This window comes from Arenibacter antarcticus, from assembly GCF_041320605.1.
GTDB classification, from domain to species: domain Bacteria; phylum Bacteroidota; class Bacteroidia; order Flavobacteriales; family Flavobacteriaceae; genus Arenibacter; species Arenibacter antarcticus.
This window is the reverse complement of record NZ_CP166679.1, coordinates 3,433,431-3,894,803: the sequence shown is the minus strand read 5'-3', so window position 1 is coordinate 3,894,803 and position 461,373 is coordinate 3,433,431. Positions and strand designations below refer to the sequence as shown.

352 protein-coding genes, 10 pseudogenes and 1 riboswitch (1 of these 363 cut by a window edge) are annotated in these 461,373 nt (G+C 37.5%); of the genes and pseudogenes, 200 read left to right on the top strand and 162 right to left on the bottom strand.

Features of this window, described 5'->3' with window-relative positions; translation table 11 throughout:
• Nucleotides 1-438: 438 nt before the first annotated feature.
• Both KCTC52924_RS16020 and KCTC52924_RS16015 read left to right on the top strand, forming a co-directional pair.
• Nucleotides 439-2,439: a heavy metal translocating P-type ATPase gene (locus tag KCTC52924_RS16020; protein WP_251805768.1), complete on the top strand. Its 2,001-nt coding sequence runs from the start codon at nt 439-441 to the stop codon at nt 2,437-2,439.
• Entirely contained in the window at nt 2,436-2,636 is a 201-nt protein-coding gene (locus tag KCTC52924_RS16015) for an alcohol dehydrogenase catalytic domain-containing protein (RefSeq protein ID WP_353057447.1), read from the top strand. Before KCTC52924_RS16020 ends, KCTC52924_RS16015 begins: the two co-directional genes overlap by 4 nt.
• Before the next feature lie 166 nt (nt 2,637-2,802).
• Here KCTC52924_RS16015 and KCTC52924_RS16010 read toward each other — a convergent pair whose 3' ends face one another.
• The gene (locus KCTC52924_RS16010; protein WP_251805767.1) at nt 2,803-3,741 is read right to left on the bottom strand and encodes a hypothetical protein; all 939 of its coding nucleotides are present in this window, start codon (nt 3,739-3,741) and stop codon (nt 2,803-2,805) included.
• Between the two features lie 328 nt (nt 3,742-4,069).
• The gene (locus tag KCTC52924_RS16005) at nt 4,070-4,855 is read right to left on the bottom strand and encodes a DUF481 domain-containing protein (RefSeq protein WP_251805766.1); all 786 of its coding nucleotides are present in this window, start codon (nt 4,853-4,855) and stop codon (nt 4,070-4,072) included.
• 392 nt (nt 4,856-5,247) lie between these two features.
• Here KCTC52924_RS16005 and KCTC52924_RS16000 point away from each other — a divergent pair, with 392 nt between their 5' ends.
• The 6 genes from KCTC52924_RS16000 to KCTC52924_RS15975 all read left to right on the top strand — a co-directional run bounded on the left by KCTC52924_RS16000 (nt 5,248) and on the right by KCTC52924_RS15975 (nt 12,751).
• A complete protein-coding gene (locus KCTC52924_RS16000) occupies nt 5,248-7,362 on the top strand; it encodes a M3 family metallopeptidase (RefSeq protein WP_251805765.1) in 2,115 nt (704 codons plus the stop codon).
• A 298-nt stretch (nt 7,363-7,660) separates the two neighbouring features.
• Entirely contained in the window at nt 7,661-8,518 is an 858-nt protein-coding gene (locus tag KCTC52924_RS15995; protein ID WP_251805764.1) for an aminotransferase class IV, read from the top strand.
• 104 nt (nt 8,519-8,622) lie between these two features.
• Entirely contained in the window at nt 8,623-9,732 is a 1,110-nt protein-coding gene (locus KCTC52924_RS15990; RefSeq protein WP_251805763.1) for a nickel-binding protein, read from the top strand.
• Between the two features lie 693 nt (nt 9,733-10,425).
• Nucleotides 10,426-10,905, top strand: a complete 480-nt coding sequence (locus tag KCTC52924_RS15985) for a cupin domain-containing protein (RefSeq protein ID WP_251805762.1) — start codon at nt 10,426-10,428, stop codon at nt 10,903-10,905.
• A 66-nt stretch (nt 10,906-10,971) separates the two neighbouring features.
• The gene (locus tag KCTC52924_RS15980; protein WP_251805761.1) at nt 10,972-12,354 is read left to right on the top strand and encodes an FAD-binding oxidoreductase; all 1,383 of its coding nucleotides are present in this window, start codon (nt 10,972-10,974) and stop codon (nt 12,352-12,354) included.
• 19 nt (nt 12,355-12,373) lie between these two features.
• Nucleotides 12,374-12,751, top strand: coding sequence for a hypothetical protein (locus KCTC52924_RS15975; protein ID WP_251805760.1), 378 nt, complete (start codon nt 12,374-12,376; stop codon nt 12,749-12,751).
• Between the two features lie 106 nt (nt 12,752-12,857).
• On the opposite strand, the gene KCTC52924_RS15970 is transcribed toward KCTC52924_RS15975, so the two are convergent.
• Complete coding sequence (locus tag KCTC52924_RS15970) at nt 12,858-15,077, bottom strand: nitric-oxide reductase large subunit (RefSeq protein ID WP_251805759.1); 2,220 nt, start codon at nt 15,075-15,077, stop codon at nt 12,858-12,860.
• A 19-nt stretch (nt 15,078-15,096) separates the two neighbouring features.
• Nucleotides 15,097-15,444: a cupin gene (locus tag KCTC52924_RS15965; protein WP_251805758.1), complete on the bottom strand. Its 348-nt coding sequence runs from the start codon at nt 15,442-15,444 to the stop codon at nt 15,097-15,099.
• 846 nt (nt 15,445-16,290) lie between these two features.
• Between KCTC52924_RS15965 and KCTC52924_RS15960 the strand changes: the two genes are divergently transcribed.
• On the top strand, nt 16,291-17,400 hold the full coding sequence (locus KCTC52924_RS15960; protein WP_251805757.1) for an alkene reductase: 1,110 nt from the start codon (nt 16,291-16,293) through the stop codon (nt 17,398-17,400).
• Between the two features lie 357 nt (nt 17,401-17,757).
• Here KCTC52924_RS15960 and KCTC52924_RS15955 read toward each other — a convergent pair whose 3' ends face one another.
• The 5 genes from KCTC52924_RS15955 to KCTC52924_RS15935 form a co-directional block, all read right to left on the bottom strand.
• Nucleotides 17,758-18,438, bottom strand: a complete 681-nt coding sequence (locus KCTC52924_RS15955) for a type 1 glutamine amidotransferase domain-containing protein (protein ID WP_251805756.1) — start codon at nt 18,436-18,438, stop codon at nt 17,758-17,760.
• Between the two features lie 48 nt (nt 18,439-18,486).
• Nucleotides 18,487-19,485, bottom strand: coding sequence for an NADP-dependent oxidoreductase (locus tag KCTC52924_RS15950; protein WP_251805755.1), 999 nt, complete (start codon nt 19,483-19,485; stop codon nt 18,487-18,489).
• A gap of 85 nt (nt 19,486-19,570) precedes the next feature.
• Nucleotides 19,571-20,149, bottom strand: a complete 579-nt coding sequence (locus KCTC52924_RS15945; protein ID WP_251805754.1) for a TetR/AcrR family transcriptional regulator — start codon at nt 20,147-20,149, stop codon at nt 19,571-19,573.
• A gap of 331 nt (nt 20,150-20,480) precedes the next feature.
• Entirely contained in the window at nt 20,481-20,816 is a 336-nt protein-coding gene (locus KCTC52924_RS15940) for a hypothetical protein (RefSeq protein WP_251805753.1), read from the bottom strand.
• A gap of 444 nt (nt 20,817-21,260) precedes the next feature.
• Entirely contained in the window at nt 21,261-22,580 is a 1,320-nt protein-coding gene (locus tag KCTC52924_RS15935) for a Na+/H+ antiporter NhaC family protein (protein WP_251805752.1), read from the bottom strand.
• 50 nt (nt 22,581-22,630) lie between these two features.
• A riboswitch (SAM-I-IV-variant riboswitch) is annotated at nt 22,631-22,729 on the bottom strand.
• Nucleotides 22,730-23,054: 325 nt separating this feature from the next.
• Here KCTC52924_RS15935 and KCTC52924_RS15930 point away from each other — a divergent pair.
• On the top strand, nt 23,055-23,249 hold the full coding sequence (locus KCTC52924_RS15930; RefSeq protein WP_251805751.1) for a cold-shock protein: 195 nt from the start codon (nt 23,055-23,057) through the stop codon (nt 23,247-23,249).
• Nucleotides 23,250-23,424: 175 nt separating this feature from the next.
• Here KCTC52924_RS15930 and KCTC52924_RS15925 read toward each other — a convergent pair whose 3' ends face one another.
• Nucleotides 23,425-24,015 carry a Pycsar system effector family protein gene (locus KCTC52924_RS15925; protein WP_251805750.1) on the bottom strand — a complete coding sequence of 197 codons (591 nt, stop codon included), beginning with the start codon at nt 24,013-24,015 and terminating at the stop codon, nt 23,425-23,427.
• A 281-nt stretch (nt 24,016-24,296) separates the two neighbouring features.
• Between KCTC52924_RS15925 and KCTC52924_RS15920 the strand changes: the two genes are divergently transcribed.
• Both KCTC52924_RS15920 and KCTC52924_RS15915 read left to right on the top strand, forming a co-directional pair.
• Entirely contained in the window at nt 24,297-24,782 is a 486-nt protein-coding gene (locus KCTC52924_RS15920) for a hypothetical protein (protein ID WP_251805749.1), read from the top strand.
• A gap of 107 nt (nt 24,783-24,889) precedes the next feature.
• Nucleotides 24,890-26,644, top strand: coding sequence for an adenylate/guanylate cyclase domain-containing protein (locus KCTC52924_RS15915; RefSeq protein ID WP_251805748.1), 1,755 nt, complete (start codon nt 24,890-24,892; stop codon nt 26,642-26,644).
• A gap of 41 nt (nt 26,645-26,685) precedes the next feature.
• Here KCTC52924_RS15915 and KCTC52924_RS15910 read toward each other — a convergent pair whose 3' ends face one another.
• Nucleotides 26,686-27,564 carry a hypothetical protein gene (locus tag KCTC52924_RS15910; protein ID WP_251805747.1) on the bottom strand — a complete coding sequence of 293 codons (879 nt, stop codon included), beginning with the start codon at nt 27,562-27,564 and terminating at the stop codon, nt 26,686-26,688.
• 421 nt (nt 27,565-27,985) lie between these two features.
• Here KCTC52924_RS15910 and cls point away from each other — a divergent pair, with 421 nt between their 5' ends.
• The 11 genes from cls to KCTC52924_RS15855 all read left to right on the top strand — a co-directional run bounded on the left by cls (nt 27,986) and on the right by KCTC52924_RS15855 (nt 41,590).
• Nucleotides 27,986-29,440 carry a cardiolipin synthase gene (gene cls, locus KCTC52924_RS15905; protein WP_251805746.1) on the top strand — a complete coding sequence of 485 codons (1,455 nt, stop codon included), beginning with the start codon at nt 27,986-27,988 and terminating at the stop codon, nt 29,438-29,440.
• Between the two features lie 248 nt (nt 29,441-29,688).
• Nucleotides 29,689-30,702: a zinc-binding alcohol dehydrogenase family protein gene (locus KCTC52924_RS15900; protein WP_251805745.1), complete on the top strand. Its 1,014-nt coding sequence runs from the start codon at nt 29,689-29,691 to the stop codon at nt 30,700-30,702.
• Nucleotides 30,703-31,046: 344 nt separating this feature from the next.
• The gene (locus KCTC52924_RS15895; RefSeq protein WP_251805744.1) at nt 31,047-31,682 is read left to right on the top strand and encodes an SDR family oxidoreductase; all 636 of its coding nucleotides are present in this window, start codon (nt 31,047-31,049) and stop codon (nt 31,680-31,682) included.
• Nucleotides 31,683-32,094: 412 nt separating this feature from the next.
• Nucleotides 32,095-32,577 carry an Hsp20/alpha crystallin family protein gene (locus KCTC52924_RS15890; protein ID WP_251805743.1) on the top strand — a complete coding sequence of 161 codons (483 nt, stop codon included), beginning with the start codon at nt 32,095-32,097 and terminating at the stop codon, nt 32,575-32,577.
• A 211-nt stretch (nt 32,578-32,788) separates the two neighbouring features.
• Nucleotides 32,789-33,292 (top strand): hypothetical protein, encoded by a 504-nt coding sequence (locus KCTC52924_RS15885; RefSeq protein WP_251805742.1) that lies wholly within the window; start codon nt 32,789-32,791, stop codon nt 33,290-33,292.
• A 321-nt stretch (nt 33,293-33,613) separates the two neighbouring features.
• Entirely contained in the window at nt 33,614-34,669 is a 1,056-nt protein-coding gene (locus tag KCTC52924_RS15880; protein ID WP_251805741.1) for an NAD(P)-dependent alcohol dehydrogenase, read from the top strand.
• A gap of 264 nt (nt 34,670-34,933) precedes the next feature.
• Nucleotides 34,934-36,274 (top strand): DEAD/DEAH box helicase, encoded by a 1,341-nt coding sequence (locus KCTC52924_RS15875; protein WP_251805740.1) that lies wholly within the window; start codon nt 34,934-34,936, stop codon nt 36,272-36,274.
• A 5-nt stretch (nt 36,275-36,279) separates the two neighbouring features.
• Nucleotides 36,280-37,593, top strand: a complete 1,314-nt coding sequence (locus KCTC52924_RS15870; protein ID WP_251805739.1) for a DEAD/DEAH box helicase — start codon at nt 36,280-36,282, stop codon at nt 37,591-37,593.
• A 191-nt stretch (nt 37,594-37,784) separates the two neighbouring features.
• A complete protein-coding gene (locus KCTC52924_RS15865; protein ID WP_251805738.1) occupies nt 37,785-38,834 on the top strand; it encodes an ArsO family NAD(P)H-dependent flavin-containing monooxygenase in 1,050 nt (349 codons plus the stop codon).
• 205 nt (nt 38,835-39,039) lie between these two features.
• Nucleotides 39,040-39,930: a DUF4382 domain-containing protein gene (locus KCTC52924_RS15860; protein WP_251805737.1), complete on the top strand. Its 891-nt coding sequence runs from the start codon at nt 39,040-39,042 to the stop codon at nt 39,928-39,930.
• A 292-nt stretch (nt 39,931-40,222) separates the two neighbouring features.
• Nucleotides 40,223-41,590 carry a transglutaminase-like domain-containing protein gene (locus KCTC52924_RS15855; RefSeq protein ID WP_251805736.1) on the top strand — a complete coding sequence of 456 codons (1,368 nt, stop codon included), beginning with the start codon at nt 40,223-40,225 and terminating at the stop codon, nt 41,588-41,590.
• Nucleotides 41,591-41,611: 21 nt separating this feature from the next.
• Here KCTC52924_RS15855 and KCTC52924_RS15850 read toward each other — a convergent pair whose 3' ends face one another.
• The gene (locus tag KCTC52924_RS15850; protein WP_251805735.1) at nt 41,612-41,848 is read right to left on the bottom strand and encodes a hypothetical protein; all 237 of its coding nucleotides are present in this window, start codon (nt 41,846-41,848) and stop codon (nt 41,612-41,614) included.
• A 352-nt stretch (nt 41,849-42,200) separates the two neighbouring features.
• A complete protein-coding gene (locus KCTC52924_RS15845; protein ID WP_251805734.1) occupies nt 42,201-45,524 on the bottom strand; it encodes a chemotaxis protein CheB in 3,324 nt (1,107 codons plus the stop codon).
• A 377-nt stretch (nt 45,525-45,901) separates the two neighbouring features.
• On the opposite strand from KCTC52924_RS15845, the gene KCTC52924_RS15840 reads away from it, so the two are divergent.
• The 7 genes from KCTC52924_RS15840 to KCTC52924_RS15810 all read left to right on the top strand — a co-directional run bounded on the left by KCTC52924_RS15840 (nt 45,902) and on the right by KCTC52924_RS15810 (nt 56,996).
• Entirely contained in the window at nt 45,902-46,759 is an 858-nt protein-coding gene (locus KCTC52924_RS15840; protein ID WP_251805733.1) for a DUF3347 domain-containing protein, read from the top strand.
• 219 nt (nt 46,760-46,978) lie between these two features.
• A complete protein-coding gene (locus KCTC52924_RS15835) occupies nt 46,979-49,201 on the top strand; it encodes a multicopper oxidase domain-containing protein (RefSeq protein ID WP_251806028.1) in 2,223 nt (740 codons plus the stop codon).
• Nucleotides 49,202-49,241: 40 nt separating this feature from the next.
• The gene (locus KCTC52924_RS15830) at nt 49,242-50,192 is read left to right on the top strand and encodes an NAD(P)-dependent oxidoreductase (RefSeq protein WP_251805732.1); all 951 of its coding nucleotides are present in this window, start codon (nt 49,242-49,244) and stop codon (nt 50,190-50,192) included.
• Between the two features lie 404 nt (nt 50,193-50,596).
• A complete protein-coding gene (locus KCTC52924_RS15825) occupies nt 50,597-52,561 on the top strand; it encodes a zinc dependent phospholipase C family protein (RefSeq protein WP_251805731.1) in 1,965 nt (654 codons plus the stop codon).
• 27 nt (nt 52,562-52,588) lie between these two features.
• Nucleotides 52,589-53,722, top strand: coding sequence for a hypothetical protein (locus KCTC52924_RS15820; RefSeq protein WP_251805730.1), 1,134 nt, complete (start codon nt 52,589-52,591; stop codon nt 53,720-53,722).
• Nucleotides 53,723-53,986: 264 nt separating this feature from the next.
• The gene (locus KCTC52924_RS15815; protein WP_251805729.1) at nt 53,987-54,178 is read left to right on the top strand and encodes a cold-shock protein; all 192 of its coding nucleotides are present in this window, start codon (nt 53,987-53,989) and stop codon (nt 54,176-54,178) included.
• Nucleotides 54,179-54,791: 613 nt separating this feature from the next.
• Nucleotides 54,792-56,996: a hypothetical protein gene (locus KCTC52924_RS15810; RefSeq protein ID WP_251805728.1), complete on the top strand. Its 2,205-nt coding sequence runs from the start codon at nt 54,792-54,794 to the stop codon at nt 56,994-56,996.
• Between the two features lie 177 nt (nt 56,997-57,173).
• On the opposite strand, the gene KCTC52924_RS15805 is transcribed toward KCTC52924_RS15810, so the two are convergent.
• Both KCTC52924_RS15805 and KCTC52924_RS15800 read right to left on the bottom strand, forming a co-directional pair.
• On the bottom strand, nt 57,174-57,818 hold the full coding sequence (locus KCTC52924_RS15805; RefSeq protein WP_251805727.1) for a thiamine phosphate synthase: 645 nt from the start codon (nt 57,816-57,818) through the stop codon (nt 57,174-57,176).
• Nucleotides 57,819-57,846: 28 nt separating this feature from the next.
• On the bottom strand, nt 57,847-59,874 hold the full coding sequence (locus KCTC52924_RS15800) for an NADPH-dependent 2,4-dienoyl-CoA reductase (protein ID WP_251805726.1): 2,028 nt from the start codon (nt 59,872-59,874) through the stop codon (nt 57,847-57,849).
• A 411-nt stretch (nt 59,875-60,285) separates the two neighbouring features.
• Between KCTC52924_RS15800 and KCTC52924_RS15795 the strand changes: the two genes are divergently transcribed.
• The 5 genes from KCTC52924_RS15795 to KCTC52924_RS15775 all read left to right on the top strand — a co-directional run bounded on the left by KCTC52924_RS15795 (nt 60,286) and on the right by KCTC52924_RS15775 (nt 68,995).
• Entirely contained in the window at nt 60,286-61,182 is an 897-nt protein-coding gene (locus KCTC52924_RS15795) for a 3-hydroxyacyl-CoA dehydrogenase (RefSeq protein WP_251805725.1), read from the top strand.
• 120 nt (nt 61,183-61,302) lie between these two features.
• Entirely contained in the window at nt 61,303-62,634 is a 1,332-nt protein-coding gene (locus KCTC52924_RS15790; RefSeq protein WP_251805724.1) for a cytochrome ubiquinol oxidase subunit I, read from the top strand.
• Between the two features lie 3 nt (nt 62,635-62,637).
• Entirely contained in the window at nt 62,638-63,711 is a 1,074-nt protein-coding gene (gene cydB, locus KCTC52924_RS15785; protein ID WP_251805723.1) for a cytochrome d ubiquinol oxidase subunit II, read from the top strand.
• Between the two features lie 9 nt (nt 63,712-63,720).
• A complete protein-coding gene (locus KCTC52924_RS15780; protein ID WP_251805722.1) occupies nt 63,721-64,017 on the top strand; it encodes a hypothetical protein in 297 nt (98 codons plus the stop codon).
• A 331-nt stretch (nt 64,018-64,348) separates the two neighbouring features.
• On the top strand, nt 64,349-68,995 hold the full coding sequence (locus tag KCTC52924_RS15775) for a M23 family metallopeptidase (protein ID WP_251805721.1): 4,647 nt from the start codon (nt 64,349-64,351) through the stop codon (nt 68,993-68,995).
• A gap of 436 nt (nt 68,996-69,431) precedes the next feature.
• Here the strand turns inward: KCTC52924_RS15775 and KCTC52924_RS15770 are convergent, their stop codons facing one another.
• Entirely contained in the window at nt 69,432-70,592 is a 1,161-nt protein-coding gene (locus tag KCTC52924_RS15770; RefSeq protein WP_251805720.1) for an iron-containing alcohol dehydrogenase, read from the bottom strand.
• Nucleotides 70,593-70,640: 48 nt separating this feature from the next.
• Nucleotides 70,641-71,273: an NAD(P)H-dependent oxidoreductase gene (locus KCTC52924_RS15765; protein ID WP_251805719.1), complete on the bottom strand. Its 633-nt coding sequence runs from the start codon at nt 71,271-71,273 to the stop codon at nt 70,641-70,643.
• 526 nt (nt 71,274-71,799) lie between these two features.
• Here KCTC52924_RS15765 and KCTC52924_RS15760 point away from each other — a divergent pair.
• Nucleotides 71,800-72,783 (top strand): nucleoside hydrolase, encoded by a 984-nt coding sequence (locus tag KCTC52924_RS15760; RefSeq protein ID WP_251805718.1) that lies wholly within the window; start codon nt 71,800-71,802, stop codon nt 72,781-72,783.
• 7 nt (nt 72,784-72,790) lie between these two features.
• Nucleotides 72,791-73,768: a phosphotransferase gene (locus KCTC52924_RS15755; protein ID WP_251805717.1), complete on the top strand. Its 978-nt coding sequence runs from the start codon at nt 72,791-72,793 to the stop codon at nt 73,766-73,768.
• Nucleotides 73,769-74,604: 836 nt separating this feature from the next.
• On the opposite strand, the gene KCTC52924_RS15750 is transcribed toward KCTC52924_RS15755, so the two are convergent.
• Entirely contained in the window at nt 74,605-75,528 is a 924-nt protein-coding gene (locus KCTC52924_RS15750) for a DUF302 domain-containing protein (RefSeq protein WP_251805716.1), read from the bottom strand.
• A gap of 223 nt (nt 75,529-75,751) precedes the next feature.
• A pseudogene (locus KCTC52924_RS15745) lies at nt 75,752-75,868 on the bottom strand (DUF4130 domain-containing protein); the annotation flags it as partial.
• Nucleotides 75,869-76,223: 355 nt separating this feature from the next.
• On the opposite strand from KCTC52924_RS15745, the gene KCTC52924_RS15740 reads away from it, so the two are divergent.
• Complete coding sequence (locus tag KCTC52924_RS15740; protein ID WP_251805715.1) at nt 76,224-76,823, top strand: DUF6642 family protein; 600 nt, start codon at nt 76,224-76,226, stop codon at nt 76,821-76,823.
• 136 nt (nt 76,824-76,959) lie between these two features.
• On the opposite strand, the gene KCTC52924_RS15735 is transcribed toward KCTC52924_RS15740, so the two are convergent.
• The 8 genes from KCTC52924_RS15735 to KCTC52924_RS15700 all read right to left on the bottom strand — a co-directional run bounded on the left by KCTC52924_RS15735 (nt 76,960) and on the right by KCTC52924_RS15700 (nt 82,623).
• Nucleotides 76,960-77,391: a hypothetical protein gene (locus KCTC52924_RS15735; protein WP_251805714.1), complete on the bottom strand. Its 432-nt coding sequence runs from the start codon at nt 77,389-77,391 to the stop codon at nt 76,960-76,962.
• A 97-nt stretch (nt 77,392-77,488) separates the two neighbouring features.
• Nucleotides 77,489-78,169: a rhodanese-like domain-containing protein gene (locus KCTC52924_RS15730; RefSeq protein WP_251805713.1), complete on the bottom strand. Its 681-nt coding sequence runs from the start codon at nt 78,167-78,169 to the stop codon at nt 77,489-77,491.
• 234 nt (nt 78,170-78,403) lie between these two features.
• The gene (locus tag KCTC52924_RS15725) at nt 78,404-78,790 is read right to left on the bottom strand and encodes a DUF302 domain-containing protein (protein ID WP_251805712.1); all 387 of its coding nucleotides are present in this window, start codon (nt 78,788-78,790) and stop codon (nt 78,404-78,406) included.
• A 5-nt stretch (nt 78,791-78,795) separates the two neighbouring features.
• Complete coding sequence (locus tag KCTC52924_RS15720; protein WP_251805711.1) at nt 78,796-78,987, bottom strand: SHOCT domain-containing protein; 192 nt, start codon at nt 78,985-78,987, stop codon at nt 78,796-78,798.
• A gap of 70 nt (nt 78,988-79,057) precedes the next feature.
• A complete protein-coding gene (locus tag KCTC52924_RS15715; RefSeq protein ID WP_251805710.1) occupies nt 79,058-79,615 on the bottom strand; it encodes a hypothetical protein in 558 nt (185 codons plus the stop codon).
• Nucleotides 79,616-79,657: 42 nt separating this feature from the next.
• Entirely contained in the window at nt 79,658-79,894 is a 237-nt protein-coding gene (locus tag KCTC52924_RS15710) for a hypothetical protein (protein WP_353057436.1), read from the bottom strand.
• Between the two features lie 57 nt (nt 79,895-79,951).
• A complete protein-coding gene (locus KCTC52924_RS15705) occupies nt 79,952-80,284 on the bottom strand; it encodes a hypothetical protein (protein ID WP_353057435.1) in 333 nt (110 codons plus the stop codon).
• A gap of 2 nt (nt 80,285-80,286) precedes the next feature.
• Nucleotides 80,287-82,623, bottom strand: coding sequence for a multicopper oxidase domain-containing protein (locus KCTC52924_RS15700; protein WP_251806027.1), 2,337 nt, complete (start codon nt 82,621-82,623; stop codon nt 80,287-80,289).
• A 1,654-nt stretch (nt 82,624-84,277) separates the two neighbouring features.
• Between KCTC52924_RS15700 and KCTC52924_RS15695 the strand changes: the two genes are divergently transcribed.
• Nucleotides 84,278-86,674, top strand: coding sequence for a hypothetical protein (locus KCTC52924_RS15695; protein ID WP_251805709.1), 2,397 nt, complete (start codon nt 84,278-84,280; stop codon nt 86,672-86,674).
• Between the two features lie 1,007 nt (nt 86,675-87,681).
• Nucleotides 87,682-88,881: a CHRD domain-containing protein gene (locus KCTC52924_RS15690; RefSeq protein ID WP_251805708.1), complete on the top strand. Its 1,200-nt coding sequence runs from the start codon at nt 87,682-87,684 to the stop codon at nt 88,879-88,881.
• A 126-nt stretch (nt 88,882-89,007) separates the two neighbouring features.
• Here the strand turns inward: KCTC52924_RS15690 and KCTC52924_RS15685 are convergent, their stop codons facing one another.
• The 3 genes from KCTC52924_RS15685 to KCTC52924_RS15675 form a co-directional block, all read right to left on the bottom strand.
• Nucleotides 89,008-89,358: a hypothetical protein gene (locus KCTC52924_RS15685; RefSeq protein ID WP_251805707.1), complete on the bottom strand. Its 351-nt coding sequence runs from the start codon at nt 89,356-89,358 to the stop codon at nt 89,008-89,010.
• A gap of 353 nt (nt 89,359-89,711) precedes the next feature.
• Nucleotides 89,712-90,491, bottom strand: a complete 780-nt coding sequence (locus KCTC52924_RS15680) for a hypothetical protein (protein ID WP_251805706.1) — start codon at nt 90,489-90,491, stop codon at nt 89,712-89,714.
• 272 nt (nt 90,492-90,763) lie between these two features.
• Complete coding sequence (locus tag KCTC52924_RS15675; RefSeq protein ID WP_251805705.1) at nt 90,764-91,840, bottom strand: metallophosphoesterase; 1,077 nt, start codon at nt 91,838-91,840, stop codon at nt 90,764-90,766.
• A gap of 249 nt (nt 91,841-92,089) precedes the next feature.
• Between KCTC52924_RS15675 and recQ the strand changes: the two genes are divergently transcribed.
• On the top strand, nt 92,090-94,213 hold the full coding sequence (gene recQ / locus KCTC52924_RS15670; RefSeq protein ID WP_251805704.1) for a DNA helicase RecQ: 2,124 nt from the start codon (nt 92,090-92,092) through the stop codon (nt 94,211-94,213).
• 317 nt (nt 94,214-94,530) lie between these two features.
• On the opposite strand, the gene KCTC52924_RS15665 is transcribed toward recQ, so the two are convergent.
• From KCTC52924_RS15665 to KCTC52924_RS15615, 11 genes are all read right to left on the bottom strand, one after another.
• Nucleotides 94,531-95,628 (bottom strand): amidohydrolase family protein, encoded by a 1,098-nt coding sequence (locus KCTC52924_RS15665; protein WP_251805703.1) that lies wholly within the window; start codon nt 95,626-95,628, stop codon nt 94,531-94,533.
• 226 nt (nt 95,629-95,854) lie between these two features.
• On the bottom strand, nt 95,855-96,463 hold the full coding sequence (locus KCTC52924_RS15660) for an NTP transferase domain-containing protein (protein WP_251805702.1): 609 nt from the start codon (nt 96,461-96,463) through the stop codon (nt 95,855-95,857).
• Nucleotides 96,463-97,473 carry an XdhC family protein gene (locus KCTC52924_RS15655; RefSeq protein ID WP_251805701.1) on the bottom strand — a complete coding sequence of 337 codons (1,011 nt, stop codon included), beginning with the start codon at nt 97,471-97,473 and terminating at the stop codon, nt 96,463-96,465. Before KCTC52924_RS15655 ends, KCTC52924_RS15660 begins: the two co-directional genes overlap by 1 nt.
• A gap of 2 nt (nt 97,474-97,475) precedes the next feature.
• Entirely contained in the window at nt 97,476-98,675 is a 1,200-nt protein-coding gene (locus KCTC52924_RS15650) for a molybdopterin molybdotransferase MoeA (RefSeq protein ID WP_251805700.1), read from the bottom strand.
• A gap of 45 nt (nt 98,676-98,720) precedes the next feature.
• Nucleotides 98,721-99,794 carry a HesA/MoeB/ThiF family protein gene (locus KCTC52924_RS15645; RefSeq protein WP_251805699.1) on the bottom strand — a complete coding sequence of 358 codons (1,074 nt, stop codon included), beginning with the start codon at nt 99,792-99,794 and terminating at the stop codon, nt 98,721-98,723.
• A 124-nt stretch (nt 99,795-99,918) separates the two neighbouring features.
• Complete coding sequence (locus KCTC52924_RS15640; protein WP_251805698.1) at nt 99,919-100,506, bottom strand: NTP transferase domain-containing protein; 588 nt, start codon at nt 100,504-100,506, stop codon at nt 99,919-99,921.
• A gap of 21 nt (nt 100,507-100,527) precedes the next feature.
• A complete protein-coding gene (moaA, locus tag KCTC52924_RS15635; RefSeq protein ID WP_251805697.1) occupies nt 100,528-101,511 on the bottom strand; it encodes a GTP 3',8-cyclase MoaA in 984 nt (327 codons plus the stop codon).
• Nucleotides 101,512-101,528: 17 nt separating this feature from the next.
• Nucleotides 101,529-101,783 carry a MoaD/ThiS family protein gene (locus KCTC52924_RS15630; protein WP_251805696.1) on the bottom strand — a complete coding sequence of 85 codons (255 nt, stop codon included), beginning with the start codon at nt 101,781-101,783 and terminating at the stop codon, nt 101,529-101,531.
• Nucleotide 101,784: 1 nt separating this feature from the next.
• Complete coding sequence (locus tag KCTC52924_RS15625) at nt 101,785-104,013, bottom strand: xanthine dehydrogenase family protein molybdopterin-binding subunit (RefSeq protein ID WP_251805695.1); 2,229 nt, start codon at nt 104,011-104,013, stop codon at nt 101,785-101,787.
• A 92-nt stretch (nt 104,014-104,105) separates the two neighbouring features.
• A complete protein-coding gene (locus KCTC52924_RS15620) occupies nt 104,106-104,567 on the bottom strand; it encodes a (2Fe-2S)-binding protein (protein WP_251805694.1) in 462 nt (153 codons plus the stop codon).
• A 126-nt stretch (nt 104,568-104,693) separates the two neighbouring features.
• Nucleotides 104,694-105,404 (bottom strand): 6-phosphogluconolactonase, encoded by a 711-nt coding sequence (locus tag KCTC52924_RS15615; protein ID WP_251805693.1) that lies wholly within the window; start codon nt 105,402-105,404, stop codon nt 104,694-104,696.
• Nucleotides 105,405-105,686: 282 nt separating this feature from the next.
• On the opposite strand from KCTC52924_RS15615, the gene KCTC52924_RS15610 reads away from it, so the two are divergent.
• Complete coding sequence (locus tag KCTC52924_RS15610; RefSeq protein WP_251805692.1) at nt 105,687-106,778, top strand: VWA domain-containing protein; 1,092 nt, start codon at nt 105,687-105,689, stop codon at nt 106,776-106,778.
• A gap of 154 nt (nt 106,779-106,932) precedes the next feature.
• Nucleotides 106,933-107,760: an OmpA family protein gene (locus KCTC52924_RS15605; RefSeq protein WP_251805691.1), complete on the top strand. Its 828-nt coding sequence runs from the start codon at nt 106,933-106,935 to the stop codon at nt 107,758-107,760.
• A 71-nt stretch (nt 107,761-107,831) separates the two neighbouring features.
• On the opposite strand, the gene KCTC52924_RS15600 is transcribed toward KCTC52924_RS15605, so the two are convergent.
• The 12 genes from KCTC52924_RS15600 to KCTC52924_RS15545 form a co-directional block, all read right to left on the bottom strand.
• The gene (locus KCTC52924_RS15600; protein WP_251805690.1) at nt 107,832-109,628 is read right to left on the bottom strand and encodes an alkaline phosphatase; all 1,797 of its coding nucleotides are present in this window, start codon (nt 109,626-109,628) and stop codon (nt 107,832-107,834) included.
• A gap of 154 nt (nt 109,629-109,782) precedes the next feature.
• The gene (locus KCTC52924_RS15595) at nt 109,783-111,369 is read right to left on the bottom strand and encodes a RagB/SusD family nutrient uptake outer membrane protein (protein WP_251805689.1); all 1,587 of its coding nucleotides are present in this window, start codon (nt 111,367-111,369) and stop codon (nt 109,783-109,785) included.
• Nucleotides 111,370-111,390: 21 nt separating this feature from the next.
• The gene (locus KCTC52924_RS15590) at nt 111,391-114,456 is read right to left on the bottom strand and encodes a TonB-dependent receptor (protein ID WP_251805688.1); all 3,066 of its coding nucleotides are present in this window, start codon (nt 114,454-114,456) and stop codon (nt 111,391-111,393) included.
• A gap of 177 nt (nt 114,457-114,633) precedes the next feature.
• Nucleotides 114,634-118,353 carry a two-component regulator propeller domain-containing protein gene (locus tag KCTC52924_RS15585; RefSeq protein ID WP_251805687.1) on the bottom strand — a complete coding sequence of 1,240 codons (3,720 nt, stop codon included), beginning with the start codon at nt 118,351-118,353 and terminating at the stop codon, nt 114,634-114,636.
• A 370-nt stretch (nt 118,354-118,723) separates the two neighbouring features.
• Nucleotides 118,724-120,193 (bottom strand): M14 metallopeptidase family protein, encoded by a 1,470-nt coding sequence (locus tag KCTC52924_RS15580; protein ID WP_251805686.1) that lies wholly within the window; start codon nt 120,191-120,193, stop codon nt 118,724-118,726.
• 4 nt (nt 120,194-120,197) lie between these two features.
• A complete protein-coding gene (locus tag KCTC52924_RS15575; protein ID WP_251805685.1) occupies nt 120,198-120,857 on the bottom strand; it encodes a peptidoglycan recognition family protein in 660 nt (219 codons plus the stop codon).
• Between the two features lie 37 nt (nt 120,858-120,894).
• Nucleotides 120,895-121,314 (bottom strand): 3D domain-containing protein, encoded by a 420-nt coding sequence (locus KCTC52924_RS15570; RefSeq protein WP_251805684.1) that lies wholly within the window; start codon nt 121,312-121,314, stop codon nt 120,895-120,897.
• Between the two features lie 376 nt (nt 121,315-121,690).
• On the bottom strand, nt 121,691-122,305 hold the full coding sequence (locus KCTC52924_RS15565; protein ID WP_251805683.1) for a DEAD/DEAH box helicase: 615 nt from the start codon (nt 122,303-122,305) through the stop codon (nt 121,691-121,693).
• Between the two features lie 221 nt (nt 122,306-122,526).
• Complete coding sequence (locus KCTC52924_RS15560) at nt 122,527-123,372, bottom strand: 1,4-dihydroxy-2-naphthoyl-CoA synthase (RefSeq protein ID WP_251805682.1); 846 nt, start codon at nt 123,370-123,372, stop codon at nt 122,527-122,529.
• An 84-nt stretch (nt 123,373-123,456) separates the two neighbouring features.
• Complete coding sequence (locus KCTC52924_RS15555; RefSeq protein ID WP_251805681.1) at nt 123,457-124,698, bottom strand: glycosyltransferase; 1,242 nt, start codon at nt 124,696-124,698, stop codon at nt 123,457-123,459.
• A gap of 15 nt (nt 124,699-124,713) precedes the next feature.
• Nucleotides 124,714-126,225, bottom strand: a complete 1,512-nt coding sequence (locus KCTC52924_RS15550) for a DEAD/DEAH box helicase (RefSeq protein WP_251805680.1) — start codon at nt 126,223-126,225, stop codon at nt 124,714-124,716.
• A 430-nt stretch (nt 126,226-126,655) separates the two neighbouring features.
• Nucleotides 126,656-127,165: a DUF6155 family protein gene (locus KCTC52924_RS15545; RefSeq protein ID WP_251806026.1), complete on the bottom strand. Its 510-nt coding sequence runs from the start codon at nt 127,163-127,165 to the stop codon at nt 126,656-126,658.
• 210 nt (nt 127,166-127,375) lie between these two features.
• Here KCTC52924_RS15545 and KCTC52924_RS15540 point away from each other — a divergent pair, with 210 nt between their 5' ends.
• Entirely contained in the window at nt 127,376-128,239 is an 864-nt protein-coding gene (locus KCTC52924_RS15540) for an RNA polymerase sigma factor RpoD/SigA (protein ID WP_251805679.1), read from the top strand.
• 838 nt (nt 128,240-129,077) lie between these two features.
• Nucleotides 129,078-130,367, top strand: coding sequence for a dipeptidase (locus KCTC52924_RS15535; RefSeq protein ID WP_251805678.1), 1,290 nt, complete (start codon nt 129,078-129,080; stop codon nt 130,365-130,367).
• Here the strand turns inward: KCTC52924_RS15535 and KCTC52924_RS15530 are convergent.
• On the bottom strand, nt 130,364-130,759 hold the full coding sequence (locus KCTC52924_RS15530; RefSeq protein WP_251805677.1) for an acyl-CoA thioesterase: 396 nt from the start codon (nt 130,757-130,759) through the stop codon (nt 130,364-130,366). The two genes, KCTC52924_RS15535 and KCTC52924_RS15530, sit on opposite strands and share 4 nt — an antisense overlap.
• A 349-nt stretch (nt 130,760-131,108) precedes the next feature.
• Between KCTC52924_RS15530 and KCTC52924_RS15525 the strand changes: the two are divergent.
• Nucleotides 131,109-131,522: pseudogene (locus KCTC52924_RS15525) on the top strand (glyoxalase).
• 78 nt (nt 131,523-131,600) lie between these two features.
• Here the strand turns inward: KCTC52924_RS15525 and KCTC52924_RS15520 are convergent.
• Nucleotides 131,601-132,290, bottom strand: a complete 690-nt coding sequence (locus tag KCTC52924_RS15520) for a DUF2461 domain-containing protein (RefSeq protein ID WP_251805676.1) — start codon at nt 132,288-132,290, stop codon at nt 131,601-131,603.
• 93 nt (nt 132,291-132,383) lie between these two features.
• On the opposite strand from KCTC52924_RS15520, the gene epsC reads away from it, so the two are divergent.
• Complete coding sequence (gene epsC, locus KCTC52924_RS15515; protein ID WP_251805675.1) at nt 132,384-133,178, top strand: serine O-acetyltransferase EpsC; 795 nt, start codon at nt 132,384-132,386, stop codon at nt 133,176-133,178.
• Nucleotides 133,168-134,052, top strand: coding sequence for a cysteine synthase CysM (gene cysM, locus KCTC52924_RS15510; RefSeq protein WP_251805674.1), 885 nt, complete (start codon nt 133,168-133,170; stop codon nt 134,050-134,052). The genes epsC and cysM overlap by 11 nt, the downstream gene beginning before the upstream one ends.
• Before the next feature lie 88 nt (nt 134,053-134,140).
• Here cysM and corA read toward each other — a convergent pair whose 3' ends face one another.
• Together corA and truA are read right to left on the bottom strand one after the other, a co-directional pair.
• Nucleotides 134,141-135,247, bottom strand: a complete 1,107-nt coding sequence (gene corA / locus KCTC52924_RS15505) for a magnesium/cobalt transporter CorA (protein WP_251805673.1) — start codon at nt 135,245-135,247, stop codon at nt 134,141-134,143.
• Between the two features lie 192 nt (nt 135,248-135,439).
• Nucleotides 135,440-136,225 (bottom strand): tRNA pseudouridine(38-40) synthase TruA, encoded by a 786-nt coding sequence (gene truA / locus KCTC52924_RS15500; RefSeq protein ID WP_251805672.1) that lies wholly within the window; start codon nt 136,223-136,225, stop codon nt 135,440-135,442.
• 120 nt (nt 136,226-136,345) lie between these two features.
• Between truA and KCTC52924_RS15495 the strand changes: the two genes are divergently transcribed.
• Both KCTC52924_RS15495 and KCTC52924_RS15490 read left to right on the top strand, forming a co-directional pair.
• The gene (locus KCTC52924_RS15495) at nt 136,346-136,783 is read left to right on the top strand and encodes a hypothetical protein (protein WP_251805671.1); all 438 of its coding nucleotides are present in this window, start codon (nt 136,346-136,348) and stop codon (nt 136,781-136,783) included.
• 305 nt (nt 136,784-137,088) lie between these two features.
• Complete coding sequence (locus tag KCTC52924_RS15490; protein WP_251805670.1) at nt 137,089-137,571, top strand: hypothetical protein; 483 nt, start codon at nt 137,089-137,091, stop codon at nt 137,569-137,571.
• 14 nt (nt 137,572-137,585) lie between these two features.
• Here KCTC52924_RS15490 and KCTC52924_RS15485 read toward each other — a convergent pair whose 3' ends face one another.
• Together KCTC52924_RS15485 and KCTC52924_RS15480 are read right to left on the bottom strand one after the other, a co-directional pair.
• Nucleotides 137,586-139,055 carry an AAA family ATPase gene (locus KCTC52924_RS15485; protein WP_251805669.1) on the bottom strand — a complete coding sequence of 490 codons (1,470 nt, stop codon included), beginning with the start codon at nt 139,053-139,055 and terminating at the stop codon, nt 137,586-137,588.
• Between the two features lie 74 nt (nt 139,056-139,129).
• On the bottom strand, nt 139,130-140,272 hold the full coding sequence (locus KCTC52924_RS15480) for a VWA domain-containing protein (protein WP_251805668.1): 1,143 nt from the start codon (nt 140,270-140,272) through the stop codon (nt 139,130-139,132).
• Between the two features lie 78 nt (nt 140,273-140,350).
• Between KCTC52924_RS15480 and KCTC52924_RS15475 the strand changes: the two genes are divergently transcribed.
• On the top strand, nt 140,351-141,169 hold the full coding sequence (locus KCTC52924_RS15475; protein ID WP_251805667.1) for a DUF1853 family protein: 819 nt from the start codon (nt 140,351-140,353) through the stop codon (nt 141,167-141,169).
• 116 nt (nt 141,170-141,285) lie between these two features.
• Complete coding sequence (locus KCTC52924_RS15470) at nt 141,286-141,663, top strand: hypothetical protein (protein ID WP_251805666.1); 378 nt, start codon at nt 141,286-141,288, stop codon at nt 141,661-141,663.
• Between the two features lie 127 nt (nt 141,664-141,790).
• On the opposite strand, the gene KCTC52924_RS15465 is transcribed toward KCTC52924_RS15470, so the two are convergent.
• The 19 genes from KCTC52924_RS15465 to KCTC52924_RS15375 all read right to left on the bottom strand — a co-directional run bounded on the left by KCTC52924_RS15465 (nt 141,791) and on the right by KCTC52924_RS15375 (nt 161,890).
• Nucleotides 141,791-143,203: a Gfo/Idh/MocA family protein gene (locus KCTC52924_RS15465; protein ID WP_251805665.1), complete on the bottom strand. Its 1,413-nt coding sequence runs from the start codon at nt 143,201-143,203 to the stop codon at nt 141,791-141,793.
• A 139-nt stretch (nt 143,204-143,342) separates the two neighbouring features.
• Entirely contained in the window at nt 143,343-143,963 is a 621-nt protein-coding gene (gene hisIE / locus KCTC52924_RS15460; protein WP_251805664.1) for a bifunctional phosphoribosyl-AMP cyclohydrolase/phosphoribosyl-ATP diphosphatase HisIE, read from the bottom strand.
• 79 nt (nt 143,964-144,042) lie between these two features.
• On the bottom strand, nt 144,043-144,798 hold the full coding sequence (gene hisF / locus KCTC52924_RS15455; protein ID WP_251805663.1) for an imidazole glycerol phosphate synthase subunit HisF: 756 nt from the start codon (nt 144,796-144,798) through the stop codon (nt 144,043-144,045).
• A gap of 72 nt (nt 144,799-144,870) precedes the next feature.
• On the bottom strand, nt 144,871-145,608 hold the full coding sequence (gene hisA, locus KCTC52924_RS15450) for a 1-(5-phosphoribosyl)-5-[(5-phosphoribosylamino)methylideneamino]imidazole-4-carboxamide isomerase (RefSeq protein WP_251805662.1): 738 nt from the start codon (nt 145,606-145,608) through the stop codon (nt 144,871-144,873).
• A 16-nt stretch (nt 145,609-145,624) separates the two neighbouring features.
• On the bottom strand, nt 145,625-146,212 hold the full coding sequence (gene hisH / locus KCTC52924_RS15445) for an imidazole glycerol phosphate synthase subunit HisH (RefSeq protein WP_251805661.1): 588 nt from the start codon (nt 146,210-146,212) through the stop codon (nt 145,625-145,627).
• 31 nt (nt 146,213-146,243) lie between these two features.
• Nucleotides 146,244-147,380 (bottom strand): bifunctional histidinol-phosphatase/imidazoleglycerol-phosphate dehydratase HisB, encoded by a 1,137-nt coding sequence (gene hisB / locus KCTC52924_RS15440; RefSeq protein ID WP_251806025.1) that lies wholly within the window; start codon nt 147,378-147,380, stop codon nt 146,244-146,246.
• Between the two features lie 44 nt (nt 147,381-147,424).
• Complete coding sequence (hisC, locus tag KCTC52924_RS15435) at nt 147,425-148,483, bottom strand: histidinol-phosphate transaminase (protein ID WP_251805660.1); 1,059 nt, start codon at nt 148,481-148,483, stop codon at nt 147,425-147,427.
• 83 nt (nt 148,484-148,566) lie between these two features.
• The gene (gene hisD / locus KCTC52924_RS15430) at nt 148,567-149,847 is read right to left on the bottom strand and encodes a histidinol dehydrogenase (RefSeq protein WP_251805659.1); all 1,281 of its coding nucleotides are present in this window, start codon (nt 149,845-149,847) and stop codon (nt 148,567-148,569) included.
• Nucleotides 149,848-149,902: 55 nt separating this feature from the next.
• Nucleotides 149,903-150,760, bottom strand: a complete 858-nt coding sequence (hisG, locus tag KCTC52924_RS15425; protein WP_251805658.1) for an ATP phosphoribosyltransferase — start codon at nt 150,758-150,760, stop codon at nt 149,903-149,905.
• A gap of 261 nt (nt 150,761-151,021) precedes the next feature.
• Nucleotides 151,022-151,837, bottom strand: a complete 816-nt coding sequence (locus KCTC52924_RS15420; protein ID WP_251805657.1) for a prohibitin family protein — start codon at nt 151,835-151,837, stop codon at nt 151,022-151,024.
• 16 nt (nt 151,838-151,853) lie between these two features.
• Nucleotides 151,854-153,887: a vWA domain-containing protein gene (locus KCTC52924_RS15415; RefSeq protein ID WP_251805656.1), complete on the bottom strand. Its 2,034-nt coding sequence runs from the start codon at nt 153,885-153,887 to the stop codon at nt 151,854-151,856.
• A 118-nt stretch (nt 153,888-154,005) separates the two neighbouring features.
• Complete coding sequence (gene fabG, locus KCTC52924_RS15410) at nt 154,006-154,755, bottom strand: 3-oxoacyl-[acyl-carrier-protein] reductase (RefSeq protein ID WP_251805655.1); 750 nt, start codon at nt 154,753-154,755, stop codon at nt 154,006-154,008.
• 173 nt (nt 154,756-154,928) lie between these two features.
• Entirely contained in the window at nt 154,929-155,801 is an 873-nt protein-coding gene (sucD, locus tag KCTC52924_RS15405; RefSeq protein WP_251805654.1) for a succinate--CoA ligase subunit alpha, read from the bottom strand.
• A 52-nt stretch (nt 155,802-155,853) separates the two neighbouring features.
• Nucleotides 155,854-156,807 (bottom strand): UDP-3-O-(3-hydroxymyristoyl)glucosamine N-acyltransferase, encoded by a 954-nt coding sequence (locus KCTC52924_RS15400; protein WP_251805653.1) that lies wholly within the window; start codon nt 156,805-156,807, stop codon nt 155,854-155,856.
• A 51-nt stretch (nt 156,808-156,858) separates the two neighbouring features.
• Nucleotides 156,859-157,422: an elongation factor P gene (gene efp / locus KCTC52924_RS15395; protein ID WP_251805652.1), complete on the bottom strand. Its 564-nt coding sequence runs from the start codon at nt 157,420-157,422 to the stop codon at nt 156,859-156,861.
• Between the two features lie 6 nt (nt 157,423-157,428).
• Complete coding sequence (lpxA, locus tag KCTC52924_RS15390; RefSeq protein ID WP_251805651.1) at nt 157,429-158,214, bottom strand: acyl-ACP--UDP-N-acetylglucosamine O-acyltransferase; 786 nt, start codon at nt 158,212-158,214, stop codon at nt 157,429-157,431.
• Between the two features lie 3 nt (nt 158,215-158,217).
• Complete coding sequence (locus KCTC52924_RS15385) at nt 158,218-159,618, bottom strand: bifunctional UDP-3-O-[3-hydroxymyristoyl] N-acetylglucosamine deacetylase/3-hydroxyacyl-ACP dehydratase (protein ID WP_251805650.1); 1,401 nt, start codon at nt 159,616-159,618, stop codon at nt 158,218-158,220.
• 2 nt (nt 159,619-159,620) lie between these two features.
• Nucleotides 159,621-160,637 (bottom strand): UDP-3-O-(3-hydroxymyristoyl)glucosamine N-acyltransferase, encoded by a 1,017-nt coding sequence (gene lpxD, locus KCTC52924_RS15380; RefSeq protein ID WP_251805649.1) that lies wholly within the window; start codon nt 160,635-160,637, stop codon nt 159,621-159,623.
• Nucleotides 160,638-160,660: 23 nt separating this feature from the next.
• Entirely contained in the window at nt 160,661-161,890 is a 1,230-nt protein-coding gene (locus tag KCTC52924_RS15375) for an HD domain-containing protein (protein WP_251805648.1), read from the bottom strand.
• A 30-nt stretch (nt 161,891-161,920) separates the two neighbouring features.
• On the opposite strand from KCTC52924_RS15375, the pseudogene KCTC52924_RS15370 reads away from it, so the two are divergent.
• The 5 genes and pseudogenes from KCTC52924_RS15370 to KCTC52924_RS15350 all read left to right on the top strand — a co-directional run bounded on the left by KCTC52924_RS15370 (nt 161,921) and on the right by KCTC52924_RS15350 (nt 166,621).
• Nucleotides 161,921-163,466 (top strand): annotated as a pseudogene (locus KCTC52924_RS15370) (PglZ domain-containing protein).
• A gap of 14 nt (nt 163,467-163,480) precedes the next feature.
• Nucleotides 163,481-163,906 carry a tRNA (adenosine(37)-N6)-threonylcarbamoyltransferase complex ATPase subunit type 1 TsaE gene (tsaE, locus tag KCTC52924_RS15365; protein WP_251805646.1) on the top strand — a complete coding sequence of 142 codons (426 nt, stop codon included), beginning with the start codon at nt 163,481-163,483 and terminating at the stop codon, nt 163,904-163,906.
• Nucleotides 163,907-164,418: 512 nt separating this feature from the next.
• Complete coding sequence (locus KCTC52924_RS15360; RefSeq protein WP_251805644.1) at nt 164,419-164,979, top strand: hypothetical protein; 561 nt, start codon at nt 164,419-164,421, stop codon at nt 164,977-164,979.
• A 58-nt stretch (nt 164,980-165,037) separates the two neighbouring features.
• Entirely contained in the window at nt 165,038-166,237 is a 1,200-nt protein-coding gene (locus KCTC52924_RS15355; RefSeq protein WP_251805643.1) for an alanine dehydrogenase, read from the top strand.
• 3 nt (nt 166,238-166,240) lie between these two features.
• Complete coding sequence (locus KCTC52924_RS15350; protein ID WP_251805642.1) at nt 166,241-166,621, top strand: DUF4258 domain-containing protein; 381 nt, start codon at nt 166,241-166,243, stop codon at nt 166,619-166,621.
• A 112-nt stretch (nt 166,622-166,733) separates the two neighbouring features.
• Here the strand turns inward: KCTC52924_RS15350 and KCTC52924_RS15345 are convergent, their stop codons facing one another.
• On the bottom strand, nt 166,734-167,900 hold the full coding sequence (locus KCTC52924_RS15345; RefSeq protein WP_251805641.1) for a proline dehydrogenase family protein: 1,167 nt from the start codon (nt 167,898-167,900) through the stop codon (nt 166,734-166,736).
• A gap of 93 nt (nt 167,901-167,993) precedes the next feature.
• On the opposite strand from KCTC52924_RS15345, the gene aroB reads away from it, so the two are divergent.
• Nucleotides 167,994-169,055 (top strand): 3-dehydroquinate synthase, encoded by a 1,062-nt coding sequence (gene aroB / locus KCTC52924_RS15340; protein WP_251805640.1) that lies wholly within the window; start codon nt 167,994-167,996, stop codon nt 169,053-169,055.
• A gap of 191 nt (nt 169,056-169,246) precedes the next feature.
• Here the strand turns inward: aroB and KCTC52924_RS15335 are convergent.
• From KCTC52924_RS15335 to KCTC52924_RS15320, 4 genes and pseudogenes are all read right to left on the bottom strand, one after another.
• Nucleotides 169,247-169,510 (bottom strand): annotated as a pseudogene (locus KCTC52924_RS15335) (DinB family protein); the annotation flags it as partial.
• A gap of 87 nt (nt 169,511-169,597) precedes the next feature.
• Entirely contained in the window at nt 169,598-169,774 is a 177-nt protein-coding gene (locus KCTC52924_RS15330) for a hypothetical protein (protein ID WP_251805639.1), read from the bottom strand.
• Nucleotides 169,775-169,918: 144 nt separating this feature from the next.
• Complete coding sequence (locus KCTC52924_RS15325; RefSeq protein WP_370671479.1) at nt 169,919-170,398, bottom strand: Lrp/AsnC family transcriptional regulator; 480 nt, start codon at nt 170,396-170,398, stop codon at nt 169,919-169,921.
• Nucleotides 170,399-170,509: 111 nt separating this feature from the next.
• Entirely contained in the window at nt 170,510-171,613 is a 1,104-nt protein-coding gene (locus KCTC52924_RS15320) for a M14 metallopeptidase family protein (protein ID WP_251805638.1), read from the bottom strand.
• 296 nt (nt 171,614-171,909) lie between these two features.
• Here KCTC52924_RS15320 and KCTC52924_RS15315 point away from each other — a divergent pair, with 296 nt between their 5' ends.
• Both KCTC52924_RS15315 and KCTC52924_RS15310 read left to right on the top strand, forming a co-directional pair.
• Entirely contained in the window at nt 171,910-172,284 is a 375-nt protein-coding gene (locus KCTC52924_RS15315) for a helix-turn-helix transcriptional regulator (RefSeq protein ID WP_251805637.1), read from the top strand.
• 156 nt (nt 172,285-172,440) lie between these two features.
• Nucleotides 172,441-172,821, top strand: a complete 381-nt coding sequence (locus KCTC52924_RS15310) for a DNA topoisomerase IV (protein WP_251805636.1) — start codon at nt 172,441-172,443, stop codon at nt 172,819-172,821.
• Nucleotides 172,822-173,211: 390 nt separating this feature from the next.
• Here the strand turns inward: KCTC52924_RS15310 and KCTC52924_RS15305 are convergent, their stop codons facing one another.
• From KCTC52924_RS15305 to ychF, 5 genes are all read right to left on the bottom strand, one after another.
• On the bottom strand, nt 173,212-174,168 hold the full coding sequence (locus tag KCTC52924_RS15305) for a sterol desaturase family protein (RefSeq protein ID WP_251805635.1): 957 nt from the start codon (nt 174,166-174,168) through the stop codon (nt 173,212-173,214).
• 127 nt (nt 174,169-174,295) lie between these two features.
• Nucleotides 174,296-174,727: a large-conductance mechanosensitive channel protein MscL gene (gene mscL / locus KCTC52924_RS15300; RefSeq protein ID WP_251805634.1), complete on the bottom strand. Its 432-nt coding sequence runs from the start codon at nt 174,725-174,727 to the stop codon at nt 174,296-174,298.
• A gap of 18 nt (nt 174,728-174,745) precedes the next feature.
• A complete protein-coding gene (locus KCTC52924_RS15295) occupies nt 174,746-177,427 on the bottom strand; it encodes a DNA gyrase/topoisomerase IV subunit A (RefSeq protein ID WP_251805633.1) in 2,682 nt (893 codons plus the stop codon).
• Between the two features lie 31 nt (nt 177,428-177,458).
• On the bottom strand, nt 177,459-179,315 hold the full coding sequence (locus KCTC52924_RS15290) for a DNA topoisomerase IV subunit B (RefSeq protein ID WP_251805632.1): 1,857 nt from the start codon (nt 179,313-179,315) through the stop codon (nt 177,459-177,461).
• Nucleotides 179,316-179,691: 376 nt separating this feature from the next.
• Nucleotides 179,692-180,786, bottom strand: coding sequence for a redox-regulated ATPase YchF (gene ychF / locus KCTC52924_RS15285; RefSeq protein WP_251805631.1), 1,095 nt, complete (start codon nt 180,784-180,786; stop codon nt 179,692-179,694).
• A 169-nt stretch (nt 180,787-180,955) separates the two neighbouring features.
• Between ychF and KCTC52924_RS15280 the strand changes: the two genes are divergently transcribed.
• Nucleotides 180,956-183,631, top strand: coding sequence for a TonB-dependent receptor (locus KCTC52924_RS15280; RefSeq protein WP_251805630.1), 2,676 nt, complete (start codon nt 180,956-180,958; stop codon nt 183,629-183,631).
• A 152-nt stretch (nt 183,632-183,783) separates the two neighbouring features.
• On the opposite strand, the gene KCTC52924_RS15275 is transcribed toward KCTC52924_RS15280, so the two are convergent.
• Nucleotides 183,784-184,134 (bottom strand): 4Fe-4S dicluster domain-containing protein, encoded by a 351-nt coding sequence (locus KCTC52924_RS15275; protein WP_251805629.1) that lies wholly within the window; start codon nt 184,132-184,134, stop codon nt 183,784-183,786.
• A gap of 86 nt (nt 184,135-184,220) precedes the next feature.
• On the opposite strand from KCTC52924_RS15275, the gene KCTC52924_RS15270 reads away from it, so the two are divergent.
• From KCTC52924_RS15270 to KCTC52924_RS15240, 7 genes are all read left to right on the top strand, one after another.
• The gene (locus KCTC52924_RS15270) at nt 184,221-185,282 is read left to right on the top strand and encodes an acyl-CoA reductase (protein WP_251805628.1); all 1,062 of its coding nucleotides are present in this window, start codon (nt 184,221-184,223) and stop codon (nt 185,280-185,282) included.
• 112 nt (nt 185,283-185,394) lie between these two features.
• Nucleotides 185,395-186,459: a 3-phosphoserine/phosphohydroxythreonine transaminase gene (gene serC, locus KCTC52924_RS15265; RefSeq protein WP_251805627.1), complete on the top strand. Its 1,065-nt coding sequence runs from the start codon at nt 185,395-185,397 to the stop codon at nt 186,457-186,459.
• Between the two features lie 92 nt (nt 186,460-186,551).
• On the top strand, nt 186,552-187,502 hold the full coding sequence (locus KCTC52924_RS15260; protein ID WP_251805626.1) for a D-2-hydroxyacid dehydrogenase: 951 nt from the start codon (nt 186,552-186,554) through the stop codon (nt 187,500-187,502).
• Between the two features lie 82 nt (nt 187,503-187,584).
• A complete protein-coding gene (locus KCTC52924_RS15255) occupies nt 187,585-188,217 on the top strand; it encodes a DUF937 domain-containing protein (protein WP_251805625.1) in 633 nt (210 codons plus the stop codon).
• A gap of 65 nt (nt 188,218-188,282) precedes the next feature.
• Entirely contained in the window at nt 188,283-188,741 is a 459-nt protein-coding gene (locus KCTC52924_RS15250; RefSeq protein ID WP_251805624.1) for a DUF6146 family protein, read from the top strand.
• A 32-nt stretch (nt 188,742-188,773) separates the two neighbouring features.
• Nucleotides 188,774-189,094 (top strand): DUF6787 family protein, encoded by a 321-nt coding sequence (locus tag KCTC52924_RS15245; RefSeq protein WP_251805623.1) that lies wholly within the window; start codon nt 188,774-188,776, stop codon nt 189,092-189,094.
• A 909-nt stretch (nt 189,095-190,003) separates the two neighbouring features.
• Nucleotides 190,004-192,268, top strand: coding sequence for a TonB-dependent receptor (locus KCTC52924_RS15240; RefSeq protein ID WP_251805622.1), 2,265 nt, complete (start codon nt 190,004-190,006; stop codon nt 192,266-192,268).
• 17 nt (nt 192,269-192,285) lie between these two features.
• On the opposite strand, the gene KCTC52924_RS15235 is transcribed toward KCTC52924_RS15240, so the two are convergent.
• The 5 genes from KCTC52924_RS15235 to folE all read right to left on the bottom strand — a co-directional run bounded on the left by KCTC52924_RS15235 (nt 192,286) and on the right by folE (nt 196,244).
• The gene (locus KCTC52924_RS15235) at nt 192,286-193,167 is read right to left on the bottom strand and encodes a sterol desaturase family protein (RefSeq protein ID WP_251805621.1); all 882 of its coding nucleotides are present in this window, start codon (nt 193,165-193,167) and stop codon (nt 192,286-192,288) included.
• A 21-nt stretch (nt 193,168-193,188) separates the two neighbouring features.
• Nucleotides 193,189-193,671, bottom strand: a complete 483-nt coding sequence (locus tag KCTC52924_RS15230) for a monoheme cytochrome C (protein ID WP_251805620.1) — start codon at nt 193,669-193,671, stop codon at nt 193,189-193,191.
• Entirely contained in the window at nt 193,672-194,892 is a 1,221-nt protein-coding gene (locus KCTC52924_RS15225; protein WP_251805619.1) for a sulfite oxidase, read from the bottom strand.
• A 372-nt stretch (nt 194,893-195,264) separates the two neighbouring features.
• Nucleotides 195,265-195,570, bottom strand: coding sequence for a hypothetical protein (locus tag KCTC52924_RS15220; RefSeq protein WP_251805618.1), 306 nt, complete (start codon nt 195,568-195,570; stop codon nt 195,265-195,267).
• A gap of 74 nt (nt 195,571-195,644) precedes the next feature.
• On the bottom strand, nt 195,645-196,244 hold the full coding sequence (folE, locus tag KCTC52924_RS15215) for a GTP cyclohydrolase I FolE (protein WP_251805617.1): 600 nt from the start codon (nt 196,242-196,244) through the stop codon (nt 195,645-195,647).
• A gap of 349 nt (nt 196,245-196,593) precedes the next feature.
• On the opposite strand from folE, the gene KCTC52924_RS15210 reads away from it, so the two are divergent.
• The 13 genes from KCTC52924_RS15210 to KCTC52924_RS15150 all read left to right on the top strand — a co-directional run bounded on the left by KCTC52924_RS15210 (nt 196,594) and on the right by KCTC52924_RS15150 (nt 208,982).
• A complete protein-coding gene (locus tag KCTC52924_RS15210) occupies nt 196,594-197,256 on the top strand; it encodes an ABC transporter ATP-binding protein (RefSeq protein ID WP_251805616.1) in 663 nt (220 codons plus the stop codon).
• Nucleotides 197,257-197,259: 3 nt separating this feature from the next.
• The gene (locus KCTC52924_RS15205; protein WP_251805615.1) at nt 197,260-197,817 is read left to right on the top strand and encodes a CPBP family intramembrane glutamic endopeptidase; all 558 of its coding nucleotides are present in this window, start codon (nt 197,260-197,262) and stop codon (nt 197,815-197,817) included.
• Nucleotides 197,814-198,578 carry a TIGR02757 family protein gene (locus KCTC52924_RS15200; RefSeq protein WP_251805614.1) on the top strand — a complete coding sequence of 255 codons (765 nt, stop codon included), beginning with the start codon at nt 197,814-197,816 and terminating at the stop codon, nt 198,576-198,578. The genes KCTC52924_RS15205 and KCTC52924_RS15200 overlap by 4 nt, the downstream gene beginning before the upstream one ends.
• 374 nt (nt 198,579-198,952) lie before the next feature.
• On the top strand, nt 198,953-199,429 hold the full coding sequence (locus KCTC52924_RS15195) for a hypothetical protein (protein WP_251805613.1): 477 nt from the start codon (nt 198,953-198,955) through the stop codon (nt 199,427-199,429).
• 53 nt (nt 199,430-199,482) lie between these two features.
• Nucleotides 199,483-201,168 (top strand): NAD(P)/FAD-dependent oxidoreductase, encoded by a 1,686-nt coding sequence (locus tag KCTC52924_RS15190; protein ID WP_251805612.1) that lies wholly within the window; start codon nt 199,483-199,485, stop codon nt 201,166-201,168.
• Between the two features lie 61 nt (nt 201,169-201,229).
• Nucleotides 201,230-201,922, top strand: coding sequence for an SGNH/GDSL hydrolase family protein (locus tag KCTC52924_RS15185; protein WP_251805611.1), 693 nt, complete (start codon nt 201,230-201,232; stop codon nt 201,920-201,922).
• A gap of 780 nt (nt 201,923-202,702) precedes the next feature.
• Nucleotides 202,703-203,710 carry a glycosyltransferase family 2 protein gene (locus KCTC52924_RS15180; protein ID WP_251805610.1) on the top strand — a complete coding sequence of 336 codons (1,008 nt, stop codon included), beginning with the start codon at nt 202,703-202,705 and terminating at the stop codon, nt 203,708-203,710.
• A 192-nt stretch (nt 203,711-203,902) separates the two neighbouring features.
• Complete coding sequence (locus KCTC52924_RS15175) at nt 203,903-205,825, top strand: BatA domain-containing protein (RefSeq protein WP_251805609.1); 1,923 nt, start codon at nt 203,903-203,905, stop codon at nt 205,823-205,825.
• Entirely contained in the window at nt 205,822-207,075 is a 1,254-nt protein-coding gene (locus KCTC52924_RS15170) for a dihydroorotase family protein (RefSeq protein WP_251805608.1), read from the top strand. The genes KCTC52924_RS15175 and KCTC52924_RS15170 overlap by 4 nt, the downstream gene beginning before the upstream one ends.
• 24 nt (nt 207,076-207,099) lie before the next feature.
• Nucleotides 207,100-207,414 (top strand): DUF4870 domain-containing protein, encoded by a 315-nt coding sequence (locus KCTC52924_RS15165; protein WP_251805607.1) that lies wholly within the window; start codon nt 207,100-207,102, stop codon nt 207,412-207,414.
• Between the two features lie 83 nt (nt 207,415-207,497).
• Nucleotides 207,498-207,824: a hypothetical protein gene (locus tag KCTC52924_RS15160; protein ID WP_251805606.1), complete on the top strand. Its 327-nt coding sequence runs from the start codon at nt 207,498-207,500 to the stop codon at nt 207,822-207,824.
• Nucleotide 207,825: 1 nt separating this feature from the next.
• Nucleotides 207,826-208,485 (top strand): alpha/beta hydrolase, encoded by a 660-nt coding sequence (locus KCTC52924_RS15155; protein WP_251805605.1) that lies wholly within the window; start codon nt 207,826-207,828, stop codon nt 208,483-208,485.
• A 179-nt stretch (nt 208,486-208,664) separates the two neighbouring features.
• Nucleotides 208,665-208,982 carry an SdpI family protein gene (locus tag KCTC52924_RS15150; RefSeq protein WP_353057432.1) on the top strand — a complete coding sequence of 106 codons (318 nt, stop codon included), beginning with the start codon at nt 208,665-208,667 and terminating at the stop codon, nt 208,980-208,982.
• Between the two features lie 367 nt (nt 208,983-209,349).
• Here KCTC52924_RS15150 and KCTC52924_RS15145 read toward each other — a convergent pair whose 3' ends face one another.
• Both KCTC52924_RS15145 and KCTC52924_RS15140 read right to left on the bottom strand, forming a co-directional pair.
• The gene (locus tag KCTC52924_RS15145; RefSeq protein ID WP_251805604.1) at nt 209,350-209,844 is read right to left on the bottom strand and encodes a hydrolase; all 495 of its coding nucleotides are present in this window, start codon (nt 209,842-209,844) and stop codon (nt 209,350-209,352) included.
• A gap of 217 nt (nt 209,845-210,061) precedes the next feature.
• Entirely contained in the window at nt 210,062-210,826 is a 765-nt protein-coding gene (locus tag KCTC52924_RS15140; protein WP_251805603.1) for an MBL fold metallo-hydrolase, read from the bottom strand.
• An 88-nt stretch (nt 210,827-210,914) separates the two neighbouring features.
• Between KCTC52924_RS15140 and KCTC52924_RS15135 the strand changes: the two genes are divergently transcribed.
• Complete coding sequence (locus tag KCTC52924_RS15135; protein WP_251805602.1) at nt 210,915-212,378, top strand: TonB-dependent receptor; 1,464 nt, start codon at nt 210,915-210,917, stop codon at nt 212,376-212,378.
• A 79-nt stretch (nt 212,379-212,457) separates the two neighbouring features.
• Here the strand turns inward: KCTC52924_RS15135 and bcp are convergent, their stop codons facing one another.
• Entirely contained in the window at nt 212,458-212,907 is a 450-nt protein-coding gene (gene bcp / locus KCTC52924_RS15130; protein ID WP_251805601.1) for a thioredoxin-dependent thiol peroxidase, read from the bottom strand.
• Nucleotides 212,908-212,991: 84 nt separating this feature from the next.
• Here bcp and nth point away from each other — a divergent pair, with 84 nt between their 5' ends.
• A complete protein-coding gene (gene nth / locus KCTC52924_RS15125; RefSeq protein WP_251805600.1) occupies nt 212,992-213,657 on the top strand; it encodes an endonuclease III in 666 nt (221 codons plus the stop codon).
• A gap of 233 nt (nt 213,658-213,890) precedes the next feature.
• Here the strand turns inward: nth and KCTC52924_RS15120 are convergent, their stop codons facing one another.
• Together KCTC52924_RS15120 and KCTC52924_RS15115 are read right to left on the bottom strand one after the other, a co-directional pair.
• Nucleotides 213,891-214,472, bottom strand: a complete 582-nt coding sequence (locus KCTC52924_RS15120; RefSeq protein WP_251805599.1) for an RNA polymerase sigma factor — start codon at nt 214,470-214,472, stop codon at nt 213,891-213,893.
• An 809-nt stretch (nt 214,473-215,281) separates the two neighbouring features.
• Nucleotides 215,282-215,863, bottom strand: a complete 582-nt coding sequence (locus KCTC52924_RS15115; protein ID WP_251805598.1) for an RNA polymerase sigma factor — start codon at nt 215,861-215,863, stop codon at nt 215,282-215,284.
• Nucleotides 215,864-216,182: 319 nt separating this feature from the next.
• On the opposite strand from KCTC52924_RS15115, the gene uvrA reads away from it, so the two are divergent.
• Both uvrA and KCTC52924_RS15105 read left to right on the top strand, forming a co-directional pair.
• Nucleotides 216,183-218,972 carry an excinuclease ABC subunit UvrA gene (uvrA, locus tag KCTC52924_RS15110; protein ID WP_251805597.1) on the top strand — a complete coding sequence of 930 codons (2,790 nt, stop codon included), beginning with the start codon at nt 216,183-216,185 and terminating at the stop codon, nt 218,970-218,972.
• A gap of 226 nt (nt 218,973-219,198) precedes the next feature.
• The gene (locus KCTC52924_RS15105; protein ID WP_251805596.1) at nt 219,199-220,656 is read left to right on the top strand and encodes a hypothetical protein; all 1,458 of its coding nucleotides are present in this window, start codon (nt 219,199-219,201) and stop codon (nt 220,654-220,656) included.
• 65 nt (nt 220,657-220,721) lie between these two features.
• Here the strand turns inward: KCTC52924_RS15105 and KCTC52924_RS15100 are convergent, their stop codons facing one another.
• The 4 genes from KCTC52924_RS15100 to KCTC52924_RS15085 are packed head-to-tail and all read right to left on the bottom strand — an operon-like array spanning nt 220,722 to nt 226,181.
• Nucleotides 220,722-222,191, bottom strand: a complete 1,470-nt coding sequence (locus KCTC52924_RS15100; protein ID WP_251805595.1) for a lipopolysaccharide biosynthesis protein — start codon at nt 222,189-222,191, stop codon at nt 220,722-220,724.
• Nucleotides 222,182-223,465, bottom strand: coding sequence for a glycosyltransferase family 4 protein (locus KCTC52924_RS15095; protein WP_251805594.1), 1,284 nt, complete (start codon nt 223,463-223,465; stop codon nt 222,182-222,184). The genes KCTC52924_RS15100 and KCTC52924_RS15095 overlap by 10 nt, the downstream gene beginning before the upstream one ends.
• Nucleotides 223,465-225,897 carry a YfhO family protein gene (locus KCTC52924_RS15090; RefSeq protein WP_251805593.1) on the bottom strand — a complete coding sequence of 811 codons (2,433 nt, stop codon included), beginning with the start codon at nt 225,895-225,897 and terminating at the stop codon, nt 223,465-223,467. Before KCTC52924_RS15090 ends, KCTC52924_RS15095 begins: the two co-directional genes overlap by 1 nt.
• Nucleotides 225,898-225,917: 20 nt before the next feature.
• Nucleotides 225,918-226,181 (bottom strand): DUF4834 family protein, encoded by a 264-nt coding sequence (locus tag KCTC52924_RS15085; protein ID WP_251805592.1) that lies wholly within the window; start codon nt 226,179-226,181, stop codon nt 225,918-225,920.
• Between the two features lie 88 nt (nt 226,182-226,269).
• Between KCTC52924_RS15085 and KCTC52924_RS15080 the strand changes: the two genes are divergently transcribed.
• The 7 genes from KCTC52924_RS15080 to KCTC52924_RS15050 all read left to right on the top strand — a co-directional run bounded on the left by KCTC52924_RS15080 (nt 226,270) and on the right by KCTC52924_RS15050 (nt 236,845).
• Nucleotides 226,270-227,343 carry a transporter gene (locus KCTC52924_RS15080; RefSeq protein WP_251805591.1) on the top strand — a complete coding sequence of 358 codons (1,074 nt, stop codon included), beginning with the start codon at nt 226,270-226,272 and terminating at the stop codon, nt 227,341-227,343.
• Between the two features lie 68 nt (nt 227,344-227,411).
• On the top strand, nt 227,412-228,530 hold the full coding sequence (locus tag KCTC52924_RS15075; RefSeq protein ID WP_251805590.1) for a GTP cyclohydrolase: 1,119 nt from the start codon (nt 227,412-227,414) through the stop codon (nt 228,528-228,530).
• Between the two features lie 529 nt (nt 228,531-229,059).
• Nucleotides 229,060-229,197, top strand: a complete 138-nt coding sequence (locus tag KCTC52924_RS15070; protein WP_251805589.1) for a hypothetical protein — start codon at nt 229,060-229,062, stop codon at nt 229,195-229,197.
• Between the two features lie 416 nt (nt 229,198-229,613).
• Nucleotides 229,614-232,439 (top strand): DUF1549 domain-containing protein, encoded by a 2,826-nt coding sequence (locus tag KCTC52924_RS15065; protein WP_251805588.1) that lies wholly within the window; start codon nt 229,614-229,616, stop codon nt 232,437-232,439.
• Nucleotides 232,440-232,441: 2 nt separating this feature from the next.
• The gene (locus KCTC52924_RS15060) at nt 232,442-233,911 is read left to right on the top strand and encodes a DUF1501 domain-containing protein (RefSeq protein ID WP_251805587.1); all 1,470 of its coding nucleotides are present in this window, start codon (nt 232,442-232,444) and stop codon (nt 233,909-233,911) included.
• A gap of 249 nt (nt 233,912-234,160) precedes the next feature.
• A complete protein-coding gene (locus KCTC52924_RS15055) occupies nt 234,161-235,258 on the top strand; it encodes a 6-bladed beta-propeller (RefSeq protein WP_251805586.1) in 1,098 nt (365 codons plus the stop codon).
• A gap of 123 nt (nt 235,259-235,381) precedes the next feature.
• On the top strand, nt 235,382-236,845 hold the full coding sequence (locus tag KCTC52924_RS15050) for a sulfatase (protein ID WP_251805585.1): 1,464 nt from the start codon (nt 235,382-235,384) through the stop codon (nt 236,843-236,845).
• An 87-nt stretch (nt 236,846-236,932) separates the two neighbouring features.
• On the opposite strand, the gene KCTC52924_RS15045 is transcribed toward KCTC52924_RS15050, so the two are convergent.
• The 4 genes from KCTC52924_RS15045 to KCTC52924_RS15030 all read right to left on the bottom strand — a co-directional run bounded on the left by KCTC52924_RS15045 (nt 236,933) and on the right by KCTC52924_RS15030 (nt 242,368).
• Nucleotides 236,933-237,727, bottom strand: a complete 795-nt coding sequence (locus KCTC52924_RS15045; RefSeq protein ID WP_251805584.1) for a DUF1080 domain-containing protein — start codon at nt 237,725-237,727, stop codon at nt 236,933-236,935.
• Nucleotides 237,724-238,959, bottom strand: coding sequence for an FG-GAP repeat domain-containing protein (locus tag KCTC52924_RS15040; protein WP_370671478.1), 1,236 nt, complete (start codon nt 238,957-238,959; stop codon nt 237,724-237,726). Before KCTC52924_RS15040 ends, KCTC52924_RS15045 begins: the two co-directional genes overlap by 4 nt.
• Nucleotides 238,960-238,963: 4 nt before the next feature.
• Nucleotides 238,964-241,636 carry a c-type cytochrome gene (locus tag KCTC52924_RS15035; RefSeq protein ID WP_251805582.1) on the bottom strand — a complete coding sequence of 891 codons (2,673 nt, stop codon included), beginning with the start codon at nt 241,634-241,636 and terminating at the stop codon, nt 238,964-238,966.
• A 78-nt stretch (nt 241,637-241,714) separates the two neighbouring features.
• Nucleotides 241,715-242,368, bottom strand: coding sequence for a hypothetical protein (locus tag KCTC52924_RS15030; RefSeq protein WP_251805581.1), 654 nt, complete (start codon nt 242,366-242,368; stop codon nt 241,715-241,717).
• 1,533 nt (nt 242,369-243,901) lie between these two features.
• On the opposite strand from KCTC52924_RS15030, the gene trpB reads away from it, so the two are divergent.
• Nucleotides 243,902-245,101, top strand: coding sequence for a tryptophan synthase subunit beta (gene trpB, locus KCTC52924_RS15025; RefSeq protein ID WP_251805580.1), 1,200 nt, complete (start codon nt 243,902-243,904; stop codon nt 245,099-245,101).
• Nucleotides 245,102-245,300: 199 nt separating this feature from the next.
• Nucleotides 245,301-245,747 (top strand): GNAT family N-acetyltransferase, encoded by a 447-nt coding sequence (locus KCTC52924_RS15020; RefSeq protein WP_251805579.1) that lies wholly within the window; start codon nt 245,301-245,303, stop codon nt 245,745-245,747.
• A 236-nt stretch (nt 245,748-245,983) separates the two neighbouring features.
• Here KCTC52924_RS15020 and KCTC52924_RS15015 read toward each other — a convergent pair whose 3' ends face one another.
• Together KCTC52924_RS15015 and KCTC52924_RS15010 are read right to left on the bottom strand one after the other, a co-directional pair.
• A complete protein-coding gene (locus KCTC52924_RS15015; RefSeq protein WP_251805578.1) occupies nt 245,984-246,406 on the bottom strand; it encodes a hypothetical protein in 423 nt (140 codons plus the stop codon).
• A pseudogene (locus tag KCTC52924_RS15010) lies at nt 246,406-247,683 on the bottom strand (DUF6259 domain-containing protein). The gene KCTC52924_RS15015 and the pseudogene KCTC52924_RS15010 overlap by 1 nt, the downstream one beginning before the upstream one ends.
• A gap of 888 nt (nt 247,684-248,571) precedes the next feature.
• Here KCTC52924_RS15010 and KCTC52924_RS15005 point away from each other — a divergent pair.
• The 6 genes and pseudogenes from KCTC52924_RS15005 to KCTC52924_RS14980 all read left to right on the top strand — a co-directional run bounded on the left by KCTC52924_RS15005 (nt 248,572) and on the right by KCTC52924_RS14980 (nt 255,470).
• Nucleotides 248,572-249,306, top strand: a pseudogene (locus tag KCTC52924_RS15005) (sulfite exporter TauE/SafE family protein).
• Nucleotides 249,307-249,840: 534 nt separating this feature from the next.
• Nucleotides 249,841-251,172: a sialidase family protein gene (locus tag KCTC52924_RS15000; RefSeq protein ID WP_251805577.1), complete on the top strand. Its 1,332-nt coding sequence runs from the start codon at nt 249,841-249,843 to the stop codon at nt 251,170-251,172.
• A gap of 103 nt (nt 251,173-251,275) precedes the next feature.
• Nucleotides 251,276-252,556 carry an acetylxylan esterase gene (locus tag KCTC52924_RS14995; RefSeq protein ID WP_251805576.1) on the top strand — a complete coding sequence of 427 codons (1,281 nt, stop codon included), beginning with the start codon at nt 251,276-251,278 and terminating at the stop codon, nt 252,554-252,556.
• 268 nt (nt 252,557-252,824) lie between these two features.
• Nucleotides 252,825-253,472, top strand: a complete 648-nt coding sequence (locus tag KCTC52924_RS14990; RefSeq protein ID WP_251805575.1) for a class I SAM-dependent methyltransferase — start codon at nt 252,825-252,827, stop codon at nt 253,470-253,472.
• A 360-nt stretch (nt 253,473-253,832) separates the two neighbouring features.
• Nucleotides 253,833-254,645: an alpha/beta hydrolase family protein gene (locus tag KCTC52924_RS14985; protein ID WP_251805574.1), complete on the top strand. Its 813-nt coding sequence runs from the start codon at nt 253,833-253,835 to the stop codon at nt 254,643-254,645.
• Between the two features lie 21 nt (nt 254,646-254,666).
• Nucleotides 254,667-255,470: an SDR family oxidoreductase gene (locus tag KCTC52924_RS14980; RefSeq protein ID WP_251805573.1), complete on the top strand. Its 804-nt coding sequence runs from the start codon at nt 254,667-254,669 to the stop codon at nt 255,468-255,470.
• Nucleotides 255,471-255,664: 194 nt separating this feature from the next.
• Here KCTC52924_RS14980 and KCTC52924_RS14975 read toward each other — a convergent pair whose 3' ends face one another.
• A complete protein-coding gene (locus KCTC52924_RS14975) occupies nt 255,665-257,002 on the bottom strand; it encodes a DUF5723 family protein (RefSeq protein WP_251805572.1) in 1,338 nt (445 codons plus the stop codon).
• A gap of 501 nt (nt 257,003-257,503) precedes the next feature.
• Between KCTC52924_RS14975 and KCTC52924_RS14970 the strand changes: the two genes are divergently transcribed.
• The 8 genes from KCTC52924_RS14970 (at nt 257,504) to KCTC52924_RS14935 (ending at nt 269,206) form a co-directional block, all read left to right on the top strand.
• Nucleotides 257,504-257,722, top strand: a complete 219-nt coding sequence (locus KCTC52924_RS14970; RefSeq protein WP_251805571.1) for a hypothetical protein — start codon at nt 257,504-257,506, stop codon at nt 257,720-257,722.
• Nucleotides 257,700-258,152 carry a pyridoxamine 5'-phosphate oxidase family protein gene (locus tag KCTC52924_RS14965; RefSeq protein WP_251805570.1) on the top strand — a complete coding sequence of 151 codons (453 nt, stop codon included), beginning with the start codon at nt 257,700-257,702 and terminating at the stop codon, nt 258,150-258,152. The genes KCTC52924_RS14970 and KCTC52924_RS14965 overlap by 23 nt, the downstream gene beginning before the upstream one ends.
• A 219-nt stretch (nt 258,153-258,371) precedes the next feature.
• The gene (locus KCTC52924_RS14960) at nt 258,372-258,803 is read left to right on the top strand and encodes a DoxX family protein (RefSeq protein WP_251805569.1); all 432 of its coding nucleotides are present in this window, start codon (nt 258,372-258,374) and stop codon (nt 258,801-258,803) included.
• Between the two features lie 244 nt (nt 258,804-259,047).
• Nucleotides 259,048-259,626, top strand: a complete 579-nt coding sequence (locus tag KCTC52924_RS14955; RefSeq protein WP_251805568.1) for a hypothetical protein — start codon at nt 259,048-259,050, stop codon at nt 259,624-259,626.
• A gap of 49 nt (nt 259,627-259,675) precedes the next feature.
• On the top strand, nt 259,676-261,658 hold the full coding sequence (locus KCTC52924_RS14950; RefSeq protein ID WP_251805567.1) for a monovalent cation:proton antiporter family protein: 1,983 nt from the start codon (nt 259,676-259,678) through the stop codon (nt 261,656-261,658).
• Nucleotides 261,659-261,803: 145 nt separating this feature from the next.
• Nucleotides 261,804-262,268, top strand: a complete 465-nt coding sequence (locus KCTC52924_RS14945) for a GNAT family N-acetyltransferase (RefSeq protein WP_251805566.1) — start codon at nt 261,804-261,806, stop codon at nt 262,266-262,268.
• 1,621 nt (nt 262,269-263,889) lie between these two features.
• Nucleotides 263,890-268,524: a PAS domain S-box protein gene (locus tag KCTC52924_RS14940; protein ID WP_251805565.1), complete on the top strand. Its 4,635-nt coding sequence runs from the start codon at nt 263,890-263,892 to the stop codon at nt 268,522-268,524.
• 271 nt (nt 268,525-268,795) lie between these two features.
• Nucleotides 268,796-269,206: a hypothetical protein gene (locus tag KCTC52924_RS14935; RefSeq protein WP_251805564.1), complete on the top strand. Its 411-nt coding sequence runs from the start codon at nt 268,796-268,798 to the stop codon at nt 269,204-269,206.
• 454 nt (nt 269,207-269,660) lie between these two features.
• Here KCTC52924_RS14935 and KCTC52924_RS14930 read toward each other — a convergent pair whose 3' ends face one another.
• The 3 genes from KCTC52924_RS14930 to KCTC52924_RS14920 form a co-directional block, all read right to left on the bottom strand.
• Complete coding sequence (locus tag KCTC52924_RS14930; RefSeq protein WP_251805563.1) at nt 269,661-270,122, bottom strand: hypothetical protein; 462 nt, start codon at nt 270,120-270,122, stop codon at nt 269,661-269,663.
• A 60-nt stretch (nt 270,123-270,182) separates the two neighbouring features.
• Complete coding sequence (locus tag KCTC52924_RS14925; RefSeq protein ID WP_251805562.1) at nt 270,183-271,001, bottom strand: glucose 1-dehydrogenase; 819 nt, start codon at nt 270,999-271,001, stop codon at nt 270,183-270,185.
• A gap of 247 nt (nt 271,002-271,248) precedes the next feature.
• On the bottom strand, nt 271,249-271,785 hold the full coding sequence (locus KCTC52924_RS14920; protein WP_251805561.1) for a lipid-binding SYLF domain-containing protein: 537 nt from the start codon (nt 271,783-271,785) through the stop codon (nt 271,249-271,251).
• Between the two features lie 358 nt (nt 271,786-272,143).
• Here KCTC52924_RS14920 and KCTC52924_RS14915 point away from each other — a divergent pair, with 358 nt between their 5' ends.
• Nucleotides 272,144-273,010 (top strand): DUF808 domain-containing protein, encoded by an 867-nt coding sequence (locus tag KCTC52924_RS14915; RefSeq protein ID WP_251805560.1) that lies wholly within the window; start codon nt 272,144-272,146, stop codon nt 273,008-273,010.
• A 169-nt stretch (nt 273,011-273,179) separates the two neighbouring features.
• On the opposite strand, the gene KCTC52924_RS14910 is transcribed toward KCTC52924_RS14915, so the two are convergent.
• The 6 genes from KCTC52924_RS14910 to KCTC52924_RS14885 form a co-directional block, all read right to left on the bottom strand.
• On the bottom strand, nt 273,180-273,554 hold the full coding sequence (locus tag KCTC52924_RS14910) for a response regulator (RefSeq protein WP_251805559.1): 375 nt from the start codon (nt 273,552-273,554) through the stop codon (nt 273,180-273,182).
• A gap of 4 nt (nt 273,555-273,558) precedes the next feature.
• Entirely contained in the window at nt 273,559-275,118 is a 1,560-nt protein-coding gene (locus tag KCTC52924_RS14905; RefSeq protein ID WP_251805558.1) for a sensor histidine kinase, read from the bottom strand.
• Nucleotides 275,119-275,555: 437 nt separating this feature from the next.
• On the bottom strand, nt 275,556-277,136 hold the full coding sequence (locus KCTC52924_RS14900; protein WP_251805557.1) for a VCBS repeat-containing protein: 1,581 nt from the start codon (nt 277,134-277,136) through the stop codon (nt 275,556-275,558).
• A 179-nt stretch (nt 277,137-277,315) separates the two neighbouring features.
• Nucleotides 277,316-279,133 carry an SLC13 family permease gene (locus tag KCTC52924_RS14895; RefSeq protein WP_251805556.1) on the bottom strand — a complete coding sequence of 606 codons (1,818 nt, stop codon included), beginning with the start codon at nt 279,131-279,133 and terminating at the stop codon, nt 277,316-277,318.
• Nucleotides 279,134-279,163: 30 nt separating this feature from the next.
• A complete protein-coding gene (locus KCTC52924_RS14890; protein ID WP_251805555.1) occupies nt 279,164-279,484 on the bottom strand; it encodes a four-helix bundle copper-binding protein in 321 nt (106 codons plus the stop codon).
• Nucleotides 279,485-279,715: 231 nt separating this feature from the next.
• Complete coding sequence (locus KCTC52924_RS14885; RefSeq protein ID WP_251805554.1) at nt 279,716-280,156, bottom strand: response regulator; 441 nt, start codon at nt 280,154-280,156, stop codon at nt 279,716-279,718.
• 316 nt (nt 280,157-280,472) lie between these two features.
• Here KCTC52924_RS14885 and KCTC52924_RS14880 point away from each other — a divergent pair, with 316 nt between their 5' ends.
• Both KCTC52924_RS14880 and KCTC52924_RS14875 read left to right on the top strand, forming a co-directional pair.
• Nucleotides 280,473-282,395, top strand: a complete 1,923-nt coding sequence (locus tag KCTC52924_RS14880) for a DUF294 nucleotidyltransferase-like domain-containing protein (RefSeq protein WP_251805553.1) — start codon at nt 280,473-280,475, stop codon at nt 282,393-282,395.
• Nucleotides 282,392-283,057 carry a PolC-type DNA polymerase III gene (locus KCTC52924_RS14875; protein ID WP_251805552.1) on the top strand — a complete coding sequence of 222 codons (666 nt, stop codon included), beginning with the start codon at nt 282,392-282,394 and terminating at the stop codon, nt 283,055-283,057. Before KCTC52924_RS14880 ends, KCTC52924_RS14875 begins: the two co-directional genes overlap by 4 nt.
• Nucleotides 283,058-283,061: 4 nt before the next feature.
• Here KCTC52924_RS14875 and KCTC52924_RS14870 read toward each other — a convergent pair whose 3' ends face one another.
• Together KCTC52924_RS14870 and KCTC52924_RS14865 are read right to left on the bottom strand one after the other, a co-directional pair.
• Entirely contained in the window at nt 283,062-284,021 is a 960-nt protein-coding gene (locus KCTC52924_RS14870) for a phosphoribosylaminoimidazolesuccinocarboxamide synthase (RefSeq protein ID WP_251805551.1), read from the bottom strand.
• A gap of 9 nt (nt 284,022-284,030) precedes the next feature.
• On the bottom strand, nt 284,031-284,984 hold the full coding sequence (locus KCTC52924_RS14865) for a PhoH family protein (RefSeq protein ID WP_251805550.1): 954 nt from the start codon (nt 284,982-284,984) through the stop codon (nt 284,031-284,033).
• 137 nt (nt 284,985-285,121) lie between these two features.
• Here KCTC52924_RS14865 and KCTC52924_RS14860 point away from each other — a divergent pair, with 137 nt between their 5' ends.
• The 5 genes from KCTC52924_RS14860 to dnaN all read left to right on the top strand — a co-directional run bounded on the left by KCTC52924_RS14860 (nt 285,122) and on the right by dnaN (nt 289,923).
• Nucleotides 285,122-285,952, top strand: a complete 831-nt coding sequence (locus tag KCTC52924_RS14860; protein WP_251805549.1) for an S-adenosyl-l-methionine hydroxide adenosyltransferase family protein — start codon at nt 285,122-285,124, stop codon at nt 285,950-285,952.
• A gap of 11 nt (nt 285,953-285,963) precedes the next feature.
• On the top strand, nt 285,964-286,269 hold the full coding sequence (locus KCTC52924_RS14855) for a putative quinol monooxygenase (RefSeq protein ID WP_251805548.1): 306 nt from the start codon (nt 285,964-285,966) through the stop codon (nt 286,267-286,269).
• Nucleotides 286,266-286,997, top strand: coding sequence for a gliding motility-associated ABC transporter permease subunit GldF (gene gldF, locus KCTC52924_RS14850; RefSeq protein WP_251805547.1), 732 nt, complete (start codon nt 286,266-286,268; stop codon nt 286,995-286,997). The genes KCTC52924_RS14855 and gldF overlap by 4 nt, the downstream gene beginning before the upstream one ends.
• The gene (gene gldG, locus KCTC52924_RS14845) at nt 286,994-288,661 is read left to right on the top strand and encodes a gliding motility-associated ABC transporter substrate-binding protein GldG (RefSeq protein ID WP_251805546.1); all 1,668 of its coding nucleotides are present in this window, start codon (nt 286,994-286,996) and stop codon (nt 288,659-288,661) included. Before gldF ends, gldG begins: the two co-directional genes overlap by 4 nt.
• Nucleotides 288,662-288,804: 143 nt before the next feature.
• Complete coding sequence (gene dnaN / locus KCTC52924_RS14840; protein ID WP_251805545.1) at nt 288,805-289,923, top strand: DNA polymerase III subunit beta; 1,119 nt, start codon at nt 288,805-288,807, stop codon at nt 289,921-289,923.
• Between the two features lie 80 nt (nt 289,924-290,003).
• On the opposite strand, the gene KCTC52924_RS14835 is transcribed toward dnaN, so the two are convergent.
• Both KCTC52924_RS14835 and KCTC52924_RS14830 read right to left on the bottom strand, forming a co-directional pair.
• A complete protein-coding gene (locus KCTC52924_RS14835; RefSeq protein WP_251805544.1) occupies nt 290,004-290,342 on the bottom strand; it encodes a DUF4870 domain-containing protein in 339 nt (112 codons plus the stop codon).
• A gap of 226 nt (nt 290,343-290,568) precedes the next feature.
• Nucleotides 290,569-291,015 (bottom strand): hypothetical protein, encoded by a 447-nt coding sequence (locus KCTC52924_RS14830; RefSeq protein ID WP_251805543.1) that lies wholly within the window; start codon nt 291,013-291,015, stop codon nt 290,569-290,571.
• 411 nt (nt 291,016-291,426) lie between these two features.
• On the opposite strand from KCTC52924_RS14830, the gene mnmE reads away from it, so the two are divergent.
• The 17 genes and pseudogenes from mnmE (at nt 291,427) to KCTC52924_RS14745 (ending at nt 308,685) form a co-directional block, all read left to right on the top strand.
• On the top strand, nt 291,427-292,824 hold the full coding sequence (mnmE, locus tag KCTC52924_RS14825) for a tRNA uridine-5-carboxymethylaminomethyl(34) synthesis GTPase MnmE (RefSeq protein WP_251805542.1): 1,398 nt from the start codon (nt 291,427-291,429) through the stop codon (nt 292,822-292,824).
• Nucleotides 292,825-292,964: 140 nt separating this feature from the next.
• On the top strand, nt 292,965-293,273 hold the full coding sequence (locus KCTC52924_RS14820) for a hypothetical protein (RefSeq protein WP_353057431.1): 309 nt from the start codon (nt 292,965-292,967) through the stop codon (nt 293,271-293,273).
• 21 nt (nt 293,274-293,294) lie between these two features.
• Nucleotides 293,295-293,525 (top strand): annotated as a pseudogene (locus KCTC52924_RS14815) (phage integrase SAM-like domain-containing protein); the annotation flags it as partial.
• 3 nt (nt 293,526-293,528) lie between these two features.
• The gene (locus KCTC52924_RS14810) at nt 293,529-294,119 is read left to right on the top strand and encodes a site-specific integrase (protein ID WP_353057445.1); all 591 of its coding nucleotides are present in this window, start codon (nt 293,529-293,531) and stop codon (nt 294,117-294,119) included.
• A 246-nt stretch (nt 294,120-294,365) separates the two neighbouring features.
• On the top strand, nt 294,366-295,523 hold the full coding sequence (locus tag KCTC52924_RS14805) for a hypothetical protein (protein ID WP_251805541.1): 1,158 nt from the start codon (nt 294,366-294,368) through the stop codon (nt 295,521-295,523).
• A 621-nt stretch (nt 295,524-296,144) separates the two neighbouring features.
• Nucleotides 296,145-296,657, top strand: a complete 513-nt coding sequence (locus KCTC52924_RS14800; RefSeq protein WP_251805540.1) for a hypothetical protein — start codon at nt 296,145-296,147, stop codon at nt 296,655-296,657.
• Nucleotides 296,658-297,159: 502 nt separating this feature from the next.
• Nucleotides 297,160-299,004 carry a hypothetical protein gene (locus KCTC52924_RS14795; RefSeq protein ID WP_251805539.1) on the top strand — a complete coding sequence of 615 codons (1,845 nt, stop codon included), beginning with the start codon at nt 297,160-297,162 and terminating at the stop codon, nt 299,002-299,004.
• A gap of 156 nt (nt 299,005-299,160) precedes the next feature.
• Nucleotides 299,161-299,358, top strand: a pseudogene (locus tag KCTC52924_RS14790) (hypothetical protein); the annotation flags it as partial.
• Between the two features lie 188 nt (nt 299,359-299,546).
• Nucleotides 299,547-300,524: an NAD(P)-dependent alcohol dehydrogenase gene (locus KCTC52924_RS14785; protein ID WP_251805538.1), complete on the top strand. Its 978-nt coding sequence runs from the start codon at nt 299,547-299,549 to the stop codon at nt 300,522-300,524.
• Between the two features lie 611 nt (nt 300,525-301,135).
• Complete coding sequence (locus KCTC52924_RS14780; RefSeq protein WP_251805537.1) at nt 301,136-302,563, top strand: Gfo/Idh/MocA family protein; 1,428 nt, start codon at nt 301,136-301,138, stop codon at nt 302,561-302,563.
• Between the two features lie 220 nt (nt 302,564-302,783).
• A complete protein-coding gene (locus KCTC52924_RS14775) occupies nt 302,784-303,956 on the top strand; it encodes a serine hydrolase domain-containing protein (protein ID WP_370671477.1) in 1,173 nt (390 codons plus the stop codon).
• 530 nt (nt 303,957-304,486) lie between these two features.
• Complete coding sequence (locus KCTC52924_RS14770; RefSeq protein WP_026811101.1) at nt 304,487-304,774, top strand: AlpA family transcriptional regulator; 288 nt, start codon at nt 304,487-304,489, stop codon at nt 304,772-304,774.
• 80 nt (nt 304,775-304,854) lie between these two features.
• A complete protein-coding gene (locus tag KCTC52924_RS14765) occupies nt 304,855-305,598 on the top strand; it encodes a virulence-associated E family protein (RefSeq protein WP_251805535.1) in 744 nt (247 codons plus the stop codon).
• A complete protein-coding gene (locus tag KCTC52924_RS14760) occupies nt 305,599-305,964 on the top strand; it encodes a hypothetical protein (RefSeq protein WP_251805534.1) in 366 nt (121 codons plus the stop codon).
• Between the two features lie 390 nt (nt 305,965-306,354).
• Nucleotides 306,355-307,683: a rhodanese-like domain-containing protein gene (locus tag KCTC52924_RS14755; RefSeq protein ID WP_251805533.1), complete on the top strand. Its 1,329-nt coding sequence runs from the start codon at nt 306,355-306,357 to the stop codon at nt 307,681-307,683.
• Nucleotides 307,684-307,708: 25 nt separating this feature from the next.
• Nucleotides 307,709-308,270, top strand: a pseudogene (locus KCTC52924_RS14750) (YeeE/YedE family protein).
• A 1-nt stretch (nt 308,271) separates the two neighbouring features.
• Complete coding sequence (locus KCTC52924_RS14745) at nt 308,272-308,685, top strand: DUF6691 family protein (protein WP_251805532.1); 414 nt, start codon at nt 308,272-308,274, stop codon at nt 308,683-308,685.
• Nucleotides 308,686-308,747: 62 nt separating this feature from the next.
• Here KCTC52924_RS14745 and KCTC52924_RS14740 read toward each other — a convergent pair whose 3' ends face one another.
• Nucleotides 308,748-310,175 carry a bifunctional UDP-sugar hydrolase/5'-nucleotidase gene (locus tag KCTC52924_RS14740; protein ID WP_251805531.1) on the bottom strand — a complete coding sequence of 476 codons (1,428 nt, stop codon included), beginning with the start codon at nt 310,173-310,175 and terminating at the stop codon, nt 308,748-308,750.
• Nucleotides 310,176-310,347: 172 nt separating this feature from the next.
• Here KCTC52924_RS14740 and KCTC52924_RS14735 point away from each other — a divergent pair, with 172 nt between their 5' ends.
• From KCTC52924_RS14735 to KCTC52924_RS14705, 7 genes are all read left to right on the top strand, one after another.
• Entirely contained in the window at nt 310,348-310,593 is a 246-nt protein-coding gene (locus KCTC52924_RS14735; RefSeq protein ID WP_251805530.1) for a hypothetical protein, read from the top strand.
• A 106-nt stretch (nt 310,594-310,699) separates the two neighbouring features.
• On the top strand, nt 310,700-311,164 hold the full coding sequence (locus tag KCTC52924_RS14730) for a DUF6730 family protein (RefSeq protein WP_251805529.1): 465 nt from the start codon (nt 310,700-310,702) through the stop codon (nt 311,162-311,164).
• 973 nt (nt 311,165-312,137) lie between these two features.
• Nucleotides 312,138-312,392, top strand: coding sequence for a type II toxin-antitoxin system ParD family antitoxin (locus KCTC52924_RS14725; protein WP_103442907.1), 255 nt, complete (start codon nt 312,138-312,140; stop codon nt 312,390-312,392).
• Nucleotides 312,385-312,678 carry a type II toxin-antitoxin system RelE/ParE family toxin gene (locus tag KCTC52924_RS14720; protein WP_251805528.1) on the top strand — a complete coding sequence of 98 codons (294 nt, stop codon included), beginning with the start codon at nt 312,385-312,387 and terminating at the stop codon, nt 312,676-312,678. The genes KCTC52924_RS14725 and KCTC52924_RS14720 overlap by 8 nt, the downstream gene beginning before the upstream one ends.
• 251 nt (nt 312,679-312,929) lie before the next feature.
• Nucleotides 312,930-313,097 (top strand): hypothetical protein, encoded by a 168-nt coding sequence (locus KCTC52924_RS14715; RefSeq protein ID WP_251805527.1) that lies wholly within the window; start codon nt 312,930-312,932, stop codon nt 313,095-313,097.
• A gap of 102 nt (nt 313,098-313,199) precedes the next feature.
• Entirely contained in the window at nt 313,200-313,496 is a 297-nt protein-coding gene (locus KCTC52924_RS14710; RefSeq protein WP_251805526.1) for a type II toxin-antitoxin system HigB family toxin, read from the top strand.
• A 2-nt stretch (nt 313,497-313,498) separates the two neighbouring features.
• Nucleotides 313,499-313,858, top strand: a complete 360-nt coding sequence (locus KCTC52924_RS14705) for a type II toxin-antitoxin system HigA family antitoxin (RefSeq protein ID WP_251805525.1) — start codon at nt 313,499-313,501, stop codon at nt 313,856-313,858.
• A 42-nt stretch (nt 313,859-313,900) separates the two neighbouring features.
• On the opposite strand, the gene KCTC52924_RS14700 is transcribed toward KCTC52924_RS14705, so the two are convergent.
• Entirely contained in the window at nt 313,901-314,050 is a 150-nt protein-coding gene (locus KCTC52924_RS14700) for a hypothetical protein (protein WP_251805524.1), read from the bottom strand.
• Nucleotides 314,051-314,218: 168 nt separating this feature from the next.
• Between KCTC52924_RS14700 and KCTC52924_RS14695 the strand changes: the two genes are divergently transcribed.
• The gene (locus tag KCTC52924_RS14695) at nt 314,219-314,515 is read left to right on the top strand and encodes a type II toxin-antitoxin system HigB family toxin (RefSeq protein ID WP_251805523.1); all 297 of its coding nucleotides are present in this window, start codon (nt 314,219-314,221) and stop codon (nt 314,513-314,515) included.
• A gap of 4 nt (nt 314,516-314,519) precedes the next feature.
• Nucleotides 314,520-314,882, top strand: coding sequence for a type II toxin-antitoxin system HigA family antitoxin (locus tag KCTC52924_RS14690; protein WP_251805522.1), 363 nt, complete (start codon nt 314,520-314,522; stop codon nt 314,880-314,882).
• Between the two features lie 183 nt (nt 314,883-315,065).
• Here the strand turns inward: KCTC52924_RS14690 and KCTC52924_RS14685 are convergent, their stop codons facing one another.
• Complete coding sequence (locus KCTC52924_RS14685) at nt 315,066-316,175, bottom strand: Fic family protein (protein WP_251805521.1); 1,110 nt, start codon at nt 316,173-316,175, stop codon at nt 315,066-315,068.
• Nucleotides 316,176-317,550: 1,375 nt separating this feature from the next.
• On the opposite strand from KCTC52924_RS14685, the gene KCTC52924_RS14680 reads away from it, so the two are divergent.
• Both KCTC52924_RS14680 and KCTC52924_RS14675 read left to right on the top strand, forming a co-directional pair.
• On the top strand, nt 317,551-318,099 hold the full coding sequence (locus tag KCTC52924_RS14680; RefSeq protein ID WP_251805520.1) for a DUF7010 family protein: 549 nt from the start codon (nt 317,551-317,553) through the stop codon (nt 318,097-318,099).
• Between the two features lie 334 nt (nt 318,100-318,433).
• Nucleotides 318,434-319,405 carry an acyl-CoA thioester hydrolase/BAAT C-terminal domain-containing protein gene (locus KCTC52924_RS14675; RefSeq protein WP_251805519.1) on the top strand — a complete coding sequence of 324 codons (972 nt, stop codon included), beginning with the start codon at nt 318,434-318,436 and terminating at the stop codon, nt 319,403-319,405.
• A gap of 166 nt (nt 319,406-319,571) precedes the next feature.
• On the opposite strand, the gene KCTC52924_RS14670 is transcribed toward KCTC52924_RS14675, so the two are convergent.
• The gene (locus tag KCTC52924_RS14670; protein ID WP_251805518.1) at nt 319,572-321,278 is read right to left on the bottom strand and encodes a TrkA family potassium uptake protein; all 1,707 of its coding nucleotides are present in this window, start codon (nt 321,276-321,278) and stop codon (nt 319,572-319,574) included.
• A gap of 1,055 nt (nt 321,279-322,333) precedes the next feature.
• On the opposite strand from KCTC52924_RS14670, the gene KCTC52924_RS14665 reads away from it, so the two are divergent.
• From KCTC52924_RS14665 to KCTC52924_RS14655, 3 genes are all read left to right on the top strand, one after another.
• Nucleotides 322,334-323,305, top strand: a complete 972-nt coding sequence (locus KCTC52924_RS14665; RefSeq protein ID WP_251805516.1) for a hypothetical protein — start codon at nt 322,334-322,336, stop codon at nt 323,303-323,305.
• Nucleotides 323,306-323,529: 224 nt separating this feature from the next.
• Nucleotides 323,530-323,817, top strand: a complete 288-nt coding sequence (locus KCTC52924_RS14660) for a DUF1778 domain-containing protein (protein WP_251805515.1) — start codon at nt 323,530-323,532, stop codon at nt 323,815-323,817.
• Nucleotides 323,818-324,346: 529 nt separating this feature from the next.
• Entirely contained in the window at nt 324,347-330,073 is a 5,727-nt protein-coding gene (locus tag KCTC52924_RS14655) for a T9SS type B sorting domain-containing protein (RefSeq protein ID WP_251805513.1), read from the top strand.
• A 330-nt stretch (nt 330,074-330,403) separates the two neighbouring features.
• Here KCTC52924_RS14655 and KCTC52924_RS14650 read toward each other — a convergent pair whose 3' ends face one another.
• The 15 genes from KCTC52924_RS14650 to KCTC52924_RS14580 form a co-directional block, all read right to left on the bottom strand.
• Nucleotides 330,404-332,134, bottom strand: a complete 1,731-nt coding sequence (locus tag KCTC52924_RS14650) for an FAD-dependent oxidoreductase (RefSeq protein WP_251805511.1) — start codon at nt 332,132-332,134, stop codon at nt 330,404-330,406.
• A 346-nt stretch (nt 332,135-332,480) separates the two neighbouring features.
• The gene (locus tag KCTC52924_RS14645) at nt 332,481-334,151 is read right to left on the bottom strand and encodes an FAD-dependent oxidoreductase (protein WP_251805510.1); all 1,671 of its coding nucleotides are present in this window, start codon (nt 334,149-334,151) and stop codon (nt 332,481-332,483) included.
• Between the two features lie 41 nt (nt 334,152-334,192).
• The gene (locus KCTC52924_RS14640) at nt 334,193-335,878 is read right to left on the bottom strand and encodes an FAD-dependent oxidoreductase (protein WP_251805508.1); all 1,686 of its coding nucleotides are present in this window, start codon (nt 335,876-335,878) and stop codon (nt 334,193-334,195) included.
• A gap of 302 nt (nt 335,879-336,180) precedes the next feature.
• Nucleotides 336,181-337,689: a sulfatase gene (locus KCTC52924_RS14635; RefSeq protein ID WP_251805506.1), complete on the bottom strand. Its 1,509-nt coding sequence runs from the start codon at nt 337,687-337,689 to the stop codon at nt 336,181-336,183.
• Nucleotides 337,690-338,023: 334 nt separating this feature from the next.
• Nucleotides 338,024-338,857, bottom strand: coding sequence for a hypothetical protein (locus tag KCTC52924_RS14630; protein ID WP_251805504.1), 834 nt, complete (start codon nt 338,855-338,857; stop codon nt 338,024-338,026).
• 297 nt (nt 338,858-339,154) lie between these two features.
• Nucleotides 339,155-339,988, bottom strand: coding sequence for a universal stress protein (locus KCTC52924_RS14625; protein WP_251805503.1), 834 nt, complete (start codon nt 339,986-339,988; stop codon nt 339,155-339,157).
• Nucleotides 339,989-340,317: 329 nt separating this feature from the next.
• Nucleotides 340,318-340,518, bottom strand: a complete 201-nt coding sequence (locus KCTC52924_RS14620; RefSeq protein ID WP_251805502.1) for a hypothetical protein — start codon at nt 340,516-340,518, stop codon at nt 340,318-340,320.
• A 412-nt stretch (nt 340,519-340,930) separates the two neighbouring features.
• Nucleotides 340,931-341,239, bottom strand: a complete 309-nt coding sequence (locus KCTC52924_RS14615; RefSeq protein ID WP_251805501.1) for a monooxygenase — start codon at nt 341,237-341,239, stop codon at nt 340,931-340,933.
• A gap of 322 nt (nt 341,240-341,561) precedes the next feature.
• On the bottom strand, nt 341,562-342,638 hold the full coding sequence (locus tag KCTC52924_RS14610; protein ID WP_251805499.1) for an amidohydrolase family protein: 1,077 nt from the start codon (nt 342,636-342,638) through the stop codon (nt 341,562-341,564).
• A 46-nt stretch (nt 342,639-342,684) separates the two neighbouring features.
• Nucleotides 342,685-343,989, bottom strand: a complete 1,305-nt coding sequence (locus KCTC52924_RS14605) for a nucleoside permease (protein WP_251805498.1) — start codon at nt 343,987-343,989, stop codon at nt 342,685-342,687.
• A 131-nt stretch (nt 343,990-344,120) separates the two neighbouring features.
• Entirely contained in the window at nt 344,121-344,900 is a 780-nt protein-coding gene (locus KCTC52924_RS14600) for a DUF1080 domain-containing protein (protein WP_251805497.1), read from the bottom strand.
• A gap of 142 nt (nt 344,901-345,042) precedes the next feature.
• Complete coding sequence (locus tag KCTC52924_RS14595) at nt 345,043-346,350, bottom strand: Gfo/Idh/MocA family protein (RefSeq protein WP_251805496.1); 1,308 nt, start codon at nt 346,348-346,350, stop codon at nt 345,043-345,045.
• Between the two features lie 4 nt (nt 346,351-346,354).
• Nucleotides 346,355-347,929, bottom strand: coding sequence for a RagB/SusD family nutrient uptake outer membrane protein (locus tag KCTC52924_RS14590; protein ID WP_251805495.1), 1,575 nt, complete (start codon nt 347,927-347,929; stop codon nt 346,355-346,357).
• 12 nt (nt 347,930-347,941) lie between these two features.
• A complete protein-coding gene (locus KCTC52924_RS14585) occupies nt 347,942-351,337 on the bottom strand; it encodes a TonB-dependent receptor (RefSeq protein ID WP_251805493.1) in 3,396 nt (1,131 codons plus the stop codon).
• A gap of 145 nt (nt 351,338-351,482) precedes the next feature.
• A complete protein-coding gene (locus KCTC52924_RS14580) occupies nt 351,483-352,631 on the bottom strand; it encodes a FecR family protein (RefSeq protein ID WP_251805491.1) in 1,149 nt (382 codons plus the stop codon).
• 118 nt (nt 352,632-352,749) lie between these two features.
• Between KCTC52924_RS14580 and KCTC52924_RS14575 the strand changes: the two genes are divergently transcribed.
• Complete coding sequence (locus tag KCTC52924_RS14575) at nt 352,750-353,340, top strand: RNA polymerase sigma factor (protein ID WP_251805489.1); 591 nt, start codon at nt 352,750-352,752, stop codon at nt 353,338-353,340.
• Between the two features lie 59 nt (nt 353,341-353,399).
• On the opposite strand, the gene KCTC52924_RS14570 is transcribed toward KCTC52924_RS14575, so the two are convergent.
• From KCTC52924_RS14570 to KCTC52924_RS14560, 3 genes are all read right to left on the bottom strand, one after another.
• Nucleotides 353,400-354,284, bottom strand: coding sequence for a dienelactone hydrolase family protein (locus tag KCTC52924_RS14570; protein WP_251805488.1), 885 nt, complete (start codon nt 354,282-354,284; stop codon nt 353,400-353,402).
• Between the two features lie 76 nt (nt 354,285-354,360).
• Nucleotides 354,361-354,876 (bottom strand): YceI family protein, encoded by a 516-nt coding sequence (locus KCTC52924_RS14565; RefSeq protein ID WP_370671548.1) that lies wholly within the window; start codon nt 354,874-354,876, stop codon nt 354,361-354,363.
• Between the two features lie 632 nt (nt 354,877-355,508).
• Complete coding sequence (locus KCTC52924_RS14560; RefSeq protein ID WP_251805483.1) at nt 355,509-357,893, bottom strand: outer membrane beta-barrel family protein; 2,385 nt, start codon at nt 357,891-357,893, stop codon at nt 355,509-355,511.
• 1,038 nt (nt 357,894-358,931) lie between these two features.
• Here KCTC52924_RS14560 and KCTC52924_RS14555 point away from each other — a divergent pair.
• The 3 genes from KCTC52924_RS14555 (at nt 358,932) to KCTC52924_RS14545 (ending at nt 361,590) form a co-directional block, all read left to right on the top strand.
• Nucleotides 358,932-359,711, top strand: a complete 780-nt coding sequence (locus tag KCTC52924_RS14555) for a HipA family kinase (protein ID WP_251805481.1) — start codon at nt 358,932-358,934, stop codon at nt 359,709-359,711.
• Nucleotides 359,701-360,084 carry a DUF3037 domain-containing protein gene (locus KCTC52924_RS14550; RefSeq protein ID WP_251805479.1) on the top strand — a complete coding sequence of 128 codons (384 nt, stop codon included), beginning with the start codon at nt 359,701-359,703 and terminating at the stop codon, nt 360,082-360,084. The genes KCTC52924_RS14555 and KCTC52924_RS14550 overlap by 11 nt, the downstream gene beginning before the upstream one ends.
• A 234-nt stretch (nt 360,085-360,318) precedes the next feature.
• Nucleotides 360,319-361,590, top strand: coding sequence for a mechanosensitive ion channel family protein (locus tag KCTC52924_RS14545; protein ID WP_251805477.1), 1,272 nt, complete (start codon nt 360,319-360,321; stop codon nt 361,588-361,590).
• 2,627 nt (nt 361,591-364,217) lie between these two features.
• Here the strand turns inward: KCTC52924_RS14545 and KCTC52924_RS14540 are convergent.
• The gene (locus KCTC52924_RS14540; RefSeq protein WP_251805475.1) at nt 364,218-364,544 is read right to left on the bottom strand and encodes a helix-turn-helix domain-containing protein; all 327 of its coding nucleotides are present in this window, start codon (nt 364,542-364,544) and stop codon (nt 364,218-364,220) included.
• An 11-nt stretch (nt 364,545-364,555) separates the two neighbouring features.
• A complete protein-coding gene (locus KCTC52924_RS14535) occupies nt 364,556-364,888 on the bottom strand; it encodes a type II toxin-antitoxin system RelE/ParE family toxin (protein ID WP_251805474.1) in 333 nt (110 codons plus the stop codon).
• A 2,201-nt stretch (nt 364,889-367,089) separates the two neighbouring features.
• On the opposite strand from KCTC52924_RS14535, the gene KCTC52924_RS14530 reads away from it, so the two are divergent.
• The 26 genes from KCTC52924_RS14530 to KCTC52924_RS14405 all read left to right on the top strand — a co-directional run bounded on the left by KCTC52924_RS14530 (nt 367,090) and on the right by KCTC52924_RS14405 (nt 400,195).
• On the top strand, nt 367,090-368,244 hold the full coding sequence (locus KCTC52924_RS14530; protein ID WP_251806790.1) for an MraY family glycosyltransferase: 1,155 nt from the start codon (nt 367,090-367,092) through the stop codon (nt 368,242-368,244).
• Nucleotides 368,245-368,249: 5 nt separating this feature from the next.
• A complete protein-coding gene (locus KCTC52924_RS14525) occupies nt 368,250-368,711 on the top strand; it encodes a UpxY family transcription antiterminator (protein WP_251806789.1) in 462 nt (153 codons plus the stop codon).
• A 1,162-nt stretch (nt 368,712-369,873) separates the two neighbouring features.
• On the top strand, nt 369,874-371,013 hold the full coding sequence (gene wecB, locus KCTC52924_RS14520) for a non-hydrolyzing UDP-N-acetylglucosamine 2-epimerase (protein WP_251806788.1): 1,140 nt from the start codon (nt 369,874-369,876) through the stop codon (nt 371,011-371,013).
• A gap of 65 nt (nt 371,014-371,078) precedes the next feature.
• Nucleotides 371,079-372,290, top strand: a complete 1,212-nt coding sequence (wecC, locus tag KCTC52924_RS14515; protein WP_251806787.1) for a UDP-N-acetyl-D-mannosamine dehydrogenase — start codon at nt 371,079-371,081, stop codon at nt 372,288-372,290.
• A gap of 147 nt (nt 372,291-372,437) precedes the next feature.
• On the top strand, nt 372,438-373,847 hold the full coding sequence (locus KCTC52924_RS14510; protein WP_251806786.1) for an oligosaccharide flippase family protein: 1,410 nt from the start codon (nt 372,438-372,440) through the stop codon (nt 373,845-373,847).
• Between the two features lie 379 nt (nt 373,848-374,226).
• Complete coding sequence (locus tag KCTC52924_RS14505; protein WP_251806785.1) at nt 374,227-375,267, top strand: glycosyltransferase; 1,041 nt, start codon at nt 374,227-374,229, stop codon at nt 375,265-375,267.
• Nucleotides 375,268-375,579: 312 nt separating this feature from the next.
• Entirely contained in the window at nt 375,580-376,737 is a 1,158-nt protein-coding gene (locus tag KCTC52924_RS14500) for a hypothetical protein (protein WP_251806784.1), read from the top strand.
• An 18-nt stretch (nt 376,738-376,755) separates the two neighbouring features.
• Complete coding sequence (locus tag KCTC52924_RS14495) at nt 376,756-377,715, top strand: GNAT family N-acetyltransferase (protein WP_251806783.1); 960 nt, start codon at nt 376,756-376,758, stop codon at nt 377,713-377,715.
• Complete coding sequence (locus tag KCTC52924_RS14490; RefSeq protein WP_251806782.1) at nt 377,702-378,490, top strand: polysaccharide deacetylase family protein; 789 nt, start codon at nt 377,702-377,704, stop codon at nt 378,488-378,490. Before KCTC52924_RS14495 ends, KCTC52924_RS14490 begins: the two co-directional genes overlap by 14 nt.
• 2 nt (nt 378,491-378,492) lie before the next feature.
• Nucleotides 378,493-379,608, top strand: a complete 1,116-nt coding sequence (locus KCTC52924_RS14485; protein ID WP_251806781.1) for a glycosyltransferase — start codon at nt 378,493-378,495, stop codon at nt 379,606-379,608.
• Between the two features lie 49 nt (nt 379,609-379,657).
• Nucleotides 379,658-380,992 carry a hypothetical protein gene (locus KCTC52924_RS14480; protein ID WP_370671476.1) on the top strand — a complete coding sequence of 445 codons (1,335 nt, stop codon included), beginning with the start codon at nt 379,658-379,660 and terminating at the stop codon, nt 380,990-380,992.
• Between the two features lie 4 nt (nt 380,993-380,996).
• Entirely contained in the window at nt 380,997-383,129 is a 2,133-nt protein-coding gene (locus KCTC52924_RS14475; protein ID WP_251806779.1) for a bi-domain-containing oxidoreductase, read from the top strand.
• Nucleotides 383,130-383,464: 335 nt separating this feature from the next.
• Nucleotides 383,465-385,090 (top strand): heparinase II/III family protein, encoded by a 1,626-nt coding sequence (locus tag KCTC52924_RS14470; RefSeq protein ID WP_251806778.1) that lies wholly within the window; start codon nt 383,465-383,467, stop codon nt 385,088-385,090.
• Nucleotides 385,090-386,316 (top strand): glycosyltransferase family 4 protein, encoded by a 1,227-nt coding sequence (locus KCTC52924_RS14465; RefSeq protein WP_251806777.1) that lies wholly within the window; start codon nt 385,090-385,092, stop codon nt 386,314-386,316. The genes KCTC52924_RS14470 and KCTC52924_RS14465 overlap by 1 nt, the downstream gene beginning before the upstream one ends.
• 118 nt (nt 386,317-386,434) lie before the next feature.
• Nucleotides 386,435-387,058 (top strand): NeuD/PglB/VioB family sugar acetyltransferase, encoded by a 624-nt coding sequence (locus tag KCTC52924_RS14460; RefSeq protein ID WP_251806776.1) that lies wholly within the window; start codon nt 386,435-386,437, stop codon nt 387,056-387,058.
• A gap of 651 nt (nt 387,059-387,709) precedes the next feature.
• Complete coding sequence (locus tag KCTC52924_RS14455) at nt 387,710-388,855, top strand: LegC family aminotransferase (RefSeq protein ID WP_251806775.1); 1,146 nt, start codon at nt 387,710-387,712, stop codon at nt 388,853-388,855.
• Between the two features lie 184 nt (nt 388,856-389,039).
• Nucleotides 389,040-390,251, top strand: a complete 1,212-nt coding sequence (locus tag KCTC52924_RS14450; protein WP_251806774.1) for a polysaccharide biosynthesis protein — start codon at nt 389,040-389,042, stop codon at nt 390,249-390,251.
• Nucleotides 390,252-390,646: 395 nt separating this feature from the next.
• Nucleotides 390,647-391,060, top strand: a complete 414-nt coding sequence (locus tag KCTC52924_RS14445) for a four helix bundle protein (protein ID WP_251806773.1) — start codon at nt 390,647-390,649, stop codon at nt 391,058-391,060.
• Nucleotides 391,061-391,489: 429 nt separating this feature from the next.
• Nucleotides 391,490-392,161, top strand: a complete 672-nt coding sequence (locus KCTC52924_RS14440; protein ID WP_251806772.1) for a sugar transferase — start codon at nt 391,490-391,492, stop codon at nt 392,159-392,161.
• Nucleotides 392,162-392,568: 407 nt separating this feature from the next.
• Entirely contained in the window at nt 392,569-393,336 is a 768-nt protein-coding gene (locus tag KCTC52924_RS14435) for a polysaccharide biosynthesis/export family protein (protein WP_251806771.1), read from the top strand.
• Between the two features lie 3 nt (nt 393,337-393,339).
• Complete coding sequence (locus KCTC52924_RS14430) at nt 393,340-395,712, top strand: tyrosine-protein kinase family protein (protein ID WP_251806770.1); 2,373 nt, start codon at nt 393,340-393,342, stop codon at nt 395,710-395,712.
• 570 nt (nt 395,713-396,282) lie between these two features.
• Nucleotides 396,283-396,570, top strand: coding sequence for a GIY-YIG nuclease family protein (locus KCTC52924_RS14425; RefSeq protein ID WP_251806769.1), 288 nt, complete (start codon nt 396,283-396,285; stop codon nt 396,568-396,570).
• 1,249 nt (nt 396,571-397,819) lie between these two features.
• The gene (locus KCTC52924_RS14420) at nt 397,820-398,209 is read left to right on the top strand and encodes a hypothetical protein (protein WP_251806768.1); all 390 of its coding nucleotides are present in this window, start codon (nt 397,820-397,822) and stop codon (nt 398,207-398,209) included.
• Between the two features lie 57 nt (nt 398,210-398,266).
• Nucleotides 398,267-399,226, top strand: a complete 960-nt coding sequence (locus tag KCTC52924_RS14415; protein WP_251806767.1) for a helix-turn-helix domain-containing protein — start codon at nt 398,267-398,269, stop codon at nt 399,224-399,226.
• A gap of 111 nt (nt 399,227-399,337) precedes the next feature.
• Nucleotides 399,338-399,799: a MauE/DoxX family redox-associated membrane protein gene (locus KCTC52924_RS14410; protein ID WP_251806766.1), complete on the top strand. Its 462-nt coding sequence runs from the start codon at nt 399,338-399,340 to the stop codon at nt 399,797-399,799.
• A gap of 108 nt (nt 399,800-399,907) precedes the next feature.
• Nucleotides 399,908-400,195, top strand: coding sequence for a DUF6520 family protein (locus KCTC52924_RS14405; protein WP_251806765.1), 288 nt, complete (start codon nt 399,908-399,910; stop codon nt 400,193-400,195).
• 114 nt (nt 400,196-400,309) lie between these two features.
• Here KCTC52924_RS14405 and KCTC52924_RS14400 read toward each other — a convergent pair whose 3' ends face one another.
• From KCTC52924_RS14400 to KCTC52924_RS14380, 5 genes and pseudogenes are all read right to left on the bottom strand, one after another.
• Nucleotides 400,310-403,168, bottom strand: coding sequence for a M16 family metallopeptidase (locus tag KCTC52924_RS14400; RefSeq protein WP_251806764.1), 2,859 nt, complete (start codon nt 403,166-403,168; stop codon nt 400,310-400,312).
• A gap of 43 nt (nt 403,169-403,211) precedes the next feature.
• On the bottom strand, nt 403,212-404,657 hold the full coding sequence (locus KCTC52924_RS14395) for a RagB/SusD family nutrient uptake outer membrane protein (RefSeq protein WP_251806763.1): 1,446 nt from the start codon (nt 404,655-404,657) through the stop codon (nt 403,212-403,214).
• A gap of 9 nt (nt 404,658-404,666) precedes the next feature.
• On the bottom strand, nt 404,667-407,696 hold the full coding sequence (locus KCTC52924_RS14390) for a SusC/RagA family TonB-linked outer membrane protein (RefSeq protein ID WP_251806762.1): 3,030 nt from the start codon (nt 407,694-407,696) through the stop codon (nt 404,667-404,669).
• Nucleotides 407,697-408,949: 1,253 nt separating this feature from the next.
• Nucleotides 408,950-409,297, bottom strand: coding sequence for a DNA-directed RNA polymerase subunit alpha C-terminal domain-containing protein (locus tag KCTC52924_RS14385; protein ID WP_251806761.1), 348 nt, complete (start codon nt 409,295-409,297; stop codon nt 408,950-408,952).
• 215 nt (nt 409,298-409,512) lie between these two features.
• A pseudogene (locus KCTC52924_RS14380) lies at nt 409,513-409,599 on the bottom strand (chloramphenicol acetyltransferase); the annotation flags it as partial.
• A gap of 865 nt (nt 409,600-410,464) precedes the next feature.
• Here KCTC52924_RS14380 and KCTC52924_RS14375 point away from each other — a divergent pair.
• Nucleotides 410,465-411,775: a capsule assembly Wzi family protein gene (locus KCTC52924_RS14375; protein ID WP_251806760.1), complete on the top strand. Its 1,311-nt coding sequence runs from the start codon at nt 410,465-410,467 to the stop codon at nt 411,773-411,775.
• A gap of 1,935 nt (nt 411,776-413,710) precedes the next feature.
• Here KCTC52924_RS14375 and dnaK read toward each other — a convergent pair.
• On the bottom strand, nt 413,711-415,630 hold the full coding sequence (gene dnaK, locus KCTC52924_RS14370; protein ID WP_251806759.1) for a molecular chaperone DnaK: 1,920 nt from the start codon (nt 415,628-415,630) through the stop codon (nt 413,711-413,713).
• Between the two features lie 1,974 nt (nt 415,631-417,604).
• On the opposite strand from dnaK, the gene KCTC52924_RS14365 reads away from it, so the two are divergent.
• Complete coding sequence (locus KCTC52924_RS14365) at nt 417,605-418,432, top strand: amidohydrolase (protein ID WP_251806758.1); 828 nt, start codon at nt 417,605-417,607, stop codon at nt 418,430-418,432.
• A 995-nt stretch (nt 418,433-419,427) separates the two neighbouring features.
• Here KCTC52924_RS14365 and KCTC52924_RS14360 read toward each other — a convergent pair.
• Both KCTC52924_RS14360 and KCTC52924_RS14355 read right to left on the bottom strand, forming a co-directional pair.
• The gene (locus tag KCTC52924_RS14360) at nt 419,428-419,892 is read right to left on the bottom strand and encodes a GNAT family N-acetyltransferase (RefSeq protein ID WP_251806757.1); all 465 of its coding nucleotides are present in this window, start codon (nt 419,890-419,892) and stop codon (nt 419,428-419,430) included.
• Nucleotides 419,893-420,104: 212 nt separating this feature from the next.
• Nucleotides 420,105-421,415 (bottom strand): phosphoribosylamine--glycine ligase, encoded by a 1,311-nt coding sequence (locus tag KCTC52924_RS14355; protein ID WP_251806756.1) that lies wholly within the window; start codon nt 421,413-421,415, stop codon nt 420,105-420,107.
• Nucleotides 421,416-421,970: 555 nt separating this feature from the next.
• Between KCTC52924_RS14355 and KCTC52924_RS14350 the strand changes: the two genes are divergently transcribed.
• Nucleotides 421,971-422,711: a tyrosine-protein phosphatase gene (locus KCTC52924_RS14350; RefSeq protein WP_251806755.1), complete on the top strand. Its 741-nt coding sequence runs from the start codon at nt 421,971-421,973 to the stop codon at nt 422,709-422,711.
• Between the two features lie 143 nt (nt 422,712-422,854).
• Here the strand turns inward: KCTC52924_RS14350 and KCTC52924_RS14345 are convergent, their stop codons facing one another.
• The 4 genes from KCTC52924_RS14345 to KCTC52924_RS14330 all read right to left on the bottom strand — a co-directional run bounded on the left by KCTC52924_RS14345 (nt 422,855) and on the right by KCTC52924_RS14330 (nt 428,902).
• The gene (locus KCTC52924_RS14345; RefSeq protein WP_251806754.1) at nt 422,855-425,233 is read right to left on the bottom strand and encodes a GumC family protein; all 2,379 of its coding nucleotides are present in this window, start codon (nt 425,231-425,233) and stop codon (nt 422,855-422,857) included.
• A 21-nt stretch (nt 425,234-425,254) separates the two neighbouring features.
• Nucleotides 425,255-426,031: a polysaccharide biosynthesis/export family protein gene (locus KCTC52924_RS14340; RefSeq protein ID WP_251806753.1), complete on the bottom strand. Its 777-nt coding sequence runs from the start codon at nt 426,029-426,031 to the stop codon at nt 425,255-425,257.
• A 33-nt stretch (nt 426,032-426,064) separates the two neighbouring features.
• Nucleotides 426,065-427,993 (bottom strand): nucleoside-diphosphate sugar epimerase/dehydratase, encoded by a 1,929-nt coding sequence (locus KCTC52924_RS14335; RefSeq protein WP_251806752.1) that lies wholly within the window; start codon nt 427,991-427,993, stop codon nt 426,065-426,067.
• Between the two features lie 507 nt (nt 427,994-428,500).
• Nucleotides 428,501-428,902, bottom strand: a complete 402-nt coding sequence (locus tag KCTC52924_RS14330) for a DDE-type integrase/transposase/recombinase (RefSeq protein ID WP_353057473.1) — start codon at nt 428,900-428,902, stop codon at nt 428,501-428,503.
• Between the two features lie 331 nt (nt 428,903-429,233).
• Between KCTC52924_RS14330 and KCTC52924_RS14325 the strand changes: the two genes are divergently transcribed.
• Nucleotides 429,234-429,401 carry a hypothetical protein gene (locus KCTC52924_RS14325; RefSeq protein WP_251806751.1) on the top strand — a complete coding sequence of 56 codons (168 nt, stop codon included), beginning with the start codon at nt 429,234-429,236 and terminating at the stop codon, nt 429,399-429,401.
• A gap of 235 nt (nt 429,402-429,636) precedes the next feature.
• On the opposite strand, the gene KCTC52924_RS14320 is transcribed toward KCTC52924_RS14325, so the two are convergent.
• Nucleotides 429,637-430,716: an acyltransferase gene (locus KCTC52924_RS14320; RefSeq protein WP_251806750.1), complete on the bottom strand. Its 1,080-nt coding sequence runs from the start codon at nt 430,714-430,716 to the stop codon at nt 429,637-429,639.
• A gap of 1,040 nt (nt 430,717-431,756) precedes the next feature.
• Here KCTC52924_RS14320 and KCTC52924_RS14315 point away from each other — a divergent pair.
• Both KCTC52924_RS14315 and KCTC52924_RS14310 read left to right on the top strand, forming a co-directional pair.
• Nucleotides 431,757-433,424 (top strand): Ig-like domain-containing protein, encoded by a 1,668-nt coding sequence (locus KCTC52924_RS14315; RefSeq protein ID WP_251806749.1) that lies wholly within the window; start codon nt 431,757-431,759, stop codon nt 433,422-433,424.
• A gap of 992 nt (nt 433,425-434,416) precedes the next feature.
• Nucleotides 434,417-436,396, top strand: coding sequence for an Ig-like domain-containing protein (locus tag KCTC52924_RS14310; protein WP_251806748.1), 1,980 nt, complete (start codon nt 434,417-434,419; stop codon nt 436,394-436,396).
• Between the two features lie 598 nt (nt 436,397-436,994).
• Here the strand turns inward: KCTC52924_RS14310 and KCTC52924_RS14305 are convergent.
• A complete protein-coding gene (locus tag KCTC52924_RS14305; RefSeq protein WP_251806747.1) occupies nt 436,995-437,939 on the bottom strand; it encodes a glycosyltransferase family 2 protein in 945 nt (314 codons plus the stop codon).
• 337 nt (nt 437,940-438,276) lie between these two features.
• Between KCTC52924_RS14305 and KCTC52924_RS14300 the strand changes: the two genes are divergently transcribed.
• The 17 genes from KCTC52924_RS14300 (at nt 438,277) to KCTC52924_RS14220 (ending at nt 461,195) form a co-directional block, all read left to right on the top strand.
• A complete protein-coding gene (locus tag KCTC52924_RS14300) occupies nt 438,277-439,299 on the top strand; it encodes an NAD-dependent epimerase (RefSeq protein ID WP_251806746.1) in 1,023 nt (340 codons plus the stop codon).
• Between the two features lie 675 nt (nt 439,300-439,974).
• Nucleotides 439,975-441,612 carry a hypothetical protein gene (locus KCTC52924_RS14295; protein ID WP_251806745.1) on the top strand — a complete coding sequence of 546 codons (1,638 nt, stop codon included), beginning with the start codon at nt 439,975-439,977 and terminating at the stop codon, nt 441,610-441,612.
• Nucleotides 441,613-441,847: 235 nt separating this feature from the next.
• Nucleotides 441,848-442,063 carry a hypothetical protein gene (locus tag KCTC52924_RS14290; protein ID WP_251806744.1) on the top strand — a complete coding sequence of 72 codons (216 nt, stop codon included), beginning with the start codon at nt 441,848-441,850 and terminating at the stop codon, nt 442,061-442,063.
• A 178-nt stretch (nt 442,064-442,241) separates the two neighbouring features.
• The gene (locus KCTC52924_RS14285) at nt 442,242-443,240 is read left to right on the top strand and encodes an SDR family oxidoreductase (RefSeq protein WP_251806743.1); all 999 of its coding nucleotides are present in this window, start codon (nt 442,242-442,244) and stop codon (nt 443,238-443,240) included.
• 15 nt (nt 443,241-443,255) lie between these two features.
• The gene (locus tag KCTC52924_RS14280; protein WP_251806742.1) at nt 443,256-444,587 is read left to right on the top strand and encodes a UDP-glucose/GDP-mannose dehydrogenase family protein; all 1,332 of its coding nucleotides are present in this window, start codon (nt 443,256-443,258) and stop codon (nt 444,585-444,587) included.
• A 24-nt stretch (nt 444,588-444,611) separates the two neighbouring features.
• Entirely contained in the window at nt 444,612-445,892 is a 1,281-nt protein-coding gene (locus KCTC52924_RS14275; RefSeq protein WP_251806741.1) for a nucleotide sugar dehydrogenase, read from the top strand.
• 184 nt (nt 445,893-446,076) lie between these two features.
• A complete protein-coding gene (locus KCTC52924_RS14270) occupies nt 446,077-447,180 on the top strand; it encodes a glycosyltransferase family 4 protein (RefSeq protein WP_251806740.1) in 1,104 nt (367 codons plus the stop codon).
• A gap of 75 nt (nt 447,181-447,255) precedes the next feature.
• A complete protein-coding gene (locus KCTC52924_RS14265) occupies nt 447,256-448,275 on the top strand; it encodes a glycosyltransferase (protein WP_251806739.1) in 1,020 nt (339 codons plus the stop codon).
• 4 nt (nt 448,276-448,279) lie between these two features.
• Nucleotides 448,280-449,830, top strand: coding sequence for a lipopolysaccharide biosynthesis protein (locus KCTC52924_RS14260; RefSeq protein ID WP_251806738.1), 1,551 nt, complete (start codon nt 448,280-448,282; stop codon nt 449,828-449,830).
• A gap of 198 nt (nt 449,831-450,028) precedes the next feature.
• Nucleotides 450,029-450,997, top strand: coding sequence for an O-antigen ligase family protein (locus KCTC52924_RS14255; protein ID WP_370671475.1), 969 nt, complete (start codon nt 450,029-450,031; stop codon nt 450,995-450,997).
• 30 nt (nt 450,998-451,027) lie between these two features.
• Nucleotides 451,028-452,842 (top strand): asparagine synthase (glutamine-hydrolyzing), encoded by a 1,815-nt coding sequence (gene asnB, locus KCTC52924_RS14250; protein WP_251806736.1) that lies wholly within the window; start codon nt 451,028-451,030, stop codon nt 452,840-452,842.
• A 47-nt stretch (nt 452,843-452,889) separates the two neighbouring features.
• Nucleotides 452,890-453,963 (top strand): glycosyltransferase, encoded by a 1,074-nt coding sequence (locus KCTC52924_RS14245; RefSeq protein WP_251806735.1) that lies wholly within the window; start codon nt 452,890-452,892, stop codon nt 453,961-453,963.
• Between the two features lie 17 nt (nt 453,964-453,980).
• The gene (gene asnB, locus KCTC52924_RS14240; protein ID WP_251806734.1) at nt 453,981-455,813 is read left to right on the top strand and encodes an asparagine synthase (glutamine-hydrolyzing); all 1,833 of its coding nucleotides are present in this window, start codon (nt 453,981-453,983) and stop codon (nt 455,811-455,813) included.
• A gap of 94 nt (nt 455,814-455,907) precedes the next feature.
• A complete protein-coding gene (locus tag KCTC52924_RS14235; protein ID WP_251806733.1) occupies nt 455,908-457,053 on the top strand; it encodes a glycosyltransferase in 1,146 nt (381 codons plus the stop codon).
• Nucleotides 457,054-457,065: 12 nt separating this feature from the next.
• Entirely contained in the window at nt 457,066-458,970 is a 1,905-nt protein-coding gene (asnB, locus tag KCTC52924_RS14230; protein ID WP_251806732.1) for an asparagine synthase (glutamine-hydrolyzing), read from the top strand.
• A 237-nt stretch (nt 458,971-459,207) separates the two neighbouring features.
• Nucleotides 459,208-459,837, top strand: a complete 630-nt coding sequence (locus tag KCTC52924_RS14225; protein ID WP_251806731.1) for a hypothetical protein — start codon at nt 459,208-459,210, stop codon at nt 459,835-459,837.
• Nucleotides 459,838-460,121: 284 nt separating this feature from the next.
• Complete coding sequence (locus KCTC52924_RS14220; RefSeq protein WP_251806730.1) at nt 460,122-461,195, top strand: GNAT family N-acetyltransferase; 1,074 nt, start codon at nt 460,122-460,124, stop codon at nt 461,193-461,195.
• A 138-nt stretch (nt 461,196-461,333) separates the two neighbouring features.
• Here KCTC52924_RS14220 and KCTC52924_RS14215 read toward each other — a convergent pair whose 3' ends face one another.
• Nucleotides 461,334-461,373: the end of a polysaccharide deacetylase family protein gene (locus tag KCTC52924_RS14215; protein WP_251806729.1), read on the bottom strand. Its footprint extends 980 nt past the window's final position; 40 of the gene's 1,020 nt are visible here — the last part of the coding sequence; its start codon lies off the right edge, out of view; the stop codon is at nt 461,334-461,336.

Below are 461,373 nucleotides of genomic sequence, written 5' to 3'. Positions count from 1 at the left end.
ATCTATTCCTTTTGAAAAAAGCATAGTTTAATCTGTCTCGTTATTTTAGAGGGACAGGTTTTTTTTAGTGCATTAATTGCTAACCCGATTAATGTTCATTTCTCTTTCTCTAGAGTAGCTACATTGTAGAAAAATAAATATTTGTGCTTAATTTTGAAGTGCTAAAACCTTTGTCCAAAACTTCTTTAACTTAGCCGTTTTGTTATAAGAAATCGTAACATAAACACTTTGGAGTAATAATGAGGACGGACTAGAATTCCTCCAATACACTCTAACTACATGCCTTACGAAACCTAGAATCCCTACGATAAACCTTCTAGATAGATTTACCAGAAGAAGTGAATAGGTTGTTAAATGGTATTTGTGATAATGTAATCATTAAATGCACAACCATTGCAAGAACATAAGTGGTATTTTTGAAAGTAATTAAATAAATCAATGGAAATCACACAATCTCAAACAAATAAAAGTAGCCACAATAACGACCACCAACACGGAGGGATTCTTGGGGAAAAAACAGAATTATACTTTGCTATAATAAGTGGAGTATTCTTTTTTTTAGGTTTAATTTTATCAAAACTGACCCCCTTGGCCGAGTGGACTTCCCTAGCCAGTTATATACTAGCCTATTTTTTTGGAGGCTATTTCACCTTGTTAGAAGCGATAGAAAAAACAAGGAAAGGAGAGTTTGAAATCGATTTTCTAATGATTGCCGCCGCTATAGGGGCGGCCTATATAGATAGTTGGGCAGAGGGAGCATTATTGTTATTCTTGTTCAGCTTGGGGCATGCCCTGGAACACCACGCACTGAACAAGGCTACCAAATCCATTGAAGCGCTGGGAGAACTCTCCCCAAAGACTGCATTGGTACGAAAAGGATCCGCTACCGTTGAAGTTGCTGTAGAAGATTTACAGCTAGATGACATTATTGTAGTAAAACCTAATAGTAAAATATCGGCAGATGGAGTAATTGTAAAGGGAAGTAGCAGTATAGACCAATCCTCAATAACCGGAGAAAGCATGCCGATAGACAAAACGGCTATTGCCCCAGATGCAAAATTGCCAAAATTTAATGAGATAGATTCGTCCAATGTGGTCTTTACAGGAACTCTAAATGGCGATAACCTTATTGAGATACGGGTATTAAAACTAAATAAAGATGCTACCATTTCACGGCTAATAAAAATGGTAAGCGAAGTAGAGACCAAAAAATCGCCTACTCAAGTACAGACCAAAAAGTTCGAAAAATGGTTTGTTCCATCGGTAATTATTTTGGTAATAACTTTATCCTTCGCCCATTTGGTCATAGACGAAACAATAAGGGAAAGCCTATACAGGGCCATAAGCGTACTTGTCGCCTCTAGTCCATGCGCCTTGGCGATTTCTACGCCTAGTGCCGTATTAAGTGCCATTGCAAGGGCAGCCAAGAAAGGGGTCCTTATAAAAGGAGGTCGCGCATTAGAGGATATGGGAACCCTTAAAATAATCGCTTTCGATAAGACTGGGACGCTTACAGAAGGAAAGCCAAAGTTGACGAATATCTTGCCTCTGAACGGATTTGATAAACAGGAGTTTTTGGAATTGGTTTTAGATGTAGAAAGCTTAAGTAACCATCCTTTAGCCAGAGCCATCTCCAAAGATATAATGGCAGATTTCGGTGCTAAAAACGGACATAAATCTTCCCATATTCAGGCCATTCAAGGAAAAGGAGTAACGGCTGATTATAATGGTGGACAAGTGTACATAGGCAATGTACAAATGATGAATGATGCCAAAATTCCCGTAGACCAAGAAACACACCGACAAATGGAAGAATTGCTGCACTATGGAAATACGGTGATGCTGGTGGGCTACAACACTATATTGATAGGATTAATAAGTGTTATGGATGTGCCCAGAAAAACGGCAGCCTCAACGTTATTGCAATTAAAGAAAATTGGTATAAAACAAATGATCATGCTTACGGGAGACCATCAACGGGTGGGCGATTCCATAGCCAAGCAAATTGGCCTAACCAATGCCAAAGGGAATCTACTTCCAGAAGATAAGGTGAAAGCCATTCAAGAATTAAAAAAGGACAATGCCAAGGTTGCCATGGTAGGGGATGGTGTTAATGATGCCCCCGCTATGGCAGTTAGTACTGTTGGAATCGCTATGGGTGCTGCAGGTAGCGATGTTGCTCTGGAAACTGCAGATGTGGCACTGATGTCGGACAAGATAGAAAGCCTGCCTTTTGTTATCGGGTTGAGCCGCGAATCTAGACGAATTATAAAACAGAATTTATGGATAAGTATGGGAGTTGTGGCATTATTGGTGCCTGCTACCATCTTTGGACTTGCAAATATTGGAGTTGCCGTAGCAATTCATGAAGGTTCTACCCTTGTGGTAGTGTTAAATGCGCTAAGGCTGCTGCGTTATGATTTGGAAGAGAGTATATAACCCATTGCGGGGTCTGCCATAATGGTATCCATACATCACGAAACGATTGGAAGAACTCTAACCATCCGATAGTTTCCGGGCATGAAATCATAGGTCGTGTCGTAGAAATGGCGCCTGGTGTAAAACCCGTTCATAGTGGCGGTATTAACGAGGAAAAAAAACGGATAGCAAGATCATTGAAAGGTGGAATTAAATAATAGCAAGAGATACTGGATTTTTGTGGGGGCATAATATTGTATCGGATATAGGGCCTATCAGTATAAAAGATAGTAACAAAGCCTATAATCGAGTACTCAAATCTGATATGAACTATCGGTTTGTAATAGCTATAGAATCCCTTAAGGATTAATGATTTTTAAATTTTTATTTCACCTTTTTAGCCCATTTTTCATACTCCATTTCCATATCTTTTTCACCCTCCCATTTTTTGTACAACACCCTCCATTTAATTGAGTACTCTTTCTTAATTTCAAAATCTGGCAGAATGTAATGAAAATCCCAGGCGGGCTTTCCTTTTCCAGCACCACTTGGGGATTTAGAAAACCGTATAACTCCTTCCTTAGGATCATCAAATAAGTACGCAAATACCATGTTGTGGAATCTTCCATAGTAATATGGCTCGGTAAAAAAAACCTCCGAAACTTCTACCAGTAGATCGATATTAAAATTAGGTGCAATATAAAAGTCATAATTATCACTATCCCTTATGTGAGTTCCATTTTCTCCATGTTCCCCGGAATACGCGTATTCCCATTCACTTGTATCTCTCACATTCTTTTTCCCTTTGAAATTAATACCTAGAATTTTGGGAGAATTAATATACGAGGCCCAAAAAAAACCGACGTACCCCTGATTAAACATATCACGATCATGCACTATAAAACGAAACTCTACATCTATGTAATGAGGGTCTACTAATTGAAAAACAGTATAACTTTCTACTTTGGAAATGCTCGTTTTTGGTTGGTGAAGCTGAATCTCTGTATCAGATATTTTTTTTAAAGTCATTGGTTGCCGTCTCGGTTCGAAAAGAGATGTTAATGAATCTCCACCAAAAATATGCTCTAAATTAACCCCAGCGAACTCAGGAACAAATAGCGTTGAATCCTGATTATTATGAAAAAGATTGGCTATACCATTATAACCTTTTTTATGTAATCCATAAGAGCTATTGTCAATGAACATTGCTTTAAGTGCTCCATTTTCTAAAGTGACGGGTGATTGTCCGTAAATTGAATATTGAAAACCCGTCTGAATAATGAGAGCTAAAACTATTGTTTTCCTCAAAAAATTGGTCATCATTTGTACTAATTTTAAATTAAGATTCTACAGTGTCCGATGCACACTATTTAAAATGGAATTTGCGAGAGGCATTTTCCAATTTACTCACTAAGTGAGGTTTGAATACTTCGACACTCGCATACTCGTTCTGTTCAGGCGGGCGTTGCAATGTTATCGGAAGTTTTCGTCCGATCCTTCATAGGCTTGTCCTAAGGTAATTGCCTTATACCTATTTTGTTACCACAAAACTTCAGATATAAACATAAGAAAAAATTTCGGCTAAATACCTAGTATTCAGCTGATTTTAAATTTCATTTACACCAATGACGTATATCAGTCAACAAGAAAATCAAATATTAAAAGTAATTCCCAAGCTAAGATTGGAGGAACGGTCTATATCGTTAACAGCAGGAAAGCTATTGTATGAGAAATTATAAAGGGCAGATAGGCTTATGACTTCGGTCAGGGGCAATTCTGCCTTAACCTGCAATAGCACCCTGTGGTTACCAAAGTTTTTGTACAAGGGTTGGAAATATATGGTTTCCGTAAAGTTCAAGGAAGTTTTTTTAAAGGAATGTGTGGAGGAAAGGTAAGTACTGTTACGATGGTTATAAAAATGCTGGCCCGTTTCAGCTATTTTTTCTATTTCGTACATATAGGCATTGCCAACATATACCCGGGTCATTTCCGAAGAAATCAACTTTAATCGGATTCCCGCACCAATGAGGTTCCTAGAAGTAATGGTAAGCTTGGTATTATTCTGGTTTTGGATAAAAGCCTCAACCCGGAACAAGGAGGTTAGTTTCTGATTGTACCGCAGGTGAAAGAACCAATTGTTCTGAAAATCTTTCTCGTTACTCCTTATAAGCTTGTAATTGCCTATAAAGAAAAATATTTTTTGTAGATCCTTAGATTTAAATTGTGTGGTAAGGTTGGATCCCAACTGGAATAGATAATCCCCGTTATTATCAGTATAATCAAACAATAAATCGCTTTTCAGGGCAAAACGGACAGAATCGCTCTGCATCCTTTTGGATTCAATGTTGACCAATTGTGCATTTAACGCATTGCAAAAGAGGTAGATAACAATGATGAGAAGTGATTTTAAATGCTTGGGTTTATATGTTCCGATCATTTTAAGGTTTTATTGGGTGCCCTAAGTTTCCCACTACCAATGGCCTGCGAGCAAGGTATGGACGTATAAATCTTTCGTTGCTTTTAAACTACTAATGCCAGAAGTATATATAGCTTTTCAATAGAGTGCTGGTTCAATATAAAGTAAGGTGAAATTTATGGGGTAAATTTAAATAATCCTATACAAATCTACCCTCTAATACTTTCTCCTTCCCCTCAACACCTCTAATGGGGATTTCCATAGTGTTTTATTATAAGCCTATCTTCCCAATAAATTAAGGGTAACCTCCCTCCGAAATCTTTAGGTTATTTGATAGTGGTATAGGGGTATAACTATGGTGCATCATTGTATTTTAACTATCTTTACCCATTACCATTTAAAACAATACATAAATGAAAAAAATTTCTACTATGATAATGCTAACGGTTTTGTTTTCAGCGTGTAACGACTCCAAAACCAAGAATAAGGGAGCTTCTCAGGATACTTCCGAGAATCCATTGCTAGTTGAATCTACCCTACCTTATTATGCCCCTGACTTTTCTAAGATTAATAACAGCCATTTTAAGCCCGCTCTACTGCAAGGTATTGCGGAGCAGAAGGAAGCAATAGATAAAATTGCCAACAACACCGAGGCGGCAACTTTTGAAAATACCGTTTTAGCACTTGAAAATAGCGGTGCTACTTTAGATAGGGCACAAAATGTATTTTATGCCTTGACGGGTGCACATACCAATGACACCTTACAGGCTATCCAAGAAGAGATGGCTCCGAAATTTTCGGAATTAAGGGATGCCATTTATTTGAATGATAACTTGTTCCAACGCGTAAAATCGTTGTACGAATCCAAGGAAAGTTTAGATTTGGACTCCGAATCCTTACGATTATTGGAAACTTATTTCGAAGATTTTGAAATCGCAGGCGCCAATTTATCTGAGGAGAAAAAAGAAACCTTAAAATCTTACAATTCGCGTTTGGCTAGTCTAACCACTACTTTTAATAAAACTTTGTTAGAGGCCAATAATGGAGGAGCGGTAGTTTTTACTGATACATCCGAATTAGCGGGACTTTCAGAGGCACAATTAAAATCTTTGGAAAACAAGGATGGAGAGGGATGGAAAATTTCACTTCAAAATACAACCCAACAACCCCTGTTGCAAACAATGGAAAATAGGGACGGTAGGGAGAAACTGTTTAGCGCTGCTTGGAACCGTGCAGACGGTTCTGCTCACGATACCAAAGCTATCATAAGTGAAATTGCTGAATTACGTGCCAAAAAAGGAGCGTTGTTAGGTTTTGCAAATTATGCGGAATGGAGCCTACAAAATACTATGGCAAAAAAGCCGGAAAAAGTTTTCGAATTGTTTTATGGACTAATTCCAGCCGCTACTGCCAAAGCGAAAGTTGAAGCTGATGAAATTCAGCAAATGATTAAACAAAAAGGGGGCGATTTTACGTTGGAAGCTTGGGATTGGAACCACTATGCAGAAATGGTACGTATCGCCAAGTACGATTTGGACGAAAATCAGATTAAACCTTATTTTGAGTTGAAAACCGTATTGGAAAAAGGAGTTTTTTATGCTGCAGAAAAATTGTACGGTCTTACTTTTAAAGCTAGAACCGATATACCTACCTATCATGAAGATGTTATGGTGTATGAATTATTTGAGGAAAACGGTAAAACACTAGGCTTGTTTTATGCCGATTTCTTTTCTCGCCCAAGTAAGCGGGGAGGGGCATGGATGAGTAATTTTGTAACCCAATCTAAAATGTACAACAAAAAGCCGGTCATCTATAATGTTTGTAATTATCCAAAACCTGCAGATGGAGAACCTGCACTGTTGACCTATGATGAGGTAAGTACTATGTTCCACGAATTTGGGCATGCACTACATGGCTTCTTTGCCGATCAGCAATACCCATCACTATCAGGTACTTCGGTAGCTAGGGATTTTGTTGAATTCCCATCACAGTTTAATGAGAATTGGGCCTTATATCCAGAGATATTGAAGAACTATGCCCTTCATTACCAAACAGGCGAACAGATTCCGCAAGCACTAATAGACAAGATCAAAAAATCGGGCACCTTTAACCAAGGCTATAGTCTTACCGAGAATTTGGCCGCTTCCAACTTAGATATGCAATGGCATACTATAGCTGCAGATATCAAGATTGAGGATGCCAATGCCTTCGAGAAAGAGGCTTTAAATAAGACTAAATTAGACGTCGTTTCTGCAGTACCACCACGATACAGATCCACCTATTTTTCCCATATTTTTGGGAGTGGGTATGCAGCAGGTTACTATTCCTATCTATGGACAGAAATGTTGCACCATGATGCCTATAATTGGTTTGAGGATAATGGGGGGTTGACCCGTGAAAATGGACAGCGTTTTAGGGAGATGATACTTTCTAGGGGAAATACATTACCCTTAGAAAAAATGTACAAAGATTGGAGAGGTAGCGATCCCAAAATAGAACCCATGCTAAAAGCTCGTGGGCTTAAATAAGCAACTAGTATTATAATTGTAAAAAGGGACCTACCAAGTCAGTCATGGTAGGTCCCTTTTTTATTAAAGCTGGCAACCAGTATTTGGCTAGGTTCTTTTTATTAACTTTCATAGGATTATGAGTGGATACGGATTCTTAAAATCCAATCAGGCCTAAATTTTAATCAATAAAGGGTTCTTAAAAATTACTGTATAATAATTTTTATAAAGTGGGAATTCAATCAATTATTTGTTGAAAATTCGACCGTTATTACAGATTAATCTAACTAATTTAGTTCTGGTAAAAAACACCTGTCCAATGAAAAATTCATATCCCAAAAAAGTATACCTGAACGGGGATATTTTAGAACCCGAATCAGCCAAGATTTCCGTATTTGATAGGGGCTTCTTGTTCGGGGATGGAATTTATGAGGTCATGGCCCAAATTAATGGACATTTCTTTTATGAAAAGGCCCATATAAAGCGATTGGAAGATGGCCTGCGTAAAATTAATATTGAGTTTAGCACCTCCCTTCTTAGAACCGAAATTCCCAAAATCCTTAAAGCATCGGATTTGGTTGACAAGGACTGTTTGTTATATATTCAGGTAACTAGGGGTGTGGCCCCAAGACAACACGCTTATCCAAAAGATATACAGCCTACGTTTATGATGTACGCTACTCCAAAAATATTACCTGAAATCAATTCCATAAAGGCCACTGTAGTAACTTCAGAAGATTTTAGGTGGTCCCGATGTGATATAAAAATGATTTCTCTTTTGGGTAATGTAATGGCAAATGAATATGCTATTCAAAAGAAGTGTTTCGAGAATGTGCTTATAAGGAATGGGGTGGTAACAGAGGCCTCCCATTGCAACGTATTTTTTGTAAAGAATAGCGTAGTGTACACGCATCCGGCGGATACTTATATCCTAGATGGCATCACCCGGCAAATAGTGCTGGAATTGTGTGTTAAACTCGGTATAGAAGTACGCGAAGTTGGAGTTACAGAAGAGGATATGCTAGAAATGGACGAAGCATTTTTAACCGGTACCAGCACCCAAATCGCCTCCATACAGCAATGGGATGATTATTTCTTTTATCATGATAATGAAGTTGGCGAAATCACACAAAAACTCCAATTAGCGTTTAGGAATTTAAAATACAATTTAGGTTAGGTGAAGACTGTTGGCACCATTATTAGCTATATCGAATACAAGGAAGTTAGGCAAACACAACTGTAATTTAATTAAAATCATTAACTTGTATCAAAACTACACCTATGCCAATTTATATGGATCGTCATGATATTCCCGAGGCAATAACTGCGGAACATGTAGCAGAAATGCACAGGGAAGATTTGAAGATTGAACATCTTTTTGGTTGTAAGGGTATGACCTACTGGTGCGATGAAAAGAGACGTACCGCGTTTTGCTTGATTAACGCGCCCAATAAACAGGCTATCCAAGATATGCACGATCACGCCCATGGTGATGTTCCCCATAGAATAATTGAAGTGGATGGCACCATTGTGGAATCATTCCTAGGCCGTATTGAAGATCCTGAAAAATCACAAAAAACAGAACTGAATATTATTAACGATCCTGCCTTTAGAACGATTATGGTCATTGAGTTAAGAAGGGTATCCTTTCTCGTTGGCGATGCCCAACCATATCAAAATCAAATTTTAAAATATAAAAAATCCATTCTATCCTCCATAGAGAAATTCTTAGGCAGAATCGTGAAACAAAAATCTGATTATTTTTTATTGTCCTTTAATTCCGTTACCAACGCTGTGCTTTGCGCCCAAGAAATCCATTCCCATCTTAATTCAACGTCTAACAACCTCTCCTATACAGGAATACAATTGAGTATAGGCTTACATGCAGGGGTGCCAGTAACCGAAAAGGAGAGTATTTTTGAGGATACCATTATAATGGCAGAACGATTTTGTGCTATTATTCATGGAAAAATTGTTTTATCCCACGAAGTGTGGCAATTATATGAGAGCGAGAATTTTAACGTTAAATTAAACCAGAATAATTTAAAGACTCTTAGTATAGGAGAGGAGAAATTTATAAATCTGATAATGGATTATACCGAGAAAGAATGGACAAATACTTCATTCAACTCCGATGATTTTAGTAAAAATTTGGGGTACAGTAAATCGCAATTGTATAGAAAAATGATAGCACTAACTAGCAAATCCCCAAATAATTTCATAAAAGACTACCGTTTAAAAAATGCGTTGCAATTATTGAAAAAAAACGCCAAAAATATTTCGGAAACCGCTTTTACTACAGGATTTAACAGTCCTGCCTATTTCTCAAAATGCTTTTTGGACAATTTTGGAATCCTTCCCTCAAAATACGTCCAAAATTATACGGTATAAGTAGATTAGCTTGTTGTACCAACTGGTAGTTCGTTAATTTTTTTTTCAAATTGATAATCGGAGGATTTATGGGATTTCCATTGGTATCTATTTCTATAAGCTGATTAAATCCAAGGGCATCCAACGGAGTGATGATTTTTGATTTGTCCCAACAATAAACCAATTCATTACTTTAGGAGCCACAATTTCTTAACTTACGCACCTAGGTCCTTAAGTGTTATGTTTCTTACATTACTATCATAAGTCTGATAATAATTATCGGGTTAAGCACTAAACGATCACCTAAGCCATATCAGCTATCTCAAAAGTAGTTTTGCTAACCCCATATTGCATCTATGCTTAAAATTTGTAATTATTTGAATTGAAAGTAGCAGTCGCTGGACTTTACTTTAATTAATTTTACGTAAAAGAAATAGTTTTTTATTACTAGTAATCAAGGTTTAAACACTGATCGAGAATCATAAGTAATTAATACTACTAGATTTTTTTTGCAAACTCCCCCAATATTTTTAGTTCAAAATATCCTATTGCCCCTGTTTCCTGATCCTATTACCCAGCAGTCCTTTAAGGATGCCTGTTTCAATGGATAAGAAAAAACAGACTAGCCAATGCACTTTTCCAGTAAAAATGGAAGCATTGGAGTACTACTTACCTCTTAGGAGGGTTGCTCATTAATCTTTAAAAGTTTCAGTCATGAATTACACTATATATTTTTCTAAAATAAAAGCTGCTTTACTTATTTCGACATTATTGCTGAGTTATTGTTTTTATGGACAAGGGAATGTGGCAAATGAAATGGAATCCTCCATGGTAAAAACACATGAGGACAAAGATTTACAATGGGGCCCATGCCCATCCTTTATGCCCGAGGGCTGCACAATAGCAGTATTACACGGGGATCCTTCAAAAAAGAATGTAGATGTCTTTTTTAAGGTACCTGCCAATTATGAAATACCTGCGCATTGGCACAATTCTGCCGAACGTATGGTTCTTGTGTCTGGGGAATTGCGTGTTACCTATGAGGGAGAAAAAGAACAAATAATGAAGGTTGGCTCCTATGCCTATGGCCCCACAACTAAATCGCACACCGCAAAATGCGGAAGTAAAGATCCCTGTGTACTATTCATTGCCTTTGAAGAACCATTGGATGCATTTCCAATAAAATTAAAATAGTAGACCGATACTAAAAAGTGATTCGGAAAAACATATTGATAATACGAACAATTAAAAACTAGAGTTATGGAAATGGTTGTAGATATAGATCCCGGGCTAATTACATCTTTTAAGAAACAAATACGAGGAGAGGTAATAGTGCCTTCGGATGACAAATATAGCGAGGCAAGAAAGGTGTATAATGCCAATATTGACAAACATCCAGGGATGATTGTCAAGTGTGTAGATGTAGCCGATGTTATTGCTTCTGTAAATTTTGGTAGGGAAAATGACCTGTTGATCGCCGTAAGGGGTGGAGGTCATAACGGAGGCGGATTAGGGGTATGCGATGATGGCTTGGTCGTAGATTTGTCTGGAATAAAGTTTATTCGTGTGGACACGTCCAACAATACGGTTCGTGTTGGGGGAGGAAACCTTTGGGGAGAAGTAGACCATGCCACACATGCCTTTGGACTGGCTGTCCCTGCGGGAATAATTTCCTCCACTGGGGTAGGAGGATTGACCCTAGGCGGAGGGGTAGGTTATTTATCTAGGAAATTTGGACTCACCATAGACAATTTGTTAGAGGCCGATATGGTCTTGGCAGATGGTTCATTTGTCACCACAAATGCCGAACATCTACCAGACCTTTTTTGGGCCATCCGCGGAGGTGGCGGCAACTTTGGAATTGTTACCTCTTTTAAATTTCAAGCACATCCCGTAAAAACAGTAATTGGAGGGCCAACGCTATGGCCCATAGCGCAAACAGAAGAAATTATGGCTTGGTATGACGAATTTATTCATAAGGCTCCAGAAGATCTTAATGGGTTTATTGCAACTATGGTTATACCTGGACCTCCCTTTCCTGAAGCGCTTCACAACAAGAAATTTTGTGGGATAGTTTGGTGCTATACGGGAGATCCAGATAAGTTTGATACGCTTTTTAAATCTGTTTTGGATAAAAATCCATTGTTCCAACATGTAGGTGAAATGCCTTATCCGTCTGTTCAAACCCTGTTTGATGGACTCTTCCCACCAGGCCTGCAATGGTATTGGCGAGCCGATTTTTTTAATACATTGGGACCCGAGGTTAGGGCTGGCCACTTAAAATACGGCTCCAAAATTCCAACACCCTTATCGCAGATGCACTTGTACCCTATTAGTGGGGCAGCAAGTAGGGTAGGGCCAGAAGATACGGCATGGGCGTATAGGGATGCCAAATATGCAGGAGTAATTGTAGGGGTGGATCCCGATCCGAAAAATAGTGATAAAATTACCAGTTGGTGTAAAAACTATTGGGAAGCCCTACATCCATTTTCTTCTGGTGGCGCATATTCCAATTTTATGATGGACGAGGGGCAGGAACGAGTAAAATCTAGCTACAAACACAATTACCACAGGTTGGTAACAATCAAACAAAGGTATGACTCAAATAACCTGTTTAGAGTAAATCAGAACATAAGACCATAATAATCTAAAATGCAACATCATGAAAATTAAAAAAGAAGATATGCCGATTACCATGCAAGCACCAAACACTCTTATGAGAGCCATTCCTGATTGCGGGGGAATTACCCTTGGGTACAACGAACTTCCGGCAGGTACAGATTTCACCCCATTATTACAGGGGTTAAACAACGATAGTTGCCATGCTCCTCATTGGGGATATGTTATAGAAGGAAAAATATTGATTATTTATGACAACGGGAAACAAGAGTTGGTAGGTGCAGGGGAAATGTATTACTGGCCTGCGGGACATACTGCTATAGTAAAGGAAAATCTTAAAATAATAGAATTTAGCCCCACCAAACAATTGAATGAAGTCCTTGAAAACGTGGGCAAAAGAATGGCTGAACTGAGTGCGTAATGAATATTTAAAAGTTTCTGCACTAAGGGCTGAAATTAAAAATATTTGAACCGACCTAAATTAAAAGAGGCAAGTAGTCTTTGCTACTTGCCTCTTAATACATGTTTTATTTTTTCCTTTTATAATTATAAAGCGTCTCATCTATAGCAAACCAACAGAAATAAAATATACCCACCGAGAAGATGATATCTCCGATCATTCGCATCCATTTTAAGGTCTGTACTGTTGGGGAATAGAGTAATTCTGAATCCCTAGCAAAAGAATACCCTTGTGTAATGGAGGTATATGCCTGAATAATACCAATAGGCAGTAAGCTAAATACAACCATAGCAACTAGGCCTATATTTAAAAGCCAAAAAGCTCTTTTCAGTTTGGTATTGCTCCAAATTCTATCTGAATAAAATCGCAAACAGATGATTATAAAGCCCATTCCCAACATACCATAAACCCCAAATAACGCAGTATGTGCATGAACCGCCGTGGTATTTAAACCTTGAATGTAATAAAGGGCAATTGGTGGATTAATTAAAAAACCAAACACACCGGCACCAATAAAGTTCCAGAAAGCTACGGAGATAAAGAAGAATATGGGCCATTTGTATTTCTGTATCCAATCCCTACTTTTCAATAGGTTCCAATTTTCCCTTATTTCGAAGCCCATCAAGGTTAAGGGCACTACTTCCAATGCACTAAATGTTGCACCTAGGGCAATTGCCTGTATGGGGGTTCCTGAATAATAAAGATGATGCAAGGTTCCTATAATCCCACCAGCCAAAAAAATAGAGGCAGAGGCAATGGAGACCCTGCCGGCAGTTTTTGTGGAAATAATTTTCATTCTCGAAAAAATAAAGGCGATCACCACGGTAGCAAAAACTTCAAAAAAGCCTTCTACCCATAAGTGTACCAGCCACCATCTCCAATAATTAATTACTGGTAAACTACTGTTCTCCCCGTACATTAATCCTGAGAAAAAGAACATTCCTATAGCTACAACGGATATTAATAATATGATTAAAAGATGTTTGGATTCGTCATTTTTTCTAATCCCGTACATGATATGCCTACTGACCATTATTACCCATAAAACAAGTCCGATACCCAGTAAAATTTGCCAAAACCTACCTAGATCCATGTATTCATATCCTTGATGGCCAAAGTAAAAGTTTGTGGTTAGTTCCAATAATTGATGCACCCCAAGCCATTCTCCCATCATAGAACCCAGTACAATGACTAGTAAGGCAATAAACAAAAAGTTGATACCAAGTACTTGATATTTCATTTCCTTTCCTGAAATCATTGGAGCTAAAAATAGTCCTGTGGCCAACCAAGTTGCGGCGATCCAAAATATGGCTAATTGTGTATGCCAAGTTCTACTAATGGAGTAGGGGAGGTAGCTTGAGAGGTCGAAACCAAAAAAAGCTTGTCCTTCTACCGTATAGTGTACCGTTATTATTCCTAAAACTACTTGTAAGGCAATCAATAATGAAATAACAATAAAATATTTTAGGACGGCCCTTTGCGATCGTACCAATTTAAGATTGGTCAAAGGATCTTTATCCGGTTTTTCCAATGATTCCCCCTTCTCATGATTTCTTAAATAATAATAAGTAAGAATTCCAATAAACAATAATAGGAGCACAATTGATAATCCCGACCAGATTAGGGAATCATCTGTAATAGTATTGTCAATCAAGGGTTCGTGGGGCCAATTGGAAGTGTAGGTGTAATCCTTTTCGGGTCTATTGGTACTGGCTGCCCAAGATGTCCAAAAGAAAAATGCATTTAATTGCTCTAGTTTTGCTTCATTGACCAATGCGCCTTTAGGAATTGCATATTCTGCCTTTCCTTCAGAAAATATGCTACTATAATGCGCTATATTGTTTTTTATGGCAGCAGCCCTTTCCTTTGAAATAGTTATGGTTTTGGTGGATGGGTCAAATAAATTGGTTTTAACATCCTTAATGAGTCGCGCTTTTAGGGCGGCCTTTTTTTCAACATCCAAATTAGCATAGTTGGTATTGTAATCCCTATTTGCCCAATGCTCTAGCATGAACACTGCTTCCCTATGGATCCAATCCGCTGTCCAATCTGGCGCCACATAGCTTCCATGGCCCCAGATAGAACCTACTTCCATACCGCCAATGGATTCCCATACATTTTGACCTATTTGTATATCCGCCTTGGTATATAGGATATCCCCTGTTCCCTCTACCACTACTCGCTCGGGTATTGGTGGTTGCGTTTGATATACTTCTGTTCCGATCCAAATTAGCACTATAAAAGATAGCACGACAACGCTGGTAAATACTGTCCACGTTTTTTTCATCTCTAATATCTTTTATTGATTACTCTTTGTTATGAACCACACTTTCCACACGTTGAACAGTATCAAATTTTGATATTGAAAGCCTAATTATACTGTCCTCGGTACAAAACAGATCATGGGGTACATGTTCTTTCAGGGCAATGAGATCGCCTTTTTTAAGTTGTAATATTTCACCGTTTACACCAAAGTCGATACTCCCTTCAAAAATTGAAACAGTTATAGGAAAGGGAGCCTTATGTTCCTTCATTTCCTGGCCTTTGCGCATTAATATTCTAATTTCTTTTGTAGTGCTGGTCTCCATTAACAATGTTACCGCAGGTTTATTTTCTTTATATTCTAAATTATCTGTAATCGAAGCTGTCATCATAATTGAAATTTTAAATGGATTATTATTAATAAGTATTAGGTGTTTTTTTGTTTTTATTAAATGTCGATTTATTTAACGTTGTAGTTTGAAAACCTAAATTATTACGATAAATACCAATAATTGGAATATGGTTTTAGGTAGCATGTACCAATGGACTGATCCACTATAATATCTTTCGGAATAGGGGTGATTTGGGGGATAATAAGAATCATATAATTTATTTAAAGCGCAAAGTTATATAAAACTAAATAATAAAGGACTTTTTTGTCTTTTATTATTTCAATAAATTTTAAGTAACTAAAGATGAGTTTATTAAGGAAGTATTTGGTTATATATTGACAGATTGTTTTAAATTATCTAGTAGGTTGAAAGGAGCAGGTATACCATAAAGAAATTAAATATAACGTACTGAAGATAAGAGCACTAAATTTTAATCCTTATGCAGAAAAGCAGTCCTATAAGGAGCAATACCGTTAGGATTACATTCAATAAAAACTTGGAAATATCTATATAAAATACACTGTCTACCATTTTCATGGAGTTAGCGATAGACTAAAATCCAAAAGAAATAAGGAATAAATTTCTCCGATAGGAAGTCTACTGGATAAACTTCGGAAGATTATTTTTTTAGGGATTCCAATGGCTTTTTGACCTGTAATTATATTCCCATCTTGGATTGGATACGTGCTACAAGCTTGGTATACTTTCCGATTATTTCTTCCCTATGTCTTTTACTAAAAATTAGGTTAAAAATTTAAAGCTAATTTTCATTTCTTGATATAGGTCATTTACTTTCGCAATTGTTATTGGTAACTTTGTCATGTTTAGTTAACTATAAAAAGATATATGAATAAGAAACCACTATTAATTCCGTATAACAGTAAGAATTTAAACTTAAAGAATAGGGTAGTCATGGCCCCTATGACCCGGAGCCGTACAACCAATGAAGAAAATACACCCACGTATGCGCTTGAGGGAGAATATTACGCACAACGGGCATCAGCCGGACTAATTATTTCTGAAGGCTCCCAAGTTTCTGAAAAAGCAGTTGGTTACATTAATACTCCAGGAATACATACCAAGGAGCAGGTAGAGGGCTGGAAAGAGGTTACCAGAAAAGTCCATGACCAAGGTGGTAAAATTTTCGTTCAATTATGGCATGTGGGAAGAATGTCCCATCCAGACTTCCATAATGGGGAATTGCCATTGGCTCCTTCTGCCATAGACCCCAACTCCCAATCCTATACCCCAAACGGTTTTAAGGATACGGTTACACCTAAAGAGATGACCAATGAGGAAATTAAGATCACCGTAGAAGATTTTAAGAACGCTGCAAAAAATGCAATTGAAGCAGGATTTGATGGTGTAGAAATACATTCGTCCAACGGGTATTTGTTCCATCAATTTTTTAATAAAACCTCCAATACTAGAATGGATGAGTACGGTGGGAGTATTGAGAATAGATCACGATTTTTCTTTGAAGTATTAGATGCCATTAAAGAAGTTATTCCTGTTCAAAATATAGGAGCCAGGTTTAATCCCTCCCTACACGGAATCTTCGGTATGACTATGGATGAAGAGACTATTCCTACCTTTGAGTATATTATTAAAAGACTCAATGATTACGATATGGCATATGTACATTTGTCCGAACCCTTTAATGACGTTTCAGAGGTACCGTTTGCAGTAACTCAAATAGCAAAGCACTTTAGGCCCTTGTACCATGGAACCTTAATTATAAATGCCGGATTTAATGAGGAAACGGGCAATAAAGTTATTGAGGCAGGTGACGCTGATTTGGTTGCTTTTGGCAAGCCGTTCATTTCTAATCCAGATTTGGTGGAACGCTTTGAAGCCAATGTGGCATTGACTGATTGGGATCAAGATACCTTTTACACACCAGGTACTGAGGGTTATTTAGACTATCCTAAGATTGTAGAAGCACAAAAGAATTAATTATAGCCCGTAATCTGATCCAGAAAATCACCATTCTAGCATTACGTTTACTGCTCTAAAGTGAATTCGATGCTGTGGTAACATCATATCTAAGTTTTTATTGGTCAGCAATATGGCTACAAAAAAGGAGCGAAAACACTACGGTTTTCGCTCCTTTTTTGTTCATTTAATTAGTTTTAAGGTACTTTTTTAAATGCCTTAAAAAATCCTGGCTTGATTTTCCTTTCCTAAAACCTATGGACTTTCCTGATGCTAAGAATGGGTTTCAGGACCGAGCTATAACTACAATAATTTGCGTTTATAGCTAGTAACCAGTTGGATAGGAAGCCAAAAGTCTAGTGGGTAAGCTTCGGAAAGTTATTTCTTTAGGGATTCCAATAGCTTTTCGGCAACCAATTTAGAGGAGGCTGGATTTTGACCGGTAATTAAATTCCCCTCTTGGATAGCATAAGCACCCCAATCTGCAACTTTGGAATATATTCCCCCTTTTTCCTTCAACATATCTTCTACCAAAAAAGGCACTACCTCAGTGAGCTGAACCGCAGCTTCTTCAGTATTGGTAAATCCGGTTACCTTTTTACCTTTTACCAACGCTGATCCATCCCCAGCTTTAACCTCTTTTAGTGCTGCAGGAGCGTGACAAACGAATGCGATGGGCTTACCCTGACTATTAAAACGTTCTATAAGTTGGATCGATGTGCTATCGGTTGCCAAATCCCATAGGGGACCGTGACCACCTGGGTAAAAGACCGCATCGTAGTCGTTAGCGTCAATTTCGGTCAGTTTTATGGTATTATTTATCCTTTCCTGTGCCACCATGTCCTTCTTATATCGCTTCGTGTCCTCCGTACTGGCATCTGGGGTGTCACTACTAGGGTCAATAGGGGCAGGGCCACCCTTTGGTGTCGCTAAAGTAATGGTTGCTCCTTCATCTAGTAAGGTATAATAGGGATTGGCAAATTCTTCGATCCAAAAACCGGTTTTCTTTCCGGTATGCCCTAATTTATCATGTGATGTTAATACAAATAAGATGTTCATTTTATGTTTTTTTATCATTAATACTCCTTTAAACAATCGTTAACGTCCTTAGACTTTAACGATCATTTTTCCTTTATTTTTTCCATCAAACAGGTCTAAAAATGCCTGAGGTGTATTTTCAAATCCATCCACCACAGTTTCGGTATACGTTAATTTCCCCTCTCCCAACCAAATGGACAACTGTTTCATGGCTTCCGGGAATTTTTCGGCATAATTGGAAACTATAAATCCTTGCATCAACGCACTATTTTTAACTAAAAAGGGCTGAACGCTAATACTTTTCGGAACTTCCGTATTGTTATAAACGGAAATTGCTCCACAGTTGATTATCCTTGCGAATTGGTTGATGTTAAATAGGACTGCATCTGAAATTGGTCCGCCTACATTATCAAAATAAATGTCTACACCATTGGGACAAGCAGTTTTAAGTGCTGCAACCATATCATCGGTACTGTTGTAATTTATAGCATGGTCAAACCCAAACTCTGAAGTAAGCATAGTAACTTTTTCATCTGTGCCTGCTATACCAATTACCTTTAGGCCTAAGATCTTTCCTATTTGTCCCACGACACTACCTACTGCCCCCGCAGCACCGGAAACCACCAAAGTTTCCCCTGCTTTGGGTTTACCTATTTGTGTAAGGCCTAGATAGGCTGTAAGCCCGGTCATACCCAGTATGCCCAAATAGGCGCTAAGCGGCGCTTTCTCGCCATCTACTTTTAATAAGCCATCACCATTTGAAATTTGCTTGGTTTTCCAATCCAGCATCCCAGATACAAAATCACCTTCCTTAAAATTATTATGCTGAGAATTGATTACCTTGGCAACTACACCAGAGTGTAAGGGTTTTCCAACCTCAAAGGGGGCTACGTACGACTTGGCATCGCTCATTCTTCCTCGTAAATAGGGGTCTACTGAAATGTAAGTCGATTCAAGCAACATCTCACCCGTAGCGAGATTCATTTCAGTTTCGGTAGTTCTTAGTTCAAAATCCGATAATGTGGGTGATCCCACTGGCCTTTGTTTTAATAAAATTGTCTTTGTCATTTTATTTGTTTTTTATTCGATTAGTGTTAGAACTCCTGTCTAATGCGGTCTTACAAACAGTTGCCCTATTAATACATGTGTTGGGTTATATTGAAATACTATCCCATGCCGCTTGGTAGGCTTCTTCCAAATGCCGATTGTTCAACTGGAAGGCACCTCTTTGTTGCATAAGCATTAAAAACGATAATGGATTTACGGTATAGGCATAGAGTAGGTAAGGAGACAAAGGTTTTATAATACCTTCATTTTGCCCACGTTCCCAGAGATCTAATAGGGGCTGTAAATGGACTAAGCCCTCTTGCCTTATGGCTTCATCTATCATGGGGGTGTTATCACATTGCGCTAAAAACATTGCTTCTTCCATTTCTTTGAGTTTAAAATCGGCAATCCGTTTCCAAATCAGTTCAAATCCTGCAATCACCGGGATATCTGAAGAATAATTTTTAAAGGCATAGGCTGTAAAGGCCGATTTAACCTCTATATACACCTTGTTTACCAAATCTTGCTTATTGTCAAAATATAGATAAATAGTAGCAGGGGATACATTGGCCATTTTCGCTATTTTGGACATTGGCGTAGCGTGAAATCCGTTATTGTTTACCAAGCTGATGGTCGCTTTAACCAACGCATTCCGCTTTTCTATACTTTTCTGAAGTTTTGCCATAGCACCGTGTTATATTAAATTCTGTCACCTTCATTGGATTGTTTTCAACCAATTTCATCACAAAGATAGCATTAAAAGAATGAACATTCATTTTTTGCAGCAGGTTTAACAGAACTTTACAATACTATATTGACATAATATAGGGTAGTAGTTGGGCCTTTTGCACGAAGTGATATAGCCAACAAAGCAATCAAGGAGAAAATAATGTTATTAAAATTCCGATCAACTATTTTTGTTGATTATAAATAAATTCAGTTTTAAACTTATTGATTATACCTCAAAGAAGAAAGCATCAACTCATAAAAGTAACTGGCTTTGTGCAACAGGTAGATTAGTATAAAATATTATCTAGGAGATCGCTCAATCTATGTTCCATCAAATGGAATTTTTTATCCGTCTTAAAAACATCCATGACCTCCTGTTTTATTTTAATCAGTTCTATATAAGAATATTCATGTCTTGCAATGGCGTCTTCAATTTTAAGGATACTACTATCTTCATCATCATTAGAAAATTCGGCATATAATCTTTCAAAGGTCTTTTCGTCAATTTTAGATTTAATCAGGTCCAGTTCTTTTGTTGTCTCGTGAAAATCTGCCTTTGCACATAGCAAGAGGATATAAATATTCAACTCTTTCTTGGACCACTGAGGGTTTGTGTTTTTCATTTTCAACTATATTTAAGGGGTTTCAATTTTAATGGTTCCATTGAGGTTTAATAGTGTTCGGAAACCAATAAGTTTGGACCACTTTGTAGTGCATGGGGGATGCAACTCAAATTAAAACCATAAACCTTCTAAAAACAAATAAGTTGGGACGAAGGCAACCAATTGCTGTCCGAAGGAAAGCATTTCGTTTCCGAAAGGATCCTTCATAGGGATTTAAGCATTATGTTGATAATTAAATTAGGTAATCTGTTGTAATTCAAAAGAATTATGTGCTGTTCCTGTACAGTTCTTTCACATTAAAATGGCTCGGCGCCTTCAAAACGGATACCAAACGGGGTGTAGATTGACCAAAGCATGGAGTAAGCCACTTTTCTATGGATACAGGATTTCCACTGGTTGATCTCAACCCTTCCTAAAACCAACATCCAACTCCATCAGCTATATTTAACCAGTAGGCCGTAACCTATTGTAAAACAAAGGTTTAAACCCGATGTAAAAAATCGTCCACATAAACAAAATATAGAGATACCAGGTGTTTGAAATAAGATCGAGATAGTCTAATCTTCCTTTGGAAAGGCTTAAGATCATTAATACTTGCGCACCATAGGGTAAGAGGCCTTGCGAAATACAGGCGAAAATATCCAAAATGGATGCAGTTTCCTTATTATCTAGACCGTAATCATCATTAATAGTTTTGGCAATAGATCCCACAATAATAATAGAAACTGTATTATTGGCAATGGCCAAATTTATGCTTCCCACTAGTGCCGCAATACCATACTGGGCAGAGGATTTACCGCGTATCAATCCTTTTATTTTATTTAACATATAATCTATTCCCCCATTTTTGGCCACCAAAGCAGCCAAGCCACCAGAAAGTAAGGACAATAAGAAGATCTCTGTCATATTTGTAAATCCGACATAGACAATTTTGGTTGATTCCAAGAGGGAAAAATCCCCATAAGATATCCCTAATGTACCGGCGGCCACCACTCCAATAAGCAGTACTACAAAGACATTGATTCCTACTACCGAGAGGGCGATTACCAACAGATAGGGCATAATCTTTATGATGGAATAGCTTTGGGCAATTACTTCGGTAGTATTGGTCTTGACCCCCTTCCCCTGGAAAATTAATATGGCAATGGTCAGTAGTGCCGCTGGCAGGGCTATTTTTATATTCTGCTTAAATTTATCGCTCATTTTACAGCCTAGGGACTGGGTTGCGGCAATAGTGGTATCTGATATTAACGATAGGTTGTCTCCAAACATTGAGCCACCTAATAAGGCCCCACACAAAATTGGAAGGGACACATCGCCCTTATCCGCAAACCCTACAACAATAGGAGCCAAGGCCACTATAGAACCTACGGAAGTCCCAGTAGAAACAGATAAAAAGGAGGCAATAATAAATATTCCGAAATATAGGTACTGTATGTCAATAGTGTCCAACCCAAAATTTACAATGGCATCCACACTTCCTGTAGCTTCGGTAATGGCGGCAAAGGCACCTGCTAAAAGGTAAATAAGGCACATGGTAAGTATTTTGTCATCTCCGCAACCTTTTAAAAGGGTTGCAATCTTTGAATTAACAGATTGTCTAAAAATTAGAAAGGCTACGATAATTCCTGCAATTACTGCTATAGGTGATGGTAATGCATAAAAATCGTTGAGATACAGACCAACACCTAAGAAGGTAAATACAAATACCAACAAGGGTATTAGCGCTTTAAAACTTGGATCCGTGAATTTTTGGTTTGCCATTTTTTTGTTTTGTAGAAGCACCAAAAAGATAAAGGCAATTAATGGGAGGATGGGGTAACATTTGTTCCAAATCCCTTTGGCTTATCTCTTTAGCACCTTGCTCGTTAATGCAGGTTGCTATCTCTTTTGTGAGATTCTTGATAATTAAGTCGGCAAAAGTAACCTATTAAAAAGTAATTGCTACTTTAAATTGAAGGATACTTTCATGAAATAAATTAATGTTCTTCCTATCCTGGTTTACTCCTTAATTTTCAAGAGTAGAGGAACACCATACCAGTTAGAATGTACTGGATGCATGGGAAAGATCCACTGGTCTTTTAAACGTACGTTTTACAAGAAAATAAGCTTTTAAAAATGGGTAATTAGGTCCCCAAAACGCTGATAATTAAAAATTAATGAAATAAATAGCTCATTTGTTAATTATTGTCCCCACATTTGCCGAATATAAAGTATTTAAAATTTAATATTATTACAATGAGCAAAGGAACAGTAAAATTCTTCAATGAAACTAAAGGTTTTGGATTTATCACTGAAGAAGGCGTAGAAAAAGATCATTTTGTACACATTTCTGGATTAATAGATGAAATTCGCGAAGGCGATGAAGTATCTTTTGATCTTCAAGATGGTAAAAAAGGATTAAACGCGATAAACGTAAAAGTAATCGATTAGATATATCTTAATGTTTATAAAAGCCCATCCCAACGGATGGGCTTTTTTTTTGTTTTATTTCCACATTATTTCATATTCAATAAGTAATTTATATTACAAATTCTTCAATAGTAGCTATAGGTCCAAATACAACCCGTTTCTTCAATAGTAGCTATAGGTCCAAATACAACCCGTTCTATCCCATTACCGAAATAAGAATAACGGAAACTAATAGGAGAAATAATAATAACAGGCTAAAGGCCAATAATCGTATCGACCTATTTACAAACTTGAACTTTAAGGCCGCGATTTTAGAGTTGATATAAATTTGTTGTCCTAATTGATCAAATAGCTCCACCTCATCCAAACTAATCTTGTAAAACGTTTTTGAAAACTCTTTAATATCACCGTATTTGGTAATTACATCCCCGAAAAAAAACATGTTCTTATCAAACTTCGCTTCTATCCTAGGCATAAAACAGCGAATACTAAAATAAATAGACGCCATGGTCAACCCCAACCAAATAGCGATTAGCACATAGATGAAAAAATAATCCTTACCTAATAATACTACATATGAAGTATTTTGATAGAAGAAATTAAAAAGGATCCCATAAAAAGATAATATAAGTCCGGCTTTAATCTCTGAAGCTTTGATTAGACTAAATACATAATTAATACTTCCCCAATAATGGTCCACCAATTCTTCCGCATGGCTCCCTCTTGGATTGGGTAAACTACTATTGTCTGGTTTTACGCTTTGAGGTGGTTGCTGAGGTTGCTCCATATAAATGAGTTATATTATTGCGGATTATTGGACTAATACCTTGGTGCTTGGGCTCTTGTAAGATAACAAATAGATGGCATAAATCTGTTTATTTTTCTTGTAGATATATTCGCTTCCATCCCATGCAGTCCCAATTTTCAATATTAGTATAGATGGTCTTGAAGCTTGGATAACCCATAAATCCCTTTAGGACATTAAAACGGGGGTTTCGTCCTAATTGGCAATGCTATAATTTTAAGGGATGGTAATTTACATTTCTATTCATACAAAAACTTCTGATTATGAAAACCAATAAGGACCATTTTATGATATGGGGAATTGCACTCCTATTGTTCTGCAGCATTACCTATGCCCAAACAACGCATATTGTAACATTGCACGTAGATATGGATGGCCTAAACCAAGGAAATAACAAAAAAGCATTTTCTTTTTCTGTAAGTGAAGGAACTCAGGTAGCGGATATAGACGACCCAGAGGCATTTACCATTTTTGTAAATGAAAACGATGAAATAGAGTGGGAGGGCGAGTCCTCTTCAGGTGCAGAAGTTAATATAGAGGAAATAGAAATTATGGCCGACTCTCAAAATCCTAATAGAAAAGACCTGTTTAACAACAAAAAAATAAAAGGGAACAAAGGTCATGGTGATAACAGGAAAAAGATTAAAGCAAAAATAAAGGAAAAAACAAAAGACAATGTTTATAAATACATCATTAGGTTTAGTATAGAAGGCGACCTTTATGAAATTGATCCAAAAATTAAGGTATAAGATTATACAATACTATTCATATGCTTATGGCTTTATTTTGTAAGAAAACATGGGTTTATTGCAAAAAGGCTGTCTTACCCTTAGGCTTTCTTGTTGTATCCTTTCCGATGATATACGGTCAGAACCGAACCATAGCCGATAGTCTGGAAATACTATATAACACAGGTGCTTTTGCAAAGAAAGATCGTCTACAACTCCTGGGTGACCTTGCTAAAAATCACCCTAACCCTGAAAAATCATTACATTATAGTGAAGAACTCTTAAAAACGGCCAAAGAACTGGGTTCCAAACAATACCTACTTGTTGGATATCGCGAAAAAGGAAATTCTCTTCGACTAAAAGGGGACCTTAGTGAGGGATTGGCGAGTTATTTTAAAGGAGTAAAACTTGCCAGTGATGAAAATTTGAATCATGATCTGGGGCTATTGTATATCTCTATTGCCCATGTTTATTCTATTATGGGTAACCACAGCAACACCATTCAATATTACCATAAAGCCATTGGGATTCTTAGGGAACTGAACGATTCGTTGAATTATGCCAATGCCTTGGAAAATCTGGGGGATGAATATAATCTTAACATGGCCAAACCAGATTCTGCCCTTATATTTTTTAAAGAATCCGGAGCGCTATTTAAAGCACTGGATTCAAAAATTGGAATGGCCTATAACCTTGGGAATATTGGCTTGGCCTATGCGCAATTAGGACAGAATTCTATGGCGGAGAATAAAATATCCGAGGCTATTATCCTATTAGAGGCGCTTGGTGATTATTATCCTATTTGTGTTTACCTCACCTATATGTCAGATATATATATGCAGCGAAACGATTGGAACGCGGCATTAGGATATGCAGTGAAAAGCCTGAATCTTGCAGAACAATACGAACTAAAAGATCAGATTAGTGCAGCTAATTTACAACTGTCAGAGTTATATGGAAAGAAAGGCAACTCTGCAGAAGCCTTGGAATATTACAAACAACACATTGCCTACAAGGATAGCGTAAAAAATATAACAGCCGTTCAGCAAATGGCAAATATGCGCACCAATTATGAGGTATCACAAAAGCAAATAGAAGTAGACCTTTTAAATCAGCAGCAAAAAACCCAACGCATCATCGTTATTGCCACGGTCATTGCCCTATTTTTAATCGGACTTTTGGCATTTGGATTGTACAGACGCAACAGGTATATCCGTAAAACAAAAAAGATTATAGAGCAGGAAAAAGATCGATCAGAACAGTTGCTCCTCAATATTCTTCCTGAGGAAACTGCTGCCGAATTAAAACAAAATGGGAGTGTTAAGGCCAAAAAGTTCGAATCCGTTACCGTGCTGTTTACCGATTTTGAAGGGTTTACCCATTATGCGGAAAATTTACCTCCCGAAAAATTGGTAGAAAGTATTGATTACTATTTCACGAAATTTGATGAGATTATGGAAAAACATGGTTTAGAGAAGATAAAGACCGTGGGGGATGCCTATATGTGTGCAGGGGGATTGCCGTTTCCTACAAAAGACCACGCCTATAGAATGATAAGGGCCGCTTTTGAGATCCGTGACTTTGTAGTGGCGGCCAAAATGGAGGAAAAATTAGAAGAAACCCGTTTTAATATCCGAATAGGGATACATACCGGACCAGTAGTGGCCGGGATAGTGGGGACGAAGAAATTCTCTTATGATATATGGGGCGATACGGTAAATGTGGCATCGCGGATGGAATCTGCGTCCGTCCCCGGGAGAATAAATATATCAAAAAATACTTACGATCTTATAAAATCAGATTATACTTGCGAATATAGAGGAGAAGTCCAAGTTAAGAATCGGGGAAAGATAAAAATGTATTTTGTGGATCATTGCATATAAGAATCAGTAAGAAATTTGGTATTCAAGTTTTACTATTTTAACTAATCCACCAATTTATTGAGCACTGCATTAATCAAGTCGCTATTGCTCTTAAGAGTAGTACTATATTTTTCCAATCTTTTTCCAAAATCATCGGTTTCTATCACTTTTATGTCAATGTCAAAATAACCGTGATCCTCCACATTGTTTTCGTTATCTACCGATATTGGAGGCAAGGGAAACCAGTTGTTTAGTTGTGATTTGATTAGATCACTATTTTCATCATAGTTCTGATTAATGACGATATCGGAAAATCGGAATTCAAGACTGGCTATTTCTTTTTTATTAAAAGTTTTCCCCGCATCTACCCAAGTAGAAGAGATACTGATAGCCACCAAGACATCTAAATTATGATCCTTTTCATTAAGTTTTGCTTTGGCATAATGCACTACAATTTTTTTAGGATTTAAGGACATGAATGTTTTTTCAGGATTTAAATCGAAATGAAAAACAAAATTACTGGACACTTGCGACCTTAAAGACCCACCATTTGTAGCTACTATATCGGCTTTTCTTATTACTTCAAATCCTTTGTACTTTTGAAGCAATTCATTTTTTCTTACCCCTGACACATAAAAATCACTCCTAGAGATACTAGCACTATAGTCCGCCGTATATTTTTCTGCTTGTTTATCGATTAAAGTTGTGGCACCGCTAACACCCCAATTTATGACTTGCGGAATCACCAATCCCAATATAGATGTCAATATACCTTCGCTATCATCTTCTTGCTCTAACAGTTGTATTTCTACCTCTTCTCCATTTATGGCATTAGATCGTTTATTTACAGCACACCCTCCTAAAAATGCAATGCATAGCAGAAGAGTGAAACTACCTTTAACTCGATTTAAAATTTGATCAGGAAAATAGTGATTTTTCATAACTGACCCGTCTTTATTAGATTGGATAATAGGTTATATACAGGTCCAACTCTTAAGAACCCGATTAAATTTAATGATTTTTAATCGAATTTTACTACTTTTTAGGGAGTAGATAATCAGCCAACATTTTTTAGATTGCTCCTTACAGTTTTAGAAAACCCTTACTTGATAGCGGTAATCTCCTGGACTTTTTTGATACTTTTATACCGGGTTAATTCAGTCGATTACATTTCGTAATGCTTATATTTAATCCATTTAAAGTTGGGCATGTTTTTGGGGTTCCCTCATTTACTATTTGAAAGAATCCGTATTGCCTACATAAATCCAAAATCAATCAATGAAAGTAATACTATTGTTCCTCATTAAATTATCCGTTCTGGTCTGTGGTAACGAAAATGTACAAAATTAATTTAGCGAAGGCATGAATTGGATACTGGTACTGGAAATTGGTTATATTATTATAATGCTTTTGGTAATACTCCGGGTGTTGTACGACACGCGAAGCGGGTCTAAGGCGCTGGCCTATATTCTTTTTATCGTTATGATACCCGTGCTTGGTATTTTATTTTATTTCTGGTTTGGGGTCAACTATCGCAAACGAAAACTATACTCTAAAAAAATAGATCAGGACAAGAAATTACGCGAAGAATTAAGAAGTCGGATGTATGCCTATTCTGCAAGAATTTTAAATTCTGGATTGATACCCATTAAACATCGGAATCTGGTAGAGTTTATTCGAAAGTCTAGCAGTAGTCCATTAACGGCGAATAATGTTGTAAAACTCTTGTTGAACGGAGAAGAAAAATTCCCCGAACTTCTAAACGCATTAGAAGCGGCCCATTCGCACATCCACCTCGAATACTACATTTATGAAAATGATGAAACGGGAAATGCTATAGCTAATATGCTAATTAAAAAAGCAGTAGAGGGTGTGGAAGTCCGGTTTTTGTATGATGATTTTGGGAGTCATGGGCTAGGGGCCGAGTTTCTTAAAAAACTAGAGGACGCTGGGGTACAGACTGCACCTTTCTATAAGATAAAGTGGTATGCCTTGGCCAGTAGATTAAACTACCGCAACCATCGGAAAATTATTATAATAGATGGGAAAACCTCGTTTATTGGAGGGATTAATATCAGCGATAAGTACAGGAACGATACCAAGGGTGAAAATGGATTGTATTGGAGGGACACCCATTTAATGATCAATGGAATTGCGACACTTTATTTACAGTATTTATTTTTATGTGATTGGAATTTTTGCAGTGAAAATAAACTAGAATACGACGAAAATTATTTTCCACCCCCAATCAAAGATGATCTAATACAGCAAAAATTGGTGCAGATTGTACCTTCTGGTCCCGACTCTACCTTACCTGTAATTTTTTACTCGTTAATGCAGGCTATTGGGTCAGCCAAGGAGCGAATATTAATTACCAGTCCCTATTTTATTCCTGGGGAGAGTCTAATGGATGCCCTTATCATTGCCGCCAAAAGCGGAGTTGAAGTAATATTGCTGGTTCCAGGGATATCGGATTCCAAAATGGTAGATGCGGCCGCAAGGTCTTATTATACCGAATTATTGCAACATGGGGTGCGAATTTTCCTTTATGCCAAGGGATTTGTTCATGCAAAGACCATGGTAATCGATAGGGAGTTGTCTATAATAGGATCAGCAAATATGGATTACAGAAGCTTTGACCTCAACTTTGAGGTGAATGCCATGCTTTATAGCCCTGATCTTACCTCAGAATTGTATCAGGCGTTTATAAAGGATTTGGAAAATTCCTCGGAGATAAATGCAAACGACTGGTTAAACAGGCCCAAATACAAAGATCTTTGGGAGCGTGCAGTGCGGTTGCTTTCGCCTTTTCTTTAAATAACAATTTTTGGCAACCATAGAATTCTTGCAAGTATTTGATGAGTATTCATAAGGCAATAAAATTTAGTATTTTGGTAAGAAAAGCTGGTGATCTAATGAATTAAAAATCGATTTATAAAGGTCAATATTTTGCTAATTCCCATATCTGTAGTAATTTAATGTACACCTATCTTCTAACGAACGGGAAACCCATAAGCTGTTCCATTTACTTGGAAACAAATTATATAACAACTAAAAAACAACAAATGAAGGCAATAGGATTTAAACAGTCATTACCCATTACCGATACCAATAGTTTTATAATGTTTGAAACTGAAAAACCTAAGGCAAAAGGACATGATCTGCTCGTAAAAATAGCAGCCATATCTGTGAATCCGGTGGATTTTAAGATAAGGCAGAGTGCCGCAAAAGATACCCTTCTAGATATTCCTAAAATTATAGGTTGGGACGCCGTTGGAACCGTTGAGGCTGTTGGTAGCAAAACTTCTAGATTTAAGGTGGGAGACCAAGTGTATTACGCTGGAGATATTACAAGAAGCGGTAGTAATGCAGAATATCAATTGGTTGATGAGAGAATTGTTGGTTTAAAGCCTCAAAACCTTTCCCTTGCAGAAGCCGCAGCAATTCCTTTGACGGGATTAACAGCATGGGAAACGCTTTTTGATCGGATTAGGGTAGACCCCATAGCCGATCAAGGGAAAACTGTTTTGATTCTAGGAGGGGCAGGTGGCGTGGGTTCCATCTGTATACAATTGGCCAGAAAGGTGGGCAATTTAACCGTGATCGCTACCGCATCTAGGCCAGAATCTGCTCAATGGTGTACCAAACTGGGAGCCAACCATGTGGTGGATCACCGCAATTTAAAGAAAGAGTTGGAAAAACTAGGACATAGCCAAGTAGACTATATTTTAGATTTTGTGGACCTAAAAGAATATTGGGAGGTAGCTGCTGAAATAATTAAACCACAGGGACATATTGTTTCCATTACAGGGAGTAGTGAACCCTTGAATTTAGATCTTTTAAAAAGTAAGAGCGTAACTTTCTCTTGGGAATTTATGTACACTCGTTCTATGTACACCACGGATGATATGGATAAACAACATCTTATTCTTAATGAAATAGGGGGATTATTGGATACAGGAAAGCTAAAAACGACCTTAAACACCATTTTGACAGGGTTTTCGGTAACCAATTTAAAAAAAGCACATCAACTTCAAGAATCGGGAAAAAGTATAGGTAAAACGGTGATCCTGTTTTAAAAATAACCTACTTCCCAAGCTGAGATTTAGATAACTACTCGCCGAAAGTATTTATGGATGATCTGGAGGAAAGAAATAAATAAAACACCATAACCATTTATAAACCAGCTAATGAAGGTGATCCGTACTAGTTATCGACCTATATGGAGGTGAGGAATATGTATAGGGACTTATTTTCACCTAATTCGGTTCGTTAAAATGAAGGTATTATAGAAGCAAAAGTGTCTGAATTTATCTGTATATCCATCTGCTGTTAAATGCATAACGGTAAATGAGTTAAGCCTATATTTAATAGCATTCATAAATCCCACCTCTAATGCCGAAATTTATAGAAAAGGAATATAATGGAAAATGTACTCGTTGTAGGCGCAACAGGAACCACAGGAAGAAAAGTTGTGAATTTACTGAAATCATCACCGTACTTTGTGCCCATTGCCATGGTTCGTAAAGAGAGCCAGATTCAAGAATTCTCGGAACAAGATATTCAAACAGTTTTAGGAGATCTTGAAAAAGATATTTCACATACTCTGGACAAGATACACAAAGTGGTATTTGCTGCAGGATCTGGCGGTAGAAAAGTGGTGGAAGTAGATCAGGAAGGTGCCAAGAAAATGATTGACGCCTCAAAGAATAACAAAATAAAGAAATTTGTAATGCTCAGTTCTATGGGCGCAGACCATCCCGAAAAAGCGACAGAACTTAAAGGCTACTTAGAGGCTAAACACAATGCCGATGAATATCTTAAAACAAGCAATATTCGCTATACTATAATAAGACCAGGGGCACTCACCAACGATAAGGGAACGGGTAAGATTATGATTGGCAAACCCTTAAATAAACGCGGGAGCATTAGTAGAGAAGATGTTGCTCAGGTACTGACAAGAACCTTGTATGATGATGCTCTTTCCCAAGATTGTTTTGAAATAGTATCTGGAAATGAATTAATTGGAAAGGCTTTGGACAGTTTAACAAACAGTTAAACTTAAATTCAACTCTAAAAAAAAGATCAACTCGAATTTCTCCACCTAGGGCAGTTTATAGCTTTTATAGGTGTCTAGAATTCCAAGCAGTGGCAGCACCTTAATATCGCCTTCAGTGGAAACTATAAATGTTACTGCACCATTAGATGCTATCACCAACTGTATAAGACTAATGATGGTTTTGCCAACTGAACGGGGGATTATAGGTGCTCGAAACCATATCAGCTCTAGAGACCTTAAATTATCATTTCAGAATGTCATTTTGACATTCTGAAAAAGGGATCTTTCTGAAATATAGACAGGTTTTTCTTAAAAAAATTTTAATGTCAGACCAGAAGATCAGCGGTTTTTGGTTTGGCATTTTTTTTGTCTGCAATACACTGAATTTATTGTTTAACTTAAATCTTAAATTATGAGCACTTTAGTTAATGTTCCTAAAAGTGGCGGTTTGACAAATAGAAATTCAAATAGATTGTCAAACCTTCCAACTTGGTCTTCTTGGATAGAAGATATTTTCAGCGGGGACCTACCTACCGTATTTTCGCAAAATTTTAATGCTGGCATCAGCCTTCCAAAAGTAAATATCAAGGAAACCGCCGAGGCCTATTTTGTTGAAATGGCCGTACCTGGACTTAAAAAATCCGATTTCCAAATCGAGATCGATAATCAGTTGCTTTCTATCGCTACCGAAATGGAGGAGGAAAATGAGCAAAAGGATGGGAATTACACTCGTCGAGAATTTGGGTATTCATCCTTTAAACGAAGCTTTACCTTACCGGAAACCGTAGATGATGATAATATCCAGGCAAACTACAACGAGGGTATTTTAAGCCTCCGGCTTCCCAAGAAGGAAGAGGCAAAACAAAAACCCACAAGGACTATCAAAATTTCTTAATTCTAAATGAAATTAGGGGACCTCATTCATAGGTCCCCTTTTCTAAATGTTTGTTGATCCAAACTACAGAAGGTATACTACCCAATAGCACAATCTAGACACACCCCTCTTTTTAACAATTTTCAACCTGTCATATGGTTGGTTTTTAGCATTTTGGTAAATTTTTTGAGGGATTCCTATTGAAATAATGTGTAACTAAAACTGAGTGAAAATGAAAAAATTGGCAATTCTTTCGTTAGCAGCATTTTTGACCACAAGTTGCAAAGGTCAAGAGAACAAAAAAGATGATATTCAACACCTAGATAGCACCGAACTACTAGTTGAACAGCCAAAAGGCAGGTGGAAAGTCGATAAGAAATTTGATAAACAAGGGAACCTTATACAGTATGATTCTATTTATTCATGGTCATCCTACGGGGATTTGAACAGCAGGATTAAGCAGAATCCCGACAGCCTATTGCAATCTTTCCGATCCAAGTTTTACAGAAATTTTTCGGATATAGATACCCCACGGTTCGGGGACCTATTCGCTAAGGACTCGCTTTTTGCCCAGCAGTTTTTCGACGACGACTTTTTCAATAGTCAATTTGGAAAAGATTTTATGGATATCGACAAGATTCGGGAACAAATGGAATCTATGCAACAAAAATTTCTGGAAAGGTACCAGTCGGAGTACGAATCATTGGAGAACGAAAATCCTAAGGATATCGAATAAGCGTCCTTTGAATTGAAAGTTTTATATCATAAATCCCGCTTAACCAATCCAATAATAGGGTAGGTGACCTCTTGTTGAAATTGCGTGAGGGATAGTAGCGGTTACCCCGCAGTGCAACGAGGAGTAAAAGCGAATAGCCCGACCCGTAGGGACACGCCCTATAAACCTACCTATACCATCTTGGCAAATGGAATTAGCGATGTCTGAAAATAGTTAATACCCAAGTCATTGGCCAGGGTTTGCAATCGTAAACCAAGGTTTTTTAAATTAGTTTTTGTACTTTTAAAAGACCTCCACCAATCGCTCTAATAATAACAGACTATGAAGACAACAAGCGTAAAAGCATACGGTACGGAAGCTGCCGATGCCGATTTAAAGCAATTACTAATTAGTAGGAGGTTGGTGACCGCAAAGGATGTGGAGATCGATATCCTGTATTGTGGAGTATGTCATTCCGATTTACATTTTGCCCGTAACGACTGGGGATTTAGTGTATACCCAGTGGTGCCAGGTCATGAAATTGTAGGTAAGGTAAGACAGGTAGGCGCAGCTGTAAGTAATTATAGAAAGGGCGATATAGTGGCCGTAGGTTGTTTGGTAGATTCGTGTCGAAAATGTGATAATTGCAAAAATGATTTGGAGCAATATTGTCCAGAATGGGTGGGTACCTATGGTGGGCACGATAAATATTCTGGGACACATACCTATGGCGGATATTCAGAAAGTATTGTGGTGGATGAGGATTTTGTACTCAAAATACCCGAAAATCTTGATCTTGCAGGTATCGCTCCAGTCTTATGTGCTGGGATTACCACTTGGTCTCCATTAAGACATTGGAAAGTTGGAAAAGATAGTAAAGTGGCGGTTGTTGGCCTAGGTGGACTGGGCCATATGGCTATAAAACTAGCGGACGCCCTAGGTGCGCACGTCACCTTGTTTTCTAGATCGCCAGATAAAATTAAGGATGGATTGGCTTTGGGGGCAGACCAGGTAATTATATCTACCGATAAAGCGCAAATGGCTAAGGCAATAGGACATTTTGATTTGATCATCGATACTGTCCCCTACAAACATGATATTAATCCGTATATAAACACTTTAAACACCAATGGCACCTTGGTCATGGTGGGCTATTTAGGGCCATTGGATCCATTTCTTAATACCGTGCCTATGATTATGGGTCGTAAATCTGTTGCAGGGTCTTTAATAGGTGGTATTGCGGAAACTCAAGAATTACTAGATTTCTGTGGAAAGCACAATATTACTTCAGATATTGAGGTTATTAATATTCAAAATATTAATGAGGCGTATCAACGCATGCTCAAAAGCGATGTCCATTATCGGTTTGTAATTGATATGAAGTCACTTAAAGCCTAAAGGTGTTCCCTACTAGGGTAGTAAAATAATTTTAATTTCTTATTTTTTGGGCGTTCCCTCCTTCGTCGGGCGGGCCCTTGGCTATATCCCTTGCCATGCTTCAGGGATGCCGCCGCGGTCCATGCCTATCGGCATGCAAGCCTAACGCGGACTAAATTGACTGTATTTCAATGGATTTTTAAACTAGGAAAAGAAATAAATAAATTTCCTATAATTCCCGACTTGCTAGTTGCGAGGAGTTTATCTTTGCAAAAAAAATATTTCATGTTAAAACAGTTTTCAGATTTCGGTATCAATGAACAATTACAGCAAAGTTTAGTCGATTTACAAATTTCTGTTCCTACGGATATTCAAGAAAAAACGATTCCGGTTGTTCTAAATCGAAAAGAAGATGTTGTTGTTTTAGCAAAGACAGGAACTGGAAAAACGGCTGCTTTCGGACTGCCCTTACTGCAATTAATGGATTTAAAAAACTCCGATGTACAGGCGCTAATATTGGCACCTACAAGGGAGCTGGGACAACAGATATTTGCCAATTTGGTGTCTTTTGCAACCCATAGTCCAGAAATATCCATTGCCTCCGTATGTGGTGGTATCCCCATAAAACCGCAAATAGAGCGATTAAAAACGGCAACTCATATCGTAGTTGCTACCCCTGGGCGTTTGGTCGATTTAATTAAACGCGGTTCTATCAACGTTAAAAACCTAAAGTATTTGGTCTTGGATGAGGCCGATGAAATGGTAAGCGCCTTAAAAGAAGAGGTAGATACTATCATAAAAGAAATTCCTAAATCTAGGAGAACCTTATTGTTTACGGCTACCATGCCAGGAACCATTAAGCAATTGGTCCAAAATTATATGTCGAAACATGTGGTGCATATAGAGGCGGACATGGAAACTATTGGTCACCAAGGGATAGACCATCAATATGTGGTTGTGGATCCCATAGAAAAATTAGAGGTATTACTTCATTTTTTGAGTTCCAAAGAAGGTGAGCGCGGAATTATATTTTGTAAAACTAAAGCTGCCGTTAATAAACTGGCAAAAAACCTAGCGATTAACAAGATCTCTTCTGGTGCCATCCACGGTAGTTTGACCCAAGCTATACGTGATCGTATTATGGGGCAATTCAGGGAAGGACATATAGATATTCTAGTGGCTACTGATTTGGCAGCACGTGGTATTGATGTAAAAGAGATCTCCTACGTTGTAAATTATCATTTACCGGACACTTATGACACTTATGTGCATAGAAGTGGACGAACGGCTAGGGCAGGAGCAAAGGGACTTTCTTTAACGGTATTACAACAAGAAGAAGTTCATGAAATTTCTGATTTTGAACGGGAATTGGGAATTACTTTTAATCAGGTTGTAAAAGCGGACGCACAAAGTATTGAAGAGAATAACGGTTTAATTTGGGCCAAGAAAATATTTAGGACCAAACCCAATCGGGAGGTATCTGAAGATTTTAAGGCTAAAGTAAAAACAATTTTTCATCATTTAACAAAAGAGGAGCTAGTAGATAAAATATTGGCAAATTACTTAGCGCAGTCCAGTACAGTAACAGCAAAACCTGAAGCGCCGAAAAAGAATAAAAAGAAATAATTAGAATGGCAAATAACATAAAAAATCAAGAGGATATTTTATCAAAATTAAATATCCTTACGCTGAATCCCATGCAAGAGGAGGCTATTTCTGTAATAGAAAACACTACAAATACGATCATATTATCGCCTACGGGAACAGGAAAAACATTGGCTTTTTCTTTACCCTTGTTAAAATTCTTAAACCCCGAATCCATAGAGGTTCAAGCATTAATACTGGTGCCGTCAAGAGAGTTGGCCATACAAATAGAACAGGTCATTCGTTCCATGGGCTCTGGCTTTAAAGTAAATGCGGTTTATGGGGGTAGGCCCATGTCTAAGGACAAAATTGAAATAAAACACACACCTGCTATATTAATTGGGACCCCAGGGAGGATATTGGATCATTTTGAAAGCGATCGCTTTTCAAAAGCAAGTATTAAAACCCTCATTTTGGATGAGTTTGACAAGTCGTTGGAAGATGGTTTTGAAGAGGAAATGAAAGCCATTATAAGTCAGTTACCCAGCGTAAACAAACGTATTTTAACCTCTGCTACCCATTCCGTGGCCGTACCAGGTTTTGTACGATTGGATAAACCGACCATAGTTAATTACTTAAAAGAAAAAACAGTTTCAAAATTAGCTATTAAAACGGTGGTTTCCCCAGATAAGAACAAACTGAAAACCTTGTTGGGTCTGGTACAACATATTGGTAATGAACCTGGAATTATTTTCTGTAATGTAAGGGAGAGTATAGACCAGGTGAGTACTTTTTTGAAGCGGAATAAAATTGGGCATGCCTGTTTTTCCGGTGGCATGGAGCAAAAGGACCGAGAGCGGGCCTTAATTAAATTTAGAAATGGAACTTGCCAAGTATTAATTGCTACAGATTTGGCGGCTAGGGGTATAGATATCCCGGAAATGAAATATATTATCCATTATGAATTGCCACGACATGAAGAGGAGTTTATTCATAGAAACGGGAGAACGGCTAGGGTCAATTCAAAGGGAACAGCTTACGTATTAAAATGGGAAAACGAATTGTTGCCCGAATTTATTAAAAATGTTAAGGGCATCAACATTTCCAAAAAAGCACCCCATAAGCCACAATTCTGGGAAACTTTGTTTGTTTCTGGGGGACGAAAAGATAAAATTTCCAAAGGGGATATTGCAGGTTTATTTTTTAAACAAGGTGATATCAATAAAGATCAATTAGGGACCATTGAGCTTAAACAAGATTGTGCTTTTGTTGCCATTCCTTTGGCTATTGCTGATGAGTTGGTGGAAAAACTGAACAATACCAAATTAAAGAACAAAAAGGTACGTGTAACGGTGTTATAATTATGGAGAAATAGCGATCTTAAGGGATATTAAAGCTTTAGTAATTTTTAAAACCCAAAAAATAAAAGGCTTCCTCAAAAATTAATCGATTTAAAGTCAACAAATATGGTGTCATATTAAGGAAGCTAATTAATCGACTTATAGAATTAAAATAGAGAAACTATCGCATTAATCTTAATCAGCCATTTACATTGATCATCTATGATACTATCATAATAGGCGGGGGACAAGCGGGACTTTCCGTCGCCTATTTTTTAAGAAGGAGTTCTTTGGAGTATTTAATTTTGGACAATCAAAAAAAGCCAGGAGGGGCTTGGTTGGAGACTTGGGAGAGTTTACAATTATTTTCCCCAACTCAATTTAGCTCTATATCGGGTTGGCAAATGCCGAAAAGTAAAGGAGAATACCCTACAAAAAAAGAATTTATCGACTATCTCAACGCCTATCAAGAGCGTTATGATTTTCCTGTTCAAAGAAATACAGCGGTAATCCAGGTAGAAAAAGAAAGTGGAATTTTTAAAATAGTAACGAATAGGGGTGTTTTTCATGCAAAAACTGTGGTAAGTACTACGGGAACGGCTAAAAATCCTTTTGTCCCCAACTATCCAAATCAAAGTGATTTTGAAGGGACGCAACTACATTCAGTGGAATATAGAAATCCAATGATATTTAATGGAAAGAAAGTACTTGTAGTGGGTGGAGGTAATTCTGGAGCACAAATTTTATCAGAGGTGTCTAAGGTCGCCGAAGCTAAGTGGGTTACGTTAGAACCACCCCAATTTATGCCAGAAGATATAGATGGACGCTATTTATTTAATCAAGCTAATTCTAGTTACCTCGACAATAATACTCAGAACTTTGAGGAAGAAGTTTCATTAAGTGATATTGTTCAGGTGGAAAGCGTAAAAGAGGGATTAAAAAGGGGGATTTATAAAGCTGTAAGACCGTTTCATTCTTTTTATAAACATGGGGTTATCTGGCAAAACGGAGAAAAGGAAGTGTTCCACGCGGTGATCTGGTGCACCGGTTTTAGAGCCAATCTTCAACACTTAGAAGCCTTGAATATTATTGAAGATAACCGCGTTAAGACTAAAAACACTCGTTCCCTAAAAGAACCAAACCTTTGGTTGGTGGGCTATGGCAAGTGGACAGGTTTTGCATCAGCTACCATTTACGGGGTAGGGAAGACTGCGAGAGCAACCGCTAATGAAATACGAGCACATTTTAAAACGGAATCTTAATCTCAAAATTATCAAGTTTTTATATAATTGCCTTTTAATTCCAGAAGATTAATTCTTTACTTATTTTGTCTACTCTCTAATAAAATGGGTAGTTCGTCGAAAAACGAGAAAATTGGGTAGGGTATAATCGTTCTCAGTTGTTAAAAACGGTAATACCTCTTTATTAGGGGTGAGAATTTTAATATTAATCATAAAAATTAAACAGATGAAATTTAACTTTTTTTCAATTGTACTCGTTGCTTTTAGCACCTTTATTATTGGATGCTCTGATAACAACGATAATAAAAATGATTTTGGACGGCTCACGGTTAATCTAACCGATGCTCCTTTTCCTCATGACCTAGTAGCGGAAGCCAACGTGACTGTTTTTAAGGTCGAAGCCCGTTATAAAGGAGGTTTAGAATTAGGTGCCCAAGCGATCGATAGCAACCCTGCTACCATGAAAACCGAACAGGGAAATCACTTTGTTATACTAATGGAAGAGGAAGTGCAGGTAAATCTTTTGGACCTTACCAATGGTATTACCAAGAATCTTGTAGATACAGAAGTACCCGCAGGATATTATGATTTAATCCGCGTTTATGTGAGAGGGGTCAATGTAGTGCTTACAAACGGGACTACCTACGATCTAAAGGTTCCAAGTGGAGCCCAATCTGGAATAAAAATATTTATTAAACCCGGACTTGAGGTTAAAGGTGGACTTTCAGCGGATCTTTTACTAGATTTTGACGTAAGTAGTTCTTTTGTGGCAAAGGGCAATTCCGAAGACTTAAATAATATTACCGGATTCAACTTTAAACCTGTTATTAAAGCAAGTAATTTATCCACTGCAGGAACGCTTATGGGCGTTATTTCAGAAATTAAGGACGATGCAGCAGTTGGTGTTGAAGGGGCTCAAGTAGCGATTTTTGCTGCCGACACTTTAAATACCACTACTTTTTCCGATGTTGCTGGTAGTTATATGATTATGGGGTTAGATGCAGGCTCCTATACCATAGAAGTTGAAAAAGAAGCCTATTTAAAACAAACTACACAAGAGGTCCAAATAAACGCTGGCAATAAGACGGTTAAAGACTTTGAGTTGGTATTGGAATAATAAGATAGTATAAAATTTAGTTGAGAAGCGGGATAAATATCCCGCTTTTTTTGTTCCAAAATATTCGTATTGTAAGGATTTACCCCCTACAGCGTATAAATAGCAGTAAATACTACCCACGGCGGTATTAAAATCATAGGTCTTTATTATTTAAGGAATACTAGGAGCTGGTATTAGGCAATTTGTTCTCAATACAGGCTCCTTTTTATAAGGCGTCGCCCAGTTTTATTTTCCTAGTGGCATACCCAAAGAATTATTGTAACTTAAAAACGAATTACAATGAAATTGGAATATGAAATACTTTCGAATTTTTAGTGCCTTTCTGCTTTTTACGATGATTGCTTGCAATCCTAGTACAAAACAAAAAAATAAAGCTAAATCACTAGTAGCACGGAGTATCCCCAAGGTTGTGACCGCCGATATTGAGGAAGGCATCAAAGCTAATATCGCCAAAAAAGTGGTAGAAGGAGACGGCTATTTTAATATGACAACAGAAGGGAATGACCTGCGCCTACAATTGGTACGTGTTCATACCGAATACCTTTCAAATTTGGGCCCCCAACGTCATTTTGCCTGTGTTGACCTGGCTGATATAAGTGGGGATGTCTATGATGTAGATTTTTTCTTGGAGGGAGACCCAGGTAACATGACCGTTACTGAAACCACCTTACACAAGCTTAATGGGAAGCCTTTTTACACCTGGAAACAGCGAAAGGATAAGACCTGGTATAGAATGCCTGTCCAAGATGCGTCACCAGATTTGCTAGGGGTAATTGAAGGAGAGGACAACTTTGAGTTTCATTATGAAGTTACCCTTCCGGAAATAAAAAAATCAGCTAAAATTTGGATTCCTGTTCCCCAGACAGATCGCTTTCAAACAGTTAAACTAGTATCTCTGGAAGCTCCAACAGCGCATAGGATCCTGGAAGAAAAGAACAACGGAAATTCTATTTTATATATGGAGCTTTCTCCGGAACATAGTGGAGAGAAATTAGCACTTGTCTACGATGTGGAAAGGCGTGAAAAAAAACCTTATGAAGAAGCTGCGTCCCCTACTAAATATCTTAATGCCAGCTTACTGATGCCTGTCGGAGATCGATTTCAGATACTGGCAGATTCTATTATTGGCAATAAACGTAGCGAAGGCACTATTATGCAGGCAAGGGCTTTGTATGATTATGTGATCGATAATATGCGTTATATAAAAGCGGGTAAATACGGCACTGGCGATGCTGTTTACGCATGTGATGCCCTTACTGGTAATTGCACTGAGTTTCATTCGCTCTTCATATCCCTGGCTCGATCTGCGGGAATACCATCACGGTTTGCCGTTGGGGCTTCCATCCCATCAGATCGTGACGAAGGAGGGATTGATGGATATCACTGTTGGGCAGAATTTTATGCGGAGGGAAAATGGTGGCCTGTAGATATCAGTGAAGGCAATAAATATACGGCCCTCGCCACCTATTACTTTGGTCGACACCCTGCTAATCGTATCGAATTCAGTCGGGGACGGGATCTACACATAGAACCTGGACCTTCTTCTGGACCCATAAATTTTCTGGCATATCCAATCATGGAAATAGGAACAACCCCAGCATTTCCAAAAACGTTCTTTTCATTTCATAGAAAAGCAACAAATCTAGTAAGCCTACGCTAAAACGCACTTCCTTGACTAATTCTAGCCTTCAGGATGCTCAGTAGTATCTTTATCCTTAGTTGGATGTTCATCAGCATCTTTAGTGGGATGCTCATCGCCATCTTTAACGTGGTGTTCTTCACCTTCAGGATGTTCTGACTGCATTTCCGTGTTTTCCTTCTTTTTCTGATCTCTACAAGAGCTCAAGGTGCCGGCGGCAACGAAGAAGAAAAGAAGCAATATCAAAGAAAAATATTTAAATTCTTTTAATCGGTTCATAATCTTAGTTGTTTTAATAAATGTGGATTAAACTTCCTAGTTGAAAAATCAGGCTAAACTAGAACTAAGTGCTTGATTCATATAAATATAGCAAATTATCTCCCAATTGCATTAATTAACCCCAATTTTATACCGTTTATTCTATTGGACAGTTGCACGGACAACGGGGGAAATTCATTAAACTGATTATTTACATGGACTTCCTATTAGAATTTAAAAGGTGGTCTGTATAAGTTTTTCGGCCGCAGGCATCTACCATTGCGAAGGAGGTTAGGAGAGTAGTACGGTTACCTGAACACATTCTATAAGCATTGAGGTAGGGATTTTGATTACATTTATAAGTAATAGCTCACTAAGCCTCTTGGTTAGCAGGGAGTATCACATGGAACGCAGCACCCTTCTCTTTCTCCGAGACTGCAAAGATTTCCCCGTTGTGGTTATCGGTGATCTTTTTGGCAATGGAAAGGCCTATTCCCGAACCTGCATAATCACTGTGTTGGCCTAGGCGTTGGAAAATAAGGAATAGTTGTTCCCCTTGCTTTTGATTGAAACCGATGCCGTTATCCCTTATTATTAACTCATGGTAGGAACGCTGTGGCAGAAGGGTTGGATATTTTTCAATTTCTTTTTTGGGAAAAGGGCGCGAAAGTATTTCGACTACAGGTGGAACACCTTCCCTCGAAAATATGAACGCATTCCCTACAAGGTTATAAAATAACTGCTGCATCTGCAGGGGTACGGCATCCAGAACAGGGAGCGGTCCAATTTTCAGTTCACCCCTCTTTTGTTCTATAAGCAGTTTTAAATCCAATTGGGTATCCTCTAAAACTTTATTCAAGTCAGTCTGCTCAAACGGCCCGCCGTATTGCGAAAGTCGAGCATAGTCCAGCAGCCCTGTAACAAGACTGGACATCCCTTCCGCGGATGAAGCAATCTTTTTAAGAATTTTCTGGTCCTCTGCCGCCCCGAATGCCCCTTTTTTTATTAAACGGTCAGAATAGTTGATTATATTCTCTAACGGCTCCTGCAGTTCATGACTGGCCATGTGGACATAGCGGTCCAGTTTATGGTTGTTTTCGTTGAGCTTCGCTATAGTGTTTTTATAGCTTTCAGTCATTTTTCTTGCGGTGACGTCCTCTATTGATAACAGGATCGATTTTCCGTATTTAGTATCCCGTACAATCTCCCTTGCGTTGAACATAAACGTCCATTCCCCACCAGATGGAGACTGGAGAACTATTTCTTCATCAACGATACGTTCCTTTTGTGGAAGCACATTTTGAAGCAGGAAATGCAACTCTGGATTATCCCAAATTTTATCCTGTACCTTAAAGAAATGTCTTCCCTCTATTTCATTTTTGTTCACGTTAAACCGCTTGTAGTAGGAGGCATTTGCAGACTGTATTGTGAAATCACTTTGGAGCACTACGAACGGCTCCCTAAGGTTTGCGATTACTGCGTTTAAATAGTCCATGGTAACATTCTGCTCTTCCTGCTTTTCCAGCAGTTCGCGGTTTACCAAAATAATCTCCTCGTTGATGGACTGTAGTTCTTCCTTGGATGTTTCCAATTCCTCATTAAGACTCTGCATCTCCTCATTACTACTCAACATTTCCTCGTTGGCACTTTGCAGTTCTTCATTGTATGCGTCTTGATCCTCGTTAATTACGCGCATATCATCACGTGCCTGTTCCAGTTCTCTTTCCATGGACGCAATGTGCTTCTGTAAGTTATTTTTACTTAAGGAGGTAAAGGTTGGCTTCAGCTTTTCCCAAGTCCTATCCAAAAAAGAAGAATGTCCAGATTTTTTTTGGAACAGGATAAGATAGTAGGGGTCTACAATATCATTTAGTGGCACAATTTCTATAGTAACCGAGAATTCTTCCCTGTCAATTTTCATAGGAATACCTTCCTTGATTACCGGCTCCAGGGATTCCTTTGCCTTGTGAATAGCGGTGCGCAGTTCAAAGGCCAATTCCTTGTGTACCATCTTCATCAGTTCATGGCCAGGTTTGCCAACGTATGGCTCTAAAAATGGGGCAATGCTCCCCTTAATATGTACGACTTCCATATGCCCATCTACGATGACGCCCACGGGAGTATATTTAGAGATCAGGGTAGATTCTGCACTTTTCAAGAAATCTGTTTGAGAAGCTCTAGTAGAAATTTCTGCTGCTCTTATTGGAATTTTTTTACTATATCCTGACCCGTGGGAAACCTGCAGAAAACGGCCAGAGCCAGGCTTACGCGAATAGATTTTCCTTCCCTTGGAATATGGCACGAACAGATCTGAGGGGGTGCCTATGCTCTCTGACCTACCAATAAGTAGGTACCCATGTTCTTGGAGGGCGTAATGGAAGGTAGCAAGCACCTTTTTCTGTAAAAAAGGATCCAGATAGATAAACACATTTCGGCAACTCACCAGATCTAATCTTCCGAATGGTGGATCCTTTAGAAAATTATGGATAGAGAACACAATAGTATCCCTAATAGGCTTAACCACCTGATAATTTCCATCAGTCTTGATGAAATAATCCTCGAGCTGCCATTCTGAAAGTGGTTTCACCTCGGAAGGACTGTAAATACCAGTACGTGCCTTGTTTATGGCGGTCTTAGAAATATCCGTAGCAAATATCTGAATCTTTGTCCTGTGCAGGTTATATCCAGCTGTAAGTCCGCCAAAAGCATCAAAAAGTCCAATGGCAAGGGAGTACGCCTCTTCCCCAGTGGAACAAGCGGGAATCCAAATTCGGATGGGCGTATCCGGGCCATGATCTTCTAAAAACTTAGGAAAGACCGTCTTACCCAGTTCCTCGAAAACTTCTGGATCACGGAAAAAGGAGGTTACTTTAATAAGAAGGTCTTGGAACAGGGATTCTTGTTCGGTCTTGTTTACCCTAAGAAATTCAAGATAATCGGAATGGATTTCCATTTGGCAGATTGCCAATCTGCGATTGATACGCCGTAGAATAGTCGGCTCTTTGTAATAGCTAAAGTCGACCCCACTATGTTGCTCTACAACGGAAAGAATTTTTTTGATATGGTCTTTATCCGATACAGATTTTTGGTTTACCTCATCATTGGAAGCAGTTCCATAAAGGCTGTACACCTGAATAAGTTTTGAGGGGATTTCCTCAACGGGAAGGACAAAGTCTACGACCCCAGCTTCGATGGCGTTTTTGGGCATGCCCTCCCATGTTGCAGACCTAGGGTCCTCGGCAAAGGTAAGTCCGCCGTGTTCCTTGATTTCTCTTAGGCCAACTGTTCCGTCCCTTGCGGTACCTGAGAGTACAACCCCTATTGCAAAGGCTCCGTGCACTTTGGCTAAAGAAATGAAGAATAAGTCTATAGGCATGTTGGGAGTATTCTTTTTACGGGGGGAAAGTTTTAACCAATGGTCTGTTACTTCCAATATTTTATTTTCGGGGATCACGTAGATGTGATCCGGTTCTACTTCACAGTCATCGGTAATACTCTGTACAGGAATAGTGGTAGACCTGCTGAGGATCTCTGGGAGTATGCTCTCATGGGAAGCTGAGAGGTGTTGCACTAAAATATAGGCCATTCCAGAATTAGGAGGAACGGCTTTAAGAAATTTTTTAAAGGAATCTATTCCTCCCGCCGATGCCCCGACCCCAACCAATGGAAATTTTTCCTGGGTTGTGTTTGATCTCATTATTTAGTGTTTTAACCTTTCGGGGACTACCTGTAAGTTAGCTAATTTCTTTCAGAAACAGGAAGATTATGGAATAATCTTTTAGGCAAAGGAGAAGGGTTAAATACATCAAGACTACTTTTTTTAAAATTATTAATTCCTGCTTTTCACCACCCTGTCTCTTCTTAAAATATTGTTAAAAAAATAGCGTGTTTATCGTGGTAAAAGGTTGAATCTAAAATTGAAAACCTTGAAAACAAGCTCAATTTTATTTTTCGACATACATAATTTAACCATAAATAAGCACTCAAAATTGCTTATCTTTATATACCACAATTTAACATATAGTTTAAACTGAAGTGAATTATAATAATTCCGCTTCAAAAATGCCTTACACCATGAAAATACCTGTTTTTAAAATAGTGATGGCATTGACCCTAATGCTTTCCTTTACAACAACTAGCGCCCAAATTAAAAACGCAACTATAGAAACCGTATTGATTTTCGGTAACTGTGACAGGTGTAAAAGTAGCATTGAAGCAGCTGGAAATATTAAAAGAAGAGCTTCGGTAGATTGGGACAAAGACACAAGAATGGCAACTTTAACTTATGATGCCCTTCAGACCAATCAAGATGAAATTTTAAAGCGAATCGCACTAGCTGGTTACAATAATGAAAAATACTATGCTCCAGAGGATGCCTATTCAAAACTTCCGGAATGTTGTCAATATGATAGCGCTAAAAAAACAATTGCCAAAGTTGAAGCTTTGGGATTGAATACCAAGGATGATGCAATCCAAAATTCAAATGAAGAAATTTGGGATGCCAATCAATTAAAGTCGGTTTTTGATCGCTATTTTTCACTTAAAGACGCATTGGTAAGTTCAGATGCTAATACCGCATCCCAGAGTGCAGCAAAGTTACTAGCTGTTTTAAAGGAAGTCAAAATGCAATCATTACCAATGGAGGTACATATAGAATGGATGAAAGTGAGTAAGGATTTGATAGCCAACACCTTGCAAATAACAACTACTAAAGCCATTGACGAACAAAGGCAGCAATTTATGTCACTTTCTAAAAATATGTTTTCATTAATGAAAGTTTCAAAATCAGAAACGCCTATCTATTACCAATTTTGTCCTATGGCGAATAATGGAAAAGGAGCCAATTGGTTAAGTAAGGAAAGTACCATTAAAAACCCCTATTACGGCTCACAAATGCTAAACTGCGGCAAAACAGTAGAGACTATAAAATAAATGAATCGCTATATCAAAAACAGGGTACGTAGTCGCTGTAAGATGTTGGTGAAGTCCGAGTTAAAAAAGTTAGGAGTGACCATGGTAGCAGGGAGTTTATATCCTGTTATCACCAATGATCACAGCTTTGGCGATTAGCGTATACTCGGTTTCCGTCATTAATAATATACTGCACCTAAAGTCCTAATAAATTTAAAAATGGATTATATAAAAAAATTAATGCTTATAGTACCCACCTTATTTTGTGTATCCACCATGAGTTCCCAAAATATTGTACGCTACGATCTGTACGTTAGGGATACGGTAGTTAATTTTTCAGGGAAAGAAAAACGTGCCATTGCCGTAAATGGACAAATACCTATGCCTACGCTTACTTTTACAGAGGGAGATATCGCAGAAATTTATGTTCACAACGAATTAAAAGAAGGCACATCCTTACACTGGCATGGTGTTTTCCTTCCCAATAAAGAAGATGGAGTACCCTTTCTGACACAAATGCCCATTAGTCCAAATACCACTCATAAATATACCTTTCCGATCATTCAAAGTGGAACTCATTGGTATCATAGTCACAGCGGACTCCAAGAACAAATAGGTATGTATGGTTCGCTTGTGCTAAATAAAAAAAAGGACGATCCTACTTTCAGGAAAGGAATTGACGATTTACCCGCTGTTCCGGTTATTTTAAGTGAATGGACAGATATCGATCCCGAAAATGTGCATCGTATGTTGCACAACGCCAATGACTGGGCAGCTATTAAAAAAGGAACCACCCAAAGTTATGCCGAAGCCATTAGAGAAGGACATTTTAAAACCAAATTAAACAACGAGTGGAAACGGATGTTGGCAATGGATGTTAGCGATGTGTATTATGACAAATTCCTGATCAATGGCAAAAATGAAAGTCAGTTAACCCAATTTATAGGTGGTGATAAAGTACGATTACGCATTTCAAACGGCGGAGCTTCATCTTATTTTTGGCTCACCTATGCTGGGGGTAAAATAACTGTTGTTGCCAATGATGGGAACGATGTAGAACCTGTAGAAGTAAATAGATTGATTATAGGAGTTTCTGAAACCTATGATGTTATTGTTTCCATTCCGGCAAATGACACTTCCTACGAATTTTTGGCCACTCCAGAAGATCGAACTAATGCTGCGTCGATCTTTATAGGCAATGGCATTCGCCAATTAAAAAGTAGAATGCCAAAGCTGAAATACTTTGAAGGCATGAAAATGATGAACGGCATGATGAATATGGATGGAAGTATGGATGATATGGGAATGGAAATGAGCCTTCAGCAAATGGATATGAATGCTGTAATGTACCCAGAAATCATCGGAAGCAAAGAAGATAAGCAAAGTGCCAAAATGAAAATGGAAGGTGAAATGGACCATTCCAAACACAATATGGGGCCCACAGACGATTTGGTGACCCTTAATTATGCGATGCTGAAGGCGCCACAGTCAACAACACTTCCAAAGGATGCTCCTGTTAGAGAATTGCGTTTTGAACTTTCAGGAAATATGAATCGCTATGTGTGGAGTATGGACAATAAAGTGCTTGCAGAAACTGATAAAATTCTAATTAAAAAAGGAGAAAATGTGCGCATCGTGCTATATAATGGTTCTATGATGCGGCATCCAATGCACTTGCACGGACACGACTTTAGGGTGTTAAATGGGCAAGGTGACTATGCGCCACTTAAAAATGTATTGGATATTATGCCAATGGAAACCGACACTATAGAATTTAATGCCAATACAGAAGGGGATTGGTTTTTTCATTGTCATATATTATACCATATGATGGCAGGAATGAACCGTGTTTTTAGTTATGAGGAACAAGCTCCAAACCCATATTTACCCAATAAGGAATGGGCTTATAAAAAATTGCAAAGAGAGAGCAATGAGTTTCATTTGATGGCTGAGAACGATTTTGCTAGTAATGGGAATGATGGGATGGTTATGTTAGGAAATACACGGTGGAGTATAGGTGCAGAATGGCGTTTGGGATATCATGATGATCACGGTTATGAAAGTGAAATCCATTTTGGAAGATATATAGGAAAAAATCAGTGGTTTATGCCTTTTGTAGGTTTTGATTGGCGGTATAGAAAATTGGGACATAATGAAATTGAAAAGAATATTTTCGGACAGGCAAATACTAAAGATCAAAGAGCAGTTATGAGTGTTGGTGCCGAATATACCTTGCCCTTACTCATCATTGCGCAAGCAGAAGTGTTTTCTGATGGTAATGTACGTTTTCAGTTGATGCGGGAAGATATTCCTATTTCTAAACGTTTGCGGATGAGTTTTATGGTGAATACAGATAAAGAATATATGGGAGGTTTTAAGTATATACTAACGCGACATATGGGTTTAACCACGCATTACGATAGTGATATGGGGTTAGGGGTTGGAATAGGGCTAAATTATTAATAATGCATTTTTTATACTGTAAATAGTTGATCAAATAAGTATGAAGTCGATTGATAAAAAGATTTTAGTTACCGGTGCTACTGGAAAGGTAGGGCAGGCTTTTATTAATGCCTTTCTAAATGACCCAAATCAAAAAGGAACCATAAGAGCCCTCTGTCATCGGCGCCATTTACTTCCCAATGCTCGTTTGGAGGTTGTTCAGGGCTCTATATCTGACCAGGAAACGATACAAAAGGCCATGAAAGACGTTACCCACGTGGTTCACTTGGCAACCCCCAAGGAAGATCCTAAAACCATTATAGACGTTGCTATAAAGGGATTATTCTGGTTACTGGAAAGTTGTAGGAAATCCGATAGTTTCAAACGTTTTATAGTAATAGGGGGAGATGCATCTGTGGGACATTATTTTTATCCATACAAGGACCCGATTACTGAGCAGCAGGCCCATGCAGCCTATCCTGGATGCTATGCCTTGTCTAAAGTTCTTGAGGAAACCATGCTGCAACAATATTTTGTGCAATACGATCTTGATGGCACTTGTCTTCGTGCTTCTTGGATCATGGAGGGGGACGATTTAAAGAGGCATCTCCATTTTGGGACTCAGGTATTTGGTGTACCGGAATGGCACAAAATAGTGAAGCCTCAAACCGCGGTGGAATATGAAAAAGAGAATATCGTTCCACTTATGCTCGATGTTAACGGAAGTCCGTTGAAAAGAAATATGGTGCATCTGAACGACCTTGTTGCCGCTATTTGCCTCTCCTTAGATCACTTGGAGGCCAAACAACAAACTTTTAATATCTCCATGGAGGAGCCATTTGATTATGGGAAAGCTGCCAATTACCTCTTAAAAACCCGCAAGATTAAATCGGTCCCGATACAAACGGAATACTATTCCACTTGGCTAGACATCAATAAAGCAAATTTTTTACTTGGATGGCGACCAGTATACGGATTGGAACAAATGATAGAGGAAGCGTGGGAGTACTAATTTTATCTGAACTGGACTAAGACAGCGTATTTGCAGTTAAATAATACAATAAGTACTTAGACGGAGATATGGATAAGCTAATTAAAAAATTATGGACATTATTTCAGAATAAGCAAGATGGCATTTACAATGGACCCCTTTAATGATGTGAAAATTTCATTTTAGAAAAATAGTGGGTCATTAGGCTGCTCTTTTTTTTTATGTAAACACTTTACCAGATCGCGATATTTACTATCAGTCAATTCACTGTTTTCCAATATATTAACCATTCAACTATTCCACCCTTACTTCATTTATACATTAATTACTACCAATTATACAAATTAGTTTCCTACTCTATAATAGTGTTTGTACATTTAGTCTGTTCCCCTGCTGAAACTTTGTTCAACTCTAAATTCTAAGTTATGCCGGGACCTGCTATACACCATCTAATTGCAAAAGAGCTCAAACAACGAATTCAGTCCGGCAATGGACTAGGCAATGAAGCGGACTACGGGAAACTTCAGGATCTGTTGAATAAAAGTGAGAATTTTCCCTACCTATTTCTGGGGTGCCAGGGCCCTGATTTTCTTTTTTTTAATACCAAGGACTGGACGGGACTACCGCTAGGGGATGCCGCTAAACTCTATTTTGAAGTATATGATTTCATAGATGACATTGAGGAGACCTTAAAAAGCCTAGTGCCACAGCCAGTAATAGATGCCCTTGAGGCATTGGACACGGCTGCTGATGCTGTCGTTGAAAATTCTTCCACCCTCTCTGAACTCCAATCCCTGTTTGGAGATATGCAACAAGTGGTTGATGGCCTGCTGGCAAACCTCACCGAAATGGTGAAAAAATTCATCTCGGATTTTAATCTTTATGACCTTTTGGAACATCCTTATAGGGATGGGCAAACCAAAGGAGAATGGTGGTGGTTTGACGCCATGCACTACCGCAAAACAGGGCGCTTTGCCAAAGCTTTGGTAGATAAGACCAGTCCAGATTCTCCATTGCACCTTTATGCCTTGGGTTACCTGACCCATGTTACAGGAGACACGGTAGGTCATCCTTATGTAAATATAAATAGCGGTGGAGCCTACAGGACACAATCACAACGGCATAAAACTGGAGAAAATTTCCAGGATGTCTTCCATATGTTCCAGCATACTTCGGGTACTGATTGGAACCGCTCCCAACTTCATGCCTTCTATAACTTTAACTTTACAGGGACCATAGCCCCCATTGAAGCAGCAAACCCTGAACCTGATAAAAACACAAAACTCCCCGACGACCTTGCCAAGCTTATTTCGGAGACCATGAATGAGGTCTACAACTCCGGAGATGCAAACGATGATGAGTATGGACGCACCATCTCTAAAGAAGATGTGGATGCCGCCTATCGCTTATGGTATAAATGGTTGAGGTCTACTACGGAAACCGGAACCTTGCCAGAACCCGTACCATATTCCTTAACCGAGGAGTTAGAGGAAGTCTGGGAAACTGCTATGGATAATCTTGGGGACATTGGAGATTTCCTTGAAGACGCAGCGGATATAGCGGGAAGTTTTAATATCCTAGCCATTTTCATCATTCTGGCTGCTTTAATTATTGCCGCTGTGGCTGCCGCACTGGCCTTGATAGATGCGGTGTTAGGGGCGCTGACCACACTTACGGTGGCTGGTATCCGATATGCGGCTAGCCTTATTTACGAGCATTTATATAATGCTTTCCAGACCTTCAGACTTGGAATTTCCCTCAATGGACTGGCCTTCCCGATGACCGAACATATGAATGAAATCCGATTCAACCAGTTTAAAAACACCTCCTTTGACGATCCCTTTGGTTTTGACTCTAGGGACCTAAAAGGTACCTTGCCTAAATTAAAAGTGTTGCTGGATGGGGGAGGATTTCTAGATCAGCTTTTTCATAAAGAGAAGCATCTGGTGTATCCACCAACTTCTGAAACAGCTTCCGAGCCAGATGCGGCCATTGCAGGTCCAGATTCCTATTTCCAGGAAACTCCGTTGCATTATGCTTTTGGAGAAATTCCATTAGATCGCAAATTCATTGATTTTCTAACACAACTGGAAGGAGATGAGGAAAAGCTTACTGATTTCCTACAAACAGCAATTAAAGAAAAACGAGGAATACCTACGCTGGGAAATGCCATGGATCTTACCGAAGAACTCTATGATCGCCTAATTAAAGACAAGAAGATTCCAGAATTTAACCTAGATGCAGATCGTGGTTATGCCTATACTTGTTGGACACAGAAGGACGAATCCGGACCTAATCCTCCAGAAGCGCCCGAAGAGTTGTTACAGCATGATCAACAACAGAATGGACAACCCATCACTCCTGTGAATCTCGATTTTATAGGTCATTAATCCCACTTAATTCTAAATAAAATAAAGATGTCAGTAAATATTAAAAAAGCTGCTGGATATATAAGTAGTCTCAGAAAATCAAGGGAGGAGTACCTAAAAAAAGTACCTGGACGCCTTGCCAAAATCTATAGCGGAAAGGATAAAAATCCAAAGCCAGATTATTTCAGGGAAAGTTCCTTTCTTTATATACGTTCCTATAACGGTGATGTTGGAGTAAGGCCCTTCTCTGGGATTAATTTCTGGAATTCACCTGATATAACCATAAATCCAATCTCCAATGCAGGGATGAACACTACAGAGTTATATGCAGGGAATACCTACAATATACGCTGTCGCCTTAATAATAGAGGTGATTTGATGATTCCCTTTCCCAAAGTAGAGTTATTTCTGACCAATCCCAGTCTAGGCTTTAATACTACAGTTGGGGAACTTTTGGGTCTGACCCAATTACAGGGCTTACTGCTTCCAGCAAGCAATGGTGAGGCACAATTTACCTATACCGTTCCAGCCTCGGAGGCAGGTCACAAATGCTTGTTTGCTAGGACGTATTCATTTAGCCCACTAGATAAACCGTTCGACCTGCATGCTCTGGACCCTAGATTAGATAGGCACATCGGGCAAAAGAATCTCAATATCATTTCTCAGGGAAGTACCTATTCGTTTAATTTAGTGCACCAGCCCAATGCGATAGAAACTATTGAATTCCGACCAATGACAGTCAGGCACGTGACGAACCTTCAGCATCCAGCCCTTCAGAAAGTTAAAATTACAGCCTTGAAGGATAATAAGGCGTTGGCACAAATTAAGCTGGAGGTAGTCGCTAAAACCCCTCATAAAATAAACCTGACCAATGAAAAAGGGCTATGGCAGATTAGAACGAGCGGGAAGGGAATAAGTGTAGAAAAGCAAGGTGAAATCATTAAGAGTACCAATGCCATTCTAAAGGCTATACATTCCGGTAAAGGCAGCCACCAACATTTTAGGAAGGAATTAAAACCCTTTAGAGAGTTGAATAGGCATGTAGCGGTCACCTCCTTGCAGATCACCATACCTGATTTCGGCACCCGTAAGGGATATGCGGTAGGTTTAGAAATCATCAATAAGAATAAAGTGGACGGTACGGTAAAAGGAGGAATCACTGTTATTGCCACCGGGAATTAAACCAAAAAAGCTAGCGTACTATAGGTGACAAATCTGTACACCAACCAGAGAATGAAATACGTATAGACCTTTAAATCTGGGTTTTTACTGTGCCATAATTACTAGGAATGTCTTTAAAACCTAGAGAAACCTAGTGCCTAAAAGCGACTTATGCACCGTAATACCGATGGCAAATGAAAAAAACTAAAATAATACGTTGTTTATTGGAAAAATGGCACGACCTTTGCGTTTTAAGAAAGTATTATAAATTTAATAAATATTACCATGAGTAAAGGAACAGTAAAATTTTTCAATGATTCTAAAGGATTTGGATTTATCACTGAAGAAGGAGTTGAAAAAGATCACTTTGTACACATTTCAGGATTAATTGACGAAGTTCGCGAAGGCGACGAAGTTGAATTTGACCTTGAAGAAGGAAACAAAGGCTTAAACGCAGTAAACGTAAAAGTTATCTAATACATACACTTCAAGTTTTAATAAAGCCCATCTATTAATTTAGATGGGCTTTTTTTGTGGGTAGAATACAGGACATTTTTTTGATTCATGTAATTAAAGCATTGTATACTAATAGCTTACCAGAGTGAGTTTCAGTAGCATTCCTTTATATGCCCCATTTTCACTAAAAACACATGGAATATTAGCCGAAATTTTGATAGGTCTTTACTACTAAAGTCAACATCTTAGGTGCCATAATCCCTTGGTCTTAGAAGATGATTCTTAAAATAAATATTCTTAATCGATTGTATATTAATGCAGTTTGATAAAGTAGCTTTGCTAGTCTTCTTGAAAAACACCTAATCCACCGATCAACCTTAATTTTAATAGTTTCAATTTTAAAATTCACCTAGGGTAAAATACTATAAGTATTCATCAAGAATAGTGATACGGCTTAGCGTATAACCATTTATTTTTATTGATGCTACAATTGCTAAAAATTATGAAATAAGCACGACCGAAAATTGGTATTAAATACCAATGAAGAAATGTGAATCTGAGTGCCGTTTGGCAAGTTTATCTAGAGGCAGGCGCAGTCGAAGTAGGACCGTTAAAAACCAATAAATATCTATATATGAAAAAATTATTCTTAGGGTTCTGTTTACTAGTGGGATTTACAACTATTGCACAAACGGTTGCTGATCCTCCGTTTATGCAAGATACTGCTGATAAGTACTTTTTTGAAGAGGCGGCAGAAAATGTGGATTTACTTCAAATTGCCAGTGATCGAAATAAGGCCATTAAAGTGCTTTCCAGCCATGGACTATTGCTCCCACATGAAAAAATAATTCGGCAAGATGTACAATATCGACCCTTGCTCGATATGAAACTCGTTGCATTGACTGAGTACCAAGGCCAATTTGTTTATTTGACCAACAAGGCAGTTTTAAGCAATGCTTGGGCGGGCAAACTATACATTAACCATAACATAAAGACGCCTAAGGCTATGGGCATAGGTCCTGATTTTTTGACCATGATAGCAGGTGAAAATGACTTTGCTATTTTTAAGAACAACCAAGAAGTCTGGAGGTCTTCCATCAATAACCTGAATCCTATATCCGTACAGCATGACCTAAATTCTGGTCAATTTTTAATTTTGACAGCAACTGGACTATACCAGGTGGATAGTGATTTAAAAACGGTGAAAAAGGTATTTGAGGCCACTAATTTAACGGCATTTGGTTTCTATGGGGATACCATTGTTTTGGGGACTACCAACGGGATACAGATTTTGGATCGCAACACATTTACCATAACTAAAATGGACCAAAAACTGCCCTGGACAGAAATTACAAGCGTAAAAAATATTCGTGGTAGTCTATGGTTCGGTTCCACTAAAGGAGCCTTTAAACTACGAGACGATGGTAAATACGATTATTACGCTTCAAAGCGATGGCTGGTAGACGATCAGGTGGTTGATCTAGCAGAAGGTCCCGACGGAAGTGTACTGGTCTTGACCCAAAAAGGGATGAGTAAAATTGACTTTTCACCTATGACATTAGCGCAAAAAGCGGACTATTTTCAAGAAATTCAACGGTTGAGACATATACGGTACGGCTTTACTTCCGATTTGGCCATGAAAACTCCGGGAGACATTTCTACGGGCTACTTTCATGATACCGATAATGATGGACTTTGGACGTCTATGTACTTGGCAGGTGAGTTATTTCGTTATGCCGTTACCAAATCGGAAGATGCCAAGGAAAATGCCTACGAAGCCTTTGAGGCGATGGAGCGATTGACGGCACTTCCCGGTTTAAAAGGGTTTCCTGCAAGGTCTTTTGAAAGAGATGGTTATGAAGTGGGGCTACACGCCAACGGATTTTCTGAAGAATGGAGAGAGAAATACGAAAAAGAAAATGGAAGGATCTGGCAGTTATCAAATGATGAACTTTGGCGATGGAAGTCCACAACAAGCAGCGATGAATCTTGTGGACATTTTTTCGTGTACGCACTATTTGCTGAATTGGCACCCGATAAGGCATGGAGAGATAGGGCGATACATCAAATAAAAATAGAGATGGACCATATTATGGATAACGATTGGCACTTGGTAGATTGGAACGGAAAGCCTACCGCTTGGGGAAAATGGAATCCCGATTATGTAAATGGATTCCCTATCAATGTGGGGGATCGTCGACTGAATTCGACCCTTATCTTGTCCTTCTTGCAAACAGCCTATCATTTTACAAAAGACAAAAAATATAAAAAAGCGGCAGAAAATTTGATAAAAAAACATGGATACGATGAGAATGCCAACCGACCGGCTTCGGTCATCGGTTTTGTAGAAGGAGAGGATTTAAGTAATACCTGGAACCATTCCGATGATGAAATGTATTTTTTGACCATTCCCTCCTTTGTCAATTATTCCTTTTCAGAAGAACAAAAAGAAGCACATTTTAATGCGGTAAAAAGTCATTGGGAAGTGGAGCGCTCCGAAAAAAATCCCTTATGGAATTATCTATTTGCACTTTCTGGAGGGAAAAATATCGATAGTGAAGAATCGGCATGGTGGTTACGCGAGTTTCCTATGGATCTTATCGATTGGAAAATAGATAATGAACACCGTAAAGACCTGACGAAAATAGCACCTAATTTTAGAAACCAGACCTACACCGAGGTATTGCCCGGTGACGAGAGGACGCTTCATTTGCACAATGGGGCATACCGAAACAATGGCGGAAGTGATGGAAATAGGGAATATGCCCCTTATATCTATTTGTTGCCCTATTGGGCGGGTAGATATGTTGATGCCATAAGTGCACCGCAACCTGAGTAAGAAGAGAAGACCTGGTCGGCGTCCAGCTGCGCATATTCACCTTGGTGAAAGCGGTCTGGACGGTGCGGCTGTGGAAAGTGGGTGGATTTGAAGAAAATTAAAATCAGTCTAGGATTTTCAGGTGATGCGAAAAATGATTAAAACATTCACTGCTATTAGGAAATCTTCATCCTTATTTTATTCAAAGGTATAGCGCTGCTCCTCTGTTGAAGAAGCGTTTAGCAATTGGTTAAAGGTTCTTATACTATCAAAATTCCTAGTAATCTCTTCAGAGATAGCAAGTCCAGAAACACCCGTCTCCAATATAGCCGCAACATCTGCTATGCTAATACCGCCAACTCCAATTATAGGGGTATCGGAGTTCAAAATTTCTATAATTGCAGTATAACCGTTTAAACCCAAATCTGCGCTTGCATTGTTTTCGGTTGTTGCTGATCTAAAGGGGCCCAAACAAATATAATCCACTTCTTTAGTCATTAAAGCTTCGCAATCTTGCAAGGTGTTTGCGGTACCACCAATCATTTGCCAAGGATACAACTGTTCTCTAATTAGGGTAGGGCAGAGGTCCTTTTGTTCTAAAAATACCCCATCCGCTTTAACCTCTTTGGTCAATTTATAATGGTCGCTAATAATTAATCTGGTTTGAAAATGAGCGGTGATCTCCCTAGCCTCTTGGGCAAATTTCAGCATTTTTTTATCTGAAACATTCTTCAGCCCTAATTGCACTAATTCTATCCCAGAAGTACACGCTTTTTGAATGTTTTCCAAATGCTCTTTTGGTGAGTTTCCCTGAGATATATAATGTAGTTTAGGTATAATCATGTCTTAGTTTTTGTAATAGAATGTAATTTTAAATTTTAGCCGCTAATCTACTGGCCTGATCTATGGCGCGTTTTGCGTCCAATTCCACAGCAACATCTGCACCCCCAACTACATGTACTTTAATGCCACTGGTTTCCAATGGGGCTACCAATGCTGCAAATGGTAATTGACCTGCACAAATGATTACGTTGTCTACCGACAACACTTTTTGAACTTCATTTTGAACATAATGCAAGCCTGCATCATCAATTTTTGTATACTGCACGTTATTGATAAACTGCACATTTTTCTTTTTTAAGGTAGAACGATGGATCCAACCCGTAGTTTTGCCCAAGTTACCACCAAATTTACCCTTACTACGCTTAAACATAAAGATTTCTCTTGGTGATGGAGGAACTTCTGCCATTACCCCTTCAGTTCCACTTCTGGCCTTCAGAGTTTTATCTATTCCCCATTCTTTTAACCAAGCGTCAATATTTAATGAGGGGCTTTCGCCTTCGTGTGCTAAATATTCTGAAACATCAAACCCTATTCCACCAGCTCCAATGACTGCAACCCGTTTCCCGACCGGCTTTTTAAATTTTAAAACATCTAGGTAGTTTAAAACCTTAGGATGATCTATACCTTCAATTTTTGGCGTTCTTGGTTTAATTCCTGTAGCGATGATAACTTCGTCAAAATTGCCGTTTTTTAAATCTTGGGCATCTATCCGCGTATTTAATTTTACGGTTACCTGATGTAATTCAATTTGCTTATTAAAATAACGAATGGTTTCATAAAATTCTTCTTTCCCCGGAATTTGCTTCGCCATATTAAATTGGCCTCCTAATTCCGTATCGGCATCAAAAAGGGTAACGTCATGTCCTCGTTGCGCTGAAATGGTTGCCGCAGCTAATCCTGCAGGACCAGCTCCTACAACAGCTATTCTCTTCTTTCTTTCCGTTGGAAGATAATTTAGTTCCGTTTCATGGCATGCTCTTGGATTTACTAGGCAACTTGCTACTTTTCGTTTAAAAACATGGTCTAAACACGCCTGATTACAACCAATACAGGTATTTATCTCGTCAGATTTATTCGCTTCTGCCTTATTTACCCATTCCGGATCGGCTAAAAATGGACGTGCCATAGAGATCAGGTCGGCATGTCCTTCTGCCAATACCATTTCCGCTGTTTCTGGCATATTTATTCTATTGGAAGTAACTAACGGAATGGAAAGTTCTTCCTTCATTTTTTTTGTAACCCAGGTAAAGGCTGCCCTAGGTACCGAGGTAGCGATGGTGGGTATACGTGCTTCGTGCCAACCAATTCCTGTATTTATAATAGTGGCACCCGCTTTTTCTATCTCTTTCCCTAAGGCTACCACTTCTTGCCAAGTACTACCTTTTTCTACCAAATCTAGCATGGATAAGCGATAGATGATGATAAATTCCTTTCCAACAGCTTCGCGGGTTTGCTTTACTAATTCTATAGGCAAACGCATTCTATTTTCATAACTACCACCATAGGTATCCGTACGCTTATTGGTTCTTTCTGTAATAAATTGATTGATCAGATACCCTTCGGATCCCATAATTTCGACCCCATCATAACCGGCTAGTTTGGACAATTTGGCCGAGTTTACAAAGTCGCGTATGGTACGCTTAATACCAGATTTATTTAGTTTAAAAGGTTTAAAGGGGGAAATTGGAGATTTTATGGCAGAAGGGGCAACCGCAAAAGGATGATACCCATAACGTCCTGCGTGTAAAATTTGCATACATATTTTACCCCCTTCTTTATGCACTGCATCTGTAATTACCTTATGTTGTCTTGCGTGTTTTTTACTGCTCATTCGAGCCGAAAAAGGCCCTGTCCAGCCTTGAACATTAGGGGCAATTCCTCCAGAAACAATTAAAGCTACGCCACCCTTTGCGCGTTCTGCATAATAGGTGGCTATTTTTTCAAAGCCATTTTTTTCCTCTTCTAACCCGGTATGCATGGAACCCATTATAATTCGGTTTTTAAGGGTGGTAAATCCCAGATCCAAGGGTTCAAAAATATGTGTAAACTTTGTCATTGTTCTTTGTGATTTTTCGTGAGACCCCTATTTCAAAAGCAGCAGCTGCGTTGAAATAAGATAGTCGAACGAACCCCGACTTTTTTGGCGGAGTTTCTAGTTTAATACCCCATCCCTTAGTTAATCCTTATATGATTGTAGGGCGTGCCTAAGGGTTTTGTTATATATTGTTACTATGCGTGCATAACAAGGGGAAAGGTACGGTTTTTTTAAATTTTGAGTGTTACAGTGTGCCGGTCAATGGCATTCCTATCTACCGAAGCTTTTTTGCGTAGGCATGGTTATGACACTTGGTTAGGGCTGGTAATTACAATTATGGATTCTATTGTCGTAAAAATAAAATAAAATCCCATTATTTATAAAATTTAGAAGCAGTATTTTTAAAATCACAATATTAAAAATCAAAACAGCATGGACTATAAAAATATTACCGTAGCCGGAAGTGGCGTTTTAGGCTATCAGATAGCATTTCAAGCCGCTTTTCATAATTTTAAGGTAACCGTTTACGATATAAATGATGAAATACTAGAAAAGGCAAAAGCTAAATTCAGTACTATGAGTGCTGTTTTTAAAAGGGATTTAAATGCCACGGATGCACAGTTAGAGGTTGCTTTTGCCAATTTAAGGTATAGTTCCAATCTGGCAGAAGCCGTAAAGGATGCCGATTTATTAATTGAAGCCGTACCAGAAAACCCAAGTATAAAAAAAGATTTTTACCAAAAATTAGTAAAAGTTGCTCCAGAAAAAACAGTATTTGCAACCAATTCATCTACGCTTTTACCAAGTCAGTTTGCAGAAGTAACCGGTCGTCCCTCTAAATTTTTAGCACTTCATTTCGCCAATAATATTTGGATTAATAATACCGCCGAAATTATGGGACATCCAGCAACGGATCCTGAAATATTTAAGGATGTAGTTGCTTTTGCTACCGCGATCGGAATGTTGGCCTTGCCCTTGAAAAAAGAACAACCAGGTTACCTATTAAACTCGTTGTTGGTGCCATTTTTAAGCGCGGCAACAAGCTTAGTAGCCAATGAAGTTTCAGACCCTCAAATTATCGATAAAACATGGATGAAGGCTACAGGTGCGCCATTAGGTCCCTTTGCAATTATAGATGTTGTTGGTATTAATACCGTGTTTAATATCAATAAAATGGCTTCTGAAGCATCTGGAGATCCTTTAAAAATTAAAGCGACCAAATACTTAAAAGAAAACTTTATTGATACCAATAAATTAGGGGTTTCTACAGGAGAGGGGTTTTATAAATATCCTAATCCAGCGTATAAAAAAGATGATTTTTTAAGTTAAGAGATTTTTAGGAACCCCAATTCCAATTAAAATAGGATGTCAGTATATTTAAGAACAGCATTTGGTACTGAAATAGAAATTAACTGGAAGGTAATAAGCAACACACTATAATTCTACTTTATGGAGGACATGATACTTTATGATAGGCTACAATTTGCCTTCACTATCACGTTTCATTATATTTTTCCACAACTGACAATGGGACTATCCTTAATCATTGTCTTTTTTAAGTGGAACTACTTAAGAAGTAAAGTGGAAAAATACAATGATGCTGCTAAGTTCTTTATGAAAATCTTTGCCATCAACTTTACTATGGGAGTGGTAACTGGTATTCCTATGGAGTTTCAATTTGGAACCAATTGGGCAAAGTTCTCTGAACTCACAGGGGGTATTATTGGGCAAACTCTTGCGATGGAAGGCTTATCTTCCTTCTTTTTAGAATCTTCTTTTTTAGTATTGTTCATTTTTGGTGAGAAATTAATGGGGCAAAAACTGCACTTTCTTACTGCTTTTTTGGTGTTCTTAGGGTCTTGGGCAAGCGGTTGGTTTATTCTAGCAACTAATGCGTGGATGCAACATCCTGTAGGTTACGAAATATTGGATAACGGAAAATTTGTACTGACTAATTTTTCAGCATTATTTACAAATCCTTGGTTATTGCCCGCTTTTTTACACAATCAGGCAGCTTCGGTAGTTACGTCTTCTTTTGTAGTAGCAAGTATTGGAGCCTTTTATATCCTTAAAAATAAAAACACCGAATTCGGAAAATTATTTTTAAAAACCGGCGTGATTTTTGGATTAATTTCTAGCATATTAGTCGCTTTTCCTACCGGAGACATGAACGCAAAAAATGTGGTAAAATATCAACCTGCTGCTTTTGCAGCCATGGAGGGTATTTTTGAAACCGAAGATGCTGGATCGGAAATAATTCTTATCGGTCAACCTAATATGGTTGAAAAAAAGCTGGACAATAAAATTGCCGTGCCCAATATTCTTAGTTTTCTAACCTATCAAGAATGGGATAGGCAAATCATGGGAATGGATAAGTTTGAAGAAGCCGAATTACCCGATAATATCCCTCTGCTCTATTATGCGTATCATATAATGGTTGGTCTTGGCACTATATTTATTGGCGTAATGGTTCTGGCGGCTTTCTTTTTATGGAGGAAAAAATTATATGCTATGAACGCCTTATTATGGACTATCATGTTTATGGCCCCATTTCCATACATTGCCAATATCACGGGATGGTATGTTGCCGAATTAGGAAGACAACCCTATTTGGTGTACGGATTGTTAAGAACAAGTGAAGGAGTATCACCAACGGTTTCCTCTGGGAATACATTGTTTACATTACTTGGGTTTGTTGGGTTGTATACGCTTCTAGGATTGTTGTTTGTGTTACTCGTTGGAAAGACAATTAATGAAGGCCCAAAATCTCTAAATCATTAAACTATGGAACTATTTTGGTTTATTATTATTGGGTTAATTCTCACCATGTTTTTTATTTTGGATGGATATGATTTTGGAGCAGGAATCATTCATTTGTTCTTTGCTAAAAAAGAAAAGGATAAAGAAGTAATTACCAAGTCTGCCGGTTTGTTCTGGGATTCAAATGAAGTTTGGTTAGTTGCAGCTGGCGGATTGCTATTTATGGCATTTCCCACCTTCTATGCTTCCGTTTTTAGCGGATTTTATCTACCACTAATAATAGTATTATGGTTAATTGTTTTTAGAGCTATAGGACTGGAATTTAGAGGACATTTTAAATATCAAATGTGGAAGGCTATTTGGGATAAATCCTTTGGAGTGTCTAGTTTGTTGCTAGCCCTATTTTTTGGAATCGCTTTAGGGAATATAGTAAGAGGCGTTAATCTTGGAGGTGTAGAAGATGGTATTTCAATCTATGAAGGACATTACTTTTTCTTACCCTTATGGAGTTCTAGTTTTAGTCCACTATCAACACATCCTGGTGTTATAGATTGGTTTACCCTCATAATTGGATTTATAAGTGTGGTAACATTGGCAATTCATGGCGCTAATTGGGTTATTTTAAAAACCAACGCTTCTATAAATGAAAAACTGAAAAAAGTTGTTTTTAAATTGAACTTGGTTTTATTAGTACTCACTATAATTTCTCTAGTAGGTTGGAATATAATTGTTCCGGAATCTTTCCGTAATTTCACAGTAAGACCTTATCTCATAATTTTCCCTATTATATATTTAATTGGGTTAATTGGGTTGTTTTTTAGGTCCAAAATGAAAAAGGACTTTACAGCATTTATGTGTTCTACCTTGCTTATTCTTGGAGGGATAACGTCGTCTTTAGCATCTATGTTTCCTGTCATTTTACCATCGACAAACTCGGTTAACGAGCATCTTACTATTTATAATACAACTACCTCACAATACGGATTATCTGTTGCTCTTAGCTGGGGAATTGTAGGTCTAATTTTGCTTGGGGTGTACTTTATTGTACAAAGAAGATTAATGAAAGGCAAAATAGACGATATGGATTATGGCCATTAACCTCTAGGAATGACAGCAACTCTAATCTCATTAATAAGCATTGTTCTTGGTATTACTGGCGCAAATACCTTTGGTGTTTTGGTTAAAAAAATGTCCTTTGGTTTGGTAGGCAATACCATAGCGGGAGTTTTTGGAAGTATTATATTTATTAAATCTTTTGGAAGGTTAGGTTTCAATCCGCAAGCGATTGTTCAACTAGGAGAGACAAATTTTAGTTTATTGGTGCTCAACTGTATCGTTTCATTTTTTGGAGGCGCACTTTCTTTATATTTTGTTTACCTATTGAAGTCTAAATTGAATCGATAAGATGCGCCACGCCTGTGTAGGCAGTTGTATAGAATGGATACTTAAGTTAAAACATTGTTCTGTATTTCTGTTTTTTGTCCAAGACCATTTATACAGTATTTTGTACAATATGTACAAATAATCGTCACACCTCTATGGATAAAGATTACTTTATACTGAATTTAGTTCTGGTATTTCATATCCCTTAATCCTTCCCCTATTAAAAGGATAATTATGTATCCTTTTTCAAGTTTTCTCCCCCTTAGTTTGAAGCATCAAATAGAACAAGTTGTATTGATAGAACGATCAGTATTCTTATATCGAAGCATTTTAATTTAAACTTTCGGAACATATGGCCATTTTAACAATAAAAATCCAACCGCACACTGAATTAGATAAAGTTGCTAATAGTGGTCCCAAAGTAGTGGTCCATTACCAAGAATTTGTATTTGAGGATGATAATCAAGAAATCACCTCACGAGAAGCTTCGATTTCTTTCGATGTTTCTTCGGAGTTTGTTGGTCAAATAGAAATTGATAATTACACCGCAAAAACACCATTACATCTTTCTGTAATATCCTCGCAAGGAATGTTAATCTTAAATGAAGATGTAAATCAACCCGATAATGGTACCATAGCTGGAACCTTTATCTACGTTTGGAAACTGACAAAACCTGAGATAGAGAAGGTGAAACTTCTAATAGAGCGAACACCTTTATATCCTGCAATCTTAAGTCGCTCCTGCCAATTTATTTCAATTGGATTCCCAAATCCTCCTTTTTCTCAATACAAATTAATGATCAGCCCTATTCGGCAAACACAAATTAACAATGCTACTCTCACTAAACTTTTCGGCATAAACAACTTCGATACCGTGTCTAAACGTTTAAAGATTGATAACTTGGTTGAATTGGCAAACCTTCCATTAGGAGAATTAACGAGTTCCAAGATCGGCATCAGCGGCCAATTTGACTTTACAGTGCCTGTAGAAGGGAATGAATCTGGCTGGTTATGGATTTTAAACGGGCCGGTCGTTTTCATTGGTATTCAAAAGGAAGCAAATCTGGATCCGGTTTCTACAAAAAGAACTATTCTTTTACCTCCAACTTCAGAGAAGGATGGCCAAGAAACCATTTCCAATCTCATTATTGGCGATTCTCCTATTGGGGCTGGCACCTCGCTTGATGTTACTGAAGAAGAATTGCTCAGTAACCCTAATGTATTTAATGATGATCCAGGCGCATTTTGCAAACCCTTTTCAAATCCACATAGAATTGTTAGCGAACGAACTTTTCATACCATTTTGAGGGTAGAACAACCAACCATAGGTAGTAAACCCTTTCAACGTCCAGATTATGGAATAAAAGGGGATTTTACCGGAGGTGTATTAGCGAACGCCAAGCTAGTGATGAAAATTAAAAACACTTCAGTGCGGGATAACAACCCAAGGGCAGGAACGGCCGTTCCAAGGCGAGAAAATATATTTGCTGGCGCCGCGAGTCTAAAAACCAAGGAGGTGGATACCTTGCTAAGTTCCGATATAAGCCCAGAAATGACTAAAGATTATATTCAGCGTTTAGCCAAAAGAGTACCCCTAGGGAGGTTCAATCTAAATGTAAACCACCCTTTAAATTGGGAAGGGGACAGTACAGAGTACCAAGCTACCTCATTAGGTTTTGGACATATTTTAGAAACCCGGGTCCAATATCGTACCAATGGTTATTCTTTAGGTAAGGTTGCCCATAGTTTAACACTTGCTCCAAGACAGACTAAAAGAATCATTACCGTACAATCTAGAATTGCAGACAGCATTAGTAGGAGGGAGGATACTGATTTTAGCGAATCTGTGGACACAGGCACAGATAGAAATTATTCTTACCAAGACTCCGTTGAATCCCATTTAAAAGAATGGAGCAAAGGAGGGTCTGTAGCGGCCAACGCAGGCGCCGCAGGTGGTGTTGGCGGCTTCATTAGTGGAGTGCTTTTTGGTGGGGGTGGAGCATTGGGTATAGCTGCATCTGGCAGTACGCAAAGGGGAGGAAGGGACATCTCTTCAAAAGAAACCCAAAATTTAAGAGACAGTATTCGTGCTTATGCTGACTCTTTAAGACAACTAGATAGCATGGTTGTTGTTAATCAAAGTCAGGAAGAATTCATTCAAGGGGTTTCTGAGATTGTGCGTAATGTAAACTATTGCCATTCGCTAACAGTAATCTACCACGAAATACTACGTCATTTGCGGGTTGATACCCGTGTAGTGGGGGCAAGGGAATGTGTTTTTGTTCCGCTAGAGATTAAACCTTTTACCATAGATCGAATTTATAGATGGCGTGATACCTTAAAAAGTGTGTTGCGAAAACCCCAACTCCGCTGGGTAATGAATTACATAAAAGATGTAAGGGATAATTTTTCAAATTCAACCGTACCACCTGGTCGAAGGGATCAAGTCCCCATTGAGCATGTCAGTGGATCAGTTTATATTCAATTGAAAATTGAACGCCCAAAGGATGATGATGAAGGGAAATTTATAGAAGTCAACTGGAGGCCGTTATTTCCATTTTCAAACGAGCCAATTGGAGGTATATTTGGATATTTATCCAAACTACTATCCGACAAAAAAGACGCTGCCTTTCAAAAAAAATATGCACCCAAAATAGCCGCAAACTGGGCCAATGATCTTGTTTTATTGGATAAAGACAATAGGCCGTATAACGTAGATTTTACCATGGTAAGTTCTTATCGTCATGGCAAAACCATGCGAATAGATTTCACCTTGTCGGATGACACAGGAACCTTAAGTCGTTCTGATTTAAGGAATTTATCCGTTCTTGCACCATCCTTGCCAGAGGGTTCTCTTGCGAACCTCAAACAAGTAAGGTTACATTATTTTACTGAACATTTCGATAATCAGGTGTCTAGTGCTCGGGGCACTGATGACCTGATTGACGTGATTACTGGGGCGGCAACCCCTGAAGGTGGGTCAGCCTATTTACCAACAACACGATGGGAAGAGGTTAATTTAAGATTGGAAATTAAAAATTCCTTTATTGAATTGCTTGAACATCTTGATGAATTCACTGAATACTACCATAAAAGACTGTGGCAAACCTTGGATCACGATAAGTTGTATATGATGCTCGACGGAATTAAGTTGTCTACGAACGATGAACGTAGTGTGGCATCGGTAGTGGAACGAAATCCCTTGGCTATAGTTGGTAATTCGTTGGTATTTCGGGTAGCCACAGGAGCGTTTATCGGAGTAGATGGGCATCAAGATGCCGACTCTTTGAATTATTATTATCGGGATACGAGCAATCAGGCAGAGCCCTTACGAATTAGTCTTCCAACCTCAGGGCTGTATGCGCAATCACTTATGGATGAGTGTGAAGCTTGTGAAGAACATTTCGGCAGCACCGATTGGGTTCTTACCAATGATGAGCCAGAATTGGCTGAATTAGGGTCAGAACTTCTTAGCAGTAGACGGGCCCAATTGCCCGACGCAACACCGTCAGATTTACCTGGTTCTATTGTAAATATTCAAAATGCAGCAACACCACCTTCCCCAAGCGGATTTGCAGATTCACTTGCTGCAGTGACGAATGCCAATGCATTTAGGGATATGGCAGGATTGAAAGGCACCCAAGAGAATGCAAGAGTAGCGATGCAAGAAGCAGCAAAATTGGCAGCTAAGTTTGGTTCTGAAGCCGCTAGCTTATACAAGGCAAATATGGCGGCAAGTAATGCGAAGAATAAAATGAGCGCTATAGAAAAGGCACATAAGCAAGGGAATATTGATGATGCAGAAAAGAAGGAGCAAACGAAAAAAGTATTGAATGAGATGAATCAACCGATAAGTTCGGGGACCAGCCAAAAGGATATTGTTGAATTGACCGATGCAGTTCAAAGAAATGGTACCGACATAGACGTTGAGCGGTCTGATGGCGAAAAGATCTCTATTAAAAAAAGTGAAAACTTGGGATTTAGCGGCCAATCTCACCCATTTCCGCCTATCACCATAGCTAACCTTGTAAACCACGAAGGTTTTGATAAAAAGTTTAATTTTATATTGAACCTAAAGAAAAGTCCAAATTTCCGAGTCGAATTTGCCAATAAATCATTTGATTTCGTTGATATTGGACCTATTCATGCGCTGGACGAATCTAATATTACCCTTAATAGTTCTAGCCCCAAATTTGGTGATTTAATTCCCTGTAACCCTCAATCCACAACCTTAATATATGAAGGAGCATTTGTTGACGTTAGTGATATTAATTCTTCAGGGCCATCCAACACAGCGATAAGCTTAGGTATCAAAACCAACATGACAAAATCAGACTTGAAATATAAACTACCTTTTAGCAGTGGAAAAAGAATACCCTGTGTGCAAGGGCAAAACTTGGCAGGAGGGACTCATCTAAACAATCAAAAATTTGCACTCGATTTCGGAATTCCAAGAGGAACAAATGTTGTAGCCGCAATGAACGGAATTGTCGTAGACATTGTTCGAGTACATCCTGATTTAGCCATAGGTTCTAGAGGCCCTAGTAACACCGAAAATCTTGTTAAAATAAGACATGATGATTTAAGTTATGGTATTTATGCCCATCTTCAGCAAAACCAAATTAAAGTAAACGTCGGACAAACCGTTATCACTGGTCAACTTCTTGCACTATCAGGAAATTCAGGTTTTACTGATGGTGATCATTTGCATTTTGCAGTTCTGCGAGCGACTTTGACAAGTTTTGAGACTATTGAGTTTGACTTCTATGACAAAAACGATCAAAAGTATCTTGCCAAGACCAATAAAATATACGAAGTAGACTCGGGCCTTGTCAATGGCAAACTTTTATTCGGCAATGGCACACCCGAAACAGTAGTAACCGGTGATATCGGTGATGTATTTTTAAGTAAAACCGGTACGCCTGGAGCTACCTATTTTTTAAAGGAAAATGATGGTTCTGGCACTAAAACCGGTTGGGTAGCTAAGGCAGTATTTTAAAAAGATTATAATCATATTTTTTAAAAACTAGCGGGAGAACCCCAAAATAATAAACAAGGGAGACGTTGTGGTTGCGAGGATATTGGCCGAAAGAAAACCCTATTACCATCTGATATTTAATCATTTAGACCTTTAAATAAAAAAGCGAACTGATATTTGAGTGTGGTTTTAGAACGAAAATCCAAAATGCTATTGACACAAATTCTATACATCTCCAGAACAGAAAAAGGTTGCCTAGTATAGACAACCTTTCCTATATTAAAATAATTTTTCTGCAACTAACACAGATGAAGTTGGATGTTGACCAGTAATTAAATTTTCATCTTGTACGGGATAATTCTTTTGAAACGTTTTCAAAAGCTGTTTCCTTTTTAGTTTCATTACCGCTAAACGCCGTAATAATGGATAGCAATAGTGTGCTATTGATGGAATAAATTTAGTAAGCCATTTTCACAATTTTCTCCACTTTATCTGGAGATAAATTTTGATGCTCTCCTAATCCTGTCCATCCACGATTGGTGAAACGTTTGGCAATTTCTTCAGCAGTTCCTTCGTAATCTTTAGTGTAATCAGATAGTTTGGTATCAATTCCTAAGTCGTGGAAAAAAGCAATTGTTTTCTCAATGGCAGCATACGCTTTATCGTCTGTACTACCTTCAGTAATATTCCAAATACGCTCCCCATATTGTGCTAATTTCTCTTTCTTGGCTTCAAAATTAAACTTGTAATGGCTAGGTGCAATCACCGCTAAGGTACGAGCGTGATCAATACCAAACAAAGCAGTTAATTCGTGTCCAATTGCATGAACGGCCCAATCTGTTGGCACTCCTTTTTGGATCAATCCATTTAAAGCCATGGTACAACTCCACATAAAGTTAGATGCGGCTTTGTAGTCTGTTGGATCCTTTAATACTTTAGGTGCAACTTCAATCAATGTTTGTAAAATACTTTCGGCAAAACGATCTTGTAATAAAGCGCCAATTGGATACGTCATGTATTGCTCTAAAACATGCGTAAAGGCATCTGTTATACCATTGGCCAGTTGACGTTGCGGAATAGAGGTAATGACCTGAGGGTCTAATATTGAAAACTCAGGGAATAAACCAGATCCACCCATGGCAAGCTTTTCTTTTGTTTCTGCTCTTGTAATTACTGCTCCTGAATTCATTTCAGAACCTGTTGCGGGTAAGGTTAATACAGTACCAAAAGGCATTCCATGTTCTGTTTTAATATTTTTCGTTAAGATATCCCAAGGTATTTCTCCTTCATATACTGCTGCAGCAGATAAAAATTTAGTTCCATCTATTACAGAACCACCCCCAACTGCTAATAAATACGTAATATTTTCGTCTTTAATTATCTGCAGCGCTTCCAATAAGGTTGCGTACTCAGGATTTGCAGGGATACCTCCAAACTCAATAACGTTACGTTTAGATAAAGCTGTTTTAACTTGGTCGTAAATCCCGTTTTTTTTGATACTCCCTCCACCGTAAAGTAATAATACCTTAGCGTCTTTAGGAATTTCATTTTCTAGTTTTTCTATGGTATCCTTTCCGAAAATAATTTTAGTCGGATTTTTAAAATCAAAATTGTTCATCTTCTTTTTATTTTTTATTATTAGTTTCTAATATCTATACTATAAAAATTAATCTATTACGGTTACTAAATCTTCCATGGGTTTTCTCACTTTCACTAAGTTTACCAACCAATCTGCATCGTCTTTTCGATATCCTATTGGCAATAAAACGGCACTTCGTAATCCTTTTTCGCGAAGACCTAGAATTTTATCAACTGCTTCTGGTTCAAAACCTTCTAAAGGGGTAGTGTCCACACCTTCAAAAGCTGCTGCAGTAATGGCTTGTGAAAATGCTATGTACGCTTGCTTTGCAGCATGATTAAAGTTTTCTTCAGTATCTTTTTGTGGGTAAGAACTCAATAACATGTGACGGTAATTTTCCCATCCTTCGTTTTTAAACCCCCGGATCTCATTTGTTAAATCGAACATATGGTTAATACGATCTGCTGTGTAGGTATCCCAAGCGGCAAACACCAGTAGGTGAGAGCAGTCTGTAATTACCGATTGGTTCCAGGCAAATGGTTTAATTTGTGCTTTGATCTCTTGATTTTTAATAACAAAAATCTCGAAAGGTTGTAATCCACTTGAAGTTGGCGCTAAACGTGCTGCTTCTAAAATACGTTTTATTTTATCCTCTGCTACTGTTTCGCCATTCATTGCTTTAGCAGCGTACCTCCAGTTTAATTTGTCTAATAATTCCATCTATTTCTTTTAATCCTATTATTTAGGTTTTTATATCGCTCCAAGCAGGTTGACATGAAAACCATTCTTGTTAATCAATACTATAGTCCCTTTAACAAGAGCATAACGTTAATCACAATGCAAATATACATAAAAATGAATGTTCATTCTTTTATTTAACAGAACTTTAATTTTAACATTTCTAATTAAACTTGGTGTTATCATAAATGAAAATGATAGGTAAATAGGATCGTGATTTTAATAGGGCCTCCTCATATGTAAGTCAAAACGAAAGGAGCAATGGCAACTATATTTTAGCGTAGCCAGCGAGCTCCATAAAAAATATGTGTTTTTAATATTACGATAGGTAATGTTCGATCAATTTATACGACCAAACGCAGGATCACCCATACAGTTACAATTGGTGCTATACAGTTGTTTTGACCAAAATAGCTGTCAATGATAAAAATGGACTCCATTAAATTAGGCACATTTTTATCCTGTATACTGTAAATATTAATTATTTCAACAATTATAGAAAGAATGAATGCAGAAGCAAAATAATAAACTCCGGACATTTAAAACCCTAAATTTTCATAAAGCTATTCACCTCTCTTTGCTTCAATTTATAATTCCAGTATTCCTTTTCGTACAAGTCCCTGTAGAAGCACAGGATAAAGATATGCGTCTACCCATCATTATTGATGCTGATACGGCAAATGAAGTAGATGATCTTTATGCCATTGTACGAGCAATTGCAGAGCCCAAATTCAATATTCTAGGCATTACTTCAGCACAGTTTCATACATCACCATTGGCAACAGATAGTAGTGTTTATGAAAGCCAAAGAATTAATGAAAAAATACTTCGGTTAATGGGGCAGAATGCTATTCCGCTTCCTTTGGGGAGTAATGTACCCATAACGAATAGTGCAGAATCCGCTAATTCTCCTGCTTCGAATTTTATAGTTGGTATGGCGCATAAATTGCCTGCCGGTCAAAAATTGAATGTAGTCGTTTTAGGTTCTTGTACCAATGTTGCCAGTGCAATTTTGGAGGATCCATCCATTATACCAAAATTGAAAGTACACTATCTCGGTTTTTGGCATAATGTAAAAACCAATACTTATGATAAAAAGGAATTCAATACAGGAAATGACCCTAAAGCGGTAGAGATTCTTCTAAATACCGAAGGTCTAGATCTTACTATAATGACAGCAACTACGAGCCAGCACCTTGTGTTTAAAAAAGCAGAAGTAGAGATCAATTTAAAAAATAAGGGAGGTATCTCTGATTATCTGATAAACCGATGGGAAACCTATGAACGCTGGTGGACCAAAGAAGATCTGGAAAAGAGAAGCTGGATTATGTGGGATGTTGCTATCATAGAAGCACTCGCTCATCCCGAATTATCAAAAACCGAAACTTTTTTAACTCCTACAGAAAATACGCAGCGCTTAATTAACATCCATACAGAAATAGATATAGAAATTATGAAAACAGATTTCTGGCAAAGCTTAAAAAAAATATAAAAACAGGATGTACCTAGATGCCACTACTTCAATTTCAGATTTTGAGATTTGTTTACACAATATTGGTTTTTTTGATTCCAAACACGAACAAATTCTCACTGTAGAAAAGCCTGGTGAGGGAAACATGAACGTTGTCCTTAGAATCCGCACCAATAAGCGTTCTTTTATTATAAAGCAATCGCGTCCTTTTGTTCAAAAATACCCACAGATAATTGCGCCCATTGAGCGTATTGATGTAGAGTATCAATTTTACAAAGCAGTTACAAATAAAGCTATTGCACCACATATTCCTGATGTTCTAACCTATAATGCAGACAACTATTTATTAATTCTGGAAGACCTAGGGGATTGTAAAGATATGTCATACCTGTATGATGAAAGAAATATTACAACTTCCCAACTCCATCAGCTTTTGGATATTGCTTCCCAAATCCATAAATCCGCACCTATAGAATACCCTGAAAATATGGAGTTGCGATTACTTAATCACCAACACATATTTGTACTACCTTTTCTTAAGGAAAGTGATTTCTCCCTAAATGGCATTCAGGAAGGGCTTCAGGAACTCGCTCTAATGTATAGAACGGATGAAACATTAAAAAAAGAGATTTCAAAAGTGGGACTACAATACCTGTCTCAAGGCAATATTCTTTTGCACGGTGATTATTATCCCGGGAGTTGGATGACAAAAGGAGAACACATCTACCTAATTGATCCAGAATTCAGCTTTATGGGATTTGCTGAATTTGACATTGGGGTACTGGCGGCACATAGTATTATGATTACGATGAATATAGATTGCCTCCAAACAATAAAAAGTAGGTATCCAGGAAGGCTGAACGAACAATTACTCGCTCAAGTGGCCGGAATAGAGATGATGCGCAGGTTAATAGGCTTAGCCCAACTGCCTTTAAAAAGATCTTTTCATGAAAAAAAGTTGCTTTTAGAGATGGCCCGTGCATTGATTTTGAATAAAAGCAATTAAGATTTTTTGTTGAGAAATACAAAGGTTACGCTAAAAACCAGCCGTATCAACTCGGTAAATTTTAAAGGATTCTCCATTCTTTAAAATATTCCGTTCATAATACAATTATAGCTACATAGATTAAACTTCTCTGGAATTTCACAAGAGCGCCAGCTTTCTTGATTATTGCTTCAGCCACTGGCTAAACTAATAACTCAAATTGAACCATAATGTCTTGCGCCTGCCTTCCGTAGCTTTTTTGCGTAGGCATGGTTACCTGACTTTGCTTTGGTAAGGCACAAAATATGAAGATTGAGAATCTTTGCTTTTTTGAGCGGGTTGGTGCGTTGGCAGTCTTCGGTAAAGCAAAGTATTTGGAACTTCACTTTCTTTTTCCACCGCTTCACCTCGCACAAATTTTTAAAGATTATTAATCTTAAAAAATTATGTCGTCTGCTAAAAATCACTTTCTCAAAAGGTAATGAAACCGAGGTACGAGGTTCATGAAGACCTTTAAAAAACAAAACACTAGCAATGAATAAACAACTGCCCAACCTAGTCATTCCGGCGGGCTTATTATGTGAGTCAAAGCCTGTCCTGAGCGGAGTCGAAGGGATAGGAGGGAAGTGACACCGAACTTTTCGTGAGGTGCATGGATTCTTTACTCTAAAATAACTAAGTATGAGTAAATGTGTGTGTGTGTGTGAAGTGGGTTAAGAAATAATTATTACCAATCACCTAAAGTTCTTGATAAGTTGGACTTGCCGATAAATAATTGAACTAATAATATATAAAAACCCAGTACGTTTAGAACTAAAACTACTGGGTTTTATTTAAAAATATTTTAGTGAGATTTACTATTCTGCAGCTCCAGAAGCGGCAATGTTTTGTAAAGCGTTAGAAATTAATTCTAAATTCCCAGCGTTAGCGTCTATACCATGTCGGTCGGCCATTTCGTACGGATCGTTATAAATAATTTTAACGTCGCCGTTAGCGTCTTCATAAACCAACATTTTTTGAGGTAAATCCAAGGCTGCTGTACGAGAATCTTGCATTAAAGGTGTTCCTAATATTGGGTTTCCAAAAATAATAAGTTTTGCAGGCATTAATACCATGTCAACTCCCACCGCATTAGCTTGATGATCTAATTCTGCCATCACGGTAATAGGATCTATGCTATTTAAGGTGTTTAAGATTTGGTCGTAGGTGGTATCAAAATCATTCGGACTGTTCACTGTAATAATTCCAGCAGGATCATCTGTATCTACAGGATTTAAGATGACATCTTCTCCAGTGGCCGAATTAACGATATTGGCCAAGGCATTAGCGATGGTTTCAGTGGTAGTAACATCTCCTAAATTATGTCTATTCACAACATAATCTACAGAATTATAAGCCACAACCGTATCGCCGTCTTCATCAACATAGACTGTTATACGTTGCGGAAGATCTAATCCTGCTTGTATATTATCCTGCATTAGGGGCGTACCTAAAGCTGGGTTTCCAAAGAATATGGTTCTCGTAAAATCTAAAGTTAACCCTGCGTTAGAGGCGTTTTCTGAATGATTGACTTCGGCTACAATTCCAATATTATCGTTGGCATTTAAAATAGATATAATAGCGTTGTAAACGGTACTTGGAATTTCTGTAGTTTCTACATAAGCAATACCATATGTATCTGGACTGTTATTGTCTGGAAGTCCGTTGTTATCATCATCATCACAAGCGCTGAATACAGGGAGTACACTAAATAAAAACGTAATTAATTTTGTTGTTTTCATAGTAATCTATTTTTTACATGAACAGTGAAAATAAGGAAGGGAAGTTTTAATGTTTAGCACTATCACATCTAATCTTGCCGTAAATCCTAAAAGGTTTAAAGAAATCCGTCATATCGTCGGCAAGGTTTTCGGGTTTGCAAAAATCAATGGCAGGAGGGAAGAGGCAAGCAAGAGCTACAAGTTTTTTAATAATCTATCTGGCAGATCATTAATTTAGAACAGGTTACTGTTTCTTACTTAAATATTTCCAATAGCGTTTAGGCACGTGTTGTACATGAAATTTCATATTCTTTATAGACTTAATGTTTGTACTTTTAAAATAGTCGTTCCATAATTGCTGATTTGGCAGTCATCGGTATAGCAAAGTATTTGGAACTTCACTTTCTTTTTCCACCGCTTCACCTCGCACAAATTTTTAAAGATTATTAATCTTAAAAAATTATGTCGTCATCAAAAAAGTTTCTTCGAATAAGGTAATGAAACCGAGGTACGAGGTTCATGAATACCTTTAAAAAACAAAAGACTAGCTATGAATAAACACCTGCCCGATCTAGTCATTCCGGCGGGCTTATTAACTGACCGACTGAAGGAGGGGAGGCAATGTGTGTGAAATGGTAATTTATATGAAAACGCTGTAAAGAATAGAAGAGTTACATTAATTTTGTATTTTATATACTTTACATAAAATCAGAAACTTGTTAGAGAAAAGACAACAATTACCCCAAGAACAATTTATAGATGCAGATTATTTCATTTATTGTTTAGAAGGGGTTCATGAAATAGAAACGGACAAGGTTACCGAAGCCCAAGAAAACTTGGAACAATTGGCCATGAAATATGGAATAGCAAGTATATATAAAACATGCGACACCATTGAAGGACTAGAAGATAGCTTAAATGCACTGATCTTGGATGATCATAATTTTAAAGACTATGAAATAATCTACTTGGTTATAACAGGTGAATCAAATAGTATTTGTTTAAATGACTACTACTATAGTTTACAGGAAATTGCAGAAATTTTTGAAGGAAGGTTAAAAGGAAAGATTTTACATTTTTCAAATGCGAAAATTCTAGATTTAGACGAAGAGGAAGCACAATATTTTTTAGATATCACTGGGGCAAAAGGTGTTTCTGGCTATGGAAATGAATTTAATGGAATAAGCAGCTCAAATCTTGATATAGCATTCTTTAACTTATTTAAAGAAGATGATAATATGTTAGATGTTGTAGAAGAATTGCATCAAAGACATTACAATGTCTGCAAATTACTTGATTTTAGATTATATTATTAAACCCATATAGCGACTGATATTTGAAAAGCAATCGAGTCCCGAAGCTTCGGGAGCAGCGGCTATTTGAACCTTCGACTGCGCTCAGTACAGGCGCCAAATTATAGATACACGTGGCAAAATAGATTAGTATTTATTTTTAATTATGCATGCCTCCCATATTCATTCCTTTATCGTTCATCATCTTCAGACTGGTGTTCATACAATCTTCACTCATCATGCCTTCCTTATGCATGATTTGCATCATCTGATTCATCATTTTTCCATCTTTCATCATTGATTGCATCATATTCATTGACATCAGACTATCATTCATCATCATCTGCATACCCTGACCCTTCATCATATTACCCATTAAATTTTGGTTTCCCTTCATCATTTGCATTGCATGGTCGTTTCCTTGCATGTTGCCCATGAATTCTGTCATGTAATTGTTGTTGCTGGCAATCGCATCAAAAAGTTCCGTTCTTGTTTCTGAATTTTCGAGCATGGCGTTAGTATCTGTTTTCTGTTCGCAACTGGATAGAATTATTAAGCAAATTGCCAATAAAATAATTGTTGTTGTTTTCATAATATTTGATTTTAAATTAATAATTGTTAGCGTATTTCAATCTATTTCCGATCGTTCCTAAAATTCATTCTTCAACTGGAAATAGTCATTGCTATTTTCAAATTTGTTGTACAGGAAGTCCTAAAGTGATCCAGTCGTGCATTCCTCCCCTGTAGTATAGAATTCTATCAGCTGAACAACCTGCATCCAAGAGGTCATTTATAGCTGTTGACGATTGTGGGCATTGTGGGCCATTACAAAAAAAGATACTGGGATTGTTTTTGTCCAATTCATCCATTCTTTCCACCAACTCGTCATAAGGAATGTTTTTAGAGCCTGGAATAGTTACTGAACCGGAAGTATCCGGTTTTCTCGCATCGATAATGGGCAAACCTTTTTTGTGGTGATCATATACTTCTAGCTCTCCCACCGTATGCACCTGTTGTGCGGCCTTTATGGATTGAATACTGCCCCACGTAACGTCAACTTCGACTAAACCAAGTTCTGTTCCTATATTTTTGGGAATCATATGGTTCTCATCTCTTGTAGAGGTTCTACGCTCGGATATATCCTTAACTCTTGCCTTAAGCTCATTTATTTTATCTGTTTCGGGCATACCAACAGATTCAATTTTTTCATCTACAAGCAATAGTGGTGAGTCTTTCAAATGATGCTCTTCAAAGAATTCGGGATGCTCCTCAACATAAATTACCTTATATGGTAACCAAGCGGCTTGAAGCACTTTTTCAAGTGCAGGCCTGTGTTGACAGGTTTTGGTTGCTGCTATTACTATCTCCATAATTATTTTCTTTTTTTGAATTTGATAAATATTAATATTATTACAATTAGAAGTGCGAAAAACCACCATCCCATATGCATTTCTCAGTAATAGGAACCTCCATTATTGTGCATCATTTCTGAATTTTAAGTTGTATGGTTGCAACTAGTTAACGTTACTAATCCGATAATTACAATTGCTAATGTTCTCATAATAGTTAATTTATTTGTTGCTGATATTTTCATCTGTTTCTATTTAAAGGTTTTTGATGATTTTCTCTAACTTGTCTGTAATTTCTTCAGCTACCTTACTTAACTTTTCATTTTCCACAGCTTGCATTGAGGCCATTGGGTTTACAGCAGCTACCTCAAAAACTCCTTCTTCAATTTCCTGTACTATGACATTGCAGGGCAACATCGTTCCAATTTTGTCTTCTGCTTGTAAGGCTTTATGTGCATAGGGTGGGTTACAAGCTCCAAGGATCCTATACTTTTTAAAGTCTATATCCAGTTTTTCCTTTAAGGTTTCCTTGATATCAATTTCTGTAAGAATACCAAAACCTTCATCTTTTAATCCTTGAGTAACCTTATCTATAACCTCCTCAAAAGTGCCTTTGATTGTTTTATTAAAATAATACTTCATTGTTTTTAATTTTTAATATTCAATGTTCGTTTTTGTTCTTCATATTCTTCTTTAGATATTTCGCCCTTTGCGAATCGGCTGTCCAGAATATCCATGGGTTTTTCGTCCTTCACGGTATTTTGTCCATTTCGTCTATTGTACAGAAATACTGCCAATACAAGTACAAACGGTATGAGTATCCACCACCACATCATCATAATTTTATAGTTTTAATAGTTAACTAATTATTTTTATTTGTAATTACCCCATTCTTTAAAGAGGATTTTATTATCCTTCATTCTTCATTTTCCCTTTCATCTTCATCATCATTTCGGGATTTTTATCCATCATTTTCTGCATCATTTCTTCCATCATTTCAGGGTTTTCATCCATCATTTGCATCATCTTTGTTTTCATTTCTTTTTTCATCGTTTTGTTTTTATGGATTTCATCCATCAGCATTTTACGACCCTCTTCACTCGCCAGCATTTTATCGAGCATTTTAGATTGCATCTTTTGCATCATTTCCGGATTTTTCTCCATCATCATCTGCATATGGGATTGCATTTTTGCTTTCATTTCGGGATTTTTCTCCATCATCATTTTCATATCCCCAGATTCCATCTTTTCCATATGAGCTTTCATCAATATCTTTTTGGCTTCTTCACTTTTTTGTGCCTCACTGATGAAATTGGCAAACTGAAGAGGGTTTGAAATGATTTCTTGATAAATGGCATTTCTATTTTCATCAACCTGCAATGTCTCGGTGGCATTGAAAGCTGACTTACAGCTAACCACCGTACCGATTAATGCAATAACCAATAGAGTTTTTACTATTGTTTTCATGTTTTTCATTTTTATTAATTTTAAATTATTTAAATACATTTTTTATGTTGAATCCTTGTTGTTTTTGTTGGCAGTTAAAAACCATCTTTCTCCTAAAATAATAAGCGTCATAGCCACTAATACAACAAATATGACTGATATATCAATGCTTGCTTTTATCCATAAAAAGGCACTTAAGACAATGACATCTAATAATATGGCAGTTATAATTATAGCTGAATTAGCTTTAACTTCCTTTCTTAAATTTCGCAGTATACCCCATTGGATGCCGATGTCCATTACTAAGTAAAATATTGCCCCCAAAGAATGCTATACGACTTAAATCAAAAAATATAGTTAACACAATTGCAATAACAGCAACATATGTTTTTGAATATTCCCAGGCATTCCAAAATGTTTATGAGGAATGAGCTTCATTTTTGTTAACATTGCTGTCATTCTTGATACGGCAAAGATGCTGGCTATAATTTCAGATATAGTAGCTACTATTGCTATCCCAACGGTGAACCATAATCCGTATTGACCAAAAGCGGGCTTCGAAGCCTCGGCCAATGAATAATCCTTGGCTGCTACAATTTCTGAAATAGTTAAATTAGAGGAAACTGCAAATGCCACTAATAGATATATTACGGTACATATTGAAGCGATATTTTTATAGTTAGTATTCATATTTAGAATCTTACTGATAGTCCGCCACCTGCACCAAAACGGTTATCGTAGCTTGCAAACAATGAAAAGTTTCGTGATAAAAAATATTCCACACCTGCGTTCCAAACAACTTCGTTTACAAAATTGTCCCCTGCCGAAAGGTCATCCACCCATCCAAAATCTGCTTGGTACTCATAATTTCCGAAAATGGCGGTTCTCGGGAAAATGAGTATTTCACGGCTCAAACTAATCTGTGGCCTCAATTTATTATCGATACGCACATCAAGATTAAAGAGATAAGGCGTTAAATATCGAATTCCTATAATTGCTGTGGTTGAAAGTTCATCCAGACTATCTTCCATTTCATTTTCAATATTAACACCGCCAAACACTCTTAAATAATCGTGTAGATAACGTTCGTAGGTAACTTCTGCTTCCAAATTTTCATTCCATCCATATTCTGTCATCACATTGAACTGGTTACGAATGTTGGATGTTGTAAAGTTAAACTCGGTCATATGGGATGCTGCATCAAGCATTCCCCACGAATACCATTGATTTGTTTCGTGAATTAACTTTGAAACAGGGTATTCTTTCATTCTTATATCCCTAGGGGTGTCATAACTTATTACTCTAGCCATACCGCCCATCATATGATATAATATATGGCAATGAAAGAACCAATCTCCATACTCGTTACCATAAAACTCTATCGTAACTTCCTGCATCGGTGGCACATTAACCGTATGCTTCAAAGGCGAATATTCGCCGTTCTTGTTGATGACCCTAAAAAAGTGTCCGTGCAAGTGCATTGGGTGGTGCATCATCGTAAGGTTGTTTAACGTAATCCGTGTAATCTCTTTATGGTTGATTTTTATCTGGTCAGTTTCGGAAAGTGGCACACCGTTCATACTCCAGATGTAACGGTTCATATTTCCCGTAAGGTTCAGCAAGATTTCCTTAACGGGAACATCTTTGTTATAGGTTGTTTTTTCAAGCGACTTCAAGTAATCATAATTATATTCCGAAAACATATCCATTCCTTTTATGTCAGAATCATCCTCCATTTCTGAATCTTTGGACATCCCCATATTCATCTTTGAGTGGTCTGTTTTTTCATTCATCATTGAATCTTTGGGCATATCCATTTTCTTCTTGTCGTCTTTCATTTTTATTTTGCCTGTTTTATCCATATTCATTCCATCCATCTTCATCCCATATTCCTCTTTCAATTCAAAATTTTCATCTTTTTTGGGTCGGAATTTTAAAGCGTGTGCACCCATTTTCATATCCATTTTGGCCATTTTCTGCATCATCTTTATTTTATCGGGTTTCGGAACTACTTCCGCAGGAAGCACTTTGCCGTTTCCAATAAATGTTGTTGCAGTACCTGAACCATCTTGTGCCATTGCCCTGAACTCGATTTTTCCGTTTTGTGGAACGGTTAAAATAAAATCGTAGGTTTCCGCAATGGCAATAAACGTTTTGTTCTTTTGTATTGGTTCAACATTAAGACCATCGGCAGAAATCAGAGTGGGCATATCTCCACCAAAAGTCATCCAAAATTGGGAAGATGCCGAACCGTTAATGATTCGCAACCTCACTTTTTCGCCAGCTTTAAAATCAGGATATTCGGGCTGTTGCTGTCCATTTACCAAAAAAGCAGGATAATAAATATCCGCTATGTCAGCACCTTCCATTCGCTGTCTCCAAAAATCGAGCTGTGCACCAAAAGCACCACGGGCAATTACTTTATTTAATGGGGTGGATGTTCCTTTTTTCATTCCGTACCACTCGTTGCCACGTTTTAGGTTTCGCAGTACATTCATTGGTTTTTCATTTGTCCAATCTGAAAGCATCAACACCAAATCTTTGTCATAATCCAAGGTTTTTTCTTTTGGGTTTATGAGAAGCGAACCAAAGACACCGCTTTGTTCCTGTAACATCGTATGGGAATGATACCAATAGGTGCCATTTTGCGTTATAGGAAATTCATATTTAAAGGTTTCGCCTGGGCGAATGGGTGGCGTGGTCAAATAGGGAACACCGTCAAAAAAATTAGGAATGATAATTCCGTGCCAATGGACGGAGGTTTCCACACTCATTTCATTTTTTACATAAATTACCGCATATTCGCCTTCGGTAAATTCCAAAGTTGGGCCTGGAATTGTGCCGTTTACGGTCATTCCTTTTACCTCTTTTCCTGCTTTGTTTACCATTTCTTCCTTGATGATCAAGGTGTATTCGTGAACTGGCAGATTGTCATTGTTTCCTTCTCGGGACTGCTCATAAAGGTTTTGACCAAAGATGGTTTGGCATCCCAATAAAATAAGTAGTGATATGCATTTCAAATTCTTAATTTTTTCGTTTTTCTAATTAATATCTCGTTTAATAAAAATCATTTCGATACAATAGATCACCTCTTTTGACTTAATTGTTAACTATTAACATTATCCAACCCAAAAACAAACATAGACTACTTTCTTTTTGATTTAATCATTCGGATTTCTTAATAGATAGGTGTTATACATCGCATTTGCGTAGTTCAGGATGTACTGCAAAATTTTAAGAATTGATATGAAAATTTTCCAAAGGGAAATTCAATTCATCAACGACATTTACTAGAACAGTAGTGTCCCTATTTAGAAGATTCTATAAGGTAGTCAATTCTAATGAATAAGCATGCTATAATCCTCTTTTGTTTGTTTCAGTTCAAAATAAAGGAGAAGTACGATTAAACTTTTACCTTTTGAAGACAGCTTGGTTATTATGTAAATTAGAATCTCGATGTTTAACTTGGCCTCATAAAATTTTGGTTAAAACAATAGGAGAAATGAGCGTGCATATTTTAGGAGTTTAGTAATAAAGTTTCTTAAGTGTTTCAATTATACAAGGAATTTCAAAGCAATGTTAACTAGTTACAATGTTTCCTAAAATATAGCGAATGAGCCGTTAATTGTTTCCAAAATTATATGCAGCCTTGAATTTTTGTTTCTTTTGTTTCAATACAAAAGATAATGAAACATTAAAAAAAAGATTAATTGAAATTCTAAATATAACAAGTGCATAAAATTTTATTTTTACTCACGTATTTACTTAATTAGATAAAGCTTTAAATGTGTTCGTGAATCGCCTAAAAAGCGATTTCTTAAAATTTATGCTCTTGTGGCAATCCATGAGAATCGCTTAAAATTTTTTATGATGCACATTTTATCGAATACGCGATTTTTAATAAGAGTAAAAAGGTTAGCTTTTATTTTGGCGCCCGCCCGAACGTACCTTTTCGGTACGGGCAGGTTGACAAGCGATGGATAATTGTGTTTAAAATACGACGTAAAAAGTGAAAGTCTGGTAGACTTTAATTTTTTCGTGCGAGACGATGCTGCTGGAAAAGCATTTTGTGAGTATTTCGGTTCGTTTTCTGCCAGTGTTATCGGTCGGGTTTCTGCCAGGCATATCGGTTTAAATTGTGCCAGTTTTGGCTGAGCGTTGAACTTATAACGGTTCGTTTTGTGCCACTGGCCTTAGATCGATGAGCCTGTAACGGTTCGATTTGTGCCACTTTGAAAGATCAAGTAATATCTTGTTGCAAAATCGCGATAAGATATGGCCAAATTACATTAGGAGTGCTTTGCTGAGAATCGCGTATTTGAAATCTTGTGGCTTTTTACGGAATAAGAGAAATATAGTTAATTTACGAAAATGTCATAATGTGAACTATAATGTCTTGCGTTATGACACTTTGCTTTGGTAAAGCAAAGTATTTTACCTTTTACTTCTTATAAATTTTTCTTCTAATAACTTTCTTCTGAAAAGGTAATGGAACACTTATTAACTGACCGACGTTAGGAGGGAGGGCAATGTGTGTGGAATGATTTTATCTCTAGAGTTTCTTTTTGACAATATACCTATTATTGGGTATTGCCGATTTTAACATTTTTTTGTATTTTTAACATCTCCATTCTTATTCACTCGCTTTACTTCTTATCTGCGTTTTATTCAAACCAAACAAATATGAAAAAGCCAATATTACTAATTCTGTTTACTTCCTTACTTCTAAGTTTAAACAATAGTTGTTGTAGGAATTGTGATGATGATCCAAATCCTGTTGTCGACCCTCCGAATACTGGCATAGATAATCCTCAAGGTGGTGACGATAATCCACCAATAGATTCAAATGATGAGATAACTCTTGATTTAGAAGGAGTAAATAGTATTGATTACACCAAAGTTACCGCCACTTCCATAAGTCATCAAAACACCATTTCTAATAACGGTGTTTTTGATAATCCTTATGAGCCAAATGACATTCAAGATTTACCGGTGTTACTGCTAGAGAACGAAGAAATTTTAACTGGATATTATCTACATACCCTTACTTCGAATAAGGTGACTATCGATGATTTTTTATTTTATCATTTTAAGTCATACCCTAGAATGCTTTTAAAGAATATAAGCGATAATGTTCTTAGCTCTGAAATCAAAATATTATTCGAGTATGAAGATTTGAAATCCATCTTAGTTTCTTCCTTAAATAGTAATGTTTCTCCATTAGATAACGAAATATTCATTCAATCAATACGCTCTTTCGCTGAAAAGGACTTTACAGGCAAAACTGGTAAAGACATTGTAGGAGACTTCTATTTTGAATATAACAGAAATGGATTGACCAGCTGGCCAAACGAGATTGCTCTTTATGCCTCCGTGGGTTTTATCATAAGAGATAAACAAACGGGCGAAATTGTATTTGGTCCAGAATTGCTTAAAACAAATAGTATAGACTTTGGTTTAATACCTGTTGTAAATTGGTTACAAGCAAAATTTGGCGACCCTATTTCACGGACGGACTCATTTCAATTTACAGAAAGCGGGGAATACGAAATTATTCTCACAAATGGATTGTCTGGGGCTAACCCATTATTAGATCAAGCCGTCCTTGATAAAAACAAGGATGATTTTTCTGCATTAGTAATTTCACTCGTAACAGCTGGTCTTGCAAAGGCCCTTGAAGGAGATGGCTCATGCAACGAAGCGTTGCAAAATTTATACACCACGGCTGGGGGTTTCTTTTTAACGCAAAATCAAAATCCCACAGATGAGCAAATTGAAATGTTTATAGAAGAAACTGGCGCTGAATTGTTATCAAGTACTGGAGATTGTTTTGGGGGAGTTGTATATGCTTATTTCTCTGCTATAATCAAATCTGCTTTAAGCCTTCTAAATGCTGCTGCGGACATTTATGAACTCCGCTCATTATTCAAAGACTCTGCTATAGTATCAAATATCAATATTACTGAAAATCGTTTTTTTAATAACAATGTATCTTTTGGTGCACTTGAAATAACCGATGAGTCAGAAAAGGAATTTTCAGGTGTTGTTGCAGATAATCTTCAATACTCAATAACGATTACTGAAAAAGGAATTTTTTATGATGTAGAGAGTAGTGAAACAAGTCCTTCATCATTCATTCCAGATATATCGGATGAAGGCGCAAAAGATTTACCTTTTAAGTATGAAATTGTTTCTGGTGATGCACTTATACCAAATGGCCCAATATTTAAGACTCAATTTGACGGTGCTCTAAATTTCAATATGACAATGGGGAATGAAGATTCTGAAATTTTAATATACCCTGATTTTGAATCAACCGTCATCAATCAGACCTCCATTAACCTTACAAATTTGGAAAATGATGTTTTAGTCATAGAAGGCAATACTAATTTTGGTGATGTTGCAATTAATCAATCCAAAGAGGAAGTTTTTACCATAACTAATCGGTCTGATAATGTAATGACTATCAACCAAATAATTACCCCTGATGGATTTTCTTCTGTTCTCTCTGACGGTACTGGGGCTTTGATAGAGATAGAACCACAAGGGTCTAAAACAACTATTATTGAATTTAACCCAACCGTGGCAACACCTTATAGTGGTACAATAACATTTGTAAACAATGTTTTTCAAGAAAACAATACTATTACCGTGACTGGGAATGGTACTGATGAAAATAATGAAGTTGATTTGACTGGGTATTGGACTTTTTTATGGGAGAATGTAGCAACTGGCTCAACCACGAGTTATGACTCCCAAGGAGAAGTCCTCTATGTTGTAGCAGATCCAATTGGTGATTTTTTATATAATGTTCGCTTCGATTCAAATGGCGAACTAATAGTTACCGGTAGCCCAGAAAGCGCGACATACAGTAATTCTAGTGGCTTACTTACCATTAATGTCACGTATGACAGAAGTAATTATATACAAATATTTTCCTTTAGTGGTACTTGGAGCGAACAGCAAAGTGCCTTTATTGGTTCAGGTACATTAAATTCTACCCAATGGTCTTCAAATGAAAGAATTAGAAAATCAAGTGAAGGAGATGCTAATTTTCAACAACTTACCCTTTTTAAGTAAATAGAAAAATAACTTCTGATTAGATGTATACATTATGTCAAATAGAAACTAAAAAAAGGTTTCTAGGTACACGATAGGTAGCAAGGGCTAAGAAATTATCTCGCAGAGTAATTTTTAGCTGTTGCGGCAAGCTAACGAGAATGTTATTAAAAATTTATTTACGAATAGTTTCTCATAAATCGCAAATTTCAAAAGAATCTAAAAGTTTTGCTTTTTTTGGCGCTGGCCGAGCGCTGGCAAATGGAGTAAAAAATAAAATGCCATAAGCATTTTGATTTTTTAAAACCATGCGTGGTTGGCCGAGCGGCAATTTGACATAACGACAAATTATAGATACAAATTACGCGATAAAAGATATTTTAGCGGCGAGTTGAGGCGTTGGCAAAGTCGCAGACACCGCTTAAAAAAGATTCATGACCCTGCACATAATTTGCTTAAATAATAAAATGTTCAGGGATATTTTACATAATGCAATTATAGCTTATATAGATTAAACTTCTGTGGAATTCCACCAGCGCGCCATCTTTCTTGATTATTGCTTCAGCCACTGGCTAAACCAATAACACAAAATGTTCTATAATTTACATTATGTAAAATAGAAATACTAGAAACCCTATCTCTCTTATCGTTCTATTAAACACCTTCCTTCCAACATTTCCTGCTGCATCGTCTCGCCGACCTTTATAATTATCCACAGGATAATTCAAAGGATCGCGTATGTAAAATAGAAACACTAGAAACCCTATCTCACTTATCGTTCTATTAAACACAGGATAAGCATAGCGGACCCGGTATTTAAAATTAAGTATCTCCAAAATTTTGGGCGAGCTGCAACGCTGAACTCAATTTGTACTTTGGTCATTATATATTCCAGTCACCAATACAACCAACTCTATAATAACTTTAACATCACCAAATGGATTTGGGTCAACAATTAATTCATCCTAACTAATCCGCCCCCTTACATAAATGTATTTTTATCTGACATATTAATCTAAAACACTCTTATGAAAAAGATATTTTTTTTATTTATGACGGCTACGGCACTAGTTGCCACCAGCTGTACCAATGACGATGACCGTGTGCCGGGCGAATTTAACGGTGACAGTAAGGTCTATCAATTACAATCCCGTTCCGATGCTTCCGTGTCTGGAACAGCTACCGTAGTTGAGAATTCAGATGGAACCGCAACGGTGAATCTTAAATTGAACGGAACATCCTCGGGCAGTCACCCTGCACATATACATGCAAATTCTGCAGCCGAGAGCGGAGATATTATTGTAGACCTTACCCCTGTAGATGGTGCTACAGGAGAAAGCACCACTATTATTGCAACCAAAAAAGATGGTTCAAAAATCACCTATGCCCAGATTTTAGAACTAGATGGCTATATAAACGTACACCAAAGCGCTAGCGATCTAGGAACCCTTATCGCCCAAGGTGATATCGGAATTAACGAGCTATCTGGAGAATCCAAGGAATATGCCCTAAATAGTGTTGTTGTACCTACTATACAAGGCACCGCTACAATATATAAGCGTATTAGTGGAGCTTCCCTCCTAGAGATCCAATTGGAAGGTACGCCCGAAGATGGGGAACATCCCGCGCATATCCATGCCAATACGGCAGCAGAAAGTGGTGCTATAGTAATTTCGCTAGCTGCAGTTAATGGCGAAAGCGGAAAAAGCTGGACACATATTGAAGCAGATGATGAAGATAACGCCGTTACCTATGAGAATCTGTTAGATTATGATGGTTATATCAACGTGCATTTATCTAGTACCGAACTTGGAGTTCTTGTAGCCCAAGGAGATATCGGTCAGAATGAACTTACAGGGAACCAAAAATCCTATGATTTGGCTGCCGTGACCAACGCAGCAATTTTTGGAACCGCTACCTTTTCTGAAAGGGTAAACAAGGAAACCTTAGTTACCTTGGAATTGACCGGAGTGACTACAGGTGGAATTTATCCTGCACATATTCATATGGGCTCCGTGGCCAATGCCCCTGGTGCTATTATTGTTTCCTTAGCTAATGTAATTGGTGAAACAGGAATCAGTAAGACTAATGTTACCAAATTGGATGATGATGGTGCTTTGGATTATGAGGCGCTTTTAGCCATAGACGGTTATATTAATGTTCATTTGAGTGCTAGCGAACTTGGAACCTTAATTGCCCAAGGGAACGTAGGTGCCAACGTTAACTAAAAAAATAACTATTCCCCCAATTAAAGAAGCCTTGATTCATAAAATGAATCAAGGCTTCTATTTTTTTACAGTCGATTTTCATATAATACCTATATAATTCCGATCTAGATATTTAGCTCCAAAAAATTAATACCTTAATTGCTTACAATATTCATTAACCGAATTTTTAATTTCCATGAATGAACGAATTTGTAATAAAGTTTTTTCAAAGAGCTCAATTTTTAAATCCCTTTCCCGTTTTAAAGCACTAATTAATTCTAAATTGTTATTCTTTAAAGAGATTATAGATCGCTTTATTGCTTCCGATTTAGCAAACAATGAATACGTAGTAGGTTCATAAATGTACGAGCCAAATTGCTTTTCCAACTGTTGTAAATCCTTTTTGTTTCTTTCCAATTTTAAGACACAATGGCTAATAGACGAGCCAATGGAGGACCTATCTATCAAATTCCTAGAAATTGTTTGAACACTTTTCATGAGACAAGATTTTAAGGGTTAATGCGCTTTTTTTACTCTTATATCAATTATATTTTATATTGTTATAGTAATATACAACATATATCGTTGTATTCATATGCTCACACCCCCCATTTAACATTCATTTAATCAATACTTAACATACCAACAACCCATTCTACCCTATAAAAAGAGCGAAAAAACTTCCAAATTTCATTTTAAGGGACCTACACCCCCTATTATTTAAAATTTTCATAAAATTCTATAAATGCAATAAGGATATAGTGAAGTAAACCTGAGAACCTACGAAACACAAAAAAGCCCCGATGAGTACATCGAGGCTTGTATAGCTATCAAAAATAAAATCTATTAGCTTACCAGCTTATTTCCTCACTTTTACCATTTGGATAATTAACTGTACCTTTTTGGTCACAATCTCCATCACCAAAGTCCAATGAAGCTGATAACCCCTCTACCTCTAGAGCCAAAACCCCGGTGGTAATATAGGCGCAACCTATCTTTCCAGTCAGTGGAGTGTCGATCTTAAACTTATAAGTAGTTGCATTGCGGACTATATCCCAAGCTCCGCTACAGGAAACATCGGCTCCTTCTGTATTAAAATTATCTATATTCCAAGTATATATCTTGCTGCCCTTATGGGTGGTTACCAGATCGTTGGCATCTACGAACTTCATATTGGTGTCAATTGTAAATACCAGCTTATTAGCTTGTGAGAAATCGAATACCATGCTCTTAGTCCCTTCCAATACATAATTATTATAGGCAAAGGAATTAAAGCTTATTTCGAAACTACCTGTAGTACCTTCCGTATTTCCTTCCTTAGCGGTCAGGGTCAAGGTGCCATTTACCGTATTCCCATCTACTACACATTGGTTATAGACAACAGAAATACTTTTACCAACGAAACTTAAGGCGGCGCAATCGGTGTTGGTCTTATTGGTGGAGCCCACTTTATTAGTAATTAATAATTGTGAAAGCATTTCATCTAAGCCTTCGGTGGCACTATTGGCTTCCATTTGGACCTGCACCTCTTGGGAAGTAAGGCTTTTACTATAATCGTTCAAAGCATCATTACTACAACCGCTAAGCAAAAGCATCCCAAAACCCAAAAGTAATACTGAATATTTTTTCATTCTTTTTGTTTTATACATCTTTTTACTAACGCGCTAAAATAACACGAATTATGTTTTTAGCACAAAAAAGCCTAGAAAATCGACCTACTACCCTGTTTTGTAGGGTTTTACCTATAAATTCCATGAATTTTATCGATAAAATTTCGAATATCACGAAGAAAATAGTTCAAATTCTTTATAAATCCCGTTCAAAATAGAAGCTTATTAGCCTCCCTCCTACTTCTTAATAACCTTTAAGTGAACTGCTTAGCCAATTTAAATAGGAGGTGAAATTAATCGAGTTCAATCTGAAAATTGTTGAAAGCATCTTTATTATAGGACATCTTTTGTGTGCTGGGCGATATTGCAAAATGTGGTGAAAACGTACGCATGATCACTGTTTTCCCATCGGGTAGGAATTCCATGATCCGCAACCAACCTTCGCCCCCATTACCATGCCAACCTCCTCCCATGGCCTGGGCATTGAATGTAATCTGATTTATTTTTTTTCCTCCAGCATTCCTATCTATTTTATGTGCGGTATGCGCCTTAAAATCGTTTGGAGCACCTATATGTCCAGAAATCACCATTTGTACATTATTGGAAGGGGCCACTAATTTTTCCCAAATAGCTTTCCCATAATTACGATCTACTATCGGATAATTTTCCTTTTCTATATGTTCGTTTTTTGCATTTAAATAAGAATGGGTCAGTACCACGGCGGTATGGTCTTTAAATCGTTCCTGAGAAAGCACTCCATCTGCCCAGTTGAGTATGGTATCGCGAGGAGCGAATTCCAAATTTAAAAACAAGAACTTTCGTTGTTGTGGCGAAATAAATTCATAGGCCGCATTCTCCAAAGAGGGCATTAGGTCTATATTTTTTCCTGCTTCCCGCAAGGCTTTCGCATTTAGAAGGTTTCTATGAGATGGAAAATAGTTATTGTAGTTCGATTTCCGATTTTCCACGCTTTTATAGCCAAAATCGTGATTGCCAGCAGCCAAGATATAGGGGACTTTTCCATCCAGTCTTTCAAAGGCATGGGAAACAGCCCTCCATTGGTCTCTACTTGGAAGATTTCCATTTCTACCATCGGGCACCAACAGTTCGTTCTGCTCTACAAGGTCGCCTGTACACAATACCATTTTTATGTTTAGGGGGTCTATATTCTCACTTATCCAAGCGGTCATGGTTTCTAATATTCCATGATTTCTCTCAAACTTCACATAGGTCTGGGTATCAGGCACCAAGATAATGGACCAGGAATCTGGATGCGATAATTTTGGGGCCGAATAGGTTTCTTGGCCGTTGCTGAATTGGAATACAAATACAAGTGAAAATAATACGGAACAATAATGGAATAACTTCATTTCAGGTCGATTAAATAATTATACTATTGATAAGCTTATAAAAATGCCAATTTATAGTATTTTATTTGAAATGCCACCAAAAACACCTTCTAGGATTGAAATTGAACAATACAATTCCCCTAAGTTCCGTATCTTAATGAAATATAAAAAATGGGATCCTCCTAAATTTTAAATATCACCCTTTAAATTGGGGTTTAAGGTTTATTAATATCTATTTTTGCCAACTTTTCTATTACAAAACAATTGACAATGCCGTTGACCCAATCCAAGGACATATTACACACCCATTTAAAAAAATATTTTGGTTTTGACCATTTTAGAAGCCAGCAGGAATCCATAATTACCTCAGTTTTGGAAAAGCGAGACTGCTTGGTTATCATGCCCACCGGTGGTGGTAAATCGGTTTGTTTTCAGCTGCCCGCCCTAATATTCGAAGGGGTTACCTTGGTAATTTCGCCATTGATTGCCCTAATGAAGGACCAAGTAGATGGTTTGCGGGCCAACGGTATCCCTTCCGCATTTTTTAATAGCAGTCAATCTGGGGAAGAGCAGCAAGATATTTTAGATCAGGTAGCTAAAAGGGAGCTAAAATTACTGTATGTGGCTCCAGAAAGTTTGGCCGGACTCTCCCCTATCCTAAACCAGTCGCATATCAGTGCCATAGCGGTAGATGAAGCGCATTGTATTTCTTCTTGGGGGCACGATTTTAGGCCCTCCTATCAGCAATTGGGATTTTTGAAGAAAACATTGCCCCAAACCCCGATCATTGCTTTGACCGCTACTGCAGACAAGGCCACCCGACAAGATATTGTAAACCAATTAAATATCCCTTCTGCCCAACAGTTTCTAGCTTCCTTCGATAGAAAGAATATCGCCTTGGAAGTGCGTGCGGCTCACGATAGAGTATCCAAAATTTTGCGTTTTATAGAACAGCGACCCAACGAATCTGGAATCATCTACTGCCTAAGCAGAAAATCGACCGAAAATTTAGTGGGAAAACTGAAAAATAGCGGCATCAAAGCTGCCGCCTATCATGCGGGACTAAATTTCGACAATAGAAATAAGGTGCAGGAAGATTTTATATTCGATAAGACTCAGATAGTATGTGCTACCGTAGCTTTCGGAATGGGCATAGACAAGTCTAACGTACGATGGGTGATACATTATAATATGCCTAAAAATATTGAAGGCTATTATCAGGAAATAGGGAGGTCTGGAAGAGACGGTTTACCAGCCCGAGCCCTATTGTTCCACAGTTATGCCGATGTGATTCAACTTCGAAAATTTGCTGAAGGTGCTGCCAATGAAGAGGTGCAAATAGCAAAACTGGAACGGATGAAACAGTTTTCGGAAGCGCCTACCTGTAGACGAAAAATACTATTGAGCTACTTTGGGGAGTTTTTACAGGAAGATTGTGGGAATTGCGATGTCTGTAAAAACCCGCCACAATTTTTTAATGGCACCGTTATCGCCCAAAAAATATTGTCGACCATCGCCCGTCTAAAAGAATCCGAGCCCACGGGAACGGTCATAGATGTTTTACGCGGAGCGCAAAATGCATCCATATTGGATAAAAACTATCATCAACTCAGCACTTTTGGGATAGGAAAAGATATTTCTTGGAACGATTGGCAACATTATGTTATTCAAATTATTAATCAGGGCTATTGTGAAATTGCCTTTCATAAAAACAACACCCTTAGACTGACCTCCTTTTCAAAGGCGGTCTTATTTGGAAAGACCGAAGTGCGACTGAGCAAACCTGTAGATAAAGAAACTAAAGCGGCAGTAGAAAAGGAACAAAGGGCCAAGCCGATCGGAACAAATTCACTGTTTGAACGTCTTCGTAAATTGAGGTTCCAAATTTCTTTGGAAGAAAATATCCCAGCCTACCTGGTTTTTAATGATGCTACCTTAAAGGAATTGGAAGCCGAACGTCCCACCACTGAGGAAGATTTTATGCAGATCAATGGTGTTGGCCAACGAAAATTGGAAGTTTATGGGGATCAGTTCATTCAAGAAATAAAGGATTTTCAAGCGGAAAAAACGAAAAAAAAACAACGTAAATCCCACACCTTTAACGACACCTATGAATTGTATAAAGCGGGGAAGAGTATAGAGGAGATAGCCAAAATAAGAAAACTTAAATCCACTACCATATTTTCTCATTTGGCAAAATTGTATACCGACGGGAAAGAGGTAGACATTTTCCAATTTGTGGATAGAGCTGCTATAAACCAAGTAGCAAAGGCAAAAAAGGAACTGGAAAGTCCAGATGGACTAAAGCCTTACTTTGAATTTTTCGAGGAGAAAATGGAGTATTCCACAATTAGATTGGCACTTAGCGTTATAGAGAAAGAGAATATGGCATAGTTGATTTATATTATTATGGGCTAACCAGAATGTTTATTTTCAATACACCTGAAAACCTGTTTTACAATGTGTTATATAGTCTTAGTGAAAGCAACTGATTAATACATGCCCCTTGTTGCGTTCTAGGAGACTAAGGAGTCGCACCCTCAAGAATACACGTTATAACCACGGGAGGAATTCTACTCACTACTCGTGATAGTTATGGAGACTATCGATTACTGATTACGGAATTCTGACTACCTTCATATCTGTTTATAGAACATTAATTACGCTTATTTATAAAGTGATCGGTGTAAAACTTGACACAAAAGAGGCTATTAGTTTTTTGGAAAAAGCTTAGTATCTAGACCAGGGATTAGTTTTAAGGCGTTTTTATAATACACCTTTTTTAAGACCTCGTCAGGAAGGTCCAATCCGTACATGGCCCAAAAGGCATGGTATTTTTTATGATAGGGAAAATACTCGTCATCAGATTCCAACACCCTAAAATAGGTAGGAAACTCCTCTGGTTTCCAACTGTCCTTCCCAAATAGAATTCGATCTTGATATTTGGTGAAAAACTGATTAGCATTTCTTGGTTGTCGCCCTAATTCCGCAATAATAGCCCCTATACCTACGTACATATTTGGCATTTCGTCCAATAGCTTAGCTAAAGTCCCCAGATCGTTCGCATACCAACCCATATGTGCATTTATAAAGGTGGTTTTGGGATGGTTCTTAAACATATTGTGCTGTTCGGCAATGATCTGTTCCCAGGAAGCAGGATCGGTCGCTGAACGCTTTCGGCGGGGATGGGTTTTTAGTTCCAGCCACCGTTCATTATCTGAATTCACCTCGTCCCAAAACGGTTTAGGATCTGCGGAATGAATGAGTACAGGTACTCCTAGTTCCCCACATTTCTCCCAAATAGCAGCCAACCGTGGGTCGTCTATGGCTAGGCGCTTTCCTGCTGTATCGGTATTTCTCATACCTAGACTTTTATACACCTTTAAACCTTTGGCGCCATTTTTTATATCCTCTTCTAGTTGGGCAACTGCTTTTTCGGCCCAATCTGACGTGCCCACCCCATCAAAATCCACATTGGCAAAAACGACAAATCGATTCGGAAAATGGTTGTTTATATTTTCCACGGATTTTTGAAGTCGAGCACCAGAACCCCCGCTAAGGTTGACCATTACGGCCAAATTTAACTTATCCATATCCGAGACAAGTGGCGCAAGGTCCTGGCTAGGCATTTCATATTGATGTCCATGTACATCTATAAATGGAAACTTGGCCCTAGTGATTTCATTTCCAGGAACTTTAAGGGTAGAAACAGGATTGTACTCCTCAAAACCCATTTCTTGACCGACCATAAGATTAGCGGAAGTTATAATTCCAATCAAGAGTGAAGCGATTACAGTTTTATGATTCATGCTAACATTTAATTAAAAATTAAAAATATGGTTTAAAAGGGAGAATGAGGTAGAAATAATTTACTTTAAAAAACCCCTTGCATCACGATTTACGTGAAGAACATGTGCGATTCGGTTTTCTATCCCTCCGGTTTGCACTTTTGGTTTAGTCATTAAAACTGCCACATTTTCTCACTACTCATATTTCATATCTCAATACTTGGTACTAACTACTTTGTACTTAATACTACATACTATATTCCACCAACCTCAAATACTCCTCATACGTATCCACATCCGCTGTTTTTCCTTTGGGATCAATGTTTAGTAGTTTCTCTGTATGAAGTCTAATAATATCCCTAGCCCCAGAATCGGTGTTTAGCTGTTGTAGTTCCAAGAAATGTGATGCCCCAAAAATAGCAGGCACACCATTACCATGAGTATATTGGGTGGCTATTATACTATGATCAGTGCCGTCAAAGGCAGTTATCAATTGGTTTAAATAAGAAGTATCTATCAATGGTTGATCTGCCAACAATACTAAAATTCCATCATATTTTTCAGCAGGTGTCAAGATAGATCTAGTCGCAAATGCAATGGAACTCCCCAAACCAGATTCCCAATCATTATTCAGGATAATAGCTTCCTCTTTTAGTCCAACGCTATTTTTAATGGCATCGGCATTCGCGCCCAACACCACAAAAACATTGCTGCAATTAGACTCTTTGGCATTTTTTATAGCATTTCCGATTAAGGTAGACTTCCCCCAAGGCAATAGCTGTTTTGCAATTCCCATTCGGGAAGAGGCTCCTGCGGCCATGATCATTATGGCGATGTTGGATTTAATCGGTTTCATTAGTCGTGAATTCCTGAACTTTTATCCTTTAGGGGTATAGGCTCCTGCTTTCTGAGAACCGACAATATTTCAGCAATTATGGCAATTGCAATTTCTTGAGGAGTTTCTGCTCCTAAATTGAGTCCTGCTGGACCGTGGATACTATCTAAAAAATCATAGGAAAGCGTAGGACTGCGGTCCATTAATTCGTTAAAAAGCTTTTCCCTGCGGCTGTGCGGACCTAAAAGCCCTAGGTATAAGGGTTGCGAATCTTTTAATGTTATAAGATAGGCAAGGTCCTTGGAATAACTATGGTTCATTAGAACAATAGCGGTGCGATTATCTATGCTATTGACAGGGAATTCTTCAGGCAAAATCCCTAAAAACTCATGAGCTCCTACAAAGTCCATAATATTTTTTTCCTCAGCTGGATCCGCAAATATTGTCACTTCCCAACCCGTTAAGGTGGCCAAGGCATTTAATTGTAAGGCATCGTGCTCTGCACCAATAATAAATAGTTTGAAACAAGGTTTCATCTCCTGCTCAAACCATGCCATGGTTTCCGCTTTTTTAAAACCAGGAAACATCGGTAAAACGGCATCCCCAAAATCTACCGTAGAGCCAAACTGCTTGTTGGACCCTTCATTTTTATCAAAATAGGAAGTAACCTTAAAGTCGCGCCGCAATTTTAAGGTCTCCGCAAAAGCATCCAAAAATTTGGCATCGGGGCGAAAAGGTTCCAACAAGATATAAAGCACCCCCTCACATCCCAATCGATAGCGCCCATCATAGGTCATTATCTTGGCCGTTTGATCTTCAAATACCGATTGCGCCTGTCGCAATACTTCCTTTTCCACACATCCACCGCTAACTGCGCCTATCATATGCCCATCCTGTAAAATCAGCATACGAACCCCAGGTCTTCGGTAAGAAGAGCCGTCCAAAGCCACAACTGTTGCCAAAACGCATTTCTGAGCTTTTAGGGTAGCTTGTTGATATGCCTTAATAATTTTTTTGAGTTCGTGTGTCATAATTACAAAAGTTGTCTTGTTGGGACAAAGGGAACCGATTCTCCGGCTTTGTAAAATTCTTGCTCTGGATCCAAAACTATAAATCCATCTGTAAGCGCCAGACTGGTAAGATCACCAGAGCCGTTTTCTTTTACTTGGGAGGCCAACATCTGTCCATTATCAAGTTTCAGTTGCACCCGTAGCAGTTGTGTTAAATCACCTTTAATAGGAATTTCCTCCTCTAAAATCACAGAAATTGTTGGATTGGGAAGCCCTAGGGAAGATCGCAACCAGTCTTTAAAATAAACCTGATAATTGGCAAAAGTAGATGCCGGATTTCCTGGAAAGGAAAATACTATAGTCCCCGTTTCGGGCCGAACTCCAAACCAAAACGGTTTTCCCGGTCTTTGAAGCACGCGGTGAAATACTTTTTCCACTCCCAATTCTTCCAATACCTCTGGGATATAATCGTATTTTCCTTTAGACACCCCACCACTTAGCAGTACTACGTCGTAATTGTTTAAGATAGTGGCGAGTTCCTTCTTAATTATTTCTTTGTCGTCGGCAAGGTGATATTCCCCCGGAACAATACCTTCCTGAGATAAGGCGCCGAACAAGGTGTGTATATTGGATTTGCGTATTTGATGTGGCAAAGGTTGCTCCTTAACTTCCACCAACTCATTTCCAGTAGATATAATTGCAGTTTTGGGGAGCTTTTTTACCATTAGGGTCGACTTCCCCACTGCGGCTAAAATGCCAATTTCCGAGGCGGTAATCCTAGTGTTTTTTTGCAGCACCAACTCTCCCATTTTTCGGTCACTGCCCTGAATATGAATATCCTGGCCTTTTGATGGGTTCTTAATTAAAGTTGCCCAACCGTTTTCTATAACCAAATGCTCGTACATCACTACGGCATCCGCGTTGTCCGGAACAACAGCTCCCGTCATTATTTCTATAGCCTGCTCCTTATTACCCAATAATTTAGCGGCCATCCCAGCAGGAAGTATCCCTTCCAGTTTAAAAGTGGTCTGTCCGGCAACTATAGCTTCATAATTTATGGCAATTCCATCTTTGGTTGCCCTATTAAAAGGTGGGAAATCTCTGTCGGCAATGACTTCTTCTGCCAAAACCCTTCCCATAGCAATTTTTAATGGGATTTGTTCCGTGCCATAATCCTGTTTGTGGTCTAAAACCTTTCCGTACGCTTCTTTAAATGAAATCATAGTTGCAATTTACGGAATCTTACCAACCGCAGGTCAATGTTATTATTATTGAAGCGTCAAAAGTTTATTTATTCCTCCTTCAACACTAAACAAGGAAAGCTTACTGTATTTTTCCTGTACTATTTTTAATCCGATGCCACTTCTTTTTCCCGATTGGCAGATAAAGTAAATGGGTGTCCTAGAATCGAAGTTTACGTCGGACTCCATAAGTTGGTTCAATGGAATGTTTATGGCCTTGATTTCCTTCGATACAAAATCCATAAACTCTTCCCTGCTCCTAACATCTATAATTTGAATGTCTTTTTTAGTTGCTAGCAATTGTAGAAATGCTTCACAACTTATGGTTGGAATAGCGTCACAGCTTTCGTTACCATAAGATTCTTTTAACTCCTTTATAGTCCTGTTTTCAGGATTTACTTTGAATTTTATAGTTTGATAACTTTGCGACAATCCATTGAACAATAGTAATTTGCCTGACAGCACCTCCCCTATTTCAGCAACCACCTTAACGGCTTCCAAAGCTTGAAGCGAACCGATAATTCCCGGAATTACCCCAAGAACTCCATTGTCGTTACAGTTAGGAATTTCATTTGGGGAAGGCATGTTCGGGAATAAACATCTGTACGTTGGCCCTCCCTGAAAGTTGTACACGCTAAGTTGTCCCTCAAAACCCTGAATAGCTCCTGAAACAAAAGGTTTGTTTAGAATAACACAGGCATCGTTTACCAAATATCGAGTGGAAAAATTATCCGAACCGTCAATAACAAGATCGAACTTCGAAATAATATCTAAGGCGTTGTCTCTGTTGATAAAAGTGTCGAATGTTTTAAAATGGGTCCCTGAATTCTGGGATTTTAAATGTGCCACCAGTGTTGCCAATTTCGATTTTCCCAAATCAGCTTCGGTATACAATACTTGTCGTTGTAAATTTGTAATCTCAATCTTATCCTGGTCAATTACACCTAGGGTCCCTACCCCCATGGCATTAAGGTATGACAGTGCCGGAGTTCCTAGACCGCCTGCACCAATTACCAATATACTGGCATTTTTCAATTTGTGTTGGGCTTCCGGACCAAAATCCTTTAAGTTGGTCTGCCTTTGATATCTATCGAGTTCCATTAACAGAAATTCTTGTAGCCGTTTTTATAGTACCAATTATCATTTACATTATATTGATCCGCAATCTACAGCACCTCACAATTACCATTGTTGAATCATTTTTTTTGCCTAAAGCTGGCGTATTTCAAGATAATTTCATCAACACCTTCTCGTAATCCTCCTTATAATTGGCATTCAACAGCACTTCCTCATTTTGAGGAACTACAAGATGAATATCCCCGTTGATCAAAAATTTACGCGGACAAGACCCATTCCCAGCATTTAAATAGGCCACGGACTTCTCTAAACCTTCCGGCTCCCAAATAGCACAGAGCGGTTCAGGTAAGCCGCTTTCCTCTGTAGCAAAGGCCGTTGCCAATTTAGTGCAGTCTCTTTCCCTGATTAATTCTTTCAAGGCGGTTTGATCTATCAACGGTAAATCGCAGGCCAATACCAACCAACTTGCTTTAGGGTTCAGGTGATGGGCGCTTAAAAGGCCATTGTAGGGTCCTTTGTATTCGTTGCGATCTACAATAAGGTTATACTCTTGAGAGAATTCCGGTACTTGCTCTTCCCTAACGCTCATATAGGTAGTGTGGCATAGCGTTTTTAATAGTTTGTACAGGTATTCGCGTTGTGGCATTCCATGATAATCGATCATCCCCTTATCGATACCCATCCTGGTACTTTTTCCTCCGGAAAGTATAAGTCCGTATATTTTTTCAGAATTCATAATAGCAATTTTCTTCACGAACTAACCCCCAATAGAGGTCATGGAACTTTGGAATATTCCAGCGTATTTCTCCTGTTCCTCAAAACCTGTTTTAGACCTACTCCCTATAGCCTTAAGGATATGTTCTACAATCCCTTCCTCAACATTCTCCCCTCTCATAATATCCCTTAAATTCAATCTTGGTTTTCCATAAAGGCAGGTAATAACATCTCCAGTTGCAGATATTCTCAGGCGATTACAACTCCCACAAAAAGTTCTGGAAAAAGAAGGAATCAACCCAAAGGTGCTTTTATGTCCCTTAATTTGGTAATTTATAGAAGTAGAAGTCTTTGGTGAGTCAAGCTTGGTGATTTCAGGGAATTCTGTTTGTATATGCGCAAGTATTTTCTTATAATCCCATGTAATGGTCGTAAAGGCTTTACTGCCACCATTAAAAGGCATCTCTTCCAAAAACCGAACGGATACCGGATAATGGCGCATCAGCTTTAAAATAGGAATTATATCCTGAATATTCTGATGCTCCAAGGCAATGAAATTGATACGCACGTTAAACCCTTCGGCAATTAGTCGTGTGAGATTATTATAGACCGTGTCATATTGGTCTCTGCGGGTAACTTTTTCAAAAGTATCCTTATCAATGGCATCCAAACTAACGTTGATATTAAGGATCCCGAGCGACTTTAGTTCCGCTATATAAGGGCCAATCAAAGTGGCATTAGTGGTTATAGAAATATCCTCCAATCCCTTTAATTGCGAAAGTTTACGTAAGAATACCATTAAATCTTTCCTTACAAAAGGCTCTCCCCCCGTAATCCTAATTTTATCGATGCCCTGTTCTACCATTATTTCACTTAACCTACATAATTCTTCTATGGTAAAAAGATGGTTCTTTTGGGCAAAATCTATTCCTTCCGAAGGCATGCAATAATTACATCGCAGATTACACCGGTCGGTGACTGCCAGGCGTAAATAATTAATTTTTCTATTATGGTTGTCTACTAACATCTATAACTATTTTCGCTTTACCCGCCACTTACTGGCGGAATGAGTGCAATTTCATCAAAATTATCGATAATAGTATCATCATCCGCATAGGAATTATTTACAGCAATGGCCAAAGAGGACAGTTTCTTTAGTTCTGGATACATCTTACCCAAATATTCTTTTAGTTCTTTTACGGTTTTGGTGCTTCTTGCGCCAAATTCACTGGAACTGGGCATGGATAAGGTGGAACTTCCTACGATGTCCTTAGTAATTCCAAATAGTAATATCGTCATATTAACCAATAATTGATTTTGCTGGAACTTTCATTAGTTCCGGAAATTTTGAAAACGGTTGTGCAGTAAATCTATTGCCAGTAGCAGCTTTTAATGCGTTGGCCACCGCAGCTCCTGCTGGCGGAAGAGTGGGTTCTCCCAAACCTGTGGGCGCCATATCATTTTGGATCATATGTGCTTCTACCACAGGTATTTCTCTCATTCTAATTAAACGATACCTATCATAGTTTTGTGATTGGGGTTTTCCGTCTATAAACTCGAGATCACCATACATTGCATGGCCAACACCATCAATTACTCCCCCTTCAATCTGGTTAAGTGCCCCTAAAGGATTTACCACTATTCCGCAATCTACCACACAGGTTACTTTTTTTACAACAGGAATGCCATTTTCTATCTCCACATCGGCAACCTCAGCAACATGGGAATTATGGCAATAATACGCGGCAAATCCTTGGTAGGTTTCCGCTCCTTTTTTTCCCCATCCAGATTTCTCAACAGCCATTTTAATGACTTTTTCCATACGTTCTGGGGAATATTCTATACGCTCATCCGTAGTGCCCTTTACCTTTTGCAGAAGATCTAATCGCAATTGTATACGGTCCACTTCCATGGTTTCTGCCAACTCATCAAAGAAACTTTGCTCTGCAAAGGCCAAGAAATTGGTGTAGGGTGCTCGCCATGCACCTGTAGTTATATTACTCTTATAACTGGCTACATCTACCTGGTAATTGGCTATGGCACCTGCAGGAAAGAAATTAGGTATCAGTCCGTACATGTTTCCATTAATAGCCGCTTCCTTTAAATAGTAGGCCGTGACCTCTCCATTTTTAACTGCAGCTTTTATTCTATATTTTATTGCAGGACGATAGGTCCCTGCAGTCATATCATCCTCTCGGGAATAAATTAATTTCACCGGTTTTTTAATAGTGTTGGAAATCTCAGCCGCCTCGTACACAAAGTCGCCATACAGCCTTCTACCAAATCCACCTCCCATACGGGTCATTTCCAGATGTACTTCCTTAGCATCCCGTCCTAACATACCCGCAACAGCGGTTGCTGCAAACTCAGGGGTTTGTACAGGCCCTACCAAATGTATTTTATCACTGGTTACATTGGCGAAAAAATTCATAGGTTCCATACAGTTATGAGGCAGAAAGGGCGATTCATAAGTGCGTTCTAGAATTTTATCGGCCTGGGCAAATGCTTTCTCTATATCTCCGTCTTTTCTTAAGGTATTAAATTTTTTACCATCCAATAATCCCAACAATTGTTTGTCTTGATAATCCGTACTTTCTAATGGCGTATCCTCAACCCAAATTGCGTTTACCGCCTCCTTAGCTTTTAGGGCTTCCCAGGTGGTTTTTGCAATGACCACCACCTTATCACTGTTTGCCAAAGCCACGGTCCAGTTATTACTTTCTCCGGAAGTAAGTGCCTTTGCCTTATCTCCTATCCTGATTACATCTATAACCCCTGGCATGGCCCTCGCTGCTGTATCGTCATAAGATTCCAATCGCTGACCAAAAGCAGGTGGCCTAACAACGGCGGCATATACCATCCCGTCTACCTTATAATCGAGCCCAAAAAGTGGTTTCCCAGTAACTATATTATTCAAATCCACATTGGGTGCATCGGTACCAATAATTTTAAAATCCTTATGGCTTTTTAGGGTAACGTTTTCTGGGACTTCTAACAAGGCAGCATCCTTAACCACATCGCCATACCCTAAGGTTTCCCCTTTGCCGTTTGTAATTACACCTTCTGAGGTAGTACAGCTTGATGGATCAACACCCCACTGTGCAGCAGCGGCATTTACCAACATCTGTCTTGCCGTAGCGCCAGTTTGTCGTAAAGGTTCCCAGCCTAATCGGATAGATTGACTCCCACCAGCGAGTTGACGGGTAAAGTTTTCGGTATCCAATATTCCCTGTTGGACATATACATTATTCCATGCCACATCCAATTCCTCTGCGATTAACATGGGCATGGCCGTTTTCACCCCCTGCCCTATTTCTGGATTGGGAGAGAAAATGGTTACCGCTCCATTATCCGCAATCTTTATAAAAGCATTAAAATCGTTGAAATTTAGCTTTGAAATATCTATAGGAGGTTTTACTTTGGGCTTACAGGCAGTAAAAAGGTTGAAGCCAATTAGAATTCCACCTCCAACTAGGGATGAAGTTCTAATAAAATCCCTTCTGTTGAATGCTATTGCGGATGTTGACATAATTTTTAGATTTTTATCCCTTCGTAAAAAGGGACCAATGATTTTTGTAGTTGTTGATCATTCCAGATTAGATACTAGCGACTCCTTTGTTTTTAGCCGATTTTGCTGGCCGCCAGTGCCACCGCCTTATGAATTCTAACATATGCCGCACATCTGCAAATATTGCCGTGCATGGCAGATTTTATTTCTGCTTCGTCCGGGCTGGGATTTTTGTTTAAGAATGCCGTGGCCGTCATTATCTGTCCAGCCTGACAGTAGCCACATTGAGGTACATCCATTTCCTTCCAAGCCAACTGTACCGGATGATCCCCGTTATCGGATAAGCCTTCTATAGTAGTTATTTCCTTTCCGTCCAATAAAGAAATGGGGAGAGAACAACTCCGAACGGCATTCCCATCCATATGGACGGTGCAAGCACCGCATTGGGCTATTCCGCAACCAAATTTTGTGCCTACTAAATTCAAATGGTCCCGAAGCACCCAAAGTAAGGGGGTGTCTTCTGCTACTTCTACACTTTGAGGGATTCCGTTTACTGTTAAATTATAAGTTGGCATAGTTTTTATTTAGTTAATTTCCATCAATACCTTACAAGTTAATAAATTTATAAATAAAATAAACCAAATTAACAGTTTCTTAAGTGCACAACTATTCCTAAGTCCACACTTTAGACCTAGCCCCCTTTACACACTAGACTTATCTAAATAACAATATACCTGTGGATGTAGCCATAAAAAAGAGGCTGGCAAAAAAGAAGTGATTTCTTTGTTCAATAATTTTTTGATGGTGTGCTTTTTATCCTCTCCGGTAAGCAGAAGAATAATTTTTTTAGATTGTAAAATAGTGGCCATCCCCATGGTGAGGCCATAACTAGGTTTGTCCGGCATAGATTCTGCCATGCTACTCATTAAGGAAGTTGGACTAAGTTCTGCGATATGGCAATTTGGGATAAGATGGTTGGCAGGTTCATTAAAGCCAAGATGCCCATTTTTTCCCATTCCCAAAATACAAATATCTATAGGTCCCCGTTCTTGGATCTCATTGTCCATACGGTCACATTCCTTTTTTGCATCTACTGGACTGCTATCGAAGGAGATATACCTTTCTTCCGTTATTTTTAGCGGATCCAAAAGATAGGTCTTAAGATGTGTTTCTGAAGAATTGGGACCGCATCCAGGAATCCCACCCCACTCGTCCAGTTTAATAATTGTTAATCTCTCAAAAATCGCTGCCTCCTTCTGGTAATGTGCAGCCATTTTTTTATACAGCCCTAAGGTAGAAGTTCCCTTAGACGGACAAAGTAGTTGCTCTGGATTGTCCCTAAGTTCAGATATTAGACGCTCGAAGGCCATTTGAGTCATTTTTTCATAATCGGAGCAATAGTGTATTTCCATATAAAGTCCATGTTTTAATGTCCATTAGAATTGTAGCGTAATTCCCCGAAACATAATTAGTTCTCCACTACATTATATAGACATACTAATTAAAAACCTACGTTTTTTTACCAATACTACATAAGGATTAGCATTCGATAAATTAAATAATGCTAGCTACTAGGTAATCTACAAAAAAATTGTGAATAAAGTCCTTAACAAATATTAACATCAATTTTTAATTCAATTATAATTTTAAATAGTTTTGTTCGTTGTGTTTGTTGAACCTAATAAATTGCGAAAATGAAATTTTACACCAAAATAGCTGCTATATGCTTTACTATAGCCTTGTTTGTATCATGTGGTAATGCCGATGATGATGTTAAGTTTGGGATTAATCCCGGTGGGGATTTGGGACTGGGCAAGCCTGTGGACAAATGTTTAAATCTCGGAGATGGGGAGTTGGTACTATCGATTCAAAATCAATATACTACCTTACCGGGAAAGATCTCTATATTCTTTAAGGTATCGGATACCGAGGGCAAACCCGTATCGGGGCTAAATGCCGAGCAATTTACTATTTACGAACAAGGAAGGAACGACGCTTGTTTTAATAAGATATCTCCTTCTGAGTCCTCTGCTAGGATTTCTCCAAACGCCCAAATATTCAACAATAACACTGTGCTTGTGTTGGATTTGAGTAATAGTGTCTTGGACTCAAGTTTGGAGGAATTAAAATCAGCTTCCATCAGCTTTGTCAACAATGTAATGCCAACTTCGAATTCTGAAGTTTTTAAAATGGCAATATATTGGTTTGATGGTGAGAATAAATTGCATTCCCTTGCTCCTCTAACCCATGTAAAACAGGATTTGTTAAATTCTATAAGTGGCATAACTAAGGACATTAGTAATGACCCGTCTACGGACCTTTACGGGGCTGTAATAAAATCGACAGACATTGCTGAGAAATTACTTAGGGAAAGTACCACCAACGGTAGGATCGGTGCTGCCTCTGTAGTTATATTTACAGATGGTACAGACCAAGCTTCCAGATACACGGAAAGTGCCGCCATAAAGAAAGTAACCGAGGCCAACAAGAACATTGCGTATTTCAGTATTGGATTGGGAGGGGAAATAGATGCCAATATCCTTAGTAAGATTGGTAAGACCTTTAGTGTTTTCGCCACTAATAAGGACCAATTGGAAACTACTTTTAAAGAAATCTCAGATCGTGTTTCTCAACAAGCTAACAGTTTCTACCTTTTTGAATATTGTAGCCCAAAACGAGACGGAAGTGGTGAGAACAATTTAGCCATTCAAGTGAAAAATAGCAACCGACAAGGAGCCGTACAGACAAAATTTAATGCAAAAGGCTTTACCGGAGGCTGCGAATAATAGCACATTAGTTTACTGATTATCAGCAAAAAGGGCATCACAAAAAAGTGATGCCCTTTTTTTTTGTCTGATTTGGCCTACCGTCCAACAACTATTTTGCGAAAGCATACGTATAACTAGACAGACAACTATTTGTAAACTTTAATTAAGTAAAATGAAAAAAACAATTGTAGTAGGTGTATTGGGAATGGCAGTACTTGCGTCCTGTGTTTCTAAAAAAAAGTATGTAGCCCTAGAAAGTGATCTTTCCAACACCAAAAGTGTTTTAATGAAAACACAAGTAGAAAAAGAAGATCTGGAATCCAAAATGGCCAAAATTGAGGCAAGGGTAACAGAATACAACCAAAAAATAAATTCCCTTCAGGAAATAAACGATACCCAATTAAATACCATTGGTGATGTTGCCGTAATGAGCAATCTTACCAAAGAGAAGATGAGGGCTACCTTGGCCAAGGTTGATCCAAGTTTATTGGCTCAGGCCACAACTATGGAAGATTCCATAAACCTTGCCATTTCCCATAACCTAAAAAAATCTATTTCCGATGAGGATGATGATGTTGTTGTAGACATAAACAAAACAGTGGTTATGATCAATATCTCCGACAAATTATTGTTTAATTCTGGGAGTTATAGGGTGAGCAATAAGGCCCATGCAATTTTAGGAAAACTTGCCGAAGTAATCAACTCAGAACCAAGTATGGAAGTTATGGTTGAAGGTCATACCGATTCCAAAACCATCAGCACTGCCTTGTTCCAAGACAACTGGGACCTAAGTGTAAAAAGAGCTACTTCTATCGTTAGGCTTTTACAAGAAAAATACAAGGTAGATCCCGCTAACTTAATTGCAGCCGGGAGAAGCAGCTATTTGCCTTTAGTGGACAACGATACTAAGGAAAATAGAGCTAAAAATAGACGTACCAGAATCGTGATCATTCCTAATTTGGACAAATTTTTCGCTTTGTTGGATTCTGAAAATCAATAATCGATTTAAATGGATATTAAAAAGGGATGGTGTCTTAGACACCATCCCTTTTTTTATTCAACTTTTTTCTTCTATAACCCCAATACTTTAATGATCTTGTGAAAGACTTCACTGTTTTCATAGATACCTTGAAACTCCTGTGAATGCGGTCCATACGCAAAGATAGGTACCATAGAAGCGGTATGGTCATGAGTAGTGAAATCGCCTTCAATGACTCCATTCTCCATATTCCCCTGAGGGATAGAAAATCCGCCTGTTTCATGATCCGCTGTAATTATCACCAAGGTATTTCCACTCCTGTCTGCAAAGGATATGGCTTCTGTAATAGCGGTATCAAAATCGATTCCCTCACTAACAATCCCTGCAACATTGTTACGGTGCGCATACGAATCTATTTTTGCGCCTTCTACCATTAAAAAGAAGGGCTTGTTTTTTGTACTTAGAAATTGAAGTCCATTGCGGGTTGCATCTGCCAATTGATTACCCCTACCATCCATCATACTGGGAACACCATTTTTAGAAAGGAACATTCCCACTTTATTCGCATTTGTGGTCCCTATTTCCTCAATTTGGTTGACCATGGAAAATCCGTTAAGGCCAAGATCCTGATCAAAATCGGCACTACCACCTCCAACAAACAAGGATAGCTTGCTTTTAAAAAGATCATTTGCTATCGCTTTGGTATGGTCCCTATCTAGTTGATGGGCATAAAAGGATCCCGGGGTAGCTCCAACTATATTATCCGTGGTAATGCAACCAGATAAAAATTGATGCTGATCTAAAAATTCCGTAATATTTATAATCGGTTCCCTATCCACCCCCATACCTATAGCTCTATTGTAGGTCTTTTGTCCTGTAGCCAAAGCTGTACCCGCAGCCGCTGAATCGGTTGTGAAATCGTCCGCAGATTGGGTTTTAATGAGCCCTATGCTCTTAAGTTGAGTAAGAGTGGTCTCTCCCCCATTCGCTAGGACCGATGCACTGATATGCGATAATCCGTTCCCATCTCCAATTAATAAAATAACGTTCCTAATAGGACTTATTTTTTGGTCAGATCCATAAGTGGGCTTGTATACCTTGGAATGTGCTTTATTTTGATAAATCCTGTGCGCCATTGAGTTTATATAGGCAGCAGATTTAGCAGGCATATCGGTATTGATATAATCTACTCCCAATTCCGCAAAGACTTTCCATGCGGTTTTAGAATCTGGAGCTCCCCAAAACCGAAACGGTTTTCCTAAAGCATGGGCTTTATCTATAGTTTCCGTAACATTTTCCAAATCTTCTCTGGTGAGGCGACCCATTCCGTTCCAAGGGGAAAACTTCTTAAAATCTAAACTGATCATAGCTACCCTGTCCCATATTTTTTCATTGGGATGAGCCTCTAAACTTTGATAATCAAATTTCAAGTATTCAGGATAATCGGTATACTCTTCTACTTTGGGCCGGTTACCAGAAATTACAATGGAAATCGCCGGATTTTGAATCACCTTAGGGTACTTTTTAAAAACCGATACTAATTTCTTTAAGGTACTATAGGGTTCAGATTTTATATCTATCAAAAGCTGAATCCCTTGTTGATCCCCTAATTGTAAGGAATATACTTTTTCTAGAGGTTGGAGATAGAGATTTTCAATGGTCTGCCCTTTTTTAATATCGGCTTTGCTATGAGTTGCATACAATACGCCATCCTTTAAAAAAACATCTACCTCAATAGAATTTAATCCATTGGTATAGGCATTCCAAAAAGGTGCGTTCTGCAGGTAATCATTGTGAGAATGGATGTTATATGTCTTGGTCTCTTGCCCAAAAACGCCATATAATCCGATTATAAAAAAGTAAAAAAATAATTTACATAAATTGTTCATTGGTAGTGTTGTTAAAAAAAAGAAGCTATACTAAAATAGTGATTTTTTGGACTGGTCCGTAAGAGAATATTATATTCCAATACGTTGCAGACCTAGAACCATTACTACTTTCAGTACAGCTACCTTTTAATGTATGTTTAAAATTTAGATTCCCTTACCATCCCTTGTTTTGTGATATTCCGGAGGAACTTACTGTTTCATTTGGAATGGGCCAAACATTCATAAACCCAGGATCAAAACTTCTTGCGGGCCAAATCTCCGTAAGGGTATAAGGCGAATCAGGGTTAGATCGATCATCGTGAATCCTACCATGAAGTGGCTTTGCATATGCCTCTTGGGCATCTCCCCATCTAACCAAATCAAAATGACGATTGGCAAATTCACCTCCAAATTCTACCCGTCTTTCTTGTTTTAAATCCTCCATAGTTGCGTTGGAGATGGCAGAAACCCCAGCTCTTTCCCGAACCATATTTAAAGGGACATCACCATTTTGTCCTAGCATTATTAGAGCCTCAGCTTTCATTAAAAGCACTTCTGCATAACGCATTATAGGTACATTATATAGTGTGGTAGGATCATCCCCATTAGGATTTACATAGATCCCAATAGGATTTTCAAACTGGTACTCGTACATATATTTATTAAACTGAAAACCAGATAGGGAGTTCTCGGATTGATATCTTTTAGTTTCCCCAAAAAATTGAAATTCGTCCCCAAATTTTAAAATGGTGACTTCTCTTCTTTTATCGCCTGGCTCAAAAGCTTGGTACAATTCTTCCGTAGGCTGGTAGTAGCCCCATCCGTTATAGGTTCCCCATCCCTTATTTTCCAACATTACTCCTGGAAGCTTACTTCCTCCTTCAATCCCGGAATCTACGGACCAGATATACTCACTGGTCCAATTGTTTTCAAAACTGTGCAATAACCTATAATCCATATCAGGGTTACCTGTATTGATCAAAGCCCTACCAGAACCTGAGTTTGTTACCGCATCCGCAAAAGTGACCACCTCACTATATTTTGAACTGTCGTATTGCGCCCAGTATAGATTTGTTTTAGCAATATAAGCCAATGCGGCATCTTTATGGGCTCTGCCATAATCATCGGGATTCATTTCTGTGAATAAAGGAAGAAGGTCCGCAGCTGTAGTCAAATCTTCTATGATCTGTGCATAATTTTCAGTGACACTCGCTGGCCTGGTATAACTTCCCGCCGGATCGTTCATATTCTCTACCACAACTATAGGTACTCCACCATTTTCTCCCGCATCACCATAGGTACTGGAAATCCAGAAATAATGAAAGGCCCTCATAAAATATGCCTCTCCCATCAATCGATTTTTCAATCCTTCATTAATGTCCATTTCAGGGACATTGGCCAACACATCATTAGCCCTTCGTATAATCTTATAACTTTGGGAATACATCCATTTCAATGAACTTTCGTCACCAGTTAAGTTAAAGTTCTTAGCGTTGTCCGCATCCGATTTAATCCTCCCTGTAACCATATCGTCCGAGGCATTGATATACCAAAAGAAACCTCTGGCAAACATATCCTCATCCTTCATATAATAGTACATGCTGTTAACAGCTTCGGTGGCGTCTTGTTCCGTTTTCCAAAAATTCCCGTAAGACGTACTGCCCTGTGGTTCCAAATTGGTGAAATCATCCGAACAGGAAGTCATACCCAATATGGTAATGCCCAACCCGGCCACAATTAATTTTATGTTTTTAATTTTCATCTATTTTGCTTTTTATGTTCGTTATAATTTTAATGACAAACCAGTGGTAAAGGTCCTGGACAATGGATATTTTCCTACATCCAATCCTTTGCCACCAACTTCAGGATCTAATCCAGAATAATCTGTGAAGGTGAACAAATTCTCTGCAGAAATATAAATCCGTAAAGAAGCTCCTTGCATTACCGAATCCATTACAGAACTGGCAATGTTGTAACCTAACGTAATATTTTTCACCCTTAGGTAAGAAGCATCTTCCAAATACCAACTAGAGGTAGTTTCAAAGTTTTTGTTATTGTCTTTGGTAGACAATCTTGGTAAACCTGTATTGGTATTGGTCGGTGTCCATGATTCCAAAACCTTATTGTCTAGGTTATAGCCCTGTAAAGATGCGTTATAGGCAGTATACTTGTATCCGTTAAAAGCTTTTACTCCGGAAACTCCTTGGAAGATTAAACCAAGGTCAAATCCTTTATAATCTAACCTAAGGTTAAAGTTATAGGTTAGATCTGGCTGGTAGCTTCCCATAAACACTTTGTCATCATTGTCTATTTTTCCATCATTGTTGCTATCCTTAAACATAAAATCGCCCGGTTGTGCATTGGGCTGTATCAAGTTCCCATTGCTAGTGTACGCGTTTATCTCCTCTTGAGATTGAAAAATACCCAAATAAGGCACCAAATAGTTAGAATATAACTCCCTACCTACCACGGACCTGAATGGTTCCAAGGTACTCCTTACATTATCTTCACTGTGGTTGATGAAATTGATACCGCTTTTGTTGTACCCGTCCAAATTGACCAGTTCATTGTCAATTACCGAGGCATTGGCGCTTAAAGAGTAAGTTAAGTCCCCAACAGTATTGTTAAAAGATGCTGAGAATTCGAAACCTTGGTTCTTAACCTCTCCCCCGTTTACATCGGCAGCAGACGTTCCTTGGTGCTTATCTTCCAATCCAGGTAAAATCATTCCCTTAGTTTCCTTGGTGAAATAGTCAAAGGTTAAGCTCAACCTATTGTTAAATAAAGAAGCGTCCCAACCCAAGTTGATGGATTCTGAGGTTTCCCAGGTTAAATTTGGATTGGACTGTTTTCCGGCATATACCCCTTTATCATTTTCCAATCCATCACTACCAACGATCACGGTTTGTGTACTCAGAGGAACATCAAAGGAATAATAACCTACAGAGTTAATGTTACCGATCTGCCCCCATGAAGCACGAAATTTTAAATCGTTCACAGCTGGTACTTTAAAAAAGTTTTCATCAGAGATTCTCCAGCCCATGGAAGCGGAAGGGAAGTAATCTGCCTGGTTGGCCAACGCTAACCTAGAGGTTTCATCCCTTCTAATACTGGCACTGATAAAATATTTATCCCCATAGTTGTACATAGCCCTACCTATTGCAGAGGTCAGTGCATCTTCATATACATCAGTAACCGGATTTTTTATATCTGCAGCATTGGACATATATTGGTTAAAGCCATCTTCATTACTGAATCCTTCTCCCCGTTGCGAAAAATACTCATAATCGGTTAGTTGTGCAGAATATACTGCGGTGAGGTCCAGATGATGTTCCCCAAAACTTTTGTTATAAGTCAACTGATTGTCCCACACCCACCTGTTGGTAGTAGTGTAGTCTTGTGTTAGGGAATTAATCAAATTAGTCCTTCCTAATTCAGGTCTCCTAGGTTCAAAACGCTTATAGTTATTTTGTGAACTGCTATAGGCATAGCTTGTTTTAAATTTAAGTCCGTCCAAAATTTTGTAATCCAAAAACACGTTGGCATTAATAAAGCTAGTTGGACTTGTAGTAGTTGGTCTTTGTAACAGGGCCAAAGGGTTGTACACATCGCCATAAGCTCCAGCAAATTGAGCCAGCTCATAAGGAGCCACTCCATGAAATTGACCCAAATCGTCATAAATAGGTGCAGCCGAAGGCATGTATATGGCACTCATTATGGTTCCAGAATACCCACTAGAGGTATTGGTGCCTATAGCTTCGGTATGTGAAAAATAGACATTTTCCCCAAGCGTCAACCTATCGGAAAGATCTATTTCCGACTTTATCCTAAATGAGTAGCGCTCCGAACTGGTCCCTTCTAGAACCCCTTCTCTTTTATTGTAACCAAAAGAACTCATATAATTATTGTGTTCCCCAGCTCCACTAACATTGACATTGGCATTATACAGCAAGGCTGATCGGAAAACAGCGTCCATCCAATTGGTCCTAGTAGTCTGTCCCCATGGATTTTGTGCGGCGTCATGCGCGGATTGCCTCGGAGTACCTCCGTTGTCAGCAGCCATATTATACACATTTGCCTGTTGTTCTGCATTTAACGGTGTTGGCAAATCGGTTGCATTCTGCATCCCAGAATACACATCTAGACTAATCCTAGGTTTTCCAAGCTTTCCCTTTTTGGTTTGGATAACGATAACACCAGATGCCGCCTGAGCACCATAGATTGCCGCCGCTGCCGCATCTTTAAGAATAGAAACGGATGCGATGTCGTTGGGATTAATAGCTGGTCCGTAGTAAGGCACTCCATCTACTACCATTAAGGGATTTTCATTGGAAATAGATCCGTATCCACGGATAACGATCTTCCCAGATTCCGAGGGATCACCACCTTGTTGCAGTACAGTAACCCCGGCCACGTTTCCTTGTAAAAAATCATTCAAGGTTGCTACCGGTCTACTTCCAATAGTTTCCACATTGCTTACCGTGGAAATGGCAGAGGTAATGTCCCTTTTCTTTGAAGTACCATACCCTATTAGTACCACCTCATCAAGACCTGTAGATTGGTCCTCTAATTGAATTGTGAAATTCTGATCTCCAGAATAACTTAGTTGCACAGATCCATAACCCAAGGAAGATACCATTATAATACCTTCTTGGGCACTTACCGTTAGACTAAAGTTGCCATCAAAATCCGTAGCCGCTCCCTCTGTTGTATTCCCGTTGGGAATAATACTTGCACCTGGAATTGGCATTCCATCGGTTTTAGACACCACTGTACCAGTCAGTTTGGTCTGTGCCATTGAACTGGAAAACAGTCCCATGATTAATAATAAGGATAAATAATTTTTCATTTAAATTGGTTTTTTAGTTCACTCTAAAATTAGAGAACGAGCTGAAAAACCATGGGGACGATAGTATCCAATTGGTGGATTTTAGAAGTAAAAAGGGGAGCAAAAAGAACTAATTAGGGGTATATAAGTTGCAATAACCTTTTGCTAACCTTAAGTAAATAGTAGGGTAATATCAATTTAAACGGAAATATTGCTTTTATATGCCTTAGGACTGCTCCCAAAATGTTTCTTAAACATCTTACTAAAGTATTTGGGATCATTGAATCCACATTCGAAACTAATTTCCGAAATATTAAGGGTTTTATGCCGTAACAAGTACTCTGCTTTCTGCAATCGCAATTCGGAAATGACCTCGGAAGGAGATTTTTTAAGTACTTCCTTAAATATCCGATAACATTTTATTTTGGATATTTCTAGTTGATTCCTCAACTGCTGCACATTAAATGTGGTATTCGCTAAATTGGTCTTAATAATCTCCAAACCTTGTTGGACCATCTTTTCATTAGGGGACAACATTTTGTCACCATCCATTTGTAAATGAAACAGCTGATATTTGGATTGGTCCCTTATAAACTCCTTTCTAATCTCGAGAAGGTTGCATAACTTTTTATTAATAAACGATTCCCTAGCAGGAAGTTGAATAAAAGCATCTACTCCAAGCTCTAATGTCTGCTCTTGCAATAAATGGTCTATTTGTTCTGAAATATAAACCATAGGCAAGCTTACCAATTGGTCCTGATTCTTTATCTGCTGTAATAACGAAATCAATTTCTCCGTAATTGCGCTGTTATAGATTACTAGGCCATGTACATTTGTTTTTTTGATCAGTGAAGAAATAGCGCGAGTAGAATCTTCAAAAAGCAGATTGTAATCCTCATTTAAAAGCAGCTGCCTAGCACTTACAAAATCGCTTTCCTCCCCATAAACAATAATATTAAATCTGTTGGGCATTAGATCTTCCTCCAATTTCAATTGCCTCCAACTTATTTCTTCCTCTAGGGGAACATCCATTGGAACGTTCTCTGCGGGTATGGATAACCACAAATGGATTCCCTCTCCCTTACTTTCCCAATTTAATTCCCCTTCCAGCGTATGGATCAAGGTCATCACCGCCCTAAAATAGGGACTATATTGCTCAATACTGCTTGCATTTTTTGCGAGTATACTGCTATCGGTGTAAATTTCCATTTTAATAAACTCCTCTTTAAGGACTATATCTATTTGTAAATTACAATCCAGTGAACCGTACTTAATAAGGTCTGAAAACAGATACTGAAATAGAAGTTTAAACCGTAGTGCATCCATAAAAATCCAGTTATCCGGTATAGTTTGGGTATGCTTTAAATTGATATTGGATTTGAAGGCGTTCTGGCTCAGGTTTTGCAGCAAATTATTCACAATGGGGCCCAATTTTATGGCCGATTTTCTGGTATCACCTATATCCTTTACCTGATTTAGAAAGTCCCATTCCATTATTAAGTTGGTGAGCTTTCCGGCCTGCTTTTGCAATTTAAATTTCACCGACTGGTCATCCCCTATTCCATTGGTTAAATCCAGTATCTGGTCAATTGGCACCTTAAACTCAGAGAGCGCAAAGGCTTTGAATTTTTCTATTTCAAAATCCTCATTCTTTAATTGATGATGTAGTTCTAAAAGCTCTTCTTTCTGGGCAACAATCTCCTTGTGTTTTTCGTCCAAGATGGTGTTTGCTATAATTAGATCCTTTTTTTGAGCATCTATTACCCCTGTACGTTCCTTGATATTTTGTTCGAGTTCCCGCTGATAGCGCTGCGCTTTTCTATTTTTATCCAAGATCCAATATCCGATGGCAATCAATATAAATATGAAAATTATTAAAAGAAAATACCAAGTCACATAAAAGGGCTTGTTTATCCTCAATGGTATTTTTACCATTTTGGTTCCGGATTTGTCCAGGGAATTTTTTACGATCATAGTATAATCCCCATAAGGGATATCCATATAGGAAATAGGATTGCTGTCAAAGGTATTCCAGTTTTTATCGTATCCAGCCAACTTATACTGTACTTTATTGTTGACGTTGTTGGTAAAGGATATTGGAGTTATTTCCATCGTAAGATTATTATCCGAATAATCCTTTATTAAGAAGGTGTCGTTTTGGGATAGGTTTCCCAGGGTTATCTTAAGCTTTGGTAGTTCTTGGAGAAAATTCATGTTATTGGGAGAGAAAAAATTCATTCCACCAACTCCAGCAAAATATAATGTTCCTTTTATGTCTTTATAATAAGCGCCTTCTGAGAACTCCGCAGCTTGCCAGCCTTCATCTGGGTTTAAACTCATCACACTAAAATCTGTAGTACTGACCATAGCGATTCCCTTGGTAGTACTAATCCAAATTTGATCTCCATAAGGAATTAGGCTGTACACTAGATGGCTGGGGAGTCCTTCTTTCTCCGTAATATTTTTTACCAATCCTTTTTTAAGATCATAAACCGTTATACCACCTAGAGAGGCTATCCAATAATAATTGGTCTTGGGGTCCTTATAAACATCATATATACTATTGCCAAGAGCACCTGTTTTACTGGTAATACTATTCACTTCCCCTGAGTTGTGGTTTAACATCACCATTCCCCTAGTTTCAGTGGCCATTAACACCTCATTTCCCGTGACTACTACTTTTCGAATCAGCAATTGCGATAGCTTGTCTTGGCCCAGAAAGGGCAAAAACGTATTTTTCTCTAGTGAAAACTTAGCCAATCCTCCCCAACAAGCTATCCAAACGTTTTGGCTATTATCCTCAAAAAAAGAATAGTTTCTATTGTTGGGAAAAAGTGAATTTTTTTCAGTCTTAAACGAGTTGATACTACTACCGTTTATCCGTAAAACACCACCGTAGGTACCCACCCATATAGATCCATCCGAGGAAGTGTATAAACTACGTACGCGATTCCAATCTTTGTTTTCCTTGGCCTCAGGAATAATGAATTCAACATATTGTTTCTTGGAGCTATCATAACGGTACAAGCCTTGGTTGTAGTAACCCAACCATAAATTGTTATACTGGTCTTTTGTTATGGCCCGTATGGTCTCATTGGGTAAGTTGGGGAAATACTTTGGGTGGGGCGCTATCAGACTTATTTTTTCAGAATCTTTATACGCCATACTTAACCCACCATCCTTGTGACCCAACCACATATTCCCAAAATCGTCCTCGAATAATTTTTCAATTTCATTGCTGTTAAAACTATATTTGGAATAAGGGTCGTATTGATAATGGTGAATTTCATCGTTGTGAAGATCGGAACTATTGTTAGCTACAATATAGATTCCGTTGTATTTTGTTGCAAACCATATATTGCCTCTAAAATCTTTTATAGATTGGTTAATTTCCACTTCGGGATATTTAATCAATAGTATTGGATCTAAAGAATTTATGTTTTCCGTAAGACTATTTTCACTACTGTAATCGACAAATGTTTCTCCCTTAAAAACATAGGTTTTATTGGATTCCAGTAAGGTTACTAAAACATCTCCCCCCCTTGATATATGAAGGTTTTTAATTTCCGCTTCAAAATCGTAATTACTGAAATTATCCGCGCCTAAGTATTTACTAACCGAGTTATATTCCGTTAATGCCCAAATATGGTTCTCCCTATCCTTGACCAATTGCCGCACCTTGTTGCCCGATATGGAACTTGGATTGTCTTTAGCGTGTTTAAATACTTTAAAACTATTACCGTCATACCTATTTAATCCGTCCCAGGTTGCCACCCACAACATCCCATATTGATCACTGACGATGTCCAAAATAGAATTGTTGGAGAGTCCGTCTTCCGTACTAATAGTTTTAAATTTTATGTTCTGTCCCAATAGTAACAACGGGAACAGCATAAATATTATATAGGCTTTTTTCAATATAATAAGTTTTAAGTCCATCCCAAATTAAGCATAATTACATACCCTTAGGAACAACATTATCTTTTATAATTATAACAATTGCAAAGATGTAAAATCGCAAATAAAATACAAATAGGAGGTATTTCCTTAAAGTAGTAACTTTTTTATAAATCAAATTGATATACAAACATTACTTCCTATCCATCCACCTATTATATCACCCTAAAATCCAACCCGTTGAAGAATATTTCTGATATATCAAAAACAGTTTCATGCCCAAATTAATACTGGCATAGTCCTATCTATATGTAATATTAGCTTGCTTATCATCTTACTTTTTGCATTTTATGGAAGGCCATTGAGTGCATTTTTTCTTCGAAAATTGATCTTATTTAAAGATCATGGCGTTTTTAAATTTCCCATCACCTGTCTTTAAATCGATAAGAAAACCATTGATAACGGCGTATTCGTTTTTTCCGTTCCTTTCCAGAAGAAAGGTAGGATTATTGCCAACCTGTAGATTAAATTTGGGTACCTTGTAATTGGGACCGATGATATTTATCGGCAATTCCCCGAAGCGTTTGTCCTTTGGGATATTGTCTACGCGAATATAGGTGTAGCCCAACTTTAACAAATCTATCACTTTTAGTTTGGACAAATCCCCTAAATTTTTAAAAATATTGGGGTAAATCTTCCCAGGCTTAATAGTATGCTCCTGTGCATCCAAAACCTCATATCCATAAAAAGTGGATAAATCGCCCTGATCCGAAATCTTACTACTGTAATAAAAATTATTATGTGATGGATCATCTACCTCAAATCTGTGGATGCCGACATCCAACTTATACTTTTTCCCCAAGAGATCATAGGTTACACCCTTTAGTTTTAGGTCGAATAATTTTCTGTCATTTTCTGGAATTTTCTCATAGTCGGCAATGGATATATCCTTATAATTCCCATTGGCAATAGTATAAATGGCCGATAGAATGGAAACATAATTTAGCTTTCTAATATACTGTTTCTCTACATCGTCCTTATATCCCCCAGATTCTATCAGGATGGCACTGGTTCCCCATTTTTGAATGTTGTCTCCAAAGGCCCGTGGCTCAAAATCGTCATTGTACCTGCCTACCTGTCCCGGAGCATAGTTTTGAATTATATTATTCATAAAGACAATAACTTTCATAGCGTTGGCCCGTACTTCATTGATATCCTTCTCGTAATTATATGCCGGAGCCAAATAGGAAACGGTGGCTGGTTTATTAGTTCTCTCCGCATTGTAATAGGTGCTCTGATCGTGCAGATTGAAACCGAACTTGGCATTGAGACTGTCGCGCACCCTTTTAAGGGTTTTCCCCTCTGGGGATTGTAACATAAGCGCATCTCTGTTTATATCTATGCCCAGTGCGTTCCTACGGGTATACACTTGGGCACCATCAGGATTTAGCATGGGTAAAAAATGAAGTTTTAAACTTTTAAGGATTTTCTCTTTTTCCTGTTTTAGATTCTCACTCGATAAAAAATTAAGGATATCAAAAATAGCCTGGGTTGCAGTGGGCTCGTCACCATGCATCTGTGACCATAAGAATACATCAATGTTTCCTGTACCAACACTTATTAAAGAAAGGCTTCTACCTTCTATGGATTCTCCCACCTTGTTTACCTGAAACCTAGGGTCCTCCCCTATTTTGCTAATAAGAGGTTGTAGGTCTCCGTGCTTTATCCGCCGTTCAGTAAGGGAATGCTCTTGATACTTTTCATAGGTAGAAAAGAGTTTATCCGTGATATCTACATGTTGTCCAAAAACAGAAAAAACCGCGAATAGGGCAATAATAATTAGGTAGTAGTTGTGTTTCATTTATTTAATTGCTAGTGGGTATAGATTTTAATTGTAGTGCCTTGGTTGCCCTTCTTATTCTTTTGACGAATTTCTCGCCGGGATCCGATTTAACGGTACGGTAAGCATCATTTTTTTCTAACCAAAGATCAGTTCCTTCAAAAAGGGTATACTCATAATGTCCGATTACATAATCGATGTCATATTTCGATGATAAATAGCGAACCAACCATTTATTGGACCTTAATTGTGCTCGGGTCAGTTTTTTATCATCCGTTCCTCCTACGTTTTCTATACCAATGGCACAATGGTTAAGCCCTATAACATGTCTAGCCATTATCGTTTCTGGCATTAGTCGGTATATTTTTCCATCTTGGTCCACTAGAAATTGAGAGGATACATTTAATCCACTTACCGTTGCTATTTCTGGTCTCCAGTTTGGCAATACAGGACTGTTAAAGGCTTGAAAGGACTTTTCAAGAGTAGGAATCACCGTCCAGTGCAAAACAATTATTTTAGGTTTTATAGTAGGTTCCTCCTGTTCTAGGCCATAACGCTCGGACAAATATTCCAAAGTCAGATTTTTTCGTTCTTCGTTAAATACTATGGGCATCTCCAAAATCTCTTTTTTAGCAGCACAAGATACGTTTAGAAGGATAGCTAACAGAATAAAAATACTTCTCATAGGATGAACTTTGAAATTTGCTGTTAAAACTACAAATTCATTCTATTTTTAGGGAATCTTTTTTTACCCTGTAGTATAATGTTACTTTTTTCCTTCCCCATTTTAAGGCACGGCTCTTATCCTCCCCCATATAGATATCTATTCGCTTGTTCCATTTGGAATTCATTTTGTCCTTTACCAAATAAAGGGAACTGTCCCCTTTGATCCTAACCAAGGTATTGTGGTCCAGTCCCAGCGGAATCAGATCTGGGGATACGGCTATAATTTTCATCCCCGGTTGGAGCGTATCGCCCCATGCAGTAATCCCTGGATGTATCTTTGAGGTCTGTGCGGGAAATGAGTTATAGGCGGTTGCCGTTACGCGCAAGGATTTCCATAAATAAATACTTTCTTTCTTATCTTCCTTGCAACCGGAAACTAAGACCGTAAATGCGATTATGGCAACATATCGTCTCACTGACCGAGGTTTAGGATTAATAAGGTATAAGGAGAATTTTTAGTCCCAAATAACAAGATACCTCCTTTTCACCACATTCTGGGGTACTTACATAACATTAATTTCGCTATTGAGGAAGAGGTGGTTACTTTGGCAGTATAAATAAGAAGTAAGATTTTTCATTTTCATATAGTGTTCTCGGAAAAGAGCCCTGTCCTAACGGATAGGGCTCTTTTTAGTTCTCAGCAATTTAGGCTTTAAATTTTCATATGATCCCATATTTGACACATTGGTACATGGACACCTCTTAAAGGAGGTATGTTCGGGAAAAGATAAAATGGAGCGTTAATAAATTAGCTCATTGGCAAAATGACTCATTACTAAATTGACTTATTTATTATTCCTGTTCAATAATATGGGCATTGGCCATAAATAGTTCCTGCATCCGTTCCATGCGTTTGTCGAATTTGGTAGAAAAAATAAGGTACTGACAACGATCTAAGCTTTCTGGGGTGCGTACCAGATCGGAAAACACCTTTGCGCTCGACAAGAATTCGGCATCATCCACAATGAACAACTTTAACTTCCCTAAATTAATTCCGTTTAGGTAAAAAATCTTGTTCAGTCTCTTGGGGGTGGCAATAACGATATCTACTCCCTCAAAAATTTCGTTTCGCTGCGCCTCTATGTTGTGCTCTTCATAAACAGTATAAATACGCAGGTCCATACGATATGTAAAACGTTTAAATGCGCTCTCCAACTCCAAGGCCGAGGCTTTGTCCTTTACGAAAATTAAAGCCCTAGGTGCAACTTCAAATGCAGAGCAGTTTAATTTTTGAAGTGTTCCAATTACAATTGCCGTAGTTTTTCCCGCTCCTTCAGGGGCAATTCCAAAGAGACTTGCACCTCCCTTAATTTTTGGAAGTATTTCTTTTTGGAATTCTGTGGGTGAATTAAATCCTACCCGCTCCAAGGTTTCCTTTAATTGTGGAAGTAATTTTTTAAACGACATATATAATTTTTTTAATTGGCAAATATCAATTTTGCTTACTTACACCACAATTTACCCCAATTTCACAACAAAATGTTTTCCAACTGTGGTTAGTAAGCTACTTTAGAGGTATAGATAACGAAGAAATAAGATTTTCATTTTCATATAGTGTTCTCGAAAAAGAGCCTTGTCCTAACGGATAGGGCTCTTTTTAATTTGGGGAAAAGGTTCGTTAAAACCTCTTATGGAATCCAGTTGTTCTTACCAAAATTTGGTTTTCTTTTTTCTAAGAAGGCATTTCTACCTTCCTTGGCCTCTTCGGTCATATAGGCTAATCTTGTAGCCTCACCTGCAAAAACCTGTTGCCCTACCATACCATCGTCGGTAAGATTCATAGCAAATTTTAACATCTTTATAGAGGTGGGCGATTTTTCCAAAATCTCCAAAGCCCATTCATATGCAGTACTTTCCAATTCGGCATGTGGTATCACTGCATTAACCATTCCCATATCCATAGCTTCCTGGGCGGAATAGCTCCTTCCAAGGAAAAATATTTCCCTAGCCTTTTTTTGTCCTACCATTTTAGCTAAATATGCGGATCCATATCCCCCGTCAAAACTAGTAACATCAGCATCGGTTTGTTTAAATATCGCATGTTCTTTACTGGCCAAAGTTAAATCGCACACCACGTGTAAACTATGTCCACCTCCAACTGCCCAGCCCGGAACAACGGCAATTACAACCTTAGGCATAAACCGGATTAGTCGCTGTACCTCTAAAATATTTAATCGGTGCATACCATCCTCTCCTACATATCCCTTATGTCCCCTAGCCTTCTGGTCGCCCCCACTACAGAAAGAATTCACTCCGTCTTTTGTGGATGGGCCTTCGGCAGAAAGCAGTACTACCCCAATACTGGTGTCCTCCTGAGCATCGTAAAATGCCTGATACAGCTCACTAGTAGTTTTTGGTCTAAACGCGTTTCTAACATTGGGCCTATTAAAAGCTATCCTAGCTACCCCATCACATTTTTTATAGGTTATATCCTCAAATTCCTTTACGACTTTCCAATCGATTTTATTTTGCATGATAAAATTGTATTAATGGCTCCAAAGATACTACTCTTTCACAAACCGCTTGGTAGGGTTCTAGTGGGATGTTACCAAATTATATTAAACTTTCTTGTTTTTTTCCGCTATCCATTTGGACATATATTTAGTGCTTGCAAGGGTATGATGCTGTAGCATAGAACCAATAAAATTCTGGGCACGATGCGATTTCAGATCGAGTTGAATTCCCTCAATTTTCAACAATAACCGCTCTTGAATCAGTTCTTTATCATAAAATTTATTAATTATGGCCACCCCATTCTGTTGCGTATTTTCCCATTCCGTCTTATTTTGATATAACGCAATGGCCGCATTGGCAAATGTCAGGGAGTCGGTTACAATTAGTCCGTTCCACGGTAAAGTAGTACAGATTCCTTCAGCCCCAATAGCGGTAGTAATACTGGGTGTCCCACAAAGCATCCCCTCTAACAACTTTCCTTTAATTCCCGCCCCAAAACTAAGGGGAGCCAAATTTATACGTGCCTGGGAAATTACCTCTCTACTGTCCTTGGCGTGCCCCATAATATAAAATCCCTTTTTTGGATCGTGCATTTGTGTAACACCTATGGGTAAATAGGCGCCATAAACACGTAACTTAGCCCTGGGAAGCTCCTTGTGGATTAAGGGCCATATCTCATTCTTTAGTCGTTTTACAGCATCTACGTTTGGTGCATGTTTCCCATTACCTAAACATATAAAGTCTGATTTTTCATCAAAACTGAGCCAACCTCCACTTTCTTTGGATGTAATTCTAGTAAACATCATGGGTAAATGAAGTACTATACCACTATGTATGTTCAGTGTCTTTTTAAGGAGATCCATTTCGAACAAGGAAATGATGAGGCTTAGGTCTGATCGATATATACTGGCCATTTCCCTTTTAGCAATCTCCGATTCCAACCAATCTTCCTCCGAAAATGGTACGCTTTTTTTATAAGCAATCTGTCTTGCCATCCTTAAGGAGTGTAGATCTTCCGTATCCAAAATGCGAACCGCATCGGGCAGGTATTTGGCAACTTTCCATCCAAACTGCTCCTCGGTCATAAAACGATCAAAAAGCACTGTGGTCGGATTAAGTTCCGTTAGAAAGTCATCAAAGCTATTATGGTTAAGCTGAATCGTTCTTTTACAGACCCCCAACTGCTCCAAATCAAAGGAAAACTCACTTTCTACTGCCGTACTAGCAAAAGTGATCTTGTACCCCTGCTCTAAAAAAAAATGTATCAACTGTAGCATCCTACCTCCAGCGGCAGTAGTATTCGGTTCTGGCCATACATAACCAATAATCAATAAACTTTTTTTCATTTAGCCTTGACCTTACTATATTTTTTGGGCGAATTTCTGGGAAATCTTAGAACGAAGCTTACGTTCATAATCTTCCTCCAACCACTCTTTGTAGTTTTTCGTATTGTTCATGATGCAATACGAGTATTGACGTACCCTATAAGCAATTTCGTCTTTTAATTTCTTTGCCAGGATACGGGCATCAAAAACATCCTCGCTATTTTCCACACATATGTTGGCATGTTGCTCTATACTATTCTCCAAAACGGTTTTGGATTTTTTTCCTTGGGCGAATACACGTTTGTATTCTGCCTTAATATCAAACTCTATATTTTTGGACCTACTAAAAAGCTTTTGTAGGTCAGGAGGCATTTCATAAACAAAATCCTTCTCTATATCCTCATCATTTTTAATATTTTCTAAATAAAAATCCGGAAAATGAAATATTTCCTGCCAATCTATAGGGGCGTTCCACATTCCAAATCTGGCCACATTATTTCCCATATCAATGACGGTAAATTCGTTCTTGTTAGGAAGAATCCTAGACCCCCTACCGATCATTTGAAAATAAAGCGTGAGCGACTTGGTAGCCCTATTCAATATAATGGTCTCCACCGTAGGTTCGTCAAAACCAGTAGTCAATATGCTTACCGAAGTAAGTATGGCATCTGGAGTGTTGGAAAACCATTTTAGGATATCTTTTCGTTCCGTTGCATTATTCTTATTGTCCAAATGGCGAATATTGTAGCCTGCTTTTTTAAAGGTCTCATAAACATATAAGGAAGTGTTTATCCCGTTATTGAAAATTAACGTTTTGGTCCCTTTGGCAATTTCCTCATAGGCATTTACCAGTTTGGAAAGCATGCTCAGATTCCCATAAAGTTCATCCGAGGATTTCACCGTATAGTCTCCGTTGATCCCTAATTTTAGACTCTTAAGGCTAACGTCATAATTATACATATTGGCATTGGCCAGAAATTCCTTTTCTATTAATGAAGTAATGGATTTCCCCACGATCAATTTCTGATAGTGGTCCTTCATGGGAAGTTTAATGTTAGAACTGAGGGGAGTTGCAGTGACCCCAAGGATAATTGAATTTTTAAAATATTTGAATAATTTTCTAAACGAGTTGTAGTGGGCCTCGTCAATAATTACTAGTCCAATATCATTTATTTTAACTTTATCGTCCTGTAACCTATTGTTTAGGGTCTCCACCATTGCTACAAAACACATATATTGGTCCTGATCGTGCAATTCCTTAACCTCGCTATTTATTATTTTGTTCTTTACCCCAAACCCTTTAAGCATTCTGGAGGTCTGACTACTCAATTCAATTCTATGGGTAAGGACTACTACTTTTTTATTGTGTTTTCGAATATACCTTCTAGCAATTTCCGAGAATACGACAGTTTTTCCACCCCCTGTAGGTAACTGGTATAAAAGGTTAAAATCACTAGGTGAATCCTCCAAACATTTAAAAATATTTTGGAGATCTTCTTCCTGGTAATCATAAAGTGTTTTTTCTATACTATTATTAGTCAACTCCAAGCCGATGGGTAATTTTTAAAAATTAAAAACAATCAAACCTTCCAAAATTAAGTGTTTTTATACTTGGATGAAATTAATAGAGCAAAAACATGCCAATAAAATCATTTTATTTTGAATTATTTATAAATCAACTCCAATACTACACTCCCATAATTAAGGACCATTAATGGCATTGGGCTACCTAAAGTTAATAGGCTAACTCTATTTAAGTAGACTGAATTACTTCACTAATAAGAGGGAATAGTTAATTTAGGGTTATTAAGTCAATTATCTCAGGGCAAGCCCTTGAGGCAGCGGACAGTCATTACTGATTACATTTCAACGCCCAACGGAACGGGCAGGCAAGCGTCAGAGCATTCAAATCTCAATTAGTGAGTGAGTTAACGAGATGTATCTCCTAAAACTAGTTTTCAAGATGTAGCCATATTCTCTAATCTAAGATATCGAGACTTTTTGAAAAATCTTCTTGGTAGGGCCAATCATTCTCTGTTGTAAAGCGATAGCACGCTACAATCCGATCCTTAAATTGAGATAACAGTCCGTTTAAAGAAATGTACCGGACCAATTCGTTAAATGACTTTTCCATACTCTTGTAAAAGGTCGTAGGAATATTTTTGTTTATTGAATAGGTCTGTGCTATTTCCAAATTATACAACATTAGGTCTGCCGTAAAATGCGGATCTACTCCTAGGGTAATAAAATGTTTTATGAACTTTTGGGCTACAGATCTTCTTGCCTTGGCCCGTTTTCTTCTCTGTGGAAAATATTCGTTAGAGATCTTTACCTTGGCATCTTGCACCAATTTATCTTCCTTGGGATTAAAAACAAAATCATAGTATTCTTTGACTATGGGGAATCTGGTATACAAGTCTATCAATTGAGATTCTAACTCTTTCTTTTTCAACTCGGACAAGTACTTTGTCAATGCTCTTTTACTCATTAATCCTTGATTAGTTCCGTCCATTCCAAGGGGAATTATAATGGATTGTTAACGGGACAAGCGATGAAATTAATAAATAAAAAAAACATACCGTCTATCAATATCATAAACTTATCACAAATTAGCGTAACAAACTCGTAAAGCCTTGGAAAAGACATAATAATAACGTATAATGATAGATTAATAGCTAAATTTCTAAGACAAATATATATGAGGCAACTAAAGATTATCAAGCAGGTTACCAATAGGGAGTCAAAATCATTGGATAAATATCTGCAAGATATCAGTAAAATTGATTTGATTACGGCCAATGAGGAGGTAGAATTAGCTCAAAAGATTAGGGATGGCGATCAATTGGCATTGGAAAAACTCACCACGGCCAACCTAAGGTTTGTTGTTTCAGTAGCGAAACAATACCAAAATCAAGGTCTAACCTTACCTGATTTAATCAATGAAGGTAACGTAGGATTGGTTAAGGCCGCTAAACGGTTTGATGAAACGCGGGGATTTAAGTTTATTTCCTATGCGGTATGGTGGATTAGGCAAGCCATTCTACAAGCTTTGGCAGAACAATCTAGGGTAGTACGACTACCTTTGAACAAAATTGGATCGATCAATAAAATAAAAAGGACCTTTTCCTACTTGGAGCAGGCCCATGAACGTCCGCCCTCTGCAGAAGAAATCGCTAAAGAATTGGACCTATCTATTAGAGAAGTAGAACAGTCCATGAAAATTTCTGGTAGGCATGTTTCTATGGACGCCCCTTTAAAGGAAGGTGAGAATTCCAATCTTTATGATGTATTGAGTTCTGGAGAATCGCCCAGACCTGATAAAAAATTATTGCTTCAATCCTTAAATACTGAGATTAACAGAGCCTTGGATACCTTGTCTCCAAGAGAGGCAGATGTAATAAAATTATATTACGGAATTGGAGACCACCAAGCCATGACCCTTGCGGAAATTGGACTTACATTCGATTTAACTAGGGAAAGAGTAAGGCAGATAAGGGAAAAGGCAATCAGAAAACTGCGCCATAATTCCAGGAATAAAATGTTGAAAACGTATTTGGGATAGTTCTTCAATAAACAATAACTATCTATAAATGATATATCCGTAAAGTAGCCTGAGAAAAAACCGTTTGAAAATTTAATCTTCAATGGTCTTCAAAAATATTCTCAATTAGGCTCATTTGGAATCCAATCTTTTATAGATAGTTTTTTTATGTTCTTACTTTTAGGAAATAGTTAATTTGTTGATATGAAATTCAATTAAAATTCTATTTAAATCTTCAATAAAGTGTAGGTAGGCTGCATTGTCAAAATTTTGATTTGCCATACAATTGTTTTTTTTATAGATTTAGATAACTAGTAAACTACATATAGTCTAACGCTACCAATTCGTTTAAACTTAAAATTTCATTTAAATCCTGAAGGAACTTCAGGTACTCCTCTCCGTAGGTGTCATATAACATAATAAGACTTGGTTTAGTTAATTAAAGTTTAGGGCAATTCTTATATTGTAAACATATATATTATCTGTTTTTCTGGCAATAAAATGTGGTGTACAGGACTATTATTGTTGTCAATTACAAATATCCTATGGTGGGTAGTGTAAGCTCCCCTAAATCCGAAACATCTTCGCTATTGTAGAATTCTCATCTCCAATTTTGTATATCTGCCACATTTGACTCTAAAATTCCTGCTTTCCGTTCCCTAGGTTTCGTATTTTGTTGCCAAATAGCGTTATTTGCAAGTCTTATACCAAATAATATGACCGAATATGGGTCGCAAGTACTAATGAAGATTTGTGATCCTGACCGCCGTAGATAGGTTTACATACCCGTTCTGGAGTTTACCTGCCGGAGGTAGGCGCAGTCGAAATATGACCGTTAAAAAACAATAAATAGCTACATATGAAACAATTTATAGGATTTATCTGCTTACTGGCAATTGTAGCCTGTAAGGATAAACAAGAAAAGAAAGAAATATCATTGGAAGAGAAAGCCCTCAAGATCCATGAAGAGGTAATTACCATAGACACCCATATAGATATAAATGTCGCCAATTTTACTGATACCATCAACTACAGCCAACGGTTGGACAATCAAGTGAATCTCCCTAAATTAAAAGATGGTGGACTGGATGTTTCTTGGCTGATTGTCTACACAGGGCAAGGCGAGCTAAATGCTGAAGGATACGCCAAGGCAAAAGAAAATGCAATGTCCAAATTTGATGCCATCCATAGACTCTGTGAAGAGATTGCACCAAATGAAATAGAGTTGGCTTATAACTCTAGTGATGTTCGAAGGATTGTGAAATCTGGGAAAAAAGTGGCGATGATAGGGGTAGAAAATGCCTATCCAATTGGAGAGGACTTATCGGAATTTGAAAATTATTACAATTTAGGTGCTAGATATATATCCCTATCCCATAACGGCCATAGCCAATTTTGCGATTCCAATACTGGTGAAGCCGACAACGTATGGCTTCATAACGGTCTTAGCGAATTAGGAAGGAAGGCTGTGGCAGAAATGAACAGATTGGGAATTATGATCGATGTATCCCATCCTTCCAAAGAATCCATGAAACAAATGATAGCCTTATCTAAAGCACCAATTATTGCTTCCCACTCCTCTGCACGGGCTCTTTGTGGTCACAGTAGAAATTTAGACGATGAGCAATTGCTGATGATGAAGGAAAATGGTGGCGTAGTGCAAACTGTGGCTTTTAGCTCCTATCTAAATACGGAAAAACACGAGGTATATACTAATTATATGCGTGACCTTAATAGGCAGGTAGCGGACTCTTTGGGGGTAGATTGGTACGAAAGATTTCAACTGGCGGACTTATCCGAGGAGCAGCGGATTAATTTTAGGGAGATTTCTCCCAGAATAGTGGAAATTGCCAAATCGAAAGCAACCCAAGATCAAAACGCACCTGAAGATGTCAGTGTATCCGACTTTGTGGATCATATTGATTATATGGTGAAATTGATTGGAATTGACCATGTGGGTATTAGTTCAGATTTTGATGGTGGCGGTGGCATATTAGGCTGGACCGATGCTTCGGAAACCAAAAATGTCACCTTGGAATTGGTGAAAAGAGGATATAACCAAGAAGAGATCGCCAAACTTTGGGGAGAAAATTTACTTCGGGTAATGGATCAGGTACAACAAGTGGCTAATGCAGCCACTATGAATTAAACTGGAGAGGATAAACGGTCCCTTACGAATTCTATTCTGGTTTTTCCATGTGGCATCGGTTTTCCGTCGCCCCCTAGATTTACCATTATGATATTTTCTACGGTAACAATGGTTTCCCTAGTCATTTTATTGCGAACTTCACATTTAAGCGTTAAGGAAGTCCTCCCAAAATGAACCACATCTATACCAATTTCAACGATGTCTCCTTTTAAAGCGGTACTCATGAAGTTTATTTCTGACATATATTTGGTTACCACCCGTTTGTTCTCCAATTGAATAATGCTATATAAAGCGGCTTCTTCATCTATCCACGCCAGAAGCTTCCCCCCAAATAAAGTATTGTTCGCATTTAGGTCTTCTGGTTTCACCCATTTTCTTGTATGAAATCTCATAGTTTTCTAAGTTTTTTCGAAAAATAGGGAAACATATTGACCCAAATACATTGCAAGGTTAGAAATGTTTCAAGTTTTAAACATTTCTAAATATCGATCTCTTATTTTATTCGTTATGGAAATAAAACGGGGCTATAATGAGGAAGACAACAATCCGTTACACTTGAATTATAAGAGAATGTATCTATAAAATAATCTTACGGCTACTAATATTTTTCCACTAATCATCAATTCAGCTTTCCTTAATCCAATATCCCATTCATAATGTTCATAACCTCGTTTAAAACTATAATCTGCCAACCCACTTCCCGAACAGGCTAATCCTTATCTTTATAAAAACACCATAGATATGAGCAATAGAACAGATTATCTTTTGGAGATTAGACCTCATATACCTTCCGCATTAATAACCGATAATATGAGTTTGGGAGAGCAGTTTCAAAACAGAACATTACGCCCCATCATTAAAATGCAAAATCCATTATTGGTACTGGTCCTTAAAAATTATATCGCCAAACACAAAAATGGGTTTTATGAATTGGGATTACAAAATCGATTATATTTTATTGGAAATTCTATTCAGAAGGATATCAAATTTAGAAACTCCCTTAAAGGCATTATTATAGGGTAATTTACAGAGGAGGAATACACGCTTTATATCCAAAATTCATCGTCCTTAAACAAACGTATGATGCAAATTGTCATAGAACGGTTAAAGGACCAAATTCAATTATTTGAAAACGGAGCTCTTGCGCTACATTAAAACTAAATTAACAGACAGGATAATCGTAGATTTTGTACGGCTTTAGCGCAACTAAAAACTAACTGCCATACAATTGTCCTAATCGTACACCGACTCCCCATTTAAATCAGTGGTAAGAACTTCACTCATATAATCAAAATAGGGGCGAATTTTTTGGAAAGCGCTGTTTATATCGTCCATAAATTTATCGGACAATACTTCCTCGTCCGTGAAATTTTTTACAAAAATAAATTGTTTCCTTTTAATCAGGTCGATATTCTCGTGTTCCTTATCAAATCCCATAGGGGCTAATTTTAATTCATCGCCCTTCATTTCTCCCCAAACATCTTTTAAACCTTTATCATTTATAATGGCCCTAATCTCTGAACTGTCCAGTTCAAACTCCTTCCTTATCCGTAATAAATCTTCTTTGTTCGGTTCCCAGAACCCCGCCGCTAAGAATGATTTTCCAGGCTTTAATTGCACGTAATACCCTCCTCTTAAGCGTACTCCCGCTCTAGAGAAGGACGCTGCAAAATGTGATTTATACGGGGTTTTATCTTTGGAAAATCTAACATCTCTGTAAATTCGGAATAGCTTTAATTTTTCTATATCATCATGCAGCTTTAATTTATTCATAAGGTGTTTGAAGAAATTTTTTACAGTTGCCTCCTGTTCCTTAAACGCTGCCTTATGCTCGGTAAACCACTCCCTGGTATTGTTGTTTTCCAGCTTATCTAAAATTTGTAAGACCTCTTTCGTAATGACTTCCTGTTGTGTACGACTCATTTGACTTTAACTTTGTGCTAAAGTTAACCAATTTGGCTTCTCGTAATTTTGAAAATAATGGTTAAATTTGAATTCCTATAAAGGATATTGCAAATGAATAAAGCATTGATCATAAAGAATATTAAGGAACACAAAACGCAGCCCAATCTTCGATTTGTTTTAAAGGAAAAAACAGAACAGTTTACGGATCGTATGTTTTACACCTTGTTCGACATTGATACTCCTGTGGAAGAGAATCTGGATATACTAGAAAAAGAATTTGATGAATTGGTAAATTTAGCCTGTTGGCGGATGGATAAGCCCTGTAAAAAAGTTTGGGAAAACTATGTGGTTCAATTGCCGATAATTCTAGAAAAATTAAATCTGGACGCTCAGGCCATAGTTCAGTGCGATCCCGCCTCTTTATCAATTGAAGAAGTATATATGGCGTATCCAGGGTTCCATGCCATAGCTATCTATAGGTTAGCACATGAATTATACAATGCTGGATTCCCACTTGTTCCTAGATTGATGACGGAATATGCCCATAGAAAGACAGGGGTGGATATTAACCCTGGGGCTAAGATAGGGAAGTCTTTTTTTATTGATCATGCCACAGGTGTCGTCATAGGAGAGACGGCCGTTATAAAGGATAACGTAAAAATTTATCAGGGAGTTACTTTGGGCGCCCTGTATGTAGCTAAAGAACTTCAAAAAACTAAGCGGCACCCCACAATTGAGGATAATGTTACCATTTATGCCAATGCCACTATACTTGGAGGGGAAACCGTAATTGGAAAAAACACCGTAATTGGGGGAAATGCATGGTTAACAAAATCAGTACCGGCCAACTCAACTGTTTTTCACTCCCCAGAAATCAAAATAAAAACTATTCCACATGTCTTATAGCATATTGGAGACCATAGGAAACACACCTCTGGTAGTATCCAAAAAACTTAATCCCAATCCCAACGTAATGCTTTATTTTAAGATGGAAGGCCATAATCCTGGCGGTAGCGTTAAAGATAGGGCTGCCCTCAGCATGATAAAAGGAGGATTGGAAAGAGGCGATTTCAATAAAAACTCAAGGTTGATAGAGGCCACAAGTGGCAATACCGGAATTGCCCTAGCTATGATTGCAGGTCTTTACGGTCTGGATATAGAATTGGTTATGCCCGAAAATTCTACCAAAGAACGAGTGCAGACCATGCGGGCATATGGAGCCAAGGTAACGCTTACTCCAGCAGATGTAGGTATTGAAGGCGCAAGGGACTATGCTGAGGCCAAGGTAGCAAAGGAAGGATTCTATATGATAAACCAATTTTCAAATGATGATAATTGGAAAGCCCACTACCATAGTACCGGACCGGAAATCTGGAGAGACACCCAAGGGGAAATTACCCATTTTGTGTCCTCCATGGGTACCACTGGGACCATTATGGGAACATCAACTTTTCTTAAGGAAAAGAATTCCCAGATTCAGATCGTGGGCGTTCAACCTAGCGACGATGCCAAAATACCCGGGATACGCAAATGGCCAGTGGAATATCTTCCTAAAATATTTGATCCCAAAAAAGTGGATTCGGTTTTAGAGGTCAGTGAGAAGGAAGCCATAGATATGGCAAAAAGATTGGCTAAGGAAGAAGGAATATTTGCTGGCATGAGCAGCGGTGGAGCAGCTGCAGCAGCTATTAAATTGGCCCAGACCATAGATAGCGGCGTCATAGTTTCCATTATTTGTGATCGGGGAGACCGGTATCTTTCGTCTGATCTGTTTCTCTAATATTTAGGTTTTACAGGAAATTTGATCCCAATGACCATGGCAAAGTAAGCAATGTTACTCCAACAATTATTTTTGAATGTATGGGCGCTTATAACCATCGTTTTCTTTTGAAAAAGATGAGTAATCCCACAAAAATAAGGATCATAAGACCCCATACGTAAAAGTAACCATATTGCAAATGTAATTCAGGAATGTAGTCGAAGTTCATACCGTATACTCCAGCTATAAAAGTAAGGGGTATAAAAATGGAGGCCATTATAGTCAGTACCTTCATTACCTCGTTCATCTTATTACTAATATTGCTAATATACATTTCCATTAAACTCATGGACATCTCCCGATACACCTGTAATGTTTCATTTATTTCCGTACTGTGATCCATAGCATCACGAAGAAAAAGCTTGGTGTCCTTGGAGATCAATGGATGCTCAGAGTCTATTAATCGGCTTACCAGCTCCTTTACAGGGTAGATCCAACGCCTAATCTTAAGGACTTCTTTTTTTAATTCTTGGATCTGTTGAGCAATCTCGGGTCTAGGGTGCTGATATACCTCCTCCTCCAATATTTCAATTTTGGTATTGACATTCTCCAATATCACAAAATAGTTATCTATAATAGCATCTAATAAGGCAAAAAATAAATAATCGGCACCTTTTACCCTTATCCTTCCCGTCTTGTTATTAATTCTATTGCGAATCCCATTAAAAACATCTCCTTTTAATTCCTGTAAAACGAGTACTGTATTTTCCATTAAAACAATGGCTACATGTTCTGCTACAAGCTCATTGTTTTCATCAAAATAGAGCATATTAAATACACTGAAAATATAATTTTCATACTCATCTATTTTGGGACGCTGATGGGTATTAACAGCATCTTCAATAGAAAGTGGATTTAGGTTAAAGGAATTCCCAAGTTTCTCTATAAATAGTTCATCACTTAGGCCAATAACATCTATCCAAGAAATAGATGGAGTATCCTTAAAAGCCACTATCTTATTAAAATGCTCTGGATTATAGACATCCAATTCATGTTCTTCTAATTGACGCTCATTGTATTCCAGGACGCTAACAGTACTCTTTTCCCCTTCCCTATCCCCCATATAGATAACACTTCCGGGAGCCTTCCCCATCTTTGCCGCCCTCCTAGATATTTTTTTTTGCGTAGTCTTTGCCGTACCCTTTTTTTTATTCATTATTTTTTGATTTAAACATACCTTTGGTTGGCCAATGAATCACTAATTTAAGCATTCAAAATACGCCTTTATCCACTTATTAAAACATTTAACCGTACTACTTATGGCTATCGGAACTGTAGGGGGGAAATCGAACGATGTCCCCCATAACTTTAGTAAACCAATCTAATACCTCTTCACAAATACTACTTTTCAATCAAAATCCAACTTATTTAGCATTAACCCCGATCCTGGTGCAACATAGGTAAGGGTGGTAGTACTGGTATTTAGGAGCGATTCTTTAATATCCGATACAAGAAGTTCCCCTTTCCCTACTTGAATCAAGGCTCCCATTATCATCCTAATTTGATATCTCATAAATCCCGCTCCACATATGTGCAGGGCATAACTGGTTTCTGGAAAAAAGTTGGCCTTTAAAATAGTATTTATTTTAATTTGGCAAGAGTCAATGGTCCTAACCACCTTGGTATTGGACTGTAACCGTGCTGTATATGCCGAGAAATCATGGGTACCAACAAACAACTCCGCGCATTTAATCATTAGGTCTATGTCCAAATCGTCTATAATATTTGCTAAAAAAGGAGCACAGTAAGGATGGTTCTTTTCGCCAAATGAAAAAAGGTATACATACTCCTTTTGCCTACTGTCCTTTATAATATTAAATTCTTGGTTTACCTCTTCCAATCCAACAACCCTAATATCTGAAGGAAGATTGGTATTAAAGTCCCGTATAAAACCGTCCATATCCTTCAAAGGATCGTCGAAAAGAAATAATTCGAATGCCATATCCAAGGCTGATACTTTGGCATCTGTTCTCCCGGCACCCAAAATTTTAAATTTTGAGTCGGGCAAAATAAATTTTAACGTTTTTGTCAACATTCCCTCCACAGTTTTATGCTGAGGTTGTTTTTGCCAACCGCTGAACCTAAATCCCAAATATTGTACGCGAACCAAATAGTAGTATTTTTTTCTATGCATTTTATCTTCCAATATAATTTATTGCGTTACCAATTGGTTTCAGATTAAAATACCTAATAGCTATTGTAACCAAATTTAATGTAAATTGTCCTCAACAATATTACTCTAAACCAACCAAAAATGACAGAAAAACTAATAGTAAAACCACCAATGTGGTTTTGGATTATAGGTGTAATTGCACTTATTTGGAATTTAATGGGGGTATCTGCATACCTCATGGATGCTTTTATGAGTGCAGAGGCATTACAGACCTTACCAGAAGCAGAGCGATTGCTCTATGAATCTAGACCTATATGGGCCACGGCCTGCTATGCAGTGGCCGTTTGGGCCGGACTTGCAGGAGCAGTTGGGTTATTGTGGAAAAAAAAATGGGCCAAAACGGCTTTTATGCTATCCTTGGCAGGCATTCTTCTACAACAACTTTACCATTTTTTCCTAAGCAATACTTTTGAAGTCCTTGGCAGTGCTGCTATGGCATTCCCCATTGTTATTATACTTATTGGGATTGGACTGGTGGCCTTTGCAAATTATTCTATCAAACAAAAATGGCTGATCTGAGGCTAGCGTCAATAGAGCAAGCTCGCTGGTGTTAAACATACCCCCTTTTTCTATTCGGCCTAATAAAAGGGAGAAGGGGTATTCTGCAGTTATTAATTTTCAAAAATTAGTGGAAAGCGACAATCATTCATATTATTTGTCAAGCATCTATTCCTTACTTTTCCTGTGATCGATAAAATTAGCATCCACAGTTCAGGAAGTTATTATTCCGTCTTAGAATTCCATCTCTTCAACGATATTTTTCATATAAGCAGTTTTTAAATCGTAATTATGTTTAAAGTTTCCTAAAAAATTCCCGTATAAAGATGGTGAACAAGAAAAATTTACGAGCTATTAAAATCAATCTTACCATATCCGTTAACGTTTTGATTGTCTTGATTTTTTTTAACTTTTATGGGTTGTACAGCAATCAATTCCATTTTAAAAATGCTGTAAATTTTATCTTTCCCATTATTACTTTAGTCCATTTTGTTTATCTGTATGTACTATGGTTTAAGATTTCCGAAAATGAATATCCGGATGTGATCATGAAAAATTTAGAATATGTGATGTACGGGGTACTTGTGGTTTATTTTTATGAAATATTCGAAACAGGATTATTACTAAGTTCGTTTACTAAATTTGAAGGGCATATTATTCCAAGCACCTTTCTTCCCATGGGAATTTTAATTCTTGGTTTACAGGTTTTTTTGGCCATCTGTACTATTTGGGCCTTTTTTATTCGGAAAAGGATAATCGGAAATTATAATTTTGATTATCTAAACAATCATATTGATTCCCACAGTTAACTCCTTTTTTTATTCTAAAGACCACTTATAAAACTCCCGTATATGTCTTTTATCTGATAGCCTTTAACGAAGCGCTGTTTGCTCAACTTTTTGTAGCCCACCAAACCCCATAGCAATAATTCCTTTAGGAAGTAAATATCCTTTTTTTCAAAATTGGGCTGGTATTCTTGTATTAGCTGATCTAGGGCCGGGATACTATCTAGTTTCTTTTTATATTCCCCGTCTTTGTCATCATCCAGCAACTCGAACCCCTCACCTTCAAAGAACCAACTCAATAATTCGTCATAAGGCCCTTGAACATCCTTGCGCTCCAATTTTTCTATTTTAGGGAAGTAGTCCGAAAAAATGGTTTTAACCGCATCTTCGATCAAAATTTCTGCCACACTTCCTGCGCCTTCCTGTTCTCCTTCATAAACCAATTCTATTTTACCGGTTATGGAGGGAATTACCCCCATAAAATCCATCAGTCGCAATTGGGTAGTAGTATTCCCATTTTTTAAGATCCTTCGTTCAGCTGTGCTCAACAAGTTTTCAAATGAGGTGATGCTCATTCTGGCACTTATACCACTTTTGGGATCAACATATTCGCTTTTTCGCGCTTCAATACTTATTTGTTCCACTAAATCCCTTGCAAGATCCGGAACATAAACGGCATCAAGCTGTTGCGGATCTATTCTGGATTCTTGTTCTGTAATCTTACGGGCGGTTGCAATGTCCTCTGGATAATGGGTGAGTATCTGCGATCCAATCCTATCTTTTAGGGGCGTAACAATACTCCCCCTGTTGGTATAATCCTCAGGATTGGCCGTAAATACAAATTGCAGGTCCAATGGTAAGCGCAATTTAAACCCTCTAATTTGTATATCCCCCTCCTGTAAAATGTTGAAAAGCGAAACTTGTATCCTGGCCTGGAGATCAGGTAGCTCATTAATCACGAAAATACTTCTATTGGCTCTTGGGATCATCCCAAAATGGATCACCCTTTCATCTGCATAGGACAATTTTAAATTTGCTGCCTTTATAGGGTCTACATCCCCTATTAAATCGGCCACTGTAACATCTGGGGTCGCTAATTTTTCAAAAAATCGTTCATTCCTATGAATCCAACTGATTGGGGTATCATCTCCCCGCTCCTTGATCATTTCTATGGCGAACCTAGAAATGGGATCCGTGGGATCATCATTGATCTCGGACCCTGCAACGATGGGAATATATTCGTCCAAGAGATTTACCATTAACCGCGCCAACCGAGTTTTAGCCTGACCCCTTAAGCCTAAAAGGTTAATATTGTGCCGGGATAAAATTGCGCTTTCCAATTCCGGGATTACAGAATTCTCATATCCCCATACCCCTGTAAAGGCGTCTTGGCCCGACTTAATTTTATGTATTAAATTATCTCTTAATTCATCCTTTATCTTTTTTGTTTTATAACCAGCTTTTTTTAGAGCTCCTATAGTTTGAATTTCCGTATGGTTCAATTTCATAATTTGATAGTATTTTTTTGGTGTTAAGTTCCGTGATCAAGCCAAGGATGTTAAATTGACATGATTAAGGCTAATTACCCCTTTAATCTTTTTCTTCTATTCTGTTCGTAATCTTCAAAAATCATTTCTCCTAGACCTTTTAGTCCTGTAAAGAAGGCCTTGCCCCTATTAGCCTCTGTAAAATGTCTTACAAATTGTGTTAAATAAGGGTCCTTGGCAATCATAAATGTAGTAATGGGGATGTGCAATTTTCTAGCTTGCCGAGCCATATTATAGCACTTTTCCACAATGTAATCGTCTAGACCAACACTGTTTTTATAATAGGTACCATCGGGCAATCTAATACAGCTGGGTTTACCATCCGTTATCATAAAGATCTGCTTGTTGGTGTTTCGTTTCCTGCGGAGCATATCCATGGCCAGCTGTAATCCTGCTACAGTATTGGTATGGTAGGGACCAACTTTTAAATAGGGTAATTCTTTTATAGGAATAGGCCAGGCATCGTTTCCAAAAACCAATATTTCCAAGGTATCCTTGGGGTAACGAGTGGTGATGAGTTCGGCAAGTGCCATAGCTACTTTTTTGGCAGGAGTAATACGGTCTTCTCCATAAAGTATCATACTATGACTAATATCGATCATAAGAACTGTACTCATTTGTGCTTTAAATTGAGTGTCTTCAACTACCAGATCCTCTTCAGATAAATTAAAATTACCAATACCGTGATTTATTTGAGCATTTTTTAAACTTTCGGTCATGGAAATACGTTCCAAACTATCCCCAAAACGATATTCCCTAAACTCTCCAGTATGCTCGTCTCCCCTTCCAGGTTTCCCTGTTTTATGATTTCCAGAACCACTGCGCTTTATCTTCCCGAAAATTTGATCCAAGGCTGCTTGTCTAATTACTCGCTCCATTTTGGCCGTAATGGCCAAATCTGCTTTGGAAGTTCCAGTACCATCATTCTCCCCCTTCTCGAACTCCTCACGTAGATATCCCTTGGCCTTAAGATCTTCTACAAAGTCGTCTATCGTATAGTTCTCATCGGTAAGGCCGTATTCCTTATCCAATTCCCTTAACCAATCCAAAGCTTCGTCCACATCTCCCGAGGTATGGGTGATGAGTTCCTTGAAAATTTCAAATAGCTTTTCAAACGGACTTAAGTTGGGCGCAACATAATTGGAAAATCGGAAGCCTTTTCTTTTTTTTATCGCCATATTATAAATTTAATACATTTGGGATAGACCCGTACCTATTTTAAGAAAACTTAACGAATTGTACCTATCAGAATCATTATGTACCGAATAACCCATTCCCTTTATCAAGCATTTTACAATACTCCCCCTCTTTGGCAGGGCGCCTATGAGGGATTGGATCAATTTGCATTTCCAGAAGTAACTCTCGATCACACTTTTTTTCCTCAAATCCCACAAAACTTAAGACTGGGCCATCAAATGGAGTTTATTTTTCACCAACTTCTTTTACATTCCAACACCTATAATGTTTTAGCTTATAATATTCCTATAAGAAAAAATAAAATTAGTTTAGGTGAGATCGATTTTATCGTACAAAATAATACTACAGGACAACTTATACATTTAGAGCTCACCTATAAGTTTTATATCCTTACTGATACTAGCGAAAATGCACTGGACCAACAATTGATCGGTCCTAACTACAGGGACACATTTGTTTTAAAGAAAGAAAAACTAAAAACCCACCAATTGCCTTTGTCGCGCAGCTTGGAAGGTACGCAAACATTGCGCGACCACGGCATTGATCCCATTAAATTGACACCTCAAGTTTGTTTTAAATCCCAGCTGTTCACGCCATTTTATAAACGAAATTCACATTTAACCCCATTCAATTCTGAGTGTATTTCCGGAAGTTGGATCTCCATTTTAGATTTTGATTCCGATGAATTTAAATCATATCAATATTATATACCCACAAAGCTAGAATGGATACTAAACCCTCACAACGATATAGATTGGTGTTCCTATAGTTCAATTTTAGATAGAATTTCTGGACAATTGGCAAGCAAAAATTCTCCGCTTGTCTGGGTAAAAGGGACAACTTTGGAATTAAAAAAAATGTTTATCATTTGGCGGTAACCATAATTTCGATGATTTTTTTGATAGTTTACTACTGTCTATTTGAAAGAAAATAATGACAATATTTAGGCTGATAATGCGTTTTGTAAACGTAAATCTAATTCACCTACCCACCTATGAGACAAATTTATCTACTCTTTTTTTCGTTGATACTATTCAATACTGCTTCAGCCAAGGACGATTGCGAACTAGTTTATTCTACCGCCTCTTACGCCTTAAACCACGCCAAAAGCGCATTAAAGGCCAATAATTTTGAGCATCAAGTCTATTATTCGGAAAAGGCTCTGGAATCCTATGAAAAGCTGCTGAAATTAGTAAAGGGAAATACCTGCACCAATTTGTCAGAAAAAATTGAAAATATATTGGTAGATGCCGAAAAAGCTGCCAATCCAGCGGATTGGGATAGAGGGAGATTTTACAGTAAAACAGTTTTCAATAGCACTATAGAACTACTTACGGAGCTTGACCAACAATTACTAACCCCTAAAGCATAGCGTTTAGTAATTTACTATAATCAATTAAAAGGGGTGCCGATTCGCATAAAAAAACCGCTACTTTCCTCTTTTCCCTTCTTAGGGTAAATGTGGAAAGTAACGGCTTTTCATCTGTATACTACATAAACTAGCTAATAATATCTAAGGGAGCAGTGGTCTTCCATTTTCCTCTAGTAAAATCTGGAAATTCTTGCGGTGCACCATTTTGGGCTACCGAAGCCTCACTTAAAGTACCCACGGCACTCCAATAGCAGCCTTCATATAAGTTTTGATCTAATGGTAGGCCATTACGCAGACATTCTATAATTCGGTAACGCATTATAAAATCCATTCCGCCATGTCCTCCCATTTTTTTGGCCAATTCTCCTAATCTAAGGTAAAGAGGATGTTCATATTTCTCAAATATTTTATCTAATTGCTCTCCTTCTCCATATGTGTGATGATCCTTTGGACCTCCTTCAAAGCCACCTTCCAAGGCTATTCTTGTGGGGAATCCTTGCATGGTACCTTTGGTACCTTGAATTAGGTTATGTCTGGTATACGGTCTAGGGCTGGTCTCGTCCCACTGTACCATAATAGTTCTACCCATCATAGTTTTAACAATGGAAGTATTAATATCCCCTCCTTTAAAGTCGAGCTGGTTCCATTTATGATCTGCCGGGTAGTTTTTCGCGGCATACAAATTCCGTCCTTTCCCTGGGGATGAAAAGGAATTGATAAATTTAAAATTATCCTCGCCCCTCGCCAAATTCATATATTGGGCTACTGGTCCCAAACCATGGGTAGCGTATAAATTTCCATTTCGATGTGCATAATGTGGGGTACGCCATGATCCTGTACCTCGATCTACTTCGTTCATCTGAGACCTTAGTTCATGAATATAAGAAGCTTCCCCATGTAGAAGCTCACCAAGAACGCCTTGTCTACACATATTTAAATATAGAAGCTCTTCCCTACCGTAGTTAACGTTTTCCATCATCATACAATGCTTCTGCGTCTTTTCTGAAGTATCCACTAGCTCCCACATTTCCTCAATAGTCAATGCTAGGGGAACTTCAACAAAAACGTGTGCACCGCTTTTCATGGCTTCAATGGCCATAGGGGCATGTAGTTTCCAAGGAGTACATACAAAAACGGCATCTGGCTTCTCTTTTTTGAGCATCTTTTTCCAATCGTTTTCCCCTTTGGTGTATAGCTTGATATCCTTGTGTCGGACACCAGCTCCATTTTCCTTGCATTTGTCAGCAGAACGTTGGGCCAAATCCTCGTAAAGATCACTAATAGCAACCACCTCAGTGCCCTCTATAGAAGCGATTTGATGTGCATGACCAGAACCCCTAGCTCCAACTCCTATAAATGCAACTCTCACAGTATCCAATTTTGGAGCCGCAAAACCACCCATATACGTAGCGCCAAGACTAGGTGCTGGCATCTCATTTAAATTTTTGTTGGATAAGGAACTTGCCCATCCTTGAGCCATTGCCAATCCCATTCCTGCAATGGATGTTTTTCTTATAAAATCTCTCCTATTTGATTTCATAGCTTATACTTTATGTTTTTTATATATAAATTCTAATCTTGGAAGATAGAATTTATTTCTAATTAATTAATCCACAGTTATAAATTAAACAATTTAAATGCGAATTGGACACTTTATTTTATTTTTTTGTGTGTAATAATTAGTGCCGCGACTTTAATACCTCTACAATATCCTGGAGTTTAAATCCTTTGGCCTGTAGGAGTATTAGATAATGGAAGAGAAGATCTGCACTTTCCTCTTTAAAAAGGGTATCATTGTTATCCATAGCCTCTATAACCACCTCTACGGCCTCTTCGCCCACCTTTTGTGCCACTTTATTGATACCACTTTTATAAAGTGAGGAAACGTAACTCGACTTTTCACCTTCGGGAATTGTGGCTGTTCCCTCTGCTTGGGCTTTTCTGTTTTCTATAATTTTCTCCAATTCTGTCAAAAATCCAAAAGATTTTGTATTTTCTTGTCCCCAGCAGGTGTCTGTCCCTTTATGGCAAGTAGGTCCTACTGGATCAACACTTATTAAAAGGGTATCATTATCGCAGTCTGATTGAATAGCAATTAGGTTCAAAAAATTTCCACTTTCTTCACCCTTGGTCCAAAGTCTACCTTTAGTGCGACTAAAGAAAGTGACTTTCTTGGTCTCCAAAGTAAGCGTATAGGCTTCGTGGTTCATATAACCCAACATAAGCACATTCTTTGTTGTAGCGTCCTGTATTATGGCAGGAACCAATCCGTCCTTGTTTTTATTGAAATCTATGGTCATTTTTAAAAAATTGGTGCATTGAAGGTAAGTAAAAGGTTAATTAGTATACAATCCTTTATCTTTTTTACCCCATTGCGATTTATAATCTTACAGGAATTGCATTTCTATGCAGCTCTTCCTTTAATTCCTTAATTGTTATTTCCTTAAAATGAAAAACACTTGCTGCTAAAGCTGCATCGGCTTTGCCTATAATGAAGGCATCTGTAAAGTGTTCCATTTTACCAGCACCTCCAGAGGCTATTATGGGAATGTTTAATTCCGAGGATAATTTTGCCAAGGCCTCGTTTGCAAAGCCATTCTTGGTACCGTCATGATTCATAGAGGTAAACAGTATTTCACCAGCTCCACGTTCCTCTACTTCTTTGGCCCACTGAAAGAGGTTGAGCTTAGTAGGCACCTTCCCTCCTACCAAATGCACAATCCATTCGCCATCGATTTCTTTGGCATCTATGGCCACAACAATGCATTGCGAACCAAATTTTGCGACCAGATCATTGATCAATTGTGGGTTTTTTACCGCTGAAGAATTAATGGAAACCTTATCAGCGCCATTGTGCAAAAGGATATCCACGTCTTCCACAGAAGATATTCCACCCCCAACGGTGAACGGAATATTTACTTTTTCAGCTACCCGCAACACTAGGTCCGCTAAGGTTCGCCTACCTTCCTCAGTAGCGGAAATGTCTAAAAAAACCAATTCATCCGCTCCTGTTCTGCCGTATATTTCGGCCAATTCAACAGGGTCACCAGCATCTCGGAGATCTACAAAATTAACTCCTTTAACGGTTCTTCCATTTTTGATATCCAAACAGGGAATTATTCTTTTTGTCAACATAATAGTATTTTACGGACCACTAGTTACAAATCCAATCTGGACTTGTAAAATTAATGTTGGCCACCTTTATAATTATCCTTTATTACTAGTCAAAATAAATTCTTCCAGTTGTTTTAATGTAATCCTATTCTCATAGATTGCCTTCCCTATTATAGTGCCTTCACAACCAAGTTCCGCCAACTTGGGAAGCTCGTCAAAAGTAGAAATGCCTCCACTTGCAATAAGATATAGTTCAGCATCACAGCTAGCTATGATTTTTTTGTACAAATCGAAGGATGGGCCTTGTAACATACCATCCTTACTGATATCCGTACAAATAACAGACTGAATACCTTCCTTTTGATAATTTCGTATAAAGGGAATTAATTCTTCCTTCGATTCTTCCGTCCACCCAGAAATCGCTACCATCTCATCCTTAGCATCTGCACCAAGGATAATTTTTCCTGCTCCGTAGGTTTGGATCCACATTTTAAATGTTTCTGGATCCTTCACGGCAATACTCCCACCAGTAATTTGGTTTGCGCCACTTTCAAAGGCAATTTTTAAATCCGCATCGGTCTTTAATCCCCCTCCAAAATCGATTTTCAAACTAGTTTTGGTGGCAATACGCTCCAATACCTTATGGTTTACGATGTGTTGTGCCTTGGCACCGTCCAAATCTACCAAATGTAGAAATTCTATGCCATGATCCTCAAATTCCTTAGCTACCTCTAGCGGGTTTTCGTTGTATATTTTCTTGGTGTTGTAATCGCCTTTGGAAAGGCGCACACATTTTCCGTCTATTATATCTATTGCGGGTATTATTCTCATTGTGTTATTTTATTCACTAATTGATGTTGACAAGAAAGTTCTTTAAGATCTGCTCCCCCACCAAGCTACTTTTTTCTGGATGGAACTGAGTCCCGTAAAAATTATCCTTTTTTAAGGCAGCGCTAAAGCTTACGGCATAATTGGACTCCGCAATAGTTTCTTCACACACAGGTGCATAAAAACTATGTACTAGATATATATGTTCATTTTCCACAACATCTTGAAACAAAGCGGATTTCAAATTGCTAATCTGATTCCATCCAATCTGGGGAACTTTAACGGTTTTGGGAAATTGTACCACATCAACATCAAAGATTCCCAGCCCCTTGGTATTCCCTTCTTGAGAGGAATTACACATTAATTGCATGCCTAGGCATATCCCTAAAACCGGTTGGGTTAGTTGTGGGATAAGGGTGTCCAATGTACTTGCCCGTAATTTTTCCAAGGCACTACTGGCTTCTCCAACTCCAGGGAAAATTACCTTGTCGGCCTCTATGATTTCCTTGACATCATGACTAAGCACGGCCTCAAAGCCCAAACGCTGAATGGCAAACTTTATACTCTGAATGTTTCCTGCCCCGTAATCTATAATTACTATTTTCATTTTCTGATTTTGCCTATGCTTATACTCCTATTTACAGTACTCCTTTGGTACTGGGCAATACCATTTTTTCAACATCGCGTTTTACCGCCATTTTAATGGCTTTTGCAAATGCCTTGAAAATGGCCTCAATCTTGTGATGCTCATTGGAGCCCTCCGCTTTTATATTCAGATTTGCCTTTGCCCCATCCGTAAACGATTTAAAAAAATGATAAAACATCTCCGTAGGCATTTTTCCTATCATTTCCCTTTTAAAATCGGCTTCCCAGACCAACCAATTTCGACCGCCAAAATCGATCGCCACTTGCGCTAAGCAATCGTCCATAGGCAAACAAAATCCATACCGCTCCATGCCTAGCTTATTGCCCAATGCCTTATGGAAGACCTCTCCTAATGCTATGGCCGTATCTTCTATGGTATGGTGCTCATCTATTTCCAAATCACCAGTCACCTTGATGTCGAGATCCATTTGACCATGTCTCGCCAATTGATCCAACATATGATCAAAGAAATCCAAACCAGTACTGATATTACCCTTTCCAGTACCGTCTAAATTCAATTTTATATAGATATCGGTTTCGTTTGTTTTTCTGTGTGTCTCCGAGACTCTGTTGCTTAATTTTAAAAACTCGTATATCTTCTCCCAATCATTACTTTCTAGGGCAATATGGTTGTCCAACTCCTTGCGTTTCACAGTAATTTCCCCAGTGCCTAAATTGGTTTCATCATTGATGAAAATCCCCCTAGAACCTAGGTTTTTGGCCAGTTCTATATCCGTTAATCGATCTCCGATCACAAAGGAATTGGCAAGGTCATAAGCTTCTGAAAAATATTCGGTCAATAATCCGGTTCTCGGTTTACGGGTAGCTGCATTTTCATGGGGAAATGTTCTATCCAAGAAAACCTTATCAAAAACCACTCCCTCTCCTTCAAAGGATTTTAGTATAAAATTTTGAACTGGCCAAAAGGTATCCTCTGGAAAAGAGTCTGTTCCCAGCCCGTCCTGATTGGTCACCATCACCAATTCATAATCCAACTCCTTGGCAATCTTACCTAAAAATGTAAATACCTTTGGATAGAATTCTATCTTTTCAAAAGTGTCTATTTGCTCGTCTGCTGGTTCTTTGATCATGGTACCATCACGATCTATAAAAAGCACCTTTTTTCCCATTTTGCTTACTTGGGCAGTATTTTTTTTTAATTCAAGACTCATTGTTATGCGGTTGTTATATGACGTAATGCATTTATTAACTTTAGATTTTCTTCCTTGGTCCCTACCGTGAACCTTAAGGTATTCTCACAAAGGGGCTGCGTGGTCCTGTTCCTTACCACTATCCCTTTTTCCAGTAACTGATTATATCTCTTTGTGGCGTCGTCTACTTTTACCAAAATAAAGTTCGCATCTGAAGCAAATACTTTTTCAACAAAATCTATTTGTTGCAATATCCTAAACAGACCTTCTCTTTCTGTGAGTATATCAATCACTTCCAAATTAACAGAATTTACATCCAAAATACGTTCCAGTGCCCTTTTTTGGGTCAACTCGTTTACATTATAGGGTGCTTTTATTTTGTTTAAAACACTTATTATTTCTCGTGAAGCGTAACAGGTACCCAATCTGATCCCGGCCAACCCATAAGCTTTGGACAAGGTTTGGATGACCACTAAATTTGGATACTGGTCCAATTGAGTAATCCAACTACTCTCTTTTGAAAAATCTATATAGGCCTCGTCTACGACTACCAGCCCTTTAAAATTTTCCAGAAGGTCCTTAACCAAAGAACTATTGAAACTATTAGCGGTTGGGTTATTGGGCGAACATAGGAATAACAATTTACTGTTCCCATTGGCCTCTTTTAAAATTTCAGCTACATTGGGTTCAAACTCCTGTGTTAGTAAAACTTCTTTATTCCCAATATTATTAATGCCCGCCAATACTTTGTACATTCCATAAGTAGGTGGTAATGTAATAATATTGTCCTCCTTGGGTTCGCAAAAAGCGCGGAACAAAAGATCCAACACTTCATCACTACCATTCCCCAAAAGAATCTGGCTAGCCAAAACACCCTTGTTTGCGGCCAAGACCTCCTTTAATTTTCTTTGGTGTGGATCGGGATATCTATTTACCCCATTCTCAAACGGATTCTCGTTGGCGTCCAAAAATACCATTTTGGAACCATCGGATACGTATTCGTCCCTTGCAGAGGAATAAGGGCTTAATCCCCTAATATTCTTACGGACTAAATTATTGATATCGAACGTTTTGTAGTTCATTTTATATGCTATTAATATCAGTACAGGATTAGCGAAACATGTCACTCCCAAATATTTTTTTGGCAGTACTTATACTTCTAATTTTATAAACTTTTTAATCTTAAGGTTACTGCATTTTTATGGGCATCCAACCCTTCGGCCTCCGCCATTAATTCTATGGTTCTCCCAATTCCTTGAATTCCCTTTTTTGATATTTTCTGGAAGGTAATGGCCTTCATAAAACTATCTAGGTTTACACCACTATACTGCTTGGAAAATCCATTCGTAGGTAAGGTGTGGTTGGTTCCGGATGCATAATCTCCCGCACTTTCCGGGGTATAGTTTCCAATAAATACAGACCCTGCATTATAGGTTCTGTCCAAGAAAAACGATTCTTCCTCCACACAAAGGATATAGTGCTCCGGACCGTATTCATTAATAAGGTCTACTGCAGTCTTGTTGTCCTCCACATAGATCAACTTGCTATTTGCGATGGATTTTGCAGCGATTTCCTGACGGGGCAACAGCTTTATTTGAGTTTCCACTTCCCTTTCTACCGCATTTATAAGTTCTTTGGAGGTAGATACCAAAATCACCTGACTATCTGCCCCATGTTCGGCCTGACTCAATAAATCGGAGGCCACAAAGGCGGCATTGGCAGTATCATCGGCCATTACCAATAACTCGCTTGGACCAGCAGGCATATCTATTGCAACGCCATATTTGGTAGCAATCTGCTTGGCAACGGTTACATACTGGTTTCCAGGACCAAATATTTTATAGACTTGGGGAATAGTTTCCGTTCCGAAGGTCATTCCTGCAATAGCCTGAATTCCACCTACTTTAAAAATCTTGGTTACTCCACAGAGCTTTGCCGCATACAATATGGCTGGGTGTACTTTTCCTTCCTTATTTGGTGGGGTGCAAAGTACAATTTCCTTGCAGCTGGCCAAATTAGCAGGTATGGCCAACATTAAAACGGTAGAGAATAAGGGAGCTGTACCACCTGGAATATAGAGCCCCACTTTCTGAATAGGTCGCTTCTCCTGCCAGCAGTTAACCCCCTCAGAAGTCTCCACGGAAACTCTTTCTGTTCTTTGAGCGGCATGAAACTTCTTTATATTGCTTTTAGCCTGTTGAATGGCCAATTTTAATGCTTCGGAAACCTGGGATTGTGCTGTCTCCATTTCTTCTGAAGTAACAGAAAACTCCTTGGCCGTTACCCCATCAAATTTTTGGGTATAGGTTTTAACAACCTTATCACCACCATTTTTTACTTCCAAAAAAATACCATTTACCATTTCTTCGATATCGGCTACTGTTTGGGTAGGCCGTTTTAGAATGGAAGGCCAATCATTTTTAGGGGGATCATATATCTTGTTCATCCTTACTGTTTGCTAGCTTTCTGTTTCCTTAAAAGGAAGTTGTGATTGATTACTATTACAATACCATTTTTTCTATGGGACATACCAGAATGCCTTCGGCACCTGCCTTTTTAAGCTCCTGTATAACTTCCCAAAACTTGTCCTTGTTAATAACGGTATGTACCGAGCTCCAACCTTCCTCGGCCAAAGGAAGTACAGTGGGGCTCCTCATCCCTGGCAGAAGGTTTAAAATATCGTTTAGTTTATGGTTTGGAGCATTCAACAATACATACTTGCTTTGTCTGGCAAGTAAAACCGATTGGATCCTAAAGCGTATCTTTTCTAACAAGTCCTTATTTTCTGGAGTTATTTTTGGAGATACTGCCAATACCGCCTCACTGGTCAGCATTACCTCTACTTCCTTTAAATTGTTTTTAAACAGGGTGCTACCACTGGAAACAATATCACAAATAGCATCTGCCAATCCAATATTGGGGGCAATTTCTACAGATCCATTAATAATATGCAGCTCGGCCTTTACCCCTTTGGTCTCCAAATATTTTTCAACGGTATTCGGATAAGATGTGGCTATTCTTTTCCCTTGAAAATCTTGTACCGATTTATACTTAACGGATTTTGGAATCGCCAAGGATACTTTGCATTTAGAAAAACCAAGTCTTTCTACTATAGAGATGTCATTCCCTTTTTCAATGAGAACATTTTCACCAATGATGGCAATATCTACAACTCCGTCCCTTAAGTATTGTGGAATATCTCCATTTCTTAGGTAAAAGACCTCTAAGGGGAAATTTCTGGAACTCGCTTTTAGTTGATCCTTACCGTTGTCTACAGAAATCCCACAATCTTTTAGTATCTGAAGGGAGTCCTCATTTAATCGACCACTTTTTTGAATTGCAATTCTAATTTTTTTCATTCTTGTTCTTTAGTTTTTGTCCGAACAAATCAAACAGGATATTTTAAACACAAAACCCGTTTGATTGCTCAAACGGGTTAGAATATAGTTTAGGTACAACAATACATTCTTAGCTCGCCTGAACGAAGGTAAAGAAATGATGATGATGTGTCCTGTTGTTTTTCATACTGTGACAAAAGTAAAATATATTTTCAACCTTGGAAAATTTATACAAAACAATTTGAATCGAAATTGTTATATTAATTTACTTGTATGCTGTGTTTACTGATTCCCAAGAATTATAGGTAGTCCTGATTCACCACCCCCAATAACAATAACTTTAGAATTAGGAGATTCAGCTAACTTTATAGTTGCGTCTATTCCTTTATCCTGAAGAATCTTAGCGTTTAGTGATGCACTTAAAATTAAGTTTGCATCGGCCTTACCTTGTGCTTCTATTATAACTTTTTCTGCTTCTTTCTGTGCAGTTACCAATCTAAACTCGTACTCCAACGATTCTTGCTCCTGTCTAAGCTTTCGCTCAATAGCGTCCTTAATAGTGTTCGGTAGCGTTACATCCCTAACCAAAATATCATTTAACTGTATAAATTGATCTTGCACTATATTTTTTGATTCCTCAAAAATCTCGTGCTGAATTGCATCTCTCTTACTGGAATACAGTTGCTCTGGTGTATACCTTCCCACAACTGACCGTGCAGCAGAACGAATAGCTGGCAAAAGAACCCTTTGCACGTAGTCCTCACCTTTTTCCTGGTGCAATTTTCCCAACTCACTACGGATAGGCTCAAACCAGATTGATGCATCCAATTTTATATCCAATCCATTGGAAGACAATACGTTCATTTTTTCAAAAACCTCTTGCTGACGCACCTCGTAAACAGTCACTTTGTTCCATGGAGCTACTATATGAAATCCTTCACCTAAAGGTGGTTGATCCGTAACTACTCCCCCTCCAAATGTTTTATAAAGCACACCGGCCTCCCCAGATCCCATGGTGACGGCAGATTTTGATATTAATATTACTAAAGCAATAATAGCAAATACTATTGGTAACGCAATTTTTGGTAATTTGTCCATTCAATTTATTTATTTATTAAGTTAATCCGTTATATTTTCGGATAAACCACTCTAGCGACAACGCCAAAACGATTATTCCTAAAATAATTTTAAAATCGATCAAAGGTACAACATTAAGTTTACTTTTCTGGGTAGGAACATACTTTGGTTCAATGTGTAAAAGCTGGATCAAAGTGTCCATTTGTTCAGGAAAAAACAGTTTGCCTCCACTGTTGTTGGCCAACCTGGACAGTTTTTGATAATTACTAGAACTAAATTGCTTTTCCACATCAAAATCCAATATGGTGAAGGTACCGGTTCTGCTCAAGTTTTCATTCTCCACAGTAGCGGTGAAGTTATAGGTACCCGGATCAAAGTTCCTAAGATCTGCTTCAAAATGCCCCCCTTTCAACAACATTGATATTTCTTGTTCCCTTGTGGTAAGGGTATCCGTTATTTTTAGTTTGATTGTTGCGTTCTGGTTAAATGTAAACACTTCATCAAAATAGGAAGCTTTGATAATAGCCTCGTTACTGTGGTTGTATATGGGATTATATTCTAGGCTAAACCTGTTTTTCCCCTTGTTGGTAGATAAATAAAGAAATAATTTACCGAAAAAAGCATCAAAATTCTTAAAGGTGCCTTCCTCTTTATAAGCATGCATCCTCCACTTCCAAATATTTTCCCCCAGCAATAGTGCAGTTTTCACCATATCATTCTCTACCACTGCCAACAGAGGACTTTCCAATGCAACTCCCTTACTGCTCATATTAAGCAAACTCTCGTGGGGCATCAGATATTGAACCGGACCAACGTCGCTCTCCAAAGGCGGGAATCCGTCGAATGAAAAATCAGTTATATCAAATTTAGAAAAGGCCAGATTAGTTTCCGAAAAAATATCCTGTACGGGATATCCACTTTCCAAAATTATACCTTTTTGCACTTTTTCCAAAAATTGCCAATCGGTCTGCGTACCTCCAATGGTGAAGGAATTTGCTTTTCGCACCTCTATCTGCTTGTATATCCTATCAAAGGAAGCATCAGGTTGATATAAAAGATAGAGATCCACCGTTTCCAATTCAGCCAAATCTATATTGGATTTGTAGAAAGTAACCAAACGCTGTTCGTTACTTTCTATAGATTTCTTAAGGACTCCTAAATCTGGGTGAAGAATATTTGATATTATGGCAACTTTGGTCCCCTCATCCAACACCTCCAAAGCCAATTGCTTTTCATTATTACGGACATTCTTTTCGTTAGGCAACGGACCTACCAAGACGTGAATATTTTTAATCCCGACACTATTGGCCAATATCTGGGTATTTATTGTCTTCGCATTATTGTCTGCACTTAGTGACACCTTCTCTCTATGCACCACAATATTGTTGACAAGAATTTGTAATTCAGAGGTACTATTTCCCCTCCCTTCATAGGAGATAAAAATCTCCAATGGAAATTTGCTGTTGAGAAAGGCATACCTATTACTATTCACCCTTGATATCCTAATATCTTCATAGGCCGTAGTATCTCCCAACACTACTGGATAGATCGGAAGATTTTGCTTTTTCCCATAAAACTCATAATCTTTCCCTAGCGTTTGATTCCCATCGGTAAAAAGAACCACTGCGGTGCTAGACTTGGCGTAAACGCTGTTGATGCCTTCCAAGGCTTTGGAAATATTGGTATTGCTTTCGGTCATGGTAAGGCTATCGCCTTCCTTCAATCCACTTCCAAACGTAAAAGTAACAAGATTAAACCTCTCCGAGAATTTGGTGCCCAACGTCTTAAGGGAGTTGAGAATGTCTGTAATCTTGGTCTTATCCCCTGCCTGAATGGAAGAGGAATTATCTACCAAAAGCACCAAATTGGTTTTCTCGGTAGTAAAGGACCTGCGTTCAAATTTTGGATTGAGCAATAGAAGTAATATACCAAATACGGCCACAAGCCTAAGAAGGGAAAGTCCCCATAGCAACTTTCCCTTTCCTTTGGTCCTGTATTTATATTGAAACAGCACAAGTACCAACGAAGCTATTGCCGCAAGCAATATATAAAGTACCGATTCTGTTTGCATTAAAATAGTGGTTAATGCGTCTATTTAAACCATTTTTGGTTTTGTTTGGGACGACTTTTTTTTACATGTCGATTTTTTTTTGATGGTCACCTAATGGTTGTGCAACCACAAATAAAATCTAGGTTAGCATACCGCCATCAACATTTAATACCTGTCCGGTAATATAGGCTGATAGGTCAGAGGCCAAGAACAAACATGCATTAGCGACATCCTCTGGTGCTCCACCTCTTTTTAAAGGAATACCTTCTCTCCATGCCTGAACCACTTTTGCATCCAATTTATCGGTCATTTCTGTTTCAATAAATCCAGGGGCAATGGCATTACAACGTATATTCCTAGAACCTAGCTCCAATGCAATGGATTTGGTAAATCCGATCATACCGGCCTTGGAAGCCGCATAGTTTGCTTGTCCGGCATTGCCCTTTACACCTACTACGCTACTCATATTAATAATGGAACCTTTTCTTTGCTTTAGCATGGTACGCTGTACCGCCTTAGTCATGTTAAAAACCGATTTTAGATTGATTTCAATAACGGTATCAAAATCGTCCTCTCCCATCCTCATTAAAAGATTGTCCTTGGTAATACCTGCATTATTTATTAAAATATCGATTACGCCGCCAAAATCTTCCAATACTTGGGCCACCAATTTCTCGGAATCGTCAAAACTTGCAGCGTTGCTCTTATAGGCTTTAGCCTTAACTCCAAGAGCCGTAAGTTCTTTTTCAAGGGCAAGCGCAGGCGCTTCACTAGAACTATAGGTGAAGGCTACATTTGCACCATGTTGCGCAAAAACTTGTGCTATACCCATGCCTATTCCCCTACTTGCTCCCGTAATAATTGCATTTTTTCCTTCTAGTAGCTTCATCTTTATAATTTCTTAGTTGTTGATCAAATATAAGTTATGTTTTACGCGAATTAAAATTTTCGCCAAAAATGCATTCAAGTTTTTATTAAGAAAAAAATTCCGTTTATCCTGACGCTTCCAAAGGACATTGGAATATGACAGCACAAACGGAATTAAATATGATTAAACAATGGTTATCCCATTACTTCTTTAACTTTTAAGCCTATCTCAGCGGGAGAATCTACTACGTGAATACCACATTCTCTCATGATCTTCTTTTTGGCCTGTGCAGTATCGTCGCTTCCTCCAACAATAGCTCCTGCGTGACCCATAGTTCTTCCTGCAGGTGCAGTTTCACCGGCAATAAAACCTACTATAGGCTTCTTACTGCCACTGGCTTTGTACCATTTTGCGGCATCAGCCTCTAATTGACCACCAATTTCACCGATCATAACGACACATTCCGTTTCTGGATCGTTGATCAATAATTCTACAGCTTCCTTGGTAGTGGTACCAATTATTGGATCCCCACCAATTCCGATTGCCGTAGTTATACCAAGTCCTTGGCGTACTACCTGATCCGCGGCCTCATAGGTCAAGGTCCCTGATTTGGACACAATACCTACATTTCCTTTTTTAAATACAAATCCAGGCATAATTCCCACCTTGGCCTCCCCTGGAGTAATTACTCCTGGACAGTTGGGACCTACCAAACGGCAATCCATGTGTTTAATATAATCATATGCCTTAACCATATCGGCAATAGGTATCCCTTCGGTAATAGTAATTATAACTTTTATACCAGCGCTGGCCGCTTCCATAATGGCATCAGCTGCAAAAGCGGGCGGTACAAATATAATGGTAGTATCTGCCCCAACCTTTTCTACGGCTTCCTCCACGGTGTTGAACACAGGTCTACCCAAATGTTCTTGACCACCTTTGCCCGGGGTTACACCTCCTACAACATTGGTACCATATTCAATCATTTGTTCGGCATGAAATGTACCTTCACTGCCTGTAAAACCCTGAACAATAATTTTGGAATCCTTGTTTACTAAAACACTCATTATATTATTGGTTTATTTGATTAGAGCAAAAATATAGATTTGAAAAGATATTCTAAACTATTCCTTTGCTTATTTCTTTTTCTAATTTTTTTGAAATGGACGGAATCTGCTTTACATATGCCAATTGCTTTAATTTTTCCCTAGCTTCCTCTGCTGGACTACCAAAATAGGTCTTGCCACCTTCCAAGGATTTAGAAACCCCAGTCTGTGCCCATATAATCGCTTTCTTGCCAATGGTTATCGCGCTGGTTACCCCAACCTGACCCCACAAGGTTACTTCGTCCTCAATGATGACACATCCTGCAATCCCAGTTTGGGAAGCGATCAAGCAATTTTCCCCAATAACCGTATCGTGCCCAACATGCACCTGATTGTCCAATTTGGTCCCTTTTTTGATCAAAGTGTCCCCCGTTACCCCTTTATCCAAGGTGCAAAGGGCACCGATATCCACATTATCCTGGATAACGACTCTTCCGCCGGACAACAATTTATCATAGCCATCTGCCCTTCTTTTATAATAGAAGGCATCCGATCCCAAAACAGTCCCTGCATGAATCACTACATTATCTCCTATAATACAATCGTCATAAATAGAAACATTGGAGTGGATTAGGCAATTATCGCCAATCACCACATTATTTCCAATAAAACAATTGGGTTGTATCACTGTATTATGTCCAATTACCGCAGTATTGGAAATGGTACTATTTGCCTTTTCAAAGGGCTTGAAAAACTGTGTTAAAACATTAAAATCCTTGAAGGGATCCTGAGAAATTAATAGTGCCTTTCCCGGTGGACAGTCTACCATTTTATTGATTAGGATCACTGAAGCTTTGGAATTCAATGCCTTTTCATAATACTTGGGATGATCTACAAAAACGATTTCTCCATTTTGAACCACATGGATCTCATTCATTCCCAGTACTGGAAAATCATCCATCCCTACATATTCAGTATTGATTATGGTGGCAATTTGTTTTAAGGTATATGGGGACGGAAATCTCATAAGTCTTGTGTTGTTTATCCGATTGGAAATTTTAGGTGTTACGTAAGAAAATTACTTAACACGTTCCATATAAGCACCTTTCTCCGTGTCGATCTTAATTTTATCGCCCTCATTGATGAATAGTGGCACATTAACAGTAGCCCCTGTTTCCACTGTAGCAGGCTTAGTGGCATTAGTGGCAGTATTCCCCTTTACTCCCGGCTCGGTATATGTAATCTCTAAAATAACACTTGCAGGCATATCCACTGACAAGGGCATACTATCTTCAGTATTGAACAGAATGGTAACAACTTCACCTTCCTTTAAAAGATTGGGTGCGTCCAAAGCACTTTCCTGAAGAGTAATCTGATTGTAATCGTCCGTATTCATAAAATGATACGTTTCCCCTTCTGCATAGAGAAATTGATATGATCTTGTCTCCACCCGCACGTCTTCCAATTTATGGCCGGCGCTAAACGTATTTTCTAAGACCCTACCTGTACTTACACTTCTAAGCTTTGTCCTAACAAAAGCGGGGCCCTTCCCCGGTTTCACATGGAGAAATTCAATTATTTTATAAATGTCGTTGTTGTACCTGATGCACAATCCTTTTCTTATATCCGATGTAGATGCCATATAGTTCTAATTTGTACTTACATATCCTTTCATAATTCCTCGTTGCGAATCCCGTATAAACTGTAGGATCTCATCCCTTTCCGGGGTAGCTTCCATTTCAGCCTCTATAATTTGAACTGCTTGGGAATTGTTATAGTTTTTTTGATATAATATCCGATAAATGTTTTGTATCTCCCTAATCTTGTCTGATGAAAATCCGCGTCTTCTTAAACCCACAGAGTTTATACCTACGTAGGAAAGAGGCTCTCTGGCCGCCTTTACAAATGGCGGAACATCCTTTCTCACCAATGACCCTCCGGTAACAAAGGCATGGTTTCCAATGGAAACAAATTGGTGTACCGCTACTAATCCGGCAAGGATTACATCGTTCCCGATACTCACATGTCCTGCAAGGGTAGAATTATTGGAGAAAATGCAATTATCTCCAACAAGACAATCATGGGCTACATGGCAGTAGGCCATAATAAGGCAATTATTGCCGATAACCGTTTTCATGCGATCCGAGGTGCCTTTGTGGATTGTAGCACACTCCCTAATGGTAGTGTTATTCCCAATTACAACTGTAGTTTCCTCCCCGTCGTACTTTAAGTCCTGTGGAGGAGCGGAAATAACAGCTCCGGGAAATATGTTACAATTCTTCCCGATTCTTGCGCCGTCCATAATGGTGACATTAGATCCTATCCACGTTCCTTCTCCAATAATTACATTATTGTGGATCGTGGTAAACGGATCTACCACAACATTTTTGGCAATTTTGGCGCCAGGGTGTATATAAGCCAGTGGTTGATTCATTCCTTATTTCTTTTTAACTATTTGCGCCATCATTTCTGCTTCGCAGACTAGTCTATTGTTGGCATAGGCATAAGCCTGCATATGACATATTCCTCTACGGATAGGCGATATTAAACTGCAATGAAAAATTAACGTATCTCCAGGCAATACTTTTTGTTTAAATTTCACATTATCTATCTTCATAAAGAAGGTGAGATAATTTTCTGGGTCTGGAACAGTACTCAAGACCAATACCCCTCCTGTTTGCGCCATGGCTTCAACTTGAAGAACTCCAGGCATTACCGGGGCTCCAGGGAAATGCCCTACGAAAAACTGCTCGTTCATGGTAACGTTTTTCATTCCCACAACGTGCTGATCGGAGAGCTCCAATATTCTATCGATCAATAAGAATGGCGGCCTATGGGGCAACATATCCATTATCTTATGGATGTCCATTAAAGGAGGTAGACTTAAGTCGTACTGAGGAACATAGTTCCTTTTTTCCGTCTTTATTATTTTAGATAGTTTTTTAGCGAACTGTGTATTAACGAAATGCCCAGGTTTGTTTGCGATAACCTTACCCCTGATCCTTGTTCCCGTCAACGCTAGGTCTCCTATAACATCTAACAGTTTATGTCTTGCCGCTTCATTGGGATGGTGCAGCGTTAAATTATCCAAGATACCGTTAGGCTTAATGGACAATTTCTTTTTATTAAACGATTTTTCTAATTTCTTCATAGTGGCCTCGGAAATTTCCTTGTCCACATACACAATTGCATTGTTTAGATCTCCCCCTTTGATTAGGCCATGATCTAAAAGCATTTCCAGCTCATGTAAAAAACTAAACGTCCTCGCATCCGCGATTTCCGTTTTAAAATCCTTTAGATTTTCTAAGGTGGCGTTTTGTGTCCCAAGGACTTTTGTGCCGAAGTCTACCATGGTGGTCACCTGATAGGTGTCTGAAGGAATTATGGTGATTTCACTTCCCGTAGCTTCATCCTTATAAGAGATAACATCTTTAACAATGTATTCTTTCCTAGCTGCTTCTTGTTCCACAATGCCTGCGCTTTCCAAAGCCTCGACAAAGAATTTGGAGGATCCGTCCATAATAGGAGGCTCCGGGGCGTCTAGCTCTATAAGTACATTATCGATTTCCAAGCCAACCAAGGCAGCAAGGACATGTTCCGAAGTCTGAATTTTAACACCTCGTTTTTCCAGATTGGTACCTCTTTGCGTATTTACCACGTAATTGGCGTCTGCCTCTATAAGTGGCTCCCCTTCCAAGTCTACACGTTTAAAAGCATACCCGTAATTTTCTGGAGCAGGTACAAATTTTAATGTAACATTTTGCCCTGTATGCAAACCAACACCCTGAAGCGTTACTTCCTTTGCAATTGTCCGTTGTTTAGTTTCTATTTTACCCACCGTCAATGTTTTTTTTCAATAACTTCTATTCGACTTATAATTTTCGGCAAATTCTTAAAATGCACGTAGGACTTATTGAAATCCCCATAACTCAATGCTGGTGACCCCTGTAAGGTTTCATTATCACTAACATTTCTTCCAATACCGGATTGGGCCTGAATTTTCACGTTGTCCCCTATGGTAATATGTCCTACTATACCTACTTGCCCACCAATCTTGCAATACTTCCCGATCTTTGTTGACCCTGCAATTCCTGTTTGGGCTGCAATAACGGTATGCTCTCCAATTTCCACATTATGTGCAATCTGAATCTGATTGTCCAATTTCACACCTTTTCTTAGGATAGTAGATCCTAAAGTCGCTCTATCTATTGTGGTACCTGCGCCCACCTCTACATTATCCTCTAGAATGACGTTACCGGTTTGCGGCACTTTTACGTACTCCCCATTTTGATCGGGTGTAAATCCAAAACCATCCGCTCCAATGACTACCCCACTGTGAACCACACAATTTTTCCCTATAATGGTTTCCGAATAGACCTTACCTCCAGCAAATATCACTACATTATCGTCCAACACCACATTATCCCCAACATATACATTAGGGTAAATTTTAACGTTGTTTCCAATTTTCACATTACTGCCCACATAAGCAAAGGCTCCTAAATAAAAATCCTCACCATAGGTAGCGGTCTCCGATAAAAATACCGGATTCTCAATTCCTACTTTATTATTTTTCACCTGATTGTAGTATTCCAATAATTTGGAAAATGAAGTATACGGATCGTCTACTTTGATCAAGGTAGTGGTTAATTTGTGTTCTGGCACAAATCCCCTGTTCACTATTGTCACCGATGCTTTGGTAGTATATATATGTGAAGTGTACTTCGGATTGGCAAGAAATGTCAACGCTCCTACTTCCCCCTCTTCGATCTTGGACAACTTATGAACAGCAATTTCTGGATCACCTTCAACATCTCCCTCCAATAAACCTGCGATTTGGCTAGCTGTAAATATCATGGGCACAAAAGTAAGTAAAATAGTTAAATAGCCACTTTAGGATAACATATATAATATTTTACAACCATTTTTGAAAGTGCTTTCAAATACTGTTGATCGGAAGCTTTGGCTACATCCGTTATTTTTCCGTTAGACCGCAATATGCCTATATGCTGGTATTCCGCGTTATAGGCCTGATTATGGGTTTCTCCCGAAAATACAAAATATGCCGTCTCCTCGTCCGTTAGGCTATGCTCATTTTTAAATTTAGAAAAATGTTTTTTTAATTTCAATTCATCTATAGGCCTATTCTTTAACTTAATATGGAGTAAGCGACGGTTGATGACCATTTTACACAATCTGGAAAGCACAAAATCGTCCTGGTCCTGCCAATCTTTAATGGCATACATAATATCCACATCGTCCAATTTAGCAAATTGGTCCAAGACATCCTGATTAAAATTTTCCTTGGAAATCTTATTGTCCATAAAAAATCGCAAGGCACTGCTACAGGGTAGTTCTTTCCCAGCTAACAACAACTCTTTGGCCCTTTTTAATATCCGGATCAACAACTGCTCTCCCACCAATCCAGTTTTATGCAAATACACTTGCCAATACATAAACCGTCTGGCCATTAGAAATTTTTCAACGGAATAAATCCCTTTTTCCTCCACTACCAATTCCCCGTCAAACACATTTAGCATGGACAATAATCTCTCCGAATTGATATTCCCTTCGGCTACTCCAGTGTAAAAACTGTCTCTTTTTAAATAATCCATCCGGTCCATATCTAATTGGCTGGACACTAATTGATTTAGGAATTTTCTAGGGTATTGACCCTTGAAAATCGCAATGGCAATTGATAATTTTCCTTTGTATTTCCTGTTGAGCTGTTCCATAAACATCAGGGAAATATATTCGTGGCTTATTCCTTCCACAATAGAATGTTCCATGGCATGAGAAAACGGCCCATGACCTATATCGTGCAAAAGAATGGCACACAATAGTCCCTCTTCCTCATCCTTACTAATCTCTATTCCTTTAAATTTCAATATTTGGATGGACTGCTGCATTAAATGCATACTGCCCAAAGCATGGGGGAAACGGGTATGGTTAGCTCCTGGATAAACCAGATGGGAAAGTCCCATTTGAGAAATTCTCCGGAGTCGCTGAAAACATGGCTCTGCTATCAGATTAAAAATAAGTGCGCTGGGTATTCCAATAAATCCGTAAATTGGATCATTGAAAATTTTAAGTTTCTTAGATTTGATCAATATCACAATACTTTTACGCCAGCAAATATAATGAACAAGATAACAATACTTTGGGTAGATGATGAAATAGATTTGTTAAAACCACATATTCTTTTTTTAGAAAACAAAAACTATGCTGTCATAAGCTGTTTAAGTGGTCGGGAGGCTTTGGAAGAATTAAAAGAAAAACATGTAGATATTGTTTTCTTAGATGAAAATATGCCCGGAATATCGGGACTAGAAACTTTGAATGAGATAAAGGCGACTCACAGTTCCCTTCCTGTGGTAATGATTACAAAAAGTGAGGAAGAACTGATTATGGAAGAGGCCATTGGCTCCAAAATTGCAGATTATTTAATTAAGCCAGTAAATCCCAATCAAATTCTTTTGTCCCTAAAAAAGAACTTGGACCATTCCCGTCTGATTTCGGAAAGGACCACGGCAAACTATCAACAAGAGTTTCGTAAGATAGCCACGGATCTCAGTATGGTAGATAGCTGGGAAGAATGGGCTGAACTATATAAAAAGCTGATTTATTGGGAGTTGCGATTGGAGGGAATAGAGGACTCTGGTATGTTTGAAATTCTAGAATCTCAAAAAACAGAGGCCAACAGACATTTTGGGAAATTTATTGACAACAATTACGCCAGTTGGTTCCATGATAAGGAGGCACCGGTAATGTCGCACACTCTATTTGGACAGTTAATTAAACCAGAATTAAAGGACCGCAAAACTTTGTTGGTGGTTATAGACAATTTAAGATATGATCAATGGTTGACCTTTGAGGACACCTTAAATGCTTATTATAGGAAGCGCAAGGAGATCCCTTATTTTAGTATTCTACCTACAGCTACCCAATACGCAAGAAACTCCATATTTTCTGGGCTTACCCCGTTAGATATGGAAAAAAAAACACCCCCAATGGTGGAAAAATGACATAGAAGAGGGCGGCAAGAACCTTTACGAAGCCGAATTTTTTGAATCCCAACTGAAGCGTTCGGGACTCGATCTAAAATGGGAATACCATAAAATTAGCAGCTTAAAGCAAGGCAAGCATTTAGCTCAGAACTTTAGATCTCAAAAAGACAATGACCTAACGGTTATCGTATATAATTTTGTGGATATGCTCTCCCATTCCAAAACCGAAATGGACGTTGTAAAAGAGCTTGCCGCCAATGACAAAGCGTATAGATCCCTAACGTTGAGTTGGTTTAAAAACTCACCTTTATTAGATATCATTCAACAAGCACAGGTGATGGGGCTAAAGCTAATTCTAACCACAGACCATGGCACAATTAATGTTAAACAACCATCAAAAGTTATAGGCGACAAGGAAACCAGCCTCAATTTACGCTACAAGACCGGAAAAAGCCTCACCTATGAGGAAAAGGACGTGTTGGAGGCGAAAGATCCAAAGAAAATATATTTACCAAGTATCAATGTTAGCAGTTCTTTTATCTTTGCGAAAAACGACTTGTTCTTTGCCTATCCCAATAACTACAACCATTACGTTAGTTACTATCGAAATACCTACCAGCATGGAGGAATTTCATTGGAGGAGATGATCATTCCGTTTGTGGTATTAGAACCTAAATAGTATAGATTGTTGACATGAGTAATACATATACCCAAGCACAAATCCATGACGCTGTACAACACATCCTTAATGAGTCTCACTCAAAAATATTGTGTTTTCATGGCGATATGGGTGCAGGAAAAACTACCTTAATCAAGGCTCTTGTAAAGGAGCTGGGAGGCGGAAATGTAAGTAGTAGTCCCACCTTTGGGATAGTTAACGAATATTATTATCAGAATGAGGAACTATTGGGATATCACTTTGATTTCTACAGATTAGAGGATGAGACCGAAGCCCTAGATATAGGTTTGGAAGATTATTTGTATTCCAACACTTGGGTATTTATGGAGTGGCCAGAAAAGATCCCTTCTTTAATACCTTCCAATGCTACCCATATCTACATTAGTATAATTGATGAAAAAACTCGAAGCCTGGTTCTTTCCCAAAACCCACTGCAGTAAAAGGTTGTATTAGCTACAAATAAAAGTACGGATTTTAGGTGTAATTTATAGTCACAAGATTTTGTAATCCACTGAAATACAAAGGATATACTCTTTTTAGCAAGGTTTTTCTATTAAAATTTATAAATTTAATGACGCAATACAAACTATGTAGTCTTTTATTCCTACATTAGCTAATATCAACCATTTACGAAACTTTAAATTTACAATAGGATGCAATTCAAAAACATTTTTCGCACCATAACTATGGTAGCTTGTTTGACTTTATTCGCGACCTCCTGTACTCCCAGCGATACTGCGGAAGAGGATAAATTGTTTGAACAAAACATAGACAAAACAAGAATTAAAGTTCCCCCAACGGGAATTGACAAAACGAGGATTAAGGTTCCCCCAAACGGATAATAATCACTATTAAAAACAACGAAAATAAAAATAAATGGCTCTTGGCATACTAGGAGCCATTTATTTTGGTTAATATAAGAACTAAAAACACTCCAATTTCTAATATTACAATGCCAAATAAGAGTACTGATCCGAAATCTGAACCTAAAAAACAAAAATCAAAAAGTATTTTGATAGGCAGCATAGTGGCCAGTCTTATTGCTATTACCCCATACCTATTCTACACCTACAACTACTTTCCCGATAAAGCAATTTATGAAGGGGCTTTGTTCACCTATGAAAGTAAGTACAACCTCAGTATTTATATTACTATGTGGCTTTTAATGGGGAAGCTAATTCCCTTGTTTTTGTTAACACTATGGTTCTTCACTTGTAAACATTGGTGGTACCATATAATACTTATTCCCATGAGTATGTTTGCATTTCAAATTTTTGGAGCAATTGCAGCAGATACCAAAGTCATGGATGAAGTAGAGATTTATTGGATCTTACCCATAATGACCTTAATAGTTCCCTTTGTTTATTTCATACGGATTAGGCTGTTTGACAAACATGTTTTGGGAATTGACCTAGAGGCTATGGACCTAGAATTGAAGGCGTATAAAGAAAAAGATTTTACAGAAAATCAAAGTCTGGAAAAAGACGAATTAAAAAAAGAAAAAATATCGTAATTTTGGACTTGTTGCGTTTCGATGTATTTCGGCGCCTACCAAGACAGAATTACTACCTATGAACCAACATTCCTCGCCGTTTAGCCGGCAGCAACTGCTTCCCCAAGAAGAAACTTTGGAAATTCTTAAACAAAAAGGAGAACTTTTTATTGGAATTCCCAAAGAAAACCAATATCAGGAAAAACGTATTTGCTTAACACCCGATGCTGTAAATGCCATTACAGCCAATGGACACAGGGTTCTTATAGAATCTGGAGCAGGTATTGGGGCCAATTACCTAGACATTGAATACACCAATGCCGGAGCGGAAATTACAAGGGATACCAAAAGGGTCTTCGGTTGTCCTATTATATTAAAAGTAGAGCCCCCTACTATAAAGGAAATTCAGCAGATTAATCCCCAATCCACCGTTATTTCTGCATTGCAGATCAAAACTCAAAACAAGAAATATTTTGAGGAATTGGCAAAAAAACGAATTACGGCTATTGCCTTCGAATATATCAGGGACGAGGAGGGTAAGTATCCTGCTGTACGATCTTTAAGTGAGATTGCAGGAATTTCCTCCGTCTTAATCGCTTCTGAAATAATGGCAGCCACCAATAAGGGAAATGGATTAATGTTCGGGAATATTAGTGGGGTACCTCCAGTGGAAGTAGTCATTATTGGCGCAGGTACCGTTGGTGAATTCGCGGCGAGATCAGCACTGGGATTGGGTGCCAATATAAAGATTTTTGACAACTCTATTAGCAAATTACGCAGCATACAGACCAACCTTAGGCAAACGGTCTACACCTCTACCATACAACCTAAGAACCTATTAAAGGCGTTAAAGCGATGTGATGTAGCAATAGGAGCCACACGCGGTAAAGACCGATCACCGGTAGTTGTATCTAATACTATGGTGGAGCATATGAAAAAAGGTGCTGTAATTATAGATGTTAGTATAGATATGGGCGGCTGTTTTGAATCTAGCGAAGTAACCACTCACGATAATCCAATTATTGTAAAAAATGGGGTACTGCATTACGGGGTGCCAAACATTCCCTCCCGTTACCCTAAAACGGCCTCTATTTCCATCAGTAATATTTTCACCCCCTATCTCCTAAAGATTGGAGAGGACGGAGGATTTGAAAATGCGCTGCGATATGACAGAGGGTTGCGAAGCGGGTTGTATCTTTACCACGGTATATTGACCAATAAATCGGTTGGGGAATGGTTCGACCTCTCCTACAGCGATATTAATTTTCTTATTTTTTAATTTATGGCATTTTTGAAACGCTTAGGCTTTTACTTGATAGGCCTATCTATTGGCATCGTATTTTTAACCGTATTCTTTAAGAAAAAAACGGAGCAAACGGGTACGGAATTTTGCTATTTCCCCAACTGTAGGACCTTAAAGGACATACGATCCAAGGAATTGACCTATTCCGAGGCCATAAATACCTTGTTGGAAGAAAAAAAATTGGACAGTATGGATATTGCCAATTTTTTAAAAAATGGAGATGTCGATTTTAAAAATAGTGATACTAAATCCGTCCCCTGTAGAACCTATCTGATAGAAGCCCCTATAAACAATAAAAAAGCAGTATTAAGAGTCAGCAATTGTCCCAAAAAAAGCATTTTAGAAGATGTACGCTTTTAACAGCTCAAAAAAAAAAGCACTTTTTAGATATAGGAAGGGAAAGCGCTTTTAAATTTCTTGAAACCATCTTTCCCCTAAGTGAATTCTTCGGGTATCTGTAAATCTAATCGTTCTAAATTTTCCTTCTTTTTCGTTCCTTTTTCAACAGGGTGAGCTCCCTACTGGTCTGCCCTGCTACAGAGGTATTCTCTTCAGCCCTTCTAATTAGGTAGGGCATCACATCCTTTACCGGCCCGAAGGGAAGATATTTTGCTACATTATAGCCTTTTTCCGAAAGATTAAAGGAGATATGGTCGCTCATACCATACAACTGACCAAACCAGACTCTGGGGTCGTTTATCGCAATGCCCTTGGTATCCATTTGCTCCATAAGCTGGTAGCAGCTATTTTCGTTATGGGTACCCGAAAAGAGGGAGATTTCATCTATATTATCTAACATATAGGCAACCACCTTGTCAAAATTCTCATCGGTAGCCTTTTTGGAGGGACAAATTGGTGTAGGATATTCATTTTCCGCTGCCCTATCGTTTTCCTTTTCCATATAGGCACCCCTGACCACCTTCATACCGATGACGAAATTTTCCCGTTTGGCGTCCTCATGAAGTTTTTTAAGGTAATCCAAACGGTCCCACCTATAGGTTTGCAAAGTATTAAAAACAATGGCCTTCTCTTTATTATATTTACGCATCATTGTTTCTATTAATTGGTCTGCTGCGTCTTGCATCCAACTTTCCTCGGCATCAATTAACAAGGAAACATCCAAGTCATAAGCCTTTTTACATACTTGGTTAAATCTATTGACCACACGTAGCCACTCCTCCTCCTCCAAAGGGGTCAATTTTTTACCCTCCGAAATTTTTTGATATAGAATGAATCGCCCAAATCCTGTTGGTTTAAAAACAGCAAATGGAATTGCTTCTTTTTCTTTTACAAAATCCAGCGTTTTTAAAGTTTTTTCAAAGCAGTAATCCAGTTGATTCTCCACCTGTTGTCCTTCTACGGAATAATCCAAAATAGTACTTACTCCCTTCTCGTACATTTTATCGGCTACCGAAAGACAATCCTCCTCATTTACTCCCCCACAAAAATGGTCAAAAACTGTGGCTCTAATTAACCGCTCTACAGGTAAATTGGCCTTTAGGGCAAAATTGGTTACTGCAGTACCAATCCTGACCAAGGGTTCATTAGCTATTAATTTGAACAGAAAATATGCCCTCTCCAATTCTGAGTCCGTTTTTAACGCAAAAGCCGTTGCAGTATCCTCAAAAATATCCCTCATTTCTATCAATTTATTAAGGATCCAAATATAAGTACAGATTTTGTATTCGTATCATAATAAATAGTCTTTATTTTGCCCTAAATTTTTGCTGTTATGAATTCCATTATCACTCCTACTTACGCCGTACATTTTAACGAAAAAGGCTATGAAACTTTAAATAAGCATCTCGACAAAAGTAACTATTCGAAAATATTTATTCTAGTAGATGAAAATACCCACAATGATTGCCTTCCCAGTTTTATGGGAAATATTGAGGGGGATTATGATTTTGAGATCATAGAAATAGAAGCTGGAGAAATAAATAAGAATATCGGTACCTGCACACAGGTTTGGGAAGTTTTATCGGAATTGGATGCAGATAGGAAGAGTGCAATGATCAATCTAGGCGGTGGTGTGGTAACCGATTTAGGGGGATTTGTAGCCTCTTGCTTTAAAAGAGGGATAGATTTCATCAACATCCCCACTACTCTATTAGCAATGGTAGACGCCTCTGTTGGCGGAAAGACAGGAGTTGACCTTGGGCCTTTAAAAAACCAGATCGGCGTTATAAATCAACCACAGATGGTAGTGGTAGTACCCGAATTCCTAAATACCTTAAACGAACGACAACTTCAGAGCGGATTTGCCGAAATGCTGAAACACGGCTTAATAAGGGATGTGAAATATTGGAATACCCTAAAGAAGGTCACCAGTTTTGATGATATAAGCACACTTATCTATACTTCGGTCTCCATAAAAAATGCAGTGGTGGTTCAGGACCCCACCGAGCAACACCTCAGGAAAATATTAAACTACGGCCACACTTTGGGTCATGCAGTTGAATCTTATTTTCTGGAAAGTCAGGATCACGAACTATTGCTCCACGGGGAAGCCATTGCCGTAGGAATGATATTGGAAGGCTATCTTTCCCATAAATTAACCGGACTACCCAAAGCTGAATTGGAAGACATTAAAATGACCTTTTTAAATAGGTATAAGAAAGTGACTTTTGCAAAATCCGATATCGACGCCATTCTCTCTTTGTTGAAGTTTGACAAGAAAAATTCCCATGGGAATATCAATTTCGTGCTGTTGAAAGGAATTGGAGACCCAGCCATAGATGTTAAGGTGCCGTCAAATTTAATGTTGGAAGCTTTTGAATACTACGCAGAATAGCGATAAAAGCCCCTTAAATCAGTCCCTTTGCAAATGCTCACAAGCAAAAGGACTACTATATTTTAATTTAAGCAACATAACTATTGCCCACTGTGCAATAGGAAATCATCGGGAAATAAAGCTGCCAAAAAGAATTTAAATTGCCTGAAAATGACTCCTCAATCACTGGAATGCCGAGGCGAAATTTCATGTTATAAATAAGGGGCTAGATATCTATCTGCAATAATATTTTGATGGTGTTTTTGATGCCCACAAATTACAAAACCAAGAGTACCCACAGTCCACTCCAAATTACTGGCCGTACCGTTCCTTGTCAGCATCTCATCATCCAAATCCTTGAATAGGAAAATAGTTGCATCTCTAACTACAATAAATTCATCTACCAGACTAGATCGAGATCTGGAATTTGCTTTTGCCTGTAAAACATAAAAATCTTGATCAAATCCAGGAAGAGAAGTTTGGTCCCCGCGTAAAAATCACAATGCCCTGTATTGAAAAACCCTTTCAACGTTTATTATGTGCAAAATAATATCCACCAAACTCTATTTATCCTCCGCATAGGCATAGGAGAAACGATCTAACGATATCTCATTAACAAATTTCTCAAATTCTGTTTTCCCTTGCACTAAAAAATGATTGAGTTCTCCATTCTCCAAACAGGACAGATACGTTCCATAAAATTGTTGGAAATCTCCTTTTGGGAGCTCAGATGTTTTCATTAAGATAAATTTTCTTCCTAAAAGGTAATGAATATTTTCTTGAAATATAATACGCTAACCCACCTAGCCCCAACTCTATAAAAATGGAATAAAAAAATCCCAAACAAAAATTGAATGGGATTATAAGACAATAAGGCAACACATTTACAGCTCGTTAAAGATGGTATGCATTAATCGTTTCTTATCGTTTATACTTTCTTCCAAGGAAATCATTGTCTCCGTTCTGCTAATCCCATCGATATCATCTATTTTAAAAATGATGTTTTTAGCATGATTGGTATCCTTTGCCCTAATCTTACAAAAGATATTGAATTTACCGGTGGTGATATGGGCCACGGTAACGTTCGGAATCTGGTTTAATCTTTCTAGGACAAATTTGGTCTGATGTGTTTTTTCAAGAAAAATTCCCACATAAGCAATAAAAGAGTATCCTAACTTTACATAATCAAGCGTCAATGATGACCCCCGTATTATTCCAGCTTCCTCCATCTTTTTTACACGCACGTGCACGGTTCCTGCAGAAATAAGTAGTTTTTTTGCAATATCCGTAAAGGGGGTTCTGGTGTTATCTATTAACATATCCAAAATTTGGTGGTCTATTTCGTCTAATTTTACTTTACTCATCAGTATTTAATTTAAATGCAAAAATAACAAAATATCGAATTAAATGTAATAGAAGTGTCATTTTTATATGAAATGCGTAACAATTATGTGAAATAAAAAAAATATTCCATTTTATTTTAAGAGATTTAAGAGATTTGCTGTGTTTCGAATGGTCTCTAAATCCTTAATATCTAAGCAATTATATGTTTTGTGGCCATAAAATTGACTCAAATCCCCTATTATCTCCAAATTTGCCGCAAATTCTATTTTGTTTCCAACCAATGTTTCTACAAATAAAATACCTGCGCAATCTCCAGTCTGATAAGTGGAATTTACTTGGTCTATATTTTGTATGATTACGTCATAAAACAATTTATTGTTTTCTGGGATTTCAAAATAAGGAGTCAAAGTATTGGCCTCTATTTTATTCTTGGTTATTACACCAATAGCTTCCATCAGGGCGATAAATATATAGTATCGGGTTTGCTCTCGGTCGTAATCATTCGGATAATGTCCAGCCTCAAAAAGTAGGGTCGGCGTATTCAGCATCTGAAAGGCATCCCCAACGCAATTACTATTAAACCCATCATCATACCTACCCACCTGACCGGGAATCAACTTTTGTAATGCATTGTTCATAGCAACAATCAACTTCATAGCAATCCCTCTATTATCCGAAATACTCCTTTCGGGATCATTGGCAGGCGCCAAGAACGAAACTGTGGCTGGTTTGGCCGTGTTCCCTACGTTAAAAATAGTACGCTGATCATGTAGATTAAAACAATAATCTGGCTTAAAATCATCATATACCTCACGAAGAACTACACTTTCTGGCTGGGTTCTCTCTTGAGCGTCCCTATTTAAATCTACCAAATTCGCGTTAACTCTAGTATAGGCCAATGCGCCATCTGGATTTAATATTGGAATAACTTTTATAGTGCAGGCTTCCAAGATTTCGGCGGCAAGATCTGAACCTTCCTTCAAAAAATTAACCAAATCCAAAACCGCCTTTGTGGTGGTAGATTCGTTCCCGTGCATTTGCGACCACATTAGAATTCGTGTATTCCCCGATCCCAAACTAAGCGATTTAATAGTCCGACCTTCAACAGATTTCCCCCTTATAGATACAGGAAAAATAGGAGATACCGATTCTAAATATGGGTCTATATCCTGATTAGTGACAAGCCTCCCCTTGATTGAATTTACCTTAACAGCCTTATAATTATAGTCAAACATCTACTATCTGTATTACATATTGAACCACAAATATACTTTCAATTTAATTTACATTTGTAACTCACATGTTTACTTTTGTAAACATATTCAACCCTAATCATCCCTGTGAATTCGATTTTTAGCCAAAGATCTTAAGGTCTACATATCAAATATCTATTGTTTACATATATAATATTTATATTCAATACAATACATGTCATTATGTAAACTATTACTTCCATTATTTCTACTGCTTATCAGAAATTAAAATCGTTTTGTAATTTAAATTTCATTATTTTTGAGCCAATTAATTTACAATGCTAAACAACCCCGACTTTATAAAAAGAATGGATAGGATTCTTAAGTTTTACGACTTATCCGCATCTACCTTTGCCGATAAAATTGGAGTACAGCGATCAAGTATCTCCCATCTTTTATCAGGTAGAAACAAGCCAAGTTTAGAATTCGTGATGAAGGTTACAGCCTCCTTTCCCGAAGTGGATCTTCATTGGCTCATATACGGAAAAGGCAGCTTTCCCCATAAACCAAAAAACCCCACTCCCCCTCAAACCCAAATCACCAAACCCAACCTAGCGGAGGCCGATAAAAATCCTTTATCCAGTTCCAAGGAAATCGATAAAATAATAATCTTCTATTCCGACGGCAGCTTTAAGGCGTATACGGAAAAGTAAAAATCACCCCACTACACTAAAGGCCATTACCAGATTTGGACCATAGCACAGCTCACCCGGCCTCAATGCTTTCTTTAAGCCGAAGAATCCCTAGATTAAAGTTTAATTATGCTATTTTTGCAGCATTCTAAATGACAAATTCCTTTATTTCATATCATGATTAATAAAACTACTCTTGGCCTTGTAATCCTCCTGTTAACTGCAACAGCGTGCTATGAACCAGAACGCAATTGCACCGATTTTAAGAATGGTAAATTTTCCTTTACCGCAGAAATAGATGGGGTAGAACACACCACCATCTTTGAAAGAAACGATTCTATTGAAATTGATTACTTTGAAGGCAAAGTAGACAGCTCATCAGTTAGGTGGATCAACGACTGCGAGTACATTGTAAAAAAATTAAACCCCAAGAACATGGCGGAGGAGAAGTCTATCCACATGAAAATCCTAGCTACCACAAAAGAATCCTACACCTTTGAATACAGAGTAGTCGGAAGCCCAAATAGATCGGTAGGGACTGCAATAAAAGTAGAGTAACAAAGCAGTTACACCTGTACACACCAGTAACTTGAACCTTTGTAACCATACAGGCCAATTCCAAAAGCATAGCCAAATAGTATTATCACAAAATCAGAGGCGCCACAGCCTTTTTGATGGCAGTTGAGCACAATGCCACTCGCCAGCCTTAAAGATTCAGGAAATGCAGTGAAATTGACTTATCCTGGCATATTCAAACCAACCTACAGATCCTATTACAGCGATTTATTGGCACATGAACCCCTTCAAACTCCTTAAAGCTTCTACTCCCAGACCCAATACCACCAAAAGTCAATTGCACGTTTACCGCCTTACAGCTATAAACGCCATGTCAGGCCATAAAAAAACCCATCTAAAAGACGGGTTTTTATTTTATATCATTAAGATCAATTAACTAGGCCTACTTAAGGCGGCATTGGAATTCAACCGCTTTTCCTCCTCAAACAAACGCTGCAGCTGCTTTACAGTCAAGGTACTTCCGTCTGGACTCCATCCTGGGCGTCCAAAAATATATTTAAGGGTGTGGGAGAATTTTTTGGACTTTTTCACGTCGTTATAAATATCCTTAAACTCATGGGTAAGGATAACAATGGGATTATGAGAATCGGGAGCATGTGTAACACCATATTTTACATCAATACTATCATCCAGTTCTTTCCAGGTTCCGAATATTTTATCGAATATATTTAAAAACCCACCGTGGTTCTTATCCAAATACTCCAGATTCTGCGCATGGTGCACTTGGTGCATGGTATGGGTGTTGAAAATCTTTTCTAAAAATCCTAATTTAGGCACATATACTGTGTGCAGCTGAAATTGCCATAACGCCTCAATTCCCAGACACACTACAACCATTTCTGGTGGAAAACCAAGTGCTGGCATCCACATATAAAAAAATGGCTTATAGAGGATAGTGAACCATCCGTTTCGGACTGCTGTACCCAAGTTAAAATTATCCGAGGAATGGTGGACTATATGCGCCGCCCACAAAATACGCACCTCATGATTGGCTCTATGAAACCAGTAGTACGTAAAATCGTCCGCCAACTGACATAACAACCAGATATACCAAACATAGCCAAAAGAAGCATACCCAAGTATATTGGTCCTTACCCCATCGGTAATTGGATTAAACAATTCATAGGTAAACTCGAAAATAACAATAGCAGAAACAACCTTGATTAGTGGAGCTATTATCGCTGAACCCACACCCATAAAACCACTTGCTGCTAAATCTTTCCAATTGTACAACTTATCGTCACCATGCGTTTTACTATAAGTCAGTTCAAGTAATATAAATGCGATAAAACAGGGCACTCCATAGATCAGGGGGTTGGTAAAATCCATATATAATTCAATTTATTGTAAAGATATGACAATGAGATGTGGATTCTTAAAAAACCACATCAATTAACAATTTTAAGTGATAATTATTAAAAAATATTGTTAAAGCGACATTCGTCACTGTTAATGTTTATTTATTTCGACTCTTTAATAATTCATTTTGTTCTCTCATCAGTTTTTCCATATTAGACAATAGTTCTATATTTTTAGGAGTGGCCACTTCCTTATTTTTGGGGTCTTCGCCCTTGGACTTGAATCTATTAATAAACTTGACGACCACGAAAATTGTCAAGGAAATAATGAGAAAATCCACCAAAACCTCAATTAATGCCCCATAACCTATAGCAACCTCCTCCATTTCCCCGCTAGCTTCCCTTAAAACATATTGTTTATCGGAAAAATGCACGTCATTGGTCAATAGGGACAAGGGCGGCATTATCACGTTGGTGACCAGAGTGCTTACCACTTTATTAAAGGCTGTTCCAATAATAACCCCTACAGCCATATCTATCATATTCCCTTTAACGGCAAACTCCTTAAATTCTTTATAAAACTTCGTCATCCCCTAAAAAAAGTTGCTTTAAAAAAGTTTGATTTGCCCTTCATCATCATCTTCTGCTGGCTTATCTAAATCATCACCCTTCCCCTTCTCAATGTTTTTATTTGGTACGCTGGTGTCTTCTGATGCTGGTTCCCCCACATCCTCCGCATCTACCACTTCAATTTCCGTAGGCTTATGCTCCTCTGGCTCTTCATATGGGATCGGGTCTAGAATATTTATATTTTTCACCTTATCGGAGGTCAATTGATTCCCTAAAGCTTTGATTCCCTTAACCGATATAAACTCCTCTAATTCAATGATTTGACTAGGTTTCACCTCTTTTCCCCTTGGCTTAACAAACTCCAGTTCTATTACTGGCTTCCAATCTGTAGTCACCAATTCTAAATACGATTTCTGATGTTCTGAAATAAACTTCTCCTCCTTGTTTTCGGTTTCTATCAAAAAGCGCTTTACATAAAATCGCTCTTTTTCACCTTCGTAATACACTGCTGACAATGGCTTGTTAGGATTCCATTTTTCCAGCACTAGCATATCATCATCAAAATGAGTGGATAGATTGGGAGTAAAGGTTTTTACTATTCCTTTTTGGGTTGCCACCAACAGCATATCATCACCTCTAAACTCACCCAGCAATTCTCCTCGTCCATCAACATTCAATCTTCGCACCACCTCGTCGAACCAAATTTTTCGCGGTTTCAAGGTTGAAACCCCTTTTTCCTTCAATTCTATGCGCTTAACGGAGTATTTAGTTACCACGTTTCCTTTAGAGGCCCTACCCTTGATCAACACATCGGCAAAATCAATGTCCCATTTAATTTTTTTAATACTCCCTACCTGCCTCAGCAAGACCGTAATCACCTCTGCCTCCCCGTTTGGATTGGCTGAAAAATACAAAATCTCCGAATGGGGCTTACCAACGGTAAGGTCGTACATCTTATCCCTAGTGACACTGGTTACATTAAATCTTTTAATATAGCTAGGACCACCTTTACCATCTTTATAGATCATATTATAAATGGTTCGCTTGTCCTTTTTCTTAAACACCGCGACATGAATAATATTTTTACCTACAAAAATCTTGCTCTCTACCTTGGAAACCATCATTTTTCCATCACCGGTAAATACAATAATATCATCTATATCACTACAATCCGTTACATATTCATCCCGCTTTAAAGAAGTACCTACAAACCCCTCCTCCCTATTTACAAATAGTTTTGTGTTGCGGATGACCACCTTAGTAGCCTCTATATCATCAAAAATTCGGATTTCCGATTTCCGTTCCCTGCCTTTTCCATACTTTTCCTTAAGCGACCTAAAGTAGGCAATCGCAAAATCGATCAAATTTGCCAAATGGTGTTTAATCTCAGCAATTTTTTCTTCTAAGCTATCTAGGTATTGCTGCGCCTTGTCCAAGTCGAATTTAGAAATTCTTTTAATCCTGATTTCCGTCAGCCTCACAATATCATCTTCCGTAACTGCTCGCTTCAAATGCTTGGTAAATGGCGCTAGGCCTTTATCAATCGCTGCGATTACTCCTTCCCAGGTCTCCTCCTCTTCAATGTCTCGATAAATCCTATTCTCAATGAAAATTCGCTCCAAAGAAGCAAAATGCCATTGCTCCTCCAATTCCTTCAGCTGTATTTCTAGCTCTTCCTTTAATAATATTACCGTATAATCAGTAGAGCGCTCTAGCATTTCGGTCACTCCTATAAAGAGCGGCTTATTGTCCTCAATAATACACCCTAAGGGCGATATTGAATATTCGCATGAGGTAAAGGCATACAGGGCGTCTATCGTTTTATCCGGAGAAATCCCATTGGGTAAATGAACTAAAATCTCTACATCGGCAGCTGTATTATCTTCAATTTTCTTGATTTTAATTTTTCCTTTTTCATTTGCTTTAAGGATGGTATCAATTAAAGAAGAAGTGTTTGTCCCATAGGGTATCTCGTTAATAACCAGTGTGTTTTTATCGAGCTGATGAATTCTGGCCCTTACCCTTATTTTTCCCCCACGTAGTCCATCGTTGTAATTACTAATGTCAATGATACCAGAGGTAGGGAAGTCGGGATAAATGGTAAAACGCTGTCCTTTTAAATGCTTAATCGAAGCATCTATCAATTCTATGAAATTATGAGGCAACACTTTTGTTGAAAGTCCTACTGCAATTCCTTCTGCACCTTGCGCTAACAATAGCGGAAATTTCACTGGGAGGTTAACGGGCTCTCTTTTTCTTCCGTCGTAGGACTGCTGCCATTCCGTGATCTTTGGACTAAACACCACTTCTAAAGCAAACTTAGTGAGACGCGCTTCAATATACCTTGATGCCGCCGCACTATCTCCAGTCAGTATATTTCCCCAGTTTCCTTGGGTATCGATCAGCAGTTCCTTTTGTCCAATTTGAACCATTGCATCAGCAATACTGGCATCCCCATGCGGATGATACTGCATGGTATGTCCAACTACATTAGCCACTTTATTATACCTACCGTCATCCAATTCCTTCAAGGCGTGCATAATCCTTCTTTGAACTGGCTTAAAACCGTCCTCTATAGCAGGTACCGCACGCTCCAAAATTACATAGGACGCATAATCAAGGAACCAGTCCTTGTACATCCCTGTCACCTTGGTCAAGGTATCTTTAGATTCTTCGGTGTTGTCTTGTGGTATTTGGTTCAGATCTCCATTCTCTTCCATAAAGAAAGATTCGTATTAGGTTGGTTTATAATTAGTTTTCCTCTAATAGGTCAACTTCTACTTTAAGATTTTTTATAATAAATTCTTGTCGATCAGGGGTGTTTTTCCCCATATAAAACTCCAGCATGCTCTCTATGGAGATGGACTTATCCAGCATTACAGGTTCCAGTCTAATATCCTCCCCAATAAAATGCTTGAATTCGTCCGGGGAGATTTCACCCAACCCTTTAAATCTTGTAATCTCGGGCTTACCGGTTAATTTCTCTATCGCTTGCAGCTTTTCTTCATTACTATAGCAGTAATAAGTGTCCTTTTTATTACGAACACGGAAAAGTGGGGTCTGCAATATATACAAATGATTTTCCTTTATTAGTTCGGGAAAGAACTGAAGGAAAAAAGTAATCAACAATAATCGAATATGCATTCCATCCACATCTGCATCGGTAGCGATTACGATTTTGTTATACCTTAAATCTTCCAAGGACTCCTCAATATTCAATGCCGCTTGTAGCAAATTGAACTCCTCATTTTCATAGACTATTTTTTTGGACATCCCATAGGAATTCAATGGCTTTCCACGTAAACTGAACACCGCTTGGGTATTTACATCCCTAGATTTGGTAATAGAGCCTGATGCCGAATCCCCTTCCGTAATAAACAAAGTACTTTCTAAACAACGAGGATTTTTGGAATCTGCCAAATGCACCCTACAATCCCGTAATTTTTTATTGTGTAGACTGGCTTTTTTAGCCCTGTCCTTGGCTAATTTCCGAATTCCGGATAATTCCTTTCTCTCCCGCTCTGCCTGCATGATCTTACGCTGCAGCTTTTCAGTCGTGTCAGGGTTCTTGTGAAGAAAATTATCCAATTGGGTCCCCACAAAATCGTTTATATAAGTCCTTACGGTAGGAAGGTCTCCCCCCATTTCCGTAGATCCTAATTTTGTTTTGGTCTGACTCTCAAAAATAGGTTCCATCACCTTAATGGCAATGGCCGAAATGATGGATTTCCTAATATCTGAAGCCTCATAATTCTTTCCATAAAAATCGCGGACCGTTTTTACGATCGCCTCTCGAAAGGCTGCCTGATGCGTTCCACCCTGAGTGGTATTTTGTCCGTTTACAAAAGAATGGTATTCCTCACTGTATTGGGTCTTACTATGGGTCAGCGCAATTTCGATATCAACACCCTTTAAGTGGATAATTGGATATGTCAGGTCATCAATACTATTATTGTCTTCCAATAAGTCCTTTAAACCGTTTTCCGAATGAAATTTCTCGCCATTAAAAAGTATGGTAAGTCCCGGATTTAGGTACACATAGAACTTGAGCATGCGTTCTACATACTCGTTCCTATACTTATATTTTTTAAAGATGGCCTCATCAGGGGTAAAGCTCACCTTAGTCCCTTTGCGCTTGGAGGTATCCTCGGGACCAATTTCAGCAACTAAATTCCCCTGGTTAAATTCAGCGGTCTTCAGTTTATTCTCCCTAGAAGATTCTACCTTAAAATAGCTGGAAAGTGCATTTACCGCCTTGGTACCCACCCCATTCAATCCTACCGATTTTTTAAATGCCCGAGAGTCGTATTTACCCCCTGTATTCATTTTGGAGACCACATCTACCACCTTCCCCAAAGGAATACCACGACCAAAATCCCTAACATTTACCACGTTGTCTCGGATCCCAATCTCGATTGTTTTTCCGGACCCCATCACAAACTCATCTATACAGTTGTCTATCACCTCTTTCAGGAGGATATAGATCCCATCGTCTGCCGAGGAACCGTCCCCCAGCTTCCCAATGTACATACCAGGGCGTAACCGGATATGCTCTTTCCAATCTAACGAACGTATGTTATCTTCTGTATACTGGGTGTTTTCAGACATTTTTAGGGCTTTAAGCGCAAGTGTCGCTAATATAGCAAGTGTTATAAAAAGATAAAACCCTTAGCCGTTAAAGTAATTAACAATAACAGCTAAAGTTTTGTTGATAGCAAGGGAAACTCTGGTAAAATAGAAAAATTTAATAAAATCACCCTTACTTTATAATCAATTGCCGCAACACTCGACCATTATAATAAAAAAATTCCATCTTTCCGAGGAGATCACATCAATCTTAGCCAAGTTGACTAAATAATACCTATTCAATCCCTACGCCTGCCTACAAATAGTTTAAATGGGGCACTTTAAATAATGGACACCAGAATGTACTGCAACCCATCATGAAAAAATAACGGTGCTGCGGTTTAGTAAATCCGTTGAATTATACATTAAATCGGAAATGCATAACATCTCCATCCTTAACAATATACTCCTTTCCCTCTACCCTCATTTTCCCTGCTTCCTTAACTTTGGCTTCACTTCCAAAGGAAACAAAATCGTCATAAGCAATGACCTCTGCCCTTATAAATCCTTTCTCAAAATCAGTGTGAATAACCCCTGCAGCCTGTGGAGCGGTAGCTCCTACAGGAATGGTCCAGGCGCGGACTTCCTTTACCCCTGCGGTAAAATAAGTTTCCAATTCCAAAAGTTTATAGGCACTTCGAATCAGTTTAGCCGAACCTGGTTCAGTAAGTCCTAGGTCCTCCAAAAAAAGTTGTCGTTCCTCATAGCTTTCCAATTCGGTAATATCGGCTTCGGTACCCACTGCTAAAAAGATAACTTCAGCATTTTCCTTAGCCACGGCCGCCTTAACTTTTTCTACATAAGCATTACCGGTAATTGCAGCGTCCTCATCTACATTACAAACGTACATCACAGGCTTATCTGTAATAAATTGTAATGGTTTTACGAATTCGATCCGATCTTCCTTGGATATATCCAAAGCACGAATGGAAGTACCTGTTTCCAATCCTGCCTTTATTTTTAGAAGTACTGCCTCTTCCTTTTGTGCTTCCTTATTGCCGGTTTTGGCTGCACGCTTCACCTTTTCAAGTTTTTTATCAACGGTCTCCAAATCCTTTAATTGTAATTCCATATCAATAGTCTCCTTATCCCTAATTGGATCTATGGAGCTGTCCACATGCACAATATTATCATTATCAAAACAGCGAAGTACGTGCAAAATAGCATCCGTTTCTCGAATATTACCCAAGAATTGGTTCCCCAAGCCCTCACCTTTGCTAGCACCTTTCACCAATCCTGCAATATCTACGATCTCTACGGTGGCAGGCAATACCCTTTCTGGATTTACAAGCTCCTCCAATTTTTCCAAACGGGCGTCCGGTACGTTCACTACCCCAATATTGGGCTCAATTGTACAAAATGGAAAATTAGCACTTTGTGCCTTGGCATTGGACAAACAATTAAAAAGAGTTGATTTACCTACATTGGGCAATCCTACGATACCTGCTTTCATGGTTTTAATAAATTATAAGGAAGGAACAAAGCAATAGCGCTTACTTTCCTGCCTTTTTTAACAGCGGCAAAGATACTATTTCTAAGACTTCCCGTGTCAATTTTACCGATTATAAATCAGGGAAAAGATAAATTCATTACTTTTAAATATAACAATCAAATCAATCCTTATGAAACCACTCGGATTATTAACATTGATTACAATGTTCAGCTTATCTCTTCTAACGGCCCAAATCTCCATAAAGGGTACAGTTACTGATCAGGATGGCCTTCCTCTAGTTGGGGTGAACATTGTAGAAAAGGGCACAACAAACGGTACATCGACTGATTTTAATGGAAACTATCAGATCTCTGTATTTGATAATGCAACCCTAATATTTAGCTATATTGGCTATAACACCATGGAAGAGCCCATGTCTGGCAGGCAGACCATTAACGTTTCCATGACTGAGGGCATGTTGCTAGACGAGGTTCAATTAGTAGGCTCTAGAAGTCCAAAAAGAACGGCTACTGACACTGCGGTACCCGTAGATGTAATAGACATTGCAGAGGTGACGACCCAAAGTGGCCGCGTAGAGGTTAATGAACTCCTACAATATGCCGCGCCCTCTTTCAACGCAAACAAACAATCTGGATCCGATGGAGCAGATCATATAGATCCTGCTACATTAAGAGGTTTGGGACCTGATCAGACCTTGGTACTGATCAACGGAAAAAGAAGGCATCAATCTTCGCTGATCAATATCTTTGGCACCAAAGGTAGAGGAAATACGGGCACCGATTTAAATGCCATTCCAGCTTCAGCGATAAAAAGAATTGAAATATTAAGGGATGGTGCGGCTGCACAATACGGCTCTGATGCCATTGCAGGGGTCATCAACATCGTCCTAAAGGACAATACGGACGAGGTAAGCGGTTTTATTACATATGGTGCCTACAACACCAATGCCCAAGGCGATTTCCCGGCGGGTACCCCAAATACGGATGGTAACAGATTGGATACCGATAAGGATGGTAATGCCATAGGAAGCGATAAAAGTTTGGACGGCGGATCGGTAAAAGCAGGAATAAATTTTGGGACGGCCATTGGTAGCGATGGTGGTTATATAAACGTCACCACCGAATATCTGAAGAAAAATAAGACTTTAAGGCCAGGGTTCGATTTTAGGAGGGGTTTTGGGGAAGCGGCCATTCAGGGCTTCAACCTAATGGTAAACGCCTCGGTACCCCTTTCAGAAAACTCCGATTTCTATGTTTTTGGAGGTAGAAATTACCGGGATACAGATGCTTATGCCTTTACCAGAAATGATGGTAATAGGGTTATACCCACTATATACCCCAATGGCTTTAACCCCAGGATCACCTCGAATATTATAGACAATTCACTTTCTGCAGGTTTTAGGACAGCACTGGAGAATGGTTGGAAATTAGATATTAGCAACACCTATGGAAAGAACAGTTTTCATTATTTCATAAAAGGCACCTTAAATGCATCACTGGAAGAGGTTTCCCCCACCGATTTTGACGCAGGGGGCCATAATTTGACACAGAACACGATGAATTTGGATTTTTCCAAATATTACAGTGATGTATTAGAGGGAATGAACCTAGCGTTCGGTGCAGAATACCGGACGGAAAATTTTATTATTTTTGCTGGAGAGGAAGGTACTTGGGGCACTTATGACATAAACGGACTTTTAATTACCGACCCCACCAATCAAACCCAACCGACAGATCCGGGTAGTGGCGAACTACGTCCCGGCGGTTCCCAAGGCTTCCCTGGATACGGACCTGCCAACGAAGTAGATCGCGGCAGGAGCAACTTATCACTTTATGCTGACGGGGAATTTGAATTTACAGAAACATTTCTTTTAAGTGCCGCGGCGAGATTTGAGAATTTTAGCGATTTTGGTAGTACCGTGAACGGAAAATTGGCGGCACGCCTAAAAGCATCGGACAATGTGAATATCCGTGGCTCGGTAAGTTCTGGATTTAGAGCCCCTTCCTTGGCCCAAATCTATTACAACCTACGTTTTACCAATTTTATAGGTGGGGTTGCCGTGGATCAATTACTATCCCCAAATAATAGTCCCGTTACGGCCTCTTTTGGTATTGGACCATTAAAAGAAGAGAAAGCCATTAACGCAGGACTGGGATTTACAGCAACTCTCGGCGATTTCACCGCTACTATAGACGGCTATTACATAAAGGTTGATGACCGTATTGTCCTTACCGGGAATTTTGATGCACCACAAATTCCCAATGTGGAAGCGGCACAATTCTTTGTAAATGGGGTTGACACTAAAACCACCGGATTAGACATTGTACTGGCTTGGCAGAAAAGCTTTGATGACAACAGATTGTCAGCCACCTTTACCGGGAATATAAATGAAATGAAGATCGATAAGGTAAACAATGGCAATCTAGACGCGGAAACTTTCTTTGGAGAAAGGGATAAGGGATTCCTCTTGGCTTCCGCCCCAAAAAGTAAGTTTACCTTAAATATGAACTACAGTAAAGACAAGTTTAATGTTGGATTGGGCCTTACTCATTTCAGCAAGGTAGACCTATTGGATTATCAAATGCTGGAGCCTACCTCAGATTACGACAGCTTTCAAGACAAAATCAATCAGGCTACGGATACCTATGAAAACAAACTGGTGACCGATCTAGTTTTTGGTTACCAATTGGCCCAAGGCCTAAAATTAAATGTTGGTGCCAATAACCTTTTCAATATATATCCTGACCAACAAGACGATTGGGTAGAGGGTGGCGGATATTGGGACTCAGTACAAATGGGCTTTGGAGGCGCTTATTACTTCGCCAAAGTGGGCTTTAGCTTTTAAACCTTACTAAATTGGTTTAAAAAATGTACGATCCCCCGTTACCTAAATAAAAAAGACCTGTCAGATTCAAAATCTGACAGGTCTTTTAGTTTACAAGAGTTATAAAAAACTCCCATTTTCATTATTGGTATATTCCCAATAACGGCTTCCCCCTAATCGGGGTGCATAAAACGCTGCTTGCCCAATAGCTCTTCTTCTGTTTCTACATGGCTATCATCTGGCACACAACAATCTACAGGGCATACTGCAGCACATTGTGGCTCATCATGGAAGCCTTTGCACTCTGTACATTTATCAGGAACAATAAAATAGATCTCATCACTGACAGGCTCTTGTGACTCGTCTGCATCTACCTCCTTACCATTTGGAAGTTTAACTTTCCCTTTTAAAAGGGTCCCATCACTATACCGCCAATCATCTGCTCCTTCATAAATTGCTGTATTAGGACACTCAGGTTCACAAGCTCCACAATTTATGCATTCATCTGTTATTATAATTGCCATATTTTCTAATTCTTTTATGCTGATTTAAATTCAGTATCAATACTTTTGTACAAATGTAAAGCCTAATAAAATCTTTTACAAATATAATGACCGAGCACGCACTTAGATTAAATGCTTTTGTTAAACTTGGCAGTTTTTTCAAGGATTACTGCGAATATGCAAAAAAGAATCCACAATTAGACCTCAAACCAAATCCGTGGTTCAAAACTTTTGATGAAACCATCACATTGGCCGGACACAAAAATGGATGGTTTACACCCGAAAATATCCTCTTTAGTATAGAGAATTGGGGGGACCTACTTAGTCGTGAAAGATTGACTGATTGGCTATCTCCATATGACCTTAATAAAAATTCACCCAAATCCGTGGCAGTGATCATGGCCGGAAATATTCCTCTGGTCGGATTTCATGATTTTTTATGTACTCTTATTAGCGGAAACAGGGCAATACTAAAACTTTCTTCCAATGACAAGGTGTTATTGCCTTTTGTTTGCAGTTATTTAGTAGAAATGGAACCTAGCCTAAAAGATGATATCGTTTTTGCTGATGGTAGATTGGAGCATTTTGATGCGGTAATTGCCACTGGAAGTGATAATACTTCGAGATATTTTGAACATTATTTTGGAAAAAAATCTAATATAATCCGTAAAAACCGTAATTCGGTAGCCGTTTTAACAGGCCGCGAATCCGAAGCGCAATTAAGAGCATTGGGGGAGGATGTTTTTAGGTACTATGGCCTTGGGTGCAGAAGTGTTTCCAAACTGTTTGTTCCTAAAGACTACAATTTCGATTCTTTTTTTAAAGCCGTTTTTCCATTCAATTCAATATTGGAACAGGCAAAATACGCCAATAACTACGATTACAACAAAGCGGTGTACCTTATGAGCTTATTTAAAATTTTGGAAAATGGTTTTCTAATGCTCAAGGAAGATACAAACTACGCCTCCCCTATTGCCACTTTGTTTTACGAACCATACGATTCCATAGAGGAATTAAAAATTCGCTTAAGAAATGATAGTGATAGATTGCAATGTATTGTAGCAGATGGACTTATGGAAGATGAAATTCCATTTGGACAAACCCAAAAACCCGCGTTAACGGCTTATGCAGACAATATGGATACTGTTGAATTCTTGTTGAAAATTTAATAGAAGATTTTGCAGCCCCTATTGCTTTCGTCTTGAAATATTCATGACCTTTAAACGCTCGAAAATAAAATTGAATCTAAATTCAACAGCAAAAAATAAGAAACAATAAAAAATGAAAAAACATAATTTTAGCGCAGGACCTTGCATTCTCCCACAGGAGGTTATAATTAAGGCTTCGGAGGCAGTTCTAGATTTTAACGGCCAGGGACTCTCCTTAATAGAAATTTCTCATAGGAGTAAAGATTTTGTGGAAGTAATGGACAAGGCGCGTTCCCTAGCATTGGAATTGTTAGACCTACAAGGGAAGGGTTATCAGGCTCTATTCCTGCACGGTGGTGCCAGTATGGAGTTTTTAATGGTGGCGTACAATTTATTGGAAAAAAAAGCAGGATATCTCAATACCGGAACATGGAGTGACAAAGCCATTAAAGAGGCTAAGCTTTTTGGAGAGGTAATTGAAGTTGGCTCTTCGAAAAGTGAAAATTTTAATCATATCCCCAAGGGCTATACTATCCCAACCGATCTAGATTATCTTCATTTGACCTCTAACAATACCATTTTTGGAACCCAGATCAAAAAATTCCCCAAAACTGCGTCTCCATTAGTCTGCGACATGAGTTCAGACATCTTTTCTAGGCAACTCGATTTTTCGCAATTCGACCTAATTTATGCTGGCGCACAAAAAAACATGGGTCCAGCTGGTACCACTTTGGTGGTTATTAAAGAAGACATTCTGGGTAAGGTTTCCAGGAAAATTCCGTCTATGTTAAACTATAAAGTACACATAGAAAAGGAAAGCATGTTTAATACTCCCGCGGTTTTCCCAATATATGTGTCCATGTTGACTTTGGAATGGTTGAAGAACTTGGGGGGTATTACTGCCATTGAGGAAATAAACGAGAAAAAGGCTCGACTTTTGTATTCGGAAATCGATTTAAATCCTTTGTTCAATGGCTATGCCAAAAAGGAGGATCGATCACTTATGAATGCCACCTTCACCTTGACCGAGGATAAGCTTAAGAACGTTTTTGATGAGATGTGTAGGGAAGCAGGTATTAGTGGTATAAATGGGCACCGATCCGTTGGTGGTTACAGGGCCTCTATGTACAATGCCCTACCCTTGGAAAGCGTGGGTACCCTTGTAGATGTTATGAGTGAACTGGAGAGAAAAGGGTAGTACCTCCCTCTCATTTCAACAACTACCTAGGAATTTTAATAATAAAAAAAAATCCCCCACCAAGTTAGCGGAACGGGGCTAGAACAGGAAACATGAAAGTATTAGCAAACGACGGAATATCAAAAAGCGGTAAAGAAAACTTGGAAAAGGCTGGATTTGAAGTGCTAGCCATCCGTGTAGCACAGGAGCAGCTTATTCCTTACATCAATGAAAATGAGGTAACAGTTCTCTTGGTTAGGAGTGCAACACAGGTAACCAAAGAAGTACTGGATAAATGTCCCACCCTAAAGATTATAGGTCGTGGTGGGGTAGGTATGGACAACATTGAGGTAGAATATGCAAAATCTAAAGGCCTGCATGTCATTAACACCCCGTCAGCATCCTCCTCATCGGTAGCTGAACTGGTCTTTGCCCACTTATTCACAGGAGTCCGTTTTCTACATGATGCCAATAGAAACATGCCCTTGGAAGGGGACAGTAATTTTAGCAAACTAAAGAAAGCCTATGCCAACGGCATGGAACTTAGGAACAAGACCATAGGAATTATCGGTTTTGGAAGAGTTGGTTTAGAAACCGCAAGAATAGCACTAGGTTTGGGCATGAAAGTACTATTTGTTGATCCTTTAATGGATACAGCATCGGTAACCGTTCCTTTTTTTGATGGTAGGTCTATTTCCTTTGAACTTCATGGAACAACATTGGATCAATTATTAAAAACTTCGGATTTTATAAGTTTACATGTACCCGCTCAAAATTCATATATCATTGGTAAAAAAGAATTTGAACTGATGAAAAATGGGGTTGGTATCATTAATGCTGCCCGTGGTGGCGTAATGGACGAGGTTGCTTTGGTAGAAGCATTGGAAAGCGGGAAGGTAGCCTTCGCAGGCTTGGATGTTTTTGAATCAGAGCCCATTCCGGAAATAAGGATATTGATGCATCCAGACATATCCCTAACACCTCATATAGGTGCTGCAACTGCAGAGGCACAAGATCGCATAGGGCTAGAGTTGGCGACCCAGATAATTGCACTGTACAATTAATAAATAAGTAAATAAACGGGAAATCTACTTTTTTTTGTAAATTGTATTAAAACGAATATTAACGATAAAAATCATTTGCAAGATGTCAGGATTATTGGATTTATTGAATAGCCCAATGGGTAAACAGTTGATTAGCGGAGTTGCCAGTCAAACTGGGCAACCAGAAAACAAAACTGCGGATGTTTTGAGTATGGCCATGCCCTTACTTTTGGGAGCTATGAAAAAGAACGCTTCCTCTCCCCAGGGTGCAGATGGACTTTTAAGTGCACTATCTTCCAAACATGATGGAGGTATTCTAGATAATCTAGGCGGATTGTTTGGTGGAGGTGTAGATCAAAACGTTATTAAAGACGGGGAAGGAATCCTTGGTCATGTATTTGGCAACAAACAGGCTAATGTAGAAAATGCCCTTAGTCAAAAATCAGGTTTGGATGCGGGATCTGTAGCCCAGATTCTAAAAATTGCGGCTCCATTAGTAATGGCTTACCTAGGAAAACAAAAGGCCCAAGGCGATGTTAAGGATGCCAACGGCTTAAATACCTTATTGGGAAGTATGTTGGGTGGTCAGCCAGATCAGAACAGAAGTTTAATTACAACCTTGTTGGATGCCGATGGAGATGGAAGTGTATTGGACGATGTTGCGGGAATGGTCATGGGTGGCAATAAAAAGAAAGGTGGCCTTGGCGGAATGCTAAGTGGACTATTCGGAAAATAAGAGTTTTAACAAAATTTAAGCAAAGCCATTTGTAATCACAAATGGCTTTTTTGTATCTTAATAGTATGAAAAAGATCCCGTTATATGTAGGAATGTTAGTTTTTTTGTTATCCCTGTCTATTTCTGGCTGTGGCGGGGCAAAACAAGTTAATGCAGTTTCTGATGATGAAAAATTAGCTTTTGCAAAAACTGTAGGAGACACCATCTCCATTGCTGACGAAAAAACGGAATACGAGATACTAATCATAGAGCCAGGATTCGACTTTTGGCTGCAAAGTATCGCCAAACCTGAAGGGTATTATTCGCAATCCTTCCTGGAAAATAGGAATCAACTTTATGTGACTGAATGGAACATAAGGGCTTCCCAACCATTCTCCTACGATCCTAACCTTTATGAATTACGTATCGATTATGATCCACATATCGATTATGGCTATGAAGTAAATTATAAACTGTATAATTACTTCATATATTTTCAACGCAAATACAATCAACGTTTAGGACCCTTTGTTCCCCGCATTTAAAAACTTATATTTGCCAGCGATTATCAAGATGTATGAAGAAATTAAAAGAACGTTGGGGAGTATCCTCTAATTTGCAATTGGTCATAATCTTTGTGGTTTTTTCCGTTACTGGCTCTTCTGCAGTATATATAGCAAAGCCTTTCCTTCAATTAATCGGTTTACAACGTGATAGTTTTTCCCCAGATTTTATTTGGGGTGGATTGACTTATCTAGTCATCAGGATTATGCTGATCTTTCCTTTTTACCAAATACTTTTAGTTATTTATGGCTGGCTCTTTGGTCAGTTTAAGTTTTTCTGGGAATTCGAAAAAAAGATGCTCAACAGAATAGGTTTGGGCTTTATTTTTAAATAAATTATACTTTTATTAACAGCCCTTATCCATGGATAGGGATAGATTTGAACCGTGAACTTATTCCGTGGACATATCTTAACCTTTCTCTCCATTGTCATGCTGGCGTTTTTTGCCTTGCCCGCCAGTTTTAAAATTGTACACGCTGTATTTGAACACCATAACTTTGTGTGTAAGGAAAAGGGCAAACTCCATATCCATGAAGTGGAATTGGAGTGTGAATTTGACAAATTCAATATTTCACATTTTATATTTCCAGAATATTTAGGTGTCAATGACACTAATTGGACTATAAAAACGGTGAAAATCCTTAACTTCTACCAGTTTTTAAGTAAATACCAAAAATTACACTTCTTCCTTCGGGGTCCCCCTACCCTACTATAACAAGCTTATAGTTTAAGTATTACCGATAAGTTACAATGGCTCCCGTATTAGAAACATTGTTTACTGAGTGTTAATTGTAATCCTGTGATCTGCGAAACATCATTAGTATCTGTTGCACTTGTAAAGGTGCAATACATCGGTTAAAAAATATAAGCTACCAAAATAGAATTGGTTTTAAACCTTATCCATTTCGGCATCTATACAAGCTTTCCCTATAAACAACCATAAACTTTAATTGGAAGCATAGGAAATTATTGGAACATGTAGTAATATTTGGATGAACGGAATATTATTATACTTTAATGAGAAATCGCAATAATTACCCGAAACCTCAATTCTATAAATGATACAATATCAAATTATTACAATTACTCAAACTTATAAAATGAGCATGGTCGAAAATACCAATAGAAGATATGCAAACCCGACTATCGTCAGGTAATTTTATGCCCGAGGCAGACATAGTGAAAGTACCCCGTACTGAGCACAGTCGAAGTATAACAATTAAAAAACAATAAATACTTACAGATGAAAAATATATTATTGTCATTGCTCTCCAGCATGGCAGTCTTTACCACCTATTCACAAAATACCCTTAGCGGAAGAATAACCGACAGGTCTACCAACGAACCCTTGGAGCAAGTTTCCGTTTACTTTCCTGATTTGGAAAAAGGGACTATTACCAATGAAAACGGAAGTTTCACAATAGGCAAATTACCTCCTGGCATTTATAAAGTGGTAGCTTCTTATATTGGATTCCAGAGCTTTACTCAGAATATCACCTTACAACAAGGGAAAAACCGACTCAACATTGCACTTTCCCCCAGCGCCATAGAAATGGAGGAGGTAATTGTATCTACCCCCTTTCATAAATTGCAACGCGATAACGTAATGAAGGTGGAGTTTGCTAAAATAGCTACCCTTAAATCTAAAGGCCCCCCTACCTTAATAGAGGGAATTGGAAAAATTCCAGGTGTTGGGGTTGTTTCTACTGGTGTAGGGATTGGAAAACCAGTAATTAGAGGACTAACTTCCAACAGAGTCTTGGTTTATACCCAGGGAATCCGATTGGAAAATCAACAATTTGGGGCAGAACACGGCCTTGGTGTCAACGAAGCGGGTATAGAGAGCGTAGAGGTGATTAAAGGTCCCGCTTCCCTACTCTATGGTTCCGATGCCATGGGAGGAGTACTTTACTTAAATCCTGAAAAATTTTTGACGCCGAATAGTACGGAAGGGGATGTAAATCTAAGCTATAACTCAAATACCCAAGGAATAACAAGTAATGTAGGAGTTAGATCATCTGGAGAAAAATTAAGGTTTTTAGCTAGAGCAGCTACTAATAACCATATAGACTATACCGGAGGAGATGGAAATAAAGTAACCAATTCTAGATTCAATGAAAAGGACCTTAAAATGGGTGTGAGCTACCAAAATACGATCTTTAAAAGTGAAATAAGGTATAACTACAACCAATCTAACCTAGGAATACCTGAAACTATTGGGACCCAAACAACCTCTAGAACACCAGAATTGCCGTACCAAAAAATTAACAATCATATTTTGAGCTCAAAATCCAAGATATTTTTTGAAAACACTAGTTTGGACCTTACCCTTGGATATATCGGCAATTTCCGAAAGGAATTTGAAGATCACCACCATGATGAAAATGAAACAGATCCTGATAACGGGGAAGAGGAACATTCAGAGGCAGCTTTGGATATGAAACTCAATACCTTTAATTACAATATATTATACCTACTACCCAAATGGGGGAAATCTGAAACTATTGTTGGAATCCAAGGTATTCATCAGACCAATGCCAATTTTGGGGAAGAAATTTTAATTCCTGATGCTACTACCAACGATGTTGGAGTTTTGGGAACTACTCATTTTCACCTTAACGAGAACAACGATTTTCAATTTGGGTTGCGTTATGATTATCGAAAAATAGCCGGAAAGGCTTATGGAATTTTAGGTGAAGAAGGATATATTGCTGATTTGGATCGTGATTTTAGCAGTTTTAATGGCGCATTCGGTTACAAAAACAATATTTCCAAACAGATTACTGCACGTATCAATGTGGCTACAGGGTTTAGGGCACCTAATTTAGCGGAGCTTACCTCCTACGGTGGCCATTCTGGGGCGAATAGGTTTGAAATTGGAAATGCGGATCTAAAAAACGAACAAAATATTCAAGTGGACCTAGCCTTGGAATTTCAAAATGAGCACGTGGAATTATTCCTGAACGGGTTTCATAATAGTATTAAGAACTATATTTTTATTGCTCCGGACGGAACCTTTATAAATCAAAATGCCGTGTATAACTATCTTCAGCAAGATGCCACATTGTATGGTGGGGAAGTTGGTTTCCATTTACACCCACATCCCTATGATTGGCTTCACATAGAAAGTAGTTATCAAACAGTATTTGGCAAACTAAACCATGGGAATCCACTCCCCTTAATTCCCGCTAATAATCTTACTAATACCCTAAGGGTAGCGTTTTTTAATGCTAACTCTTGGTGGTTAAGAACCAATGCCTTTATCTCTTTAAATACCACATTTAAGCAAGGAAAGATAGGCGAATTTGAAACTGTAACACCGGAATACTCAATTTTGGATGCAGGTTTTGGTGGAGAGTTAAAATTCATGAAGAGGTCTATGAATATCAATATTAGCGCTAATAATATTTTAAACAAAAAATATATTGCACATCTTTCGCGATTAAAAAGCGATGGAATCCTAAATATAGGACGATCGGTTACCCTAGGAGTAACTATTCTTTTATAAAAATCAGTACATTATTTCTACGGTTTAGGTTTCCCTAAACCGTGGATTAATTGTTTGAAAAATGATTTTGGAATTTTTTCATCCCCTTCAAATCCCAATAGTAGATTCCCGCTATCTTCTGGAATATAATTGGTCTTAAAAATATAATCCCACAAACTTAGACTAATTCCATAATTCACCCCATTCTTTCCTTTTGGCAATTCGTAGGCATGATGGTATAAGTGCATTACAGGATTATTTAAAATATATTTTAAAGGACCCCAAGTAATTTTAATATTGGAATGGTTTAGGTGACCAATGGTTATGGCGAAAAAATGTACGATAAATGCTTGTTCTGGCTCAAATCCGCCTAAGATCATAACCCCAAATGTCTTTAAGGGCTTATAAAATACATTTTCCATCCAATGGAATCGAAGGTGCGCTGCAAAGCCCATCTCCTTAACACTGTGATGAATTTGATGGAATTTCCATAAAAATCCATATTTATGAAGTAGCACATGGGTGTACCACTGAACAAAATCTAACAGTATGAAAAAAATCAATAATTGCAACCAGTTGGGATAGGCAGACATATCTACTAAAGTCAGGCTAGCTTGTTTTATGCCCAGATCACTGAATAAAAGCCCCAATATTTTATAAAATCCGCTAATGACGATTGCAAACAGGAAGAAATTAAAGAACATATAAAAGCCGTCCAGCCAAAAATCTTTTCTAAAAATAGACTGACTTTTTCGCCAAGGGAAGAAAATCTCTAAGCCCCATACCACTAGGGAAATCACTATTAAACCCCAAAAGTAATTGTTGTACCAAGGGACATCAAATATTATTGACCTCCAAGTCCAATTTACCATGCCGAAAAATGACGAGGTAAATGCATTTAAATATTTTTCAAGAAACATTGTCTTTTACTTAACTTTCGCTTATTCTTTGAGGGTATACCATTCTATATCGGTAAGATTCTCCCTCCTGCCCTTGTTCAATAATGGATAGTTAGTGACTAAGTAATTGACTATAATATTTTCATTATCACCCAAGTCCCATAAATTCTGGGTTTCCTGCATCCATCTTATGGTCTCTATCCATCTTTCTTCATTCATTCGGTTCTGCATTACTAATTGTGCAGAATGACAATTGGTACAATTATTTACCACCGCCATTAACCCCTCGGCATCTTTAAGTCCGGTCCTTAGGTGTATCCCGTTCTCAATTTTATCCCAGTTGTCCTCATCTGTCGTCACCGTTACCAACTCTGTGTTGGGGCTATCCACTTTAAATACAAAAGAGGAAGGCGATGCCATATAGGCAATTCCTAATATCCCTATAAGGAAAACCATGAAACAGGACACCAATAGTACCGTATAAATGGACCGTACTTGGCGCTTAAACTTATCGTGCTCCTTCATTTATACAATTTTTACCGCAATTCTATGGCAAGCATTATTGAGGTATCCTTTTGGGTTCCAACCAGGCACCAACATAGGTTGACTGTCTCCATTGGCATCTACGGCTCTTGCCCATACTTCGTAGTAGCCTAGTTTTGGAAAGCTAATACTAGCCTTAAAATGCTGCCAAGCCAATCTATTTACAGGTTTTTCTAATAAACAATCGGACCAAGTGACCCCAAAATCAATGGAATAATGCACCTCTGATACTTCCAGATCCCCTGCCCAAGCATGTCCCCTTATATTTAATTTTTCACCCTCTACCAGTTGTGCACCAGATTTGGGATACGTAATTAAGGATTTAACTGGCATGGACTCAATAATACACATATCCTCGTCTTTCACTTCTTCTCCCGCAGCCACCGGGTTACAGGGAACTCTATAGGATGAACCTGTCATTTTCTCACCATCGTGCACTTTGTTGCGTACACTGATCCTATTTACCCATTTACCAGAAGCGGATGCTGGCCACCCTCCGCAAACCAATCGAAGTGGAAAACCATGTACCAAGGGAATATCTTCCCCGTTCATCTGGAACGCCAACAAAGTTTCATCCTGATTGGCTTTGGACATGGGCACTCCCCTAGAGATGGGCGACTTTGTTGGGTCCCCACTTAGGTGCTTATCTATTGCGTGGTACCCAATATAAACGGCATCACTTTTTACCCCAACTGCATCCAAAACATCCCGCAACCTAACCCCTGTCCAACTGGCAGCGTACACGGCGCCAATATCCCATTGATTTCCTTTTGCAGGAGGATTAAATTCTTTCCTTCCATTACCACCGCATTCCAAGGTGAGTTGGTAGGTATACTGTTTAAACTTGGACTTTAACTCTTCCAGTGTAAACGTTTTCTTTTCTTTTACAGATTCCCCATCAATGGTGAGGGTCCATTCCTTTTCATTGATATCTTCAGGTACCTGGCCATTGTTTCGTACAAAAATATATGGGTTTGGAGTTACCTTGTCGTCAAGGAGATGTGCAACTGCCTCCATATTCCATGGTTTACTGTTAAGCACTAACATTTCTTTGTCCTTACCGAACAATTTAAATGGATCGGGATCCTGCAATCCTAAAAGATCGTAGTTATCAGGAATATTGGCCCCGAAAACGATTTCGGCTCCTAAGAGACCTGCCAAAGACCCTAATGCGGTCCTTGTCACAAAATGTCTTCTCTTCATAAAGTAGTACTCAGTTTAGATTTTATAAGGTCATTCATCGCAACCATAAAACATAGAATTAGAATAAGGATTATTTGCTTCACCACTACCATTTTTATCGACCAATTAACAAGTCCAATGGGCATTATACCAGCAACCCTCTTAACTTGTAAATTTATAAAAATTATTCATCAACAAGTCCATCCTCTAACTTAAATTTAGCATTAAACTCAAGGTCTGCTTATATTTTTAGGGCTATACCCCTTTATTACTCCTTTTTAAAATCCGTATAAAAATTCCGATTATTTTCTTCCAGACCAATAATCTTCCACCGATATCACAATGATGAAAACAATGAATAGCAAATGAGATTTCCCCATTTAACCACAATAGCTATTTTTTGGAAAAGATAGTATTTTCTACTCCTGAAGTATTTAGAAGATAGGTGTAACACCACATAATGGTAAAGGAGGGAATAATATCGAGGCCGGGCACCAACTCTTCAATAAACGCGACTACACCCGCTGCTCGACCCATTTTCCCTTTATACATCCTTGTCATTAACCACCCAGCTATAGGCGCCCAGATGATATCAGTAAATTCACCAATTCCTGGAATAATATAGGAAATCATGCCAATGGCATCAAACAATAACCCCAAGACAAGGTTCTTTAATTTTCGGTTCTTGAAAGTCGACATAGTTAATTGTTAGGGTTATGGTCCAATTAAGATCAATTAATATGCCAAAAATTTAAGCTGCTCATCACTCTAATTTAGGATAGATCGGAACTAATTAATTTTAAAAATTCGCTTCTAGTTTCTATTTTTTCGAATTGCCCCCTAAACCCTGAAGTAGTAGTGACCGAATTCTGTTTTTGCACCCCTCTCATCATCATACACATATGAGATGCTTCTATAACAACCGCCACTCCTTTGGGTTTAAGGGTGTTGTTTAGACATTCAAGAATATCATGGGTCAATCTTTCTTGCACTTGCAAACGCCTGGCAAAAACATCTACAACCCTAGGGATTTTACTTAAGCCTACGATCTGACCATTGGGGATATAGGCAATATGAGCCTTTCCAAAAAATGGCAGCATATGGTGTTCACATAGGGAATACAATTCTATATCCTTTATTATCACCATATCATCATAAGTTTCCTTAAACATGGCTCCTTCCAAAATTTCTACGGCGTTCTGTTTGTAACCTTGCGTTAAAAAAAGCATAGCTTTTGCAGCTCTTTCTGGGGTTTTCAACAACCCTTCCCTTTCTACATCCTCTCCAATTTCATTTAGAATGGATGAATATCTCATTTTCACTTCATCGGTAATCTCTAAGTTATATTCTTCTAAGTTCTTATATGGTGCCATACAATTGTAGTGCTATTTTATGTTTTTAATGGTACTTTCCCGTGATGGGCATTTCGAGTAACGAAATTAGCATTTCTTTTTTTACAAGTGTTACGTTAGACCAAAATTGTAACATAATCCTGAGCTCCCTATACGTAGTTTCCGCTTTACTTTACACTAGTACGACAAGTTTGGTCGCCTTACCCAAGAAATCATTACCAAAATAAAGTAAAAATCCCTTTTTAGTAAAATTTTAATATGCCCTCTTCTATTTTCCCCTACTTTTGGTATTTTAACAACACCCTGCAGACCGACCCATGGTTTTGCATTTTTATGGGGATTGCTTACTTTCGAAATATATTTAACTAGGATGATTAAAGCTACTAACATAAATAAATTCTACGGAAATCTACAAGTACTTAAAGGGGTGGACCTCCATATAGAAAAGGGGGAAGTTATTTCCATAGTAGGTCCCTCTGGAGCAGGAAAAACAACCTTATTGCAGATTTTGGGCACTTTGGACGTGCAAAGTGACAAAAGCGAGAGTGAACTTCTAATTAATGGAGAAGCAGTAAACAAGCTATCGGAAAGGGCATTAGCCAAATTTCGTAACAATCATATAGGTTTTATATTTCAATTTCACCAACTCTTACCAGAATTTACGGCATTGGAGAATGTGTGTATACCCGCCTTTATCAAAGGAACCAAAAAAAGTGACGCTGAAGAAAAAGCAACGGAATTACTTGCGTTCTTAGGGCTATCCCATAGGTTACAACACAAACCAAATGAGCTTTCTGGAGGGGAACAGCAACGGGTAGCAGTAGCTAGGGCACTGGTTAATGACCCCGCTGTAATTTTTGCCGATGAGCCAAGTGGAAATCTTGATTCTGAAAGTGCCGATAATCTCCATAAATTATTTTTCGACCTAAGGGACAAGTTTGGACAGACCTTTGTAATAGTAACCCATAATGAAGAACTTGCCAATATGGCGGACAGAAAACTAACCATGGTAGATGGTTCCATAACCAAATAGCAGATGCTTCAAAAAGTTTGGGATTTTACTAAATCACCAGATGGTATGCTTTGGCGCCATATCTCCACTGAAACAAAACTTAAAACAATCCTTCACCTCTTGAGCTGGGGTTTATTTCTAGGCTTATCTATCGGTTTGTTTATTGGATGGATAACGGATTTATTGGAAATTGATCTAGGGACCCATGCCACTGAAAAGTACCTAAAAAATTATTCCATCCTTTGGTTTATATTTCTGGCAGTTATTCTGGCACCTGTTTTGGAAGAGCTTGTTTTCCGGGGACCCTTAAGTTGGTTTAGGAACAAAAGTTATTTCAAGTATATATTTTACGCCTCCATAATTTTGTTCGCTGGCGTACACCTGTCTAATTTTAGATTACCCAAAGAAACGTATGCCTTGGCCCCTATCCTAGTGGCCCCTCAAATGGTCTTAGGCGCATTTCTAGGATACGCCCGCATTAGATTGGGACTTTTCTGGGCAATAATTCTTCATGCCTCGTACAACGCAGTTCTAATTTTGCCAATAGCCATGATAAATTTATTTAACTTCTCGCCAACATGACAAAAAAAGAATTAAAGGAATTTCTGGATGCCAAATCCCAACAGTACAATCACCCCGATTTTCTAGCATCCGATCCACTTCAAATTCCCCATCAATTTAATAAAAAGGAGGATATAGAAATCAGCGGGTTCTTAACCGCAACTATAGCTTGGGGAAATAGGAAGAGTATTATAAAAAATGCCGATAAAATGATGGAATTGTTGGATTCCTCTCCCTACGATTTCATTTTAAACCACCAACAAAAAGACCTGGATAGGTTTGAGAATTTTGTACACAGGACCTTTAATGGAGGGGACCTAACCTACTTTATCCATAGTTTAAACAATATATATAGTAATCATGGTGGATTGGAATCAGTTTTTTCCAGAAACAGTACCACAGATTCCTTGCAAACAGCTATTTCTCATTTTAAATCTACCTTTTTTGAGCTACCACATCAAGCGAGGACTACCAAACATATTTCGGATCCCCTAAAAGGCTCCGCGGCGAAAAGAATCAACATGTTTTTACGGTGGATGGTAAGAAACAGTAACACTGGAGTGGATTTTGGGATATGGAAAAGCCTTAGCCCCTCTCAACTATCTTGTCCGTTGGATGTACATACGGGGAATGTGGCAAGAAAATTAGGGCTCATCACAAGAAAACAAAACGACGGAAAGGCTTTGTTGGAATTGGATACCAACCTACGAATACTAGATCCCCAAGACCCTGTAAAATACGACTTCGCCTTATTCGGTCTAGGAGTTTTTGAGAAATTTTAGGATTCCCTAACTATTTATAACCCTCGGGGTTGGGTATCCATCTTTAACAACAAACAGAAAGCCGATTATAACTTCCTGACCATTTTTTGTTGGTTCCACTCTTTTTATCATGGGCGTAAATAAGTAGTGATTCTTTAAAAAGACTTCCCCTAAGAGTCACTTCCCTCAAGGCACACCCATGAGACATCGGACGGGAACTGCCTATAACTTTATAAATCTAAAGGAACGGAACGGGCAGACAAGCGTCGGAGCTTTTAAAGCTCACTTAGTGAGTAAAATTTAAAACGATTGGTTTTAACTATAATTATTTAACTATTTTTAAGCGAACTAATTCATCATTTTTCTTGCCCATGAATCACACCCCTCAAAAATCGATGACACCAAAGAGTTATTTGTTAATCTTATCCCTAATACATGTGGCGATGCTTTTGGGTATCCTCATATTTGGTGCAATTACCTATTTTCAAGGGGGAGAGCTTATTACGGGATTTAATGGAGATGGTGATATATTTATGTACGTGGTCCCGCTCTTGGCGATGGTAAGTTATTTTGGAGGCGATTTTATGTTTAATAAGGTGTTGACCTCTATGGATGCAAAGAGCTCCCTAAAACAAAAATTAAATCAATATTCACAGGCTAGTATTATACGATTTGCTGTTTTGGAAGGGGCCTCCTTTATTGGGCTATTTGCGTACAGGCTAAACAACAATATATTTTATTTGGTAATTAGCGTTGTATTGATCCTATACCTTCTAAAACTAAGGCCTACGAAAGATAAGATAGCAAGGGATTTACGGCTAAGCAAAACAGATCAGGAGCACTTTAACCAAGACAAAAAGGAACTTCAATAACTTAAATAGTAACCAACAGGAAGCCCTCTAAAGGGGAAGCCAATCCACCACCCATGAAAAGAACATCAAATGAACCTCAGGAAATAGATACCCTTATAATTGGTTCGGGTTCCGGAGGGTTGTCTGCCGCCATTTGCTTGGCTAGAGAAGGACAGCGGGTTATGGTATTGGAGCAACACGACGTTCCCGGAGGTTGGTGCCATAGCTTTCATTTAAACGGTTACCGATTCTCCCCAGGGGTACATTATATTGGTCTCTTAGGCGAAAAGGAGTCCACCAGGAACCTTTACCAAGGCCTAGGTGTTGCCAATGATCTGGTTTTTTTTAGAATGAATCCTGAGGGTTACGAACACTGCTGGATCGGAGATCGAAAAATTGATATTCCTGGAAATTTTGATGCCTTGCTCCACTCGCTTACACAGCAATTCCCTAAAGAGAAAAGGCGTTTACACAAATATTTGAATTTAGTGAGAAACGTTTCACGACAAATTCAACTAATCCCGAAGATGAGTGGATTTTGGGACAATATCACCATTCCCTTTAGAACCAAACATATGGGAAAATACGCTTTGTTTAGCCTAAAGCGGGTTATAGATTGGCATATTAAGGACCCGCTTTTAAAAAAAGTTCTTAATATTCAATGGGGAGACCACGGACTAGCTCCGGCAAGAGCTAGCTTTCCACTGCACTGCGCCGTTATGGACCATTATTTTGAAGGGGGATATTACCCGATGGGTGGAGGTGCCGCATTAGTAAAATCTATGACTAAGGCGATAAAAAAGCACGGAGGAGTTATACGTACGAGCACTAGGGTACAACAGATTCTAGTGGAAGGCCATAAGAAAAAGAAGGCCATAGGGGTGCAATTGTCCAATGGGGAACGTATTTACGCCAAAAGGATAATCTCCAATGCAGATCCAGGAGTCACGTATTTAAACATGGTAGGAAAACAGCATTTGAGCAAAAAATTATTAAAAAAATTGAGCCGTACCAAATACTCATGTAGTTCCCTGATGCTTTTCCTTACGGTGAAAATGGATGTTAGAAAGCTAGGATTGGATTCCGGAAATATATGGATGATGGAAGATAGGGATATGGATGAACTTTACGCCGAAATGATGGATCTGGAGATAACCAAAAACAAGGCATTCCCAGGATTGTTTATTAGTTGCACCACCTTAAAGGACCCCAGTAGTTTTGATGGAATACATCATTGCTTAGAAGTCATAACCTACATTAACCCTAAATCTTTCGACAAATTTATCACGGAAAAGAATCCCCGTTCACAGGAATACCTAGATTTTAAGGAAAAACTGACTCAAAGAATGATCAATACCTTAGAAAAGACATTGCCGGGAATAGAAAGGAATATTGTTCACAAAGAGCTGGGAACCCCTATAACCAACAAATACTATATAAATAGTAGTAACGGCTGTGTCTATGGAACCGAAAAAACATTCAACCAAATAGGTCCATTTTCATATAGGGCAAAAAGTGAAATTGAAAACCTATACATGTGCGGAGCCAGTATACAATCTCATGGAGTTGCAGGTGCCAGTTACTCTGGAGTGCAGACCGCTGCCACTATCTTGAATTGCAAACAGGACGATCTATTGCAAAAAGATTCCTTACAACATATTAGGGTTTATGATGCGGAGGACGCCTCTAAATATCCTGACTTCGTACTTCAAAAAATAAAACACAGAAAAGCCCGTGCCTTGATAAATGAGACAGAGTGAAATAAAGGATTTTAAACAATATAAATTACTGATAATAAATAGATAAACTAAATACATTTAAATGAAAGCTACAATTAAAATGACCGTGTGTTTTGCCTTAACATTACTAAGTACTACAATGAGTATCGCTCAAGATTGGGCAGGTCTACAACGTTTTTCTGAGGAAAACAAAGTATTAGCACCCCCTGCAACAGTCGAAAATAGAGTGGTATTTATGGGGAATTCCATTACTATTGGGTGGATAAAAACTCGTCCGGAATTTTTTGAGGGTAAATCCTATATAAATCGCGGTATAAGCGGCCAGACTACTCCACAGATGCTCATTAGATTTAGGCAGGACGTTATAGACCTACAGCCGAAAGTAGTGGTAATTTTGGCGGGCACCAATGATATTGCTGGCAACACTGGGCCGTCTACCTTAGAAATGATAGTGGACAATATTAAATCCATGTCCCAATTGGCCAACGCAAACGGAATCAAAGTAATAATCTCATCGGTACTGCCGGCCTTTGATTATCCATGGAAACCAGGTTTAAATCCCAATGAAAAAATTCCCGCATTGAACAAACTGCTAAAAGGATATGCCGAGGATAACGGATTTCTGTATCTAGATTATTTTTCAGCAATGGCCGATGACCGCAACGGACTCCCCAAAAAATATGCGGAAGATGAAGTTCATCCTACTGCAGAAGGCTATTCAGTAATGGAACCAATGGTTGAAGAAGCTATAACCAAGGCATTAAACATGAGGTAATTAGCGAAAATAAGTGCATTTTAATTCAAGAGATTATGGCGCCAAGGGATCCGAAGTTTAATGGAATAGACACCTACCTTAACTGTGAAAAAGCGAATTATTCTATTACTTTTTTTTAGGTACTTTATCCACCCATTCCCCAAATATTTTTGAAATATGAGGGCTTTGTACAGCGGCCCCTAACGCACAAAGTGTTGGAGGGTTTGTAAAGTTTATAGACGACGAATTAGGTCTAAACGGTATCAATACCTTAGTCCTATGGATCGGCTGTAATTACACCTATGAATCCTGACAGGAATGACGGGTTGAAAACTCCTTCTCCAACGCTCAGGTGAAGCCATTGGTGGTTGTTGGTAATAAGCATAAATAAAACTAATTTCCCACGGTCAGAGCTACCAGAGCTATTAATATGATAGGTAGGTCATTATTTGTGATTGGCATTACGAGCGAGCAGTGTCCACACAGGCTATATTTGCCCTAAAGGATTAGGCGCAATCAGTGGTCCCTAGAGAACGCCCGAAGCAGTCCTCGACAAGTAAATATGAGGCATCAATTTAGAGGAACTACCACTCATGAAATGGAAGACCAATTTACGGGTGTAATGCAGACGGTTTGGTTATCCGCAAGCGAATTCACCAAGAGTTCCCATGCCGAAAAAGAAAAAAGGCGAAAATAGATCCGAAGAAGCTTGTTTTAGCACCATGTTGGCTACCATAGAGCAGTTGGAAACGGTAGAAAGTCCCATCAAATCGTTTTAGAAAAATAATTGAAGTTACTTAAATGAACACAAACAAGGTCAGCATTCTAATTCCCTTTAAAAATACGGAGGTGTTTTTACCAGAATGCATCGAATCCATAATTAAACAAACTTATCCCCATTGGGAAATACTAGCAATAGACGATCATTCATGGGATAATAGCGCCCAAATTATGCTAGATTACGCTCAAATTGAGCCTAGGATCCGGGTTTACAAAAATAAGGGCGAGGGGATTATAGAGGCCTTAAGGACCGCCTACGCCATGGCCACTGGATCTTTTATCACCAGAATGGATTCCGATGATATTATGGCGCTAAACCGATTGGAAATAATGACCCAAAGCCTACAGAAAAGAGGTGAGGGACATATTGCTTTGGGAAAAGTGAACTATTTTTCCGATAGCGGGCTTGGCAAAGGGTATAAAAGTTATGAAAGCTGGTTGAACGGCTTAACGGAAAAGGGGGCTAACTATTCCGAGATTTATAAGGAATGTGTTATTCCATCCCCCTGTTGGATGGTGCATAGAAGTGACCTAGATCTGGTAGAATCATTTGTACCAAATCGCTACCCAGAAGACTACGATCTTGCCTTTCGCTTTTATCAACACAACATAAAATGCATCCCCACAACAGCCATTTTACATTTTTGGCGCGACTACGATCATCGCACCTCAAGAACACATGAACATTATGCCGAAAATAATTTTTTAGACCTTAAACTCTCCTACTTTCTTCAGCTAGACCATGATGCACTTCGGCCACTTGTGGTTTGGGGAGCAGGAAAGAAAGGAAAAAAAATTGCTAACAACCTGATTGATAAAAATGTAGACTTTCTTTGGGTATGTGATAATTTAAATAAAATTGACCGGGATATTTATGGCAAAACAATGCAGCATTACAAGATTGTGGCTTCTCTTAAAAACCCACAATTCATACTAACAGTAGCCAATAAAGAAGCACAGAAATTTATAGGGAAATACCTAACCGAATTAAAAAAAAGCCCCTCCAAAGATTATTTTTTCTTCTGTTAATGCCTTTCCGCATTACTTCATTACCTCATTTCCAAATTAACCCATTGCTCCATTTTCACATTACCTCATTGCTACATTATTTCATTGCTACATTAACTAACTTTTTCACTTTTAACATCCGCTAAAAATCCATCTACAAAAAATTGACCCTCCTTTAATATCTTTCTTATATTTGAAAAATTAAATTTTGGAATGCTGTTTAAACATCCGGACCTACTTTGGTTACTTTTTTTACTGCTCATCCCCGTTGTTATTCACCTTTTCCAACTGCGCAGGTTTACCAAAACCCCCTTTACCAATGTTAAGTTCCTAAAAAAGGTAATTGCCGAGTCCAGAAAGAGCAATGTGCTAAAGAAGTGGCTTTTATTGTTTACCCGCCTCTTACTGCTTATTGCTTTGATCCTAGCTTTTGCCCAACCTTTTGTTTCTGGAAAATCTGCTTTAAAAAACAGTCAGATTGTATTGTATCTAGACAATTCCTTTAGTATGCAGGCAGCATCTGAAACCGGTACTCTCATGGAAAACATGGTACAGGAGTTATTAAGATCCATACCTACAGAACGCAGTTTTACTCTTTTCACAAATGACAACCTTTTTAGGGATGTAAAGACCAGCGATATTAAAAACGACCTTTTGGCACTCCCCTATACTGGGAATCAATTGACTTTGGAGGAGATTTACTTAAAGGCAAAAAGCCTTTATCTAGACCGCCAAAATTCAGAAAATGATTTAATTCTTATTTCTGATTTTCAAAGCCATGTTTCGGTCCAACCTACTGACACTTTAGTCGATATAAATTTACATTTAGTGCGGGCACATTCTAAAAACCTCATAAATGTGGCAATAGACACCCTTTATACGAAACAGGCTACCCCAGAAACCTTACACCTGATCTGTGAACTTTCTAGTAGTGACAAGTGGGAGGATCTCCCGGTTTCCTTGTTCAATGGTGATAAGCTGATTGCTAAAACATCGGCAGTGTTCAATGAGAACCATAAAAGCACTATTGCTTTTACCCTGCCTTCCAATAAAGTAATCAACGGGAAAATTTCCATCTCGGATCAGGGCCTTGAATATGACAATCACCTTTATTTCGCAATCAATAAGAAGGAAAAGATTAAGGTACTATCCATCAGTGAAGAGAAAAACCAATTTTTGAATCGGATTTTTAGAGAGGACGAATTTTTATATACCGACTTCCTATTAAAATCCTTGAATTACGGGATTTTAGACTCCCAAAACTTAATAATCCTCAACGAACTGAAGGTCATACCTATTGCCTTACAGAATACGCTTAGATCTTTTGTAGACAATGGTGGTGAGGTGGTAATTATCCCTCATTTGGATGCGGACCTCGACAATTATAATTTATTGGTAACTAATTTTTCAAATACTTCACTGGTTGCAGGGATGCTTGGCGAGCGGAAAATTAGCACCATATCTTTTGAACATCCCTTGTATGAGCATGTATTTGAAGAAAAGGTCATCAATTTCCAATATCCGAGTCTTCAAAAATATTATAAGATCAAATCTAATTTACCTCAGTTACTTTCTCTTGATAATGGAGATCCCTTTTTAGTGGCCGCACAAGGCGTTTACCTTTTTACAGCTCCCATTTCACTAGAAAACTCCAACTTCACTCGTTCGCCGTTAATAGTGCCCACCTTTTACAATATGGGGTGGAACAGCCTTAAACTTTCAAGATACTATGAGTTGATTGGCCAAAAAACTATCGTAGACCTCCCTGTGGTCCTGGAGCGAAACAAAATTATAAAGGTATCCAACAACAATATGGAGTTTATCCCTTATCAACAAACTTACGCCAACAAAACCACCCTGACCTTTGAGGAAATACCGACTACTGCCGGGAATTATAATATACGTGAAGGTGATAACACGATGGCCCTTATTAGCTTTAACAACCTAAGGAAAGAAAGCAATTTAAACTATCTAAATTTAAATGATCTACCAGCTAGTTCCGTTAACGACAGCGTAGAACGTGTATTCAACAAAATAGAAAATGACACTAGCATAAACGAGCTTTGGAAATGGTTTGTTATTTTAGCATTGGCATTTATCCTTATAGAAGTTCTTATCCAAAAATATTTAAAATGAACATACTCTTAAAATCCGCCACAATTGTAGATCCATCCAATAAAGATTATCATTTAAAAAAGCGAGATATCCACATCAAAAATGGGATTATAGAAAATATTGCGCCAAAATTGGATATTCAGAATAATGTCACGATCATAGATCATAAAAATTTACACGTTTCCATAGGTTGGTTCGACACTGGAGTTAGCTTTGGGGAACCAGGTTACGAAGAACGAGAAACAATTGCCAACGGACTTTATACAGCAGGCAGTAGTGGTTTTACCGATATTGTCCTCAACCCGAATACCAATCCCGTTCCGGACAGTAGTTCTGATATTATTTTCTTAAAAAATGCTGCTAAATCCAGTGCTGTTAATCTACATCCACTTGGAACCTTGACCATGAAATCTGAAGGCGAGTGTTTGGCCGAACTATACGATATGAAAAATGCGGGTGCGGTGGGATTTTACGACTACAAGCGCCCCATAAACAATTCAAACCTCGTTAAGATAGCACTGCAGTACGCCCATAATTTTAACGGGTTAGTACAAAGTTTCCCTATGGACAGGCAAATCGCTGGAAAAGGTATTGTAAATGAAGGTGAAGTTTCCACCAAACTGGGATTAAAGGGAATCCCCAACCTAGCCGAGGAACTGAATCTGGCAAGAGACCTATTTATTCTGGAATATACTGGCGGCAGACTGCACCTGCCAACAATTTCAACAGCAAAATCCGTAAGCCTTATTGCAGAAGCCAAGAAAAAAGGATTGGACGTAAGTTGCAGCGTTGCCATCCATAACCTCTGTTTTACAGACGAGTCATTGGTGGGGTTCGATTCCATGTTCAAGCTAATGCCGCCCCTTAGGACTAAAAAGGACAGTAAAGCACTTGTAAAAGGCCTAAAGGATGGGGTGATCGATTTTGTTACCACCGATCACAGGCCCATGGATATTGAGCTTAAAAGAGTTGAGTTTGATAATGCCTCAAACGGCACCATTGGTTTGGAAAGTGCTTTTGGTACGCTTAATACAATTTTTAATCTAGAAACAACTATATCCTTGCTTACCAAGGGAAGAGAAAGGTACGGTATACCTATTCCTGTTCTTAAGGTCGGCGAGAAGGCGACACTTACCCTATTTGATCCGGAGATCGAATATATATTTACGGAAGACCATATACGATCTAGCTCTAAAAACAGTACGTTCCTAGGCAGAAAAATGAAGGGAAAGGCTCTTGGGATTATAGGCAACGACCAATTAATTCACTAACTTTGAAAAAACAAATAACAATTTATGGATCAGAATACCATTAATGAAGGTAAAACCATGGCAATAGTCAGTTATATATTCGTAATAGGATTGCTAATTGCCTTTATCGTAAACAGTAACAAAAAAAACGCATTCGTCCAATTTCATATTGAACAATCACTAAGAGTTTGGATCCTTTCCATAGCATTGTCCATCCTCTTGTTTGGACTTTCCATGATAGGTGTTGCCTTTTTGGGCATTTTAAAATGGGTACCCTTGGTATTCGCTGTCCTCGGAATAATCAATGCCAATAATGGCAAAGTAGAGAAACTGCCGGTTATCGGAACTATAGGTGAATAAACGAACTATTTATACAATAAAGAGAGGTCTATTAGAGGCCTCTTTTTATGCTTATAATTTAAACTTGCATTAACTTTGCCGCTATGAATAACGTAATAAAAGAGGGAAAGACCACGGCAATTGTAGCATATATGACTATGGTAGGGGCGTTAATCGCCATTTCCATGAATACTGAACCTAAAAATGAATTTGCAAGATTCCACATTCGTCAGGCATTTGGATTGCATTTAATGTTTTTAGGATTCGCCTTATTTCTTAGCAATTGGTACAGCGATTATGCTTGGTACGGGCTATACGTTTTTTATGTAGTGCTTTGGTTCTATGGTTTTTTAAGTGCCTTAAACGATAAAAAACAGGAAGTACCTATCTTAGGTCCTTATTTTCAAAAATGGTTCACTTTTATATCTTAAAATGACAACAGCACCACTTTCTTTAGAACACCTAATTAGACCCTCTGATCAAACGAGTGGTAAACCCCCTGTTCTATTTATGTTTCACGGCTATGGAAGCAATGAAGAAGATCTTTTTTCCTTTGCTCCAGAACTGCCTAAGGACCTATGTATAATATCGGTACGAGCGCCCTACCCTATGCAGCCATACGGCAATATGTGGTACACCATTAATTTTGAAGCCGATCAGGGAAAATGGAATGACGAGGCACAAGCAATAAACTCTCGCGATAAGATTAAAGTATTTATAGAAGAAGCCTGTAGCGCCTATGGATTGGACGAAACAAATGTCACCCTCCTAGGATTTAGTCAGGGCACCATATTAAGTTATGCTGTGGCCCTCTCCTATCCACATATTGTAAAAAATGTGATCGCATTAAGTGGGTATATTAGCACCAATATGCTGCTAAAAAATTACTGGGAAAACGACTTCAAAAATCTAAAGATTTATGCTTCGCATGGAAGTGTAGATCAAGTAATTCCTGTTACTTGGGCCCAAAAAGTCCCCAATACTTTAACGGAGCTGGGAATAGACCATGTTTATGAGGAGTTTCCAGTAGGCCATGGAGTGGCACCACAAAATTTTCACTCTTTTAATAAATGGCTAGAGGATAAAATTTAGGCTAAGATTTCTCACATTTCTCTACGATGATCACAAGGCAAGAAATGAAGCAACATAATTTTGAAAAGTAATGACTTAGGGAGTTAATCTTTAGGACATTATGTTGTCAGAACTCGATTTATAAATATCATAAATAGACACCTCTTTTATGCTAACACCTATTTTGTTATCAATTTTTCTTGTTGTCGTTATTCTGTTTATTCCGATCCTGTTTATTCAAAGTCCTCCCAAAGGATATAAATAGCACCTATGGATATCGGTCGAATAGAGCAATATCTAGTAACGAATTATGGCATTATGCTAATTCTTACTGGCCGAAGGTTCTATTAAAACTCAGTATTTTAACAATATTCTTCCAACTTATTTTACTTATTTTTTTTGGTTTTATAATTTCAATCATCGCTACCGCAGCAATTTGGTCGTTTTTTTTAATTCTTTCGATTATGATTACGGAAAACAAATTAAAAGAGTTTAGAAAACAAAAAACCAGAGATTAGTTATTACCATCAAAAATATAGGTGCCATTTCTGGTTAACTTTGTCATTGATTTTACTTTTAGACGAGCAGCGATATTAGGCTAAGGCCCAGGCAATTAATTACTATAAGACCACGGCCTAAAGACCGTGGAAAGTGCACCACACTCGTCTGAAAGTATAGCTTTATATGGGGATTCACAGTTTACCACAACCCAGGCTTCAGCCCAAACCCATATAGTAACACCCTCGTATTTGGCAGAAGGCTTATTGGCAATGGGCCTAAGACAGTGTTTGTATTACTATTCTTATACTAGTATTTTACAAAAAACAGCTTCGACTTTGTTTGTTATCCTTGCCATTATCCCTTTTGGAATAGCTAATTACATCTCTAATTGCTGCGGGTATACAACAAGTGGTCTATAAGGGAGAAATCTACTCCTAGATCATCCTTTAATTCGTACTTTATCAATAGTTCTCCCCAATATTTGCCATCAGAAAAATCGGCCAAAATCCATTTGTGGTTTAACACTTTAATTTTGTTGATTTTAAAATCGCTTTCCATACCTTCATAAGGTATCAGGGGATTGTCTCCTTTACTTTCATTGGTTTCCAATAATTTATCGGCAATATATAAGCTAGGCGATTTTAGTTTTAGATGATCATAGTACGCCAAAGCATCATCATTGTTCTCCAAAGAAAAATACTGCATATCCAATACATTTAGGTGTAGGGCTCTAATGGAATCCTCCATTTTAACCATTTCTTCAGCCTGGGATTCAATTACCGTGTTTTTGGCCTTCACCATATTATTGGTGCTTACAAATTGGTATAGGGCAATTAAGGAAATAAATAAAAATAAGTAAAGATAAATTTTCTGTTTCATAGGTAGATATTTTATTGTTTTTTAAAGGTCATTCTTAGACTGCCCCTGCCTCCGCCAGGTAAACTTGCCAGACGGTAGTCAGGTTCGCAAATCTTCATTAGTATTTGCAAACAGTTTTCAGTTATGCTAATTTCATAGTGTTTGTTTTTTGATTAATGGTTCGGGATTTTAAATATTTGAATGCTGTTCTTTAGTCCTATAAGGAAAGAATTATTGGCTAGCAATCTATTATAAGGTTGTCATAGGCCAAATGGACATTCTTGGGCAGTATTTTTTCCACCTCATCATGAAAGCCCAATAAATGGCTTATATGGGTTAAATACGCGGTGGTAGGTTTAATGGCATCAATAAACTCTAGGGCTTCTTCCAAGTTAAAATGGGAATGGTGCGGCTCTATACGCAAGGCATTTATAACCAACACCTTTACACCTTTAATTTTTTCCATTTCTACTTTTTCAATACTCTTCACATCCGTTAAATAAACAAAGTCACGAATCCTGAAACCAAAAACCTGTAAACGATTGTGTTGGGCCTCTATGGGTATAGCCATTAAATTTCCAATCTTGAAAGGTTTATTGTTCCTAATGGGATTTATCTCTACCGCTGGTGCACCAGGATATCGATTTTCATCAGCGAAAATATAATTATACCGTTCCTTTAGGTAGGTAATCACCCTCTCGTGTGCATAGATAGGAATATCTCCCTGTCTAAAAAAGTAGGGTCTTATATCATCTATTCCTGCAGTATGGTCCGAATGTTCATGAGTAAATAAAATTCCATCAATTTTAAACACATTATTGGTCAACATTTGCTGTCTAAAATCGGGGCCGCAATCTATTACGTAATTATAAGTATCCCAAGACACTAAAACGGAGACCCTGAGCCTCTTGTCCTTAGTGTTTTCACTATGGCATACTGGATGCTTACTGCCAATTACAGGGATTCCTTGTGACGTTCCGGTACCTAAAAAAGTAATTTTCAACCCTCATTATATTTAATCCAAATTTATAATTTATTTATTTAATAGATAGCGCAATCTTATTAACTTTGTCATAAGCAAAATAGCCACTATGTCTGCCACTTTCAAAAAAGAGATTGCCTTTACCAATGTTCCATCCATAAAGGCCAAAACCTTACGAATAAATCTAAACCCCGACATTTATGGTACCTTTTCTGAAATTGGGGCAGGACAGGAAACATCTGGTCATTTTTTTAAATCGGGAGGAGCTTCGGGAACTATAGCCAAAGCCATGAGTGCTTATGATAAAGATTTTAGCGATGCTATTTATGGTGTAGAGGAAGATGGAAGGTATGTTACCCAGTCTAGGCTAAAGAAGATGTTGGCTCACGAGATGGAAAATATGGAGAATAGAATCAGCCGTGAAGTTCATCCAGATAGAATGTTCTTTTCCTACGCCAATACTGTGGCTACCATTGATTTCTCTAAACGCTACAAAGGACATGGATGGCTTGGAATCAAGTATCAGTTAGATCCTGCTCAAAAGGAACTTAACGAGATCATCTTACATATTCGATTTAAGCAAAACGAGGCCCGACTACAACAAGAAACTCTTGGGATTTTAGGGGTGAATCTTATTTATGGTGCATTTTATAAACATGATAAGCCTAGAAAATTATTAAAATATCTCTATGACCATATAGATAAAGATACCATAGAGATTGATTTGGTAAATTTTTCCGGACCCAATTTTTCTGAGGTAGACAATAGGTTGATGAGTCTTCAATTGGTTAAGAACGATATGACCGATGCAGTGATGTTCGGACCCGATGGCAACAACCTTTTACCGGCAACACTTTTATACAAAAAAAATATTTTGGCGCTTAGAGGAAGTTTTAGACCGGTGACCAAGGTAAATATGGATATGTTTAAAAAATCCTATGATATATTTATAAGGGAACAGAAGGTAGAGGAAGAAAACACGGTGGTAATTTTCGAAATCACCCTTTCCAACCTCAGGGCCTATGGAGAAATAGATGAGCAGGATTTTATGGACAGGGCAGAACTTTTATGCTCCCTGGGCCATACAGTGATGATTTCCAAGTTTCAAGAATATTTTAGATTGGTAGAGTATTTCAGTAACTACACCAAAGCCAAAATCGGACTTACCATGGGTGTAAATAACCTGGTAGATATATTTGACGAGAAGTATTACCGACACCTTAGTGGGGGTATTTTGGAAGCCTTCGGGAAGTTGTTCTTTAAGGACTTAAAAGTGTATTTATATCCAATGAGAAATGAGGAAACTGGGCAGATAATGACCAGTAATACCGTTAAGGTACACCCAAGAATGAAGGAATTGTACAAATTTTTCAAGTACAATGGTAAAGTAATGGATATAATTGATTACGATCCAGAAATTCTACATGTTTTTTCTAGAGATGTACTTAAACAGATTATGAATGGTGAAGAGGGTTGGGAGTCTGTACTACCAGAGGGAGTAGCTGCAATAATTAAAAAGAAGCATCTTTTTACCCGAAAAAAAGAGGAAGAAGAGAAAAAGGAAAAAGTGTAAACGTAAGTACTCTTATAAAAAAACTGTCCAAAAACGGGAATTAATTCTCCTTTTTGGACAGTTTTTTTAGGGAGTCATATTATAGTATTTGGGCAGCGTGGTCTTTAGTTTTAACTTTCTCTATTACTTTAGACACTATCCCCTTTTCATCGATCAAAAAAGTCATTCTGTGAATTCCGTCATATTTTCTTCCCATAAATTTTTTTGGTCCCCATACCCCAAATGCATTCAATACGGTATGGTCTTCATCTGCCAATAGGGGAAATGGGAATTCATATTTATTTCTGAAATTGGATTGTCTTTTTTGCGAATCAGCACTAACCCCCAATAATTCATAACCTTGAGCCTGAAGTTCCGAATAATTATCCCTTAGGTTACAGGCCTCTGCCGTACATCCCGGGGTACTTGCTTTGGGATAGAAAAAAACTACCAATTTTTTCCCCTCATAATCGGATAGTTTAATTGTATTGCCGTCTTGATCATTAGCCGTAAATGACGGTACCTTATCTCCTACTTTTAGTGTATTCATACTAGTATCTTAAATAATTTTATTACTTTGGAAACTGGCTTATCGATAGGTCAGTTTCTTATTTTTTATAAATTTACGCATTAAATGACTAAAAGAGAAAAAGTAGACTTTGCTATAAAAACATTACAAGAATTATATCCTACAATTCCAGTGCCTTTGGACCATAAGGACCCCTATACCCTACTTATTGCAGTACTCTTATCGGCACAAAGTACAGATGTAAGGGTAAACAAGATTACCCCACTATTATTTGAAAAAGCGGACAACCCTTACGATATGGTGAAAATGTCGGTGGATGAGATAAGGGAAATTATTAGACCAGTTGGACTTTCCCCTATGAAAGCTAAGGGTATTTACGGGCTTTCAAGAATGCTGGTAGAAAAATACGATGGTATAGTTCCAAGGGAATTGGAATTGTTAGAGGAATTTCCGGCCGTTGGCCATAAAACTGCAAGCGTAGTGGTATCCCAAGCCTTTGGAATTCCAGCATTTCCTGTAGATACACACATCCACAGATTAATGTACCGATGGGGTTTTTCTAACGGGAAAAATGTAGTACAAACGGAAAAGGATGCAAAGAGATTATTTCCAAAAAGGCTCTGGAACGACCTACATCTACAAATTATTTGGTATGGCAGAGAATACTCCCCCGCTCGTGGATGGAATATGGAAAAAGACATTATTACCAAAACCATTGGTAGAAAAAAGGTCTTGAATGCCTATTACAAAAACAATAGGCCCAGCTTATAAGCTGGGCTTATTATTCCTAGTTTAGAATATTTTCAAACTGAATATTATTATATTCAATAATCTGCAATGATTTGGAATAGCTCATCAAAAACTTTACTGTTTCCTGGCTGGTTATAGCAAGTTTGCACTTGTTTTGATTCTCAGAGTAAATTTTTTCCATAAGATTATAGTATTGTTATGTTTAGATAACGTCACTTAATTGGAAATATTGCTCTATTATTTTAAAGTATCCATTAATTCGTTAAAACTATATTGTTTTTCGCTATTATTTTTCTAAGGTTAATAAGCGCATAACGCATTCTTCCCAAAGCGGTATTAATACTGACTCCAGTGTTTTCAGATATCTCCTTAAAACTCATATCCCTGTAAATACGCATTAATAGTACTTCTTTTTGATCATCGGGTAATTCTTCGATCAAATTTGAGAGGTCAGTATCGATCTGATCTTTTATTAGTTTTTTTTCTACATTTAATTGATCATCACTGATGACCGAAAAAATATTAAAATCTTCGCTCCCTTCAAACATGGGCATTCTTTTATTCCTTCTAAAGTGATCGATCACCAAATTGTGTGCGATCCTCATTACCCATGGCAAAAATTTTCCTTCTTCACTATAGGAGCCTTTTTTTAAGGTCTTGATTACTTTAATAAAGGTATCCTGGAATATATCTTCTGTAACATCTCTGTCAAGAACCTTGGAATAGACAAAGCTACTAATACGCTGGTTGTGCCTATTGATCAAAATCTCAAGTGCCTTTTCATTGCCGTTAATGTAATCTTTTACTAATACCGAGTCATCTGTTTGCAATTCCATACAAATTATTGTTTTTGGTTAATCTAGAGTCTCCCCTTTCGATTTGGACTTTTATTGCTTTTTTGCCTATCTTAAAGTGGGTAACCTTAAAACGTCATTGTAAACCAGCAACAGGATAAATGTATATAAATGATGAAGCGGAGTAAAAAGTATGTTGTAAAACCCGCATTAAATGATGTCAAACGTCGATTTTGTCATTTTCATCATAATAATTAGTGTAATCTGTAGTTATGGAGCCGTAAATGAAAGTCATATTACTTTCCTTATAGGATGTTCGCATTTAAAAAAGTAAGTAATCAATTGAAAATCAGCCAAAATATATGAAAACACATCCTCTTATAAGGTTAAGGGACATTCATTGTAGTCGAAAAATAGTTTCTCAATTACAAATAATAGAAATAGAATACTGCTGGTCTACTATTAGAAATAATGGTAGAAAAGAGGAATGAAAGAAAATGCTTATCCCTGATAATGATTTAAATTTATAAATGAATCTACTTTTGCAAATTTAAGAAGCAGCTTGTAGCACCTTTTAGCCCACAAAGGTCCCCAATTTATCCAACAATCAAGAAATTATTGGACAGGAAACTAGGTTTCAATTAAGGTTATGCTCCTGACTTTTGCCATCGCAATCAATAATGCAAAGCGATTTGGAGTAATTTAAAAGATATTTTATTTTGCTGGAAGAGGTAGAAACTAAGGCACATTTGTCTTTCGCATTAACGTAAAATTCATCCATGGGTTATTGGTTTATCAATAAAGAAACACAATAACCGCTGCAGTAGTTTATTAATCCGTCTTACGTCCCATTAATTCGTTAAAACTATATTGTACTTTTCAATAAGCTTTCGGAGATTGATCAGGGCATAACGCATTCTCCCCAATGCCGTATTAATACTTACCCCAGTATTTTCTGAAATTTCCTTAAAACTCATGTCCTTATATATACGCATTTCCAACACCTCCATCTGCTCTATCGGCAATTCCTTTATTATAACCTTAAGATCAAAGTCGATCTGATCCTTGATAAGTTGCCGTTCAGCATTTAGTTTATCATCACTGATAATAGAGAAAAGATTAAAATCGCTATTCCCTTCAAATTTGGGCATTCTTTGGCTCTTTCTGTAGTAATCTATAATAAGGTTGTGGGATATTCTCATTACCCAAGGCAGAAATTTACCTTCTTCATTATAATTTCCCTTTTTTAAGGTTTTAATTACTTTTATAAAGGTATCCTGAAAAATATCCTCAGTGATTTCTCGATCTTGAACTTTGGAGTAAATAAAGCTGCTTAGGCGCTGATTGTGTCGGTTTACCAATATTTCGAGGGCCCTTTCGTTCCCGTTCATATATTTTTTTACCAATACCGAATCCTCAATTAATAGTTCCATACCAATTACTTTTTTTTAGCTTAACAATTATGTTCGCTTTTGTATTAAAAAGCGGAAAAGCACATCAGATTTTTAAAAAAGTAATTTTGTTACGTATAGGCTATTTAGGGTTTAATTGAAACCAAATATAAAAAAAATTAATTGTCCCAAGAGATTTTTTGGGAAGTAATCGTGTTTATAGTGTAATCTAATGGCTACTTGGGTAAAACTATACCCCAAATGCACCATAAAGAGCTTTGGTAGGTACCTGATAGGAGACTCAATATAACACTAGCGAATAAATTCCGCATATTGTATCTTTGCAATCTTAAATATACGTATGACCCCAATTAAAGATATAGACCCAAAGCACAATATTATAATAAAGGGGGCCAAGCTCCACAACTTAAAAAATATCGATGTTGTAATCCCTAGGAACAAATTAGTGGTTATAACGGGACTTTCGGGTTCGGGGAAATCTAGCTTGGCATTCGACACACTCTATGCGGAGGGGCAACGCAGATATGTAGAGAGCCTATCATCGTATGCACGACAGTTTTTGGGTAAATTGGACAAACCTAAGGTAGATTATATTAAGGGGATAGCACCCGCTATTGCCATAGAGCAAAAGGTGAATTCTACCAATCCCAGATCTACTGTTGGGACTTCAACAGAAATTTTTGATTATTTAAAATTAATGTTTGCCAGAATTGGTAGGACCATATCTCCCATTTCTGGTTTGGAGGTTAAAAAACATACAGTAACTGATGTGGTAGAACATGTGAAAACGTATGAAGAAGGCACAAAACTATTGTTACTGGCTCCAATAAAAATTAGTGCAGAAAGAGATCCTATAAAATCGCTTCAGTTATTATCCAAACAGGGTTTTGCCAGAATTTTATACCAGGGAGAAGTCGTAAGGATCGATGATGAAATAACTGACATTGGCAGAGAGTTTCTATTGGTAGTAGATCGGATCATTTTTAAGAATGATGAGGATTTTTACAATAGACTAGGCAATGCCATTGATACTGCATTTTTTGAGGGCAAGGGGGAGTGTTTAATCCAGGAACTCACAACAGGCCAAAATACACCTTTCAGCAATAAATTTGAGCTTGATGGAGTTTCGTTTCTTGAACCAAACGTACATCTATTCAGCTTTAACAATCCCTATGGCGCCTGTCCTAAATGTGAGGGTTATGGCGACGTTATTGGTATAGATGAAGAATTGGTTATTCCCAACACTTCCCTTTCCGTATACGAAAATGCCATTTTTCCGTGGAGAGGAGAAAGCATGGGTCGTTATAGAGACCAATTGGTGAATGCCGCTTATAAATTTGATTTTCCGATTCATAAACCTTGGTACCAACTCACCCAGGAACAAAAAGAGCTTGTATGGCAGGGCAACAGTCAATTTACCGGCCTGAACAAGTTTTTTGAAATGCTGGAGGAAAAAAGCTATAAGATCCAAAACAGGGTAATGTTGTCTAGGTATAGGGGTAAAACCAAATGTACTAGCTGTCGGGGAAAGCGATTGAGAAAAGAAACGGACTACGTAAAGGTCTCCGGGAAATCTATTTCAGACCTGGTAGAATTGCCCATAGAAAATTTAATTCAATTTTTTAAGGAGATCAGCTTAAATGATAACGATCAAAAAATAGCAAACAGACTGCTTAAAGAAATAGAGAGCAGGTTGGGGTTTTTAAACAATGTTGGACTTAGCTATTTAACGCTCAACAGGAAATCCAATTCCCTATCTGGAGGAGAAAGTCAGCGGATAAATTTGGCAACCTCCCTAGGAAGTAGTTTGGTAGGTTCCATGTATATCTTGGACGAGCCTAGTATTGGGCTACACCCTAAGGATACAGAGAATTTAATCGTAGTACTAAAGGCCCTGCGCGATTTAGGTAATACGGTTATTGTTGTTGAACATGATGAGGATATTATGAAGGCAGCGGACGAGGTAATAGATATAGGTCCCTTGGCGGGCACCCATGGCGGGGAGGTGGTAGCACAAGGAACCCTTAAGGAGGTATGTAAATCCAAATCCCTTACTGCAGCTTACCTAAACGGCGACATGGAAATAGCCGTTCCCAAAACGAGGCGTACTCATAAAAAATATATAGAAATTAAAGGAGCACGGGAAAACAACCTAAAAAATATAGATGTAACCTTCCCCTTAAATGTATTGACCGTTATTACAGGTGTCTCTGGTAGTGGGAAGAGTACTTTGGTAAAACGACTATTATATCCCCTAGTACTTAAGGAAATTGGCGGATTTGGTGAAAAAGCAGGTCAGTTTACTAGTATTGAAGGAGATTTCACCTCATTAAAGCATGTAGAATACGTAGACCAGAATCCCATAGGGCGTTCTTCGCGATCCAACCCAGTGACCTATATTAAGGCCTATGATGATATCCGAAGCCTATTTTCCTCGCAAAAACTTAGCAAGCTCAGAGGTTATCAACCCAAACACTTTTCCTTCAACGTAGAGGGCGGCCGCTGTGAGAAATGCAAGGGAGAAGGTGAGATTACTGTGGAGATGCAATTTATGGCCGATGTGCATCTGATATGTGAAACCTGTAACGGCAAGAGGTTTAAAAAAGAAGTGCTGGAGGTTAGGTTCGAGGATGCCAATATTGATGATGTGCTTAATATGACTATAGATGATGCTGTGGATTTTTTCGAAAGGAACAAACAGACCAAAATAGTCACCAAACTAAAACCATTACAGGATGTTGGACTAGGGTATGTAACCTTGGGACAATCCTCTTCTACCCTTTCTGGTGGAGAGGCCCAACGTATTAAATTAGCGTCATTTTTAGTGAAGGGAACTACAAAGGACAAAGCCCTCTTTATATTTGATGAACCTACTACAGGGCTCCATTTTCACGATATTAAAAAATTGTTGAAATCTTTTGATGCCTTACTCGCTAAGGGCCACTCTATAGTTGTTATTGAACACAATATAGATTTGATAAAATGTGCAGACTATATCATAGACTTAGGGCTTGAAGGAGGGGAAAAAGGTGGTCAACTAATAGTATCGGGAACTCCCGAGGAGGTTTCTGATAACAAGGTTTCCTATACCGCACCTTATTTAAAAGAGAAGTTACAAAGAGGCAAATAGGTACTATAGACCAAAATTGATTTTAGGTGATTTAATGTAAATAAAATAGAAATTCACTCAAGGTATTGGTCTAATAAAACGAATTCCATTTGGAGAACACAACTTTATGATAAGTTTATTACCCTAATAATCAGACTGTTGTACTATTTACGGGTTTTTTGGCATGTTGTTTGGTATATATCAATCAAACGCAAATTATTGCACACTAAATTAAAAACCTTATATCATGAGAAATTTAATACTCCTTTTTACAGCGCTTGTTTTTAGTACTTCCGGTACTATAGCGTCTACTACAAAAGATAAGGTTGCAACAAGCAATGCTTATAAGAACAACGACTCCTTTATATTTGTTGAAAATGGCATTACGTTTTCAGTATACCCCGATGGGGAGTTCGATTTTTATATCGACAACAGGGTTGGCGTAAATGCCAATGTTAATTTTGGAAATGCCAACATTACCTTCAACTCTGGTTATGATTATAATCCCTATGTACAATATGACGATTATGGGGCTATAATCCAGGTAGAGAATGTTCCCGTGTATTACGATTATTACGGTAGGGTAACCCAAATAGGTGAGGTAGATATTCGATATCGCAACGGAAGGGTTACAAGATTAGGCGGACTGTACGTGTATTACAACAATCACGGTCACTACAGTCACCATAATGGCTATATCAATGTTTATAATCGGAATTATGTATACAGACCTTTTCACGGGTATTTTGCCAGACCATTAATTGGGTTCCATATGGTATATAACAATCCTTATAGGAGATATTACAATCCTATCAGATATAGTTACTATAGACCTTATCACCACAATTACCGTAAGTCGTATGCAAAAGTAGGGCACCATTATAAGTACAATAAGTCGCACGACAAAAGACGTTCGGTATATAGGAACGACAAACGTGTTGCAGAAAGGGACAATGGTTATAGAAGTCAGGCCAACCAAAGGTCCAACAGAAGTGTAAATAGCAGAAATGCAGGCCTTAGAAATAATCAGGGTAGTACTAGAAGTTCATCAGCACGTTCCAATAATAGCGGTAACCGTACTGTAAATAGAAGTACTACTGCACGTTCCAATAATAGCGGTAACAATACCGTAAATAGAAATACAACAGCACGTTCCAATAATAGCGGTAACCGTACTGTAAATAGAAGTACTACTGCACGTTCCAATAATAGCGGTAACAATACCGTAAATAGAAATACAACAGCACGTTCCAATAATAGCGGTAACCGAACTGTAAATAGAAGTACTACTGCACGTTCCAATAATAGCGGTAACACTACCGGAAATAGAAGTACAACGGTAAGAAGCACTTCTAGTAATAAGAAAGGAAACGTCAGCAGAAGTACCACCGTTAGATCTAACGATAATGGCAACAGGACCGTCAATAGGAGCACTACCATAAAAGGTAGGAGTTCAGTTAACAACAGTAGGCCATCTGTAAATAAGAAGAGTAACGCAACAACATCTCGCAGTACAGCTATTAGGAGCAGTTCTCCTAGTAGAAAAAGCAGTAGTGGAACTGTAAGAAGTTCGTCGAAAAACCGACCAACAGTAAGCAGTAGAAGCTCAAATTCTAAATCGAGGTCGGTGAGCAAATCACCTACCAGATCGGTAAATAAGGCCACTAAAGTTACTACTAGAAGTAGGAGCTCTAGGCAGCAATAAAAATAGTTTTTAGGTTGGTTAGTTGTTTAGCCCCGTAGCGAATTTATTCCTACGGGGTTTTTATCTTATTTTTTTCCCGTTATCCTATCCAAATACTTTGATAGTGCACCAAATACATCTTCGGATATTTTAAACCGGTACAGCACAAACACATAAGGAACTATTATTAAGAAACTTTTTAATCCAATATTGACAAGAGGATGAAAAGGAAATTTAACAAAGTAGAACAGTAGGGCAATAATCAATAAAAGAAGGAACACCTTTACCGTTTCCTTTGTGAATGGTTGAATATTAAATTTGGCCTTTACATAAACCAGTTTTATGGTGTTATAAATAAAGAATGCCAAAAAACTAGCTATAGCGGCGCCATCCAAACCATACCTGGGAATTAACCATAAATTTAAAAGTATCGTTAAAACTGCCAACATTACTCCCATTAGGAGCAGGGCTCTATAAAAATCGGAATTGTAAAGAATAGCATTGTTGTTTCCCAAAATAGCATCGTATACCTTTGCCAAACCTAGGATAACTACAATAATATATCCATCACGGTAACTATCCGGTAAAAAATAATAGAGATCGTGAAGATTCAGGATGATCAACAGGAACAAAAGTCCGGATATTATAAACAAGGTGAGCGAACTTTTTTGATATAGCCTCTTAAGGCCAGGGATATCCTTGTTATGGAGTATCTCCGCAGTTAATGGGTAGGTAATATTGTGCATAGACCTAGAGGGTACAGCAATGGTGATGGCCATATAGCCAGCAACACTGTAATAGGCCACGTTTTCAATTTCTATAAACTGATTGAGCATTACCTTATCCACTTCCAATAATACAATCGCTGCCGAGCCTCCCAAAATAATTAAAGCACTATAACTTACCATTGCCATGGTGTTGGGTGGCAGCTTAAAGTTTAATTTTAAATGCTGAAGTTTAAAAGCATAGAACATCATTATTAAGGTTCTTAAAAGATAAAGCAGTACTAGGGCATTGAGAAATGACAATACCGAAATAACATCGACATAGATTAATAACAATAGGATCGATACGGTAATACGGCTAAAAACCTCCTTCATAAAATTCCCAAAAACCGATCGCATATTAACTTTGGCCCAGGCATAGAATACCTCAAAGTACGCCATAGCCACACCGATAAGGAAAATATGCCATACATAGCCTTTTACTACTGGGTTTTCCTTGGACAAAAAGTTTCCAATAGCCTCATTGGAAATTTGTGAAATTAAAGCTATTGGAAGTATAAGTACCAAGGGTAGGAACACCATAAGAGTTAAAAAAGAATCCCTGCTCCTACCCGCTTGGAAACCTGCAAAGTATTTCACAAGGGTGTTGGGAACCCCAAATGCCAAAAGGGGCATTAAAACCGCTGAAGCAGAAAGGATAACGTTGACCAAACCGAAATATTCATCGGTTAAAAATCGGGTATATAGAAAAAGTAGGTTGATTCCCCCTATCACAAAACCAAAATAGGTGATCAAGGTATTGTTCAAAGACTGTTTAAAGACTATTCCCATATTCCTATATACTTGGATAATTTTCTGGTGAGTTCCTTTCTGTGATATTGTTCTGTTTTTGCAAATGGCAAGAACAACTCCCCTTTTTTATATTCCAAAAACCATTGCCATAAGATATCCTTAATTTCTTTAAACTGCTGATAATCAAAAATTATTCCTGTATTTGAAGCTTCAACTAGTGAAGCAACTTCCCATTCCTTAGGTCCTACCCCCAGAATTGGTCTTTTAGAGGCCATATATTCAAAAACCTTTCCCGGGACGATTCCCTTGGTTTCTTCCGAATCGATTTCTATCAATAAGAGAACCTGAGAACTTCTTTGTAGTTCCATTGCTTCTTCATGGGAAAGATAACCTGGAAGATCCAAATAGGGCCCTAATCCACAAGACTCTAAACTCGCAATAACATCCCTACTGACCACACCCGCTAGCTGTAATCTAAAACATTGTTTAAATTCATCGCTTTCCATTACCAATTCGGACAGCGCTTTCCACAGGTTTAATGGGTCCCTTCCCGATAATAAAGATCCAATATGTGATACGGTAAATTTAGCATCCAAGGGGACTGGCCTTTCCTTATACGTATCATAACCATTGGTTATCACGGTGATTGGCTTTGTGGTCAACTGGGAAAATTCTAATTTTGTAGTGTTGCTAGTAACAATAATTTTATCGGCTTCATTTAGCACAAGATGTTCCAGTTGCTTGTGTTTTTTTTGGGAAGATGCCGTAAGCAGTAACTTATCATGATACCCAATAGAAGTCCACGGATCTCTAAAATCGGCTATCCATTGTACTTTGGAGCGTTTTTTTAATTGCTGTCCAATTAAATGAACGCTGTGTGGCGGACCAGTGGTTATTATAATCCCTATATTTTCCTTTTCAATTAACTGGGACAAAAAGTTTACGGATGGCTTTATCCAAAATTTTCTGGCATCGGGAATAAAAAGGTTGCCCCGTATCCATAATAGCAACTTTTCTAGTGGGCTTTGATTCTTGCTCGTAATTATTCCGGCACTGATCTGTTTTGTCTTTTTTTTTGAGAAAATACGCGCCAGCCCATAAGGTTCAAAAATTTTCCTTTTGTATACCCTTATTCCCTCTGGAACCTCCTGCAAAAAGGAGTCGTCCGTAATAGGATAATTTGGATTTTCAGGAGCGTATACAATGGGTTCCACATTAAAAGAGGGAAGGTACTTTGCGAATTTCAGCCAACGCTGTACTCCAGGCCCCCCTGCAGGAGGCCAGTAATAGGTGATAATGAGTACTTTTTGCATTAGTCGGAGGTTTTATTTCCCGATTTCCTAATCGTATAACCGATTCCCAATATTAGGATCAGACCAATAATTATGGAGCTTGCCATAGTAATCTTGGATCCAATTCGCACAATTTCTGGCTGAAATTTAAACTCAATATTATGTTTCCCTGCCGGAATTTCCAGCGCCCGTAACACATAGTTTACTTTAAAATGCTCTGTTAACTGTCCGTCTATATAGGCGTTCCATCCATGGGAATAGTACATTTCAGAAAATACGGCCAACCCTGTGTTGGAATTATTGGAACTATAGGTCAGGTGATTGGGGCTGTAGTTAGTTAATTGTATGCCAGCGGTAGAATCTACTTGATAATCCGTATTATTGAGTGTAAACTTTGAACGATTGAATACCGCTTTGTGTTTTAGATCCAAGGTGTCTAATGCCATAATTTCCTCATTGGCATTAGTCACTGAGATTAATTGGTCTACAAACCATGCATTGCCGTTTGCATCGGGATTTTGGGCAGGATAGCTTCTGCCCTCCTCGTCTTGTTGCACAATATATTTTACGTTTAGCATACTTAACACCCCTACTTTACCCTTATAAATATAAAATTTGAATAAATCTTCAAGTCCAGCTGGTTTTGCAGCATGGTATCCCCCTACCGATTGGTGAAAATAGGAAGTTCTGGCTCCATTGATTCCCTCATTAGGATCGTACACTCTAAAAATACTCTTATCCTGGGCAATTTGCTTATCAAATTCGGTCTGCTGAAAGGGTTCGGACATTCTTCTTTTTGCTACAAAATCGTCCTCATCTACATAGCGTTTTGCCACGCCGACCAAATCGAATAAAATTAGAACACCGATAAACACTACGACAAGCGATTGTTTTAATTTTCCTTTTAAAAAGAACCAGATTACTAAGCTTGCCAATCCCATATAGATCAAAGATCGGAATATATCAGAATTATAAACCGACTTCCGATCGGCTTGGATTAGTGCCAAGATATCATCCCCATAATACTGTCGTAAAGTTTCGTCACTTTGACCCGTAAAAGAGAATAATCCTTTTATAAGGAAAAGGAAAATTCCTAGCCCCAAGGTAATAAAAATGGAAATTTTAAGACTCTTAAATTTCTTAGATTCGTCTATTTTATTGTTAAAAAGTGCCGCCAATGCTAATATGGCTAATACTGGGGCACATAGTTCCAAAATTACTTGGATGGAAGAAACTGCCCTGAATTTATTGTACATGGGGAAATAATCGATCATTAAATCGGTAAGCAATCCAAAATTCTTACCCCAAGAAAGCACCAAAGCCATGATAGTGCCTCCCAGGAGCCACCATTTCACCTTACCCTGTACCAAAAACAGCCCCAAAACAAACAAAAAGAATACAACTGCCCCAATATAAGCGGGTGCGGCAACAATGGGTTGATCTCCCCAATAAAGCGGAAGCCCTTTTGAGAACTCTAAGGCCTTGGTCCTAGAGATCCCATTTTCAGTTAAGTAGTTATAGGTTTTGGATTGTGTCCCAAGGTTCTCGCTATTTGATCCACCAAAAAGTCTGGGAACAAATAAATTAAGGGACTCTGCGATACCGTAACTATATTGGGTGATATAATCCCTGTCCAGACCAGATCCTTTTTCCACAGGTTCTCCTTTGGGATTAATGGTAAGCTCCGATTTCCCCCTAGTACTCCAATCGGCATATTCCTTGGTAGCCATAAGGCTGGTAGCGTTTGCCGCCACACCTAAAAGAACGGCCACCAAGAGCAACCCTACCGATTTTCCAAAATGTTTTAGTTGTTTCTGCTTAAGGGCATCTACTAAATATACGGCCCCCAGAATCAGCACTAAGAGCATAAAATAATATGTCATCTGATAGTGATTGGCCCCTACCTCCAAAGCCATAGCAATAGTGGTGAGTAGAAAACCCCAGAGATATTTTTTTCTAAATACCAATACAATTCCCCCCAAAAGCATGGGCATATACCCAATAGCATGGGCTTTGGCATTATGACCAACCCCTAGTATTATAATCATATAGGTAGAGAATCCGAAAGCTAAGGCACCCAATATGGCTAATTTATAATCTACTTTAAGGCAACATAACAATATATAAAACCCTATGAGATAGATGAATAAATAATCTGCCGGTCGCGGTAAAAATCGGATAGTTCTATCGAGTTTTTTAATATAATCATGCGGATAATAGGCCCCAAGTTGATAGGTGGGCATTCCACCAAAGGCACTATTGGTCCAGTAGGGCTCCTCCCCTGTCTTTTTCCTAAAATCGTTCTGTTCCTTGGCCATTCCGGTAAATTGAACAATATCGGATTGCTCTATTACCTTCCCTTGTAATACGGGATGGAAATAAGCAAGGGCTACAAGGATAAAAAATACGGTAACAAAAAAATGGATCAAAAAGGCTCTAAGACCGTTTCTCATGGCTGGTTTATGATAAATGGTTATTCAATTTCTTCAAAATCAATATACTCCCCGACATTTTTCGTGGATTTTCTTTGATTTTCAGGTTTTTTTTCTATTATTATATCGCCAATCTGCGAATCGTCTTGTTGATTTTGAGCGGAGAAACCTTTAAATTTTTCCTTAAAATGTTCCTCAGTTTTTTTTGCGGCATATCTAAGCATTATTGGGCCCAACCATTTCACTAAAATTTTAAGTGAATAGTATACTAAGAGTATAATTAGAATTGTTTTTAAAAACCCCATATTTGTTATTAAATTTTATATCAAAAATACAATTCTAGCGTTGTATTAATAAGGGAAAAGTCTTAAAATAATAATAAATAAAGCACCTATGAAATATTATGTTTCCTTGAAACACATTAATCAGTTGATACTTATTGTGATTAGCGCTTTTCCTTTGTGTGGCTTCTCGCAATATACCGATTTAATCAATTCCAACAGGCCAGGGTTATCCGTTAGTGCCTATGCATTGGGATCGAACGTTTTACAGGCCGAATTTGGAGTGGGGTTAGAACAACAGGACCATTCAAGATTGGCAACGGAATCCAATATATTAGGTGCCGACCTTTCTTTACGGTACGGTCTTTTTTTTGAAACACTGGAAATTAATTACGAGGGTACTTTTGACCATCAGAACAAAACCTATCTCAACACTGGGGTAGAAGTAACAAATTCAGACTTTTCCAAAAACCGCTTAGGCCTCAAGTATTTGATTTTTGATCCCTTTAAAAATCCAGAAAACAACAAACCTGACCTGTACAGTTGGAGAGCAAACAACAAATTTAGATTTAAAAACCTAATTCCCGCCATATCCGTATATGTGGGCGCAAATTTTGTTTTGGGGGACAATCCATATTATCGCGGGGAAGATATTGTATCCCCAAGGGTTATGGTGGCCACCCAAAGTAGCTTGACCTCAAGATTAGTACTTACTACCAATTTTGCTTATGACCGGATTAGAACACCGTTTCCTGAACGGAGTTACATCATCTCCCTTTCCCATGCATTAAGAAATCCGAAATGGAGTGTATTTGTAGAGAATCAGGGTATTAATAGCGAACGTTATTCCGATGTTTTACTACGGAGCGGCGTAGCGCATCTAATAGGTGACAATATGCAGGTGGACCTAAATTTTGGGGCTAGTTTTAAAAACACTCCCAGCAGAATTTTTGGAGCAATGGGCATGTCCTATAGGCTAGATATGCACAAGGATAAATTAAAGGCCATAGAGGACCAGAACGCAGGTAAAAATGGTGGTCGTATCAACAGAAACAGCATGTTGAAAAAGACTAAAAAACAGAATAAGGATTCGGGAGCAGAGGATATAGACCTTGGGCCAACTAAAAAGCAACTCCGAAAAGCAAGAAAAATGGATAAAAAAAACCAAGGGGAAATTGATTTCTAATAAAAGTTTCCTTCTGCTTTTTCCTATTGGATAATATTCCTAATATTGAACCATACAAACTTAATAGTATGGTCACCCTAAAAGAAGTAACATCAAAATCGGAATTAAAAGATTTCGTTAAATTTCCATTTACACTTTACAAGGATTCCCCATATTGGGTGCCTCCCATTATAAATGATGAGATAGCGTCATTTAACAAGAGTAAAAACCCAGTTTTTAAAGATGCCGATGCTTGGCTTTTTCTTGCGTACAAAAACAATAAGATCGTTGGCAGGGTGGCGGCAATCGTAAATGGGTTGGAGGTAAACCATCAGAACATAAAGAAAATGCGTTTTGGTTGGTTCGATTTTATAGACGATTATGAGGTTTCCGAAACTATGTTCAACAAAGTTGCGGAAATTGGTAGACAACATGAGCTTTCCTATATGGAGGGGCCAGTTGGATTTTCCAATATGGACAAGGTAGGTGTGCTAACAGAAGGCTTTGACCATATAGGCACTATGATTACCTGGTATAATCACCCTTACTATGTAACGCATTATGAACGCTTCGGGTTGGTGAAGGAAAAGGAATATATGGAGAATAAGTTCCCATTTATTAATGCGAATCCGTTGTTTTTCGAAAAGGTCAATGCCATAGTGAAAAAACGCTATGGGGTCAAGGAACTCAATTTCACCAAAACAGAGGAAGTTATGCCTATGGTGGATAAGATGTTCGATCTATTTAATGAAAGTTATTCGAAACTCTCTTCTTTTGTCCCAATGACGGACCCACAAAAGGAGTATTTCAAGAAAAAATATATTTCCTTTATCAATCCAGAATATATAAAGTTTGTTCTGGACAAAGACGACAATCTAATTGCATTCGCAATTGTTATGCCTTCTTTTTCTCGAGCCATGCAAAAAGCTAAGGGAAAATTATTTCCCTTTGGATGGTACCATCTACTAAATGCCAAGAGAAATAGCAAGGAAGTGATTTTTTATTTAATAGGGGTGCACCCAGAATATCAGAATAAAGGAGTTACTGCGGTAATTTTTAATGAGTACCACAAAACCTTTACGGAAAAAGGTATAGAAAGCTGTATAAGAACCCCTGAATTGGAGGAAAATGTGGCGATCAAACAGTTATGGAAGCATTTTGACCCTCAGATTTACAAAAGGAGAAAAACGTTCCGAAAAAATTTGTAATACTAGTCCTAAATTTTCGTCCGGCAACCCCTTCCCTACCCATGCATTGTTATGCAGATGTCATGGCCTTTGAACACTAGGAGGTCCTAGGTCAAAACCAAAGCGGCAATAAGAACTCATTGGTTTTTTTTGCACTAGCCAACTCGCTTTGGAGCCATACCATATAGGTATAGCCCAGACAAGGCTTCCTTGCATTAACTACATGTACAATTAATTTCCACTAGCCTTAAATCAGAACTTACAACTACCGATTATTTATTTTTGATATGTAACGATTTCTTTATGGCTTCTTATATTCAATAGAAAAGTAACATTACTGAAGAACCACAAAAGATGAATCGGCCAAATATAGTGGTGCCTATAACCGACCAATGGCATACTCAAACAACAGGCTATCAATGGTGATCACAGTATAGACAATTCGCATTTAGATAGTTTGGCAGTGGTAAGCGTCAATCTCAAGAATACGGTATCCAGACTACCCGTAAGTTCTCTATATTAGGCATCGCTTTTAACAGATTCCCATTCCGTGACGTATGGGGTATTCATAAACGAGGTACAGCTAGACGCAGATGTGGTAATTACCGAAAAAGTGGATAGCGAGGAAGATTACAGAATGCTCCCCGAGAAAACGACGAGGGGGTTCCCTATTATGGAAAGACCATGAATTTCGGAATAACTACAACAGCTTTGATTGTTAGTGTTTTAGGGGCTTTACCTTTAATAAAAAAAGGTTAAATTAGCTTTTGAACACTATCGTTGGTTTCATCTGGGATGCACCTTAAATACATCAAAACTTGTTCCCAATTTTGATGCTCACATGACTTTAGAGGTGACTTACCCTACAGCTCCATGAAGGTCGGTAGGGTTTTCAACCAGGATTATGAATCTGATTCATTTTAAAGAATAATCCCCATTCCTAATAGGGAGTTGCTAGTAAATCCCGGTTTAACGCAAAACGAAGGATATTAAAAGAAAATCTCAAGACTATGAATAATGGTATTAGCTTACATAACCACAATAAATGAATCGTTGGGCCTGTGGGCTATTGCTATTAAGATTTAAATATAATTAGCGCATTAAATGAAAGATTTTGATTGGATATTTCAGCTTTTAGGCCGTTTCCACCCCTTATTGGTACATTTTCCCATAGGTTTATTAGTCGTTGCCTTAATATTTGAGCTGTTTACGATAGGCGGAAAACGAAAAGGATTACGGGAAGGTATCAATTGGATGATTTACGCAGGAACTATCAGTGCTATATTGGCTGCCCTAATGGGCTGGTTGCTAAGTACCTTTGATGACTATAGCGGAGATTTAGTGAATTACCACCAATACGCAGGAATCGCAACTGCAATTATGGCAATTATCACTGTTTTTTTAATGCGCAAAAAACAGTCAGACTACCGACTTTATCGGTCTGGGCTTTTTATTACCGTAATATCGCTGACAGTTGCAGGACATTTAGGGGCAAACCTGACCCACGGCGAGGACTATCTAACAAGTGTTCTCCCCGGGAATAATGATTCCTACGACAATAGTAAATTGGTTGGGCTACTTTCTGAATTAAAGAAATCGGATTCCCTATCCTTATCCCAACAAGACCAACTAAATCTTGGGGTGAGGGCTATTTTTGCACATAACTGCTATCAATGCCATAGTGAAAATAAACATAAAGGTGACTTGATTCTGGATAATAAAGAAGGCGTTTTTAAAGGCGGCGAAGGGGGGCCAGTCATAGTTGCTGGTAAACCTGCAGCAAGTGAGCTGTATAAAAGGATTACCCTTTCCCCAGATGATGACAATGTTATGCCAAAGAAAGGAAAGGTATTAAAGGACAATGAAATAGCATTGATTAAATTATGGATTCAAAACGGTGCGCATTGGTCCGATCAAGCACTTAAAGTATTCCCAGAAGCAGAATTGGAACTTGTAAAACCCGATTTGCCGAGAATTGAAAACCAAACACACCCGGTGGACAAATTAATTGCGTCCTACTTAGACAAAAATAACATCGACTGGCCTTCTGTGGTCGATGACAGGACCTTTATAAGGCGTTCTTATATGGATATTATTGGGCTACTTCCCGAACCGAAGGACATCAAAGAATTTATAGATGATTCCAATCCAAATAAAAGAAACGCCCTTATTGATGCCCTTTTGAACGATACCCATAACTATACCCAACATTGGTTAAGTTTTTGGAATGATCTTTTACGGAACGACTACAGCGGAACTGGATTTATAACCGGAGGTAGAAAACAAATTACCGATTGGTTATATACCTCCTTGGAAGAAAACAAGCACTATGATGAAATGGTGAAACAACTGGTTAATCCAACCGCGGTTTCTGAAGGATTTATTAAAGGAATCCAATGGAGAGGAATAGTTAATGCCAGTCAACGCACCGAAATGCAGGCAGCCCAAAATATTGGGCAGTCCTTGTTGGGAGTTAATGTAAAATGCGCTTCATGTCACAATAGCTTTGTAAGTAACCTTACCTTGGAACAATCTTATGGGTTTGCATCAATCTTTTCAGAATCCACAATGGAGCTAAATCGATGTGATATGCCCATTGGTAAAATGGCAAAGGTGAATTTCCTTTATCCCGAATTAGGTTCCGTAGAGGCCGAAAGTATTAAGGAACGACTACTAAAACTATCTGAGGTAATCGTTAAACCCGAAAATGGTAGACTGTACCGTACTATTACCAATCGATATTGGGAACAATTAATGGGCAGGGGAATAATTGAGCCTTTGGATGAAATGGACAATGAGCCATGGGATGCCGATCTCCTAGATTGGTTAGCTTCTGATTTTGTAGATTCTGGGTATGACCTTAAACATTTGATAAAGCAAATAATGACGTCTAAGGCATATCAAATGCCAACCGCTAACTACCAAAATATAGAGGAGATAAAATCGGAATACGTATTTAAAGGGCCAATTCTTAAGCGGATGAGTGCCGAGCAGTTCTCGGATGCCGTAAGCCAATTGATTAAACCCGTATTTGCCGCAGTGGCCTATAATCCCAAGGGTAATGGGCTGCCTTCCTCTCGGGTTTGGCATAGAGAATTAAAGTTCGACAGGGATGTTCTTCCAGAACCGGGCAAGAGATATTTCCGAAAAACATTCTCACTCCCGGACCAACCTATAGCAAGTGCCACCGTCCTAATTTCCGTAGATCATTCCTATACCCTCTATATAAATGAAAAAAAATTAGCACAGGGAACGGAGTGGACAAAAGTGGATAAGCTCAATGTCCAAGAGGTTCTGAGAAATGGAACAAATACAATAGCCATTGAAGGGATTAACGAAGGGAATATCGCCAATCCTGCAGGAATACTATTCTCCATGAAAATAACCTATTCGGACGGTAGTGAACTGATACTAAACTCGGACAACAGTTGGAAAAGTACAGCTGACCACCAAAGTGAAGGTTGGGTTAGTATTGATTTTGATGATAGTAAATGGCAAGAAGTCCGTAATTATGGGACTAAAAATTGGGGTAAACTGATCCATTTTACATTTGAACAGCACAACGGAGAATTTGCACGGGCAAGTCTGGTAGAACAGCATCCGTTTTTGAAAGCTTTGGGGCGGCCAAGCAGAGAAAATGTAACCACTTCAAGAGATGAACAAGCCACTCTTTTACAAGCATTAGAATTGACCAACGGAGAGTTTTTTAATAATGTTTTGGAGGAGGGCGCTAGTATATGGCTCAAAAGGTATAGTAATGATAGTGATAAAATTGTAGTAGAACTCTATCAAAAATCACTAGGCAGGAATCCCACTGATCAAGAAAAGAAAATAATGCTTTCAGCACTAGGCAATCAACCAAAGAAAGAAGCCTTACAAGATTTATTTTGGTCTACCTTGATTTTACCTGAATTTCAATTTATAAATTAATTATGGCAACGGATAATAAAAATGCACGTAGGGATTTTATTAAAAAAATGGCGTCAGCTAGTCTAGCAGCTTCAGCGACGACGATACCAATGGCCAGCTTTTTAAGCTCTTGTACCAATACTATTCCAAAAATTCCCGCTACTGCTGACACTGTTATTTTGTTGTGGATGGCGGGCGGAATGTCCCATACGGAAACGTTTGACCCTAAGGCCTATGTCCCCTATAAGAAAGGGGTTGAGAGTAAGAGGATCTTGAGTACTTTCCCTAAAGTTCCAACCCTTGTAGATGGACTCGATTTTTCACAAGGCCTGGAATCGATTGGGGGCGTCATGGACAAAGGCGCCATTATCCGTTCCTACAAAGCTGCTGATCTTGGTCACATATTACACACGAGGCATCAATACCATTGGCATACATGTTATGAGCCACCACAGACTGTACAAGCTCCTCATATAGGTGCTTGGATAGCCAAAGAATTGGGGCCTGCCAACCCCGTTATTCCACCATTTATTTCGATGGGTCAACGATTCACGGTTGGAGAGGCAGAAGAATTAAAGGCATTTCATACAGCAGGATTTCTGGGTAGCGAATACGGTCCCTTTCTAATACCAGACCCTTCTTCTGGTTTAGACAGTGTTAGACCACCGCAGGGGATGTCGCTTAAAAGGTTTGAGGCCCGGTATAAACTGTATAAAGAATTGGCCAATAAGAGCAAGGTCATGGAAGCTGGAAGCGATTATCAAAGGGAGTCCCTAATGCGTTCCATGGAACAGTCCTATCGGCTATTGAATTCCCCCGAATCAAAGGTTTTTGACCTAAGCCAAGAGCCAAAGGAGGTGTATGACACCTATAATACTGGCCGATTTGGGTTGGGATGTCTTCTGGCCAAAAGATTGGCCATGAATGGTGGTAGGTTTATAAGTGTTTCAACAGAGTACGAACCTTTCCTTGGATGGGATACGCACGAAAATGGCCATACACGAGCCGCTAAAATGAAAGAACTTATCGATAGGCCAATTGCCCAATTGATTAAAGATTTGGACGAAAGCGGTCATCTGGACAGAACCTTAATTATTCTGGCTAGCGAATTCAGTAGAGATGCCATAATGGAGGGGCGTCCTGGTGAACAAGTGCAAGACCAAGTAAGTCAACCTGATGTAATAGAGGATGAGAAGTTCTATGGTATGCACCGACATTTTACGGATGGCTGTTCTATACTGATGTGGGGAGGTGGCATTAAAAAAGGGCTAGTATACGGCAAAACCGCTGATGAAAGACCTTGTTCCTCAATAGAAAACCCAGTGGTCATTGACCAAGTACATCAGAGTATATATCATGCGTTGGGAATCCATCCAGAGACACAGTATACCATTGAAGGGAGACCATTTTATACCACCCCTGACGGGCATGGAAGACCTATCCTGGATCTATTTGGACAACCTATTGATAAAAGTTCTAAAAATGTTAGTTGATTTCGTTTTTTAGTCCACAATTGCCAAAATAACTGCGGATTTTTAGGTCATTGATGTATATTGTACTACCCAATTAAAACGGATAGTATCTTTAATAATCTTACTGAGCAGTAATTGAAAGCTGGAAATTTATTTACAGGGGATAATGAACATGGAACTATACCCACATAATGAGTTGCAAGATAACATCAAATTAACCATACCATTCTTTATGTTAACGAGGGAGTTAACAATTAAACTTGAAAAACTATGACTAAAATAGAAACAAATCGCAGAAAATTTCTAGGTACAACTGCCAAAGCAGCGGCGGGAATTTTTGTAGTACCTCATTTCAATATCATCAATTCCAAGCCTAAATTACATGAAACCATTATCGGTCAGGGCGATTTTAAATACAGGATACATAAAGAGTGGGGAAACCTAGATCCGAGTAAGACCCCTGTCAATAATTGTCACGAAATGGTAATGGATTCAAGGGGCCGCATGATTATGGTTGGGGACGACACCCATAATAACGTGTTAATCTACGATAAGTCTGGAAAATTATTAGACTCATGGGGCATACGTTATAAAGGGGGGCACGGTCTTTCTTTATGGAACGATGGAGCAGAAGATTTTCTTTTCATTTGCGATACAGACGGGTCTATGATAAAAACAACTTTAAACGGCAGGGAATTAATGCTGATAGGGCATCCTTCCCAATATGGGGCCTACGAAAAGGACGATTCATTTAAGCCTACTGAAACAGCTATCGGTCCCAATGGGGATATCTATATTGCCGATGGCTACGGCTCGCAATATGTACTCCAATTTACCAAAGAAGGGGAATTTATTAGAAAAATAGGAAACGGACGTGGCACCGATAATGATCAATTCCAAACCGCACATGGAGTATGTATAGACGCTAGGGATAAAAATAACCCTACCCTATTGGTCACCTCTCGTGCAAGTAATTGCTTTAAAAGATTTTCCTTAGAGGGCAGATATTTAGAAACTATTTCGCTCCCAGGAGCATTCGTTTGTCGCCCAGTACTTCATGGGGACAACTTATATGCGGGTGTTTGTTGGTCTTCAAAAGTAGATTTTATAGAAGGAAATATGCAAACCCATCCTACCAGCACCAATCCAAAATCTGGTTTTGTAACCATCTTAGATAAAAACAACACGGTGGTTTCCAATCCTGGAGGTACACCGCCCAAATATAAAAATGGCAAATTGCAGCGAATGTTGCAACAGGAACCCATTTTTCATCATTGTCATGATGTATGTATTGATGATGATGAGAACATCTATGTGTGCCAATGGAATGCCAATAAAACATATCCAATTAAATTGGAAAGAATCTAAGAATACTCAAAATATTTAGGAAACATCCCTTCTATTTACACCTGATATAAAGATATAATTTTCTTACGGATAGGCTATGCAATCGAATAGGATATCGTTAGAGTTTAAAATTCGTGATACTCAATGAACAGTAAAGTGCAAATACGCTTTTGTTATAATCTCTTCTTGATATGTACAATTGTTTTTATGGTTTCTTGTAACGAAAAGAAAAAGGAAATAGCCGAACAACCGCGAAATACAACTAGGCCGAACGTATTGGTGCTTTTAACGGACCAATGGCGTGCTCAGGCAACGGGCTATGCCGGTGACCCCAATATAAGTACACCACATTTAGATAGTTTGGCAGCGATAAGCGTTAATTTTAAAAATGCGGTTTCCGGCATGCCTGTATGTTCCCCATTTAGGGCATCACTTTTAACAGGTCAACGTCCGTTGACGCATGGGGTCTTCATGAACGATGTACAGCTAGATACCAATGCGGTTACTATTGCGAAAGTGTTTCACAAGGAGGGATATGATACTGGCTACATAGGTAAATGGCATTTGGATGGTCATGGGAGACTACAAAATGTTGCCCCTGGAAAGAGAAGACAGGGATTCCAATTTTGGAAAGGCAATGAATGTACCCACGATTATAATGAATCTGTGTATTATGACAACGAAGATCCAACTAGAAAAATTTGGGACGGGTACGATACCTTTGAACAGACCGATGCTGCCATCGGCTATATTAAGGAAAGAAAGTTGGCCGATAATCCGTTTATGATGATTCTTTCCTACGGTACACCGCACGCGCCATACCACACCGCGCCATTGGAATATAGGAACCGATTTGATCCGAAAAAAATCCTACTCCGCAGGAATGTGCCGGATAGCCTTAAAGAACGAGTGAAAAAAGATTTAGCGGGTTATTATGCCCATATAGCAGCTCTGGATGACATGATTGGCAAGCTGATAAAAAACCTTAAAGATACGGGGCAATTTGAAAATACTATCATTGTCTTTACGTCTGATCACGGGGATTTATTGGGTTCCCATGGAGCCTATAAAAAGCAGCAACCTTACGATGAATCGGTTAAAGTGCCCATGCTATACTATATTCCTGACAATTTAAAAATTGTAGCTGGAGAACGGGATGCGTTGATGAATTCGGAAGATATAATGCCTACCCTTCTTAGTCTTTGTAATATTTCTATTCCTAACACTGTAGAGGGAATAGATTATAGGCCTTATTTGGAAGGGAAAGAGGAAGTTGGGCACGCCACCTTGCTAAGCTGTGTACAACCCTTTGGACAATGGAGCAGATCACAACATGGTGGCAGGGAATACAGAGCCATAAAGACCCAACAATACACCTATGCCAGGGATTTGAATGGTCCATGGTTACTGTTTGACAAAATAAATGACCCTTACCAGTTAAACAACCTTGTGGGAAATGAGGGATATGCTTCCGTACAGGATGCTATGGAAAAATTGCTATCCCACCGATTAAAAGAAACCGGGGACGAATTTCTTCCTGGTATGGAATACATAAAGAAATGGGGGTATCTGGTTGATAAAACAGGTACAGTACCATACACTAATTAACTTCATAGGACACTTTCCCGTAAATAGCTTAAACAGTTAATAGACTGGGTCTAGAATAACAATGACACACTTAACTGAACATAACCACTATAAACTTTTTAATCTTATATTTCTATATTCAACCTTCATAGGGGGGCCTACATGCACCTGAACTCCTAAATGCCCAGTAAGTGCTCTATTTATGTGATCCTCATCTATTACCTCACTCATTAAAATACCATTCACATAGTGTTGCAGCCTGTTACCTTTAATAATAAGGTGCATCTCATTCCAGTCTTCGCTTTTAATCTCAGTTTTTAGCTCATCAGAGGTTCCCAAGGATTCTAGTACTTCCCTGCTCTGCCATGCATTATTAGCTATATTGCCCCTTATTGAGTCCGGCGCATCTGGATTTTCTTGCGACTTTATAACCGCTTTTTCTCCTCGATAGGCCAAAGTGGTCCGTTTTCTCTCCTCATAATTTTGTCCTGTATAATTAATCTTTCCATCTATATCTGCTTGATAACCGCGTAAAGCAAAAGGAATGCCATCTACTTTTTCACTTCGGTAATTTATACCACTGTTACCCGCTTCGGCGATACGAAACTCTAATTTCAGTTCAAAATCCGCAGGTTGTCCACCCTCCCAGATTAAGAACGTATTCTTTTTTAGCAAAGTAGTTGGGGTTACCTCTCCTACTAAGGTACCGTTTTCCACCCTCCAGTAGTCAGGATCTCCACTCCAGTTGTCCAAGGATTTACCATCAAAAATTGGTGTAAATTCATCATCTTGTCCCACAGTAGAAGCAACTACCTCAGTTGTTTTCTCCTCTTTTTTTTCCTTACAGCCATGTAACCCTACTAAGAAAATACATACTATTAAATAGTTGATTTTTAATTTCATTGTTTATTGTTTTTTGGTTTATCGTAATACATATATAATCCGTCCTTTCCGGCAACTATAATTTCCTTAGTTCCCGTACCGTTTAAGTCATAAACACTAAAGTAGACTCCGGTTCCCTTCCCCTCTCCATAAGGACCATAGTCTATGACTTGCTTGCTAAAATTTTCGCCATTCCACTTAAAATAATATAATCCCAGATCATCTTCACCTCCAGGATCCTTACCATTGTGGGCACGATAACGCTTGCCGGTAACCAACTCATTTTCCCCATCTAAATCAATATCGATCCATTCCATACTATGATATTGTGAGTTATAAGGATCTATAGGATGTTTTAACCATTCGGTTTTTCCTTTCTTCTTCGCAGGTAACTGCTCATACCAATGCAACCCATATCCATGGCCTTGCCCCGCTATAATATCCGCCTTTCCGTCATTGTTTACATCTGCAACTATTATGGGTATACTGGCCCCACCTAAGTCAAAATCCGGATGAAATTTCCAAGTTCCTTCATAAGGGTTTTCTGGTCCTTCCAACCAACCTTTGGCTAAAATAAAATCCCCTATACCATCACCATTAACGTCACCAAAGCCTAAACCGTGTCCATGCTTCCCATATATCCTGTGCTTGGTGAACTTAGCAGCGCCTTTTTTATTGGCATCCAACACTAGACGGTAAATAACCAGCGAGTCATTTGGAGTGTTGGGCACTATTTCCATAATCCCGTCGCCATCCACATCCCAAGACCGAGTGGTTTCTATATTACCGGCTTCTGCTATAAGATGTTCCTGCCACTGGCTACCATCACCAGGGTTCTGTTTCCAAACCAACTGTTTTCCGAACCATCCTCCGGTAATAAAATCCATATAGCCATCGCCATCTACATCCAAGGGGATGGTAGAAAAATCGTCATAGTATTCTCCATATCGCTTTGCTGAACCTATATAATAACGGGTTTGATAGTGGGGACCTTCATACCAATAAGCGCCAGAGACAATATCGGGAATTCTGTCATTGTTCACATCAAATACGCCAACGGTTTCATAACTTTCTGAAGCAATTTGTTTTTTCAAGTATTGGATAGGTGCTGCTTGGGAATAAGCAACCACACCTCCCATACATACAAAAAGGGTTAACAATTGTACAAGAATGCGTTTATCTAAAAAGATAAAAGCTGGGGTTACGCATTTTAAATGCATGTAACCACCAGCTTTTTGGGTCAAAATATTCATGGTATTAATTTGCCTCTTGATAAACAGGACTATCTGGATTTCCTCCTGATGCTAAATAGGCCAATAGATCTTTAACTTCTTCAGCATTTAGTCTGTTAATAGTTCCCGGTGGCATCCATGAAATTGTGGAATACTTGGTTCCCGTAACCTGATCTTTAGGAATTTCACGGGTCATGTCTGGGGCATAAGGATTCTGTGATACCACATAACTTTCCTCCGTTTCACTCATTAGCCTACCAACAACAGATTTACCATCTTTAAGACTGTACACTGTAGAAATATACTGGTCAGAGATAACGTCGTTGGGTAGAATAATTGCCTTGAGCATATCCTCTGGGGAAAACCGTGTCCCTAACTGTGTAAGATCTGGACCAATATTCTGCCCTTCACCCTGCATCGTATGACAGCTAATACACGCAGTAGTTACATACATGTTCTTGCCATTTTCAAAATCACGTCCCTGAAGGCCATCGGCCAACAAGGGTTCTATATCTTCTACCTCCCAATTCTTACCAGGACCCTTAGGTTGCACCACGTTGCTCGCCAGATCATTTCCAGAACTAGTCAATAATTCGGCGCCGGACATTTTATCGTAATAATCAAATTTATCCTTAGGAACGTTCGCCAAAGCCTTCTTCCTAGCCCTATCTATAAATCCAATATAGCTTCTACCCGCTTTAAAAGAAAAGGCCCTATTAAACCATTTAAAGTATTTTTCCCTTAATTCTGGGGTCCATCCTTTTTCAACATCGGCTATTACCATACCGTAATACGTGTGTTGTGCAGGTGGCATATTCTTCAAAGTAAGGGCGATATCCATACCGTACTGTGGGTTTCTAAGAATAAGATCGGATGCCTCGGTGGCTGAATTCGCCATTACATCTGCATTTTCGCCAGATTGTGATTCCAAGAGAGCCAAAGTCTTACTTGCTACGGTAGGATCATTTAAATAGGCCAAGGTTTTGCTTAACAATTGGTTAAGTACATCTGTGTGGGCAGGATACAAAGGAGATAAGTGGTTTATCACTTTTGTGCCTAAAGCGGCAGATGGCTTTCCAAATCGGGCCAATGTTAATTCAAAGGCACGAAGAGCGTCTACTTGATTTTGTTGGGAAAGCGATTTTAAATCTATCCCCAACAAAGCATTGAGCATTTTAGATTGTTGTTCCTTGTTGCCCTGATGAGCAAGAGCAATAATCCCTTGAGTCATTGTTACCGGATCTTTTTCCCCAAATACTTTATCTTGCCATTCGTTTACTGGTTGATGTTCTACAGCTATCCTTGCGGCGTATTGAAGAAAGCGATCCTCATGATTTAAATAAGGCCAGGCAAAAGCCACAGCACCCTGTTTTGGACCTAAATGATAAGCTTCTAACTCCCTTCTTATTTTATTCTCTTCTGTTAACGGGGTGTCATTTTTCACAGCTGCTACAGATTCGTCACCTGTATAATGTACCCTATACAGATCAGAATCCAATCTACGTCCTCCAGTTAGGAAATACATTGCACCATCTGGTCCAATAACCCCATCTGTTAATGGTAAGGGGATACCCGATAAAAACTCTTCCCTTTCACCTTCATAGGAAGATCCATTTGGTTGAAGATGAATAGCATAGATGATACCGAAACTCCAATCGAATGCATAAATACTTTTTTGGTAGCGCTCTGGAAATTTAGCACCTCGCCCATGTACTACATTTGTGGGTGAGCCCTGCCCAATGTTCATTACTGGAGCTAGGTTATCAGGATAGGCTGGTGACCACTTGCCGTTACCCGTACGCCATCCAAATTCACTCCCACTGGTAACATGACAGATTCTGGTAGGACGGTACCAAGGCATACCCAGATCCCATTCCATATCGGAATCGTAAACAAACATATCGCCCTGATCGTTAAAAGCAAGGTCGAACGGATTTCTAAATCCAGCACTTACCAATTCCCATCGCTTCCCTTCAGGATCTATTTTTGCAACCCATCCGCCCGGTGCTCCACGATTATTGGCATGGCCACGAGGATCTTTAACTTCTGGGAATAGATTGTCATTTTCCCATACCTTGGGCAAACGATAAGCATCCATTTCGGGAAGGTCTGTATGGTTACCGGCAATGACGTAAAGGGATTCTCCATCTGGACTTAGCACTATACTATGAGGACCGTGTTCACCGGCACCATTCAACGCTTTTAACTGGGTGATCTTGTCATATTGATCATCATTATCCGTATCCTGTAAACGATACAGTCCGCTAGATTTATCAAAGTCCTCGTTACCCCAATGGTTCACCATAACGTATAAGCTGTTAAAGGCGTACAACAACCCTTGGGCATATCCCATTTGGATAATGGAATCGGCCACAGCTTCACCAGTTTTAATTTTTAACTTTTCAATTTTTGGGGTAAGGTTTTCAGCACCTATAGTGGGAATTTCCATTCTAAATAAAGCTCCGTATTGGTCGGACACAATTAATCGGTCTTTATCGTCAAAGGTCATTGCCACCCAAGAGCCTTGCTCATTATCGGCAGGACTATAGAGGTGTTCGGCCATAAAGCCGGGTTGCAATTTAAGCTTTGCCAATTTTGGGTCTTGTTCTTCGTTGCCTGCTGTATCTATTTTCTTGGTGTCTTTACAGGAAACGGACAATAGCACGGCGGAAATAAGTGCGATTAGAAGTCTGGTCATGTTATTTATGGTTTTAATTTAACTAAATGTATTAAAAATTAGGTTTCAAAAATAATTCTAAGGCCCAGAGTGCATATATCAGATGGTCTTTATTAATAGATTTCTACGAGGAGCTGTTCCTTCAGTATAATTGTAATTCCCATAATTAACTTTATTTCCATATGCAGTAGTATTTATGGGAGTATGAGTTTTTGCAAGATTTAAGTATTTTAACGCTTCCTCATAATCTTCTAAGGTTTGCATGATCCACCCCAACTTTTCAAAGGACTTTCCTGGTAAAATTAACGCTTCAGGAGAATGCTTTTTTATTATGTCAATAACTTCTAAAAGGTTAGGAGTCATGGTTGTGAAATCCCTGTAATTATATAAATAACCTACATAATTGAGCTGAGTCCATATTTCACAAGACTCCTCTTTTAGTGCTTTAGCTTTACTTATGGATTGCAAATAGTGGAATTTACTTTTGGAGTTAGATCCATTATAAAAATTGCTGTAACCATTAGCAGGCCATCCTTCATATATTGGTGAATACTTCTTTGTTTTACTTAAAGGTTTCAGGTATTTATTTGACGACACTGTATCTGTGTGAAAATATTTTTCTTGAAGAAGTAGTGATTCAAAATTATGAATATTGTTTTCTAATACAGGAATTTTGATGGTAGAGTTTTGAGACTTTAGCTGTAAAACAAAAAGAAATAAAAAAATACTATTGGTTTTTTTAAAAAAAAGCATTCGGTTTTTTATAACAGTAAACTGGTTTGGAGCCGTTAAAATAGAAAAAAAACAGTTGTATTCTATTTAATTATCGATAATTCCCTGTGTATGTGTGTTTTTAATGTAAAACTCCCCCCCTATTTGTCTCCCTAATTTTTCCTAGAATGGCAAAATCAACTGGTGATATTTAGTTTTTAATAAATGTCATAATGAACACAATTAAAAATATAATGTTAGCGACCAATTTTCGGTCATGCTCATTTCATACTATCTCTAATGATTGTTTGGCTTAATTTGTATTGCGTTTTTTTATGGCAGGTTAAATTGATATTTTAAGAATTTCATATTGGTTTAAATATAGATAATCCAATTAATCCATTTAGGGTCTAGGTAAAAACAATTGGATTTTCGGTGATTTTTTCTAAAGGCGATCAACATATATTTTCTCCGGTCAAATCAAGCTTTGGAAGGCCTAAGACGGTCAAAGACCATTACCGTTACCATAAACACGAGCCATCAATAAAAATATTGGGGATGTTTTAAGGGTATACTACCCAACTTCACGAAAATAAAGATGGTACCATTAATCATTTTAATCACAGTTTCAGTTATTACTGTATTAGCCCAAAAGCTAATAAAGTGAGATTATAAAGTCCCGTTTTCAGCGAGAATCGGTATGTCCGTAATGCTACTTTTCACCGCAATGAGCCATTTTATGTTTACGGACGGAATGTCTATGATGATTTCCGATTTTTCACCTCTAAAAAAAGAAATTGTCTATTCTACTGGAGTTATCGAAATTATTGGAGCAATCAGTCTACATAACTCAAAATTCAGAACGGTGACCGCATGGTTGCTGATTCTATTCTTTATCCTCATTTTACTAGCGAACATAAAAGCATTCATGGAACAAATAGATTACCAAAGTGTCACTTTCGAAGGTAATGGATTAGTATATTTATGGTTTCGTGTCCCCTTCCAAATTTTCTTTATATTGTGGGTGTATTTTTCTTCGATAATGATTTATTGAAAATTGAGCAATACAAGGAGGAATAAGGAAACGCAAGACACTAAAGCGTTATTTAATAGAAAGTAGCGCATAATTGCTAATCCGTCAAGTTTTACAATTTGGTGAATTGAAAAAGTCGGTAATAAGAAAAATAAAAATATCGACTCGTGCTAAACTGAAAGGAAAAGGTCCCTTTACACGCTATGAGCCATTTACAAAACCCTTATGTACATGGATAAAAGTTTGGAGTACAAAAAAAGTTAACTGATTATAATTTTAAAAACGGAATGAATATAGCATCACTTAGAGTAAAGGTTAGCACACGATAAAGAGGGATTTTAAATGCTTTGCCAAAAAACTTTTTAGCAATTAATTTCCTCAGGGCAAACCCATGAGGCATCGGGCGGTAACTACCGATATCATTTCTACGCCCGCCTGAACAGAATGGGCAGGCAAGCGTTGGGCTTTTAAATCTCACTTAGTGAGTGAAATAGTGATTAATTATTTTCATATTTATAGTATTAATTTAAAAAACATGTTTTATGAGTAATTATTTTAAAAAATACCCAAATAGTGAGGGTTTTTTTGAAGACTATGGTGGCGCTTTCGTTCCACCGTCATTAGAAGTTGAAATGAAAAAAATAGCGGATGCTTATCATACCATAAGTAAATCCCACAACTTTATACAGGAACTACGTAGTATTCGTAAACATTACCAAGGACGCCCTACTCCTGTTTATTATTGTTCTCGTTTGTCAGAAAAATACGGAGGCCGTATTTATTTAAAGCGTGAAGACTTAAACCATACAGGTGCTCATAAACTTAATCACTGTATGGGCGAAGCCTTGCTTGCCAAACACCTTGGCAAAAAGAAGCTTATCGCAGAAACTGGCGCAGGCCAACATGGTGTTGCTTTGGCCACCGCCGCAGCTTATTTCGGTTTGGAATGCGAAATTCATATGGGCGAAGTTGATATTAAAAAACAGCACCCAAATGTGGTGCGCATGAAAATATTGGGAGCAAAGATTGTTCCTGCAACCCACGGCCTAAAAACCTTAAAAGAAGCTGTTGACTCCGCGTTTGAAGCATACCTCAAAGACTCTGAAAATGCGATTTATTGCATTGGATCAGTGGTAGGTCCTCATCCGTTTCCTATGATGGTTCGCGATTTTCAGCGTGTGGTTGGAATTGAAGCACGGGAACAGTTTTTGGAAATGACCGGTGAATTACCCGATAATGTTGTTGCTTGTGTTGGCGGAGGAAGTAATGCCATTGGAATATTTTCGGCTTTTCTTAGTGATAAAGAATGCAAGCTACATGGTGTTGAACCTGGGGGTCACTCTTTGGAATTTGGCGAACATGCTGCTTCCATGACATTAGGGACTCCAGGTGTAATGCATGGTTTTAAATCCTATATGTTAAAAGATGAAAAAGGAGAACCGGCACCCGTTTATTCTGTAGCCAGCGGTCTCGATTATCCGGCTGTTGGACCCGAACACTGTATGCTTAAGGATATGAACTCAGTTAATTACGATGTTATTAACGATAAAGAGGCTATTGATGCTTTCTACGAACTAAGCAGGTTAGAAGGTATTATTCCTGCACTCGAAAGCTCACATGCAGTAGCCTATGCTTTAAAGCTAGCTAAAGAGCAGCCTCAGAAATCTATATTGGTCAATTTAAGTGGTAGGGGCGATAAAGATATCGACTTTGTTGTAGATACTTATGGTTTGCCAGAATAACCCATATGAGATAATTTATTGAAGTATTAAGAGGTAATTAAACCGACAATCCAGTGGCAGCACTGTTTGAAATTAATTGCTGTTTAGTATTTAAACAATGGTAGTTGCGGGTTTGCTTGTGAGGTTTTTTCACAGTAAAATCAGCCTAAGCAAAAACGCAACTACCTTTTCACAAAAACGGTAGGGTACATTTAACAATATGATAGCGGTAATAAGAACCAACTCTCAAAATCGGGATTTTAAAAAACTAGTGGAATTACTCAATTTAGACCTTGCACAAAGGGATGGAGAAACTCATCCTCTAGCTAAGTTTAATACCGTTAGCAGTATAAATTATGTTGTTTTAGCTTTTAAAAAGGGGAAAGCAATTGGGTGTGGAACTATCTCCGAATATGATTCCAGCACCATGGAAATTAAACGGATGTATGTTTCTCCCGTAGTTAGAGGTCAAAGAATTGCAGAAAAAATACTATCCGAATTAGAAGCTTGGTCCAAAGAATTGGGAAGCACAAAATGCCTTCTCTTTACAGGTTCTAAACAACCTGAAGCTAGTAAACTTTATCAAAGAAATGGTTACTGGTCAATTCCAAAGTATGGTATTCTCAAGGATATTCCTGATAGTCTATGTTTTGCAAAAGATCTTTAACAATAACCGTGCTTACAACTAACTGTTCTATGAAAAAAATGTTGGTTTTAGCTTAACCAATGTAACCTTCCCATAATATGCCATGGTCGTTCATTATATCTTCCAATCCCAAATTGCTTTTTTCACTTCGTTTTTGTTCTATACAGTATGGATTTACCCGAGGCTAGATAACCTTCAACTAGCGTAATCAAACCGACACCTCTATTTAACTTTACTTTTCTAGTATCAAATTGGCCTTAGGATGTTGGAATAATTTCAATAAGGCACACTTCTCTTGGTTTTAATTGATGTTCTACAATAATCTCATTGTCCTTATAGGTTGTCAGCAATTTTCTACCTTCATTATTTATTAAATAGACCTCCCCATTTGAAGAAATGTTGTAATCGTTTGTGTCTATTTTAAAGTTAATCAACATATGTTTTTCACTTATACTGGTCAAGGGAATTCCAACGTTACCATCATCGGCTTTCCAAGCTCCAGAATAGGCCAAGGGATATTTCTTTTTATACGCAGTAACATTTTGGCCCTTTCTGCCTGCGTATATGGAAAGTTTGGATATATCCAATTCTTCTTCTGGAATTTGCATAGATGGGGCTCTTAAAAATTTTCCGTGTAGCAAGTATTTTAATCCCTGATACCTGATTTTCGCAATACTCATTAAATAATCAATTTCTTCTTTTCTTTGGGTATCCAAAAGTTAGAAATTGTTGGCTGCATGCCCCAGACAAAAGACCTGGCCTGTTCCATTAAGAATTGCTTGTTAAATATGGGGTCCAAAGGTTGTTCCTGATTTTCCGGTGCAAATTCTTTAGGCCATAGCTCATCATATGGAGGCGTTACCAACGAGGAATAATTACCGTAGGTTATGGCATATTCATGATAAACTGCCTGAAAGAACGGAATAACCTCCCATTGCCCAACTCCAGAATATCTTTCTCTACTTACTTGAAGGGTCAGGAAAAGATCGAGGTAGGGCATCCAACTTTCGTTACAATGTTCACCTGCTAAAATTGGTTCCTTTGCAATAGAAATCTTAGAGCGGTTTTGATCGGTAAGTATTCCGAAATTCTTAAACCAATAATTACCGCCACCTATTGCATGCCCATGTGCTTTATCATAACACACTCTAGACATGCAGGCTTGATCCATATACACCCCATTGGTCCCATATACATTAACCGCGCTTTCGGATAAGGAGGTGTATTTGTCTTTCCAGAATTGAGTCCCCATACACATATTCGTTAGGGAATTACCTGTGAAAATATTATATGCATGAGACCTTAAATCCCCATTTATATCCTTAACTGCATACACCGAAGCATTTTCGGTTTCCCAGCTCTCAGTAGAATCGCCCTACTGAAAGGAATTCATGTACACTATGGAATGAACACCCTTTTGTTGTGCCAACTTCATCGCATTGATAAAGGACGCTCCCCCTTCCCTCGGTGGAAAATATTCTGGAAAACCTTCATCATATGAGGCACCATGCCACCAGTGCCAAAATACATTAACAGGCAGTCCCAATCGTTTTTTTAATGCTGCAGCTGGCACCAATACATTATCCGATCTACCCCTATTCCAAACCCATAATGCGGTTTCTTCCAACCAATCTGGATGTAGACCATTCTTAAACCTACTTTTAGAGGTCCATTCCTGTTGGGAACCCCATTCCCTATACTGTTCTGCAGCGGTAATCCAATCTCCCTTAAACGACCCTATTACAGCTTCATAAGATGGAGAATATGAATTGGCATTTGCATCAAAAGACGGGTAATTGGACATTTGGTAGGTTAAATTATTAGCTATATCAAGTTGAAGTGAATAGCCTTTCCTATAGGTGAGGGTGTCATTTGAGGCAAGATATAACCCAATTTTATCGGCATTATACAAAGCCAAACACTGTAATGAAAGATGATCTGGATACACCCAATCCATACTCTTTTTTTTCGATTTTTTAGCCGATAGAATTCCCCTTGGGGCCGTTATTAACTCTCCCATTATGCTGGGTATAGCTAATTTCTCCAGACCTAAATCCTTAAACCCACTAATTTTAGGAAACACAACACTATTAATTTCTTTACCCTGCGTACCATCAAGTGATATTTTCCAATAGGATAAAGCCTTTTCTTTATCTAGGTTAATTTCAGCCGTCACTGTAAGTTCTTTATTCAGTTCTCCCTTAAAGTTTCCCCATTTTAAAACAAGGGTCAATGGATCTGGTTTTGAATATTCAAAATCCTGTGGTGCATATAAAGAATCTTGGGAATGATTAAAATTAATTTCCCATGGCAATTCCAATGTCTTCTTTTCATCCAAAAATTCATAGTTCTCTATTAAATCTTGGAAAACAACAAGTGAACCATTTTCCTTGCTAAAGCTCAATTTTAATTTACCGTTGTCAAGAGACAGATTCTCTCCGTTATTAGTTGTATGGCAAGAGGCAAGAGACGCGAGACGCGAGTATGACAAAACATAAAAGCTGCCAATTATAAAATTTCTTCATTTTCAAGGTTATTTATTCAAGTGGTTGTTTTATTTCTCTAAAGGATTGTTCGCTAGCTTGGTACTTGGTATTCTTACTAATGATGAGTCTATAAATATAATGGAAAATCATTTGACAGATTTAAAATATAATAAGCCTTCTAAAAATTCTATAACCTATGATAACCCCTAGACTAGTTCTTTACATGGAATATGTGTTATTAATTACTCCATAATGTTAATTTTGGGTGTTGAATTAATGGCAACCCTTTTCAGTATTTTGTTTGGTTGTCAATACTTCAATAGCTATCCCAATAGAAGAATTGAACGTTCAAAAGAAATATGGATTTAATAACATTTTACATTTTAACAATTGTTTTCATTGCTACATTAGTTCGATCTACATTTGGATTTGGCGAATCTTTAATTGCAGTTCCGTTACTTATTCTTTTAATACCCATTGAAATCGCAGTTCCACTTTCTGTATTAATATCTATTTTGGTTGCAACGATTGTTGTCGTACAAGACCGAAAACAAATACATTTTAAAAGTGCAAAATGGTTGATTATTTTTGCGATTTTAGGAATTCCGATTGGATTATTACTGCTTGTTTATGGAAATAATGATATAGCGAAAATAATATTAGGATTATTAATCATTTTATATGCCGTCTATTCCTTATTTTAAAAAAATAATTTAAAATTAGAAACTGATGATAAAACGTGGCTTTTTTTATGCGGCTTTTTATCAGGAATATTTGGTGGTGCATATGGTTTAAATGGACCGCCGCTTGTTATTTACGGGAACCTTCGCAACTGGACGGCTAAAACATTTAGAGCCACTTTACAAGCATATTTTCTACCAGCAAGTATTCTTGGAATGATTGGCTATTGGTACAAAGGCCTGTGGAATCCGACCGTAACATATTATTTTTTAATTACAATACCTGTTATACTCCCTGCCATTTTCCTTGGCAGATATCTTAATCATCAATTAAATGACGGAGCTTTTTTAAAATATATTTATATAGGATTAATCTGTGTCGGCACCATATTATTAAGTCAATCTTTAATTTAGAATAGAAAATTTTAACTACTCTTTCATTTGTCACATTTGGGAATAGTTATTACAGCACAATAACCTTTTCCTCACCGTTCTAGGCCGCTTTTAATTTTTTGTTAGGGTTGCTTCATTTTACTTTAGTACTGTATTACAAATATTGCCGCCCTTATACAACCTTAAAAAGAACAGATTTATAGCAGGTTTATCCCTTTTTGTGGGTTGATAGGATGCTTGTCAATGTCTATTTTTTTTTACCTTCCAACGTAATTGTCTCTGGTATTGGACTGCTCATAACATAATAGGTGTTATAATCAGGTTTCTGTTTCACGAAATTTATGATAGCCAGAAATAAATTTCCCTACCCATACAAATTGACAAATCGCACAAAGCGACACACAATATAATTGGGTTTTGGTATTTTATCCAAAGTAAATGTATATTTATAATGTCCGTAAAATCTTTAGCATTTGGCTTTTATAATGAAAACACTTGTATCCGATAGGGCATTTAAAATCCTTAATTATTAACTGCATAGAGAAAAAACAAAGAATGATGAGAAACCCACTAAGAGTTATACCTGTGAACAAACAAATGATGACCAATCTAAATCAACTGCCTAAAATAGCAGTGGTGAAATGTTTTATGATCCTGTTTGTCCTCCAATTTCAAAATGCAAAGGCCCAAGCAAGTAGTACTAATGAATTAAACTATCAAAGGGTTGACAATGCGGAACATATTGTTGTTTACCACGAAGAAGGTAAATTCCTTGGTTGGCCAGCAAATAATGGAGCATGGTCCGCAGACGGAGAAAACATGCTCGTTGGATTTACTCGTGGAGATTATAAACTTATCGTTGGAAATCACAACATTGGAGGAAATCAGGAAAGCTGGCTCGCTAGGAGTTCTGATATGGGAAAAACCTGGAAAGGGTATGATCCAAAAGATTATGTCGGAGACTTTGATAAAAAACCGGAACTGCAAACATTGGTAAACCCTATAGATTTTTCCCATCCACAGTTTGCTATGCGTGTTGTAGGAACTTCCTACCATGGTGCCTATGATGAGAGAGGCCACTTCTTCTTTACTTATGATGCAGGTGAATCATGGAATGGACCCTACCGACTTGGGATTGATAATATCCGGGAATGGACCGAATTGAAGAACTCAGCTTTTCCTGGGGATCTTGAATTGACTCCAAGGACAGATTATGTGGTGGAAGGAAAGGATGAGTGCCTTGTATTTATGTCTGTACGCGAGGAAGGCAATTTCGGAACAGACCGACTTTTCTGTATGCGTACAGTTGACGGAGGAAAATCATTTAAGTTCGTGGGATGGGTTGTGCCTCCTTATGACGAAAAGAAGGTTGATCTTTCCTTGAAAATTAAACTGGAGGAGGATGATGCCAAAAATCCCCATCCAGATCAATCCCGAGCAGTGATGTCCCAAACTATCAGACTTGATAATGGCAAGTTGATCTCCGCAATGCGAAGAAGATATGAAAAACATAATTGGGTAGATGCTTATGCTTCAGAAGATGGGGGTGTCACATGGACATTCATTTCAGAAGTTGGAGATGCGGGAGCAGGTAATGGGAATCCTCCAGCGCTCAATATAACTGACAATGGGCGACTGGTTGCAATTTTTGGTAACAGAGAAGAGCCGGGAACTATGATGGTTGTTTATAGCGATAATGAGGGGCAATCGTGGAGCAAACCGAAGATTCTGAGGGATGGGTATGGCTCTGTTGATATGGAGACTATTGATCTTGGGTATCCTCAATTACTGAAACGTAAAGATGGTAAGATGGTCGCGCTATATTATTGGTCTACCAAGGATGATTTACACCATATTGCTGCAACAATATGGGATGGGGATAATTAGAAAGAGCTAGCTGTATTTAATTCATAAAAAAAAACAACCATAAATTTACCGACCCTAACTGCCAAACTATTCATTGAATTATTCCATAATACAATTAAAAATTATGAAGACCAGATTTATTTTGCTTACCCTTTTCATTGCAGGAATATGCTTTCAAAGCTTCGGCCAATCTACCAAGCAATTGGTACAGGTCATTGTTACGCCCAATAAGACTGACTGGACCTACGACAAAGGCGACCGTGCGGAATTTAAAATTACCGTGATGAAAAACAACGTGCAGTTAGAAGATATTGAAGTGAGTTACCGCATCAATCCCGAAAAAATGGACAACTGGGAAGAAGGAAAATTGACACTAAAAAAAGGCGTAGCTACGCTAAAGGCTAAACCGTTCAAAGATGCCGGTTTTTTACGGTGCCACGCTTCGGTGGAGGTCGACGGAAAAACGTACTCCTCCTATGCCACAGCAGGTTTTTCGCCGGATAAAATTGAGCCTACCACTACGCTACCGTCAGATTTTGAACAGTTCTGGAAAGAAGCCAAAGCCCAACTCGGGCAAGTGCCAGTAAATCCGGTTTTAACCCTGATCCCCGAACGTTGCACAGACAAAGTGGATGTCTATCACGTGAGTATCGACAATATTAAGGGGAAAATTTATGGCATTTTAAGCAGACCCAAAGCCGAAGGGAAATACCCGGCCATTTTGTATGTTCCAGGGGCCGGCGTCTATCCACAATACGGCGACACCTGGAGGGCCGAAAAAGGAATTATCGTTTTCCAAATAGGGATTCACGGAATACCGTTGAACCTAGATCGGAATGTTTACGACAATTTAGGGAAGGGTGCGCTGGATGGCTACTGGCAGGCCAACTTGGACGATAAGGACCACTATTACTACAAGCGTGTTTATCTTGGTTGTGTGCGTGCGGTTGACTTTATTGAATCGTTAGATTATTTTAATGGGGAAGACATTGCCGTAACTGGTGGCAGCCAGGGCGGAGCACTTTCCATTATCACTGCGGGACTAGATGATCGCATAGATTACTTGGCAGCTTTTTACCCAGCATTGTCCGATTTAACCGGTTATTTGCACAATCGCGCTGGAGGATGGCCTCAATTGTTTCGCGATTCATTCACCAACAAACCAGAAAAGGTGGAAACCTCAAAATATTTCGATGTGGTTAATTTTGCCCGATTTGTAAAGGTTCCGGGATGGTACAGTTGGGGATATAACGATAACGTGTGTCCACCCACTTCCATGCACGCAGCCTACAACGTCATTAATGCGCAAAAAGAGTTACATGTATATCAGGAAACCCAGCACTGGACCTTCCCTGAGCAACGGGAACAAAGAGATGACTGGCTTTTTCAGAAATTATTGGAGTAGAATTAGAAAATAAACTAAGGCAAACCTGAAATGGTATGACGAAGAGACAAAACAAACACTCAAAATACTATTGCCTCTTACAACCATTATCCTCATGACATTGGTAAATGGATTTTGGTAAGAGTATGGCTAGCGCTGCTACCGGATACGGTTCAAAAACAAGTAAATGTAGTAATTGGTTTTGAATTTAATGGATACACTACGATCTTATCGGAATATGTATTGTGAAAATATTGAGAACTGAAAAGGTTGTAATTTAATATAGAATATGGATAAATACGAAGAAACCTTTCAGACTTGGAATAAAATAGCTTCTATTTATCAGGATAAGTTTATGCACTTAGATTTATACAATGACACCTATGAAATATTTTCAAATTTGATCATAAAGGGTCATCCTAGAATTTTAGAAATAGGATGTGGACCAGGTAATATCACAAAATATCTATTGAACAAACGATCAGATTTTAGAATTACTGCCATAGATATTGCTCCAAATATGATAGAGTTGGCTAAAAAAAATAATCCGACTGCAGACTTTAAAATTTTAGATTGTAGAGCCATTGACCAACTAGAAATTAAATGCGATGCCATTATTGCTGGATTTTGTATTCCGTATTTATCTAGAGCTGATTGTTCAAAACTAATTAATGATAGTTCCAAGTTAATGGGAGATTCTGGAGTTATTTATTTGAGTTTTGTAGAAGGCAATTATCGAAACTCTAATTTTCAATCTGGTAGTAGCGGGGACAGATTATTTTTTTACTATCACGATTTAAGCAGAATTAAGAACGACCTAGAAAGTAACGATTTTAAAATGGAAGAAACAATTTCTATTAATTATGAAAAACCTGATAAGAGTGAAGAAATTCACACCGTATTAATTGCTAAAAAGCGAATCCAAAACAAGGTGTAAAAACAAAATATTTTTTTTTACTACAGGGGCTTTCTAGAAAATAAAACGCTCAGCTAGTATAAAGTCAGATACGCGCCATACTACTAAATTATCACTAACAAGGAGTTTTAATAAACAGCATGATTTCTCGCCTATAAATAACAGTACAATACCTTAAAAGAAAAATACTAGCCCTATATTAGGGCGCTAAATAATATTAAACATATACGTTTTAAGCATGACCGAAAATTGGTTGTAAATACTAATGAAGAAATGTGAACTTGACTGCCGTCGGTGGGGTAACATACCCGTACTGGAGTTTACCTGCCGGAGGTAGGCGCAGTTGAACTATGACCGTTAAAAAACATTAAATAGCTACATATGAAACTAAAATTACTATTCCTTTTTTTAACTGTTAATACTATAATCGTAAACGCCTCTCAGGTAGATACAGTTATGGTTGTGAGTAAATCCATGAATAAATCTATTCCCAATATGGTAATAACACCCGATAATTATTCCACTCAAAAAGAAAGCTACCCCGTAGTATATCTACTTCATGGTGCTGGTGGAAATTATGCTGATTGGGTATCAAAGGTTCCAGAATTAAAAGAATATGTTGATACCTATAACATTATAATTGTTTGCCCTGACGGAGGTCTTACTAGTTGGTATTTTGATAGTCCAATTGATGAAAAAATGAAATACGAAACTTATATTTCAAAGGAACTCATTAGCACTATAGATAAAGAATATAATACTACAGCCACAAAGTCTGGGAGAGCTATTACAGGTTTAAGTATGGGTGGACATGGTGCATTTTATCTAGCTTTTAAACATCAAGATATTTGGGGAGCAGCTGGTAGTATGAGCGGAGGTTTAGATATTCGTCCTTTCCCTAATAACTGGGATCTAAAAAAACGATTGGGAGAATATGCTGACCATAAAGAAAATTGGGAAGAAAACACGGTAATTAATATGGTATATAAATTAACGGAAAATAGTTTGAAAATCGTATTTGACTGTGGAATTGGTGATTTCTTTTACGATGCTAACAAAAGATTACATGAAAAACTAGTTGAAAGAAATATAGCACATGACTATACAGAACGTCCAGGAAAACACAATTGGAATTACTGGACAAATTCGATAAAATATCAGCTTCTATTTTTTAATGATTATTTTAAATTATAGAAAGTACCTTATAACAATAAAATGAAGTATTTAAAAGGGAAAATAGTATTAATAACAGGTGGTGCATCTGGCATTGGTAAAATAATGGTTCGCTTAATGTTAGAACGCCATGCTAAAGTGATCATTTGGGATTTTAATCAAGAGAATATTGATGAAACATTATCTGAGTTTTCTAACAACGAAAATCTTTTTGGTTTTAATGTAGATGTATCTAATGTTCAGCAAATACAAGAGACTGGTAAAAAAGTAAAACAGGATATAGGTGGAGTGGACGTCCTGATAAATAATGCCGGAATCGTCATAGGTAAATATTTTAAGGAACATTCGGTTACAGATATTACAAATACAATGAATATCAACGCTAACGCACCTATGCTTGTCACGTTAGAATTTTTAGCGGATATGCTAAATCGAAATTCTGGACACATATGTAATATAGCATCATCAGGTGGTTTAATTTCAAATCCCAAAATGTCAGTATATGCTGCGAGCAAATGGGCCCTTATTGGTTGGTCTGATAGTTTGCGTTTAGAAATGAAACAACTGAAGAAAGACATAAGTGTTACTACAATAATGCCCTATTACGTAAATACTGGAATGTTTGATGGGGTAAAGTCCAAGCTTCCAATACTAGAGCCAGAAGTTGTAGCTCTTACCATTGTAAAAGCGATTGAGAGCAATAAAAAAATGATAACCATTCCAGGTTACATATACAGATTTACACGCCTAGGGCAGGCAATAATGTCTCTAAACTTATTCGATTGGTTTGCTGGTAATGTATTAGGAATATATAAAACTATGGAACATTTCACCGGTCGTAAATAATAAGGTCATTTTCAGCATTGTATTCAAGTAATATTTTTTTAATATTTCCAATGGATGATATTAATGCCTTAAGTTATTTCACCCTCTAGCCATTAATATCTTAGAAATTAAAAGGATGCTCCTACTTAATTACACCAAATAATTCATATAAGTATAAAGGGCTTTAAATAGCCCTTTATACTTATCGAATCCACTTATAATTTTCTCTTTTGGTACAACGGGATTTTTAAGCCAGCATAAATATTGGCCGCCATGGCGTTGTCAGAAATAAGATTGGATATAATACTCCCAGACCCCACAAACAATGGGCCAAGTCTTAGTCCAGCACCAACAGCGGTACCTCCCAATTTACTAAAACCTACCGGGAGATATAAGCTAAAGAATTTTGATTCAAATCTTGGAGATATACTGAATATATTTAATCCATGATTATTGTATGGCGTATCCTGATCCAATAGCGATTGGTTATAACTAAGGCTGGCATAAAAACGATTGGCTACCCTATAATCTATGTTCAATTGTAAGGAAGTAGGTAAACTCACCTTCAGATCCTTTACCGTGGTAGTTCCTGGAAAGTTATCTTCTAAGGCTTGTTGTGTATCATTCTCTAATTCTTCAGCTGACACGGAACCATTAATAACATAGTCGGTTTCTTCTCTCTCTTTATACGTAATGCTACCAATATCCAAAATAGATAACCCAATTTTCATTTTATATTTATTCTGGCCTTTTCCATTACTTCCTTCCGTTATGGTTCTTGTACTTTCTGGTCTATACTCATATACCATCCCTAAATCAGTCCCAAAACCAGGAGTAATGGTACTAAAATAATCATCCTCGTTTTCGTAGCTCACCATATAAGAAAGGTCTCCATTTAAGTTTACAACAGATTGTAAAGGATCATTTTGATTATATTCATATTCTCCAGTAAGGGAATTAGAAGTTGCCTGTAAAACACCTCCTCCTAATAAGTATTTTAGGGTTATCCCTGCCTTTAAAAAATTATTTTCCTTATCCAAAATAATCCTTCCATAGGCCAGACCAATTTCGCCCCATACATGGGTTGTCTGGTTTAATTTTTGCATGTTAAAATTAAAGTCATCCTCAGAAAAATTAGAGATTAAAGACTCCATTAAATCGGCATTTATATTTCTTGAGTTATTAGCGGCACGTACCTTGGTAAGAACACCAATACTACTCTTTTCGGTAAGGTTAAACATAAAGGAAGGTCCCATTACATCTAAATTGAGGAGCATTTCATTATCATCTTTCGGAAATACTTCAAAAGTATCATCATTTAACATATTGGTGACATTATCAATTGTTAAAGGAATATAATCCGTTCCAAGCAGCATTTGTACGGAAAAAATATTGACTTCAGTCTTGATCCGAGAATCAACAATATTGGCAGGATTTATCATAACCCCATGAAGCCCGTTAAAATTATCATTTTCCAATCCACCGTAATATTGAGAATTTACTTGATAGGTGAACGCAACAAAGAGGACTAAACTTAATACAATACTTTTCATATCTGATTTTTAAATTTGGTTTGGTTAAAAAACGGCAACTTATACTGCCAATTATCTCGCTTATTTTTTTTAGTATTCATTTTAGTTAACTACCCCGGAAATTCTAACTACAGACCGGTGTCATTCTTTTCGACCGTTAAAATTGGCTTTCAATACTAGTGTTGAAACCCAAATTATGCTATAATTCAAAAATTTAAAATGCCCAATATAGGGTATTTTAACATAATATTAAAAAAAAATTAACATTTCATACAAACCCTTAAAATGTTTAGATAGAATCTATTATGGAGTCCCACCACAAACACACACAACATCAAATTATAAGATCATTCTCACCCTTACCCCTATCTTTCAAAGGTGTTGAATCAAAAGCGCTAATATAAAAGTTATCCAATAACAAATGTAAAAGGATCAGTACGCTGTTTAACTTTTGTAAGGTGACCAAAGTCATTTCAATTGTCACTGTTCCCCACTAACTTTGAAGTTACTATATAGGATGAAATGAAAATGTGTCTAGATCCTAATCATAAGTTGAAAATAGACCTGTTCTCCATGGTACACAATCGGAGCGGTCTTTATCAGCGGTTGATCCGTGAACCTGTAATCGATGATATAAGTATGTATTCTGAGGTGCCATTATTGGTCCTCTCAGGTAAAGTGACTATTAAAACTATCCATAACCATCAAAATAAAAACAATGACAGATTTAACAATAAATGAAAGCACCGGCATCCTTAGAAATAACTACAACGGTCACTTAGCCTATGTATTTCAAGGGAAGCCCTATGTGATTCCAATAACTTATTATTTTGACCCAACAGAGAATTGCATAATAGGCTATACCTCGGAAGGGCATAAAATAGAAGCCATGCGACAAAACCCATCGGTTTCAATGGTTACTGAGCAGGTACAATCCTTGGCAAACTGGAAGTCAGTCCAAATTCAAGGTGATTTTGAAGAGCTAGAAGGTAGCTTTGCCAAGCAAAAATTGCATGACTTTTTTGAAGGGGTAAAAAATATCATCCACCGAAAAGAAAATAAAGAGGTCAAATTTATCAATGAATTTTCGAGCAAATCATATACTAAGGGCACCCCTATTGTATATCAGATAAGAATACAAGAGATTACAGGGAAGAAACGGGAGGCGTAGAGGGAACTAGCTACAGTATTCTTAGCGTCTGATCCATTCTACTAACATGAGGTGCTCTAAAGTTATAAAGTGAAGGTTGTAACACGCATTAGTATAACATGGGGGAAAATAAAATGGTTTTTTAATTCACAACCTAGTTTAGATCCACGCACTGGAGTTTACCTTCCGGAGGTAGGTGCAGCCGAAGTATGACCGTTAAAAATCAATAAATAGCTGCATATGAAAATTGTAAAATTATTCTTGAGACTTGCTATTTCAATTGGGTTTTTATCAGCAGTTGCTGACCGAATTGGAATGTGGCCCAAGGAAGTTTCTGCTTGGGGAAATTGGGATAATTTCTTGAGCTACACCCAACTTATAAATCCATGGATTCCCCACCAGCTAATTCCTACAATTGGAATCTTAGCCACCGCAGCCGAAATTATTTTTGCCCTTTTCTTGATTATTGGATTTAAAACGAGACTGATTGCTAAATTGAGTGGACTCTTACTGTTAATTTTCGCATTATCAATGACTTTTTCAACTGGAATTAAGGGAGCCCTTGACTTTTCTGTTTATACCGCTTCTGCTGCAGCTTTTGCATTGAGCTTTATGAAAAGCAACTATTTAGAATTAGATAATTTGATTTCTAATTCTAATTCTAAAGAATGAAAAAATTTACACCACAACAATGGCTCTAGCAAATTAAGCATAAAATGCTGTGTTTACAGGCTTTTTCGTGTTATGATGTCCAATAAATAGAATATTACGCAATTTTGAAATGTGATGTATCGACTTTAGAATAAAAAACGATATCAAAATACAAGGTTTTAGCGCATTGTAAACTTGAAAGTTTATACCTTGCTACTGCCCTACTTCCATATAGTAAACGATATAAATCATTTAAAAAAGACCCTTGAAATTAAAAACGACCTGTATAACCGGACTTGTCCTTTTTGTTGTAAGCTATTGGATTTTCACTCAAGGAAATGAATTTGCCTATGCTCAAAAACCTATCGATTTTGCTCATTGGCTGAATTTGATAGGAGCTGTATTACTCATTAATTTTAATAGAATATTCCCAAAAAATAAAATCGGTAAGATTGGTTCTTTACTTACATCCTTGGGAGTAATAGCATTTATTGGACTAAATACAATCGATTTTATTTCATGGAGTTTTGCAGATGATATTGTTAGTCGGAAAGCCTTTTACAATCAATTGTCCAACACTCCTGCCATTGCTTTTCCCATTGTGTATGTTGGTCCCTCATTGTTATTTCTTGGACTTTCAATTCACGCGCTTAATTTTATTAAATCGAATTTAATTGGGTGTATAATGACAGTATTAGGAGCAGTTTTTATGGGTCTGGGTTATTTTCTATGGAGCAATTTAGTTTATACCGCATTAGGGTGTACTATTTTCGTAATAGGCTTGCTATTATTATTGAATAAAATAGACTGTATAGAACATAACATTTTACAACAAAACCAATAAACATTACGGGATTCGAACTTAATTAGTAAACAAAAGTCATAAATAGCTAATGCATTTACCATTACTACAGGACATACTCATCCTTTTAGGTTTTTCGGTCGTTATTGTTTTTGTGCTTCAAAAGCTGAAACTTCCTTCTATAATTGGATTTCTACTGACAGGGGTAATTATTGGACCCTATGGATTAAGCCTAATTAATGCTCTAGAGCAAGTGGAAATTCTCTCTGAAATTGGAGTAATTCTATTGCTCTTTGTGATTGGTATGGAATTATCCATAAAACAATTAGTCTCAATTAAAAAAACCTTTTTTATCGGTGGTTTTTTTCAAGTAGGTATAACCGTCGCTGTAGCAGCGCTTGTATATCACCTCTTAGGATATCCGTGGAATGAATCAGTATTTGTGGGGTTTCTTTTCTCCTTATCTAGTACAGCAATAGTTTTAAAAACGCTACAAGACAGACAACAGATTTCTACTCCCCATGCAAGAAATGCATTGGCGATTTTAATTTTTCAGGACATCATTGTAGTACCCATGATGCTTATTACTCCAATGATAGCAGGAGAATCAACTAATATTGGAATGAGTATTCTTTCACTATTGTTGAAATCAGGGATTGTTCTTGTCCTCACATATATTAGCGCACGCTATGTTGTTCCAAGATTAATGCATGCCGTTGCAAAAACCAATAGTAAAGAACTTTTCCTGTTAGTTACCATTACCCTATGCTTTGCTATTGCCTTTTTCACCTCAGTAGCAGGGTTGTCACTGGCATTAGGAGCTTTTATTGCAGGTCTAATTATTTCTGAATCAGAATACAGCCATCAAGCCACGAGTATTATTCTTCCTTTTCGAGAGCTTTTTACAAGTTTCTTTTTTGTTTCCGTAGGAATGTTGCTCGATTTAAACTTTTTCTTAAATAATATTCCTGTCATCCTACTTTTACTTTTGGTAGTATTAATTGTAAAATCATCTATAACAGCTGCAGCGGTGGCTATTCTTAAGTATCCCACTAGAACCGTATTATTGACAGGTTTGTCCCTTTTTCAAGTTGGGGAATTTGCTTTTATTCTTTCAAAAGTGGGCATAGAATATAATCTATTAAGCGCTGAAACTAACCAATATTTCTTATCTGTATCTATTGTATCAATGATCCTTACGCCCTTTGTAATCATTTTTTCAGAGCATATTGCCAAATGGATTATTGGTGTCTCAAAAAAACTAGGATTAGGTAGAACTTTAGTTTCAGAAAAAGATAAGGCAGAAATTGTAGATCACACACTCCAAAATCATTTAGTCATAATCGGTTATGGGGTAAATGGTAGTAATTTGGCTAAGGCAGCAGGTGCGAGTAATATTTCGTATGTTGTTATTGAGATGAACGCCAATACAGTTAAACGTGAAAAAGCAAAAGGCATACCTATTATTTTCGGTGACGCTACACAAGACCATATTCTAGAAACTGTAGGGCTTTCTAATGCCAGAGCGGCTGTAATTGCTATTTCAGACAACTTTGCCACCCGAAGCATCATTAAAAATATTCGTTCCCATTCTAATTCGATCTATTTGGTGGTACGCACTAGGTACGTTAAGGAAACCTCTGAATTAATTGCTTTAGGCGCCGATGAAGTAATTCCTGAAGAGTTTGAAACTTCAGTACAAATATTTACCCATGTACTTCAAAATTTTCTTGTACCTGAAGACGATATTGACCAACTAATTGAAAAGATTAGGGCAGACAATTACCAATTATTTAAAGGGGAATTAAAACGCCCGATAACCTACAGGCCCAGCGAAGTGGCAGATTTCAACATTACATGTTTACGCATAAGTGCAGACAGTAATAAATTTTTAGGAAAACCATTAATGGAATTGAACTTAAGAGTTAAATACGGAATAAATATATTGGCCATTAAAAGAAAAAATGAAATGTTGGAAAGTATACAACCAGACGAAATAATAAAACAAGGGGACATTATTTATATTCAAGGAAATCAGCGTAAAATAGAACAGTTCCATAAACTAATTAAATAAGACAACCACAACATAAAAATAGGCACAGAAGGCATTCCGTGAGCCCCTAGCTAACCTAGTCCCGTGGGATTTGTACACGTTTCTAAAGTGTTCTAGATTGTAGTCCGAAAGCATTGTATCTAGTTTAACCAGTCAAAACATAAAAGTGGAATTTATCAAGTTGACACAGCTATCAAAAACTGACAAAATAGAAATTCTAAATCTTTGGAATAGGGAATATCCTGAAAAATTGAATTATCAAACTCTTGCGGAATTTGATCATTATCTCATTAATAAAACAGAACAATCTCATATTTTAATGATTGATGAAAGTCAAGAAATCACAGGTTGGTATTTTGCCTTTAAGCGAGACAATGACAAATGGTTTACGCTAATTATAGATTCAAAACTTCACGGTAGAGGGTTTGGAACCAAGGTTCTTAATCTGGCAAAAGAGAAAGAAACTGAATTAAATGGTTGGGTAATTGACCACAGTAATGACAGGAAGAAAAACGGAGAAATTTATAAATCTCCTTTGAGGTTTTACTTAAAAAATGGATTTAAGAAATTAGAAGAAAACAGACTTGAGTTAGACAAAATAACTGCCGTAAGAATAAAATGGTCAAAATAGATTCTGGCTAACAAATATATTTACAAAAATTCATCTCCCAATCCTACGCCTATTTTATCGCCAAATATCCTTACCAACCCTATCCCAACCAATAGCCTAATTTTCATAGAACATTTTAATTTAGCCAGCTACCAAAACCTAATGATTGTTCCCTATTTTTTGTTGTGCTGTATTCTAAAATCAATTTTGAAGCTAACAAGAAGGTAGTAGATTGATCAATAAACGGGTTCGGGAATATATAGTATAACTGTTTATAGGGATAAACTGGAAGAGGGTGCTTGCTGTAATATGGCTGTTATTATTGGCGGGGATAGGAATCCTCTATGGTAACAGAATCACCAATACACATATCAATATTCGGATATGGGATATAACGAACATTTTAATCTTATGTATCGGAATCCCATTTATCTTTCTTCAAGATAAGGCCAACCTGCCCAATTTTTGGCAAAGGAATGTCCCCTTACGAAATCGATTTATAATACCTTTTTGTGTTGGATTATTCTTTGGATTGTTAGATCTCCTTATATTCAAGTTTTATTCTACATCCCGAACCCTATCAGGAGTTACCTCCAATTTTACAGCCATTCCCCTATTCTATTTTTCTATATGTATCCAGTGCCTTTGAAATAGAAGTGTTTTACCGGTTAATTCCGTTGACCCTTATCATGTTATTGGGTGCCTATTATAAAAAAGGAAGGCATCTAGCAGGGTTTTTCTGGACAGCTGCAGTCCTCACCTCCTTAAGGGAGCCCATAGAACAGCTTGGCGACCAAATACTACCAGTAGTTATATATTCTCTAGTTACTGGTTTTACAATGAATCTTTTACAAGCCATTCATTTTAAAAAATCCGGATTTTTGGTATCCTTAACAATGCGACTGGGCCATTATTTCATTTGGCATATTCTGTTTGGGGTGTATGTAGAATATTTAGAGTTACCTTTAAATTATTAAGCAAATACACCTTTTTTACCTTTCCATCAATGTAGATAATAAACTCATCTTGCTTTAGCACAAAATAAAGAATTCATATTAATTATGAAATTTTTCATTTCTCTGCTATTCTCTTAGAATCAAAGTCAAGAATTTATCAAGTGCTTCTTATTTTGAGGGAATTTCTTACTTATTTAAGTAAACACTCGTAGTACATATCCTTTTTGGAATGTGTCTGATTTTCACGACAGCAAGGAACACTTAAAACCTCAATAAATTAATCAAAGGAAATGTAGAATTTAAAAGATTACCGAATCTGAGACTTTTCTTAAAATAGTATCAACTCCAAGGACTATTTCAAAAAACGATTAAACTACTATCTGTTAGTGTCTTAAAGTATAAATATCCGAAATTTAGCTTCACGAAATGTTAGTGATGTTGAGATAGAAAAGAATTAAAATATACATTTAATCGACAAAAAATGATATTTAATCGACATTAAATTAATTTATTAGTACTTTAACAAACTTGAATTTCAAGTTCTACTAGTTATATTCCGGTTTATTTTTATGTTTAAATCTTTCAAAATTTAAGCTTATTATTTCCGTTGAGTATTAAACCGTAAATAATAAATTTGTGTTTTATAATAAGAAGAAATTAGATCTTTATTTAAATATAAAATTTTAATGTCTGTAGATATCGTTTCGTTCCTCCCGTCCTACCGAAAATTAGCTTTTCCACATAAAATCTATGAGGAAATTTGCCAACTAACTTCTATTATACTTGAGGTTCCACACCATATGGTAGCCTTGTTGGAAATTCCTGAAAATAAATCATATTTCGAGGAATCTTCTCCAGAATCAACAACCTGGATTGAAAACCTATTGAATGACTATCTTTCTACTGGCTCCAACAAAATTCGGATCATTGAAAACATCCATGAAGACGAAAGTAGGGAGGATTTAACAGCTAAACTTACAGAGAATCATCCAAGTTTTATAGCCATAGTACCCTTAGTGAACTCCTTAGGTTTAACAGAAGGGCTTCTTTTTATATCCGATATCCATGCCAAGGTTATAGGTCCAAAAGAACGCAACGGAATGCAAACCCTAGCGGATCACACGGTTTCCTTAATATCGGTTAAAAAGGAAAAAAAAACTAGCAATGAAGTAATAGACTTAACCGAATTATGGAATTTTTCAGTTGAAGATTCCATTGTGGTTACCAGCGTCACCTCATGGAAATTGGAAATTGGATCGCACAAATTCTATATAAACCCCTCATTTTTTGTAGAAATTCTCGGATATACGCCGAATGAATTTGCGGTTAAAACCCTCAATCAGTGGGTGAATTTAATACACCCTTCCGACAGGGTCAAATTTAATTTAGGACTTGACATCTGGATCCAAAAAAGCAACTTACAGAATGAGATTGAGTTTAGGATGTTTCACAAGTCAGGTCAGATTATTTGGATTCATATTAAAGCAAATAAGATAACCTCAAATAAGTTTGCCCACCTTACTTTCATTGAAGGTGAAATTCATGATATTACCCCACAGAAAAAGGTTTGGGAGCAAATCGATTTTTTATCGCCCAAGTTTACCTCAGTGGTCCAAGCTGGGTATAACTTGCTCACTATTATAGATGCCGATGGGGATTTTATTTTTACAAGTGGGGGTTCTGGGCTTCCCATGGGTTATACCTCGGATGAACTGAGCGGGAAGAACATTTTCAACTTTGTGCATGAAGAGGATAGGGAATTCACCTATTATAATTTTATAAAGTTTTATAAAAATGAGCCCTATATTTCAAAACCATTCAGAATTAAACACAAAAATGGTAGTTGGAAATGGATTGAAGTATTGTTACTTAATTTACGCGAAGATCCAGTAATACAAGGTATAGTTGTCAATGCCAGAGACATTACAGAAAGAATGTCCATACCTCATAACCTAAAGTCCTCACAAGAAAAGGGGCGCTTCCTTTTCAACTCAGATCCTTTCCCAAAATATATTTTAGATCTCGGTAGCTATAAAATCCTTGAGGTTAATGACAACATGGTAACGCACTTTGGTTATAGCAGGGAGGAGTTGATAGGAATGGAGGTAATACGCCTTAAACCAAAAATTGAAGTACCAGTATTCATCGACTCTGTAAAAAACTCAAAATCCATAGATGGAACAATTAACTATGGCATTTTTACACACCAAAGTAAAAATGGAGCGTTATCCCAGTTAGAAATAGTAGGTCACCCTATAAAGGTTAAAGATCGTGACTGCATGTTGATCAGCTGTATTGATGTTTCCCAAAGAGAATTGTATTTACATGGTTTAAAGGAATCGGAACGCAAATTGAAAACTACGGCAGCCATAGCCAAACTTGGTCACTACAGCATTGATCCGATTAATTATTCAGTTTATTGGTCCGACGAGGTTTATACTATTTATGGGAGAAATAGGGAAACTTTTGACCTTACTTATGACAACATTTTGGCCGCTATTCATCCTGATGATAGAGCCCAATTTATAAAAAAGGAACAATTAACATCTTCACATTATAAAATACAAGACTTCACCTATAGAATTATTTTACCCGATGGCTCTATAAGATGGGCGCATGGATTGGGCCATCTTGTTTTGGATTCTAAAGGTGACCCAGACTATTTCGAAGGCACTATCCAAGACATAACAGATCAGAAAAAGGAAGAACAGCACCTTAGGTTATTAGAGTCTGTGGTGACCAATACCGCGGAAGCTGTAATGATAACCGAAGCAGAACCATCCGAGCAAGGCGGACGAAAAATTATTTATGTCAACCAGGCTTTCGTTAAAATGACGGGGTATACAGAAAAAGAAGTCCTTGGAAAAACCACATCTATATTAAAAAGTCCAAATACAACCCCTTCGGAACTAAAGAAAATTGAAAAAGCGATGTCTCGTTGGGAAGTTTTTGAAATGACAATTACGAGTAAAAACAAACTTGGTGAGGATTATTGGGTGAATTTCGTTGTAAGTCCCGTAGCTGATGACAATGGTAGATATACACATTGGGTTTCCATAGAGCGTGACGTAACTGAAATAAAGAATTCACAGCTGCAAAAAAAGATTTTGAACGAAATTGGGGCTTTGTTCAATAAAGATGGAATATTGGAGGCCTGCTTGGTAAACATAATACAATACTTAACCAAAAAAATAAATTACAATGTAGGACAAATATGGTTGCCAGATTCAAATAAAACCACCATGAAACTTGTGGCCCAGTATTCGCAAACTGGAATGGGTAATTCTTTTTTAACTACTAATACCAGCCCAACCAGTTTTCAATTCGGTAAAGGGCTTCCCGGAACTCTATGGGAAAATCAGAAAATAACCGCATGGGATACTATAGAAAAAGCAACTATTTTTGAAAGAAATCCTTCTTCTGATGTATGTTGCCCTCAAGAAGTTGTCGGCATACCACTGATACACAATGATGATGTTAAAGGAATACTTGTATTAGGTATAGAAGATAAATTAAAGAATCCAATATTCTATGGTGCGTTGTTCAAACAATTGCAAACCTATTTAGGGACGGCAATCAACCGAAGACAATTAGAAATTGAGCTTGATGAAATTTTCAAGTTTACCCCTGCCATTTTATGTAAAATAAGAGAAGATGGAATATTTCAAAAAATTAATCCAGCTGCAACCCAACTTTTGGGCTATTCCGAAGCGGAACTCCTTGGGGAAAATTTAATGGAGTTCGTACTTCCAAAAGACAAAATAAGCACTATAGAGCAACTAAATCTACTTAAACAGGGAGAATCTGTTCAGTCTTTTGAAAATTGCTACCTAACAAAGGACGGTGAAATTAAATGGCTTAGTTGGTCTGCCAACCAAACTCAAGAAAAAGGTACTATCTATTGTGTTGGATCTGATATTACAGAAAAAAAGCAGCTGGAAGAGTTACTTAAGGAGGTGACCGAACTGGCTCGTATAGGTGCATGGGAAATTGATTTCGATAAGGGCACGGTATTTTGGTCGGAGATGACCAAGAAAATACACGAGGTAGAAAATAATTATGTCCCCACCCTCGATAGCATCATAGGTTTTTACAAGGATCATAAAAGTTCTAAAATATTTTCAGACCTACTCCAAAATACGTTTCATCAAGGTGAGCCCTTTGATGTAGAGCTATTAATCTTAACTGCAAAAGGGCAAGAAAGGTGGGTCAGGATCATTGGTAAACCTGAAACCAATGTCAACCTATGCAGTAGAATTTACGGAAGTTTTCAGGATATACATGAACTTAAAGCATCACAATTAGCTTCTAAAGCTGCGAATGATGAGAGAAGTTTAATTTTAGAAAGTATTGGTGATGCATTTATTTCTGTAACCAACCAAGGAATAATCACTTATTGGAATAGCAAAGCCGAAGATTGCTTTGATATGGACCGAGAAACAATTATAGGAAAACATATAGAAAAGGTATTTCCTCAAATTACTGACCATAAAATTTTTAAAACATTTATTAAATCGATTAGAAATAAAAACAAATTCACATTTGAAGATTATTTCCCCGATTATAATACATGGTACGAAATAAATAGCTATCCATCGGATAATGGGATCTCCATTTTCATTAAAGATGTGAGTGAACGAATAACTTCGCAAGCTACCATTAAAATTTCCCATGAACGTTTTAAAAGGGTCTCCCAAGCAACAAATGACGTTATTTGGGATTTGGATATTGCCGAAAATACGATGTACGTAAGTGAAGTTTTTAAATCTCTTTTTGGGCATGATATACGTTCAGAAAGTGATAATCTCCAATTATGGAAAAATAAGTTGCATCCAGAGGATAAGGAACGGGTAATTGATTCATTATATAAAGTTATCAACGATTCACAATTAAATAAATGGGAATCGGAATATCGATTTTTAAAAGAAAACGGGGATAGTGTTTATGTGTGGGATAAAGGGACTGTAATTAGGAATAAAAGTGGCAAAGCAATCCGAGTTATCGGAGCAATGACCGATATAACATTTCGAAAGACCTATCAAGAGTCCCTACAAAAGCTCAATAGTGAATTAGAGGAACGTGCGCTTAATATAGAGACACAAAACCAAAAATTAAGGGATATAGCATGGACTCAGTCTCACGTGGTAAGGGCTCCGTTGGCGAGGTTAATGGGGATGATTTATTTGATAAAGGATGGCTTAGTAACCGAGGAGGAGAAAACAGAGTTACTGAACCACATATATTCATCGGCAGTAGAATTAGATTTGATTATCAGAGATATAGTTGAAAAATCACAATCATTGATTTCGAGTGATCAGTAAAATTGAACATTATATGCGGTTAGTCAAACACCCTAGGGTAAGCCCATGAAACGATTTTAAAATTATATCATTTTAAATGATGAAATAGTAATAATAAGGAACTAGTATAGGCTCATAAAAAAACCTATGTAGTTCTTCAAGAGCTCCCGAATATGGCACGAATTTAAAAACGAAGCTGATAGGTTAATACATCTTTTAGTATTACTGACATTGGTCATAGTATTCCCTTTAAAAAAATCCTATTATTGATAATTATCAAAATAAGGATCAAATGGAAAATAACCGTAAAGAAATTAGTCCTATCACAAAAATTGAAAAGGTGCATTGGCACATACAACATTGGAAATCGGACCTTCAGTTTATGGAGGATGAAACCCGGTTTATAGATCAATTGTTAAAGTCGGATATTTTTAAGCCCAATACTCAAGATCTATTTGAAAGGATACAGCAATATTTAGGGGGATTAGAACAATTTGAAGCTCGTAAAATAAAATTAAGGCAGCTAATTTCCAAACACGAAAACCATCTTGGTGGATTAATACAATTTGGTACCGCCACCTTGGATTCCTCCTTTTATCACAAACACGATGATCTAGAAATGGAAATTTTGGATTGTACGGACGATTTTAAAGGTCTAAAAGCCGAAATCTTTAACTATGTTGGTGGAACTCTTAAAAAATAATATTCCATATTCTGCTTTTCTCAGAAACTATAATTTCAGAAACAAAGAACAAGAATGGCAATGAATCCTCATGTTGTGGCAAAGGGTTGACACCATTATTTGGAACTGAAACGCTATTAAAATCGCCTTTGTTGGATATTTCTTTGCCTTTGTAGTCATCTCAGCAACTAGATGAAAATCAGTTAAACACATGACCCAAAAGCCAATAGAGAATTAAAAAAACAACGACTACCCCAATACAGCCACATTTACCTCCTCCTATTTTTTTTGCTCCCCAACCGGCCAGCAAAGCTCTTATAATGTTTTTCATAGGTAGCTATTAATTGTTTTTTTAACGGTCATATGTAAACTTACCTGACGGCAGTCAGGATCGCATTTCTTCATTGGTATTGGCGACCAATTTTCGTTTATGCTCATTTTATGAAAATGGTTTATTCTTTTATAGGTATTTCAATTAAAAGTTATTTTCTTCCAAATTCAGGTCCAATTTAAGTTTTTGTGCAACATCGTTCATATCCTCGGCCTGAGACTGTAAAAGTGCATCCGTGGCATCCGGAATGTACGGATATTCTAAAACCTCCTGGTATTTTTTAATAAGATCCTGTTCTTTTTGCAATATCAGGCGATCTACTTCTATAGCGGTCAACCTTCTACTGGTGACGGTAGCCACCACATTGTCAAAGACACAAGTGTCTGGTGTTCTTCGCTTAAGCATTCCCCCTTCTTTTACAACAAGTATTTCCTCGCTCAAGATTGTTTCAAATTCCATTCTTTGCAGTGCTTGTTCCTTAAAAAAGTGCTTTCTACCCGGTAATTCTTCTGTTGTGGCAAGTTTTTCATAAGCTTCTTTGGAAGCTACGATTTCGCAGAGTAAATCATCCAACTTTGTTTCCCATTGTATTTTATCCATTTCCATTGCATCACGATTAAAAGATTAATTTAATAAACCTATTATTATTTTACCCTTTTTCCATTATTACCCATTAGTGGTGAATCCTGGATAGCAGGTCATACCACCATCCACAAAGATGGTCGTTCCGTTGATGTATTCAGATTCGTCAGAAGCCAACCAACTGGCTACACTTCCAATATCTTCCGGGATCCCTATCCTTTTATAGGGAATAAGCTTTAACATTCCCGCAGCCCCTTTTTTGGTACTCCATACCTCCCTGTTAATTTCAGTTTTTATGGCCCCTGGGGCAATACTGTTACAGCGAATTTTCTCTGGTCCATATTCCTGACATATACTTTCCATCAACATTAAAAGTGCTCCTTTAGAAGCCGCATAATTAGCATGTCCCGCCCATGGGATTACCTCGTGTACCGAACTCATATGTATAATCTTGCCCAACGATTTGGACACTTCCTTACGCATACCCCTTCGTTTAAATTCGATTATCGATTCCTTTGCGCATAAAAATTGACCGGTAAGATTAACATCCAGGACTTTTTTCCAATCTTCTAAGGGCATTTTATGAAGCGGGTGATCTAATTGAATTCCCGCGTTGGCAACGCAAACATCTACAGTCCCAAAATGTGAGACTGTTTTTTTAAACATGGCTTTTACCTCATTCTCTTTACTTACATCGCATTTAACAATAATAGCCTGTCCACAATCTGAATTTTCACAGATCCAATGAGCCAATTCCTCTGCTTCTTTTTTTCCCTGGTAATAGTTGACTACAACATTAGCGCCTTCCATGCCCAAAGACTTGGCTACAGCCTTACCTATACCCGAACTAGCACCAGTAACTATACAAGTTTGATGTTCCAATCTTCTGTTTGGCTTTTGCATGTTTCTCGCTTTATATAAAGTTACGGAATTAGTAAGATAAAAATGGAGGTTTAGCTTCTTGGAGTGAAAATTTGAATGGATTGGGTTAAAATTTTAAATTGTCCTAAACCTACTAAACGCCAATGCATTGCACTCAATTCACTATAAATAATCACTTAAAACCGCCTATTAAATTAAAAATCAGCGTTTTTAGAATTATAAACCCCAATGCAAGCACCAGGGTTTATTGAAAATAAGATTATTCATTCTACTTATTAATAGGGGCATATGAAAATTTTTGTCCCCCAACCGATAAATCTGCCATTAGGCCTTTCTTTGGCAGCACAAACACTACAACACCATCGTTATAGTTTGATTTGGCTGCAACTCCTTTTTCCAAAGCAATTGCTTTGGCTTCGGCAGAAAATTCATACTCTCCCTGCTTAAAATGATTTAATGCATCTTCTGTTTCAAAAAAGATGATTTCGGTAAACGTTTGCCCACCTGCTTGCAATCCAATATCCAGTTTTTTAAGATCTGCCATTCCCACAACGGAACCATTCTGGTATACAGCCCCATTTCCGGAAGCTCCTCCAACAATAAATGCACCTTCCCCTACATTAGGGAAGATTACATAACCCGAGGCATTACTGAAGAACAGATCCAGTCCGGCATCCATTTTCTGAATGTGCATTTTCGCCTTTTTTGCATCGTTAATAATTTTTTGATCCTCTTTGCTCTGGGCAATGGCACCAAAGGTCACCAATACTATGACCATAGTAGTTAAAGATTTTAAAGTTTTCATACCGTGTTTTTTAAATTTAATATTCATTGCTAGATTATAGATACCCCTATTAAAGCTGTTCTAAACCCAATGGACATATCTCTCTTTAATACTAAAATTAACACACTGTTCCTTAGATCATTAACCCTGTTCAATAAAATTTTAATGTTTTCGAAAAACCCAATCCAGCATATTAGGTTCTGATTAGTAGTGAGAACCAGTGATGAACGACAATAACATCAGCGCCATCCAGTGAAATAGCATCTCTAAACTTCCATGCAAAACAGCACAATATAATTGTATATGAATTAATAATTACTGCTTTTAGAATACCATAAAAATCAAAAATATTCGTATTCTTGAATCCAAAATTATAAACATGGCTTCAGGTTTTTTTGCATTGTTGGATGATATTGCGAGTTTAATGGATGATGTTGGGGCGATGAGCAAAATTGCAGGTAAAAAAACTGCCGGCATTTTGGGGGATGATCTTGCCGTAAATGCAGAAAAAGCCTCGGGTTTTGTTTCCTCTAGGGAAATACCCGTACTATGGGCCATATCTAAAGGGTCCCTTCTTAACAAACTGATTATTTTACCAATAGCCTTCCTTTTAAGTGCATTTTTGCCTTGGGCAGTAACCGTCATATTGTTGTTGGGAGGTTTGTATTTAGGGTTTGAAGGAGTAGAAAAAATCTATGAATTTTTGTTTCATCGCAACCACGGGGAGAAGGTACAGCTGGAGCCACAACTCAGTAAAGAGGAAATATTGAGTCTGGAGAAAGATAAAATTAAATCTGCCGTCCTTACTGATTTTATTCTCTCTGTAGAAATAGTGATCATTGCCTTAGGTACGGTCGTAAAGGAACCTATTGTCACCCAGATTTTGGTAGTGTCTATAATTGCCCTGATTGCTACGGTTGGAGTGTATGGTATTGTGGCACTTATCGTAAGAATGGATGATTTTGGTTTTAAATTGATTGCTTTGAATGAACGGGATAATAGCATCTCTGACTATCTCGGGAATTTTTTGGTAAAAGCACTTCCCATGGTAATTAGAAGCTTATCTGTTATAGGCACCCTTGCCCTTCTTTTAGTAGCTGGCGGAATTTTTATGCACAATCTGGAATTTCTACATCACTGGTTTACGGGAATACCCGCAATCTTAGGTGAATTTATTGTGGGACTCGCAGTTGGCTTTGTCTGTTTACTAGTGGTACTACTGGTAAAAAAGATAATTAAGCGATAAATAAAACATCTTCTGCATAGTCCGGTCCTAGACACCTAAATTTAATGGTTAAAGTGCTAGACAGCATTAAACCCTATAATTTCTCCACATAATTATGTGTATTGGAGCAGAAAAACTAAAACCGCCCTTTGCTCCGATAGGCCATGTCACCGTACTACATTGGTACTATCTATAAGGATAAATCTTTAATGATACCCTGAATTTCAAATTTCAGTTTATTTTCATCTATTGGTTTATTTATTATATGCCTAGGTCTTGTTTTCACAGCCCTTTCCAAGGTACACTTATCAGAATTTCCAGTTATAAAAACTATAGGGATATCATATTTAATGTTGACCAATTCAGCAATTTCAATTCCATTTCTCTTTCCGCTTAAACCAATATCTAAAAGTAGAAGACCTGGGGTATCTAATTCCATCATGGCCAATGCCTCTTCCCCATTGTTTGCCGTTAAAACAACGGTATTCTTAATTTCTTTTATAGTACTCTCCAAAAACATCTGGATGATCATATTATCCTCTACGATCAAAATTTTTATTGGCATATTTTTATGATGTTTGTTCTATTTCCTGAAATGCAATTATGTAATGTGTACCCTTTTTTGAGTTGTCCTTTTCTATATTCCCTTTAAGCTGTATTATAAGTTTATGTATCAGTTTTAATCCTAGGGTTGTTGTATTCCTAAAATCTACATCCTTTGGGAAGCCAAGTCCATCATCTCCGATTTTAAGAATATGATTGGGGTAATTTAATTTTTCGATCTCGATATAAATAGTGCCTTTATCCCTATTTTTGATTCCATATTTTAAAGAATTGGTAATAATCTCATTTATTATCAACCCTAGAGGCACAGAGGTATCCAAATTAAGATAAAGTTCCTCTGCTTTAATTCGAACTCCTATTTTGTGGTTACTCCCTTTCATGGAATTGAATAGGTTAGACACTAAGCGATTCAGGTATTCCCCGTAATTAATTTTTGTAAGGTCGTTGGATCTATATAACATTTCATGGATAATGGACATCGTATTTATCCTGTATTGGGCATATCTAAAAAGTCCTTTTGTTTCCTCATCCTTTATAAAACTTGACTGTAGACTTAATAAACTTGTTATCACCTGAAGATTGTTTTTTACCCTATGATGAATTTCCTTTAGCAAGATATCTCGCTCCTTGATCCTTATTTCTACTCTATGATTTAAAAGTGATATTCTGGAATTCTTTCTATAAAAACTATAAATTATTATTAAAAATAATACTACTCCAACATTCAAGATCAATGCGGTTAAAAAAGTTGTTTTTCTATATTCCCCTACCTTTTCACCTATAAGGTTTATATCCGTTCCTGTATAAATTGTCCACGAATAATTTCCTTCCAAACTAATTATTTTAGAAACATAATAAGAATTTCCATAAGGGTCCTTTTGGTGTAAATCTTTGGAAGAAATAGAATATAATTTTTCATTCTTCCCATAAATTACCTGATTATTGGAATTTAATAAGTTGATGTCCGTATATTCAAAATGATTTAGCCATGTTAGTGCATTTAGATTTAATCCTACAATACCTTTTAGTTCACTATCATTAAATATGGGGGTAAAAAAACGAATGGTCGGTCTATAGGGAATTTCAATTTCTCCATTTTCTTCGTTCATATCCAAATCAGAAGTGAAAATTTCCCCTTGCTTTAAACCAATAGTTTCTATAAAATAGTAGCGATCTCCTTTATACTGAAAATTACCCGGACTTGTGGTCTTCCCTTCCTCTGCCCGAATAATTTCCATCCCCTTGGGATTGATAAACCTTGTTTGAAAATAATTATTGTCGATTTTTAAAAATCGCTCTAGCTTTTGGATCGTCACCTCCATTGGGGCCTTAGCTTTCAAATCCAATTCAATTAAATCCCTAATAAACAACACATTTTTCTTACTTATGTCGTATAATTCATTTAATTGGGATTCAGCATCCTTAAGTCGGTCCTTGGCCTGAATATTTTCTACAAGCTCTATGTTATTTCGATAAACTTCAACTCTTTGGATTGAGATTTCCCATATAACAAAGGTTGTTATAATACATAGTGCTACAGATATAACAACCAGTTTTTTTTCCATTAATCTTAATAAATTAATTAAATTTAAAGTGAATCTATTTATACTACTCGGCCTGGAAATCTATTAGAAAAATCAACAGCTAGTACAATCAAAAACATTAAATATACTTTTTTAATTAGCTAGTACCAATTACTTACAAAGTAATTTTTAAAATCTTACGCTATAACTAAATCGATTTCTCCAATGTTGCAATTGATATATTCTAAAACCTAAACCTCACAGATCTAAGCTTATACTGAATTTGAGTAGTGCGATTTAAACAATTTTGATGGAAATTAGAATTTGGCGATTAGGAATGCTAATCCAATTGAAAATCAATATTTATGTTTCCATACCAACGCAATTGGGCAAAAGCATGCAATACACTAGTATATTATAAGTATGAAATTAAAGGATACTTTCTATATTACTTTAGTTTTAAGTAAGATAGCGCCAGATTATCTTATCGTATTCTCCAGAATAATTACTGATGGACTGGTAGTAAGCCATTTTTTCCCTAGGCCAGTGGTATCCCCAGCTGGTGTAAAATAAACAAAGGACCCCAAGGCGATGTCCACATCTCCATCTCCATCCATATCTTCGGCATCCATAACTATCCACCTGCCGTTAGTGGATTGTGGGAAGGAGTAATCCACAAAATCCATTTGCCCTTTATTTTCCAGATATACAAAACTCTCTTCTGGATGGTGGATGTAGTCTGGGAAGAAAGATATGGCGGCGATATCCAGGTCCCCATCAAGGTCAAAGTCCCTGGCCATAGCTTTATAAGCGCCATTTAAAGGATAAAAATAGGCTTGTTTAAACTTTAAATCACCTTCATTTAGAAATATATAGATTCCGTGATAATTTTTTAGGTAAGGGGTCTTGTCCGCATTATCCCCGCATACATAAATAATATCATCCAACCCATCATTGTTGAAATCTGCCAATTCCATATATTGGGATCCAAAGAGGGGCATAAATGATAACAATCTTTTTTCAACAAAAGAACCGTCCCCTTTATTTTCATAAAAGAATATCCCCTCATCTCCCTGTGCCATTAATGCCATTATATCATTAAGCCCATCTCCGTTCATATCCTTAATAATCGCAGTAATAGCGCCAGGCCTATTATTTAACAGGTTTTTCTCATAGCCATTCTTGCCCTGATTAATAAAGTAGACCAACTTTCCGGTATGGTTCCCATACTCACATGCCACTATATCCTCCCTCCCATTTCCATTTAAATCCCCATAGGCCATATACACTGGACGCTGCATATTTTCAATACCCATTTTGGAATTATTAAATCGCTGCTGTGGTCCTGATCTGCTTATCTTTAATAAGGTTCCCTCGGCAGCATCGTGTGGAAAAATACTTTTCCCTGCAGTAGTTAAATAAATGGTGTCCTTTTTTTCGTAATAATGTACTGGACTGGTCTTTAATCCTACAACATAATCTTTTTCCAGGTCCGGAGTCAGGAAAGTTAGGCTATTTATATTTTGTTTCCCGTCCGCATACACCACTCCCTTCCCCTCTGGTCTAATTTTCACCATGGTGGTCAAAGGAGGTCGATGGGAATAAGCTACTTCTTTATAGTTAAAGTGCCGTAAACCCATATTTATCTTTTTGGTCCTTGCTATGGCTGGCATGGAATCGGGGGCATTGTCAATATAATAATCCACAATTTTATCCCAGTCTGCCCTAGCTAATAAAGGTTGTTCGGGGAAAATATTGGCCTTTCTTACTATATCTCCACCACTGCCCCTATCAAACAAACTATCTGGTTGATGGTCTCCGTTATATATCCCCAAGCGATGGGCCATAGCGGGCAATACATCATTTTTCCAACTAAATTTAGGCAAACTATCTGGGGGTACAAAAAGATGGCAATTGGAACAATGGATACGGGCAAGCTGATTTCCCTGCAGGTTAGAAATTGGAATTTTTACGATGTCTACTTCTTCACCTCCCTTTTTCCGTTCCGAACAAGCATAAAAAAGAACCAACAAAACACTTAAGAGAACAAACTTTTTCATACCAATTCAAATTATCCAATTCTACCTAATACCAAGGAACCAAACCTCATCATCCCAAATTAAGATCACAAAATAGCACTTTATATTTTATGGTGCGGTACTAGGAAAGTAGAAATACATTCCACTCTTGTATATACTATTCGGAAAAGTAGGTGCTATAGGAATTTCATTTATAACAGCTAAATTAAACGGGATAATAGTACAGTGGCCAAAACCCATAGAATAAGGCTCAATATTCCTCCTATGATAAAAAAATGCTTGAATTTGTAATTCCCGATACCGTAGATCAACGTATTGGTCTGATACCCTACGGGAGTGAAAAAACTAAAGTTTGCCGCAAACATAACAGCCATTATAAAAGGTTTAAAATCTAGTTGCAAGCCTTGGGCCACCGCTATTGCAATAGGCGTCATAATAATGGCGGTAGCATTGTTACTAACTACCCCGCTCATAACCATAGTGACAAAAAATAGGGTCCCTATAACCACCATTTTTGATTGATTATCTAAAAAGCTCAATAACTGTTCGGAGATCCATATATCTGCCCCACTATTGTGCATGGCAACACCTAGGGGGATCATCCCTGCCAATAAAAAGAATATTTGCCAATTTACTTTTTTGTAGACCCGATCCAGATGCAGGTTATTCGTAAGTAGCAATAAGCAAACCCCGGAGAGCGCACTTACCATAACAGACAGGACACCAGTAGCCGCAAGACCAACTACCATCAAAAGAACCGCTAAGGAAAAATATTTTTTAAAGGGTGCATGGTTTTCTGGTCTATCCAATTTTTGTAACAATACAATATTATCTATAGTCTCTAGGGAATTTACATTTTGTTTACTAACATCTACCAATAAACGATCGCCTGTTTTTAGGACCAACTTATCTACGCTGCTCAATACCATTCTTTCACGTAGGTTGGTAAGTGTTTTCCGTTTCTTAATTGCTAAGGGCAATACGTCTTGCTGCATATAACCTCTAAGATTTCCCAAAGTCTTACCTAGTAATGCTGCTCCAGGCAACATTAGGAGCTCCACAAATACACGTTCTTCCAGTTTTGATACACTTTCCCTTTCCTCAGTACTCTTTTCTGGGATCATCCAATAATGTTGCTCGTTTACCCCAAGGCTTTCAGATTCGTTAAGTTTGGATAGGGCTGTGATATCGCACATTAAAAGCAATTCATCATTTTCTTTAAGTGTGATGTATTTTCCCGGTGAATTATGCACCCTATTGTTCCGCGTTAATTGTAGCACGGATAACTCTGGATTATTGTATAAAAAGGTTTCTTCTATTCTTTTGTCCACCAAATTAGATTCACTCTTGATCCGCACACTGGTAATGTAATTCCCAATACTATAATCCTCGTCCAAGTTTTTGTCCTTACTCCAGGGCAGCCATTTTAGTGCAAAGGTCAGATAGACCACAGAAACACCAAGAAAAATGAGTCCCATCATGCTAAATTCGAAAAAACCCAAAGCTGGAGCTCCTAAGTTTTTGGCAACTGAATTCACAATCAGGTTGGTAGAGGTCCCCATTAAAGTACATGATCCACCTAAGATACCTGCAAATGAGATTGGAAGCAAAAGTTTGGATTTAGGAACCTTAAAGCGTTCCGAAAGCTGATTTATGATCTTAATAAAAACAATTACCACAGCGGTAGTGCTAATAAATGCTGAAATACCAGCCGTGACCACCATAAACAATGGGGCCAAAATAAAAAGGGGAAGTCCTTTCACCTTTCCCAGTCCAGAGGTTAACCAGGAAATTACGCCATTCTCCTCCATGGCTATTGCCAATATCATTAATGCTAAAACGGCTATTGTAGCACCATTGGAAAATCCGCTAATGGCCTCCTCTGGTGATATTAACCCTAATAGTGTTAGGGATACAATAATCAAAAAGGCAATCTTATCTACTGGGAAAACTTCTAGGGCGAACAACACGATCACCGTAATTAAAACGAGAAAAACCAGAATTATATCTGTTGTCATCCCATGTGGAATTATTTTATAATCATACGCTTATGCAGCGACAAGTTTTCTACATTCTTCCATACATTTTACACAGGAATTTGCACAATCTTCACAATGCTTATGGTCGTGCTGCCCGCATTGTTCTGCACACCATTGACATACTTCAGCACATAATCCACAGTATTCCTTCGCAAAACTGCTATCGGCCATTAAAAACTTCATAGTGGCAGAACATGCTTCTATACAAAGTATACAGCATTTGGGACATTCGTTCTTACTTTCCATTCCCGACATTTGAATTAAACAATACTCACAGTCCCTAATACACTTAAGACAGGCGTCTATACAATCTTGATATGCTAATTCCATGGCGATTCGATTTATAATTTCCTTAAAATTATAGTATTCCCTTCCTTGGCAAGCGCTCTAATAAATAATATTTGAACGCTAACGGACTAAATTGATTCCATAATAAAGGAGCCAATTTTTGGGTTCCTAAGGGTGTAGTGTCCCAATCCTCAGCACTAATTATTCCTTTAAATTTTTCTCCTCTGTTTAAAAAATTCAAAATCCAGAGCTTGGTGCGCTTGTATATTACGATCAATATTTCACTACGAATTCCAAATCGGAAGCAATTTCATTTTCTTTGTTTAAAACCGATTTTATGGCTCTATCTAGCGTAAGTTTTAGTTTATTAAAGTTTTCCGGTTTTTTTAAATACCTGTTGGCCCCATTAATTCTCAAAGTTTCCACTTGCTGTGGGTCCAATGAAGTGGAGTAGATTATAACGGGAATATTAGCTAATTTGGGCTCCATTCTAATATCGTTCAAACACTCCTCCCCGTTCATCATGGGCATATTTAAGTCTAGAAAAATTACATCTGGGAGATGTTGATCCTTATTCAGTAAATTGGCCATAAGGTCCACCCCATTGTCAAAGGTAAGAATAGAAGCATTCGGACATTGTTCCTCTAAAGCTTCGGAAAATAACATACGGTCATCCTCATCATCATCGGCAAGAAAAATATAATTTTCACTCATAGTACTATACATTAAAATTACTTCGAACCCCGGTTCGTTTCTAAATTAGAGAATCGCATGAATACATATCCAGTCGACTTAATTTCAATTATCTCAAAGGCATTGGTGGTCCCATTACAAGATAATATTCATGCCCCTAAAAATACAACTTTGTTTTAAAACGATTTCATCAAATTACCTCAATTGATACTTTTAATTGTAAGCATCTCCACGTAATAAACGGCTAGTGGAGAATTATAAATGAAAATTTTGGTTTTTGACTCTTTTTTCTTTTAATGATGGACCTTATAAAGTAAATTTATCACAAATACCAGTTATGAAAAATACCATTTCCCATAGGGTTGCCGATTTTTTAAAAAACTTCCCTCCTTTTAATTTGTTGGCAGCTGCTGATCTGCAAACATTATCGGGTCAGATCACCATCATATACAAGGAAAAGGACAGTCCCGTTTTTTTGGAAAACGACATTCCACATCAACATTTTTATGTGGTACACAAAGGAGCCATCGCCCTAAAAAAAAGTAACGAAAAAAGTATGATGGACCTATGTGATGAGGGCGATATTTTTGGGTTAAGACCGTTAATGGCCTTGGAAAATTATAAAATGGAGGCCAGGGCACAGGAAGAAAGTATTTTATATGCCATACCAATAGACACTTTTAAACCCTATGCGCAACGCAATAATGAGGTTGGGGACTATTTGATTGCAAGTTTTGCATCAAACACCAGAAATCCATATTCCAAAAGCCATAGGGGCAAATTGTATGAGGAGGGATTAGAATTAAACCCCAATGCCCAAAATACTCCATTATTGGACCTACAAAAAGTAGAATATTCCAAAAAACTAGTCACATGTACAGAAAACACTCCCGTAAAAACCATAGCGGAGAAAATGACCGCGAACAATGTTGGAGCAATGTTGATCTTAAGGGACAAGCTGCCAATAGGTATCATTACGGACCGAGACCTCCGCAATAATATTGTTACCGGAAAATATCCAATTACCGTGAAAGCCTCTAAGATTATGGTGTCTCCTGTGCTTACTTTTACCAAAAACCTGACCATTACACAAGCACAAATGGCCATGATGAAAAGTGATATTAGTCATTTATGTATCACCAAGGACGGTACCTCAGACTCCAAAGCCATCGGTATATTATCCAAACACGATATTATGGTGGCATTGGGAAATAATCCAGCCGTATTGATCAAAGCCATAAAGAGGACCAAGAAAATAAAGAGCATTAAACGGATACGCAAAAGTATCGATCAATTGTTATCCGGTTATTTGGAGCAAAATATTCCAATGACCCTTACCTCAAAGATTATAACCGAACTAAACGATGTTTGTATTAAGCAGGTCATTAAAATTTCCCTTCGAAAAATGTCCGACAAACCTCCTGTAAAGTTCACATGGCTTTCTATGGGAAGTCAGGGTCGTAGTGAACAATTACTACAGACCGATCAAGACAACGCCCTAGTCTTTGAAAATGTCCCTGAAGAAAATCTCAAGGAAACCACCGATTACTTTCTAGAACTGGCTAAAATCATAAACAAAGGACTGTTTGATATTGGTTATGCGTATTGTCCTGCGGAAATGATGGCCTCCAACCCCAATTGGTGCCATAGCCTAGATAAATGGAAAACCAATGTTACGCAATGGATAACCAATCCGGGAGCGGATGAGGTGTTGCTGTCTTCCATCTTTTTCGATTATAATGTCACCTTTGGCGATGTTGGCTTGGCCGACGAATTATCAAAGCATATTTTTAAAACTACTCAAAATTATCCCATTTTCTATTTACATTTGGCCAGTGGGGCATTACAGAATCCGTCCCCAACGGGATTCTTTAGACAGCTATTATTAGAAGCAGATGGGGAGCATAAGGATTCTTTCGATTTAAAACGCAGGGCACTGATGCCACTGACCGATGCGGCAAGGGTGCTTATTTTATCACATTCCGTAAAATTTGTCAACAATACTGCAGAGCGTTTTGAAAAGCTTGCGCAATTGGAACCGAATAACGAGGAAACCTTTTTAGCCTGTTCCTACGCAACCAAGGCCTTGTTAAAGTTCCGCACCAAACAGGGTTTATTACACAACGATTCTGGTAGGTATATTGCGATCGACAAACTTTCTAAGGAAGAACGGATTAAATTAAAGAGAACATTTAAGACGATCAAGGATATTCAGGAATTGATCAGTGTAAGATTCAAGGTTTCAAATTTAATGCGATGATAAATTTCTTCAGAAAAAAACCCGTCCAATATCCTAAGTTCTGGGACGAATATGTTCAAAGTTTTGAGCAAAAAATGCCAACGGATATCGAGGATATCCGATTTGTGGCATTGGATACGGAAACTACTGGCTTTGATTATATCCATGAACGGATCCTTTCCATTGGGGCACTTAGCTTGCAAAACAAAACAATAGTCCTATCACAGACCTTGGAACTTTACTTGCAGCAAGACCATTACAATGCCGATACTGCCAAAATACACGGAATCCTAAAAAGTGGAGGTCTCAACAAGGTAAGCGAGGCAGAGGCCTTACAGCAACTATTGGGCTATTTGCAAAACGCGGTAATAATAGCTCACCATGCCGTTTTTGATCTTAATATGATTAACAAGGCATTGGAAAGAAACGGACTTCCCAATTTAAAAAACCAAGTTTTAGACACTTCAAAGCTTTACAAGAGTACTCTTATATCCTCTAATATTTTCAAGAAAAAGGAACACTATTCCCTAGATGAATTGGCCGAAAAATTTGATATTTCCATGAAGGACAGGCATACCGCTATTGGGGATGCCTATATCACTGCCATTGCCTTTCTAAAAATAAAGTCGCGACTTAAAGAAAAGGGTCCCCTAAAGCTAAAAGATCTGTTAAAGATTGGGTAACTACTTAATTATAGGTTTCGGATAAATATTGGAGTACATTATTCTCAATACGTGCCTGAATATTGGAAATATCGCCTTTCACAAATTTTTCTCCCGTAATATTTTCGAATAACTCAATATAACGATCGGATACCGACTGAACATAATCATCGGTCATCTGGGGAACTACTTGTCCCTCTAAGCCTTGAAAATTGTTGCTGATTAACCATTGTCTAACAAATTCTTTGGACAATTGTTTTTGTGTCTCTCCTTTATCCTGTCTTTCCTGATACCCATCGGCATAGAAATAGCGTGAGGAATCCGGAGTATGGATTTCGTCTATCAATACGATCTCCCCTGTTTTGGTCTTCCCAAACTCATATTTGGTATCTACCAAAATAAGGCCTCTTTTAGCGGCAATTTCCGTTCCTCTTTGAAAAAGGAGCTCGGTATATTTTTCTAATATTATATAATCCTCTTCGCCAACAATCCCACGCTTCAAAATAGCTGCCCTAGAAATATCTTCATCGTGGTCGCCCATTTCCGCTTTAATTGCTGGGGTTATTATAGGGGTTGGGAATTTATCATTTTCCCGCATTCCGTTGGGCATGGTTACACCACATAATTCCCTTTTCCCAAGTTTGTATTCCCTAGCAGCATGTCCGGATAGGTATCCGCGGATCACCATTTCTACTTTAAAAGGTTCACAAGCATGACCTACGGCAACATTGGGGTCCGGAGTTGCCAACAACCAATTGGGCACTATATCGGAAGTATCGGCCATCATTTTTGTGGCGATCTGGTTAAGAATTTGACCTTTATACGGTATCCCCTTTGGCATTACCACATCAAAGGCAGAAAGTCTGTCCGTAGCCACCATTACCAAAATATCATTTTCCAAGGTATAAACCTCCCTTACTTTTCCTTTGTAAACCCCTTTTTGTCCCGGAAAATTAAAATTTGTGTCAATTATTGTGTTGCTCATGAAGTAAAATCAATTGTTATGCTCAATACCTTTATAGGCTTCTATTACACTTTTTACTAATTTATGTCTTATTACATCTTTATCATCTAAATAGATGATTTTAATACCTTCCACATTCTGCAATACCAATAAGGCCTCTTTCAGTCCAGAAACCAAGCGTCGTGGAAGATCTATTTGCCCAGGATCGCCATTGATCAGAAATTTAGCGTTTTTCCCCATTCTGGTAAGAAACATTTTCATCTGTGCATGGGTAGTGTTTTGTGCCTCGTCCAAAATCACAAAAGCGTTGTCCAAGGTTCTACCTCGCATAAAAGCCATAGGCGCTATCTGTATGGTCCCATTTTCTAAATAATGGACTAATTTTTCAGGAGGTATCATATCCCTTAAGGCATCGTATAACGGCTGCATATAAGGATCTAGTTTTTCTTTGAGATCTCCGGGAAGAAAGCCCAAGTTTTCCCCGGCTTCAACTGCAGGCCTGGTCAAAATAATTCGCTTTACCTGTTTTTCCTTTAGCGCTTTTACCGCTAAGGCGACACCAGTATAGGTTTTACCAGTCCCAGCAGGACCCACGGCAAAAACCATATCATTGGTGTTTGCAGCGTCTACCAACTTTCGTTGATTAGCAGTCACAGCACGTACCAGACGGCCACCAACGCCATGTACCAAAACTTCCCCACTGGCTACAGAAGCCTCAATCTCATCCTGAACATTGCTGCCTAGCAAACGCTCTATACTGTTTACATCAAGCTTATTGTACTTGGCATAATGTGCGGTAAGCATATCAAATCTACGATCAAACTCATCCAACTGCTCCTCATCACCATACACTTTTATTTTATTGCCACGGGCAACAATCTTCAGCTTTGGAAAGTGTTTTTTTAACAAATCTATATTTTCATTATTCTGTCCAAAAAACTCTCTTGGGCCAATGTCTGTAAGTTCTATGATAAGTTCGTTCAAAGAATATGTGTATTAGAAAGGTTCAGAAATAAATATATATTTTGGTTCGCTATTTTTTTGTGTAATTTTGTTCAACAAAATTAAGTAAATTAAGTAAAAAACTACTTGCCAAACCAAAAACATATCAACAGTCCCCTATGCCTATAATTACTTTAACTACTGATTTTGGATATAAAGATCATTTTGTAGGGGCCATAAAAGGAACTATTTACAAGGAGCTGGGCGACCCTAAAATCGTTGATATATCGCATTCTATAGCGCCGTTCAATATTCAGGAATGCGCCTATATCCTCAAAAATTCCTACAAAAATTTTCCTGATGGAAGTATACATATTGTAGGGGTAGATTCTGAACTTTCCCCAGAGAATCAACATATCGCAGTTTTTGCGGACAACCATTATTTTATAATGGCAAACAATGGCGTAATAGGTCTGATAACTTCTGAAATTGTACCGGAAAAAGTAGTGGAAATTCAATTGCCAAATCCCGTGGATGGCGCTTTTCCAGTTCTAGACGTTTTTGTGAAGACGGCCTGCCATATTGCAAGGGGTGGTAAATTGGAGGTTTTAGGGCGGGACTTTAAGGATTTAAAAGACCTGAGGGATGTTAAACCCAGAATTTCTGATGATGGTAATACCCTATCGGGAAGTGTCATCTATATTGATAATTACGGAAATGTTGTTTCCAATATAGAACAAAGAGAGTTTCTTCAATATGGAAAAGGAAGACCCTTTGAAGTGTTGGCGCGGAATAAAAAAATTAGGCAAATTCACCGAAAATATGGCGACATTGTAGATTATAAACTGGAAAAAAGTCAGCGTAAATCTCCAGGGGAAATCGTAGCACTTTTTAATACCTCTGGGTATTTGGAAATTGCCATCTATAAGAGCGACCTAAATACGGTTGGCGGGGCCTCTACTCTTTTGGGGCTGGATTATAGGGATACCATAGTTATTAACTTTGAATAATCTACATAACCATGTTGGTAAGAATTGTAAAATTGACGTTCAAATTGGAAAACATCGCTAGTTTTAAATCCATATTTGACAAACACAAAATTGCAATCCAAAATATAGAGGGGTGTACTTTTCTAGAACTACTTCAGGATGTAGATGACGAACGCATTTTTTTTACCCATAGCTATTGGAACAGTAGTGCCGATTTGGAGAAGTATAGAAATTCGGAATATTTTAGAAACGTTTGGAAAACCACCAAATTGCTATTCGCGGAAAAACCGGAAGCATGGTCCTTACAAAAAGTTAATGTCAATAAGCAATCTGTATGATAGCCATTTTCAAAAGAGAGATCCAATCGTTCTTTACCTCCCCTATAGGATATCTTGTTATAGGGCTGTTTTTAATACTTAATGGACTATTCTTATGGGTCTTTAAGGGGCCCTTCAATATCTTTGATTACGGCTTTGCGGATATGGGCCTATTTTTTCTCCTTGCCCCGTGGGTATTTTTATTTCTGATTCCTGCAATCACCATGAAGAGCTTTTCTGAAGAAAAAAAAATGGGGACCTTAGAACTCCTTTTTATAAAACCAATTTCACTTAGAAATATCGTAATGGGTAAATTTTTGGGCACTTTCACCCTGTCCCTGATTGCCATTCTTCCTTCCCTGCTATATGTCTATACGATATCTGAATTGGGAACTACCGTCGGAAATCTTGACATGGGAATAGTTATGGGATCCTATTTTGGCCTACTTTTTCTTATTGCGAGTTATACCGCAATAGGCCTATTTGCCTCTACCCTATCGGAAAACCAAATTGTAGCCTTTATCCTAGCTATGGTACTATGTTTCCTGTTATTCTACGGATTTGAAGGTCTGTCTGGCCTAATCCCTTCGGGAAGTATGTTTTTATTCGTAAAGAATATAGGTATGAAGGCCCACTTTGACAGTATTGCCCGAGGTGTATTAGACACTAGGGACATTGTCTATTTTGTTGGTCTTTGCCTATTCTTCCTTTTCCTTACCGTAAATCAACTTAAAAATCAAAATAGATGATAAAAAAAAGTTGGTTATCCGTTTTAAAGGCATTGCTACTATTGGTGCTACTTAACCTATTAGGTAGCTTTTTCTACACCAGGGTAGATTTAACAGAGGACAAAAGATATACCTTATCCACACCCGCCATAAATTCTGTGGAAAAATTTAATGCTCCTGTGACCATAGATATCCTTTTGGACGGCAACCTACCCCCAGAATTTGCGAGGTTAAAGGACGAAACCCGACAATTGTTGGAGGAATTTTCAGCGGAAAATAAAAACATACAATTCGCCTTTGTAGATCCTATGGAAGGTGCAACCTCTATAGAGACTGTTATAACGGAACTACAAGGGTTGGGAATGACCCCTACTAATGTTACGGTGGAACAAAACGGAAAAGTCTCCCAAGAAATTATTTTTCCCTGGGCAATGGTCAGTTACAACCAAAAAATAGTGAAAGTCCCGTTATTAAAAAACAAACTGGGTACTACCTCCGAAGATCGTGTAAACAATTCCGTACAACATTTGGAATATGCCTTTGCCAATGCCTTTGCCCAATTGAACCTAACAAACAAAAAACGCGTTGCCATTATTAAGGGCAATGGGGAATTGGACGATATATTTATAGCAGATTATCTGACTACTATTAGGGACTATTACAATATAGGGGCCATTACGCTAGATTCTGTTGCCAACAACCCCCAAAACGTATTGGATCAACTGAGGAAATTTGACTTGGCTATTGTTGCCAAACCTACAGAGGCCTTTACAGATGAAGAAAAATTTATTTTGGACCAGTACATTACCGGGGGAGGGAAATCGCTTTGGCTAATAGACCAGGTGGCGATGGAAATGGACAGTCTGTTTAACGAAAACGGTAGTGCCATGGCCATGCCACGACAATTAAACCTGAAGGACTTTTTCTTTAGGTATGGGGTTAGGTTAAATGCCAATTTAATTAACGATATGTATTTTACACAGATCGTTTTGGCAAGTGGGGAAGGCAATGACTCCCAATACAATCCGGTTCCCTGGTACTATAATCCAATGGTATTCTCCAAGAACGATCACCCTATAAATACCAATCTGGAAGCCGTTAGGTTTCAGTTTACGGGGTCTATGGATACCTTGCCCAATAAGTATAAAAAACAGATACTTTTACAAAGCTCTCCCCTTTCCAGAACAGAGGGCGTTCCTAGACAGATTAGTTTGGACATTATTAACGTTGCCACAAACAAGGAGGATTATGCGGATGGCAACAAACCATTAGCCGTTTTGATCGAGGGCGACTTCACCTCTACCTTCACCAATAGAGTGAAACCAATTGCCTTAAATGAAGTATTGGAAAATGGACCCGCCAATAAAATGATCGTCATTTCCGACGGCGATATTATTAAGAACCAGATTCGAAATGAGAGGCCCTTGGAACTGGGATATGACAAATGGACAAATACCTATTATGGCAACAAGGAATTCCTAATTAATTGCTTAAATTACCTTTTAGACGATAATGGACTTATAAACATTCGTAAAAAGCAGGTCTCCATACCTTTTTTAGACGAGGTGAAAATTGAAGATCAAAAAAACAAATGGCAGTTGATTAATATTGGCCTGCCACTAGGTTTGACCCTTATTTTTGGGTGGGCAATTAATGCCTTTAGAAGGAAAAAATACGGGAAATAAGTGTTAATAAGTTTGTTTCCTTAAAAAGGACAATTAAAATATCTTTGTTTTTGATTAAGATACAAGTAATCCTGCTGATTTTAGCCTAATTAACCTATTGGGAATAATGAAATATAGGTTCCTTAAAAATAAATAAGAGACACATGAAATTTATAGTATCTAGTACCTATTTATTAAAACAACTCCAAATATTAGGTGGGGTAATCAACAATAGCAATACACTGCCAATCTTGGACAATTTCCTTTTCGATCTAGATCAAAGGGAACTTACCGTTTCTGCATCAGATCTTGAAACGACCATGAGTTCTGTATTGGAAGTGGATTCGGACAGCAAAGGAACCATTGCAGTACCTGCAAAGCTATTGTTAGAGATTCTGAAGACCTTTCCAGAGCAACCATTGACATTTGTTGTTGAAGACAATAATACAGTGGAGATAAGCTCTAACCACGGAAAATACGCCTTGGCCTATGCCGATGGTTCGGAATTTCCAAAATCAGTGGAACTGTCCAACCCCTCCTCTACCACAATATTGGGAGATATTCTGGCCACAGCCATTAACAAGACCATTTTTGCTGCGGGAAATGACGATCTAAGACCTGTAATGAGCGGTGTCTTTTTTCAGTTTTCTCCTGAAAATCTGACCTTTGTAGCTACGGATGCCCATAAATTGGTTAAATACCAACGCACGGATATCGCTGCTTCTAAGGTGGCCGAGTTTATTATGCCGAAAAAACCTTTAAATTTATTAAAAGGAATATTGGGAGGTAGCGAAACCGATGTACTGATAGAATACAACGAAAGCAACGCCAAATTTAGCTTCGAAAACACTATTTTGATCTGTAGGTTGATTGATGGGAAATACCCCAACTACGAAGCAGTAATCCCAAAAGAGAATCCAAATAAACTTTCTATTTCCAGGACTCAAATTTTGAGTTCGGTAAGACGAGTGTCTATTTTCTCCAATAAGACTACCCACCAAATACGCTTGAAAATAGCGGGTGCGGAATTGAACATTTCTGCCGAGGATATTGACTACAGCAACAAAGCGGAAGAACGATTAACCTGTTCTTACCAAGGAGACGATATGCAAATAGGATTCAATTCTCGTTTTTTAGTGGAGATGTTGAACAACCTTACCTCTGACGATGTGCAGTTAGAGATGAGCCTACCCAATAGGGCAGGTATCCTTACCCCTATCGATGGGTTGGATGAAGGGGAAATTGTCACCATGCTGGTGATGCCTGTGATGTTGAATAGCTAAAACATATTTAGTTGTACCCCATAAAAAAATCCGCATTGTTTAAAACACAATGCGGATTTTTTAATTTTATTTTGTCGGTATCACACAAACTTAATGCTCAGTGGATAATGAGGTGCTTCCCCATTAGATACTTTAATTGCATTAACTATGGGGAATATAATACAAAGTAAGGCTACCCCAATTATTCCCAAGATACCCAGCCCAAACAATAAGATTAACGGAATAGAAATCAAGGCGTATAAAAACATACTGATTTGGAAATTTACAATAGATTTGCCGTGTTCATCCATATTTATGATACTGTCCCGCTGTGTCAACCACAAAATTAAGGGTACAATAAATCCCCCGAAGCCCGTTACGATATCCAATAACTGACTTAGATGCGTCATAACCAATAGTTGTTTGTTTTCGGCTTTCATCTCAAAAATACTTTAGAAGTTAATAGTAGATTTTCTTCCATTTTAATTAAGAGTCTTTGTCGTGATCATAGGATAAAAGTAAATATTAACTGTAATTCATCAGACCTAGAGGCACAAACAATGGAAAAACTTTCAATAAAAATAGAATGGTAATAGTAAGACGATAAAATTTCCGAATTGTTACAAAAATTCATCGTACTACATAAAAATCATTCCTCTACAACTACTATTGTTTCCGATATAGTTTTCTCACAGTTTGTTGGTTTTTTTCGATGCTCGAATTTAGCTTGTCAATTTGCTTATGCAACTTTTCAATAGCCTTTGGAGACAGTTTTCCTCTGCTGTCATCTCTTTCCATTTTGTTCTGGATCTTTTCTACTTTCTTTATATCCTTGTCAATTTTTCTATTCCTAGAATCGATTTTCGAAGCAATTTTATTTTGTTTCTTTAGCTCCTTTTCCGCTTTTTTTTGAGCTTTCTCAGCTTTTTTAGCATCGCGATCTGCTTTAGCAAAGCGTTTTTCCAAATCCTTTGCTTCTTTTAATCGCTGCTTTTCTATATTTTGATCTATTTTTATCTGCTCATCGGTAGGCACAGGAAGAGTTTCTGTCTCTTGCGCAAACGAAAAGTTAAAACAGATCAACAGTAGCAACAATCCTAAAATTTTTTTCATTTTCATATGTGTTTTATTTCAATTTTTACTTTAGATAGTTTTATATAACATACCTTGAATTACTAATAATTTATTAAAAGAATAACACAATTGCTTGTCTATAATAGACGGGTATTTTCAAGGTGTTTTTTCGCCGACAAAATTACCTCTTTATTTCCTCCTATAATTAATTATTCCTCTGTCGTATTATATATAACAAATTCCATGCCTCATTTATTCTTAGTCCATGTTGTAATTATTTTTTTGATATAGTGAAGCAACAATCCTTAAATACAAACATACATTTTACCTAGTCCTCCACTCTCCTTAGCTGTGGTTGTCCTCAATAAATTGTATTTTTACCCTCAAATATAAAATAGTACAACTTCCCATTTTATTTATTAGAAACGGGAAATTTATAGCTTGTTATTTATGATCAACAACGACAATATTATTGCTTTGGCCACCCCTTCTGGTGCTGGCGCCATTGCGGTTATCCGTGTTTCAGGAAAGGATGCCATAAGCTTGACCGGACCACTTTTCAAATCGGTTCGCGGAAAGGACCTCAAGGTGCAAAAAAGTCACACTATTCATTTAGGACATATTGTGGAGGACAGCAAGGTATTGGATGAAGTACTATTATCAGTTTTCAAAGGCCCAAACTCCTATACTGGGGAAGACGTGATAGAGATCTCCTGCCATGGATCCCCCTATATACAACAGCAAATTATTCAGCTCTTTTTAAGAAATGGCTGTAGGGCCGCACAAGCAGGAGAATTTACCCTCCGGGCATTTCTAAACGGGAAAATGGACTTGAGTCAGGCAGAAGCCGTTGCCGATCTTATCGCCTCGGATAACGAGGCCGCTCATCAAATAGCCATGCAACAAATGCGGGGCGGATTTAGTAACGAAATAGAGAAACTACGCGAACAATTGCTCAATTTTGCGTCGCTCATCGAATTGGAGCTCGACTTCGCAGAGGAGGATGTGGAGTTTGCAGACCGAAGTCAGTTTAAGATCTTATTAGCAAAAATCCAAGAAGTATTAAAACGTCTGATCGATTCCTTTGCCGTGGGCAACGTCATTAAAAATGGAATTCCGATCGCTATTGTAGGCGAACCCAACGTAGGTAAATCTACCTTGCTAAACGCCTTGTTGAACGAGGAACGCGCTATTGTAAGTGATATTGCAGGGACCACTAGGGATACTATTGAAGACGAAATAACCATCGGAGGGGTGGGGTTCCGATTTATTGATACTGCTGGAATTAGAGATACCGTAGATGTAGTTGAAAGTATTGGAATTAAAAAAACCTTTGAAAAAATAGCACAAGCTCAGGTAGTTGTACTTTTAGTGGACGGTTGGGAAATGGCTTCCGACCCTGACAAATTAAAGACCAGCATCATAGAACTGGAAAAAATAAAAAATAGGTATCCCCAAAAACCACTGTTGGTCATTGCCAATAAGGTAGACCGACTGCAGCCGGAAGAAATAGAAGGTTTAAAATTGCACCTCCCCGATTTGTATTTACTATCCGCCAAAAGTGGTCTGGGTGTAGAAGAGCTAAAATCGCGCTTATTGGAATTTGTAAATACTGGGGCATTGCGAAACAGCGAAACTATTGTTACCAATACCCGTCATTATAACGCCCTATTAAAAGCATTGGAGGAGATAGAAAGAGTACAGTTTGGAATGGACGAGGACACCCCGAGCGACCTCTTGGCCATAGATATCCGGGAGGCTCTTTACCATTTGGGAGAAATTACTGGACATGTTACTAACGACGAATTGTTGGGGAACATTTTCGCTAATTTCTGTATCGGGAAATAAATAAGTATTTCATATGATACCATATAAGACCACATGACTACAAATAGCTGAAAATCAACAGATTGTTAATCACTTTAAGATTTTTACTTTCTCTTATTCATCTTATTTTCGTACATTTTTGTATCCCATTTGTATCTCGTATGAAAGTTCATCTCAGAAAGAAAAAGCTAAAAAGCGGATTGACCAGTCTTTATATAGAGCACTATAAAGGTCATACCACAACGCCCCAAGGTAAAAGCAAAATTTTAAGGGATTTTGAATATCTGGAGCTCTATCTCACGACCGATCCCAAGACCGATTCTGAAATAAAGAAAAACAAGGAAACCCTAGAACTCGCAGAACAAATCCTAACCATTAGAAAGGCCGAAGTCTACCAAGGGAAGTATAACCTTAAAAACGACACCAAAGGAAAAGTTGGTTTATTAGACTTTTATGTCCAGAAGAAATAGGAACGCTACCAGTCCAAAGGAAATTATGACAATTGGGATGCAGCACAGAAACATCTAGAAGCCTACTGCTCCCCTACTATCATCTTTAACGATATTGATGTCGATTTTATTAAAGGGTACAAGAAATACCTAGATACCATTGCTGTTACACAGAGTCAAAAGAAGTTATCCCAAAACACCAAAAATGCGTACTACAATAAATTTAAAGCTTGTTTAAATGCTGCATTTGAAGAAGGGTACCTAAATGAGAACCTCATTAAGAAAGTCAAGGGGTTTTCTGCTGGAGAATCCACCAGAGAATATCTTACTTCCGATGAACTTCAAAAATTATCCAAGACCCCTTGCTCTATTCCCTTATTAAAACGCGCCTTTCTCTTTTCCACCTTATCCGGTATTCGTTGGTCCGACATTAATAAGCTTAAGTGGTCAGAGGTACGTGATGAGGGTACGGACAATTCCGGGGATCTTATCTTCCGAATTGTGTTTCAGCAAAAGAAAACAGAGGGCGTAGAATACTTATATATTTCAGAACAAGCCAGGGAGCTATTAGGGGAACGCAGAGGTCCCAATGACCGAGTATTCAAAGGCCTCCGTTACAGTGCCCATATGAACCTCCAACTCCTCCGTTGGTGCATGTTTGCCGGTATTAACAAACACATCACCTTCCATTCCGCCAGGCATACCAATGCAGTGCTATTATTAGAAAATGGAGCAGACATCTATACCGTTTCCAAACGGCTAGGACACCGTGAAATACGAACTACGGAGATCTATGCCAAAATCATCGACAAAAAGATGAAAGAAGCTGCAAACTTACTCCCTAAGTTGAATTTGGATTTATTGTAAAGGGTGGTTGAGTTTTTTCACATAGCTACAACTTTTCCTAAATAAAATTGATTCTATTTCTATAACTTCCTATACAATTTCGGGTGAGGTCTTAAGGTTAGAATCGTTAGCTAAACAACTGATTACTAAGCAGTATTTCAACCAACAAAGGAGAGTTCATAATGAAATAAGACTTATATTAGATACTGAAGAAATGGAAGTATTCCCACAATCTTCTCTATATATAAGTTTGTTATAAATTATACCATGAAAAGAACTTTACTACTTATAATACTTTTCTTAGGATTTATTTTTCAAGGTCTTGCACAAGTTAATTCAACGCATGTTCGTGTAAAGGGATATACTCGCAAGGACGGAACTTATGTAGCACCACATTACCGAACGGCACCGAACACAACAAACAGAGATAATTTCTCTACTAGAGGCAACACTAATCCTTACACAAGAAAAGCCGGTTATATTCCAAGGGACAATAAACCTTTATATAAAAATACGTCCACAAGTTCTAGTTCCAGTTCTAGTTCCAGTTCCAGTTCTAGGTCTAGTTCTAGTTCTAGTCCCAGTCCCAGTCCCAGTCCCAGTCCCAGTCCCAGTCCCAGTAAAAAAACATATTACTACTCCCAACCTACAAAATCAGTCAAAAACTCTGTAACACCAGCTTATAGTAAGGATAACATTGCATCTAAAACAAACAGAATTTCCAACAACGGATTTCAACAACGATGGATTCAGGAAAAACTAAATAAACTATCTACAAACTCATTAAGAAAAGATAAAAATTACAATCTAAGAATAAAGTCTAATTCAAATCGCCAAGAAAGACGTTTAAATAGAAACAAAAATATAAGGATTTACCAGCTATCAGATGGTTGGTATGATGTAAATTTTTCCACCACAATTAGCTTTAGAGAAAAAACAAAAAATGTTTTCATCAAGAGACAAATATATATTGAAAACGGAGAAGCAAAAAAATATATTGGAGCTGAAAATATGATTTTTGATATTCATGAATTTTTTCTCGACCGAAATAATTATAAAATGAAAATTGTTTACCCCGATAATGAAGTAAACAAAGGATATGGCGACATTTATCTGTATGAAACTAAGCCGCTTAAGCAGGCTCCAAATTATGAATATCCAAGAACAATATATTTCTATACCTCCACTGACAATCTTGGTGGACCAATTTCGGTAACAATTGAAAGTAACACCAAAGCACATTGGGGCGGTTACATGGACAAATATTGGAATACGACGCCAAGTTGCAGCACAACGGAGGATATAATAAAGTTTTATTTACCAAACGGAGATTACCATTATTATGCTGAAAACAAGAATGGACTTTGGACCGATGAAATTACTATTAATAGTGATTGCCTCGGAATTAAGTTGGATGCAAATTAAATTTATTGCCAAAGCAAGTAACAATTAAATAGCTATTAATTTTAAAATAGGAACCAATCTAATGCAGTCTATTAAGAGTGCTTAAAACGGGTCCTTTTCCAGCACTCTTAAAAGACGGTCTTACATTTTTGGAAGCTTATTTTGGGCGATAAAAACAAAGCAAAGTTACTTGCACCACTTTTTACACATTTTTCGGTGAATTTCTCCTCAGATTATTGACAATGGCTGAGAGCTGCATGCACTTGTTGGCCAGCGCTATCCCTTTCGTGAAAATTTTTCACTTACCAATAATGGAAACTTCGGTGCGTTACACGCCACCCATTTCGGTTTAATAGTGCCAGGCATTTAAGTTTAATCTATGCCAAAAATAATAGACGAATAAATTAAGGAGGCTGCAAACTTACTTCCTAAGTTGAATTTGGATTTGTTGTAGTGGTGGTTTTGACGCAGATTGGAGGCCCTAATGAAATAAGGCCTATATTAGTTACTGACATTAATGGAAGTATAGTAAACTGTTCCTATACCTGAATATTATAACCAAAAATGAAAAAACAGACTTTACTAATTATAATTTTTACAATTTTGAATTCAACATTGACTTATGGCCAATATGATAGTTATATGAAGAATTCAGATGGGTCATATTCTGTTGGAGGATGTTATGATAGTTATATGAGAAATTCAGATGGGTCTTACGCTTGTGGCGGAGCTTATGACAGCTATATGAGAAACTCTGATGGAACATATTCTGTTGGTGGAGCTTATGACAGCTATATGAGAAATCCTGACGGGACTTACGTTTGTGGTGGCGCTTATGACAGCTATATGAGAAACCCTGATGGTTCTTATTCAGTTGGAGGTGCTTATGATGGTTATATGAGAAACCCTGATGGATCCTATTCAGTTGGAGGTGCTTATGATGGTTATATGAGAAACCCTGATGGATCCTATTCAGTTGGCGGTGCTTATGATGGGTATATGAGAAATCCTGATGGATCCTATTCAGTTGGTGGTTCATATGATGGATATATGAGAAACCCTGATGGATCCTATTCAGTTGGTGGTACTTATGACAGTTATATGAGAAATCCTGATGGCTCATATTCAGTTGGTTGGGGAAAATGTAGAAAATAAAAGGGCATAGTCGAGTAGGTAAAAGGGAGTCTCACACCTAAATCTCTCACACTCGCCTGCAGGACACGAGAAGAGAACCGTACGTACTGGTCACGCTCCCCGCTGGTGCGAGCGTCACGCTCGTACTAAAGCAATACAACAGACCCACTTTATACATTGTGATAACCGTAACCAAGACTGGTATAAAGGGGTTCATAATTCTACCAGAAAATTTTGCAGATATCTACACCGTTTCCAAACGTCTTGGGCACCGTGAAAAAAGAACTACGGAAATCTATGCCAAAATTATAGACGAAAAATGAAGGAACCTTCGAACTTACTACCTAAGTCGAATTTGGAGAGTGTTTTATAGAGACGTAATTTTAGATTACTTTAACGAAAATATCATAAGAGACAATCAAGTATCAATTAGGCTAAATCAGAATCTAGAGTAAAGCATGTAACTTTAACTTTGTAACTATGTGTCTTAACAACCAATAACTACCAACTAAAAACTATAATAATGAAATTAGAGAAAATTTTAGATAGGCTCAATTCGATTGATAAGAACTATTTTATAAAGACAATAGATAACATAATTATACATAGCCCAAAAAACACTAAGGAAATAGATGAGATTTTAAGTTCAGCTGACAAGGGTTTAAAGTCAGTTGACAATCAAAATGTAGCAAAAGTTTTTTCCCTAATAGAAGATGAATTTTTCGATTATTTGAAATGTGAATTTCAAGATACTTCTTCACAATTAGACATTCTTATTGATATATTGATTCGTGATGGCAATTGTATAATGAAACAAGATTGGTTCTCAAGATTATATGATGCCGAAATAAAAAGCATAAAAACAAAAATTAAAAAAACAAACGAAGAATTTGAAAATGAAAAATCTGAAATTTCAGAAGGAAGAAAAAGAGACTACAAAATATATAAAGCATGCTTAGAAATAGCGTACAAAAATGATCTTGAGAATAATAGAGATGCAAAAATCACTTCAGACGAATTATCCATAATTTTAACATTATCAAAAGAATTGGAACTTTCTCAAGAAGAAATTAAGCTTATTAATTACTCAATACTTCCAATTAAAAAATCAGATGTGATGGAGGTAATTACAAATCTAAAGTCTATTGGAGTAATATTTTATTCCAAAAAAGAAAATACAATTTTCGTGGCAGACGAAATGGTGCGCTTACTAAGAAAATTAAGAAAAAAAGAAGTTGCTGATAAATTTTTGAGAAGAACTTTAAGATTATTGCGTGAGCCAGTTATTAATCAAATAGCTAAAAAACATAATATCGATAGAAGTCTAAGTTATCTAGACAAAATCGAAGAAATAATTTTAGAGGGTGTTTCTTTCAGAGGACTATTAACTCATGATATTTATAAAAAAGACTCAAATCTTACGGAAAAAAAGAAAACGCTTAATGAATTATGCGATAGAAAACTTAATATTGAGAATCTAAAAGGAAGCACTTTAGATGACAAAATTGAAAGTTTAATTACATATTTCGAAAATGTAGAAAAAGACGAAAATATTCATATTTCGCTTGACGGTTTTGAAAAAATGTTATCCGAACTAAATGAATCACTTCCAAAATTAAATAAGGAAATAAAAAATCAGTTTGAGATTCAAGATGAATTTATTCTAAAAGCAAATCTACTTTTAGATTATAATATTAAACCAAGAGATATTTTAGATCTAATCACCAAAGAAAACTTTAAAAAATTCATTCTAGATAATGGGATTAAGCAAAGAGGTGATGATATTCTGAATACATTAGAGCATTATAAAGATGCCGAAAATCTTTATTTAGAAAACTACGATAAGATTGCTTACCGAGATTTAAATACTTTAAAAGAAAATGGCATTTCAGTTAAAGAAAGCGAATTAGGTGTCAAATTTGAAGAGTTAACTAGAAAGATTTTTTCAGAATTAGGCTTTAACGTTGATGAAGAATTAAGAAAAAAATTAAATACAAAAAAAGATCTTATTGATATCCTTCTGCATTTAGAAAATGGGGATGTAATTATTGTAGAATGTAAAACCAGTAAGGAAAGAGGTTATAACAAGTTTAGCTCTGTTTCAAGACAACTAAAATCTTATAAAAGTGCCACAGAGAAAAATGATATTAGAGTCGCTAAAATATTATTAATTGCTCCAGAATTTAGTGATGATTTCATAACTGATTGTGAAATGAATATGGAATTAAACCTTTCGTTGTTGACAGCTTCCGCTTTATCTAAGATTTTCGAGGCCTTTAAAGTTTCAAAATATAAAGAATTTCCACATGTTTTATTTAGAGATGTAGTTATCAATGAAGAAAGGATTATTAAAGCATTGAGTAAATAGACGGCAGTGGTAGTTACCCCCGTGGTGCGAGCCTGTCTGCCGCCAGGCAGGCCTGCCTATGTCAGCCAAACAAACGTCACGCTCGTACTAAAGCAATACAATCTAACTATATTATACAATCTGATTGCCATAACCAAGAGTGCTATGTAAGGGTTAATAATTCTATCAGAAAATTTTGCTAACATCTATACCGTTTCCAAACGTCTGGGACACCGTGAAATACGAACTACGGAGATCTATGCCAAAATCATTGACAAGAAAATGAAGGAAGCTGCGAACTTACTTCCTAAATTGGATTTGGATTTGTTGTGGTGGCGGACTAGGATACAATATCAGATTTATTCTAAAATATAGTTTTCATTTTCTATGAGTTAATGGAATTCTTATCGTGAAACTTACACCAACTCTTCTCATTTATAAACATCTGATTGTTAACTACTTTTCAATAATAAATGGGAGTATTTTATCAAATAAGGTCTATGTTAGACATGGATATATAGTAACTTATACCTATATCCGTACATTGTGGCACATTAGTATATATGAAAGCATATAATATTAAAAACTACGGAAAACCTAATAAAGTTCTTAGGCTTATAGAAGCTGAACAACCTATGCCTAAAAGTACCGAGGTCAAGGTTAAAGTTTATGCAACAACAATCAATGATTACGATTGGTGCATTACCACAGGAAAGCCTTTAGCTTATCGTTTGTTCTTTGGAATGTTTAGTCCCAAGAAAAAATTAAGGATACCCGGTATGGAGGTGGCAGGAATTGTGGAGCAGGTCGGGAATAAGGCCACAAAGTTTAAAGTCGGTGATGCCGTTTACGGTGACATCTCAGAATTCGGATTTGGCAGCTTTGCTGAGTTCCTTTGCATAGATGAGAAAGCACTAGCTAAAAAGCCAAATAACATGAGTTTTGAGGAAGCTACTAGTATTCCACACGCAGCAATGCTTGCCCTACAAGGTCTGCGGGATGTGGGACGAATTAAGGATCACCAGAAGATTTTGATCAATGGCGGGGGTGGCGGTGTTGGTTCATTCGCAATTCAAATAGCCAAACTTTACAACGCAGATGTTACAGGGGTGGACACAGGTGAAAAATTAAAAGCAATGGCAACTCAAGGGTTTGACAAAGTAATTGACTATAAAAAAGAAGACTTTACTAATAGTGATCAGCAATATGATCTAATCCTTGATTGCAAGACCAATCGATCACTCTGGAAATTTTTAAAGGTTCTTGGACCGAAAGGAAAATACGTTTCAATAGGTGGTAAGACCAGCAAGCTGTTACAAATGGTTTATATGAGTCCGATACTAAAGTTGTTTAGCAAGAAACGTATGCATATGGTAATGTTAAAAGCTAACAAGGACTTGGAATATATCAATCAGCTTTATGAGGAAAACAGGATAAATTGTGTCATAGATGGCCCATATAATTTTGACAAAATACCCTGGGCGATTCAACGATTTGGGGATGGACAGCACAGTGGTAAAATTGTAATTACAGTAAACTAACGGTCTTCAGTCGAGTAGGCGGGTCCACCCCTAAGTAGAAACGGACTGGGCCTCTCAAATGCCAAAGTATTCACGAATACCTTGTTGTAAAAATAAAATGCATGAGTACACCACCGTATGTGCCGGTATCGCCCGCCTGAATCGTACGGGCAGGCCCGCCTATCTAATTCGGGTTAATATACGGCGGTTCGCAAAAAGATGGGTTGAGTTCTAAGTAAACATTGGTCAATAATTAATACCCTCGCGTTTTTAAGCGTTTTTAAGTCAAATTACCTCAGGGCAAGCCCATGAGGCATCCGAAGGAAAATACCGATTACAAATCGACCTAAGGGTCGGAGCATTCAAATCTCACTTAGTGAGTAATGGTCGTGCCTAAAATAGGCTTCTGTGCTGTTGCCCAACCACCTTTACGAGTTCTGCTCCATGCATAGGCATGGTCTTGGTTCTTAGTTCTTGATTCCAGAAGCGTAGTGTACAACGCGATGCAATCGCGCGGGAACGAGGGATTTACACCCAGATTTCTAGCTTAATCCTGCCCCAATGCGTTAAACAACAATCATCTTCGTTTTCAAAATAAATCCTTACCTTGAATTTCAAATTAAAAACGTAGCATGATGAAGAATCCAAATACGCCTTCTGCAGGCCGACGACAATTTATCCGAAACACAACAGCCGCAGTAGGGGGTATTGTGATACTTCCCAGGCATGTTCTTGGAGGCAAAGGATATACCGCACCCAGCGACAAAGTAAACATCGGCATTGTCGGAGCGGGGGGTCAGGGACAGAGTAATGTTCGTAATTTACTTCAACTAGACGACGTACAGATTACATCGGTCACAGATCCGGGTCGTTATTGGGATTTGAATCGATTCTATTACAAGTCCATTGCCGGACGGGAACCGGTCAGTGAAATGATTGAGAATCATTATCAGAAAAAGGGAGAGAACAAAGTGGTTCGTCAATATAAACGATTTAGTGAAATGATGGATAAGGAAAAAGATATCGATGCCATTCTTTGCGCTACCCCAGACCATACCCACGCCTTTATCACCATCGCAGCCCTTAAGGCAGGACTGCATGTTTATTGCGAGAAACCCATGGCTCACAATATATGGGAAACGAGGATGGTACGTAAAGTAGTACAAGAAACGGGACTCGCCACTCAGATGGGTAACTCGGGACATAGTCGGGACGGCATGCGTTCATTGGTCGAATATCTACAGGATGATGCTATCGGAACAGTACGCGAAATCCATGCGTGGGTTCCTGCTGGTCGCTGGACTCCGGGTATTACAGGTCTTCCTCAAAATACCAGTCCACTTCCTCATGATTTTGATTGGAAGGAATGGTTGGGACCGTCACCATTTCGGCCCTATAACGATCTTTTTTCGCCAGTCACTTGGCGGGATTTTTGGATATATGGTTGCGGTGCATTGGGAGACTTTGGATGTCATGATATGGATGCACCTTTTTGGGCCTTCGATCTATCGAGCCCGTCTGAGATTCAGATTTACCCTGCCGGACAAAGTAATAGTGAAATTGCTCCTTATGGAGAGGCTGGCACGTATCATTTTCCTGAAAGGAAGGGCCAGGCTGCACTCAAATTACACTGGTATTCCGGAGGCTTAAAACCGGATTGGAATCCCCATTTGCCACCAGATTATAAATTCGGAGGGAGGAGCGCCATGTACGTGGGCGATAAAGGGGTTATTATCACCGATGGCGGTGATCGTTTTCCTCAGATATTCCCCGAATCCTTGAGACAATCTTATCAACCACCCGTGGAACGGATTCCGCGATCGAAAGGTCATCATCGCGACTGGATAGATGCCATCAAAAACGGAGGGCAATCCAGTGCCAATCTTGATTATGGAAGTCGGCTTACCGAATTAACCCTCCTGGGGGTAATGTCTCTTCGCCTGAATGGTGCTCGGATACATTGGGATGCCAAAAACATGAAAGTCAATGGACTACCGGAAGCAGAATCAATCGTTAAGGAGCCATCCAATGAAGAATGGGATATTTCCAAGATTATGTAAATGGAACTACAGAGATCTATGCCAAAATCATTTACTGAAAAAATGAAGAAAGCTGCGAACTTACTCCCCTAGTTGAATTTGGATTTGTTGTAGTGATGGGTTAGAGGTACAGTGGATATCTTAATGAAATATTACTTATATTAGTTACATATAATATAGCTATCAGGTAACTCGTTACTATATCCGTACATTGTACCCAATAAAAATTATGAGAATGTTAATGAATAAAATTAAAACACTAACATTCTCAATTTTGTTTATAGTGATGGTCACCGGTTGTAATACAAAAGACAAGAACAAAGAGTCGATTAAAGGCACACAAAAGGTACCTTCTCAAAATTTCGTTTCAGCCGTAATTGATTCTATTAATTCAGAAATAAATAATGGAGATTATGGATTAATTGACCGTTTTATGGTAATACAAAATGACGAGCTATTGGCAGATTTTAAATATGTGCAGGACTATAAAACCATTGCTCAAAAATATGACACAACCAATCAACAATACAATTTTAACAGTACTGATTGGCATCCATACTACAAGAAAAGTGAATTGCACACACTTCAGTCTGTTACCAAAAGTATTACGTCAATCCTTTTTGGTCTTGCGCTGGATTTGAATGAGGATTATAATGTTGGCAACAAAGCACTGCCTTTGTTGAATGGTTTTGACATTGACTTTCAGGATAAACGAAAGCAAAATATATCCATTGAAGATTTATTAACTATGAGAAGTGGATTACAATGGAATGAAGAGACCGATCATAATGACAATACAAATGACTGTTTTTTACTGGAGTCAAGTGACAACTGGATAGAATATGTATTGAGCAAACCTATGGATACAATACCAGGAACAAGATTCGTGTATAATGGCGGTGGAACTGTGCTTTTAGGTAAAATAATTAGAACTATTACAGGCAAACGAATTGACGAATGGGCAGAAGAAAAATTATTTGAGCCACTCGGCATTACAGAATACTATTGGAAAGAAACTCCTGATGGAGAAATTGATACAGAGGGTGGTTTATATCTAAAGGCAGAAGACTTGGCTAAAATTGGTTCATTGTTTCTGAATAATGGGAAATGGGACAATAAGCAAATTGTATCTGAAAGTTGGGTTACAACATCCACCAGCCCTATTATCAAAGACGTAAAACCTGAATGGCGAAGTGATATGGGATATGGCTATCAATGGTGGATCCCGGAATATACTAATAATGGCAAAACCAGTATTTATGCGGGCAACGGATATGGAGGACAGTATTTAATGATGGCACCAGAATATAATTTAATAATCGTCTTTAATGGTTGGAATATTAATGATGAGCCTGAAAAATCAACTTGGAGAGTTTTACAAGACAGAATAATTCCGGCACTTATGCATAAATAACTGGGTATAACAAAAGTAACCGTTGCACAAGCCCATAAATTTACGAGAACCGAACTCTTTAAGCCCTTTTCAGGGCTTTCTTATTTTGTCTATAGGCTTCCCCAAAAATCAGACAGTTTAATATTCATAAAATTGCACATACCTAAAAGCATATCTCAAAAAACTGACTTAAAATGATACGCATGGCGCTCCTACAAAATAACCAAATTTGCTGTTTTCACAACACCAAATCTCCAATTCCCTCGCTTTCAATTGTTAATAACTCCATTTTCTCCCTAAAAACACCAATTTGACCAATATAACATTTGGTCCCATTTGATGTTTTATGATATCAAATAAAATTAGATGAAAATTCCTTTACTATCAATTGGCACCATATAATACATGGTACTGTAAACCAAATAGTTGTGGATAACTATTGGTGTTTCTCATCGCTTTCAGCCCACCTATTTTCTACTTTTATTTTAACAAACCTATAGAAGATAAACAAAAGCGCTTTTGTTCATTTCTTAATCTTAAAAGAGAAACAAATGGACACTATTTTAATTTTTGATCGCTTAGATCGCTTGGAAAAACTGTTAACTGCCCATAAAGAGGTGTTGACTTTTGAGGAAACCTGTGACTACACCGGAATATCGAGAAGCTATCTTTACAAACTGACTTCCTCCGGGACGATCCCCCACTCCAAGCCCAATGGAAAAATGATTTTCTTTGAAAAAAGGAAACTGAACAATTGGCTATTACAGAACAGTAGAAAATCTAAAGCCGATATCGAGAACGAGGCCCTGAGACATACTCTCAAAAATAGACGGCCATGATAGTCGGTGACCATGAAGGTCAACTTTACAAGGTAAAGGATGCCAAGAAAAAGACCATCTAGGATTATACCATTGAATACTTGGAAGGGAAGTACGATATCATGTACAATGAGATATCCCATGATTTCCAGATATCGTTCAAGAAACGAGCTGAATGGTCCTATCTAAATCTCAATTCCCTGATCATTGAACTTGCCAAAGCAGGTGTCGATATCAGTACCGGGAAACTGGAAATCCTGATCCGGTCGGAACTCATTCCTAAATACAATCCAATCAAGGCCTATTTCCAATCCCTTCCCAAATGGGACGGGGAAGACCACATTCAAAAACTGGCGTCCTACGTCCCTACCTATGATGATGAGGCTTTCCTTTACCATTTAAAAAAATGGTTGGTACGTGCCATAAAATGTGCACTGGAACCAGGCTACTTCAATAAACAGGCCTTGATCATCAGCCATAAGGGACAAAGCTCGGGGAAATCTACCTGGTGCCGGTTTATCTGCCCTCAGGAACTGGCAGATTATATGGCGGAGGACATCAGTAATGATAAGGATGCTAGGATCCAATTGTGCCGGAACTTCCTCTACAACTTGGACGAGCTGGCCGTGCTGACCAAAAAGGATGTGAATGCCCTGAAAGCGTTCTTTTCCAAAACCTTTATCAACGAACGTCTGCCCTATGACCGAAAGAATACTACCCTACCCAGAATCTGTTCTTTTTTGGGATCCACCAATATGTCGTCCTTTCTAAACGGTGAGACTGGATCCGTACGCTGGTTGTGCTTTGAGCTAATGGATAAAATAGATTTCTCCTACTCCAAGTAAGTGGAGATCAAGAACGTCTGGATACAGGCCTACCACCTCGCCTATTCTGATCCAGGCTTCAATCCAGAACTCACGCTAACGGATATTATGGAGAACGAAGAACGGAATAAAAAATATACCAAATTGACCACCGAGGAGGAACTGGTTTCCAAATATTTTGAAAAATCGAATGATATCAACGACTTCGTAACCGCCTCAGATGTATTGGTCAAGCTGAGTAGCTTAAACGTAAGACTGAACCAGATAAACCTTGAACGCGCCTTATCGGGGTTCAACTTCCAACGGGTGAAACATCCCAAACGCCAAGTGTATGGGTATCTGGCCAAATCGGTGTTTGCCAAGAGTCCCTGGGAAGTTGAGTCTTAGAAAAGTGAAATTGCACCTACCTACTTACCTAATGGACCATGACCGCCCTAACTGCGGGAACTACCATAGGTAAGATGCATTAACCCCAAGTTACCTAGGTATTACCTATCCTACCTATTAGGGTAAGATCAAAAAATAACCCACCTAAGCGCTCAACCCTTATAAACAGGGACTTAGGTAAGAAGGTAAGAGAAAAACGAAAAAAAGAATTAACTGATGAAATAAGAAAGAACCAAGCCATATTTCGGTTAAGAAATGTTGCCTTATGGAAATGTGACGGAGGAAACCGAACAAATGAAATGCGATTAAAATTACATTCGAATGAGATAATTACAACGAAAAAAGCTTATTATATTGGGTTGATGAAACTATGAACTTCAAAATACCAATATGAAAATTAAACAATTTGAATATGGACCTTTGTCTCATTACTCCTATGCCATCATCAGCAAGGGGCAAATGGTTATTATTGACCCTCAACGCAACCCCGAGGCCTATTATGAATTTGCCACAGCAAACAACGCAAAGATTATAGCAGTAATTGAAACACATTCACATGCGGATTTTGTAAGCTCACATTTGCAAATACATAAAGAAACTGGGGCTACCATTTATAACAGTAAGAAATTAGGTGCCATGTATCCTCATACCAACTTCGACGAAGGGGATGTAATACCACTAGGGAACATTAATTTCACGGCCTTAAATACGCCTGGGCATTCTCCAGACAGCATTACTGTTGTGGCCAAAGAGGGCGATAAAACCGTGCTTTTTACAGGCGATACACTTTTTGTAGGAGATGTTGGCAGACCAGATTTGAGAGAAGACGGTGTAAATAAAAAACAGAAACAACAAGAACTTGCAGAAGCGATGTTTGATAGCATACACACCAAATTCCACGACCTACCCGATGATGCCATCGTGTACCCTGCGCATGGGGCAGGCTCGCTTTGCGGTAAAAGTATGGGTGACGCCAGTAGTAGTACTTTGGGAGATGAACGTAAACAGAATTGGGCCTTTATAACCACTTCCAAAAAGGAATTTGTGAAAGAATTATTGGACAGTCAACCTTTCATTCCCTCGTATTTTGGGTACAATGTTGATGTGAATAAAAAAGGAACCGAAACCATTCGTAAAGCCATAGCGAAAGTGGCATTTAAAATGAATAGCAACGTACGCGGACTTATCGTTGATATACGTGAGGAAAGCGAATTTAAAAAAGGACACCTCAAAGGTAGTATCAATATACAAGCTGCATCAGAAACCGCCAAATTTGAAACATGGTTAGGTGCTATCATTAAACCTGAAGAAAAATTCAGCATGGTCATTGACCATCCAAAAGATTTGGAAACAATTTTAGAACGTGTTGCCAAAATTGGTTATGAAAACCAACTTCAAAAAGTTGTGACGCTACCAAGCATTAAGCTAAAAGAAACAAGTCCGTTGGATATTAAGGACTTTAAAAAAAATCCAAAAGATTATACCATTATAGATGTCCGCAACACAAGCGAGGTGGAAGAGGGCAAAGTATTTGAAAGCGCCCTTTCAATGCCCTTAAATACATTGCGAGACAGTGTCAATAAAATTCCGACCAACAAGCCCATTGTAGTGCATTGTGCTGGTGGTTACAGAAGTGCGGCAGGAAGCAGTATTATCGAAAAGAACTTAAATAGCACCAAAGTTTATGATTTGGGCGAAAAAGTAAATGATTTTAAATAGTTATAAACTTATATAAATTTCTATTATGAATGTTATTTATGAACCTTGGCCATGGTATGTAGGAGGGCCATTAATTGCATTAGTTATGTTCCTATTATTGTTCGCCGGCAAACAATTTGGAATGTCTTCTAATTTACGTACGGCGTGTGCAGCAATGGGTGCAGAGAAAGTGGCAGATTATTTTAATTATGATTGGAAGTCCAAACGCTGGAATTTAATAGTTGTAGTAGGCGCAACCCTTGGAGGTTTTATCGCTTCAAATTATATGGGTAATTCTAGTGTGGTAATTAATCCGGAAGTAACCCAACAACTTGCTACCGATTATCAAATTACAAGTGCGGGTGAATATTATTTGCCTCCAGAGATTTTTTCACTTGAGGCGTTGGGCGACCCAATTAATATTGCCATTCTTCTATTGGGGGGGGATATTGGTAGGTTTTGGTGCGAGATATGCAGGTGGTTGTACATCAGGTCACGGCATATCTGGCATGAGTAATTTACAATTACCTTCATTAATTGCTGTCATAGGCTTCTTTATTGGTGGTATTATCATGGTACATTTAATATACCCTCTAATTTTTGCATAACATGAAATATATAACGTATTTGTTAATCGGCATTTTATTCGGAATTACAATGTACAAGTCCGAAGCTGCATCTTGGTTCCGTATTTATGAAATGTTTCAATTTGGTTCATTTCATATGTATGGACTCATGGGGTCTGCAGTGTTACTTGGTATACTTGGGATACAAGTCATCAAACAAAAAAATATAAAACCACTCGACGGGGATAAAATGAGTTTAGAGCCCAAAGAAAAAAGTGTCACTCGCTATTTGGTAGGTGGTATCGTATTTGGATTGGGTTGGGCTCTAGCTGGTGTATGTCCAGGACCCATGTATGTTCTGGCTGGAGCAGGTTATGTTTCAATATTGCTCGTTATTCTTGGTGCTTTAATTGGAACTCTTATTTATGGAGTTTTAAAAACGAAATTGCCTCATTAAACTACAATAAGAGTGTCAGTATATTTAGGGTTGGTTTAGATCATTTCCGCTTGTAGACTACATTAAACCAACCTAAAAACGTATTGATTATTTGGATTAAATTCCTTGTTTGTTTGTAAAAAATCCTTCATTGCTTCGATGGCTTTTTTATTATGTTCTTTTCGGTTTTTGCCATATTTTATTGGCACACCTTGCATGGTAACAAAACTTACCAGATAGGTGTTTTTAGGGTCTATATGTTTTCCTTCAAAAAATAATTCCTGAATGCGATGCCCTGTTGGATTTTCGATGCGCATATTCACCTGAATTCCCAAACAGCGTTTTACATAGCCTCCCATTTGTCCAAAAGGGTCGCTACAAAATGTGCGTTCAAGGTTTTCTTCTAGCATTTGCTCGATTTCTGCTCCAGTTAATTCTACAGTAGAAACCGGTGGATTCATTGGAGCAATGTTATACAAATCATTTTCAGTAATAGGTCCTTTAGCAATTGGGGCTCCATAGCGCCATCCATTAGAAAAGGCAATCTCGGTATTGGTGCTTTGGGCTATGGCTCTTAAAAGCAGCTCATCCATAGTGGAATTTAGAGTAGTATATCTATGTAACGTTTGGCTGGTGCCTCCCACTATGTTTTCATTAATATTTTTAAATGGTTTGATAGCTTCTTTCACCAATTGTGCCACCTTCTCGTCTTTGGGAATAGAGGCATCAACTTTTATCAACTCGTAATTGATATGTTTAATTTTTTTGTTTTCCAATTCTAAACTGAAGTTTCCAACAAAGGTTCCATGGCAACCACATTGCACAATCTGTGCGCCATTCACCTCAATTGGCTTATAGATTCGGTTATGAGTGTGAGCACTCAAGCAAATATCCACGCCCTTGATTTCTTTCAGAAGTTCAAAATCCTGTGGAAATCCATTATGGGAAAGTAGCAGAATGATATCAGCACCTTTGGCCTTCAATTGCTCGATATATTTTGGCACTTCCTCTTTTCCAGTTGTAAATTTTAAGCCCTCGGACATTTTTTTCGGCATGACCTTATCCACAATCATTGCACAAATGCCGATGACTCCAATTTTTATACCTCCTTGCTCCAACATTAAAGAGGATTCTAAAAAATGTGAACCATCATCATGATAAACATTGCAGCCCAATACAGGAAATTCAAGTTGTTTCTCAAGTTGTTGTAGATGATTAGGGCCGTATGCAAAATCCCAATGCCCCACCAAAGCATCAATTTTTAAAGCATTTAAAATAGGGATTAGCGCTTCACCTTTCGAATCTACAAGCGGTTTTGTGCCGTGGAGTGTGTCGCCACCGTCAAACAAGAGGGTGTTTGGGTTTTCTTTTCGAATCTTTTCTACGATGCCTGCAATATGGGCATAGCCACCAGCAATTTCCACAACTTCACCAGTATCATCATAAAATATTTCGGCGTGTGGTTCCAAATAACCGTGCACATCGTTGATAAATAGAACATTTAATTTCATACCGACTTGTTTTTTATAAGTTCAACATAATGACCCCATAAATTATTCATTTTAGCAGCGTACTTATACCTCACTTCAATTATAATTTGATACAATCCGTACATTAGGATTTGAATATGCTAGAAATTCAAATCTTATTTTTGTCAATTGATAAGCTTATTAAATATTTAGATTGGAACAGTCACCATTTCGGCCCTATAACGATCTTTTTTCGCCAGTCACTTGGCGGGATTTTTGGATATATGGTTGCGGTGCATTGGGAGACTTTGGATGTCATGATATGGATGCCCCTTTTTGGGCCTTCGATCTATCGATCCCGTCTGAGATTCAGATTTACCCTGCCGGACAAAGTAATAATGAAATTGCTCCTTATGGAGAGGCCGGCACTTATCATTTTCCTGAAAGGAAGGGCCACTGAGCTCAGTGGGAATATCGCTATAAAACTGGCTAAAACAGTCATCAAACAAGCGATTCAAAAAAGTGTAGGAATGGAAATAGGATATTAATATTTAAACCAAAATACTATGGCAAAGCTGGACGAAATCATGGAATTATTGGTCGATGAACTGGAAGGACTAAAACAGATGTTGGTACAATTGAAAACACTGACCAAGGAACTGACCAGTTCCGAGACCGTACAGGATATATCCCGAATACGGTACAAACAGGAGGAACTCAATAAAACACAGGACAATCGCTTCCGAGAGCAAAATACGGGGCTTAGTGAAGTAAAACAGGAAATAAAAACGGCACTCCTAATTCCGAAATGGTTCCTAATTATGATACTGGCGATTCCAATACTTTCCATTTCCACATTGGGCTATCTAGGCTATCAGGTTAGACAGTTCGAGGAAGAAAAGGAAGTAGCCTTCCAGGAGGGAAGAGCAGCTATTTCAAAACAATTTAATACGTATTTCCGTGAACACCCAGAAGTCTACAAGGGATTTCTGATTTGGACGGAAAAAGAGAAAGAGACAAATCCAAAGTAGGTTGCGCCCTATCCGATTTTGCTCTACGCCTGCCTGACGGCAAGGTAGGCTTATCTGCCTGAACACTACAAAAACAGCATTGGATCCAGGCGCAAAGTTTTGGGGTAAGATTTGGGGCATGAACAGAAAGTCAGCCTAAAGAATTTTTCACAAATAACCTCAGTAACCTAATAGGCTTCCTTAAATGTATTTTTTCTTTTCTGGAGTCGGCCGTTCTATATTGATATTTAATAATGGCTTCCCACCTAGTCACTGTTTTATAAAAATCTATATAGGTGAGCTCTAACCCTTTTAGGCAACTTATCTATCTTGTCCTCAATATTTTCAGAGGTTTACAATAAAAACTGGTTATCCATAAGCATTCAAAATGTCCAGTTTTCTAACTAATAAACTGGACATTTTGTAATAAAACCTATTACCATATTTCAATTATTCTACTTACTAGTTAACGCTCAACATTAACAATTTCGCTATTTATATTAGTACAAAATGAAAAAGGCTAATAGGTCAAGTTTTTGATAATCCATTCCATGTGATTTTGGAAACTTTAGATACTGAAGAAGCGACTTACATTTGGCATTTCGAAAAAAAGACCTCACCCTTAAAGGAACATCTAGCTTCTGTTGATTCGGCATTGAATACAATTAGAAATCAGGGCAGGCAGTTTTATTTGGAATCTCAACCCGTAAACTTTAGCCGAATTATACACGATTATTCTAATGATAGTAAGGGTTTTATTCAATGGAGGGATGCGTTAGAAGAAAAACTTTACTAAAGCCTATTTGGACAAATTGTATATTTTGAGATGGATTATAAATCTAACCTTTTACCCATACGTCAAGGCACCCTTTTTCTAGGAAGAACCGACAGGGCATTTCCAATAGCAAAAATCCAAATAAAATTATAAATAAAATAATTGCAAGATGTCTTAATAATTATTAATTTGCATCAATTATAATAATATTGGTGCATTATGGGGGTAATTAGAAAATCAATAACTTTTACAGAGCAACAGGATGAATGGATTAAGAAGCAGATTGAAAAGGGCGACTTCACCAACGATAGTGAATATATAAGACATTTGGTCAGAACCCATCAGTCCACTCAACAAGACCTAATCGCACTTGAAATGGCGCTTGATGAGGGCTTAGCAAGTGGTGTAAGCGATAAAAGTGTCGATGATATCTGGAAGGATGCCGAATTGAAATATGCCAAAAAGAATGGCTAAATACCTTCTTAGTAAAAGTGCAGAATCTGACCTTGAAAAAATTGCGGAATATACCATTGAAAATTTTGGAATTAACCAAGCTCGTGTTTATAAGAATGGTCTTATTACCTGTTTTCAAGAATTGACCGACAGGCCAGAAATGGGAAGGTTCTACCTGCATGGGAATGAAACCTTGCTACTTCGATACCGGTATAAATCGCATGTAATCTTTTATAACAGGATTAATAATGGAATTTTCATAATCCGCGTTTTAGGCGAAAGAATGGATTTTATCAGACATTTATAAAATTCAATCAAACGATAGAACTCTATATCTCTCCTCCTACCCTCTACTCAAACTATAGAGGTCTCTTAAAGAAGTTTAATATATTATTAAACCTTATCGTTACAGGTTATCAAATTTGGTTTGTATACGCTATCAAGTGCGACAATTCGAGGAAGAAAAAGAAGTAGCCTTCCAGGAGGGAAAAGCAGCTGTTTCTACAGAGCTGAATGATTTTTCAAGGAACACCCAGAAGTTTACAAGGGATTTCTTATATGGACGGAAAAAGAGAAAGAGCCAAATCCAAAGTAGGTGCGCCCAATACTATTTTTGCTATACACCTAAAGGACCGCAAGGCAGGCCCGCCTGAACGGAACGGGCAGGCTTATCTGCCCGAATACTACAAAAATCGGACAGGATCCAAGCGCAAAGTTCTTGGGTAAGATTTGGGTATGAAATTTTAATACAATCTAGTGAATTTCATATTTTGTAATTATATTCCGAATTACAAAATTTATAATTACTTTTGTGTCATATAATATACTATGCGGATCATAACCTACAAACGGATAAAAGAATTTTCGGAAAAACACGCTGATGCCGAAAATCCTTTAAACTTTTGGTACCATACAGTAATATCGAAAGAATGGGATAGTTTTAATGATGTTAAGCTAACTTTCAATAGTGTAGATTATGTAGGCAACCATCGCTTCGTATTCAACATCAAAGGGAATACTTATCGACTAGTAGCAATCATTTCGTTCAACTCCAATAAGGTGTATATACGATTTATTGGAACGCATTCGGAATATGATAAAATCAAGGATATTAAAAACATCTAACTATGATACGTACTGAAAAAGAATATAACACCATTATAGAAAGAATAGAAACGCTTTTACAAGATGCCGACAACATTGAAAACAAAGAAGCTAAAGGTTTTATTGAGTTAAACCTATTGTCCGATCTTGTGGCAGATTATGAAGAACGAACGTATCCGGTTAAAAAGCCCTTACTTGTCGAGGCCATTAAATTACGGATGGCGGAAATGGGCATGAACCAAAAACGCTTATCCGAACTTTTAGGCGTAAGCACATCAAGGGTGAGCGAATATTTGACTGGTAAAAGCGAACCACCTTTAAAAGTTGCAAGAGAAATTAGCGTAAAGCTGGGGATTGATGCCTCTATCGTATTGGGAGTTTGATTTATTCAGCACCATTTAGAACTAGATTCGAATATTACAGCTTTAATGTAGCTTTGCCTTTTTTAAATTCAATTCATAATCCAGATTCTGCAAATCGCGAGTAGCCGTAGCTTTGGAGGTTTTGGCGATGAACCTATATTTTTTGGCCTTCATCCCCCCTCCCTTAAATCCTTTTATGCCGTTGTCAACCATTTTCGCCTGACATTTATCTGGAACACTACAAAAATCGGACAAAATCCAGGAGAAAAGATCTTGGGTAAGATTCGGGGAATTAAGATAGAAAATAACATTAATTGGAAATAAATATCCATAAATGTAATTTACATAGTATCTTTACGTTTAAATTGAACATTATATCAAGTGCACGTTATTTTATTTAAAAAACTAAGAGAGTATTTTTCGAAAGAAACCAATGCTAAAGTAGCTCTGCAAGATTGGTATAAAAAGACAAACAAGGCTGAATGGGATAGTTTTGCCGATTTAAAGAACACGTTCAATTCAGCTGATAGTGTGGGAAACGGGAGGTTCGTTTTTAACGTCAAGGGAAACCATTACCGAGTTGTTGCCATAGTACGATTTAAGTTCAAGAAAGTATTGATACGATGGGTTGGCAATCACCGGGATTACGACAAAATAAAGAATATAGATAAGTTATAAAGAAATGGGGAAATTAATTACACACGAAGCATATGTAAAAGCAAATCTTCGCTTAGAAGAGTTGATAGATGTTGTGGATGATAATATGTCAGCAGATAACCCTTTAGCAAAAGAGTTTTTGGAGATTACTGATATTATCGAACAATACGAAGAAATCCATTTTCCCATCGGCTTGCCTACCTTACAGGAAATGATTGAACTACGTATGTTTGAAATGGGACTTAAAAGAAAAGATTTAGCAACTCTATTAGGTACAAGCGCCTCCAGAATAAGTGACTACTTAAACGGCAAAAGAGAGATTACTTTGAACGTTGCCAAAGCCTTGCATCAAAAATTAAATATTGATAGTGATATAATACTTCAATAAATTCAATTTTAACAGAGTAGAGTAGATAGTTGAAGTAAAATCCTGCTGTTTGCAAAGAATTTCTTATTTGTACAGAAAAAGGAAATAAAACCAAATCCAAAGTAGGCCCTAACTGATTTTGCTATACACCTGTCTGACGACCAGGTAGGTTTTTTATCAAAGTGCTAAAGCAGCCATGCCTGTTTAAAACATTTTTAAATTTAGCTCATAATGCACTCCCCGTCCAGCACCCATTGGGAGTAAACATTGTTTTTTAACCAGATCCTGCAAATCTCGGGTGGCAGTTGCCTTGGATGTTTTGGCTATGGATATATATTTCTTAGCCGTCATTCCCCCTTTAAATCCTTCGATGCCAAAGGCAAGCATTTTCATAATTACCTTTAATTGACGATCGTTTAATTTCGATTTATATTTAACTAGAAACTTGGCCTTTTCCAGGGTGAACCTTATAATGGTCTTGGCCTGTTTTTGAGCATTCAAAATAGTTTGAGAGAAATAACTGATCCACTCAGTAATATCTAATGTTCTTTGGGCCTGCTTAAGAGCATCGTAATAGGCCGTTTTGTCTTTCTCTATGGAGGTGGAGATACTCAGAATCAGTGGTCGCCCTAATGATTCCGAGAGACATTTCTCAGCAATAGCCCTACCTATGCGACCATTGCCGTCTTCAAACGGGTGTATCGACTCAAAGTACAAATGTGCCATAGCTGTTTTGATTAAGCTCTCTTTGATGTTGTTGGAGTCTACACTATAAGCGTTGTACCAATTGACAAACTGAGTCATTTCTTTTTTAAGTAGTTCTGAGGGAGGAGCTTCGTAATGAACAACCTCCCTCCCAATACTACCCGAAATAATAACCATAGGTTCCGTTCCAATTCTATAGGTTCCTACTTTTATAGTACGAGCGTTTGAAAATAAAGTCTGGTGCCAGTTTATAATTAGGTTTTCTGATAACTCCGTAGCATAGTTTTCACGAACCTCAACCATCAGCTCAGCAATACCTTTAGCCTTAATATCTCTGATGTTGGATGATATAGCATGAATCCCCAAACGGTTTTGGATGGAGGACATAACGTCCTGTCGACTATGAAACTCCCCTTCTATTTCCGAGGTTTTTATGGCTTCATTGATCATAAATTGAAGAATGGCTTCTTGTTGTTCTTCTTTGGTTAAACCATCAATCAAACCTTTAACTTCACCAGTTTCCATAGCAAATTCTAATACGAGTTCATCAATTATTGATGCATCATATGTAAAATTAGGCCAGTTTTTATGTTGCCAATTGTATTGCATGAGCCAATCTAAAGTTGTTATCGGCTCAAATATAGCGAAAAAATGAGCCGATTAATAGTTCTAATCGGCTCAAGTCATTTTATTCTATTGAATTCAAAAAGTTATTTATATATTGGAGGCGAAATTACAGGATTGGGGCACAGCACTTTATCTACAACTTCTTCCTTTTCACCCAATGCTAATTTCCGTGGACTTTCCGCGACTTATTCTACCTCAATTCTTAATAACATCAATAAACACAAGTATCTAGTATTTCTGTATCGGGAAATAGATACGTATTCTATTTTCGAAAATACATGTAATTTTTTATTTAACAATCCTATGAATGAAATGGAATTAATCAATATTTTTTTTCAAAAAATGGAGACGAAAAATCATTACATTTAGTAAAATAAAATTTATTAAAGTAATAAACTCCACTAGTGCGAGCCTGTCTGCCGTCAGGCAGGCCTATGCCGGCTAGGCAGGCGTCAAGCTCGTGCTATTCAATACTTACCCAAGCCTGGTTTTACAATGTGACAGTCCTAGCCAGAACTGGTATATAGGGGTTCATGATCCTATCAGAAAATTATGCTGATATCAATACGGTCTCAAAACGTCTTGGACACATTGAAATTTGATCAATACCAAAATCATAGATAAAAATGAAATAAGCTGCAAACTTACTTCCCAAGTTGAAACTGGATTTGTTGTACCAATGGCATTAACACACATTGGAGATCCTAGCGAAATAAAACTTATCTTAGTTACTAATAAAATGAGGAATTAGTAAAATGTTATTATATCTGTAGGGTTCTTGTGTATTTGAAAAATAATAGCTTATGAAAGAAAGATTAATTTTAATTTCAGATTTGTGGGGAAGAAAAAAAATCAGAATGGTTAATTAATTACACTCGAATTTTAGAAGCAAAATTTGACATAAAGTTTTACGATAGTTGCAAACCTGGAAAAATAGACAAATCAGATTATAGTCAAGACAATTTACACAGACAATTTATTAATGGTGGGATTGAAATAGCGGTAGACAAACTACTTGAGCTTGAAAAAAACAAGGTCAATATTCTAGCTTTTAGCATTGGCGGCACAATTGCTTGGAATTTTGGAATTAAAAGTAATTATATTAATTCATTAGTCTGTGTATCATCAACAAGACTTAGAAATGAAACTGAAAGACCTAAAGGAAATTTAGTACTTTACTTTGGGGAAAACGATGACCATAAACCTACGGTATACTACCTACTTTTGAAAATCCTCTCACACCCAAATGCGTGGCAGGACAGATTTTCTATTCGGTTTTTATTTGTTTAGTTTCGTACTAAATAACGCTACTAATCTTAGAAAACCGTTATCTCTTATAAACACAAATGAGATCTAAATGAAATTTATTCAGGCACAAGAAGACATGCGTAAATCCTACTTTGGAGGTGGTCCAGGAGCTTTAGCATCAGGACTGGTATGGCTAACAGCCGGAATTACTGCATTAGTTAGCACACAGCAAATTAGTGTGTTACTTTTCTTTTTTGGAGGTATGCTAATTCATCCCATGGGGATAATGCTATCCAAGCTCTTAAAACGCTCTGGAAAACATATAAAAGGAAACCCATTGTCATATCTAGCATTGGAAAGTACTTTTTTGTTATTTATTGGCCTATTTATAGCTTATTTAGTATTACAGATTAGGCCCAATTACTTTTTTTCAATTATGATATTAATTATTGGGGCACGATACTTAGTGTTTTCTACAATTTATGGAATGCGCATATACTGGGTTTTTGGTGCAACACTAATAATATCTGGATTTATCGGCATCTTATTTAATACACCGTTTCATTTGATTGCCTTAATTGGTGGAATAATAGAAATTCTATTTTCATTCATTATTCTATATTTAGAGAAAAGGAATTTGAAAATTCCAAATGAATAGAGAAAAAATTCAAGACAAAACAAAGACGTATAAACAATCTAGGCTACGGGCTTAATCGCAAGAATTACGTGTTTTTGTGAAGAGCGTAAAATCTTTTGAATTTTGCTTTGGACAAGAAAATAATACATCAAAACCCGCACCCGCCCGAAACAGTATGGGAGGCCGTACCAAAACCAGCCCGACAAATCATTCTGGAGGGAGGCAACTACCCCACATTGTAAGCTAAAAGGCTTTAGGCTTGGCAAAAATATTTTGCTGGGAATTTGGTGGAGAATAAACAACAGTTTGCTTCCGTACGGTTGATAACTCAGGCGGTAGCAACAACCTAAAGTAAATGAGGAAAAGCAAAAAATATATTATTTCTATTGGAATAACAGCATTACTAGTTGTTGGGTATTTAATTGCAGACAATATACTTTTCAACGGAATGAAACCTAAACCAATAAACGAAAATGGGTTTCAAGCTAACTACTTTGCAAAAGAAAATACAATAAATAAAACAGCTGTAATTTTGATTGGTGGTGGACAATGGGGAGATTACTGGGCACAACAGTTCGCTAATAATGAGATGGTAGGTCTATCATTTCCCTATACAGGAAAAGAAGGTTTGCCGAGATTGCCTGAAGAAATCGAGTTAGAATACTTCGAAAACGGTATTAATTGGCTTAAAAAACAGCCAGAAGTAGACCCAAATAAAATAGTTGTTATGGGGGCATCAAGAAATGCAGAATTAGCATTAGTAATTGCTTCCACATTCCCTGAATCTATTAGCGGAGTTGCTGCCTATTCACCCAGCGCTGTTTCTTGGTCAAATACAGTTTTACCATACAATTCCAATGAATTGAAATCTAGCTGGAAATATAGAGGAATTGATATTCCATACGTGCCAATGAAAAAAATAAGCGGAAACGAATCCAATAAAATTAAATTGATAAATTACTGGATAAATGGTTTGGCGAAAACGGATTTCATGAAACAAGCAACCATCAAAGTTGAAAAAATTAATGGACCTATTATACTTTTTTCTGGAAACGATGATATGGTTTGGCCATCATCAATTATGGCAGACATGATAGAAAAGAGATTAGAAGATACTAATTTTGAGCATTCTTTTCAGAATATAAAATATGACAATGCTGGACACTTAATTTCAAATAATCCCGATGATAATTCGAGTTATAGAACTGGAATAATTAATATCAATGGAAAAGATTATGAATATGAATTTGGCGGAAATGATAACGGCGATTTTAAAGCAAAACAAGATGCCAAAATGAAATTAATGGAATTCATCAAAAAGATATAAATTAGAATATTAGGAAGTACTTAGTTGAGTAAACGGCTCCGCTCTTAACTGGAAACGCAGTGCGCCTCTTAAAATGCCAAAGCCTTCCATCAAAAATTAAATATGGATAGTGATATAATTCTGCAATAACGTCTATATCTGTGGATGATAGAATTACATAGAGTCATCAATTGGCGTTAACATATATCTTATTGAATTTAAGTTTCATCTCAATGTTTCCAAGCATTACTATTTCAGCGCCATGGGGGAGTATGGTATTTGACGATATTAACGTTACGACTTGAGAATTTTCTTTTATGGCAATGACAGATAATCCAGTTTTTGAGCCTATCCTGGATTCTGCAAGGGACTTCCCTTCAAGTGATTTTGGTATCGGAATAATAAATAAGGTGAAACCTTCACCAAGAACGGTTAGTTCTTGACCTTTGGAAATAGACAAAATAGCTTCAGAACCTAAGGTGGAGTAACTCAATACAAAATTAGCGCCTGCTTTTTGAATAATGTCAACATTGCGAGCTTCGGATATACGACTCACTATTCTTACGTCCTTGTTCAGTTGCCGACAATAGGAGGCAAGATAAATATTCATAGTGTCGTCGTGGGTAGAAAGTAATACCGAAGGAGCATCTAAAATTCCAGCTTTTTTTAATAGGTCGTAATCTGAAGCCCTTCCGTTGAATACCTTATTGCAAAAAGGGCTTATTTTCTTACAAATATCCGGATCTTGATCTATTACATTTACTAAAACACCATTTTTATGTAAAGATTCTGCAGCTGCCAATCCTACACGGCCTCCTCCAATTAACAATACAGGATTAGGGTTTACGTTGTAATCATGGAAGAGCTCATCAATGTTATGTAGTTGTTCTTTATTTCCTATAATGACTAGAACGCTATCGTCTGTTAGCTTTTCATCACCAGTTATAGCTTGCAATCTCCCTCGCTCCCAAATTCCCACAATACTGACCCCAAATTTATTTCTCAAGTCCGTTTCCCGGGTGAGCATAGAAACCAATGGTGTATTATGGATAGGCAATTCTGCGATTAATAGGTCTTCATATTGTCCTATAGGTTTAGATTTTGCATGTTGGGCGTTTATCCTGTTGGCCAGTTGTTCGCCAAGCCATTTCTTGACTGGCAACACGTGATCCGCACCGCTTAGTTGCTGTACATCTACTGACTCAATATCAGTGGCCAAGGCAACAATAGGAATAGTGGGTGCAATTCCCCGTATCGTGAGAATGATCTTGGTATTTAAAAAGTCGTCCCTATTGACCACAATCAGTTTCGCATCCTTAATATTGGCTAGGATAAAGGTTTCCTCACTATCCAATTCCCCTAATAGTACAGGAACGTGGTCATCATGATTGTTAAGCGCTTTTGCTTTTCGGTTTTCAATGACATAATATGGGATGTCTTCCTGTTTTAATCGTTCCGTAAGATCTCTCGCTATAACGTCATAAGAACATATTAAGATGTGGTCTTTTGTTCCAGCAGGAACTTTACGAGGAACCTTGTTATTCTTTTTCGACTCTAAAAGAGGTACATAAAAGTGTCTAATAAATGCAAACGGCAAAACGATCATTAACATCAAAATACCAGAAAGCAAAACTAATATACTGAAACCGCGACCAAGATCGGACGTAAAGGTTATGTCTCCAAAGCCAAGAGTGCTCATAACTGTAAGTGTCCAGTAAAATCCAGTAACCCAAGAATGATATTGCCCTTCAAACTCCATTATAAAATGAAATAGAATAGAGAAAATTACGATTACAATTCCTAGAAAGGCCAAATACTTAATTAGGATCTTGGAGTTTTTCTTAAAGTCGTTGTCGCTCATATAATACGCCAACTGACTACCGACAAATTTCATAATATGTATTATTAAAGGGGGTTATAATTTGTGCTTTCTAGATTCTTAATCAATATAATTTACTTCCTGTTCACCAGATTCATGAAAAAAATTTCAACTATACTAATTTAAAGGAGCAAAGATACTGTTTCCTTTAGACTGCAGGCAGCTGATTGTGTTAGAAGGGAGGTTATATTTATTATCGTTCATCCTTTTTAATGCGCCTTGTATACGGTTTGGTTTTAAACCGTGTATTGTGTTCCCCGAAATGTGCTCAAATGCACCCGCTACGGCACGTCTCCCTGGCTTTTCTCAGAGATAGAATAATACTACGCCTCTAGTATGTAGATAGACTCAATATCTTCGTGTTTGTGAAGTGGGAGGCTTTCACCGTACATCGCTCGTTCCTCAACGAGGAAGATAGTTCTGCCATTGAGCGCGCCATTCGCAAGAAAGTAGGTAGACGTCTCCCCCATCCAACGCAACTCACTCGCTCCGAGCTGGTATAAGTAGGCATTCCTCATTAAAAATGACGGTATTATTTGAAGCTACACCACCAAAACCGCTTCCTTTAATTGTCACTTGATTTCATGACTAGTGACGGTTAGGATACTCATTGAAACAAACAGCTTACTCAATCAAATAAGCAGAATACTCATTAGCTATTGTACATCCTAAGAAGAAGCTCTTATTTTACGAACAGTGAAGGCATTTTTGTTGCTCTATAGCAGACTCCTTTCCACATCTATAGAAAAAATGTGGAGCATTTCCCGCTGCTATTTTAAAAAAGTATAAAACGCAATTTTAAGGGATCTCTTTACCTATTGCATAAAGTTCGGAGTATTAACAATAGGAAAGATAGTACTGATATCATCACAAGGCTAAAATCAAAAACTGGAAGAAAAAAGTTGACAGTATATAAGCTTGATAACAATTCTCATGAAAGACCGTAATGAGAAATAAAACGCAAAATAAGAGGTTCAGGAATAGAATATTGTACCCATTGACTTTAATACTAAATGAGAATAATCTCATGATACCGGAAGGTTGTCAATAATTTAACAAATAATCAAAATATGAAGAAAGTCATTTTAAATCTACTCGTGCTTGGCGTGGTATGTTTCTCGAACAATGCATTATCGCAACATAGTCCCATAAATAAATCCAAGTCAGCTAACGAAAGAAATGTATCAAAAAAGGAAAAAAGCACTCGTATAGAGTTGCAGAACAAATCCACTCAAACAATTGAGGAGGTGAAATTAGACAATGCCGTTCAGACTGCTAAGGGAAGAACTGTTGAAGAGGTAAAACCTCATCCCTTATTGCCTTCTATTTCAATAATAACCACTACTCCTGACCGAGTAAATCATAAAAATGGTTTTTTAGTTCAAGGAACTTCAGGCCCCAATAAAAAGGTAGAGGTGTACAATAAAGCCCGTTGGAAGCAGAAAGGCTACAGTTATGAGAGGGCTAAAGAGTATGATCCTATAATGGTTACTGCGGATAACAACGGAAAATGGAAGGCTAAGATGGAACAACCTTATTTATCAGTACCTTCTACAGCTTACGACATTAAGTTTGAAATCTCCTCTAAACAGTTCCCTTACGACCGACTAGCCACCCTACCCTCTCCCTCTATTGTATACGGTACTATGGCACCCCCTAAAATAGAACAAACCGATGGTAGTATCCACCTTTCCTCTAATAAGGGGCCCGGTGGTCAATATCCTACAACCTATACAACTATATCTGGTAAAGGGATTCCTAATATGGATATAAAAATAAGTGTAGCTACTGAATATCAGTCTCCTATCAAAAGATATAGCAGTGGAGATGAAGATAATCTGGGAACATACCTACGTAATGGTGAGACTAAAACTACCAAAATAACAGCAAACGGAACCTGGTCTGTAAAAGTAAAGGTTCCCAATCCTCATTCTCTTAATCGGTCTTTCGGAGTTCGTAACTTTAAGCTAGTGATAAAAGCGACTCAGTCGGCCTCTTCCAGTGATGTTTCCGAGGAAGCGGAAAAAAAGTTTAGCATCTAATTATTTAAACCAAACCGATTAAATGGCTATAAGTAAAATGTTAGTTACCAACTAAATAGGGAATTACCAGCAACTTCCTTATAGCCATTCGTTACCTACAATACCAAAAAAAAAATACCGGAAATTAACCGTACAGATATTTTATGTGTAAGGTTTTTACGCGTTGTTGTACATTGAATTTATAATTATGGCAACTAAAGCATTTAACCAACAAAATTCAAGATGTGATACACGCTTATCTAAAGAACAAAAAGTTATTTTTTGAACGAGCTGCATGTCTAGGTGGATACAGAGGTTTAACTGATTCTGCCGTATTAACGGTTCAAGAAAAGGCTAAAAAAATAATCGCAGAAATAGAACAGATCCTTGTTTCAAAAAAGGATAGTGAAATATTATTGGATGCAATCACCAATCCGCCTAAAGCAAATAAAAACCATATGAAGGCTGCAAGTGAAAACCAAGCTCTCTTATCTAAGAACGAATTGACTAAAAACTTAGATTCTAATCATTAAAAAAGAGAATTTTATTATGGAAAAGATATGGGTGACAATTAGTTGCATAAACAAGCTAGTCTAGACATTAAAAGTACCCTATTTGCCTGTTTCATTTTAAAAGACCTAAAAACGGATCTATTAAAAGGCTACAACACTCTGACCACTAATAGTTTAGCCCAAACTTGAATTCCTGCTGTATTTCAAAAAAATTCCCAATTCATATAAAAAAATACCGATACCCTACTCGGTCGAGTGGCAATAGAGAATGGATTTCAAAAACAGGGAATTGGAAAACTAGTGTTAATAGATGCTTTAAAAAGAAGTTACGAGATGTCTAAAAGCATTGTTTGAATAGTAGAACTGTGAGTAACAATAGCAAAAAGGGTAGAAAATCCCTAATCCAAAGACTTGGACCTGTTTACCAATTCCGCCATATTCCTTAAAAGCACAAACCTTTCCTAGTTTGTTAAGTCTTATTTAATTATAAGTTATATTTTGGTGTTTGCTATCATTTTGAGCCAACTCAATAAACCAAATTAATGTACCAATGCCTAATCCTTTCTTTTTTAAATACTTATACTGCGTAATTTTTGTTTTGTTTGGATATTCGGTTTCTGCTCAATTAAGTAAAACACACTACATTCCTCCCCTAACAGATTCTGGAGGGAGTTCATCTATACCTAGAGATCATTATATCTATGTTTCAACACCAAAAACAACAGCTATAAGTTTTACTATAAAACCTGTTGGCTCAGATATTGCTAGTTATATTACAGGTACTGTATCTAACAGCACACCATATGTTTATAGCATCGGAAATGGCCGAGACACCCAACTCTTTACAAACGTAAACCAAACTAGCATCATCACCGCTAATAAGGGATATATTATAGAAGCTCAGGATGTTGTTTATATTTCTGTAAGAGTTAATGCTGGTGCTCAAGCCGGGGCTTTAGTCAGTAAAGGACAGGCAGCTTTAGGAACTACATTTAGAGTGGGAAGTTATACCAACGAAAACCCTCAAGAAAACTACCTCAATTTTGTTTCGGTTATGGCTACCGAAGATAATACCCAAATACACTTTGACGATTTACCTGCTGGACTTATTATCGAAAACTACTCTGGAACAACTCCTATAAGTGTTACTCTAAATAAAGGCGAAAGCTATACATTAGCTACAAATAGTAATAAAACTTCTGTAAATCGCGATGGCCTTATTGGGTGTTTGGTCAGTTCAGACAAGCCTATAGTCGTTAACTGTGGCTCTGCAAACGGCAGTTTTCATAACGGCACCTCTCGAGATTATGGCATCGATCAAATTGTAGACCTTTCTAAAGTAGGCTCCGACTATATATTTGTTAAGGGGAATGGCCAAAATGGATGGGAAAATGTATTACTAGTAGCTCACTCAGATAACACAACCATTAGTATCAATGGCGATGCACCAGTGACAACTATAGATGCAGGAGAATATTATTTAATTGAAGGTGAATACTATAGCAATAAAGGGAACATGTATGTCCAAACCTCTCAACCGGTATTCGCTTACCAAGGTGTTGGTGCTACTACTAGCGAAGCCAACCAAGGGATGTTTTTTGTGCCTCCCTTAAACTGTGAAACCCGTGGAAACCTAGATAACATCGCCAATATCCAAAATATTGGTAATACGATCTATACTGGTGGCGTATCTATAGTAACCAAAACTGGCGCTACCATTTCCATTAACAATAGCCCCATAACAAATTTTTCAGCTTCAGGTCCTAATGCAGTTAGTGGCAATGCCGATTATGTAACTTATAAAGTTACTGGATTAACCGGAGATGTTTCCGTACAGAGTTCTGATGAATTGTATTGTGCTTATTTTAATTACAACGGCGCTGCGACATCTGGCAGTTTTTATTCAGGATTTCCATCGGCTCCAGAAATTAATTTTGATACAAAATTTGCTGCTTTAGGAAATTGTATACCCAATATTAAACTTGAAGCTGCAAACACTCAAAATTTCGACAGTTTTAAATGGTTATTTGATGATGGTTCGGGAACTGGTTTCGTAGACCTGCAGGTAACAACGCCAGAGATTACACCTTCACTTCCTGGCAAATACAAATTAATTGGAGAAATTGCCTGTACAGGAGAGCAGCTAGAATCTATAGAAGTACCGGTAAGCATTTGTCCAGATGATATTGACAACGATGGAATTATTGATAATATTGACATAGACAATGATAATGATGGGATTCTAAATTGTATCGAATCAAAAGGAAATGTGACCATTGACATTGCAAACACAAATGCTCCTCAACTAATTTTTCAAGACAATTCAATAAGCAATTCGCTTGCTTCCGCTACATTGGTTCAAAATAATAGTTCTGGCAATAATACAGCCAATACATTATCAGGCACAAATACTGGGAACTTCACTAGCCTAGTGCAACCCGCAAGTAGTGCAGAAAGTAGCTATAACATGCTTTTTTCTGAATCTGTAAACGTAAAATTTTCTGAAGTTGAGGGCACCGTTCATACCATAACTTCTGGTGAAATTTTTATTGCAAAAATTCTACCTGCCAACAAAAACATAACGCTTATTGATGTCGATGACAGACTACTAATAGACTCAAATTTTGATGGGGTATTTGAAACAGGTATAACACAAATTTCTGGTTCTGAAATTCATTTTAAAATTAATCCAACCCCACAAGGCAACACACCTTATACATTTTTGGCCAACAAAGTAGATGGTTTTTCATTTATACACAAACTTGTAAATACTACAGACAAATCTACATTTACTGCTACTATTTCACTTACCTGCTTTTCAAAAGACACCGATATGGATGGAATTGAAGATGCCTTGGATTTAGATAGTGATAATGACGGTATTCCTGATTTTATTGAATATAGGGGAGTTTATACGCCCTTATCTGGCATAGATGCAGACGGCAATGGCTTGGATGATGTTTATGACATGAATGTGTTGCCTTTAGACTCTGATGGTGATGGCATCTACGATTTCTATGACTTAGATAGTGACAATGATGGTATTTTCGACCTAATAGAATCGGGTAGTGGTATTTCAGACACTGATTGGAATGGCATTGTAGATGGTACTTCATTTGGTTCTAATGGATGGATCGATGAGGCTGAAACAAGCCCAGATAGCAACGCAATGCGTTACACGCTCTCTGATTCAGATGGAGACGGAGTTTTTAATTATCTCGATTGGGATGCTGATGGTGATGGTTGTAGCGACGTTCTTGAAGCTGGCTTTTCGGATGCTAATGCTGATAATTTTTTAGGCGATATTCTACCAACAGTAAATGAGTTTGGTTTAGTAAATAATGCAGTCGATGGCTATACAACACCTAATGGGGAGTATTTAATCGCTGCTCCTATTACCATTTTAACACAACCTGTAGACACTGAGGTTTGTGAATTATCCAATACAATTATTTCTGTTACCAACAGCGCCATAGACACCATTCAATGGGAGCTAAGTAGTGATGGTATCAATTGGACAACAATTGTAGACGATGCAATCTATAGTGGTTCACAAACCAATGATTTAACGATATCGGCTACCCCCTTATCATTTGATACCTACCGATATCGTGCTTTTCTAAATGTATCTGGAAATAGTTGCGGACTTTATACAGACGAAATAGTACTAACCGTACTAGTATTGCCAGTTGCAAATAAAGCATCAGCCATGCTTTTATGCGATGACGATAATAATGGTAGCATGCCTTTTGATTTGATTTTACAAAACAACGCTATCAATACAACTCCCGGTATGACTATTTCATACCACACCTCTCAAACAGATGCCGATACAGGAAATAACCCCTTAATAAGTCCATACGAAAGTGGCAACACCACCATATATGCGCGTGTTGTAAATGATTTAAACACCAGCTGTTATGACACCTCTAGTTTTGACTTAGAAGTTTATAACACACCTTTCCCTTTAGACACACCCAATATACTCCCCATTCAGGAGTGTGATGATACCTCTGTTGGAACAGATAGCGATGGTTACATTATTTTTGATTTAACCCAAAGAGAAACCGAAATCCTTAACGGTCAAAATGCATCAGATTTTACGGTAACTTACTTTACAGAGGCCAGTAGGCTTCCCGAATTTCAAATTGCTAACCCTTCAGCATTTACAAACGCATCTGCATACAACCAAATCGTTTATGTAAGAGTTACAAATAACCTTTACAGCTACTGCTTTGCTGACACCTCTTTTGAAATAGAAGTATTTCCATTACCTCTGGTAAACAACCCAAATATGTACCAACAATGTGATGATCCATCAAATGACGGACAAGCGTTTTTTAATCTAGAATTAGATAACATCAAGGAAGAAATTAATCCAAATTATATAGCGGAAGGTCTATCGTTTACGTTTTACGAAAATCAGACTGAAGCAGAAACTAATGGCCTAGCAATTCCCAATCCTTCGAATTATGAAGATGCACTAGGTTTTACTCCCGAAACCGTTTGGGTACGTGTTGAAAACCCCAATAGCTGCTTTAGAGTGGTCCCCCTTACCTTGGCGGTTTCTCCATCTAGTGCAGCGTTAAATTCTTATAAGCCAAATTCTATTTACCAATGTGATGATGGCACGGATGACAGAGATGGCGTGGCCACTTTTGATATGAGCAACCTTAAAAACCACATTACCACTACTGTTTTTTCTACTTTTAATGTAACCGCTCATTTTTATGAAAGTCAGGCGGATGCTGAGTTGGAGACCAATGAAATTTTAGACATTGCGAACCACCAAAACACCAGTGCTCCTAATTCACAAGATATTTGGGTTCGGGTGAAAAGTGATCTAGGCAATAATTGTTTGGGGTTAGAAGAATTCCCTAAATTGTTAATTGTAGAAGCATTACCAATTGCTAACCCGGTAACTTTGGCTCGCCAGTGTGATTATGACATCACTGATTCTATTCTTAGTTACCCATTTAACACCTCACAATTAGAAAGCACTATTTTAAACGGACAAAATCCAGCGGAGGTCACCATTACTTATTACAACACAAACGGTTCCCCTTTATTGTATTCAGATGGCGCTGCAGTTAGCAGTCCGATAGCGCCTCAATTCTTAACTGAGAATCAAACTATAACTATCCGTGTTACTAATAATACCACAGGGGATCCTGATGGTGCATGTTATGACGAAACTACATTAGAATTTGTTGTTGATGAACAACCTATAATAACCAATACCGTTCCAAATCAAGTTTTTTGTGACGATGGAAATGATTTAACGGACGAAAACGATGGACTACATAGTTTTGATACCTCTTCATTTAAAAGCACTGTTCTTGGTACTCAAAACAATATGGAAATTTATTTTAACTATACAGATGAAAATGGCGTTTCAATTACTAATAGCTCAACCTTACCAAACCCGCTTATTTCTGGAAATCAAACCATTACTATAACAGTTATTAATCCAATAAATACAAGTTGTACGGCGACCACCCATATTGAGTTTATTGTAAATCCTTTACCTGAATTCACTATCAACGAAGAAGAGATAGTGTGTACCTCTGACCCTACATTCACGGTTATCTTGGAACCTTATCAAGTAAATCTATCAGAAAACTTTAATTATGAATGGGCCTTCCAAGACGGCACCATATTATCAAGCAATACAACCTTAGCAGTATCTACCCCTGGGGAGTATACTATTACACTTACCAACCCTAGCACCCTATGTTCAAAATCGAAAATAGTTTCGGTGAAAGCTTCTGAACTTGCTAATATTAGTTTAGATGATTTGGAAATCGATGATTTTTCTGAAAATAATAGCGTTACTATTCTAAACCCTGCTAGTTTGGGTGCTGGCACTTATGAGTTTTCACTAGAATCTAAAGACGGAAAAACAGCGTACTCGTTCCAAGAAAGTCCGATTTTTAAAAATGTTAGTCCTGGCTTATACACATTATTAGTTAAAGATGCAATTTGCGGCACTTTTCCATTAGATATTTCTGTGGTTGGTTATATAAAATTCTTCACGCCAAATGGCGATGGGATTAATGATACTTGGAACATAAAAGGTATCAGTGCTAACTTTCAAGCAAAAAGCAATATTTATATTTTTGATCGCTATGGTAAACTTGTAAAAGAACTCCATCCCTTAGAGAAAGGATGGAACGGAACCTATAGGGGGGCTGTGTTGCCAAGTGATGATTACTGGTTTAAAGTTTTATTAGAAGATGGCAGGGTTTTTACGGGGCATTTCGCTCTTAAACGTTAACTACTTTCTCATAATAAAAGCGTCTTTTATTCCGCAATGTAGTGGAATAGAATTGAGATTTAGCACATCATAAAACCAAAGTAGCAATGTTAATCACAGGTAAACAATAGAAAACAATATTAAGTACTCGCTATCTCCTTCTTAACAATTGGCAACTATATCAAAGCTTATAAATTTTGTTATTTCATCAAGAGGATTGAGAATTGACCATTTATTTCTGTCAATTAAAATTGAAATTAATACAAATAATTCACGAGAAAAGAGGCTATAAAAAAAGGAACAACAGTCTCCCATTGTTCCTTTTGCAACGTAACTAACTTCCTTACTATTTTACATTTTTTCGTATGGCCAATGGGTATCTACCCCTTGATTTCGAATAAGACTTTGAAATTTCCGTACCGCACCAGAATCTTTATAAACGTCTTGGGGACTTCTGCCAGATTCCATTAAAAATGGAATAAACATCCCTATAGCCTCACCTATACTCCATTCTACAGGGTGCAGTCTATAACATCCGTTGGTAAGATGTGTGGTACCAATATTTTTATTTACTGGAAAAATATTTTCCATACGTTGTGGAATTAGTGCTCCTAATGGAATTTGAAATGGAAGGGAAGAAAAATCGATGTAATTGTCCCCGCCACTGCTTGGATGTAAATCGATATGATAATATCCTATTCCTACACTATCTTCAAAATTTTTGGCCTGAGCTTTAGATTCTGGAACCCCTTGGATAGTTGCTCTTTGGGTTCTCCCCACATGATGTTCGGTGATACGGAATAAAGGCTTAATTCTTCTGGCTTCCCGTATATAGGGATATTTTGCAAGTCCATCATTCGTCCCCATTACGTCTGGCCTTAATCTAATTCCTGGCCAGCCTTTTCCGCCATCAGCCCTAGGTGCTTCTGTTTGGAGCCAATACAGTAGGGAAAGACTCAATTGTTTACCCCTATAAAAATGATATTTCAGTTCATTTTCACTTACATCGACCACATTTCCTAAGAAATAATCGTTCTGGGGGTAATTAACCAAGGTAATATCACCCGTTAAAAATCCGTCTTCAAAATTATCCTTGGCAAGAATTCTGCGATAAATCCATAGGTTCAAAACATCCTTCATATGATTGCCCCTAGGGTCAAAACCTAAATCCTTGGGGGACAGGGTTCGTGGATTTGAATAGTTGAGCTCTAGTAATTTTCCGGCCCACGGACTTTTCATTTCAGGCTTATAGTCGCGCCAAAACCCATATTCCTCGGGCTTATTTATAGTCCAATCCTCATCGGGCCTGTAGTCCATTGCAAAGCAGACCGTAAAGGCCTGATTATTTGTAGGGTCCGCAATTTCCGCGGCATGCAACTCCCCTGTATCGGATTTGGCTTCGGCGCCACAAACATACTCGGTTCCCGTCATGGGCAATAAATCGCCCAATTCTGTTGCGTCCGCAAAGTAAGGCGCAGTCAAATTCCTTATCTCCCCCGTGGAATGTGTTTTAACTCTTACAGATTGCACCTTGTTTCCTAGGGTAGAAGCCTCCAAAGCCACCGTTTCTTTTAACAGCACCAGTTTACCAGCACTGATATAAGGATCAAACATAGTTTCTAACACCCGTAGTGAAATTTTTGGCTCATGGCTAATTTCCGAAACACTGGCATTTCCTGGATTAAACCTTTCGTTATCCGCAAGCTCCTGTTTCAGAGGGTAGTTATTCCGATAATATTCTCTGACTTTTTTTCTAAATTCCCTATATAATGCGGTAGCACCAAAATCATTGATCCATTTATGCTCATCTGGGGGTACTCCCTGTTGCGTCAATTGTCCGCCTATCCAATCTGTTTCTTCGGTCATTATAACGGTCAGGCCATTACGAAGCGCCCCCAATGCAGTGGCACACCCTCCTGTTCCCCCACCAATGATCACTAGATCTGCTTTTAATGTCCTCCCCTCTTTATGAATACTATGAACCTTATTACTATTCGTTTTTCCATTGGATGCATAAATAGGGTTTAACACTACCAATCCGCTACCTGCGGCCAAATTGCCCAAAAAATTTCTTCTTTTCATATTTAATAAATTACAATAATAACCAGGCTACAATATATAGATCTGCTACAGTATAAACAACTAAACTGTTTCCAATAATCTACCTCCCAACTAGGGACTTATACAGTTTTTTGTTGTAACTATCCAAAATAAACTAGTTATAAACAAGCTTGTGGAAGCACTCCATTTTTATTTGAAACTATTGGCCAATTCATAGTCTTTAGGAGCAATTAATTACCAAAAAATATCATCCCGCTGTGACCCAGTTCAAGCCTATTCCTTCCACTATCATGGTTCCATAAGTGAAATAGCCTAAGATTTAAACCGCTATGGAAACTAAAAATGAGATCATGAATTAAATTTTATACTACTCTACTATTTGTCCTTTGGCAACTAGAACTCTCTTTAATGTATTATAATCCACCTCTTGAACCGTTGTATCTCCATCAATTGCCAGCACGGCGGCGGCGGCTGCCGATTGCCCCAAGATCATAAACACTGGTTCCATTCTAATAGAACCAAAAGCAATATGACTGGAGGACACGCATACCGGTACCAACAGGTTTTCGCAGTCTTCCTTTTTGGGCACCAAAGAACCATAGGAAATGGTGTAAGGACCATTGGTGCTCACCCCAATATCCCCTTCGTTCTGTACAAAGCCATCTGGTTTCACATAACGTTGAACATTGTGGGAATCCATGGTATAGGATCCTAAGCCTATTGGATTAGGGGTTGGACTTTTCTTTAAAAGTTCATTTTCGGTCATTACGAACTCTCCTATCATTCGCCGGGCCTCCCTAACATAAATCTGATGTGGCCAGTTGTCATTGTCCACAAATTCATCTTTGGCCAAACCCCATGATTGCATTTCCGACTGTATATCTTCAGGAACCCTAGGGTCGTTGGCCACAAACCATAGGAGTCCTTTTTGATAATTCTCATGTTCCTTTATAATCTCTTTCCTTCTTTCATAGGTGGCCTCCGGATAATCGTAATTCATGCCAATATTATCACTACTCAATGGACCGTGGTTATTGGTATCGGTTTTGTGGTTTGGTATGGGATCAAATTTTTCGAACCAATCCTTTCTTCCGCTTTCAAAGGACCTTGCTAATAATTCATAATTCATAGGGTCATAATCCTCTGGTTTAGGAAAGGGAATTCTATTTTCCGGATAATTGCTCATACACATCCTAAAGCAATAGGCTTGAATCTTATCGTCACCGCTGTGCCTTTCCCCAGGATGTTCTCCTGATACCCTAGGCAAAAGACCACTAGAGGGATCTCCAGGCACTACATAAGGGGAAATATCAGCTTGAAACCAATGTTTATGATGCAAAACCCCAGTCTGGACTCCATTCCATTCTTCCCCATATACTTCCTTACCTTCTCTACCTACATGATACCTTACGCCCGCCGAAGCCATAAGATCTCCTTCATAAGTGGCGTCCAAGAACATTTTTCCTGAATAGGTATTTCCTGACAAGGTGGTGATTGAGATTATCTTGCCATCCTTCATCTTTACCCCATTCTCCCTATCCAACCATTCATCCCGATCTACACGTATCCCTTCCTCAGAAATTAGATCCTCAAACACTTGTTCTGCCACATGGGGTTCAAAGATCCACATGGTCCTATTTTCACCATCCATAGCAGGGGTTCCCTGTCCCTTGTTACCATATTCCTCTTTTTTTTGCCAGATCCAGGCCTCCTCCGTATTGTAATGTTGCCAAACCCTATGGTAGAATTCACGGGCCAGCCCACCAATTACACTCTTATCCCCTGTATCGGTAAAGCCCAAACCCCCTGACGATAATCCCCCTAAATGAATATCGGGCGATACCACTATAACCGATTTCCCAGACCGCTTTGCTTCTACTGCCGCCGAAATGGCGGCAGAAGTCCCACCATATATAATGATGTCGGCTGTAGCTCCCATATTTGACTTTTCTTTGGAATCTTTACAGCCGGTTAATGCCATTAGCCCTGCTATTACTAGGATAAATGTTAAATCCAAGAACTTTTTTTTATGTGCCATTCTATTAGAATATTGAAATTCCATCCATGGAAGTTAGTTTTTTATTTTACTCTTTGGCCGTCTTTAAGGAGCTGCTCCTTTAAACTCTGGTAAGGCACATCTTGAACATTGATATTTCCATCTATGGCAAGTACTGCTGCCGTAGCTGCTGATTGTCCCAGTACCATAAATACCGGTTCCATACGGATCGATCCAAAGGCAATGTGCGTTGAGCTAACACAGATAGGAACTATAAGGTTATTACATTCCTCCTTTTTGGGCACTAAAGATCTGTAGCTAATTGGGTAGGGCTTAAACCCATGCGCCTCTACATTACCCTCGTTCTGTACATATCCATTGGCATCTACATAGCGCTGTACATGGTGGGAATCCATTCCATAAGCCGCCATACCAATAGGATCCTCAGCCACTATTAATGCCTCACAATTTTGTTGGGTCATTACATAATCACTGATCATTCTCCTAGCCTCGCGGATATAAAGCTGTTGTTGCCATCCATCGGCCCTTTCAAATTCGTCCTTTGAAGTACCCCATTTTGAAGCTTCCTCACGAACCTCCTCAGGAATTCTTGGATGGTTGGCCAAAGACCACATCAGCCCCATTTGGTAATTCCTGTGGTCCTCGATAATCTTTTCTCGTTCCGCATAAGATGCCTCTGGGTAGTCATAATTCTTGCCGATATAGTCGGTAGAAAAGCCAAACTTGTTGTTGGTATCCGTTTTTCTATTGGGCATGCTAGAGTTGATCCATGGCAACAGAGAATTACCATAACCGTACATATCTCTTATAGGCCCCTTTCTGGCCTCATAGTTACGGAACAACAGTTCATAATTGATCTCATCATAATTTGAGGGTTTCTGGAAGGGAATTCGGTTTTCCGGGTGATCTGTTAGGCACATCCTAAAACAGTAAGCTTGAATTTTATCATCACCCTCTCCTTCAAGTCCTGGTTTTTCATTAATATTTGGCAATAGGCCAGATGCTGGATCGCCTTTTTTAACATAGGGATCTACCCCAGGAAGAAAATTATGATTAAACGCATTTTTAGAAACAAATCCGGTTAAAGCTCTATTTATACTATTGGCCTGTACCCCATTTAAGGTTTCCCCATATTGGTCGTTACTTTCCCTGCCAACGGCATAGGAAACTCCGGCCGAAGCCATTAGATCGCCCTCATAAGTAGCATCTAGATACACTTTCCCTTTAAAAGACTTACCGCTTTCCATGGTAATCGACTCTATTCTGCCAGTTACTTTTTTAACCCCTGATTCCCTGTTCAACCTTTCGTTGTAAACCATTACAATTTTCTCCTTATCCATCATGGCTTTATAGACCGCAAGGGCGGCCGAAGGCTCAAAAGTCCACATGCTTGCCTCTCCTTCCTCTGTACGAGTTTGCCCGCTATCCATATATTCCGATCTCTGCTCCCATTTCCAGTTTTCCGGATTGTCGTAGTGCTTTTTGATATTTTCATAAAACTCTCTGGAAATCCCGCCAATGGCCTGTTTATTTCCAATATCGGTCTGGCCTAGACCTCCAGTGGTAAGCCCCCCTATTCTATTGGATGGCTCTATGAGTACCACGGACTTGCCCATTCTACTGCTTTGCAAGGCAGCTGCAACTCCGGCGGAAGTTCCGCCGTATATTACAATATCATACTTCTTGGTTTGACCGCTCGCGAAATGTACAATCGCGAGTAGCATAAGAAAATTTATTAATTTTTTCATCTTCTACTTAATTAGTGGTTTATTTAATTTTGGTTGGATAATTATGACTAAAACTATGTTTTCTTCCCTGATTACTAGCGTACCATCTTTACTCCATTCCTCTCCTCTATCCGTTAAATGATCGACCATTTTTTGTCTCCATCGAGCAAGGGTATTTTTATAAAAGTTTTTCACCCACTGCTAATTTCCGTGCGTTTTCCAGGATTAATTATACCTCGCCTATTATGAAGCCATCATAAAAAGTTAACAGTTTTGCTCATTGGTATTGGTCGATGGTAATCACATAGATATTGGACAACGGTTTACTTCGTTTTTTGTAAGTCATATTGGATATCCAGATCGTTAGTTCTTACCTCTTTTAATTTTGCTTTCAACCGATCTTGCATTTGCGTTCTCACTTCAGCATATTGTGGGTTGTAAGCCAAATTAGTATACTGTTTGGGATCGTACTCCATATCAAATAATTCCATCCCCGATCCAGCATCTTCATCGTATTGGATATAGGCCCATTTTTTAGTTCTAATCAAAAAGGTTTTCCCTCCCTGACTAACAGAGAACGCCATGTCTCTAACCTCAATCTCAGGATTTTCCAAGGTTTTTGCGATACTTTTTCCTTGAATATTTTTGGAATATTTTAACCCCGCCAATTCCGCCACAGTGGGATAAAGATCCAATAGTTCGGTAAAAGAATTGCAAACTGCAGGTGCCTTACCTGGCATTTTAATAATCAACGGTACTCTCACAGATTCTTCGTGCAAACTTACCTTCATCCAAAAACGATGTTCGCCCAAATGAAAACCATGGTCGGAGGTAAATATGACTATGGTATTGTCTTCCAATCCCTCCTCTTTTAAGGTGTTGAGAATTTTTCCCACTTGGGCATCCATATAAGCCACGGAGGCATAATAGCCGGCTACCGCTTTCTTTTCCTGTTCTTCCGACATTTCCCCGTTAACACTAGTCACATAATTAATACCACGGGCAGGAATATCATCCCAATCATTTTGGACTTTGGGAGGTAAAACTATTTCTGAATGAGGATAAGGTTCAAAATACGATTTTGGTGCTACAAAGGGTACATGGGGTCTCACCATACCAACCGCCAAAAAGAACGGTTCATTTTTGTGCTTCCTAATTAATTCTATTGCCTTTTCAGCAGTTTTCCCATCTGAATGCTCTAAATCACCTCCATCTGCCTTGACTATAGTCATCACATTCCCACCTTTTCTTGGTTTATCTCCAAATGGGTTATTTTGCACCAATTCTGCTTCCCCTTCCGCTTTCCATTCTGGACCTTGACTATTGAAACGTTCGGTCCAAGATTCCCCATCATCTTGACCATTAGAACCAGTTTCAATATCTATGGGTACGCCCATATGGTAAATTTTACTTACTCGGGCAGTATAATACCCATTGTCTTTAAAAAGCTGTGACCACGACTTTCGTTTTTCGCCAACTTGTTCACGGCCGCTGACATACCCATAGGTTTGCGTTGCATTTGGATAATAACCGAACATTAGGGATGCCCGTGATGGACCACAAACCGGATACTGTGAATAGGCATGAGTATAGCGTGTTCCCTCCGTAGCCAATTTATCTATATTAGGTGTTCTGCTGGCTATATTTTCATAAGAAGATACTGCGGTGGCTGTGAGATCGTCTGCAACTATAAATAGGACATTAGGTTTCTTTTTTTCTTGCGTATAGCCTGTTATAGAAATTAGCAATCCTAAAATAAAAATAATATTTGTTCTCCTAAAATTAGAATTATAGTGTGCTACTTTGTCTCTTTTAATCTGTGGTTTTTTCATCTAGACTATACATTGGTTTTTTAGGGTTATTGATTTATTTCGGCATTTCTTCAGCAAGATGGTATTCTCTGAAGTAACAAATTCTGGATAAGATAAACATTCTTGATACAACCGACATATCCCTACTTTCTGAATTATTATTTTCCAGTAATTACAATGCTTTAAATTATTACCAATATAATAGGGGTCTCCGTTTTATAAAGGTCTATAAAGAACCTTAGGACAACCGCAATGTTCAGGGTATTGGGCATCGGATTACGTACGATTCTTTCCGTTGTTTTTGCAATTTGGCAAAGCGTTTTAAGGGTGTGATTTAAAGTTAGTATAGCTGACCTTATTCTTCGGGCAAATACACATAATAGGAGTTGGGAGAAATAGTTTTGAAGCGGTAATTCACTTTCATATTATTATATTCGAAATCTGTTTCTTCACTTAAAACCATTGTATTTTTTGGTATCCCCCATGGAAAAGTTATAGGAAGTTTTATGTCGCCCTCCAAATTATTAAAGTGATGTAAAGCTCGCATATCAACCTCACCAGCTCCTAAATAAAAAACTGATGGATCTGGTTGACCTTTAAAAAATACTTCATATTTCTCACCTTTAAATATTTCCCAACCATGGACTGGTTCCCCAAATTTTTTAATTTCTCCTGTAGGCTTCCAGAAATCGGGGAACTCATTTTCATCAACCAATTCCACAACTTGTTTATCTAAAGTATTCGGGGTATTCATTTCTGGTTCCTGATAGTTTAAAAAATATGCTCCGTTTGGTTTTGCCACAACCCATTCGCACATTTCACTGCTCATTCCAAAAGAGCTTAATCTTTCAAACAACCAATAATTCAAATTCGGCTCCCTATATACCCACATTTCTTTCCATTCTCGATCTTCATTGAGATACTCCCATATCCACAATTCGGTGAAATGAATTTCTTTTAGTCCAGCCATAGCCTTAGACTCCGTATTCTGACCTTCCATATACTGTCGGTCAATTTCCTTTTCTTCACTTTCTGGCATATTTCCACTGGTAGGTGTAGTGTCATTTTCAATATGCGCTATTGATTCAGCCTTTATTGAGGGCTCTGTTATTTTTTTGGATTGATCTGAAGAGAAAACACAGCTTGTTAGAAGTAAAATGAGGCTCAATAAAGTCAAATACTTGGTCATGGTTATGGCTTGAAAAATTACACAATTAAAATCTTATCATAGAATTGATATCCGAATTTTAAATTTATATAAAATATTCTAATTGGTTGACTTTTAAGAGGCTAATCCTTGTCTAGCGTAGTCCGAAGAATGAGCTACTACGCTATCCTCTCTTTAAAAGTTAGGCCATCTATATATCTAAGGCTATGATGTAGCCCTAAAATAGGCAGCTGCCCATTTTAGGGCAGGTCCTATAAGCCTCTTACCCTATAAAGGGAATAAATATGATTTTAGGGAAAGCTAACTTTAGGAGCGTTATCAGTTTTTATGTGGTATAACAAAAAATGGAATGATAGAATGATATCCCATTTTCTTAATAACAGGTTCTTTAATGAAATTTTCAATTATGCTATGTTCATAGTTAATCATTGTAAGAATGTTGATGTTTTTTTCTTCAATAAAACTTTCTATGGCTTGTTCTTTTTTGCCTATTTCAGGCATCCAATTAAAACTGTGCTTATAGTCATTTAAAAAAGCCTTTAACATCTCCAAATTATCATTCTGTATATCCGTGAGTTTATCCTTGCCGTTAATATGAAGCACATTAATTTTAGAATTATGCACATCAGCTAATTTCTTTATAGGCTGTATTTCATTTCCATAGCCTCTATTAAAATCAGTAGGAAACCCAATCTGAGCGGGTGATACAAATTCGAAATTGTTTGGCACCAACAATAAAGGACAAAGCCTCACCTTATCAATTACAGTAACGGTATTACTCCCTAGAAGAAACTCCTTGGCACCTGTAGCACCTTTTGTGCCCATAGCAATCTGGTCTATTTTATGCTTTTCAATTGCGAATTTTATTGCATCCTCCAATGAATCAAGACTAAAAATTGTTTCAAATATATGGTCGCTATTTGTGCTTTCAATTATAGCTCGAGCTTTCAGCCCTGCTAATTGTTCTTTCGATTTGTCTTGAAGTGAATCTATATAACTTGGAGAAACGTATGTTCTAGAACCGGAACTGAAAGTCCAAGCATGTAAAAAATAAAATGTACAAGGCTCTTGGGCATATAATTTTAAGGCATAAAGTGCCGCGCTCCATGCATTTTCTGAAAAATCTGTTGGTATTAAAATATGATGTCTCATGCTATTTTTAGTTCTTTTTCCTTAACAAATATTATAAATTTTTCTAAGAAGTAAAGTTAAGGTCCAACCTCTAAGCGTAAAATGACATATATCATCTTATAATATCCAAAAACAAAGAACCGATTAAGAGGTCTAATCGGCTCAAAAGAATATCATCAATTACTTTTATTTATTAAGGCTTCCTATATGCTTATACCTAAAAATGAGATCAGCCATAGGCAGAGCCATTCAGTAGATTATTCACTGTGACTACCTCAATTAAATGGTTATCCACCTAATGTTATTTCTATTCCTTAAATACAAGGAAAAAACAACCTTTAGAATGGATATTATTCTATTTTTAAAGGGGGACCCACCACTTGCATTTCGTTGGCTGCAAAAATAGTTTCGATTTCTTTTTGGGTCGGTTGGTGGTCCAATGCTGACATTGTCACAAAAAATTCCTCAAGTTTTCCTGCAGGCTGCAAGGTCACATTAGTTCTTCCTCTTTCCGATTTTTGTGTCCAAGCATGTGGAGCAGTCAGGTTCATAAATTGTCCTGCGTATGTGCGACTAGTTTTCGGTTATGTTCATTTCAAATTCTGTTTTTTTAGGGCATTAAAATCACTTCATTTTTTCTGCGACTCTCCTACTCCAATTTACTGAATAAATCGATGTGATTGAAAACACAATTGAATTATAAACTCTAAGTAATCCTTTATAATTCTGGTTTTCTATTCTTTCAACCAGATCTAAAAAATCAATCCATTATCCAGTGGTCGTAATTATAATAAAAAGGTGAAATTGGTTTTTGGGACAGATAAAAGAAGTGCTATCTGATTTAAATTTCCTTTAGTAATCGACAGAACCATATAGTATTAAAACCCTATAAAGTTGGGCAACCTTATAGGGTATAAACAGCAAACAAAAAACGATTAAATTTTTTTTTTAAGCCCAACAACTTTAAAACTGTAAAGGGGCTTTACAAATTTCCGAAAGTTGTTCATTTATTTCAAATACCTTTCCTCTAATGTCAGTATACCCCCATTGCTCGAGTCGCTTTGAGTGCATGTTAAGATAATTTTCTGCATTTTGGCGGGTATCAAATAAATAAACTCCCCCTGCAATATTTTCATTTTTATCTTCTGTCCAAAATTTCCAAATACATCCTGGCTCCTTCATAATACTTTGGGCAAGCTCTGTCATTTGATCTGCCATTTCTTTGCCCCATATATCTTTATGAGGAAAATCTACACACATTAATACTGCCATAAAATTTATTTTTAAAAGTTTCTGTAACGACCGATTTAAGAACTTGCCTTTTCACAAAAAGCATCCTTATGCCAACCGATTTCTTAAAGGTACTTAAAATAAAAATAAATGAAACTAGAAGATTGTTTTGTATTTATAGCTCTAGCTATAAATCAAGTTTAACGAGAAGAGACAGTGGAGTTGCTAACTTAGTCCAAACCGATTCTTTATGAGTTACTTATAGCAAAAAATCAATGGCCACCCGCCTTTAGGCCGTGGTTCTTGTTTGTTGCAATAGCTATATGGACTTTAGCCCAATTTAAGGGTTAAAAAATCAAATTCCTTATTGGGGAAACATCCTAAGCCATTTTTGGGCATTTTGTAAATAAATTTTATCAATGACCTCCTTTGGAAGCTTTAACCCCCTAAATTCTTCATTAACCAGGTCGCTGGCCATAACCTCATCGGTTACAAAAAAACGCCAATCCGTAAGCCACATTTTACGCATCTCCTGCTGCATTTCTTTTGCATCATCCTTGCCATCATCGGCCAAATCGGTTGCATAGAGAATCCGATCCTGGTACTTTATAAAAAAGGCACGTACTTTTTCCCTATTTTCTATGGTTTGATAAAAAACTTGCCCCATTCTAGCTGCGAGGTCTATAGACATATTTGGAAACTTGTCCAACCGTTTCGCCAATTCATCAACGCTCCACTCCAGACTCCCCATATGTGCCCCCATAAATACCAGATCGGGGTGTTTTTCTAGCATTCTATCCCGAGCGGCAATCTGCTCTTCATAGGTCGGTAGTTCCGGATGTCGGTACATATGGTACTGTGGATGTTCGGAAAAGTAGTTCCGATCGTTGTTTGTGGTCATTTCATCTAGTGGAAGCCAACAATTTTTTGGTTCCCCTAAATGCCCAATCAAGGGTATTTTTTTACTGGCTAAATAATCGAATATAGTATCTAGTTTGGGATGGTCCACCATAATTAGTCGGTTGTCCTTATCGCGAAAAACCATGCCAATGTTCTTCCAGACCTTTACCGCTATTGCTCCTTCTGCAAAACTCTTGTCTAGCCAAGAAATGGTGTTCTTGGTAAAGTCTGGATTATCCCAATCGGCAATAGAAAATGAGGTAGCGACCTCAAATACCTCGGGCTCTTGTTTCTTTTGGGCGAAACTATAATCATATTGTTTTCTAATTAGCTCCTCCCCTTTTGAAAGGTCGACCATAATATTGAGCAATCGAAACTTAGCTTTCTTTGCTTGTTCTACAAAGCTGTTACGATCGGTAAAAACATGAATGTGGGCATCAATTTTATCCACCTTATCAAAGTCGTCCAAAGTATAATATTCCTTCTTTTCCATACAAGAAACCGTTAACAGTACTAATAAGGCACTCCACCCAATTTTCATCTGTTTAATTTTTTATTGTTTTAATAGCACCTATCTCATCCAAAATCTAACTTTTTATTTTTAGATCAGAATTATCTGTCAATCCCCCTATCAGCTCCTTTTGATCCCTACTATCCGCCTTAGGTAAAATGTGCTGCACCTTATTATCGAGCACTAGTGGTCCTACAAGCTTTTCCTTGAAAAATAATAGGAATAACAATCCAACTACCAACGCAATTATGGCTGGAACCAACCAAATAGATTCCCATTGGTAACTCATTATTCCGTCGGTATTGATCAAAAAATTATCGGTCACCGCACCGGAAACAAAGGAGCCAATAAACATTCCCACTCCGTAGGTAGCAAAGGTGATAAGACCTTGGGCAGAATTTCTAAAAGAGGGTTTACACTTCTTATCGATATAGATCTGTCCAGAGACAAAGAAGAAATCATAGCATACGCCGTGTAATATAATACCGAAATACAACATCCAAATTCCTGGCCCTATATCCCCATAGGCGAACAAAAGATAGCGTACCACCCAGGCAAAAATTCCGATCAGCATCATTTTTTTAATCCCAAGCCTCCTAAAAGCAAGGGGCATCAACAGCATGAATAAAAGTTCGGAAACCTGCCCCATAGTCATCTTAGCAGCAGCATTTTCCATCCCTAGCTCATTTAGAAAAGGATTGGCAAAGTTGTAATAAAAAGCTAAGGGGATACAAACTAGAATGGAGCTAACAAAAAACACAACAAAGGACCTCTTCTTAAATAAAACCAACGCATCTAATCCTAGGATGGTAGAAATGCTCGCACTTTTTCCTGAAGGCGGGGTACTTGGCAAGAAGAAGCTTAAAATACCTAGCACTACAGAACAATAGGCCGCAATACGGAACGTCATATGAGAGGACTCCAATTCCATAAACCCTATTAAGAGTCCAGCTGCGATCCAGCCCACGGTACCTAAAACCCTAATCCGTGGAAATTCTTTATCGGGGTCTTCCATTTGCGAAAAGGAAATGGAATTCACTAAGGACATAGTAGGCATATACAACAAGGTGTAGAGCAGGATTAACCACCAAAATTGCTGAAAATGTTCAACGGTACTTATATAATATAAGGTGGCAGCACCCATTAAATGTAATGTCCCTAGCACCTTTTGAGCAGAGAAAAATCGGTCTGCTACCATTCCTACGAAAAAAGGGGAAATAATAGCGGCTATAGAAAGATTTGCATACGCTGCCCCTACCTGTGTAGCATTTACTTCCAATGAGGACATTAGATAGGTGCCCATGGTAACATACCACGCTCCCCATATAAAATACTCCAACAGCATTAAAACGGATAAGCGCAATCTTACTGAGTTTTTCATGGTGGTTGGTTGGTTGGTTAGGTTTTTTTAAGCAATGAACTTTAAGGGGTAAAATTAAATATGCTCTGGAAACAACATAAAACCTGACCTTTTAGGATCAGGCTTATCGTTACTCCTCTAAATCTTATTAACTAGTTACTTAAAAAAGGAGCTATCTGCTCAGCAGATGTTACTCCAGGTGGGAGCTCTATTACTTTTAAATTTCTGAAATGAATTTCTGCTCCTTCAGATTCGAGGCATAAATACCCTTTCTTTTGAGTGGATTTAGAAATCCCATTTACAAATTTACCGTTAACAGAAAGTTTAATGACCCCGTCTACACATACAACGTCATAGGTATTCCATTCTCCCTTTCCCTTAGCTCTATTCTCTAGGGACTTGCTTCTTTCTCCCCTTGGATTATCGGGTAAGGTTACTACGCCCCCTACACCCCAAACTTCCCCATGAACATAGGCTATAGGTTGCTGAACACCGTCTTTTGCATTTATGTTTACCCAATCCAATTCGAGCATCTGAATTTCAACACCGTCAGGCAATGGGGATTTCCCCTTGGGGTCCGCACCGCTCCATGCAAAAATTCCGGAGTTACCCCCTGCTTCCATATGTCGCCATTCTACATGAAGAATAAAGTTTTCATATTGTTTCTCCGATCTTACCACCCCAATTGGATGGCCTAAATTCACCAATACGCCATCTTCACCAACGGTCCACCCTTCTTTAACGGTATTCACATTAATCCATTTAATAGTAGATTCTTCTCCCGACTTCCCTGAAATCATATTCTCCCAGGTATTCTCGCCACCAAATTCAAATTCGAATGCTTCATGCTGAGCATCGGCTTGGTAAGCAGTCAATACAATTAACAATACAGATAAATGGGCAAATTTTCTCTTAATTGAAATTCTCTTCATGTTTTTATGGTTAAATTATTTATCAAAATAAAATAGCTGTTTAACAAATTACCGAAAGTGGTTTTGGTTAAACCAGAATATAGTATTCCCGTAAAAATAGCAATTTAGCGGACTCTCCACCACATTTTCAGAAAATCTATAATTATATCATTTTGGTGATACCCGGAACAGCTATTTCAGGACCATCATACTTTAAATCCCAACTGTACGCATCATTCTCCGGGCCTAGGGATACGTTAGAGTTCATGGCTTCTTCCCAACTGATAGTCTGTCCGGAATAGGCCACGTCCCTACTTATTATAGCCATCAAGGTACTATTAGCGGCCATTTCCCCATCATTTATAGCGCTTCCCTTGCGAATGGATTTAAACAGTGCATCGTGCTCACTTTGGTACATATCGTTGGTTTCCCCTTCATACTTCCAGGTGTTTTTACCCCAAATCTCATGTCTGTCTCCTTGATAAAATGCATTCCCGAGCGTACCGGCTATTTCAACAGAGTTTCTGGAAGACCCTCCACTTAATTGCCTTGTGGTCACATTTCCCTTTAAACCATCCCCATAATCGAATTCTACCGCAAAGTGATCATAAATATTGCCGTACTTCTTATCTGTACGCCACTGTCTTCCCCCAACTCCGGAAGCACTCAAGGGCATTCTTTCTCCCATGGCCCAAGAAATCATATCCGTACTATGAACAAACATTTCCACAATAAAATCCCCGCTCAACCAATTGTAATAATACCAGTTGCGCATTTTATATTGCATATCGTTCCAATCTGGTTGGCGTTCCTTATACCACAGCTCGCCTCCATTTCTTACGGAGGTAATGGATTTTATTTCCCCTATCTCCCCACCCAAGACTTTCGCCATAAGGGCCTGTTTCGGCAGATCATATCTAAAACACAGTCCAGAAACAATAGACAAGTTCTTTTCTTTGGCTTTTTTTGCAGCTTCCAAGACTTTACGAATCCCAGGGGCATCCACTGCAACGGGCTTCTCATAGAACACATGTTTACCAGCGTCTATAGCCGCGCTAAAGTGTTTTGGTCTAAATCCCGGGGGCGCTGCCAAGAGCACTACATCTACACCAGAATCAATTAATTTCTGATAGGCGTCAAAACCAACGAATTGCATTTCTTTTTTCACCTCTGCTCGTAGCCCATGTTCTTTCTTCAACAATTCTAAGCTACTGGTCAATCTATCCTCAAAAACATCGGCCATAGCATGCAAAACCGTGTCGGGGTCTGCATTTAGCGCCTGTACGGCTGCACCGGTACCTCTACCTCCACAACCTACCAATCCAACCTTCAATACTTTGTTCTGCATTAGAAACGGATTTGCAAAACCAGCGTTTAGGGTCGCTGCACTAAAAAGTGTAGCGGCCCCCGCCTTTTTAATGAAGGATCTTCGATCTGATCCTTCTAATGAAACAATAACTTTCTTAGCCATAATTTTAATTTACATAGCCCGGATTCTGGGTAATTACATCATTAATATCCATTTCTGCTTGAGGAACAGGCCAGCAGTAATCCCTACTTTCATTGAAGCTAGCCACGGATCCATAATCCAACAGTTTCCATTGACCAGAAACTGCATCTTTATAGTACATTCCTTGTAGCAAGCCTGACTTTACATTACCTATTTTCCATCGATTAATATCAAATAAACGCAAACCTTCAAACGCCAATTCCTTTACTCGTTCATCCCTGACAATTTCTCTAAATTCTGCCTGCGACTTGCCTGTCGTAATTGGTGGCATATTAACAGTGGGCCGTTGTCTTATATCATTTATGGCCTTGTATACCGAAGCATCTATATCGTTCAATTCTATTTTAGACTCTGCATACATCAGCAAAACATCCGCATAGCGCATCAAAATCATATTAATATCACCGAGATTTGAATTTGCAGAATAGGATTCATAATCCACCCACTTCTTTAAATTGTAACCATTAACCGTAGCAAATTCAGTACTACTTATCTTATCTGGGGTAGTACTATTTGGCCATGAATTATATATATTATTTCCAGCTGGCTGTCCCGTATAGAAAACATTATACCCCCATCTTGGATCTTTGTTGGCAAATGGATTATCAGGATTCACAGGGCCAATGTATTCGTACTTTTGAAAAAGACCGTTCATTGGCTCCACACTAGAACTTCCCCCAATGGAAGCAGCAGAATAACCAAATGCATTATACGTATCTCCACCAACTGCGAATTGCCTATCAAAAATTACCTCTTTAGAATTTTGACCCACCACGTGGAACAACTCTTCATAATTAGGATAGAGTTCATAAATACCCAAATCCATTACGGCTTTAGAGGCATCGTGGGCAACCTGAAAATTACCATTCCGGATCGCTACTCTCGCCAATAAAGTTAAAGCAGCCCCTTGGGTGACCCTTCCTGTATCATCTGCCGAATAACTTAAGGGCAACGCATTGGAATTTATGATGTCGTTCAGTTCATTGGTTATAAAAGTGACGATCTCTTGCCTTGAATTGGTAGGGCGTTGATCATTTATATCGATTACTTCCGTAATTAAAGGAACATTACACCATAAACTAGAAAGTTGCGTATAGTAGTAGGCCCTAAGAAACCTTGCCTCAGCGGTCAATCTTGCGATCTCACCCGGGTCGGCTCCCTCTAACTTGACAATATTCGTAACCACATCATTGGCCTTTCTAACCCCTCTAAAATAACGGTTCCAATTGCTAGTGATTGTACCGTTGGAAGGATCAATTTCCCCAAAACGGACATCATTAAAGGTAGGAACGTTAGAATACTTGTGATATCCAATATCCGTAATACCATCCAATGCCATCACCATTTGGGTACCATCCAATTCGGCATATACAGCATTAACAGCTAGTTCTGCATCCCTAACGGTAGACCAGTAGGTAGTTTCCGAAACTGCTCCGGTAGGTTCTATATCTAAACCTTCATCAAATCCTTCACTACATCCCATAAACAAGGCAACGGTAGCGAAGAATAATAAACCTTTTATATTATTATTTCTTTTCATGATTTTGTCTTTTTAAAATACGATGTTTAAACCTACACTAATGGTCTTTGTTTGTGGAAAGAACTGACTTCTACCTCTAGGGGTTTCTGGATCAAAAAGTTTTTGGGGCGTAAAGGTCACCAAGTTTTCTCCTGACACATAAAGTCGTAAATTGGAAAACACTTCCTGGTCTACAGTATAGCCCACTTGAAAGTTTTTTAGTCTAGCGTATTTGGTATCTATCAACCAAAAACTAGATTTTACAATATTCCAGTTACCTCCAGCTACCACTTTTGGCCATGTTCCATTAGGATTTTTAACTTCGTCAAAAGCATTATCTGCCATTTCCTTAGGTATAAAATTCTGATAAGCGGGTCCTTCCACTAAGGCACCATCTAGGGTATGATATTGCTCTAACACCCCCTGCCAAAACATGGAGAAGTCAAAGCCTTTATAGGAAGCATTAAATCGAAATCCAAATTCATATCTAGGATCCTCATTTCCAATAATTACCTGATCTCCTCCTGGAGCTAGGGATTGTGATATTACTCCATCGTTGTTTACATCCTTGTAAATGATACTACCAATTCCAGCATTAGAACTTAGTCTTGCAGGATACTTATCCAAATCTGCCTGGGAACGATACAGTCCAGGTGAATCTAACCCTCTAAGCGAGTTTATAGAGTACCCCTCTTGCCAAACTGTAAACCCGTCATTAAAGTAAGGTCCCGCTCCTTTTAGATCTTCAATCTTGTTGATTACATCAGAAAAATTAACGCCAACAGTGTAATTAAACCCATCGTTATCTTTAAATGGACTGTGATAGGTTAAACTTAGTTCATAGCCATTGTTGGAAACAGCTGCTGCATTTTGAACAGGAGCATCTACACCAACGGTGCTAGAAATAGGTAATTGCAACAGAATATCATCGGTGTACTTTCTAAAATATTCCCCTACAAATAACAATCTATTATTCATAAAAGAAGCATCAAGACCATAATTGGTAATGGTGGCGGTTTCCCAAGTAATATTGGGGTTTCCTGCCTGGGTAATAGCGGACCCAGAAACAACATTACCCCCAAATTGATACCCTCGATTAAGGTTGTAGGTATTTCTAAACTTATTGAGTCCAATATTCTGGTTCCCCAATTGCCCCCAAGAGGCCCTTAATTTAAGGTTGCTAAGGACCGATCCGTCTGAAAGGCTTTCCATAAAGGATTCATTAGATATATTCCAGCCTCCCGAGACAGAAGGGAAATAACCGTATCTATTACCGTCTCCAAATCTAGAGGACCCATCGATACGCAAATTAGCTTGAAGCAAATACCGATCGTCAAAGGAATAGTTTACTCGGCCAAAAAAGGAACGAAGTCTCCATTCTTCACGATATCCAGTTATACTCTGGTTATCCACTCCCCCAGCACTTAGATCCCGGAGGTCATTATTAAAGAAACCTTCTCTTTTTGCCGCCACATTTTTCAGTCTGTTGTGTATTTCCTCGTACCCAACAAGAGTACTAATTTCATGGGTGCCAAATGTTTTTTCGTAATCCAAGAATAACCGCTGACTCAATTCCTTTTCCGTAAGCGTCCTTTCGGTTAAACTATTAGTAGCAAACCATCCTGATACCGTAACTGGTTCACCAGTAAGATAATTTTTCATGCCTGCTAGGCTATTCATAAAGGTCGATGTTCCCTGGGAATTATTTTTGTAGGTAACATTTCCTTTTAGAGAAAGGTTGTCTGTGATGGTGTAATCAAATCCTCCCTGAGCCACCACATCGTTCGAACTCCTTTTTGTTTCCCCTTCATTGGCCATAGCAGCAGCATTCCACTGACCTGAAATAAGATCATAAGTGCCATCTGGATACTCCATCACTACATTCCTGTTCATGTGAAGAAGCGCCTGAACAATTTGTTGTCCCGCTATCCCATCAGCATTTATAGCATGTCCCGGTCCAGAAAAATCCCCGTTTCGGTACATAAGTCCTACCTTAAAGGTCAGCCTGTCATTGGCATACAAATCTGCATTGACTAGCACGCTAGTCCTTTTATTGTTGAAGTTTTTTATGATACCATCTGTATCACTATAATTTAAGGACGTAAAAATTTTCCCTATGTCCCCTCCACTCGATATGGAAAAGCCTTGTTGGTTCATAAGGGCACCTTTTCTAAAGATTCCCTCTTCCCAATTGGCCCATGGAAATTGTAGGGGATTTGTTCCCGCAACAACGTTTGAAATATACTCCTCAGAAAAGGTGGGAGAACCACCAGCATTTACCTGAGCATCATTTTCTAACCTCATCCACGCCTCATCACTAGGTTTTTCCGGAAAAAAACTAGGGTGCTGTACTCCTATCAATGTATTATAAGACATGATTGTCCCGGTAGAAGCTCCCCTCTTTGTAGTTACAAGGATAACACCGTTTGCCGCTCTAGATCCGTATATGGCAGCAGAAGCGGCATCTTTTAAGACCGAAATAGATTCGATATTCTGGGGTTCAACAGAACCAAGAGACTGCTCAATACCATCTACCAATACTAAAGGATTGGCGTTATTAAGGGTACCTACCCCCCTAATCCGTATTTTAACATCTTCTACTCCAGGTGCACCTCCGGAGTTAAATACAGTTAAACCTGGGACTTCCCCTTGCAAGGCATTCGCCGTATTCGTTACAGGGCGTTGGGTAAGTTGATCGGTGGGAATGGTACTTATGGCCCCGGTAACCTTCGCTCTGGTCTGGGTTCCATATCCCACTAAAATTACTTCATCCAATCCGGAAGCACTCTCTACCAATTTAACATTGATGCTAGTTTGCCCATTTACGGCAACCTCTTTGGTAGCAAAGCCAATGTATGAAATCACCAAAATGGCATTTTCACCACCAACTTCCAAGGTGTAATTCCCATCAAAATCGGCAGTAACCCCATTCGTGGTCCCTTTCTCTACAATGTTGGCGCCTGGCAAAGGCATATTACTTTCATCGGTAACCGTTCCAGAAACTGAAAATTGCAGTATATTTTTATTAGTTTTATTTATATTGACCGTGTTCTTGGGAACCGACTTTTTTATCGACTTACTCAGAATTATTTGCTTGTTCAATACCTCGAAATCCACATCGGTATTATCAAATAGTTCCGATAAAATGGTTGCAATTTTTACCTTATCTACCTTAATGGAGACTTTTCTACTTAGGTCTACATCCTTTCTGTTTAAGAGAAATTTAAATTCCGATAGGGCTTCTATCTCGCTTATAACCGTTTCCACACTTGCATTGGAAAGGTCTAAGGAGATTATTTTGTTCTGTGGGTACGTATTTGCCTGAATTTGAAATAACGAAACAATGGTCAGTAAAACCGTGAGCCGCATTTTCAGGCTTCGCTTAAAAGGGTAGCATAAAGCAGCCCTCAGTTTAAAGTGTTTTTTCATAATCTAGAAGTGTTAATTGGTTTTTATTCGGTAAAATTATTTTATGTTAAATCGAGAAAGGCATCCTTACTTTCCGATTTTAAATTTTAAAACAATCTGGTTATAAAGGGTTTATTTCATCTGGCTAGGTTTTAGGGTTACACAATTAATTTATAACTATTCTATTTTTCTCTATACTATACGCTAAGGCATAACTTTTACTGAACGAACTCAACACCTCGTCTATCGTCTCTATATCAAAAGTGGCATCGAACAACTGTTCGTCCAAAGAGTGGTCATTATTTACAATGGCCACGTTATAATGTCGCTCTAAGGCATGCCTAATTTTTTTAAAGGCCGTATTTCTAAAGACCAATCTACCTTGGGTCCATGCGGTATAGAGTCTGGTATCCACATTTTTTACCGACATTCCCCTTCCGCTTTTGTGCCATTCCGCTTTAGATCCAGGTTCCAGTCTAGTAAGGACCGTATCGGCAGTTGGATTTCCTTCAGTTTGAAGCGCTACGGACCCCTCTACCAAAACTGTATCTATATAATCATTCTCTGGGTAATGGGATACGTTGAATTTTGTTCCCAACACCTGTATTTCCATCTCATCGGCATGCACCACAAAGGGATGCTTCTTATCCTCGGAAACCTCAAAATAAGCCTCTCCAGTTAAAAAAACCGATCGCTCCATGCCAACCAAAAATGCTACCGGATACCTAATAGAGGTTCCGGAATTTAAAAACACCTGTGTCCCATCCGAGAGCACTAGATCAAATTGTTTTCCATAGGGAACATTTACGGTATTGTAAACCAACACTTCGGTTTTTGAGGTACCCGTGTATACCAATTTGGAGTTCTCCTGGGTCCCAATAACGTTTCCATCAGCATCCTTAACTATTTTATCCTCATTTACGCTAAGCGTTTCTACTTTTCCGTTGCCCAAGGTTATAGTAATATCCTCCTGCTTGGGTTGCAACAATTCGGAATCTGATTTAGCAAAAAACTGTACTTGTAAGGTGTAACTAAGCAATAAGACCAAAACTGTTACCGCAGCATATTTCATAAAGGTTCTAAGCATTTTGACCTTTTTATCCCTTTTAATCCTTCGTATCAGCGCCTTTTTAATCCTGTCCGTATCTGGTACGTTTAAAATTGTGTTTAATTTCAGATGAGATTGCACATAATCATCAAATAGTTCTTGGTTGCCTTCCAAAAGAATCCAGTCCGACAATTCATCTAGATCCGCTGCGGTAGCGTTCTTGGATAAATAATTTATAATTAACTGTTCTACCTCTGGTCGGACCATAGTTCGCCTATTTAGTATAAAGACAAATTCAAAAAAGAAAACCCTAACTTTATATCGATTTATTTTTTATATTCACAACAGATAACACCAACCTTTACGAATTAACCACATATTTGATATGAAAAATGACAAAAACAATTTTCTCACATATCGACTTAAGATTGGAGAGGAAACGGCGTTTGTTTCTTTGGTAGATCGCTATAGTAAACCATTGTTTGGGTATGCTCTTAGCCTCACACACAACCATGCACAGTCTCAGGATATTCTTCAAAATGTATTTTTAAAAACTTGGGAAAAGCGAAAGAAACTGGAAATACATTCCTCCCTCCAAAACTTTTTGTATAAATCCGTCTATAACGAATTTATCAACCAGTATAAGAGAAAAAAATCGAGTATGGTTTTGGAGCAAAAGTATTTTAATAGTTTGGAGAAAGCGGTCCTCCTCCAAGAGGATCACGACTTCGAAAATGACAGCATCAATAAGAAAATTTCTATGGAAATACAGCGATTGCCTCCCAAATGTCAACAGGTTTTTATCCTAAGCAAAAAAGAAGGTCTTACCAATATTGAAATTTCAGAATACCTCAACGTGTCCTTAAAAACGGTGGAGGCACAAATCACCAAAGGATTTAACATCCTAAGGGGAAAAGTAAACGTTAAATACGAAATGGTCTTTACGATGATTTTTGGAAAACAACACAAAAAATAGGCAAGAATATGCACCCCAATAAAATTCATGGGGAAGCTATTGCTATTTCCCAATCTCCCCTACTTTAACTTTTCACGGAAAAATGCTAAGGTCCGCTCCCATGCCAATTCAGCGGCATCCCTGTCATACCGAGGGGTGGTATCATTATGAAATCCGTGGTTCACCTCGGGATACACATAAGCGGTGTATTCTTTATCATACTTCTTTAGGACTGCCTCATAGGCCGGCCATCCTGCGTTTACCCTTGTATCCAGTTCCGCAAACTGAAGCAGAAGTGGTGCTTTTATATCCGCTATATCCTCGGTAGGTTGCCCCCCATAAAAGGGAACGGCAGCGGAAAGATCTGGAAGTTTTACGGCCATCATATTAGAAATCCATCCTCCAAAACAAAAACCTACTACCCCTACTTTTCCGGTACCCTCAGGGTGCGTTTTGAGGTATTTAAAAGCAGCGATAAAATCTTGCAGCATCTCATCGCGATTCCGTTTTTGCTGTAGCTCCCTCCCGTCATCATCATTGCCGGGGTATCCTCCCAATGGACTCAGAGCATCTGGAGCTAGGGAGATAAATCCGGCAAGGGCCGCCCTTCGTGCTACGTCCTCAATATAAGGATTAAGACCACGGTTTTCATGCACCACCACAATACCTGGTAATTTCCCCTTAGCCTCTGCAGGTCTGGATAGCAATGCCTTAATCTCCCCTCCTCCCTCTGGGGAACTATAGGTGATATAATCCGAGATTATCCTAGTGTCATCTTGCCTAATCTGAATTTTCTTCACATAATCGGGCGAAATAAAACTCAGTAAAGACCCAACGGTGAGTCCCCCTACCGCATAGGTGGACAATTTGTCGAGAAACAACCTTCTATTCACCCTGTTGTGGGCATAATCGTCATAAAGATCAAACACTTCCTGCTTGATATCTTCCTTTGCTATTTTTTTCATTTTTCCAAAGTTTAGGTATGGGATTGCTTTACTATCCAAGTTAAAATATACTGTTAATACCTCCTAACGCCAAAATTCATTGTTGTTCCATTTCCAGATTAATGCTTATATCCACCTCATCTCCTATTGTAAACGATTTTGATCCAATTCCGAAATCCCTCCGAACTAAGGTACCCGTTAATTTCAATCTAGCTGTTAGCTTTTCACTCTTTGCATCGGTAATGATTCCGTTTAAACGGCCTTCCAAGATTACTGATTTGGTGGTACCATGCATAGTGAGGTCTCCCCTCAACTTAAACGTCTTTTTACCTGTCTTTTCAAAGGAAATCGATTTAAAGGTAATGCTAGGATAGATTTCCACATGAAAAAAGTCGTCGCTTCGTAAATGGGCATCCCTTTTTTCATTGTTTGTATCTATGCTCCTCGGTTTAATTTCAACCACAAACTCAGGCTCACTAAATTCCTCATTGGCCACCGCCTGAACATCAAATTCGCTAAAATGCCCACTGACTTCGGATATCATTAAGTGAGCAATATTAAAACGAATCCTGGAATGCGCAAGATCTGCCTTCCAGTTGGACTGTGCAGTAATTGCCGTACTGCAGATAAATGGTCATGACTAATTGTTGTTTTATGAAACAAAATGCAAGTTATGTGTAAAATACAAATTTTCATCTCAAATACCTTTAACAGTGTTTTTCATTTAATTGTTCTTTCATTTTCTTTGCTTGTCCAAAGAAAACGAAACAAAAGAAAGGACACCTTCTCCTATGAATTTTTTAGATCAAATCTAAAAATCGGCTTCAAAACTCCGCGCTTTTTTAAAAAACAAAAAGCTGGATCTCGGAGCTTTTGAAACCTATTCTACGGATCAGGAAAGACAGGCGAGTAGCTTTCAATACAGGTTTTCGGCCTACTTTTTCTTTTAGTAGTAAATCAAGGAGTTTCAACGTTGGCCGAAGGAAGGCGTCCAAAAAGCATTTCACCTTAGTGAAAGCGGCCTGGGCGCTGTGGCAGTGGAAAGTCCGTAGATTTCAATAAAGGAGAAAGCAGCCTAGATTTTTTTGAATACTTTTTTATTCATATGCTTATCTATTGTTTTTTAATGGAATTCATGAATGCTAAGCATTTCATCAATGGAAAAAAGTATTGAAACTCGTGAAAACAAGAAAGATCTTTCAATTGCAACTAGAATTTCCTCAATTATATTTCCCTGTGGCCCTGCTAAAGTCTTCTTCGTTGTCCTGAATATTCCATGGCCTCTCCTTTTCCAAAACCATAACTAAATCCGAAGGCCACAAATCGGCCTCTTTGCCGCGTATTGTATATTTCAAATTCTGCTTGGGCAATCTGACTCTCATCTATCCTAGAAGCGAATACGTCTCTAATGCTTAGATTAAGGACTGCCTTGCCTTTAAGTAGGCTTTTTCTAAGCCCTAGATCCATATACAGATTGTCATTTATAGTACTCTGGACCGTTTGGTAGCTAGATTGATAATTTCCCGTCATTTCCAGGTCGATATCTAGAGGCAGTTTAAATTTTGTCATTAATTTGGCGGACCACTGATCGCCGTTAAAATCGAATACGGTAGTATCAAAAATTCCTTCCCGCTTAAATTGACTGTAATTAAAATCCCCAGTTAAAGTTAACCATTTTACGGGATTGTACTTCGTATTAAATTCGATCCCATTGGCTCGATTGGTTCCTATGTTTTCTGGCCTATAAGTACTTACATTATTTTCGAAGGTGGACACCCGCTCTATAACATCGGTGGTATATCGTCTGTAGACTCCAAGATTTAAAGAGGTCTTGCCCAAAATATAAATGCTGGTAATTTCATAGGAATCCGTGAATTCCGGTAAGAGATCCGGATTCCCTTGACGGATACTGAAATTGTTACGAATATTAAAAAAGGGATTTAAATCCCATAACCTAGGCCTGTAGATGCGTTTGGAATAACCTGCTTGCAACGATATCCTATCACTAAACTTATAGGAAGAATGTACACTGGGGAAAAAGTTGGTGTACTTTTGATCATTGGCTTCCCCTGAAGTGGCCAACAAAGTACCTAGATCGGTCTGCTCTAAGCGAAGTCCTGCTTTAATACCCCACTTTTCACCCTCATAGGAGCCAGTACCATAGAGTCCCAATACCTTTTGGTTATATTCAAAAATATTGGTCAGATCAGGATCGTTTTCATACGAACCATTTATAAGATTATTAACCTCATAGTCGTTGCTCACATCGTTTAAAACATATTGCGCCCCGGTTTCCAAGGTCCATTGCTCGGTAAAGGGATTGGTATAGTCCAACTTATACGTAAAAACAGCTTCTTTAAAATCGGTCCGAGTCTGTTGGGTGGCATCGTTATCCGCTCCGGAAATTGTGGTGTTTATAAATTCCGAGGATTGGTCCTTTCCAAAAAAATTCCCCAAGGCACTAAACAGCAGGGTGTGATCCTCATTACCTTTAAAATCTTTTTTATACTGAAATTCATATTGCAATTTGGGGTTTTTGGCCTCGGTAACTTCGTTCCTTTCCCATTCGGCACTCGTCTCTCCGTTGGGGCCGATGGCTGCAAATGCCGTGGAGGAAGGTTGCTCCTCAATTTCCATGGCAAAATTTCCCGAAAGTGTCAGTACGTTGGTTTCGTTGATATGATAATCCGTACCCAAAACAATATTGTAATAAGTTTCATTGCGGTATTCGGTGCCCTTGCTGAGAATTGTCTGATTATTGACTAGATCTACATTTCTGGTCTCAATATCATTGGGCAGTTCACGAATTCCTACCCCTAACTGACTGAAGAGGTTGAATTTTTCCGTACGTCTGTTTAGGCTTACCCCTACGCTATGCGTATTTGGAGCACCAGTATTTACGGATATGGAACCGTTTAGCCCCTTCCGCTCCTCCTTTTTAATGACAATATTGATAATTCCCGAAGTACCTTCCGCATCGTACTTTGCAGAGGGATTGGTAATCACTTCTATTCTATCGATCATATCTGCGGTAATGGTCCCCAAGACATTACCCTGTTCACTAGCTATAATGGACGGTTTTCCATTGATAAGTATTTGTACCCCCTGACTCCCGCGTAAACTTATCTGCCCTTCTATATTTACGTTTACTGAGGGGACATTGTTTAGTACTTCTAAGGCACTAGCTCCAGTAGTACTCAGATCTTTCCCCACATTAAAGACCCGCTTGTCCAATTTAAATTCGGTTCTGGAGACCTCCCCTTGCACCACCACTTCTTGCAGCTGTTCCGCATTTTCTGAGAGGGCGATGGTTCCTAAATCTATGGTTTTCGTTAGTCCAGGAGGCTTTCCAAAGACCTTGTTCTGAAAACCCAGGAAACTTATTTCTATGTAAAAATTGTTGGCATCGGTCTTTAGTTCAAAACTACCATCGTCTAATGTGGTAGTTCCTGAAATCGGTTTTTTACTCTTCACATCCGCTACCATCACCGTGGCAAAGGCAATAGGATTCCCTCCGGTCTCCTCCACCACCTTTCCGATAATAGTTATGGTATTTCCTTGGGCATTGGAAACGGTGGAGTGCAGTAGTATAAGGAGAAAAGCTACCAATGGTATGGTGTAATATTTCATGATCTAATTTTAACTGGGCATAATATATTACTAAGTTGCTAATTATCAGTAATTACAGCTTATAATTTTACGTTAAAGCCCTAAAGTTTATTGCCAATTATTTAGGCGATCAACATTGTCCGTCCCCTCACAGATATTCCTTCCTATTAAATTTACTCTTACTGATAAAAACCAATACATGAAAAAACACAACCCATAATTATCATCCCTCAATTTAATACTAAAGCAGAAAATAAGCCAAAACCAATGCTATAAGTTTCTCGTTAGGCTTCTTCACCTTAGTAAATGTTATCAAGGGCTAAAGCTCCTTGGCACTTCAAAAAAGTCTTTACTACTCCTGCAGCATCTAGACTAAATAGAGAATTTTTCCTTTAAAAAAAAGATTATTTAATGGCAGGATTAAAATTCAGTTTTACTATTCAAAAGCCGGCGCAGCCAAATTCCTTAAACGCGAAGGACCGCGATGAAAATGCAATTTATGTGTAAATACAAATTTTACATTTCAAATACATTTAACAGTGTTTTCATTTGATTGTTCTTTCATTTTACTCAAGGTGATTTTTATTTTTTTTATCGGTTTTCGTGAATCTCCGATTTCTTTGCTTGTCCGATGAAACCGACGAAGGAGGTTCATGAATACCATTGAAAATCAAATATAAATGCATGAACTAAATGAAAGAACATCCAAAGCAAAGTAGGAAGCCTTCAGTATAGTTAGTTAACTTCTATGTATAACTACTATACAATATTTTCGATATAACGACTAAACACCATTCCCGGACCACCTAAAACACAAGAATTCGGCTAAAGCCATAAATCACGGACCAATTTTAACCAAGGGCTAAAGCACCGTGGCAATTCAAAAAAGTCTTTACCTCGCCTGCAGTATCCGCACTAAAGAGTGAATTTTTCCTTTAAAAAAGATTAGTTATTAGTAGCATCATGGCTATAAACTATAACCGTAATCCTAGCAGCTTGCTAGCACAGTAGCTGCACAAATTAGATTTTAGATCGTTTACTTTTTCTATCTTAGCCGTCATGAATAAAATTGATATTAGAACAGTAGATGTTGTTCAATATATAAAGCCTTTGCGAGAAGGAGGTTCCCTACCAGCTATTGTTAAAGCTGATGACGACTTTCTTTACGTCTTAAAATTTAGGGGAGCCGGACAAGGGAAAAAGGCACTGATTTCAGAACTAATTGGTGGAGAATTTGCCCGAGCTATTGGGCTAAAAGTTCCGGAATTGGTGTTTATGAATCTAGAGGACACCTTTAGTAAGACCGAACCCGACGAAGAAATTCAGGATTTACTTAAATTTAGTGTAGGCCTTAACCTAGGGTTGCATTTTTTATCCAGTGCAATTACCTATGATCCCTTGATTTCAAAAGTAGATTCCATGACGGCCTCTAAAGTAGTCCTCTTAGATAGTATTATTAGCAATATTGACCGTACAGCTAAAAACACCAATTTATTACATTGGAATAAGGAATTGTGGGTTATAGATAACGGAGCTAGTTTTTATTTTCATCATAACTGGGAAACTTGGAGAAATCACCTTTCTAGGACTTTCCCGCTTGTAAAAGACCATGTGCTGTTAGAGAAAGCCAATAATTTGGCGGAGGCTGCTCAGGAGATTACGTTAAAACTGGACCAAAACAAACTGGCCGAGGTAATCGCTTTAATCCCAGAGGAATGGTTAATTAACGAGTCGGACTCCATGTCCCCTAATGAAATGAGAGCTGCATATATGGAATATATGAATGCGAAACTTGCAATGATCCATTCATTGGTAAAAGAAGCTGAAGATGCAAGATAGAGTTAAATATGAGTATGCCATTATTAGAGTTGTGCCAAAAGTAGAACGTGGGGAATTCTTTAATGTTGGGGTGATTCTTTTTTCGAAGTCGAGAAAGTTTTTGGGTGTAAAATATCTAATCGATCAAAAAAAATTGGAAGCCTTTTCCTCTGAATTGGATTTGAATGATCTAAATGATTATTTAGGGGCTTGGAAATTAGTTTGTGACGGTGCACCTTCCTCTGGGGTTATTGGGAAAATGGAATTAACGGATAGATTCCGTTGGTTGGCGGCTTCCAGAAGTACTATGATACAGACCTCTCAAACACATACCGGCCTTTGCCACGATCCTGAGAAAGAATTGGAGGCTATTTTTAAAAATCATGTGCTGTAAAGAAGCATTTAAGAAGGAAGCTGCAAGGCAATAAAAAATAAATAGGATTCTTCAACCGCAATCCGTCCCATTTATTATGGGGCAAAATTTCCCCTGTTAAAAAATAAAGCTTCCCTAAATTTAAGCCATTGCTCCCCTCGCTTCCTATCTTATTGTAAAGCAAGGGCATAAATATTTCACTTTATCTCTTTCAAACCCTATTTTTGCAGAGAATAGTATAAATCAATTTATAAAATGGGCGAAAGCTTAAAGAATTTAGTTACCGATTATCTTTTAAAAACAGGAATGAGCGAAGCGACAGCCGCATACTTCAATCTTTTCCTCCTCCTTTCCGCACTCCTTGTTATTGTGGCTATCCTGGATATCGTCATCTGGAAAGTTCTAAGGATATTTTCGGTCCGACTCGCAAGACGATCAAAGACCAATTTCGATAATTATCTGGTAGCGCATAAAGTGCCACGTTACCTCGCCCGCATCCTTCCCCTAATGTTATTGTTGCGATTTGTACCCTTAATTTTTTCGGAATTCCCAACCTGGCAAGGACTAATGGAAAAATTTCTACAGATATGCGTGGTAGTACTCACCCTAGTTATTGTAAAAAGCATCTTAAAAAGCACCAATGACCATTTAAAATCTACCACTAGGTATAGGGATAAGCCCATAGACAGTTACATCCAGGTGTTTGTAATCTTTGTATGGCTCATGGGGCTGCTCACCATATTTGCTATTATAACCGACACTACGGTCTGGAAATTTTTCACCGCCTTGGGGGCCGCCTCCGCAGTAATCCTTTTAATATTCAAGGATTCCATTATGGGGTTTGTCGCCAGCATACAGGTCAGTATAAACGATATGGTCCGTATTGGCGATTGGATCACCTTTCAAAAATATGGTGCCGATGGGGATGTGATCGAAATTACCCTGGCTACCGTTAAGGTGCAGAATTTTGACATGACCATCACCACCATCCCAACCTATGCCCTAATATCAGATTCCTTTAAGAACTGGAGGGGAATGGAAACCTCTGGCGGTAGACGTATAAAAAGATCTATAGCCATTTGTCAAAAAAGCATTCGCTTCCTTAAAGAAGAAGATGTGGAGAAGCTGCGAAAAATTCAACTGATCACACCTTATTTAGAGACGCGAGAAAAACAGATTGAGGAGTTCAATAAGAAACATCAATTTAACCGGGAGATTCCAATCAACGGTCGCAACATGACCAATTTTGGGGTGTTTAGGGAATATACAACCCAGTATTTAAAGAACCATCCGGGCGTCAATCAAAAAATGACGCTTATGGTGCGGCAATTGAGTCCCACCCCTCAGGGCATCCCCTTGGAGATTTATGCCTTTAGTGCCGACAAAAGATGGGTGAATTACGAAAATGTGATGTCCGACATATTCGACCATCTCCTGGCCGCCATTCCGTATTTCGATTTAAAGATTTTTGAATACCCCACCACCTATAGCGGCATCCCCCATGTGGAACAGGTGGAGGTTGAATAGTATTAAGTACAGAGTAGTTAGTATTAAGTACAAAGTATTGAGAAGTGAGTAGTGAGATGGGTTCAGTAGTTTCAATAAAGAGATTGCTGCTTTAGGCTATAATACCAGTTAATTTTAATCCAGTTAGGTCCTTGAACTTTGAACAATAAATTTTTGCCTAATGGTATAGTCTACTAAGCATTACTGCTATTTTGGGCGTTCCCCTATCGGGTCGCTCTTTCCGCTATAACTTTTTTGGTTGTAGCGCTTTCTTAAACAATATGATTGGTTTTTGGGCATTATCACAATACCTACAAGGTTTGCTAAACCTTGCAGGATTAGTAAATACACGTCCATAAGGTCAAAAAAGGTTGCCGCTGCAATAGCTAACGCGTTTTCAATTAGTATTAAAATTAGTATTGAGTACAAAGTATTGAGATTTTTGTTCGGCGCTCTTGGCAGTAGGCACTTCGCTATGAACAATAGGATCAAGCTTAAAAGTTGTGTGTAGTTAAAATTATCAGGTAAGCACAATAACAATAATCTACCTTTTAACACGCCTTTCAATACTTTTTTCCATCGATGAAATGCTTAGCATTCATGAATTCCATTAAAAAACAATAGATAAGCATATGAATAAAAAAGTATTCAAAAAAATCTAGGCTTATTTCTCCTTTCTTGAAGTCTACGGGCTTTCCACAGCCGCAGCGCCCAGGCCGCTTTCACAAAGGTGAAGATGCAATTTATGTGTAAATACAAATTTTACATTTCAAATACATTTAACAGTGTTTTCATTTGATTGTTCTTTCATTTGATTGTTCTTTCATTTGATTGTTCTTTCATTTTCTTTGCTTGTCCGATGAAACCGACGTAGGAGGTTCATGAATACCTGATTATAAAATAACAAGCAATGAATAAAACGAACAGGGCCTTTAAAGCGAAGGTACGGTGTACCTTTGTTTTAAGGAGCCGGCCGTAGCGAAGGCCAACGCACCAACTGGCCCCTTCATGTAAATGCAAATCGTTGCATTCACATTACGGTCCTCTACGGATTAGGAAAGACAGGCGAGTAGCTTTCAATACAGGTTTTCGGCCTACTTTTTCTTTTAGTAGTAAATCAAGGAGTTTCAACGTTGGCCGGAGGAAGGTTTACCTACCGGAAGAAGGCGTAGTCGAAGTCACATTGCAATGAAAAATAGTATTAAGTAGTGAGTATTGAGTAGTTAGATTTGTTCGGTACTAGCCTGAAACGAATTAACTCTGAAACCTTATGAAATGGTAATAAAATGAGGCATTGGTAAGTCTCCAGTACAAAGTAGTTAGTATTGAGTCCCTCCCTCGGGCAGCCCCGAGAACACGAACTTTTGCAAACATAAGTTTGGGTATCTTTATGGAAATCAGGGTTAATAAGGTGTATTTAGATCATTGAGATGGAAGTTTGCTTCTAATGGCCTCCACTTTTATGCTGAAAAAGTCCTTACCCCCTGCCCTAAAGGGTGGACTTTTTCTAGACATAGTTTATATGATGATGAATTTTCGCTCCCTTTAGAGTCAGGCAGGATTAAAATTCAGTTTTACTATACAAAAGCTGGCGCAGCCAAATTCCTTAAACGCGAAGGACCGAGATGTAAATGCAATTTATGTGTAAATACAAATTTTACATTTCAAATACATTTAACAGTGTTTTCATTTGATTGTTCTTTCATTTGATTGTTCTTTCATTTTCTTTGCTTGTCCAAAGAAAACGAAACAAAAGAAAAGACACCTCCTCCTATGAATTTTTTAGATCAAATCTAAAAATCGGCTTCAAAACTCCGCGCTTTTTAAAAAAATAAAAAGCTGGATCTCGGAGCTTTTGAAACCTATTCTACGGATTAGGAAAGACAGGCGACTAGCTTTCAATACAGGTTATTGGCCTACTTTGGCAGTAGACACTTCCAAATAAACAATGTAATCCATAGTCAGCTCGATTGAACGATAATAAAGAGAACTCGCAGAAGTAGCTGAACGCCCAGTTCTGTATGGTGCTTTGTCCGTTCATAGCTTAGTTGAGAACGCATGTTGAAATGACTACTAGGTATAAAAGTCCTTACCCCCTGCCCTAAAGGGTGGACTTTTTGCTAACATACGAGGGTCGGGGTGAACGAAAATTCAGTTTTACAAGACAAAAGCCGGCGCAGCCAAATTCCTTAAACGCGAAGGACCGAGATGAAAATGCAATTTATGTGTAAATACAAATTTTACATTTCAAATACATTTAACAGTGTTTTCATTTGATTGTTCTTTCATTTTACTCAAGGTGATTTTTATTGTTTTTTATCGGTTTTCGTGAATCTCCGATTTCTTTGCTTGTCCAATGAAACCGACAAAGGAGGTTCATGAATACCATTGAAAATCAAATATAAATGCATGAACTAAATGAACAAACATCCAAAGCAAAGTAGGAAGCCTTCAGTATAGTTAGTTAACTTCTATGTATAACTACTATATCAGCCAATTTAGCGCTGCGTTATCACGAATTCCTTATTTAAAATTGAAATCACATGAGTAAATCAAAAGATTTGGCGGGATTCACAAACACGCACAAGCCAATGGATTTAATACTTGACACCCAAGTTTGTTATAGCAATTGTTATCTTTAATGCTTTCTACATCACATTGAAATCTGTATCGTTCATGTGTACGCTGAACTTAATATTTGCCTTTAATGCGTTGAAAACTTTTAAAATCGTTTCAATAGTTACGTTCTTGGCACTTCGTTCTAATTTGGATATTTGGGATTTTTGAACTCCGATCAGTTCCCCAAGTTGCTCTTGGGTCAATTTCCGTTCTTTTCGGACCGACTTAATCATTTCTCCGAGAACTTCCATGCTCAGATCGAACTCGTACTTGTCTCGTTCCGGTGTTCCAACTTTTCCGATGTCCTTATCCTTCATTTGGTCAAGGGTCATCATTTTTATCTTTTTCTTTTCCATGACCTTGTTTTTTATTGCTTGAAATACTCCGTTCGAATTTGTTTCGCTTTCTCGATTTCCGACTTAGGGACTTTGTCTGTTTTCTTGACCATTCCGTGGGTGGAAATAACTAACGTTTCGGTTTTCCCTGTCCTGTCCCAAAATGCGAAAAGTCGGTATTGTAGTCCACCGTATTTTGTTCTGAACTCCCAAATATCTTCCGTTAGTTTTTTGAACAGTTTCGGGTTTAGTCCAAGTTTTGCCTTGTCGAGATTGTAATAAATTTTTGCTTTGACTTTCTTGTCGACCGTTGCCATAAAATCAATGGCCTGCTCGAGAAAAATGACTTCGAACCTTTTTTCCATTTCGCCTATTTGTCCGTTTTCAATACCAATATAAGAAATAAAGTTGAATTATATGGAAACTTTTTAATTTTGGATCGCATTAAAGTTAACTGCTATGTATAACTACTATACCATATTCTCGGGATTAAAATTCAGTTTTACCAAACAAGAGCCGGCGCAGCCAAATTCCTTAAACGCAAAGGACCGAGATGAAGATGCAATTTATGTGTAAATACAAATTTTACATTTCAAATACATTTAACAGTATTTTCATTTGATTGTTCTTTCATTTGATTGTTCTTTCATTTTCTTTGCTTGTCCAAAGAAAACGAAACAAAAGAAAAGACACCTCCTCCTATGAATTTTTTAGATCAAATCTAAAAATCGGCTTCAAAACTCCGCGCTTTTTTGAAAAACAAAAAGCTGGATCTCGGAGCTTTTGAAACCTATTCTACGGATTAGGAAAGACAGGCGAGTAGCTTTCAATACAGGTTTTCGGCCTACTTTTTCTTTTAGTAGTAAATCAAGGAGTTTTCACATTAGGCGATGGAAGGTGTCCATAGAGCATTTCACCCTAGTGAAAGCGGCCTGGGCACCGCGGATGTGAAAAATGGATAGCATTTTAAAAGTTTATTGAACACCTAGCCCCACGCTACGACTGGCTCCTCAAATTCAAAGGTACACAGTACCTTCGTTTTTCGGCCCTGGTTCGTTTTTTGGGCGATGCAAAAAATGAACAAACATCCAAAGCAAAGTATAAAGCCTGCATTATAGTGAATAAGATTTTTGTGAAGAAAATCCATTAATTCAACCGGGGGGATAGAACGTTATACCAGCAATCCACCTCCAAGAAGTTAGCTACTAAAAAATGAATCTTCCGACTTTTGTTCCTGAAAAGACGAACAAAATCCACCTTCCCCTCGCAAGGGAAGGAGCTGACGTAGTTTCTCACCACTAAACATTGAAAAATCAGGAAAGGCAATAAGCCGGCGCAGCCAAATTCCTTAGCCGAGAGGACCGATCGGAAAATGCAATGATTTGCATTTGTAGCGAGGGGCCAGTTGGCGTGTTGGCCTTCGCTGCAATAGGCTCTGTAAATCAAATATGAATGCATGAACTAAATGAAAGAACATCCAAAGCAAGGTAGGAAGCCTTCAGTATAGTTAGTTAACTTCTATGTATAACTACTATACGATATTCTCGGGATTAAAATTCAGTTTTACCATATAAAAGCCGGCGCAGCCAAATTCCTTAAACGCGAAATAGTGTACGAAAGCTCCGAAATCAGGAGTCCCTGAAAAGGGACGACGCGGAGTTTCGAACACGGTTTTTCGACCTTGGTGTCGAAAAAATTTATTGTTTAAGGCGCCTTTTTCTTTGTTTCGTTTCTTTTGGGCGAGCAAAAGAAATGAAAAGCAGATAGGTTAGAAAAATCGGTTTAATGCGCTTATGAACCAAGTGCAAAACAAACAACCTGATGAATACCCAATAGAAATGTTTATATTAAAAAAAGAGAAAATAAAATTAGAAATGAAATATCGCTAATAATTGGTAATTAAGGTTTTGGGATGGATTCAGTAGTTTCAATATACGATTAGCCATTAACAATGTGGCTCAGTCTTCAGTAGCCAATTATCGGTAAATAGTAATAAGTACAAAGTATTAAGTATTGAAATTGCTCTGTGCTCTTGGCAATAGACCCTTCCAAATAAACAATGTAATCCATAGTCAGCTCGAATTAACGATAGTGAAGAGAACTCGCAGAAGTAGCTGAACGCACCGTCCTGTATGGTGCTTTGTCCGTTCATAGCTCAGTCGAGAACGCATGTTGAAATGATTAGGTAAAAAGCACTACCCCACCCCTAAAGGGGAGATTTTTTTTTAGGGATAGTTCATTTAATAAGAATTTTCGCTACCTTAAGATCGTGAAAAATGAAAATTCAATTAAATTTCACCTATTTTAATAGCAATCATAACAGTTTACAAATTAACACATTAAAAAATTGCTACTATAAAATTAACATTACTTTAAATATCACAATAATTACAAGTAACTAATTTCTTATTAATTATTATTTCTATCTTTGCGGCTTAAATACTTAACTAAACTAAAAATTTATTGATGTTTTCATTTTTGCTCAGTCCACCCCCTTACGCTGAGTTGAGATGATCGTTTATAATTGACACTTAGAGAAGTTGTTCTTTTTAAATTAATAGTGACTATGGTGCTCATTGAATATATTTCCAACCTACTCTCCAACAAATATATTTTGGCATTTATTGCCGTGATTATTCCAATATTAGTATCCATTAGGACCTACCCTGTAATGATCCTTTTGGTTTCCAAAAAAAGACTGATGGACACCCCGGTGAGTCGAAGCATGCACTCTTCCAGAACCGCTACCATGGGCGGCATAATTGTTTTCATTGCTTTTTCCATAACCCTTATTATTGCGGCACTCCTCTTGGGGCTGCCAAAACTTCAATTAATGAATATCTTGGCCATCATTGGTGGCACCTTATTACTAATGTTTATTGGAGTTAAGGACGATCTGATAGGGATATCACCCAAAAAGAAAATAGGGATACAGATCTTTGCAGCCTGTATTATTGTGCTACTAACCGATTTAAGGATCACCCATGGTTATAATATATTTGGACTAGAAGAATTACCTTATTTGGTATCGGTTTTAATCACCATCTTCATCTTTATATTGGTCATCAATGCCTTTAACCTTATAGACGGATTAGATGGACTTGCAGGGACTATAGGTACGATAACAAGCCTTAGTTTTGGTTTTTTCTATTTTATAAACGATCAGACTACCATGATACTGGTTTCCTTCGCCTTGGTAGGATCCCTATTAGGATTTTTAAGGTTTAATTTATCCAGAAAACGCAAAATTTTTATGGGCGATTCCGGCTCTATGTTCGTCGGTTTTTTATTGGCTTACCAAGCCATTGCCTTTATAAATCAATACCCTCAAACCATAAGTGATCAAAATGTAAATCACGCTCCGATAATGGCAATCGCCATACTTTCTTTTCCCTTATTGGATACCCTTCGGGTCTTTATCATTCGTATTTACCAAAAACGGAGTCCCTTTAGTGCGGACCGAAACCACATACACCACCGATTATTGGACATGAAGTTCTCCCATAAACGAGCCAGTCTAATTCTTGGTTTACTAAATATAGTGGTCATTCTTTTCGCCTTATTGATTAGTGACTTATATATAAATTTACAATTCTACCTCTTAATTTTGGTTGTGCCGCTCATCTATGCCTCCCCTTGGTTATTCACCCGTAAGGAGGGTAAGATACGCTTGGCAGTACCACAGCATATAAGGGAAATAATGGCTAAGGCCGGTTTCTAGTTCCTATGCCCTGGTACGTACTCTTTACCAAGCCTCAAAACGAAAAGAAAGCCGCTTCCCGTCTTCAGGCCATGAACATAACTGCCTATTGTCCGTTACGCATGGAAGTACGACAATGGAGCGACCGTAAAAAGAAGGTCGAGGTCCCCCTATTGCCCTCCATGATCTTGGTACAGCTAGAAGAAAAAGAACGCAATATAGTCTTTCAGGCCCCTGGCGTGGTGCGTTATATGCATTGGCTAGGAAAACCCGCAGTAGTTACCGAAGAAGAAGTAACGGCATTAAAAGAAGTGCAAGCTGCCAAGAACAACCCCACTATTCAAGTAGAAACCATACAACCAGGAACAAAACTGGACCTTTCATCCATGGGTTTCAAAGCCCAAGAAGGCACCGTAAAATACGTCTCCGGCAATCAATGTTGGGTAGTGTTGGAAGGCCTAGGGTTTGTTATTAAAATGGAAATGTGAGAGATAGTATTAAGTAGTGAGTATTAAGTACAAAGTATTGAGATTTGTTCGGTACTAGCCTGAAACGAATTAACTCTGAAACCTTTTGATATGGTAATAAAATGAGGCATTGGTAAGTCTCCAGTACAAAGTAGTGAGTATTGAGATTGCTCTGCGCTCTTGGCAGTAGGCACTGCATAATAAACAATGTGATCTATAGTCAGTTCGATTGAACGATAGTGAAGAGAACTCACACAAGTAGCTGAACGCCCAGTTCTGTATGGTGCTTTGTCCGTTCGTAGCTCAGTCGAGAACGCATGTTGAAATGACTACTAGGTAAAAAAGTCCTTACCCCCTGCCCTAAAGGGTGGACTTTTTGCTAACATACGAGGGTCGGGGTGAACGAAAATTCAGTTTTACTATACAAAAGCCGGCGCAGCCATATACCCTTAAACGCAAAATAGTGTGCGAAAGCTCCGAAATCAGGAGTCCCTGAAAAGGGACGACGCGGAGTTTCGAACACGGTTTTTCGACCTTGGTGTCGAAAAAATTTATTGTTTAAGGTGTCTTTTCTTTTGGTTCGTTTTCTTTGGACAAGCAAAGAAAATGAACAAACACTCATTGCAAGGAGAAATTAATTCAGTATAGTTAGTTAGCTTCTATGTATAACTACTATACAATATTCTCGATATAACTACTAAACGACATTCTCGGGATTAAAATTCAGTTTTACAATACAAAAGCCGGCGCAGCCAAATGTCCTTAGCCGAGAGGACCGAAAATTATTTCCAAATCATCAAATCAACACATTTCTAAATCAACACATTGCTACATTTTCACATTAGCCAATCTTCAAATTAATACATTGCTACATTAATAAATTGTTACATTATCCCAATTTCCTCATCAAAGTCACAAATCCACTATAAAGAATTTTATTAATCGTATTAAAATACCTACTTTTGCGCGTCAAATTTTTAGAACTATCACCGCTTTTCCGTGACCCATTACTGGGACTCACAGCGGCGGAGCCGTGGAAAGATCTCAATAATTATGTAAATGATTATTCTGTTTCCCCGAAACGTATCCCCTATAATATACTATATAATAGCTATTTTAACAATTAACAACTCTTGTCCTAGATAATATATTTAGATCAGACACAAGAGCAAATCACAGTCGCATGAAAACAAAGATCCTTATCATTTTCGGAACCCGACCAGAAGCCATTAAAATGGCACCTCTTGCTAAGGAATTTCTAAAAAACACTGACCTTTTTGATACCAAAATCTGTGTGACCGCCCAACACCGGGAAATGCTGGATCAGGTACTTCAATTTTTCGACATTACCCCCGATTTTGACCTGGATCTAATGAAACCTGGACAAAATTTGTATGGCCTAACGGCAAGTATTATCACCAACTTACAGCCTGTCTTGGAAAATTTTTCACCAGATTATGTTTTTGTTCATGGAGATACCACTACCACCATGGCAGGTGGCATTGCGGCTTTTTACAGTGGCGCCAAGGTGTGTCATATAGAGGCTGGTTTGCGCACCCATAACAAGCGTTCTCCCTTCCCGGAAGAGATCAATCGGCAGGTAACTAGTCGTATCGCAGACTATCACTTTGCTCCTACCACTACTTCTAAAGAAAACCTTTTGGTAGAAAATATAGCTGAAGATAGCATTATTGTTACTGGAAATACCGTGATAGATGCTTTGTTGGAAAGCGTAGAAAAAGTAAATCAAGAGCCTAGCCCCTATATTCAAGAATTTTCAAAGACATTAGGTGATAAAGAGATGATACTGGTAACAGGTCACCGCCGTGAAAATCATGGGGATGGATTTATACGTATCTGCGAGGCTTTGAAGGCCATTGCCTTAGATAACTCGGACCGACTCATAGTTTATCCCGTACACCTTAACCCTAACGTACAAGAACCAGTTAAACGTATTTTAACGGAAGTCCCCAATGTCTTACTATTAGCCCCTTTAGCCTATGAGGATTTCATCTGGATGATGAACAGATCCAAATTAATTATCACCGATAGCGGCGGCGTACAAGAAGAAGCGCCTAGTTTGGGCAAGCCAGTTTTGGTAATGCGTGATACTACGGAAAGACCGGAGGCAGTAGATGCTGGAACGGTCATATTGGTAGGGACTGATACCGATTTAATCGTCTCAGAAGCTTTAGATTTATTGAATAACCCAGATCGATTTGATACAATGAGCCGCTTACACAACCCCTACGGAGATGGGAAAGCATGTAAACGTATTGTGGATTTTATTGGTTCTCTGGAAACCGTTGAAAAAATTTCATAGGCAAGCAATTGAAGCAAGAATCCTCCCTGTCAACTAATAAATATAGCAAAATAAAAATCAAAAATATGAATCCAAAAGTAGTAACTATCGGCCTTGGGTATATTGGCCTACCAACATCTGCATTAATTGCCAAGAACGGAATTCCCGTACTTGGTGTGGACATTAGCCAAAAAGTAGTAGATACTATCAATGCTGGAAAAATACATATTGTAGAACCAGAATTGGATACAGCTGTAGCTGAGGCAGTTAAAAAAGGTTATTTAAAAGCCACTACTACTGCAATGGAAGCGGACACCTATTTAATTGTGGTACCAACGCCTTTTAAAGGAAGGAACGAACCAGATATCTCCTTTGTAGAGGCAGCTACGAGAGGAATACTACCATTATTGAAGGAAGGAGATCTTTACATTATTGAATCAACTTCTCCAATCGGTACTACCGAAACGATGATGGCCTTGATTTATAGCGAACGTCCAGAATTGGAAGGCAGAATACATATTGCCTATTGTCCAGAAAGGGTATTACCTGGAAATGTAATGCACGAATTGGTACATAACGACCGAGTTATAGGTGGTGTAGACGAAAAATCTACTGATAAAGCCTTGGCTTTTTACGGACAGTTTGTTAAAGGTGAGTTACACGCTACCAATGCTAGGACGGCAGAAATGTGTAAATTGGTGGAGAATTCTTCCAGAGACGTTCAGATTGCGTTTGCCAACGAACTTTCCTTAATCTGTGATAAGGCCAATATTAATGTATGGGAACTTATTGCTTTGGCCAACAAACACCCTAGGGTAAATATCTTACAGCCTGGTTGCGGTGTAGGTGGTCATTGTATAGCGGTTGACCCCTATTTTATAGTAGCAGATTATCCTTTGGAATCCCAAATTATAGGGAAAGCTAGGGAAATTAACAACTACAAATCCTTTTGGTGTGCAGAGAAGGTGAAAAACGCCAAATTGGAATACCAGATAAAACATGGCAAAGCACCCTCGGTTGCTGTTATGGGACTGGCATTTAAACCTAATATTGACGACCTTCGGGAATCTCCCGCAAAGTATATCGCCCAAAAGATACTTCAGGATTCCAACAACGAACAACACTATATTGTTGAGCCCAATATTGATGACCATAACGTTTTTAAACTTACAGATTATAAAGTGGCAGCTGAAAAGGCTGACATTATTGTGTTTTTAGTAGCTCATGATGAATTTAAAGCATTGGAAATAGGAAGCAATAAAGTAGTATTAGATTTCTGCGGGATAAATAACTACTAATTAATGAAGTAGTACTTGGGTACAATAATTTTTAAAGAGGCTCTTATTTCTTGAAAATACATAATTCGAATCCATATACTTGAATCTTCGATTACACAAAAGATCTAAAAAACTGTTCTTAACGACGGTGTCTTAATCAGAATGAACATGCTTAAATCTGCATTTTGGAGTTTCTTTGACAGAGTCTTATTCCAACTAATTAATTTAATTATAGCTATTATAATAGCTAGATATTTAGGCCCTAAACAACTTGGTATTATTGCTATAATTACTGGTTATGTTTATTTCTTGAATATTTTCGTTGATGGCGGTATGACAATTTCTATTATTCGTAGTAAACATATTTCAGCAACGGAGATTTCTTCAATTTTTTATTTCAACTTCTTAGTTAGCATATTTTTTATCATATTAACATTCGCTATTTCTAATACAGTAGAAAAGTATTTTCAAGTTAAAGAACTCGCCTATTATTTAAACATTTCCTCACTAATTCTGTTATTTAATTCATTTGCCTTTGTTAGATATGCGAAATTAGAACAGAAAATGAAGTTCAAACTACTTAGTATTATAAATTTGATTACAATTATAATTTCTGGAACAATTTGTTTGGTAATGTTAAATACAGGTTTTGGAATTTTCGCTGTTGTTCTATTTGGGATTAACACTTCAATAATTAAAAATAGCTGTTATTTGATTCTTACTCCTAATTTTAAGCTTAAGAAATTCAACCTTCAAGCCCTCAAACTCCATTTACGATTTGGCAAGAACCTATTATTATCGAGCAGTATAGAAGCGATTTACAGTAATGGCTTTCCAATTTTAATTACCAAATTGTTCACTGGATATGATGCTGGAATTTTTTTTCAATCCAAGAAATTAATAGATGGGCCAACAAATTTAATTTCAGGAGCAAGCAGAAGGTTACTACTTCCTTCAGCTGCAAAATTTGACAATGATTTGGAAAAATCGAATCTACTACTAATGAACATTCTAAAGAGTGTTAATTTTGTTTTAGTTCTAATGTTGGCTCTTTTATTTATAAATGCAGAGTATATTATTTTAAAATTAATGGGTCCCGAATGGCATGATTCAATTATTATCTTAAGAATTTTGATTTTTGGAATGCTTTTTTACCCGTCATTCTTTTTGTGCGTAGATATCTTCAAAGTTCAAGGTGCTTCACATCTTTATTCACGAATAATAATTTTTAGTAGAATATTTTCAATAATATTAGTTCTATTGTCTTCATTTTTAGGTTTTTATTATTTAGTAGCATTTTTTTCGATCGCTCAATTACTTATTTACTTAATTGTGGTGTACAAACTTAAAATAGAATATTCTTTTTCAATGTTAAATATTTTTAAAACTATTTTTCCATTTATATTTATAATGGTTCCTACTTTATACCTATTAGATTTAATTGAAATCGAAGTAAAATATCCCCTAATTATATTAGGGTTGAAATCACTTTTATTTATAGTCGTTTATTTATGCTCTAGCATACGATTTATGAATTATAATCCCCTAAGAACTATTTACTTAAAAGTAAAAAAATAAGAACATTTTTAAATGTAACACTAACTTTTCCCACTTGTGGTTTAACACATGTTATAACCATAGAATGAAAATCTTGCCAAAAAGCAAGAATTTATATTGAAATAATATTTATAGTAAAGATATACTGAAAGAAAATCAGCGATTCTAAAAAGATGAACATTTGACAGGATTTACTATGGACTAGTATGATTAATTATCCATTAAAATCTGAAAATATTTAAAGATTCAAAAATTTAATTGTATTATAACAAAACTCTAAGGTTCTCGAATAATAGTTCTTTTGATTGAGTGAATAAAACTTAATTAAAATCGCTAACAAAATTGTTTCTTAGAAAAATATTAGCCTAGTATAATTAATATAAAAAGTTAGAAATTTAAAATGAAAAAAGATGTAATAGTATTCCTATTAACTGAAGTTCATAATTACCACATCTCTCTATTTAAAGAAATCATTATAACTTATAATTATCCTTTAGTAATTATTTATAAAGATCAAAACAATAAAACACCATACAAGCCACCTAGCATTGAGGGAATAACTTTTAAAGGGAGAAGTGAATTTAGTGAGTATTTAAATTTTAAATCATTTATAAACAGTCTCTCTGTGAAATTAGTGCGAACTTCCGGATGGGTGGATAAGGATTATTTGAAAATATCAAAATTTTTAAAAGGAAAGGGAGTTGCCACAGTTGTTGTTTCTGACACTCAATGGAAAAACACTTTAAAACAAACTGTAGGAGCTTTTCTTTATGGTTGGTATATAAGAAGCTGTTTTACTAAAATGATGGTGGCAGGACCATACCAATTTGAATATGCTAGAAAACTTGGTTTTTCCAAAAAAGATATTCTTTTTTCTAACCTTAGTGCCGATACATCAGTGTACGGTAACCTAGAGATTAAAACAACATTCGAAAAAACAATACTATATGTAGGAAATTTAGAAAAAACCAAAGGAACACATTTCCTCTTAGACGCTTGGTCTTCTATTTCAAATAAAAAGGAGTGGAAGCTGGAGTTAATAGGAAATGGAAGTTTGTTTGAATCTAAAATTTCTGATGATATTCATTACCTAGGCTACCTTAATAACAAAGAAATAAGTAAATCGATGAGAAATGCCGCATTTTTTGTATTACCTAGTAAAAGTGAACAGTGGGGTGTTGTAATGCATGAAGCAACATTATCGGGATTACCTATATTATGTTCTGACGAAGTTGGCTCAATTCCTTTGTTTTTAATAAAAGAGTACAATGGATTTACGTTTGCAACTGGTAATATAGACCATTTAAAACAGCAATTAGAAAAAATAATAAATCTTACTAATAAAGAAATATTTTTGATGAAGGAAAACAGTCTGAGTCTTGGTTCTAGAATAACGACTCCAATATCTGCCGCCTCATTAATGGCAGCAATAGAAAAATAAATATAGGTGAGTTTTTCTACTAAATTTTAATTGCAATCAGTTTTTGAAATAATTATAAACTGTACCACCTAAAACTTTCTTATAACAACAACTTTCCCATATAAACCTATACGAGGTTTTCTCTTCTAAATTTGGAAAAAACATCCATAAGCTATAAGTGTTGAATTTTATAAGTAATTCCCCTCAGCCAAGGATTTTATAATCAAATATATAGAATTGGGAAATTGTACTAAACCAACCCTCACAATATAATAATTAGACCATATCTATTGCTTACAGAGTTGGATGAAATAATTGTTGTTAAAAAAACATATGAAAAAAATAAGAAATATTTTAATATTAAATATCTTCATTGTTTATTGTTTTTTAAGTCCCACAAGTGAAGTTTTCTATTTTTTAGGTTATTTAGGATTATTGGTTAATATAGGTTCGTTACCGAAACTAATAAATTACAATTTAAATCTAAAGTTGATTTTAGGTTTATTAATATTGATGAGTTTTTTATTTAACATTAATTACGACAATTCTTTTAAAGATTATCTAAATGCATTTAATATATTACTACTTCTATTTTTATTTCCATATTTTATTTCCAAAGATTTAAAAATCCATATATTTTCTATCATTACCATAATAACAGTTATTCTATTTTCCCAGTTAGCTTTTATTTTTGATATTAGTATTATAAAAGGAGTGATCCTTACTATTTATAATGACGAATCGTCTGAGTTTGGATTTGATAGATTTATAAATACTGGAAGAAATGGTGGAATCTATTATAATCCAAATCAGGCTTCAAAATATTTAACTATTTTATTAGCACTATCATTAGTTGTAATAAAAAATAACAAATTAGATTTTTTAATAATCCTTTCTATTCTTTTGGGCATATTTCTTACTGGTAGTCGAACAGGTATGCTAGTTGCTTTAATCATTATTGCTTGCAATATTTTTATAGTACAAAGGAAGTATATTTACGGGGTCACCTTAACTTTATGTGGTTTACTTATTTCCATTATTATAACTCCTATTGCTGACAGTAGAAGTTTTCAGATTAGTAATTCAGGTAGTATTCAATATAAACTAGACATATTCTTTGAATACATCAATAATGTAATTAAAAAAGATTCATTAATTAATTTAACCTTTGGTAATTTTACTTCTGATTATAATTCCCTGATGACTAAATTTGAATTTATCCAAACTTCTCATTTTGGTTTTGATTCTGAATTTGGGATGGCTATATCATTTTTGGGAGTTTCTTTTTGGTTTACTTTATTAATATTCTATTATAGGCAACTGCTTTTATTACTTAAAAGCAAATTCATTTTAATATTTATCCCATTTATTTTTTGGCCAATAACATCTACAGTTTTGTTTTCATTTAAAACTAGTTTAGTTTATATGGTATTGTTAGGGTTTGGTGTTTCAATTGTAAAAAATGGCTTACGCGGCAATTTTTACAAATAATGTTTTTAATAGTTTAACATGAAATATAATAAAGTTTACAAAGAGGATGTAACAATTGATCAAATTTCAAGGCTTTTTAAATCAGTTTGGGATTTAGATGATTATTCTAAAATTTACAATAAAACGAATTGGGCCTTCAACAATGATTTTTCGAAAATTCTGTTATTTGAAGATAATAATAAACTTATCGCGGCAAGAGGTGGTATATATTGGCCTTTGCAAATAGGTCAAAATAGTATTAAAACAGTACAATTTCACGGAACTTGTGTTCACCCCAGTTACAGGAGAAAAGGTATTTTTTCTGACATAAATAAATTGTTTTTAGCAGAAGCTAATGAAGATGGAGTAGATTTCATTTTTAATATTTCGGTTGATATTTCAAGAAAAGGATATGAGAAATTAGGATGGGAATATATTTCTGGATTTAGAAGATTAACATATATAAGGAAGCCTCTAAAATTTATTACTCATAGGAAAAAACAAAATTCTATTAGTGATCCTACTATAGATTTAGGCGATATTATTGTACCTCAATCTTTTATTGAGGCGAGAAATACAAAGCTTTCAAAAACAGTTCATTGTAAGTATAGTAGTGAGTTTTTAGAATGGAGACTTAGTAATAGTTATGAAAATTATGGTAAAACGCAAACTAGTAAGGGGCTAATAATTTATAAAGTAAAGAATAATAAAAACGGCTTGAAAGAGGTGATTATTGGCGAAGTTTTTTTATTAGAATACAATTATAAAAATTTTTCAGAAGTTTTAAAATTACTTATTGACAATGAAAATCCGGATTTATTATTTACTTATATTTTTAAAGGACATCCATGTTATTTGTATTTTATAATGAACCTATTTCTGCCTAATCCAAAAAGATATAATTTAAATTTTGGAACAAAATTTTTAAATAAAGGTTTGCAGTCGAACATGTTAAATAAAAAGTGGGCTATTTGCTTTCTAGACATTGATACTTTTTAATAATGAAAAAAAAATAAGAAATATTTATTTAAGGATTGCAGGGAGTTTAAAACACCCTCAACCGGGAGTTCATATTATAAATTCTCATTATGTAACTGTTAATGAGGTTGATTTGGTCAATGACCATAGAATATTTGAAGTCTATTTAAAGTCTTTAAGTAAATTTGCAACTTTTATTTCACCTCAAGAAGCAACCAAAAGAATTAATGAAAATGATATTCCTAAAAATAAGGTGCTAATCGCATTCACGTTTGATGACGGTTTTGAAGAATGTTATAGCATTATAGCCCCATTACTAGAAAAATACAATTGTAGAGGAGCTTTTTTTATAAATTCAAACTATGTCGAATCTGATGAGAATTATCAAAGAGAATTTAATAAACGCGTAGCAATATCTACTAAAAAACCAATGAGTTGGAATCAGGTAATTGACCTTCATAAACGAGGTCACGTTATTGGATCTCACAATCTAGATCATACTAATTTCGCTGAATTAAAACCAAAGGAAATTGAATTTCAATTAAAAAGAAATAAGGAAATATTAGAAGCGAAATTGAATTATGACAACGAATATTTTGCGTGGACTTATGGGCAAATGCTACATTTTCCAAAAGCAGTGTTAGATATAACAGAGAAATATCATAAATACATTTTCAGCGGAACAAATTATAAGAGATATTTCTCCTACAACGGAAGAGTTTTAAATAGAAGACACCAAGAAGCATTTTGGCCCTTTTCTCACGTTAAGTATTTCGTTTCTACTAAAAAAAGATAATTATGAAACTTATTATCAACACGTCAAATATTGTTATAGGTGGAGGAATACAAGTTTCTTTATCATTTCTAGAAGCCTTGATAAGTCATCCGGAAAACGAATACCATATTTTCCTATCGCCAAAGATTAGTGAACAGTTAGACAAAAGTACATTTCAAGGTAACTTTAAATTTTATAAAATACCAATATCACCTTCTAGTTTACTTAAAGGGTTTAAAACCAGAAAAAAACTTTCGTTACTTGAATCACAAATTAATCCAGATCTAGTATTTACCGTGTTTGGACCAGCTTATTGGAACCCAAAATCTTTACATGTTTCAGGTTTTGCTAATGGTTGGTGTTATACTCCTAATTCTATCGCTTTTAATTATTTACCTCGATTGGCGAGGATAAAGTCTAGATTTTTAATCACAATAAAAAACTACTTTATAAAGAAATCTGATTTTTTAATTGTTGAGACTGATACAGCAAAAAAGAATATAATATCTCATCTTAAAATTAAGGAAGATAAAATATTTGTTGTAGGAAATACTTTTCATCAAGTTTTTGAAAGTCATGATAATATTGAATGGAATGCTATAATCGAAAAATCAAAATGCTACAAACTTTTAGTATTAAGTTCATTTTATCCTCATAAAAATTTACTTATTCTAAATAAGGTAGTTGAAATACTTAGAGAGAAGTCACATAATAAATTTAAATTTTTTCTAACCATACCAGATGACAAATTTAACGAAGCATTTCCTGAAAATGATATGATTGAAAACCTTGGTCCTCAGAATATTCAAGATTGTCCTGGATTATATAAAAGTGTCGATGCATTATTTCTACCAACTTTATTAGAAACATTTACAGCAAACTATCCTGAAGCCATGGTTATGAGAAAACCTATATTAACATCTGACCTTGATTTTGCACGAGAGTTGTGTGGAGATGCAGCACTATATTTTAATCCACTATCAGTTAGCGATATTACAGAAAAAATAATGGATTTAGAAGGAGATGAAAGTCTTAAAATTCGCTTAGTTACTGCTGGTGATAAACGCTTAAAAGAGTTTGAAACAGCAGAAAGTAGAACAAATAAATATTTAGAGATTTTCAAGAAATTAAAAGCCTGAATGATTAAGCAGTAAACCAACTGTTTAATTTAGTATGCTAGATGAAATTATGAGTATAGCAATATTTTTAAAAAATAATTTAAAAAATATTCCACCAAATCTAGGTGAAATTATTAATAGGATACCATATTCTAAGAGACCAGGTATTGGAAATGTTTATAAACTAAGAAAAAAAGAAATCCATGATTTTGAGTTGTTTTCTGTTGAGCAAAAAAATGACTTCATTTTTAAACGAATGAAAAATCTAGTTGATTACGCCTATGAAGAAGTTGTGTTCTATAATGAATATTATAATCAAAAAGGATTTCATCCAGATCACTTAAAAACGTTCGAAGACATCCAACGAATACCAATTGTTGACAAGGGAACCCTAAATAGTTACGATATTGAAAAACGAAGTGCAAAAATTAAAGGAAGATATATAGTAAATACTGGTGGCTCATCAGGTACACCTTTCAGTCTATATATTCAGCCAGATTCTATGGGGCATGAATGGGCGCATATGCATCATATATGGGAAAAGTTAAACTTTAAAGCATCAGATTTAAAAATAGTATTTGGTGGTAGAAGTGATTTAAAAAAAGTAGTGGAATACGATGTTGTTAGAAATCATTTTGCTATTGATATCTATGCAGATTATAAGCTAGTTGCTGAAGAGTTAAAAAAGATACTCAAAAAGCGTAAAATTAAATATCTTCATGGTTATCCTACATCTATCTATGACTTTGCCGTCTTCTGTAAAAAGGAAGATTATGAATTGCAACAATTGTTGTCAGCTAATTTAAAAGGAGTTTTTCTAGGCTCCGAATATCCGCATGAACATTATCGGAACGTTATAGAGAATGTTTTTAATGTAAAAACAATTTCATGGTATGGCCATACAGAGCGAGCAGTGTTGGCTTATGAAAAAACAGAAAAGTTTACCTATGAACCATTTGGTACTTATGGGTTTACTGAGGCCTTAAAATTCAAAGATGAATATCATTTGGTTGGTACAAGTTTTTATAATTTTGCAACTCCCTTGATACGATACAACACAAACGATATAATAGCAGATGTAAAGGCATCAAATGGAATATTAAAAAGTTTTAAAGTCACTAAAGGGCGAGAAGGGGAATTTGTAATTGATAAAAACAATAAGAACATCAACCTAACGGGGCTTATTTTTGGAAGACATCATGAAATATTTAATCATTCTAAATTTATACAAGTAAAACAGGTTAAAGCGGGTGAGATAGAACTACATTTTGTTTCTGATTCGATATCAGAAGAAGAGGCAAGAAACTTATTCGATCTTCGAAACTTAGATTTAGATGTAGCTTTTGTAAAAAGAAGCGAACCATTTAGGACTCCTTCAGGTAAGGTAAACCTATTAATTAAATAAAAATATGAAACAAATTATACAATCCTTTAAAACAGGTGAAACTATATTAGAAGAAGTACCAGCTCCACAAGTGAAACGAGGGCAAATACTTATTCAAACTACAAGAAGCTTAGTATCTTTAGGAACTGAACGTATGTTAGTTGAGTTTGGAAAGTCAAACTTAATTTCCAAGGCACGTCAACAGCCTGATAAAGTAAAACAGGTTTTAGACAAAATAAAAACCGAAGGATTAATGCCAACATTAGAGGCTGTTTTTAATAAACTAGGAGAGCCGTTGCCACTTGGCTATTGTAATGTAGGGAAAGTCATTGGTGTAGGAGAGGGAGTTTCCGAGTTTAAAGTTGGCGATAGAGTAGCGTCTAATGGGCAACACGCAGAGTTTGTGAGTGTGCCAAAAAACTTGGTGGCTCATATTCCTGATAACATAAGTGATGAAGAAGCTGCCTTTACGGTAATAGGTTCCATTGGTTTACAAGGCATGCGTTTGCTTAATCCTACATTTGGAGAAACCGTGGTGGTTACTGGCTTAGGTCTTATAGGCCTTTTAACCGCACAAATGTTACTGGCAAACGGATGTAGAGTAATAGGTATAGACATTGACCAATCTAAGCTAGACATAGCGAAACAATGGGGAGTAATTCCTATCAATCCAAAACAAAGTGATGTTGTAAATGAAGTTACAGAACTAACAAATGGCGTTGGTGCTGATGGCGTAATTATTACGGCGTCAGCCAAAACAGATGCGATTATTTCTCAAGCAGCTCAAATGTCTCGTAAACGAGGTCGCATTATTTTAGTAGGTGTTATTGGTTTAAATATCAGTCGTGCAGAGTTTTATGAAAAAGAACTTAGCTTCCAAGTGTCCTGTTCTTATGGCCCTGGACGTTATGATGAGGATTATGAAGGAAGAGGAACAGACTATCCGTTACCTTTTGTTCGTTGGACGGAAAAACGTAATTTTGAGGCTATTCTTCAAGCTATTTCATCAGGTAATTTAAATGTAAAAGAGCTTATAACAGAACAAATTCCTCTGGAAGATTATATGAAGATTTATGGAGAGATAGGCAGCAGCCGTTCCATTGCTTCTATACTTACATACCCTAAGCAAACTCAATTAACACCATCCCATACTATATCGATTAGTGGTAAGAGTTATGAAGGTAGTAAAGGTGTTATTGGAGTAGTCGGTTCAGGGAATTTTACCAAAATGACAATGCTACCAGCACTCAAAAATAGCGGAGCAGAGTACAAATATATTGCTAGCCAAGGTGGGGTTAGTGGTACGGCCATGGCTCAAAAGCACGGATTTAGCCATTCTACAACAAATTATAAGGATATATTAAATGATCCTGATGTTGATCTTGTATTGATTACTACGCGTCATAATCTACACGCTCCAATGGTAATTGATAGTTTGCAAGCTGGGAAGCATGTATTTGTAGAGAAACCTTTGGCTTTAAATAATTCGGAGCTAAATACTATAATTTCAGCTCACGAAAAAGCTGGAAGTAGTTTGACCGTAGGTTTCAATAGAAGATTTTCGCCTCACGCACGCAAGATGAAGGAGTTGGTGGGTAATTCTGTAATGAACGTAATTGCCACTATGAATGCTGGAAATATTCCAGCCAATGTGTGGGTACACGATATGCAAGTGGGAGGTGGAAGAATTATTGGAGAAGCCTGTCACTTTATGGATTTGATTACCTATTTAACAGGGAGTAAAATAAAATCTGTTTGTATGAATGCCATGGGCATGAATCCAGCGGAAAATACCGACAATGCTTCCATACTTTTACAATATGAAAACGGTTCTACAGGAGTTATAAATTATTTCTCAAATGGCTCAAAGGCCTACTCAAAAGAACGGGTGGAGGTTTACTGCCAGGAACGTACTTTGATAATGGATAACTTTAGAGTAACTAAAGGTTACGGATTTAAAGGATTTAGTAAGTTAAAAACAAAACTAGACAAAGGACATAAAGCCCAATTTACTGAGCTTATCGCTGCTGTAAAGAAAGGTGGCAGTCCATTAATCCCGATGGATGAAATAGTAAACACCACTCAAGCTTCTTTTGCAGCTATAGAGAGTTTGAAAAAACGAGGATGGATAGATATTGAAACTTCAAAAAGTAGATAAAAACTATTTTGTACCAAGGAACTTTTTTTGTATTATAATAAATATATTCTGCTCTTTTTGAGTGAGATTAATGTAACCATAGAGTGTTAAATAAATTAAATAGATCTTTTCAATTAGTTCAAAATATGGGCGCACGATATACTATTTATCGTGTACGCCATGAACTAGAAAGGAAACTAGGGGTTTTAAAAAAAAGACACCCAATCAATCCATCATTTAAACAATTTATATCATTAGAAAAATGGAGGAAAGAAACCCCTCCGTTTTTTTTTGAAGGAAAAAACATTTCCTTAACTCCCACGCCTCAAGAATCTTTAAAAAAGCGAGTTGAGGCCATGAAACAGGGCAGGTTTGTGCTGTTTGGTAAAGTGGAATACGACTTAGGGAAAGATTATGATTGGGTAACTAATCCTGTAACTGGCTATCGCTATGATGTAAATGAACATTGGTCCACTATAGCCGATTTTTCTGAAGAGAGAGGAGATATCAAATTTGTCTGGGAAAAATCGCGCTTTGCCTTTTTAACGGATATTATTCGTTACGATTTTCATTTTCAGGAAGATCAATCGGAGTTTGTGTTTGGACAGATTATAGATTTTATAGAGAAAAACCCTATTAATTGCGGGCCTAACTATCGCTGCAGTCAGGAAATCAGCCTTCGTACCATGAATTGGACTTTGGCACTATATTACTATAAAGATGCTCCTAATCTAACAGAGGAGCGTTTTGAAAAAATAATGCATGCAATTTATTGGCAGCTGCATCATATATATCATCATATTGACTTTTCGAGGATAGCGGTTAGAAATAACCACGCCATCACAGAAACCTTGATGCTGTATTTATCCGGACTATTATTTCCATTCTTGCCTGATACGGCCAAATGGAGCAAGGAAGGTGAAAAATGGTTTCAACAGGAGGTAGAGTATCAAATCTATCCAGATGGCACCTTTCTACAATTTAGTATGAACTATCATCGTGTAGTAGTTCAATTATTAACTTGGGGCTTGCGATTGGCAGATCTACATGGCAAATCTTTTTCGCCTATTATAAAGGAAAGAGCAGCGCTTTCCCTGAAATTTCTAGATGTTTCTTCAGATTCCGTAAGCGGGAAATTACCTAACTATGGCAACAACGATGGCGCCTTATTCTATAAATGGACAGAGGATGACTTTAGAGTATATACTTCTCAGTTGAATGATTTACGAGCCGTTTTAGAAAATAGTGTAAGTAAAATCCAAGAAAGTCAGGCATGGTATGGACTGAAGGATTTTAAGGTTGTTGAAGGAAATATACAAGGTGTTTACGAATTTCAAGATGGTGGTTATTACATTCATCAGGAAGATACTATAAAGACTTTCCTTAGGTGTGGTTCATACAAAGACAGACCTTCCCAAAGCGATAATCTTCATTTAGATATTTTTAAAGATGGTATTAATTACTTGTGGGATAATGGCACCTATAAATATAATACCGATAAAGAAACAGTAGATTACTTTACTGGGTGTGAAGGGCACAATACACTGTCGCTAGAAGGTCATAACCAAATGCTACGTGGAGGCCGCTTTATTTGGTATTATTGGATTAAACGTGCCAAAGCTAAAATGAGTGAATCTGCAAAACAAATGATTTTTGAAGGGGAAATTGAAGGGTTTCAATATCTAGAAAAAGAAATTATTCATTCACGAAAAGTTGAAAAGAATAGAGGTGAGAACCAATGGCTAGTTACCGATAAACTGAGTAAAGCTAACGGAAAGGAAAGAAGTGTTTATTGGCATGTTAACCCGGAAGTTTTTAAGCTTGTGGAAATCCAGTGCAAAACTCTTGATGGCAAAATCATAACTCCTAAAGTAGAAGAGAAATGGCATTCAAGTTATTACGGAGTAAAAGAAAAAGGTATACGCTATAGTTTTAGAAGCCAGCAAACCATGATTACAACAATAACATTAAAAGAAACTTAGTGAAAATATTATTGATACACCAATATTTTTTGGAAAAAGGAGAAGGCGGTGGTTCCCGCTTTAATGAAATGACCCAAGTTTGGGGTAATCTAGGCCATTCAGTAACTGTATTGGCGGGAATGGTGAATTATATCACAGGAAAAAAACCAGAACGCTACAAAGGCAAATATTTTTTTAAGGATGCTCCATTCTATAAGAATGTCGATGTAATTCGTTGCCACGTATCAAAAAGTTACAACGTAAATTTTCTAGGAAGATTATGGGGTTATTTTTCTTTTATGTTCTCCGCTATTTGGGGAGGTTTATTTAAAACCAAAGGGAAATATGACGTGATTTTAGTAACCTCTCCCCCTTTATTTGTCGGTATGACCGCCTATGTACTTTCCAAAATAAAAAGAGTTCCATTTGTTTTTGAAGTAAGGGATTTATGGCCAGAGTCGGCTATTGACACAGGTGTATTACAAAATAAAATGATCATAAAATTGGCTTATTGGTTTGAAACGTTTTTATACAAACGAGCCAAGTTAATAAATGTTCTAACCCCAGCCTTCCGTGACAAATTAATAGAAAAGGGAATAGCTCCAGAGAAAATTATCTTTATTCCAAATGCCGCCGATTTCACCTTATCTGAAAGACTTAGCACTTTTGATGCGCAATCTTTTAAAAAGGAGATTGGGCTAGATCATAAATTTGTGATTACTTATGTAGGTGCTCACGGTGTAGCCAATCATTTAATTCAGCTATTGGATGCTGCAGAACATTTTAGGGACACCAACATAACCTTCCAATTGATAGGGAGTGGAATGCAAAAACAAATGCTCCAAGAGGAAACTAAAAAACGTGGTTTAGAGGAACATGTTATTTTTAGAGAACCAGTAGCCAAGGAAGATGTGTTTAAGTATATTTTGGCCTCAGACATGGGGGCATCTGTACTTAAAAAAGTAGATACCTTCAAAACAATTTACAGTAATAAAACCTTTGATTACATGTCTTGTAGAGTCCCAGTCTTACTTGCTATAGATGGGGTTTCTCGGAATTTAGTAGAAACCGCAAACTGTGGAATATACGTTGAACCCGAGAATGCACAGGATATTGCAGAGAAGTTAAAGGCTATTTACCGGAAGCCGGAAGAACTACATAACATGGGAGTCAATGGGCACGAATACGCCAAGCTACATTTTGATAGGGAAAAGCTTGCACAACAGTATCTATCTCATATTCAATAAATTAATAAAATCCTTGGTACATAGTTTTTAATTATTCCAACTATAACCATATTTCCGAAGATTTTATTAAATCAGAAAGTTGTAAGTTTATTAATACAATCTAGAAATTCCTATAAAATTGAACCTAAAAAAGCATATAGCACTTATAGGATATTCCGGCCACGCTTATGTGTGTTTAGAGACTGCAACTTTACTGGGCTATGAAGTTATAGGCTATCATGATTTTAATAAATTAGATGGTAACCCTTACAAATTACAATACTTGGGGCCCGAAGAACAATTTGAGCAACACAAAGGAATGTTATTCGGAAGTATTGGAAATAACAACATCAGGGAAAATGTCTTTAAAACTATTTCCACTATAAAAACGGATATGTTTATCTCCTTACTCCATCCATCTGCAATAATCTCCAAAACAGTTTCTGTAGGCACCAATGTTCTTATTTCAGCAGGGGCCATTGTGAATGCCCTTAGTACTATAGAAACAGGTGTAATAATAAATACAGGAGCTATTGTTGAGCATGAAGCCAATATTAAATCCTTTGCCCATATAGGCCCAGGTGCGGTACTTGCTGGTAATGTTACTGTAGGCGAACGCAGCTTTATAGGGGCAGGCGCAGTTGTTAAACAAGGAATAACTATTGGTGATGACGTGGTTGTAGGGGCCGGAGCAGTAGTCATTAAAGATGTTCCTGATAATCAAACGGTAATAGGTAATCCCGCAAAACAACTTGTCAAATAAAATTGGTAACGGTTACTTGAATGATTAGTGAACAGATGCAGCAGGTTAGAGCGATTGAAATATATAGTTATTGAAGATTCAAGAATTCAAAGATTCTATAAAAATCGGAGATTGTAGTCTGTCGTATTGTTGAGTGATAAAAGGACTGATTCAGCTGGTTAGAAGGATTGGAGATTTTAGTTTAAGGAGATTCAAGAATTCAAAGATTTAATAAAAATCTCCGATTTTTATTATTCAAATATTGACCAACTAATAATTGAGCCTAGACCAACAATTTAAAGGTTTAACTAATCTTTGAATCCTTAAATTATTGAATCATTGAATTAAAGAGTGATTCAAATATTGAAAAACTAATAATTAAAACTAGAACACCAATTTAAAAATTAACTAATCATTGAATCCTTAAATTGTTGAATCATTAAATTAAAGAGTGATTCAAATATTGACCAACTAATAATTGAGCCTAGAACACCAATTTTAATATTAACTAATCTTTGAATCCTTAAATCATTGAATTAAAGAGTGATTCAAATATTAAAAAACTAATAATCACAACTAGAACATCAATTTAAAGATTAACTAATCATTGAATCCTTATATCATTGAATTTTTGAATTAAGGATTGAAACATAAAATTAAAACTAACGAATAATGATCCCTTTATCTATCCCCAAATTAGAAGGCAACGAATGGAAGTACGTAAAAGATTGCCTAGATACCGGCTGGATCTCCTCTGCCGGAAGTTATGTTACCCAATTTGAAGAGATGGTCGCCGAGTATGCCGGTGCCAAATACGGTGTAGCGTGCATGAATGGTACCGTAGGACTGCATATTGCGCAAATCTTGTTAGGGGTTACTGCGGACGACCACGTTATTGCACCTAACATCACCTTTATAGCAACTTTAAATGCCATAAAATATACAGGAGCAACCCCAATTCTTATAGATGTGGATTCCAACAATTGGCAAATGGATCTAGATCTTCTTGAAAAGTATTTACAGGAGGAGACTACAAAGAAGGAAACCGAAACAGGGCTGTTCAGCTTTGATAAACGCACTAACAAACGTGTCCGTGCCATAATGCCTGTCCATGTATTGGGTAATATAGGCGATATGGATCGTTTAATGGCCATTGCTGAAACCTACCATTTAGAAGTGATAGAAGATACTACCGAGGCATTAGGATCTACTTTTAATGATAAACACGCTGGGACATTTGGAAAATTGGGGGTCTTCAGTTTTAATGGGAATAAAATTATTTCCACAGGTGGTGGCGGAGTTATCGTCACTGATGATGAAGAATTAGCAAAAAAGGCTAAACATTTAACCACCCAAGCAAAAATCAGTGCCATGGATTATATTCATGACGAAATTGGGTATAATTATCGCCTGGTAAATGTGTTGGCCGCAATTGGTGTGGCACAAATGGAACAATTTCCAACCATCTTAAAGGATAAGAGAGGCATGGATGCCTTTTACCGTAAGGAGTTAAATGGAGTTGGAGATATTAAATTTCAAGAAATTCCTGAAGGAACAAATCCCAATGGCTGGTTGTTTACGTTTAGCACCTCCCGTATGCGAGAACTATTAGAATATTTAAATGCTAATGGAGTGCAATCTCGTCCATTTTGGATGCCCATGAACCAATTGGACATGTTTAAAGACGAGTTTTACTTTAATAAGACTGATGTTTCAGCTTCTGTTTATGATACCAGTATTAGCATTCCAAGTTCAGCCGGCATAACACAAGAACAAATGGAGAAAGTAGTAGCTACCATTAAAGCTTTCTATAAATAAAATCTCCGATTTTACCATTCTATGATTCAATAAAAATCTTCGATTTTTTTTATTCAAAGATTTATAGGTTGTAAAGGGAATTAAGATTTACATGAGCTCCTTGAATCCTCGAATCTTTGAATTTTTTCACTTTGAATCTTTGAATCTTTGAATTTTCGAATAATAACCCTTGAATTAAAAAAAAATGAACCTCATAGACATTCCCCATTTCATTAACACCTACATCACTAAAAGATCCCAAAGTCTTTTCCAAAGTGATATTCAAAATAATAAAGAACTTCTTAGTAGTAAAATAGCAGGCAAATCGGTTTTGGTTATTGGCGGGGCTGGAACTATTGGCTCCTCTTATATTAAAGCTATTTTGAAATTTAAGCCCGGTAAACTTTATGTGGTGGATACTAATGAAAACGGGCTTACAGAATTAACACGTCAATTACGATCGGACGCCAATATGTTTGTCCCGGACGACTTTAGAACCTATCCCATGAATTTTGGGGATCCGGTGTTTAAAAAAATGTTCTTGGCGGAAGGACCATTTCATATCGTTGCCAATTTTGCTGCACATAAACACGTGCGTAGTGAAAAAGACAAGTATTCCATTGAAGCCATGATAGACAATAACGTTTTCAAGGCAAAGGAATTTTTGGATTTATTGGTAGACAATAAACCTGAGCATTTCTTCTGTGTCTCAACGGACAAGGCGGCCAATCCAGTAAACGTTATGGGTGCCAGTAAAAAACTAATGGAAGAAGTAATTATGGCCTACAGTAAGGACCTGCAAATTACAACTGCACGTTTCGCAAACGTGGCGTTTTCTAATGGTTCGCTCTTAGCAGGTTATATAGAGCGTTTGTTCCAGAACCAACCTATCTCCTGCCCTTCCGACGTACAACGATTTTTTGTGTCGCCAGAAGAAAGTGGACAGATTTGTATGTTAGCCTGTATGTTGGGTAATTCTGGCGAAATATTTTTCCCAAAATTAGCCGCTGAAGAAATGGTTTATTTTAAAGATATAACTATCGATTTCTTCAAAGCGTCTAATCGTCCTATTATAGAGTGTCAATCGGATGACGAGGCCAAGACAAAAGCATTGACAACAAAAGAAGGCGATCCATATCCAGTATATTTCTTTAATACCGACACCTCTGGAGAGAAATTGTATGAAGAATTCTATACCGATAAAGATGTAGTGGATCAGGACACTTATTCGAGTTTAGGCGTCATTAAAAATGCTCGTAAATTGTCTCAGGAAGAAATCACTTCTACAATAGAACAATTAAAATCCCTTATGGATTCCGGGGATTACGACAAAACAGCTATTGTTGATCTACTTAAAAAGCACCTCCCAGATTTTGAGCATATTGAGACCGGAAAGAGTTTAGACCAAAAAATGTAATGGGGTGTTGGAGGTTGTCTGAATGTTGAAAGAACTGTTGTAACAGGTTAGTATGATTGTAAATTTTAGTTGGTAAAGATTCAAGAATTCAAAGATTCGCTAAAAATCAAAGATTTTTATTATTCAAAGATTGATTAGGGTAGTCGTGAGTCATTGGAGACTATAGTGTTGAATCTATTTAAAATCAAAGATTTTAAATAATACACATGATCGAACTGAACGATTAATAATTAACTACTAATAATAGAACCTAGAACTCAAATCAAGATATAAACTAATCATTAAATCGTTGAATTGTTGAATCCTTGAATTAAAAGTAATCATTGAATTTTTGAATAAGAAATCATTGAATTAGGAATCCTTGAATTAAAAAAGAATCCTTGAATTAAAAAGTCATGTCCAAAATAAGCAGTTTCGAGGACCTTAACGTATGGGAGTTAAGTCGCCAGTTAAATATTGAAATGTTTAAGATTCTTGCTTGTAAAGACAATCATAATTATGGCTTTTTAATTAACCATCTTTACAAAACCAGTGGAAGTATAATGGACAATATAGCTGAAGGGTTTGAGCGAGGAGGCAATAAAGACTTTATAAATTTTCTTTCGTATTCAAAAGGCAGTGCAGGGGAACTAAGGTCTCAACTCTACAGGGCACTAGATGTAGAAATTTTAAATCAATCAGATTTCGAAAAATTATATGCCTTAACAATTGACATTTCAAAGCAATTGAGTTTGTTTATGAATTACTTGAAGAACTCAGAGTTTAAAGGGGCTAAATTTAAGGAGCCACCTATGGACTATGGAAACTAGGGGTGTTATGGTTAGCTGAATGTTGAGAGAACTTATGTAACTGGTTGGGTTGAGTCGAATTTTAGTTGATAAGATTCAAGAATTCAAAGATTCAAATAAAAATCAGAGATTTTTATAATTCAAAGATTGAATAGTGTAGTCGTGAGTCATTAAGGGCTAATTGGAGCTAAAATAATTAAAATCAAAGATTTTAATTGATGATCATCAAGTTCAGTAGTAAATAAAAAAATGTTCAATTATTGAACTACTAATAATAGAAACTAGAACATGATTCGAAATATAAACTAATCTTTAAATTATTGAATTGTTGAATCTTTGAATAAAAAGAAATCTTTGAATTGTTGAATCCTTGAATAAAAAGAAATCCTTGAATCCCTGAATAAAAAGAAATCATCGAATTTTTGAATTACAAAATAATTGAATAAAAAAATGTATAGAATATTTAAAAGATTGTGTGATATTTTAGTATCTGGACTTGCACTCCTAATCCTAGCCCCCTTATTAATTCCAATCATGATTGGGTTAAAGTTTACTGGAGAGGGATATATTTGGTATAAACAAGAGCGTGTGGGGTATAAAAATAAATCCTTTTTAATCTGGAAATTTGCCACTATGCTTAAAGACAGCCCTAATATGGGTGGCGGAATTATCACTACAAAGAAAGACCCTAGAATAACCCCTATGGGAGGTTTTTTAAGGAAAAGTAAGATTAATGAGCTCCCCCAATTAATCAATATTTTTAAAGGCGACATGAGTGTAGTTGGGCCACGCCCCGTAATGCAGAGAAGCTTTGAGGCCTACCCCCCCGCAATTCAAAAGGTAATCTATAATGCAAAGCCAGGTCTTACCGGAATTGGTTCTATCATCTTTAGGGATGAAGAAACTTTGATTACTAACGTAAAGGAAAAGGGTGGAGATACTTGGGATTTCTATAAGAACACCATTTATCCTTTTAAGGGAAAGGTAGAACTATGGTATCAGGCCAACGAATCCTTTATCACCGATCTTAAAATAATTTTCACCACCGCCTGGGTAATACTAAATCCTGAAAGTCAGTTAGTATACAGTTGGTTCAAAGGCCTACCAAAGCGTCCGTTTTAATACCGACCACCCGACACTTAGTGATCAGACGTTAGGAAGGTTGTATCGGGTTCTCGATACAAAATGTCTACGACCGTCACGTCGAGTGGTTTTGCGAAGCGGAGCGGAGCAAAATTGTATCGGGTTCTCGATACTAAATGTCTCCGACATTTCACTCGAACTGACGAACTGACAATTGGCCCATCTCCGTCACTTCGAGTGGTTTTATGAAGCGAAGCGGAATAAAATTGTATCGAGAAGAAGGCTCGGTAGCACTAAAAAGGAGGACTGAACCAAGAAGCCCCGATAAACATAAAATCCCATTCACCTAAATCTATCAAAAAGAGTTGTAACATGCCGACAAAACACTTAATTTTGCCGATTAATTACTGTATTAAATTTAGTTTATTACATATACCAAAACACTAATGAGAAAACACATAGCCATACTGGGTATATTGGTCTTAGTCCTACAATCTTGCGCCACCAAAAAGAACATCCTCTATTTCCAGGATGCCAATGCTATGGCCGCACAAAAGATCACCTACGAGAGCCCAAAAATTCAACCCAATGATATCCTAAACATCAGCGTGAGTGCCTTGGTGCCAGAAACAGCCTTGCCCTATAACAAACAACAGCCCAACAATTCCACCGCCGCTAGTAATATAGAACTGATAAAATTACAGGGTTATCTGGTCTCCACTACAGGGAATATTGTATTCCCAATTTTAGGAACCCTGAAGGTAACAGACAAAACTACTGCCCAATTGGAAAAGGAACTTCAGCAAGTCTTGGAGAATGGTGGACACTTATTAGAACCTACCGTAAGTGTAAGGCTTCTAAATGCGAAGGTCACTGTCTTGGGAGAAGTCCAACGCCCAGGCACCTATAGCTTTACCGAGCAGCAGATTAGTTTGCCACAGGCCTTAGGCTATGCGGGAGATCTCACTATTAACGGGGAACGTAAGAATGTAATGCTGATCCGTGAGGAAGATGGGATGCGTACTGTAACCAACATAGATCTTACGGAAACGGACTGGTTTAATAGCCCCTACTATTATATTAAGCCCAACGATTTTATTGTGGTAAACCCCAATGGCCCTAAAGTGAAAAGTGCCGGCTTTATTGGCAATACAGGAACACTACTCTCCGTAGTATCCGTAATCTTAACTTCTATAGTCCTAATTACAAGATAATCCATGAAAGAATCCCCATACCTATCGGAAGAATTTGAAGAGGACGACTCCTTTCACCTAAAAGAGCAACTTTTAAAATACCTGGGTTACTGGCCCTGGTTCTTAGGTACCGTAATTATAGCCTTACTGGTAGCATTTTTCTACCTCAAATATGCTACAGTAACTTACCAATCCGTGGCTAAAATCAGGATCATAGACGAATCCAAGGAACTGAACATCGGTACAGATGCCATGTCCCTCCTCAGTGGAAAATCCCGAATTAATTTGGACAACGAAATTGAGGTCTTAAAATCCTATCGCCTTCTAAAACAGGTAGTCGAAGATTTACAGTTAGATGTAAACTACTATATTCAGGGGAATATCCGAACAACCCAGATTTGGAACTCTCCATTTAGCTTAACAAAACATAATGCATCTGATAGTATAGCTAAAGCAAAAACATATACCATAAAGCTTGAAGCTTCTTCCTTTTCCATTAGCGAGAAGGACGGAAAATCCTATTATTCAAGTTATGAGAGTGCCATGGAAACCGTTCCAGGGCTGCCCTTTGTTATTACAATTAATGAAGGTATCAGTATAAATGACTACGAAAACATTACCTATAAGGTAGTTGTAAAGCCCATAAAGCAAGCTACAATGGCTTTAACCAGTCAACTACAAGTCCAATCTACAAATAAAAACAGTGATATTTTATCTCTCTCGCTTATTGGGGAAAGTACGCCCCGTTCAGAAGCGATACTCAATACCATAATTGAGAAATTTAATCAAGATGGTATCCTAGACCGTCAATTGGTCTCCAAACGTACCTTAGATTTTATAGATGACCGCTTTATCTACCTTACCCAAGAGTTAGATTCTATTGAAGGCGATAAAAAATCTTTTAAACAGCAGAACAACCTTTCCTATATTGAGGCCGATGCAGGGATTACCCTGCAAAAGAAATCAGCCAACGAAGAGGAAACCTTTACATTGGAAACGCAGATTGCCCTTTCCAAACTCCTTCAGGAAACATTGGCAACCGAACAGGCCTTCAGCCTTCTACCAGCCGATATTGGTTTGAAAAATTCTGGTATCAATAGCCTAGTGGGTGATTATAATGGTCTTGTTCTAGAACGTGATAAGATGGTCGCTAGTGCCGGGGAAAATAACCCCACGCTACTAGTGATCAACAGTCAGTTGCAACGTGCCAAGCAAAATATTCTGCAAACGGTAAGCAGTTACCAGCAGCAGTTAAAAGTTTCTATGGCGCAATTGCGACAGGAGAAACAACTTGCCGGTGCTTCCTTCTCCAAAATTCCTGAAAAAGAACAGCTGTTACGGGCCATAGAACGCCAACAGAGTATTAAAGAAAACCTTTTCCTTTTACTATTGCAAAAAAGGGAGGAAGCCGCCATTAGTTTAGCGGTAACCGCTCCGTCTATCAAATTGATAGATTACGCCCTAACGTCCAACATTCCCGTAGCTCCTAAAAAGTCGGTAATAATGGCTGGGGCTCTCCTTTTAGGGCTTTTACTGCCCTTTGGTTTCCTCTACATCCGTTTTTCGCTAAACACCAAAATTAACGATCGCACAGATTTGGAACGTGCAAATCCCGAGATTCCCGTCTTGGGAGAAATCCCATTTTTGGAAGACCATAAAACATTTTTGGATACCAATGACCGCTCCATTTTAGCAGAATCCTTTAGGATCTTGAGTACCAATATTAATTATATGCTCCCAAATAAGGAAAAGGGAGACGGACAGATAATTTATGTGACCTCTACCATTAAAGACGAAGGGAAATCCTTGGTGGCCTTTAACCTTTCCCTGGCCTTTAGTAGTATTGGCAAAAAAGTATTGCTAGTAGGTGCAGATCTTAGAAATCCCAATATCCACCAGCATTTTGATAGGCCAAAAGAATCTCTTGGGCTCTCAGACTACCTTTACGACCCAGAAATGGATTGGAAAAATATTGTGTATAAGGGCTATAAGGACATAGAGAACCACAGTGTATGCTTTAGTGGTAGTATCCCTCCTAACGCTCCACAACTATTGTCTGGTGATGGCTTTGAGAAATTTATCAATATTGTAAAACATGAGTACGACTATATTATTGTAGACACCGCCCCTACCATGTTAATTACCGATACGCTTTTAATTTCACAATTCGCAGATCTTACCCTCTTTGTAGTTCGATCTGGACATACAGACAAGCGTTTATTAGATTTCTCTAAAGATTTAAACAAATCTAAGAAACTAAAAAATATGGGCTACCTGTTAAACGAGGTAGGCATTAAGCGTTCTAGAGGCTATGGCTACAGCTACAACTACGGGTATGGCTACGGCTATGACGAAGAAGGCAAAACGCCCTTGCCATGGTATAAGCGCTGGAAATAGTATTGAGAACAAAGTAGTGAGTATTAAGTAGTGGGTATTAAGTAGTGGGTCCCTCACTCGGGCGGGCCCGAGAATACGAACTTTAGCTAACATAAGTTTGGGCACTTTTATGGTGAAGCTAACTTGATATCCCTATACTCAACTAACAGAATTAATCCCGTCATTTCCCTGGTCCCAACACCGGACCGCTAAAGGAAAGTGACGGGGTTTTTTGTTTAGTAGTGAGATGGGTTTAGTGAACCGTAAACAGACGTCAATAGTCAGTAGTTCTCGATACTAAATGTCTGCGACCGTCACTTCGAGTAATCCGACGATAGGAGGATTGTACCGGGTTCTCGATACAAAATGTCTGCGACATTTTACTCGAACTGACGAACTGACGATAGATCCATCTCCGTCACTTCGAGTAATCCGACGATAGGAGGATTGTATCGAGAAGCACTCCAACTGACGATAGATCCACCCCGTCACTTCGAGTAATCCGACGATAGGAGGATTGTATCGAGAAGCAAGGTTGACGGAGCTACGAAGTAGATTCGTATCTTGATACCTTTAAGAAAGAACCAACCTATGAAACCATCCTACGTCTATATTCTTAAATGCTCCGATAATTCTTATTATACAGGGGTTACCTCAAATTTAAACAAACGTCTATTAGATCATAAGTCAGGAATCCATATCGACAGCTACACGTATTCTAGGAGATCGCTTGAATTAGTATATTTTGCAGAATTCACGGATATAAATTTGGCAATACAAACAGAAAAACAAATTAAAAAATGGTCAAGAGCCAAAAAAGAAGCGTTGATCAATAACGAGTATGAAAAGTTGCCCAACCTGGCCAAAAAGAAGTTTTAAAATAAAATACCAAGTACCTTTCTCGTTACTTACTTAGTGGTTTTGCGAAGCGTAGCGGAGCAAAATTGTATCGAGAAGCACTCCAACTGACGAACTGGCGATTGACCCATCCCCGTCACTTCGAGTGGTTTTGCGAAGCGTAGCGGAGCAAAATTGTATCGGGTTCTCGATACAAAATGTCTGCGACATTTTACTCGAACTGACGATAGATCCATCTCCGTCACTTAGTGGTTTTGCGAAGCGTAGCAGAGCAAAATTGTATAGGTTCTCGATACAAAATGTCTGCGACCGTCACTTCGAGTGGTTTTGCGAAGCGTAGCGGAGCAAAATTGTATCGAGAAGCACTCCAACTGACGATAGATCCATCTCCGTCACTTAGTGGTTTTGCGAAGCGTAGCAGAGCAAAATTGTATAGGTTCTCGATACTAAATGTCTGCGACCGTCACTTCGAGTAATCCGACGATAGGAGGATTGTAACGGGTTCTCGATACTAAATGTCTACGACATTTCACTCGAACTGACGATAGATCCATCTCCGTCACTTCGAGTGGTTTTGCGAAGCGGAGCGGAGCAAAATTGTATCGAGAAGCACTCCAACTGACGAACTGACGATAGATCCATCTCCGTCACTTCGAGTGGTTTTGCGAAGCGTAGCGGAGCAAAATTGTATCGGGTTCTCGATACAAAATGTCTGCGACATTTTACTCGAACTGACGATAGATCCATCTCCGTCACTTCGAGTGGTTTTATGAAGCGTAGCGCAATAAAATTGTATCGGGTTCTCGATACAAAATGTCTGCGACATTTTACTCGAACTGACGATTAATCCTTCCCCGTCACTTCGAGTGGTTTTATGAAGCGAAGCTAAATAAAATTGTATCGAGAAGCACTCGAACTAACGATTGACAGAGCACCGAAGTGGGGTATAAGGGTCATATCAATAAAAAAGAAAATTACCTCCGTTATAGTAACCTCCATAAACTACATCAAATCAGTGTGATAAATCCGAAACTTAACCATTGTCCGTATATAAATCCTTTATAGAGCAGTAATAATCCCTTACAGGATAGAGATTGGTTAGTTATACGATTTTCCCACATATAATTAAGGAAAAATTACTACATTATAAGTTCGTTTAATTAAAAATGCTATGAAATTAGCGTACCCGAAAATCGGTCGAAAATCCGGATGAAGATATGCGAACCTGACTACCGAAGTATGACCGTAAAAAAACAATAAATATCTACAGATGAAAAGTAGTATAGAAAATGAATGTGCACGGCTCTGGATAGAAAATGGGATTCTCTACTTTACTTACAAGGAGAACGTAGTGATTAGATTGGAAGAAGTAATAAGAATAGTAGCGGACCGATTAAAACTTCAACAGGGAAAACCCTTTCCAATATTGTGCAACACCATAGGAATAAAAACCATGGAAAAGGATGCCAGGCTATATTTTGCAACGGAAGGATCTAAACTCACTATAGCTGTTGCGTTGATTTCGGACAATCCATTGTCGCAAATACTGACCAACATGTATGTGGTTGGCGGCTTACCCTCTGCCCCAACAAAGATAGTTGCCAACGAGAAAGAGGGACTTGAGTTTTTATCTGGGTTTACATCCCCCAAATCAACATAAAATAGTATCCTCCATCATAAGGCAGCAATTAGGCTACCTCCTTTAACAATTGTTATTATGGATCAATTTGAAGATAAGGAAAGGCTGACGAGAATATTTCAAGTTTTAATTGGAATTGCCATGGGGAAGTTCTACCACCGGATTGAACGGACCAATAAGAAGGATGAGCTTGAAGCGTTGAGCGCTCTGGTAAATATCGTCGCAGAAGAATTACAGGATTCCTTCTTGCACCAAGGATATATTAACCTAAACGATTCCTATATGCAATTGGTCCATATGGTGTTTTTTCTGGACAAGCAATCCTACATTGTCTATATAAACGAGGATGTACAACTATTATTAAATTTTGAGCGAGAGGATCTTTTGAACACACCTTTCGTGAAAATCCTTCACAAAGATTCCATAAAAACCTGGAAAGATCATAAAAAAAACCGTTCTAGTAATGGTGCTTTAGAAAGGAATCTGAGATTAAATTTTATGACCAAAGACGGTCTGGAGCTGGCTGAGTTTTGCAAAGTAATACTAGTACCCAAAGGAGCTCATCCCAAAGCAAGATTAATGCTTATCACTTCAGATATAGTTAAAAATAAAACTAAACTTGAAGGTAAGTTTCAACAACAACTTTTAAGGGATATCCACCATCCTAAACCAGGGTCTGGAAACAGTAATTATAAAAGAAACTTTTTAAGTATTGCAGATATAGAAAATATCAGGGCGATAGGTACCTATCTAAGGCACCACTTTGAAAAAGAGGCTTTATCACTTAAGGATTTGGCCCTTAATTTTGGGACCAATGAATTTAAATTGAAACGTGGGTTCAAGGAACTTTTTGGAATGACGGTCTTTAAGTTCTTAAAAAATGAACGCCTTAAGAACGCCTACATTTCGGTAAGGAATACCCAAGAATCCTTTAAACTTATCGCGCAACAGAACGGATTTAGAAACGCCTCCCATTTTTCTAGGGAATTTAAGGCTAGGTATGGGTATACCCCAAGCGAACTCAGAAAAAATTCCTGATATAAACAAACCACCACCCAAACTAATCCCTTACAAAGCTGTTTTTATCCCTTACAGATAATTGTGTCTTTATACCTTTATGTTATTCAATATCAAACAACTACAACTGATATGAAATGGCAACAAAAACATACATGGATACTTTTAGAAATCATCAGTTTGGTGTTTATTTTACTATTCGCTTATGCCGGGTTGACCAAACTTTTGGAAGGACATTTGTTCTATGACAATATTAGAAATTCGCCGGTTTTTGGCGGAGAGAAGATTGCTTATATTTCCTCCTGGTTTGTTCCGATAGCTGAAATTATGACCGCATTATTAATCGTTTGGCGTAAAACCAGATTAATTGGGCTTTATGGAGCATTGAGCCTTATGATCCTATTTACCATTTATACTGTAGCCATTGTATTTTTCAGTCCCTATACTCCCTGTTCCTGTGGAGGCGTGATCTCTCTATTATCCTGGGAGCAGCATTTAGTCTTTAACGTGGTATTCCTAGGATTGGCGCTGTTGGGTAGTATACTCTCTCATAAAGAGCGAAAGAAATGGCCCCATCCTGAATCTTATAGTTAAAAATAATAACAGATCATATAAAGAAATTTTGTTGCGCGACAGAAGCAGGTGATCCGCCGAAAACCTGAACCAAGAGTAGGCATTAATTATTAATTTAAATTTACTATCATGAAAAAGCTAAAATTAATCTTACCGATAATGGCATTTATATTTGCCATTGCACTGTCTTTTGCTTTTAATAATGTAATCAACAATGCTGATTATTGGTATGAAGTAGCACCAGGGAATCGCGTGCCCATTGATGTAGACTGCCCTGGGACATTAAACGATTGCAAAGTTCAATTTATTAATGAAAACGGCGATCCGATAAGCCCAGAATATACAGTATTCCCAACAGAATCTGGAGGCACCCCTCTGAAAACCAATAGCTTAGACCCTATTTTAATAGTTCAATAAGAACCATCAAATAGGCATAAAGCACCGTGAAATACCATTCTCGGTGCTTTATTTATATTATAGCACGATTGAATATTTTACCAACTAGATACTTAGTATTTGTCAATAAAACTTCTAAGGATTCGTACTATCTCGCATAATAAACTCAATCATAAAATCGTCTTTTAAATACTGGATTGCAGTTCTTTGGATATCTTTCAACGTTAGTGATTTCATAAAATCATCTTGCTCCTTTTTATTGATTAGCTTGTCATTATACCTATAATGTCCATAGATTTCTTTTTGTGTGAATCCTTTGCCATTTATATACCAAAGAGATAAATCATTTTTGAATACTTCTTCAAATTCCTGATGGTTAAAACCATTTTCCTTTATCTCTGAAATCAAATTTTTACTTTCCTGTCGTAGCCACTCCAATTCTTGTTGTGTACAATCCAGGTATATACCGAGACTATAAGATTCCAGATACCTATTGTAAACGCCATGAGCTGAAAAGTTATACAACGCCCCTCCATTTTCATAACGAAACTTATTCAATCTAAAATTAATCAATCTCCCGAGTGCCACTACTCGAATACGTTCTTTCCAATCCATTGAATCCTCCGCTTTACTTATAAATCGAAGCATATATTTAACACTTTTCATTAAGTAGGATGTCTTCATTTTATCTGTGAGGAATTCATGATATTGTGGCCCTTTATTCAATTTTATTTGTCCTATGACAGAAGAATCACAAGTGGTAATCATATTATTGGATAGGTTGCCTAGGTATTTTTGTATTAAGGGTAATACCGATTTTCTGGAAAAATCTCCGCTAAGGATAAAAGTGAAATCCGATGCATTTTCAAATAGGTCAATATATATCTCAAAAGCACGGTCCTTATCAGTTTTGGAAATACCACTAAATCGTTTAGTCCCCCCTTTTAGTACCATTGATTTATCGTTTAAAACTTCGCCCATGAGTACACTAAAATCAATCCCAACAGGGTTTATTGAAGGATTTATGTACCACTTACGTTCAATTTGCTTCCAACGTTCAAAGTTTTTTTTGTCAATTTTTTTTGGCTTGGTATGATACAGATATACCAATTGCAGCATATTTTCTAGATTACTCAGGGTTCCATCTACCTTAATCCCTGTCTCCAGTGGATCGATATAGTGATTTAAGTAAATATTGTGTTTGGAAATAAAATCTTGGAGCTCTGTTCCACTCAACCCCCCTATTCCCTCAGTTTTAACAATTAAAGGTGCATTTATGGCAGAAAAATAGTCTACTTCGGGAAAACATAATGCTCCTTTTGGACTGAAACCATGTATAAGTATCCGGTCTTTTAACCGCCCAGACAATTTATTATTATGTATAACAACTTTAACCCCGTTATCCAACAAAAACTCATTAACACCAATAATATTGGCGTTTTTTTTAGCATATCCGACTTCTTTTAAAGATCCAACCTGTTCATCGGATATTAACGGCTTAATAGCCTTCTCTACCAAAGGAATATCTTTAATCAGTGAGATGTCTATAGCTTGCCGTATCCATTCCCGTATTTTAGACTCTGAAATAGATAAGATCCTGTGTCCTGTTGGGGCAATAATACCGATATCATTAGGGATTTCCGATAGGTATTTACCAGCGTATAAATTTATATCTTTCAAAGATAGACCTATTAACCACTGTTTTAAATACTTCTTTTTATTTTCTGGCAAAGCTTCGTGATATACAAAATGATTGGCCATTTGCTCCTTCCAGTATGTTGCACTATTGGTATTTCCCAGTCGCCGCAGTATAGTTTTCCTAGCATCCTCCCATTCTTCTGGAGTAAAACCTTTGGTTTTGACTTGTTGCAATAACTGTATGGTATTCTGAATTTTTTGCTGCTCGGTATTATCAATTACAGAATGTACAATTTGATAAAAAGGAGAATATGGTTCGGGGGGATAAAGAACTCCTCCAGAAATTCGTTTGTCTTCAGAAATTCTAGAATTGAACATACTGGCAATAGCGGACCATACCAATCTCCGTTGTAATCCTTCCCTTGTATTTTTTAAACTCAGAGTCTCTTTATCCCGCGTATATAAATATATTTCTACTGACTTTTTGTCCATATCGTTTCCATTTTGTTTCCTTCCCAACGCCACAAATCGGCTAGGGCCTTGTAGATAATTTAAACGACAATCAGTATTTATTTGAGGAGGTGGTTTAACAATAGGGATATTTGAAAAGCGTTCCTTAACATGATTCTCAACAGCATCCATATCTTTTATATTCCCCGTAATGATCAATCCCATTCGATCTGGTCGATACCACTTTTTATAAAATTCAATCAGCGATTGGGGCGAAAAACTAATATTATGCTCTAAGAGATTGGAATAATCCTGATTACATGGGAATAATTTTGATTGAAGTTTTTTCTCTAGAAAAAACTCATCCAATCTATGTCCAACACCATACATTATTTCCTGTCTTAAAACCCCTTTTTCTCCATTTATGGCAGTAGTTGTAAGCTTTAAATCTGAAATATCTCGAAACCACTGTAATCCCATGTCCAGGGCGTCATTATTATTAATAGGAATATTAAAGTTATATACGGTATATATATGTCCAGTATTACCTCCATTGTCTTTTAAATTTATTCCTAATTGAGATAATCGCTTCACGTTATTTCTCAAATGTCCGGGGAAATGGTCTGCAGTACTAAAAGCTAAGTGCTCTATGGCATGTGCATAATCCATTTGATCAGGGTTTTGATGATAGGCCCCAACTTTTACATATAGATCCATTAATACCTTTTGGGTATGGGGAACATTCTTTATATAATACGTAAAACCGTTGGGCAAACGCCCATATCGAATACTCGGGTCTATAGGTATGGTATCTTGAATTGCTATTCCCATATCTGCCCACACAAATTGTATAAATAATAGGTGTATAAAAATTATCTTGATAGTTCGTTTTGCTATATATTTCATTTGATTTTTTTTTGTAATTGTGTAATGACAAAAATGGTGAGAATCAATATCCCCCATTTTGTGTCAGATTTGGGTTTTTGACTCGCTCTTCTTCAGGTATAGGATACCAGATATCCGTATTTTGCCATAATGGTTTTATTGGCGATAATATTTCGGAAGCCTTTCGCGTGCGTTTCAGATCCATCCAACGATGACCCCATTCGGCAAACAGTTCTTTCTTTCGTTCCTTCATTATCTCATATAACAAGGCTTCTTTTCCTATTCCCGGATTTGTATCGGCGAGCAATACTACACCTGCTCTTTGGCGTAACTTATCAACATCGGTTATTGCTTCGGAAAGTTTGTTTTGCATTGCTCGGGCCTCTGCCCTTATCAAGTATTGTTCAGCAAAACGGAGCACCATAGAATATTCAGGAATATCCTGTTCTGGAGCATAATAAGTTTTATATTTATAGGAATAGTAGTTTGCAATTTCTCCGCTTTTATTTACTTCCTCACCTACCCAATGTATCTGTCGCTTGTCTGCAACCTCCATTTCTTCAATAAAATCCTTGCTTAATCGTACATCCCCAACTACTAGAACGCCAGGTATAATAGAATATCTGATAAAAATAGATGCCTCGAAAGTAGTTCTTCCTCCTACTCTTCCTACGGGCGATATCTGCCATATGGCCTCATGGCTATTGGCTAGAAATACCTGATCTAAATCATTCAAGATTTCATAGGTACCAGTTTGGGATATTACCTGGCTACTCAACTCTTCCGCTTTGATCCAATTCTCTTGATAGAGATATACCCGTGCCCGTAGCGCCATTACGGTGAATTGGTTTACGCGGGTACGTTTTTCTGAAGGATAGTCCACTACTTCTTCCAAAAATAAGATCGCCTTATCAAGATCGGTAGCTATTTGTTCCCATACCTGCGCTGTGGGATTCCTTGAAGAATGGGCATTACTTTTATAATCCGTGGTCAATAGCAAAGGTACATCCCCGTAGAGATTTGTCAAATAAAAATAAGTGAATGCTCGTAGGAACAATACCTGTCCCTGCAAATGATACCTAGTAGGTTCTGTTATACTAGAAGAATTGGCCAACCCTTCCAACACACTGTTCGCCAAATAGATTATATTATAGGCACTGCTCCAAAGTTTGAGGTTTGCTAGGGCATCGGGAGTATCCATTATAGATATTTCATTTTGCCAAAATGGCCCATACTTTGTATGGACTGTTTTTATTGGCTCTATAATATCCGCCGACATCCCCCCCAATACCGTAACGGAATTTTGAAATCCTTTCGAAAAATCAGCGTTCACTAACTGGTTATATATTCCTGTTACTGCAGCAATGGCTGTTTCATCGTCCGCAAAAACATTTTCACTGACAATCTGAAAATTTGGGGTACTTATATCCACAAAATCCTCACAGGCAGATAGCATGAAAAGGTATAGGAAGGTTATCACCCCAATAATTATTTTAGTACATTTTCTCATGGTTTTCTATTAAAAGTTGAGTTGTAATCCCGTTGTAATCATCCTCAACGGCGGCAAGGACGTATTTGATGGACTATCTAGATTAAATCCCGGATATGGACTAATGGTGAAAAGGTTCTGTGCCGAACAAAAAATCCTGAAATTCTTGATCCCAGTATTTTTCAACACTACTTTTGGTAGGTCATAACTAAGGGAAAGAGTCCTTAAACGTAAAAAAGAGGCGTCGATAATACTTCGGTCGCTTTGCTGGTCGAGATTATATGCTCTCTTGGCAACAAGGGAACTTTCAATATACAGATCCCCGTCCTCCCATTCGTTATAATCATCTACATGGCGGTTATATGGATCTCCTGGCGCATGTCCAAAAACAAAAGGCTTTGGAGCATCTTGTTTTACGAATTCCCATAAGAAACTTAACCCAATGCCCATGTAGGACACATTATTAGAAATTCCACCAAAATATTTTCTTCCCATTTCCTTGATAACAGTACGATCTTGATAATCAAAAGTTCCGTCCCCATTTACGTCCATAACTTGAAATAACCCCGTATCGGGATCGGTTCCCGTATACTGGTATAGTAATCGGATATTAATGGGATACCCTTCCCTGAAAACATTTGCATAAGCGGTTTGATCTAAACCGGGAAATCGTAATAAAGTATTGCGGGGAATACTAATATTAAAAAAGGTCTGCCAGTGAAAATCTGTGGATCGGATATTGGAGGTAGCTAACTCCAGTTCCCACCCCCTATTCTCCACGGTTGCCGGTAAATTGGCCTGAACAGAAGTAAATCCTGTTATGGCCGGAAGGGGATAACCTACCAACTGATTGGAAGAACGGTTGCGGTACCAACTCACTTCAAATGTAATCCTGTCGTTTAATAGGCCCATCTCTAGGGCTGTCTCTATTTTTTTATTTTCCTCCCAAGCAAAATCCCCATTGAACAATTGGGTAGGATAAAGACCATTGGGACCGGGTGTGGCCTCATATGCATCCAAAAATTGGTAATCCCCAATCTGGTCACTTCCCGTAGTCCCATAACTTCCACGGAGTTTTCCAAAACTCAAGAAGGGGAAATTCTGTTTTAATATAGGTTCTTCGGTAAATATCCAGGCAAATCCTGCCGCCCAAAAATTCGCAAACCGCTTGTCCGGACCAAACCGGGATGAACCATCCCTCCTCCCTGTAAGGTTAAAGAAATATTTTTTTTGCCAATTATACCCAAAACGACCATATACCGCATTATAGTTATATTGTACATAACGCCCCTCTCCATAGGTATTATAAACCTCGGCCGCAGGCATATAGCCTATAAGGGTTTCGGACACATATCCTTCGCCCCTTATTCCGAATCCATCGCTTTCATTTTGTTGAAAGGTAACTCCCAACAAGGCATCCACATTTCCCTTTCCGATAGTGGATCGATAATTTAGCTGTGGTTCAACTATCCAAGTGAGCCGTTTTTGATAATTTTGTGCACCTACATGTTTAATGTCTTCCCTCAGTTGGGGAGCAACTATTGTATTTGGGTTCTTTGTTTTAGTTGCCCTGATGTTAAACGTATAACCCAGGTTGGTCTTAACACTTAGTCCTGGAAATAAATTATAAGATAGCCCAAGGTTTGCCAGTAAATTATTTCCTTGTCCGTTGGCAATACTTCTTTGAGCTGCCAAGGGATTATCGTACACACTGGAATACTTCCATTCTTCCCAATGCAAACTATGGTCTTCATTATATAAGGGAGGGGCATTAGGAGGTAATTGATAAGCTTTTTGTACAAGCGAATGCACACCGGAAGCTTCGCTCTTATCTACCCCATAATTTACAGATAAATTAATCGCTAGTTTTTGGTTTTCCGAAGTATGACCAAGATTAATAGCTGCTGTAACCTTGTTGTAGCTATTAGAGATCGGGAACACTGTCCCCTCTTTATGATAAGATCCTCCCAAGCGAAAATAAGTGGTGGCATTGCCACCGGAGGTGGATACATTTATATCTGTAATGTTTGCGATTCCCCCCAACAGTTCCTCCGGCCAATCCGTATAGCGGTCCGTATCCCAAAGCAAAAGGTCCCAATCGTTATCGGGGTTGGGTTCCCTCCCCGCATTTGCCAAAGCGGCCCGGCGCATATTAATATATTGCTCAGTGTTTAGTATTTCCATCTTTCTTCCTACTTGTGCAAATCCAGAATACCATCTTGTCTCCACCTGTGTCTTTTGATTATAGCCCGTTCCCTTTTTCGTAGTGATCAATACCACTCCATTGGCGCCACGAGAGCCATAAATAGAAGTAGCATCCGCATCCTTTAATACTTCTATACTTTCTATATTGGATACATTGAGGGTACTTAATGGATCCCAACCATTTTGAAAAATATTTTGATATTCTTCAATTGGTGCAGAGTTGATAGGAACACCATCTATAATATATAAGGGGTAATTCCCCTCATCCCGTAAGCTGTTCCGTCCTCTTATTCTAATAGTTGGTGCATTACCTGACACGCCACTGGATTGTACCACCTCTACTCCCGCCATTCTACCTTGCAACGCCTCTAACGGACTAACTATAGGCTGCAGTTCTATCTCTTCAGCGGTGACCCTACTGATGCTTCCCGTGCGTTCCCGTTCCTTTACGGTGTAGTACCCCGCATTCACCTCTACTTCCTGTAGTTCGGTTACCTCGGACAACAGTTCTACCTCCATGGTAGTCCTGCCAAGGATAGGGAGTTCCATGGTCTGATAACCCAAATAGGAATATACCAAGGTTTCGGAACCTTTTACGGTAATGGAATAGTTCCCCTTGGTATTGGTAAAGGTGCCAGCATCCGTGCCTTTAATAAGGACATGTACCCCAGGCAGCGGACCATAACTGTCCGTTACAGTTCCTGTAAGCAGGTAATGTTGTTGGCTACCCAAGATCTGAGAATCATGAAAACAATGCCCATGGGGCAAATGGGCGTAGTTAGGTGGGGAAATAAAAATGCAAAGTAATAATAAACATAGGCGCATTACACTCGTGTTCTCAAGAGAATTTTTCATAATTTTGAAACGTTAAATGAAACTTAGTTTTGTTTAGTCTAGGTCTGCCAAACGTTTGCGTGAACAGGGTTTGGTGGGCCATTTTTTTGTTTGTTATGACATAGGCATTAAATGGATTTGTTATTTGTTGTACTGTATTGTGTAATGGCACAAAATTGACGGTTACCTATATAGGCAACTCACCTACCTTTCCATGATTCAGCTCCTCCCTGCCTACAACCGTTTATCTTGACCTTGGAGCTTATATATTAAGTCCTTGGTCCTAACGGATGGGTACGGCAGAAGTAGAGAAACCATCAATGTCCTTAGGCTGCTTTGTCGTTGTTTGGCCGGATGCCAAAAATATGTGGATCGTTAATTATGGGATAAAAAGGATTTCGAGTTCCGGAATAATTGGTACAACACAATCCCATAATATGTAATAAGGTTAAGCCTATACTGGGTTCTTTGGCTTTTTTGTAAAGAGAATATCGAACACGGTAAGCTGCAACATTTTAAGATGCTGACCTGAACGGTTACCATTTGGTGTGCTAAAACGGTTTTCCATACCTCTTTAAGCTTTTAAGTTCCTAAATGCAATGCTTCTAAATAAAGCTACGCTAAGAATACAGTGAGTAAAACCTTTGGGCATAAAAAAGGCGCAGAACTCAACTTACCGACTTGAGGTACTGGTATACCTGACAACGATAAGAGAGGCTGCGCCCGGGTCGCAAGCCAATCTACTTATCATCTCGTTGTCTAAAAATTACCAGTTTTCAAGTCGAGATTCAAAGCGAATGCTTCTAATATTTTCTATAAGAAGAATCGCAAAAATACTAATTCAAGGCTAATATAATAAAAATATTCAACTATTCGGATTTCAATCCGAAAGATATTGCGTCTTAACCGTTTTATTTGTTACTAAATGAAACATTCTAATAGAAAAATCGTAGAGTTTATAAGGGATAAGTGGGTAGAACCAACGAATAATAATAATCGATTTGCAAAGGAACATTTCATAGATGAGAAAACAGTAAGAAGTATTAGAGAAAATCAGAATTATCAAATTAGTTTAATAACTATATTGAGAATTTGTGAATCTAAAAATTTAAAACTAAGTGAGTTCTTCAAAATGGTTGGCATTTAAATTATAATCATTAAGGGGAATGCTAAACTCACTTTCTCCCTACTAAGAATTCTCTTTATTTCTTAGAAATTGAGTGCTTAAAATTTATTAAAGATGGTTTAATTTTATTCCAAACTATAAATGCCGACTAACGTTTCATTTCGAGATTGGCGAACAAACAGAGTTCTTTTATTTCGTGGATCGTTTTTCTTCCGGCATTCTTGGTGTGCAAAAGTTCCTTTAGTGACAGTTTCGCCAAGTCCTGGGTGGTTCCTTCCAATAGTTCTATCTTGTCCATTGCTTTCAGTACGTTAAAAGTACGAGTAGACAATGGCAAACGGTAGATTTTGGTATTCCTGTCAACGCCTACAAATTTAGATATCGAGCCAACTTCACCTTCTGTTTCCCTATAGAGTTCGGAAACTTGTTTCTGGAATTTTCTTATAGTGTCTAGGGCTTCTAGAAATTCATCGTAGGTGACCATGTTCTTTTTCATAAAGTAGTGTTTTTACTGGCATTCTTACAGAAAAATATTGGAGTTCAGAAACAAATATAATACCATTGTAAGTCTGTCAAAATAAGACTCCATAAAAAAACGCTAAAAAGAAAGCTTTCCCCATAGAAGGAGACCGGATCCGTCAACAAAATATTCAGCCCTGGCCTATTGGCGGGTGGAATACTTAGTTATTGTGCGTGCGTTTTTTTTTATTCAATTAATTTTTCAGAAAATCGTTTCTTGATATCTTTTGCAGGATTTCCACCAACAATAGTATAAGGCTCAACATCTTTAGTTACTGTCAAATTTGTAGCAATTATCGCAATATCTCGAAAGAACACGTGGAAATGCTCTTCGACCAGGGCCTGCACCTAGTCTCCGGCATCAGGAACAATATGAAGAGTAAGTGGTTTTGCAAAACGCAGAGGAGCAAAATTGTATCGGGTTCTCGATACAAAATACGTAACGGCCGTCACTTCGAGTAATCCGACAATAGGAGGATTGTATCGAGAAGCACTCGAACTGAAGGTTGACCTCATCTCCGTCACTTCGAGTGGTTTTATGAAGCGAAGCGGAATAAAATTGTATCGAGAAGGCGATACAAAATGTCTGCGACCGTCACTTCGAGTGGTTTTATGAAGCGAAGCGGAGCAAAATTGTATCGGGTTCTCGATACAAAATACGTAACGGCCGTCACTTCGAGTGGTTTTATGAAGCGAAGCGGAATAAAATTGTACGGGTTCTCGATACAAAATGTCTGCGACATTTTACTCGAACTGACGAACTGATGATTCACCCATCTCCGTCACTTCGAGTGGTTTTATGAAGCGAAGCGGAATAAAATTGTATCGGGTTCTCGATACAAAATGTCTGCGACATTTTACTCGAACTGACGATAGATCCATCTCCGTCACTTCGAGTAATCCGACGATAGGAGGATTGTATCGAGAAGCACTCCAACTGACGGTTGACGGAGCTACGAAGAGATTGTTAAATGGTCACTTTTAATTGTCTAACGCCAACTGCTCACTTATTTATCGCTTCTCTTTTTTCATTCCTCCCCACAAGCCACAGAAGATTAACGGCATATTTATCCGTTGAAATCCCAATAAGTTCCATAAATTGCATGATTTTATATTCCATTATAGAATACCCTAAACAGTTATCATGCTTAAAAAATCCCCGATTTTTATTTTTTGCTTACTGTCATCCTTAATGCTTCACGCCCAAAATCACTTTATTACAGACGTTAGCCTAAAGGCACTTGTGTCAGAGAAGGAAAATTCGTTTTGGTCCTACAGCAACTCCAATGGGTTAATACAGCCCAGTACCAAGCTCTTTGGAGCTATAGGTTCCGAATTCTCCAACTATGTGGGTGAATACGGCAGGCTTGTACTAGGAGCTAGTGCGTTTTACGCTATTAACCACAACCATCCAGATGGAGTGGCCTTCAACCAATATTATGGAGTATACGAATTCCATAAATTATCACTCACCCTAGGGGCAAAACAACGCCCAGAAAAACTTATGGGACTCTCTAGCATAGGAGGAGATATCCTATGGAGCAATAATGCAAGAGCGCTTCCAGGGATAGAAATCGCGTCCATTGCCCCAATTAAGTTGTCAAATTTTATGAGTGTGGAAGGCGCCTTGGGACATTACTATTTTATTGACAACCGAGAAGTGGATAAAGCACGACTCCATTACAAACAACTGACCTTTAATTTTAACACCTCCAGAAATTCGGTCTTATCCCTAGGTTTACACCATTATGCACAATGGGGAGGAGTACGAAGCAACAATAGGACACAACCGAATAGTGTTCAGGATTACATTAAGATTGGTTTTGGTGTTTCAGAGGACAATACAGCTAACCATTTGGCATCTTACCATATAGATTATAAAATTAAATTTAGGAACGAGGATAAACTACATCTGTATTACCAATCAATCTTAGAAGACATCTCTAAGAAGGAAGCAAAGAATTTTTCGAATGACGTATGGGGCGCCTTCTGGTCTACCCCAAAAAATAGTTTTATAAAAGGATTCCTCTATGAATACCAAAATACAGTAAGACCAAATAATTATTTTAACAATGATATCTACGCCTCTGGCTGGACCCATTTTGGCGAGGTTATAGGTACCCCTTTCATTACCCCAAATCGCGATGGGACGGGTATTATTAACAATACCTACAAGGCGCATCATCTAGGAGTTACGGGACGTATCTTCAATTTAACCTACAAGGGGAAAGCTAGCTATGTAGAGAATAAGGGGCTGTATAGCGACCCCTGGAATCCTACACACAAAAACCTGTACGGCTATGGAGAGCTCACCTACCATCCCTCCGAAAGAAGCAGCTTTACCTTTAGCCTCGGCGGCGATATAAATAGCGCATTACGAGATCGAGTAACCGTAGGCCTAGAATACCGCTACCGCTTTGGGAGACTCTCACGTTACATCTATGCGCGGGATTAGGTTTTGAAGGGTTTGATTTAGTATCTAGTACAAAGTATTGAGTATTGAGAGGGTTCAGTGAAAAGTGAAAAGTGAAAAGTATTCAGCTCTCGGTATAGTATGTAGTCAGTTCGTAATGAACGATAGTGAAGAGAACTCGCACAAGTAGCTGAACGCACCGTCCTATATGGTGCTAGGTTACTCAAAACCTACCCTTCCGTCATAATTAGGCTCTAATTAAAATGAAAAATTAGGGAAAGGCAATGAGCCGGCGCAGCCAAATTCCTTAAACGCGAAATAGTGTACGAAAGCTCCGAAATCAGGAGTCCCTGAAAAGGGACGACGCGGAGTTTCGAACACGATTTTTCGACCTTGGTGTCGAAAAAATTTATTGTTTAAGGCGCCTTTTTCTTTGTTTCGTTTCTTTTGGGCGAGCAAAAATAAACCGACGAAGGAGGTTCATGAATACCATTGAAAATCAAATATAAATGCATGAACTAAATGAAAGAATATCCAAAGCAAAGTAGAAAGCCTTCAGTATAGTTAGTTAGCTTCTATGTATAACTACCAAACAACATTCTCGGTCCACCTAAAATACAAGAATTCGGCTAAAGCCAAAAATCACTAACCAATTTTAACCACGGGCTAAAGCTCCGTAGCAATTCAAAAAAGTCCTTACCCCCTGCCCTATAGGGTGGACTTTTTCTTGCATAGTTTATATGATGATGAATTTTCGCTCTCTTAAGGGTCGAGCAGGATTAAAATTCAGTTTTACAATACAAAAGCCGGCGCAGCCAAATTCCTTAAACGCGAAATAGTGTACGAAAGCTCCGAAATCAGGAGTCCCTGAAAAGGGACGACGCGGAGTTTCGAGCACGATTTTTCGACCTTGGTGTCGAAAAAATTTATTGTTTAAGGCGCCTTTTTCTTTGTTTCGTTTCTTTTATTCATAAGCTGGTCTATTGCTTTTTAAAGGAATTCATGAATGCCAGGCATTTGGGCGAGCAAAAAGAAACCGACGTAGGAGGTTCATGAATACCATTGAAAATCAAATATAAATGCATGAACTAAATGAAAGAATATCCAAAGCAAAGTAGAAAGCCTTCAGTATAGTTAGTTAACTTCTATGTATAACTACTATACATCATTCCCGGTCCAGCTAAAATACAAGAATTCGGCTAAAGCCAAAAATCACTAACCAATTTTAACCACGGGCTAAAGCTCCGTAGCAATTCAAAAAAGTCCTTACCCCCTGCCCTAAAGGGTGGACCTTTTCTTGCATAGTTTATATGATGATGAATTTTCGCTCTCTTAAGGGTCGAGCAGGATTAAAATTCAGTTTTACAATACAAAAGCCGGCGCAGCCAAATTCCTTAAACGCGAAATAGTGTACGAAAGCTCCGAAATCAGGAGTCCCTGAAAAGGGACGACGCGGAGTTTCGAGCACGATTTTTCGACCTTGGTGTCGAAAAAATTTATTGTTTAAGGCGCCTTTTTCTTTGTTTCGTTTCTTTTGGGCGAGCAAAAAGAAACCGACGTAGGAGGTTCATGAATACCATTGAAAATCAAATATAAATGCATGAACTAAATGAAAGAATATCCAAAGCAAAGTAGAAAGCCTTCAGTATAGTTCGTTAACTTCTATGTATAACTACTAGGCCAGCTAGCGCGCAGGAACGAAAGCTCCGAAATCAGGAGTCCCTGAAAAGGAGCGGGGCGGTCGAAAATTCAGTTCGATTTTAGCCAAAATAATAGTAATCATAACATCACCCAAAAAAAAAAAAAGAACCCTTCCGTCTTTTGTTCCCGAAAAGGTGAACAGAATACAGTGAAATTCATTCTTTAAAGGGTAACAACAATTCGTCATGATCCGTTAGGGAGGGGTTACAAAAAACAAACCCCCATCAATTGCTTGATGGGGGTCTGTCTGTACTTAACTTATGTAGTGATCTTTAATTACTTCACTTCTTCAAAATCTACATCCTCAACGTTATCCGTTTCTTTGGCCTCACCGTTAGATGATGCAGTATCATCTGCAGCAGCTCCACCAGCAGGAGCACCTTGCTGTCCTTCTGCTTGTGCTTTGTACATCTCTTCAGAAGCTACTTTCCAAGCTTCGTTAATCTTATCTAAAGCAGGCGTAATTACGGCCAAGTCTTTAGACTCATAGGCTTTCTTAAGCGCTTCCAAAGCTTCTTCGATTGGCTTCTTCTTGTCCTCTGACAATTTCTCGCCAAATTCCTTCAATTGCTTCTCGGTCTGGAAGATCATTCCATCTGCCTCGTTCAACTTATCAACAGTTTCCTTGGCTATTTTATCGGCTTCTGCATTGGCTTCCGCCTCAGCTTTCATCTTCTTAATTTCCTCTTCAGTCAATCCAGAAGAAGCTTCGATTCTAATATCCTGGCTCTTGTTGGTCGCCTTATCCGTAGCTGATACTTTTATGATACCGTTGGCATCAATGTCAAAAGTAACCTCAATCTGTGGAGTTCCCCTTTGTGATGGTGGAATACCGTCCAAATGGAATCGTCCAATCGTGTTGTTGTCGGTCGCCATTGGGCGCTCCCCTTGCAATACGTGGATCTCAACCGAAGGCTGATTATCAGCAGCTGTAGAGAATACTTGCGATTTTTTGGTCGGAATGGTGGTGTTCGCATCGATTAATTTAGTCATTACCCCACCCATGGTCTCAATACCTAGAGACAACGGAGTAACATCCAATAACAATACGTCTTTCACATCTCCAGAAAGTACTCCACCTTGAATAGCAGCACCAACGGCCACAACCTCATCTGGATTTACCCCTTTAGATGGCTTTTTGCCAAAGAACTTCTCTACGGCATCCTGTACCGCTGGAATCCTTGTAGATCCACCAACCAAAATAATTTCGTCGATATCACTTTTTGTAAGACCGGCCGCTTTTAGGGCAGACTCACAAGGAGCGATGGTTCTCTTTACCAAATCATCAATCAATTGCTCAAATTTGGCCTTGGTCAACGTACGTACCAAATGCTTAGGTCCTGAAGCGGTAGCCGTAACATAAGGTAAGTTAATTTCCGTCTGGCTAGTAGAAGACAATTCAATTTTCGCCTTTTCAGCAGCTTCCCTTAAACGTTGCAATGCCATGGCATCTTTACGTAGGTCTATTCCTTCTTCTTTGTTAAACTCATCAGCCAACCAGTCAATTACTTTTTGATCAACGTCATCCCCTCCTAAGTGGGTATCCCCTTCGGTAGACAATACTTCAAAAACACCATCACCCAATTCTAGGATAGATACATCATGTGTACCTCCACCAAAATCGAATACTACGATCTTCTGGTCCGTATCCTTTTTGTCCATACCATAGGCCAAAGAGGCTGCGGTAGGCTCGTTAATAATACGCTCCACGGTAAGTCCGGCAATTTCACCAGCTTCTTTGGTAGCCTGTCTCTGTGCATCGTTAAAATAAGCAGGTACCGTAATTACGGCCCTAGTAACGGTCTGACCCAAATAATCCTCGGCCGTTTTCTTCATTTTCTGAAGGATCATAGCCGATAATTCCTGTGGAGAATACAAACGACCATCAATATCAACTCTTGGTGTATTGTTATCCCCTTTTACCACTTTATAAGGCACTCTACCGGTTTCCTTGGTGGATTCCGAAAATTTATTGCCCATAAAACGTTTAATGGAGTAAATGGTCTTGGTCGGGTTAGTAACTGCCTGTCTTTTTGCAGGATCACCAACCTTAATCTCGCCACCTTCCACAAAAGCAATGACAGATGGAGTAGTTCTCTTACCTTCTGCATTTGGGATTACAACAGCCTCATTACCCTCCATTACGGAAACACAAGAGTTTGTTGTTCCTAAATCTATTCCAATAATTTTACTCATGTTTATGTATTTACTGTGTTGAAAAATCTTTTTAGTTCTCGGAGCTATTAAGTCAAGGATTGTGCCATGACAAATAAATATGACAAGGTGGCAGACTCCCGCGCCCTATTCCCCTAAATAGGCGTTTTTCTCCCTTCTTTGGCCATTCCCCTTTGGCATAAAAGAGCCAAAGGGTCGTGCTTTCCATTGCTAGTCCCATTAACCTCCCTAAAGGTTGGCCCATGGGACCTATACATTGCAACCACTAATGCAAATTTATTAGTAGTGAGAAATAAATAGTATTAAGTACAAAGTATTAAGTAGTGAGTATTGAGATTGCGCTGCGCTGCGCTCTTGGCAGTAGGCACTTCACTATGAACAATAATGAACTGAGAAAAAAGAAAAGAGAAAAAAGAATCTTCGAAGTAATACAATTACATAGTACTACAATGGCACATTTTCTATTCAGCAAAATAACCTAATCCCAAAGTCGGTGACTGAGTTTACCTTCCGGAGGAAGGCGTAGTCGAAGTCGCCATTGAGAGCTAGTATTGAGATATGAGTATTGAGAGGGTTCAGTGAAAAGTGAAAAGTGAAAAGTGAAAAGTATTCAGCTCTCGGTATAGTATGTAGTCAGTTCGAAGGAACGATAGTGAAGAGAACTCGCACAAGTAGCTGAACGCACCGTCCTGTACGGTGCTAGGTCACTCAAAAGCTACCCTTCCGTCTTTTGCTCCCGAAAATGCGAATAAGAACAAACAGTATTAAGTACAAAGTATTGAGTAGTGAGTATTGAGATTGCGCTGCGCTGCGCTCTTGGCAGTAACCCCACTCTTATGCTGAAAAAGTCCTTACCCCCTGCCCTAAAGGGTGGACTTTTTCTTGCATAGTTTATATGGTGATGAATTTTCGCTCCCTTTAGGGTCGGGGTTAACGAAAATTCAGTTCGATTTTAGCCATTTAAGGCAAAAAGCCGGCGCAGCCAAATTCCTTAAACGCGAAGGACCGAGATGTGAATGCAACGATTTGCATTTACAACAAGGGGACAGCTGGCGCGCAGGAACGAAAGCTCCGAAATCAGGAGTCCCTAAAAAGGAGCGGGGCGGTCGAAAATTCAGTTCGATTTTAGCCAATATAATAGTAATCATAGCATCACTCAAAAAAAGCAAAAATTCAGTCTTTTGTTCCCGAAAATGCGAATAAGAACAAACAGTATTAAGTACAAAGTATTGAGTAGTGAGTATTGAGATTGCGCTGTGCACTTGGCAGTAACCCCACTCTTATGCTGAAAAAAGTCCTTACCCCCTGCCCTAAAGGGTGGACTTTTTTGCTAACATACTAGGGTCGAGATTAACGAAAATTCAGTTTTACAATACAAAAGCCGGCGCAGCCAAATTCCTTAAACGCGAAATAGTGTGCGAAAGCTCCGAAATCAGGAGTCCCTGAAAAGGGACGACGCGGAGTTTCGAACACGGTTTTTCGACCTTGGTGTCGAAAAAATTTATTGTTTAAGGCGCCTTTTTCTTTGTTTCGTTTCTTTTATTCATAAGCTGGTCTATTGCTTTTTAAAGGAATTCATGAATGCCAGGCATTTGGGCGAGCAAAGAAATCGGAGATTCACGAAAACCGATAAAAAACAATAAAAATCACCTTGAGTAAAATGAACAAACATTCATTGCAAGGAGAAATTAAATCAGTATAGTTCGTTAGCTTCAATGTATAACTACTATACAATATTCTCGATATAACTACTAAACGACATTCTCGGGATTAAAATTCAGTTTTACTATACAAAAGCCGGCGCAGCCAAATTCCTTAGCCGAGAGGACCAAAAATTATTTCCAAATCATCAAATTAACTCATTTCCAAATTAACCAATTGCTCCATTTTTACCTTAATAAATCGTCACCTACTAGAACTGCCCTTTTTCTTTTCACTTCTCTCTTTTTTCTTTTATCTTCATAACCTCATTAACCATCAAACTTTTTAATTAAAATGATCATAGATTCCCATCAACATTTCTGGAAGTACAACCCAAAAAAACATGCTTGGATAGACGATTCCATGTCCGTAATTCAAAGAGATTTTCTACCGTCGGACCTACAACCTGTTTATGCCGAAAATGGAGTGGATGGCTGTGTTGCGGTACAGGCGGACCAAACTCTTGAGGAAACCGATTTTCTATTGGAGCTGGCCCATAAAAACGATTTTATAAAAGGCGTGGTAGGTTGGATCGATTTTAGAAGTGTGGCTGTGGAGCACGACCTAGAAAAATATGCATCGGATAAAAAATTAAAGGGATACCGACATATTGTTCAGGGAGAAGAAGATCATAATTTTCTCTTGCAACCCGATTTCTCAAACGGAATTTCTAAATTGGAAAAATATAATACGGTGTACGACATCCTTATTTTCCCTCATCAGTTAGGAGCCACATTGGAGTTTGTGAAAAAATTCCCGAACCAAAAGTTTGTCATCGATCATATGGCCAAACCCTATATTAAAAATGGCTACTACGAAGGTTGGGCAGTGCTGATGAAAGAGATAGCCAAATACGAGAACGTCTCCTGTAAACTCTCGGGCATGATCACGGAGGCCGATTACCACCATTGGACCCCAGAACAGATCCACCCGTATATGGAACTGGTACTTTCCTCCTTCGGACCAGACCGCTGCATGTATGGGTCTGATTGGCCTGTTTGCCTAATCGCTGGAAACTACTCCCAGGTACTACAACTCACTACCAACTACATCAACACCCTAAGCGCCACAGAACAAAATGCCATAATGGGACAGAATGCAGTGACGTTTTATGATTTGTAAAAAGTATTGAGATGTGAGTATTGAGTATTGAGAGGGTTCAGTGAAAAATAGTAGTGAGTATTGAGTAGTGAGTATTGAAATTGCGCTGCGCTCTTGGCAGTAACCCCACTCTTATGCTGAAAAAGTCCTTACCCCCCGCCCTAAAGGGTGGACTTTTTCTTGCATAGTTTATATGATGATGAATTTTCGCTCCCTTTAGGGTCGGGGTGAACGAAAATTCAGTTCGATTTTAGCCAATATAATAGTAATCATAGCATCGCTCAAAAAAAGCAAAAATTCAGTCTTTTGTTCTCGAAAATGCGAATAAGAACAAACAGTATTAAGTACAAAGTATTGAGTAGTGAGATTGCGCTGCGCTGCGCTCTTGGCAGTAGACTCACTCTTACGCTGAAAAAAGTCCTTACCCCCTGCCCTAAAGGGTGGACTTTTTTGCTAACATACGAGGGTCGAGATTAACGAAAATTCAGTTTTACAATACAAAAGCCGGCGCAGCCAAATTCCTTAAACGCGAAGGACCGAGATGTGAATGCAACGATTTGCATTTACAACAAGGGGCCAGCTGGCGCGCAGGAACGAAAGCTCCGAAATCAGGAGTCCCTGAAAAGGGACGACACGGAGTTTCGAACACGGTTTTTCGACCTTGGTGTCGAAAAAATTTATCAGGACCGATCGGAAAATGCAACGATTTGCATTTGTAGCGAGGGGCCAGTTGGCGCGTTGGCCTTCGCTGCAGCAGGCTCTGTAAATCAAATATAAATGCATGAACTAAATGAAAGAATATCCAAAGCAAAGTAGAAAGCCTTCAGTATAGTTAGTTAACTTCTATGTATAACTACTAAACGACATTCTCGGGATTAAAATTCAGTTTTACTATACAAAAGCCGGCGCAGCCAAATTCCTTAGCCGTGAGGACCAAAAATTATTTCCAAATCATCAAATTAAACCATTGCTACATTTTAGCCTTAATAATATTGTTACAGTAAGGAATTGTTTCATTAAATAATTTTCAAAATCGGTTCATATATAAACATCCATTCAGGAGCACCCACATCAGCGCTTTCGGAAACACGTACAAATCCATTTTTCACATAAAAAGTTTCCAATACCTGCTCCTCAATGGTTAACCAAAACCCTTGCTCGGGGAAGTGAGATTTTAGGGCCGATAACCAACGAGTGCCTAAAGCTTCATTTCTGCGTTTAGGATCTACAAATAAAAATCCTATATAATGATATCCCTTAACCACGTACTCCTCCCCCACCGCAATTTCAAATTCGGTCCGATTTGGCGGTGCGGTTCTAAAAACAATCCCTCCAGCAACAAGCTGCTTTTCATCCAATAAGGCGTAAATATTGGCTGATTTTTTATAATCTTTCCACAGAGGCCGAATAACCTCCTGCCAATCTTGGGGCAAAATCTTAAAAAAGTCCTGGTAATTATCGCCTATTTCCTGAAATTCCATAATACCCCTATTTCGCTAGCTTCAACCTATTAAATTATACCTATCAATCACAAACTAGAGCCCAATTGGGAAAGTTGTTTTTGTGATGTCAGATTTACTATAAAAACCCTTCCATCCAATTGTTTACAACGACACGAAATCAACATAGCAGTACAGCATTCCCTATATCGCTTTTTTCCATGCGTGTTCACAGTAAGCCCTAGGTTATCGTCCTACAACAGACCCCATGACCATAATCGGTCAAAATCATCGGACCACCGGTCTCCGATATCCGTTCGGTAATACACATTATTGATAATAATATTACTGATCCTGTTTTTCATCATCCGTTGGGCATCTTTCATGGTGAGTCCCGTTCCTGTGACCATAAGTGCTATCCCGGTATTCCCAGTAATTAGCCATTCCTCATTTATTTTTTTCAAGTGCATGGGGTGGATACCTTCCTTCTGTTCCTTTTTAAAAACAATGACGGAATCTTTGGAGAACAATTCAAAGGACTTTTTATCATCAAAAGGAAATGGAGGTACTACCATATAGGCGCCAACCTGAAACCCTTTCCTTACATTAATCTTAAAATTTTCACCCGAAGCCAACTTATAGAACATATTCCCCATAGGTTCCATAATTCCCGCACGTTGAATAAATATTTGCGGGTAGCCAAACCTAGAGGTAAATTCTAACGGATATATTCCATTCCCATTTACAATACAGTTAATATCTAACTGCCCTACTAAACCTCCTTTAGCAAGAGACTTTTCAAACTTTTTTAAGGTGGCGTCAAAAATAGGCGAATCTTTGGTCCAGAACATACTGGAACCCATTTCGCCCGTGGAAACTCCTAACTCCTTAGGGAATAATTTTTTATGTTCAAAAGTGACATTTATGGGGTAGATAAATTCTTTCCCGTTAAAATAGGCAGAGACCGATACCTCTACCCCCTTCACCTTGCGTTGTAATTGAAAATTCCCAAAGTCGTTCCCCCAAGATTTCTCATAAGCCTTTAGTACCCTAATAACGTCCAATCCCTCATCATCGCTACCAACAAATAATAATTGTTTGTATTCCTGGGTCTCACCAGAAGGTTTTATAACATAGGCATTAGGGTGACTTTTTACATAATCTATAGCATCCTGAAAATTAAAAAACTCTTTGGACGGCAGTATTTTTATACCATGTTTCTTTAATTCATCCTGACCAAAATTGCGATCCAGTTCCAAGAGATCGGAATATTCAGTGCCTCCGACTACCAATTTTCCTTGTGCTCTTAACTCCGAGCATATTTTACCATAACCGGTATAATCAAAGATCAACACATCGGCCCAATCCACATGAGTTTTCCAATCCTTGGCCTTTTGTACAAAACCATACCCAATTTCCCGCGAAGGTTTGTCTTCTATGTACATTTTAACAGCATGGCCCTCGTTCAGTATGGCCACTGCAATATCTAGGGTTTCACCCCATCTGGAAATAATCAAAAAATTACGCTTAATTTCAGCAGTATTTTTAAGTTGTTCTTTTTTCAAGTTATGTAGCTGTATTTTTTTAGTTTAAAATTAATTCCACCTATTCCATAATTGGATAATGGGTTGCAAAGGTTATGACCACAAAAGAGTCGCGGTACCTATCCGTTAAGTTCTCTTGGGAGCAAAATAATGGTGATGTAGTTAGGGTTAAATAATTCAGGGTCCGTGTTTTATGAATGTAATACATAGGTGTTATTCCCGAATCATAATGAAGTTTTCAATCCGTTAAACTTGTGTAATGTCCAAACAAAGATATATGAAAATATAATGCAAAAACTATAAATAATAGGCTATCAGATTATATTTTATTAATGCACATTTCAAGAAATATAATCGGATGTTAGTATAGAGAATTTGTACCCGTAGCGTATTAACCGCATCCTCCTTCACACCAAAACAAAAATTATAATCCACTGTAAATTTTTGAACATCAAAGAGATACAATATTTAAAATTCAGCACTTGTAACCTAGCGAAGTTAATTTGTAGCCCTTTCCCTAGATCGATTTATTTACTATAATAAGAAACACTATTTTTGGACTTAAATATATTATTGATGTTTCATTTTTTTAGTAGAAAAAAATTTTTAGTCGATTCCCTAAAGGATTTCGTAGATATCCACAACCATATTTTACCTGGTATTGACGACGGTGCTAAAACTGTAGCGGACTCTATTGAGCTAATAAAAGAATTTTCCGCTATAGGCATACATAAGTTTATTGCCACACCCCATATTATGCACAACTATTACCCTAATGACTATGAAAGTATTCATAAGGCCAAGGGAAAGCTTTTAGATGGTTTATTACAGGAAAAAATGACTGATATAACATTGGATGTGGCGGCGGAACATATGATAGATGCCAATTTTGAGATCCTTCTAGATCAAAAACAAGTAATGCCCATAAGAAACAAGTATTTGCTAATTGAAATGTCCTACTTACAGCCTGCCATTAATTTTGACCAAGCTGTCTTAAAAGTAACCTCTAATAGGTACTTCCCTATCCTTGCTCATCCAGAAAGATATAACTTTCTGCATATAAACTCTTCTAAATATAAAGCCTATAAGCAACAGGGTGTTCAATTTCAAATGAACCTTCTGTCCTTAGGTGAATTTTACGGAAAGGATGTTCAGAAAAAAGCATTTAAAATATTAGAAAATGGCCTAATGGATTATGTCGCAACCGATGTACATAACTTAAGTCAATTAAAAGCCCTGAAAGAGATACAGCTTAGTAACAAACAACTAAAACTGCTTTTGCCTGTTATAGAAAATACAATTAAGGAATTCTATTAATTAAAGATCTAAATCACCAAACCTGCATTTTCATTTCTACTTTATTTAATTAGTCGAGATTGATTACAGAAGATTAAAGTAGTTTATTCCCAAACTATGAACTCTTTGATGAAAAATAGCAGGATAATTAAAAAATTACCAAACTAAAATTTCCACCACTTTTTCATAGAGCTTCCATATCCGTAACCATATTTCCCGCCATACCCCAAATTGGTATCCTTAACGTCGTTTACAATAAAGGAGAGTCCTTTTAATTTCCCCTCTTCCTGTAACTTTAATGGGAACTCTAATACTGCTTTCTCCGTAGCGCCCGCTCTGGTTACATAAATTATATGATTTGCATATTGACTAATCAACAGCGTATCGGTTACTACAAACAAAGGGGCAGTATCCACAATAACATAGTCATAACTTTCGGAAAATTCTTCAAATAGCCCTTTCAATTTATCACTCATTAAGAGTTCTGCAGGGTTTGGCGGTATTTTTCCGGAATAGACTACATCTATATTATTAGTATGTACAAGCATAGAATGCACTAAATCTTTGGGGGACAAACTATCATCATAAAGGAATTCTGTTAAACCGATGTCTCTTTTTACCTTTTGTTTACCAAGCACGGCCACATTCTTATTGGTCAAAAAAGTATACAATTTAGGGTTCCGTATATCGGCACCAATCAAGAGCACTTTTTTGTTGGTATTAGCGAGTATCATGGCCAAGTTAGTAGATACAAAGGTTTTTCCTTCCCCAGAAACACTAGAGGTAATGAAAATTACATTCTTTTTTCCGGGACCTGTTTTGGCTTTGATCAAATAATCTAAATTGGTTCGCAGAATACGGAGAGATTCTGCCATCACTGACCGATCATCTTTTAAAATTAATTTACTCTCCTTCTTGGACAACTTAGGCAATTCTGCCAATACTGGGATATCACCCACTAATTTTTCTAAACCTATTTTATTGTGAACCTTATTGTCTAACAATTCCTTGGCATAAATAACCGAGAAAGGGACCATTAACCCTAAAATTAAATGCGCCAATAAAATAATTGTTTTTTTAGGAGAGACAGGCGCATTATTAGCTAAAAAAGCTTTGTCAATAATCTTGGACTTGGGTGAGGCAGAAGCAAAAGTAATCTGGGATTCCTCCCGTTTTTGTAAGAGATATAAGTACAATTGCTCAGTGGTTTGCTGCTGCCTAGTAATATCTCGCAACGCCCTTTCGTTTTTGGGTGCCGAATAAATTCTCGAATTTATTCTAGACAATTGGCTACTAAGGCTATTTACCTGCAGTGCCAAATTATTGGTCACGCTATTGAGGCTAGACTGCATATTACGCTTTAGTCCCGCCAATTGCTGATCTAAATTAACAATAATAGGGTTTCTTTCATTGGAGCTTTCCAACAAACGTTTACGCTCCATAGCCAATTCATTGTACCTTGCCGTGGTGGCAGCAATGGAGCCATCGGATAACCCAACATTAGAAGGCATAAGTTCATACCCCACTTGGTTGTCCACAATATCTTTCATAGAGGAGGCGATATCTAGCTGTACGGAGGCATTCTGTAATTCCTGTTGGTTTGCAGCTCCAATATTTAGGTTAAGATTGGTCTGGGTTCCAATATCCGAAATTCCTCTGTCCGATTTAAAATCCTCAGCACTGTCATCCACGGAGGATAAATCTCCATAAATACTGGCAATTCTATCGTCAATAAAGCTTGAGGTTCTATCCGCAATCGCCTTTTTATCAGTAATGGCATTTTGGTTATAATTGAAGATCAAGGCATTAATTACGTCTTTTCCTCTCTCAATGACCTGATCCTCCAACTCTAAAGCAATTATATTGGATTCCTCTTTTGTTACGGAAACTTTTATTTTCTTTTGATATTGTTCAGCTACAGCGGTCAAAGGATTAACAGTTATCTTATATCTTCTATTTATATAAGGTCCAAAATCAACAATATTGGGAGTAATCACCACATCTCCTACCACAGTAGGTATCTTTTTACCAAAAAGATAAACTAAAGCGGGCTCATCCTCGGCAGCGGTCATTTCAAATGATGTGTCAGATTTTAGAGAAATAAAAAATTCCTTTTTAGCACGGTGTACTATGGAATCCGGAGCAAGAAAACTAATATTAATAGGAGTATATTGATACATATCCGAATGTTGGATATTGCCCATAGCGATTATTCTTTTGTTTAACCCCAGTTGTTTAACTACTTGAACCATGTTAGAGCGAGAATTTAGCACCTCAATCTCATCTTCTACCCTATTCCGTCCTCCACCAAAACCACTTAAATCCCTAAAAACATCCAATTCTGAAGTTGAATTTTGATCCTCCAAAATTTGGATTTTTGCTTGGACCGCATATTGGGGCACTGAATAGCGAATTTTTATAACCGCAAGAGCAATGCCAATGATGGCAGCCAATACAAACCAATGCCAATTTCTTAGATATGGTTTTAGCAGTTCTTTATAATTTATTTTTTTGGGAGAAAGATTTTTTAATTTGCTATTCATGTTAATGGAGCAGTTGTATTATTATCGTCTGGTGATTAAGATAACGGTTGAAGTTATTAGTACTGAAATAATAGAGATGGCAATACTGGCCCTCTGATCCAAACTAGAAGCCGTTATACCAGATTTATTGGGCTCTACATACACCACGTCATTCTGGGTAAGGTAATACACAGGAGAATCTACCATTTTCTTGGAGGTAAGATCAATCCTAGTGTATACCTTGGTACCATTAAAATCACGGATAACCAATACATTATTTCGTACGCCACGAATGGTAAGGTCACCAGCAAATCCTAAGGCCTCCAAAATGCTTATCTGCTCTCCATTTACCGGGTAGGTGCCTGGCCTATTCACCTCTCCTAAGACGGTCACCGTGAAATTCTGTAAACGAATATTAATGATGGGGTCTTTTAAATACTCCGCAAGTCGATTTCTAAGGTCTAGTCGCAAATCCTCTGGGGACAACCCCTCTATTTTTAATTTTCCTATTACAGGAAAATCGATTTCTCCTGATTCATCTACTAAATAATCCACAGGTTCAGTTCTGCTACTAGATACACCACCACTCCCTCTATAGAGATTAAATGGCTCACTTGCTTCAGGGTTTAAAGAAGAAACATGGATAGACACCAAATCATCTACCTTAAACTTAGAAACCGAACGATTGGTATTCACCAAGGTTTCAAAATTCCCTATGTCTTGAAAATACACTACCTGTTTTCTGGAAGCACAGGATGTAAAAACAAAAATTGATAAGACCAAAAAATAAAATAAGAAGCCTTTTGTGTTCTTTAGCATAGCCAATAATTTAATTTGTAATAATAGTGATATTTATGATTGTAAGACTTCAGGGGTAGTTTTGATATTATCAACAAACTTTTTATCCAATTTACACAATTCCGAATTGTTTGAAATATATTCTGGAACAATAATTTTCATTAATCTAATGGTATTTTCATTAAAGAACATATTTGAAACACACAATTCGTTTATTTTAGACCTTGTCTCTTCATAAAGCAATTCCCTAGATTTACTGATCATAATTTTCTTGTGGTAGGTAGGCATGGTATTCTCTCCATTGGCCAATAGCTCTTCGTACAACTTTTCACCAGGTCGAAGACCTGTTATCTTTATATCAATATCTTCTGGATATTTTAATCCGGACAGTTTAATCATATTTTTGGCAAGGTCAAAAATCTTAACAGATTTACCCATATCAAAAATAAATATTTCCCCTCCTTGCCCCATTCCTCCGGCCTCTAAAACCAATTGCGCTGCTTCAGGAATGGTCATAAAATAACGAGTGATATCCTTATGGGTTACCGTTAGTGGCCCACCTTTCTCTATTTGCTTTTTAAAGAGTGGGATTACGGACCCGTTAGAACCTAAAACATTCCCAAATCTGGTGGTGATAAACTTGGTTTTTTGGTATTGCTGTGCACAAGCAATATACATCTCTGCAATTCTTTTGGTGGCTCCCATCACATTGGTGGGGTTTACCGCCTTATCCGTAGAAACAAAGATAAACTTGTCCACATTATTATCAATGGAAAGATCTACGATAACCTTGGTCCCAGCAATATTAATTTTAATGGCTTCGTAAGAATTGTATTCCATTAATGGCACATGCTTATAGGCCGCAGCATGGAAGACCATATTGGGCCTAAATTCCTGAAAGATAGAGGACATTCTATTCTTGTCCCTAATGTCCCCTACCATGGGAATAAAATTATGAAACCCATTTTGTTTTAACTCTTGTTCCAAATCATATAAGTCAGATTCCGCTTGATCAATAACGATTAAAGACCGATATTCACAATTTGCAATTTGTCTTACCAACTCACTACCAATAGAACCAGCCCCTCCAGTCACCAAGATCACTTTATCTTTTAGCTCGTTCGCAATTCTCTTGTTTTGGATATCAATTGGGGCTCTATCCAATAAATCCTCAATCTGAATCTGTTTAATTTGAGATATTCTAAGCTCCCCATTAATCCAATGCTCTATAGGAGGAACAATTTTTACCTGCACCGGGAAATCAACTAATTCCTCTACCAATTCCCTCAGATGATTATGGTCTATATTTTGAATGGAGACAATAATTTCACTTATTACATGAGACTTTATAAAATTCATGGTTAAGACTTCCGGGCCATAAACCCTGACTCCATTTATATTCTTTCCTACCTTTTCCTTATCATTATCAATATAGCCTACAACCTTTGATGTACTACTAGAATGGCTACTAAGTGCGTTTTGGGTAAGGATGCCCGACTCTCCCGCTCCATAAATAAGCACGTTTTTGCTCACTTTAAATTGTTTCATCAAGTTATAGTAGACGGTTTTAAAGATATAACGCGACGCACACAAAGCCATAAAGGCCAATAAACTGTGTATAATAATAATGGATAAGGGTACGGTGAATTTTTCCATATAATCTACCTCCCTATTCAAAACAACCATAAATATGGTTATAATACTGGTAAGGCAAATTGCATTAAATATATTGTACACATCCCTTACCCCTGTATGTCTAATTACTCCTTTATAAGAGCCGGTAATCAAAAAAGACAGCAAGCCTATTACCATTATTATAGGTAATTGCAATAACAACATATCAATTTCGAAATCGAGGGTAAGATTAAACCTTATAATATAGGAAAACACAAAAGTAATAGCAATCATCATCAAATCAATCGCCAATACAATCCACTTAGAAGTATATTTATGTACCTTATTGGTTAAGTAATTTTGTATCATTTGGTTGCTGAATTTTAATTTAAAATAGTTTAACATGACAAAAGCGAGGAACCTTTACAAATAACTTAAAACATAGAAATTCTCCACTGGCATCAACCTATGTTTTATAATGGTAGAAATACAATATTCCTATTCTTTGCTCGATACTGGTATAAAAATAATTTCCCATTTCACCCTCTCTTGCAGTATAAAAATAGAGGTAATTTTGGACGATTGCTTTGGAAACACTCATATTTCGGCAAACTCTCAAAAAATCGGATGAATATCATTATAACAATAATTAAACGATACAGCAGTGTCATATTTTTTAGATTGAGGAAACTATAATAATTGTTCGAGTTATATAGTTATACATAAACTAATCCCCATCCTTAAGACAATATATATGCATTTCTTTGTTGATGATTATGCTATTTTTTTAGTGTTATAAATTTAATCTGGCGGCACTTTTCCTATTTCGATATGCCTCCTTTTGGTGTTGTAGAACTCAATGCACTCCCTTATCATTTAATAGAGATCTAGCCCATCGTTTGAAGGATTCGGATATAGCTTTTCATATTTGATCGACTTCCAGAAACGTTCGATATATATGTTGTCCAAGGCCCTTCCTTTACCATCCATTGAAACTTGTAAGTAGTGTTCTTTGAGTAAATCGATATTATGGGTACTGGTGCATGGAGACCTCAAATCGGAGTTGTGCACCTCTGGAGCCCCGTATTCGGAAATAGTATCCTGTAATAGCTCTTTGTTCATTGAATTTGAAATACTCCAATTAAAGATTGTTCTACTATATACATCAATGATTGCACTCCAATACATAAAGTCATGAAACATAGGGAAATAAGTCATGTCGGTCTGCCATAGCTGATTAAAATACTCTGTTTTAGGTCCTTTAGTAGATAAGGGAATTTATAGCTTTTAGGGTCTATAAATGGTATGTAATCCCATAACCTATACTACAATGGACATTCCAACCTCGGTTGTGGATGTCAATACCAATGTATAACATAGGTGTGGCAGTAATTTGAGAGTTCATATCTTTAATTTTTAGTTCATTTTAAAGATACTCGACTTACTGCTTTTTCATGGATGCTAAAAAATTTATAGAAACTAAAGTAACTGCAATGAAAGTGTTGGGTTTTAACCTAAAACGCGACAATAAAATGTCATCATTAACTAAAACTTTATATCTACAATTTCTAATGGCTCTTCAGTAGCGAAGAATTTACTACCCAATTTATTGAGCAAGGCAGTAATTGCTCTGGGCATAGGCCTCGATATCGAATCCAGAAGAAAACTTGGAGTAATTTACAATCCAGACATTGCACAGGGACGTGATAAGATGACAGACAAGACGGATTTAGGCAAGATTTACAAAACCACCAAAACGGGATTTAAATATCGTTAGCAATTGCGTATCTTCGGTACTTGGACTAGTGTTCTTTTTTAAAAGCATTATGTGAGAGTTTCACCTTTAATATACCAAACATCAGTTTTTTATTCCAATTTTCACCCCCTTATTTTAGTGAAGTTTAACACTGTATGATTTTTTGTGGTGTATTAATAAATTCTGAATTGATGTAGAATTTTAATTTCCGACTTGTTCATGAAATTTTATTTGGGTGGAGCTGTATAGTTGCTTGTTATTTAAGTAGAGACAAAGCTTTTTTTGAAGAAGTGCTGCTTTTTATTGTTAACTTATCAACTTGATCTATTTGGATTAAGGTCATTACAACTCCAAATATCAATAAAAAACAAGTGTTTATCAGGAACTTGCCAAAACTTCCAAAAATTTCAGGACTTATTAAACGTCCCACTAAGAATTCCCATAAATAATAAGCGAAGATGTGCCACAAATAAATCCAAAGGGAATTGGTAGAAAGCCATATAATTATTTTATTTTTTTTAGGTTCTGTGAGTCTAATACACTTCATTACAAAAAAATAAATTAAGTTTATAAAGAAAAAAGCGTATGAGAGATAGTATAAAGTAGGAGGGTATTTGTAACCTTGTGTTGGTATAAATATCCCGAATTCATTATACTTTTGAAATGCTAAAAGCATAAATATAATAAAAGAAGTAACAATAATAATAGCAATATTTCTATTACTTAAAGTATGTAATCTAAGACCATAAAAGAAAAGAGCTGAATAGGGGATAATAATTAAAAAAAATTGAGAAATAAGATCTTTTAAACCATCTGGAATGCTATGAAAAAAATAATACATAGAAATTTCATAAAATAAATAAAGTATAATTAGTGAGACGAAATACTTTAGGTTACTAATTTTTGAATAACTTATTTTAAGACCAAAGGGAGTTATTAATGCTAAAATAATATAAACTTTAAAAATCCAAACAAAACCAATTCCGTGATATAAATTATAGGAATTAAATATTCGCATTGTAGAAAATGGATAATCTTTTTGAATAATTAATGAAGCAATCCAAAAGAACAAGAAAAAAAATGTTAGAAATACCCACAGAGGAATAATTAGCCTTTTCAATCGTTTTTTGAAAAATTCTCTTTTGTTAATCGATCTGTTTTTATATATAAAGGAATATGTCAAGGCCGATCCCAAAATAAGTAGTGGGGTGCCAAAATTTCTTAGTTGAAAAAGCCAGCTTGGAGGGCTGGAGTGAGCTATCATAATAATGAGAACCCCACTAAATCGAATTAAATCAAGTTTTATATTTCTTTCCTTTTTTATTGTATTATGCATTCTAATTTATATTATTTCCGGCAATATTTCCATTTTTGAGGGTAATACCTGTTATCTTAAGGTGCTAAAATAATCGAATGAATTAAATAGCATTACAAGAATAGTTTACGCTTTAATTAATTTGGTTTAAACCAAAATAAATCATTTTGCGAAGGTTTCAACCGAGAAAGATTGTGTGGATTGTTGAATAAAAAAATATCCAACGATAAAAGACATGTAATATTCGATTAGCATCCAATATAGAGGATATTCACGAGTTTCTTGACAATTTATATTCTAAAGAGAACAGTTGATAAACCTACTATCCATTAAACATCTACATTTAATATACTTATCCTGTAATCTCAATCTACCCATAACATCAATCGAACCCTTTATCAGCCACAACTTACTCTAGATCAACACGCGAGATAAAAGTAAAAGCTAGTTAGCTATTATTTAAAAGAACAATAAATAAAGGATTCAACACCAATAGTGAGATAAGTTCTTACGTATTCCTAACCTATTTTCCGAATATCGATAAAAGACAGAAAGCTGGTGAAACTAGCCATGTATTTGATATTTTAATATATCAAGATATTAACTTCTTCCTAGCGGAATATTAGTTAATCGAGCAAGATATTAACTTCTTCCTAGCGGAATATTAGTTAATCGAGTGAAAATGAAGAATGAATTCTTTATATACGTATTATGGAGCTCTTTGGATGTCCTTTTTTTGGTAGCTCGACAAATATCTATGCATTTCATCGATAATAATCATAAATTAATGTTAAACCAATGCCTTTGAAAATCCATCTTTAACTTCCATGCGTATAAAGTCTGTATTCGAAGATTAACTGGATCAAATCCAAAATTGACGCGATTACATTATTTAATCTAAAAAAACAATTAATGCTATTTCAAACAAGCGAAAAGTATTTTATTTTTATTAAAAAGTGCATTTCATCGAAAAATAAAGCATATTAACGTGCCTTATTTAGAAAACAAATAATATTGCATCGCTCAAGACGTTATAGTATTGCCCTAATTTTAATTTACTTATGAAAAATTACCCCAAGAATCTCCTTCAACTTACCCTAGTTGCTGTTGTCTTCATTTTAAGTTATTCCTGTAGTAAGGATTCCGATCTTTTAGCAGAATATGTTGTAGAAAACCCCAATGCCATCCTGGCAAATTCAGAGGTTACTACTCTGGCTAACATCCCTATTGTGATTAAACCCCTGAAAAATGAAGCAGCTGAAGCCCCTGAAAATGTGATCATCACCCAGGTTACTCCCCCAACCATGGGTACCGCTGTGGTAAACGAGGACAACACCATTACCTACACTCCCGATACCGATAAAACGGGGACAGACGAATTTGATTACACCGCAAGTGTCACTAATCCAGATAATTCAGCAACGACAGAAACTGGTAAGGTAACGGTAACGGTAACTGAGGAAAACAATCCAACTCCCCCTACCCAACCTTCTGTAACCACGGACATGGGCGAATTAAAAGCGTTTCCAGGAGCCGAAGGTTTTGGTAAGAATGCTACTGGTGGTAGAGGTGGTAAGGTTATATATGTTACAAACCTAAAAGCATCTGGCTCTGGTAGCTTACGAGAAGCTTTAGAAGCTAGTGGCGCTAGAACCATTGTTTTCAGAGTAGGTGGAACCATAGATATGCAGGGAGGAATAATTAACATTGGTAATCCAGATCTAACTATTGCAGGAGAAACAGCTCCTGGTGATGGCATATTGATAAGAGAAGGTACTATAGCCGTGAGCACAAGTAACGTTATCATAAGGCATATTCGTTTCAGGGGTTCTGCAAACGGTGATGATGCCTTAAGGATAAAAGGTGGTGGATCATTATATTCGTTCAACCTGAATAATATTATAGTAGACCAATGTTCATTTTCATGGTCTAGTGATGAAAATATATCAGTAGTAAACGCTAAAAATGTAACTATTCAAAATTCGATTTTGGCACTTGCTGACAAAAACGTTTTAACTTGGTCTAATAAAGATCTTTCCGTTATAAATAATATAATGGCCTTAACAGCAACAAGAAACATCACCAACAATCAACAATTAGGATCCTACCTACTGTATGAACAAATCAATAACTTGGTCTATGGGTTCAATTGGGGCGTAGGACATGGTGTTGGATTAATGGGAACCATCGAAAATAATATTTTTGAGGATTCCAATGACTTTAACTCTACCACGGACTATGCCATATCCTTTACTGATATTAATCCCAGTTATTACAATTCGAGCAATCCTGCAAACATGACCTATGTATACGCTGAAGGAAACACAGCTGATAATTCATTTAGAGGTGTTTACGATTCCAACAAGAATAACAATGATTATAGAAAAAATTCTCCATTGTACAGAAGCACCTATTCTCCCAAGCCTGTAACCGGCCTAAAGGAGGAATTAATAAAAAATGCGGGAGCATTTCCATGGAATCGGGATAGTGTTGATAAAGGAGTAATTGCACATATCAAGGCTAAGACAGGTACTATTTCACGATCCGGAACATTCCCATCTTTAAAAGGCGGTACTCCCTATATTGACGCTGATGGCGACGGTATGGACGATAACTGGGAACTTGCCAACAATTTAGATCCAAAAGATGGAAGTGATGGACAGAAAGATAGAAATGGTGATGGATACACCAATTTAGAAGAATTCTTATATTCTTTGACCCAAAAATAAAACTTTAAAATAAAGGAAAATTAACAAGGGCTATTATAGTATTCCTACTTAATTTATCGCATTAAAAAATCCCGAAAGTAATTTTCGGGATTTTTTATATTCATGAATTAGGTATTAAGAAACACTGATTTGAAGGCTGTTTCCAATATATCTTGTTACAGCTGACCTATATCTCAATGCCACTCAGTACAATTATTGGTCCAGCCAAATAAAATCCTGATAGATCCTCGTTAAGAGTTAAAAATAGAGAATGGCTCAAAAGAATAATGCATTGCATTCTAAAAGCCTCTGTATAGATATTGTCTCCGTTTAGCGATAAGTACAAGCTAAAGTCCAATTTATCCTTTCCAGGAATAAGAGAATCTAATTACCATTATCTATCCAACCAAGTGATATAATTTATTCTAATATCCATTAAGAATACCGCCTTTTTACCTTAAAAACATAGAAAGCTTTAGCATCCAGAATGTTTAGCCTAATAAAACTCATAATTAAAGTAAAACCTGTTTAGTTAAAAAGTTATAAAGTGCGTGGGAAACATTACTAGACTGGAAACCAACATCTCTATGAAAATAAAGCCTAGCGTATAATAGTGTTGCTACACTATATTTTAAACTCAATACTTTCAAGTTAGCCAAACCCACTACTCCATTAAAAATTTCTTTCAAAACATGCACCGGTTGACATATTTATCAAATTTAAAAAGTAATTAATTCGGTAACATTTAATATGTCGAAGTTTTGATGAACCCATATTCAGGTTTATTAGGTGACATATTCTCACTGATAAATAACTTATTTCTTAAAAAAGGGTGTATTTCATCGAATAACGGGATACTAAACATCCAACATAAAAAAGCAAACGTAAAACCACTATTACCACTACAAAAAGGCAGTTTGTCGAAGTTATTAATCATTTTGTCGATAATGTAGTTAAAATAAAAATTAGTATAAACCCCAAATGATTATCATTTAATTTAAAGTCTTACACTTATGAAAATTACCCCCTCGAATCTAATTCAATGGACCCTGTCATGTTTTGTCCTATTTTTAAGTATATCCTGCAACAAGGATTCAGATCTGTTGGCAGAATATGTTGTGGAAGAAAATCAAATAAGCAATGAACCAAATGAAGTAATTCTCGATTTAGAAAATGCAGTATTTACTACCGAAGAAGATCAACCTGTATCCTTCAACTTCCTATATAACAAATCTAGTAAAAGGATAGAAAGAAGAAGATATAAGCGTAGTTCAAAACCTAGATATGGTGAAATCATCATCAAAGAAGACAGTATAGCAATATACACTCCCTCGAACGACTATAATGGTTCGGATGAAATCGAAATTACATTAGAAGTCACCAATGAAGACGATACCACCTCTGAGGTAGTTGTATCGGTTGATGTCACTGTAGAGCCTGTAACGGATGTAGTAGAAGATATCGTAGAAGTTACTTCCGAAGAGCCTGTGATTATAGAACCCCTAAAAAACGACACCTTTAAAGAAGAAAGTGAAGTAACAATAACCGAGGTGAGTGTACCATCCAAAGGTACCGCTGTAATAAATGGGGATAATACTATTACCTATACTCCTAATACGGACAATACCTCAGAAGTAAACCCTGAAACGGAAACTCCCAAGGAGGATACCTTTACATACACCACCTCAGTCACCAATCCAGATAATACTGTGACGGAAGAAACGGGCACAGTGAAGGTTACTGATAAAACCACAACATCAACCGAACCTACGGATATGGGCGAATTAAAAGCGTTTCCCGGAGCCGAAGGTTTTGGTAAGAATACTACTGGTGGTAGAGGTGGTAAGGTTATATACGTTACAAACCTAAAGGCATCTGGTTCTGGTAGCTTACGGGAAGCTTTAGAAGCTAGTGGTGCTAGAACCATTGTTTTCAGAGTTGGTGGAACCATAGATATGCAGGGGGGAATAATTAACATTGATAACCCAAATCTTACTATTGCAGGGGAATCAGCTCCAGGTGATGGCATATTGATAAGAGAAGGCACTTTAGCCGTGAGCACAAGTAACGTCATCATAAGGCATATTCGTTTCAGGGGTTCTGCAAACGGTGATGATGCCTTAAGGATAAAAGGTGGTGGATCATTATATTCGTTCAACCTGAATAATATTATAGTGGACCAATGTTCATTTTCATGGTCTAGTGATGAAAATATATCAGTAGTAAATGCTAAAAACGTAACCATACAAAATTCAATCTTAACAGGAGCTGATAAAAACATTTTAACATGGTCAAATAAAGATCTTTCTGTAATTAATAATATTCTAGCATTAAGTAGGAGTAGGAACCTTGAATGTAACCAACAATTAGGAACTTACCTTGTTTTTGAGGAAATCAATAATTTAGTATATGGTTTTGATTGGGCGTTTGGAATGGGGTTAGGATTGATGGCGACCATTGAAAATAATATTTTTGAATCTTCCAATAGCTTCAACCCAGCTACTGATTATCCTATCTCTTATACAGGTATTAATCCATCTTACACATCAACAAGTAACACTGCGGATAAGACCTATGTATATGCGGAAGGTAACTCAATAGATCTTGCGTTTGTAGGTGTATACAATCCATCAGGAAATTCATGGAGGAAAAACACACCATTATATAGAAGTACTTATTCACCTAAACCTATAGCCGGCTTAAAAGAAGGATTGTTGGCAAATGCTGGGGCATTTCCTTGGAAAAGAGACAGCGTTGATAAAAGCCTAATAACCAACATCAAAGCAAAGACTGGCACCCTTTCATTTTCCGGAACATTCCCTACCTTATCCAATGGAACACCATATCCTGATAGTGATGGTGATGGCTTAGATGACAACTGGGAACTTGTCAATAATTTGGATTCAAAGGATGATAGCGACGGACAAAAAGATAGGAATGGGGATGGATATACTAATTTAGAAGAATTCCTATATTCCTTGACCCAAAAATAAAACCTTAAAACGGAAGGAAAATAAATAGAAATTAACTAGGGCTACTATCGTATTCCAATTTAATTTAAATACACTAAAAAATCCCGAAAGTAATTTTCGGGTTTTTTTATATTCATGAAATTTCTAATGAAGAAACACTGGTAAGTATAATGGCAGTTTCCAAAAGATCTCGTTACAACCTCTCCAATCCTCCTCCTATTCGAATATAGTCCTAACCCTATTAAACACTGGTAATAGGAAATTCATTTACACAAAAAACGAAGCACTAGCTACATCCTTTTACTTCCAAAATAAAAAATATTATGTTGACCCAATCTATAGATTTTAATATTCTTAGAGTATTTCAACAATCATACTGGTGAAAAATAAAGTTGGTTACAAAAATATTTGGCCCATAAAACACCACAAACAACCAATAAAAGAATGTAGGAATACTATAAACTAGAGTTCCATATTCTCAAAATTATCTAATAAAGATTCCTTTAAGCACTACAATAGTAAAATCAGTATACAATAATTATAAGTATAAAGCGCTTCTCACTAAACAACAAAGAATACAGACCCAATAGGGTTGCTAAAAGATTTTTCAAAACTTTTTTTATAAATACTTTTTAATAGGCCATACCAATAGAAAAATCATCTTTATAAGGATAGGATCTATAGAGGCTAAATAGTTGTTTAAATCATAATCTAAAAAATTAGCACTTTTTAAAATGGCATATGTTCTTTTTAAAAAATGCATTGGGGCTTTTAAAAAATAGTCACTATAAAAATAATTAATGAATAGTAAGCCATGAAGTGCCATCCCTAATGCTTTTTTATCATATTTTAGGGATGTTAGGCTGTTAGTATTGTCAACATGATATATTCGCAGAATATCCGAACAGTATTTCGTAATATATCCTTGTTTGGCAAATACTAACCAAATAATACCTTCTGGAATTAAACCTTTTCCTATGATAAAATCATCTATCTGTATACTTTTCAACAACCTGGTTTTTACAAATCCCCATTTTTCAAACGATAAATCATGCAGAACCGAACTTTCAAAAGAATTACTAAAAAAGGGATCTTCAGGCAAGGGCTTTCCTATTAATTCTCCAAACTGACTCTTACACCTACTGGTAACTCCACTTATCTTAATTTTTAAATCCTCTGGAATATCTTCATAACGTTCATTAAAAATACCTAAAGCTTCTGGGATACATTCATCGTCTGCGTCATGGGTTAAAAAAAAATCTCCCTTTGCCAATTTGATGGCTTGAATAAACACGCCCATCTTATTCACATTTGTTTTATTTTTTATATAAGTGCACCTAAAATTTAGGTGCCTTATTCTTTGCGATATCACATGATGACTATTATCCGTAGAGCCGTCGTTAATCACTATTATTTCAAAATCCCTGAATATTTGATTTTCTAAAGAATCGAATACCTTACCAATCGTGTTCTCGGCATTGTAAACAGGAATAAAAACAGTGAACCTAAATTCATGACTTTCCTTTTTAACAAGTTCAAACGTTGGAAGATAATCTTTAAGCATGTTGAATATTTTTGAAGTATTAAACTACTCCCCTTCCTTAAGACAGTATAAATGTATTTCTTTGTTGATTATGATGCTATTTTTTTAGTGTTATAAATTTGATCTGGTGGCACTTTTCCTATTTCGGTATGCCTTCTTTTGGCATTGTAGAACTCGATGTACTAACATATAATTTGATTTAAGTAAATGTACGAAAATTAATAAAGTATAAGTTTAGTTAGTTAAACCGTTAATTATACCTGCAACAATCGATTTCTTGAAAAATATACAAACTGCTTTATGAAATTGTCTTTAGGCATGGAAAATCTCCCGATATTTGTTGGTAAACATTTTAATTATGAAAGTATTAGTAACTGGGGCAGCCGGGTTTATTGGTTTCCATGTATCCAGGAAATTAATTCAAAGAGGACATGAGGTCATAGGATTGGACAATATTAATGACTATTATGATATAAACCTTAAATACGCCCGATTGCAAGAATTGGGCATCTCTAAAGAGGAGGCTAAACGTTTTAATAAAATATACACAAGCAAACTCCCTAACACCTTATTTAAATTTATCCGGCTCAATTTAGAAGATAGGGAAGCCCTTCCAACCTTGTTCAAAAATCAAAATTTTGATGTGGTTTGTAATCTAGCAGCCCAAGCAGGGGTACGTTACAGTTTGGAGAACCCAGAAACCTATATAGATAGTAATATTGTTGGTTTTCTTAACGTTTTGGAAAATTGCCGACACAACAATATTAACCATTTGGTATATGCAAGTAGTAGTAGCGTTTACGGATTAAACAAAAAAATTCCCTTTGAAACCAGTGATAATGTAGACCATCCCATTAGCCTATACGCAGCCAGTAAAAAAAGTAATGAGCTTATGGCGCATACCTATAGCCACCTTTACGATTTTGCTACTACAGGCTTGCGTTTTTTTACGGTCTATGGCCCATGGGGAAGACCAGATATGGCCATGTTCCTCTTTACCGACGCTATACTTCACAACAGACCGATCAAAGTATTCAATAACGGCCAAATGGAACGCGATTTTACCTATATAGATGATATTGTTGAGGGAGTTGTACGTATCGTTGAAAAAGATACCAAAGATCGACTTACAGAAAATGAGAATTATAAATTGTATAATATAGGAAACAATAATTCAGTGAAATTGCTCGATTTTATCGAAGCCATTGAAAACAAATTGCAAATCAAAGCAAAACGGGAAATGTTACCTATGCAGCCTGGAGACGTAGCTAAAACATGGGCTAATGTAGATGCTTTGAAAAGGGATTACCACTATAGCCCAAATACTTCTATTAAAGATGGAGTGTCCTCATATATAGAGTGGTATAAAGAATATTATTGAAATATGATCCATATAGTATTGCTTCAATTTCAGACTGAGTATCTATGCATATACCCTTTGGAATCTATATAAGTAATACTTAAATTCAAAAAGCACAGATTAAAGAGGAGTTACTATAATATAAAGCATTACGATCACTTTATAATCAGACAATTAATTTATCAATCTTAAATGCTAACATCACAAAATTCTACAATACCAAAAAATCTCTTTGAGTGAAAACCAAATTACAAAAGATTAAACTAAATGAACCCGCAAATATATGAGGTGGAAAATGCTATAAAAAATTTGTAAACAACCCTTAAATTTATCCTTAAAATAATAAATACCGCATCATCTATAATAAGTTAATTAATAATTCTAATAAACTTGTCCAACCTTGGGTTTTAGTAGTTTAATCAATAGAGAACATCGACAACAAGTGGTAAAAAAAAAATTACTATTCCTCCATTATCATGAAGTAATAAGGTCAAAACTTAAAACCCTCTTTCTGATAAATAGTTTAAGATAACTTGCCGTTTGAGATGCTTGAAACCACCCTTAATAATACATTGTTTACATAAATTTAATTATGTTTTACATCTTAAACCTTCACAAAATATTTTATATAAATAGTTTTTTATAAAATTTAAGAATTATTTTCGTCTTTCTACTTTATAACTATAATAACCATCTATGAAACTTGAAAAATTACGAATTGGATTAATTGTTGACGATTTCAAGGTTTACAATTGGATTTTCGAGGTGATTTCTCAAATTTCAAATTCCAATGATTTTAACCTTAAATTGGTGATATTAACAAACGAAATTCCGAAAAATAAAAAAAAGAATCTCCTATTTCAAAAATTCATGAAGTATGACCAACAAAAGTATTCACTAAATCAAGATGCTTTTGAAATAAAATCCCTGTTAGATATAAAAGAAATTTCGAATGTTGAATCTATAAAATTAACAATTAAAGATGATGAATTCATACCCTCAGAGCTAAACAAATACACAGTCCCCGAGCTTGACATATTACTTAAATTTGATTCAAGTTCTTTTATTCAACAGTTTGTAAAATTCACCAATTACGGGGTATGGACATATTATTTTGGTGAACACAATGGACTTCAACCAATACTTTATGGGGTACAAGAATTTTTAGAAAATAAAAATGTCACTAAAATAACGTTATCAGCTTGGATCAACCGTATTGAACCAAAGGAGGTTATATTATTTAATTCTTATTCTAAAACTGATAAGAATAGTTTACATCGCAGTTTAAATAATTCGTTATGGAAAACTGTATCTTTTATTCCTAGAAATTTAAAAGAACTATATCAATTGGGACCATCAGAATTTTATAGTAAAAAGAATCAAATGAATTCTGCTCCAATTATATTTTATGATAAACCTTATAAAATCCCCAACACCCTAAACCTTTGCAATTCCATTTTACACCATATAAGTAGGAAAATTGAGTTGAAAATAACAGATCATTTTAATTTTCATCAATGGATAGTGCTGTTTAGGTTAAATAAAAACACAGATATCTCTACTACCCTTTTTGAATTTAAAAGAATAACCCCTCCGAAAGATCGGTTTTGGGCTGATCCATTTGTTGTTTATAAAGACAATACCTATTATATCTTTATTGAAGAACTGAAATATGATAAAAACAAAGGAACGATCGTACTAATTGAAATGAATGAAAAAGGGGAGTACAAGGAGCCAAAACCCATTTTGGAGAAGGATTACCATCTCTCCTATCCATTTATAATTGAAGACTCAGGCAAATATTACATGATTCCGGAAACCAAAGAAAATAAAACAGTTGAAATATATGAATGTGAGAATTTCCCATTAAAATGGACCTTCAAAGAAATACTATTTAATAATATTGAAGCAGTAGATTCTACCATATTAAAACATAATGGAAAGTATTGGTTATTTACTAATATCAAAGAAAATAGCGGAACATTTACGTCAGATGATGAACTTTTCCTTTTCTATTCCAATTCTCTAATTAATGGAGATTGGATTCCCCATCCTCAAAATCCAATCGTTTCTGATGTTAGATACGCAAGACCAGCCGGTAAAATAATTCAACGTGAAGGTCGCTTATACAGACCTGCTCAGAATTGTTCGAAACATTATGGTTATGGAATCCACATGCTTGAAATAACCATTCTAAACGAAGAAAGTTACCATGAGATTAAGATTAATGAAATTTTACCAAATTGGGAGGAGGATTTAATTTCAACCCATACTATTAATAATGAAGCTAATATTACTGTGATTGATGCGAAAATTAAGAGAAGTAATCTATAAATTCAACTTATATTTTAGAAAAGTTATTTTAGGTCATTAATTAAAAAAAAATAAAAGCTAATAGACGACATGTAAATGTTAACCATAATAATTTAGGCTTCCCAAAAAATCCGTCGTGAGGGTCTAAAATGGAACCGGAAGCTGAGTATCGCAATATAAATCTCAGACATATGCATAAGTAACGGTTGGTAATACGTGTAAAGCAGCCCTTGGAAGCACCTTCACAGCTCGAAGAGTGCTACAAAATGGACTTTATGAGGATACGCTTATTGATAGTAGTAAAGTTCGTATATTTAATGCAAATTACGCCTGTAACCGTGAACCTAACGCCATTGATGCAGGACTGTCGTATCCATCATTGGCGGTCAATGTAACCTTGGAGAACCTGAAAGAAGATACAGGGACTCCCAAATATATAAGATGTGATAACGGAACGGAATTTATCTCATAGACATCTATGAACTGGTGTAAAATGAACTTTATAGAAATCAAATACACCCTGTAGGCTTCCCCCTACCAATTAGAAATTGTTGAAAAAATTCACTTCATCGGATTTTATTAGGACTTAACATAAAAAACAAAACATTGTCGCAAGTTTTCAACATCTTTGATTTTCAAAATCAATATCAATGGATTTAAAAAATATCGGTCTTAATGCCGAATATCATATTTTAGTTACAGGTGGAGCCGGTTTTATAGGTTCCAATCTTTGTGAAACCCTCTTAGAAAATGGAAACAAAGTAACATGCTTAGATAATTTTGCCACTGGAAAACGCGAAAACATTACCCATTTACAAGGAAATTCAAGGTTTACATTAATAGAGGGAGATATTCGCAATTTAGAAGATTGCAAAAAGGCCTGTCTTGGTGTAGATTATATTTTGCATCAAGCTGCTTTGGGATCGGTTCCTAGATCCATAAAAGATCCTATTACCAGCAATGAGGTTAACGTATCTGGATTTTTAAATATGTTGGTGGCTGCAAGGGACGCTAAGGTTAAACGTTTTGTATATGCAGCAAGTTCCTCAACCTACGGGGATTCAGTGGGGCTACCAAAAGTAGAAGAGGTAATAGGGAAACCGCTATCCCCCTATGCCATCACTAAATACGTAAACGAATTGTATGCGGAAATATTTAGTAAGACTTACGGTTTAGAAACCATAGGATTGCGTTATTTCAATGTTTTTGGACGGAAACAAGATCCTAATGGGGCCTATGCAGCCGTTATCCCAAAGTTTGTAATGCAATTAATGGAACATAAATCTCCTTTGATTAATGGGGACGGCTCCTATTCCAGGGACTTTACTTATATAGATAATGTACTACAAATGAACCTAAGAGCCATCGTTAGTACTAATCCAGAAGCCATAAATACCGTTTATAATGTAGCTTATGGAGACCGCACTAATTTAAATGAATTGGTTTCTTTGTTAAAGAAGTATTTGGCTGAGTTTGACCCCAAAATTGCAGAGGTAGAGATTAGCTACGGCCCCAACAGACAGGGAGATGTCCCCCACTCTTTGGCATCTATTGATAAAGCGAAAAATTTACTGGGATATAACCCACAATTTAATATTGAAAAAGGTTTAAAAGAAGCCATTCAGTGGTATTGGTCTAACTTAAAATAATAAATAGATTATAGCATGAATTTAACCGTAATAGGCACAGGATATGTCGGTTTGGTAAGCGGTACTTGTTTTTCTGAAATGGGAAATGCAGTTACCTGCATAGATGTAGATACCAAAAAAATTGAAGATCTTCAACAAGGAATAATTCCAATATACGAACCGGGATTAGAGGCCATGGTTGCAAGGAATATAAAAAACAAGACCTTATATTTCAGCGTAGACCTAAGTTCTCATTTAGAAAAATGTGATATTGCTTTTATTGCCGTAGGTACTCCTATGGGCGAGGATGGTTCGGCAGATTTAAAATACGTATTGCAGGTTGCACAAGAAATTGGGCAGCATATGACCCACAGCCTTATTGTGGTGAATAAATCTACCGTTCCCGTGGGCACGGCAGATGAGGTAAAAGCCACCATTCAGAAGGAACTAGACAAACGGAAGCTTACCCTTGATTTCCATGTGGTATCTAATCCAGAATTCCTTAAGGAGGGCGATGCTATTAATGATTTTATGAAACCAGACAGGGTAGTCGTTGGAGCAGATAATGATGAAGCTGCACAAAAAATGAGAACCCTTTACAGTCCCTTTTTCAGAAGCAGCGCGGATCGCCTGATTCAGATGGACGTGCGTTCGGCTGAAATGACAAAATATGTAGCCAATGCAATGCTGGCTACTAAAATTTCCTTTATGAACGAAATTGCCAATATCTGTGAATTGGTGGGGGCCGATGTCAATAAGGTACGTATAGGTATAGGGTCGGACAGTAGAATAGGCTATAGCTTTATCTATCCGGGTTCAGGCTACGGAGGGTCTTGCTTCCCCAAGGACGTAAAAGCCTTAAAAAGGACGGCAGAACAACATGGGTATACCGCCCGACTCATTACCTCCGTTGAAGACGTAAATGATAGCCAAAAATTAGTCATTGCGCACAAAGTAACCAAAAAATTTGGAGCGGATTTAAGGGGGAAAACCTTTGCGGTATGGGGCTTGGCCTTTAAACCAGAGACCGATGATATGCGAGAGGCACCTTCAATTTATGTTATTAAAGATTTGGTAGAACGAGGAGCTAAAATACAGGCGTATGACCCTAAAGCAATGAAAGAGGCAGCGCACTTCTATTTAAAGGACTTAGAAGGAGTCTCGTATCATAACTCAAAATATGAAACACTACAAAATGCGGATGCTATGATCTTGCTTACCGAATGGAAAGAATTTAGATCTCCAGATTTTGAAGAATTAAAGACTCAATTGAAATCCCCAGTTATTTTTGACGGTCGCAACCAATACAATGACGTTCTTATGAAAGAGAAAGGGTTTGAATATTACCAAATTGGGAAAAATAATTAATACAACCATTAGCATTAAAAAGATATGAGCCACATCAAGATTGCAGTTATTGGATTAGGGTATGTAGGTCTACCCTTGGCGCGTTTGTTCGCCACTAAGTATCCTACTATTGGTTTCGATATAAATGAGAACCGAATAAAAGAACTTAGGTCCGGAAAAGACAACACCTTGGAAGTGGAGGATGATGTTTTACAAGCGGTTTTGAGTGATAGCCCAAAGATGGACAGTGGTTTGTTTTGCACCAATCAGCTCAAGGACATTGCGGATTGCAATTACTATATTGTTACAGTACCTACCCCGGTAGATAGTACCAATAGACCTATATTAATTCCTTTGTACAAGGCCAGCGAAACGGTGGGGCAAGTACTTAAAAAAGGAGATGTGGTAGTTTATGAATCTACCGTTTACCCCGGAGTTACCGAAGATGAGTGTGTTCCTGTTCTGGAAAGGATAAGCGGACTAAGGTATAACAAAGACTTTTTTGCGGGCTATTCCCCAGAGAGAATCAATCCTGGAGATAAGGAACATACCGTAGAAAAAATTTTAAAAGTGACCTCTGGCTCTACCCCTGAAATTGGCAAGCAGGTAAACGATTTATATGCCTCGGTCATTACTGCAGGTACGTTTTTGGCTACAAGTATTAAAGTAGCAGAAGCGGCCAAGGTCATTGAAAATTCACAGCGTGATATCAACATTGCCTTTGTAAACGAATTGGCGAAGATATTTAATCTAATGGGAATAGATACCCATGATGTACTGGAAGCAGCAGGGACCAAATGGAATTTCCTTCCCTTTAAACCAGGATTGGTGGGAGGGCATTGTATAGGAGTTGATCCTTATTATCTAGCTCAAAAAGCACAAGAATATGGCTACCACCCCGAAATTATTTTGGCAGGAAGACGAATGAACGATGGGATGGGGAAATATGTAGCCTCGGAAGTGGTTAAACTTATGGTACAAAACGATATAAAAGTAAAGGGATCCCATATCCTTAGCCTGGGAATTACCTTTAAGGAAAATTGTCCCGATGTACGGAATACCAAGGCGGTAGATGTCATTAAAAACCTAAAAAGTTATGGTGCTAACCTAAGTGTTTACGATCCATGGGCCTCCCCTGAGGAAGTTGCCCACGAATATGGGCTAGAAACCTCCAAAAACCTTCCAAAAGAAAAATTCGATGCCATTGTTTTAACAGTTGCCCATAAGGAATTCTTAGATTTAGATTTAAAATCCATGCTAAAACCAGACGGGGTGCTTTATGATGTAAAAGGTGTTTTAAAATCTAAGGCCAACAAAAGCCTATAAGTCCCAATTTTTTTATGAAAAACTCTAATGATCCACGTGTTAATATAGATAGTAATGGTGCTACCTATAAAATTCTATAATTTAAAAAGCTATAACAGGTAGGTGAAATACTATAAGTATAAAACTTCGGCTTGTATTAAAATATTATCAAATAAAGACGCTTTATTGATTAATTGAGTATTTCATGAAAAAACATAAAATTGCTTTCCTTATTAATTCCCTTTCTTCGGGTGGGGCAGAAAGAGTATTGACGACTTTGGTAAATAATTTGATAACGTCGTATGAAATTACCATTATAACCTTTCACAATATCGCTCCTTTCTATGATTTGCATAAAAATGTTAAACATATCCATTGCCTTGACAAATATGAACCCAGTTCGAATTTTTTTGAAGCGATTAAAAACAATTATTTACTATTAAGAAAAATAAACGATATCAGTAGGGAAAATAATTTTGAATTAATGATCAACTTTATGACTACCGCCAATGTATTGGGAACATGTATTGGGAAATTAAATTGTATACCTGTTATAATCAGCGAAAGGACCAATCCTTATCATCAGGAAATTCCAAAACTATGGAGCGTATTAAGACTCATCAGCTATCGCTTTTCAAGTATACTAGTTGTTCAAACAGAAACAATTAAAAAATTTTTTATTGGTAAGGTAAATGAAAATAAATTACGGATTTTACCGAATCCTATTTCAAATGAGCTTACGAACAATAGAACCTTAGTCCACCATTCTCAAAAGAAAAATATAATTTTAAGTGTGGGTCGCTTAACCTCTTTAAAAGCTCATGCTATATTGATAAGAGCTTTCGCTTTAACAAAATATAACAATTGGGAATTATGGATTGCAGGCGATGGACCTGAATATAATAACCTAGACAATTTGATCACAGAATTAAATCTAAGTGATCATGTGAAATTATTAGGTTTGGTAAAAGATATCCACACCCTTTATAACACAGCAAAAATATTCGCTTTTAGCTCTACCTATGAAGGCTTTCCCAACGCATTGATAGAAGCCATGCACTTTGGCTTAGCCTGCGTATCTACAGATTGCCCAACAGGACCGGGAGAGCTCATCAAGGACGGAGAAAATGGATATTTGGTTCCTATTAATAATCCCGATCAAATGAGTAATAAATTAAATTCACTCATGCTTAACCCATCCAAAATTGAATCTTTTGGAGAAAAAAGTATTATTACCGTTCAACAATTTGAAGAGGAAAATGTAATTGGTCAATGGAAGTACATCATTAATTCTTTATTAAAATCATAGCTTCCTCAATTATACACATAACCAAAAATGGAAATGTTTTTTAAAAATCGTTTTCACTCAATAAAAAGTTAAGAGATGAATTCACAAATTATTAAAGATCAAATAATATCAACACATCCATTAATTAGTGTTATAGTCCCTGTGTATAACGTTGGGAATTACCTAAATCGTTGTATTGAAAGCATATTGAATCAAAATTATAAGGAATTGGAACTAATTCTTATAGATGACGGCTCCACGGATAATAGCGTTGAAATTTGTAAACAATATGTTGAATTAGACCAAAGAGTAAAACTATTTCAACAAAACAATCAAGGCTCCAGTATTGCCAGAAATACAGGACTTCTAAATACTACCGGTGAATATATATCATTTGTAGATAGTGATGATTGGATACTACCCGAAATGCTGGAATCAATGATAGAATATGCAATCAATAATGACTTAGCTGTAGTGGAATGTGAATCCATTAAAAGTACAGATTCTAATATTGATAAAATAATTTCTGAAAAACTTTTTGAATTTAAGACCGAAACGAATGAAGAAGCATTAGCACGAATCATTGAAAATCAGAAATTTGCAGTTTGGAGAAGAATTTATAGTAAGAAAATAATTGGAAATTTGAAATTTATACCTTACAAATTACATCAAGACGTATTTTTTACAATTGACATTTTAAAGAAAATTAAGCATCAAGGATACATAAAAACGCCATTCTACTGCTACAACGTGGAAAACATAAGTATAATCCGAAGTCCTTATAGCCAAAAAAAATTGGATGCAATTGACGCTACCTTTTATGTTCTCAATGAAACTAAAGATTTTAATAATAATATTAAAATCAATGCAAAAAAACATGTGATTCAGCAGTTAATGTATCATTACCATGAGTTGTATTCCCATGATAATTTAGACCCTCACTATAAAGTGCGAATTCTCATAAAAAATGAGATTTCAAAAGCTTTAAGCCTACAAAGTTGGTCTACCTACGGCCTTTTAATAAAATATTTGCCATTTAAAGTCTATCGTGTTTTCCTCCGAATAAATGAATTCCGTATCTCTTCTCAGATTTACTTAATAAAACTGCTACGTTAAAATTATGTCACGAGTAAGAAATACACTTCAAAATGCCAAGGTTAGCGTACTTTTTCATGTTCTATTTATTTTTACGCAATTTTTCGCACGAAAAGTATTCCTAGACCATCTTGGAGACGAATTTATTGGACTTACCTCTACCCTTCAAAGTATACTAGGCTTTTTAAACTTAGCCGAACTGGGAATTGGAACTGCAGTTGGATACACTATGTACAAACCCATTTTCAATAAGGATCACAAGGAACTAAATGATCTTATCACTTATTTTGGCTATTTATATAAAAAAATCGGGCTAATTTTAATTGGATCAAGCATAATCCTAGCTGCATTCTTTCCAATTATTTTTGATGAACTTACTATAAACCTAGGTATAGTTTACTATGCCTTTTTCGCCTTACTGACTAATGCCTTGTTAGGATATTTTTTCAATTATCATCTTTTTCTATTGCAAGCGGATCAAAAAGCATATATCGTAGAAAAATATGCCCAAAGTTTTACAATTTCTAAAATCCTATTGCAATGTTTATTTGTATTTTATCTGCAAAGCTTCTTTATTTGGATTACCCTAGAATTAATCAGTTCTATTTTATTTTCATTTTATTTAAGAAAGCAAATTGCAAAAGAATATCCCTGGTTGATTATTTCCAATAAAATTCAAAACAAGGATATTAAAAAATTTCCATTGTTACTTCAAAAAATAAAACAAATTAGCGTCCATAAATTGGGTACTTTTGTCAGCAGCGGCACTGACAATATATTAATTTTTAAATATATAAGTATTGAAAGCGTAGCTTATTATGGTAATTACATGCTAATTATAAGCAATTTAACCGCACTTATTATGAAATTATTTTCTGGGACCAATGCCAGTGTAGGTAATTTGGTAGCGGAGAATGATCCTGCGAACATTAAAAAAGTGTTTTGGGAATTTATGGCATTACGATTTTTTATTGCAAGTTTGTCTACACTTGCAATATTAAAGTTGTTAGATCCTTTTATATCCTTGTGGTTAGGTTCGCAATATATTTTAGAAAGTAGCACTTTAATCTTTTTTTCAATTAACTTTTTTATCCTTCAAGTTAGGCAACCGGTTGATGTTTTTATTCAGGCTTATGGTCTATATCAAGATATATGGTCGCCAATAACACAAAGTATAATAAACTTGGTCTTTTCTATTATACTGATAAATATATATGGAATAACAGGAGTTTTAATGGGCACAACTATAAGCCTAATATTAATAATTATGATTTGGAGACCCTACTTTGTTTTCACCCAAGGGTTTAAAAGGGATATTAGGGAGTATATAGTAGGATTCTTAAAACTCATTCTTTCAGCCATGATAACCCTGGTAACGGTAAATTATCTATCTGAACAGTTTTATAATATAACTATTGAAACGTGGTTTCATTGGTTGCTAATGTCCTTAAAAATTATTGCTCTTTCGGTAATTATTAATTTTGTGATAATGTATGTCCTAAATAAAGGTTTTAGAGATGTGGTGAAGAGAATGCTTCATTTGATGCTTAAAAAAAGAAAAAAGAACGAGGGTTAATATATTAATTAGATACAGACATTGTTTCCTTATATGAAAATATTAAAATATATTATTCTAAGCCTTTTTATTCTAAACATACCTACCGCGGTTTTGACATATCAAAGTGCGGGAATTGCAAGTTTAATCAGTTATCTTTCTTTTATTTTATTAATTGCTTATTATATTTTAAGTAATAAAACAAAATTGAACTTATGGATGATTGTTATCGGTCTCCTTTTTTTTAGTATCTCCAGTATAGTTAATGATAAATACATACCTGAAGAAACCAAAGATTTTATAATGTTTATCATAAAATATTTCATTACAGTGATCTGTGGCTACGAACTGCTTAAAAACACTACTACAAGGGAAATAACTTTATTTTTGTGCCTTGGGGCTTTGACCATCCTGATGCAAATATTATTATTTAACAATCCCTTGATCGATTATGGGCGCTACAGTGGCTTTTACTTAAACCCGAATGTAGCAGGTTTCATTTGCCTGGTTGGGTATGGAATGTCCTTTGCCAATCAAAATAAGAACTTTCGGCTATTCCTACAAATTGTATTCACCATAATGGGACTGCTTACCTTTTCGCGAACTTTTATTCTTCTTTGGTTGTTAACCAACCTTATCTCTATAAAAATTGACATCAAAAATTCCCGAGTTCTTTTATATGGCTTTGGGCTACTAACTGCTTTTGTGATTTTCGGTGAGTTTTTACCAGTAAAGAATCCCAGGTTAGATCAAATGAGTGCTATTCTCAAGGGAGAAAAAGTAAAAACTACTGAAATAAATGAAGATTCCAGGACAGAGACTTGGAGCCTATATTACGATGCACTTTTAGATCACCCAATTTTAGGAAATGGTTACAATAGCTTTAGTGGAGAATCCTCCATCTCAAGTGTGGGAGTACATAATTCATTTCTAAAAATTTGGGGAGAGGCAGGAATTTTCGTTTTTATTTTATTTATAATCATGTATTTATTAATGATAAAACAATCTTTACAGCTATTTGAAGAATCCCCTCACCTATTCCTAATTGTTATTGCCGTCATCCTATTTTTGACCACGAACCATAATTTTTTTGATAATGGTTATATATTGTTTATTTCCATGTGGATACAGGCTGAAATAAGCAAACATAAAATTGAAGAACAATCAACTGAAATAATATCAGAATAAAAGAATTAAAATTTCCTTACCAAAAAAGCTATGTGCGGAATCTATATTACCAATATCCCATTTTCAATTCAAGAAATTAATGATAAATTGAAATCTATTGAATATCGTGGACCCGATAATTTAGGGATTCTTAAGAAGAAGTCGGTAACCCTTGGTCACTTAAGGTTATCGATACTAGATTTAGACCACAGGTCGGACCAACCTATGCAATTTGATGAACTTTACATTACCTATAATGGGGAGATTTATAATTTTTTGGATCTTAAGAATGAATTATCTCAACTAGGTCATAAATTTAAAACAACTTCCGATACAGAAGTCTTGTTAATTGGATATAAAGAATGGGGAGCGGGCATACTCCAAAAAATTAATGGAATGTTCGCTTTTTGTATCTATGATAACTCTAAACAGACGCTATTTTGTGCACGAGATAGAATTGGGGTTAAACCATTTTATTATTTCTGGGAAGACGGCATATTTGAAATTTGTAGTCAGCTAAGGCCACTTTCATCCAAAAAGGAAATAAATAAAGAGGCCGTTTCCATTTATCTGGATTGTGGTTATGTTCCAAGTCCATATTCCATATTAGATGGTATTCATAAACTCCCTCCTGGCCACTATATGGAAATTGACATTCCCTCTAAAAAAATGACAATTACAAATTATTGGGACTTAAACAAAGTGAAAATACGTAAAATTCCCTATTCTCAAGCAAAAACGGAACTCCATAAATTATTGACTGATGCTGTTAAAATCAGATTACAATCCGATGTCCCAATCGGTTCTTTCCTCTCAGGGGGTATTGATTCTGCTTTGATTTCCTCCATTGCAGGTAAAATATCCAACACCCCAATAAACACTTTTTCCATAGGTTTTGATGACCCTAAATTTGATGAAAGTAAAGTAGCTGAAAAATTTACCACTTATATTAAGTCAAAACATAAAACCACTATTTGTACTGCGAAAGATTCGTTAAATCTACTTCCTAAACTAATCGAAGTTTATGATGAGCCTTTTGCGGATGATTCGGCCCTACCCTCACTATTATTAAATTCAGTTACCAAACCCTATGTTACCGTTGCTCTGTCTGGGGATGGAGGAGATGAAAGCTTTTTAGGTTACAACCATTTTGAATGGGTAATGAAATACAAGTGGATATTTAAAATCCCTTTATTTATACGGAAAATGCTGTCCCATTCTTTCTTTATGAAAATTATTGGAAAAGGTTCTAAGGCAGCAACTGAAATATTAGCAACGGATAATTTAAACAACTATATCTCTAAAGTTTTTGTAGGCTTTGACTCCTTAAATAAAGAAAGAAACCTAAAATGGTTGAGCCATTATAAAGGATATACTAAATGGTCTAATGACCCAATACAAAAGACCGCAGACCTCAATATCAAATTATGGTTAGAAAATGACAGTAATGTTAAAGTAGATCGTGCCAGTATGGCCTACTCTGTAGAGGTTAGGAGTCCATTTCTAGATTATCGGATTGTAGAGTTTGCAAGGAGTCTCCCTATTTCCTTTCGATATCAAAAAAATAATAGAAAGCGAATCTTAAGAGATATTTTGGAAGAGTACATCCCGAAATCCGTTTTTAATCAACCTAAAAAAGGATTTTCCGTTCCCCTAGGAGATTGGATCGCAGTTGAATTAAAAGATGAAGTTCTTAGAATATTATCCGATGAATTTCTCAATACGGTGCCAAATCTTGATGTTTCAAAATTCAAATATCAATTAAATCAACATATGGAAGGAAACCGAATTTATTTTACTAATATATGGAAGGTTTTTATTTATGGTAAATGGTGTGAGGAATTTGGGTTCTATGACTTTAATTGAAAAACTAGATAATCCTTAACATTACAACTTTTAGTTTAATATTATAAATGAAAAAATCCAAAACAAAAATAGCGTTTATATTACCTTCTTTGAGTGCCGGAGGAGCAGAACGTATATTATCTTTTTTGGCACAAAATGTAAACAAGGATTATTTTGATTCCCAGTTATTGGTCATTGGACACGACACGGATACAGCATATTGCACTAAGGGTACAAAAACATCCTTTTTAAACAAAAAGAGAGTTCTATTTGGCATTCCTTCCATCTTTTTATTTCTAAAAACAAACAAACCAGATCTTGTCCTTAGCTCTATTGGGCATCTAAATACTGTTTTCGGTTTAATGGCGCCCTTCTTTCAAAACAGTAAATTTATAATTAGGGAGGCCAGTGTAATAAGTGAAATGGGGAAGTTTTCCAACTCCAGTAAACTATATGGTTTTCTTGCCAAGATTGCCTATAATCACATAGACGCAGTAGTATGTCAATCCGAGGATATGGCCATAGATTTTAAAAAAATCTATAATATTCCGAAAAATAAAATTACAGTAATCAATAATCCAATAACAGAACTATTCCCTTTAAAGGAAAAGAACAGCGATGATGACGTAATAAAGTATATAACAGTTGGACGCCTTAGTAAAGAAAAAGGTCATGATCGACTATTAAACATTCTGGCCAAGCTGCCACATTCATTTCATTATACTATTGTTGGTAGTGGACCCGAAGAAAATGAAATTAAAAAAACAATAGTAGCCTTAGCTTTAACGAAATTTATTACCCATATCCCATTTACTAATGAAATTGGGAAAGTGCTCAGTAAAAACGACCTGTTTTTACAAGGTTCTTATGTAGAAGGCTTTCCTAATGCCGTCTTAGAAAGTTGCGTGGTGGGCACACCTGTAATTGCCTTTAATGCCCCTGGCGGAACTAAGGAAATAATAAGAGATGGAATTAATGGGTATTTAGTATCCAATACAGAGGAATTTACTTCAAGGCTTTTATCTTTTAACAAGGATAAATGGGAACCGAAAACAGTTAGGGACACTGTAATTCAAAAGTTTAATACTCAAGAAATTTTAAAGCAATATGAAAATTTATTTCTATCGCTTATTAAGAATTAATTATCAAAAAAAAATATATGTGCGGAATATACGGGACTACTCTTAATTATGGACAAAAAGTGTTTGATAAAAAACTCAAACGCATTGATTTTAGGGGCCCTGATTTTACGGGCATACAATCTTATAAAACGGAATATAATACCGTTACTTTTGGCCACAACCGACTTGCCATTTTAGATTTAGATGCCAGATCTAATCAGCCATTTACTTATTCTGAAGGAATTCACATAGTTTTTAATGGGGAAATCTACAATTACCTTGAAATTAAAGCTATCCTTGTAAACCAAGGACACACTTTTAGAACTACTAGTGATACGGAGGTGATATGTGCAGCCTATTTGGAATATGGGGAAAATTGTGTTGAACACTTTAACGGAATGTTCGCCTTTGTCATTTACGATGAAAAGCAGCAATTATTTTTTGGCGCAAGGGATCGTTTAGGTCAAAAACCCTTCTATTATTACCATTCTGGAACCGAATTTGAATTCGCGAGCCAAATCTCCGCCATTAGATTAGAGCATAAAAATCTATCTATTTCTAACAAAGCAATTTCCAATTATATGGTATGGGGCTATATTCCTGATCCAGACTCCATTTTTACGGAAATAAAGAAACTACCTCCAGGACATTCATTTACCTACCACCTACCCTCAGGAGGGTTTAAACAACACAAATATTGGGATATAGATTATAAAGGCCAAAATATTTTTCAAGGAAGTTATGAAGATGCCCAAGAAGAATTGGAAGTGCTTTTGACGGATGCAGTAAAAAAAAGAATGATCGCAGATGTTCCCTTGGGGATATTTCTATCTGGGGGAATTGACTCTTCTTTAGTTGCTGCCCTAGCCTCTAAAAGTACTGACAAAGTAAAAACCTTTTCGGTGAAATTTAATACCAAAAGTGTGGATGAAAGCTTATATGCCCAAGAGGTGGCAAAACATTTGGGTACAGACCATCATACCATTGAGTGTAATTATGAGGAAGGTTTAGATATTATAAAGAACATAAGCCATTATTACGATGAACCCTTTTCAGATTCATCCGCAATACCCTCTTTATTACTGGCTAAGCATACTAAAAAACATGTTACTGTAGCTCTTTCTGGCGATGCTGGGGATGAAAGTTTTTTAGGATATCATCGTTATAATTGGATGAGTATTGCCGAAAAATTCTATAAAATCCCAGGATTTTTACGGCCTCTAATAACTGGGCCCATGGGGGCAATCCCTTCTTATAAGAGCAATGTGGTCGCGAATGTCCTAAAAAGTAAATCCTTAAATGATGCGTATATAAAAATGATGGTGGGCGGTACCAACGGGGAATGGTATCACCGCCCCGAACACGATATTATTGAACCGTATAGGGATTATTTGTACCACAACAATAAGAATATTTACGAGCGTATTTCAGACTTCGATTTAAAAACCTATCTAAACGGAGATATTAATACCAAAGTAGATCGCGCAACCATGGCGTACAGTCTGGAGGCTAGATCACCCTTCCTAGATTATCGGGTAGTAGAATTTGGAAGGTCCCTGCCTACCTCGTATAAGTTTCTGAAAAACAACCAAAAAAGAATTCTAAAGGATATTTTATACAAACACGTGCCAAAAGAATTATTTAATAGACCAAAAGCAGGGTTTACCATGCCCTTGGCAGAATGGTTTAGATCCGAGCTTAAGGAATATGTTTTAGACGAACTTAGTACGGAGGGTTTAAAAGAGATTCCGGGAATACACATTGGGAAGGTTCAAACTATTATCAAACAGCATATGGCACATAAAGCTAATGGGTCATATACTATTTGGAAATTATTAGTTTTAAAACAATATTTAAATTCTATTAATTAAATCAGGTTATTTTTATTAAATCGCAAATAATGAGCCTAATCCAACGTTATCTCATTAGAACTGTGATTGAAAATCATTATAAATAATAAGTCATATGAAACGTGCTAATCTAAGTATTTTAGCAATTACCTTGGGCAGTGGGGGAGCAGAGAAAGTGATCAGTCTTTTATTAAAAAAATTAGTTTTGGATTATAACGTTACCTTGATATTAATGTATAACAATATCCATTTCACTATCCCGGAAGGAGTGAATACCATTGTTTTATGCCCTACCTCTTCTAGGGAAAGACCCTTCTATATAAGGTTCTTTGATTCTATTTCTTTTATTTTTAGATATAATAGGATTATTAGAGAGGAAGGGATTTCTTACGCAGTATCCTTTTTAGCACTTCCTAACCTAATGAATGGAGTAATTTCCAAATTAAATCCTTCGGTTAAGACCTACATAAGCGAAAGAGGATTTCCTTCAAAGAATACAACCCATAAAATTTCATTTTATATTTCAAAATTCTTTTATCCTCTATTATATAATAAATGTTACAAATTATTTTCAAATTCCATTCATATAAATAAGGACTTAAAGGACAATTTTAATATTAAAATCCCTATGGAGGTGATTTATAATCCTATAGAAATTCCGGAGAAAATTATTGTTCCAGAATCCTTGAAATTAAGTGCATCGGGATTAAAAATTATTACAGTTGGCAGTCTTAATGAAAATAAAAATCACATTATTATTCTCAAGGCAATTGCCTCACTAGGTGAAAAATACAGTCTCACTATTGCGGGGACAGGTAATTTACAAGCCACCCTTAAAGAAAATTCTGCTCAACTCGGGCTAAACGGAAATGTAAACTTTACCGGATTATTGAAAGATGTGAACAGTTATCTGCTTCAAGCAAATTGCTTTGTTTTATCTTCTTTTAACGAGGGGTTTCCTAATGCATTGTTAGAGGCTATGAGCATAGGACTACCTTGTATATCCACTAATTGTCTTTCCGGGCCGTTAGAAATACTAAATGATAATATAGAAATTGAAATACCTAAATCCGAATTCTATAAAGCTGAATTTGGAATATTAATAAATTCAGATGATGAAATAGGTTTGGCCAAAGCTCTTAAATATTTAAATACAAATCCTACAGAAAGAGTACGGTACAGCAAAAAAAGCTTGGAAAGGGCAAAAAGATATAACATAGATAATATTTATAATGAATTTAGGGAATTCATTCAAAATTAAAAAAGACAACTAATGTGCGGAATAAATGGTTTTGTAACGCAAAACAATATAACATCTAATAAATTATTAGAGTTGATAAGAGGAATGAATGATTCAATTATTCATCGCGGACCTGATGATGACGGTGTTTTTACGGAGTCCCATAAAGACTTTAGCATTGCTATGGGAATGAGAAGGCTTTCAATCATTGATCTACACTCGGGTAAACAACCTATATTTTCTAATGATCAACAAATAGTAATCGTTTTTAATGGTGAAATATATAACTACCTAAAAATTAGGCAAGAACTTATTGGTAAGGGTGTACAATTTAAAACAAATAGTGACACCGAAGTAATTCTAAAATTATACGAAGCGGAGGGGATTTCTTCCTTTAACAAATTGGATGGCATGTTTGCCTTTAGTATATACGACAAAAGAATAAATAAAATTTTTATTGCAAGAGATTTTTTTGGTGAGAAACCACTATACTATACCCAAAGTGGACAAAAATTTATATGGGCATCTGAGCTCAAATCCCTAATCAAAAAATTAAAGTCCAAACCTGATATTTCCCCAATTGGTTTAAACCACTTCCTTCGATTAACCTATATTCCAGCCCCTCATTCCATCTATAAAAATATATTTAAACTTGAGGCAAATCATTATCTGGAATATGATATTAATTTGAAAAAATATCATATTTATTGTATAGAAGAGGAATTTAAAACGGAGAAAAACAATATTGATTTTAAAACCGCCAAAGTACAAACAGAGAAACTAGTTAGGGAATCTGTAGAAAGTCGTTCTATTTCCGATGTCCCTATTGGCACCTTCCTTTCCGGTGGAGTAGACTCTTCAGTGGTTTCATTATGTCTTTCCCAAATGAAGGAGGAGAGAATTAACACATTCTCCATAGGGTTTAAAAAAGGCTCATTTGACGAAACCGATAAATCACAACTAGTTGCCAAACAAATTAATAGTAAACATCATGAGTTCATCATTGGAGAGGACGATTTAAAGCATAATATTCATGAAATATTATTGAATTTCGACGAACCATTTTCGGATACAGCAGCGCTACCTACTTATTTAGTCTCCAAAAAGACAAGCGATCATGTAAAAGTTGCCCTTACCGGGGATGGAGGTGATGAGATATTTGGAGGATACAACAAGTATTATGTGGGAAAAATAAATAGTAGATATACTACATTAGTTCCCAAAACCCTACATAATTATGTTCTAAACTGCATCTCCCCACTTCTTACGACCAAAGATGACAAAAGAGGACGTAGGTTTAAAGCCAACAAAATGTTGAATACCGTAAACTACGAGGGAAATTATTATTGGGATATCATTTCTTTGGCAAATACCGAATCTCAATTAAAACCTTTACTTCAACCACACCTATTTAATGAAGGTATCTTTGATGAGTATAAGAATAAACTTAAAATCACCAAACCCAACTCCCTAACAGATTATCGGTTTATTGATAAAATCATTAGTTTGGAAGGTGGCATGCTGGCTAAAGTTGACAGGACCAGTATGCTCAATTCCTTGGAATGCAGAGCCCCTTTTTTAAATAAAAAATTATGGGATTTTGCCAACAGTCTGCCCGAAAGTTATTTAATGAAAGGCTGGAACAAGAAGTATATTTTAAAAGAGGCTTTTAAACACGAGTTTCCTGAAGGATTTCTTGACAAAAGCAAGCAAGGCTTTGGCTCTCCAGTGGGTGATTGGTTAAGATCTAGTCTTAGAAGGGAAATGGAATCGTATATAGAACCCACATTCTTGGTAACACAAAATATATTTCAAGTAAATTACGTGACCAACTTGGTAGAAGAACACCTGAGTGGTAAAAAGGATAGTACTTATAGAGTTTGGGCCTATTACTGTTTTCAAAAATGGTATTGCAACATTTATGAAAATATTTCCTAAAAAATATTTTTGATTGCCTTGGATAATTTTGTTTTGAAATTGAAAAAGACTTCTCTTAAAAAAGCAACAATTAGTAAGTAATCATTTCCTAATGTGGTAAAAGATTTGTAGTTTAAAATATGCCAAATAAAACAATAGGTATTAATATGTTAACTGTAATCCCCCGCTTAAATATAATTTAGACATCTATTCAATTTTAATGACGGAGACAATATGCGTAAAATAATTAATGTAACTATGAGCTTAATTGCTCAGGGCGATTACAAGTTTTTTTGGAATATATTTGTGAAAAAAATTTATTCGGTCGAAAATGCATTAGGATTTAGATTAGATTTGGAACATGGACTAAAAGCAAGAAAAGCTCTAATCCCTATCTCCATCAGAGAATCAATAGAAAGTGATAATAGTAATTTTTTGGATAACCGCACCACTGGTTTAATAGAAAGGTTAAACACCTGCTATGTGGCCGTAAATAAAGATGATGTACCGTGTTTTCGTTGTTGGTTAATTGATTCCTCTCAAAATCAAAAATTAAAAAGTTATTGGGGCTATACCTTCCCAACCCTTTCTAAAGATGAAATGCTAATTGAAAATGTATTTACTAACCCCAAATTTAGGGGATTAGGTATATTTCCTGCGGTACTATATCAAATATCGGACTTGGGTAAAAAATTGGGAGCAAAGCATACAATTTCTTTTGGAGAGATTAGTAACAAAAACACAACACGATCAATGGCATACGCCGGATTTAAACCATATACTTATAGACAGGTAAAATGGTTCTTGTTTAGAAAGCGGGTAACATTTTCAGATATCCCCGATTATCTAATGAAGGAGTACTTTCAAACCATAAAAGGAATTCAATAGTCATCATCTTAACACTACCTAGTTCTATACAAATCAACTATTCTCTGAGATTAAAATTAATGAGATTACAAATTTGACTTTCAGTTTTAATAGAACTACTTCCAAAGATATCTCCTCATGGATAATATAAACCCTTTCTTTACAAAAAGTTTTACAAATACTTGGCTAAAATATTTTGGAAACAATGACACTCCTTTAAGTTTTAACAGTATTACATCAGTTAAATTTTGAAAGATAACCGAAAGTTATTCTATTATAACATAGGAAAGAACATCACAAACGGTATGACTTACCAATTAAGAAATACTGAAAATGATTGTAGAGGCAAGGTTTTTCTTATTTATGATGTGTTGTCTCACTTTAAACTTTCAGAAAACATTAAAGATGATCATTCGTATTTAAAGGTTAAAAAAATAACCCAATATAAGGGGCATCTAACTAATTTAACCGGATATAAAAATTTTGAAGATTTCTTTTCCCGACATTTCTCTGCAAAAAGCAGATCCAATATTAAAAAATGGGACAAAAGACTAAAAACTAATTTTAACACTAACTTCAAAGTTTTTTATGGTACTATAAATTTGGAAGAATACAACCATAACTTTGATAATTTATTGAATCTAATTAAAAAGAGATGGAATGATCTGGGAATGGAAAATGACATTATAACAAACCAGGATTATTATAGAGAGTTATGTTATAATATGATTTTAGACCAAACAGCCTCATTGAATGTATTGTATGCAAATGATGAAATTGTAGCAACATCTATCTGTTTTGCTTCTAAAAAAGAACTTTATTTCGCGATTACCACTTTTGATATTGATTTTCGTAAATACAACTTAGGCCATTTATTGATTATGTACATTATGGACTGGTGTTTTGAAAATGGATTCGAAACTTTTGATTATTCTAAAGGCACCTATGAATACAAAACCCGATGGTCCAATACTACCTATGATTTTGAACACCATATTCTGTATGACAGAAAGTCTGTTGTATCGTCATTGACTGGAAATTTTCTCGTACTTTTCTTCAAAATGAAACAATTTTTAAGAGATAAGGATGTCAACATTCTCTACTCTAAAATAAAATATTTAATACACACCCTTAAATTGAACGCGAATGAAAACCAAAACGTCAATATTAAGGACTTAAAACAACCTGTTGAAACGGAAAAGGTCGAATCTATCCCATTGGATAGTAAGTCCGATGATTTTATAAAAATGAAACCTATTGTTTATGATATCATTTTTTCCAATCCACAACCTTTTAAAACCGTTAAAGTATATAAGGGAGCTGAAGGGAATAAATTTATAGTGGAAGGGGAAAAATTTCTTAAAGAAGTTACATTTTAAAAATCACAATTTAGTGTACCTAATGGTGACGTCCCTTTATAGCTCAATTGTAGTTTAAAAACCTTTTAGGGAAATAACTAAATCTATTGAGTGCATATCGTATATAGCTGAATCAGTGATCTGATACAGCTTATATTTTTATCCAAATATTGCCTTTTCTTCAGTTCCCAACCGATTA

What these genes read in the sequence shown, in the direction of transcription:
- KCTC52924_RS16020 (WP_251805768.1), top strand. Translation starts at nt 439, where the DNA reads ATGGAAATCACACAATCTCAAACAAATAAAAGTAGCCACAATAACGAC.
- KCTC52924_RS16010 (WP_251805767.1), bottom strand. Translation starts at nt 3,741, where the DNA reads ATGATGACCAATTTTTTGAGGAAAACAATAGTTTTAGCTCTCATTATT.
- KCTC52924_RS16005 (WP_251805766.1), bottom strand. Translation starts at nt 4,855, where the DNA reads ATGATCGGAACATATAAACCCAAGCATTTAAAATCACTTCTCATCATT.
- KCTC52924_RS16000 (WP_251805765.1), top strand. Translation starts at nt 5,248, where the DNA reads ATGAAAAAAATTTCTACTATGATAATGCTAACGGTTTTGTTTTCAGCG.
- KCTC52924_RS15995 (WP_251805764.1), top strand. Translation starts at nt 7,661, where the DNA reads ATGAAAAATTCATATCCCAAAAAAGTATACCTGAACGGGGATATTTTA.
- KCTC52924_RS15990 (WP_251805763.1), top strand. Translation starts at nt 8,623, where the DNA reads ATGCCAATTTATATGGATCGTCATGATATTCCCGAGGCAATAACTGCG.
- KCTC52924_RS15985 (WP_251805762.1), top strand. Translation starts at nt 10,426, where the DNA reads ATGAATTACACTATATATTTTTCTAAAATAAAAGCTGCTTTACTTATT.
- KCTC52924_RS15980 (WP_251805761.1), top strand. Translation starts at nt 10,972, where the DNA reads ATGGAAATGGTTGTAGATATAGATCCCGGGCTAATTACATCTTTTAAG.
- KCTC52924_RS15975 (WP_251805760.1), top strand. Translation starts at nt 12,374, where the DNA reads ATGAAAATTAAAAAAGAAGATATGCCGATTACCATGCAAGCACCAAAC.
- KCTC52924_RS15970 (WP_251805759.1), bottom strand. Translation starts at nt 15,077, where the DNA reads ATGAAAAAAACGTGGACAGTATTTACCAGCGTTGTCGTGCTATCTTTT.
- KCTC52924_RS15965 (WP_251805758.1), bottom strand. Translation starts at nt 15,444, where the DNA reads ATGATGACAGCTTCGATTACAGATAATTTAGAATATAAAGAAAATAAA.
- KCTC52924_RS15960 (WP_251805757.1), top strand. Translation starts at nt 16,291, where the DNA reads ATGAATAAGAAACCACTATTAATTCCGTATAACAGTAAGAATTTAAAC.
- KCTC52924_RS15955 (WP_251805756.1), bottom strand. Translation starts at nt 18,438, where the DNA reads ATGAACATCTTATTTGTATTAACATCACATGATAAATTAGGGCATACC.
- KCTC52924_RS15950 (WP_251805755.1), bottom strand. Translation starts at nt 19,485, where the DNA reads ATGACAAAGACAATTTTATTAAAACAAAGGCCAGTGGGATCACCCACA.
- KCTC52924_RS15945 (WP_251805754.1), bottom strand. Translation starts at nt 20,149, where the DNA reads ATGGCAAAACTTCAGAAAAGTATAGAAAAGCGGAATGCGTTGGTTAAA.
- KCTC52924_RS15940 (WP_251805753.1), bottom strand. Translation starts at nt 20,816, where the DNA reads ATGAAAAACACAAACCCTCAGTGGTCCAAGAAAGAGTTGAATATTTAT.
- KCTC52924_RS15935 (WP_251805752.1), bottom strand. Translation starts at nt 22,580, where the DNA reads ATGGCAAACCAAAAATTCACGGATCCAAGTTTTAAAGCGCTAATACCC.
- KCTC52924_RS15930 (WP_251805751.1), top strand. Translation starts at nt 23,055, where the DNA reads ATGAGCAAAGGAACAGTAAAATTCTTCAATGAAACTAAAGGTTTTGGA.
- KCTC52924_RS15925 (WP_251805750.1), bottom strand. Translation starts at nt 24,015, where the DNA reads ATGGAGCAACCTCAGCAACCACCTCAAAGCGTAAAACCAGACAATAGT.
- KCTC52924_RS15920 (WP_251805749.1), top strand. Translation starts at nt 24,297, where the DNA reads ATGAAAACCAATAAGGACCATTTTATGATATGGGGAATTGCACTCCTA.
- KCTC52924_RS15915 (WP_251805748.1), top strand. Translation starts at nt 24,890, where the DNA reads ATGATATACGGTCAGAACCGAACCATAGCCGATAGTCTGGAAATACTA.
- KCTC52924_RS15910 (WP_251805747.1), bottom strand. Translation starts at nt 27,564, where the DNA reads ATGAAAAATCACTATTTTCCTGATCAAATTTTAAATCGAGTTAAAGGT.
- cls (WP_251805746.1), top strand. Translation starts at nt 27,986, where the DNA reads ATGAATTGGATACTGGTACTGGAAATTGGTTATATTATTATAATGCTT.
- KCTC52924_RS15900 (WP_251805745.1), top strand. Translation starts at nt 29,689, where the DNA reads ATGAAGGCAATAGGATTTAAACAGTCATTACCCATTACCGATACCAAT.
- KCTC52924_RS15895 (WP_251805744.1), top strand. Translation starts at nt 31,047, where the DNA reads ATGGAAAATGTACTCGTTGTAGGCGCAACAGGAACCACAGGAAGAAAA.
- KCTC52924_RS15890 (WP_251805743.1), top strand. Translation starts at nt 32,095, where the DNA reads ATGAGCACTTTAGTTAATGTTCCTAAAAGTGGCGGTTTGACAAATAGA.
- KCTC52924_RS15885 (WP_251805742.1), top strand. Translation starts at nt 32,789, where the DNA reads ATGAAAAAATTGGCAATTCTTTCGTTAGCAGCATTTTTGACCACAAGT.
- KCTC52924_RS15880 (WP_251805741.1), top strand. Translation starts at nt 33,614, where the DNA reads ATGAAGACAACAAGCGTAAAAGCATACGGTACGGAAGCTGCCGATGCC.
- KCTC52924_RS15875 (WP_251805740.1), top strand. Translation starts at nt 34,934, where the DNA reads ATGTTAAAACAGTTTTCAGATTTCGGTATCAATGAACAATTACAGCAA.
- KCTC52924_RS15870 (WP_251805739.1), top strand. Translation starts at nt 36,280, where the DNA reads ATGGCAAATAACATAAAAAATCAAGAGGATATTTTATCAAAATTAAAT.
- KCTC52924_RS15860 (WP_251805737.1), top strand. Translation starts at nt 39,040, where the DNA reads ATGAAATTTAACTTTTTTTCAATTGTACTCGTTGCTTTTAGCACCTTT.
- KCTC52924_RS15855 (WP_251805736.1), top strand. Translation starts at nt 40,223, where the DNA reads ATGAAATACTTTCGAATTTTTAGTGCCTTTCTGCTTTTTACGATGATT.
- KCTC52924_RS15850 (WP_251805735.1), bottom strand. Translation starts at nt 41,848, where the DNA reads ATGAACCGATTAAAAGAATTTAAATATTTTTCTTTGATATTGCTTCTT.
- KCTC52924_RS15845 (WP_251805734.1), bottom strand. Translation starts at nt 45,524, where the DNA reads ATGAGATCAAACACAACCCAGGAAAAATTTCCATTGGTTGGGGTCGGG.
- KCTC52924_RS15840 (WP_251805733.1), top strand. Translation starts at nt 45,902, where the DNA reads ATGAAAATACCTGTTTTTAAAATAGTGATGGCATTGACCCTAATGCTT.
- KCTC52924_RS15835 (WP_251806028.1), top strand. Translation starts at nt 46,979, where the DNA reads ATGCTTATAGTACCCACCTTATTTTGTGTATCCACCATGAGTTCCCAA.
- KCTC52924_RS15830 (WP_251805732.1), top strand. Translation starts at nt 49,242, where the DNA reads ATGAAGTCGATTGATAAAAAGATTTTAGTTACCGGTGCTACTGGAAAG.
- KCTC52924_RS15825 (WP_251805731.1), top strand. Translation starts at nt 50,597, where the DNA reads ATGCCGGGACCTGCTATACACCATCTAATTGCAAAAGAGCTCAAACAA.
- KCTC52924_RS15820 (WP_251805730.1), top strand. Translation starts at nt 52,589, where the DNA reads ATGTCAGTAAATATTAAAAAAGCTGCTGGATATATAAGTAGTCTCAGA.
- KCTC52924_RS15815 (WP_251805729.1), top strand. Translation starts at nt 53,987, where the DNA reads ATGAGTAAAGGAACAGTAAAATTTTTCAATGATTCTAAAGGATTTGGA.
- KCTC52924_RS15810 (WP_251805728.1), top strand. Translation starts at nt 54,792, where the DNA reads ATGAAAAAATTATTCTTAGGGTTCTGTTTACTAGTGGGATTTACAACT.
- KCTC52924_RS15805 (WP_251805727.1), bottom strand. Translation starts at nt 57,818, where the DNA reads ATGATTATACCTAAACTACATTATATATCTCAGGGAAACTCACCAAAA.
- KCTC52924_RS15800 (WP_251805726.1), bottom strand. Translation starts at nt 59,874, where the DNA reads ATGACAAAGTTTACACATATTTTTGAACCCTTGGATCTGGGATTTACC.
- KCTC52924_RS15795 (WP_251805725.1), top strand. Translation starts at nt 60,286, where the DNA reads ATGGACTATAAAAATATTACCGTAGCCGGAAGTGGCGTTTTAGGCTAT.
- KCTC52924_RS15790 (WP_251805724.1), top strand. Translation starts at nt 61,303, where the DNA reads ATGGAGGACATGATACTTTATGATAGGCTACAATTTGCCTTCACTATC.
- cydB (WP_251805723.1), top strand. Translation starts at nt 62,638, where the DNA reads ATGGAACTATTTTGGTTTATTATTATTGGGTTAATTCTCACCATGTTT.
- KCTC52924_RS15780 (WP_251805722.1), top strand. Translation starts at nt 63,721, where the DNA reads ATGACAGCAACTCTAATCTCATTAATAAGCATTGTTCTTGGTATTACT.
- KCTC52924_RS15775 (WP_251805721.1), top strand. Translation starts at nt 64,349, where the DNA reads ATGGCCATTTTAACAATAAAAATCCAACCGCACACTGAATTAGATAAA.
- KCTC52924_RS15770 (WP_251805720.1), bottom strand. Translation starts at nt 70,592, where the DNA reads ATGAACAATTTTGATTTTAAAAATCCGACTAAAATTATTTTCGGAAAG.
- KCTC52924_RS15765 (WP_251805719.1), bottom strand. Translation starts at nt 71,273, where the DNA reads ATGGAATTATTAGACAAATTAAACTGGAGGTACGCTGCTAAAGCAATG.
- KCTC52924_RS15760 (WP_251805718.1), top strand. Translation starts at nt 71,800, where the DNA reads ATGCAGAAGCAAAATAATAAACTCCGGACATTTAAAACCCTAAATTTT.
- KCTC52924_RS15755 (WP_251805717.1), top strand. Translation starts at nt 72,791, where the DNA reads ATGTACCTAGATGCCACTACTTCAATTTCAGATTTTGAGATTTGTTTA.
- KCTC52924_RS15750 (WP_251805716.1), bottom strand. Translation starts at nt 75,528, where the DNA reads ATGAAAACAACAAAATTAATTACGTTTTTATTTAGTGTACTCCCTGTA.
- KCTC52924_RS15735 (WP_251805714.1), bottom strand. Translation starts at nt 77,391, where the DNA reads ATGAAAACAACAACAATTATTTTATTGGCAATTTGCTTAATAATTCTA.
- KCTC52924_RS15730 (WP_251805713.1), bottom strand. Translation starts at nt 78,169, where the DNA reads ATGGAGATAGTAATAGCAGCAACCAAAACCTGTCAACACAGGCCTGCA.
- KCTC52924_RS15725 (WP_251805712.1), bottom strand. Translation starts at nt 78,790, where the DNA reads ATGAAGTATTATTTTAATAAAACAATCAAAGGCACTTTTGAGGAGGTT.
- KCTC52924_RS15720 (WP_251805711.1), bottom strand. Translation starts at nt 78,987, where the DNA reads ATGATGATGTGGTGGTGGATACTCATACCGTTTGTACTTGTATTGGCA.
- KCTC52924_RS15715 (WP_251805710.1), bottom strand. Translation starts at nt 79,615, where the DNA reads ATGAAAACAATAGTAAAAACTCTATTGGTTATTGCATTAATCGGTACG.
- KCTC52924_RS15710 (WP_353057436.1), bottom strand. Translation starts at nt 79,894, where the DNA reads ATGGACATCGGCATCCAATGGGGTATACTGCGAAATTTAAGAAAGGAA.
- KCTC52924_RS15705 (WP_353057435.1), bottom strand. Translation starts at nt 80,284, where the DNA reads ATGAATACTAACTATAAAAATATCGCTTCAATATGTACCGTAATATAT.
- KCTC52924_RS15695 (WP_251805709.1), top strand. Translation starts at nt 84,278, where the DNA reads ATGAAAAAGCCAATATTACTAATTCTGTTTACTTCCTTACTTCTAAGT.
- KCTC52924_RS15690 (WP_251805708.1), top strand. Translation starts at nt 87,682, where the DNA reads ATGAAAAAGATATTTTTTTTATTTATGACGGCTACGGCACTAGTTGCC.
- KCTC52924_RS15685 (WP_251805707.1), bottom strand. Translation starts at nt 89,358, where the DNA reads ATGAAAAGTGTTCAAACAATTTCTAGGAATTTGATAGATAGGTCCTCC.
- KCTC52924_RS15680 (WP_251805706.1), bottom strand. Translation starts at nt 90,491, where the DNA reads ATGAAAAAATATTCAGTATTACTTTTGGGTTTTGGGATGCTTTTGCTT.
- KCTC52924_RS15675 (WP_251805705.1), bottom strand. Translation starts at nt 91,840, where the DNA reads ATGAAGTTATTCCATTATTGTTCCGTATTATTTTCACTTGTATTTGTA.
- recQ (WP_251805704.1), top strand. Translation starts at nt 92,090, where the DNA reads ATGCCGTTGACCCAATCCAAGGACATATTACACACCCATTTAAAAAAA.
- KCTC52924_RS15665 (WP_251805703.1), bottom strand. Translation starts at nt 95,628, where the DNA reads ATGAATCATAAAACTGTAATCGCTTCACTCTTGATTGGAATTATAACT.
- KCTC52924_RS15660 (WP_251805702.1), bottom strand. Translation starts at nt 96,463, where the DNA reads ATGAAACCGATTAAATCCAACATCGCCATAATGATCATGGCCGCAGGA.
- KCTC52924_RS15655 (WP_251805701.1), bottom strand. Translation starts at nt 97,473, where the DNA reads ATGACACACGAACTCAAAAAAATTATTAAGGCATATCAACAAGCTACC.
- KCTC52924_RS15650 (WP_251805700.1), bottom strand. Translation starts at nt 98,675, where the DNA reads ATGATTTCATTTAAAGAAGCGTACGGAAAGGTTTTAGACCACAAACAG.
- KCTC52924_RS15645 (WP_251805699.1), bottom strand. Translation starts at nt 99,794, where the DNA reads ATGGAACTCGATAGATATCAAAGGCAGACCAACTTAAAGGATTTTGGT.
- KCTC52924_RS15640 (WP_251805698.1), bottom strand. Translation starts at nt 100,506, where the DNA reads ATGAATTCTGAAAAAATATACGGACTTATACTTTCCGGAGGAAAAAGT.
- moaA (WP_251805697.1), bottom strand. Translation starts at nt 101,511, where the DNA reads ATGTTAGTAGACAACCATAATAGAAAAATTAATTATTTACGCCTGGCA.
- KCTC52924_RS15630 (WP_251805696.1), bottom strand. Translation starts at nt 101,783, where the DNA reads ATGACGATATTACTATTTGGAATTACTAAGGACATCGTAGGAAGTTCC.
- KCTC52924_RS15625 (WP_251805695.1), bottom strand. Translation starts at nt 104,013, where the DNA reads ATGTCAACATCCGCAATAGCATTCAACAGAAGGGATTTTATTAGAACT.
- KCTC52924_RS15620 (WP_251805694.1), bottom strand. Translation starts at nt 104,567, where the DNA reads ATGCCAACTTATAATTTAACAGTAAACGGAATCCCTCAAAGTGTAGAA.
- KCTC52924_RS15615 (WP_251805693.1), bottom strand. Translation starts at nt 105,404, where the DNA reads ATGGAAATACACTATTGCTCCGATTATGAAAAAATGACTCAAATGGCC.
- KCTC52924_RS15610 (WP_251805692.1), top strand. Translation starts at nt 105,687, where the DNA reads ATGAAATTTTACACCAAAATAGCTGCTATATGCTTTACTATAGCCTTG.
- KCTC52924_RS15605 (WP_251805691.1), top strand. Translation starts at nt 106,933, where the DNA reads ATGAAAAAAACAATTGTAGTAGGTGTATTGGGAATGGCAGTACTTGCG.
- KCTC52924_RS15600 (WP_251805690.1), bottom strand. Translation starts at nt 109,628, where the DNA reads ATGAACAATTTATGTAAATTATTTTTTTACTTTTTTATAATCGGATTA.
- KCTC52924_RS15595 (WP_251805689.1), bottom strand. Translation starts at nt 111,369, where the DNA reads ATGAAAATTAAAAACATAAAATTAATTGTGGCCGGGTTGGGCATTACC.
- KCTC52924_RS15590 (WP_251805688.1), bottom strand. Translation starts at nt 114,456, where the DNA reads ATGAAAAATTATTTATCCTTATTATTAATCATGGGACTGTTTTCCAGT.
- KCTC52924_RS15580 (WP_251805686.1), bottom strand. Translation starts at nt 120,193, where the DNA reads ATGAAACACAACTACTACCTAATTATTATTGCCCTATTCGCGGTTTTT.
- KCTC52924_RS15575 (WP_251805685.1), bottom strand. Translation starts at nt 120,857, where the DNA reads ATGAGAAGTATTTTTATTCTGTTAGCTATCCTTCTAAACGTATCTTGT.
- KCTC52924_RS15565 (WP_251805683.1), bottom strand. Translation starts at nt 122,305, where the DNA reads ATGTCGTTTAAAAAATTACTTCCACAATTAAAGGAAACCTTGGAGCGG.
- KCTC52924_RS15560 (WP_251805682.1), bottom strand. Translation starts at nt 123,372, where the DNA reads ATGCAAAATAAAATCGATTGGAAAGTCGTAAAGGAATTTGAGGATATA.
- KCTC52924_RS15555 (WP_251805681.1), bottom strand. Translation starts at nt 124,698, where the DNA reads ATGAAAAAAAGTTTATTGATTATTGGTTATGTATGGCCAGAACCGAAT.
- KCTC52924_RS15545 (WP_251806026.1), bottom strand. Translation starts at nt 127,165, where the DNA reads ATGAGTAAAAGAGCATTGACAAAGTACTTGTCCGAGTTGAAAAAGAAA.
- KCTC52924_RS15540 (WP_251805679.1), top strand. Translation starts at nt 127,376, where the DNA reads ATGAGGCAACTAAAGATTATCAAGCAGGTTACCAATAGGGAGTCAAAA.
- KCTC52924_RS15535 (WP_251805678.1), top strand. Translation starts at nt 129,078, where the DNA reads ATGAAACAATTTATAGGATTTATCTGCTTACTGGCAATTGTAGCCTGT.
- KCTC52924_RS15530 (WP_251805677.1), bottom strand. Translation starts at nt 130,759, where the DNA reads ATGAGATTTCATACAAGAAAATGGGTGAAACCAGAAGACCTAAATGCG.
- KCTC52924_RS15520 (WP_251805676.1), bottom strand. Translation starts at nt 132,290, where the DNA reads ATGAGTCGTACACAACAGGAAGTCATTACGAAAGAGGTCTTACAAATT.
- epsC (WP_251805675.1), top strand. Translation starts at nt 132,384, where the DNA reads ATGAATAAAGCATTGATCATAAAGAATATTAAGGAACACAAAACGCAG.
- cysM (WP_251805674.1), top strand. Translation starts at nt 133,168, where the DNA reads ATGTCTTATAGCATATTGGAGACCATAGGAAACACACCTCTGGTAGTA.
- corA (WP_251805673.1), bottom strand. Translation starts at nt 135,247, where the DNA reads ATGAATAAAAAAAAGGGTACGGCAAAGACTACGCAAAAAAAAATATCT.
- truA (WP_251805672.1), bottom strand. Translation starts at nt 136,225, where the DNA reads ATGCATAGAAAAAAATACTACTATTTGGTTCGCGTACAATATTTGGGA.
- KCTC52924_RS15495 (WP_251805671.1), top strand. Translation starts at nt 136,346, where the DNA reads ATGACAGAAAAACTAATAGTAAAACCACCAATGTGGTTTTGGATTATA.
- KCTC52924_RS15490 (WP_251805670.1), top strand. Translation starts at nt 137,089, where the DNA reads ATGGTGAACAAGAAAAATTTACGAGCTATTAAAATCAATCTTACCATA.
- KCTC52924_RS15485 (WP_251805669.1), bottom strand. Translation starts at nt 139,055, where the DNA reads ATGAAATTGAACCATACGGAAATTCAAACTATAGGAGCTCTAAAAAAA.
- KCTC52924_RS15480 (WP_251805668.1), bottom strand. Translation starts at nt 140,272, where the DNA reads ATGGCGATAAAAAAAAGAAAAGGCTTCCGATTTTCCAATTATGTTGCG.
- KCTC52924_RS15475 (WP_251805667.1), top strand. Translation starts at nt 140,351, where the DNA reads ATGTACCGAATAACCCATTCCCTTTATCAAGCATTTTACAATACTCCC.
- KCTC52924_RS15470 (WP_251805666.1), top strand. Translation starts at nt 141,286, where the DNA reads ATGAGACAAATTTATCTACTCTTTTTTTCGTTGATACTATTCAATACT.
- KCTC52924_RS15465 (WP_251805665.1), bottom strand. Translation starts at nt 143,203, where the DNA reads ATGAAATCAAATAGGAGAGATTTTATAAGAAAAACATCCATTGCAGGA.
- hisIE (WP_251805664.1), bottom strand. Translation starts at nt 143,963, where the DNA reads ATGACCATAGATTTCAATAAAAACAAGGACGGATTGGTTCCTGCCATA.
- hisF (WP_251805663.1), bottom strand. Translation starts at nt 144,798, where the DNA reads ATGTTGACAAAAAGAATAATTCCCTGTTTGGATATCAAAAATGGAAGA.
- hisA (WP_251805662.1), bottom strand. Translation starts at nt 145,608, where the DNA reads ATGAGAATAATACCCGCAATAGATATAATAGACGGAAAATGTGTGCGC.
- hisH (WP_251805661.1), bottom strand. Translation starts at nt 146,212, where the DNA reads ATGAAAATAGTAATTATAGATTACGGGGCAGGAAACATTCAGAGTATA.
- hisB (WP_251806025.1), bottom strand. Translation starts at nt 147,380, where the DNA reads ATGGGAAAAAAGGTGCTTTTTATAGATCGTGATGGTACCATGATCAAA.
- hisC (WP_251805660.1), bottom strand. Translation starts at nt 148,483, where the DNA reads ATGAACTACAAAACGTTCGATATCAATAATTTAGTCCGTAAGAATATT.
- hisD (WP_251805659.1), bottom strand. Translation starts at nt 149,847, where the DNA reads ATGAACAAGATATATGATCCCCCTAAAAATGATTGGCCTTCCATTCTA.
- hisG (WP_251805658.1), bottom strand. Translation starts at nt 150,760, where the DNA reads ATGAAAAAAATTAGAATTGCAATTCAAAAAAGTGGTCGATTAAATGAG.
- KCTC52924_RS15420 (WP_251805657.1), bottom strand. Translation starts at nt 151,837, where the DNA reads ATGGACAAATTACCAAAAATTGCGTTACCAATAGTATTTGCTATTATT.
- KCTC52924_RS15415 (WP_251805656.1), bottom strand. Translation starts at nt 153,887, where the DNA reads ATGCAAACAGAATCGGTACTTTATATATTGCTTGCGGCAATAGCTTCG.
- fabG (WP_251805655.1), bottom strand. Translation starts at nt 154,755, where the DNA reads ATGAAGCTACTAGAAGGAAAAAATGCAATTATTACGGGAGCAAGTAGG.
- sucD (WP_251805654.1), bottom strand. Translation starts at nt 155,801, where the DNA reads ATGAGTGTTTTAGTAAACAAGGATTCCAAAATTATTGTTCAGGGTTTT.
- KCTC52924_RS15400 (WP_251805653.1), bottom strand. Translation starts at nt 156,807, where the DNA reads ATGAGATTTCCGTCCCCATATACCTTAAAACAAATTGCCACCATAATC.
- efp (WP_251805652.1), bottom strand. Translation starts at nt 157,422, where the DNA reads ATGGCATCTACATCGGATATAAGAAAAGGATTGTGCATCAGGTACAAC.
- lpxA (WP_251805651.1), bottom strand. Translation starts at nt 158,214, where the DNA reads ATGAATCAACCACTGGCTTATATACACCCTGGCGCCAAAATTGCCAAA.
- lpxD (WP_251805649.1), bottom strand. Translation starts at nt 160,637, where the DNA reads ATGATATTTACAGCTAGCCAAATCGCAGGTTTATTGGAGGGAGATGTT.
- tsaE (WP_251805646.1), top strand. Translation starts at nt 163,481, where the DNA reads ATGAGTAATACATATACCCAAGCACAAATCCATGACGCTGTACAACAC.
- KCTC52924_RS15360 (WP_251805644.1), top strand. Translation starts at nt 164,419, where the DNA reads ATGCCAAATAAGAGTACTGATCCGAAATCTGAACCTAAAAAACAAAAA.
- KCTC52924_RS15355 (WP_251805643.1), top strand. Translation starts at nt 165,038, where the DNA reads ATGAACCAACATTCCTCGCCGTTTAGCCGGCAGCAACTGCTTCCCCAA.
- KCTC52924_RS15350 (WP_251805642.1), top strand. Translation starts at nt 166,241, where the DNA reads ATGGCATTTTTGAAACGCTTAGGCTTTTACTTGATAGGCCTATCTATT.
- KCTC52924_RS15345 (WP_251805641.1), bottom strand. Translation starts at nt 167,900, where the DNA reads ATGAGGGATATTTTTGAGGATACTGCAACGGCTTTTGCGTTAAAAACG.
- aroB (WP_251805640.1), top strand. Translation starts at nt 167,994, where the DNA reads ATGAATTCCATTATCACTCCTACTTACGCCGTACATTTTAACGAAAAA.
- KCTC52924_RS15330 (WP_251805639.1), bottom strand. Translation starts at nt 169,774, where the DNA reads ATGAAAACATCTGAGCTCCCAAAAGGAGATTTCCAACAATTTTATGGA.
- KCTC52924_RS15325 (WP_370671479.1), bottom strand. Translation starts at nt 170,398, where the DNA reads ATGAGTAAAGTAAAATTAGACGAAATAGACCACCAAATTTTGGATATG.
- KCTC52924_RS15320 (WP_251805638.1), bottom strand. Translation starts at nt 171,613, where the DNA reads ATGTTTGACTATAATTATAAGGCTGTTAAGGTAAATTCAATCAAGGGG.
- KCTC52924_RS15315 (WP_251805637.1), top strand. Translation starts at nt 171,910, where the DNA reads ATGCTAAACAACCCCGACTTTATAAAAAGAATGGATAGGATTCTTAAG.
- KCTC52924_RS15310 (WP_251805636.1), top strand. Translation starts at nt 172,441, where the DNA reads ATGATTAATAAAACTACTCTTGGCCTTGTAATCCTCCTGTTAACTGCA.
- KCTC52924_RS15305 (WP_251805635.1), bottom strand. Translation starts at nt 174,168, where the DNA reads ATGGATTTTACCAACCCCCTGATCTATGGAGTGCCCTGTTTTATCGCA.
- mscL (WP_251805634.1), bottom strand. Translation starts at nt 174,727, where the DNA reads ATGACGAAGTTTTATAAAGAATTTAAGGAGTTTGCCGTTAAAGGGAAT.
- KCTC52924_RS15295 (WP_251805633.1), bottom strand. Translation starts at nt 177,427, where the DNA reads ATGGAAGAGAATGGAGATCTGAACCAAATACCACAAGACAACACCGAA.
- KCTC52924_RS15290 (WP_251805632.1), bottom strand. Translation starts at nt 179,315, where the DNA reads ATGTCTGAAAACACCCAGTATACAGAAGATAACATACGTTCGTTAGAT.
- ychF (WP_251805631.1), bottom strand. Translation starts at nt 180,786, where the DNA reads ATGAAAGCAGGTATCGTAGGATTGCCCAATGTAGGTAAATCAACTCTT.
- KCTC52924_RS15280 (WP_251805630.1), top strand. Translation starts at nt 180,956, where the DNA reads ATGAAACCACTCGGATTATTAACATTGATTACAATGTTCAGCTTATCT.
- KCTC52924_RS15275 (WP_251805629.1), bottom strand. Translation starts at nt 184,134, where the DNA reads ATGGCAATTATAATAACAGATGAATGCATAAATTGTGGAGCTTGTGAA.
- KCTC52924_RS15270 (WP_251805628.1), top strand. Translation starts at nt 184,221, where the DNA reads ATGACCGAGCACGCACTTAGATTAAATGCTTTTGTTAAACTTGGCAGT.
- serC (WP_251805627.1), top strand. Translation starts at nt 185,395, where the DNA reads ATGAAAAAACATAATTTTAGCGCAGGACCTTGCATTCTCCCACAGGAG.
- KCTC52924_RS15260 (WP_251805626.1), top strand. Translation starts at nt 186,552, where the DNA reads ATGAAAGTATTAGCAAACGACGGAATATCAAAAAGCGGTAAAGAAAAC.
- KCTC52924_RS15255 (WP_251805625.1), top strand. Translation starts at nt 187,585, where the DNA reads ATGTCAGGATTATTGGATTTATTGAATAGCCCAATGGGTAAACAGTTG.
- KCTC52924_RS15250 (WP_251805624.1), top strand. Translation starts at nt 188,283, where the DNA reads ATGAAAAAGATCCCGTTATATGTAGGAATGTTAGTTTTTTTGTTATCC.
- KCTC52924_RS15245 (WP_251805623.1), top strand. Translation starts at nt 188,774, where the DNA reads ATGAAGAAATTAAAAGAACGTTGGGGAGTATCCTCTAATTTGCAATTG.
- KCTC52924_RS15240 (WP_251805622.1), top strand. Translation starts at nt 190,004, where the DNA reads ATGAAAAATATATTATTGTCATTGCTCTCCAGCATGGCAGTCTTTACC.
- KCTC52924_RS15235 (WP_251805621.1), bottom strand. Translation starts at nt 193,167, where the DNA reads ATGTTTCTTGAAAAATATTTAAATGCATTTACCTCGTCATTTTTCGGC.
- KCTC52924_RS15230 (WP_251805620.1), bottom strand. Translation starts at nt 193,671, where the DNA reads ATGAAGGAGCACGATAAGTTTAAGCGCCAAGTACGGTCCATTTATACG.
- KCTC52924_RS15225 (WP_251805619.1), bottom strand. Translation starts at nt 194,892, where the DNA reads ATGAAGAGAAGACATTTTGTGACAAGGACCGCATTAGGGTCTTTGGCA.
- KCTC52924_RS15220 (WP_251805618.1), bottom strand. Translation starts at nt 195,570, where the DNA reads ATGTCGACTTTCAAGAACCGAAAATTAAAGAACCTTGTCTTGGGGTTA.
- folE (WP_251805617.1), bottom strand. Translation starts at nt 196,244, where the DNA reads ATGGCACCATATAAGAACTTAGAAGAATATAACTTAGAGATTACCGAT.
- KCTC52924_RS15210 (WP_251805616.1), top strand. Translation starts at nt 196,594, where the DNA reads ATGATTAAAGCTACTAACATAAATAAATTCTACGGAAATCTACAAGTA.
- KCTC52924_RS15205 (WP_251805615.1), top strand. Translation starts at nt 197,260, where the DNA reads ATGCTTCAAAAAGTTTGGGATTTTACTAAATCACCAGATGGTATGCTT.
- KCTC52924_RS15200 (WP_251805614.1), top strand. Translation starts at nt 197,814, where the DNA reads ATGACAAAAAAAGAATTAAAGGAATTTCTGGATGCCAAATCCCAACAG.
- KCTC52924_RS15195 (WP_251805613.1), top strand. Translation starts at nt 198,953, where the DNA reads ATGACACCAAAGAGTTATTTGTTAATCTTATCCCTAATACATGTGGCG.
- KCTC52924_RS15190 (WP_251805612.1), top strand. Translation starts at nt 199,483, where the DNA reads ATGAAAAGAACATCAAATGAACCTCAGGAAATAGATACCCTTATAATT.
- KCTC52924_RS15185 (WP_251805611.1), top strand. Translation starts at nt 201,230, where the DNA reads ATGAAAGCTACAATTAAAATGACCGTGTGTTTTGCCTTAACATTACTA.
- KCTC52924_RS15180 (WP_251805610.1), top strand. Translation starts at nt 202,703, where the DNA reads ATGAACACAAACAAGGTCAGCATTCTAATTCCCTTTAAAAATACGGAG.
- KCTC52924_RS15175 (WP_251805609.1), top strand. Translation starts at nt 203,903, where the DNA reads ATGCTGTTTAAACATCCGGACCTACTTTGGTTACTTTTTTTACTGCTC.
- KCTC52924_RS15170 (WP_251805608.1), top strand. Translation starts at nt 205,822, where the DNA reads ATGAACATACTCTTAAAATCCGCCACAATTGTAGATCCATCCAATAAA.
- KCTC52924_RS15165 (WP_251805607.1), top strand. Translation starts at nt 207,100, where the DNA reads ATGGATCAGAATACCATTAATGAAGGTAAAACCATGGCAATAGTCAGT.
- KCTC52924_RS15160 (WP_251805606.1), top strand. Translation starts at nt 207,498, where the DNA reads ATGAATAACGTAATAAAAGAGGGAAAGACCACGGCAATTGTAGCATAT.
- KCTC52924_RS15155 (WP_251805605.1), top strand. Translation starts at nt 207,826, where the DNA reads ATGACAACAGCACCACTTTCTTTAGAACACCTAATTAGACCCTCTGAT.
- KCTC52924_RS15145 (WP_251805604.1), bottom strand. Translation starts at nt 209,844, where the DNA reads ATGAAACAGAAAATTTATCTTTACTTATTTTTATTTATTTCCTTAATT.
- KCTC52924_RS15135 (WP_251805602.1), top strand. Translation starts at nt 210,915, where the DNA reads ATGTCTGCCACTTTCAAAAAAGAGATTGCCTTTACCAATGTTCCATCC.
- bcp (WP_251805601.1), bottom strand. Translation starts at nt 212,907, where the DNA reads ATGAATACACTAAAAGTAGGAGATAAGGTACCGTCATTTACGGCTAAT.
- nth (WP_251805600.1), top strand. Translation starts at nt 212,992, where the DNA reads ATGACTAAAAGAGAAAAAGTAGACTTTGCTATAAAAACATTACAAGAA.
- KCTC52924_RS15120 (WP_251805599.1), bottom strand. Translation starts at nt 214,472, where the DNA reads ATGGAATTGCAAACAGATGACTCGGTATTAGTAAAAGATTACATTAAC.
- KCTC52924_RS15115 (WP_251805598.1), bottom strand. Translation starts at nt 215,863, where the DNA reads ATGGAACTATTAATTGAGGATTCGGTATTGGTAAAAAAATATATGAAC.
- uvrA (WP_251805597.1), top strand. Translation starts at nt 216,183, where the DNA reads ATGACCCCAATTAAAGATATAGACCCAAAGCACAATATTATAATAAAG.
- KCTC52924_RS15105 (WP_251805596.1), top strand. Translation starts at nt 219,199, where the DNA reads ATGAGAAATTTAATACTCCTTTTTACAGCGCTTGTTTTTAGTACTTCC.
- KCTC52924_RS15100 (WP_251805595.1), bottom strand. Translation starts at nt 222,191, where the DNA reads ATGGGAATAGTCTTTAAACAGTCTTTGAACAATACCTTGATCACCTAT.
- KCTC52924_RS15095 (WP_251805594.1), bottom strand. Translation starts at nt 223,465, where the DNA reads ATGCAAAAAGTACTCATTATCACCTATTACTGGCCTCCTGCAGGGGGG.
- KCTC52924_RS15090 (WP_251805593.1), bottom strand. Translation starts at nt 225,897, where the DNA reads ATGAGAAACGGTCTTAGAGCCTTTTTGATCCATTTTTTTGTTACCGTA.
- KCTC52924_RS15085 (WP_251805592.1), bottom strand. Translation starts at nt 226,181, where the DNA reads ATGGGGTTTTTAAAAACAATTCTAATTATACTCTTAGTATACTATTCA.
- KCTC52924_RS15080 (WP_251805591.1), top strand. Translation starts at nt 226,270, where the DNA reads ATGAAATATTATGTTTCCTTGAAACACATTAATCAGTTGATACTTATT.
- KCTC52924_RS15075 (WP_251805590.1), top strand. Translation starts at nt 227,412, where the DNA reads ATGGTCACCCTAAAAGAAGTAACATCAAAATCGGAATTAAAAGATTTC.
- KCTC52924_RS15065 (WP_251805588.1), top strand. Translation starts at nt 229,614, where the DNA reads ATGAAAGATTTTGATTGGATATTTCAGCTTTTAGGCCGTTTCCACCCC.
- KCTC52924_RS15060 (WP_251805587.1), top strand. Translation starts at nt 232,442, where the DNA reads ATGGCAACGGATAATAAAAATGCACGTAGGGATTTTATTAAAAAAATG.
- KCTC52924_RS15055 (WP_251805586.1), top strand. Translation starts at nt 234,161, where the DNA reads ATGACTAAAATAGAAACAAATCGCAGAAAATTTCTAGGTACAACTGCC.
- KCTC52924_RS15050 (WP_251805585.1), top strand. Translation starts at nt 235,382, where the DNA reads ATGAACAGTAAAGTGCAAATACGCTTTTGTTATAATCTCTTCTTGATA.
- KCTC52924_RS15045 (WP_251805584.1), bottom strand. Translation starts at nt 237,727, where the DNA reads ATGAAATTAAAAATCAACTATTTAATAGTATGTATTTTCTTAGTAGGG.
- KCTC52924_RS15040 (WP_370671478.1), bottom strand. Translation starts at nt 238,959, where the DNA reads ATGAATATTTTGACCCAAAAAGCTGGTGGTTACATGCATTTAAAATGC.
- KCTC52924_RS15035 (WP_251805582.1), bottom strand. Translation starts at nt 241,636, where the DNA reads ATGACCAGACTTCTAATCGCACTTATTTCCGCCGTGCTATTGTCCGTT.
- KCTC52924_RS15030 (WP_251805581.1), bottom strand. Translation starts at nt 242,368, where the DNA reads ATGCTTTTTTTTAAAAAAACCAATAGTATTTTTTTATTTCTTTTTGTT.
- trpB (WP_251805580.1), top strand. Translation starts at nt 243,902, where the DNA reads ATGAGTAATTATTTTAAAAAATACCCAAATAGTGAGGGTTTTTTTGAA.
- KCTC52924_RS15020 (WP_251805579.1), top strand. Translation starts at nt 245,301, where the DNA reads ATGATAGCGGTAATAAGAACCAACTCTCAAAATCGGGATTTTAAAAAA.
- KCTC52924_RS15015 (WP_251805578.1), bottom strand. Translation starts at nt 246,406, where the DNA reads ATGAGTATTGCGAAAATCAGGTATCAGGGATTAAAATACTTGCTACAC.
- KCTC52924_RS15000 (WP_251805577.1), top strand. Translation starts at nt 249,841, where the DNA reads ATGATGAGAAACCCACTAAGAGTTATACCTGTGAACAAACAAATGATG.
- KCTC52924_RS14995 (WP_251805576.1), top strand. Translation starts at nt 251,276, where the DNA reads ATGAAGACCAGATTTATTTTGCTTACCCTTTTCATTGCAGGAATATGC.
- KCTC52924_RS14990 (WP_251805575.1), top strand. Translation starts at nt 252,825, where the DNA reads ATGGATAAATACGAAGAAACCTTTCAGACTTGGAATAAAATAGCTTCT.
- KCTC52924_RS14985 (WP_251805574.1), top strand. Translation starts at nt 253,833, where the DNA reads ATGAAACTAAAATTACTATTCCTTTTTTTAACTGTTAATACTATAATC.
- KCTC52924_RS14980 (WP_251805573.1), top strand. Translation starts at nt 254,667, where the DNA reads ATGAAGTATTTAAAAGGGAAAATAGTATTAATAACAGGTGGTGCATCT.
- KCTC52924_RS14975 (WP_251805572.1), bottom strand. Translation starts at nt 257,002, where the DNA reads ATGAAAAGTATTGTATTAAGTTTAGTCCTCTTTGTTGCGTTCACCTAT.
- KCTC52924_RS14970 (WP_251805571.1), top strand. Translation starts at nt 257,504, where the DNA reads ATGAAAATGTGTCTAGATCCTAATCATAAGTTGAAAATAGACCTGTTC.
- KCTC52924_RS14965 (WP_251805570.1), top strand. Translation starts at nt 257,700, where the DNA reads ATGACAGATTTAACAATAAATGAAAGCACCGGCATCCTTAGAAATAAC.
- KCTC52924_RS14960 (WP_251805569.1), top strand. Translation starts at nt 258,372, where the DNA reads ATGAAAATTGTAAAATTATTCTTGAGACTTGCTATTTCAATTGGGTTT.
- KCTC52924_RS14950 (WP_251805567.1), top strand. Translation starts at nt 259,676, where the DNA reads ATGCATTTACCATTACTACAGGACATACTCATCCTTTTAGGTTTTTCG.
- KCTC52924_RS14940 (WP_251805565.1), top strand. Translation starts at nt 263,890, where the DNA reads ATGTCTGTAGATATCGTTTCGTTCCTCCCGTCCTACCGAAAATTAGCT.
- KCTC52924_RS14935 (WP_251805564.1), top strand. Translation starts at nt 268,796, where the DNA reads ATGGAAAATAACCGTAAAGAAATTAGTCCTATCACAAAAATTGAAAAG.
- KCTC52924_RS14930 (WP_251805563.1), bottom strand. Translation starts at nt 270,122, where the DNA reads ATGGAAATGGATAAAATACAATGGGAAACAAAGTTGGATGATTTACTC.
- KCTC52924_RS14925 (WP_251805562.1), bottom strand. Translation starts at nt 271,001, where the DNA reads ATGCAAAAGCCAAACAGAAGATTGGAACATCAAACTTGTATAGTTACT.
- KCTC52924_RS14920 (WP_251805561.1), bottom strand. Translation starts at nt 271,785, where the DNA reads ATGAAAACTTTAAAATCTTTAACTACTATGGTCATAGTATTGGTGACC.
- KCTC52924_RS14915 (WP_251805560.1), top strand. Translation starts at nt 272,144, where the DNA reads ATGGCTTCAGGTTTTTTTGCATTGTTGGATGATATTGCGAGTTTAATG.
- KCTC52924_RS14910 (WP_251805559.1), bottom strand. Translation starts at nt 273,554, where the DNA reads ATGCCAATAAAAATTTTGATCGTAGAGGATAATATGATCATCCAGATG.
- KCTC52924_RS14905 (WP_251805558.1), bottom strand. Translation starts at nt 275,118, where the DNA reads ATGGAAAAAAAACTGGTTGTTATATCTGTAGCACTATGTATTATAACA.
- KCTC52924_RS14900 (WP_251805557.1), bottom strand. Translation starts at nt 277,136, where the DNA reads ATGAAAAAGTTTGTTCTCTTAAGTGTTTTGTTGGTTCTTTTTTATGCT.
- KCTC52924_RS14895 (WP_251805556.1), bottom strand. Translation starts at nt 279,133, where the DNA reads ATGACAACAGATATAATTCTGGTTTTTCTCGTTTTAATTACGGTGATC.
- KCTC52924_RS14890 (WP_251805555.1), bottom strand. Translation starts at nt 279,484, where the DNA reads ATGGAATTAGCATATCAAGATTGTATAGACGCCTGTCTTAAGTGTATT.
- KCTC52924_RS14885 (WP_251805554.1), bottom strand. Translation starts at nt 280,156, where the DNA reads ATGAGTGAAAATTATATTTTTCTTGCCGATGATGATGAGGATGACCGT.
- KCTC52924_RS14880 (WP_251805553.1), top strand. Translation starts at nt 280,473, where the DNA reads ATGAAAAATACCATTTCCCATAGGGTTGCCGATTTTTTAAAAAACTTC.
- KCTC52924_RS14875 (WP_251805552.1), top strand. Translation starts at nt 282,392, where the DNA reads ATGATAAATTTCTTCAGAAAAAAACCCGTCCAATATCCTAAGTTCTGG.
- KCTC52924_RS14870 (WP_251805551.1), bottom strand. Translation starts at nt 284,021, where the DNA reads ATGAGCAACACAATAATTGACACAAATTTTAATTTTCCGGGACAAAAA.
- KCTC52924_RS14860 (WP_251805549.1), top strand. Translation starts at nt 285,122, where the DNA reads ATGCCTATAATTACTTTAACTACTGATTTTGGATATAAAGATCATTTT.
- KCTC52924_RS14855 (WP_251805548.1), top strand. Translation starts at nt 285,964, where the DNA reads ATGTTGGTAAGAATTGTAAAATTGACGTTCAAATTGGAAAACATCGCT.
- gldF (WP_251805547.1), top strand. Translation starts at nt 286,266, where the DNA reads ATGATAGCCATTTTCAAAAGAGAGATCCAATCGTTCTTTACCTCCCCT.
- gldG (WP_251805546.1), top strand. Translation starts at nt 286,994, where the DNA reads ATGATAAAAAAAAGTTGGTTATCCGTTTTAAAGGCATTGCTACTATTG.
- dnaN (WP_251805545.1), top strand. Translation starts at nt 288,805, where the DNA reads ATGAAATTTATAGTATCTAGTACCTATTTATTAAAACAACTCCAAATA.
- KCTC52924_RS14835 (WP_251805544.1), bottom strand. Translation starts at nt 290,342, where the DNA reads ATGAAAGCCGAAAACAAACAACTATTGGTTATGACGCATCTAAGTCAG.
- KCTC52924_RS14830 (WP_251805543.1), bottom strand. Translation starts at nt 291,015, where the DNA reads ATGAAAAAAATTTTAGGATTGTTGCTACTGTTGATCTGTTTTAACTTT.
- mnmE (WP_251805542.1), top strand. Translation starts at nt 291,427, where the DNA reads ATGATCAACAACGACAATATTATTGCTTTGGCCACCCCTTCTGGTGCT.
- KCTC52924_RS14820 (WP_353057431.1), top strand. Translation starts at nt 292,965, where the DNA reads ATGAAAGTTCATCTCAGAAAGAAAAAGCTAAAAAGCGGATTGACCAGT.
- KCTC52924_RS14805 (WP_251805541.1), top strand. Translation starts at nt 294,366, where the DNA reads ATGAAAAGAACTTTACTACTTATAATACTTTTCTTAGGATTTATTTTT.
- KCTC52924_RS14800 (WP_251805540.1), top strand. Translation starts at nt 296,145, where the DNA reads ATGAAGAATTCAGATGGGTCATATTCTGTTGGAGGATGTTATGATAGT.
- KCTC52924_RS14795 (WP_251805539.1), top strand. Translation starts at nt 297,160, where the DNA reads ATGAAATTAGAGAAAATTTTAGATAGGCTCAATTCGATTGATAAGAAC.
- KCTC52924_RS14785 (WP_251805538.1), top strand. Translation starts at nt 299,547, where the DNA reads ATGAAAGCATATAATATTAAAAACTACGGAAAACCTAATAAAGTTCTT.
- KCTC52924_RS14780 (WP_251805537.1), top strand. Translation starts at nt 301,136, where the DNA reads ATGATGAAGAATCCAAATACGCCTTCTGCAGGCCGACGACAATTTATC.
- KCTC52924_RS14775 (WP_370671477.1), top strand. Translation starts at nt 302,784, where the DNA reads ATGAATAAAATTAAAACACTAACATTCTCAATTTTGTTTATAGTGATG.
- KCTC52924_RS14770 (WP_026811101.1), top strand. Translation starts at nt 304,487, where the DNA reads ATGGACACTATTTTAATTTTTGATCGCTTAGATCGCTTGGAAAAACTG.
- KCTC52924_RS14755 (WP_251805533.1), top strand. Translation starts at nt 306,355, where the DNA reads ATGAAAATTAAACAATTTGAATATGGACCTTTGTCTCATTACTCCTAT.
- KCTC52924_RS14745 (WP_251805532.1), top strand. Translation starts at nt 308,272, where the DNA reads ATGAAATATATAACGTATTTGTTAATCGGCATTTTATTCGGAATTACA.
- KCTC52924_RS14740 (WP_251805531.1), bottom strand. Translation starts at nt 310,175, where the DNA reads ATGAAATTAAATGTTCTATTTATCAACGATGTGCACGGTTATTTGGAA.
- KCTC52924_RS14730 (WP_251805529.1), top strand. Translation starts at nt 310,700, where the DNA reads ATGGCAAAGCTGGACGAAATCATGGAATTATTGGTCGATGAACTGGAA.
- KCTC52924_RS14725 (WP_103442907.1), top strand. Translation starts at nt 312,138, where the DNA reads ATGGGGGTAATTAGAAAATCAATAACTTTTACAGAGCAACAGGATGAA.
- KCTC52924_RS14720 (WP_251805528.1), top strand. Translation starts at nt 312,385, where the DNA reads ATGGCTAAATACCTTCTTAGTAAAAGTGCAGAATCTGACCTTGAAAAA.
- KCTC52924_RS14715 (WP_251805527.1), top strand. Translation starts at nt 312,930, where the DNA reads ATGGACGGAAAAAGAGAAAGAGCCAAATCCAAAGTAGGTGCGCCCAAT.
- KCTC52924_RS14710 (WP_251805526.1), top strand. Translation starts at nt 313,200, where the DNA reads ATGCGGATCATAACCTACAAACGGATAAAAGAATTTTCGGAAAAACAC.
- KCTC52924_RS14705 (WP_251805525.1), top strand. Translation starts at nt 313,499, where the DNA reads ATGATACGTACTGAAAAAGAATATAACACCATTATAGAAAGAATAGAA.
- KCTC52924_RS14700 (WP_251805524.1), bottom strand. Translation starts at nt 314,050, where the DNA reads ATGGTTGACAACGGCATAAAAGGATTTAAGGGAGGGGGGATGAAGGCC.
- KCTC52924_RS14690 (WP_251805522.1), top strand. Translation starts at nt 314,520, where the DNA reads ATGGGGAAATTAATTACACACGAAGCATATGTAAAAGCAAATCTTCGC.
- KCTC52924_RS14685 (WP_251805521.1), bottom strand. Translation starts at nt 316,175, where the DNA reads ATGCAATACAATTGGCAACATAAAAACTGGCCTAATTTTACATATGAT.
- KCTC52924_RS14680 (WP_251805520.1), top strand. Translation starts at nt 317,551, where the DNA reads ATGAAATTTATTCAGGCACAAGAAGACATGCGTAAATCCTACTTTGGA.
- KCTC52924_RS14675 (WP_251805519.1), top strand. Translation starts at nt 318,434, where the DNA reads ATGAGGAAAAGCAAAAAATATATTATTTCTATTGGAATAACAGCATTA.
- KCTC52924_RS14670 (WP_251805518.1), bottom strand. Translation starts at nt 321,278, where the DNA reads ATGAAATTTGTCGGTAGTCAGTTGGCGTATTATATGAGCGACAACGAC.
- KCTC52924_RS14665 (WP_251805516.1), top strand. Translation starts at nt 322,334, where the DNA reads ATGAAGAAAGTCATTTTAAATCTACTCGTGCTTGGCGTGGTATGTTTC.
- KCTC52924_RS14655 (WP_251805513.1), top strand. Translation starts at nt 324,347, where the DNA reads ATGCCTAATCCTTTCTTTTTTAAATACTTATACTGCGTAATTTTTGTT.
- KCTC52924_RS14650 (WP_251805511.1), bottom strand. Translation starts at nt 332,134, where the DNA reads ATGAAAAGAAGAAATTTTTTGGGCAATTTGGCCGCAGGTAGCGGATTG.
- KCTC52924_RS14645 (WP_251805510.1), bottom strand. Translation starts at nt 334,151, where the DNA reads ATGGCACATAAAAAAAAGTTCTTGGATTTAACATTTATCCTAGTAATA.
- KCTC52924_RS14640 (WP_251805508.1), bottom strand. Translation starts at nt 335,878, where the DNA reads ATGAAAAAATTAATAAATTTTCTTATGCTACTCGCGATTGTACATTTC.
- KCTC52924_RS14635 (WP_251805506.1), bottom strand. Translation starts at nt 337,689, where the DNA reads ATGAAAAAACCACAGATTAAAAGAGACAAAGTAGCACACTATAATTCT.
- KCTC52924_RS14630 (WP_251805504.1), bottom strand. Translation starts at nt 338,857, where the DNA reads ATGACCAAGTATTTGACTTTATTGAGCCTCATTTTACTTCTAACAAGC.
- KCTC52924_RS14625 (WP_251805503.1), bottom strand. Translation starts at nt 339,988, where the DNA reads ATGAGACATCATATTTTAATACCAACAGATTTTTCAGAAAATGCATGG.
- KCTC52924_RS14620 (WP_251805502.1), bottom strand. Translation starts at nt 340,518, where the DNA reads ATGAACCTGACTGCTCCACATGCTTGGACACAAAAATCGGAAAGAGGA.
- KCTC52924_RS14615 (WP_251805501.1), bottom strand. Translation starts at nt 341,239, where the DNA reads ATGGCAGTATTAATGTGTGTAGATTTTCCTCATAAAGATATATGGGGC.
- KCTC52924_RS14610 (WP_251805499.1), bottom strand. Translation starts at nt 342,638, where the DNA reads ATGAAAATTGGGTGGAGTGCCTTATTAGTACTGTTAACGGTTTCTTGT.
- KCTC52924_RS14605 (WP_251805498.1), bottom strand. Translation starts at nt 343,989, where the DNA reads ATGAAAAACTCAGTAAGATTGCGCTTATCCGTTTTAATGCTGTTGGAG.
- KCTC52924_RS14600 (WP_251805497.1), bottom strand. Translation starts at nt 344,900, where the DNA reads ATGAAGAGAATTTCAATTAAGAGAAAATTTGCCCATTTATCTGTATTG.
- KCTC52924_RS14595 (WP_251805496.1), bottom strand. Translation starts at nt 346,350, where the DNA reads ATGGCTAAGAAAGTTATTGTTTCATTAGAAGGATCAGATCGAAGATCC.
- KCTC52924_RS14590 (WP_251805495.1), bottom strand. Translation starts at nt 347,929, where the DNA reads ATGAAAAGAAATAATAATATAAAAGGTTTATTATTCTTCGCTACCGTT.
- KCTC52924_RS14585 (WP_251805493.1), bottom strand. Translation starts at nt 351,337, where the DNA reads ATGAAAAAACACTTTAAACTGAGGGCTGCTTTATGCTACCCTTTTAAG.
- KCTC52924_RS14580 (WP_251805491.1), bottom strand. Translation starts at nt 352,631, where the DNA reads ATGGTCCGACCAGAGGTAGAACAGTTAATTATAAATTATTTATCCAAG.
- KCTC52924_RS14575 (WP_251805489.1), top strand. Translation starts at nt 352,750, where the DNA reads ATGAAAAATGACAAAAACAATTTTCTCACATATCGACTTAAGATTGGA.
- KCTC52924_RS14570 (WP_251805488.1), bottom strand. Translation starts at nt 354,284, where the DNA reads ATGAAAAAAATAGCAAAGGAAGATATCAAGCAGGAAGTGTTTGATCTT.
- KCTC52924_RS14560 (WP_251805483.1), bottom strand. Translation starts at nt 357,893, where the DNA reads ATGAAATATTACACCATACCATTGGTAGCTTTTCTCCTTATACTACTG.
- KCTC52924_RS14555 (WP_251805481.1), top strand. Translation starts at nt 358,932, where the DNA reads ATGAATAAAATTGATATTAGAACAGTAGATGTTGTTCAATATATAAAG.
- KCTC52924_RS14550 (WP_251805479.1), top strand. Translation starts at nt 359,701, where the DNA reads ATGCAAGATAGAGTTAAATATGAGTATGCCATTATTAGAGTTGTGCCA.
- KCTC52924_RS14545 (WP_251805477.1), top strand. Translation starts at nt 360,319, where the DNA reads ATGGGCGAAAGCTTAAAGAATTTAGTTACCGATTATCTTTTAAAAACA.
- KCTC52924_RS14540 (WP_251805475.1), bottom strand. Translation starts at nt 364,544, where the DNA reads ATGGAAAAGAAAAAGATAAAAATGATGACCCTTGACCAAATGAAGGAT.
- KCTC52924_RS14535 (WP_251805474.1), bottom strand. Translation starts at nt 364,888, where the DNA reads ATGGAAAAAAGGTTCGAAGTCATTTTTCTCGAGCAGGCCATTGATTTT.
- KCTC52924_RS14530 (WP_251806790.1), top strand. Translation starts at nt 367,090, where the DNA reads ATGGTGCTCATTGAATATATTTCCAACCTACTCTCCAACAAATATATT.
- KCTC52924_RS14525 (WP_251806789.1), top strand. Translation starts at nt 368,250, where the DNA reads ATGCCCTGGTACGTACTCTTTACCAAGCCTCAAAACGAAAAGAAAGCC.
- wecB (WP_251806788.1), top strand. Translation starts at nt 369,874, where the DNA reads ATGAAAACAAAGATCCTTATCATTTTCGGAACCCGACCAGAAGCCATT.
- wecC (WP_251806787.1), top strand. Translation starts at nt 371,079, where the DNA reads ATGAATCCAAAAGTAGTAACTATCGGCCTTGGGTATATTGGCCTACCA.
- KCTC52924_RS14510 (WP_251806786.1), top strand. Translation starts at nt 372,438, where the DNA reads ATGCTTAAATCTGCATTTTGGAGTTTCTTTGACAGAGTCTTATTCCAA.
- KCTC52924_RS14505 (WP_251806785.1), top strand. Translation starts at nt 374,227, where the DNA reads ATGAAAAAAGATGTAATAGTATTCCTATTAACTGAAGTTCATAATTAC.
- KCTC52924_RS14500 (WP_251806784.1), top strand. Translation starts at nt 375,580, where the DNA reads ATGAAAAAAATAAGAAATATTTTAATATTAAATATCTTCATTGTTTAT.
- KCTC52924_RS14495 (WP_251806783.1), top strand. Translation starts at nt 376,756, where the DNA reads ATGAAATATAATAAAGTTTACAAAGAGGATGTAACAATTGATCAAATT.
- KCTC52924_RS14485 (WP_251806781.1), top strand. Translation starts at nt 378,493, where the DNA reads ATGAAACTTATTATCAACACGTCAAATATTGTTATAGGTGGAGGAATA.
- KCTC52924_RS14480 (WP_370671476.1), top strand. Translation starts at nt 379,658, where the DNA reads ATGAGTATAGCAATATTTTTAAAAAATAATTTAAAAAATATTCCACCA.
- KCTC52924_RS14475 (WP_251806779.1), top strand. Translation starts at nt 380,997, where the DNA reads ATGAAACAAATTATACAATCCTTTAAAACAGGTGAAACTATATTAGAA.
- KCTC52924_RS14470 (WP_251806778.1), top strand. Translation starts at nt 383,465, where the DNA reads ATGAAACAGGGCAGGTTTGTGCTGTTTGGTAAAGTGGAATACGACTTA.
- KCTC52924_RS14455 (WP_251806775.1), top strand. Translation starts at nt 387,710, where the DNA reads ATGATCCCTTTATCTATCCCCAAATTAGAAGGCAACGAATGGAAGTAC.
- KCTC52924_RS14450 (WP_251806774.1), top strand. Translation starts at nt 389,040, where the DNA reads ATGAACCTCATAGACATTCCCCATTTCATTAACACCTACATCACTAAA.
- KCTC52924_RS14445 (WP_251806773.1), top strand. Translation starts at nt 390,647, where the DNA reads ATGTCCAAAATAAGCAGTTTCGAGGACCTTAACGTATGGGAGTTAAGT.
- KCTC52924_RS14440 (WP_251806772.1), top strand. Translation starts at nt 391,490, where the DNA reads ATGTATAGAATATTTAAAAGATTGTGTGATATTTTAGTATCTGGACTT.
- KCTC52924_RS14435 (WP_251806771.1), top strand. Translation starts at nt 392,569, where the DNA reads ATGAGAAAACACATAGCCATACTGGGTATATTGGTCTTAGTCCTACAA.
- KCTC52924_RS14430 (WP_251806770.1), top strand. Translation starts at nt 393,340, where the DNA reads ATGAAAGAATCCCCATACCTATCGGAAGAATTTGAAGAGGACGACTCC.
- KCTC52924_RS14425 (WP_251806769.1), top strand. Translation starts at nt 396,283, where the DNA reads ATGAAACCATCCTACGTCTATATTCTTAAATGCTCCGATAATTCTTAT.
- KCTC52924_RS14420 (WP_251806768.1), top strand. Translation starts at nt 397,820, where the DNA reads ATGAAAAGTAGTATAGAAAATGAATGTGCACGGCTCTGGATAGAAAAT.
- KCTC52924_RS14415 (WP_251806767.1), top strand. Translation starts at nt 398,267, where the DNA reads ATGGATCAATTTGAAGATAAGGAAAGGCTGACGAGAATATTTCAAGTT.
- KCTC52924_RS14410 (WP_251806766.1), top strand. Translation starts at nt 399,338, where the DNA reads ATGAAATGGCAACAAAAACATACATGGATACTTTTAGAAATCATCAGT.
- KCTC52924_RS14405 (WP_251806765.1), top strand. Translation starts at nt 399,908, where the DNA reads ATGAAAAAGCTAAAATTAATCTTACCGATAATGGCATTTATATTTGCC.
- KCTC52924_RS14400 (WP_251806764.1), bottom strand. Translation starts at nt 403,168, where the DNA reads ATGAAATATATAGCAAAACGAACTATCAAGATAATTTTTATACACCTA.
- KCTC52924_RS14395 (WP_251806763.1), bottom strand. Translation starts at nt 404,657, where the DNA reads ATGAGAAAATGTACTAAAATAATTATTGGGGTGATAACCTTCCTATAC.
- KCTC52924_RS14390 (WP_251806762.1), bottom strand. Translation starts at nt 407,696, where the DNA reads ATGAAAAATTCTCTTGAGAACACGAGTGTAATGCGCCTATGTTTATTA.
- KCTC52924_RS14385 (WP_251806761.1), bottom strand. Translation starts at nt 409,297, where the DNA reads ATGAAAAAGAACATGGTCACCTACGATGAATTTCTAGAAGCCCTAGAC.
- KCTC52924_RS14375 (WP_251806760.1), top strand. Translation starts at nt 410,465, where the DNA reads ATGCTTAAAAAATCCCCGATTTTTATTTTTTGCTTACTGTCATCCTTA.
- dnaK (WP_251806759.1), bottom strand. Translation starts at nt 415,630, where the DNA reads ATGAGTAAAATTATTGGAATAGATTTAGGAACAACAAACTCTTGTGTT.
- KCTC52924_RS14365 (WP_251806758.1), top strand. Translation starts at nt 417,605, where the DNA reads ATGATCATAGATTCCCATCAACATTTCTGGAAGTACAACCCAAAAAAA.
- KCTC52924_RS14360 (WP_251806757.1), bottom strand. Translation starts at nt 419,892, where the DNA reads ATGGAATTTCAGGAAATAGGCGATAATTACCAGGACTTTTTTAAGATT.
- KCTC52924_RS14350 (WP_251806755.1), top strand. Translation starts at nt 421,971, where the DNA reads ATGTTTCATTTTTTTAGTAGAAAAAAATTTTTAGTCGATTCCCTAAAG.
- KCTC52924_RS14345 (WP_251806754.1), bottom strand. Translation starts at nt 425,233, where the DNA reads ATGAATAGCAAATTAAAAAATCTTTCTCCCAAAAAAATAAATTATAAA.
- KCTC52924_RS14340 (WP_251806753.1), bottom strand. Translation starts at nt 426,031, where the DNA reads ATGCTAAAGAACACAAAAGGCTTCTTATTTTATTTTTTGGTCTTATCA.
- KCTC52924_RS14335 (WP_251806752.1), bottom strand. Translation starts at nt 427,993, where the DNA reads ATGATACAAAATTACTTAACCAATAAGGTACATAAATATACTTCTAAG.
- KCTC52924_RS14320 (WP_251806750.1), bottom strand. Translation starts at nt 430,716, where the DNA reads ATGCATAATACAATAAAAAAGGAAAGAAATATAAAACTTGATTTAATT.
- KCTC52924_RS14315 (WP_251806749.1), top strand. Translation starts at nt 431,757, where the DNA reads ATGAAAAATTACCCCAAGAATCTCCTTCAACTTACCCTAGTTGCTGTT.
- KCTC52924_RS14310 (WP_251806748.1), top strand. Translation starts at nt 434,417, where the DNA reads ATGAAAATTACCCCCTCGAATCTAATTCAATGGACCCTGTCATGTTTT.
- KCTC52924_RS14305 (WP_251806747.1), bottom strand. Translation starts at nt 437,939, where the DNA reads ATGCTTAAAGATTATCTTCCAACGTTTGAACTTGTTAAAAAGGAAAGT.
- KCTC52924_RS14300 (WP_251806746.1), top strand. Translation starts at nt 438,277, where the DNA reads ATGAAAGTATTAGTAACTGGGGCAGCCGGGTTTATTGGTTTCCATGTA.
- KCTC52924_RS14295 (WP_251806745.1), top strand. Translation starts at nt 439,975, where the DNA reads ATGAAACTTGAAAAATTACGAATTGGATTAATTGTTGACGATTTCAAG.
- KCTC52924_RS14285 (WP_251806743.1), top strand. Translation starts at nt 442,242, where the DNA reads ATGGATTTAAAAAATATCGGTCTTAATGCCGAATATCATATTTTAGTT.
- KCTC52924_RS14280 (WP_251806742.1), top strand. Translation starts at nt 443,256, where the DNA reads ATGAATTTAACCGTAATAGGCACAGGATATGTCGGTTTGGTAAGCGGT.
- KCTC52924_RS14275 (WP_251806741.1), top strand. Translation starts at nt 444,612, where the DNA reads ATGAGCCACATCAAGATTGCAGTTATTGGATTAGGGTATGTAGGTCTA.
- KCTC52924_RS14270 (WP_251806740.1), top strand. Translation starts at nt 446,077, where the DNA reads ATGAAAAAACATAAAATTGCTTTCCTTATTAATTCCCTTTCTTCGGGT.
- KCTC52924_RS14265 (WP_251806739.1), top strand. Translation starts at nt 447,256, where the DNA reads ATGAATTCACAAATTATTAAAGATCAAATAATATCAACACATCCATTA.
- KCTC52924_RS14260 (WP_251806738.1), top strand. Translation starts at nt 448,280, where the DNA reads ATGTCACGAGTAAGAAATACACTTCAAAATGCCAAGGTTAGCGTACTT.
- KCTC52924_RS14255 (WP_370671475.1), top strand. Translation starts at nt 450,029, where the DNA reads ATGATTGTTATCGGTCTCCTTTTTTTTAGTATCTCCAGTATAGTTAAT.
- asnB (WP_251806736.1), top strand. Translation starts at nt 451,028, where the DNA reads ATGTGCGGAATCTATATTACCAATATCCCATTTTCAATTCAAGAAATT.
- KCTC52924_RS14245 (WP_251806735.1), top strand. Translation starts at nt 452,890, where the DNA reads ATGAAAAAATCCAAAACAAAAATAGCGTTTATATTACCTTCTTTGAGT.
- asnB (WP_251806734.1), top strand. Translation starts at nt 453,981, where the DNA reads ATGTGCGGAATATACGGGACTACTCTTAATTATGGACAAAAAGTGTTT.
- KCTC52924_RS14235 (WP_251806733.1), top strand. Translation starts at nt 455,908, where the DNA reads ATGAAACGTGCTAATCTAAGTATTTTAGCAATTACCTTGGGCAGTGGG.
- asnB (WP_251806732.1), top strand. Translation starts at nt 457,066, where the DNA reads ATGTGCGGAATAAATGGTTTTGTAACGCAAAACAATATAACATCTAAT.
- KCTC52924_RS14225 (WP_251806731.1), top strand. Translation starts at nt 459,208, where the DNA reads ATGAGCTTAATTGCTCAGGGCGATTACAAGTTTTTTTGGAATATATTT.
- KCTC52924_RS14220 (WP_251806730.1), top strand. Translation starts at nt 460,122, where the DNA reads ATGACTTACCAATTAAGAAATACTGAAAATGATTGTAGAGGCAAGGTT.